Origin of the sequence: Frischella perrara, assembly GCF_000807275.1 — a bacterium.
GTDB lineage: Bacteria > Pseudomonadota > Gammaproteobacteria > Enterobacterales > Orbaceae > Frischella > Frischella perrara.
The window spans coordinates 692,058-1,153,430 of sequence record NZ_CP009056.1; the positions used below are offsets into that span (position 1 = coordinate 692,058).

Annotated in this window: 409 protein-coding genes, 4 tRNA genes, 2 other RNA genes, 7 pseudogenes and 1 riboswitch (2 of these 423 running past the window's edge); of the genes and pseudogenes, 267 read left to right on the forward strand and 155 right to left on the reverse strand. The window is 33.1% G+C overall.

Annotation, left to right across the window (positions count from 1 at the left end; all coding sequences use genetic code 11):
* The 8 genes from FPB0191_RS02980 to FPB0191_RS03015 all read right to left on the reverse strand — a co-directional run.
* Nucleotides 1-1,098, reverse strand: the 5' portion of a protein-coding gene (locus tag FPB0191_RS02980; protein ID WP_039103925.1) for an MFS transporter. Its footprint begins 108 nt before the window's first position; only the first 1,098 of its 1,206 coding nucleotides appear in the window; the start codon lies at nt 1,096-1,098; the stop codon falls past the left edge of the window.
* A gap of 15 nt (nt 1,099-1,113) precedes the next feature.
* Entirely contained in the window at nt 1,114-2,289 is a 1,176-nt protein-coding gene (locus FPB0191_RS02985; protein WP_039103927.1) for an acetyl-CoA C-acetyltransferase, read from the reverse strand.
* Between the two features lie 62 nt (nt 2,290-2,351).
* Nucleotides 2,352-3,029, reverse strand: a complete 678-nt coding sequence (locus FPB0191_RS02990) for an HAD family hydrolase (protein ID WP_039103928.1) — start codon at nt 3,027-3,029, stop codon at nt 2,352-2,354.
* Nucleotides 3,016-3,258: a tautomerase family protein gene (locus tag FPB0191_RS02995; RefSeq protein WP_039103929.1), complete on the reverse strand. Its 243-nt coding sequence runs from the start codon at nt 3,256-3,258 to the stop codon at nt 3,016-3,018. Before FPB0191_RS02995 ends, FPB0191_RS02990 begins: the two co-directional genes overlap by 14 nt.
* Nucleotides 3,259-4,089 (reverse strand): hypothetical protein, encoded by an 831-nt coding sequence (locus FPB0191_RS03000; RefSeq protein WP_039103930.1) that lies wholly within the window; start codon nt 4,087-4,089, stop codon nt 3,259-3,261. It abuts the gene before it with no gap.
* Between the two features lie 14 nt (nt 4,090-4,103).
* The gene (locus FPB0191_RS03005; RefSeq protein WP_052236718.1) at nt 4,104-4,853 is read right to left on the reverse strand and encodes an AfsA-related hotdog domain-containing protein; all 750 of its coding nucleotides are present in this window, start codon (nt 4,851-4,853) and stop codon (nt 4,104-4,106) included.
* A gap of 34 nt (nt 4,854-4,887) precedes the next feature.
* Nucleotides 4,888-5,508: a hypothetical protein gene (locus FPB0191_RS03010; protein ID WP_039103932.1), complete on the reverse strand. Its 621-nt coding sequence runs from the start codon at nt 5,506-5,508 to the stop codon at nt 4,888-4,890.
* Nucleotides 5,509-5,905: 397 nt separating this feature from the next.
* Nucleotides 5,906-6,811, reverse strand: coding sequence for a DMT family transporter (locus FPB0191_RS03015; RefSeq protein WP_039103933.1), 906 nt, complete (start codon nt 6,809-6,811; stop codon nt 5,906-5,908).
* 269 nt (nt 6,812-7,080) lie between these two features.
* Here FPB0191_RS03015 and FPB0191_RS03020 point away from each other — a divergent pair, with 269 nt between their 5' ends.
* On the forward strand, nt 7,081-7,971 hold the full coding sequence (locus FPB0191_RS03020; protein WP_039103935.1) for a LysR family transcriptional regulator: 891 nt from the start codon (nt 7,081-7,083) through the stop codon (nt 7,969-7,971).
* 14 nt (nt 7,972-7,985) lie between these two features.
* Complete coding sequence (locus tag FPB0191_RS03025; RefSeq protein WP_052236719.1) at nt 7,986-8,891, forward strand: LysR family transcriptional regulator; 906 nt, start codon at nt 7,986-7,988, stop codon at nt 8,889-8,891.
* Between the two features lie 421 nt (nt 8,892-9,312).
* Here FPB0191_RS03025 and greB read toward each other — a convergent pair whose 3' ends face one another.
* Nucleotides 9,313-9,789, reverse strand: coding sequence for a transcription elongation factor GreB (gene greB / locus FPB0191_RS03030; RefSeq protein WP_039103937.1), 477 nt, complete (start codon nt 9,787-9,789; stop codon nt 9,313-9,315).
* 54 nt (nt 9,790-9,843) lie between these two features.
* Here greB and FPB0191_RS03035 point away from each other — a divergent pair, with 54 nt between their 5' ends.
* The 6 genes from FPB0191_RS03035 (at nt 9,844) to uvrB (ending at nt 19,514) form a co-directional block, all read left to right on the forward strand.
* Nucleotides 9,844-12,141, forward strand: a complete 2,298-nt coding sequence (locus tag FPB0191_RS03035) for a Tex family protein (RefSeq protein WP_039103938.1) — start codon at nt 9,844-9,846, stop codon at nt 12,139-12,141.
* Between the two features lie 12 nt (nt 12,142-12,153).
* The gene (murB, locus tag FPB0191_RS03040) at nt 12,154-13,173 is read left to right on the forward strand and encodes a UDP-N-acetylmuramate dehydrogenase (protein ID WP_039103939.1); all 1,020 of its coding nucleotides are present in this window, start codon (nt 12,154-12,156) and stop codon (nt 13,171-13,173) included.
* 93 nt (nt 13,174-13,266) lie between these two features.
* Complete coding sequence (locus FPB0191_RS03045; RefSeq protein ID WP_039103941.1) at nt 13,267-14,418, forward strand: MFS transporter; 1,152 nt, start codon at nt 13,267-13,269, stop codon at nt 14,416-14,418.
* The gene (birA, locus tag FPB0191_RS03050) at nt 14,402-15,361 is read left to right on the forward strand and encodes a bifunctional biotin--[acetyl-CoA-carboxylase] ligase/biotin operon repressor BirA (protein WP_039103942.1); all 960 of its coding nucleotides are present in this window, start codon (nt 14,402-14,404) and stop codon (nt 15,359-15,361) included. The genes FPB0191_RS03045 and birA overlap by 17 nt, the downstream gene beginning before the upstream one ends.
* 276 nt (nt 15,362-15,637) lie before the next feature.
* Nucleotides 15,638-17,095 carry a molybdate ABC transporter ATP-binding protein ModF gene (gene modF, locus FPB0191_RS03055; RefSeq protein WP_039103944.1) on the forward strand — a complete coding sequence of 486 codons (1,458 nt, stop codon included), beginning with the start codon at nt 15,638-15,640 and terminating at the stop codon, nt 17,093-17,095.
* Nucleotides 17,096-17,510: 415 nt separating this feature from the next.
* Nucleotides 17,511-19,514 carry an excinuclease ABC subunit UvrB gene (uvrB, locus tag FPB0191_RS03060; RefSeq protein ID WP_039103946.1) on the forward strand — a complete coding sequence of 668 codons (2,004 nt, stop codon included), beginning with the start codon at nt 17,511-17,513 and terminating at the stop codon, nt 19,512-19,514.
* A gap of 76 nt (nt 19,515-19,590) precedes the next feature.
* Here uvrB and FPB0191_RS03065 read toward each other — a convergent pair whose 3' ends face one another.
* The 3 genes from FPB0191_RS03065 to dsbB form a co-directional block, all read right to left on the reverse strand.
* Nucleotides 19,591-20,193 carry an XTP/dITP diphosphatase gene (locus FPB0191_RS03065; protein WP_039103948.1) on the reverse strand — a complete coding sequence of 201 codons (603 nt, stop codon included), beginning with the start codon at nt 20,191-20,193 and terminating at the stop codon, nt 19,591-19,593.
* Between the two features lie 22 nt (nt 20,194-20,215).
* Complete coding sequence (gene rluA / locus FPB0191_RS03070) at nt 20,216-20,872, reverse strand: bifunctional tRNA pseudouridine(32) synthase/23S rRNA pseudouridine(746) synthase RluA (protein WP_039103949.1); 657 nt, start codon at nt 20,870-20,872, stop codon at nt 20,216-20,218.
* 61 nt (nt 20,873-20,933) lie between these two features.
* Complete coding sequence (gene dsbB, locus FPB0191_RS03075; protein WP_052236720.1) at nt 20,934-21,473, reverse strand: disulfide bond formation protein DsbB; 540 nt, start codon at nt 21,471-21,473, stop codon at nt 20,934-20,936.
* A gap of 124 nt (nt 21,474-21,597) precedes the next feature.
* Between dsbB and rluC the strand changes: the two genes are divergently transcribed.
* Both rluC and FPB0191_RS03085 read left to right on the forward strand, forming a co-directional pair.
* The gene (gene rluC / locus FPB0191_RS03080) at nt 21,598-22,569 is read left to right on the forward strand and encodes a 23S rRNA pseudouridine(955/2504/2580) synthase RluC (RefSeq protein WP_039103951.1); all 972 of its coding nucleotides are present in this window, start codon (nt 21,598-21,600) and stop codon (nt 22,567-22,569) included.
* Between the two features lie 66 nt (nt 22,570-22,635).
* Complete coding sequence (locus tag FPB0191_RS03085; protein ID WP_039103952.1) at nt 22,636-23,286, forward strand: histidine phosphatase family protein; 651 nt, start codon at nt 22,636-22,638, stop codon at nt 23,284-23,286.
* Nucleotides 23,287-23,373: 87 nt separating this feature from the next.
* On the opposite strand, the gene FPB0191_RS03090 is transcribed toward FPB0191_RS03085, so the two are convergent.
* Entirely contained in the window at nt 23,374-24,090 is a 717-nt protein-coding gene (locus FPB0191_RS03090) for a DUF554 domain-containing protein (protein ID WP_039103954.1), read from the reverse strand.
* A gap of 20 nt (nt 24,091-24,110) precedes the next feature.
* The gene (gene bepA / locus FPB0191_RS03095) at nt 24,111-25,562 is read right to left on the reverse strand and encodes a beta-barrel assembly-enhancing protease (RefSeq protein WP_039103956.1); all 1,452 of its coding nucleotides are present in this window, start codon (nt 25,560-25,562) and stop codon (nt 24,111-24,113) included.
* Nucleotides 25,563-25,751: 189 nt separating this feature from the next.
* Between bepA and folE the strand changes: the two genes are divergently transcribed.
* The 5 genes from folE to ispH all read left to right on the forward strand — a co-directional run bounded on the left by folE (nt 25,752) and on the right by ispH (nt 31,938).
* Nucleotides 25,752-26,411 (forward strand): GTP cyclohydrolase I FolE, encoded by a 660-nt coding sequence (gene folE, locus FPB0191_RS03100; RefSeq protein ID WP_039103958.1) that lies wholly within the window; start codon nt 25,752-25,754, stop codon nt 26,409-26,411.
* 92 nt (nt 26,412-26,503) lie between these two features.
* Nucleotides 26,504-27,442, forward strand: coding sequence for a bifunctional riboflavin kinase/FAD synthetase (gene ribF / locus FPB0191_RS03105; protein WP_039103960.1), 939 nt, complete (start codon nt 26,504-26,506; stop codon nt 27,440-27,442).
* A gap of 201 nt (nt 27,443-27,643) precedes the next feature.
* Nucleotides 27,644-30,448: an isoleucine--tRNA ligase gene (gene ileS, locus FPB0191_RS03110; protein WP_039103962.1), complete on the forward strand. Its 2,805-nt coding sequence runs from the start codon at nt 27,644-27,646 to the stop codon at nt 30,446-30,448.
* A gap of 66 nt (nt 30,449-30,514) precedes the next feature.
* The gene (lspA, locus tag FPB0191_RS03115; RefSeq protein ID WP_039103963.1) at nt 30,515-30,991 is read left to right on the forward strand and encodes a signal peptidase II; all 477 of its coding nucleotides are present in this window, start codon (nt 30,515-30,517) and stop codon (nt 30,989-30,991) included.
* Nucleotides 30,991-31,938, forward strand: a complete 948-nt coding sequence (ispH, locus tag FPB0191_RS03120; protein WP_039103965.1) for a 4-hydroxy-3-methylbut-2-enyl diphosphate reductase — start codon at nt 30,991-30,993, stop codon at nt 31,936-31,938. Before lspA ends, ispH begins: the two co-directional genes overlap by 1 nt.
* Here the strand turns inward: ispH and FPB0191_RS03125 are convergent.
* Nucleotides 31,935-32,189: a YfhL family 4Fe-4S dicluster ferredoxin gene (locus FPB0191_RS03125; RefSeq protein ID WP_039103967.1), complete on the reverse strand. Its 255-nt coding sequence runs from the start codon at nt 32,187-32,189 to the stop codon at nt 31,935-31,937. The genes ispH and FPB0191_RS03125 overlap by 4 nt on opposite strands.
* 1,219 nt (nt 32,190-33,408) lie before the next feature.
* Here FPB0191_RS03125 and FPB0191_RS12505 point away from each other — a divergent pair.
* The 6 genes and pseudogenes from FPB0191_RS12505 to FPB0191_RS03150 all read left to right on the forward strand — a co-directional run bounded on the left by FPB0191_RS12505 (nt 33,409) and on the right by FPB0191_RS03150 (nt 38,848).
* A complete protein-coding gene (locus tag FPB0191_RS12505; RefSeq protein ID WP_419185257.1) occupies nt 33,409-33,552 on the forward strand; it encodes a RusA family crossover junction endodeoxyribonuclease in 144 nt (47 codons plus the stop codon).
* Nucleotides 33,553-33,600: 48 nt separating this feature from the next.
* Nucleotides 33,601-34,041 carry a hypothetical protein gene (locus tag FPB0191_RS03130; protein ID WP_039103969.1) on the forward strand — a complete coding sequence of 147 codons (441 nt, stop codon included), beginning with the start codon at nt 33,601-33,603 and terminating at the stop codon, nt 34,039-34,041.
* 571 nt (nt 34,042-34,612) lie between these two features.
* Nucleotides 34,613-34,801, forward strand: a pseudogene (locus tag FPB0191_RS12510) (hypothetical protein); the annotation flags it as partial.
* Nucleotides 34,802-34,989: 188 nt separating this feature from the next.
* On the forward strand, nt 34,990-35,631 hold the full coding sequence (locus FPB0191_RS03140) for a hypothetical protein (protein ID WP_039103971.1): 642 nt from the start codon (nt 34,990-34,992) through the stop codon (nt 35,629-35,631).
* 10 nt (nt 35,632-35,641) lie between these two features.
* On the forward strand, nt 35,642-38,638 hold the full coding sequence (locus tag FPB0191_RS12255; protein ID WP_052236721.1) for a pyocin knob domain-containing protein: 2,997 nt from the start codon (nt 35,642-35,644) through the stop codon (nt 38,636-38,638).
* Between the two features lie 9 nt (nt 38,639-38,647).
* Nucleotides 38,648-38,848 carry a hypothetical protein gene (locus FPB0191_RS03150; protein WP_039103973.1) on the forward strand — a complete coding sequence of 67 codons (201 nt, stop codon included), beginning with the start codon at nt 38,648-38,650 and terminating at the stop codon, nt 38,846-38,848.
* A gap of 586 nt (nt 38,849-39,434) precedes the next feature.
* Here FPB0191_RS03150 and FPB0191_RS03155 read toward each other — a convergent pair.
* Genes FPB0191_RS03155 through FPB0191_RS03175 form a run of 5 tightly spaced genes read right to left on the reverse strand, consistent with a single transcriptional unit; the run spans nt 39,435 to nt 41,390 of the window.
* Entirely contained in the window at nt 39,435-39,836 is a 402-nt protein-coding gene (locus FPB0191_RS03155; RefSeq protein ID WP_039103975.1) for an EamA family transporter, read from the reverse strand.
* Nucleotides 39,836-40,192: an EamA family transporter gene (locus tag FPB0191_RS03160; RefSeq protein ID WP_039103976.1), complete on the reverse strand. Its 357-nt coding sequence runs from the start codon at nt 40,190-40,192 to the stop codon at nt 39,836-39,838. Before FPB0191_RS03160 ends, FPB0191_RS03155 begins: the two co-directional genes overlap by 1 nt.
* Nucleotides 40,193-40,203: 11 nt before the next feature.
* A complete protein-coding gene (gene zur / locus FPB0191_RS03165; protein WP_039103978.1) occupies nt 40,204-40,659 on the reverse strand; it encodes a zinc uptake transcriptional repressor Zur in 456 nt (151 codons plus the stop codon).
* 2 nt (nt 40,660-40,661) lie between these two features.
* A complete protein-coding gene (locus tag FPB0191_RS03170) occupies nt 40,662-40,949 on the reverse strand; it encodes an RnfH family protein (RefSeq protein WP_039103980.1) in 288 nt (95 codons plus the stop codon).
* Between the two features lie 6 nt (nt 40,950-40,955).
* Nucleotides 40,956-41,390: a type II toxin-antitoxin system RatA family toxin gene (locus FPB0191_RS03175; RefSeq protein WP_039103981.1), complete on the reverse strand. Its 435-nt coding sequence runs from the start codon at nt 41,388-41,390 to the stop codon at nt 40,956-40,958.
* A gap of 73 nt (nt 41,391-41,463) precedes the next feature.
* On the opposite strand from FPB0191_RS03175, the gene smpB reads away from it, so the two are divergent.
* From smpB to FPB0191_RS03245, 16 genes and pseudogenes are all read left to right on the forward strand, one after another.
* Nucleotides 41,464-41,946, forward strand: coding sequence for an SsrA-binding protein SmpB (smpB, locus tag FPB0191_RS03180; protein WP_039103983.1), 483 nt, complete (start codon nt 41,464-41,466; stop codon nt 41,944-41,946).
* A 309-nt stretch (nt 41,947-42,255) separates the two neighbouring features.
* Nucleotides 42,256-42,693 carry an META domain-containing protein gene (locus tag FPB0191_RS11615; protein WP_052236722.1) on the forward strand — a complete coding sequence of 146 codons (438 nt, stop codon included), beginning with the start codon at nt 42,256-42,258 and terminating at the stop codon, nt 42,691-42,693.
* Nucleotides 42,694-42,759: 66 nt separating this feature from the next.
* Nucleotides 42,760-43,128 (forward strand): DUF488 domain-containing protein, encoded by a 369-nt coding sequence (locus FPB0191_RS03190; protein WP_039103984.1) that lies wholly within the window; start codon nt 42,760-42,762, stop codon nt 43,126-43,128.
* Nucleotides 43,129-43,176: 48 nt separating this feature from the next.
* Nucleotides 43,177-43,540: a transfer-messenger RNA gene (gene ssrA, locus FPB0191_RS11875) on the forward strand.
* Between the two features lie 851 nt (nt 43,541-44,391).
* On the forward strand, nt 44,392-44,862 hold the full coding sequence (locus tag FPB0191_RS03195) for a pyridoxamine 5'-phosphate oxidase family protein (RefSeq protein WP_052236723.1): 471 nt from the start codon (nt 44,392-44,394) through the stop codon (nt 44,860-44,862).
* 357 nt (nt 44,863-45,219) lie between these two features.
* Nucleotides 45,220-45,426 (forward strand): integrase arm-type DNA-binding domain-containing protein, encoded by a 207-nt coding sequence (locus FPB0191_RS11620; RefSeq protein WP_052236724.1) that lies wholly within the window; start codon nt 45,220-45,222, stop codon nt 45,424-45,426.
* A 169-nt stretch (nt 45,427-45,595) separates the two neighbouring features.
* Nucleotides 45,596-45,781, forward strand: a complete 186-nt coding sequence (locus FPB0191_RS12515; protein ID WP_419185258.1) for a phage integrase central domain-containing protein — start codon at nt 45,596-45,598, stop codon at nt 45,779-45,781.
* A 462-nt stretch (nt 45,782-46,243) separates the two neighbouring features.
* Nucleotides 46,244-46,762, forward strand: a complete 519-nt coding sequence (locus tag FPB0191_RS03205) for a GNAT family N-acetyltransferase (RefSeq protein ID WP_202965371.1) — start codon at nt 46,244-46,246, stop codon at nt 46,760-46,762.
* 558 nt (nt 46,763-47,320) lie between these two features.
* Nucleotides 47,321-49,018 carry a DNA/RNA non-specific endonuclease gene (locus FPB0191_RS12105; RefSeq protein ID WP_202965372.1) on the forward strand — a complete coding sequence of 566 codons (1,698 nt, stop codon included), beginning with the start codon at nt 47,321-47,323 and terminating at the stop codon, nt 49,016-49,018.
* 2 nt (nt 49,019-49,020) lie between these two features.
* On the forward strand, nt 49,021-49,383 hold the full coding sequence (locus FPB0191_RS03215; protein ID WP_052236725.1) for an immunity protein YezG family protein: 363 nt from the start codon (nt 49,021-49,023) through the stop codon (nt 49,381-49,383).
* A gap of 236 nt (nt 49,384-49,619) precedes the next feature.
* A pseudogene (locus tag FPB0191_RS03220) lies at nt 49,620-49,847 on the forward strand (DNA/RNA non-specific endonuclease); the annotation flags it as partial.
* Between the two features lies 1 nt (nt 49,848).
* Nucleotides 49,849-50,229 (forward strand): hypothetical protein, encoded by a 381-nt coding sequence (locus tag FPB0191_RS03225; RefSeq protein WP_052236726.1) that lies wholly within the window; start codon nt 49,849-49,851, stop codon nt 50,227-50,229.
* 267 nt (nt 50,230-50,496) lie between these two features.
* Nucleotides 50,497-50,706: a DNA/RNA non-specific endonuclease gene (locus FPB0191_RS03230; protein ID WP_272866971.1), complete on the forward strand. Its 210-nt coding sequence runs from the start codon at nt 50,497-50,499 to the stop codon at nt 50,704-50,706.
* 2 nt (nt 50,707-50,708) lie between these two features.
* Nucleotides 50,709-51,059, forward strand: a complete 351-nt coding sequence (locus FPB0191_RS03235; protein ID WP_039103993.1) for an immunity protein YezG family protein — start codon at nt 50,709-50,711, stop codon at nt 51,057-51,059.
* A gap of 419 nt (nt 51,060-51,478) precedes the next feature.
* Nucleotides 51,479-51,616: a hypothetical protein gene (locus tag FPB0191_RS12110; RefSeq protein WP_162485150.1), complete on the forward strand. Its 138-nt coding sequence runs from the start codon at nt 51,479-51,481 to the stop codon at nt 51,614-51,616.
* Between the two features lie 179 nt (nt 51,617-51,795).
* Nucleotides 51,796-53,226, forward strand: coding sequence for a DNA primase family protein (locus FPB0191_RS03245; RefSeq protein WP_052236727.1), 1,431 nt, complete (start codon nt 51,796-51,798; stop codon nt 53,224-53,226).
* A 38-nt stretch (nt 53,227-53,264) separates the two neighbouring features.
* Here FPB0191_RS03245 and FPB0191_RS11625 read toward each other — a convergent pair whose 3' ends face one another.
* The 8 genes from FPB0191_RS11625 to FPB0191_RS03285 form a co-directional block, all read right to left on the reverse strand.
* Nucleotides 53,265-53,960: a DUF6710 family protein gene (locus FPB0191_RS11625; RefSeq protein WP_052236728.1), complete on the reverse strand. Its 696-nt coding sequence runs from the start codon at nt 53,958-53,960 to the stop codon at nt 53,265-53,267.
* A 599-nt stretch (nt 53,961-54,559) separates the two neighbouring features.
* Nucleotides 54,560-56,374: an ATP-binding protein gene (locus FPB0191_RS03255; protein ID WP_039103994.1), complete on the reverse strand. Its 1,815-nt coding sequence runs from the start codon at nt 56,372-56,374 to the stop codon at nt 54,560-54,562.
* Nucleotides 56,359-57,495, reverse strand: a complete 1,137-nt coding sequence (locus FPB0191_RS03260) for an SIR2 family protein (RefSeq protein WP_052236729.1) — start codon at nt 57,493-57,495, stop codon at nt 56,359-56,361. The genes FPB0191_RS03255 and FPB0191_RS03260 overlap by 16 nt, the downstream gene beginning before the upstream one ends.
* An 82-nt stretch (nt 57,496-57,577) precedes the next feature.
* Complete coding sequence (locus FPB0191_RS03265; RefSeq protein WP_039103996.1) at nt 57,578-59,392, reverse strand: P-loop NTPase fold protein; 1,815 nt, start codon at nt 59,390-59,392, stop codon at nt 57,578-57,580.
* 188 nt (nt 59,393-59,580) lie between these two features.
* Nucleotides 59,581-60,708, reverse strand: coding sequence for an AAA domain-containing protein (locus tag FPB0191_RS03270; RefSeq protein ID WP_052236730.1), 1,128 nt, complete (start codon nt 60,706-60,708; stop codon nt 59,581-59,583).
* Nucleotides 60,709-60,757: 49 nt separating this feature from the next.
* Nucleotides 60,758-61,582 (reverse strand): HAD family hydrolase, encoded by an 825-nt coding sequence (locus FPB0191_RS03275; RefSeq protein WP_039106550.1) that lies wholly within the window; start codon nt 61,580-61,582, stop codon nt 60,758-60,760.
* A gap of 268 nt (nt 61,583-61,850) precedes the next feature.
* Nucleotides 61,851-62,537 carry a phosphorothioated DNA-binding restriction endonuclease gene (locus FPB0191_RS03280; RefSeq protein ID WP_082018220.1) on the reverse strand — a complete coding sequence of 229 codons (687 nt, stop codon included), beginning with the start codon at nt 62,535-62,537 and terminating at the stop codon, nt 61,851-61,853.
* Between the two features lie 849 nt (nt 62,538-63,386).
* Nucleotides 63,387-63,752, reverse strand: coding sequence for a nuclear transport factor 2 family protein (locus FPB0191_RS03285; protein WP_039103999.1), 366 nt, complete (start codon nt 63,750-63,752; stop codon nt 63,387-63,389).
* A 275-nt stretch (nt 63,753-64,027) separates the two neighbouring features.
* Between FPB0191_RS03285 and FPB0191_RS03290 the strand changes: the two genes are divergently transcribed.
* On the forward strand, nt 64,028-64,972 hold the full coding sequence (locus tag FPB0191_RS03290) for a COG2958 family protein (protein ID WP_039104000.1): 945 nt from the start codon (nt 64,028-64,030) through the stop codon (nt 64,970-64,972).
* Nucleotides 64,973-65,285: 313 nt separating this feature from the next.
* On the forward strand, nt 65,286-65,567 hold the full coding sequence (locus FPB0191_RS03295; protein WP_039104001.1) for a PDDEXK family nuclease: 282 nt from the start codon (nt 65,286-65,288) through the stop codon (nt 65,565-65,567).
* 339 nt (nt 65,568-65,906) lie between these two features.
* On the opposite strand, the gene FPB0191_RS03300 is transcribed toward FPB0191_RS03295, so the two are convergent.
* Entirely contained in the window at nt 65,907-66,338 is a 432-nt protein-coding gene (locus tag FPB0191_RS03300) for a MerR family transcriptional regulator (RefSeq protein WP_052236731.1), read from the reverse strand.
* A 133-nt stretch (nt 66,339-66,471) separates the two neighbouring features.
* On the opposite strand from FPB0191_RS03300, the gene lepA reads away from it, so the two are divergent.
* Nucleotides 66,472-68,277 carry a translation elongation factor 4 gene (lepA, locus tag FPB0191_RS03305; RefSeq protein ID WP_039104002.1) on the forward strand — a complete coding sequence of 602 codons (1,806 nt, stop codon included), beginning with the start codon at nt 66,472-66,474 and terminating at the stop codon, nt 68,275-68,277.
* Nucleotides 68,278-68,585: 308 nt separating this feature from the next.
* On the opposite strand, the gene FPB0191_RS03310 is transcribed toward lepA, so the two are convergent.
* On the reverse strand, nt 68,586-69,479 hold the full coding sequence (locus FPB0191_RS03310) for a DMT family transporter (RefSeq protein ID WP_039104003.1): 894 nt from the start codon (nt 69,477-69,479) through the stop codon (nt 68,586-68,588).
* 514 nt (nt 69,480-69,993) lie between these two features.
* On the opposite strand from FPB0191_RS03310, the gene FPB0191_RS03315 reads away from it, so the two are divergent.
* The 8 genes from FPB0191_RS03315 to FPB0191_RS03350 all read left to right on the forward strand — a co-directional run bounded on the left by FPB0191_RS03315 (nt 69,994) and on the right by FPB0191_RS03350 (nt 76,488).
* Nucleotides 69,994-70,494 (forward strand): hypothetical protein, encoded by a 501-nt coding sequence (locus tag FPB0191_RS03315; protein WP_039104005.1) that lies wholly within the window; start codon nt 69,994-69,996, stop codon nt 70,492-70,494.
* 340 nt (nt 70,495-70,834) lie between these two features.
* A complete protein-coding gene (locus FPB0191_RS03320) occupies nt 70,835-71,335 on the forward strand; it encodes a hypothetical protein (RefSeq protein WP_039104007.1) in 501 nt (166 codons plus the stop codon).
* A gap of 839 nt (nt 71,336-72,174) precedes the next feature.
* Nucleotides 72,175-72,486, forward strand: coding sequence for a phage holin family protein (locus FPB0191_RS03330; protein WP_039104011.1), 312 nt, complete (start codon nt 72,175-72,177; stop codon nt 72,484-72,486).
* A 13-nt stretch (nt 72,487-72,499) separates the two neighbouring features.
* Nucleotides 72,500-72,925, forward strand: a complete 426-nt coding sequence (locus FPB0191_RS03335) for a lysozyme (protein WP_039104014.1) — start codon at nt 72,500-72,502, stop codon at nt 72,923-72,925.
* Entirely contained in the window at nt 72,918-73,265 is a 348-nt protein-coding gene (locus FPB0191_RS11630) for a DUF2570 domain-containing protein (RefSeq protein WP_052236732.1), read from the forward strand. Before FPB0191_RS03335 ends, FPB0191_RS11630 begins: the two co-directional genes overlap by 8 nt.
* Nucleotides 73,204-73,419, forward strand: coding sequence for an Rz1-like lysis system protein LysC (lysC, locus tag FPB0191_RS12520; protein ID WP_419185254.1), 216 nt, complete (start codon nt 73,204-73,206; stop codon nt 73,417-73,419). Before FPB0191_RS11630 ends, lysC begins: the two co-directional genes overlap by 62 nt.
* 682 nt (nt 73,420-74,101) lie before the next feature.
* Nucleotides 74,102-74,869: a hypothetical protein gene (locus FPB0191_RS03345; protein ID WP_039104016.1), complete on the forward strand. Its 768-nt coding sequence runs from the start codon at nt 74,102-74,104 to the stop codon at nt 74,867-74,869.
* A gap of 764 nt (nt 74,870-75,633) precedes the next feature.
* A complete protein-coding gene (locus FPB0191_RS03350; protein ID WP_039104019.1) occupies nt 75,634-76,488 on the forward strand; it encodes a DUF6387 family protein in 855 nt (284 codons plus the stop codon).
* A 41-nt stretch (nt 76,489-76,529) separates the two neighbouring features.
* On the opposite strand, the gene umuC is transcribed toward FPB0191_RS03350, so the two are convergent.
* Together umuC and umuD are read right to left on the reverse strand one after the other, a co-directional pair.
* Nucleotides 76,530-77,798: a translesion error-prone DNA polymerase V subunit UmuC gene (gene umuC / locus FPB0191_RS03355; protein WP_039104021.1), complete on the reverse strand. Its 1,269-nt coding sequence runs from the start codon at nt 77,796-77,798 to the stop codon at nt 76,530-76,532.
* Between the two features lies 1 nt (nt 77,799).
* Nucleotides 77,800-78,222, reverse strand: coding sequence for a translesion error-prone DNA polymerase V autoproteolytic subunit (gene umuD, locus FPB0191_RS03360; protein ID WP_110021798.1), 423 nt, complete (start codon nt 78,220-78,222; stop codon nt 77,800-77,802).
* A 542-nt stretch (nt 78,223-78,764) separates the two neighbouring features.
* On the opposite strand from umuD, the gene FPB0191_RS03365 reads away from it, so the two are divergent.
* The 9 genes from FPB0191_RS03365 to FPB0191_RS03405 all read left to right on the forward strand — a co-directional run bounded on the left by FPB0191_RS03365 (nt 78,765) and on the right by FPB0191_RS03405 (nt 87,211).
* Nucleotides 78,765-79,943, forward strand: coding sequence for a thiolase family protein (locus tag FPB0191_RS03365; protein ID WP_039104024.1), 1,179 nt, complete (start codon nt 78,765-78,767; stop codon nt 79,941-79,943).
* Nucleotides 79,944-79,975: 32 nt separating this feature from the next.
* Complete coding sequence (locus tag FPB0191_RS03370) at nt 79,976-80,881, forward strand: two-component system sensor histidine kinase NtrB (protein WP_052236733.1); 906 nt, start codon at nt 79,976-79,978, stop codon at nt 80,879-80,881.
* Between the two features lie 3 nt (nt 80,882-80,884).
* Nucleotides 80,885-82,258, forward strand: a complete 1,374-nt coding sequence (locus FPB0191_RS03375; protein ID WP_039104026.1) for a sigma-54-dependent transcriptional regulator — start codon at nt 80,885-80,887, stop codon at nt 82,256-82,258.
* Nucleotides 82,259-82,489: 231 nt separating this feature from the next.
* Nucleotides 82,490-83,326 carry a MurR/RpiR family transcriptional regulator gene (locus tag FPB0191_RS03380; protein WP_039104027.1) on the forward strand — a complete coding sequence of 279 codons (837 nt, stop codon included), beginning with the start codon at nt 82,490-82,492 and terminating at the stop codon, nt 83,324-83,326.
* A 245-nt stretch (nt 83,327-83,571) separates the two neighbouring features.
* Complete coding sequence (locus tag FPB0191_RS03385; protein WP_039104028.1) at nt 83,572-84,003, forward strand: PTS sugar transporter subunit IIA; 432 nt, start codon at nt 83,572-83,574, stop codon at nt 84,001-84,003.
* A 10-nt stretch (nt 84,004-84,013) separates the two neighbouring features.
* Nucleotides 84,014-84,487, forward strand: a complete 474-nt coding sequence (locus tag FPB0191_RS03390) for a PTS sugar transporter subunit IIB (RefSeq protein WP_039104030.1) — start codon at nt 84,014-84,016, stop codon at nt 84,485-84,487.
* Between the two features lie 40 nt (nt 84,488-84,527).
* Nucleotides 84,528-85,328 carry a PTS mannose/fructose/sorbose/N-acetylgalactosamine transporter subunit IIC gene (locus FPB0191_RS03395; protein ID WP_039104032.1) on the forward strand — a complete coding sequence of 267 codons (801 nt, stop codon included), beginning with the start codon at nt 84,528-84,530 and terminating at the stop codon, nt 85,326-85,328.
* Nucleotides 85,325-86,140, forward strand: a complete 816-nt coding sequence (locus FPB0191_RS03400; RefSeq protein ID WP_039104033.1) for a PTS system mannose/fructose/sorbose family transporter subunit IID — start codon at nt 85,325-85,327, stop codon at nt 86,138-86,140. The genes FPB0191_RS03395 and FPB0191_RS03400 overlap by 4 nt, the downstream gene beginning before the upstream one ends.
* A gap of 12 nt (nt 86,141-86,152) precedes the next feature.
* Nucleotides 86,153-87,211 (forward strand): tyrosine-protein phosphatase, encoded by a 1,059-nt coding sequence (locus tag FPB0191_RS03405; protein ID WP_039104035.1) that lies wholly within the window; start codon nt 86,153-86,155, stop codon nt 87,209-87,211.
* Nucleotides 87,212-87,309: 98 nt separating this feature from the next.
* On the opposite strand, the gene rplY is transcribed toward FPB0191_RS03405, so the two are convergent.
* The 7 genes from rplY to xseB form a co-directional block, all read right to left on the reverse strand.
* Nucleotides 87,310-87,594 (reverse strand): 50S ribosomal protein L25, encoded by a 285-nt coding sequence (gene rplY, locus FPB0191_RS03410; RefSeq protein ID WP_039106560.1) that lies wholly within the window; start codon nt 87,592-87,594, stop codon nt 87,310-87,312.
* Nucleotides 87,595-87,718: 124 nt separating this feature from the next.
* Nucleotides 87,719-88,294 carry a 5-formyltetrahydrofolate cyclo-ligase gene (locus FPB0191_RS03415; RefSeq protein WP_039104037.1) on the reverse strand — a complete coding sequence of 192 codons (576 nt, stop codon included), beginning with the start codon at nt 88,292-88,294 and terminating at the stop codon, nt 87,719-87,721.
* 17 nt (nt 88,295-88,311) lie between these two features.
* A non-coding RNA gene (gene ssrS / locus FPB0191_RS11880) (6S RNA) lies at nt 88,312-88,493 on the reverse strand.
* A gap of 58 nt (nt 88,494-88,551) precedes the next feature.
* Entirely contained in the window at nt 88,552-88,851 is a 300-nt protein-coding gene (gene zapA, locus FPB0191_RS03420) for a cell division protein ZapA (RefSeq protein WP_039104039.1), read from the reverse strand.
* A 7-nt stretch (nt 88,852-88,858) separates the two neighbouring features.
* On the reverse strand, nt 88,859-90,715 hold the full coding sequence (gene dxs / locus FPB0191_RS03425) for a 1-deoxy-D-xylulose-5-phosphate synthase (RefSeq protein ID WP_039104041.1): 1,857 nt from the start codon (nt 90,713-90,715) through the stop codon (nt 88,859-88,861).
* Nucleotides 90,716-90,749: 34 nt separating this feature from the next.
* Nucleotides 90,750-91,634 carry a (2E,6E)-farnesyl diphosphate synthase gene (gene ispA, locus FPB0191_RS03430; protein WP_039104043.1) on the reverse strand — a complete coding sequence of 295 codons (885 nt, stop codon included), beginning with the start codon at nt 91,632-91,634 and terminating at the stop codon, nt 90,750-90,752.
* Nucleotides 91,635-91,651: 17 nt separating this feature from the next.
* On the reverse strand, nt 91,652-91,894 hold the full coding sequence (xseB, locus tag FPB0191_RS03435; RefSeq protein ID WP_039104045.1) for an exodeoxyribonuclease VII small subunit: 243 nt from the start codon (nt 91,892-91,894) through the stop codon (nt 91,652-91,654).
* Between the two features lie 305 nt (nt 91,895-92,199).
* Here xseB and hpt point away from each other — a divergent pair, with 305 nt between their 5' ends.
* The 6 genes from hpt (at nt 92,200) to recB (ending at nt 103,115) form a co-directional block, all read left to right on the forward strand.
* Nucleotides 92,200-92,736: a hypoxanthine phosphoribosyltransferase gene (hpt, locus tag FPB0191_RS03440; protein WP_039104047.1), complete on the forward strand. Its 537-nt coding sequence runs from the start codon at nt 92,200-92,202 to the stop codon at nt 92,734-92,736.
* 130 nt (nt 92,737-92,866) lie between these two features.
* Complete coding sequence (gene tamA, locus FPB0191_RS03445; protein WP_039104048.1) at nt 92,867-94,588, forward strand: autotransporter assembly complex protein TamA; 1,722 nt, start codon at nt 92,867-92,869, stop codon at nt 94,586-94,588.
* Nucleotides 94,589-94,591: 3 nt separating this feature from the next.
* A complete protein-coding gene (gene tamB, locus FPB0191_RS03450; protein ID WP_039104050.1) occupies nt 94,592-98,419 on the forward strand; it encodes an autotransporter assembly complex protein TamB in 3,828 nt (1,275 codons plus the stop codon).
* 222 nt (nt 98,420-98,641) lie between these two features.
* Entirely contained in the window at nt 98,642-98,938 is a 297-nt protein-coding gene (locus tag FPB0191_RS03455; RefSeq protein WP_039104052.1) for a YfcZ/YiiS family protein, read from the forward strand.
* A gap of 152 nt (nt 98,939-99,090) precedes the next feature.
* A complete protein-coding gene (sixA, locus tag FPB0191_RS03460) occupies nt 99,091-99,552 on the forward strand; it encodes a phosphohistidine phosphatase SixA (protein ID WP_082018221.1) in 462 nt (153 codons plus the stop codon).
* On the forward strand, nt 99,531-103,115 hold the full coding sequence (recB, locus tag FPB0191_RS03465; protein WP_052236736.1) for an exodeoxyribonuclease V subunit beta: 3,585 nt from the start codon (nt 99,531-99,533) through the stop codon (nt 103,113-103,115). The genes sixA and recB overlap by 22 nt, the downstream gene beginning before the upstream one ends.
* Before the next feature lie 74 nt (nt 103,116-103,189).
* Here recB and FPB0191_RS03470 read toward each other — a convergent pair whose 3' ends face one another.
* Nucleotides 103,190-104,368, reverse strand: coding sequence for a 5-methyltetrahydropteroyltriglutamate--homocysteine S-methyltransferase (locus tag FPB0191_RS03470; protein ID WP_039104054.1), 1,179 nt, complete (start codon nt 104,366-104,368; stop codon nt 103,190-103,192).
* 304 nt (nt 104,369-104,672) lie between these two features.
* On the opposite strand from FPB0191_RS03470, the gene lexA reads away from it, so the two are divergent.
* The 4 genes from lexA (at nt 104,673) to FPB0191_RS03490 (ending at nt 107,070) form a co-directional block, all read left to right on the forward strand.
* Nucleotides 104,673-105,287: a transcriptional repressor LexA gene (lexA, locus tag FPB0191_RS03475; protein WP_039104056.1), complete on the forward strand. Its 615-nt coding sequence runs from the start codon at nt 104,673-104,675 to the stop codon at nt 105,285-105,287.
* 56 nt (nt 105,288-105,343) lie between these two features.
* Entirely contained in the window at nt 105,344-105,706 is a 363-nt protein-coding gene (locus FPB0191_RS03480) for a hypothetical protein (RefSeq protein WP_039104059.1), read from the forward strand.
* A gap of 340 nt (nt 105,707-106,046) precedes the next feature.
* On the forward strand, nt 106,047-106,682 hold the full coding sequence (locus FPB0191_RS03485; protein ID WP_039104061.1) for a glutathione S-transferase N-terminal domain-containing protein: 636 nt from the start codon (nt 106,047-106,049) through the stop codon (nt 106,680-106,682).
* Between the two features lies 1 nt (nt 106,683).
* Nucleotides 106,684-107,070, forward strand: a complete 387-nt coding sequence (locus FPB0191_RS03490) for a ClpXP protease specificity-enhancing factor (protein ID WP_052236737.1) — start codon at nt 106,684-106,686, stop codon at nt 107,068-107,070.
* A 128-nt stretch (nt 107,071-107,198) separates the two neighbouring features.
* On the opposite strand, the gene FPB0191_RS03495 is transcribed toward FPB0191_RS03490, so the two are convergent.
* Complete coding sequence (locus tag FPB0191_RS03495) at nt 107,199-109,142, reverse strand: exoribonuclease II (protein WP_039104062.1); 1,944 nt, start codon at nt 109,140-109,142, stop codon at nt 107,199-107,201.
* A gap of 196 nt (nt 109,143-109,338) precedes the next feature.
* Between FPB0191_RS03495 and FPB0191_RS03500 the strand changes: the two genes are divergently transcribed.
* From FPB0191_RS03500 to FPB0191_RS03515, 4 genes are all read left to right on the forward strand, one after another.
* Nucleotides 109,339-110,097, forward strand: a complete 759-nt coding sequence (locus FPB0191_RS03500; RefSeq protein ID WP_039104064.1) for an alpha/beta fold hydrolase — start codon at nt 109,339-109,341, stop codon at nt 110,095-110,097.
* A gap of 300 nt (nt 110,098-110,397) precedes the next feature.
* Entirely contained in the window at nt 110,398-112,503 is a 2,106-nt protein-coding gene (gene pnp / locus FPB0191_RS03505) for a polyribonucleotide nucleotidyltransferase (protein ID WP_039104066.1), read from the forward strand.
* 80 nt (nt 112,504-112,583) lie between these two features.
* On the forward strand, nt 112,584-113,462 hold the full coding sequence (gene nlpI / locus FPB0191_RS03510) for a lipoprotein NlpI (RefSeq protein WP_039104068.1): 879 nt from the start codon (nt 112,584-112,586) through the stop codon (nt 113,460-113,462).
* Nucleotides 113,463-113,790: 328 nt separating this feature from the next.
* Nucleotides 113,791-115,605 (forward strand): DEAD/DEAH family ATP-dependent RNA helicase, encoded by a 1,815-nt coding sequence (locus FPB0191_RS03515; protein WP_039104071.1) that lies wholly within the window; start codon nt 113,791-113,793, stop codon nt 115,603-115,605.
* An 83-nt stretch (nt 115,606-115,688) separates the two neighbouring features.
* Here the strand turns inward: FPB0191_RS03515 and pssA are convergent, their stop codons facing one another.
* The 8 genes from pssA to trxB all read right to left on the reverse strand — a co-directional run bounded on the left by pssA (nt 115,689) and on the right by trxB (nt 125,507).
* Nucleotides 115,689-117,044, reverse strand: a complete 1,356-nt coding sequence (gene pssA, locus FPB0191_RS03520) for a CDP-diacylglycerol--serine O-phosphatidyltransferase (protein WP_039104072.1) — start codon at nt 117,042-117,044, stop codon at nt 115,689-115,691.
* A gap of 154 nt (nt 117,045-117,198) precedes the next feature.
* A complete protein-coding gene (locus FPB0191_RS03525) occupies nt 117,199-117,879 on the reverse strand; it encodes a molybdenum ABC transporter ATP-binding protein (protein WP_039104074.1) in 681 nt (226 codons plus the stop codon).
* 2 nt (nt 117,880-117,881) lie between these two features.
* Entirely contained in the window at nt 117,882-118,571 is a 690-nt protein-coding gene (gene modB / locus FPB0191_RS03530) for a molybdate ABC transporter permease subunit (protein ID WP_110021796.1), read from the reverse strand.
* A complete protein-coding gene (modA, locus tag FPB0191_RS03535) occupies nt 118,568-119,320 on the reverse strand; it encodes a molybdate ABC transporter substrate-binding protein (RefSeq protein WP_039104076.1) in 753 nt (250 codons plus the stop codon). Before modA ends, modB begins: the two co-directional genes overlap by 4 nt.
* Before the next feature lie 184 nt (nt 119,321-119,504).
* A complete protein-coding gene (gene guaB / locus FPB0191_RS03540; protein ID WP_039104079.1) occupies nt 119,505-120,971 on the reverse strand; it encodes an IMP dehydrogenase in 1,467 nt (488 codons plus the stop codon).
* A gap of 173 nt (nt 120,972-121,144) precedes the next feature.
* The gene (gene cydC, locus FPB0191_RS03545; RefSeq protein ID WP_082018223.1) at nt 121,145-122,815 is read right to left on the reverse strand and encodes a heme ABC transporter ATP-binding protein/permease CydC; all 1,671 of its coding nucleotides are present in this window, start codon (nt 122,813-122,815) and stop codon (nt 121,145-121,147) included.
* An 11-nt stretch (nt 122,816-122,826) separates the two neighbouring features.
* On the reverse strand, nt 122,827-124,542 hold the full coding sequence (cydD, locus tag FPB0191_RS03550) for a heme ABC transporter permease/ATP-binding protein CydD (protein WP_052236739.1): 1,716 nt from the start codon (nt 124,540-124,542) through the stop codon (nt 122,827-122,829).
* A gap of 8 nt (nt 124,543-124,550) precedes the next feature.
* Nucleotides 124,551-125,507 (reverse strand): thioredoxin-disulfide reductase, encoded by a 957-nt coding sequence (trxB, locus tag FPB0191_RS03555; RefSeq protein ID WP_039104080.1) that lies wholly within the window; start codon nt 125,505-125,507, stop codon nt 124,551-124,553.
* A gap of 633 nt (nt 125,508-126,140) precedes the next feature.
* Here trxB and FPB0191_RS03560 point away from each other — a divergent pair.
* Nucleotides 126,141-126,329 carry a hypothetical protein gene (locus FPB0191_RS03560; protein ID WP_039104082.1) on the forward strand — a complete coding sequence of 63 codons (189 nt, stop codon included), beginning with the start codon at nt 126,141-126,143 and terminating at the stop codon, nt 126,327-126,329.
* A gap of 62 nt (nt 126,330-126,391) precedes the next feature.
* Here FPB0191_RS03560 and FPB0191_RS03565 read toward each other — a convergent pair whose 3' ends face one another.
* Together FPB0191_RS03565 and FPB0191_RS03570 are read right to left on the reverse strand one after the other, a co-directional pair.
* Nucleotides 126,392-127,030 (reverse strand): NAD(P)H-dependent oxidoreductase, encoded by a 639-nt coding sequence (locus FPB0191_RS03565; RefSeq protein WP_039104084.1) that lies wholly within the window; start codon nt 127,028-127,030, stop codon nt 126,392-126,394.
* A 14-nt stretch (nt 127,031-127,044) separates the two neighbouring features.
* The gene (locus FPB0191_RS03570; protein WP_039104086.1) at nt 127,045-128,292 is read right to left on the reverse strand and encodes an AmpG family muropeptide MFS transporter; all 1,248 of its coding nucleotides are present in this window, start codon (nt 128,290-128,292) and stop codon (nt 127,045-127,047) included.
* 323 nt (nt 128,293-128,615) lie between these two features.
* Here FPB0191_RS03570 and FPB0191_RS03575 point away from each other — a divergent pair, with 323 nt between their 5' ends.
* On the forward strand, nt 128,616-129,620 hold the full coding sequence (locus FPB0191_RS03575; RefSeq protein WP_039104088.1) for a 2-hydroxyacid dehydrogenase: 1,005 nt from the start codon (nt 128,616-128,618) through the stop codon (nt 129,618-129,620).
* 150 nt (nt 129,621-129,770) lie between these two features.
* Here the strand turns inward: FPB0191_RS03575 and FPB0191_RS03580 are convergent, their stop codons facing one another.
* The gene (locus tag FPB0191_RS03580) at nt 129,771-130,361 is read right to left on the reverse strand and encodes a Maf family protein (protein ID WP_039104090.1); all 591 of its coding nucleotides are present in this window, start codon (nt 130,359-130,361) and stop codon (nt 129,771-129,773) included.
* Between the two features lie 120 nt (nt 130,362-130,481).
* Nucleotides 130,482-131,498 carry a UDP-glucose 4-epimerase GalE gene (galE, locus tag FPB0191_RS03585; RefSeq protein ID WP_039104092.1) on the reverse strand — a complete coding sequence of 339 codons (1,017 nt, stop codon included), beginning with the start codon at nt 131,496-131,498 and terminating at the stop codon, nt 130,482-130,484.
* A gap of 783 nt (nt 131,499-132,281) precedes the next feature.
* Between galE and creC the strand changes: the two genes are divergently transcribed.
* The 6 genes from creC to FPB0191_RS03615 all read left to right on the forward strand — a co-directional run bounded on the left by creC (nt 132,282) and on the right by FPB0191_RS03615 (nt 137,314).
* Nucleotides 132,282-133,748 carry a two-component system sensor histidine kinase CreC gene (gene creC / locus FPB0191_RS03590; RefSeq protein WP_039104094.1) on the forward strand — a complete coding sequence of 489 codons (1,467 nt, stop codon included), beginning with the start codon at nt 132,282-132,284 and terminating at the stop codon, nt 133,746-133,748.
* A gap of 14 nt (nt 133,749-133,762) precedes the next feature.
* Nucleotides 133,763-134,461, forward strand: coding sequence for a YggN family protein (locus tag FPB0191_RS03595; RefSeq protein WP_039104095.1), 699 nt, complete (start codon nt 133,763-133,765; stop codon nt 134,459-134,461).
* A gap of 155 nt (nt 134,462-134,616) precedes the next feature.
* On the forward strand, nt 134,617-135,468 hold the full coding sequence (gene folD / locus FPB0191_RS03600; RefSeq protein ID WP_039104097.1) for a bifunctional methylenetetrahydrofolate dehydrogenase/methenyltetrahydrofolate cyclohydrolase FolD: 852 nt from the start codon (nt 134,617-134,619) through the stop codon (nt 135,466-135,468).
* Between the two features lie 75 nt (nt 135,469-135,543).
* A complete protein-coding gene (gene ppiB / locus FPB0191_RS03605) occupies nt 135,544-136,035 on the forward strand; it encodes a peptidylprolyl isomerase B (protein ID WP_039104098.1) in 492 nt (163 codons plus the stop codon).
* A gap of 17 nt (nt 136,036-136,052) precedes the next feature.
* A complete protein-coding gene (locus FPB0191_RS03610) occupies nt 136,053-136,826 on the forward strand; it encodes a UDP-2,3-diacylglucosamine diphosphatase (protein ID WP_082018225.1) in 774 nt (257 codons plus the stop codon).
* Between the two features lie 137 nt (nt 136,827-136,963).
* On the forward strand, nt 136,964-137,314 hold the full coding sequence (locus tag FPB0191_RS03615; protein ID WP_039104099.1) for a RidA family protein: 351 nt from the start codon (nt 136,964-136,966) through the stop codon (nt 137,312-137,314).
* Between the two features lie 94 nt (nt 137,315-137,408).
* On the opposite strand, the gene fabA is transcribed toward FPB0191_RS03615, so the two are convergent.
* Nucleotides 137,409-137,930, reverse strand: coding sequence for a bifunctional 3-hydroxydecanoyl-ACP dehydratase/trans-2-decenoyl-ACP isomerase (gene fabA / locus FPB0191_RS03620; RefSeq protein ID WP_039104101.1), 522 nt, complete (start codon nt 137,928-137,930; stop codon nt 137,409-137,411).
* A 72-nt stretch (nt 137,931-138,002) separates the two neighbouring features.
* Nucleotides 138,003-139,736, reverse strand: a complete 1,734-nt coding sequence (locus tag FPB0191_RS03625; RefSeq protein WP_039104103.1) for an AAA family ATPase — start codon at nt 139,734-139,736, stop codon at nt 138,003-138,005.
* Between the two features lie 255 nt (nt 139,737-139,991).
* Here FPB0191_RS03625 and FPB0191_RS03630 point away from each other — a divergent pair, with 255 nt between their 5' ends.
* From FPB0191_RS03630 to FPB0191_RS03650, 5 genes are all read left to right on the forward strand, one after another.
* On the forward strand, nt 139,992-141,731 hold the full coding sequence (locus FPB0191_RS03630; RefSeq protein ID WP_039104105.1) for a DUF3413 domain-containing protein: 1,740 nt from the start codon (nt 139,992-139,994) through the stop codon (nt 141,729-141,731).
* 144 nt (nt 141,732-141,875) lie between these two features.
* Nucleotides 141,876-142,343 carry a NanQ anomerase/TabA/YiaL family protein gene (locus FPB0191_RS03635; protein WP_039104107.1) on the forward strand — a complete coding sequence of 156 codons (468 nt, stop codon included), beginning with the start codon at nt 141,876-141,878 and terminating at the stop codon, nt 142,341-142,343.
* A 31-nt stretch (nt 142,344-142,374) separates the two neighbouring features.
* Nucleotides 142,375-142,623, forward strand: coding sequence for a YcgL domain-containing protein (locus FPB0191_RS03640; RefSeq protein WP_039104109.1), 249 nt, complete (start codon nt 142,375-142,377; stop codon nt 142,621-142,623).
* 33 nt (nt 142,624-142,656) lie between these two features.
* Nucleotides 142,657-143,709: a lytic murein transglycosylase gene (locus tag FPB0191_RS03645; protein ID WP_110021795.1), complete on the forward strand. Its 1,053-nt coding sequence runs from the start codon at nt 142,657-142,659 to the stop codon at nt 143,707-143,709.
* Between the two features lie 4 nt (nt 143,710-143,713).
* Nucleotides 143,714-144,142: a YcgN family cysteine cluster protein gene (locus tag FPB0191_RS03650; protein ID WP_039104110.1), complete on the forward strand. Its 429-nt coding sequence runs from the start codon at nt 143,714-143,716 to the stop codon at nt 144,140-144,142.
* 141 nt (nt 144,143-144,283) lie between these two features.
* Here the strand turns inward: FPB0191_RS03650 and FPB0191_RS03655 are convergent, their stop codons facing one another.
* From FPB0191_RS03655 to FPB0191_RS03690, 8 genes are all read right to left on the reverse strand, one after another.
* Nucleotides 144,284-145,123, reverse strand: coding sequence for a heme biosynthesis HemY N-terminal domain-containing protein (locus FPB0191_RS03655; protein WP_039104112.1), 840 nt, complete (start codon nt 145,121-145,123; stop codon nt 144,284-144,286).
* A gap of 9 nt (nt 145,124-145,132) precedes the next feature.
* A complete protein-coding gene (locus FPB0191_RS03660; protein WP_052236740.1) occupies nt 145,133-146,563 on the reverse strand; it encodes a uroporphyrinogen-III C-methyltransferase in 1,431 nt (476 codons plus the stop codon).
* Entirely contained in the window at nt 146,557-147,339 is a 783-nt protein-coding gene (locus FPB0191_RS03665; protein WP_039104115.1) for a uroporphyrinogen-III synthase, read from the reverse strand. Before FPB0191_RS03665 ends, FPB0191_RS03660 begins: the two co-directional genes overlap by 7 nt.
* A gap of 39 nt (nt 147,340-147,378) precedes the next feature.
* Complete coding sequence (gene hemC, locus FPB0191_RS03670) at nt 147,379-148,299, reverse strand: hydroxymethylbilane synthase (RefSeq protein WP_039104117.1); 921 nt, start codon at nt 148,297-148,299, stop codon at nt 147,379-147,381.
* Between the two features lie 121 nt (nt 148,300-148,420).
* The gene (gene purB, locus FPB0191_RS03675) at nt 148,421-149,788 is read right to left on the reverse strand and encodes an adenylosuccinate lyase (protein WP_039104118.1); all 1,368 of its coding nucleotides are present in this window, start codon (nt 149,786-149,788) and stop codon (nt 148,421-148,423) included.
* A gap of 60 nt (nt 149,789-149,848) precedes the next feature.
* A complete protein-coding gene (gene hflD, locus FPB0191_RS03680; RefSeq protein WP_039104119.1) occupies nt 149,849-150,481 on the reverse strand; it encodes a high frequency lysogenization protein HflD in 633 nt (210 codons plus the stop codon).
* A gap of 42 nt (nt 150,482-150,523) precedes the next feature.
* Complete coding sequence (gene mnmA / locus FPB0191_RS03685) at nt 150,524-151,654, reverse strand: tRNA 2-thiouridine(34) synthase MnmA (RefSeq protein ID WP_039104121.1); 1,131 nt, start codon at nt 151,652-151,654, stop codon at nt 150,524-150,526.
* A gap of 224 nt (nt 151,655-151,878) precedes the next feature.
* Entirely contained in the window at nt 151,879-152,601 is a 723-nt protein-coding gene (locus FPB0191_RS03690; RefSeq protein ID WP_039104122.1) for a LexA family transcriptional regulator, read from the reverse strand.
* A 176-nt stretch (nt 152,602-152,777) separates the two neighbouring features.
* Between FPB0191_RS03690 and FPB0191_RS03695 the strand changes: the two genes are divergently transcribed.
* Nucleotides 152,778-152,993: a helix-turn-helix domain-containing protein gene (locus FPB0191_RS03695; RefSeq protein WP_039104124.1), complete on the forward strand. Its 216-nt coding sequence runs from the start codon at nt 152,778-152,780 to the stop codon at nt 152,991-152,993.
* A gap of 179 nt (nt 152,994-153,172) precedes the next feature.
* Here FPB0191_RS03695 and tpiA read toward each other — a convergent pair whose 3' ends face one another.
* The gene (gene tpiA, locus FPB0191_RS03700; protein ID WP_039104125.1) at nt 153,173-153,940 is read right to left on the reverse strand and encodes a triose-phosphate isomerase; all 768 of its coding nucleotides are present in this window, start codon (nt 153,938-153,940) and stop codon (nt 153,173-153,175) included.
* Nucleotides 153,941-154,035: 95 nt separating this feature from the next.
* Between tpiA and zapB the strand changes: the two genes are divergently transcribed.
* Nucleotides 154,036-154,281, forward strand: coding sequence for a cell division protein ZapB (zapB, locus tag FPB0191_RS03705; RefSeq protein ID WP_039104126.1), 246 nt, complete (start codon nt 154,036-154,038; stop codon nt 154,279-154,281).
* A gap of 188 nt (nt 154,282-154,469) precedes the next feature.
* Here zapB and FPB0191_RS03710 read toward each other — a convergent pair whose 3' ends face one another.
* Genes FPB0191_RS03710 through FPB0191_RS03725 form a run of 4 tightly spaced genes read right to left on the reverse strand, consistent with a single transcriptional unit; the run spans nt 154,470 to nt 156,595 of the window.
* Nucleotides 154,470-154,649 carry a YpfN family protein gene (locus FPB0191_RS03710; RefSeq protein WP_039104128.1) on the reverse strand — a complete coding sequence of 60 codons (180 nt, stop codon included), beginning with the start codon at nt 154,647-154,649 and terminating at the stop codon, nt 154,470-154,472.
* Between the two features lies 1 nt (nt 154,650).
* Nucleotides 154,651-155,784, reverse strand: a complete 1,134-nt coding sequence (dapE, locus tag FPB0191_RS03715; protein WP_039104129.1) for a succinyl-diaminopimelate desuccinylase — start codon at nt 155,782-155,784, stop codon at nt 154,651-154,653.
* 3 nt (nt 155,785-155,787) lie between these two features.
* Nucleotides 155,788-156,138: an ArsC family reductase gene (locus tag FPB0191_RS03720; protein WP_039104130.1), complete on the reverse strand. Its 351-nt coding sequence runs from the start codon at nt 156,136-156,138 to the stop codon at nt 155,788-155,790.
* A gap of 4 nt (nt 156,139-156,142) precedes the next feature.
* The gene (locus tag FPB0191_RS03725) at nt 156,143-156,595 is read right to left on the reverse strand and encodes a YaiI/YqxD family protein (RefSeq protein ID WP_039104132.1); all 453 of its coding nucleotides are present in this window, start codon (nt 156,593-156,595) and stop codon (nt 156,143-156,145) included.
* Nucleotides 156,596-156,870: 275 nt separating this feature from the next.
* Between FPB0191_RS03725 and ilvI the strand changes: the two genes are divergently transcribed.
* Entirely contained in the window at nt 156,871-158,589 is a 1,719-nt protein-coding gene (gene ilvI, locus FPB0191_RS03730) for an acetolactate synthase 3 large subunit (RefSeq protein ID WP_039104135.1), read from the forward strand.
* Nucleotides 158,589-159,083 carry an acetolactate synthase small subunit gene (ilvN, locus tag FPB0191_RS03735; RefSeq protein ID WP_039104136.1) on the forward strand — a complete coding sequence of 165 codons (495 nt, stop codon included), beginning with the start codon at nt 158,589-158,591 and terminating at the stop codon, nt 159,081-159,083. The genes ilvI and ilvN overlap by 1 nt, the downstream gene beginning before the upstream one ends.
* Before the next feature lie 65 nt (nt 159,084-159,148).
* Here ilvN and cyaY read toward each other — a convergent pair whose 3' ends face one another.
* The 3 genes from cyaY to FPB0191_RS03750 form a co-directional block, all read right to left on the reverse strand.
* Nucleotides 159,149-159,460 carry an iron donor protein CyaY gene (cyaY, locus tag FPB0191_RS03740; protein WP_039104138.1) on the reverse strand — a complete coding sequence of 104 codons (312 nt, stop codon included), beginning with the start codon at nt 159,458-159,460 and terminating at the stop codon, nt 159,149-159,151.
* Between the two features lie 156 nt (nt 159,461-159,616).
* Entirely contained in the window at nt 159,617-160,126 is a 510-nt protein-coding gene (locus FPB0191_RS03745; protein ID WP_039104141.1) for a surface-adhesin E family protein, read from the reverse strand.
* A 1-nt stretch (nt 160,127) separates the two neighbouring features.
* On the reverse strand, nt 160,128-160,883 hold the full coding sequence (locus tag FPB0191_RS03750; protein WP_039104143.1) for a hypothetical protein: 756 nt from the start codon (nt 160,881-160,883) through the stop codon (nt 160,128-160,130).
* A 373-nt stretch (nt 160,884-161,256) separates the two neighbouring features.
* Between FPB0191_RS03750 and thrS the strand changes: the two genes are divergently transcribed.
* The 10 genes from thrS (at nt 161,257) to FPB0191_RS03800 (ending at nt 170,526) form a co-directional block, all read left to right on the forward strand.
* A complete protein-coding gene (gene thrS / locus FPB0191_RS03755) occupies nt 161,257-163,185 on the forward strand; it encodes a threonine--tRNA ligase (protein ID WP_039104144.1) in 1,929 nt (642 codons plus the stop codon).
* A 43-nt stretch (nt 163,186-163,228) separates the two neighbouring features.
* Entirely contained in the window at nt 163,229-163,768 is a 540-nt protein-coding gene (infC, locus tag FPB0191_RS03760; RefSeq protein ID WP_039106578.1) for a translation initiation factor IF-3, read from the forward strand.
* A gap of 88 nt (nt 163,769-163,856) precedes the next feature.
* Nucleotides 163,857-164,054, forward strand: coding sequence for a 50S ribosomal protein L35 (gene rpmI / locus FPB0191_RS03765; protein WP_039104146.1), 198 nt, complete (start codon nt 163,857-163,859; stop codon nt 164,052-164,054).
* 18 nt (nt 164,055-164,072) lie between these two features.
* A complete protein-coding gene (gene rplT / locus FPB0191_RS03770) occupies nt 164,073-164,426 on the forward strand; it encodes a 50S ribosomal protein L20 (protein WP_024496189.1) in 354 nt (117 codons plus the stop codon).
* A 280-nt stretch (nt 164,427-164,706) separates the two neighbouring features.
* Nucleotides 164,707-165,690, forward strand: a complete 984-nt coding sequence (gene pheS / locus FPB0191_RS03775; protein WP_039104150.1) for a phenylalanine--tRNA ligase subunit alpha — start codon at nt 164,707-164,709, stop codon at nt 165,688-165,690.
* A gap of 15 nt (nt 165,691-165,705) precedes the next feature.
* Nucleotides 165,706-168,093, forward strand: a complete 2,388-nt coding sequence (pheT, locus tag FPB0191_RS03780) for a phenylalanine--tRNA ligase subunit beta (RefSeq protein ID WP_039104152.1) — start codon at nt 165,706-165,708, stop codon at nt 168,091-168,093.
* 5 nt (nt 168,094-168,098) lie between these two features.
* Nucleotides 168,099-168,392, forward strand: a complete 294-nt coding sequence (locus FPB0191_RS03785) for an integration host factor subunit alpha (RefSeq protein ID WP_039104155.1) — start codon at nt 168,099-168,101, stop codon at nt 168,390-168,392.
* A gap of 57 nt (nt 168,393-168,449) precedes the next feature.
* A riboswitch (PreQ1 riboswitch) is annotated at nt 168,450-168,494 on the forward strand.
* Nucleotides 168,495-168,496: 2 nt separating this feature from the next.
* Complete coding sequence (queF, locus tag FPB0191_RS03790; RefSeq protein ID WP_039104156.1) at nt 168,497-168,976, forward strand: preQ(1) synthase; 480 nt, start codon at nt 168,497-168,499, stop codon at nt 168,974-168,976.
* 181 nt (nt 168,977-169,157) lie between these two features.
* The gene (queC, locus tag FPB0191_RS03795) at nt 169,158-169,823 is read left to right on the forward strand and encodes a 7-cyano-7-deazaguanine synthase QueC (RefSeq protein ID WP_039104158.1); all 666 of its coding nucleotides are present in this window, start codon (nt 169,158-169,160) and stop codon (nt 169,821-169,823) included.
* Between the two features lie 61 nt (nt 169,824-169,884).
* Complete coding sequence (locus FPB0191_RS03800; RefSeq protein ID WP_039104160.1) at nt 169,885-170,526, forward strand: 7-cyano-7-deazaguanine/7-aminomethyl-7-deazaguanine transporter; 642 nt, start codon at nt 169,885-169,887, stop codon at nt 170,524-170,526.
* A gap of 66 nt (nt 170,527-170,592) precedes the next feature.
* Here FPB0191_RS03800 and fis read toward each other — a convergent pair whose 3' ends face one another.
* Nucleotides 170,593-170,889: a DNA-binding transcriptional regulator Fis gene (fis, locus tag FPB0191_RS03805; protein ID WP_039104162.1), complete on the reverse strand. Its 297-nt coding sequence runs from the start codon at nt 170,887-170,889 to the stop codon at nt 170,593-170,595.
* Between the two features lie 19 nt (nt 170,890-170,908).
* Nucleotides 170,909-171,892: a tRNA dihydrouridine synthase DusB gene (gene dusB, locus FPB0191_RS03810; RefSeq protein WP_238574474.1), complete on the reverse strand. Its 984-nt coding sequence runs from the start codon at nt 171,890-171,892 to the stop codon at nt 170,909-170,911.
* A 340-nt stretch (nt 171,893-172,232) separates the two neighbouring features.
* Between dusB and cmk the strand changes: the two genes are divergently transcribed.
* From cmk to FPB0191_RS03855, 9 genes are all read left to right on the forward strand, one after another.
* Complete coding sequence (gene cmk, locus FPB0191_RS03815; RefSeq protein ID WP_039104163.1) at nt 172,233-172,928, forward strand: (d)CMP kinase; 696 nt, start codon at nt 172,233-172,235, stop codon at nt 172,926-172,928.
* Nucleotides 172,929-173,026: 98 nt separating this feature from the next.
* Nucleotides 173,027-174,709, forward strand: coding sequence for a 30S ribosomal protein S1 (rpsA, locus tag FPB0191_RS03820; RefSeq protein WP_039104165.1), 1,683 nt, complete (start codon nt 173,027-173,029; stop codon nt 174,707-174,709).
* A 139-nt stretch (nt 174,710-174,848) separates the two neighbouring features.
* Complete coding sequence (locus FPB0191_RS03825; protein ID WP_039104167.1) at nt 174,849-175,133, forward strand: integration host factor subunit beta; 285 nt, start codon at nt 174,849-174,851, stop codon at nt 175,131-175,133.
* Between the two features lie 337 nt (nt 175,134-175,470).
* Nucleotides 175,471-177,774 carry a DNA internalization-related competence protein ComEC/Rec2 gene (locus FPB0191_RS03830; protein WP_052236741.1) on the forward strand — a complete coding sequence of 768 codons (2,304 nt, stop codon included), beginning with the start codon at nt 175,471-175,473 and terminating at the stop codon, nt 177,772-177,774.
* A gap of 48 nt (nt 177,775-177,822) precedes the next feature.
* Nucleotides 177,823-179,568 (forward strand): lipid A ABC transporter ATP-binding protein/permease MsbA, encoded by a 1,746-nt coding sequence (gene msbA / locus FPB0191_RS03835; RefSeq protein ID WP_039106584.1) that lies wholly within the window; start codon nt 177,823-177,825, stop codon nt 179,566-179,568.
* A 33-nt stretch (nt 179,569-179,601) separates the two neighbouring features.
* The gene (gene lpxK, locus FPB0191_RS03840) at nt 179,602-180,603 is read left to right on the forward strand and encodes a tetraacyldisaccharide 4'-kinase (RefSeq protein ID WP_039104170.1); all 1,002 of its coding nucleotides are present in this window, start codon (nt 179,602-179,604) and stop codon (nt 180,601-180,603) included.
* 9 nt (nt 180,604-180,612) lie between these two features.
* Nucleotides 180,613-180,807 carry a Trm112 family protein gene (locus tag FPB0191_RS03845; protein ID WP_039104171.1) on the forward strand — a complete coding sequence of 65 codons (195 nt, stop codon included), beginning with the start codon at nt 180,613-180,615 and terminating at the stop codon, nt 180,805-180,807.
* Nucleotides 180,804-181,565: a 3-deoxy-manno-octulosonate cytidylyltransferase gene (gene kdsB / locus FPB0191_RS03850; protein WP_039104172.1), complete on the forward strand. Its 762-nt coding sequence runs from the start codon at nt 180,804-180,806 to the stop codon at nt 181,563-181,565. Before FPB0191_RS03845 ends, kdsB begins: the two co-directional genes overlap by 4 nt.
* 2 nt (nt 181,566-181,567) lie before the next feature.
* A complete protein-coding gene (locus FPB0191_RS03855) occupies nt 181,568-182,260 on the forward strand; it encodes a DUF2461 domain-containing protein (protein ID WP_039104173.1) in 693 nt (230 codons plus the stop codon).
* A 35-nt stretch (nt 182,261-182,295) separates the two neighbouring features.
* On the opposite strand, the gene FPB0191_RS03860 is transcribed toward FPB0191_RS03855, so the two are convergent.
* The 4 genes from FPB0191_RS03860 to FPB0191_RS03875 form a co-directional block, all read right to left on the reverse strand.
* The gene (locus tag FPB0191_RS03860; protein ID WP_039104175.1) at nt 182,296-182,958 is read right to left on the reverse strand and encodes a MarC family NAAT transporter; all 663 of its coding nucleotides are present in this window, start codon (nt 182,956-182,958) and stop codon (nt 182,296-182,298) included.
* Between the two features lie 130 nt (nt 182,959-183,088).
* Complete coding sequence (locus FPB0191_RS03865) at nt 183,089-183,703, reverse strand: thiamine diphosphokinase (protein WP_039104177.1); 615 nt, start codon at nt 183,701-183,703, stop codon at nt 183,089-183,091.
* Between the two features lie 36 nt (nt 183,704-183,739).
* Entirely contained in the window at nt 183,740-184,186 is a 447-nt protein-coding gene (gene rimI, locus FPB0191_RS03870) for a ribosomal protein S18-alanine N-acetyltransferase (protein WP_039104179.1), read from the reverse strand.
* Nucleotides 184,161-184,577, reverse strand: a complete 417-nt coding sequence (locus FPB0191_RS03875; protein WP_039104181.1) for a DNA polymerase III subunit psi — start codon at nt 184,575-184,577, stop codon at nt 184,161-184,163. Before FPB0191_RS03875 ends, rimI begins: the two co-directional genes overlap by 26 nt.
* Before the next feature lie 80 nt (nt 184,578-184,657).
* Here FPB0191_RS03875 and rsmC point away from each other — a divergent pair, with 80 nt between their 5' ends.
* Complete coding sequence (gene rsmC, locus FPB0191_RS03880; RefSeq protein WP_039104183.1) at nt 184,658-185,689, forward strand: 16S rRNA (guanine(1207)-N(2))-methyltransferase RsmC; 1,032 nt, start codon at nt 184,658-184,660, stop codon at nt 185,687-185,689.
* Nucleotides 185,690-186,679: 990 nt separating this feature from the next.
* Nucleotides 186,680-189,379 carry a magnesium-translocating P-type ATPase gene (gene mgtA / locus FPB0191_RS03885; protein ID WP_039104184.1) on the forward strand — a complete coding sequence of 900 codons (2,700 nt, stop codon included), beginning with the start codon at nt 186,680-186,682 and terminating at the stop codon, nt 189,377-189,379.
* A gap of 199 nt (nt 189,380-189,578) precedes the next feature.
* Here mgtA and FPB0191_RS03890 read toward each other — a convergent pair whose 3' ends face one another.
* Nucleotides 189,579-190,274 (reverse strand): helix-turn-helix domain-containing protein, encoded by a 696-nt coding sequence (locus FPB0191_RS03890; RefSeq protein WP_039104186.1) that lies wholly within the window; start codon nt 190,272-190,274, stop codon nt 189,579-189,581.
* Between the two features lie 412 nt (nt 190,275-190,686).
* Between FPB0191_RS03890 and FPB0191_RS03895 the strand changes: the two genes are divergently transcribed.
* The 7 genes from FPB0191_RS03895 to FPB0191_RS03925 all read left to right on the forward strand — a co-directional run bounded on the left by FPB0191_RS03895 (nt 190,687) and on the right by FPB0191_RS03925 (nt 199,279).
* Nucleotides 190,687-192,783, forward strand: coding sequence for a 3-hydroxybutyrate oligomer hydrolase family protein (locus FPB0191_RS03895; protein WP_039104188.1), 2,097 nt, complete (start codon nt 190,687-190,689; stop codon nt 192,781-192,783).
* 392 nt (nt 192,784-193,175) lie between these two features.
* Complete coding sequence (cspE, locus tag FPB0191_RS03900; RefSeq protein WP_039104189.1) at nt 193,176-193,385, forward strand: transcription antiterminator/RNA stability regulator CspE; 210 nt, start codon at nt 193,176-193,178, stop codon at nt 193,383-193,385.
* A 104-nt stretch (nt 193,386-193,489) separates the two neighbouring features.
* Nucleotides 193,490-194,344, forward strand: a complete 855-nt coding sequence (locus tag FPB0191_RS03905) for a carboxylate/amino acid/amine transporter (RefSeq protein ID WP_039104191.1) — start codon at nt 193,490-193,492, stop codon at nt 194,342-194,344.
* A gap of 505 nt (nt 194,345-194,849) precedes the next feature.
* Nucleotides 194,850-195,971 carry a 23S rRNA (uracil(747)-C(5))-methyltransferase RlmC gene (gene rlmC / locus FPB0191_RS03910; RefSeq protein ID WP_039104193.1) on the forward strand — a complete coding sequence of 374 codons (1,122 nt, stop codon included), beginning with the start codon at nt 194,850-194,852 and terminating at the stop codon, nt 195,969-195,971.
* Between the two features lie 12 nt (nt 195,972-195,983).
* On the forward strand, nt 195,984-196,673 hold the full coding sequence (locus FPB0191_RS03915; RefSeq protein WP_039104194.1) for an aspartate/glutamate racemase family protein: 690 nt from the start codon (nt 195,984-195,986) through the stop codon (nt 196,671-196,673).
* Nucleotides 196,674-196,903: 230 nt separating this feature from the next.
* Nucleotides 196,904-198,463, forward strand: a complete 1,560-nt coding sequence (gshA, locus tag FPB0191_RS03920) for a glutamate--cysteine ligase (protein WP_039104196.1) — start codon at nt 196,904-196,906, stop codon at nt 198,461-198,463.
* An 18-nt stretch (nt 198,464-198,481) separates the two neighbouring features.
* The gene (locus FPB0191_RS03925) at nt 198,482-199,279 is read left to right on the forward strand and encodes an endonuclease/exonuclease/phosphatase family protein (RefSeq protein WP_052236742.1); all 798 of its coding nucleotides are present in this window, start codon (nt 198,482-198,484) and stop codon (nt 199,277-199,279) included.
* A gap of 67 nt (nt 199,280-199,346) precedes the next feature.
* On the opposite strand, the gene FPB0191_RS03930 is transcribed toward FPB0191_RS03925, so the two are convergent.
* From FPB0191_RS03930 to rnhA, 3 genes are all read right to left on the reverse strand, one after another.
* A complete protein-coding gene (locus FPB0191_RS03930; RefSeq protein ID WP_052236743.1) occupies nt 199,347-200,597 on the reverse strand; it encodes a transglycosylase SLT domain-containing protein in 1,251 nt (416 codons plus the stop codon).
* Nucleotides 200,598-200,640: 43 nt separating this feature from the next.
* Nucleotides 200,641-201,366 carry a hydroxyacylglutathione hydrolase gene (gloB, locus tag FPB0191_RS03935; protein WP_039104198.1) on the reverse strand — a complete coding sequence of 242 codons (726 nt, stop codon included), beginning with the start codon at nt 201,364-201,366 and terminating at the stop codon, nt 200,641-200,643.
* 68 nt (nt 201,367-201,434) lie between these two features.
* On the reverse strand, nt 201,435-201,902 hold the full coding sequence (gene rnhA / locus FPB0191_RS03940) for a ribonuclease HI (protein WP_039104200.1): 468 nt from the start codon (nt 201,900-201,902) through the stop codon (nt 201,435-201,437).
* A gap of 87 nt (nt 201,903-201,989) precedes the next feature.
* Between rnhA and dnaQ the strand changes: the two genes are divergently transcribed.
* Nucleotides 201,990-202,757, forward strand: coding sequence for a DNA polymerase III subunit epsilon (gene dnaQ / locus FPB0191_RS03945; protein ID WP_039104202.1), 768 nt, complete (start codon nt 201,990-201,992; stop codon nt 202,755-202,757).
* A 139-nt stretch (nt 202,758-202,896) separates the two neighbouring features.
* A tRNA-Asp gene (locus FPB0191_RS03950) sits at nt 202,897-202,973 on the forward strand.
* 49 nt (nt 202,974-203,022) lie between these two features.
* Here FPB0191_RS03950 and FPB0191_RS03955 read toward each other — a convergent pair.
* Both FPB0191_RS03955 and FPB0191_RS11635 read right to left on the reverse strand, forming a co-directional pair.
* Entirely contained in the window at nt 203,023-203,460 is a 438-nt protein-coding gene (locus tag FPB0191_RS03955) for a tyrosine-type recombinase/integrase (RefSeq protein WP_052236744.1), read from the reverse strand.
* Nucleotides 203,448-203,633, reverse strand: a complete 186-nt coding sequence (locus tag FPB0191_RS11635; protein ID WP_052236745.1) for a site-specific integrase — start codon at nt 203,631-203,633, stop codon at nt 203,448-203,450. The genes FPB0191_RS03955 and FPB0191_RS11635 overlap by 13 nt, the downstream gene beginning before the upstream one ends.
* 242 nt (nt 203,634-203,875) lie before the next feature.
* Between FPB0191_RS11635 and FPB0191_RS03960 the strand changes: the two genes are divergently transcribed.
* Nucleotides 203,876-204,559, forward strand: a complete 684-nt coding sequence (locus tag FPB0191_RS03960) for a hypothetical protein (RefSeq protein WP_039104204.1) — start codon at nt 203,876-203,878, stop codon at nt 204,557-204,559.
* 1,073 nt (nt 204,560-205,632) lie between these two features.
* On the opposite strand, the gene FPB0191_RS03965 is transcribed toward FPB0191_RS03960, so the two are convergent.
* On the reverse strand, nt 205,633-206,277 hold the full coding sequence (locus FPB0191_RS03965; RefSeq protein WP_039104205.1) for a LexA family protein: 645 nt from the start codon (nt 206,275-206,277) through the stop codon (nt 205,633-205,635).
* A 528-nt stretch (nt 206,278-206,805) separates the two neighbouring features.
* On the opposite strand from FPB0191_RS03965, the gene FPB0191_RS03975 reads away from it, so the two are divergent.
* Complete coding sequence (locus tag FPB0191_RS03975; RefSeq protein WP_039104209.1) at nt 206,806-207,309, forward strand: hypothetical protein; 504 nt, start codon at nt 206,806-206,808, stop codon at nt 207,307-207,309.
* A gap of 144 nt (nt 207,310-207,453) precedes the next feature.
* Here the strand turns inward: FPB0191_RS03975 and FPB0191_RS03980 are convergent, their stop codons facing one another.
* On the reverse strand, nt 207,454-208,821 hold the full coding sequence (locus tag FPB0191_RS03980) for an L-cystine transporter (RefSeq protein ID WP_039104212.1): 1,368 nt from the start codon (nt 208,819-208,821) through the stop codon (nt 207,454-207,456).
* 294 nt (nt 208,822-209,115) lie between these two features.
* On the opposite strand from FPB0191_RS03980, the gene FPB0191_RS03985 reads away from it, so the two are divergent.
* The 3 genes from FPB0191_RS03985 to FPB0191_RS03995 all read left to right on the forward strand — a co-directional run bounded on the left by FPB0191_RS03985 (nt 209,116) and on the right by FPB0191_RS03995 (nt 211,443).
* Complete coding sequence (locus FPB0191_RS03985; protein WP_110021801.1) at nt 209,116-209,919, forward strand: ABC transporter substrate-binding protein; 804 nt, start codon at nt 209,116-209,118, stop codon at nt 209,917-209,919.
* A 76-nt stretch (nt 209,920-209,995) separates the two neighbouring features.
* Nucleotides 209,996-210,745: an amino acid ABC transporter permease gene (locus FPB0191_RS03990; RefSeq protein WP_039104215.1), complete on the forward strand. Its 750-nt coding sequence runs from the start codon at nt 209,996-209,998 to the stop codon at nt 210,743-210,745.
* Entirely contained in the window at nt 210,736-211,443 is a 708-nt protein-coding gene (locus FPB0191_RS03995; protein ID WP_052236746.1) for an amino acid ABC transporter permease, read from the forward strand. Before FPB0191_RS03990 ends, FPB0191_RS03995 begins: the two co-directional genes overlap by 10 nt.
* Before the next feature lie 108 nt (nt 211,444-211,551).
* On the opposite strand, the gene FPB0191_RS04000 is transcribed toward FPB0191_RS03995, so the two are convergent.
* The 4 genes from FPB0191_RS04000 to FPB0191_RS04015 form a co-directional block, all read right to left on the reverse strand.
* A complete protein-coding gene (locus FPB0191_RS04000; protein ID WP_039104217.1) occupies nt 211,552-211,983 on the reverse strand; it encodes a hypothetical protein in 432 nt (143 codons plus the stop codon).
* A gap of 220 nt (nt 211,984-212,203) precedes the next feature.
* Nucleotides 212,204-213,046: an aldo/keto reductase gene (locus FPB0191_RS04005; RefSeq protein WP_039104219.1), complete on the reverse strand. Its 843-nt coding sequence runs from the start codon at nt 213,044-213,046 to the stop codon at nt 212,204-212,206.
* Nucleotides 213,047-213,262: 216 nt separating this feature from the next.
* A complete protein-coding gene (locus FPB0191_RS04010) occupies nt 213,263-214,423 on the reverse strand; it encodes a murein transglycosylase domain-containing protein (RefSeq protein WP_039104221.1) in 1,161 nt (386 codons plus the stop codon).
* 319 nt (nt 214,424-214,742) lie between these two features.
* Nucleotides 214,743-215,984, reverse strand: a complete 1,242-nt coding sequence (locus FPB0191_RS04015) for an MFS transporter (protein WP_039104223.1) — start codon at nt 215,982-215,984, stop codon at nt 214,743-214,745.
* A gap of 241 nt (nt 215,985-216,225) precedes the next feature.
* Here FPB0191_RS04015 and FPB0191_RS04020 point away from each other — a divergent pair, with 241 nt between their 5' ends.
* The 16 genes from FPB0191_RS04020 to FPB0191_RS04095 all read left to right on the forward strand — a co-directional run bounded on the left by FPB0191_RS04020 (nt 216,226) and on the right by FPB0191_RS04095 (nt 236,627).
* On the forward strand, nt 216,226-217,419 hold the full coding sequence (locus FPB0191_RS04020) for a sugar transporter (RefSeq protein ID WP_039104225.1): 1,194 nt from the start codon (nt 216,226-216,228) through the stop codon (nt 217,417-217,419).
* 390 nt (nt 217,420-217,809) lie between these two features.
* Complete coding sequence (locus tag FPB0191_RS04025; RefSeq protein WP_039104227.1) at nt 217,810-218,868, forward strand: AbrB family transcriptional regulator; 1,059 nt, start codon at nt 217,810-217,812, stop codon at nt 218,866-218,868.
* Between the two features lie 228 nt (nt 218,869-219,096).
* Nucleotides 219,097-219,735 carry a nitroreductase family protein gene (locus FPB0191_RS04030; RefSeq protein ID WP_039104228.1) on the forward strand — a complete coding sequence of 213 codons (639 nt, stop codon included), beginning with the start codon at nt 219,097-219,099 and terminating at the stop codon, nt 219,733-219,735.
* Nucleotides 219,736-219,746: 11 nt separating this feature from the next.
* Nucleotides 219,747-220,934, forward strand: a complete 1,188-nt coding sequence (locus FPB0191_RS04035) for an FTR1 family iron permease (RefSeq protein WP_039104230.1) — start codon at nt 219,747-219,749, stop codon at nt 220,932-220,934.
* 64 nt (nt 220,935-220,998) lie between these two features.
* Nucleotides 220,999-221,562 carry an iron transporter gene (locus FPB0191_RS04040; RefSeq protein WP_039104232.1) on the forward strand — a complete coding sequence of 188 codons (564 nt, stop codon included), beginning with the start codon at nt 220,999-221,001 and terminating at the stop codon, nt 221,560-221,562.
* Between the two features lie 142 nt (nt 221,563-221,704).
* Entirely contained in the window at nt 221,705-222,967 is a 1,263-nt protein-coding gene (locus tag FPB0191_RS04045) for a DUF2318 domain-containing protein (RefSeq protein ID WP_052236748.1), read from the forward strand.
* Between the two features lie 11 nt (nt 222,968-222,978).
* Nucleotides 222,979-224,265: an ABC transporter permease gene (locus FPB0191_RS04050; protein WP_039104234.1), complete on the forward strand. Its 1,287-nt coding sequence runs from the start codon at nt 222,979-222,981 to the stop codon at nt 224,263-224,265.
* Nucleotides 224,266-224,276: 11 nt separating this feature from the next.
* The gene (locus FPB0191_RS04055; protein WP_039104235.1) at nt 224,277-225,419 is read left to right on the forward strand and encodes an ABC transporter permease; all 1,143 of its coding nucleotides are present in this window, start codon (nt 224,277-224,279) and stop codon (nt 225,417-225,419) included.
* 99 nt (nt 225,420-225,518) lie between these two features.
* The gene (locus FPB0191_RS04060; protein ID WP_039104237.1) at nt 225,519-226,184 is read left to right on the forward strand and encodes an ABC transporter ATP-binding protein; all 666 of its coding nucleotides are present in this window, start codon (nt 225,519-225,521) and stop codon (nt 226,182-226,184) included.
* A gap of 17 nt (nt 226,185-226,201) precedes the next feature.
* Complete coding sequence (locus tag FPB0191_RS04065; protein WP_052236749.1) at nt 226,202-226,627, forward strand: DUF4418 family protein; 426 nt, start codon at nt 226,202-226,204, stop codon at nt 226,625-226,627.
* Between the two features lie 79 nt (nt 226,628-226,706).
* Nucleotides 226,707-227,930, forward strand: coding sequence for an ABC transporter permease (locus tag FPB0191_RS04070; RefSeq protein WP_039104238.1), 1,224 nt, complete (start codon nt 226,707-226,709; stop codon nt 227,928-227,930).
* Nucleotides 227,930-228,616: an ABC transporter ATP-binding protein gene (locus FPB0191_RS04075; protein WP_039104240.1), complete on the forward strand. Its 687-nt coding sequence runs from the start codon at nt 227,930-227,932 to the stop codon at nt 228,614-228,616. Before FPB0191_RS04070 ends, FPB0191_RS04075 begins: the two co-directional genes overlap by 1 nt.
* A 447-nt stretch (nt 228,617-229,063) precedes the next feature.
* Nucleotides 229,064-230,326 carry a transcription termination factor Rho gene (gene rho / locus FPB0191_RS04080; RefSeq protein WP_039104242.1) on the forward strand — a complete coding sequence of 421 codons (1,263 nt, stop codon included), beginning with the start codon at nt 229,064-229,066 and terminating at the stop codon, nt 230,324-230,326.
* A gap of 164 nt (nt 230,327-230,490) precedes the next feature.
* Entirely contained in the window at nt 230,491-231,909 is a 1,419-nt protein-coding gene (gndA, locus tag FPB0191_RS04085) for an NADP-dependent phosphogluconate dehydrogenase (RefSeq protein ID WP_039104245.1), read from the forward strand.
* Between the two features lie 128 nt (nt 231,910-232,037).
* The gene (gene rlmKL / locus FPB0191_RS04090) at nt 232,038-234,143 is read left to right on the forward strand and encodes a bifunctional 23S rRNA (guanine(2069)-N(7))-methyltransferase RlmK/23S rRNA (guanine(2445)-N(2))-methyltransferase RlmL (protein WP_039104247.1); all 2,106 of its coding nucleotides are present in this window, start codon (nt 232,038-232,040) and stop codon (nt 234,141-234,143) included.
* Between the two features lie 552 nt (nt 234,144-234,695).
* Nucleotides 234,696-236,627 (forward strand): peptidase U32 family protein, encoded by a 1,932-nt coding sequence (locus tag FPB0191_RS04095; protein ID WP_052236980.1) that lies wholly within the window; start codon nt 234,696-234,698, stop codon nt 236,625-236,627.
* A 234-nt stretch (nt 236,628-236,861) separates the two neighbouring features.
* Here FPB0191_RS04095 and htpG read toward each other — a convergent pair whose 3' ends face one another.
* From htpG to gapA, 3 genes are all read right to left on the reverse strand, one after another.
* Nucleotides 236,862-238,736 (reverse strand): molecular chaperone HtpG, encoded by a 1,875-nt coding sequence (htpG, locus tag FPB0191_RS04100; protein WP_039104251.1) that lies wholly within the window; start codon nt 238,734-238,736, stop codon nt 236,862-236,864.
* A 274-nt stretch (nt 238,737-239,010) separates the two neighbouring features.
* Nucleotides 239,011-240,381, reverse strand: a complete 1,371-nt coding sequence (locus tag FPB0191_RS04105) for a hypothetical protein (protein ID WP_039104253.1) — start codon at nt 240,379-240,381, stop codon at nt 239,011-239,013.
* Between the two features lie 305 nt (nt 240,382-240,686).
* Nucleotides 240,687-241,685, reverse strand: a complete 999-nt coding sequence (gapA, locus tag FPB0191_RS04110; RefSeq protein WP_039104255.1) for a glyceraldehyde-3-phosphate dehydrogenase — start codon at nt 241,683-241,685, stop codon at nt 240,687-240,689.
* Nucleotides 241,686-242,060: 375 nt separating this feature from the next.
* Here gapA and rep point away from each other — a divergent pair, with 375 nt between their 5' ends.
* Nucleotides 242,061-244,085 carry a DNA helicase Rep gene (gene rep, locus FPB0191_RS04115; RefSeq protein WP_039104258.1) on the forward strand — a complete coding sequence of 675 codons (2,025 nt, stop codon included), beginning with the start codon at nt 242,061-242,063 and terminating at the stop codon, nt 244,083-244,085.
* A gap of 175 nt (nt 244,086-244,260) precedes the next feature.
* Here the strand turns inward: rep and FPB0191_RS04120 are convergent, their stop codons facing one another.
* Both FPB0191_RS04120 and FPB0191_RS04125 read right to left on the reverse strand, forming a co-directional pair.
* Nucleotides 244,261-247,461, reverse strand: coding sequence for an efflux RND transporter permease subunit (locus FPB0191_RS04120; RefSeq protein WP_039104259.1), 3,201 nt, complete (start codon nt 247,459-247,461; stop codon nt 244,261-244,263).
* Nucleotides 247,462-247,482: 21 nt separating this feature from the next.
* Entirely contained in the window at nt 247,483-248,733 is a 1,251-nt protein-coding gene (locus tag FPB0191_RS04125; RefSeq protein ID WP_052236750.1) for an efflux RND transporter periplasmic adaptor subunit, read from the reverse strand.
* A gap of 413 nt (nt 248,734-249,146) precedes the next feature.
* On the opposite strand from FPB0191_RS04125, the gene zipA reads away from it, so the two are divergent.
* The 4 genes from zipA to FPB0191_RS04145 all read left to right on the forward strand — a co-directional run bounded on the left by zipA (nt 249,147) and on the right by FPB0191_RS04145 (nt 252,948).
* Nucleotides 249,147-250,094, forward strand: coding sequence for a cell division protein ZipA (gene zipA / locus FPB0191_RS04130; RefSeq protein ID WP_202965375.1), 948 nt, complete (start codon nt 249,147-249,149; stop codon nt 250,092-250,094).
* Between the two features lie 77 nt (nt 250,095-250,171).
* Nucleotides 250,172-252,202, forward strand: a complete 2,031-nt coding sequence (gene ligA, locus FPB0191_RS04135; RefSeq protein WP_039104263.1) for an NAD-dependent DNA ligase LigA — start codon at nt 250,172-250,174, stop codon at nt 252,200-252,202.
* Between the two features lie 23 nt (nt 252,203-252,225).
* Nucleotides 252,226-252,756, forward strand: a complete 531-nt coding sequence (gene luxS / locus FPB0191_RS04140) for an S-ribosylhomocysteine lyase (protein WP_039104265.1) — start codon at nt 252,226-252,228, stop codon at nt 252,754-252,756.
* Between the two features lie 3 nt (nt 252,757-252,759).
* Nucleotides 252,760-252,948 carry a 2-hydroxymuconate tautomerase gene (locus tag FPB0191_RS04145; RefSeq protein WP_039104266.1) on the forward strand — a complete coding sequence of 63 codons (189 nt, stop codon included), beginning with the start codon at nt 252,760-252,762 and terminating at the stop codon, nt 252,946-252,948.
* A 96-nt stretch (nt 252,949-253,044) separates the two neighbouring features.
* On the opposite strand, the gene FPB0191_RS04150 is transcribed toward FPB0191_RS04145, so the two are convergent.
* The 5 genes and pseudogenes from FPB0191_RS04150 to pntA form a co-directional block, all read right to left on the reverse strand.
* Nucleotides 253,045-253,383, reverse strand: a complete 339-nt coding sequence (locus FPB0191_RS04150; RefSeq protein WP_110021794.1) for a YggL family protein — start codon at nt 253,381-253,383, stop codon at nt 253,045-253,047.
* 116 nt (nt 253,384-253,499) lie between these two features.
* A pseudogene (locus FPB0191_RS12525) lies at nt 253,500-254,704 on the reverse strand (DEAD/DEAH box helicase).
* 246 nt (nt 254,705-254,950) lie between these two features.
* A complete protein-coding gene (locus FPB0191_RS04160; RefSeq protein ID WP_039104271.1) occupies nt 254,951-255,874 on the reverse strand; it encodes an L-lactate dehydrogenase in 924 nt (307 codons plus the stop codon).
* Between the two features lie 205 nt (nt 255,875-256,079).
* Entirely contained in the window at nt 256,080-257,606 is a 1,527-nt protein-coding gene (locus tag FPB0191_RS04165) for an NAD(P)(+) transhydrogenase (Re/Si-specific) subunit beta (RefSeq protein ID WP_039104273.1), read from the reverse strand.
* A gap of 2 nt (nt 257,607-257,608) precedes the next feature.
* Nucleotides 257,609-259,162: a Re/Si-specific NAD(P)(+) transhydrogenase subunit alpha gene (pntA, locus tag FPB0191_RS04170; protein ID WP_039104275.1), complete on the reverse strand. Its 1,554-nt coding sequence runs from the start codon at nt 259,160-259,162 to the stop codon at nt 257,609-257,611.
* A gap of 426 nt (nt 259,163-259,588) precedes the next feature.
* Here pntA and FPB0191_RS04175 point away from each other — a divergent pair, with 426 nt between their 5' ends.
* From FPB0191_RS04175 to cysZ, 7 genes are all read left to right on the forward strand, one after another.
* Nucleotides 259,589-260,338, forward strand: coding sequence for a Nif3-like dinuclear metal center hexameric protein (locus FPB0191_RS04175; protein WP_039104278.1), 750 nt, complete (start codon nt 259,589-259,591; stop codon nt 260,336-260,338).
* A gap of 270 nt (nt 260,339-260,608) precedes the next feature.
* Nucleotides 260,609-261,487 (forward strand): 4-hydroxy-tetrahydrodipicolinate synthase, encoded by an 879-nt coding sequence (dapA, locus tag FPB0191_RS04180; RefSeq protein ID WP_039104280.1) that lies wholly within the window; start codon nt 260,609-260,611, stop codon nt 261,485-261,487.
* Nucleotides 261,488-261,514: 27 nt separating this feature from the next.
* Nucleotides 261,515-262,147: an outer membrane protein assembly factor BamC gene (bamC, locus tag FPB0191_RS04185; RefSeq protein WP_039104282.1), complete on the forward strand. Its 633-nt coding sequence runs from the start codon at nt 261,515-261,517 to the stop codon at nt 262,145-262,147.
* A 161-nt stretch (nt 262,148-262,308) separates the two neighbouring features.
* On the forward strand, nt 262,309-263,019 hold the full coding sequence (purC, locus tag FPB0191_RS04190; protein WP_039104284.1) for a phosphoribosylaminoimidazolesuccinocarboxamide synthase: 711 nt from the start codon (nt 262,309-262,311) through the stop codon (nt 263,017-263,019).
* Nucleotides 263,020-263,215: 196 nt separating this feature from the next.
* Nucleotides 263,216-263,668 carry a DUF441 domain-containing protein gene (locus FPB0191_RS04195; protein WP_039106599.1) on the forward strand — a complete coding sequence of 151 codons (453 nt, stop codon included), beginning with the start codon at nt 263,216-263,218 and terminating at the stop codon, nt 263,666-263,668.
* 8 nt (nt 263,669-263,676) lie between these two features.
* A complete protein-coding gene (locus FPB0191_RS04200) occupies nt 263,677-265,728 on the forward strand; it encodes a tRNA(Met) cytidine acetyltransferase TmcA (protein ID WP_052236751.1) in 2,052 nt (683 codons plus the stop codon).
* Nucleotides 265,718-266,449, forward strand: coding sequence for a sulfate transporter CysZ (gene cysZ, locus FPB0191_RS04205; protein WP_039104285.1), 732 nt, complete (start codon nt 265,718-265,720; stop codon nt 266,447-266,449). The genes FPB0191_RS04200 and cysZ overlap by 11 nt, the downstream gene beginning before the upstream one ends.
* 75 nt (nt 266,450-266,524) lie before the next feature.
* Here the strand turns inward: cysZ and mmuM are convergent, their stop codons facing one another.
* Both mmuM and mmuP read right to left on the reverse strand, forming a co-directional pair.
* Nucleotides 266,525-267,466, reverse strand: a complete 942-nt coding sequence (gene mmuM, locus FPB0191_RS04210; protein WP_039104287.1) for a homocysteine S-methyltransferase — start codon at nt 267,464-267,466, stop codon at nt 266,525-266,527.
* Nucleotides 267,453-268,883 (reverse strand): S-methylmethionine permease, encoded by a 1,431-nt coding sequence (gene mmuP / locus FPB0191_RS04215; RefSeq protein ID WP_039104289.1) that lies wholly within the window; start codon nt 268,881-268,883, stop codon nt 267,453-267,455. Before mmuP ends, mmuM begins: the two co-directional genes overlap by 14 nt.
* A gap of 221 nt (nt 268,884-269,104) precedes the next feature.
* Here mmuP and FPB0191_RS04220 point away from each other — a divergent pair, with 221 nt between their 5' ends.
* The 3 genes from FPB0191_RS04220 to FPB0191_RS04230 all read left to right on the forward strand — a co-directional run bounded on the left by FPB0191_RS04220 (nt 269,105) and on the right by FPB0191_RS04230 (nt 274,715).
* The gene (locus FPB0191_RS04220; RefSeq protein WP_039104291.1) at nt 269,105-270,016 is read left to right on the forward strand and encodes a metallophosphoesterase; all 912 of its coding nucleotides are present in this window, start codon (nt 269,105-269,107) and stop codon (nt 270,014-270,016) included.
* 210 nt (nt 270,017-270,226) lie between these two features.
* Nucleotides 270,227-273,679 (forward strand): pyruvate carboxylase, encoded by a 3,453-nt coding sequence (locus FPB0191_RS04225; RefSeq protein ID WP_039104293.1) that lies wholly within the window; start codon nt 270,227-270,229, stop codon nt 273,677-273,679.
* Between the two features lie 439 nt (nt 273,680-274,118).
* Nucleotides 274,119-274,715 (forward strand): cell division protein ZapC, encoded by a 597-nt coding sequence (locus FPB0191_RS04230; RefSeq protein ID WP_202965378.1) that lies wholly within the window; start codon nt 274,119-274,121, stop codon nt 274,713-274,715.
* Between the two features lie 86 nt (nt 274,716-274,801).
* Here FPB0191_RS04230 and FPB0191_RS04235 read toward each other — a convergent pair whose 3' ends face one another.
* A complete protein-coding gene (locus FPB0191_RS04235; RefSeq protein WP_039104295.1) occupies nt 274,802-275,959 on the reverse strand; it encodes an MOSC N-terminal beta barrel domain-containing protein in 1,158 nt (385 codons plus the stop codon).
* A gap of 283 nt (nt 275,960-276,242) precedes the next feature.
* On the opposite strand from FPB0191_RS04235, the gene FPB0191_RS04240 reads away from it, so the two are divergent.
* Complete coding sequence (locus FPB0191_RS04240; RefSeq protein WP_039104297.1) at nt 276,243-278,678, forward strand: autotransporter family protein; 2,436 nt, start codon at nt 276,243-276,245, stop codon at nt 278,676-278,678.
* A gap of 82 nt (nt 278,679-278,760) precedes the next feature.
* On the opposite strand, the gene ygfZ is transcribed toward FPB0191_RS04240, so the two are convergent.
* Complete coding sequence (gene ygfZ / locus FPB0191_RS04245) at nt 278,761-279,693, reverse strand: tRNA-modifying protein YgfZ (RefSeq protein ID WP_039104300.1); 933 nt, start codon at nt 279,691-279,693, stop codon at nt 278,761-278,763.
* A 282-nt stretch (nt 279,694-279,975) separates the two neighbouring features.
* Here ygfZ and FPB0191_RS04250 point away from each other — a divergent pair, with 282 nt between their 5' ends.
* Nucleotides 279,976-280,380, forward strand: a complete 405-nt coding sequence (locus FPB0191_RS04250; protein ID WP_039104302.1) for a protein YgfX — start codon at nt 279,976-279,978, stop codon at nt 280,378-280,380.
* An 89-nt stretch (nt 280,381-280,469) separates the two neighbouring features.
* Here FPB0191_RS04250 and rsmI read toward each other — a convergent pair whose 3' ends face one another.
* Nucleotides 280,470-281,330 carry a 16S rRNA (cytidine(1402)-2'-O)-methyltransferase gene (gene rsmI / locus FPB0191_RS04255; protein ID WP_039104304.1) on the reverse strand — a complete coding sequence of 287 codons (861 nt, stop codon included), beginning with the start codon at nt 281,328-281,330 and terminating at the stop codon, nt 280,470-280,472.
* A gap of 390 nt (nt 281,331-281,720) precedes the next feature.
* Here rsmI and FPB0191_RS04260 point away from each other — a divergent pair, with 390 nt between their 5' ends.
* The 3 genes from FPB0191_RS04260 (at nt 281,721) to rlmF (ending at nt 284,673) form a co-directional block, all read left to right on the forward strand.
* Nucleotides 281,721-282,734, forward strand: a complete 1,014-nt coding sequence (locus tag FPB0191_RS04260) for a peptidoglycan DD-metalloendopeptidase family protein (RefSeq protein WP_238574475.1) — start codon at nt 281,721-281,723, stop codon at nt 282,732-282,734.
* Nucleotides 282,735-282,812: 78 nt separating this feature from the next.
* Nucleotides 282,813-283,565, forward strand: a complete 753-nt coding sequence (gpmA, locus tag FPB0191_RS04265; RefSeq protein WP_039104308.1) for a 2,3-diphosphoglycerate-dependent phosphoglycerate mutase — start codon at nt 282,813-282,815, stop codon at nt 283,563-283,565.
* A 142-nt stretch (nt 283,566-283,707) separates the two neighbouring features.
* Nucleotides 283,708-284,673 carry a 23S rRNA (adenine(1618)-N(6))-methyltransferase RlmF gene (rlmF, locus tag FPB0191_RS04270; RefSeq protein ID WP_052236752.1) on the forward strand — a complete coding sequence of 322 codons (966 nt, stop codon included), beginning with the start codon at nt 283,708-283,710 and terminating at the stop codon, nt 284,671-284,673.
* Nucleotides 284,674-284,738: 65 nt separating this feature from the next.
* Here the strand turns inward: rlmF and mutS are convergent, their stop codons facing one another.
* Nucleotides 284,739-287,297, reverse strand: a complete 2,559-nt coding sequence (gene mutS / locus FPB0191_RS04275) for a DNA mismatch repair protein MutS (RefSeq protein ID WP_039106610.1) — start codon at nt 287,295-287,297, stop codon at nt 284,739-284,741.
* A 148-nt stretch (nt 287,298-287,445) separates the two neighbouring features.
* The gene (gene ribA / locus FPB0191_RS04280) at nt 287,446-288,060 is read right to left on the reverse strand and encodes a GTP cyclohydrolase II (RefSeq protein WP_039104309.1); all 615 of its coding nucleotides are present in this window, start codon (nt 288,058-288,060) and stop codon (nt 287,446-287,448) included.
* Nucleotides 288,061-288,291: 231 nt separating this feature from the next.
* On the opposite strand from ribA, the gene FPB0191_RS04285 reads away from it, so the two are divergent.
* From FPB0191_RS04285 to waaO, 16 genes are all read left to right on the forward strand, one after another.
* Nucleotides 288,292-289,011, forward strand: coding sequence for a phosphatase PAP2 family protein (locus FPB0191_RS04285; protein ID WP_052236753.1), 720 nt, complete (start codon nt 288,292-288,294; stop codon nt 289,009-289,011).
* A gap of 125 nt (nt 289,012-289,136) precedes the next feature.
* Nucleotides 289,137-289,418: a LapA family protein gene (locus FPB0191_RS04290; RefSeq protein WP_039104311.1), complete on the forward strand. Its 282-nt coding sequence runs from the start codon at nt 289,137-289,139 to the stop codon at nt 289,416-289,418.
* A 40-nt stretch (nt 289,419-289,458) separates the two neighbouring features.
* Nucleotides 289,459-290,634: a lipopolysaccharide assembly protein LapB gene (gene lapB, locus FPB0191_RS04295; protein WP_039104313.1), complete on the forward strand. Its 1,176-nt coding sequence runs from the start codon at nt 289,459-289,461 to the stop codon at nt 290,632-290,634.
* A 99-nt stretch (nt 290,635-290,733) separates the two neighbouring features.
* A complete protein-coding gene (locus tag FPB0191_RS04300) occupies nt 290,734-291,507 on the forward strand; it encodes a YchF/TatD family DNA exonuclease (protein ID WP_039104314.1) in 774 nt (257 codons plus the stop codon).
* Nucleotides 291,508-291,618: 111 nt separating this feature from the next.
* Nucleotides 291,619-291,966 (forward strand): HIT domain-containing protein, encoded by a 348-nt coding sequence (locus tag FPB0191_RS04305; RefSeq protein ID WP_039104316.1) that lies wholly within the window; start codon nt 291,619-291,621, stop codon nt 291,964-291,966.
* Between the two features lie 23 nt (nt 291,967-291,989).
* On the forward strand, nt 291,990-292,580 hold the full coding sequence (locus FPB0191_RS04310) for a hypothetical protein (RefSeq protein ID WP_039104318.1): 591 nt from the start codon (nt 291,990-291,992) through the stop codon (nt 292,578-292,580).
* Nucleotides 292,581-292,595: 15 nt separating this feature from the next.
* Complete coding sequence (nagZ, locus tag FPB0191_RS04315; protein ID WP_039104319.1) at nt 292,596-293,615, forward strand: beta-N-acetylhexosaminidase; 1,020 nt, start codon at nt 292,596-292,598, stop codon at nt 293,613-293,615.
* Between the two features lie 10 nt (nt 293,616-293,625).
* The gene (locus FPB0191_RS04320; RefSeq protein WP_052236754.1) at nt 293,626-294,906 is read left to right on the forward strand and encodes a sigma 54-interacting transcriptional regulator; all 1,281 of its coding nucleotides are present in this window, start codon (nt 293,626-293,628) and stop codon (nt 294,904-294,906) included.
* A 55-nt stretch (nt 294,907-294,961) separates the two neighbouring features.
* Nucleotides 294,962-295,936, forward strand: a complete 975-nt coding sequence (locus FPB0191_RS04325; RefSeq protein WP_039104321.1) for a hypothetical protein — start codon at nt 294,962-294,964, stop codon at nt 295,934-295,936.
* 39 nt (nt 295,937-295,975) lie between these two features.
* Complete coding sequence (pseB, locus tag FPB0191_RS04330) at nt 295,976-296,974, forward strand: UDP-N-acetylglucosamine 4,6-dehydratase (inverting) (RefSeq protein ID WP_039104322.1); 999 nt, start codon at nt 295,976-295,978, stop codon at nt 296,972-296,974.
* Nucleotides 296,975-298,129, forward strand: coding sequence for a UDP-4-amino-4,6-dideoxy-N-acetyl-beta-L-altrosamine transaminase (gene pseC, locus FPB0191_RS04335; RefSeq protein ID WP_039104324.1), 1,155 nt, complete (start codon nt 296,975-296,977; stop codon nt 298,127-298,129). It abuts the gene before it with no gap.
* Between the two features lies 1 nt (nt 298,130).
* On the forward strand, nt 298,131-298,838 hold the full coding sequence (gene pseF, locus FPB0191_RS04340; RefSeq protein ID WP_039104326.1) for a pseudaminic acid cytidylyltransferase: 708 nt from the start codon (nt 298,131-298,133) through the stop codon (nt 298,836-298,838).
* Nucleotides 298,835-300,385 (forward strand): UDP-2,4-diacetamido-2,4,6-trideoxy-beta-L-altropyranose hydrolase, encoded by a 1,551-nt coding sequence (gene pseG / locus FPB0191_RS04345; RefSeq protein ID WP_052236755.1) that lies wholly within the window; start codon nt 298,835-298,837, stop codon nt 300,383-300,385. Before pseF ends, pseG begins: the two co-directional genes overlap by 4 nt.
* A 9-nt stretch (nt 300,386-300,394) precedes the next feature.
* Nucleotides 300,395-301,444 carry a pseudaminic acid synthase gene (gene pseI, locus FPB0191_RS04350; RefSeq protein ID WP_039104328.1) on the forward strand — a complete coding sequence of 350 codons (1,050 nt, stop codon included), beginning with the start codon at nt 300,395-300,397 and terminating at the stop codon, nt 301,442-301,444.
* A gap of 241 nt (nt 301,445-301,685) precedes the next feature.
* Nucleotides 301,686-302,483, forward strand: a complete 798-nt coding sequence (locus FPB0191_RS04355) for a glycosyltransferase family 32 protein (protein ID WP_052236756.1) — start codon at nt 301,686-301,688, stop codon at nt 302,481-302,483.
* Between the two features lie 271 nt (nt 302,484-302,754).
* Nucleotides 302,755-303,771: a lipopolysaccharide 3-alpha-galactosyltransferase gene (gene waaO / locus FPB0191_RS04360; protein WP_039104329.1), complete on the forward strand. Its 1,017-nt coding sequence runs from the start codon at nt 302,755-302,757 to the stop codon at nt 303,769-303,771.
* A 118-nt stretch (nt 303,772-303,889) separates the two neighbouring features.
* Here the strand turns inward: waaO and rfaP are convergent, their stop codons facing one another.
* Both rfaP and FPB0191_RS04370 read right to left on the reverse strand, forming a co-directional pair.
* Nucleotides 303,890-304,687: a lipopolysaccharide core heptose(I) kinase RfaP gene (gene rfaP / locus FPB0191_RS04365; protein WP_039104331.1), complete on the reverse strand. Its 798-nt coding sequence runs from the start codon at nt 304,685-304,687 to the stop codon at nt 303,890-303,892.
* Nucleotides 304,680-305,801 carry a glycosyltransferase family 4 protein gene (locus FPB0191_RS04370; RefSeq protein WP_039104332.1) on the reverse strand — a complete coding sequence of 374 codons (1,122 nt, stop codon included), beginning with the start codon at nt 305,799-305,801 and terminating at the stop codon, nt 304,680-304,682. Before FPB0191_RS04370 ends, rfaP begins: the two co-directional genes overlap by 8 nt.
* A 368-nt stretch (nt 305,802-306,169) precedes the next feature.
* Here FPB0191_RS04370 and rfaY point away from each other — a divergent pair, with 368 nt between their 5' ends.
* Entirely contained in the window at nt 306,170-306,877 is a 708-nt protein-coding gene (gene rfaY, locus FPB0191_RS04375; protein ID WP_039104333.1) for a lipopolysaccharide core heptose(II) kinase RfaY, read from the forward strand.
* Nucleotides 306,878-306,945: 68 nt separating this feature from the next.
* On the opposite strand, the gene FPB0191_RS04380 is transcribed toward rfaY, so the two are convergent.
* From FPB0191_RS04380 to FPB0191_RS04390, 3 genes are all read right to left on the reverse strand, one after another.
* A complete protein-coding gene (locus tag FPB0191_RS04380) occupies nt 306,946-307,548 on the reverse strand; it encodes a YrbL family protein (RefSeq protein WP_039104334.1) in 603 nt (200 codons plus the stop codon).
* Nucleotides 307,549-307,584: 36 nt separating this feature from the next.
* Nucleotides 307,585-308,271, reverse strand: a complete 687-nt coding sequence (locus FPB0191_RS04385) for a lipopolysaccharide core heptose(II) kinase RfaY (protein ID WP_039104335.1) — start codon at nt 308,269-308,271, stop codon at nt 307,585-307,587.
* A 237-nt stretch (nt 308,272-308,508) separates the two neighbouring features.
* Entirely contained in the window at nt 308,509-310,344 is a 1,836-nt protein-coding gene (locus tag FPB0191_RS04390) for a sulfatase-like hydrolase/transferase (RefSeq protein WP_039104336.1), read from the reverse strand.
* A 413-nt stretch (nt 310,345-310,757) separates the two neighbouring features.
* On the opposite strand from FPB0191_RS04390, the gene FPB0191_RS04395 reads away from it, so the two are divergent.
* Nucleotides 310,758-312,677, forward strand: coding sequence for a DNA repair helicase YoaA (locus FPB0191_RS04395; RefSeq protein ID WP_039104337.1), 1,920 nt, complete (start codon nt 310,758-310,760; stop codon nt 312,675-312,677).
* Between the two features lie 25 nt (nt 312,678-312,702).
* Nucleotides 312,703-313,392, forward strand: a complete 690-nt coding sequence (gene tsaB / locus FPB0191_RS04400; RefSeq protein WP_039104338.1) for a tRNA (adenosine(37)-N6)-threonylcarbamoyltransferase complex dimerization subunit type 1 TsaB — start codon at nt 312,703-312,705, stop codon at nt 313,390-313,392.
* A gap of 49 nt (nt 313,393-313,441) precedes the next feature.
* Here the strand turns inward: tsaB and FPB0191_RS04405 are convergent, their stop codons facing one another.
* Complete coding sequence (locus FPB0191_RS04405) at nt 313,442-313,705, reverse strand: GrxA family glutaredoxin (protein WP_039104339.1); 264 nt, start codon at nt 313,703-313,705, stop codon at nt 313,442-313,444.
* 421 nt (nt 313,706-314,126) lie between these two features.
* Here FPB0191_RS04405 and FPB0191_RS04410 point away from each other — a divergent pair, with 421 nt between their 5' ends.
* From FPB0191_RS04410 to FPB0191_RS12530, 5 genes are all read left to right on the forward strand, one after another.
* Complete coding sequence (locus FPB0191_RS04410; RefSeq protein WP_039104340.1) at nt 314,127-314,600, forward strand: YbjN domain-containing protein; 474 nt, start codon at nt 314,127-314,129, stop codon at nt 314,598-314,600.
* 304 nt (nt 314,601-314,904) lie between these two features.
* Entirely contained in the window at nt 314,905-316,038 is a 1,134-nt protein-coding gene (locus tag FPB0191_RS04415) for an extracellular solute-binding protein (protein ID WP_039104341.1), read from the forward strand.
* An 89-nt stretch (nt 316,039-316,127) separates the two neighbouring features.
* Nucleotides 316,128-317,264, forward strand: a complete 1,137-nt coding sequence (gene potG, locus FPB0191_RS04420; protein ID WP_039104342.1) for a putrescine ABC transporter ATP-binding subunit PotG — start codon at nt 316,128-316,130, stop codon at nt 317,262-317,264.
* A gap of 322 nt (nt 317,265-317,586) precedes the next feature.
* Nucleotides 317,587-318,468, forward strand: coding sequence for a putrescine ABC transporter permease PotH (gene potH, locus FPB0191_RS04425; RefSeq protein ID WP_039106621.1), 882 nt, complete (start codon nt 317,587-317,589; stop codon nt 318,466-318,468).
* Between the two features lie 437 nt (nt 318,469-318,905).
* Nucleotides 318,906-319,673 carry an ABC transporter permease subunit gene (locus FPB0191_RS12530; protein WP_110021800.1) on the forward strand — a complete coding sequence of 256 codons (768 nt, stop codon included), beginning with the start codon at nt 318,906-318,908 and terminating at the stop codon, nt 319,671-319,673.
* A gap of 310 nt (nt 319,674-319,983) precedes the next feature.
* Here the strand turns inward: FPB0191_RS12530 and FPB0191_RS04435 are convergent, their stop codons facing one another.
* Both FPB0191_RS04435 and FPB0191_RS04440 read right to left on the reverse strand, forming a co-directional pair.
* Complete coding sequence (locus tag FPB0191_RS04435; protein WP_039104343.1) at nt 319,984-321,342, reverse strand: APC family permease; 1,359 nt, start codon at nt 321,340-321,342, stop codon at nt 319,984-319,986.
* 139 nt (nt 321,343-321,481) lie between these two features.
* A complete protein-coding gene (locus tag FPB0191_RS04440; protein ID WP_039104344.1) occupies nt 321,482-323,203 on the reverse strand; it encodes an amidohydrolase in 1,722 nt (573 codons plus the stop codon).
* 176 nt (nt 323,204-323,379) lie between these two features.
* On the opposite strand from FPB0191_RS04440, the gene matP reads away from it, so the two are divergent.
* The 6 genes from matP to FPB0191_RS04470 all read left to right on the forward strand — a co-directional run bounded on the left by matP (nt 323,380) and on the right by FPB0191_RS04470 (nt 331,641).
* Complete coding sequence (gene matP, locus FPB0191_RS04445) at nt 323,380-323,850, forward strand: macrodomain Ter protein MatP (RefSeq protein WP_039104345.1); 471 nt, start codon at nt 323,380-323,382, stop codon at nt 323,848-323,850.
* A 42-nt stretch (nt 323,851-323,892) separates the two neighbouring features.
* The gene (topA, locus tag FPB0191_RS04450) at nt 323,893-326,517 is read left to right on the forward strand and encodes a type I DNA topoisomerase (protein WP_039104346.1); all 2,625 of its coding nucleotides are present in this window, start codon (nt 323,893-323,895) and stop codon (nt 326,515-326,517) included.
* 240 nt (nt 326,518-326,757) lie between these two features.
* Nucleotides 326,758-327,729 (forward strand): LysR substrate-binding domain-containing protein, encoded by a 972-nt coding sequence (locus FPB0191_RS04455; protein WP_039104347.1) that lies wholly within the window; start codon nt 326,758-326,760, stop codon nt 327,727-327,729.
* Nucleotides 327,730-327,775: 46 nt separating this feature from the next.
* On the forward strand, nt 327,776-328,720 hold the full coding sequence (gene corA / locus FPB0191_RS04460) for a magnesium/cobalt transporter CorA (protein WP_039104348.1): 945 nt from the start codon (nt 327,776-327,778) through the stop codon (nt 328,718-328,720).
* 472 nt (nt 328,721-329,192) lie between these two features.
* Nucleotides 329,193-330,608 (forward strand): hypothetical protein, encoded by a 1,416-nt coding sequence (locus FPB0191_RS04465; protein ID WP_039104349.1) that lies wholly within the window; start codon nt 329,193-329,195, stop codon nt 330,606-330,608.
* Nucleotides 330,609-330,627: 19 nt separating this feature from the next.
* Nucleotides 330,628-331,641 carry an SPFH domain-containing protein gene (locus FPB0191_RS04470; RefSeq protein ID WP_039104350.1) on the forward strand — a complete coding sequence of 338 codons (1,014 nt, stop codon included), beginning with the start codon at nt 330,628-330,630 and terminating at the stop codon, nt 331,639-331,641.
* A 675-nt stretch (nt 331,642-332,316) separates the two neighbouring features.
* Here FPB0191_RS04470 and FPB0191_RS04475 read toward each other — a convergent pair.
* From FPB0191_RS04475 to FPB0191_RS04485, 3 genes are all read right to left on the reverse strand, one after another.
* Complete coding sequence (locus FPB0191_RS04475) at nt 332,317-334,449, reverse strand: TonB-dependent receptor plug domain-containing protein (protein ID WP_039104351.1); 2,133 nt, start codon at nt 334,447-334,449, stop codon at nt 332,317-332,319.
* Nucleotides 334,450-334,507: 58 nt separating this feature from the next.
* A complete protein-coding gene (locus FPB0191_RS04480; protein WP_052236758.1) occupies nt 334,508-336,811 on the reverse strand; it encodes a TonB-dependent receptor domain-containing protein in 2,304 nt (767 codons plus the stop codon).
* 169 nt (nt 336,812-336,980) lie between these two features.
* Nucleotides 336,981-337,832, reverse strand: coding sequence for a heme/hemin ABC transporter substrate-binding protein (locus FPB0191_RS04485; RefSeq protein ID WP_052236759.1), 852 nt, complete (start codon nt 337,830-337,832; stop codon nt 336,981-336,983).
* Between the two features lie 298 nt (nt 337,833-338,130).
* Here FPB0191_RS04485 and hutW point away from each other — a divergent pair.
* The 5 genes and pseudogenes from hutW to FPB0191_RS04510 all read left to right on the forward strand — a co-directional run.
* Nucleotides 338,131-339,435 (forward strand): annotated as a pseudogene (gene hutW, locus FPB0191_RS04490) (heme anaerobic degradation radical SAM methyltransferase ChuW/HutW); the annotation flags it as partial.
* A 131-nt stretch (nt 339,436-339,566) separates the two neighbouring features.
* Complete coding sequence (hutX, locus tag FPB0191_RS04495) at nt 339,567-340,076, forward strand: heme utilization cystosolic carrier protein HutX (RefSeq protein WP_039104352.1); 510 nt, start codon at nt 339,567-339,569, stop codon at nt 340,074-340,076.
* A gap of 20 nt (nt 340,077-340,096) precedes the next feature.
* Nucleotides 340,097-340,735 carry an NAD(P)H-binding protein gene (locus tag FPB0191_RS04500; RefSeq protein WP_039104353.1) on the forward strand — a complete coding sequence of 213 codons (639 nt, stop codon included), beginning with the start codon at nt 340,097-340,099 and terminating at the stop codon, nt 340,733-340,735.
* A 49-nt stretch (nt 340,736-340,784) separates the two neighbouring features.
* Nucleotides 340,785-341,771, forward strand: coding sequence for a FecCD family ABC transporter permease (locus FPB0191_RS04505; protein ID WP_039104354.1), 987 nt, complete (start codon nt 340,785-340,787; stop codon nt 341,769-341,771).
* 13 nt (nt 341,772-341,784) lie between these two features.
* Nucleotides 341,785-342,558, forward strand: coding sequence for a heme ABC transporter ATP-binding protein (locus FPB0191_RS04510; RefSeq protein ID WP_039104355.1), 774 nt, complete (start codon nt 341,785-341,787; stop codon nt 342,556-342,558).
* Between the two features lie 94 nt (nt 342,559-342,652).
* Here the strand turns inward: FPB0191_RS04510 and FPB0191_RS04515 are convergent, their stop codons facing one another.
* Entirely contained in the window at nt 342,653-343,192 is a 540-nt protein-coding gene (locus FPB0191_RS04515; RefSeq protein WP_039104356.1) for a methylated-DNA--[protein]-cysteine S-methyltransferase, read from the reverse strand.
* Nucleotides 343,193-343,564: 372 nt separating this feature from the next.
* On the opposite strand from FPB0191_RS04515, the gene mdcA reads away from it, so the two are divergent.
* The 13 genes from mdcA to FPB0191_RS04580 all read left to right on the forward strand — a co-directional run bounded on the left by mdcA (nt 343,565) and on the right by FPB0191_RS04580 (nt 365,843).
* Complete coding sequence (gene mdcA, locus FPB0191_RS04520) at nt 343,565-345,226, forward strand: malonate decarboxylase subunit alpha (protein ID WP_039104358.1); 1,662 nt, start codon at nt 343,565-343,567, stop codon at nt 345,224-345,226.
* A gap of 103 nt (nt 345,227-345,329) precedes the next feature.
* Nucleotides 345,330-345,635 carry a malonate decarboxylase acyl carrier protein gene (gene mdcC, locus FPB0191_RS04525; protein ID WP_039104359.1) on the forward strand — a complete coding sequence of 102 codons (306 nt, stop codon included), beginning with the start codon at nt 345,330-345,332 and terminating at the stop codon, nt 345,633-345,635.
* Nucleotides 345,622-346,461 carry a biotin-independent malonate decarboxylase subunit beta gene (locus FPB0191_RS04530; protein ID WP_039104360.1) on the forward strand — a complete coding sequence of 280 codons (840 nt, stop codon included), beginning with the start codon at nt 345,622-345,624 and terminating at the stop codon, nt 346,459-346,461. Before mdcC ends, FPB0191_RS04530 begins: the two co-directional genes overlap by 14 nt.
* Complete coding sequence (gene mdcE / locus FPB0191_RS04535; protein ID WP_039104361.1) at nt 346,458-347,264, forward strand: biotin-independent malonate decarboxylase subunit gamma; 807 nt, start codon at nt 346,458-346,460, stop codon at nt 347,262-347,264. The genes FPB0191_RS04530 and mdcE overlap by 4 nt, the downstream gene beginning before the upstream one ends.
* Before the next feature lie 91 nt (nt 347,265-347,355).
* Nucleotides 347,356-348,315 (forward strand): AEC family transporter, encoded by a 960-nt coding sequence (locus FPB0191_RS04540; protein WP_039104362.1) that lies wholly within the window; start codon nt 347,356-347,358, stop codon nt 348,313-348,315.
* Nucleotides 348,316-348,325: 10 nt separating this feature from the next.
* Nucleotides 348,326-348,955, forward strand: a complete 630-nt coding sequence (locus tag FPB0191_RS04545; protein WP_039104363.1) for a malonate decarboxylase holo-ACP synthase — start codon at nt 348,326-348,328, stop codon at nt 348,953-348,955.
* Complete coding sequence (mdcH, locus tag FPB0191_RS04550; RefSeq protein WP_039104364.1) at nt 348,939-349,862, forward strand: malonate decarboxylase subunit epsilon; 924 nt, start codon at nt 348,939-348,941, stop codon at nt 349,860-349,862. Before FPB0191_RS04545 ends, mdcH begins: the two co-directional genes overlap by 17 nt.
* A 390-nt stretch (nt 349,863-350,252) precedes the next feature.
* Nucleotides 350,253-352,697, forward strand: coding sequence for an Ig-like domain-containing protein (locus FPB0191_RS04555; RefSeq protein WP_052236760.1), 2,445 nt, complete (start codon nt 350,253-350,255; stop codon nt 352,695-352,697).
* Nucleotides 352,660-357,258: an Ig-like domain-containing protein gene (locus tag FPB0191_RS04560; RefSeq protein WP_039104365.1), complete on the forward strand. Its 4,599-nt coding sequence runs from the start codon at nt 352,660-352,662 to the stop codon at nt 357,256-357,258. The genes FPB0191_RS04555 and FPB0191_RS04560 overlap by 38 nt, the downstream gene beginning before the upstream one ends.
* Before the next feature lie 86 nt (nt 357,259-357,344).
* Nucleotides 357,345-358,733 carry a TolC family protein gene (locus FPB0191_RS04565; protein WP_039104366.1) on the forward strand — a complete coding sequence of 463 codons (1,389 nt, stop codon included), beginning with the start codon at nt 357,345-357,347 and terminating at the stop codon, nt 358,731-358,733.
* Nucleotides 358,723-360,867 (forward strand): type I secretion system permease/ATPase, encoded by a 2,145-nt coding sequence (locus FPB0191_RS04570; protein WP_039104367.1) that lies wholly within the window; start codon nt 358,723-358,725, stop codon nt 360,865-360,867. Before FPB0191_RS04565 ends, FPB0191_RS04570 begins: the two co-directional genes overlap by 11 nt.
* On the forward strand, nt 360,864-362,039 hold the full coding sequence (locus FPB0191_RS04575; protein ID WP_039104368.1) for a beta-barrel domain-containing protein: 1,176 nt from the start codon (nt 360,864-360,866) through the stop codon (nt 362,037-362,039). Before FPB0191_RS04570 ends, FPB0191_RS04575 begins: the two co-directional genes overlap by 4 nt.
* Nucleotides 362,040-362,351: 312 nt before the next feature.
* Complete coding sequence (locus FPB0191_RS04580) at nt 362,352-365,843, forward strand: AAA domain-containing protein (RefSeq protein ID WP_039104370.1); 3,492 nt, start codon at nt 362,352-362,354, stop codon at nt 365,841-365,843.
* 306 nt (nt 365,844-366,149) lie between these two features.
* On the opposite strand, the gene FPB0191_RS04585 is transcribed toward FPB0191_RS04580, so the two are convergent.
* From FPB0191_RS04585 to FPB0191_RS11890, 6 genes are all read right to left on the reverse strand, one after another.
* Entirely contained in the window at nt 366,150-366,500 is a 351-nt protein-coding gene (locus FPB0191_RS04585) for an immunity protein YezG family protein (protein ID WP_039104371.1), read from the reverse strand.
* A gap of 2 nt (nt 366,501-366,502) precedes the next feature.
* Nucleotides 366,503-366,679, reverse strand: a complete 177-nt coding sequence (locus FPB0191_RS12535; RefSeq protein WP_082018233.1) for a DNA/RNA non-specific endonuclease — start codon at nt 366,677-366,679, stop codon at nt 366,503-366,505.
* A 286-nt stretch (nt 366,680-366,965) separates the two neighbouring features.
* Nucleotides 366,966-367,322: a hypothetical protein gene (locus FPB0191_RS04595; protein WP_052236761.1), complete on the reverse strand. Its 357-nt coding sequence runs from the start codon at nt 367,320-367,322 to the stop codon at nt 366,966-366,968.
* Between the two features lie 13 nt (nt 367,323-367,335).
* Nucleotides 367,336-367,542, reverse strand: coding sequence for a DNA/RNA non-specific endonuclease (locus tag FPB0191_RS04600; protein WP_336433180.1), 207 nt, complete (start codon nt 367,540-367,542; stop codon nt 367,336-367,338).
* Nucleotides 367,543-367,800: 258 nt separating this feature from the next.
* The gene (locus tag FPB0191_RS04605; RefSeq protein WP_039104373.1) at nt 367,801-368,148 is read right to left on the reverse strand and encodes a hypothetical protein; all 348 of its coding nucleotides are present in this window, start codon (nt 368,146-368,148) and stop codon (nt 367,801-367,803) included.
* A complete protein-coding gene (locus tag FPB0191_RS11890; protein WP_202965380.1) occupies nt 368,148-369,830 on the reverse strand; it encodes a DNA/RNA non-specific endonuclease in 1,683 nt (560 codons plus the stop codon). Before FPB0191_RS11890 ends, FPB0191_RS04605 begins: the two co-directional genes overlap by 1 nt.
* A gap of 1,004 nt (nt 369,831-370,834) precedes the next feature.
* On the opposite strand from FPB0191_RS11890, the gene FPB0191_RS04615 reads away from it, so the two are divergent.
* Nucleotides 370,835-372,358 carry a tannase/feruloyl esterase family alpha/beta hydrolase gene (locus FPB0191_RS04615; protein ID WP_082018235.1) on the forward strand — a complete coding sequence of 508 codons (1,524 nt, stop codon included), beginning with the start codon at nt 370,835-370,837 and terminating at the stop codon, nt 372,356-372,358.
* A gap of 149 nt (nt 372,359-372,507) precedes the next feature.
* Here the strand turns inward: FPB0191_RS04615 and FPB0191_RS04620 are convergent, their stop codons facing one another.
* Both FPB0191_RS04620 and FPB0191_RS04625 read right to left on the reverse strand, forming a co-directional pair.
* The gene (locus FPB0191_RS04620) at nt 372,508-373,248 is read right to left on the reverse strand and encodes an SDR family NAD(P)-dependent oxidoreductase (protein ID WP_039104375.1); all 741 of its coding nucleotides are present in this window, start codon (nt 373,246-373,248) and stop codon (nt 372,508-372,510) included.
* Between the two features lie 381 nt (nt 373,249-373,629).
* The gene (locus FPB0191_RS04625; protein ID WP_039104376.1) at nt 373,630-374,508 is read right to left on the reverse strand and encodes a hypothetical protein; all 879 of its coding nucleotides are present in this window, start codon (nt 374,506-374,508) and stop codon (nt 373,630-373,632) included.
* Nucleotides 374,509-375,051: 543 nt separating this feature from the next.
* Between FPB0191_RS04625 and FPB0191_RS04630 the strand changes: the two genes are divergently transcribed.
* On the forward strand, nt 375,052-375,315 hold the full coding sequence (locus FPB0191_RS04630; RefSeq protein ID WP_039104377.1) for a SemiSWEET family transporter: 264 nt from the start codon (nt 375,052-375,054) through the stop codon (nt 375,313-375,315).
* A 70-nt stretch (nt 375,316-375,385) separates the two neighbouring features.
* Here the strand turns inward: FPB0191_RS04630 and ubiT are convergent, their stop codons facing one another.
* Both ubiT and FPB0191_RS04640 read right to left on the reverse strand, forming a co-directional pair.
* Complete coding sequence (ubiT, locus tag FPB0191_RS04635) at nt 375,386-375,877, reverse strand: ubiquinone anaerobic biosynthesis accessory factor UbiT (protein ID WP_039104378.1); 492 nt, start codon at nt 375,875-375,877, stop codon at nt 375,386-375,388.
* A 35-nt stretch (nt 375,878-375,912) separates the two neighbouring features.
* Nucleotides 375,913-377,550: a Na+/H+ antiporter gene (locus tag FPB0191_RS04640; RefSeq protein ID WP_039104379.1), complete on the reverse strand. Its 1,638-nt coding sequence runs from the start codon at nt 377,548-377,550 to the stop codon at nt 375,913-375,915.
* A gap of 318 nt (nt 377,551-377,868) precedes the next feature.
* On the opposite strand from FPB0191_RS04640, the gene recO reads away from it, so the two are divergent.
* Nucleotides 377,869-378,561 (forward strand): DNA repair protein RecO, encoded by a 693-nt coding sequence (gene recO, locus FPB0191_RS04645; RefSeq protein WP_039104380.1) that lies wholly within the window; start codon nt 377,869-377,871, stop codon nt 378,559-378,561.
* Between the two features lie 67 nt (nt 378,562-378,628).
* On the opposite strand, the gene FPB0191_RS04650 is transcribed toward recO, so the two are convergent.
* From FPB0191_RS04650 to FPB0191_RS04680, 9 genes and pseudogenes are all read right to left on the reverse strand, one after another.
* Complete coding sequence (locus tag FPB0191_RS04650; RefSeq protein WP_039106639.1) at nt 378,629-379,387, reverse strand: MlaA family lipoprotein; 759 nt, start codon at nt 379,385-379,387, stop codon at nt 378,629-378,631.
* A 305-nt stretch (nt 379,388-379,692) separates the two neighbouring features.
* Nucleotides 379,693-379,818, reverse strand: a pseudogene (locus FPB0191_RS12540) (prohibitin family protein); the annotation flags it as partial.
* Between the two features lie 271 nt (nt 379,819-380,089).
* A complete protein-coding gene (locus FPB0191_RS12115; RefSeq protein ID WP_162485151.1) occupies nt 380,090-380,230 on the reverse strand; it encodes a hypothetical protein in 141 nt (46 codons plus the stop codon).
* Nucleotides 380,231-380,371: 141 nt separating this feature from the next.
* On the reverse strand, nt 380,372-380,803 hold the full coding sequence (locus FPB0191_RS04660; RefSeq protein WP_039104382.1) for a hypothetical protein: 432 nt from the start codon (nt 380,801-380,803) through the stop codon (nt 380,372-380,374).
* The gene (locus FPB0191_RS04665) at nt 380,766-381,683 is read right to left on the reverse strand and encodes a DUF6731 family protein (protein WP_039104383.1); all 918 of its coding nucleotides are present in this window, start codon (nt 381,681-381,683) and stop codon (nt 380,766-380,768) included. The genes FPB0191_RS04660 and FPB0191_RS04665 overlap by 38 nt, the downstream gene beginning before the upstream one ends.
* Before the next feature lie 107 nt (nt 381,684-381,790).
* Nucleotides 381,791-381,931: a DUF7014 domain-containing protein gene (locus FPB0191_RS12545; RefSeq protein ID WP_419185259.1), complete on the reverse strand. Its 141-nt coding sequence runs from the start codon at nt 381,929-381,931 to the stop codon at nt 381,791-381,793.
* Nucleotides 381,932-382,245: 314 nt separating this feature from the next.
* Entirely contained in the window at nt 382,246-382,638 is a 393-nt protein-coding gene (locus FPB0191_RS04670) for a YchJ family protein (RefSeq protein ID WP_039104384.1), read from the reverse strand.
* 16 nt (nt 382,639-382,654) lie between these two features.
* Nucleotides 382,655-383,560, reverse strand: a complete 906-nt coding sequence (locus FPB0191_RS04675) for a LysO family transporter (RefSeq protein WP_039104385.1) — start codon at nt 383,558-383,560, stop codon at nt 382,655-382,657.
* An 85-nt stretch (nt 383,561-383,645) separates the two neighbouring features.
* A complete protein-coding gene (locus FPB0191_RS04680) occupies nt 383,646-384,587 on the reverse strand; it encodes a VirK/YbjX family protein (RefSeq protein ID WP_052236762.1) in 942 nt (313 codons plus the stop codon).
* 169 nt (nt 384,588-384,756) lie between these two features.
* On the opposite strand from FPB0191_RS04680, the gene clpS reads away from it, so the two are divergent.
* The 23 genes from clpS (at nt 384,757) to aroA (ending at nt 409,020) form a co-directional block, all read left to right on the forward strand.
* Nucleotides 384,757-385,065: an ATP-dependent Clp protease adapter ClpS gene (gene clpS / locus FPB0191_RS04685; RefSeq protein ID WP_039104386.1), complete on the forward strand. Its 309-nt coding sequence runs from the start codon at nt 384,757-384,759 to the stop codon at nt 385,063-385,065.
* Complete coding sequence (locus FPB0191_RS04690; protein ID WP_039104387.1) at nt 385,058-387,292, forward strand: AAA family ATPase; 2,235 nt, start codon at nt 385,058-385,060, stop codon at nt 387,290-387,292. The genes clpS and FPB0191_RS04690 overlap by 8 nt, the downstream gene beginning before the upstream one ends.
* Before the next feature lie 15 nt (nt 387,293-387,307).
* The gene (locus tag FPB0191_RS04695; RefSeq protein WP_039104388.1) at nt 387,308-388,414 is read left to right on the forward strand and encodes a cupin domain-containing protein; all 1,107 of its coding nucleotides are present in this window, start codon (nt 387,308-387,310) and stop codon (nt 388,412-388,414) included.
* 351 nt (nt 388,415-388,765) lie between these two features.
* Nucleotides 388,766-390,079 (forward strand): DUF2868 domain-containing protein, encoded by a 1,314-nt coding sequence (locus FPB0191_RS04700; protein WP_039104389.1) that lies wholly within the window; start codon nt 388,766-388,768, stop codon nt 390,077-390,079.
* Between the two features lie 9 nt (nt 390,080-390,088).
* Nucleotides 390,089-391,447 carry a GTPase/DUF3482 domain-containing protein gene (locus FPB0191_RS04705; protein WP_039104390.1) on the forward strand — a complete coding sequence of 453 codons (1,359 nt, stop codon included), beginning with the start codon at nt 390,089-390,091 and terminating at the stop codon, nt 391,445-391,447.
* Entirely contained in the window at nt 391,428-391,925 is a 498-nt protein-coding gene (locus tag FPB0191_RS04710; RefSeq protein ID WP_052236763.1) for a C40 family peptidase, read from the forward strand. The genes FPB0191_RS04705 and FPB0191_RS04710 overlap by 20 nt, the downstream gene beginning before the upstream one ends.
* 366 nt (nt 391,926-392,291) lie before the next feature.
* Complete coding sequence (dnaX, locus tag FPB0191_RS04715) at nt 392,292-394,340, forward strand: DNA polymerase III subunit gamma/tau (RefSeq protein ID WP_039104391.1); 2,049 nt, start codon at nt 392,292-392,294, stop codon at nt 394,338-394,340.
* Between the two features lie 46 nt (nt 394,341-394,386).
* Nucleotides 394,387-394,725, forward strand: a complete 339-nt coding sequence (locus tag FPB0191_RS04720; RefSeq protein WP_039104392.1) for a YbaB/EbfC family nucleoid-associated protein — start codon at nt 394,387-394,389, stop codon at nt 394,723-394,725.
* A 9-nt stretch (nt 394,726-394,734) separates the two neighbouring features.
* Nucleotides 394,735-395,697, forward strand: coding sequence for a hypothetical protein (locus FPB0191_RS04725; protein WP_039104393.1), 963 nt, complete (start codon nt 394,735-394,737; stop codon nt 395,695-395,697).
* Nucleotides 395,698-395,773: 76 nt separating this feature from the next.
* On the forward strand, nt 395,774-396,382 hold the full coding sequence (recR, locus tag FPB0191_RS04730; RefSeq protein ID WP_039104394.1) for a recombination mediator RecR: 609 nt from the start codon (nt 395,774-395,776) through the stop codon (nt 396,380-396,382).
* Nucleotides 396,383-396,589: 207 nt separating this feature from the next.
* On the forward strand, nt 396,590-397,411 hold the full coding sequence (locus FPB0191_RS04735) for a pyridoxal phosphatase (protein ID WP_039104395.1): 822 nt from the start codon (nt 396,590-396,592) through the stop codon (nt 397,409-397,411).
* A gap of 3 nt (nt 397,412-397,414) precedes the next feature.
* Entirely contained in the window at nt 397,415-398,131 is a 717-nt protein-coding gene (gene truC / locus FPB0191_RS04740) for a tRNA pseudouridine(65) synthase TruC (protein ID WP_039106645.1), read from the forward strand.
* 663 nt (nt 398,132-398,794) lie between these two features.
* Nucleotides 398,795-400,513 (forward strand): DNA/RNA non-specific endonuclease, encoded by a 1,719-nt coding sequence (locus FPB0191_RS11895; RefSeq protein WP_082018236.1) that lies wholly within the window; start codon nt 398,795-398,797, stop codon nt 400,511-400,513.
* Nucleotides 400,513-400,857: a hypothetical protein gene (locus FPB0191_RS04750; RefSeq protein ID WP_039104396.1), complete on the forward strand. Its 345-nt coding sequence runs from the start codon at nt 400,513-400,515 to the stop codon at nt 400,855-400,857. Before FPB0191_RS11895 ends, FPB0191_RS04750 begins: the two co-directional genes overlap by 1 nt.
* Nucleotides 400,858-400,889: 32 nt before the next feature.
* On the forward strand, nt 400,890-401,264 hold the full coding sequence (locus FPB0191_RS04755) for a hypothetical protein (RefSeq protein ID WP_052236764.1): 375 nt from the start codon (nt 400,890-400,892) through the stop codon (nt 401,262-401,264).
* Nucleotides 401,265-401,537: 273 nt separating this feature from the next.
* A complete protein-coding gene (locus FPB0191_RS12550) occupies nt 401,538-401,675 on the forward strand; it encodes a DNA/RNA non-specific endonuclease (RefSeq protein ID WP_202965382.1) in 138 nt (45 codons plus the stop codon).
* A 68-nt stretch (nt 401,676-401,743) separates the two neighbouring features.
* The gene (locus FPB0191_RS04760) at nt 401,744-402,100 is read left to right on the forward strand and encodes a hypothetical protein (RefSeq protein WP_052236765.1); all 357 of its coding nucleotides are present in this window, start codon (nt 401,744-401,746) and stop codon (nt 402,098-402,100) included.
* Between the two features lie 547 nt (nt 402,101-402,647).
* The gene (locus FPB0191_RS04765) at nt 402,648-403,499 is read left to right on the forward strand and encodes a DUF6387 family protein (RefSeq protein ID WP_039104397.1); all 852 of its coding nucleotides are present in this window, start codon (nt 402,648-402,650) and stop codon (nt 403,497-403,499) included.
* Between the two features lie 585 nt (nt 403,500-404,084).
* Nucleotides 404,085-404,738 (forward strand): antA/AntB antirepressor family protein, encoded by a 654-nt coding sequence (locus FPB0191_RS04775; protein WP_052236766.1) that lies wholly within the window; start codon nt 404,085-404,087, stop codon nt 404,736-404,738.
* Nucleotides 404,739-405,514: 776 nt separating this feature from the next.
* Nucleotides 405,515-406,390, forward strand: coding sequence for a helix-turn-helix domain-containing protein (locus FPB0191_RS04780; protein WP_039104399.1), 876 nt, complete (start codon nt 405,515-405,517; stop codon nt 406,388-406,390).
* A gap of 76 nt (nt 406,391-406,466) precedes the next feature.
* Nucleotides 406,467-406,898, forward strand: coding sequence for a PNPOx family protein (locus tag FPB0191_RS04785; RefSeq protein WP_039104400.1), 432 nt, complete (start codon nt 406,467-406,469; stop codon nt 406,896-406,898).
* A gap of 103 nt (nt 406,899-407,001) precedes the next feature.
* Nucleotides 407,002-407,577 carry a UbiX family flavin prenyltransferase gene (locus tag FPB0191_RS04790; protein WP_039106651.1) on the forward strand — a complete coding sequence of 192 codons (576 nt, stop codon included), beginning with the start codon at nt 407,002-407,004 and terminating at the stop codon, nt 407,575-407,577.
* Between the two features lie 147 nt (nt 407,578-407,724).
* Nucleotides 407,725-409,020 carry a 3-phosphoshikimate 1-carboxyvinyltransferase gene (gene aroA / locus FPB0191_RS04795; RefSeq protein ID WP_039104401.1) on the forward strand — a complete coding sequence of 432 codons (1,296 nt, stop codon included), beginning with the start codon at nt 407,725-407,727 and terminating at the stop codon, nt 409,018-409,020.
* Nucleotides 409,021-409,091: 71 nt separating this feature from the next.
* On the opposite strand, the gene argE is transcribed toward aroA, so the two are convergent.
* Nucleotides 409,092-410,249, reverse strand: coding sequence for an acetylornithine deacetylase (gene argE, locus FPB0191_RS04800; protein ID WP_039106652.1), 1,158 nt, complete (start codon nt 410,247-410,249; stop codon nt 409,092-409,094).
* A 413-nt stretch (nt 410,250-410,662) separates the two neighbouring features.
* Nucleotides 410,663-411,028 (reverse strand): DUF4156 domain-containing protein, encoded by a 366-nt coding sequence (locus FPB0191_RS04805; protein ID WP_052236767.1) that lies wholly within the window; start codon nt 411,026-411,028, stop codon nt 410,663-410,665.
* 229 nt (nt 411,029-411,257) lie between these two features.
* Here FPB0191_RS04805 and FPB0191_RS04810 point away from each other — a divergent pair.
* From FPB0191_RS04810 to FPB0191_RS11645, 7 genes and pseudogenes are all read left to right on the forward strand, one after another.
* Nucleotides 411,258-411,334 (forward strand) — tRNA-Ile (locus FPB0191_RS04810).
* 68 nt (nt 411,335-411,402) lie between these two features.
* Nucleotides 411,403-412,302, forward strand: a complete 900-nt coding sequence (locus FPB0191_RS04815) for a ParA family protein (protein ID WP_052236768.1) — start codon at nt 411,403-411,405, stop codon at nt 412,300-412,302.
* Nucleotides 412,303-412,339: 37 nt separating this feature from the next.
* Nucleotides 412,340-412,798, forward strand: coding sequence for a DnaB-like helicase N-terminal domain-containing protein (locus FPB0191_RS04820; protein WP_039104402.1), 459 nt, complete (start codon nt 412,340-412,342; stop codon nt 412,796-412,798).
* A 39-nt stretch (nt 412,799-412,837) separates the two neighbouring features.
* Nucleotides 412,838-413,620, forward strand: a pseudogene (locus tag FPB0191_RS12340) (DnaB-like helicase C-terminal domain-containing protein).
* A gap of 117 nt (nt 413,621-413,737) precedes the next feature.
* Nucleotides 413,738-414,058 carry a hypothetical protein gene (locus FPB0191_RS04835; protein ID WP_039104405.1) on the forward strand — a complete coding sequence of 107 codons (321 nt, stop codon included), beginning with the start codon at nt 413,738-413,740 and terminating at the stop codon, nt 414,056-414,058.
* Between the two features lie 518 nt (nt 414,059-414,576).
* Nucleotides 414,577-415,428: a hypothetical protein gene (locus FPB0191_RS11640; RefSeq protein ID WP_162485152.1), complete on the forward strand. Its 852-nt coding sequence runs from the start codon at nt 414,577-414,579 to the stop codon at nt 415,426-415,428.
* A gap of 27 nt (nt 415,429-415,455) precedes the next feature.
* A complete protein-coding gene (locus FPB0191_RS11645) occupies nt 415,456-416,415 on the forward strand; it encodes an LbetaH domain-containing protein (protein WP_052236770.1) in 960 nt (319 codons plus the stop codon).
* A 336-nt stretch (nt 416,416-416,751) separates the two neighbouring features.
* Here FPB0191_RS11645 and FPB0191_RS04850 read toward each other — a convergent pair whose 3' ends face one another.
* Both FPB0191_RS04850 and FPB0191_RS04855 read right to left on the reverse strand, forming a co-directional pair.
* On the reverse strand, nt 416,752-417,840 hold the full coding sequence (locus FPB0191_RS04850; protein ID WP_052236771.1) for an XRE family transcriptional regulator: 1,089 nt from the start codon (nt 417,838-417,840) through the stop codon (nt 416,752-416,754).
* On the reverse strand, nt 417,821-418,426 hold the full coding sequence (locus FPB0191_RS04855; protein WP_052236772.1) for a hypothetical protein: 606 nt from the start codon (nt 418,424-418,426) through the stop codon (nt 417,821-417,823). Before FPB0191_RS04855 ends, FPB0191_RS04850 begins: the two co-directional genes overlap by 20 nt.
* A gap of 916 nt (nt 418,427-419,342) precedes the next feature.
* Here FPB0191_RS04855 and FPB0191_RS04860 point away from each other — a divergent pair.
* The 5 genes from FPB0191_RS04860 (at nt 419,343) to FPB0191_RS04880 (ending at nt 424,347) form a co-directional block, all read left to right on the forward strand.
* Complete coding sequence (locus FPB0191_RS04860) at nt 419,343-419,819, forward strand: PTS sugar transporter subunit IIA (RefSeq protein WP_052236773.1); 477 nt, start codon at nt 419,343-419,345, stop codon at nt 419,817-419,819.
* A 9-nt stretch (nt 419,820-419,828) separates the two neighbouring features.
* Entirely contained in the window at nt 419,829-420,107 is a 279-nt protein-coding gene (locus FPB0191_RS04865) for a PTS sugar transporter subunit IIB (protein WP_039104407.1), read from the forward strand.
* A gap of 10 nt (nt 420,108-420,117) precedes the next feature.
* Nucleotides 420,118-421,500 (forward strand): PTS galactitol transporter subunit IIC, encoded by a 1,383-nt coding sequence (locus FPB0191_RS04870; protein ID WP_039104408.1) that lies wholly within the window; start codon nt 420,118-420,120, stop codon nt 421,498-421,500.
* A gap of 94 nt (nt 421,501-421,594) precedes the next feature.
* Nucleotides 421,595-423,658: a BglG family transcription antiterminator gene (locus FPB0191_RS04875; protein ID WP_039104409.1), complete on the forward strand. Its 2,064-nt coding sequence runs from the start codon at nt 421,595-421,597 to the stop codon at nt 423,656-423,658.
* A 26-nt stretch (nt 423,659-423,684) separates the two neighbouring features.
* Nucleotides 423,685-424,347, forward strand: coding sequence for a class II aldolase/adducin family protein (locus FPB0191_RS04880; protein WP_039104411.1), 663 nt, complete (start codon nt 423,685-423,687; stop codon nt 424,345-424,347).
* Nucleotides 424,348-424,521: 174 nt separating this feature from the next.
* Here the strand turns inward: FPB0191_RS04880 and dhaL are convergent, their stop codons facing one another.
* Together dhaL and FPB0191_RS04890 are read right to left on the reverse strand one after the other, a co-directional pair.
* Nucleotides 424,522-425,151, reverse strand: coding sequence for a dihydroxyacetone kinase subunit DhaL (gene dhaL, locus FPB0191_RS04885; RefSeq protein ID WP_039104412.1), 630 nt, complete (start codon nt 425,149-425,151; stop codon nt 424,522-424,524).
* Between the two features lies 1 nt (nt 425,152).
* Nucleotides 425,153-426,157, reverse strand: a complete 1,005-nt coding sequence (locus tag FPB0191_RS04890; RefSeq protein ID WP_039104413.1) for a dihydroxyacetone kinase subunit DhaK — start codon at nt 426,155-426,157, stop codon at nt 425,153-425,155.
* 255 nt (nt 426,158-426,412) lie between these two features.
* Here FPB0191_RS04890 and FPB0191_RS04895 point away from each other — a divergent pair, with 255 nt between their 5' ends.
* Nucleotides 426,413-427,459, forward strand: a complete 1,047-nt coding sequence (locus tag FPB0191_RS04895) for an NAD(P)-dependent alcohol dehydrogenase (RefSeq protein ID WP_039104414.1) — start codon at nt 426,413-426,415, stop codon at nt 427,457-427,459.
* A 393-nt stretch (nt 427,460-427,852) separates the two neighbouring features.
* On the opposite strand, the gene FPB0191_RS04900 is transcribed toward FPB0191_RS04895, so the two are convergent.
* The 3 genes from FPB0191_RS04900 to FPB0191_RS04910 are packed head-to-tail and all read right to left on the reverse strand — an operon-like array spanning nt 427,853 to nt 430,745.
* Nucleotides 427,853-428,749, reverse strand: a complete 897-nt coding sequence (locus tag FPB0191_RS04900) for a DMT family transporter (RefSeq protein WP_052236774.1) — start codon at nt 428,747-428,749, stop codon at nt 427,853-427,855.
* Nucleotides 428,750-429,898 carry a cysteine desulfurase family protein gene (locus tag FPB0191_RS04905; protein WP_039104415.1) on the reverse strand — a complete coding sequence of 383 codons (1,149 nt, stop codon included), beginning with the start codon at nt 429,896-429,898 and terminating at the stop codon, nt 428,750-428,752.
* A 52-nt stretch (nt 429,899-429,950) separates the two neighbouring features.
* Nucleotides 429,951-430,745, reverse strand: coding sequence for a hypothetical protein (locus tag FPB0191_RS04910; RefSeq protein ID WP_039104416.1), 795 nt, complete (start codon nt 430,743-430,745; stop codon nt 429,951-429,953).
* Nucleotides 430,746-431,103: 358 nt separating this feature from the next.
* Here FPB0191_RS04910 and FPB0191_RS12555 point away from each other — a divergent pair.
* The 6 genes and pseudogenes from FPB0191_RS12555 to FPB0191_RS04935 all read left to right on the forward strand — a co-directional run.
* A pseudogene (locus FPB0191_RS12555) lies at nt 431,104-431,241 on the forward strand (NAD(P)H-dependent oxidoreductase); the annotation flags it as partial.
* Nucleotides 431,242-431,258: 17 nt separating this feature from the next.
* Entirely contained in the window at nt 431,259-431,417 is a 159-nt protein-coding gene (locus FPB0191_RS12120) for an NADPH-dependent FMN reductase family protein (protein WP_162485153.1), read from the forward strand.
* Between the two features lie 330 nt (nt 431,418-431,747).
* Complete coding sequence (locus FPB0191_RS04920) at nt 431,748-432,206, forward strand: hypothetical protein (protein ID WP_039104417.1); 459 nt, start codon at nt 431,748-431,750, stop codon at nt 432,204-432,206.
* 268 nt (nt 432,207-432,474) lie between these two features.
* Nucleotides 432,475-432,933: a hypothetical protein gene (locus tag FPB0191_RS04925; protein ID WP_039104418.1), complete on the forward strand. Its 459-nt coding sequence runs from the start codon at nt 432,475-432,477 to the stop codon at nt 432,931-432,933.
* Nucleotides 432,934-433,211: 278 nt separating this feature from the next.
* A complete protein-coding gene (locus FPB0191_RS04930; protein ID WP_039104419.1) occupies nt 433,212-433,637 on the forward strand; it encodes a hypothetical protein in 426 nt (141 codons plus the stop codon).
* 509 nt (nt 433,638-434,146) lie between these two features.
* Nucleotides 434,147-435,475: a DUF4225 domain-containing protein gene (locus FPB0191_RS04935; RefSeq protein ID WP_052236775.1), complete on the forward strand. Its 1,329-nt coding sequence runs from the start codon at nt 434,147-434,149 to the stop codon at nt 435,473-435,475.
* 770 nt (nt 435,476-436,245) lie between these two features.
* Here the strand turns inward: FPB0191_RS04935 and FPB0191_RS04945 are convergent.
* The 6 genes from FPB0191_RS04945 to srmB form a co-directional block, all read right to left on the reverse strand.
* Nucleotides 436,246-436,494, reverse strand: coding sequence for a hypothetical protein (locus tag FPB0191_RS04945; RefSeq protein WP_039104421.1), 249 nt, complete (start codon nt 436,492-436,494; stop codon nt 436,246-436,248).
* 274 nt (nt 436,495-436,768) lie between these two features.
* Nucleotides 436,769-436,845 (reverse strand) — tRNA-Val (locus FPB0191_RS04950).
* A 146-nt stretch (nt 436,846-436,991) separates the two neighbouring features.
* Nucleotides 436,992-438,380 (reverse strand): MATE family efflux transporter, encoded by a 1,389-nt coding sequence (locus tag FPB0191_RS04955; protein ID WP_039104422.1) that lies wholly within the window; start codon nt 438,378-438,380, stop codon nt 436,992-436,994.
* A gap of 17 nt (nt 438,381-438,397) precedes the next feature.
* A complete protein-coding gene (rimO, locus tag FPB0191_RS04960; RefSeq protein ID WP_039104423.1) occupies nt 438,398-439,726 on the reverse strand; it encodes a 30S ribosomal protein S12 methylthiotransferase RimO in 1,329 nt (442 codons plus the stop codon).
* A 268-nt stretch (nt 439,727-439,994) separates the two neighbouring features.
* On the reverse strand, nt 439,995-440,597 hold the full coding sequence (locus FPB0191_RS04965) for a peroxiredoxin C (protein ID WP_039104424.1): 603 nt from the start codon (nt 440,595-440,597) through the stop codon (nt 439,995-439,997).
* A 136-nt stretch (nt 440,598-440,733) separates the two neighbouring features.
* On the reverse strand, nt 440,734-442,035 hold the full coding sequence (gene srmB / locus FPB0191_RS04970) for an ATP-dependent RNA helicase SrmB (protein ID WP_039104425.1): 1,302 nt from the start codon (nt 442,033-442,035) through the stop codon (nt 440,734-440,736).
* Nucleotides 442,036-442,356: 321 nt separating this feature from the next.
* On the opposite strand from srmB, the gene FPB0191_RS04975 reads away from it, so the two are divergent.
* The 5 genes from FPB0191_RS04975 (at nt 442,357) to FPB0191_RS04995 (ending at nt 444,764) form a co-directional block, all read left to right on the forward strand.
* A tRNA-Lys gene (locus tag FPB0191_RS04975) sits at nt 442,357-442,432 on the forward strand.
* 492 nt (nt 442,433-442,924) lie between these two features.
* On the forward strand, nt 442,925-443,650 hold the full coding sequence (locus tag FPB0191_RS04980; protein ID WP_039104426.1) for a hypothetical protein: 726 nt from the start codon (nt 442,925-442,927) through the stop codon (nt 443,648-443,650).
* 119 nt (nt 443,651-443,769) lie between these two features.
* Nucleotides 443,770-443,952, forward strand: coding sequence for a helix-turn-helix transcriptional regulator (locus FPB0191_RS04985; RefSeq protein WP_039104427.1), 183 nt, complete (start codon nt 443,770-443,772; stop codon nt 443,950-443,952).
* Between the two features lie 10 nt (nt 443,953-443,962).
* A complete protein-coding gene (locus tag FPB0191_RS04990; RefSeq protein ID WP_039104428.1) occupies nt 443,963-444,250 on the forward strand; it encodes a helix-turn-helix transcriptional regulator in 288 nt (95 codons plus the stop codon).
* Entirely contained in the window at nt 444,237-444,764 is a 528-nt protein-coding gene (locus FPB0191_RS04995; RefSeq protein WP_039104430.1) for a BRO-N domain-containing protein, read from the forward strand. Before FPB0191_RS04990 ends, FPB0191_RS04995 begins: the two co-directional genes overlap by 14 nt.
* A 426-nt stretch (nt 444,765-445,190) precedes the next feature.
* Here the strand turns inward: FPB0191_RS04995 and FPB0191_RS05000 are convergent, their stop codons facing one another.
* On the reverse strand, nt 445,191-446,123 hold the full coding sequence (locus FPB0191_RS05000) for a tetratricopeptide repeat protein (RefSeq protein WP_039104431.1): 933 nt from the start codon (nt 446,121-446,123) through the stop codon (nt 445,191-445,193).
* Nucleotides 446,124-446,864: 741 nt separating this feature from the next.
* A complete protein-coding gene (locus FPB0191_RS05005) occupies nt 446,865-447,713 on the reverse strand; it encodes an MBL fold metallo-hydrolase (RefSeq protein WP_052236776.1) in 849 nt (282 codons plus the stop codon).
* 135 nt (nt 447,714-447,848) lie between these two features.
* Here FPB0191_RS05005 and FPB0191_RS05010 point away from each other — a divergent pair, with 135 nt between their 5' ends.
* Nucleotides 447,849-448,793: a GlxA family transcriptional regulator gene (locus tag FPB0191_RS05010; protein WP_039104433.1), complete on the forward strand. Its 945-nt coding sequence runs from the start codon at nt 447,849-447,851 to the stop codon at nt 448,791-448,793.
* A gap of 330 nt (nt 448,794-449,123) precedes the next feature.
* On the opposite strand, the gene FPB0191_RS05015 is transcribed toward FPB0191_RS05010, so the two are convergent.
* Nucleotides 449,124-450,110, reverse strand: coding sequence for an alpha/beta hydrolase family protein (locus tag FPB0191_RS05015; RefSeq protein ID WP_039104434.1), 987 nt, complete (start codon nt 450,108-450,110; stop codon nt 449,124-449,126).
* A 788-nt stretch (nt 450,111-450,898) separates the two neighbouring features.
* On the opposite strand from FPB0191_RS05015, the gene FPB0191_RS05020 reads away from it, so the two are divergent.
* The 9 genes from FPB0191_RS05020 to FPB0191_RS05055 form a co-directional block, all read left to right on the forward strand.
* Entirely contained in the window at nt 450,899-451,495 is a 597-nt protein-coding gene (locus FPB0191_RS05020) for a DUF6708 domain-containing protein (protein WP_039104435.1), read from the forward strand.
* Nucleotides 451,496-451,767: 272 nt separating this feature from the next.
* Complete coding sequence (locus tag FPB0191_RS12560) at nt 451,768-451,929, forward strand: DUF2345 domain-containing protein (protein ID WP_419185260.1); 162 nt, start codon at nt 451,768-451,770, stop codon at nt 451,927-451,929.
* A gap of 305 nt (nt 451,930-452,234) precedes the next feature.
* Complete coding sequence (locus FPB0191_RS05025; protein ID WP_039104436.1) at nt 452,235-452,861, forward strand: hypothetical protein; 627 nt, start codon at nt 452,235-452,237, stop codon at nt 452,859-452,861.
* 690 nt (nt 452,862-453,551) lie between these two features.
* The gene (locus FPB0191_RS05030; protein WP_052236777.1) at nt 453,552-456,074 is read left to right on the forward strand and encodes a type VI secretion system Vgr family protein; all 2,523 of its coding nucleotides are present in this window, start codon (nt 453,552-453,554) and stop codon (nt 456,072-456,074) included.
* Between the two features lie 9 nt (nt 456,075-456,083).
* Nucleotides 456,084-457,694 (forward strand): T6SS phospholipase effector Tle1-like catalytic domain-containing protein, encoded by a 1,611-nt coding sequence (locus tag FPB0191_RS05035; RefSeq protein WP_039104438.1) that lies wholly within the window; start codon nt 456,084-456,086, stop codon nt 457,692-457,694.
* 16 nt (nt 457,695-457,710) lie between these two features.
* Nucleotides 457,711-458,445, forward strand: a complete 735-nt coding sequence (locus tag FPB0191_RS05040; protein WP_039104440.1) for a DUF2931 family protein — start codon at nt 457,711-457,713, stop codon at nt 458,443-458,445.
* Nucleotides 458,446-458,827: 382 nt separating this feature from the next.
* Complete coding sequence (locus tag FPB0191_RS05045; protein ID WP_039104442.1) at nt 458,828-459,562, forward strand: DUF2931 family protein; 735 nt, start codon at nt 458,828-458,830, stop codon at nt 459,560-459,562.
* Nucleotides 459,563-459,944: 382 nt separating this feature from the next.
* Entirely contained in the window at nt 459,945-460,679 is a 735-nt protein-coding gene (locus tag FPB0191_RS05050; protein ID WP_039104444.1) for a DUF2931 family protein, read from the forward strand.
* 591 nt (nt 460,680-461,270) lie between these two features.
* On the forward strand, nt 461,271-461,373 hold the start of the coding sequence (locus tag FPB0191_RS05055) for a type VI secretion system Vgr family protein (RefSeq protein ID WP_052236778.1). It continues 2,288 nt past the right edge of the window; only the first 103 of its 2,391 coding nucleotides appear in the window; it begins with the start codon at nt 461,271-461,273; its stop codon lies beyond the right edge, outside the window.

Genomic DNA, 461,373 nt, shown 5'->3' on the forward strand with positions numbered 1-461,373 from the left:
ATATAAAATGCCTAATAGGTATGTGCCAATACTGCCTCCTGCTAAGCAAGACAATAGGTATAAAGAAGATATGGCGCCTCGTGAATTAAAGGGTACAATCTGATTAAGCATTGAAATGACAATTGGTTGAATACCAAAAACGAAAAGAAATAGACAAAAAATACCCATTGCTATGAAGAATAAATTTAGACTGTATCCGATTGTGATAACGGCAATGCCTACGCAAATTAAATAAATGACTAATAGCCGATCTTTATTGATGAAATTTGATAGTTTACCCGTAATAATTGCGCCAATTACAGCGCTCAACCCGGCAACATTCAACCATCCTAAAACTGTTGAAGATAGGTTAAATAGTTCACCTTTTAAATAAAAGGTTAGAAATGAGGATAAGCCAAGATAAACAAAGAAAAGAAGAAAACCGACTAATAAATAAATAACGACTGTTATATTGAGTAGTAATTTAGTTGCTGAAATATAAGTATTAATAATACTTGTATTATTCGTATCTTTTTTTGTGCTTTTTATTCCAAGGGGGATGAAAAAGCAAATTAAGATAATTAAACATGCATAAATAGTAAAAGCGATTTGCCAAGACCAAAAATCTGTCAACATGGCAACTATACTTCGACTAAAAATAATTCCGACAATTGAGGCGGATATCATAACTCCCATTGCTTGAGGTAATTTTTCATTAGGCGTGTTTTTCGCTGTATAGGCAAATAATGCCGCCGGAACGGAGGCGGCAAAAAAACCTATCAATGACATTACCAATAAATAAAGATTAAATGAATGAACGGTCCCAGATATAAATAAGCAAAATATTGTTCCAATACTACCGAAAAGAACTAATGGTTTTGTCGAGACTTTATCTGATAATGGACCATAAATAAAAAAGGAGATAGCATAAAAAAAACACGATAAACTGAAAATATTTCTGGCATCAAGAATATCTATGTTGAAGCTTTTTGCAATTTCTTGAAATATTAATTGACTTATATAAACCGATCCCACTAAAAGAACGATTAATATGGCTGAAATGATAATACTTGTATTTGATTGCTTTGGCTTGATTTCTGATAGTACACTTGATCCCATAATCTTATTTCCTGTTTAATTGCGAATAATACTCATCGCTACGCCTTCGCCACCTCCAACGCATAGTGCAGCGATACCAGTACTGAGTTTTTTAGAGAATAATTGGTAGATAAGAGATACTAAAATACGGCAACCTGATGCACCGATTGGGTGACCTAAAGCGATGGCTCCTCCATTAACATTAAGTTTTTCATCCGGTAGGTTTAATGTTTTTTGTGTAGCAATAGCTTGTGATGCAAAGGCTTCATTACATTCAAAGAGATCAATATCATTGATAGACTGACCTGTTTTTTCTAAGCAGGCTTGAATTGCACTAATCGAACCTAATCCCATCATTGCAGGATTGATACCGGTATTGGCAAATGCTGTGATAGATACTAATGGCTTTAATCCTAAGGATATCGCCCTTGATTTACTGCATATAATCACAGCAGCAGCGCCATCGTTTATTGGAGAGGAGTTACCCGCAGTAACCACACCATCTTTCTTGAATACAGGTTGTAGCGTTGATAATTTATTAAATGAAGTTTCCCTAGGTGACTCGTCTTTATCAATCACGATTTCACCTTTTTTAGTTGTTAATTTAATAGGCATGATTTCGCTGGAAAAAGCGCTATTTTGGATCGCCTTAAGTGCTTTATTTTGTGAAGAAAGTGCAAAACTATCTTGTTCTTCACGAGAAATGTTAAATTCTTCCGCAATATTTTCGGCGGTAATTCCCATGTGGTATTGGTTAAAAGCATCTGTTAAGCCATCATATAATAGTGTATCGACTAACTCTAAATGACCTAAACGGTTACCTTTCCTCCCTTTTTTAAGTACATGTGCAGCAGTGGACATGCTTTCTTGTCCTCCTGCAATAATCATTTGCGCATCGCCATTTCTAATTGCCTGAACAGCTAAATTAATTGCTACCAAACCTGAACCACAAACTTTATTAACAGTTAATCCTGTTACTCTCTCTGGTAACCCAGCTTTTAATGCTGTTTGTCTAGCGGGATTCTGCCCACACCCTGCTGTTAGGACTTGCCCCATTATTACTTGGTCTATTTCATCAACGGGAATGTTAGATTCATCAAGCATATATTTAATTAGCATAGCTCCCAATTCGGTTGCAGATAATTCTGAAAAAGCTCCCAAAAATCCTCCAATAGCTGTTCTTTTAGCTGCTACGATGACTATCTCTTCCATATAGAACCCCCCCTATCCTTATGATATTTATAATTATTTTTCTTTTTTATTACTTTTTTACATCATAAAACTGACCAATTATGATATTTAGCATGATTTAACATCGTACTGTTATTGCCAACGTAAACAGGGTTACCGACACAAGAAAGCATATTTAGATCTGAAATATCATCGCCGTATCCATAACTCATGCTTAAATCTATTTTTTCTTTTAAAGCAAATTTCCTCATTGCTTTCGCTTTTCCTTCACCAATTGTTTGTATTCCTTTAATTTTACCGGTCAAGAAACCCTGTACATCAACGATTGGTTGAACACAAAGAATGCCATCAACCTGAAAATATCTCGCAATGGGGTTTAGAAGCGGTAACATAGAACCCGAAACAAAAATGATTTTTTCACCTCTACTTTGATGTTTACGTAAACATTTGATTGTTTTACTAATAAATTTTCCTTTTGTAAGAACATTATCATCAAACCAACATTCACCTAAAACAATGAGCTCCGACATTTTCATACCTGATAAAAATTGGTAATACAGTGAGTTTAGTGCTTCTCTAGGCCAATCATTAGCTCTTGCTTGCTTGAAAGTTTGTTCAAACTTAAATTTTAAAAGGGTCAATTGTTTTTTTTCTGATAGATATTCAAAAAAATCAAACATACTTTTAACCGTTATTAATGTGTCATCAACATCAAAAAAAGCGGCCGATAATTGTGATGAATTACTCTTAACTGGCTTCATGTTGGCTATCCCCAAAATCCATCCGTCTACTTTTGGTCTTAAAATCCGGATCGTTTCCGACTACACCCGCATCAGACCAACGTGAAGGTTGAATTTCTTGAATACTGATCGAAATTTTGTCGAGTGGACAGCCTAAGGTGTTATGCATAACACGGGTTATTTCTTCCAATAATTTTTTGGCTTTTTCATCACTATCTATTGGCCAAGTTGTAATATGAATATGTGGCATTTATCTTCCCTGATGTGGTTGTGTTAAAAACGAATCAAATAAATCAGTCTGTTTTAGTTTTAGATGGGCATGAACATCTCCGCCTAATCCGAAATATCCAATAGCTCCGCCATATGATTGTTGAGAACTCATAAATAAGACGATTACATTAATAATTCTATTGCTGGTTGGATTCTGTTTGGGAAAAGGGTTATCCAAAATAGCGTAGTAGCTAGCATTGCCATTTTGGTCGGTTATAAAAACATTGGGGATGCCCAACGGTCCTGGTCTTGTTGGCTGATTAGGATTAAGATCTTTTTCTCGCAAACTCATTACCGTGTAAAGACTATTTGGCACTAAATTTTTAAAAGTAAACTCGAATTTAGCTGAAAAACCATCCGTGCTTATTTCTACGATTCCTTCAGCTTTAAGCCAATCGCTTAATAGGATTTTCGGTAATTTTCTCCGTCCATCACTTTCCCGATAGTCATATATATATCCTTCATTTAATGGATAGCTTTGACGATGTATTTGCGCGGCGTTTGCGCATTGCTCAGGTGCAAATATCATTGGATAGTTATTTAATGGCAATGGTAAAGGTAATGTAAATAATTCTATTTCTGTCAGTCTATGTTCACTGGCATAATCTAATTCTTCTTGAATTAGATAAGGGGATATCTCTCCAAATCGTGATACAGTACTATTTTTTGAAACAATTGCCATTCCCCAAGAAATAGATTTATTCTCTCTAGCTAAGTTACCAACAACCACAAAGTCACCATTTTTATCTACAATTTCAGAGGGGGGATATAAAGGACCTTGTGTGGTTGGCGTTAATTGAAACTGAGTCATAAATATTCCCTTTTCTATGCAACTTTGATAAAACTATCTGTCAGATAAGAATTTAATACTTGGTTTGCTAATATTTTTTCTTTTTCTGAAATATTATTCATGGGATATACCGTAAAAGCACAATTCATAATTGCGCAAACTTTCTCCGCTTGTTTTATGCTTATTTTGGCTTGCATTTTGGTTCGATAACTATTTTTATTTATATCAATGGGCTCAAAATAAATTTGTGCCGGTAATGGAAATAAGAAATCTTCAAACTCAATATTCATGCTATTGATAATAAAATAGCTCTCTTGATCATTTTCAAAATCGAGATAAAACTCTTCTGTTATTGCAATAAAAGTCTGTCTAAACGCTTCTGTAATGATCATTCCTTGTACATGGCAACCTGTTTGGTGATCGCCCATAAACATATTTCTTTCATCAATAATGAAAGGTAATTCAAATAGACATTCATTTAATTTTTTTGCTTTCCCAATCAAAACATTATGAATATTTTTTTTGTGGGTATATTTATTGGGTACTATTTCTTGACTATAAAATGATACCAGTGAAGTCATATCCAAATGTTCTGAATTATCCATTCCTTCTACAAAACCAATGACCTCTTCGCTTTTACAGCCTAGACCGGGCATTAAATAGCTTTTCTTAGCAAAAGTTTTTGCGGGTAATTGAGTCATTATTGAAAGTTGGCTCTGAGTAATTGTTCCATTTAGTTTTGCAAACTCCTCAAATTTATCACCTACAACGACTAGTTTTTTCAAAATTTATCTCCTTATAATTTTGAATAGTGGAATATTACATCCCTAATTTTTTGTAGACTTTTGTATAGAGACCTTCATTACCGCCCGTGATGTAACTATCCCCAGCTTGAGTAATAATATTTTTGTAATGATCATTGGTGAATGGTTCCATGTATTCTTCAATTGAACCGTTAAAGCAAGAAATAAACATGACGCCAGGAACTTGGCTTATAAGAGAATGATAGGCATCAAAAGAGTCAATTGTGTTTGAGTTGTTGCGAACTACTTCAAAAATAGTTTCATTACGCCATTTTAAATATGCCTGATATGCGCTTGGTAATACTTCGACATGGCGAAGTTGAACATAATTAGTTTGTGGTATAGCCGTACGGGCTTTTATAGGACTTTCCACATACCTAAGCAGTTCTCGTTTAATATCACCACGTAGGTAACAAGCATAATCTGAGAAAGCTAAAGCAAAACGGTTTTCATAATCTGTGAGTTCATTTAGTGAATTTAAACTAATAAATTCAATTAATTCGTCTCCATCTAGAGAAGAATAGAAACTGTTTTTATTCAACGTGATCGTTGCGTTTTTAGTTACAAAGTCTTGAATATTCTGTTCTTGTCCTTTTAGAACTGAATTACAATTTATCAATAGATATTGTGATATCATAATATTCCTTATTATTTTGATAATTTTATATTTTTTATGAAAAAGAAGTTAAAAGGATAAACAAAAATACATCGTTGCTAAATTACTTATTTTGCGATATGAAATTCATATCAAGGCTTCAACGCTGTTTGATAAAGAGAAATAAACGAAATTATCTGTGATAAAATTATTGGTCATTAAGTTAGTTAACTTATTAATAAATAAGATTAATTTCTGTTGTTGAAAGGTGTTTGTTTATAATAAAATTTACGCATATACATAATTATTTTTGTAGGTTTTGTGAAAAAGAATTAAATATAGAAGATGAGATTTTAATGGATAAAAATGTAAGAAAATAACATGACTTGAGGTCTTGTCATTTTCTTACTAATAATATTAATGCATGCAATTTAATATATTAACTTTCTTTCACAACTATTCTGCTCGCTCTAGTAGCGTAAATCACACCACTAATCACTAAAATTGTTCCTACTAATTGTAAGATATTTGGGATTTGTCCTGTTACGGAGGAAATTAGCATTGCAAAGACGGGAACTAGGTTAAAAAATATTGACGTTTTAGCGGCACCGAGTCTCTTTATACCGATATTCCAGAATAAGTAAGCTATTACAGCACCAGCAATGGCTAAATAAATTAATAAGAGATGATTTGCTAAAGAAATATGCGTTAACTGTTTTATTAAATCAGCTTGAAAGACTGTAAGCAGTACTATTCCCAGTGTACCAAATAGCATGGTGAAGGTTGTTGTTTGTAGTGGTGTTGAATTAAATATAAATTTACGACATCCTACGGTATAAGTTGCCCACGCTAAATTACCTAACATGATAATTAAATCTCCTGAGCTAAATTCTAATTGCAGTAAATTAGCGACATTGCCATTACTGATAACCAAAGTTACTCCTAATAAACTGATAAACATTCCTATTCCCTGTGATTTTGTCATGTGATGTTTATCAATAATTGCAGCAATTAATGCGGTAGTTACGGGCGAAGTGGCCATAATGAGGGCACCATTTATGGGTGATGTCGTTTGTAATCCAATAAAAAAGGCTAAATTAAACCCAGTGATACCACATAATCCTAATAGCAAAAACGGTTTCCAGTTGAGTTTAAATGTGACAATATTATTTTTGTCTCTGATAAGCATGTAGATGAAAATAACTAATGTCGCAATAATAAAACGTTCAGATGCGGCACACAGAGGAGCTACTTGTTGAACAACGATTGCTCCCACATTAAAATTGGATCCCCAAAAAAATGTAGATAATATAACCAATATTATTGCGACATGATTATTTTTCATTTTAATTTCCTTTTCTCCCTTAAAGAATAAATAATTTTTTAAAATATAGATATTTCTTAATAAGTATCAGTACGTGTATATTGTTTCTTTCATGACAGTTATTTAGGCAATTTGTTTTTTAATACTTGCTTTAACACCAATAACAAAGATAATCATGAACACAATGATGTTTTAAAAAAATAAAAATATTGGTTAAATAAGTTACATTTAAGTTTATTTAGGAAGCATTTATAATACAATAACCAAAAAAACAATTTTAAATTGCATAAATGAAACAATCCCTAGATGATTTACTTATATTTATTAACGTTGTAAAAGAAGGTAGTATTGTTAAAGCGTCTAAGAAATTATCAATATCATCAGCTACTATAAGTAGACGTTTAACACAGTTAGAAGAAGCGATAGAGGGTCGTTTAATCCATAGAAGCAGTAGAAAGATTACGCTTACCACTTTAGGACGGATTTATAGTGATAAATTAACCCCTTTGCTTGAAGAGTTTGTTGAAGTAACAGAAAATTTAGATGAGTATCATCATAAATTATCGGGCACGATAAGGATAACTGCGCCGACAAGCCTAACTTATCAATGGCTTACTAAATGTATTTTTTCTTTTATGAAAGCTTATCCAAGCATTAAAATAGATTTATTAGCGACAAATCGGATTTTAGATTTAGATGATATGAATATTGATATCGCAATTCGGGTTGGAAATTTAACCGAGAATGATTGGATAGCTAAAAAATTACTAGTATCAAACAATATATTATGTGCATCAAAAGCTTATATAAGCCAAATAAATGGCTGTTTGAATCCTGTTGACTTGTTGAATAAGAATTTAATAAATTCAGCAGATACGGTAAGTTGGTTATTGACGAATATTAAAACTGAAGAATCTTATGAAGTTCACGCTAAACCTTATTTAATTATTGATGATACCAAGCTTATTATTGATGCAGCGAAGGAAGGTTTAGGCATTTGTTTTGTACCATCACAGTTTGTAACAGAAAGTATAGATAAAGATGAATTGGAAGTAGTTTTACCCGATTGGGGAGGTAATTCTAGACCGATATATTTACTATTTAAAGACAGAAATTATTTACCCAAGCGCGTAAGATTATTTAAGGAGTATATTGAGAATTATATTAGTTTAATTACATAGGAGTTCTAAAAATTATGGATATTTATAGCAAAAGGTTACCCACTGTAAAACAGTTACAGTATTTCATAGCAGTTTGTGAAGCGCGCAGTTTTAGAGGTGCAGCAGAAAAGCTAAATATAAGCCAACCTCCACTTTCAATTCAGATCAAAGATTTAGAAGAAAAACTAGAAGTGACATTATTTTTGAGAAACTCTCACAATGTTGTATTGACGAAGGAGGGGGAGGAACTCAAGTCAAGAGTAGCAAGCTTGTTGACGGATCTGTGTTCAATTACTAAAGCAATTAAATCTAATAATGTCGAAAAAGCGATAATCGGTACAACTAAAACACTTAGTTTTGATTTCATTCCTTATTTTAAATTGTTTTTTTCTGATTTTAGTGATGAAACTGAAATTTATAAACATAATTATACTTCAAAAGAGCTTTTAACAGAGTTGCAAAAGGAAAATATTGATTTTGCGTTAGTATCTGATTATCAAACAAGAGATGCAAACGAAAATTCGCTATTAATTTATCAAGAACCAATGATTTTAGTTTTACCTATTAGTCATCCATGTAGTCAACATGAAAGAGTCGATTTAAATGATGTGACTGATTTACCACTCTTTTGGTTTAAACAATACATGAATCCTGCCTTTTATGATCAATGTGAACGAGTATTTAAGACGTTAAATTACCCTATCATACGCCGTGCTGAACTAGCAGATAATCTGTCTATGTTACTTGAAGTCGCTTTAGGTAAAGGGATGATGCTTCTACCTCAATCAATGGCTCAAGCAAAAGTTGAAGGTGTGGTATATAAAAAATTAATTGAAAATCAATATACAAATTTGAGTGTTGATATATACCTTATCTGGCGTAAAAATTTGAAGATGCGTCCAATAAATGAAGCTATTATTCATTATTTTAAAAATGAATAACTAGCCAATCTTTTGAAAAATTCTGTCCGAAATCTATTAAGTTACCTTGTGTTAGAATCTTTTGTTATGTCTTATTTAAGATGATAGAACATAATGCTTAGATTTTATAAGTGGTAAAGGTAAATTTATATAACTTATCTTTTAAAGAAAAATAAAAACTATTTTTATGAAAATAGTTAGCTTTTGGATCGTCATCATTTCTTTAGCATTGAATATCGTTGCAATAAAAAAGATAAGTTGAGATCCAACATCAAGTTCTATCATTTGGTGAAGATCTTTTAAAGATAAGAATTAAATGCACAACAGAGGGCTAAGTATCGTTTTATTAAATATGGATAAACAAAAATTGATAACTAAATGTAGTTAGCTTTTAATTTATCCTTATTGCATAATGTTGTGCATCTACAGTGTATCAATAGTATTATTCACTATATCGTATCGCTATTACAGTATAGTAAACTCGACCATTTGGTGTCATAACAGCGATTTCATCATCTACTTTGTGCCCAATTAAACTGCGGGCTACAGGGCTATCAATTGATATCCAATTTTTTTTCGGATTGAATTCATCGGCACCAACAATGCGATAAACTTTTTCATTCCCATCTTCATCTTCTAAGGTTACCCATGCTCCAAAGAAGATTTTACCTTCTTGCATTGGGCTAGGATCGACAATAGTCAGTACATCTAAACGTTTAGATAAAAATCGTACTCGACGATCGATTTCTCTTAAGCGTTTTTTACCATATATATATTCTGCATTTTCACTACGATCGCCCATTGCTGCAGCTTCGGACACGGCTTGAGTAACTTTTGGACGTTCTTCCTTCCAAAGATATTTTAATTCACGATCGAGTGCCAAATAGCCCTCTCTTGTTATATAATGACTCCTAACCATAGCTAAATCACAACCTATTGATTTTATTTAATAAAAAATTAAGACTAGCATATTATGATAAATACGCAAATTAGCCATATTATAGCGGGTGAACTAACCGTAAAACCAGAACAAGTTTTATCAGCCATAACTTTATTAGATGAAGGGAGTACAGTTCCTTTTATTGCTCGTTACCGCAAAGAGGTGACAGGTGGGCTTGACGATACACAATTACGTACATTAGATAGTCGTTTAAGCTATTTACGCGAATTAAATGATCGTAAACAAACGATCTTAAAATCAATCGCTGAGCAAGGTAAATTAACACCAGAATTAGAACAATCTATTAGTAATACCTTAAATAAGACAGAGTTAGAGGATCTCTATTTACCTTATAAACCAAAACGACGTACGCGTGGACAAATCGCTATTGAAGCGGGTTTAGAGCCATTGGCAGATACATTATGGCAACAACCTAACGTAGATCCTGAAATAGAAGCTTCCCAATATATCAATCAAGATAAAAATGTACTAGATAGCAAATCAGCCTTAGATGGCGCGCGATATATTTTAATGGAACGGTTTGCCGAAGATGCCGCATTATTGGCGAAAATTCGCCATTATTTATGGCATAATGCCCATTTAGTTTCCCAAGTTAATGCAGGAAAAGAAGAGGAAGGGGCTAAATTTAGAGATTATTTTGATCATCATGAATTAATCTCAAAAGTACCTTCACATCGAGCATTAGCAATGTTCCGTGGTCGTAATGAAGGATTTTTACAACTGTCTTTAAATGCCGATCCGCTTTCCGAAGAACCGCCTAAAGAGAGTTATTGTGAACAGATTATCATTGAACATCTTAATATTCATTTCAATGATCAACCAGCAGATAAATGGCGCAAAGCTGTCATTAATTGGACATGGCGAATTAAGATTCTTATGCACATGGAAACGGATTTAATGACTACGTTAAGAGAACGTGCGGAAGAAGAAGCGATTAATGTGTTTGCTGCTAATTTGCATGATATGTTAATGGCAGCACCAGCAGGCATGAAAGTCACAATGGGCATGGATCCAGGTTTACGTACGGGAGTGAAAATTGCGGTGGTTGATGCAACAGGTAAACTTGTTGCGACTGAGACAATTTACCCACATACTGGGCAGGCAGACAAAGCTGCCATGATAGTTGCAGCGCTTTGCCTTAAATATCAAGTACAGTTAGTTGCAATTGGTAATGGAACTGCTTCACGTGAAACGGAGCGTTTTTATCTTGATATACAAAAACGCTACCCAGAAGTAAAAGCCCAGAAAGTAATTGTAAGTGAAGCAGGTGCCTCGGTATATTCAGCATCCGAACTTGCTGCGCAGGAATTTCCCGATTTGGATGTATCGTTGCGTGGGGCAGTTTCAATCGCACGCCGATTGCAAGATCCATTAGCCGAATTGGTTAAAATCGATCCTAAATCAATTGGTGTGGGTCAATATCAACATGATGTAAGTCAAACACAATTGGCAAAGAAACTCGATGCGGTTGTTGAAGATGGTGTTAATGCCGTAGGTGTTAATTTAAATACGGCCTCTGTGATGTTATTAGCACGTATTGCGGGATTAAATAAGGTGATTGCCCAAAATATTGTGGACTATCGTAATGACAATGGCCAATTTATTGATCGTAAACAGCTATTAAAAGTGTCACGTTTAGGACCGAAAGCGTTTGAACAATGTGCTGGATTTTTGCGTATTATGGATGGTAAGAATCCGCTTGATGCTTCGGCAGTGCATCCTGAAGCATATCCCGTTGTAGAAAAAATATTAACCGCAGTCAATAAGCCATTGAAAGATGTTATGGGCGATAGTGCTTTATTACGTTCTTTAAAGGTCAATGATTTTACTGATGAGCATTTCGGTGTGCCTACGGTGACCGATATCATTAAAGAATTGGACAAACCCGGACGTGATCCGCGACCTGAATTTAAAACTGCACAATTTACTGAAAATGTCGAAACCATGAATGATCTGAAAATTGGAATGATTATGGAAGGTGCGGTAACAAATGTAACGAATTTTGGTGCATTCGTTGATATTGGGGTACATCAAGATGGTTTAGTACATATTTCTGCTTTATCTGATCAATTCGTAGAAGACCCTCGCACTGTTGTGAAAACAGGTGATATTGTAAAAGTAAAAGTGATTGAGGTTGATATTGCACGTAAACGAATTGCATTATCTATGCGATTAAATGATCAGACTGGAAATGCCAATAAAGCGAGTGATCAGCCACGCAAAAAGTCGCAATCTAATCCAACGAAAGCATCACTCGTTACCAATAATGCTATGGGTAATGCGTTTGCGGCGGCGTTTAAGAAAAAATAATAAGGCTGGAATATGAACTATCCAATTCCCAATACATTTCGCTTACCTGTTTATGCTAAATCGGTGATTACAGTTGCTAGCATTGAACAATTATTAGCAAGTTATCATGAGGCGCAAGCGAAAGGATTACCCATACTGGTTTTAGGTCAAGGCAGTAATACGTTATTTACCGAAAACTTTGCCGGTATGGTGATTATTAATCGCATTACTGGCATAACTATTAATGAAATGCCTGATGCATGGTTTTTGAGCGTCGGTGCAGGTGAAATTTGGCATCAACTCGTTAAGTTAACGATTGAGCAGGGTATGCCAGGTTTAGAAAATCTGGCATTGATTCCGGGTTGTGTTGGTTCAGCAGCAATCCAAAATATTGGCGCTTATGGCGTTGAATTTAAGAATGTCGCTGATTACGTGGATTTGCTTGAACTTGATAGCGGTCATATCATTCGAGTAACCGATGGTGAATATGGCTATCGTGATAGTATCTTTAAATCACGCTATCTTAAGGGTTATGTGGTTGTAAAAGTGGGAATAAAGCTCGCTAAACAATGGCAACCGATTATTAATTATGGTGAACTTGCCCAATTTGATCCAAATGCCGTAAATGCTAAGTTGATTTTCGATAAAGTCTGTGCCATTCGTTTGGCTAAGCTACCTAATCCTGAAGTTTTAGGTAATGGTGGTAGCTTCTTTAAAAATCCTGTTGTATCACAATTACAGGCTGAGGTTCTTTTACAGCAGTATCCGAATATGCCTTGTTATCCGCAAAGTAATGGACAGGTAAAATTAGCAGCGGGTTGGTTGATTGATCAATGCGGTTTGAAAGGTTATCAATTAGGGGGGGCGGCGGTACATGATAAACAGGCGTTAGTCTTAGTAAATAAGCAGCATGCCACATCGCAAGATGTCATTAATTTAGCCCGTTTTATTAAACATGCCGTTCAACATAAATTTGACGTGATGTTATCACCAGAAATTCGTTTTATTGGTGCCACAGCAGAAATCAATGCTGATCAATCGTTGTCTCAATAACTAGAACGAACTTATGCCAATCAATGCTATGCGACATTTTCGCACTATGATTGGCATTAATAATTATGCATTTTTTATATTAGAGATATCTATATGGTTCATCGTTCTTACTCATTTCCAATATTGTTGGTTAGTTTATTATTTGTCACTATTTCTTTATCGACTCTAAATACTCAAGTTCCCCTTTGGTTGAAGCATAATGAGTTTTCTTTGTTTCAAATTGGTTTAGTTGGTTCGAGTTATTTTGTAGGAAATTTAGTCGGAACATTCATTGCTAATTGGCTTATCAGTAAATTTAATACTAGAAAAACATATAGTTATGTTTGTTTAATCTTTGCTTTAGCCACTTTAGGCTTAAGTTTATCAATGGACGCTTATAGTTGGTCATTTTGGCGATTCCTTATTGGTGTGGCATGTGCGGTGACTTGGGTAATTGTTGAAAGTTGTATTTTAGTCACAGGAAGCGCACATAATCGTGGTAAAATGTTAGCCATTTACATGACTACCTACTATTTAGGTACCGTTTTTGGTCAAGCATTATTACGTTATTTTCCTAAAGACGTGCTTTATTTTGGTTTAGTTATTGCCACCCTAATGGCGTTAGCTATTTTTTTCATTTTACTTACGCACTATAAATTACCGAAAAAGAAAAAGAGTAGTTTTAATTTGATGCCGATGTTGTTGTATAAACCTGCGCGGTTAGGATTAATGGGATGTGTGGTTGCCGGTATGATCATTGGTTCTATTTACTCACTTTTACCTGCTTACTATTCTTATTTAAATTATGATGATAGTGCGGTAGCAAACTGGATAATTTTATTGATTTTATCCGGTGTAGTTGCCCAAATTCCGATGGGGTGGTTTGCTGATAGATATGGTAAATTGCGATTGTTATTCGCTGAAATGATCATTGCCATTTTTGCTTGTCTATTATTGATTACTCATCAATTTACCATTTTTGCCACAATATTATTTGGAGCGACGATTTATACTGTATACCCAATCTCTATGGCTTGGGCGTGTCAGACAGTAAGAAAACAAGATATTGTTACAATGAATCAAACAATGTTATTAGTGAATACTATAGGTAGCTTAATAGCGCCAGCCATTATTGCTTTGGTAATGGATATCGGAGGAATTCACTACTTGTTTATTAGCTTTGTAGTGATTTCAATGTATTATGCCGCGTTGCTGGCAAAGGATTTATTCATAAATAAACGGAGTAAAGATGCGCGATCTATCTAATCCTCTTAAACTAATTGAGTTATTAGCTAATGGAGAGTTTCATTCAGGCGAAGCGTTAGCGAGTCAATTTGGTATGACTCGGGCAGGTATAAATAAATATATTAAGTTAATCAGACAATGGGGATTAGATATTATCTCTGTACAAGGGCGGGGTTATCAATTAGCGCAACCGCTTGATCTTCTGAATATCAGTAAAATTAAACAACATTATCCATCCATTGAACCGTTAGATTTAGAAGTATTACCCATTATTGATTCAACAAATCAATACTTATTAAGTAAATTAGACACATTGCCGTCGGGATATGCGTGTGTAGCAGAGTATCAGCAAGCAGGTCGAGGGCGTCGTGGGCGGCAATGGTTTTCTCCTTTTGGTAGCAATCTTTATTTTTCTCTTTACTGGCGTTTAGAACAAGGTCCTGCTGCTGCAATGGGATTAAGTCTTGCTGTTGGAATCGTCGTTGCAAAAGTACTTCGCCAATTATCCGGTCAACAGATAAAAGTAAAATGGCCAAATGATCTTTATTTGAACGATAAGAAATTAGCGGGAATATTAGTTGAAATTGCTGGTAAAACGGGCGATGTTGCCCATGTTGTGATTGGTATGGGAATTAATTTAGCCATGCATAATCCTGATCACCAGATTGTTAACCAAGCATGGGAAAATCTAGGTCATATAGATCGTAACCTATTAGTTGCCACATTATTGCAACAATTACGCGAAGCAATGATTTGTTTTGAACAACAGGGATTAAGCGCCTTTATTGAACAATGGCAGTCATTAGATAACTTTAATAACCGTGCGGTAAAATTATTGATTGGGGATAAGGTTATTCACGGCATAGCCAAAGGTATCAATCAACAAGGAGCTTTATTACTTGAACAAGATGGTCAAATTACACCTTATATTGGTGGCGAAATTTCTTTACGGGCGGATGATTAACGCATGTAAAACAAAGCCTTTGGATATTTATAATAAGTGTTTACCGCCTTTAAAATTTGAGTATTAATGTATGATAATGCCATTTGCTCTTTATCAGAGGATCAATGGCTTTTTAAGAGGTATTATTGGGATCAAATAAAATAACTATCTTAAAGCTGTTAATATTGTCAAATTCATTTCATTAATTAAATCATGGTGCTCTACACGATCTTTTCAGTAAGCAAATAATGAATTATTTTGGTAGCTTTTTAAGCTATTAAAGAGAGGAAATAAAAAATGCTAAACATTGATAATGCAACCTATAAAATAAGCGATTTCAAAACATTTTGTATCCCGCACTTAGTCATTAATCCTAATGAAAGCTGGGCTTTTGTAGGTAGTAATGGTAGTGGCAAATCAACGCTAGTCCGCGCGTTGGCTAATGAGCAACAAATATTAAAAGGTAGAGCAGATAATTTTTTTAACAAGATTGAACATATTTCATTTGAACAATTACAGAAAATTGTTGAACAAGAATGGAATCGAAACAATACCGATATGCTAAGTGAAGGGGAGGATGATACAGGTCTAACCGTCGAGCAAATGATCCAAGAAAAAGTCACGAATACAGCATTATGTTTAAAATTAGCCCAGCAATTTGGTATCGCGCATTTGTTAGAACAACGTTTTAAATACCTATCTACAGGTGAAACACGTAAAACCTTACTGTGCCGAATTTTAATGTCAGAACCCGATCTTTTGATTTTAGATGAACCGTTTGATGGATTGGATGTACAATCTCGGCATCAATTAGCCGAACTATTAGCATCCTTATCACAGCAGGGATTAACCTTGATTTTAGTGCTTAATCGAATTAATGATATCCCCAATTTTGTGGAAAAAGTTGGATTATTAGTAGAATGTCAATTAGTAAAAACTGGATCTCGAGAGGCAATTCTACATGATGAAGTGGTTAGTGCGTTATCAAATATTGAATCCTCATATGATGAACATTTACCTGAACCGGATGAATCCCCTACAGTACTAGCCGATGATTTACCGCGAGTGATTTTAAATAATTGTCATATTCAATATGGTGATCGTGTAATTATCGATGGATTAAGTTGGCAAGTGAATGCCGGTGAGCATTGGCAAATAGTTGGACCTAATGGGGCGGGTAAATCAACATTATTAAGTTTGATCACAGGTGATCATCCACAAGGTTACAGTAATGATCTTACCTTGTTTGGTTATCGGCGCGGCAGTGGTGAGACAATTTGGGATATTAAAAAGCATATTGGTTATGTTAGTAGTAGTTTACATATGGATTATCGGGTCAGTGCAAGTGTAAAAAATGTGTTACTTTCTGGCTATTTTGATTCAATTGGTGTATATAACGCAACCAGTGATAAACAACACAAGCTCGCTGACGAGTGGTTAAAGTTATTAAATCTGACCTCACATGCTAATCAACCGTTTCAAACCCTATCATGGGGACAACAACGATTAGTTTTGATTGCTCGTGCATTAGTTAAACATCCTACATTGTTGATCTTAGATGAGCCGTTGCAAGGGTTAGATCAATTAAATCGCGAATTAGTAAAACGATGGATTGACCTATTAATTCAATCCGGAAATAGTCAATTAATGTTCGTTTCACATCATGTTGAAGATGCACCAAATTGTATTACTAATCGCTTAACTTTCGAGCAAATGGATCAAAATCATTATCATTATCGATTTGATCAATTGTAGTACATTTGATCTATGCTATTGATCAGACAATTATAAATAGATAAAAAGATATAAAAATTAAATACTTACGAAAATATTTTTTTAATCATGAGGCTTGTGAGTCTTGAAAATACAGTGTTTGCCCTTATTTATAATTTTATCCCCTTAGTCTGTGGATAACTCTGTGAACAGATTATTGATAAGCACGCTAACCTATAGAAATTGTTAGCTTTGCGTTAGGTTGTTTAGAATCTAGGCACAAAATAAAAACTATAAATAAATCAAATAGTTATAATAAATCAAGAGGTGAGTTAACGGTTTATTTAACTTAATTTTTAAATTTTTCACACATATATAAGGAAATTAAAAAGGTCAAGTCCTTTTGGGGATAATTTTTATTAATAGGTTTTATTGATATTAAATTAAGGTAAACAATATGCGAGATTTTAAATTGTGTTCTGATTTTAAACCGGCAGGTGATCAACCAGAGGCAATTAAAAGGTTAAATCAAAATTTAGAGGATGGAATAGCTCATCAAACATTATTGGGAGTAACAGGATCCGGTAAAACGTTCACAATGGCAAACGTGATCGCAACTCATAATCGTCCAACCGTGATCCTTGCGCCAAATAAAACGCTTGCTGCTCAATTATATGGGGAGATGAAGGCTTTCTTTCCTGAAAATGCGGTTGAGTATTTCGTATCATATTATGATTATTATCAGCCAGAATCCTATGTTCCTAGCACGGATACCTTTATTGAGAAAGATTCATCAATTAATGAGCATATAGAGCAGATGAGATTATCGGCAACCCGATCATTATTGGAAAGACGCGATGTTGTGATCGTTGCCTCCGTGTCGGCAATCTATGGTTTAGGGGCACCAGAAACCTATATGGCGATGATCTTACATCTTTCTAAAGGAACGATTACCGATCAACGTGCGATTTTGAATCGTTTGGCTGATATGCAATATAAACGCAATGATATGGGATTTAGCCGGGGTACGTTTCGGGTTAGAGGCGATGTTATTGATATTTTTCCGGCTGATTCAGACACACTCGCGGTTCGAGTTGAATTATTTGATGATGAAGTGGAAAGAATCGCTTTATTTGATCCATTGACGGGAAGTATTGTGAGTGAGTTACCACGGATAACGGTGCATCCAAAAACTCATTATGCTACGCCAAGAAATATTTTAGATAATGCAGTTGCTGAAATTAAGCAAGAACTGCTCGAACGACAGAAGATCTTATTGTCTGAAAATCGTTTACTTGAAGAACAGCGTTTAACCCAACGTACCTTGTTTGATATTGAGATGATGACAGAACTAGGCTATTGTTCAGGTATTGAGAACTATTCTCGATATTTAGCACAGCGTAAAGCAGGGGAACCTCCGGCGACGTTATTTGATTATTTACCTGCCGATGGCTTGCTGTTTATTGATGAATCACATGTGGGTATTCCACAGTTAGGGGCGATGTATAACGGCGATCGTTCGCGTAAGCTTACATTAGTCGATTATGGGTTTCGTTTGCCATCGGCATTAGATAATCGACCATTGAAGTTTACCGAGTTTGAAAAAATTATGCCCCAAACTATTTATGTTTCGGCAACACCGGGTAAATATGAACTAGAAAAATCGGGTTCTGAAGTTATTGATCAGGTTGTTAGACCGACCGGTTTACTTGATCCGATTATTGAAGTGCGACCCGTCGCTACTCAGGTTGATGATCTGTTATCAGAAATTAAGCAACGAATTGCAAAACAAGAACGGGTATTAGTTACAACGTTGACAAAGAAAATGGCAGAAAACTTAACGGATTATTTATCTGAACATAATGTAAAGGTGAAATATTTGCATTCAGATATTAATACTGTTGAACGAATGGAAATTATTCGTGACTTAAGATTGGGGGAAGTTGATGTTTTAGTGGGTATCAACTTATTACGTGAAGGTTTGGATATCCCTGAAGTGTCTTTAGTTGCAATTTTAGATGCCGATAGAGAAGGTTTTTTACGTTCTACTAGCTCATTGATTCAAACAGTGGGAAGGGCTGCGCGTAATCAATATGGAAAAGCTATTTTATATGCTGATAAAATTACGCCTGCAATGCAAAAAACGATGGATGAAACCGCGCGACGTCGCAAAAAACAGGAAGATTTTAATACTGAACATGGTATAACACCGACTTCAGTCAAGAAAGATATATTTGATATATTAGAAGCAGGATTAAGTACTAAAAAGTCAACCAGTAAAATTAAAGAGTTTGAACCAGGCAAAAATTATGAGCATATGTCAGTTAAAGACGTTCAAGCTCGTATAAATGAACTTGAGGCTATGATGTACGAAGCTGCTAAGAATCTTGAATTTGAGCGTGCTGGTGTATTGAGGGATGAGATAAAGCAGTTAAGAAGTAGTTTTATAAGTTTGTCCTAAATCTTATAAAACGATTATTCATAGCGATGGATTGATTAACTGACGGCGAAATATTTCGCCGTCTTTTTTATTCAAATTAATCTATAGTTGTCATGTTTAATTGTTTTAATAGTTGTTTTAAAGCTTGTCCTCGATGTGAGATTTGGCTTTTTTGTTCATGACTGAGTTCAGCTGCTGAACAATCTAATTCGGGTATATAAAATATAGGATCATATCCAAAACCGCCTTCACCTCGTTGCCTATGTAGAATTTTACCATGCCATTTCCCTAAGCAGATTAATGGTGTCGGATCATCAGCATGACGCATAAAAACTAATGCACAATAGAAATAAGCATGACGTTTTTCATCTGGTACATTTTTTAATTCTGATAATAGTTTATCGATATTCTGTTGATCGTTACCATGCTCACCTGCATAGCGAGCAGAGTAGATCCCTGGTGCTCCTCCCAACACATCAACAGCTAGCCCAGAATCATCGGCAATTGCCGGCAATCCTGTTATTTTGGCAGTATGACGCGCCTTGAGGATGGCATTTTCTATAAATGTTAATCCCGTTTCGTCAGCATCGGGAACATTAAATTCACTTTGAGCAATTATTTTATATCCAGAACCGGTAAGTATCTCTTGTAACTCTCTGACTTTACCTTGATTGTTTGTCCCGAGAACAATTGTTTTCATTGAAAATTCCTATATTAATGGTTTAAAAATCCGGTTCACAAGTAAAAGTCATACTTTCACCTGTTTTAGGATGGTTAATAGTTAACATTTGTGCGTGAAGGAGTAATCGTTTAGCCATCGCAAAGGCTTCTGGATTTGCATAAAATTTGTCACCTAAAATAGGATGTCCAAGGGCTTGCATATGAACACGCAATTGATGTGAACGGCCAGTATAAGGAAGAAGTTCAACACGAGTCGTATTATCTTCATGACGACTGATAACATGATAATGGGTCAAGGCTGATTTTCCATTTATATAATCTACCATTTGTCGCGGACGATTGGGCCAGTCACAGATTAAGGGAATGTCAATTTCACCACTATCTTGTGCTAAATGTCCCCAAACTTTAGCAATATAACGTTTTTTGGGGATGCGTTCACGGAACTGTTTCTTTATTTCTCGATCGGCCAACTTAGACAAAGCAGCAACCATAATACCGCTAGTTGCCATATCTAAGCGATGTACCGATTCGACATAACTAAATTTTTGTTGTAAACGATAGATGATACTATCTTGAAATTGAGGCTTATTACCGGAAACCGATAAAATCCCCGATTGTTTATTTACAACAACAATATGATCATCTTGATATAAGATCGATAACCACGGTTCAGTAGGAGGGAAGTATTCCAACAACATTTTTATCACTTACTAACTAAAATTTGGCATATTTTAGCAAAATAATTGTGAAAAATCGCTTTTATTTCCGCCACGTTGTGTTGGGTGATGATTCATTAACAACTTGAGAAACCAACACTAATACTGCCATAATCAGATATGATCCAAAAATAATGATCATCCATTGAGATAAATCAATGGTTAAGAAAGTCCATGATCTTGAAGCACATGCAATATCTGCTGCTCCGAAAAAACTAGGAATCCACTCATCCAATGGTAAAAAACCAGGATAAGATACAGTGAAAGAGCAACGATCATTGATACTTGGTGCGAATTGTAAACGGGCTTGCAGATAGGCTACATCAAAACCTTTATAAGCACTTAATCCCCAAATAAAAATTGCAACATAACGAGATAAATTATGCCGACATCCAAAGAAGCCAATTATTGCAGCAAATAAAATACCAATTAAGGCGAGACGTTGATAAATGCATAGTGATGTTGGGGAATAATGTAGACGGTGTTGAACATATAAAGCACCCACTTCAAAAAAAATTACTGTTGAGATCAAAAGATACCAAGTAACTTTTCCTTTTGATAATTGGTTTAATAAATTGAACATACTATTTTATTTTCCCGTTATTCGTTATAATTATTAAGAAAACTATAATTCCAATTTTAAGAAACTAGTGTAATTATATTTTAAAACAAAGTAAATTAATTTTTTGTGGGATATACAGTTACTTATGAAATGTTCAGATTCAGATCTTCAGCCACAGGTTCAATTCGTTGCTATTACAAGAGAAAATGAAGGTCAGCGAATTGATAATTTTCTTGTCACATACTTAAAAGGTGTACCAAAAAGTATGATATACCGTATTTTACGTAAAGGTGAAGTACGCGTTAACAAGAAACGGATCAAACCAGAATACAAATTAAAAGCGCAGGATCAATTGAGAATTCCGCCAGTGCGCGTGAGTGAGAAAGCTGAAACGAATCTTTCCCCTAAATTACAAAAGGTCGCTAATTTAGAAAAAGCGATTATTTATGAAGATGATGAGTTACTGGTTATTAATAAACCCTCTGGCATAGCGGTACACGGTGGGAGTGGTTTAAGTTTTGGCGTTATTGAAGCTTTTCGTACGCTTAGACCTCAAGCAAAATTTTTAGAGTTAGTGCATCGAATTGACCGTGATACCTCAGGGATCTTAATCATCGCTAAAAAACGTTCAGCATTAAAATCGTTACATGAACAATTACGTTTAAAGCAGATGCAAAAAGATTATCTCGCGCTGACTAAAGGCGATTGGCCATCAAAGTGTAAAGTAGTGCAAGCGCCTTTATTCAAAAATCATTTAAAGAGTGGTGAACGTGTTGTAAAAGTGAGTCAAGAGGGTAAACCGTCAGAAACACGTTTTAAAGTTGAGGAGCGTTTTGGTTTTGCAACTTTAATCAAGGCTAGCCCCGTTACAGGAAGAACCCACCAAATTCGAGTTCATACTCAATACACTGATCATCCGATTGCGTTTGATGATCGATATGGTGATAAGGTTTTTGATGAGCAATTGTTGGATACGGGGTTAAATCGGTTATTTTTGCACGCAAGTCATGTGCAATTTGTCCATCCTAAGACATCACAAGTGATGCAATTGACGGCACCGTTAGATTCAACACTAGAACATTGCTTAGTCGTTTTAAGAGCAAATAAACTGAAGTAAAAATGTTTAGATAAGATTTAGCACGATCAATAATTGATGAATTTCAAGATATTAAAAGGATACAATATGAAAAACTTAAATTTATATCTAATTAGGCATGGACAAACAGAATGGAATATTGCCGATAGAATGCAAGGTATACAAAATTCACCGTTAACAGAAAAAGGGGTTTTAGGTGCTAAAATAACCGGTGAATATTTAAAAAATACCCCATTTATTCAAGCTTATTCTAGTCCTTTACCACGAGCAATGGATACGCGCGATTACATTTTAGCTGAAAATAATGTTTCTGCTCCAACTGCGACATTAGCCGGTTTAAGTGAAATGGATTTTGGTGCTTGGGAAGGTCAACATGTTCCTGAATTAGTCAAATTAGATGAATTTCAGCAATATCTTAAGGATCCTGAAAATTATCAAGGAAAAACTAATCAAGGAGAGAAATATCTTGATGTGTTGAATCGAATGCAACGCAGTTTAGATGAAATTGTTAAAAATGCACCGGCAGATAATGGAAATATCCTAATTGTTTCTCATGCAACGGCACTGCGTATTTTATTATGTGTATTAAATGGGGGAGACTGGCGTAAACATCGTGATGATAACTATTTCCCGCGTATTTTAAATACGAGTATTAGTTTAGTTAATTATCAAGGTAATGGTGATGAAGGGACTTATACCGTTAAATATTTCAATGATGTGAATCATATTCCCGATTAATTTTAGATATTTGTAAAATTAAAGATAAAAGGTGCCAAATGGCACCTTTCTGTTTTATAAGGAAATAAATTAATCATATTTATTCGATTAATTAAAATGTAACCACATGGTGGAAATTGGCATTACTAGAAAAAGAGAAACCAACATATTAGCAATTGGGAATGATTTAATATTACAGATCCTTAATCCTGTAGCTAACATTAGAATGCCACCACAAGCAGAGAAATCAGCAAACATAGTATTTGAAATAAGCGGTTGAATTATCGTAGCAAGATAAAAGAGGATTGCTTGAATCAATAACTGTGGAATAGCTATTAGTGAAACTGCATAACCTAAAGTTATGGCAAAGATGATTGCTGTAAATAAATCTAAAAGCGCTTTAGCAATTAACAAGGATGGATCACCAATAATTCCTTCGGTTAGCGCACCAAAAATTCCCATGCCACTCGCGCAAAATAATACGACTAATGCAACATATTTCTGAATAAAATCTTCATGCGAAGTAAGTAGCGGTTGTTTGGCATTTGGTTTGTCAAAAAAGTAACGTAATTTAGTAGAGAGCTTCTCAATACCGTGTTCAAGTTGTAATAATTCCCCAATCAAAGAACCGAGTAATAAAGCTAACACTACCGCAGGTATTGTCTGTAATTTAGTTATGAGAACTACACCAATCCCCATTGCGGCACAACCAAAAGTCATTGGCAGAGCTTGACGTACACGTGCAGGTAGATATTTACCTAATGAAGCACCGATAATGCCGCCGAAAATAATAGCAGCGCTGTTAATAACTGGACCTAACATCATTTTTATTTACTCTATCGATTTTAACGTTGATAAACGGCGTAGCGTTTTTGTAGTTGTTCTATTTCACTAATACGTGCATTTATTCGCGCACTATTCATTTTATTGTTTTGAGAAATGTTTTTCGCATTTTGTAATAGTCGTATAGCTTGATCAAATTGACCTTGTAAGGCGAGAATTTCAGCTCTGCTAGACATCTCTTGAGCACGCTGGCGTTGTCCTTTGTAAGCTAATTCGAGTAATTCCCAACCGACAATATCTTGACTGTTTTGTAATGTGTAGCGATGTAATAAGCTAATTGCCTTAACATTTTGCTTATCTTGAATATAACAATTTGCCAAGTTAATTTGTAATGAATGGCTTTGTGGATTGCTTTTTATGGCTTTTAAAATGCGATCAATTGCCACAGCATTATTGTTAGTGGCTAGATCAATATCAGTCATCAAATCAATAAACCATGTATTATTCGGATCACTATTTAGTAACGGTTGTAGTTTGTTACGTGCACTGGTTAGATTATCGTTTTTATAATTAATTAAAGCATCAGCGTAAATTGTTGCAATACGCGTTTGGGGGTTATTAATTTTACCATAGTCTTTTAATAATAATTGCGTTGCGTTTTTATTATGCCCTAGCATAATGACGAGACGAGCTTTAGCTAAATAATAGCTTAATGATGAATTAATGTTTTTAGGCGGAATTTGATTAGAACGATTACGCATATCTGCTAACCGGCTATCAGGTAATGGGTGAGTTAATAAAATCTCTGGCGCTTTAGACATAAAGCGTGTTTCATCAGATAACTTTTGTAAGAAATCGGCTGATGCATGCGGATCAAAACCGGCACGAGTCAGTGTTCGAATACCTACACGATCCGCTTCTTGTTCATTACTTTGAGTAAAACTAATTTGGCTTTGTGCGGAACCAGCCATGGTACCTGTTATGGCAGCTATACCTGCTTCAGGATTGGCTAATGCTAATAATATAGAGCCAAGCGTTGCTCCCCAAACATAGGGACTATTTTGGTTACGCGCTTCCATCGCTCTTGCTAAATGGCGTTGAGTTACGTGGCCAATTTCATGTGCAATAACGGAAGCTAATTCGCTTTCTGTATCGGTGTTGGCAATGAGCTTGGAGTGAATAACCACATTCCCCCCAAAATAAGCAAAGGCGTTAAGAACGTTGCTTCGCATAATGTAAAAGTGAAAAGGGGTTTGTACGGAATCCGCTTTAGCTACCAATCGATTTCCAAGTTGATTGATGTATTCATTTAACATGGGATCATCAATGATCGGTGCACTGCCTTGCAACATTCGAGTATAGTAATCACCCATTTCAATTTCTTGACCGATGCTTAAAGTGGCAACAGCCGCGGTACCAATATTAGGTAAATTGATATTGTCGGTAGCTGATACAGTTAATGATGATTGCAATGCCATTAGACTTGCCAAGATAAGGATACTAAATTTTTTCATGACGCTAATCTCTACATGATATTGGGTGTAATTTTATACTAAAAATCATCAAAATGCGATGAATGGCTTCTTATCAAATCTTCGTTAAGGCACATAGTAAAAAATCGTGAAAAGAGACCTTGAGTTTTTTGCAAGTTGTGAATGCATCAGTATATAATAGCTCAAATTTTAGTTATATTTGGTTGAATTATGAATGAATTGAGTGTTGAAGCACAAAAAGTTAAGGCTGCTCTAGAAGAACGGAATCTAGAAACACCAATGTGTAGTAACATGATGGATAATCATGAGCGTAAGGTTAAAATTGAAGCCCATTTTCGGGAAATTATGCAATTAATGGCTCTGGATTTGTCAGATGATAGTTTAATTGAAACACCGCGCCGGGTTGCAAAAATGTACGTTGATGAGATTTTTTCAGGGCTTGATTATCGCAATTTTCCTAAAATTACGTTGATTGAGAATAAGATGCAAGTCGATGAGATGATCACAGTACGAGATATTACATTGACAAGTGTTTGTGAACATCATTTTGTCACAATTGATGGTAAAGCTACCGTATCTTATATTCCTAAATCTTCGGTTATTGGATTATCGAAAATTAATCGAATTGTTCAATTCTTTTCACAACGACCACAGGTACAAGAACGTTTAACACAGCAAATCTTAGTTGCACTTCAAACCCTGCTTGGTACCGTAAATGTGGCCGTTTCTATTGATGCAACGCATTACTGTGTAAAAGCACGTGGTATCAAAGACGCTACTAGTACCACGACCACGACATCACTGGGTGGTGGTTTTAAAACGAATTCAAGCACTCGGCAGGAGTTTTTAAGAGCATTAAAACATGATTGATTTGCTATCACTTCATGAGGGTTCTTGATATAATCCTGCGTTCTTAAAATGATTGAAAATTTTAGTTAAAATTGGTGTAAAAGAGTAGATTAATGGAAATTATCCGGGGTTTTTGTAATTTATCGAAACATTTAAATCAATGTGTTGTGACATTGGGTAATTTTGATGGAATTCACTTAGGTCATCAGTCATTGATTTCCCGTTTAAAGCAAATTGGTAAAGAAATGAATTTACCTACTGTGGTCATGTTATTTGAACCACAGCCGTTAGAGTTTTTTAACTCTGATCGTGCACCATCACGCTTGACTTCATTTCGTGAAAAGTATCTTTTAATTGAATCATTGGGTATTGATTACTTAGCCGTAATATCATTTAATCGTTGTTTTGCTAGTATGAGTGCCGATCAATTTATTGAGCAAACTTTGATTAAGAATTTGCAAGCACAATATGTAATAGTTGGAGATGACTTTTGCTTTGGTCAAAATAGGCAAGGAAATACAACGCTATTGCAGCATTATGCGGATAAATTCTCTTTTCAATTAACATGCATGCCAACTTATGTGATTAATCATCAACGCGTCAGCAGCACAGCTGTACGTCAGGCTTTATCAAATAGTGATTTTAATTTAGCACAGTTATTACTAGGACGCCCGTATACTATAAAAGGGCGTGTTGTTCATGGTAATCAATTAGCTCGACAGTTAGGATTTCCAACGGCCAATATTCATCTTAACCGTAAAAAGCCGGCCTTACATGGTGTGTATCTTGTCAAAATAAAAGGTAACACCCTATCGCATGATTATTGGGGGATTGCTAACATCGGAATGCGACCAACCATAGCCGGTAATACAGCAATTTTAGAAGTAAATCTATTTGATTTTAATCAAGATATCTATGGTCATTGTTTGGAAATAGTATTTGTAAATAAAATACGCGATGAGATCAAATTTGACTCATTAAAGGCGTTACAAGCACAAATTGCACAAGATGTTTGCATAGCGAAAAAGATTCAGGCAAAATTTACACAGTAACTTGTTCTAAAGCTGTGAGCGTTGCTTATATTTAATGTTGTTGATAATAATTTTAATATTTAGATATGTCTTTGATTGTAATAAGTATATTCTAATCAAATTTTATATTGCCGTAACGGTGAGTAACATGCTAACTTTCAACAACCTTTTTAATCTAGTTTAATTTATTAACTAAGTCAGAATAATTTGGAATTAAATCACATGACAGACTATAAAAACACATTGAATTTGCCGGAAACGGGATTTCCTATGCGTGGCGATCTCGCTAAGCGTGAGCCCGCGATGTTGCAAAATTGGTATGATAAAGAACTTTATCGTCATATTCGGGAAGCTAAAAAGGGTAAGAAGAGTTTCATTTTGCATGATGGTCCTCCTTATGCAAACGGTAAACTTCATATTGGTCATGCGGTTAATAAAATTATTAAAGATATTATTATTAAGTCTAAAACACTAACAGGTTATGATTCTCCGTATATACCTGGTTGGGACTGCCATGGCTTACCAATCGAACAAAAAGTTGAAGAGCAAGTCGGGAAACCGGGTGAAAAGGTTACGCCAGCTGAATTTCGTCAAATTTGTCGTGACTATGCCGCTTCACAAGTCGCCATACAAAAAGCTGATTTTATTCGTATGGGGGTAATTGGTGAGTGGGATAAGCCTTATCTTACGATGAATTATGATACCGAAGCTAATATTATTCGTGCACTAGGTAAAGTGGTCGCAAATGGTCATATTATTAAAGGTGCCAAACCGGTCTATTGGTGTACGGAATGTATGTCTTCTTTGGCAGAAGCTGAAGTAGAATATTATGATAAATCTTCTCCAGCTATTGATGTTAAATTTAAAGCCGTAGATGCTTCAGCAGTAGCCGATAAATTTGGCATCAAAACTGACTTACCTATTTATGCCGTTATCTGGACTACTACACCATGGACATTGCCGGCTAGCCGAGGTATCGCGTTAAGTGCAGAAGTTGAATATCAATTGGTAGAAATTAATGCGCAAGCATGTTTAATTCTGGCTGCTGATTTAGTTTCATCTGTAATGGAACGTTCAGCAATTAGCGAATGGAAGGTTTTAGCAAGTTGTAAAGGTCGTGATTTAGAGTTACTGCGCTTTAAACACCCATTTTTTGATTTTGATGAACCTATTATTTTAGGTGATCATGTTACAGTTGATACGGGTACGGGTGCCGTACATACTGCGGGCGGTCATGGTGTAGAAGACTTTATTGTTAGTCAAAAATACGGTTTAGAGGTTGCTAATCCTGTTGGTGGAAATGGTTGTTATTTACCGGGAACAGGTGCTGGACTAGATGGTTTATTTGTTTTCAAAGCCAATAAGGTTATAGTTGACATACTTAAAAATCATGATGCATTGTTGCATTTCGAAAATATTGAACATAGCTATCCTTGCTGTTGGCGACATAAAACACCTGTTATTTTTCGTGCTACACCACAATGGTTTATTAGCATGGAAAAACAAGGTCTGCGTCAACAATCATTAGGTGAAATTAAGCAAGTTCGTTGGATTCCGGATTGGGGTCAAGCACGTATTGAATCAATGGTAGCGAATCGTCCAGATTGGTGTATTTCTCGCCAACGTACATGGGGCGTACCAATGACATTATTTGTCCATAAAGAGACAGATGAATTACACCCAAACACTTTAGAGTTAATTGAAAAAGTTGCGAAGTTAGTTGAGAAAAATGGTATTCAAGCTTGGTGGGATGCCGATATTAAAGATCTTTTAGGTCCCGATGCAGATGATTATCGTAAAATTCCAGATACTTTGGATGTATGGTTTGATTCTGGGTCAACATTCTATTCTGTCGTCAGTGTGCGTCCAGAATTTAATGGTCAATCGCCTGATATGTATTTAGAAGGTTCAGATCAACATCGTGGTTGGTTTATGTCATCGTTGATGTTATCAACAGCAATCGCTAATAAAGCACCTTATAAACAAGTACTAACACATGGCTTTGTTGTTGATGGTCAAGGGCGTAAAATGTCTAAGTCCTTAGGTAATATTGTGACACCACAAGAGGTAATGAATAAATTAGGTGCCGATATTTTACGCCTATGGATTGCATCTACCGATTACTCTGGTGAGATCGCTTATTCGGAAGAAATTATTAGACGTTCAGCAGACAGTTACCGTCGTATCCGTAATACTGCACGATTCTTACTGGCTAATTTAAATGGTTTTGATCCTAAAACTGATTTGGTGAAACCAGAAGATATGGTGGTATTGGATCGTTGGGCTGTAAGTGTCGCACAAGAAGCGCAAGCAGAGATTATTGAAGCATATGATAATTATGATTTTCATAAAGTTGTGCAACGTATCATGCAATTTTGTTCTATCGAAATGGGATCTTTCTATTTAGATATCATTAAAGATCGTCAATATACCGCTAAAAGTGATAGTGTTGCGCGCCATAGTTGTCAAACTGCGTTATATCATATAGCTCAAGCAATGGTACGTTGGATTGCGCCTGTATTATCATTTACTGCTGATGAAGTATGGCAATACTTACCGGGTGAAAAATCCAATGAGTTTGTGTTTGCTGATGAATGGTATCAAGGCTTATTCTCATTAGCAGAAAGCGAACAAATGAATAGCCAATACTGGAATCAGATTCTTCATATTCGTAGTGAAGTGAATAAAGTATTAGAACAAGGACGTAATGATAAAGTAATTGGTGGTTCATTAGAAGCGGCAGTTACCTTATATGCTGATGATCATCTATTTACTATGCTGCAATCTTTAAGTGATGAATTACGTTTTGTACTTTTAACTTCACAGGCTCATGTTAAACCTTTATCTGAGGCAACTAATAGCGTTGATACAGATATTAACGGTTTGAAGATTGCATTAACTAAGGCGGAAGGCGATAAATGCCCACGTTGTTGGCACTATACTGTTGATAATGATCCAACAACGCATTTATGTAAACGTTGTGATACTAATATTAACGGTATTGGTGAAATTCGTCGATTTGCATAATTAAACATTTTATATTTATTATAGAGGCAAGGCTGATCTTGCCTTTTTTATTGTGAGATAAATACTATGAATCAAAAAAAGGCATTGGGTTTAATATGGGTAATATTATCAGTAGCCATATTGGGGATAGATATTGCTAGTAAGTTAATGATTCATAATAATTTTCATCTTTATGAGTCGATTCGCTTATTACCTTTCTTTTCAATCACTTACGTTCATAATATTGGTGCTGCTTTTAGTATACTTGAGGGGCAACGGGGATTACTAATCGGCGTTGCAGGCATAATTAGTTTGTTTATTATCTATATGTTATACAAAAATGGTAATAGTAAAAAACTGGAAAATGCAGCATTAGCATTAATTTTAGGCGGAGCAATCGGTAATTTATTTGATCGTTTATACCATGGTTTTGTTATCGATTTTTTGGATGTGAATTTTGGCTCTTGGCATTATCCAACCTTTAATATTGCAGATTGTTCAATTTGTATTGGTATCGCAATTTATATATTTTGTAATTTTAGAACAAAAAATGGAAGTAAATGATGAAGCTCATTTTAGCTAACCCGCGAGGTTTTTGTGCGGGAGTACATAGGGCAATCAGTATTGTAGAACAGGCGATTCATTTACTTGGGGCACCAATTTATGTTAGACATGAAGTTGTCCATAATCGATACGTGGTGAATCGTCTTAAGGAAATGGGGGCAATCTTTATAGAAGAGCTTAAAGATGTGCCTGATAATGCTATTTTGATTTTTTCCGCCCATGGTGTTTCTAAAGCTATTCGTAACGAAGCTAAACAGCGGGGATTAAAGGTTTTTGATGCGACTTGTCCTTTAGTGACTAAAGTGCATATGGAAGTTGCTCGTGCAAGCAATCGAGGTGAAGAGGTAATTTTAATTGGTCATGCTGGCCATATTGAAGTCGAAGGCACAATGGGGCAGTATAGTAATGATCAAGGTGGGATTTATCTTATTGAATCAGCCGAAGATGTAAATACATTACAGGTTAAAAACGAGGATTTTCTTTGTTTTACTACCCAAACAACTTTATCAGTTGATGATACTGCTGAAATTATTGCTGCGCTAAAACATCGTTTTCCCAAAATTCGCGGACCACGTAAAAACGATATTTGTTATGCTACAACCAATCGACAAATGGTTGTACGTGATTTAGCACAACATAGCGATCTTGTTTTGGTCGTTGGTTCTAAAAATTCATCTAATTCAAATCGCCTTGCAGAATTAGCAAGGCGCGAAGGAAAGACTGCTTATCTGATTGATTTTAGTTCAGATATACAAGACGAATGGTTTAAGGATGTCAAAGCTGTCGGGGTGACAGCCGGTGCATCGGCTCCAGAAATTCTTGTTAGTGAAGTTATTCGCCATCTAAATCGGATGGGGTATAAGTCATTAGAGGAAATGAATGGCACAATTGAAGATGTCGTATTTGAAATTCCTAAAGAGTTACGCATTGAGGTTCGGGAGAGTTAATTTGATAACTTGAGTTGTTCGAATTTCTTGTGTAATTCTTCAGGTGTCTCTATATGTTGAGGATCGACAATAATTGCATTCGAAATCGGGCAAACTCTTTGACAAGTTGAATGAGGATAATATCCAACACATTCAGTACATTTATTTGGATCGATTTCATAAGTGTCATATCCCATTGAAATAGCATCATTAGGGCATTCGGGTTGACACATATCACAATTGATACATTTGGATGTTATTTTTAAAGCCATATCAATGGTTTATCCATTTTAAGAAGTAAAAACAAATATTTATAATCATTTTAAATTCCGCATAATTACAAACTTAATTTAGTAACACAAAACAGCAACGCACACCATTTTTTGCTGAGGTAAAAGCCTACATGTGTAACACAGCCCTGTATTGCTTTATAAATAAAGGAGTGGGTCAAGGTTAACACTTTAACGCAAAAGGCAATAAACATTAGCAACGATGAATATTTGACTGCTTTGGGTAAAATGGGAGTCATGTAAATTAGCTTATACTAGCGTACACATGAGAATCTGCGTTACTACCACAAAAACCTTACTATTATACATTAATAAATCACAGCACTCAAAATACGAAAAATAAAATTATTTATGCATTGAATTTAATTAGTCAGAGAAGATTACTTATTATGCCGAGTTTCCTAAATATAGGTCGCTTATAAGAATAAATTAGGTGAGTATTTAGCCATGCATCTGATTTAGCAAAAAATATTATTAATAGCTGAATGGGTATAAAGTCTGATCCAGTACATAATATTATAAAGGAATATGAAAACAGTTCGCGTAGAAAGCGGATAGAAAAAATTTAATGAGTACAGTTTCGTTACTTATTTGTGCAGAGTCAATAATGTGAAGTTGGTTTTATTGAAAGAAACGTTTTTGTGATATTACTCACAATCGACTTATTAAGATAATTGATGTATGGATTGCGACAAAATTAAATCACCTGTTCTTGGGTTATTCATAGCACGCCAGATATTTACCTAATATTACCGTGGAGTTAAATTTATTCTTGCTAGAACAGAGCATTATGTAACGCGTAATAATCAACTAATATCACCTGATTTCAATCGACCAAGAACCATAATTAGTAATATGAGATCACGCATTGAACCGTACACGCAAAATGAATTAAATTAAATTAAAACAAAGGGTTGACAACCTCGCCAACATTTAGTAAAAAATAGGTATAGTGCCATAGAAGTAATTATATAACCCTAGCTTAATCGGCTGGGGTTTTTTATTGTCTAAATATAATGCTATAGGTCGGCGAATCAGACTTTGACTCTAAAAGTTTGCGTTTGAGTCGCAATGTTCCCATTGATGATTTAGCTGAGAGTAATGCGTTCAAAAAAGTGAGTGGAGTTTTCTTTTTGTAAGTGGAAGAAGGTGTAACTGCGATAATTCAATAAGAATCTATTAAGGTCACTTAAGAATCAATATTAATACTGATAAGCCAGATAGACGTAAACGTGACTTAAATAATTTAAATAAAGCTATTTTTAAGGCGTTAGTTCACAGGGATGTATTGTTTGATGATGAGCAAATAATAGACATCATTCCGATGAACGCAAAGAAGTTATAAAGAATGGAAAAATAGAATTGGCTATTACAGAGTTAAAGGAGGAACCCAATGGTTAAGAAGCCATCAAGACGAGTAAACAGTTTTTTACTAAAAAAACGTGATGAAAAAATAGGTCCTTTCCTGAAAGAGCTGTTTTATTGCTGGGGCGTTGCAACTAGAGAGTGGACTAAATTGGGATATAACAGAAAAAATGTTATCTATAGGGCAATGGAAGAATATAAATTAGTTACCGTCAGATGCGTTTCATATGATGAATTAGAGCAAGATATTAACGCGATTAGTGAAGCTTTAAATGATTATAGTCCTGACTGTGTAGAACGTCAGATATTTACCCAATATTACCGTGGAGTTAAATTTATTCTTAATGGAACAGAGTACTATATAACTCGTAATGATGGGCAAATGTCACCTGATTTCAATCGACCAAGGAGAACAATTAGTGATATGAGATTGCGCGTTGAACTACACATACAAAATAAATTAAATTAAATTAAATTAAAACAAAGTATTGACAATCTTGCCAACATTTAGTACAAAATAGATATAGTGCCATGGGAGCCACTATATAACCCTAGCTTAATCGGCTAGGGTTTTTTATTATCGGAATATAGTGTAATAGGTCAGCACATCAGACTTTGACGCAAATAGTTTGCGTTCGAGTCACAATGTTCAAGCCATTTTTATAAGTATGAATTTAGTTTAATGGTAAGACAATGATCTCCAATACCACTATAGAGGTTTGATTGCTTTAGCGCATGTTAAAGTACATGGATAATCGATTAGGTCAGTGGAAGAAATGCGCTGATTAACCTAATTTGATAAGAATGGAGTAAGCGCGGACACAACACGTTAAACCGATACAGAAGTGCCACAAAATTCTATTCCTTAATATTTAACATGCGCCCACGATGTACAGCAACACACCGAAGGTAATCAATGCTCATGACGTGAATAACAAGCAAAGATCCTAACATATTACACGATACCGTTCATAATCATAAAGCGTCCGTCACTATCACGTCACTGTCGTATAGCTTGATAGTCTTCAAAAGAACGCTATGGATTTCCTAAGTATAAGAAATACAACGAAGGTGGCAATCGGGTAAGTAAAATAAAAAAGCAGTTTATATCCAAAATCAAGATTACAGCGACATTGCAAGAAGATTTCCGAAATCCTAATGCTTTGAGGTGTAAAGAGCTTGCGGAAGTAATGGCTGAAATAATTGAATCACAAGGGTTTCAGCAGTAATTAATGACCTATCAAGTAAATCTAGAAAGAATCACAGAAATTATTACCTTTCCAGTTCTGGGTGATAACGCAACGGTTAATTGTAATGACATGTTGATGTTTACATTCATCACGAAAACATCAAAACGCCTGTGATTTAGAAAATAACCAAATTTGAAACTAAAATAGAACGATTATAGGAGTTTAATGTGACTATCAGTATTAAACAATATAACGCAAATACATCAAGTTTAGGCGTCAGTAATAGCGTTCGCCAACATGATTTAATTTTGCGATTTTCTTCACCCAAGCCCGCTATCTCTCCAGAAGTAGTACTCAAATTTTCAATATCAAATAATGTAGGTGATTATTTGGAATTTGGTAGCGGGTATTGCGTATCTACATATAAACCATTTGGTTTTGGTGGATTTAACCAAAACTATAACCGTGCACCATTCTGGAATGGTGACAAAGCCGGCGATTATTACGGCTATATCACTTTTTATCATGATGAGATAACTAACATCACATATGGTGAGCTTTTCGTTAATGATAATGATATTTCAAGGGATAACATTAATGTGCTAGTGACTTATACGGACCGCAATAACAATACGATTAGCCGTTATTTTGTCACTGATAAAAATGGGAAATTTTCAGATGATCACAAATTAGAAGGTATTTATGCTGTTGTGGGCAAAGCACAGTTAATGACGCCAATTAGTAGCACGATCAATATTATTTCACGCCCCATTCCGCTACTCCTAAAGTTTGAAAATAAAAAAGCATTAATGACTGAAGATCATCAATTTGTTCTTATAACAGAAAATAATAATTATCTAACCAAATAGGATTAACCAAATGAAACAAAAATTTTATAAAACACCATTTGCGGAAAATGGTGATAAGGTAGAAATTGCCGAAAAAACCACAAGTGACGGAACCGTTAGTTACCAAGAGGGTTGGAGCGTTGACTATCAGCGAGACATGGAAATAGACAAAAATGCAAAAGCTGTTGAGCGTGATGTTATGAATGGAATATTAAATGATATTACCTCAAATATTAAACAATACCAGACCATGGCTTTTCCAGAATTCATTACATCAGAGGATAATGATGGAACGCCATTTTTGTATACAGCAGGAACGGTGGTTAGTTATCGGCAAAATGAGACAGAAGATTTTAAAAATTATGTTTCACTTGTGGATAACAATAATTCAACGCCGGGAGAGGATAGCGAAAAATGGCAAGAGTTTATATTTGCAGAGGCCACCTATAATGAAATAAAAAATGGGACAAGTAAAACTAAAATGATAACTCCACGCAGGCTAAAAAAAGCAACAGAAGAACTTGAAGAAAAAATCTCTGAAACACTAAAGATTGATAATAATTTATCTGATTTAAATGATGTTGAAACAGCAAGAAATAATTTAGGACTAGGTGATTTAGCTAAAAAAGACGCGCTTAATGCTGATGATGTGGGTGCCTTTGCTGTGACTAGTCATTTTCTCGATGACATTATCAATCTTGATGATGTCACAAGTAACGGAGTGCATAGTCAAAATGTAAGCAGTAACGCAACATTTGCTAACAACTACCCAATCGAGGAAGCAGGTTCATTGATTGTCATTAAAAATGGTGTTGATGCTACTAGTTGCCGCCAAATATATTTGCCGTACAACTCAACATCAGAATTCCGTCGATACGGATTGGGTAGTCCTATCGTGTGGTCGCTTTGGGAAGAAAAAAAAATAACGGGACCCAAAGTAGAATTAAAAAAGGTTTCAGATTTGCCTAATGCTGACGATATTAAACCAGATGATTTAGTGATGGTTGTGCAGGATAAAGATGGGGTATTAACCTCCTCAAAATCCACGACTGAAGCCATGAAGACTTTTTTTAATACGGGCGTAGTAAAATCAATCAATGGAGATATTCCTGACGAGCAAGGTAACATCAATGTGAAGACTGGAATTGATGAAGCACCTGATAATGGTTTTTCATATATTCGCAAAAAAAAGAAATGGGTAAGCACAAATGAAAACGTGATAGAAAGTGAGTATATTATTGATGCTAGGTATAGCGCTGATGATTGTAAAGACCTTATTCTTGATTTTCGGCTTAAGAATATTTTCAACCTTATTCCTTGGGAAAAGTGGGACAGTTATAATGAGTTTATATCTGATTATACTTCGGGTTATTTGTTTAGAGAGAATGTTGAAGTTAGACCTCCCAAAGAAGGGCGGGTTATTATTTTGTTTGATGATTTAGAAGGAGATTGGAATAATAAAACTTATAAAACGGTTGCTGTTTATTTCGGTGTCGGTGTGAAGGTTTTATTGAGAAGGTTATTGTTTGAGTATATTCAAGTCAAAGATGGTAATGGTAATATTGAGTATGAGGATTATTCGGCAGAAATTCGGGAGCCGCTAGTTGGTATAAATGATCTAAGTAAGACTCCTCCAGATATACAATGGCGTAATCCTAATATCAGCGGTATGGCCAGTGAATATTATTATTATGATGGTAAAGAATCCTATAATTTTTACTTTAGCATAGATGAAAAAATTACATCACAAGTTTATTCTTTCGTTGATTATAATTTTTCATTTTCAGATTACAACGATGATGATGATATGAGTATAAGCCTTTCTGCTAGGCTAAAAAAACTTATCGAAGAATTAAAAATAACACATGATATTAGTTCTGGTTTACGAATTGATTATTTGACACCAACCGATGGGGTTTATGTTAGCGTCTCTGATGAAACAGAGAATGGTGTAACCTCGCCAGTATTTTCTGATATATTGTATCCTAGTCGGACAACATACTCAGCACACTATAATTATAACACTTATCAGAATATTAAAGATTACGAAATTAAATTTAGCGATAACAAAGTATTAATTTTCCCAACAGATGTGGAAGACTATGCCTGGGCTTTAGTTTATCAGAAATCCTATCCTAATAGAGATAATAAAATGTTCCCGTATTCTCCTTCATTTACTTATGAAAATATAAAGTTTGCAGATCAAGATGATCCTATAAATGTCGGTTTTAACCTAGTTCTTATTAATAAGAATACGTTAAAGCCAGTAAAACTAGCTGAATTTAAACAATGGGTATTAGAAAAACGAGATGAGTATTTAGAGCAAGTTTCATCCTCATCGACAAACAAGTATTTTAAGTTAACTTTTCCAGTTCTTTATTACGGTGGTCAGTTTAGGTTCAAATATTACAATGCAGACAAAAGTGGGACTAAGTATTGCCGTAATGTTTATCTGGATATTCCAGATTCTGTAGATGCGTTTTCTTTAATGAGTAGTTGTGATAAGTTATCTTACGTTAATCCTCAAACAGTAGTACCAGAACTTACCTTTATATCGAAACGCACACGCCCAGACTATAATAATTTTTATTTTCGATATAACTTCACTGCACCAATCAATGATGATTATATTGGAGAAAGTGAATTAACAGGAACAAGAAATTATTATGTCAAAAGAGCAAGGACATTAGTAAGAGCTGAGATAGTCCAAAATGGAGAGTATTATTCTTTTGGGATGAGTTGGGTCAGTTATAAGATAGGGGTTGATGGGAGTGAAACTTCTAGGGAATGGCGAGGTTTTCGTGATGAAAATGGAGCGTATTTACTAACTCAATCAAATAGGTATTTAACAGCTGATTCCGATATAGATTTTAATCTTGGCGAGCGTAATGAGCTTACTTTTATTCTTTACGCCAAAGATTCAGCAATCAACCCTGACGGTTCATTCAAAAAAGTAGTGTTGAGACTAACATATAATGATGGTGTTAAAACCACAGTATTTGAAGAAGAATTACAACCAGAAAAATAGGAAGATATAATGTATAAAATAACAATTTTCAATAAGAATGGTAAAAGAAATATTGGCTTAGAGAATTTTTCGTTTTCATTAAATTCTGATACTGGGGATATAGAGCTATACTCCTTTGGCGTTTTGCAAGAGTCCTTTGGCAGAAATTCTGATATTCGAGTTGTAGATGAAAAAAACGGTAAAATTCTTTTGATACTGAAAGGTTTTTAATAAAATAAATTATTTGCATTGCTTATTTTATATACTCAATTGATCCTAGCAAATTTTTAAATCTAACTATTTCTATTCTGTATTTTTCACCGTTATAAAGAATCATGTTGTCATCCTAAACGGCAATCAATTATGTATACACCGTTTTTGATGACCGCATTTTTATCATGGTTGAAACGAATATAGATGGCTTTAATGTATTCAATAGTGATCATGTTAAGAGATTTAAATTAATTAATGCTTATTTAATGATATATTTTTTTAGAGTGAGTAAATCAAGTATTGATATAACTGCAATACAGCTCGCAAATAGATGATACATTCGCGTTACTAAATTTATTTATTGCACAGTAACGCGAATATTATTTATTACAATGCTATTAATGACGCTATATTGTGTTTATTGGTTTATTTATTTTTGTTTTGTCAGATGTATCACAATTGATACATTTGGATGTTATTTTTAATGCATAGTGAATTGGTTTTTAACCTAGAAATAAATAATGATTAGTTAAAAGATCGGTTGAATGGTACATTATTCCTGATATAAAAAGCGTAGTATGCAACACGAAGATTTGAATGTGATTTATTCAGTGTTACATTTTTGTTTTTCTTGAGCTAGTTTTTTTTCAGCTAATGCTAAAAAAATGATGCCTAATATAATAATAATAGCCCCTAAAATTCTATTGATTGTCAGTTCTTCATTAAAAACAAAGACAGATACCAGCATTACGGAAATTAATTGTAATCGTGATGCAGCGAAAGCAGGTCCAACGGGTACTTTTTTTAATAAAATCATCCAAGTTAAGAAAGCGCCTATATAACTTAAAGAAGTAATATAAATCCACTTGTTTGTTAATATACGGACTACCCATGTAATGTTATAATTAAGAGGCTGAGCATTAATTGCACTAAATTTAAAACCTGTTTGCCCTAAAGTATCAAAAAAGAGTAGGCAGATAAAACCAATAATATACAATTTCTTCATTAACCAATTCCTACCAGTACAACACCACATGTAATTAAACTGACACCAATCACACGATAGCTCGTTAGTTGCTCCTTAAATAAAATTCGACCACAAATCATAATGGTAATGATATTGGCTGAGGCTAGCAAAATAGCTTGTGATAAAGGCATATAACTAAGAAATGCAATCCAAAGTAAAAAACCAATACCGTAGGTTGCTATACCAATCCAAAGCCAATAATTAAAAAGTAAGTCAACCCAATAACTAAATCCCTTACGAGTTTTAGATGATATCGCAGCGTATTTAAATGCGATCTGTCCAACTGTATCGCAACATAAATTCCCCAACCATAATAAAATCATCAATAATGTCATAATCTTATCTACTAGTCTTCACAATGACATGATTGGCATAAACCATGAATTTCAATCACACTGTGCTTGGTTTGAAATTGATACTGTGATGCCAGAATTTTAAGCGAGTCTTCAATTTGAGTACTATTTGTTTCTAAAATTTGTTTGCAATTATCACAAATAAATAAAATAGAAACATGGTTAAGTTGCCCAAAGTGAGGACATATAATATAACTATTAGTTGATTCAACTTTATGAATAAAACCTTGTTGCAGTAGGAATTCTAACACCCGATAAATAGTAGGAGGTTTGGCTTGTGGTTCTTCAACTTTGAGTAAATCAAGTAAATCATAAGCACTCATTGCCTTTTGAGCATTTAACATAATCATTAGTACGGTTTTTCGCTGTTTAGTCAATTTAATATTCCGTTTTCTACAAACGTTTTCTATTCCACTAATGATGGTTAGGTTTTGTTGAGATAGTTGCATATTTAATTCATCGTATTTTTACTGGCATTAGCACGTCTACGCCTTATTTCTTTCGGATCATTGATGAGTGATCGATAAATTTCGATCCGATCTCCATCTTTTGGTAAATAATCTAAATTAACCAGATTGCCAAAAATACCAATTTTATGTTGATCTAAAACAAGATTGCATGTTGTAACAATATTAGATTTCTTAATTGCTTCTAATGCAGTTGAACCTTCGTTAATCTGTACATCAACGATAGTTGGGTTTTCTGGTAATGCATATACAATTTGAATATTAATCATCATAGCATATTATCTATCGTAAAGTTGTTTAGCTCGGTTAGAAAAAGCAATTACCATATTTTTCATAATGTCTTTAAAGATTGGTGTAAAAGTCATATCAAGTAATTTACTATTAAATTCAAAAGTTAGATCAAAGGTAATTTTTGATTGATTTTCTGAAATTGGTGTAAACGTCCAAGCACCAATTAACTTTTTGAAAGGTCCATCAATCAATGTTATTTCAATTTTAGAGGGTTCTTTGAGTCGATTAAGTGTTGTAAATCTTTTTTTAAATCCGAATTTTTCTACTTCAATATAAGCTAGAAGAAGATTATCATCACGTTGTAAAACACCAGTGTCAATGCAATCAGGCACAAATTGTGGATAAGCATTAATGTCATTGACTAAATCGAACATTTGTTGAGCTGAATATGGCTCCATTATTTCATGATAAATATGAGTCATAAAATTAAATCATTAAATAAGATGTAAAAAGTTGTAGCATATAGTAGCATGTAAACTTATAATATCTCACATTATGACAAAGAAAAAAATACATAAGCCTGGTTCGGCTACAATAGCATTAAATAAACGCGCACGCCATGAATACTTCATTGAAGAAGAAATCGAGGCAGGGTTATCCCTACAAGGTTGGGAAGTGAAGTCATTACGTGCCGGTAAAGCAAATATTAGTGATAGTTATGTGTTACTAAAAGGGGGGGAAGCATGGTTATTTGGTGCAACGATTACTCCTTTAAATGTCGCATCGAGTCATGTGGTTTGTGATCCAACACGTACACGTAAATTATTATTAACGCAGAAAGAATTAAGTTCTTTATTTGGTCAAATCAATAGAGAAGGTTACACGGTTGTAGCATTATCGCTTTATTGGAAAAATGCTTGGGCTAAAATTAAAATAGGCGTTGCCAAAGGTAAAAAACAATTCGATAAACGAGCTGATGCAAAAGATCGTGAATGGCAAGTTAATAAAGCACGTATCATGAAAAATGCTAATCGCTAAATTTAATAGTTAATTAACTATTAAAGTCAAAATAAATAAAGTCAAAATAAAAGTGAGTAGTTTGATAAGACTACTCACTTTTTTATTTCCATCCTTTAATTTCTTAACTAAAACTCCAAATTTACATTACTTATTATTCCCAAAAGCTTTAATATTTCTTAACTCATTGATAGTTAATAACATTATTACAAATAGATACAGAATATTTAATTTATGTTAATTTAGTATTATGGGTTTAACTATTTAATTAAACTCAATATTTTAATATTTTAAGTAAATTGAATGATAATGAATGATAAGGGGTTTTAAATGAAAAAGTTAGCGACAATTTGCGCAGTTCTAGGAACGGCAGCTTTATTATCAGCTTGTACAAGCAATAAAACATCAAATGATGATTTGGCGGGTCACCGTTATGTATTGTCCACAGCTAGTACAAATGTACTTACCGTCGCAGCTCCACCTGTTATTGAATTCTATCCTTTAGTGCAAAATGATAGACTAAAAGTCGTTGGTAAAATGTGTAATAATTTTAATGGTATTGCAACTTACCGTAATGGCATTTTGCATGCTGATAATTTAGTTATGACTCGAGCAATTTGTAGTGAAACCGTACTTAATATGTTAGATGTTGAAATTAGTAAAATGTTTATTCAAGGGATTAAAGTAGAAAAGAGAGGAGATCAATTAGTATTGAGATCAGGTCGAACTACTTTGATTTATAAGCAAGAAGATATTAAACGTTATTAATATGTCTACTACAAACCATATTTGATATTAATAAATATGGTTTGTTGACGATTTAAAGCTAATAAAGTGAATGTATTAATTAAGTTAGAATCTATTTATGAAGCGAAGCTATTACCTAATAACTCCTACTACTTAGTTGATCGTTTATGGCCAAGAGGAATAACGAAGCGACGTTTACAAGGTGTGATTTGGTTAAAAGAGATTGCGCCTAGCCATGTACTTCGTCGTTGGTATCATCAACATCTTGATAAGTGGTCTGAATTTTACAAATATTATTGGTTGGAATTAGATAGTAATCCGGCTGTATTTACATTATTTTTATTACTAAGACAGAAGAAAGTAATTACATTACTTTATAGTAGTAAAGATAAACAGCACAATCACGCAGTTGTGATTCGTGATTTTTTATTAAATAAATTAAATCCCCATCAATAAATACCTAGTTTAATGAACTAAAATAAAGTATAATGTGTCAACCATTTTGGGGCTGATTCTGGATTCGACGGGATTTGCGAAACCCAAGGTGCATGCCGAGGTGCGGTAGGCCTCGTTAACAAACCGCAAAATATAGTCGCAAACGACGAAAACTACGCACTAGCAGCTTAATAACCTGTATAGAGCCTTCTCTCCCTAGCCTCCGCTCGTAGGACGGGGATCAAGAGGAGTCAAACCCAAACGAGATCGTGTGGAAGCCTTGCTTGAGGCGGAAGCATTAAACTTAATCAAGCTAGTTTATCAGTGGCGTGTTTGTCCGCAGCGGGTAAGCGAAATTCAAAGACAAACTACGCATGTAGTACCAAGGATGTAGAAATTTCGGACGCGGGTTCAACTCCCGCCAGCTCCACCAATCCACTACTTAGTAATCTTATTTTTAATCGTCTAAAATATATCAAAACAACAAACACAAGGTTTAATGCCTATTTTTTTGTTCATTAAGTATAAGTAAGATGCATTTATAACAGTATTCTTTAGATATTCGAATGCAAAATACTAAATATCAAAAAATTGTATATCGTTAATTATTAGGGCAAGAAAAACTCTATTATTAAAAGATACATATAAAAGTTATGGAATCATTAGGAATAAATGGCAAGTTAGTAACGGTTAAAAGACTTTGTCAACAAATGAAATTTAGAAAGATTATTGATTAGCGTGCAACATTATTTCAATTAGCCTTTTAGCTGTAAAGTTGCAGGCACATGATTTATCATTTAGCAATATTAAAGACAGCATGTAATTTGGCATCAAACATCCGCAATATGTAACTTTTAACGCAACATAGCTATGCATCTTGATAATCAGATCATAATTCAAATTTCCGGATCTACATGGATACCATGTACAGAAGACATTGCAAGAACGGTTAAATCAGATTAAAAAGTTGCAATTGAACACCTTATTCTTAGACAAGCTAAATTAAGCCAAACGTTAAATTGCTCATATTCAACGCTAAAAAATTATTTTGATATATATATTTAAATGTCGAACTCGACAATAAGGCAATAAAACGTATTAATAATATTGAGAAAGAGGCATCATTCTAGATCTAATTAGTCACATTTTTTAAGACTGTATAAATTTCTGCGGAAGTTCCAATTTAGGTTTAATATGAACCGTCATATCATTGCTAGAAGCATATAAATGCATATGCTATATTATTACTAATATAAGTTATATTTAATATAAAAAAGGATATTTATGAGACGCAAAGATAAGGAAATAACTGATCTCAAAGAAGTGATCGATATTTTAGATCATAGTGATGTAATTAGATTAGCAATGAATAATGGCGATTTCCCATATATTGTTCCAGTCAATTTCTGTTATGAACTAACACCGAATAATCAGATTATTTTTTATATTCATGGCGCTAAAGCTGGTACTAAAGTTGAATTACTTCGACAAAATCCTTTACTCAGCTTTGAACTAGATACAGGGCATCAATTAATTACTAATGAAAAAGCCTGCAAATATTCCTTCGATTATGCCAGTATTATTGGCAACGGTTATGCGACATTTATTAAAGAACCAACCGCAAAAATAGCTGCATGTAAAATAATGATGAATAAATTTGCACCAAATAAAACTTTTACTTTTACAGAAGGTGATGTTAAACCTATTGTCGTCATTAAAATTGAAGTTCAAGCATATACAGCTAAAAAACATTGAATTATAAAAGCTATATCAATGCTGGTAAAAAACTCTAAAATAAGTGAGTTTTAAAAATACCCAATTTTAAGGGTCACTTTTCGTTTTAGGTATACGATTCAGTTTATTGAAATAAAAAACTCTTTATTGATAAGCATTTCCATGACTCGTTTAAGATTCCGCCAGCCACCTATTCAATAAACAGTAACATTCTTTTAAATCCTTTAAAAAACATAAAAATCAATAAATATAAGGATTAAAGCCTATTTTGTTATTCATTAAGCAACAGTAAGATACATTTACAACCAAAAAGAGAGGGGGGTATATTTTGGGGTAAGATAAATCTCCCTTTTGATTAGATACCACAAAAGGTGATAAATGGCTATCAAAACTACCCCTTTAACTGATACACAAATAAAATTATTAAAAGCGACAAACAAAGATAAAAAGTATTTTGATGGGGGTGGTCTTTTCTTGTTGGTTAAATCGACAGGAGTTAAGCTTTGGCGATTTAAATATAAAAAAACAATATCAAATAAAGAGACATTATTGTCTTTTGGTAAATTATCCAGAAATATCACTTAAACAAATAAGAACGCTAAGAGATGAAGCGTGAGAACTTATTAAACAAAGTATAGATCCTCAAGTACATAAAGCAGAACTCGAACAGCGCAAGCAAGACGAAATAACCAGCACATTTAAAAAAGCAGCTATTGACTGGTTTAAAGTTAAGAGCAGTAAAGGATTAAGTGAAATTACATTAAAAGGTATTTGGAACTCATTAGAGTTACATATTTTTCCTTACATAGGTAATAGTGCCATCTTCAAAATAAAGGCAAAGGACTTCACCAAAGTTATGGAGCCATTAAGAACAAACGGCAAATTAGAAACGATTAAAAGACTCTGCCAACGCATTAATGAAATTATGTTTATGCTGTGAATGTGGGCTTAATCAAGACTAACCCAGCGGTCAAGATTAAAGATGCATTCGAAAGCCCAACAAAATATACTTATTTTTTAAGTGTTCATAAGTATTCATTACTATACATACATCTATTCTTTTTAGATCACATATGTAACAATGTGATTTATATTAACATTATAGACAACCTCAATATTCAATTTTTTAATAATCAATATGTTATAATTTCTCTTGATCATAATAAAATATTTAATCTAACTATAATGATTTATACCATGTTTAAGGTTAATTGTTACGTAAAGGATAACACTAAAAAATCGGGTTAGCGCTGGAATGAATGGGTACGGGTGATTTTTGGGATGCTTCGTTATGAACTTTTGTTCCTCCCCCTCCTAGATATAAAGGTTTTCTTTGTAGTGGTTTAATAATTCCATACACCAAATAAGGTGGTAAAATAACATCATAAAAATGAGAAGAACCATGATAATGAACCGTCGAAGTTATACAACAGAATTTAAACGAGATGCTGCATCTAAAATCGAAGTAAAACCATACTCACCACTCTATGCCACTGAAATATGCGATTTGTTTCATTCGACTATTCATGCTATTGATACCGATATTTATAGCAAAGCAGAGCAAGAAGCATGGTGCCCAACACCACCAGATTATCAGATGTGGTTAAAACGTTTAGATAACACTCAGCCTTGGATGGCTATCTTTGGCTCACGCCTTGCGGGGTTTATTGAACTTAAAGATGACGGTTACATAGACTGTTTCTACGTGCATCCTGACTTTCAAAAGCGAGGCATAGCTAGAAAACTCTATGACCATGTGCTTGACTTGGCTCACCAGAAAAAGCTTTCACAATTAAGTGTAGATGCTTCAAAAGTAGCCATGCCAATTTTCAAAAAATGGGGTTTTAAAATAAAGCGAGCTAACAAAATATACAGAAAGAATCAGGTACTGATAAATTACCATATGTATAAACCACTTTGATTTTTATTAAGACCTTTGTACGGTAAAGTTTCATTCAAATTAAATTCCTATCACCTAAATACCCTTAGATAAGTGACTATTTATCGCTATTTCCCTGTTTTAGGGGCAACTTTTTTGCTGTACAAAAATACTTGACCACTATACTTAACATCACTATAGGCTCTAAAGCATTAAACCTATTCCATAAATTTTAAACATTCTTCTCTTGGCTAGGTTATAGTTTCTTGAGTCCATAAAAAGAGCTACTCAATTTTTAGATTTTTGATTTTATTGATAAAAAATCCATTTAAAGGGGATGGAAAAATAAAAAAATCGGGTTAGCGTTAAAATGAAAGGTAGTGGGTGGTTTACGCGTGTCTTATTACTCACTTTCTACTTCCCCCTCCATTGGAGGATTGAGGAAGAATCAATAAGTTAGGTAATCACTACAAAAATTTTATAGCTCCGTTATTTTAAAGACGACTAAAAGATAAACAATTTAATCATTGCTAATCCATGCTGTAAATAGTAAATTTAGATAACTGAAATAATATATAAAATATAAAAATTATAAATCTTATGAAGAATTATGTATTAATAACAGCAAAGCAGTGGCAAGAATACCAAAAACAGAAAGAAAATGACTCACCCTTTAGTTCTATCTCTTTAAGTTCTAACACTATTACCGAATTTAATGAACTCAGACCGGTTTATTATGATTATCGTAGTAAAATAGATGAAATTGTAGAATATTGCGTTAAACATCAAGATGAATGTAAAAACCTATATCCCACTCTCGAAGCGCTTGGTTTATATTATGGTCGCAATACCTATAATAAAGACGATAAAAAATTCTCTGCCGCACTAAAAGAAGCGATAGAATCACAGCGCGCAATTTTATTTGAGATGCCTACCGAATACCATTCTGGCTTATTGCAACCAGCAAATGATGTTATAAACTCAAAGAGTAATCGAACACCCCGCAAATTAACCCCTGACGAAGTAAAGGCTTATGAGCTGGAAATGCGTTACGGTAAGGCTCAAGACAACTACATAGAATTGACAGTTTATAATCTAGCTAATCAACCGTTTACTATCTTTGATAATGCCAGTCAAAAGATGCTTAAGCAAGGGACATTAGATAATAACGGTTACGCTTATGTTAGCTTACCCATAAATGCCAAATATGTTGATATAGTGTTCGATAAGCAGCAAGAGGATCGTCCTTGGTATTATGATATACCATTACAAATATTAGGGGGGATTCGTGATGCTGCGCAGTCAGTGTCCGATTTGTCATGGGATACCTCGCCAACAAACCTCATTATGGAGTATGGTTTTAACGTTGAAACACAAAACCCTATCCAATTGGGAGAAGTTCCAGAGCCGGAAACCATATCAGGTGCGCTTACTCGTGGTGTAAGCCAATTTCTAATTGGTTTTATTCCTGTATCTAGGACGCTAAAATTTATCAAACCCATATCGAAAATGGGTGAGCTAGGTAAAGGCGCGATAGCAGGCGGTATCACAGATTTTACAGTTTTTGCCCCTCACGAAGAACGCCTCTCTAATCTAGTCCAATCATTCAAAGAATTACAAAACCCAGTTACAGAGTATTTACAAGCCGATCCAGATGATAGCGCAGCGGAAGGACGTTTAAAAAATGTTTTAGAAGGGTTATTGATAGGCGGGCTTGCTGAACCCTTTGCCCATTCATTGCGAGCTTTAAAGTACTCAAGAATCAAATGGATGATATCGGACGTTAGAACGAGAGTTCACTATAAACTTAAAATTGTAACGATAGAAACCGAATCAGGCAGTAAAGGCAATTGGAATGAATTGCTTAATAATCCCGAACCTAACACAAGGTATATTGTAGACGGTAATAAGATATATGATACAGACCATTTAGGAAGAGTAGTAAGAGTTGAGGCGACGCTTAAACTTGATACACTAGACAGAAACACTTACCAACAATTGAAAGCAGGTAAACAAGGGATAGACGGTGACGAAGGCGGGCATTTAATCGCGTCAATGCTAAATGGCTCAGGCGAAAAAATTAACCTCCTGCCAATGAATTCAAATCTTAATCGTAGCTTATGGAAAAAGCTAGAAAATGGATGGTATAAATCATTACAAGAAGGTAAAACAGTTAAAGTTAAGATAGTACCTTTATATGAGGGTACAGATATAAGACCACATAAATTTGAAGTATCGTATTCTTTTGACAATAAAGGTAATTTTTATACAGAACTTTATAACAAAGCGAGTAAATAAATATGATAGATGATCTTTATAATAAAATAGGGCAAATATTAGTAGTGAGTTGTCCAGATGATGCGGTAAAAATAGTAACGGGTATTCAAATTGCAAAAGAGGATGATGCTGTTTCTTACTATTTTAATTATTTTGATAATAAAAACAATAAGAAGGAATTTAAACCAGTATCTAAAGCTAGGGATGATATATTTTACACCATGTTAGAACTTAAAAAGTATTTTATTGATAACAATCTTACTAATGGAAAACCGATCTGGGCAGGTTGTATCGTTGAGATAGATATTAAAAATTCAAAAATTAATTTTGAATTTAAGTATGAACGATTTATCCCTCTTTTTGAAGGTGACGATCTTAAAGATTAAATAGTTAGACTTAATTAGATAATAGCAAATCCAAACATAAGTACATTTTATGAATATAAATACAGTGCTATAAGCATTCTACTGTATGCCAAATTCTTATTATTTGCGTCTAGGCTGATAGCCGAACATTTGCGAACGTAGCGAACTGACGCAAATATTTATTATTGAACAAGTCGAAGGCTGAATGGCAAGTTTTACAAGAACTTGGCTTAATTGCATCTTAACTAAATGGATCATACGAAAAAATTAACTTCCTGCCAATGAATTCAAATCTTAATCGTGGCTTATGGAAAAAGCATGAAAGTAGATGGGCTAATGCCTTACGAGACGGTAAAACAGTTAAAGTTAAGATAGAGCCTGTATATCAGGGTACAGATATAAGACCAGAGAGTTTTGACGTATTATATTCTATTGATAATAGGCGTTGGGTAAAGACAGTATTATTAAACCAAGCAGGTGGATAAAATGACAAAAACAGACGATCAATTAAATAATGAAATTGGGCAATTACTTTTTAAATCATCACCTAATGGAGCAAAAAAAGTAATTGCTCAATTAGAATTTACCCCAGAGATGGATGCTTGTACCTGTATATTTGATTATTATAATCAAAATGATGAATTAAATTGGTATACATTGAATAGTGATATAACGAGTCCTTTAATCAAAGCGGTAAGAAAGCTTAGGCAATACTATATTGATAATAACTTAACTAATGGCTTACCTGCATGGATAGGTTGTATTATAACTGTTGATATTGAAAATGCTAAAATTGATTTTGAATTTAAGTATGAACCATTTATTGATGTTTATAGTGAGTATGACGGTGATGATGACGACGAGTAATCTAAATCATTAAATAGTTAGGCTTAATTAGATAATAGCAAATCCAAACATAAGCACATTTTATGTATATAAATACAGTGCTATAAGTATCTTACTGTTCGCTAAATTCTTATTATTTGCGTCTAGGCTGATAGCAGAACATTCACGATTGTAGTGAACTGGCGCAAATATTTATTATTGAACAAGTAGAAGGATGAATAGAAAGTTTTACGAGAATTTGGCTTAATTGCATTTTAGCTAAATTGATCATAGAAAAAAATTAATTTCCTGCCAATGAACTCAAATCTTAATCGTAGCTTATGGAAAAAGCTAGAAAATAGATGGGCTAAAGCCTTACGAAAAGGTAAAACAGTTAAAGTTAAGATAGAGCCGTTATATGAAGGTACAGATATAAGACCAAATAGGTTTAGAGTATCGTATTCTATTGATAATAAAGGATCTTCTCATTTAGAATTTTATAACAAAGCGAGTAAATAAATATGATAGATGATCTTTATAATAAAATCGGGCAAATTTTAGTTATAAGTTGTCCAGATGATGCGGTAAAAATAGTAACAGGTATAGAAATTGCAGAAGAAAATGATGCTGCAGGTTACTATTTTTATTATTTGGATAATAAAAACAATAAAAAAGAGTTTGTGGTAGATTCTAGAGCTACGGATGATATTTTTTACACCATGCTAGAACTTAAAAGGTATTTTCTTGATAACAATCTTACTAATGGGAAACCAATTTGGGCGGGTTGTATCGTTGAGATAGATATTAAAAATTCAAAAATTAATTTTGAATTTAAGTATGAACCATTTATTGATGAAGATGAAGAACGATAAGTATCTTAATCATTAGATAGTTGAGCTTAATTTGATAATAGCAAATCCAAACATAAGCATATTTTATGAATATAAATATAAATACAGTGCCATAAGTATCCAAGTGTGTGCTAAATTCTTATTATTTGCCTCTAGGCTGATAGGCTAACATTCGCGAACCAGAGCAAATAATTTTTATTAAGCAAGTAGGAAGTTGAATGGTAAGTTTTGCAAGAATGGGAATTTTTGAACAAGCTACAAAGTTACCAATGATTGATTCTAAGGAAATGTCTTAACTATTATGCGGTTTAGACCCTTATATAAAAATCAAAGAAATACCAGAAGATAAATTAGCTGATTTTCGTTCTTACCGAAACTTTATCAATCGTTGTCTAACTTCTTATAGTGGGTATCATTATGAGAAAGGGGCAGCAGATATTATGTTCACAATAGCCTATACTTTGATTGATAAAGAAGTTACTCCTGAACCAGTAAAAAAACGAGCCTTAAAAGCTGTTATAAATATAACAGGGACGCAAAAATGGAGAGAAACTCTATACAAGATTGGAGGTCAATAATTATTAGATATAGGCATTGAACTATCTAAAAGTAAAAGAGGACAATATAAGAAAAAGCTATAGAAGCAGCCAAGGCGATCAATGGTTATTGGCAACAGTTTGGACTTCAGAAAACTTCAGGTTTATTTGATAAAAACTTATCAAAAATTAACGTTCAAACCTTAACAAATACTAACAACTTGAAAAAACTTGAAGATCAAAACCCTATAAAAGCTGTTAATAAAAACCTGACAAATCCTAAAAAAGACTTATCAGTCATGAATTTATCACAAATGGCATCCAGTCAGCGCGCCGAGCTATTAAATGAGTATTATAACAATAACCTAGCTATTAATTTAACTACTAATGATATTTACTATTATCAAGCTAATACATGGCAACCAATTAGCGATAAAGTCTTAATGCGGACATTAGCCGAGTTATTTAGTAAAGCAGGTGAGCCATTTAACCCTATGCGCATAAGTTCGGCTGTAGAGTCTCTTAGATTGTCTTTGCCTGTTATGGGGAGTTCTCAGAAGGATTTAATTTGTTTTAAAAATGGTGTTTATGATCTTAAGACACAAACTTTTAGACCTCACAACAAACAAGATTGGTTATTAGTGAGTAATGATATTGATTATTACCCTGCCAAAGAAAGAGAATCTTTCGAAACTCACGCGCCGAACTTCGCTAAATGGTTAAATAAAGCATCAGATAATCAAGATAAGGCTAAAAACATACTAGCTGCGTTATATATGATATTAGCCAACCGTTACGATTGGCAATTATTTTTAGAGGTAACGGGCGCAGGTGGTAGCGGTAAAAGTGTTTTTGCTGAAATCGCAACTATGCTATCAGGCAAAAATAATACTGTTATAGGTACAATGGAATCACTGGAAAAGGCAAGGGATAGGGCTTTAGTAGTTGGTTACTCTCTTATTATTTTACCAGATCAACCACGATATATGGGGAGTGGTGCAGGGTTAAAAGCAATTACCGGCGGTGATGAAGTTGCAATCGATCCTAAACACAAGCAGCCTTATTCCTGTAAGATTCCGGCAGTAGTACTAGTAATTAACAACGAAGCCATGCGATTTAATGACCGCAACGGTGGCATATCAAGGCGAAGGGTAATATTTCACTTTAGCAAGGTTATACCTGAAAAAGAACGAGACTTACAATTGGTTAGCAAAATCAGGCAAGAACTCCCCTCAATTGTTAGATTGCTATTAAATGAATTCGCTAACCCTAATGACGCTAAAGAAAAATTACACAAACAGCAACAATCAGAAGAAGCTATGATAATTAAGCGAGAATCTGACCATTTAGTCGATTTCTGTAGTTATCTTAACGCGCTAGATAACCCTAACGGTATGTTAATAGGTAATCTAGGTATACATCCATTTAGTCCGAAGAAATATCTTTACCATGCTTATGTTGAATATATCCGTAATATAGGACTAAGTAACCACCTAACCCTTACCCAGTTCGGAAAATCTTTAAACTATGCAATGAACGAGAACGGCAAGCAATACATGAAAAAGCGCTTTTCTGTAGGGGTTAAAACTAATTTAGAACTTAATTTAAGTACGAGTGAAGACTGGCTACCCAAAGCAGAAAAGCCAAGTTAAATATCATGGTTTATTATAAATTTTACTTAATTTGTGGTTTACTCAATGTTATTTGTTAATAATTTTGATATTTCCCATACCCAACCAAATTCAGGATATCGAGGTTCTCCGATAACTTGCTCGGAAGTTGTGTGAATCCAATGTGTTCCATTGAAATAGACCTCATTTAATTTGTTTGAGAGATCTACTACTGTCTTTGGGTGTATTTCTCCATTACCAGAAAGTACTCCTTGAATAATAGAGTGGTTTCCTCCATTTACAAAACCAATTTTCATTGGCAAGACAAGCGTTACATCATGATTATAATCTTGTTTAAATTCTCCACATTTGCGATTTTTCTTTCCAATTGAACCAAGATTACAAACTAAGCTAGTAGGATGCCAACCAGTAGGTAAAATAATATCAGAAGCTAGTTTAAATGAGTGGTGACTTGCTGAATTCGAATATTGAGTAGAATTAGATAAGATTTCATATACTATTCTATGTGAACAAAGGAAATCCCGGTATAAATTAATCCCTTCTATTGCATGATGTTCATGCGTTAAATAAGCATTTCTAATGTGTTCTGCTTGAATTGGTTTCATTACTATTTTTATTAAATCATATAGGGCTTCATTCTTTGAAAAAGAACATGAATTTTGATTCACAAGCTTATTCGCCCACTTCATCAGATTAATAAATTGCTCTTTTTTTAAAGAAGAAATATTTTTTTTGTTAAAAAAATAGATACTCATGTTAACCTCATTTTCATTTATAAGGCATTTTATGATTGATATTGTTAATATGATTATATATGAAATTAGTGAACACCTAAAGTGTACACTGGTGAATAGTAAATAATTAAGTGTACACCGCCCAAACCATTTTAGAATAAGGCTTCAAGCAAGCAGTGAACACCATGAACACTTTTTTATAAAATTTTATTATAATGGGGGGGGGGTAATTTTTTTAACACTCAAATTTGGGTATCACCTTTTTGACCAGATTTTTACACCCGCGAAAATTAACTTTAACTCAAAAATAAGTGAGTACTAAAAATATCCAATTTTAGCGGTCACATTTCTTTTTAGGTATATGTTTAGGTATACGGTTTAGTTTGTTGAAATAAAATACCATATATTGACAAGTGTTTTCATAGTTCAGTTAAGATTCCGCCAGCCCAATTCACTACTTAGTATCCTTCTTTTAAATTTTTTAAAGCACACAAACATTCAATAAATTAAAGACATTAATAATCATTCATTATTCATATGGCTAATAAGGAATTAGTCAAAATTATAAAAGATGTTGTTTCAGAACATGTTAAGTGAATTATAAATCATGATAAAACTAATTAATTATCATTAATACCCCATAATTTTTCTAAGTTAATTGTTTCACTTTTAGGTGAATGCTCCTCTAATAACTTATCAACTTGAACAAGTATTGGAGTATGAAAGGCTGTTCCTGATAAAATACAAGCTCCTGCGGATAAAATAGGTATTTGGCTTCTTGATGCTGAATCTAATGTATTGATTGTGTTTTTCAATAAAAAAAGATCATTCTCATTTACTAATCTATGTAAAAAATAATTATGTAGTTGTGAAATTATTGTTGGTGAAATATCGGCAGGTCTTTGACTCGAGATAGTAATAAAAAAACCAAATTTTCGACCTTCTTTGATTATTTCTTCAAAAAGCTCTAAACGATAGTCTTTCCATGATTCAGCTTCACGCACAGACATTTCTGAGAGAATATTATGTGCTTCATCAATAATAAAATGAAAACTATTCGTTCCATCATATTTAGATTTGTGGCTCAAAAACATACATTTTGCTAATACCATTGGGATAGCTTTTTTAACATCTTGATTGCAATTTCGTAACGATATAATATTTATTGTTTTATGACTTGATTGTTTATATTCATCAACTATATTTATTACTTTTGATAATCCATTACTCATAGCACTAATTTTATTAATTAATGGATTTATATGATCATATTGGACATAATTTCTTGATACTGAATTTATCAATTGGAAAGTTGCCCTGATAATAACTTCATCAAAAACATCTATATTATTTAGATTTTTACGACATATTTCTACTAAGTTGTCTAATTTTTCTATTCCGTCTTCTGGAGTATTGACAAAATTTTTATTATCAAAATAATATTTATTGTTTTCATCTTTTGAAAACCAATGAAATCTGGCAAGTTCATCTTCTATCTTTTTTTGCTCATCTGGATCTTTAGTTATAATATGAACCATTGATTTTAATAAATTCACTGTTTCTTTATGTTGATTTGGACCAAACATGATATGTAATGTTCGCTCTAGATATTTAGAGAGGCTCTCGTCAAGTGTTTTTTTATTTTTAACAAGGTGTGCTAAAAATGGTTTTTGTGTTTTTTCTGTAGCAGAAAAAAGAACAGATAAAAACTCATCATCCCAAAATGAATGACTTAGTATCTCTAATTTATCTTCACCATTAGCTAATTGAGTATTAAGAACTAAATAAGAGCTATATTCTTGAAAATTATTAGCAATAGCTTGATATTCACCATTAAAATCAATAAAAAGAAATTCTGAAATTTTTCTAAAACTATCTTTTTTAATCATTTTTTCAAATAATGAAAAATATAGCTTAGCTAAAGTATTAGATTTACCACTTCCTGTATTACCAAATATACCAATATGTGAATTATACAGTCCATTAATTGGTAAATGTATAGGTAATTGTTCTAATAAGGAACTTCCTATTGCAATTGAAAAATTACTAGCACTAGGATTAAAAGTGTAGATTTGTGAAATTTGTTGATCTGTAATTAGATGTAAACTATCTTCTATCATAGGAAGATATTTTATTCCTGAATAAAATTTATTTGCCTGAAAGTAGCCAATAGTTTTGATATCAACAAATCTTTCAAATCTTTTTTGTGAAAGAGTATTAGGATCAAGACTTGAATTTTCTATTATTTCTTCCCCTTCAATTTTACCAATAATATCATGATATCCTTTTCTGATCATAACAAATTCATTGATCGCAATTCCTCTGTAAATTTCACCATTATAGAAATAAGTTGCTTGATGTAAGTTAGAGTTTATCTTAGCTCGAATGTTAATTCCTTTTACAGATGTTACTGATCCTACTATGAATTTGTACATACAATATCCTTTGACTCATACAATTGAAATATATAGTTATAAAATTCAGTAAAGTTTATTTTGAACTTCTGATTATTAGGACAAAAATAAGTGATCCTAGAATCATCAATTACGCTTTTAATTTCATCTTTAGTAGATTGTTTATAACAAAAAATGAATATTTTTAGTGTTGGATTAGTTAAAGAACGTTTAATGATTTCTGTAATATGTTCATCTTTGAAAGAAAAACCAAAACAAACAAGTACTGTTTGTGGTTTCTCTAATTCATAACTTAATAAACGTAGGGCTTGATAATAATGCTGTTGAAAAACTGTTTCTTCAAATTTTTTCTTTGTTGGATTAACCAAAGCTAATTTTTTATAACACTCAAAAAAATTAGATAAATCAGTTTTATCTTGCTTAGATAATCCTACAAATTCTGAAAGAGAATCTATTCCGTATGATTCATATGCATTTAATACATCTTTTAATGAAATATCGTTATCTATCTCTTTATTTAAATTATCAGGTAATATTGTTGGGTAGGTTATTTTTATTGTGTTATCATTTTCTTTTATCCAAGATACTGAACCATGCAATTTAATTAAATTTATTGTAGGAAGTTCATAACGATATTGATCGTGAGTACCTTGATGCCAACATGAAATGTGAAAATTACTGATATTTAAATATCGTTCAATCAAACCTAATGAACCATCATTCAAATTAAATTTATTTTTTTCTTGTAACTTGTCTGCAGCTTTTTCAAAAAATAAATCATAGTTAGTTGTGAATATGTTAGCTCTTTTAATCTGATTGGCACTTCTTCTATTCAAAAAATCAACAAGTTCTTGTATAAAATTACAATAACTTTCGAAAGTCTTATTATATTTTTCTTGCTCAAAATCTTCTTCTGGAAATGTACAAAAAGTTCTGCTAATGATTTGTTTGTAATAATGCCAATAAATAAAATTTTGAAAAGGCTCTAGTTTTTTATCTGTCAAAATTGTTTCATATGAATCATGCTCATTAATCCGGAGTGTAGGGATATATTCTGCTGACGCACCAGAACCAAATAAAAAATTTACGTTTTTATCAACTAAATACTCAATTTTATATAAAAATTCTTTATTATCACTCATATTGAAATTACCTTTATTTATTTCGAAAAATTATGTCATTAATCATAAATAGTTATTCAATTTATGCATAAATTTATGCACACTACTGATTGTTAAAATAACTCATATAGCATTTACCGAGTTTTAATCTGAATATTTTTACTTTATAATTTTTAATCATTTTTTCCACTTGTTGTTTAAATATATCAATCCAAACTTTTTCTGGCTCAAGAATTGAAGCGTATTGAGGATGATTATAAAGTTTTGTTCGTTCTGTTAAAGCTGAGAATAGAAGGTTTAATTTTTTTAAGTCAAGTTTAGGTAAGCAAGCGACTAGTTTTTTTGAGGCTATATAAGTCAGAATAGGGATATCATTAAAACGACTTTCTGATGTCTTTCCGGAAATATATACATAAAAACTTTCTATATCTTCTACAATTAATTGTAATAAATTATTGGCTTCTTCATGATAAAAAATATCTTTAGTGTTATCATGAGCTTTTTTCAAATATGAAATAAATTCTTTAAATTCATATATATCATAACCTTGATATGCTAAACCATGTGAATGACTTTCATCAAACCTACTTCTGTCATTAAATAAATGATCCTCAACTTTATATGTAAAAAATTTTCTTTTTATTAAAAAATCAACATAACTACAAAAATATTTATATAGCTGAACTGGAGATTGCCTAATTAAATTTACTTGCGAAAACTGCATAAACATTCCAGCTAAATGAATAATAATATAAATATCTTTATATTGTTTCGCATCTAATTTTAATTTTACTTTTTTATAGCAGTTATGAAATTCATGATCACTTTTAAATTCATTGTAGTGCCAAAGATTTTTCCATTCAGGACGTTTTTTAGAGTGAAAAAAATCACTATTTTTTATCATTCTAGAAATACTTTTCTCTTCTAACCATCCGTCAAAAATTATTCGATCCCACATATCATATTCTAAAATTAACTGATATCTATAAAAAGAAGGATATTTATATTCAAATAAATCAAAACCTTTTTTCTCTTTTTCTTCAAATGAAAAATCAGTGAATGCCATATCCCCTTTTTTTAGATTACCTGTATTCGATTCAATAGATAAAATAAGATAAATAACAAGTAAATAATTTATTGATTTTTCATCAAATAATTTCAATACTTTAATATCACAAAACCTTTCCAAATTTTTCAATATATGCTTAAGTATCCTTAAATTATGGCATTGTGACTGACTGAAAATAGTTTTAATAGTTTGCAGATGAGTTTCAATAAAAAGTTTTATTCTAGGTGATGAAGTTTCAATAACGGATAAAATGGTAGAATTAAGTTCTTCAAAGACAGTAAGTGTTTTACCGATAAGCTTTTCCTTAACAATATGATAATTTTCTTTATCTGGAATATCATCTTCATTAGCAATAATAATCACTTTGTTACCTTGGTGCTCTACAAAATAATTAATAAAGCCTAAAGTTTCACGAATATCCATTAAGCTCCTTTCTAAATCATCAAATATAATTAACTTATCTTTTGTGAAAGAACATAATGCTCGCAAATTTTTAGGGTTAATATCAATATTAAAAAAATGTAAAATTGATTGAACTAATGTAAGTATTTTTTTTGCAATTTTACTACCAGTCTCACCTGTTTTAGATTTTGCTATTTCTAGGAATGATTCTTTACATATTCTTGTATTAATTTCATCTATAGAAGAAATACCATACAAACTAATATAAATACAATTATCTATGTCTTTCAGAAACTTTTTTATAAAGAAAGTTTTTCCAGAACCCCAAGGTCCATTAATCAACACAGCATAGTCTGGAGATTCACTGAGTGAAAGATAATAATTAAGATTCTTGATAACTTCTTGATTCGATAACTTAATAGTGTCTGTATTATTTGTTTTTTTCATCACTTGCTTCCAATAAAAATTTACAATGTATGCTTTATCAAACTCATAACGTAATCTAAATTATTAGTATCAGATAAAATTTACTTATAATTATATGTAGCCTAATGACCAACATTTGAAATGTCTTTTTGTTAACTATATAAGATCATCTAGATTACCTTTTTAGCATTAAGGAAAAGTTTTGGTATCTATTTTATAAATGTATTGAAAAATATTATTTTTTCATTTTTTTTGAAAGCAATATATTGCTTTTTAGAAAAAATCTTGATATCGGAAGATAAAGCTAAATTAACATTTTTAAAACTACCATGAGGCTCTAATACTTGATTATTTTTATCTTTCAGATAAGCATCTTCATGCCACTTTTGAAAATAACTCTTTTCAATAGCCAATTCGTCAATTTGCGCTTGCAAGAAAGCAATTTGGTTCTGAGCTTGGAGATGTTCAATTAATGTATTCGTAAGATCGCTTATTCTTTGCAAGCTTATGGTATGTTCTTGTTTTTGAGCACTTACCTCCAGCTCATCTTCAAAAAAGTTTCTTCTTTTATCACTACTGCCTAATTTGGCAACCAGATAATCAAGTTGATATTTAGCCAATTTTTCATAAACATTTTCTACTGCAGAGTTGTTATTAGATAAAATAGCGACAGTGTGATTATTTACCAGAATATTAGCTACAATATTTAAGATAGTTTGGGTTTTACCCGTACCAGGAGGGCCTTCAATAATGCTGATTTGTGAAGCGAAAGCTTGTTTTACTGCGATTAACTGACTTTCATTAATACCAAAAGGATAAATAAAATGTTGAGGAGGCTGTCGTTTTTGGTTTGTTACACTACAATAAGCATGGAGAACAGTGTCAGAATGCGGTGTGATTTTATCAAGTTGCCGTAATACATTTTCGGCAATACCTTTGTTGCACTCATCAGCATGTTCAATACGAGCTTGAGCTACTTGGGTAAAATAGTCAAAAATCTTTTCATTTTTGAGATCAGTTTCAGATGCGATCTGAATATTATCACTAAGCATAACGTAGGGCTTGCTATTATTAGGATAATAGACGACAGTATATTTTCGTCCATATCTTTCGGCCTTTTCAATCAAAACTATTTTGGGTTTACTCTTAATAATGAGGAGATTTTCCTTTATTTGTTCAACTGGGGTCACTTTGCATTGTGATAGAGGTAGAGTATATTTTTTCCCAGAAGGAAAATGACAGGTTAGTTTCAGTTCTTGATCTTCATTATTGTAGTAAAGTGACCAATCGCTGATTTGCTTTGTTTTATTTTCACCATTCATGTAGATAGAAATCATTACTTGTAATCCTTTTTATAAAAATATATTCCATGAAGAAGAAAATCGTTTAACCTTTTTGCTTACGTTTAAACAATTGCAGTAAACCTCTTACTGTAACTTCTAGTTGGCTACCTTTCTGATAATTAGCAGGAACAACATAATTTGCTCGTTCTTCAGCTATGAGTTTTTCAACTTTTTTTTGTGTAGTTTGGTTATTCCATTTTTTCTCATCAAACACAGCTAAGGAAAATCCGCCTTGGTATCGAACCATTTTCATTGATGGAATATCAGTATCACCATCACCGAAATAGATCATTCTTTGAAAAGGAATATCTCGTTTTTCTGGTTCAATGAATTTATTAACAGCAGCGTTATTCCATGAGTTTTTAATTCCTTTGTTTATTCGGAATAAAAATTGTGTTTTGGTTGTGTAGTTTATAGCTTGGGCAGGCCAAATAGCTTGTTTCCCTTTCGGGCAGTAATGATATTTACAGGCATAAATTTGGCTAAATTGATTACCGATTGCTGTACCACGTATCATTGCATCTAAACCACTTGAAATAATGTAATGGTGCAGTTCTATCTCATTAGCCGCTGCATATTCATTAATACGCTCAAACCAAGTGTCAACACCGGGAAAGAGTGGTATAGATTTTCCATGTTTTTTCAAATTATCTTCACTTAATTCATCAGAACCAAGTTGGTTAGCTTTTTCAGCCAAAAGTCCTAAATAAGATAGTATTTCGTCACCATCATCTTGTGTGGCACGTTCTTTCACTTCACTCCAAAAACCATGTATGTCTGTAATACCTAACGCTGGCATAAGACCATGCTGGGCGCAATCACCCTCGGCTAGCGTTCCATCAAAATCATAAATTAATGCACACTTAATCAATTATTTATTCCTTTAAAATGCTTTAAATTCAATAAGAACTTTATATTGTTCTAACATGTGACTCTTTTTTATTATCGATCTTAAGCCCTAAGCCTTTTCTTAAAATGCTAGTCAACAAATATATTTTGCAAATAGCCTCTTTCATTTTATGTAAGATGATCAGTTTTCCTTAAAAATCCCATAAGAGTTTCTCAATAATCGCATTACCATTTACCCCTCCAGATACTAGCAATTTAAAGCAACTATCTAGCCCAATTCCACCCTATTAAATAAAGAAATGGTGAATAGAATAGTTCGCAAGGTCATTGTTAATAAAGCAAGGTTTACTCGATGTTTTCCATTTAACATAAGCAACTCCAAGTTCAGCCGATATGCAATTTTGCATAAGGTCGTAGCTATAAACTGCACATTGGCTGTTATAAGCGTACAAAATCATTTGGCAAAATTTAGGTTTAAGTTGTTCACTGACATCCGCCAGGGAGAAACTAAATCGGTTGATAATGCTGTTTTGCACACTTTCAAGAAAAAGCGGGCTAAAAATATGTTGGGCAAGCTTATCGATCTGTTTTGGCTTTTTGGCAATCATACTATAAGTAGATTCTTTCAAGCCGCCTTGTAAATGGTATTTTGTAAGCTGTTCACAGGTTGATCTTTGACTTTCTTTTTGAGGAATGGTACAAGGTTTGGCATTCTCTAATTGCCTAAATTCATTACCTTTAAGGCGCCAGAAAGGCATATTTGAATATTGTTTTTTACGTTGCGATCCAAAGCTGTTTAACAGTTTTAATAATAATTGTTTAATTTCTATTCCGTAATCAAACAGGCGTAGATAACCGTGTTTATAGAGAGTTAAAACATAAAAAACTAGAAGAAGCTTATATGGCTTGCATTGGTTATTTCTTTTACGGATGATGATAACTGTAATAATATTTTGTAATTGTTTTATGTTCATATTATTTACACATTTTCATGCTAAACAATGTAACTAATATACATCAATTTTTCGATACTGCTTATAAAAGTTCACCTGCTAATTAAAAAACTTGCAATATTCATTTATATCTGTGATCTGTATCGCAGATTAGGATATTCTGCCAATTTCGTTTAATGGAGAAAAATATAGAATTTGAGTTTTTAGTATATTTAAATAAACAATTCCGGTTATTTCCAAAAGTAAACTAAAAAACACTTTGTTTAAATCACATTTTATCAACTCTACAAAATACGTTCAGTTTCCTTATAAGCTATTAGTAGGAAAACGGAAAAATAAAATATTTTTTATTATAATTAATCAACTATAAAACAATTTAACTCTCATCATATTTATCAATTCATTGTTTAGTAATATCCTTTGCTGAACTCTTTGTTCATTCATTACGAGCATTAAAATACGCAAGAATCAAATGAATGGTATCAGACGTTAAAACTAAAGTTCATTACAAGTTTGAAATTGTAACGATATAAACCGAATCAGTAAGCAAAGGCAATTGTAATAAATACCTTAAGGTATTGGAGAAATCATTTAATTGCTTTAATACTAAATGTATCTGGCAGAAAAAATTAACATATTGCGAATGAATGTAAATCTTAATTGTGGGTTATGGATTAGATGGAAAATATATTAGCTAAATCCGTTTGGTAGTAAATAATAATCTATATGCTATCAGAATTCATGCCTTTCAATCTGATAAGCTATCTTTCACAAAGTTAATAATTGTGCGATAAATGAAAATCGCACAGTTTGCTCTAAATTCATTATATGATCTTATTAATATTTTTTAACTAATCTATAAATAAAATATTAAAATATTCCGTTATTATTGATAGATTTTACTTTTTCTACGTGTGACTCAATTACATCCCAATGTTCTACAATTTGATGGTTTTCAAGACGAAAAATATCACAGACTTTATTTACTGTACCATCGGCAAACGTACATTTATGAAATAAGAATACCATATTATCTTCACTACATATGTTTAGTAATTCGAATTTTGGTTTGAAATTTTGGAATTTTTTGAAAAAGTTAATAAATCCCTCATGACCTGTTTCAACACGAGGATTGTGTTGAATATAATCTTCTACTATATATTCAGGAATTTTTTCGATCTTTCCATTAACAAAAAACATCTTGATAAATTGTTGAACTAATTTTTTATTATTCATAAAAATGTACCTATTTGCTGATAAAAATCCCTATTTTGAGTAAAAAATATTTAAATATAAAGAGTATTGCCATTGAGATAAATAGCGATTTTGATCTTAAATGAAATAAACTATTTAACATATTTTTCTTAAATGCTAAATTTACTATTTAATAGATATGACTTTTAAGATTTGAAGCTAGAGTTTTAAAATAACATATTTCTGTTGGTTTAAAATAAACCGAATAATTGGCATCAACCAGTTTCTTATTTATGAATTAAAGGATTATCAGTTTTATGTCATTGAATCTTAGAAAGACGGTCTTTACCATACTAAAACAACATCCACAAAAACAATTTACAGCTAGAGAATTGGCAATTTTAGTTTTTAATAATAACAGAGAGGCATGCGAAAAGAAAAAATTAGCCAGCGTACGTTTAATGAATGATGATGATGTAATATCTCAAATCGCAGCAGAGATTGGTGCTACGCGACCAATAATGCAAAAAAAACATCCAGAAATTAAAACAACGGAAGGGCGCCCTAAAAAGTATTTCTTTTCGAAAAAATCTGATGAGGATGAAGTTGATGATGCTGAGCACCAAATTAAAGATAATAAATCTCTTAAACTAAAATCTGAAAAAATCCAATATAGTGAAAATGATCTCTATCCAATATTAAGTCAATATCTTCATGATGAACTTAATATTTATTCCAAACGAATTGATGAAAAAACATCTTCGAATAAATTAGGTAAGAATGGTAATAAATGGTTGCATCCAGATATTGTTGGATTAGAGGATTTAAGCTCTGACTGGAGTGATTTAGTAAAAGAGTGTGTAAAACTTTATGCTGATCAACGTAGTAAACTATGGTCATTTGAAGTCAAAATATTGCTTAATATGTCAAATGTTAGAGAATCTTTTTTCCAAGCTGTATCTAATTCTTCATGGGCAAATTTTGGTTATCTTGTTACTTCACAAATTACAGGTAGTGATACGTTAAAGGAGCTTCGAGTACTAAGTTCTGCTCATGGTATTGGCATAATAAAATTAGATTTAGATAATCCTTTTGAGAGCCAAATTCTTATCCCAGCTAAAGAAAGAAATATCATTGATTGGGATTCATGTAATCGACTTTCTCAAGAAAATAAGGATTTTAGTCAATATATAAAGCTAGTGAAACAATTTTATCAAACCGGCGAGATAAAAGTATTTGATTGGGATAGTAAGAATGGTTAATAATATTTATGGTTGAATATTGATTTAATAATGCTTAAAAATTTAGCATAAAATATCGAATGAAGCTATAACCTAATTTAACCGAGTAGTATTTGAAAAAATAAAGTATGCTTTTTTGATGTTCTAAAATCCAAACATTGCATGTTATAGAGTAATCTATATTGTTGTTAAATGATTTAAAATAAAAATACTACTGTAAAATAACTATTAAAATTTTGAAGTTTAATTGCAATTAAATGTAACTTGTCACATATAAAGTTATCCTTACTTTAAATATTCTTATAAATTATATTATGGATCTAAGGAGTACAAAATGGTTAGTAATTCAGATTTAATAAAAATCATAAAAGAGGTTGCATTAGAACAAACTTACCAAGTTGATGAGGGAAATAGTAAATTTATTTATCTTGCTAACTGGCACGGAGTAGCGTTTGAAATTAAAGAAAATAGTTCAGGATACTTGCAAGTTCATCAATGGGAAGAAAATGAAAGATATGGGCGAGCAGTCTATTCTTTACGCTCTATTAGCGACGTTATCCACTTTTGCTCAATTTTGATATCCAGTTCCAATATACGAGCAAAAAGGCAATCTTGATTTTTATTCAATAAAATGTGTTAAATGGCAAGCGTATTAATTTAATTTGTTCAAACATCAGCTTAAACTGGGGATTGTATTTGTTGTTGGATGCCTAATACAGCAATAAACATTACCCGCAAGCCCTGAAGTTTTCCAAAGTAAAAGCATACTAATACTGTAGTTTATAGTTGAAATTATTAATTAATGTATTGGTCATGCTTTTTATAAAATAGGGCGTAAGGTATAGACTAGTGACCCTATTAATTTCTCATTTAAATATAGTGAATTCATTACCTAGTCTAATTTATAGTTTTATCAATATTTTTTATAATCAATAACTTATAACTATGTAAAAATTTATTTATTTTGGTGTTTATGGGTGTTTTCATAATATTGTTTTTTAAATCTTAACAAAGCCAATTGATTATTTAATTGCGTTATGGAATCAATTAAAGTTTGTTCTTGCTGACTAATGATTTTTAAACGTTCATCTAAGGTATCATTGCCCTCTAAGCATAGTTTTACATAATGTTGTACATCTTTAATTGACATGTTTGCATTACGTAAACATTCAATTAATTTAGCCCATTGTAGATCAGCATCTGAAAAAAGACGTTTATCATTTTGATCGCGTTGTAAAAAAGGGAATAGATTGAGAGAATCATAATAACGTAAGGTATAGGCGGATAATCCTAATATTTTCGCTGCTTTAGTAACCGAGTATTTAGGTGTCTGACTTAATTCACCATTTTCAGCAATTGATAGAATACAATCGTTTAAATTTACCATATCTTCCCTATTTAAATTAATATTAATCAATAATATATATTATACCATTAATCAGTATATATACTTGACTTAGAGTAACTCTAACTATTATAGTTCAGTCCAATTATTTAAAATAGTATGTGAAAAAAGAAAAATGAACTCAAATAATATACGAAATTTTTGTATCATTGCTCATATAGATCATGGTAAATCCACACTAGCTGATAGATTAATTGAAACAACTAATACTGTTTCTGAACGCGAAATGAAAGAACAGTTATTAGATAATATGGATCTCGAAAGGGAACGTGGAATTACCATAAAATTGCAAACCGTACGGATGTATTATAAGGCATCAGATAATATTGAATATGAACTTAATCTCATTGATACACCAGGTCATACTGATTTTAATTATGAGGTTTCTCGTAGTTTAGCAGCTTGTGAAGGTGCATTGTTATTAGTCGATGCAACTCAAGGCGTTCAAGCACAAACAATTGCTAATTTAAAACTGGCATTAGAGCAGAATTTAACCATCATTCCCGTTATAAATAAGATAGATATGCCAAATGCGGATGCTGAAAGTGTAATTAAAGAATTGGAAGAGCTTGAAGAATTTGACGGTTTAGATCTTAGCAATGTCATTTTAGCATCTGCTAAGAATGGTATTGGCATTGATGACATTCTTGAATCTATTATTCAGCATGTTCCTGCCCCAAAAGGCAACAGTGAAAAACCACTGCAAGCATTGATTTTTGATTCCCATTATGATGTTTATCGCGGTGTTGTATTGCATATTCGTGTTTTTAATGGTTCGATTCGTGCAGGTATGAAAATCAAAATGCTAAAAAGTGACTTAGTTTTTGAAGCGTTGCAAGTGGGTGTATTTTTACCTGAAATGCAATCGGTCGAAGCTTTGGATGCTGGGGAAGTTGGTTTTATTTCAACTAACATTAAAGTCGTTTCAAATATTAAAGTTGGTGATACTATCATTAATCCTAATATCCCTGATACTGAAGCTGTACCCGGATATAAAGAAGTAAAACCGATGGTTTATGCCGGTTTATTTCCAATCAGAAATGAAGATCAGGATAAACTAAAAGATGCGGTCGAAAAACTTGCGCTTAATGATTCCGCGTTTATTTATAAACAGGAAAATTCAATGGCTTTAGGGGTAGGTTTTCGCTGTGGATTTTTAGGCATTCTGCACATGGAAATTATTCAGGAAAGATTGGAAAGGGAATATGGTATTGAGATTCTTTCTACTTTTCCGAGTGTTGAATATCGCGTAACTTTAAAAAATGGTGAAATAGCAACTATTAACAATCCTATGTTATTACCTAGTTTTGAAAAAATAGATTATATTGAAGAGCCATTTATTGATGCTGCAATTATTATTCCAATGGAGAATATTGGTGAAATTATGGAGCTCTGCCAAGAAAAACGAGGGTGTTATGTTGATATGGTTTATCTAAATAACAAAATGGCTGAGTTGATTTTTAAATTGCCAATATCAGAAATTGCCTACGACTTCTATGATTCGCTTAAATCGTTGACACATGGATATGCATCAATTGATTATCGAGATAGGAGTTATGTGGTATCTGATCTTGTCAAAATGGATATTTGGCTGAATGATGAAATGGTTGATGCATTTTCATTTATTTTACCCCGAGATAAGAGTTTTGAACGAGGTAAACAGATTGTACAAAAAATGAAACATGTGATCCCAAGAAAACTCTATCCAATGCCAGTACAATCGGTCGTGGAGAACAAAGTCATTGCTCGTGAAGATATTCCTCCCTTACGCAAAAGTGTAACAGGAAAAGGCTACTCCGGTTCTACGTCTAAGAAGAAAAAAATAGCTAAAAATATTAAGGATAATAAGGTAAGACAACGTAAATTTGGCGGTGTTGATATTCCACAAGAGGCATTTCATGCGGTATTGGATGTTCGTTAATTTTAGACATACCCTGATTAAGACTTGCTGCCATTGCTTAGGATTTTGGTGATCATTACTAACAATCAGTAAAGAATCATTTTTTTAATTTTAAACAAGTTAGCTATTTTATTTCTAGTTAATTAGAAAGTAATTATTTCTATAAAACTAATAAAGTTGAGATGTCTACTTTTTGACAATATATCTTACTTATTGTTTATTAAGGACATCTTAACTTTATCATTTTCCAATCACTCGCTATTACAATTAAACAAAGACTAATATACTGCTTTAATAGATTTAAATTGCTGTTATACGTTCCAAAACTATCATTTTATTAATTTAATCTTACCTTCAGATAATATTACTCCGCAGAGGGTCAATAAAGAACCTACAGCTGTAATCCAAGTAAATGGTTCATTTAAAATTAGAATTGCAGCAATAATCGTAAGAATTGGTATTAAATAAATATAAATACTAATTTTAACAGCACCAACTAATTTAACCGCATAGTTCCAAGAAACGAAACAAATAGCTGAAGCACCGACACCTAGAAATAGGATATTGAATAAATTGGCAGGATGCGTAAAGCGAGATAATTTCCATTCAAAATTAAATAAATAAAGTGCCGGCAACATTAGGATCAAACCATAAAAAAAGAATCGTCGAGTGAGTAGAATGATGTGATAACCATCATTGCTGCATTTTTTGGTTAAAATTGAGTAACACGCCCAAAATAAACAAGCAAATACCGCAAGCAGATCACCTAATGGGTTAATAGAAAGGACGAATTTGCCATTGAAACTAATTAATCCAACGCCAATAATAGCAATTAGACAACCAAGATAAAAATTACCTCCTGGTTTTTCACTCTTAATAAAAAAAATCGCCAATATTGCCGTAAATATCGGTACCAAATTGGTGATAATTCCCACATTTGAAGCAGTAGTATATGTAAGTGCTATATTCTCACATAAAAAATAACAGGTTACGCCACACAATCCAGCACATAAAAACATAAATTCATGTTTAAAGCCCTGCCAAGCAAAACAACGCGGGAATAAAATCCAAAGTGTAATATACCCGAGAGTAAATCGGAAAAATAAAATTTCGATTGGTTTGAATTCAAGTAGCAATATTTTGGTAGCAATGAATGTTGTTCCCCAGATCAATATAGTCATCAAGGCAGTTAAGTGTCCTTGCATTGTTTTTGATAGTAACATAAGTCCTCAATTACTTATAAGATTAGACTAAATAAAGCTCGCTTTATAACGTGATCTTTTGATAAAGACAAGGCTATTTGATTATTTAAAATATTTAATTGAGCAAAAATTGTCATTTAAATAAATAGGAATTTAGATAACCCAGATTTCTGTTATCTGTAAATGTGATGTGTAAAAAAATATCTTTTTATCTACTTGATATATTTGATTTTATTCTAAGTGTATTGAATTTACATTGTCTAATAAATTTAAAATAGGCTCGTTCAATTTAAATAGACATTCTAATATCAATGTAGATATATTAATTTATATTATCTATTAAATGTGAAACTAATCGTGAAATATTTTGTCATAAAATAACTGGCATATTAGATAGTAATCATCAGTTAATATCTGTGAATTAAATTTTAGAATCTGACTTTTATCTTCTTTATCTAATTACTATTCTATGTAACAATAACTGTATAAATATACAGTTAATTTGTACAGGATATCATGTTTAAGGAGATAAATAATGTCGTCGCTAACACAGACAGAATTTGAGAACATTACTCACACGTCCCTACTTAAATATTTACAACGTCAAGAGTTGTTATTGGAGAAATTCGAACAACAAAATCTACAAGATAAAGCTGTTAATATGTTAAAAACATGGGGTATTTGTAATGCCTATTCAAGCCGATGTGGTTTTAAAAATATAAGTTCAATGTTTAGTGATTTATATCCTAAAAAAACTTTTATTTATGTTGAAAATGAAATCAATTTTATTGATAAATGTATGCTTGAAGCTAAAAATTCGAATCAAAAAAGTTTAAGAGAGCAACAAAAAATAGCCGAATATTATTACAAAGGGATTGATATTGTTGTTGATGGCAAAGATTGGAGTCAGCGCTTAACACTATGTGAAATAGCGGAAGTTGTTGAACAATCGAAAAGCACTGTTCATAGGAAATTGCGTGCATTTGATAGTTATGTGGTTAGTCAACTATCTAATTTAGAAAATATTAACATTTAATTGTTCATTGACATGGGAAAGAAGTTTAGCTATTATTATTAGTATCAGGATTTGTAATTAAATTATCTTACTATTTTTCCTTAAACTTCTTCTGATCGTTATTTTCCCATTCAGAACAATATAATCTACTAATTTGCTTAGTATTAATTAGCTGCCTAATAATCATAATCTATCAACACTTATAATTCGGATTGTTTTAAAGCCGATTATCTAGTTTGAAAATAAGCCTGACTCATGGTCGGGTTTTTTATTTTAGCTAATCATGGAAATAACATGCCTATAATAATAAATATAAACTCAACATTAGCTTTTCCTAAAATAAAGATGAAGGAGATAAATAATGCCGTTAATAACGCAGATTGAATTTGAGCCCATTAATAATACAACTCTACTTAAATATCTTCAGCGTCAAGAATTATTATTAGAAAAGCTTGATAAAGAAAATCTACAAAATAAAGCTATTGAATTGTTGAAAACTTGGGGAATTTGTAATTCTTATTCTAGCCGCTGCGGTTTTAAAAATGTAAGTTTGATGTTTAATGAATTATATCCAAAAAAGAGCTTTACTTTTGTTGAAAATGAAATGAATTTTATTGATAAATGTATGCTTGAAGCTAAAAATTCGAATCAGAAAAGTTTAAGAGAACAACAAAAAATAGCCGAATATTATTACAAAGGGATTGATATTGTTGCTGATGGCAAGGATTGGAGTCAACGCTTAACACTATGTGAAATAGCGGAAGTTGTTAAGCAATCGAAAAGTACAATTCATAGGAAGTTGCATGCATTTAATAGTTATATTGTTAACCAACTATCCTATTTTGACAATCTAATCAATTAATGTGTTAAAACTTGACATGGGAAAATAATTTAAATAACATAATGAAAATAGATTACTTTTATCTATTCTAATTCACAAACCTTTTCTTATATCCCTAGTTTTTTATTTATTCCCTTTAGATAATAACAATCTTTATATAATTTCGATTAATACGAATCTTAATAATCAATCATTATATCTTAAATTATAATTATAACTGTTTTAAAAACAGAAAACTAAACTTGAAAATTGAAATATGACCTAGCTAATGTGTTAGGTCTTTTTTTTCCCTAAATTGGGAATATTAATTCAAGTGTATATCCCCCATAAGGAAATTAACATGGAAGCAACAACAAATATAACGAGGAAACAGCTCGTTGGAAAAATCGCATATAAAGGTTCTTGTTATAGTCTTAATAGTAGGAATTCTGTAAATAATGGCCATTTTACTAGAAAACAATTAGATAAATCATGCGATAGGAATGAACCTCTCTCACGTAATGTGAATGATTTATCTAATTTTCCATACTGCTGTAAAGTAAATATTGATAACGTCTTAGTTTATGTTAGTGAAAAAAGTGAAAAGTATAATCGGAATAAATTTATGACCAGTCTTTACTCACAAGTGAATATCCATCATTGAATATTAAACGAAGAAATTTAAAGTAAAACATATCAATTAAAACTAAATTTTTTCGTTATATCATTCATATGAGCATAGCTAAGTGATTAATTTTTCCGGTCAAAGTTATGATTATCTATCATTCGTAAATAAAGAAAATTATCAATTATTATCAAACTAGCGATTAGTAAAATCACATTTCTTTATTATTTTCAAACAAATTTATTTGGGTGAAATTATGCCTATTAAGGATCCCGACAACATCAATTGGACAGTTGTCGTCTATTTATTTTCTATTTCAATGCTAGGCTCGTTAGCCAGTTATTTTTACAACCTGCTGAAAGGTAGCAAATTCCAGCTATGGTCTTTAGCAGCACAAGTATTTATTTCTATCTTTTCTGGTGCATTAGTCATTTTTATTGCCAGTTATTTAAGTTGGGCATTTGAATTTGCTGGTGGTATAGCTGGATTAGCTGGATGGTCAGGAGCAACGTTTATTAAAGCATTAGAAGATCGTTTAATCAAAAAAATTCGCGATAAAAATGATTAAAAAGGTACTAACTATGAACATAAGTGAAAAAGGAAAGATTTTAATTAAATCTTTTGAGTCATTACAATTAAAGGCCTATAAGTGTTCAGCGAACGTTTGGACTATTGGCTATGGACATACTAATAATGTAAAGAGCAGCGACATCATTACTAAAAAGCAAGCAGATTGTTTTTTGATGCAAGATCTCTATGAAGTTGAGCGAACTATCAATCGGTTAGTGAAGGTAAAAATTAATCAAAACCAATTTGATGCTTTATGTTCATTAGTATTTAACATTGGTGTGCTTGCTTTTAATAAATCCACCTTGTTAGCTAAACTTAATACTGGCGATTATGTTGGGGCAGCAGAGCAGTTCCGGCGATGGAATAAAGTTAATAATGTTGTAATGGCCGGTTTGGTTCGACGCAGGCAAGCAGAAGAGGATTTATTCAATGCTTAACCTAAAAACATTGCATAAACTTTATCCTTTTATAGTGATTATTTTCTTTTCTACATATTTTATTTATCAATTATATCAATCAAATCAAGCGTATAAAAAAGAAAATGCTAAGCTTTTGAATGAAATTCACCAACTACAACAGAAAATAATTAATGATAATAAAATCATTGTACAAAATGAAGCAAAAAAACAAGAACTTGAAAACCAATCCTTAGAGCTACAGGAAAAACTAGATGAATTACTCAAAGATATTCCTTGTGCTAATCAATATGTTCCTAATGATATTGCTAACCGCCTGTACAGTAGAGCGAAAAGTATTCGTCAATCAACCGCTCCCTGAGAATTTATTGCTAGAATGTCTTCCGTCGATGCCCAAGAAATCAATGACATTTGGTGATAGTATTAAATATAATGAACATTTACTTAATGTTATCGAGAAATGTAATCAAGATAAAAGGGCTATTAAGGCATTAAATCATTTAAATGGCAATTAACTAGTTGTAATAATTTGTATGTAGATTGTTATTTAAAAAAATAAATTGCTTACATTTTAATGATTTCATTATTATTTAACGTATATTTAGATTGCACCACAATATTATTTATTAAGATCAAGAGTTTTAAATACAAAGAAGTACTGACACAATAAAAATGTTTGCTATATTTTCTAATAAATTTTCCGTTGAACAAGCATATGAAATTTAAAAAATATGAATCTCATTTTTGATTAAGTCAGATTAAACTTAAATAACAAAGCCCATAATAAAAATGGGCTTTTTTATTTTCTGAATTAAATGGTTATTTTACATATATTCAATCTTATTTATCTCTGTAAACAACGCAAGTCCATTTTTACATACAAACATAGTTACTCCTAGTAATGAAAAGGGTTAATTATTTGATAACTATGCGGTCATGTAACGAATCGAGAGTTGTTACCATTTATCCAAATGGTCAACCATTTTCGAGTATTAACTTAAGTAAAAAGGCATAAAAGTAAAAAGGCATAAAAGTGTTGCACTTTTAACCACTCATCACTTTTATTTAATTCAATTTTTAAACAACTATTAACGGAGATATTACATGACAGATAAACAACAAACATTAGTTTATGATAATTTAAAAAAATTAGATTTAAATACTATTATATCTTTCCTATCCATGAATCCTGAGTAAATGTTAGATGCATTAACAACTTTCGGTGTTCAAAAAAATACCTTACGTCATGTGTTAGCATATCGTGATAAATCAGAACGTTCATTTATTAACCCTTGGTTAGTCGTATTGGTTGATGAATTAGTTAGACTAGGATTAGATGAAAAATGTATAGGGTTATTTTATCTTGCATCGACACAGTATAATATAAAACATATTCAATATAGTGTGATCAGTTCTAATCAGTTAGATTGGTATACAAACTGGCCATCAATTAATAATGATGGTATTACACATGTAAATGGTTCCGAGCTATATGATCATTATCAATATGATTTACATGGAGAAGGTTTAACTTTAGCATTCTTAATGACTAAAGGGGCAACTTATGGCAATGAATGGGGTGGAGAAAGCGAACAAAATCACGCACATATTGTTTGTACTTCGGGTAATGCACCATTTTCCCAAAATGCTATATTCAGATGGAATTCAGGAAATGATTATCCTGCTGTACTAAAAGACGAAGATAAACAATCGACTACTGGCTCATATGTTATTAATATTAAAGGCTGTGATTTATATTATCGTCATGGTAATGTAACCCTTAACAAGAAGGATGTTATTGCTCGTTCATACGCAAAATTTAATCCTGCATTGATGACTTACCAAACCTTAAAAAACCCGAGTAATGGTACTATGAAATTTTATGCGACATTTGATGGCAGAGTAACTACACGGGAAGCTGATAAGATTCATGAGATCTTTGAACGATATAAAACCTTACTATAATTAATTTGAATTAGATTTCAACTTTACGTCCATGGGTAACTGTGGACTTTTTATTTTCCAATGTTATGACCATCTTTTATATAAAGTTTAAGATGTATAAAAATAGAGTAACCCATTTTGAGTTTAGTTACTTAAAAAGATAATCCATAAATTTAATTTTACTAATGTTTAGAAGGATTGCTCCGATTGTATATGATTAAATTTATGATTAATATCAAATAAATATATGTGAATTTGATAATGCTAATAAAAAATTATTAACCAAATAAAAACATAATAAGAATTAATTAATCATTTATACGGTTTTTATTTAACTTAGTTCTGATAATGTCTGAGTTTACATATCTTTATGTCTACGTTAACGATTACAACAATAATTATATTGTATTTAAATAATAATTTTTTACCCCACGACAAACCTTATTTTAAGTGAGTTTCCATACTTACTTTTCTCAATAATCTATTAGTTAATTGTAAATAAAAATCATATCTGAGCAGTTTCTATCTGCTCATTGAATTCTTTTCACTTATCCTACCGAAAAACAAAGGTGGTATCAGCTGCCTTTGCCCGCCTTATTTTCAATAATCAATCATTTTACTTTTATAGTTTAAATATAAAACTAAATTAATTCGTTAAAAAATCGATTATTATTTATTTCCACATCTTTTTGAATTATATTTAAGATATGATACTGTTTATAAGTTCAGTGTTATAAGAATTATGTAGAATTAAATTTTTCAAATAATCAAAATAAGCAATAATTATGGGTAAATACCAAGAATTAAATAAATGGTTTAATTTAGATAACTACAATAGTTTGTCTACATTCTCAATCGAAAGAATTAAAGATGAGTTATTTAATCGAATTGTTCTATTTCATGGTGTCTTAAATTTGAATAACTACTCATTAGTTAACGGTGAACACCATCAGTATTATGAAAAAATTTTTACAGGTAATCCATTCACTACCTTAACAGAAAATATTTCTAATTCAAAAATTAAACAAGATATTAATTTAACCAACGATATTATTGATATTAGCAGAAAAACAACTGAATTTTCTTCAAGTTGTACAAAAGCCTTATTTAAATCTGATTTGCAAATTTTATGTAACCAACAATTAGAAAGTAATAAATTTGTTTATGAACAGGGTCAGATAAGGATGCCAGAATCGGTACTTGATAGCTTATTTGTAACAAGAAAAAATTCCGAAATTGCGTCTTTGATAATGATCGATTTAAAGAATTATTCGGATGAAGAGATATTGCTTTCAATTAAAGAATTACTACCTAAAATTCGTAAAGAATTAAATATATATCCACCAAAAATTAAATCTGAACAGTTTAGCGATAAAATTATAAAGAAAATGATTGATTATAGAGTTTTACCTATTATTGATTTATGTGCTTGGGCTAAATTAAATGACTATTTTTTTTCTTATGAAGAGTTAGCTAAGATTATTTTCCCTATGGATCATGATGAAATTAAAAGGGGGAGGTATTTTCGTGAAACTATTTTACCTTTTAGCATGCAAACATTATCAAGTGAATTCATACGAGGATTTGAACTTTATATACACAAAATGGGCAATCATCAGAAGTATACACAGTTATATTGATTATTTAATAAAAATAACATGGTATTATTTTGTTATAGTTACTATGTTATTTTTACATTAGCAATATCTTTAATTTGAGTGGTGTAAGCCGGTGATAAAAATTGTTGTTTCATATGCCACTGACCTTTTACTCCTTGTGATGCAAAAAATAATTTGCAATTATGTGAATTATTAATTTTATCAATTGTTTTCATTAATTTTTCATTCTTTAATTGCATTGTATAATTGGAGAACATATCAAATTGTTTTGTTTTATTAGAGCAAAAGTTATTTAAAATAACGCCTGCTTTCTGATATTGTTCGCCTTCTAACCATATCTTACTTAATATTTTTTGAGCACTAGCTAGTAATTTACGTGTATCATTAGTCGGCATTAGAGCTTCCGAACCATAATTACTATAATAAGGTGTGACTTTATTAAAAGGACTTGTTTTAATGAATATAGTGATATGTTGGCAATAAAGTTGGTCAGATCTGAGTTTTTCCGCTGCTCGTGCTGTATAATTACATATGGCTTCCCGCATGATATTAAATTGTGTTACTTTCTCTCCGAATGAGCGTGAGCAAATAATTTGTTTCCGCGACTCTATCATTTCTTCTAAAGACAAACATGGTTCACCATTGAGTTCTCGTACTGTTCTTTCAACAATAATATTGAATTTTTTTCTAATTTGGTGAGGTGACAATCGAGCTAAATCCATTGCGGTATAGATATTCATTGCATTAAATTGTTTATGTAATTTTTTCCCAACTCCCCAAACTTCAGAAACGGGTGTGATTGTCATTAATTTATGTTGTCGTCTAATATCAGAAAGATCAACAACGCCATTCGTTTGCGGCCACTTTTTTGCTGCGTAGTTGGCTAGCTTAGCTAACGTTTTAGTTGGTGCGATACCCACTCCGACAGTTAAATGGGTATATTGTTTGATAGTATTGCGAATGATTTTTCCTTGTAATTCTAAAGGTAAATGATTCATTGAAGAAGGTAATTGACAAAATGCCTCATCAATACTGTAAACCTCAATACGAGGAGTTAACATTTCTAATGTTTCCATAACGCGATTAGACATATCGGCATATAAGGCATAGTTGCTACTAAAAACTTGAATATCATGTTGCTTAATGAAGTTCAATGGTATTTTAAAATATGGATGACCCATTTTGATACCCAATCGTTTAGCTTCATTATTACGTGCAATGACACACCCATCATTATTACTTAATACAATAATAGGTTTGCCATTAATATCAGGGCGAAAAACTTTCTCACAACTTGCGTAAAAGGAGTTAACGTCAACAAGTGCAAACATACTAAATTTGATAAATAATGTAAGTGACAACACCCAAAATATTTAACTCTTCAGGATTATCAACCATGATTGGATTAATATTTTGCTTTATTGGTTTTAGCATTAATGTTGGAGTTAAGCATAACTTTTTGATAATAAATTCTCCCTGGATATTGGCAATGACAATATCACCATGTTTTGGTTTCTGACTTGAATCAACAATAATTAAATCTCCTATTTGAAAAAATGTTTCATTCATTAAATCATTGGTTATTCGCAATACATAAGTTGCTGTAGGATGCTTTATCATAAGTTGATTGAAATCGATACGCTTTTCAATAAAATCCTGAGCTGGACTAGGAAATCCCGCTGCGATATGCGTCATAAAAAATGGAATTTCACATGTATTATGTTGATTTTCCTGTATAAATTGAATTATTTTCAAATTTTACAAACACCTTATAACTGTTTATATATACAGTATATTTATTTTGAAATGAAAATATATATCTAAACTATGTAATGCTAATAACTAAATTTTAACTTTTGATTTTCACTTATTCATGGCTAATTAATTTTATTCATCATAGTTAATCAATTTTCATAATAACTACATGCTATGGCTAATAATTGTTGAAATATATTTTGCACTTATGTGCAATGTGTTGCACTTCTTCTTTTATGCATATTCATTTCATTATAATTTTTATAAATTAAATCATTATATTAATTTTTTTTGGGTATTGGTTCCAAATTGGTATATGCATTGCAATAGTCTTTTTAATTACTGCTTTAATATAAAGAAAAATCGAAAAATAGTAAGGTACAACTTATGCAGCATAGATCCACCACAATTGACGAAGTTAACTATTATTATCAAGTCAATGAAATAGTTTCGACTAATAACATTATGGTGTTTTTCCCCATTAATAAATATGTGACTGCAATTTCAAAATTAATAACTCATTAATTTTGAGGGTGATTAAAATGAAAAAGGTAGTCATTGTTAGTGCAACAAGAACGGCAATCGGTCATTTTAATGGTTCTATAGCATCAATTGATGCTATAGAATTAGGAAAAATTGTGATTGAAGATGCGTTAAAAAGAATTGAATTAGATACTAGTTTTGTTGATGAAGTAATAATAGGGAATGTTATACAATCAGGTCTTGGGCAGAATCCTGCGCGCCAGTCTGCATTAAAGGCTAATTTATCCAATAATATTCCAGCATTCACAATCAATAAAGTTTGTGGAAGTGGACTTAAAGCAATTACCTTAGCCGCGCAAAGTATTTTGGCCGGTGATAACCATATTATGATAGCCGGTGGAATGGAAAATATGTCGCAGGCACCTTATTTAATCAATAATAAATGTCGCTGGAATCTAAATCAGGGTAAAAATCAGTTATATGATACATTAGTAAATGATGGTTTGTATTGTTCAATTAATCATTATCATATGGGAATGACCGCAGAAATTCTTGCCAAAATGTATGATATTAGTCGTTCTGATCAAGATCAATTTGCACTTCGTTCGCATCAATTAGCTCAAAAAGCAATAAGTAATGGTGAATTTATTGACGAAATAGTACCCATTACTGTCAAGACAGGTAAAGAAAAATATATTTTTCAACAAGATCAATTGCCCAAATTCAACCTCAGTTTAGATCATTTATCTGATCTAATTCCAATTTTTAAAAAAGGAACAGTTACAACCGGTAATATATCAAATCTTAGTGATGGTGCCGCAGCATTGATTATTATGTCAGAAAATAGGGCTAAGCAATTAGGTTTACGCCCTTTAGCATATATCCGTAGCTATGCATCTGGAGCAGTAAACCCTAATTTGATGGGATTAGGATCGGTATCAGCTACTAAACTTGCATTAAAAAAGGCTTCATTAAATCTGAGCGATATTGATTTGATTGAAGCAGGGGAAACATTTGCAGCACAGTTTTTAGCACTTTGTTATGAATTGGATTTTGATCTGAGTAAAACAAATATCCGTGGTGGGACAATTGCACTCGGACACCCTATTGGCAGTAGTGGTGCGCGTATTTTAGTGACACTTCTTTATACGATGATTCATCATGATAAACAATTTGGACTTGCAACATTAGGTATCGGTGGTGGGTTAGGTATTTCTATTATCCTTGAACGCTGTTAGTTGATAAATTCAGATATAGCTAGGTTAATAAAATGAATGAAGGGAATTATTTAGTAAATAGTTTAGTTACTTTTAATAAATCTATAAAAAATAAATTTCAATCAAATCAAGTTGAAAGCGATACTATAATAAATGATGTATATTCTAATATTATCTCTATTCGTTATCATCTTAAAGATCAGACTTCAAATATCATTGGTGTTTTGATCTTTTTTGAAGAAATCAATTACCCACAAGATAGGAAAAAGTTAGTATCTGAAATAGAGCTTCAGACCTCAATAGCAGAGATGGTGGCAGAAATGGCTCATCAAATTCGTAATCCACTTACTATATTGTATGGGTTTGTTCAATATTTAAAAAATGAATTATCACGAACTAAGCAATTTGAATACATCAATATTATTCTGGAAGAAATGAATTCTATCAACGCGTTAATTAAACAATGGACTGATTTTTCATTACCACTTAAACAATATAAGGTGCCAACGTATTTGAATCGGTTAATTGAACGTGCTTTATTATTAGTAAAGGTATTGTATCCCACTAAAAATCTTGATTTTACTTTATTACTCAACCAACAGCTATCAATGATTCGTTTAAATGATGAATTGATTAAACAAGTTCTAATTAATATCATCATTAATGCAGTTCAAGCCAGCAAAGAAAAAGGGGAAATTATAATATCAACACATATGTCAATTGATCAGAAATATCAAGTGATTCGAATTAAAGACCATGGTACTGCAATTAGAAGCGAAATTATGCAGAACATATTTATGCCTTTTTTTACTACTAAGCAAACTGGAACAGGGCTAGGATTGGCGATTGTGAAAAAAATTATTGCACTACATCAAGGTATAATTCTGATACAGAACAATGAAAATAATATTGGCGTGACAATTGAGATTGCATTGCCAAATAATAGAATTCAAAATTAAATTATGATTGAAAAGATTCTAATCGTTGAAGATCAATTGAATCTACGCAAGTTATTATTACTTTTGTTACAAAAGGATTATCAAGTAGTGGCAATTGATAATGCTGAAGAAGCTTTTGAACTTATTCAACAACAATCATTTGATTTAGTTTTATTAGATAATCGACTGCCTCAAATGACAGGACTAGATTTACTAAAAGCAATAAAACATAGTTACCCTGATATTTGTGTTATTTTGATGACGGCTTATGCCGATGTAGCTACAGCTGTTGAAGCATTGAAATTAGGCGTTTTTGATTACATTATCAAACCATTTGACCTTGATAAATTTAAGAAACTTATTAAACGAACATTAGAATTGAATAGATCGATACAACAAAGAACAGATCAAAGTCAACTAATAACACTCCCTAAATTTGATAAAGTTCAAGAAATTCTAACCAATAGCTCAAATATGATGGAATTGTGTCGTGATATTGCAAAAGTTTCTCAATCAAAGGCAACAATATTAATTACTGGTGAGAGTGGCACTGGCAAAGAATTAGTTGCTAAAACAATTCACTATTATAGTACGCGTTCAGACAAACCTTTTATTAAAATTAACTGTGGGGCATTAGCTGATACCTTATTAGAAAGTATATTATTTGGTCATGAAAAGGGTGCTTTTACGGGAGCTTATCAGCGTCAAATTGGTTTATTCGATCGAGCAAACCAAGGAACACTTTTTTTAGATGAAGTGTCTGAAATGTCAGAAAATTTGCAAGTAAAATTATTGCGTGTTATTCAAGAAAAGGAGTTTGAACCAATAGGTGGAAACCATCCTATTAAAACCGATTTTCGATTAATTACAGCAACTAACCGTAATTTACAAGATATGGTCATTGCAGGTAAATTTAGACAGGATCTATTTTATCGGTTAAATGTAATAGGTTTAAATTTACCACCACTGCGTGATAGGAAATCCGATATAATGATTTTAGCTCGATATTTTATGCAACAATTTTGTGTTGAAAATAATAAACATATATTGGATTTTTCTGAACAGTCGGTGGCGCTTCTTAATCATTATAATTGGCCTGGAAACGTGCGAGAACTTTCAAATGCAATTGAATATGCTGTGATAATGTCGTATGGATTATTTATTGAACCAGAAGATCTTCCAAAACATATTCATAACTTGCCAATAAAATCAAATCATATTGTTAGTGATCGCGGTTCTTCTGGTAATACACTAAAAGAAAGAATAAAAAATTATGAGAAGATATTGATTGCTGATGCACTTAGAAAAAATCAAGGTCATCGAGATAATACCGCCAAAGATCTAGGAGTAAGTCGACGAACATTATTATATAAACTACAAGAGTATGAAATAGGGTAAATCATTATTAAGTCATTGTTCTAATCTACTATATCTAATTGATTCTAGGTAAGAAATTGGCTTTGTAGTCGTTTTATTAATAAAAAAATTTTTACATTAAATTAATGTACTAAGACGATAGAATTTATTGATTGAAACGTTGCGCTTTTTAGACGATAAAAATAGTTTTTAACTTTATGTGTTAATTTAATATACTATTAACTAAATAAGTCGCGTTGAAATAGGTAAATTGTGATTGATTTAAAACTCAGAGAAGTAAAAGAGGATTTATCTGCTAAGGAGTTAGAAGTAGCCGAATATATCATTGCTAACTCGCAACAATTAAAAAATATTAGTATTCAAGCCCTAGCAAAACTCAATCAAGTTAGCACTAGTACAATCCTAAGGTTATGTAATAAATTGGGATACCGTAAGTTTAGTGATTTTAAAATTGATCTTATTTCTTCTATGCCAAAAAAAATTAGCAGTGAGGTACTGCAAGATGACATTCATTTGAACGATTGTTTACAAGTTGTAAATCAAAAAGTACAAATGGTTGAGAAGTCATCAATTGATGAAACGTATTCTATGCTTAATTCTGATGATTTAGATAAAGCTATTGATTTAATCATAAATGGTCATAAAATTGTCATTTATGGTGTGGGAAGTAGTGGTCTAGTAGGTAAGGAGCTTGAATATCAATTAATTAAAATAAAAAAAGATGTCAATTGCCATTTTGATGCACATATTAGCCGTAATATTGTTAGTTCTCTAAATCCTCATGATTTGGTAATTATCATTTCCCATTCAGGTGAAACCCCTGAATGTATAGAATTATTGAAATTAGCTAATAAACAAAATATACCCTCCATTGCTATTACTAAAATGGGACAGAGTCAGGTTTCCAATTTAGCAAATATTGTCTTACATACGATATCGACAGAACATGTATCGCGTGTCATTCCTATCCGTTCTAAAATCTCCCAAATTACCATCGTTAATATGTTAGTAACAAATCTATTTATTAAACAATACGATGAAAAACTCTTATCAAAAACAAAAAAACGTGAAGAATGTAAATATCCTTAAAATTAACCCTTTTAAAGTTTTATCCCTTCATGCTTAAGTTCACAAAATAGTGATGTATTTTACCTTTAGCCCGCTTAGTTAAGTTGTTATTTAAGAAATTTGATCTCGTTCACAAATTAAAAAAAATCCAAAAAAAGGTAATGACGAATAATTCATTAAGATGTAATTTTGTTACTAAATAAATTTATTATTTAGGTAATAAATTTACTTTAAAGATATCTTACTGAATTTAAGGGAAAATAATAATGTCAAAACAACTACCTATTATTTTAGCTAGTCATGGACCATTTGCTCAGGGTGCACTTGAATGTGCTCAAATGCTGATGGGTAAACAAGATAACATTGAGGTTATTTCCGTTTTAGTTGACAGCAATATTGACGTCTTACGCAGTCAAATGCAACAAAGTTATCATAAATTAAATGATGGTAATGGTGTGATTATTTTGGTCGATCTTATGGGGGGAACACCGTGTAATTTGGCCGGAGAATTAGTTATACAACATAGTGATGTATTACTATTTTGTGGTTTTAATATCCCAGTATTACTAGAGGTTTTAAATAATCGGGAAGGGAATCTCGCGGAAGTTAAAGAAGTTATTGAACAGTCATTTGCACCAAGTTGCTTTGATGTTAGCCAAATTTTAACAGCTCAATGCGAGCAAACTACAGAGTTATAAGGAGAATATTATGCCTATTAATGTTGCAAGAATAGATGATCGTCTTATTCATGGTCAAGTCATTACAACTTGGGTAAAAAATTATGATATTGAACAAGTACTAGTTATTAACGATAAAGTTGCTGCAGACAGTGTTCAACAATCAGTATTGACGATGTCAGCGCCCGCAGGGCTTAAAGTATTAGTATTTGGTATTAAACAATTTATTGAAATTCTTAAAAAGACTGAAATCAAGAAAAAAACCATGTTGTTATTCACCAATAGTATTGATGTTGATATGTTAGTAGACGGTGGACTCGTAATTGAACGGCTTAATGTTGGTGGAATGCGCATGCAAGAAGGACGTCGTTCTTTATCACGAGCAGTTTCTGTTACACCGGAAGAGGAGCAAGCATTTAAAAATCTTATCGCCAAAAATGTTACGGTTGAAGTACAAATGGTACCAAAAGATCCAATAGTTCTGCTAAATACACTACTCGACTAATCTAACGTTTATTTAAATCATTAATTTTGGAGGTTAACATATGTTAACACAGGCTATTCTTGTCGCCATTTGGGCGGGGATCTGCTCATTGGATGATGTCGGTCCACAGATGTTACGCAGACCATTATTAACAGGAACTGTAGCAGGTATCATTATGGGAGATATGGTACAAGGGCTTGCAATCAGTGCCACGTTAGAATTGATGTGGATGGGAATTGGTAATGTTGGTGCTTATTCCGCACCAGATATTGTCGCTGGTTCTATTATTGGTGTTTCCTTAGGAATATCAACTAATGGAGGAATTGCAACAGGGGTGGCGTTAGCTTTACCTGTATCCATTCTTTGTCAACAATTACTCATTCTTTGGCGATCATTTGCTTGTTTTCTAAACCCATGGGCAGAAAAGAGTATTCAGGATGGTAATTATAAAGGGTTAGTTAAAGTACATTATTTTTCTACTCCAGTTTGGTTCTTTATTCGTGCGTTACCATGTTTCCTTGCTATCTATTTCGGAAGTGATTTGATTGAAAAAATATTAGAAAGCATTCCGCAAAGTATTATCTCCGGTATGGGTGTTGCTTCAAAACTCATTCCAGCGGTTGGTATTTGTATTTTATTACTCATGTTGCTGAAAGGGCGAATGTGGTTCTTCTTTTTACTTGGCTTTATTTTAACGGCTTATCTGAAATTACCAATTATTCCGATTACCTTTATTGCACTTGCTTTTGCTGTTCTTTATGACATGGCATTTATGGCAGATAAAAACAATAGTAAACAATCAAATGCCCAAAGTAATACCCCGGTGAATAATACTCAAGTTGAAGAGGAATATGACCTATGAATAATGATAAAAAAATAACTAAACAAGATCTTAATAGTGTCTTTTGGCGAATACAAACTATTCCATTTTCTTATAATTATGAGAAATTACAAACCGTAGGGTTTGCTTATTCTATGATTCCAATTTTGGAGCGACTTTATAAAGATGCGGATAAGGAAACTCGTGTTCGTGCCATGAAACGTCATTTTGAATTTTTCAATACTCAAGTGAACGCTGGGGCACTTATTTTAGGGGTAACAGCAGCAGTTGAAGAAAAAACTAGCGAAGATGAAAAAGAAGCCGTTGTATCTTTAAAAGCTGGATTAATGGGGCCTTTTGCTGGGTTAGGGGATAGTCTGCTTAAATTTACCTGGATGCCAATTTGCGGCAGTATTGGTGCAGCATTCGCTTTACAGGGTAATATCATTGGACCAATATTGATGTTTATTATCTATAATTTAGTCAATATTTTCACAAAATATTTCTTTGTTCATTATGGTTATAACAAAGGGGTTGATATTATAGAGCAATCTAAAAACTCTAATATTATTCAAAGGATAAGTAATTTAGCCAATGTGGTTGGCGTTATGGTTCTTGGTTCTTTGATAGCATCCACCGTTAAAGTTTCTACACCCCTATTAATTGAGGTTGGCGAACAATCTATTAAAGTGCAAGAAATGTTTGATAAAGTAATGCCGAACTTCTTAACTTTATTGTTTGCATTAGGGGTATTTTTCATAGTCAGAAAATTTCAGGGTAAATATACAGTATCATTAATTATTGCAGTAATGATTATTGGTGTAATTCTTTCAACTCTGGGCGTATTACAATAATAGGAAAAAAAGATGACATATATTCAGACTGCAACCGTTGTACGAGAGACACAAAGTAAATTAGTAATAACATTTGAATCATTAACTAAGCAAGCCGTTGATCTATATTGGACAACAGAAGCTAATCCAAATACTAAAAATAAAACGCTTGTCGCCAATAACATACATAGCCCTATAACTATTGATGATCCATTACAGGCGAAAGAACGTATTTATCTTATTTTACAATCGGAAGGTCAACAACCATTTTTATTTGGTGAGCGAACACTACCTGTTACCGGGTTAAATAATTTCCGTGATTTTGGTGGTTATAAAGCAGCTAATGGACGACGAATAAAGTGGGGGATATTTTACCGTTCTAATCACTTAAATGGGCTTAAACCAGATGCTCAATCTTACATAGAATCACTTGGTGTAAAGACAATTATTGATTACCGTAGTGAGAATGAGATCCGATCTAATCCAAATTCTCATATCGGCGAAAAACAGACATATCACTTAGATGCTTCAGCTCAAACAGCGGAATTAGCAGCTCAATTTGCTGCTGAGCCAAGTAATGAAGATCACGCATTAATAGAATGTGTAATGCGTGATATTCCAAAAGAATTAGTTAATGGTAAAGGTGAACAAGTCCTTGAACAGTATCGTAATTTTGTGCTAAGTGATAAATCGAAGAACTCATTCAAACAAATGTTGAGAATTATGCTAGATAGTCATAATAATCCAAGTATTCAACATTGTCGTGGGGGAAAAGATCGCACAGGTTACGGCGTATTGTTGATTTTACTCATTTTAGGTGTGTCAGAAGCAGATATTATTGATGATTATATGTTAACGCATAAAAATCGTTTAGCTCGAAATGAGGTAAAAATGGCAGCTTATCGTCAAATTACTGATAACCAAGATGTATTAGATTATTTACTTTGCTTAATTGATACTCGAGAGAGCTTTATTCAAGAAATATTCAATACCATGAGAAAGGTAGCGGGTTCTCCTATTAATTATATTAAACAAGAACTAGGCTTTACTGATGAGGATATTAAAACAATGCAGGATAACTATTTACAATGATAATCTATTACTAAACTAGAATGATAGATTACCCCTAGTATAAAAAAATAAACCCCGAATTAATTCGGGGTTTATTATTTGGTATAAGTAATGTTAACTTATGCTCTAACAAAGTCCATGTGTAGTAATTTTGGTTTATACGCATGACGTTGAACAGCTTGGATTTTCACTTTTACGTCTTTACCAGCTACAGCAATGGTTAAAACTTCAGAATAAAATTCTGGTTTTTCTTGCATGTTAAATACTTGGTTATGATCAAGAGTTATCGCGATTGGCGCTTCAGATCCACCATAAATAATTGCTGGGAATTTACCAGCATGACGCAGGCGGCGGCTCGCACTCTTACCCTGTTCAGTTCTTGCTTCAGCTTGTAATGTAAACATAATTATTTCTCTTAAGTTAAATAAACCAATCACAGGCGACCCAGCAATTGGCAAAGGGTTAGTTGCTTTTTAAAAGCGTGTGAATTATAACGATTTATTACTTGTATCGCAACTTAAATATTGATTAACCTATAATTATTTCTGGTAATTGAATATCCCAACTTTGGTTAGCAACATATTTGATTTGTTGGCATTTAAATGCTAAACCAATAGGGTAAATATTATCATGTTGATAATTTTGTAATAATCTGTCATAGAATCCCCCCCCCATACCGATGCGATAATTACGATGATCAAAAGCGACTAATGGAGTAAAAACTATATCTAGTGATTGATAAGGTAGGATTTTATCTACATCATAAATAGGTTCAGCAATACCAAACTTATTGGTAGTAAGTTGAGAATGACGATGATAAGGAAGAAAAGCTAAGTGGTGAGGATTAGTTAAATCAATAATTGGTAAATAAACGGATTTATTTTGTTGCCACAAATATTCAATAATGGGTTGGGTATTGACTTCACCATCAAAAGATAAAAAGATAGCTATTTTTTTTGCCGATAACAATTTGGGATGTTGGTAAATTTGTCGATAAATCGATTGTTCTGCATGTAAACGTTCTGATATAACTAAGTCTCGTCGACGCTGTCTGACAATACGGCGAATCTCTTCTGTAGTTAAAGCAACCGATTTTAGATGCATAAATTTATGACTGTAATGAAAGCTCCAAGATGCCGTCACGGGATGTAACCCTTGAACCCGAAGTTCAAGGTGAGCACCATGTTTGATTATTAGGTTTCCTTAACAAGAAGGCATACACACAAATCAATAATCACAGTAGCTCTATCATAAAGATTATCGGCTCAGGGGACGAACCCATTAACGAACATCTCAGAGGTAATTATGATACAAAATTTAGTATAGTATACAATAAATTTAATAGTATTTTTACAAAATAATCATAAACTATTCGAATTTAGTACATTATCAAGCAAATTCTGTATTTTTTTTAAACGGTCATTAAACTGATTTTCAAGCTGCATATTTTTTTGTTTTTGCTTAGTAAGCTCGTAAGACATATTCAATGCGGCTGTGATGATTAACTGATCACTATTCATTAATTTAGTTTTATGACGTAATTCATTAAGTCTATTATCCAGATCTTTTGCTGCTAAATCAAGTGATTCAACTTCATTAACAGGACAAGTAAGTTTAAGTGTTCTGCCAAATACCTGAATATTAACAACTTGAGTATCCATATATAACCTATTGTTTAATAAAATTTTTAATCTTTCTGGTGATTTTATCAGCAGTTAAACCCATCTCATCGCGAATTTCAGTTTGGTTTCCTTGCTGAATAAAAACATCAGGTAATCCTATATTTAACATATCACATTTTAATTTTTTCGTCAGAATAAATTCATTCACAGCGCTGCCTGCACCACCCTGAATTGCATTTTCTTCTATGGTTACCAAGGTTTTGTGTGTTTTAGCAATATCGAGAATTGCTTCTTCATCCAAAGGTTTTACGAACCGCATATCAATTACGGTTGCATTAAGCTGTTTAGCAGATTGTAACACTTCGCTTAATAAACAACCAAAATTTAATATTGCAATAGTATTGCCATGGCAAATTAATTGACTTTTACCAATCGGTATAATTTGCATTGATTGTTGGAGTATACCATCAGCTTCACCGCGGGGATAGCGCACGACGGCAGGACCATTATGTAAATAACCAGTATAAAGCATATCGCGGCATTCATTTGCTGTACTTGGGGTCATAATTATTAAATTAGGAATACAGCGTAAGAAACTAATATCAAATGCACCTTGGTGTGTCGGACCATCAGCACCTACAATGCCAGCACGATCAATCGCAAATAGTACAGGCAAATTTTGTAAAGCAACATCATGTATAAGCTGATCATAACCACGTTGTAAGAAGGTAGAATAAATAGCAACTATCGGTTTTTTCCCTCTAATAGCTAGGCCTGCAGCAAAGGTTATTGCATGTTGCTCAGCAATTGCCACATCATAAAATTGGTCAGGATAATTTTCAGCAAATTTAACCATACCAGAGCCTTCACTCATTGCAGGAGTAATTGCAACTAACTTTTTATCATGTTGAGCCATGTCACAAAGCCAATCACCAAAAATTTGCGAAAAACTTTCAGTTTTAGATTTTGATGAGTTAATTATCCCTTCATTAGGGTTAAATTGAGGTACACCATGCCATAAAACGGGATTTTTTTCCGCCGGTGGATAGCCTTTACCTTTCTGGGTAACGACGTGTAATAATTGAGGTCCTTCAAGTTGACGGATTTGAGATAATGTGCTGACTAAACTATCAATATCATGCCCATCAATCGGTCCTGTATAATTAAAACCGAGTTGAGTAAATAGGTTTATTGGTGTAATTAAATTTTTAAGTTGTTCTTCAGTTTTCTTTAAGAACATTCTAACTGGTGGAATACCAGATAATACCTTTTTGCTACTGTTACGAAATGAAGCGTAAGTTCGACTTGTTAGAATATGTGTTAAATGTTGATTAAGTCCACCAATATTTTGTGAGATAGACATATCATTGTCGTTAAGAATAACTAACATATTTGGTTTTAAGTGACCAGCATGATTGAGCGCTTCAAATGCCATACCTGCTGTTAGAGCACCATCACCAATTACACAAACTATTTTTCTTCCCGATTGTTCAGTTTGTTCCGCAATGGCAATTCCTAATGCAGCACTAATTGAGGTAGAAGAATGACCTGTTGATAATACATCATATTCACTCTCGTCACGCCAAGGAAATGGATGAAGCCCGCCTTTTTTTCGGATGGTCAGCATTTGATCACGTCTTCCTGTTAATATCTTATGAGGATATGCTTGATGACCTACATCCCAGATAAGCTGATCAAATGGTGTATTATAAACATAATGTAATGCAACGGTTAACTCAACAACGCCTAGACCAGAAGCTAAATGCCCGCTCGTACGACTTACAGAATTTAATAGGAAATGGCGAAGTTCTTCACTAATCTCTGGTAATTGATTTAGCGAAAAATTTCTCAAATCGTTTGGTGAATTAATCTGTTCTAAAAACGGATAATGCTCAAGGTTCATTTAATTTGTGTAATTCTCTTAGATTATTTATCAATTAGCAGCGACGATTTATTATAAATTCGGCTAGTTGACGTAAAGGATCACTATTATAAGGTATTTTATTAAGTTCTTCGATAGCTTGCTGATAAAGTTGTTGGGTAATTTGTATAGATTTTTCTAATCCGAGTAAAGAAATATAAGTATTTTTTTCCAATTGTTTATCTGCACCTTGCTCTTTACCCATTGTTTTTACATCACCAATTTCATCTAATACATCGTCTTGTATTTGGAAGGCTAAACCAATGTGATTAGCAAAGCGACTTAACTGCTCTTGGTATTCAAGCGCTTTTTGACCAGCAACTAACATACCTAATCGAACAGCTGCTCTAATTAAAGCGCCTGTTTTATAGGAATGAATAGTTTTAAGCTCATCATACGATATAATACAATGTTCAGATTGCAAATCTAAAGACTGTCCAAGACACATACCATTACTGCCAGAGGCATGACTTAACTCATTAATCAAATCAATTTTACAATTGGCATCAAGATGAGAAGTCTGAGCAAGTAATGAAAAAGCAAAAGTTTGTAATGCATCCCCCGCAAGAATTGCTGTTGCTTCATCAAATTGGACATGGCAAGTCGGCATACCTCTTCTTAAATTATCATTATCCATTGCTGGTAAATCGTCATGTATAAGTGAATAGGTATGGATGACTTCAATTGCAGCAGCGGGTATATCAAGTTTATCAAGTTGGCAATCAAACATTTTCCCAGTGGCATAAACTAGAAAAGGTCGAATACGTTTACCACCAGCAAGTAAACTGTAGGACATTGCTGTTTTCAGTAATGAGGGCGTTATTGATTTAATAGACTCTTCAAGAACATTATTAACTCTATGAGTATAAAGCTCATGAAACGAATTGAAGGCATTTTTCATAATTGTTTAAATTAAATTTAATTTTCAATGGGTGAAAAATCAGTTAATGATGCATCGTCATTTTCAGTAAGTAGAATTTGGATTCGCTGTTCTGCTTGTTGCAATTGAACCTGACCTTGTTTTGCCAATTTAACACCTTTTTCAAATTCATTTAATGCTTCATCTAAAGGAAGATTACCCATTTCAAGTTTACTGACGATCATTTCAAGTTCTTTAAGCGTTTCTTCAAAGGTGAGGGAGTTATTTTGCTTTTTAGTCATATAAAACCTCGAATTTTAAGTATTGTATTTAGTATAAACATAATTATTTATAATTTACAATTTTAGATGATGTAGTTAATAACAAGAACTTTTATTTATAAAGATTATTAACTTCTAATTAAATTAAAAAATTTACACATTGTTCTTCTTTGCCATCTTGGACTAATTAATGGATGTATCAAAAAGGGTCTAACAAAATATGCTCACCCAAATATAATATAATTTGTTCTATTAAGTTATCATGGCTATGATTTAGTCATATTACTTGATAAAATTCTTTCGTTTTAAAACAAATTGGTCAAATAATGAAAAAGCATAATTTAGAACAAATGTTCTCAGAACAAGATATTCAAAATCGCGTTAAAGAATTAGGTACGCAAATTAGTGAAAATTACCAAAATAGTCATAACGAATTAGTGCTCGTGGGGTTATTACGTGGTTCTTTTATTTTTATGGCAGATCTTAGTCGAGCAATTACCGTAGGACATGAAGTCGATTTTATGACCGCGTCAAGTTATGGTAACGCCATGAACAGTAATCGTGATGTTAAAATTCTGAAAGATCTTGATGAAGATATTCGTGGAAAAGATGTATTAATCGTAGAAGATATCATTGATACAGGAAATACCTTAAGTAAAGTAAAAGAACTGCTTGAATTAAGAGCACCAAGAACAATAGAAATTTGTACTTTGCTTGATAAGCCTTCTCGTCGAGAGGTCAATGTACCTGTTAAATATATAGGATTCTCTATTCCAGACGAGTTTGTTGTGGGTTATGGTATTGATTATGCACAACATTATCGACATTTACCTTATATCGGTAAAGTTACTTTACTTGAATAATTAAAAAACTTTAAAAAACAAGAACTTTTCTTATAAACTATGGTCAATATATAATATTAGTTTATTTTTCTGTCCGTTGCTTAATTGTTATTTTAATAATTAAGCAACATTTCACGTGTTTGGAGTCAATGTGCAAAGGATTTTCTTTATCCTTTTTTTTCTGCTCATCGTTACAGTAAACTCATCGGTTTTAGCTAAAATGGGTTTAGTTGTAAAGGGATTACCTGATGCATTGCAAAACAATGTGGATGCGCGTTTATCCTTACTCGATCCAGATCAGATTGATGATACACCCTATTTCAAACAATCTTTGGAAGACGAAATAAAAAAAGCATTACGTGCGCTTGGTTATTATTCGCCGACTTTTGAATATCATATTTCGAGTAAGCCTGATAAACTTATTGTGGTTGTTCATAAAGGTCAACCGGTTTTAATTGAACAAACTAATGTGAATGTTCTAGGCGAAGGTTCTAAAGATCCTGATTATATTAATTTATTAAAGAGCGATTTGCCAAATAAAGGAACTATTTTAAATCATGGTGATTATGATAGTTTCAAGAAACAGCTACAACACATCGCGTTACGAAAAGGTTATTTTGATGCTGATTTGACTAAGCATCAATTAGCCGTGGCAGATAAAATACATCAAGCCTTTTGGAATATTGATTTTAATACTGGGCAACGCTACCATTTTGGTAATGTGACGTTTAATGAAAGTGTAATTCGTAAATCTTATTTAAGGAATATTATTCCTTTTGAACATGGTGAAAGTTATACTTCAGATCAATTATCCTTATTTAACCGTCGATTATCTTCAACTAATTGGTTTAGTTCTGTTACGGTCATACCATTAATTAATCAAGTGGATGAGAATAAAAATATACCAATTCAAGTTATTACAGTACCCCGTAGAAAAAATAGTGTTGACGTCGGGTTAGGTTATTCTAATGATAATGGAATTAGAAGCCGTTTGGGTTGGAATAAACCTTGGATAAATAATAGAGGGCATAGTTTCCGGAGTGATTTAGCTTTATCTTCGCCGGAACAATCAATTTCGGGTGTTTACAAAATTCCTTTATATCGATCGCCTTTGGAAGACTATTATACAATTCAAGGTGGATATAAGAAGATAAATAATAAAGATACTGATTCGCGATCTTATTCGATTGGCTTGATCCGTAACTGGGATATATTTCAAGGGTGGCAACGGGCGGCTGGTTTAAATGTGATGTACGATAACTTTAAGCAGGCCGATGATAGTTTTAGGACCTTTTTATTTTATCCTTCGCTTAGTCTATCAAGAGTGAGAAGCAATGATAATTTGTTTCCTTTATGGGCTGATTCACAACGTTATTCACTTGAGGCTGCCGCAGAAGATATTGCCTCGGATATCAATTTTATTCGCTTTCAAACACAGCAAGTTTGGATTCGTTCTCCTTTAGATGATCACCGTTTTATTGCGCGCGGTAATTTAGGTATTATTCAAGCCAGTAGCTTTGAACGTGTACCACCTTCGTTTCGTTTTTTTGCTGGAGGTGATAGAAGTATACGCGGTTATAGTTTTAATTCTATTTCACCAAAAGATAAAAAAGGTAAACTTAAAGGTGCAACAAAACTTGTTACAGGTTCTTTAGAGTATCAATATAATTTAACCGGTGCTTGGTGGGGGGCTGTATTTGTAGATACAGGTGAAGCAATAGATAAATTTGACGATACAGATTTTCATACGGGCACAGGAGTAGGTATAAGATGGGTTTCACCTATAGGTCCTATTAAATTAGATATTGCAACGCCTATGAACAGTTCAAAATCATCAGTTCATTTTTATATCGGCTTGGGAACTGAGTTATAAACGATGAAGAATCCGAAACGCATTAGTAAAATTAAAAAGATTAAACGTATTAGAAAATGGAAAATACGTAGCTTAGTTGTATTATGTACGATTATTTTTATAATTGTATTACTATTTACATTTATTTATACGAGTCTGGGAATTAAGGTCATTAGTCGTGTTCTTGAAAAAGTTGTTCCGGAAGTTCATATTGGTCATGTCACTGGCGCGCTAAATAATCTTGAAATAGATGATTTTTCATATACTATGAATGGCGTTGATGTCTCTGTTGGTAAATCTAAGTTATCTCTCTCAGGTTTATGTTTAATTGAAGGTAAAATATGTATTAAGAATTTTGAAGCACAAGATGTAAGTGTCAATATAAATACAGCTAATATTTCAAGTGGGGATGATGAGATTACCCATTCCGAACCTGAACTAAAATCCACAGAACGTTTTGTGTTAAAAACACCATTACCGATAGAGTTAAGATCTGCGATATTAAATAACGTCAACGTTAATGTAGACCAAATGCACTTTGGATTATCTACTTTTCAAGGTCGTGCAACATGGATTAATGAATTAATTTATGTTTCACCTACTACGGCAATGGATGTTAAGGCTATTTTTCCGGACACCATTGATGACCCCCATTTAGTTACAAAAGAAAAACAATCTCCTCAAGCAATTAATGAAATTATTGAGGATCTGTTCAATAAACCATTAATATCATCATTACCAACCGTAAATATTCCGTTAGATTTTCATGTTAGCCATTTAACAGGTACTGGTTGGCAGTTACATATGGGTGGAGAAGACTACTTTTTTAATGATGTTGTTATTGAAGCTAATACCAATAATAATCTTATTGAGGCAAGATTAGTTGAAACAGATGCCAAAAGCAATTATGGTAACGGTCATATTCAAGTTAAAGGTCATATAAAATTAGGAGAACAATGGCCAATTAATGCTACCATAAATGGTAAAACAGATGGCAAAAAATTTACAGAATTAAATAGTCAATTCGATGGTCAATTGCTTGGTGTATTATCAAATCAAACTAACATCAAGGGAAACAATCAAGCTAAAATCCGAGCGAAGATAAATTTTAGCGAAAAATATTTGCCTATAACTACCAAAATAAATGGTAAACATTTGCAATGGCCACTTGAAGGCAAAGCCGATTATCAATTGAATGATTTCAGCATTGATCTATCAGGATTAGTTAACCATTATAATTTTAATGCTGAAGGCAATTTGTTTAGTAAAGAACTATCTAAAGCTTATTTTAACGTTCAATCTGATGGTACTAATGAATATCTCAATATTAAAAATGCAAATGTTACTTTACCACAAGGTGGGTTTTCATTATTAGGTAAAATAAATTGGTTAAATAAGTTGCGTTGGGATTCAGAAATTAAGTTTAAACAATTGGATCTTACCCAATGGTTACCTATGTATCCAATTAAATTGGATGGTCAATTGGTGACGCATGGAATTTATGACGAGCGTTCTTGGGCAATCAATTTAAATAACGTAGACTTGACCGGTGATATTAATTATGCGCCATTACAAATGAATGGTGATGTAAGTGTTAACTCTAATCAATATGTTTCAGCCAATAATTTTAATGTTAATTGGGGGAATAATATTATCAAATTAAATGGGTCAACGAAGAAAGAAGATCTGGTTGCTGATATTAATTTCTCTAATTTAAACATATTTGATTCTAAAATGTCTGGTAATATCATTGGTCATTTTATTGCCAATGGCGCCTTGGAACATCCAACTGTTAACGCAGACATAAAGGTTAATAAATTATTATGGCAAGATATATCATTAGATCAAGCTACTTTGAATGGTAAAGTAAGCTATCATGATATTGTCAGTGGTGATATTACTCTTAAAGTAAAACGGATTGTGACAAATAGCCTGACTATAAATAATACCAATATTGAATTGTCAGGAAATGAACAAAAACATAATTTAACACTTAATATGGTGGGTAAACCTTTATCAAATCAGATGGTATTAGAAGGCTCATTGAATAAAAAACGTAGTGAATGGCAAGGAAGTATTCCACAAGCTATCGTTATGTTAGGTCACAAAAACGACTGGAAGATTAATAATCCTATCAAATTAAACTATAATATAACTCGTAATTTAGCTCAAATTTCGGCACATTGTTGGTTAAATAATAAATCACAGATTTGCTTAGATAATGATGTTATTTTTGCCAATAAAGGTAAGGCAACAGTTAGTTTAAATAATATTGATCTTAGTCTAGCAAACTCTCTTATTAACAATCAAACCAATATGGCTGGCTATATAGATGGTAAGATTAATATTAATTGGGATCCTAAGTTTAAAATTCCAGATATAATTGCTTATCTGGATGGTAAAAATGTGTATATTAAACAACAAATAGCATCGCAAACACTACCTATCCCGTTTGATTTATTCAAGATTAATGCCGATCTCAATGATAAGCAGGCAAATTTAAGTTGGAAATTTGGTTTTAGCAATCTAGGGAAGTTCAGTGGGAACCTTAGAATAAGTGATCCTGTTAAAGAGAAACGTTTAAGCGGTCAGGTTGATATAAATAATTTATCCTTAGCTATGATTAATCCGCTGCTTAATGATAATGAACATGCTAATGGTTTTATTAATAGTAACTTAAAATTCTCAGGAAGTTTACTTGATCCGTATATTACGGGGAATTTCGATTTAGAACATAGTGAGATCAAGGCTAATCAGCTACCTGTAGATATCCGTTCAATTATGCTTGACATTGATTTTCATGGTAAATCATCTGATTTAAAAGGAATCATGAAAACCAAAGCTGGTGAGATTAATATTAATGGTAAAGCGAATTGGCAAAATGTTGATAATTGGAATGCGAATGTATCTGTTAAAGGCCAAGCCATCTCACTAAATATGGCACCACTATTAACAATGCAGATAATTCCAGATATTCGTGTAACAGCTAACCAGCACCAGTTAGATTTAGATGGGCAAGTTACCATACCAAAAGCAAGTATTAAAATTGAATCTTTGCCACCGTCTACAATTGATGTGTCATCAGATGAAGTCATCCTTGATGATCATTTGCGAACTGTAAAATCGCAAAATTATGGTATGGCAATTAATAGTCATGTTTTAGTTTCATTGGGTGAAGATGTCACCATTGATGCTTATGGTTTAGCAGCTAATTTGCAAGGAAAATTATTTGTAACGCAGAGTGCAAAAGGTACAACTGTAAATGGCCAGATAAATATTCCAAAAGGTCGATTTCATGCTTATGGGCAAGATCTGATAGTACGTAAAGGTGAAATTATTTTTGCCGGTCCAGCAGATCAACCAAGATTGAATATTGAAGCAATACGTAATCAAGACTCTATTGATGACAATGTTACAGCTGGGATTAGGGTGACAGGGCTTGCAGATGAGCCAAAAGTTGAGATCTTTTCAAATCCAACCATGTCACAACAAGAAGCGCTCTCGTATCTTCTTCGAGGACAAGGTCTTAATAGTGATGAGCAAGGCGACAACGATATGTTTACAGCTTTACTTATTGGTTTGGGTACCGCTCAAACAAGCAATTTAGTCGGCGATATAGGTAATACGTTTGGTATAAAAAATCTATCGTTAGATACACAAGGAGTCGGGAATAACCAAAAAGTTGTGGTAAGTGGATATTTGTTACCAAATTTACAATTAAAATATGGTGTAGGTATATTTGATTCGTTAGCTGTATTTACTTTACGCTATCGTCTATTGCCTCGTTTATATTTAGATGTAGCTTCAGGACTTGATCAAACGGTCGATTTGATCTATCAATTTGAATTTTAGATCAAAAAAATGAGATTCAAGTAGAACATTATTTAATAATTATTAGTAATTGCCATTTTATGCCAAATTTTTAAATATATAATTAAATGTTATAGTAAATATTGAATGTGTTTTTATTAATTTAAAATTAAACTCTAACTATAAAATTAGCCAGATAACGTATATACTAAACATCGTTAAAATAGGTGATAAACCTAGAGTTAAATATAGCAGAGGTATGTAATGTCAGATTCTAAAAATAAATGTAAAGGTAATGAAACGTCAGCTTGTTGTTGTGTTGATGTAGGTACAATTATTGATAATGATGATTGTTCGACAGAATTTAAAGCTGTTTTTCCGTCTGAAGAGTTAGCTCAGGAAAAACTTGCGGTGCTTTCGCAAACTGCGCGTGAAGTTGAATCTGAACCTTGTCAAATTAAAAGTAAAATTGAGAAGGTAACCGATGGTTATGAATTAACAGCCAATTTCCATTTTAGCTGTGGTTCAGAATGTTTGATTTTTCAACTCAGATTACGCTAAATTACATAACATAATGTCTTAATTCAATAATAATAGTAGCTTTTGTTTTGTTTGCTCAAAACATCTAATGATGGTGATTTTTTATCACCAAGTTGATTAGCTTTCTTCAAAATTAAAAGTAAATCAAACTGTTTTATAGAGAAAATAGATAAATGATAAGAATTTATATAATGCGTCATGGTGAAGCTGGTTACTCAGCTTTATCTGATTTTAATAGATCTCTAACAGCAGTAGGACAACAGCAATGCCATTTAGTTGGACGTTGGTTTAAGCAACAAAATATTATGATTGATCTTGCATTAATCAGTCCCTATGTTCGTGCACAACAAACTTACGCCATTGTATCAGAATATATTCGGGTCAATAAAATGGAAAATTGTCCATTTTTAACCCCAGATTCTAGCGCGATTAATTTAGTTAACAATATAAATATGTTGCAATTACCTGATGATTCCAATATGTTTTTAGTTTCTCATTTGCCATTGGTTGGTTATTTAGTTAATGAGTTGTGTCCTCATATTACACCACCTATGTTTTCACCGGCAGATGTGGCTTGTATTTCACTATCATCTGATAGTCAGGGTCAATTGGAATGGTTTCATCGACCACTATAAATGAAACGACTGAACTTAATTTATTAACTTTACCATTAACAGGTCGCTCATTAATTGAAGCATCGGCTGGAACAGGTAAAACCTATTCGTTGGCCTTAATTTATTTACGTTTATTATTAGGGATTGGTGAAAATAGTTATCCCAAGGCTTTGTCTGTAGAAGAAATTCTCGTCGTAACTTTTACTAAAGCAGCTACGGAAGAATTACGATTCCGTATAAGTCAAAATATTCACCAATTGCGTAAAGCTTGTATACAGGGTTACCATGATGATCCGAATTATCAATCTTTACTGGATTTGATTAAAGATAAGTCGGCTGCAGCAAAACGTTTATATTATGCCGAACAAAATATGGACCAAGCTGCAATTTTTACAATTCATAGTTTTTGTCAACGTTTATTGACAACCTATGCTTTTGAGGCAGGGAGTTTATTCAATAAAACCCTTCTTAAAGATGAAAAACATCTTATTCTACAGCAAGTTCAAAATTTCTGGCGTGAATATTTTGTCCCATTATCAAAAGATTTAGCGCAAATAGTTTGGCAAAATTGGGCTGATCCGCAAGCATTATTGGATGATATTTACCCTTATTTGTATCGTGAATTACCAGAAAATGTTCATTTATCATCATTCCCTATGATTGACGTGATATCGCACTTTCATAGGGATAATATTGTACTTATTGAGTCACTTAAACAGCAGTGGTCTACTTATGTTAATGATATTCAATTGGTTATCAACCAATCAGGTGTAAATAAGCGTTCTTATTCAAAAAGTAATTTAAAGCGTTGGGTGGATAATATTAATCAATGGTCTCAAACTGAAACTATTGATTATTCATTGCCAATTAGTGACTTAAAAAAATTCAGTCAAACAGAACTGCTCCATAAAACTGACGATGGTAAGGAGCCGCCATTACATCCTTTTTTTGACCAAGTAGACCAAATTGTTGCACATTCGTTTAGTTTAAAAGAGGCGATTCTATTTGATGTCGTAAATATAATTAATCAATATACCCAACAAGAAAAAAACCGCTTGGCTCAAATGGGTTTTGATGATCTATTAAATGATTTGAAACAAGCGCTTTTTAGCAAAAATGGTGATTTTTTAGTTAAGCAAGTTATATCGCAGTTCCCTGTTGCTATGATTGATGAATTTCAGGATACGGATCCTATTCAATATAAAATTTTTGATCGTATTTATCATGATAGTAAAACCAGTTTATTGCTGTTTATTGGTGATCCTAAACAAGCAATCTATAGTTTTCGTGGGGCAGATATTTTTACTTATATTAAAGCTAAATTATCAGTTGATCATCGATTTACTATGACAACCAATTGGCGATCAATTCCTGAAATGGTAAAAGCAGTAAATGAAATATTTTCATTAAAAAAAAATCCATTTATCTTTGAACAAATTCCTTTTGTTACAATGAAAAGTGCTGAAGAAAATCAGAATAAAGGTTTTTATATTCATAATGAAAAAGTGGAAGCATTGCGATGTTATTTATTGCCCGAATCTGTGAGTTCAGCAAATGATTATCTAGAATTTGCAGCACAGACCTGCGCAGAGCAAATTGCTCAATGGTTAATAACTGAAAGCTATATTTATAACAAACAAGGTGAGTCGCATAATATTAGTTCGGCTGATATTGCTATTTTGGTTCGTACAGGAAGAGAAGCCGAAATAATGCGGCAGTCATTGACAAAACGAAATATTAAAAGTGTTTATGTATCAAATCATCGCAGTGTATTTGAATCAATAGAGGCAAAAGAAGTTTTACGTATATTACAAGCTGTGATAGTTCCTACAGATGAAATGGCATTACGCAGTGCATTAGCTACTCGTCTGATTGGGGCTACCATGGCAGAAATCGATCATCTATCTATTGATCAACAGGCATTAGAAAATCTTGTGGATGAATTTAATGAATATCAGGTAATTTGGTATCGTTATGGTGTCCTTGTAATGTTACGCCGTCTTATGAATCGGCGATCTTTAGCTGAAAATTGGTTAGCCATGGCAGAGGGTGAGCGCATCATAACAAATTTTATGCATTTAAGTGAGTTGTTGCAGGAGATCTCTCAGGAATTAGATACACCTCATGCATTAATAAGATGGCTAATTAAACAAATTAATGAACCAAATTCCAATGCCACAAACCATGAACAACGACTTGAGAGTGATAAAAATCTCATTAACATCATAACAATTCATAAATCCAAAGGTTTGGAATACCCAATTGTATTTTTGCCATTTATTGGTCATTATCGTGAATCGAATAGTTCCGTTTATCATGATGAAAAAACCTATAGTACCTATTATGCGCATGATAAAACATCAAGTATTAAAAAAATCATTGAACAAGAGCGTTTAGCTGAAGATTTACGCTTGCTCTATGTAGCATTAACGCGCTCAATTTATCATTGTAGTTTTGTGCTTGCTGGTTTGAAAAAGGGACGATCGAAAGATTTATCAATTAGTAAATCAGCTATAGGCCATTTATTATTGATGGAGACAGATAATGATTACGATTCATTTCAGCAACGTTTATTACAGCTTTCAACATTGCCAGTTGTTAATGTTGAATTACCAATTCCGATTACTTCTCTAAATATAGAAAATGAATTATTAGATACGTTAACGGCTAATATCTTTAAACGTAAACTAAATAGTACTTGGCGTGTTACTAGTTACTCTGGTTTACAACAACCAACGACTTCCCCTCAAAACCGTGTTAACGATTTTATTAACAATATAAACCCAGCATTTGATAGTGAAGTATTAAGTGAGAATGATATTTCTCTTAATAATAACTTAGATGACCAACAACCTGATCCAGTATCTTTATCATCTAGTCAATATGATATTCATCATTTTCCGAAAGGCGCAATTGTTGGAACGTTATTGCATGAATGTTTTGAAAATATTGATTTTATGCAACCCGATTTTTCAACAATTATTAGTCAATTAATTAATAAGTTAAATTTAACTTTAGATTGGCAACAATCTTTAGTCGAGTGGGTGACAGCAGTATGTTCAGCTCCTTTACAAAAAGGATTATCGTTATCGCAAATATCTATGCAACGCCGATTGAATGAACTTCAGTTTTTTCTACCGATACGTAATCTGATAACTGCAGAAAAGGTTGATAAAATATGTAAAAAGTTTGATGCCATATCACAACAATGCCCAACACTAGATTTTCAGACCGTACAAGGTATGTTAAAGGGCTATATTGATATGGTTTTTGAATGGAAGGGGAAATATTATATTGTTGACTATAAATCAAATTATCTCGGCGCTACTGCAAATGATTATACTCAAATGGCAATGAATCAAGCTATGTGCGAGCATCGTTATGATTTACAATATCAACTTTATACATTAGCTTTACATCGTTATTTGAAAACGCGTATCAGTGATTATCGATATGAAAAACACTTTGGTGGCGTATATTACTTGTTTATTCGAGGTATGTCGGATAATAATTCTCAAAATGGTATTTTCTATACCAAGCCATCTGTTGAATTGATAGAAAATTTAGATTTATTACTCGGTTAAGTCACACCATAATCTAACCATTTAAATAATAATTAAATTTAATAGCCGAAATAATTCGGCTAAATATTTTATTATTAATTGGTTCCCCAAACGATTTTGGCGATTTTATTAACTAATGCAATTTTTGCCCATTGCTGTTCTTCTGTAAGAGCATTACCTTCTTCGGTAGAAGCAAAACCGCATTGAGTACTTAGACAAAGTCGTTCTAATGGTAAAAATTGACTAGCTTCTTTGATTCGATTGATAACCGTTTGTTCATCTTCTAACTCACCAATTTTAGAGGAAATTAAACCTAATACAACTTGTTTATCGCCAGATACTTCCGTTAAAGGAGAAAAGTCGCCGGCGCGTTCGGTATCAAATTCTAAATAATATGCTCTTACATTCTCTCTACCAAATAAATATGAGGCAATAGGTTGATAACCACCACTAGCCGCCCAAGTTGAACGATAATTACCACGACATACGTGAGTAGTCAGAATTAGATCTTGTGGAGCTTTAGCTATTGCCGCATTATTTATTTCAACAAAAAGTTCGGCTAATTCATGTAACGATTTACTAATAACAGTCGTGTTTTCTGAACCATGGCAATTGCATTGATGAGTATGTTCTTGGTCTGAATGGGCTACTCCGGCATTATTATAGCGACTATCCACCATCATACCCCAAGTGCAATCATCAAGCTGAATATTCCGACAACCAATGGCATATATCTCATCAATGAAAGTCTGATAAGCCTTCGCAATATCGTTAACTAAATCTGATTGCAAGGGATATATTGCTTGGGTTGTAACTTTATTTTCTGGACGATAAAGCTCTTTAAGAAATTGAGCCGGAGCAGGGATAGTGATTCTAGCAACAATTCCATTTTCAATAAATTGTTGTAAAAAGCGATAATGTTCTATAAAAGGATGATTTTCACCACTAATTTTCCCAGTTAAACGAGCTGTTTCGGGACGTGACTCAACACCTTGAAATTTATATCCTTCTTTAAGATCTGCTTTTTCGACACCATTTAGACCCCACATAAAGTCAAGATGCCACCAGCTACGTCTAAATTCACCATCAGTTATGACATTTAGTCCAGCAGCCTTTTGCTTGGTGACTAATTCACTAATTGCTTTATTTTCAATTTCTTTGAGATCTTGTTCAGAAATTTCCTTTTTATTAAATTGTATGCGGGCTTGGATTAGGTAGTCAGGTCTTAAAAAACTGCCTACATGGTCAGCACGATAGATAGGGTTATTACTCATGATAAATTCCTAATATATTGTTATTAATATTATTAATGCTATAACTTTCAAGCTTAAATATAATTATAAAAGTTAACAATTATGATTAACAAATTGATAATGGTTATATTTAGTTATAGTTTTTTAATATAACTAAATATTGCAATATTTATTAAAATTATAAATGGGTATAGATTTTTAAATGGTTAGTTATTTAAATTGAATATAATCATAGAATTATTCATGTTTGTTATAATAAAACCATTGGCATTCTTATTTTAACTGTATATAATCACAGAATCTGTATATAAAAACAGGAAGAATTATGAAGCCACTTACTGCGCGTCAGCAGCAGATTTATGATTTAATTAAGGTTAATATCATTTCCACTGGTATGCCACCTACACGAGCCGAGATCGCCAATCAACTAGGATTTCGTTCTGCAAATGCCGCAGAAGAACATTTAAAAGCCTTAGCCAAGAAAGGTGCTATTGAAATTATCGCCGGATCTTCACGAGGTATTCGTTTGTTATTGGAAGAGAATGTACAAGAAGGCATACCGCTTATAGGTCATGTTGCAGCAGGATCGCCAATATTAGCTCAAGAACATATTGAAAGTTATTATCAAATCGATCCAGCTATGTTTAAACCTAATGCCGATTTCTTGTTGCGAGTCAATGGAATGTCAATGAAGGATATAGGTATTCTAGACGGGGATTTGCTTGCTGTTCATAAAACACAAAATGTTCATAATGGACAAGTTGTTGTTGCTAGAATTGGCGATGAAGTCACGGTTAAACGGTTAGAACGTCGTGGATCAAAAGTTCGCTTATTAGCAGAAAACCTAGATTTTACACCTATTGATGTAGATTTACTTAGTCAGGATTTTGAAATTGAAGGATTAGCTGTTGGTATTATTCGTAATGGTTCATGGATGTAAATTGAAAGAGTCATCTAATCTAAAATAAATATGTTTTATGAAAGGAAAAAAAGAATATGTGGTTATTTTGGCTATATGAGATATTAGGCTTAATTGGCGTAATTGTCGTTGTAATTCTCTTTTGCCGTTGGCGTAAAATTAGTTTATGGGCATTTATTAAACGTAATTACAAATGGATAGCATTAGCAATTGCATCAGTTTGGTTATTGATTGTGATATTGTGTTGGCATCATCTTTTTGACGCTACCTATTGTTATTTTAGAGGTAAAAGCATGAAAGCAAATACCAAATATTCTATCTTTTTGGGTGAATGCCAAATCGAAACACCTCGTGGTTCTTATGTTCCAATCGAAAAATCAAGAGCATTACCTAATGGTAACCATCATGATGATGATACTGATGATTACTTTGGTAATTGATACACTTTTAGTTTATTAATTTTACAAATGAGCGACTTTATAAAGTCGCTTGTTATTATCTTTTTTGTTATAACTCATTGACATATTTTATGTTAGCTATTTGATAGGATGAATCATTTTTATATTTATCTATTATTATTTTTTTATCTGAGTAAAATGAGAAAATTGTCATATTTAATGTGACATATAACTTAATGATTTATATTAATTTATATTGGCATGGTTCATTATTTTGATAAATAAATACTAAAGAAGTGTTAATTTTTTAACATTTTTATAGAGCAATTTGCTAAAATATATTCACTTACTTAAATTGTTTAATTTAAAAACTGGAGTTCTCATGGCAGTCGCTGTTAATAAACGTTCTGTAATGACTTTATTTTGTGATACTACTGACATTTATGGTCATCAGATTCGTTTGGTTTTAGCGGAAAAAGGCATAACGGCCGAAATTGAATTTGTCCAAGCAAACAACTTACCGCAAGAGTTATTAGATCTAAACCCTTATGGCACAATACCAACTTTAATAGATCGCGATTTAACCCTTTATGAACCTCATATTGCAATGGAATATCTTGATGAACGGTTCCCTCATCCACCTTTAATGCCGGTTTATCCTATTGTTCGTGCTAATGCACGTTTAGCCATGTATCGTATTCGTAAAGAATGGTATAGCGCTTATCATACAATAATGAATGATCCTAACTCGGCTAAAGCAAATGAAACTCGAAAATCACTTCAAGATGATCTGACGGCAGTCTCTGTTATGTTTAAAGAAACTCCTTATTTTATGAGTGAAGATTTTACTTTATGTGATTGCTATTTTGCTCCATTGCTGTGGCGTTTACCATTATTAGATATTACTTTACCAAAAGTAGCAGAAAAGCATTATCTAAATTATATGTCACGAGTATTTGAACGACCTGGGTTTATTGAATCGTTAACTGACGATGAAAAGAAAATTAGGGCCTTATAACATGGTGATAACTGAAATGACTCCTCGTCGCCCATATCTTTTTAGGGCTATGTACGACTGGATAGTTGATAATGAACGGACTCCTTATATCGTTGTAAATACTTCGATATACGGTGTTATTGTTCCAAATGAATATATTCAAAACAATCAAATTGTATTAAATATCGCGCCGCAATCTATTGGGCAATATATAGCGACTAATGAGAAAATTGAATTTAATGCTAGATTTGCCGGAAATCCATATCATATTGTTGTGCCTATGGCGGCCATTGAAGCCATTTATGCTAGAGAAAATAGTGTTGGATTAGGTTTCGATCCAGAGCCACAATATGAAAAACAGGAAGAAGAACCACAAAAAACGACTAATCCGTTCCGTGTGGTAAAATAGATCTTATCTGTTTGAGATCAATACTATCCTTTTATTAAATTAGCATCTTACAACTTAATATTTTTGTTGTAAGATACTAATAATTAATAACACTAATTTATTTCAAGTTTTAACTATCTAAAAAGTGGTTATGATTCATCAATTGACAGTATTTTAACAATAATACTAGAGTTGTTATCCTTTATTTCATTAATTGTTACCGTTAATACATCGAGTAACGTATAAGCTGTTTGTTGTTTTATGATAATCTCACCTGAATCAGGTTGCGCTATAATTTCATTTCGCACAGGATGAATTAAAGATAGAGGTAAAAAAGCAATGGCTCCAATTTCTAATAATTTTACTTTAGCACCACCACGATTAATATCAATTATTTCAGCAGTATAAGTTTGCCCAATTTTATTTGTTAGATATTGGCAATATAGCTTTTGATTAATATCACGTTCGGCCATCCGCTGTGCTCTACGTCGTTCATTCATATTCGTTAGAATGCTTAAATCTAGGGGATTAGCCGGTTGCTTAAGAATAAGCGATTTAAGTAAACGATGATTAACTAAATCACCATATTTTCTAATTGGTGAAGTCCACGTAGCATAAGCATTAAAACCCATTCCATAATGGGAATTAGGCTCTAAAGAAAAATCAGCCATGGAAAGATAACGTCTTAATCGATGTTCCAATAATGGGTTATTATCAATCAATTTACGTAGTGATTTGTAACCATCGAATGAAGATAATTGTTCTTTATTAAAACCATTAATTTTAAATTCATCTAATAATTTGACAACACAATCAAGATACTTGTTTTCAAAACCATTATGAGTGTTATAAATTGCAGTGCCGTATTGAGTACTGATTTTTTCTGTAAATGCTTGATTAGCAATCACCATAATTTCTTCGACAATCTTATGAGCAATACGTTTGCTTTTTTTGACAATGTTTATTAACTGATTTTCATTATTAAATATAAAATCATATTCATGATTTTCTTTAAACAATAGAGCATGCTCAGCTCGCCACTGTGTTCTAATCGTGGCTAATTGTTGGAAAAGAGTAAGTTGTTTATGAAGCGAAGGAAAATCGTTTGAAAAGGGGATATCTTTTTCAATAAAATCAGACACTTCATCATAACTTAATTTTGCTTTGGAGCGAATCCAAGCTAAACAGAACTCTGTCGCTGAATGGATAATTTCACCTTGAGGTGAAATAGTGATTTTTGCGACAACAGATGCTCTTTTTTCATTAGCTTTTAATGAACAGAGATCATTAGCTAATGCTTGTGGAAGCATAGACACAGTATAATTAGGTAAATAGGTAGTAAAACAACGTTGCATTGCTTGTTGATTTATTTCACTATCACTAGAAAAGTAGGTACTAGGGTCGGCAATAGCAACTGAAACACAAAATTGATTATTTTCATTAGTCGTAATCGTGATAGCATCATCCATATCTAACGTTTCTTTACTATCAATGGTAAAAAAATCAACTTCAGTTAAATCTTGTCTCAATAGTGATTCAGCTTCATTTAATGAAAATGCATCATCAATAGGTGCGCTAGCTTCTAGGTTATGACGCGCTAGAGTCTTTAACCAAAGTAGATTTGGTGATGATTCTTCAGCAATAAACTGTAAGGCTTCTGCAACAAATAAATGTTTATCGTTATCTAAAGCATGAGTAATTAATTTAGCTTTAACCCAGTCGCCTGCTTTGAGTTGTTGAGTAAACTCAGGGTTAAACTTACATTTGATAAAAATATTATCTACATTTTCAGGTATAATGACCATTGCTTTATTTTTAAAATCAATCTTACCTAAAAACTCAGATAATGAGGACTCAACAAGTGTTTCTGGTTCAAAAGATTCCTTTTCATTTTTAGTGATAATTTGACCTGATACCTTATCGCCATCAATGACGTTTTTCATTTGAGTCGCGGGAATAAAATAACTCTTCTTGTTTTCTGTTTCTAGAAAACCATAGCCCTTTGCATGAGCGCGAACAGTACCTTCTACTCTTGGAGTTTGTTGATGGAGTTGTTGTTTTAGTTGTGCCAATAGTGAATTATTCTGTAACATAATTTAAACAGTTATCATTGAAGTACAGAAATTTTATCATATCTTCATAAATATGTCTGAATTTGTCGACCTAGATTCCAATTACTGATTGTTTTATTCACTTATTTCATTTGTAAGTATATTAAAATACGAAAAAGCTAATTTCTTTTTAACGATATATAATGTAATCATCTCTTATTAAGGTATTTAATTTTTCATGAAACTAAATTATAAAATTCAAGGTAGTGGGCAGCCAGTTATTTTATTACATGGTTTATTTGGTAGTATGGATAATTTGGGCGTTATCGGTCGGGCGTTAATGGACGATTTTCAGGTTATCCAAGTTGATTTACGTAACCACGGGTTTTCACCTTGGTCGGATGATATGAATTACACTTTAATGGCGCAAGATATTCAATCGTTAATTACTTTATTATCACTGCAAAATGTCATTATTATTGGTCATTCAATGGGTGGAAAGGTTGCAATGCATTTAACAGAATTATTACCAGATAGGATAAAAGTACTGATTGTACTTGATATTGCTCCTGTAAGTTATACTTCTGATTCTCATCGCCAAGTTTTTCGAGCAATTAATGCTTGTACTAGCTATGTAGATGGTAATCAACAGCCGAATGATCGTAAAAGTGTTCAGGCAATAATGAGTCATTATTTAAATTTTTCAACAATTCAATTTTTATTAAAATCTTATAAATCAGAACATTGGTTATTTAATTTTCAAGCTATAGAACAACATTATGGCGACATTTGTAGTTGGCAACAGATAACACCTTACTACCATTCAACGCTATTTATCAGAGGCGGCAATTCGGATTATATTCAACCAGATTATTATACTGATATTCTTAACCAATTCCCTTATTCCGTTATCGAAACAATTGAAGGGGCGGGGCACAATGTTCATAATGAAAAACCTGAACAAGTCATAAGTCTGATTAAGCAATGGATCATGTAAAAATAAAGAAAAGTAGTGATCCATAATTAATCGAATAATCTGCTTTAATAATCCAATTTGACCAATCCGATTTTTAATTAATTTATTATGACAATAAGCTATTTTAATGTATAATTGTTGCGTTTTATTTGAAGATCATCATTTCATGTTTCGTACGGCTAATGAGAGCTTTATTTATGATTTCTTGTAATGCTATATCTCATCCTATTCATGTTTGCTGCCTCAGGATTTTTTTGATAGTGCTGTCATTAGTCGTAACAATGATGATCCTTATGTTTATTTATATGATGGAGAATTACATTGTTTAAACCAGTTAGTCAAAAATTCCAATATGGTCGTCATACAGTTACGTTAGAAACCGGTATTATGGCACGTCAGGCAACAGCAGCTGTTATGGTCAATATGGATGATACAGCAGTATTTGTAACAGTGGTTGCTGATAAAAAAGTTAAAGAAGGGCAAGACTTTTTTCCATTGACTGTCAACTATCAAGAGCGTACTTATGCTGCTGGTCGTATTCCTGGTGGCTTTTTTAAGCGTGAAGGACGTCCTAGCGAAGGTGAAACCTTAATTGCACGTTTGATCGATCGTCCATTACGTCCTTTATTCCCTGAAGGATTTGTGAATGAAATCCAAATTATAGCGACTGTTGTGTCAGTAAACCCACAAGTAAGCCCTGATTTAGTTGCTATGATCGGTGCATCAGCAGCATTATGCTTATCAGGTGTACCTTTTCATGGTCCAATTGGTGCAGCGAGAGTAGGTTTTATTGATGATGAATTTGTATTAAATCCGTTAGTTAATGAATTACCAAAAAGCCGTTTAGATTTAGTTGTAGCGGGTACAGATAGTGCAGTGTTAATGGTTGAATCTGAAGCTGATTTATTAACAGAAGAACAAATGCTTGCAGCAGTAGTATTTGGTCATGAACAACAACAAGTTGTTATAAATAATATTAATGAGTTTGTTGCAAAAGCAGATGTCGAAAAATGGGATTGGGTTGCACCAGCAAAAAATGAAGCCCTTTACAATGCAGTAGCTGAATTGGCTAAAGAGCGAATTGGTGAAGCTTATCGCATTACTCAAAAACAAGATCGTTATGCACAAATTGACCAAATTAAAGAAGATGTTCTAGCTGCATTAAAAGCTGAAAATGAAGAATTAAATGAAGTCGAAATATTAAATATAATTACAGATATTGAAAGTCAAACCGTACGTCAACGTGTATTAGCCGGTGAACTGCGTATTGATGGACGAGAAAAAGATATGATTCGAGCATTAGATGTTCGAACTAATGTATTACCAAGAACACATGGTAGTGCACTATTTACTCGTGGAGAAACTCAAGCATTAGTTACAGCCACTTTAGGTACTGAACGTGATGCACAAATTATAGATGAACTAACAGGTGAAGTGACTGATCGGTTCTTATTCCATTATAATTTCCCTCCTTATTCAGTAGGTGAAACGGGTATGGTAGGTTCGCCTAAACGCCGTGAAATCGGTCATGGTCGTTTAGCAAAACGTGGCGTAGCGGCTGTTATGCCTAAACCAAGTGAATTCCCTTATACTGTACGCGTGGTATCAGAAATCACTGAATCTAATGGTTCTTCTTCAATGGCTTCCGTATGTGGTGCCTCTCTAGCTTTAATGGATGCGGGTGTACCAATTAAAGCATCTGTTGCAGGTATTGCAATGGGGCTAGTAAAAGAAGGTGATAATTTTGTAGTATTATCTGATATTTTAGGCGATGAAGATCATTTAGGCGATATGGATTTTAAAGTTGCAGGTACGAGTGAAGGTGTAAGTGCATTGCAAATGGATATTAAAATCGAAGGTATTACTAAAGAAATCATGCAAATTGCCTTAAATCAGGCCAAAGGTGCACGTTTACACATTTTAAATGTGATGGAACAAGCAATAAATCGTCCTCGTGAGGAAATTTCAGAGTTTGCTCCACGCATTTATACCATGAAAATCAATCCAGAAAAAATACGTGATGTTATTGGTAAAGGCGGTGCAACAATTCGTGCGCTGACTGAAGAGACCGGAACCACGGTTGAAATTGATGATGATGGTACAGTTAAAATTGCTGCTTCAGATGGCAATAAAGCTAAGGCAGCAATGCAACGCATCAATGAATTAACTGCGGAAGTTGAAGTCGGACAAATTTATAATGGTAAAGTTGTTCGTATCGTAGACTTTGGTGCTTTTGTATCGATCATCGGTGGGAAAGAAGGCTTAGTTCATGTTTCACAAATTGCCGATCATCGCGTTGAAAAAGTAACTGATGTTCTATCTGTAGGGCAAGAAGTGCCAGTCAAAGTACTTGAAATTGATCGTCAAGGGCGTATACGTTTGAGTATTAAAGATGCTATCACTAATGATAGTGAGCAATCTGAGTAAAAACGCTAACTTTAAGCAGAAATATTAATACTGACCATCTTACGATGGTTGGTTTAATTAGAAATGGATACGGGTATTTTATGAATTTATATTACTGGAAATCATTTTGGTTTTTATTTTTTACCATTATTTTTTCTGGTGGTATAACCGGTTGCCAGATGTTTCAAAATGATTCAGAACCACTTTTGGCAATACCGAGGCAAGTCTCATATGACAATGAAGCAAAAATTGCAAAATTAAGTCAGCAGTTATATATTAAAGATCTTGATAATGAAACAAAAATACAGTTACTTTATCAACGAGCGATACTATATGATGCAATAGGTTTAAGAGCCTTTGCACTGAGTGATTTTACGCATATTCTGAATATTGATAGTACTATACCTGATATTTATAATTATCTTGGTATTTATTCCGCAACAAATGGTGATTACGATGCATCGTTTATGGCATTTAACACTGCGGAAGAAATTGATCCAGAATTTCAATATACTTATATCAATCGAGCGCTTGCTTTATACCAATATCAACGATATGAACCTGCGTTACATGATATATTAACCTTTTATAAATTTGATACAAATGATCCTATGAGGCTGTTATGGGTTTATCTTATAGCTGAAAAATTGGATCAAGATAAAGCAAAATCTCTATTAGTTGACGGTTATAATCGACTCACTGATAAAACTGTATGGGGAAGCGATATCGTAGCTTTCTATCTTGGAAAAATTAGTGAAAAACAATTAATGAGCAATTTACAACAAGGTGTTGAAACAAATTATGTTTTAGCTCAACGCCTATGTGAAACGTATTTTTACTTAGGGAAATATTTCCAAAGTAAAGGTAATAATAAACGTGCCGAAGTGATGTTTAAGTATGCATTAGCGAATAATGTCTATAATTATTTGGAACACAAACAGGCACTCTTTGAATTAACACAACTTACTGATAAAAAGTAAGTTGTATTAGGTCATGCCAGTAAAAATGTGAATATTAGTTATAGCAGCGTTCTTTATTTAACCATCTGATGGAATTAGTATAAATTGTATAATTAGTCTTTTAAAGGTTTAACAATATAGCTCAAGGCACATTGAGTGATTTATTGAGAATTAACTAAATTTAGATAATCCAATTTAGTAACTTTAAAATTGGTATTTTTATTCTAAGACAATTTATCAAAGATATCAGATGTTTTGTTATTTTTTGGGTGAGTTGTACTATTCATTACGTAAGCTGGCATTATTAGTAGTTAACAACTGTATTTATGCAGTTTAAAAGCGAGTTTACATGACAAAAGAAATTTCTTTTATTGACCTTGGTTTAACCGAGGAAATCCTAAACGCATTAAATGATCTTGGTTTTACAAAACCATCTCCAATTCAATCAGAATGTATCCCACTTTTATTAAGTGGTGAAGATGTGCTAGGTATGGCACAAACAGGTAGTGGCAAAACAGCCGCATTTTCTATCCCTTTTTTAATGAAGGTCGATCCCACGTTAAAAGCGCCGCAAGTATTGGTACTTGCTCCGACACGAGAATTAGCGATCCAAGTAGCCGAAGCATGTACGGATTATGCAAAATACATGAAAGGCGTTAAAGTAGTGGCGCTATATGGCGGGCAACGTTATGATGTACAACTTCGTGCATTAAAACAGGGTCCACAAATTGTAGTGGGAACACCAGGACGTTTACTTGATCACTTAAACAGAAAGACATTAGATCTCTCTAATTTACAAGGTTTAGTTTTAGATGAAGCTGACGAAATGTTGCGTATGGGCTTTATTGATGATGTTGAAAGTATAATGGCAGCGATCCCAGACGATCATCAAACCGCATTGTTTTCTGCAACTATGCCAGCGCCAATTCGTCGTATTACAAAACGATTTATGCACCACCCACAAGAAGTACAGATAAAATCGACTAACCAAACAGCACCAGATATTGATCAAAGCTATTGGCTTGTTAGAGGTGTTCGTAAAAATGAAGCATTAATTCGTTTTTTAGAAGCAGAAGATTTTGATGCAGCAATTATATTTGTACGTACTAAATCAGCTACTCTTGAAGTCGCCGATGTACTTGAACAACATGGCTATAATAGTGCTGCATTGAATGGAGATATGACCCAACAATTACGTGAACAGACATTAGATCGCTTACGCAACGGTCGATTAGATATTCTAATTGCCACAGATGTTGCTGCACGTGGTCTTGACGTTGAGCGAATTAGTCTAGTAATTAACTATGACATTACATTAGACTCTGAATCTTATGTACATCGTATTGGTCGTACCGGACGTGCGGGTCGTGCTGGTAGAGCAGTCTTATTTGTTGATAGTCGTGAACGTCGCTTATTACGTAATATTGAACAGACTATCAAGAAATCGATTCCGGAAGTTCAGTTACCGAATAAAGAACTTTTAGAACAACGTCGTCTTGCTAAATTCTCACAACGTGTGGCACAAGAAATTGAAGCAGCAGATTTAGATAATTACCGAGAAATATTGCCAAAACTATTGCAAAGTGATCAAACTGATATGGAAACTTTAGCTGCGGCATTATTAAAACTAGCTCAAGGAGAGCGTCCATTAATTTTACCACCGGATCCAGAATTTAAACCATCACGAACAGAACGAGATCGTTATGAACGTGGTGAGCGTCGATTAAAAGGTGATAAACGTGAAACACCTAAGCGTCGTGAACGCCGTGATGTTGGTGAGATGGATCTTTATCGTATTGAAGTAGGTAAAGAAAATGGCGTTGATGTTCGTAATATTGTTGGGGCAATAGCGAATGAAGGTAATATCAGCAGCCGTTATATTGGCAACATTAAACTTTATGAAAAATACTCAACGGTTGAATTGCCAAAAGATATGCCAAATGATTTACTACGCCATTTTGAAACGGTTCGTGTAATGAACATCCCAATGAATATGCGTTTAGTTGATAATTCAAGAGACAATAAAAAAGCTGGTCGTCGCTCAACAAGTCGTAAAGACGACAGTATGTTTGATGACATGCCTAAACGTCGCACTAAATCTAACGCTAAAAATAGCGAAAAAGATAATTTCTCTAGACGGAAATCATCACGTAAATCTTCTTAAGCACTGATTTAAAACAGATTAATAAAAAACCCGGATTAAGATCATTCGGGTTTTTTTATTCAAAATTATAAGTACTTATTGACTTAAAGTAAGCGTTTAATGAGTCGATCTACACGAATTCGGCTTAAACGATTAATTAATTTTTGTACTTGTTTTGGATAGAATTGACTAGCTTGAATTTGTTGGTAATGATTAATCAATAATGTTTTAACCCGAATCTCTTTTAGTTCTTGTTTGAATTTATTAGTTAATTGTTGTTTAGGATCATGTATCAATAATCCATTTTCTAAATCCAATCGCCAAGCTCTAGGATTAATATTATTACCAGTAATTAGTACCCATTCATTATCGACCCACACCCCTTTTAGATGATAGCTATTATCGTCATCTTTCCATAATCGAATAATTAATTGTTCTTTATCAACATAAGATTGTAAACGTTCAATAAACTTACGTAGATTAACCTCATATAAATAAGGTAGGCCGCCAATCATATTGAATTTCTGATCGGGTGGAATGTAAAAATCATTAGCGGTTTTATCACCGACAATGATTTCGACCTGTTTTCCTTTACGAAGTTGACGGATAATATCTTTAACAATAATTGGTGGTAGATTGAAATATGGCGTACAAAAAATAATCTTTTCTTTTGCACTACAAATCATATGATGAATGACTTGATTTAACTGATTTCCTTTACCTAGACCAGCAATGGGTGTAATACTAAGCGATTTGTTAGTGTCTTCACCTACAAATTGATAATTAGCATGTGTCAGATGATGACGTAATGATTTAATAGCAGACTTCAACTGCTTACGTGTTTTATGAGTATTAAGATCTAAACGTTGTACGGCATCAAAAGATAAGAAATTATGATTAATATAATCAATCATACTGTTTGCCAATACATGATTGTTTATTACATGGTAACGATCGTAACGGTATTTGTCGAGTTTGTGTAAATAAACATTATTAATACTTGCACCTGTATAAAAGACAGTCTCATCAATTATACTACCTTTCAAATGTAGCACGCCTAACATTTCTCGGCGATTAATCGGTACGCCATAAACTGCTATATCCACATTAGGATGTTGTTGTTTCATTTCATAATAATATTTGGCATTGGTATTAGTTTTAGGTTCTCCAATTCTACCGCGCTGTGCACGATGCCAATCAACAAAAATTTTAACATCTAAATGTGGATTCTTTTCTTTAGCAGCATAAATTGCCGCTAAAATTTCCTGACCGGCTTCATCTCGTTCTAAATACAGCGCAACAATATAGATGCGTGATTGAGCATTTGCAATGGCATCAAGTAAAGCTAATCGATATTCACTTGAAGAAAGCAATATTTGGTAATCTTCCGGTTGCTGTTTGATTTTATTCAATCGATTAAGATAATTACGATGATTATATTTTATAAATGGTATCTGCATAAAATTATTTATTATTTTTCGAAAATATTTTACATAGCATAGCATATTTTATTTAATTGGTATATTAAGGCTATTTATCTAACTTTTTTAAATTGAAGGCATTAAGATAAGGACTCATTAACAGATTGGTCTCAATTGATGATAAATAAAAATTTCATATCCATTCATTTAAATAATCACAATTTAATATCTCATTGGTCTCACCATAACGATATAATTGACCTGCATCTAAAATTGCGACGTGATTTGCTAACATCTTGACCTCATTAATATTATGAGTGACATAAAGAATAGGAATATTCAACTCAATAACTAAATCCTGAATATAATTAATCAACTCTTTTTTTCGTGGCATATCAAGGGCTGATAATGGTTCATCCATTAATAATAATCGTGGATTAGTTAATATTGCTCGTCCAATTGCAACGCGTTGCTTTTCACCACCTGATAACATTGCCGGATAACGATCCAACAAATCACTAATATTTAAGACGTGAATAATTTCTTCAAAGCGATTTTTCATTGATGAATGCATTGCAAATTTCAAATTTTTTAACACTTTGAAATGTGGGAAAAGTAATGCATCTTGAAATACAGTGGCTATTTTACGATGCTGAGCTTTAACAAATTGTTTTTTTCCAATATCAACTAATACGATATCATTAAGTATGATTGAACCGGTATCAGGTTTAACTAACCCATTAATTAGATTAAGTAAAGTTGATTTTCCTGAGCCAGACACGCCCAAAATTGCTGTAATTCCCTTGCAATCAATGGATTGGTTAAAAGATAATGTAAATCGAGATAACTTTTTCTCAATATTTATTTTTAGCATTATTATCCTACTAGTTTTCTTTTGTGCCAACGATTGAGCCATTCTGAAGAGAATAGGGCGATGAGTGCTAAAGAAATAGAAATAATACATAAACGCATAGCAGCTTGTTCACCGTTAGGTACTTGCAAAACGTTATACATTGCAAGTGGTATAGTTCGAGTTTCACCCGGTATGTTTGAAACAAATGTTATCGTTGCTCCGAATTCACCAAGACATCTTGCAAAACCAAGCATCATACCCATTAAAATTCCTGGTATCGCAAGTGGTAAAGTAATTGTAAAAAAAACGCGGATCTGATTAGTACCTAGTGTATAAGCAACATTTTCCAAACGTATATCAATAGATTCTATTGCTAATCGAATAGATCGTACAATTAAAGGAAAGGCCACAACAGCGGAAGCAAAAGCTGCACCTTTCCAATTGAAACTCATTGATATTTCTAAATTCTGATATAGCCATTTACCAATAAGACCTTGTTTACCCATTGTTATTAATAATAAATAACCAAGCGCTACTGGTGGTAATACTAAAGGTAAATGAATAATACTATCGAAAAGTGATTTTCCAACAAAATGACAACGTGCTAACACCCAAGCGACAAGGATAGCTAAAGGTAAGCTAAATATAATGGCAGCACTTGCTATTTTGAAACTTAATAACAACGTTTGCCATTCATAATCAGTTAAAATCATAAAGTCATGAAACCATATTTTTCAAATATTAGTTTAGCTTGTGACGTTTGTAAAAATTGAAAGAAGTCATTCGCTTCAGAATTTAATAAACTAATTGGATATTCAATAACCTTAAACGATTCAGGAGGGAATGTCCCAATAATTTGAACTTTTTGGCTAATTTTGGCGTCAGTACTATAAACAATACCCAATATAGCTTCCTGACGTTCAACTAACATTAGCGCATCACGTACATTACTGGCGCGTGCAAAATGTGGAGCAAGTTGTTCATAAACGCCTAAATTTGTTAATGATTCCTTTGCATATATTCCTGCTGGTACATGATCGGGATCACCGATTGCTATTTTATCATCTTTAGGTAGTAGGGTTGACCAATCGGTTTGTTGATTAATTATTACGTTTTTATTGTGTTGATTACTAGGCGCAATAAGAACTAATGAATTTTTCAATAACGTTTGTTTATTTTCAGTTATCTGATGATCTATTAGGTAATCCATCCATTTTTGATCAGCAGAAATAAAAATATCAGCGGGTGCGCCTTGCTCAATTTGACGTGCTAATACAGAGGAAGATGCAAAAGAAAATACTATTTCATGATCGGGATGCTGTGCTTGATAAGATTGCCCAATCTCTTGCATCGCATCAGTCAAAGATGCAGCAGCAAAGACTGTAAATTTTTGAGTGGCTAGGGTCGTCATACTTGTTAAAAGCACGGTAATAGCAAAAATAAAACTTATGATTTTTTTCATTTTATTTCCATTAGGTAATATTTTGAAATTTTAATAATTTATTTATATTCAAAAATTTCCTTGTATAAAATTATGTCAAATTTAACAGACTCTTTTATGTTTGGTTTAATGCAACATGTGATAAGTTAATTTCCTTATCATTTTAAGTAAAAAGACAGCGTATACGCTGTCTTTATATGGGGAACTATTGGCCTAAACGATAATTAGGTGGTTCTTTAGTAATTGAAACATCATGAACATGACTTTCTTTAATACCGGCACCTGTTATTCGAGTAAATTGGGATTTAGTACGTAATGCTTCAATGTCAGCACAGCCAGTTAACCCCATACAGGAACGAAGTCCGCCCATTTGTTGATGAATAATTTCTTTAAGCTGACCTTTATAAGCAATTCGTCCTTCAATTCCTTCGGGCACTAATTTATCTGCCGCATTATCACTTTGGAAGTAACGGTCGGATGAACCTTTAGCCATTGCACCTAATGAACCCATACCACGATAAGCTTTATAAGCGCGCCCTTGATACAATTCAATTTCACCGGGTGCCTCTTCTGTACCGGCAAACATAGAACCAACCATTACGCAGCTTGCACCAGCAGCAATGGCTTTTGCTATATCACCTGAGTAACGAATACCGCCATCTGCGATAACTGGAATATTATAAGGTTTAGCAGCTTCAACTGCGTCCATAATAGCCGTAATTTGTGGTACACCAACCCCTGTTACAATACGAGTAGTACAAATTGAGCCTGGTCCAATACCCACTTTAACCGCACTGACCCCTGCTTTAATCAAGGCTAAAGCACCTTCATAGGTTGCAATGTTACCGCCAATGATAGGTAAATCCGGATACGCTTCTCGAGCAGCTTTAATGCGTTGTAAAACGCCTTCAGAATGACCATGTGATGAATCAATAAGTAATACATCAACGCCAGCTTCAACGAGAGCTGCAATACGTTCTTCATTACCAGGTGCGGCACCTACCGCTGCGCCAACACGTAAGCGACCTTTTTCATCTTTACAAGCATTAGGCTTAGCTTCTGCTTTTTGGAAATCACGTACTGTAATCATACCTTTTAAATGAAATTCTTTATCAACGACTAGTGCCTTCTCAACTCGTCGTTCATGCATACGTTGTAAAACTAATTCACGAGGTTCATTTTCCATTACCGTAACAAGTCGTTCTTTAGGCGTCATGACAGCGGTAACAGGTTGCGTTAAATCGGTAGCGAAACGGACATCTCGGGCGGTGATGATCCCAACTAAATCATTATGTTGTGTTACCACAGGGAAACCAGCAAAACCATAGTCTTTCGCTAGTTTTATGACATCATTGATTGTGGCTGTAGGTAATACCGTGATAGGATCTTGCACAATACCACTTTCATGCTTTTTGACACGTTTTACATGTTCTACTTGTAATTCTATTGGCATGTTTTTATGAATAAAACCAATACCCCCTTCTTGTGCTAAAGCAATAGCTAATGAAGCTTCAGTAACAGTATCCATTGCTGCTGATATCATAGGTAGATTTAAACGAATAGTTGGCGTTAGTTGTGTACTGATATCAGCCGTATTAGGTAGAACAGTGGAATGGGCGGGAACTAATAGGACATCATCAAAGGTAAGGGACTCTTTTATTATGCGAGACATAGCAATATTCACCATAAGTAGAAAGTAATGTTTATAAATATTGCCTGAGAATTTTACATATTTTTTGGTGGGAAAGCTAGCGATTATTTGCAAATAAAATAATTCTTTGGAATTATGAGTAATATCAAATGATCTTAAGAATAGTAAAATAAATTAAGGCGTACTTAATCGCCTTAATTATTTATCTTTTTTATGGTGTTATTTTCTAATAAGTATGTACAATCAAATAATGCTTGATGAATTAAGCGATGGGTTATCATGATTAAAGTTTTATCTGCATAGTTCTCTTTAATTATTGATAAAATCTGCTGTTCGGTTTGGTTGTCTAAGCTTTCAGTCGGTTCATCTAGCAGAATTAAAGGCGCATTATGTAACAGTGCTCTGGCGATACCAATACGACGTCTTTCACCACCTGATAACGTTCGACCACTTTCACCTAACCATAAATTTAAACCCTGTTCGGTAGATAACAATTTATCTAACTCTACTTTTTTTAACACAGAAATCAATTGAGCATCATTCGCATATTGGTTACCAATTAATAGGTTATTACGTAAAGTATCATTAAATATATGAATAACTTGGGGTACAACTGACATCATGTTTCGTAAAGCGGGTTCACTAAATTGGCTAATATCAATCTGGTTAAGCATTATTGTACCATTGGTAGGTTGCCAAGTACGGGTGATCAAATTTAATAACGTTGATTTACCACATCCTGTTTGCCCAATTAAAGCTACATGTTCGCCATTTTTGATTTGAAAATTGATATCTTTAAGTATTATGAGTGGCTGATTTGGATAGCTGAAGTTAATACTTTTAAAGGTAATTTCACACTGTTGATCATTATCAGTATTGCTTAATTCTCCAAAATTAATAACTGGACTTAGGCTAAGTAAATTATTCATTCTCTTAGCTGAACTCAAAACCTGCCCTAAAAATAGGAACGCACTCGGTATAGGACTTAAAATCTCTGTTGATGATAAACCAATGAAAATCAAAAGTGCAATAATAGGTTGGTCGTAGTTACTAATACCATCAGCAACCAACCAAATAATGATTTGAGTCATTACACCAACAATCATCACAATGATTGCATTTGACAAACTTAATAATGTTGATTGTTTAGTTTGAAGCTTTAACCAATGTGATTCGATATCAGTTAATGATTGTCGGAATGAGTGTTTAGCATTGAAAAGCGTTAATTCAGCTTGCCCTTGCATATAACTAACTAACTTTTGACGATATAGGCTTTTTTGTTCAGCAATTTGCTCACCTAATGTTCTACCCGCATAATAGAAAATAATTGGCAGTGTTAGAATTGTTACCAATAGGAATAGGGTAATCACGAGAGCAATATTGTGATCAAAGTAACTAACGGCAAAATAGATAAAAAATGTAATACATAAACTGCCAATAATAGGGGCAAATAGGCGAAGATAGAGATGATCTAAATTATCGATGTCAGCTATAAAAGTATTAAGTAATTCTGCTTTTTCAAAGCGTTGAATTTGAACAGCATTTAAAGGCAATAAGTGTTTAAATGCCCTAGTTCTCAAAAATGCAAGTATTCTAAAAGTTGTATCGTGATTAACTAAACGATCGAAGTAACGAGCAACTGTTCTTAAAATAGCAGCTCCTCTGACACCGGCTGCCGGTAACATATAATTAAAGGTATATAACCCTGCAAAACCAACAAAAGCAGTCGCTGATAAGAACCATCCCGATAATGATAATAAAAAAATGCTCGCAGCCAAGGCAGTGATCACCATAAGCATGCCGAGCAGAATACGCAAAAAATAATACTGATAGAGTTTAATATAAGGAAAAAGAATCTTTAACATAGTTTGAAATCTTATTCAGTAATGTTATGTAATTGGTGATTATGCAAACGCCATTTCAAAGATAATTGCATCTGTTGATTGACATGATGTGTCACCATAATGATATTACTGTGTTGATAACTATTAGCTAATATAGTTTCAATATCTTGTGCTGTTTGATTATCAAGGCTAGCAGTCGGTTCATCTAATAACATTAATTGACAAGGTTTTAATAATGCTCTTGCAATAGCGATACGTTGAGCCTGACCAACAGATATCTTCACCGCATCTTCACCAATTTCAGTATCAAGTCCTTTAGGCAATTGTGCAATTAATTTACTAAGTTGTGCTTGCGCAACCACCTGTTCTATTTGTTGTGAACTTGCATGAGGATTGGCTAGTAAGATATTTTCTCGGATAGTGCTATTAATTAAATATGGGTTTTGCCCTAACCAACTTAATTGCTTGCGCCAAGAATCAATATTTATTTGTTTTAATTCAATATCATTGATGGTTAAGGAACCTTGATAGGATAAAAAACCAAGTAACACATTTAATAGTGAACTTTTACCCTCACCACTAACCCCAATTAAGGCTAAACGAAATGGCGCTTTTAAAGTGAAATTTAATGGCCCAACAATAGGTTGATTATCAGGTGATAGAATAATCAAGTCTTTACCAATAATGGATGTTATTGTTTGCTCAAAATTAATAAATTGATTTTCTTGATCATAAATTTCTGGTGATTGATCAGTTAAAAACTTTTGAATATTATCAGCCGCTGCAATGGCTTGCGCTTTAGCATGATAAAAGGTACCTAAGTCACGAAGGGGTTGAAAAAACTCCGGAGCTAAAATTAAGGCAAAAAAACCAGCAAATAGGGTAACAGTGCCATTATAAGAACCAAAATGAAATTCACCTAAATAAGAAAAGCCAAAATAAACGGCTACAATAGCAATTGAGATTGAGGCAAAAAATTCTAAAACAGCAGAAGATAAAAAGGCCATTTTAAGCACATTCATAGTTCTGATACGAAAATTTTCGGCAGCTTCACGAATTTGCTCACTTTGTTGCTTACCCTGATCAAAAACTCGAATTGTCATTAAACCTTTCAATCGGTCTAAAAAGTGTCCACTTAAATAAGATAATGCTTTGAAATTTTTTCGATTAACATCTGCTGCCCCCATACCAACTAGTATCATAAAGATTGGGATTAAGGGCGCGGTACCAAGCAGAATCAAAACAGCACTCCAGTTGAATGGTAAGATAACGAGTAGAATCATGATTGGAATAATCATTGCTAAACGCATTTGTGGTAAATATCGAGCATAGAAATCATGAAGATCTTCTATCTGCTCAATCATTAAGGTAGTTAACCCGCCGCTCGTATGCTGAGTAATTGCTGTTGGTCCATTTATTTCTATTTTATTTATTAACTGTTGCCGTACAGTTTGCCGTATTTTTAATCCTAGTGAGAAATTAATTTTTTCCCGAATAAAGGTTAGAAAACTACGTAAAATAAAAATAAGCAATAAAACGATAAAATAAGGCAATATAGTCGTGAATTTACCGCCTAATATTATTAACTCTTGTAAAATTAATGCCAATAAAGCAGCTTGAATAGCAATACAACCAGCCGAAATAAATCCTAGTAAAATAGAATAAAATAAAGGTTTTCTATGTTGTTTAGTTTGCTGTTTAAGCCACTTAAATAAATACTTTTGACGTGTTTTATCTAGTGCTGACATAAATCTAACTATTTTAAACTATCAAGATATTGTTCTGCATCTAACGCTGCCATACAACCGGTACCAGCGGAAGTGATAGCTTGACGATAATTATGATCCATGACATCGCCTGCAGCAAAAATTCCTTCAATGCTTGTTTGGGTTGCATTGCCTTTTAAACCAGATTTCACTTTAATATAACCATTATCTAATGCTAGTTGATCCCCAAAGATTGCTGTATTGGGTTTATGTCCGATAGCAATAAATATGCCTAAAACATTGAGTTGTTCTGTTATAGTTTGATCTAACGTGCTTCGAATACGGACACCGTTAACGCCCATCACATCACCAAGTATTTCGTCAACAACTTGATGAGTATGTAAAATAATCTTACCTTCAGCGACTTTTTCATTTAGACGATTAATCAGTATCTTTTCTGCTCGAAATTCATCACGGCGATGAATTAGATGAACTTCACTGGCAATATTGGCTAAATAAAGTGCTTCTTCCACTGCAGTATTTCCACCACCGACGACCGCTACAGCCTGATTACGATAAAAGAAACCATCGCAAGTTGCGCAAGCTGAGACCCCTTTACCTTTGAACATCTCTTCAGATGGTAAGCCTAAATATTGGGCACTAGCGCCTGTAGCAATAATTAAAGCATCACAACTATATTCTGTTTCATCACTATATAATTTAAAAGGACGCCCTGAAAAATCAACACGTTCAATTTGATCTAAAATAATTTCTGTATCGAAACGTTCGGCATGTTCACGCATCTGTAACATCAATTCTGGACCCGTTAAATTAATCGCTGCACTAGGCCAGTTTTCGATTTCGGTCGTGGTCGTTAATTGGCCACCTTCTTGAATCCCCGTAATTAAGACTGGCTTTAAATTAGCACGAGCAGCATAAATTGCGGCAGTATAACCCGCTGGACCAGAACCAAGGATGAGTAAACGACAATGTTTGGTGTTCATCATAGACTCCAAATTTATTATTTTAATAAAGAATTTAGCTGCTAAGTCTACCATTAACTATTAATTAAGGGTAAAAAATTTGAATGTATTTAAATCAAGTTTAATTATTGTTTTAATAGGCTTAGCTATAGTTTTATTTGAATGTCTTTATATCATGGCTAATTGGAAAGATAATATCCATTTAATCATGAAATTAGATATATAAATCCTTTGAAAGAATCAAACTTAGATTAATAGTGCGTTATATACATATAATGATAGTAAATTAAATTCGTTTATGTTCTTAAATCCTAAATAGACTTTTGGTCATAATCAATAATATTAAGTTAAAAATCATATATTTTTTTGATTTGTATTTCTAATAAGTAGTATTTGATTAAGTATTTAATTTTTAATTATTTTTTAAATAGAAAGTGAGTAAAGAAAACAGCTTAAATTCTGAAAAATTTTAGTGATATATGTTTATTTATTACTATAAATCAATTAATTTTATGTATATTTCGTCTTTATATTATGATTTTTTTGTAAAAAAAATGATAATCTCTTTTTTTATCTTGAAAAACGAATAATTAACCTCATAATAACCTCGAACCATTAATCGGTTTGTGTTTGTTTCTATCTAGGAGATTTAGACTTATGAAAGAAAATTTCACTAAGGAAAAACTCGAGTCTGTATTGCGCAAGATCAATTGGGCACAACAGATTTTAGATTCTGCACGTGATAGTTCAGATGATTTGCAAATGATTGATATTTTATCTGGAGTATCTTTTATCATGGATTCGGCATCTGATGATGCTGAAAACCTATATCGCTCATTGCGTTAATTTTGTGAACGATTTTTTCATTTATCCTTCATCCTTATTAGCCCGCTTTTTGCGGGCTTTTTTTATAGAAATGTGGCGATTTCGTCCAAAGACCAACGGATTTGTTCGGATTGTTGGTTTTTACGATATCCGAAAGCTAAGCACAGTGTTATTCCAAAATCGTTGCGATTAAATTGTGGTAAAACTTGTTCCAATATTTCGATCACTTTATCATGTTCAAAGCCACCTATCGCGCAAGAATCAATACCAAGATAAGCTGCAGCCGTGAGCATATTGGTACTGGCAATATAACCTTGAAGCTCCGACCAGTGATTTAAATCATGGCCATCGGTTAAACTTTGGCTGTAATTTATAAAATATTGGCAAGCTGAATCAATATCCGTATTATTTGGTAAATTTCTTGCGACTGTCTTTCTTAAGTAGTCACTTTGAAGAGTGAATTGCCCTGCTTTACGATAAAGAACGATAACCAGATGCGAGCAGGTAGTTATTTGTTTTTGTTCAAAACAAACAGGTTTGAGTGCTGCTTTGATTTTATCATCTGATACAACAATAAAATGCCATGGTTCAAGACCAAAGGAGGAGGGGGATTTTCTTCCAGCTTCAAGGATATAGTTTACTTCTTCTTGAGGGATTTTTTTATTTTCGTCAAATACTTTACAAGCATGGCGAAAGTTAAATGCTTGGGTTAATTTATCCATATCGTCTCCGTAAGTTATTCTTTTTCTGTCCATGGGGCTACTTTAAATAGCAACAACATACCTGGTATTGCTAGAAATATACATAACCAGAAGTAATTCGTCCATCCTAAACTTTCCGACAATACACCAGAAAATGAATTTAGTAAAGTTCTTGGAACTGCAGAAATACCTGTAAATAAAGCAAATTGGGTAGCAGTAAAAAGAGGATTAGTATTTTTAGCGATTAATGTAACTAATTGGGTAGCCCCCATGCCAACACCTAATGATTCAATACCGATCACAACTTTTAACATATTTAATTCATAACTACCAACGTGTTGAAAAGGACCTTCACTCGCTAACCACACGAATCCTAAAATAGAAAACATTTGGATAAATCCCGAGATCCATAACGCTCGATTAAGGCCACATTTAGTAAATAATATACCACCTAAGAATCCACCTAAAATACTTGGCCATAGCGCAGCATTTTTAGCTATACTGCCAATTTCAAGATTATTGTATTTCATATCAATATAAAAAGGTGTGGCTAAAGCTGTGGCTAAGCTATCTCCTAATTTATAAAGCGCTATAAAAGCGAGAATCGCTATTGCATTTGATAATGTTGAACGATTGAAAAATTCCTTAAGGGCTGGCAAAAATAAGGATTTTTTATCTTGAGTAAATTGATGATTTGGTTCTTTAAGGCATAAAGTCACTATAAGCATTGGAAACATAAAAGCTGTAGTAAAAAGATAGGTTTCAAGCCAAGTATTATAATGAGAGAAAATTAACGATAATCCTCCGGGTATAAGTGAAGAAATCCGATAAGCATTGATATGTATACTATTACCATTACCCAGTTGTTCATCTGCCAAAATTTCTCTACGGTATGCATCAATAGCAATATCTTGGGTTGCAGATAAAAAGGCGGTAAGCAAACTGAATAAAATAACTTCATCCATCATAGTATGTGGATTTAATAACCCAAAAATAGGTAACGTAACAATTAAACCTAATTGAGTAATAAGCAACCATCCTTTGCGATAACCAATTGAAAATGGTGAAATTTTATCTAACCAAGGTGCCCATAGGAATTTTAATAAATAAGGAAGTTGAACTAAAGTGAAAAATCCGATGGTTTTTAAATCAACATCATTGAGTCGTAACCAAGCTGGTAATAGCTGTAAAATAAAAAAAAGCGGTAAGCCTGAACTAAAACCAGTATAAATGCAGAGTAGCATTTTTCGATTAAAAAAAGATGAGATAGTTAAATCACGCATTAAACAAAATCGCTTATGATTTGAAGTTGTTGCAATTAATAGATTTTAATAATCATAACATATTATCTAGCTTTTCTAAAATCTCTACAATTAGGGTTAACGATAATATATTGGATATTTTGGGTTAAATATCTTGAGCATTCTAAAATTAACTTACAGTTTAATTGTCTATGATAGATTACGTTTTTATTAAGCCGAGATAAGATCGTTCGGTCATGATATTGTTGTAAATAACTATCTCTGCTATTGCTTTATCTTTTTATGAGAGTGTGCTAATAATTAAACTAAATAATTTAATTACCCCTCATAAGGAGTAAGGTTTTATGAAAGATAAAGTAAAAGTCGCGGTATTTAGTAGTAAGCATTATGATCGTGAACACTTGGATTTAGCCAATAAACATTTTGGTTTTGAAATTGAATATTATGAACATAAGTTTAGTTGTAAAACAGCCGTGACAGCAAAAGGATTTGATGCAGTTTGTGTATTTGTTAATGATCAGGTTGATAAAAAAGCACTACATGAATTAGCGGCTGTGGGGGTGAAAATTCTTGCATTACGTTGTGCAGGTTTTGATAATGTTGATTTAGAAGCGGCAGAAAAATTAGGAATTACGGTTGTGCGAGTACCCGCTTATTCTCCGGAAGCGGTTGCTGAACATGCTGTTGCGTTAATGATGACTTTAAACCGTCGCACTCATAAGGCTTATCAACGGACTCGAGATGCTAATTTTGCTTTAGATGGTTTAACTGGGTTTAATATGCATAACCGTACGGCTGGCGTAATTGGTACCGGGAAAATTGGATTAGCAATAATTAGAATCCTTAAAGGGTTCGGTATGAATATCCTTGCTTATGATCCTTATCCTAATGATACGGCAGTCGAATTAGGTGCTAGCTATGTTAATTTAGATGAGCTTTATGCTAAATCTGATGTAATTACATTACATTGCCCAATGTCGCCGGAAAATTACCATCTTCTAAATGCCGATGCCTTTAGCAAAATGAAACAGGGAGTCATGATTATTAATACTAGTCGTGGTGGTTTATTGGATGCAACAGCAGCAATTGATGCCTTAAAACAGACTAAAATAGGTGCGTTAGGTATGGACGTCTATGAAAATGAACGTGAGTTATTTTTTGAAGATAAATCTAACGATGTAATTTTAGATGATGTATTCCGTCGACTGTCTTCTTGTCATAATGTAATTTTTACTGGACACCAAGCATTTTTAACACAAGAAGCACTTCTTAATATTTCTGAAACCACTCTATCAAATATTCAGGCGGTATATGAAGGTGCTGCATGTAATAATATAGTGAAAAAATAATGACTTTTTAATTATTTGATTTGAAATTCTATCTTTGAACAATAAGAAACAGTTTGGACTGTTTCTTATTTAATTCAGTAGATAAATGACTCCAACATATCTAACTTTTTGGGCGTTATAGGAAATACCCACTACGTTGTAAATAAAAAATTAACACGACATTAATAATGGATTGAAGCCCATATCAATCATAATTTGATTCAATCTTATAAGCGGTAATCCAACCAAAGAATTGATATCTTTTCCCTCTAATTTAGAAAATAGAGTAATACCTAATTCGTCGCATTTAAAACTTCCAGCACATTGCAATGGCTGTTCTTTTTTTACATAAGCAGTAATTTCAGCTAATGTTAATGAACGAAAAGTGACATCAAATTGTTCATAGGTGGTAATATTTTGCTGAGTTCGACCATGAATTACGCTAAGCCCAGTGAAAAACTTAATAGTTTTACCGCTACTATCTAATAATTGATGGATTGCTTTTTCACGAGTATAGGGTTTACCAATAATTTTCCCTTCCATAACACCGACTTGATCTGATCCAATAACAATACTATTCGGATGGTCTTTCGCAACAGATTGCGCTTTGGTTTGAGATAATCGTAACACTAAATCAATCGCTTTTTCATGAGGTAACGGAGTCTCGTCGCAAGTTGGTGCAATACAGTCAAAGGGAAGAGCAAATTTTCTTAACACTTTTTTCCGTGATTCAGAAGTGGAAGCTAGAATAATATTTGTCATATCTGTTAATAAAGTTATGTTCAGCTATAGTTAACACTAATTGTTAGTGTTAACCGAAATGAGAATGAATAAATGAATGCCCATTCTCTCCTATAAATCTAATTAAAAAGTTATCTATAGTTATTCTTCTGGATAGCCATTGGGGTTTTTGGTTTGCCAATTCCAACTGTCTTTTGCCATATCATTAAGATTATATTTAGTCCGCCAATTTAATTCTTTTTCGGCTTTTGAAGCATCAGCCCAGAATGCAGCAATATCACCGGCTCGACGTCCAACAATTTGATAAGCCAGTTTTTTACCACAAGCATTTTCATAAGCCCCTAAAACATCAAACACACTGCTACCGATACCGGCACCAAGGTTATAAATATGTACGCCTGATTCATTCATTGTTTTTAATGCAGCGACATGACCAATAGCTAAATCTTCAACATGTATATAATCTCTAACGCCAGTACCATCTTTTGTAGGGTAATCATTGCCATAGATTGATAATTTTTCCCTTTTGCCAATCGCTACTTGTGCAATGTACGGCATTAAATTATTAGGAATCCCTTGTGGATCCTCACCAATTAATCCTGAAGCATGAGCACCTACCGGATTAAAATAACGTAATAATGAGATGCTCCATTTAGATGATGTTTTAGCAAGATCTTGGTAGATTCTTTCAACCATGTATTTGCTCCAGCCATACGGGTTGGTGATACTACCCGTTTCAAAAGATTCAACATAAGGAACCGGATTTTTATCGCCGTAAACTGTTGCTGAAGAACTAAAAATTAGATTATATACTTGATGTTCTTGCATAACTTGAGCTAATACAATTGAACCGTGAACATTATTTTCATAATAGGTTAAAGGTTTTGTGACAGATTCTCCCACAGCTTTAAGACCTGCAAAATGGATAACGCCAGCAATATTATTTTCTTCAAAGACAGTATTGAGAAATGTTCGATCACATACATCACCATAATAAAATAATGGCTTTTTCCCTGTGATTTGTTCAATACGATATAGAACACTCTTTTTACTATTGTATAAATTATCAACGATAATTGGTGTGTAACCAGACTCCAATAATTTCACGCAAGTATGGCTTCCAATGTAGCCTAAACCACCAGTAACTAGAATATTCATTTTTTTTCTCTCATATATTACTTTTGTTTAAAATCGGTATACCGTGATGTTATCTCAAAACATAAAATCAATAGCTTTAATTTTAGTTTTTAGAATCTTATTAATTTAAATTAATCAATGCTAAATAATTTTTGATAAGTATATGACTAAATGTGCCAATATGCCAAGTTTAATATATAATTTTGTTAAAATTTTGTTAAAATAAACAGTCATATAATAAAAATTTATCTAGATAGGTGAGTAGTTAATAACAACTGAATTGAAGATAATTTTTAGTATTAAGAATTTATCTATATTAGGATAAGGAGTTATTTAAGAACAGCAAAATCTTCAATGATTAAGTATTGGTTTTATTTTGTAGTATGAATCGAAAGAAAAGTTATTGAACTTAAGTGAGATAGGCATATGTATGAGTTTGTCAGATTATTTAACTTGACAAATCATCAACAAAAATGAAATTCGTACCACTGTAATTTAATTAATAATACTATCAGTAAGAAAATACTATTTAACGCTATATATGTTATATCGTAGAGATATTAATCATTATAATTCAAAATTATTTATGACTCATACGGTTATTATTGCTTTAATAACTGAAGTATCTAACTATTTTTTATAACATATGAATATTGTCGGGTAGGATAATTTGGAGATAATGGAAAAAAATCGATAATCTTTCATGATAATTATAATTAAATTTACACAAATTTATCCATTAACAAAAAACCTAGCCAAACTTTGGTTTGGGTTGTTCAATAAATATTAAGTAAGGTACGGTTCATGCGTATTGGTTTGCAAATGTTATTAGGCTACGTTTTAGTCGCTATTTTAGCCTGTTATTTAGTTTTAACTCTTTTTATCAAAGAAGTAAAACCAATGGTTATTAATGTGACAGAAACTATGCTTATTGACACCGCATCATTATTATCATCAATTGTTTCACAAGAATTAAATTCCCTAGATCAAATAAAAAAGAGCCACTTAGGTGCGGCCTTTGATCATATTAATGATTCACCATTTAATATTGAAGTAAATGGTGTAATTAAAAATAAAATGATTTATCGTGTTTATATAACTGATGCAAAAGGTATAGTGGTTTTCGATTCGGATAAACGTGATGAAGGCAAGGATTTTTCCCGTTGGAACGATGTGTATTTAACATTAAATGGAAAATATGGAGCGCGAATCTCTCGAGAAAATATTGCTGATCAAACCGAAACCGTAATGTACGTTGCAGCACCTATTAAAATCGATGATCAATTAGTTGGTGTTTTAACGGTTTCTAAGCCAACCCCAAATATGAGCAAAATTTTAAATAAAGGTGAGAAGCATATTTTAATTGGTGGTGGCGTATTAATTGCTGCTGCTCTATTAATTGGATTTTTTATCATTTGGTGGATTAATCGATCAATCAGAAAATTAGTTAATTATGCTCAACAAGTATCGAATCATGAAGAGGTTAATTTACCTAAACTATCTTCTCCCGAACTTCGATTAATGGGTCGCGCTTTAGAAAATATGCGCTTGAAACTTGATGGCAAAGACTATATTGAGAAATATGTCCATAATTTAGCTCATGAAATTAAAAGTCCATTATCATCCATACGTGCAGCAACTGAAATCTTACAAGATAATTTGGTTAAAAAATCAATTAATTCTGATAATTTAGATGAATTTAAGCAAACGCAACAACGTTTTTTAATCAATATTGAAAGACAAACCGAACGAATGACTCTATTAATTGAGAGAATGCTACAATTAGCACGATTAGAGAGTCGGGTAGGTGTAAACTTTCAGACCGTTAATATGCAGTCAATTATTCAGCAAGTTATTGAAAGTAAATTGGCAGATGCGCATCTGCTTGGTATTGAGTTAGTTGTTAAGCATAACGATTCGATCAAATTTAAAGCCGATAAGTTCTTACTTATCCAAGCTATTTCAAATCTATTGAGTAATGCATTAGATTTTACATCTAGTGGTGGTATGATTATTGTTGATACTGAAATTACGGGTAACTTTTATACACTACAAGTCATTGATACCGGTGCCGGTATTCCAGATTTTGCTTTGGATCATGTTTTTGAACGATTTTATTCACTTCCAAGACCTAATCGCGGTAAAAGTAGTGGATTAGGTTTAGCCTTTGTGAAAGAAGTAGCACATCTACATAATGGTAATATAATGATCAGTAATCGTAAAGATAATATAAAAGGTGTAGTTGCGACCTTAACTTTAAAAATACATTAGAATGGAGAATAATTATGCTTAAGATACGTTTATCTTTGAGCTTGCTAATAATAGTTCTGATATTACCTTTTCAGATTGCTTTAGCTAAAAATAACGAATGTGAACGAAAACCCACTTATGACATTATTGTTAAAGATGATTTAGCTCAATTTATTAATGATAACCATAATCTTAAAGTAACATCTTCTGGCTTAATTACTTTGGATGATGTTCCTATTCAAGCTACTTCAAAAGTTAAAAAACAAGCGCAAGTGTTACAGGCTTTTTTATATCAACAGTTACCTCGTTTTGAAAATCAATCGCATCAACGATTAAATGATACACGAACTGCATTTGAAATAGCGATTCGTGATAAATTGGGGAATAAAAGTGAATTATTAAAAAATTTAAATTCGCTAAATGATGAGCTAAACAAGCTATTAAAAAAAGCAATAAATACTCGTGAAGGAGTAACTTATTTTTATCATCAGCCATTTAATAATCTTAAACAAGATGGAGAAGCACGTGGTAAAAATATATTTTATAAAGTGATAGGTAACAGTATTCTTCATTTTGATGTATTCAAAAATTACTCAGCTATAAAAAAAATCGCCAAAAATGAGTGGAAAATACAAAAAGTTAAACTTAAAGAATTCGATCATCAGGTTTGTGAACTTATTACCCAAATAGATCAACAATATAATCAATTGATTTTAGAACTGAATGAACTTTAAGTAATTATCTAACAGGGTTAAATTTAGTTTAAAACACTGATAATGTTTTGGCATTATTTCATGTTATTATGTAGAAGATAATTCAAATACCATGTCCGGTGAATCTATTTTATTTGTTTTCACTGGTCAGAGAACTATTTTGGGAGTTTTAAAACATGAGTGCCAAAATCATAGATGGTAAATTACTTTCACAACAAATCAGATCAGACATTGCAAAAAAAGTTAGTAAACGTAAACAAGAAGGGCTTCGTGTACCAGGTTTAGCGGTTATCCAAGTAGGTAACAATCCTGCATCAAAAATTTATGTTCAAAATAAACAGAAAGCCTGTGATGAGGTGGGATTCCGTTCTTTTGCTTATGAGTTTGAACATTCCACTACTGAGGAATTACTGGCTCTTATTGATAAGTTAAATGTACAAGATGAAGTTGATGGGATATTAGTTCAATTGCCTTTGCCAGATAATATTGATAAAACACAGGTACTTGAGCGAATAAGTCCTAAAAAAGATGTAGATGGTTTTCACCCATTTAATATTGGTCGATTGTTACAACGTGAACCATTGTTAAGACCTTGTACACCTTATGGAATTGTAACCATGTTGCAATCAACAGGTGTTCAATTATCAGGTTTAAATGCCGTAGTTGTAGGTGCATCTAGTATTGTCGGAAGACCTATGGCATTAGAGCTTTTATTATTAGGGTGTACCACAACGATTACTCATAGTCGTACACAAGATTTAGCCGATCATGTACATAGAGCTGATATTGTAATTGCAGGTGTAGGTATTGCTAACTTCGTAAAAGGAGAATGGATCAAACCTGGTGCAATTGTGATTGATGTTGGTATAAACCGTCTAGAAAATGGTAAAATTGTTGGTGACGTTGAGTTTAGCGAAGCAGTTAAACGAGCAGGTTTTATTACCCCTGTACCGGGAGGTGTTGGTCCGATGACTGTTGCAACTTTACTGCAAAACACTTTACAAGCATGTGAAACATTTGGTCGTTAGCCTAAGATAACGAATTCAATTTTTATATTATATATATTGCATTAAGCATTTTAAAAGTAATTAAAGGAACGTGATATGATTATATTTCATACCAATAAAGGTGATATTAAAATAGAAACATTTGAAGATAAGGCGCCTGAAACGGTAAAAAATTTCGTTGAATATTGTAAGGAAGGGTTTTATAACAATACAATTTTTCATCGAGTCATTAATAATTTTATGATCCAAGGGGGTGGTTTTGAACCTGGTATGAAACAAAAGAAAACCAAAGCCCCAATCAAAAATGAAGCTAATAATGGTCTAGCTAATGAACGTGGAACTTTAGCCATGGCTCGTACTATGGATCCCCATTCAGCTACAGCACAATTTTTTATTAATGTTGTTGATAACGACTATTTAAATTTCCGTTCAGCCGATGCAAATGGTTATGGATATTGCGTATTTGCCAAAGTTGTTGATGGTATGGATGTTGTCGATCAAATCAAAGCCGTAAAAACGGGTCGAAGTGGGATGCATTCTGATGTTCCGGTAGAAGATGTTATCATCGAAAATGTTACTGTGGAATAATCGATCATATTTTTGTTATGCAACGATTTTTTATTGCTGATATTCATCTTAATGATAACGAGCCTGTAATAACAACAGGCTTTTTGGCTTTTATTGAGAAATTACCGGAATCTTGTGAACTTTATATTTTAGGTGATTTATTTGATTATTGGATTGGAGATGATGAATATTCCTCACTGCATCAAAAAATAGCTGGTGCTTTAAGTGATCTAAGCAGACGTGGAATTAACGTTTTTTTCATACATGGTAATCGTGATTTTCTTATAGGTCAGCATTTTGCAGAGCAATGTCAAATGCAGATACTTCCAGAATTGTCGTTAATTGATAAGAAATCATCTCCTTTATTAGTTTTGCATGGTGATTTACTATGTACTGATGATAAGTCTTATCAGAAATTTCGTCGGAAAATGCATAATCATTGGTTGCAAAGATTATTTTTAATGTTACCAATGATGATTCGTCGCAAAATTGCCAATAAATTAAGAGGCGAAAGTCAGCAGTATAATAGTCGTAAGTCTGAAAAGATAATGGACGTTAATCAACAAGCTGTATCAACAATGATGCAGCAATTTCAAGCTCATACAATGATTCATGGACATACACACAAACCGGCAATTCATAGTTTCAAAATCAATAATATAGAAGTAAAACGTATGGTCTTAGGTGCTTGGCATGATGGTATCAATTTCATTTTTCAAGACAGTCAAGGAAGATTTCAGTTATATCTATTATCATTGAATATTAATGAGCTTATCACTACTTTCGATCAATCCATCTTAAACAAAGCTTAAATTATTTATGTCATTGTTATTCAATATACTTTTGTAGTATTTAGAAAATGATATAGATATACATAGATAATAAATTAATATATAGCTGTTAAATATAATTAGAATGCTTAACTAACATTAACTTTTATGGGAAAAATATGACAATTCAATATATTGATCCACAAGAACGCTGGTCAGAGGCTATTGTTCATAATGGTGTGGTCTATTATACAAGTGTGCCTACAAATTTAATCGCTGATGCATATTTGCAAACTAAAAGTGCTTTGACAGAGATTGATAACATGCTTGCAAGAGTGAATAGTAATAAAAATCTTATTCTTGATGCTACTATTTTCATTAGTGATAAAACTGATTTGACCGGGATGAATAAAGCTTGGGATGAATGGGTAACTAAAGGTCGTGCACCTGTACGTTGTACGGTTCAAGCTGCGTTAATGAATGAAAACTATAAAGTAGAAATAAAAATAGTTGCAGCAATAAATTTATAACGTTGTGTGATTAGCATTTTATTTAATTAAATAATATGTTAATTGAATATAAGAAAAATGGGTCAAAAATGACCCAATTAACTTGAGAACAGCTTTAGAATGTGGATGGGTCTTGAAATAAGCCGACTTTTAAGTCTGTTGCGTTATAAATGACTTTGCCGTCAACAGATACTTCACCATCAGCAATCCCCATTACCAATTTACGATTGATAACGCGTTTAAAATGGATCTTATAAGTCACTTTTTTAGATGTAGGTAATATTTGTCCTGCAAATTTAACTTCACCTACGCCTAATGCGCGACCTTTTCCTTTACCACCTAACCAGCCAAGATAAAAACCGACCAGTTGCCACATCGCATCAAGACCTAAACATCCCGGCATAACGGGATCGTTTTTAAAATGACATTTAAAAAACCAGAGATCAGGATTAATATCTAATTCTGCTTCAATATAACCTTTATTATATTGACCACCGTTATCATTCATCTCAATTATACGATCTAGCATTAACATTGGATCGGCAGGAAGAGGTGGTCCATCATGACCGAATAGTTCATTATTACCGGATTTAATTAAATCTTCTTTGGTATAGGATGATTTTCTTTCAAAAGTCATAGAAACCCTTTTATTTGATATCATTTATTATTTAGCTTACAAGTGTACGCTTAATTAGTCGCTTTTGCAATGCTATTTGCGCCATTTATTGAACCAACGAGCTGATCGCTTATCACCATTAATTATTGCTTGGATTCGTGCTTTAATTATCTTATGTAGGCTGATAACACTATTATCATTATAAGGTATACCTGTTAATAATAATAAAGCGTCAGCAACATTTTCAACTGCCCAAATATGGAATTGATTGTTTTTAATTGCCATTACAACTTCATCATTTAAACATAAATGATTTTGATTACTAGCAGGTATTATCACACCTTGCTGACCGGTTAAACCTTGATGTTGACAGATTGCAAAGAATCCTTCTATTTTTTGATTTACACCACCAATTGCTTGAACATGACCAAATTGATCAACAGAACCTGTAACAGCAATTTGTTGATTAATTGGTTGACCGGATAGGGCACTAATAATTACGGATAACCCTGCCAATGAAGCACTATCACCATCCACTTCGTTATAAGACTGTTCAAATACCAGTGATGCAGAAAAAGGTAATGGATGACTTAAGGCAAATTCAGATGTAATAAATGATTGCATAATCATCATTCCCTTAGAATGGATATTTCCAGCTAGATCATTCTTACGCTCAATATCATTTATTTCGCCATCACCATTGTGAATAAGACAACTTAAACGAGTAGGTTCACCTATTGCCTTAGGATGACCTGGATATTCAATAACAGATAATCCATTAATTTGACCAATTATTTGATCATGAGTGTTAATTAAAATTTGTTTATTTAATATTGCTTCTCTTAATCGTACGATTAGAGAATCTTCTTGCCAATTCTTACGTTTAGTAGCGGTTTTTATCGTTTCACTATTAATTCTACGATTATCCACTTGCGCAGCATTAACTAGTTGCGTATTGATCCAGTCTGGGATAAGGGGTAAGTAGTGTTGATCTTCAGTATGTTTGATACCTATTTTCACTAATTCAGCATATGCTGAAGCATCAATCTCTGGCAATTTCTGGAATTGTGCAACGGATTTAACATATCCTGCCCATTTTATGAGATTATCATCAGCGTAGATATTCACATCATTCTCAAATTCAGTATATAAAGCTGAATCATAAAACTCTGGTTCAAGATCTTGCAATTCTGCCATACTTAGACGATCACCTACTAAAATAACACGTAAATCAAGTGGCATTGAAGGGATCATAAAAGGTAATGGATTAGTATCATCGGTAGATAACCATGTAAATTCCTGCCATATAACCATCTGTTTGAGTTTATGCCATAAATCTAGTTGTTCAAGCAAAGAACGCAAGCTCAGAATAAGCACACCGCCATTTACTTTATGTACGAGACCTGGTTGTAATTTTAATCGTTGACCTTCCGGTTGTCTAACACAACCAAATAAGGCCTCGCTATCAACATAGGTGGAAAAAAGACAGTTATCTGATGTGGCAAAGTTATCTTGCTGATTTTTAGCTGAAGTTAAACTAATTTGATTATCACTAATATAATAAGCGTAACCACCATAATTGGCGGGAATTTGTTTACGTATATTATGCTGTAAAAGACTATAAATTAGAGGACTATCCGGCGCTTTTAATAACATAAAACGAGGGTGATAAGATTGTCTAATTTCAGGGCACAATAGTGATAATGTAGATTTAAGTCGTGGTTGTAGCGTCAAGAAATCAGCTTCAAGATGGTGTTCTTGCAATATTTGAGTGATTTTTTCAACATCTGGCGTAACTGCTTGCCAAGGTAATGAGCTCGTAGTCAATTTTTATCATCTTAAAAAACAAATAATTTATACAATTATACCTTAATAGCTTGCGTTTGTAATAATTAACCTGATTATTTTATCAATATAGATTGTTATTATTACAAAATAAATTGAACTAAAATCGTAGCTTATCTTTAAGGTGTGAATCTCAACTAAATATCGTATTAATAACGAAAAATATACAGAAAGATTTTCTAAAATCAGTTAAAATAAGGCTAATTTATCATAAGTTAGTTAAATCTATCCTTTTGTATGGTCAAACTTGAAAATAATTCATTACATCACGATCGTCGTTCACAAATTATTAGTTGGGGACATTGGTTTACACTATTTAATATTTTCTGGGTAATTGGCTTCGGTAGTCGTTACCTTTTTATTGCTGATTGGCCACCCACTTTTTTGGGTCGGTTATACGCCATAATAAGTTGTATAGGCCACTTTAGTTTTTTAACCTTTTTAGTTTATTTGATATTGATATTTCCTCTGAGTTTTATCATTCATTCAATTAAGTGGAATCGTATATTAGCGGTGATCATAGCTACCGTTGCCATGACATTGTTATTAATAGATATTGAGGTCTTTTCTTACTTTAGAATGCATTTAAATTTTTCGATTTGGCAAGTGTTAACTTCGTCAGATGATAATATGTTAAATGCACAATGGCAAAAACTGTTTATTTTTGTGCCCTTTTTTTTGGTATTGGAAACTGTTTTTGCACTTTGGAGCTGGCGAAAATTACGTAGCCTCAATAAAAGACGTCGATATTTTCACCTCGTCATTAGTGTATTTATTTTAAGTTTTATTTCTTCTCACTTAATTCATATTTGGGCTGATGCTAATTTTTATCGCCCAATTACGATGCAACGATCGAGTTTACCGGTGTCTTATCCACTTACTGCTCGTCATTTCTTAGAAAAATATGGTTTTATTAAAGCTGGTAATTATGAAATGCGAATAGAGCAAGAAGGTAATCCATTTGCGATTGCTGTTGAATATCCCTTAGGAAAAATTAAATATCAAACAACTGATAATCGCTACAATTTGTTAATGATTGTGGTAGATGATTGGTATGGTCCTGAACAGCTTTCTAATATGCCAAAATTACAAGATTTTGCTAGTCAACATATTCAATTTACTCGACATTATAGTTCTAGTACGCAAAATTATTTAGGTGATTTTTCATTATTTTATGGTTTAGACGCCAATTATTACAATAGTATTCTTGCTAGTCATAAATCATCAGTTTTAATTGATACACTAACTAAACAGCACTATAATTTTGGCTTATTTTCATCTGAAGGATTTGCACATCCGTTGTTTCATTATGCTCTGTTATCTAATTTTTCTATGCCTGATACAACCAGACATACCAATACCGGTACCACACAATTATGGTCAAATTGGTATGCTGATCAGAAGCAAAAAAATAACCCTTCCGCGTGGTTCTCGTTTATTCAATATAAAATTAATGGTCGAGATAAAGTAAATCTCAACTCTCAAATGAAACAACTTGATGATGATATTGAAAATGTTATTGCCACTTTACAGAAGGATGACGCACTTTCCAATACTATAATTGTTATTACGGCAGCAAATAGGTTACAAAATCATGATCAACGTTTTCTTAAACAATCATTAAATGTGCCATTAATTATTGCTTGGCCAAATAAAAATAGTGAAGTGATTTCGAGACCGACTTCACATGTCGATATAATGCTCACTTTAATGCAAGATGCACTCAATGTAACAACGCCGTATAAGCAATACAGTCAAGGGGAAAACCTTTTTACATCAAACCAACGTCAATGGTTAATTGCCGGAAAAGAGAATGAAATTGCTGCACTATATCCAGAAAGAACCATAGTGATAAATGGCTCAGGTTATTATCAAATTTATGATACTAATGATAAGCAATTGCATCATCAAAAAATTGGATTATCGACTTTTTTGCAGTTAATTACTGAAAATAGACGATTTATGGTTACCAATTAAAATTTACATTTAGTAGTTAAGGAACTCACTAGTCAAATCGATTGTAATTATCGTATTTGTCTAAATAAAATTGTGTGTCGAAGTGATAGCCTATCAATACTAAATATAGCTATAAAAATATAGAAATTATGGAGATTACAACTAATGATTATTGGCAATATCGAACATCTAGATCGTATTCCTTATCTACCTCAAAAATTAAAAAATGCTATTGAGTATGTACGTGATAACGTTAATGCTAACACCCCATTAGGACGCTATGAGATCGACGAAAATATTTTCTTTATGGTCTCAGATAATTCTACGCGTCTTGCTACTGATGCAAATCCCGAATATCACCGTCGTTATATTGATATTCAAATTGTGTTAAATGGAGCGGAAGGTATGGCATTTTCGGCTTTACCAGCTCACACAGAAGTCATTGAAGATCGTCTTATTCAAGATGATATAGCTTTTGTTAAAACCCCTTCAGAAGAAACAATGTTTATCGCACACGCCAACGATTTTGTTATTTTCTATCCGGGTGAGTTACATAAACCTTTGTGTGCAATAAATCAGCAATTAGCAAAAATTCGTAAAGTTGTGGTTAAAGTTGATATTAATTGTTTATAATCAAACAAGTTATCAATGAGGAAGTTAGTTTATGAAATGGTGTTATATTTATCGAAGTACCAAAAAAGAAAATAGTTATTTGTATATCGATAAAGAAAATGATTTTTCAAGAGTACCTGAAGTCTTGATGAAAGCATTTGGGCAACCTATTTTTGCTATGAAGGTTTTATTAGATGGCAAACGTCAATTTGTGGCTGGCAACGCTAAAGAAATTGAACAAAAAATAACAGATGACGGTTTCTTTTTACAAATGTTGAAAGATGATGATTTTATTGTTTAATCACAATTATGACTAGAAATAAAAGGAGCATTAATGAAATTTGCTAAAATCTTTCTGTCCATGGTATTTGTGATTTTGGTCGCAGGATGTGAAAATAAATCAAAAACTATTGAACAAAGTGACTCAACTATTACTTTTGATAAACCAAGAGAAGAGCGCTATTTTGGTGATTATGTTGGTTTATTAAAAAATTATGCGAAATCTCAAGGTATCAATAGCCAAACAATTAATGTGGCTTTCGACAAAGTTTACTATATTGAGCATGTTGTAAATGCTGATAAAAATCAACCTGAAAAAAAATCATCGATTAATGATTATTTATCCCGAACTGTTTCTCAAGAGAGAATTAAATTAGCTAAACAGAAATTTATAAAATATCATTCGCAACTTAGTGAGGCAACCTTATTAACTCATGTCCCTCAAAACTATATATTGGCCTTATGGGGTGTGGAAAGTGGATATGGAAAATATCAAGGTAAAGAGGATATCATTTCTGCTTTATCAACTTTAGCCTTTGATGGTCGGCGTGAACAGTTTTTCTTAAAAGAGTTAATGGCAGCACTTAGAATTTTAGAAAATGGGCATATTAAGAAAACAGAATTTAAAGGCTCTTGGGCTGGTGCAATGGGGCAAAATCAATTTATGCCATCTTCATACCTTGCTTATGGGCTGGATGGTGATGGCGATGGTAAAGTAGATATTTGGACAAATATGTCAGATATTTTTGCATCGACAGGTAATTACTTAGCTACAATTGGCTGGAAAGAAAAAGAAAGTTGGGGTTTCAAAGTCAATCTACCTGAAAATTTAGATCTTAATCTAGTAGGTTTAGATAATGACAAGGTAAAACCAGTTGCAGATTGGTTAAAACTTGGTATCAAACAAAGCGATAATAAAATGATTATAAATACTCAGACCAAAGCTTGGCTGATCATTCCTGATGAAGGCAGTCGTGAAGGTTATTTAGTATTTAATAATTTTAAAACATTAATGCATTGGAATCGCTCATATCATTTTGCTATTAGTGTTGGAATGTTAGCGGATAGTCTAGTTGATAACACCATCAATATTCATGCAGGGAAATAATATAATGACAACTCCATTTTGGCATAATAAAACCTTATCGCAGATGAGCGATGAAGAATGGGAACAATTATGTGATGGTTGTGGACGTTGTTGCCTAAATAAATTGCTTGATGAAGATACTAACGAGATTCTCTATACCAATGTAGCTTGCAATCAACTAGATATCCGTACAGGGCAATGCCGTCATTATGTTGACCGATTCAAATATGAACCTGATTGTATCAAACTAACACGAGAAAATCTTTTAACCATTGAATGGTTACCTAAAACTTGTGCTTATCGTTATTTTGAGCAGCATAAAACCTTACCAGAATGGCATCCTTTAATCACAGGCGATAAAAAAATGATGCGTAAAAAAGGCGTTTTAATTAAAAATCGTATTGTATATGAGAAGGATGTTATTCACTGGGAAAATCATATTATTTCCGAATAAATCACTCAGGATCAATTATTTATAGTTAGCTCATGTTCTAAACAAGATATGAGCTAACTAAATGATTTTTTAGTAAATCTGACAATGAGTATATTTACTCACTTTTATAGTAACTTAATCAGGCGAATGTAATAATTAAATTTATTTAATCTGATGCCCTAAATAAACTTCAACTTGTCCTTTTAAATCATTATTTCGACGAATTGTTTTAGGTTGTTCATTCCACCAAGCAAGTAATTCACCCGGGGTAACACTTCCTGCCAATTGGTTAATCCTAGCAGCATAAACTTGGTGTTCGATTTGTGTTAATTGATCTGCTGGATAGATTTCTGTTTTAAACATGGCTGGTAATAACTCAATAATTTCCTGAAAATTTCGAGTTTCAGTAAAAAATTGGTAAGCTAGACGAAGAACCTCTGGATTTCTAGGTTGTTTGTCTAACAGTTTTTCGACATTTTCATAAGCTGATTCATACTGTTGTAATTTTAATTGCAATTTTAATTGTATTAGACTAAAAGCAAATTGATATTCACTAGGGCAAGGTTGGTTAATCTGTTGGATATGTGAACTGGCTTGTTCTAAATGATTATGATCGATTTCAATTTGAGCTGCCTGCAAATGAGATAAAGTTCGATTGTTTTTGAATCTTGCACTCTTATCTAATAATTTAATTGCCTTATTGGTATCACCTTCCAATAAAGATAGTTGTGCTGCTTCAAATCGTTTAGTCGCTTTTTTAGAGGAACCATAATCAAGCCATTCGCTTAATATTGAATGTGAATTGAAAATAGCCTTTAGTACAATATAAATAAAATAAACTATACTAAATAGTACGATTTCTACTATGACAAACGTGGTCACACTCATGGTTATCCGATAACCTTGCATTTGAATAAGTACCATACCTTGATGACCGGATAACATAGGACCAACAATGATACCTATCATAAGTACCATAATTATAATTAAAATACGTAGCATCGTTATCTCCTAATTATTCAACATAGCTCGGACACGAACTTGCATTAATTTATTTAATTCCTCGTAGCTAGCAAGTTGTTGCGGAACATTTTGATTATTAATTGTTTGATGTTGCAGCTTATTTAATTCACTTATAAACGCTTTTACTGATGCTGAATTATGATCAAAATAGGTATTAGATGCTGTTATTGCATCCTTGAGTGCTTGCTGATAAATGGTTTCTTGATGTCGTGGAACAGCTTGGGCTGCAATTAAGAGTTTTAATTTGATATTTTCCCTCAAATAAGGAGCGTGTTCAGGCATAATCATAGCATTATGTGTTTGACATTCATTAATTAACTCTTTGTTTTGTCCTGCTTTAGCTATACATTCATTAAAACTATCGTATTTCTCGACTTGAATAAATTGACTTAAGAATGATTTAGATGTTTTTACTAAATTTTGATACCAATTTGAAGAGGATGACTTTTGATCATCGACAGAAGGGTTATTTGAACTTAGCTGTTTATTATTAATTATTTTTCCTGTTAATTGATCAAGTAAGGGTAATTGACTAACTGTATCAGCTAAATTCATTAATTGAATCTCTATTCCATCGAAATCTGTGAAACTAATAGCTGATAGTGCTGCAATATCTTGATTAATAGCCTGTCGTGCAGGTAATAAGCTTGGATCATTTGCTTGTGCGAGGCTAGTATCAGCATTTTTCAATAATAATCTTGCAGTCGTATAATCTTGATCATTCCAAATTTTACGTCCAGCGAGATTGACTAAATAATTAGCCTGTGAAATTAACCATACATTATTATTAGTAGTAGATAGTGCGGCAATATGTTCATTGAGTTGAACAATATTATTTTCAGAAACTCTCAACGCGTCATTGGTTTTAGTGAAAAATTGTTGTTGAGATTGAGTTTGATCTGATAATTGTTGGTGGATTTTATTTGTTAGATCAGTTAATTGTTGCTTTTGATTGGTCAAAGCGTTATCCAATTTTGTCGATATTTCATCATTTACCGATTGCGTCACCGTTTGTTTAAGGTTTGTTAACTCAGATTGTAATTGATTAATAATTTGTTTTTGTCGCTCTGCCTGCAAATGTGCGTGATAATAGAGAAAGCCTCCTAAACATAAAGTCAATGCGATAGCGATAATAGATAATTTCGAAATGGGTACTTTAGTATTAGTTTTTTGATTTGGTGAAACGGATTGGTCTTGTGACAGATTAGAATTTTTACCATTTTTCTCTGGAGTTGATTCTTTGGTGGCTTTGTTTGCTGGCTTTTTCATATTTTGGTACTCAGAAGTTGATAGCGATGAGTCAATGAGCTTACTATCTTTATCATTTAATGAATAATTATTAACTGTGCTGATATTTGATAAAGTAGCATTCGCACTTATTAAATGTTGGTTAGCTAATAGGGTGTTGTTTTTTACCATGATAAATTTTCATCCAAGGTATTTACTATTGTTTCGTTACTACATAAGGTGGAAATGGTTCTAAATAGATTATAATTATTAGCGTTTATAGCCAAATAGACTCTTTTCCATCCTAATGTTTCTGCTAGTTGTTTTATTTGCTTTCTTGTTACAATCAATGTGAATTGAGATTTTTGTTTATTTTGGCAATAATGCTCTAATTCTAGTAAGTGTGCCTGACTAGTTATTGCTATTATATTTATATTAGACAATTTATCGGCATTATCGTCAAGTATTGTATTAGAATGAAGAATCCTATCTTTATGATATATATAAATATTTTCAACATTAGCACGTCGTGATAGTAAAACGTCTTTTAATAACGTTTTTCCATTTTTAGCGCATAAAATCAAAATATTACGATTAGTTACTGATATATTACGTTCTACTAGATAATTTAATAATCCTTCACTACTTTCGTTAAATGAAGGTGATATTACCTTCTTCTTCGTTAATTGACTGAATAATGTTGCTGTTTGCTGACCTACTGCAAAATATTGAATAGTTGTAGGGAATTGGATCAACATTGAATATTGATTTATTTGCTCAATTACCTGTGGAGATGTTGCAATAACGATGTCATTATCATTCAATGCATTGAGTTTATGTTGCAAGATTGGTAAATCCGGACCGGCACTAATCTTAAAAAATGGTAAATGCTTAGCAGCAAATCCTGCCGTCTGGCATATTTTAGTTAATGTCTCACCGTAGGGCGATGGTCGCGTAATAATAATCATAGTCGATCTAATTTATCAATCCAATAATAAACAATTACATCAAATCTGAGCCAAAATCTCGTCAGCGCCAAGCGCTAGTAATTGTTCAGCTAAACAAATTCCAATTTCTTGAGGGGAATGTTTATCACCACTAATTTGTTTACTAATCAAATACTTACCATTAGTACTCCCAACTAATCCACGAAGGGTAAGACGATTACCATTTAAAATTGAATAGGCAGCAATTGGAACTTGACAACTTCCATTTAAATGTTGGTTCATTGCTCTTTCTGCGATGATGCAACATCGAGTTTTTTCATCATCAAGAGGATTAAGTAAGTTGTTAATTCGGCTATCATTAACACGTGACTCTATCCCGATAGCACCTTGTCCTACTGCTGGTAACATTATTTCAATTGGGATAAATTGTTTTATACGTTCAATTAAATTAAGTCTTTTTAGTCCAACAGCAGCCAATATGATAGCATCATATTCATTTTTATCTAGTTTTGATAAGCGTGTACCTACATTACCACGTAGATCTTTTATGATTAGATGAGGATACCTTGCTTTAAGTTGGCATTGACGCCTTAAACTTGATGTTCCAACGATAGCCCCAGCTGGTAATGTATCTAAACTTTCATAATGGTTAGACACGAAAGCATCTCGGATTTCATCACGGGCACATATAGTTGTTAGGGTTAGTCCACTTGGAAAGTTAGTTGGAATATCTTTAATTGAATGGACTGCAATATCTGCTTCACCATTTAATAGTGCGACTTCAAGTTGTTTAACAAAGAGTCCTTTACCGCCAATTTTAGATAATGGACTATCAAGTAATATATCACCCTGCGTCACCATAGGTACTAATTCAACACATAAATCGGGATGAAAGTGCGTTAATTGTGTTTTTACATAATTTGCTTGCCATAATGCTAACGGACTTTTACGCGTTGCAATTTTAATAGTGTTATTGTGCACAATCTTTCCTTTTTCAATATCCTAAAGTGATGCTAAAACGATGATAATTAAATATTCTGTAAATTATTTTTTTTAAATCTTTGAGTATATCTGACCAGTATATGGTCAGATATAATTATGATTACAACTTATCGACTAATTCTACTGAGTAACCAATATAATTAGCAGGGGTAAGTTGTTTTAGGCGTTGTTTTTCGTGGTCAGGTAATGGTAATCCTTCAATAAATTGTTGCATACCTAAGGCATCGACACGTTTTCCACGTGTTAACTCTTTTAGTTTTTCATATGGTTTTTCAATACCATAACGACGCATTACCGTTTGAATTGGCTCTGCGAGCACTTCCCAGTTACGATCAAGTTCTGCTAATAAATTTGCTTGGTTTACTTCTAACTTATTCAATCCTTTTAGCGTAGATTGATATGCGATCAAGGCATAGCCTAAACCCACACCAAGGTTACGTAAAACCGTTGAATCGGTTAAATCTCGTTGCCAACGTGAAATCGGTAATTTGCTAGCGAGGTGTTGCATAATCGCGTTAGCAATTCCTAAATTACCTTCGGAATTTTCAAAATCAATTGGGTTAACCTTGTGTGGCATCGTTGAGGAACCTATTTCACCAGCAATTGTTTTTTGTTTAAAGTGGTTTAATGCAATGTATCCCCATATATCACGGTTAAGATCGATCATAATGGTATTAAAGCGAGCAATACAATCAAAAAATTCGGCAATAAAGTCATGAGGCTCAATTTGGGTGGTATAAGGATTCCAAGTTAATCCTAATGATTCGACAAATTGTTGACTAAATTGATGCCAATTAATCTCGGGATAGGCAACCATGTGTGCATTATAATTACCTGTTGCACCATTAATTTTCCCTAAAATCTCGACGGATTGAAGTTGTTTTAATTGACGTTGTAAACGGTAAACAACGTTAGCAAATTCTTTACCTATAGTTGAAGGTGTAGCCGGTTGACCGTGAGTTCGTGAGAGTAATGGAATATTTTGATATAAATGTGCTTTTTCTTTTAATATATCAATAATTCTAGTCCAATAAGGAATAATAACTTCATTTCTAGCTGTTTTTAGCATTAATGAATATGAAAGATTATTTATATCTTCAGAAGTACAAGCAAAATGGATAAATTCTGCAATGTTAGCTAAGGTAGTATTGTTAGCAGTTTTTTCTTTAAGGAAATACTCAACAGCTTTAACGTCATGGTTGGTCGTTTTTTCGATTTCCTTTATTTGCAAAGCATCACTTTCATTGAAGTTTGTAATAATGTCATTTAGTAATTGATTAGTTGTCTCATCGAAAGAAGGTACTTCAGTGATTGCTTCATGTGCAGATAATTGTTGTAACCATCTTATTTCGACTATTACACGATATTTTATTAACCCATATTCACTAAAAATAGGTCTGAGTTCTAGTGTTTTGTCACCATAACGACCGTCAATCGGGGAGAGGGCTGTTAGTGCAGATAATTCCATTGGTTTGCTCCATTTTTAGTCAAACTTATAGTGTTAATAGGATTGTTATGAATCATTAATTTACTTTAGTAAAATCTCATCGATTGCTTTTAAGATTTTCTTTCTAGCAAATAAAAAGTGCCAACGATTGCCACCAACTTGATACCACAATATGGCTGATCTAATGCAACCGAATAGCGCAGTCCGAACTTTAGCTTGTACTAATGAGTTTTGTAGATATTCTACTTTACCTCTAACTTGAATTTTTGAAGCTAACGGACTAATAATATCAGAATAAATACCAGCTAAAGAGTAGGAAATTTGGTCATGATGTTCATCAATTGCTTCATCAAAATGATTCGTATAAAGCGATTTTATATGTTCTAGCCGTTGTCCGATTTGTTCTAAGCCATCCGTTTTTTTTATTAATCTGGTTGCCAGTCCTATACTGCCAAATACATACCGCATTACTTCAACTTTACTTTGTTGATTATTAGAAAGTAATTGTTTTAAACATTGCAATCCAATTTGAACATTATTCAATCCGCCAAATACTGATTCAGTTGTACTTGGAGACGTATTAAAAATACTTATTAACGATATGTGATATAAACGTGAGTCAGCTTGACCACTATTAGCTAATTGAGGTATTAAAAGTGCACTTTGGCAAACGCCGGCCAATGCAATTGCAATATGATGATATTTATCATTCATGTTAATTTTCTCATGCTTTGTTTCAATTTATTATTGATTAATTTATCCTTGACGTAATATTCTTTCCTCAATAATACCACCACCTAAACATACTTCACCTAAATAAAAAACAGCAGATTGACCAGGTGTGACCGCGGCGATAGGTTGATCAAAAATGACCTCAATATGTTCGTCATCAATTGGATTTATTTGACATGGGATATCTTGTTGTCGATAACGTGTTTTCACAGTACAGTTAATTGTCTTTCTAATTGGTTGGCGATCGACCCAATGCAATTGCCCGGCAATTAATCCACCTGAATATAGGGTAGGATGATCATAGCCTTGTGCTACAATAAGTTCATTATGCTCAACATCTTTATCTACAACATACCAAGGCGTTTCTTCTGCATTTTTTAGCCCACCAATTCCTAAACCTTTACGTTGTCCTAAAGTATGATACATCAAACCTTGATGTTCTCCGATAACTTCACCGTCAACAGAACGAATTAGACCAGATTGAGCAGGTAGGTAGCGGGCAAGAAAATCACGGAATTTACGCTCACCAATAAAACAAATGCCTGTAGAGTCTTTTTTGGCAGCTGTAACTAATCCCAATTCCTCAGCGATTTTTCTAACTTGTGGTTTTTCAAGTTCACCGACCGGAAATAATGACTTACTAATTTGGGCTTCACTTAAAGTATATAAAAAATAACTTTGATCTTTGTTTTTGTCTAGCCCTCGGAGTAATTGAACTTTACCATTATATTCGCCTTTTCGGACATAGTGACCTGTTGCAATATAATCAGCACCTAAATCCTCTGCTGCATAGTCAAGAAATGCTTTGAATTTGATTTCTTTATTACATAATATATCAGGATTAGGTGTGCGACCCGCACGATATTCCGCTAAGAAATGTTCAAAAACATTATCCCAATATTCAGCCGCAAAGTTAATAGTTAGTAACTTAATTCCTAATTTATCGCAAACAGCTTGTGCATCTGCAAGATCAGTGGCAGCCGAACAATACTCTTCATTATCATCTTCTTCCCAGTTTTTCATAAAGAGCCCAACAACTTCATAACCTTGTTGTTGGAGTAAGTAAGCAGAAACAGACGAATCTACACCGCCCGACATACCAACGATAACTTTTGTGTTTGAATTGATAGCATTACGCGTAATATTTAGTGACATAACAAATTACTATAAGATATAAAAAGAAAAAAATTACTAACAATTCTAACATGAATGCTTTAAGAGCTGAATTTTTAGTTTTAAAAATATGAAATTATTCTTTAGGGCTATTTTGTTAGGAAATTACATAACTATTAGCGATTTTCTATTAGCTAATAGTTATGTAATTATTAAGTTTAATATAATTCCTTAAAATCTAACAAAACGATAAGAAATTTTGGTATTCAAGAAAGATCTTTTAAAATGGCAATGACTTTACCAATAATTTTAAGTTCTTGATTACAAAGTGCTTTGTCTATTTTAATTGATTGGTATTTATCGTTGTCAGGAATAAGCAAAAGATATTTTCCATGATTTTGTATCCTTTTTATGCTTAATGCATCGCCATACTCTACAATATACAAATAACCATCAAATAATTGTGTATGACCAGTATCTATGATTATCGTATCATTATTGGCAATAGTGGGGGCCATAGAGTCGCCTTTTGCCCAATAGACATAAAGATCATTTATATCAAAATCATGAGTCTTTATGCATCTTAAATCAAAAGATATTTTACTGATTGGATTCGATCTATTGTTTGTATTTGATGTTTCATCTTGCAAAAGTGATGATTTTGATTCTTGGTAAGCAGGAATATGGACTATTTGAGTCGTTAGAGTGTTAGATAATAAACGACATTCACCACGCCCGGTTGCCAACCATTCTATTGATATATCGCAACTTTTTGCTATTTGTGCTAAACGATTTAATGATGGATACGTTTTTCCAGAAAGGTAGTCCCGAATTACAGCTTCAGACATTCCCACTTTTTTAGCAAAAGCATTACCTGACATGCCTTCTTGTGCTAATGAAAGTCTATTCTTAAATTCAATAACACCCGATTCTTCTAAAATCTTTTGTTTTTCAAGATCAAATAATGTTATTTTTTTATTTTCATTCATTTTTCATCCAACTTACTTATGTTTATTTGTGCTTTTCTATGTAAAAAAGTGTATTTTTTTGTTTAAATTCGTCTTTTAGTGTGGTATTCTTTTTACTCAATTTATATTCACACGTAGTTAATATTTTACAACGATAATCATAACTATATCTATATACATAATAAGAGGATCTCACAATGGGAGTACAAGATCAAGATTGGTTACCTTCAAGAGTTGTTGGAGAAATCAAAATCAGAGGTGGAAGTTTGCGAGAATTGTCTCGTTCAAATGGTTTACAAGCTGATACACTGAGAAATGCATTATATCGTCATTGCCCAAAATATGAAAAAATTATTTCTGAATATTTAAATGTTCCTATAGAGGTTATCTGGCCAAGTCGATATAAAAAATAGTGTTCTTGATATTTCCGTTAACTCTTTAATTCTTTATCTATTTATTAAATAGATTTTTTTTAATTGTTTTATGTAATAATTTGTTATTAATCTATTTTATACCTTACTAAAGTATTGAAGAGTAAAAAAGGCAGTAAATATGAATTATTTACTGCCTTATTACAAAGGAAAGATATCAATTATTTACTTTTCGCTTTAGCTGCCGCTTTAACAATAACAGCAAAGGCATCCGCTTTTAATGATGCACCACCTACTAAAGCACCATCAATGTCAGGTTGAGTAAATAGCTCAGCTGCATTTTTATCATTAACAGAACCGCCATATTGAATAATAACTTGTTGAGCAACATTTGCATCTAACTTAGCAATATGATCACGAATAAATTTATGAACAGCTTGTGCTTGTGCAGGGGTTGCAGACTTGCCGGTACCAATAGCCCAAATAGGCTCATAAGCAATAACCGCATTATTAAATGCCTTAACGCCTAATAGATCGATAATTGCATCAATTTGTTTTGCACAAACAGCTTCAGTTTGACCTGCTTCATTTTCAGCTTCAGTTTCACCAATACATAATACAGGAACAAGGTTGTTTTCTTTTAAAATGCCAAATTTTTGTGCGATAAACTGATCTGACTCTTTGTGATATGTTCGACGTTCAGAGTGTCCAATAATAACATGAGTTACACCAGTTTCTTTAAGCATTGCAGCTGATATATCACCTGTATATGCACCTGATAGGTGGGTATCAACATTTTGCGCACCTAAAATGATTTTAGAATCACTCAATAATTTTTGCACATAATCTAAATAAACTACTGGAGGTGCAATAGCTATATCACAACCCTCAACTCCCGTAAGTTCTTTTTTTAGACCTGTAACAAGATCTAAAGCCATTTGTTTGCTACCATTGAGTTTCCAGTTACCCATAACGAGTGGTTTACGCATAAAATTCTCCATAAATGATTTTAATAAGTGTAGATTTAAAAGTAATTCGTTATAATAGCGCTATTATACACAAATAATCATTGTTGAGGATCACTATGTCTTTAGAAATACTTAATCAATTAGAAGCAAAAATTCAGCATGCAGTTGGTACTATCAAAACCTTACAAAATGAAATTAATACGCTTCAACAAAAAAATAATGATTTAGAACAGCTAATTAATGATGAAGCTGATACAGTCAAAAATTTACAGGCGGAAAATGAAAAGTTAAAACATGAGCAAAATATTTGGCAAGAGCGTATCACAACCTTATTGAATAAAATTGGGGAAATTTCTCAATAACGAAATCGTACAAAAGTACGAACGTTTTAATAGATAAGAATAGTGGACTGATTATATTATAGTTCTTGATTTGCTCTGTCTTATTTATACTATATTCAAAATAGAATCATTTAAATACAATTAGCGATATTATTTTATAATTACCTTTAATATTCGGTGAATTATAGAATAATATCGCTAATAGAATATTATGATTTATCGTCATTTTTATTAGGATTAGGTAAATCATTATTATTAATGGCTTTATGATCTTTCTTTTTTAAATACGCCTTAAATGAAGTTTTATTTAGGTCTTTTATTGCGCTAATAAATATACCCGCTAATAAAATTAAAATTATCCACCAATAATCTTTAAACCATTCCATCATCTTATTTACCTAACAATTGTACGAGTATCTCGTGATAAATCTTTTTTAAATTGATAATGTCATTACACGGTACATGTTCATTAACTTTATGAATCGTTCCATTTGTTACGCCTAATTCAATGACTTGACAGCCCATTTTAGCAATGAATCTGCCATCAGAAGTTCCACCACTTGTTGAAAGTTCACATTTAATATTCATCACCTGTTTAATAGCTTGGCAAGTTATATCGGTCAGTTTACCTTGAGGAGTTAGAAAAGGATGACCGGAAAGACGCCATTTTAGAGTATAATTAACTTGATGTTGATTAAGGATAGATTCAACTCGATGTTTGATTATTTCATCGGAAAGCTCACTACTAAAGCGAAAATTAAACTGTACTTTTAATTCTCCGGGAATAACATTCTCGGCGCCAGTTCCGCCATTGATATTGGCTATTTGCATTGAAGTGGGTGGAAAATAGCTATTACCATTATCCCAAGTTGTATTTACTAAATCAGATAGTACGGGTGCAAAGCGATGAACTGGATTATCAGCTAAATGAGGATAAGCAACATGACCTTGAATTCCATGAATGACTAAATTTGCGGTGATTGAACCACGGCGACCGTTCTTTATTTGATCTCCAACAATTTTATTACTTGATGGTTCGCCAACAATGCAATAATCAATACGTTCTTGACGTTGCATTAAAATATCGACTACTTTAGTCGTACCATCTGTAGCATCGGCTTCTTCATCTGATGTTAATAAAAATGCAATACGGCCTTTATGATTAGGATTGCATTTAATATATTCTTCAACAGAACAGATCATCGCTGCAACACCGCTTTTCATATCAGCCGCACCACGTCCGTATAAATTACCTTGTTCGTCGATGGTTGCTTGAAAAGGTGGAAATCGCCATTTAGTTTCATCACCAGCAGGGACAACATCCGTATGACCGGCAAATAAAATTGTTTCACCTTCTCCATGATAAGCCCATAAATTTTTAGTTTTATTGAAATTGAATTCTTCAATTGTAAAATTTAAAGCTTTAAGTCGCTCAATAATAATGGATTGACAAGCTTTATCATCAGGACTAATTGATTTTTGTTCTATTAATTTTTTCGTAAGTTCAATGACAGATTCAGACATGGATTAGTTCTCAAAAAAATGTTGATATAATTCAGAAGAAAAGCCAGCTAAGACTTTATTCCCTTTGGTGATAATGGGGCGTTTTATGATTGATAAATTTTGTTGGATTACGGCAATTGCAGTCTGTTCATCTATTACACTTTTACGTATGGCCTCGTCAAGTTTACGCCAAGTGGTTCCTCTTTGATTCAAAACATTTTTCCAACCTAACGAATGAAAGAAAATCTGTAATTGGTCATCAGTGATACCTTCAACTTTATAGTTATGAAAGTGGTAATCTATGTGATGTTCATCAAGCCATTTAAAAGCTTTTTTCATCGTATCACAATTTTTTATGCCATAGATAGTTATCAAATCATTACTCCTTATTGCGTTGAGAAATTAATTTATCTATTTGATTAACAAAGTTTTGTCGATCCTTGTTTGAAAAAGGGGATTGACCACCAGTTTGAAAACCACTAGCTCGCATGGTTTCCATAAAATCACGCATTATTAATGTTTCTTTGATTGTTTCAAGTGTATAGCGCTGTCCGCGAAAATTAATGACGTTAGCACCTTTATTTAATAATTCAGCCGCTAAAGGAATATCTGCTGTGATAACAAGGTCATTAGGTTGAACCTGATTGATAATTGCTAAATCAGCAATGTCATATCCTTTTGCAACTAGCTGCATTTTTATAAATGATGATTTTGGTAATTTAAGCCATTGGTTTGCAACAAAAATTGCATTGATTTGTTCTCGATTAGCAATGCGATAAATAATTTCTTTGATGGGATTTGGGCATGCATCGGCATCAATCCAGATCTGCATAATATTCCTTCAATTTTTCATAGTGCCTGTAATTATAACAGGTGTTAAGTAATATGTATTTTTAACTTCGATAGATAATCATTATCATGAGTCGACATTATGTTATTACAAATAGGGTTCCAAATTGATAAATTGTTTTTATCAAAAGTGATTTATAAAAAGCTTCTTTAATCCTAGCCAAACTCTGGGATATTTACTTAACAATTTTTGTTAAATCATATAATCTATGGGTAAAATAAAGATATTCTAATTTTAAAATAATATTGGAGGGTTGCATGGCAAAATTGTCAGGCGCAGAGATGGTAGTTCAGTCTTTGGTGGATCAAGGAGTAAAGCAAATTTTTGGTTATCCCGGGGGGAGTGTATTAGATATTTATGATGCTTTACATACTCTTGGTGGAATTGAGCATGTATTGGTAAGACATGAGCAAGCAGCCGTTCATATGGCCGATGGTTATGCTCGTGCAACAGGTAATGTTGGTGTTGTCCTTGTAACTTCAGGTCCTGGGGCGACAAATACAATAACAGGTATTGCTACTGCATATATGGATTCTGTACCCATGGTCGTTATTTCAGGGCAGGTTGCTAGTCATCTCATTGGTAATGATGCATTTCAGGAATGCGATATGATTGGAATATCTCGCCCTGTAGTCAAACATAGCTTTCTAATTAAACGTACCGAAGATATTCCTGAAACAATAAAAAAAGCATTTTATATTGCTTCTACTGGTCGCCCAGGGCCGGTTGTTATTGATTTACCGAAAGATGTAATGAATCCAGCAGTAAAATATACTTATAATTATCCAACATCTGTAAATATGCGTTCTTATAATCCTACCGTACAAGGACATAAAGGACAAATTAAAAAGGCATTGAAGGTTCTTTTATCAGCGAAAAAACCTGTTCTATATATTGGTGGAGGAATTATTTCAGCCAATGCTGAAAGTCAAGTGCGTGATCTTGCAGAAAAATTAAATTTACCGGTTACAACAACTTTAATGGGAATTAGTGCTTTTCCTGGTACCCATAAGCAAAATCTTGGTATGCTTGGTATGCATGGTGTATATGAAGCAAATATGGCTATGCATCATGCTGATGTGATTTTGGCAGTAGGTGTAAGGTTTGATGATCGAACCACAAATAATCTTGATAAATATTGTCCAGATGCCAAGGTCGTTCATGTTGATATTGATCCTACTTCAATTTCTAAAACCGTTGCTGCAACAGTACCTGTAGTTGGTGATGCTAAATTCGTAATTGAAAGTATGTTAGAACAGCTAGCTGAAGATAAGTCACATATTGACTTAGATGCTTTGATTAATTGGTGGAAACAAATTGAACATTGGCGCGCGAAGCACTGTTTGTCTTATAGTACAGAAGGTGAACTTATTAAGCCTCAGGAAGCATTAGAATTACTTTATAAACTGACAAAAGGTGATGCCTATGTTGCAACTGATGTAGGGCAACATCAAATGTTTACCGCACTTTATTACCCATTTGATAAACCTCGTCATTTTATTACTTCTGGTGGACTAGGAACGATGGGCTTTGGTTTTCCAGCTGCTTTAGGTGTTAAATTGGCTTTTCCTAAAGATCGAGTAGTTTGTGTGACCGGTGATGGAAGTATTCAAATGAATATTCAAGAATTATCGACAGCCTTGCAATACGATTTACCTATTTTAATTTTAAACTTAAATAATCGTTTCTTAGGTATGGTGAAGCAATGGCAAGATATGATTTATGCAGGTCGACACTCAAGCTCATATATGGAATCACTGCCGGATTTTGCCAAAATAGCCGAGGCGTATGGACACGTAGGTATTTCCATTAAAAAACGAAGTGATCTTGAGCCGTTAATGAAAAAAGCGCTTTCGATAACAGATAAATTAGTTTTTGTGGATGTAATGACTGATGCTACCGAACACGTTTATCCAATGCAGATTCGTGGTGGAGCTATGAATGAAATGTGGTTAAGCAAAACGGAGAGAACTTAATGCATTATATATTATCGATTTTAATTGAAAATGAACCTGGTGCGTTATCACGAGTGATAGGATTATTTTCTCAACGTGGTTTTAATATTGAAAGTGTAACGACAGCTCCAACAGAAGATCCTACAATGTCGCGAATGACAATTAAAACAACAGGTGATGCGCATGTATTAGAACAGATTCAAAAACAATTGCATAAATTAGTGGATGTTTATCGCGTTTATGATCTAACAGAAGGCCCCCATGTAGAACGGGAAATTATGCTAATCAAAATTGCAGCCAAAGGTTCACAAGCAAGGGAAGAAGTTAAACGTTGTGTTGATATTTTTCGTGGTTCTATTGTTGATGTGAAAGCAACGCAGTACATCGTTCAATTAGTGGGAACAAGTGAAAAATTAGCGTCATTTTTAGCAGCAATCCGTGAAACGTGCGAAGTCATTGAAATGGTACGTTCTGGTATTGTTGGGTTATCACGTAGTGATAAAAGTAGCAAATGAAATAAGTATATTATTCACTACTTATTTTATTTATTAAGGCGCAAATATTGCGCCTTTAATTTTAACTAATCTTTGATTTGATTGATAACAGATTGAGAAAATAGTTGCTTGAAGGGTATACCACTTCGATTACAGATCCAATTTCCTTCTTTATTTTCAAAATGATAGCCTTGTTGTGGTGTAGCCATCCAAATTTGTAATAAAGGTTCTTGCGTATTAATTATGATTTTATTGTTATTTTCAAAGGTGATTGTGATTACATTTCCATGACTTTCAAAATCAATATCGGTGTCAAATTGTTCAGCAAAAGTATCAATATCACGTTCAATTTCATCAAATAGTGTATCGGCTAATTGGTGAAATACTTTTATTTCCATAAATAAGTTATCCTATAGCTTAAAGACAAAATAAGTTTAACATTAATCTTATCACGAATAAAAAAGTATTAGTTTTTTATCAAATATAATTTAATGAACAAATTTATTGACTTATTTTAATAGCAAAGCGCAATATGCGCTTTGATAAAGATAGTTTTAATCATTAAGTGGTAATGCGCAAATAACTTGCAGATTACGTCGTTCTTTGGTGCCGGATTCGGTTGATATAAGTCGATTAATTTCATGAGTACTATTTTCTAATTGACCCTCACCAAAATTATTTTCATAAAATTGTGTTATCCCCTTAGCATATTCAAAATTATGGCAGTTAACATATTCTTGAACAACGATAGAATGATAAGAAAAACCTTCTTCACTCCCTTCTTTATCTTGCGATAATGCTGGAGAATAATTGGTAATACGTGAATAGGTTCTGATTAAAGGGTTATATGGGTGTAGTTTAACACTTTTTCGATCAACAAAACTAAAGCCAACAGAACCAGACTGATATAACTTTTCTATAGGAAGATAACGTGTAGGAACTCTCGGATCTTTTAGACTTGAATTTTGTTCGATTTGGTCGGTATTATTGGCAAAAGTGAAATGTGATGTACCAATAATTGAAAAAATCATAACTATTTGTAAAAGATAACTACTTTTTTTCATATTACATATCCTTATTCACTTTAGTCTCATCATTCATCATTTTTATGGGTGTCTGAATATCATCTTGAGAAGGCTCATCTTCTGAGATTTTATTTTTCGCTTTAATTTTATCGGCAAGTTCTTGAGCAATATATTGCATATCGGGATGAATCGAATATAGTATGTCTTTAGTTATATCGCCTTGTAATGAACATAATAAATACGTCTGATTATCATTGATTTTTTCTAAATAAATCATCTTTTCAGTCGTATTAGCACGCGGAGCTACACCATCGAAACTATAAGGGTAATTTTCCCATCCTTTATTTTGTTTTTGATTATCAAAACGTTGTGAATTCGTAATAAAGGTATTTTCACTAAAAGGTTGCCATGAAAATTGTTCGAATTTATTTTGTATATCACTGATTGAATTATTTACAATGAATCCCCAATAATAGTATTTGCCTAGATTATAGGTATTTATGTATTTATTTACGTAGCTCGTTAATACTAAACCTCTATAATTTATTGGTTGTCTAAACGTGTAAGTAAAATCATTGTCTGATGAGATATCATTTACTGGAATATAGGCAATTTCATCTTTAACATTAAGATCGCTATAAACAGAAAAATCTTCAACATTATCTTTTAATTGATGGAAAAAGCTATTATCACAATTAAAAAATGAATCGACAACACTTGTCACGTTATCATTTGCTAAGGCACTGTTGCAAATAAACAAAGAACTTAATATAAGAAGCGTCTTTCTATTAATCATATTCTATCCTTGAACTCATATAGTGTTCAAAATTATTTAATATTTTGATTTAATTATAAATCTTTACTTAAATTAATCTATAAAAATAAATAAAAAAATTGTTATTTAAATATTTCGAGATATTTTCATTGTTAATTCAAATAATGTAAAGTACATATTTTATATAAACTAATATTTGTTTTGAATTTTTTATAATGAAGTGTAATAAAAGTTGTAATTGAGGACTATTTCAAAGCTATTTAATAAATGATATAATTTGCGACCAAAAATTTGTATCTAACATTGATTAAGATTAATTCACAGACTTAGCTAATGCACGTGTACTGTCGTAGGGTACACCACTACATTAATAGGGGTTTTTTAAGGAATATTCATGCCAGTAATAACTCTTCCCGACGGAAGTCAACGTCAATTTGAAACAGCTGTAACCATATTAGAAGTCGCTCAAAGTATTGGTGCCGGTCTTGCTAAAGCCTGTATTGCAGGTAGAGTAAATGGTGAAAGAAAGGATGCTTGTGACTTAATTGAGCACGATGCAACTGTTGCTATTATTACAGCAAAAGATGAAGATGGATTAGAAATTATTCGTCATTCATGTGCTCATTTACTGGGTCATGCGATTAAACAACTTTGGCCAAATACTAAAATGGCTATAGGTCCTACTATTGATAACGGGTTTTACTATGATGTTGATTTGGATCATACTTTAACACAAGAAGATCTTGATGCACTCGAAAAACGTATGTTAGAGCTAGCTAAAAAGAACTATGCTGTAAAAAAAGAAGTGGTAACATGGCAGCAAGCGCGTGATGTTTTTTGGCAACGTCAAGAACCTTATAAAATAACGATATTAGATGAAAATATCCCTCAAGATGCTAAACCAGCACTGTATCATCATGAAGAATATATTGATATGTGCCGTGGTCCACATGTGCCAAATATGCGTTTTTGTCACCATTTTAAACTGCAAAAAATAGCAGGTGCTTATTGGCGTGGTGATAGTAAAAATAAGATGCTACAACGTATATATGGTACTGCTTGGGGCGATAAAAAACAGTTAGACGCTTATTTGCAGTTTTTAGAAGAAGCAGCCAAACGTGATCATCGTCGTATTGGTAAACAATTAGATTTATATCATATGCAAGAAGAAGCACCGGGTATGGTGTTTTGGCATAATGATGGTTGGACAATATTCCGCGAACTTGAAGTTTTTGTCCGTGTTAAGTTGAAAGAGTACCAATATCAAGAAGTAAAGGGTCCTTTTATGATGGACCGTGTGCTGTGGGAAAAAACAGGACATTGGGCAAACTACCAAGATTTGATGTTTACAACATCTTCTGAAAATCGTGAGTATTGTATTAAACCAATGAATTGCCCGGGGCATGTTCAAATATTTAATCAAGGATTAAAGTCCTATCGTGACTTACCATTAAGAATGGCAGAATTTGGTAGCTGTCATCGTAATGAACCTTCTGGATCATTGCATGGTCTAATGCGTGTACGAGGCTTTACTCAAGATGATGCACATATTTTCTGTACTGAAAAGCAAATACGAGGGGAAGTAAATAGCTGTATTAAAATGGTTTACGATATGTACAGCACATTTGGTTTTAAAGATATCACTGTCAAATTATCGACTCGTCCCGAAAAACGTATTGGACGTGAAGAAATTTGGGATATGGCTGAAAAAGATTTAGCTGAATGCTTAACCGAAAATGGGATTGAATTTGAATATTTACCTGGAGAAGGGGCATTTTACGGACCTAAAATTGAGTTTACTTTGCACGATTGTATCGGTCGAGCATGGCAATGTGGTACTGTCCAATTAGATTTTATGTTACCTGAACGTTTAGAAGCAAGCTATGTTGGTGAAGATAATGATCGCCATATTCCTGTTATGATTCATCGTGCTATTTTAGGATCTATGGAGCGGTTTATCGGTATTTTAACTGAAAATTGTGCAGGTTTTTTCCCTACTTGGCTATCGCCAACGCAAGTTGTTGTAATTAATATTACTGATAATCAAGCTGATTATGTTCAACAATTAACTAAAAAACTACAAGATGCAGGTATTCGGGCTAAAGCAGATTTGCGTAATGAAAAAATTGGTTTTAAAATACGTGAACATACTTTAAAACGTGTTCCATATATGTTCGTATGTGGCGATAAAGAGATTGAAGCCGGAAAAGTGTCAGTTCGTACACGTCAAGGTAAAGATCTTGGTAGCTTTGAAGTTGAACATGTTGTAGAATTACTGCTCAACGAAATTCGTACTCGTTCTTTGGACCCGATCAGCGAATAAAATGATCTGGTTTTGTTATTGTATTTGATTGGAGGATTTAGGTATTAAAGCTGGAAAACGTATTCAAACAACTCGTGCACATAAAATTAATGATGAAATTACTGCACAAGAAGTCCGATTAACTGGTGTTGATGGCGAACAAATCGGAATTGTTAGTTTAAATGAAGCGATTAAGCAGGCAGAAGAGGCATCTTTAGATCTTGTTGAAATTAGCCCGAACGCAGAACCGCCAGTTTGTCGTATTATGGACTACGGCAAATTCCTTTATGAGAAGAGCAAAGCAACAAAAGAACAGAAGAAAAAGCAAAAAGTTATTCAGGTTAAGGAAATTAAATTCCGACCTGGTACAGATGAGGGAGATTATCAGGTAAAACTCCGCAGCCTGATACGCTTCCTTGAAGATGGTGATAAAGCTAAAGTAACACTACGATTCCGCGGTCGTGAAATGGCTCACCAACAGTTAGGTACTGAAATGCTTGACCGCATTAAAGAAGACTTAGCTGATTTGGCAATCATTGAATCTTATCCATCTAAGATTGAAGGTCGTCAAATGATAATGGTCTTAGCGCCAAAGAAAAAATAGTAAGGTTTTGACAAGCGTATTTTTATGAAAATAAAAATATCACCTTCTATTTTATGTTATTAACAATGCGGATGTGGAAGTATTTAATATGCCAAAAATTAAAACTGTACGTGGAGCGGCAAAACGCTTCAAAAAAACAGCTTCAGGTGGATTTAAACACAAGCAAGCTAACAAAAGCCATATCTTAACTAAGAAATCGACAAAACGTAAACGTCATCTACGTGGTTTAACCATGGTATCAAAAGGTGATTTAGGTTTAGTCAAAGCGTGTATTCCACACGTTTAATTATTTAAGGAGAATATTATGGCTCGCGTTAAACGTGGTGTTATTGCTCGTGCTCGTCACAAGAAGATTTTAAAACAAGCTAAAGGTTATTATGGTGCGCGTTCTCGTGTATATCGTGTTGCATTCCAAGCTGTTATTAAAGCTGGTCAATACGCTTATCGTGACCGTCGTCAACGTAAACGTCAATTCCGTCAATTATGGATTGTCCGTATTAATGCAGCAGCGCGTCAATGTGGTTTATCTTACAGCCGTTTTATTAACGGTCTTAAGAAAGCTTCAATTGAAATCGATCGTAAGATCCTTGCTGATATTGCGGTATTTGATAAAAATGCCTTTGCCGCTTTAGTTGAAAAAGCAAAAGCAGCATTATAGTTTTTATGAGGTCGAATTAATTCGACCTCATTTTTATCTAACCTTATAAATGGAAATAAAATATTAATGATTAATGCAGTTTTTTTTCGTTTCTTTTTTGACTTTGTAAAGTGAATTCATTTTGAGGCAAAATGAAAACGAAAATAAATTGTAAATGGCCTCGTATAGAGGCCTTTTTTATTGCTACTTTTATGAAATGAAACGTAACAACATAAAAGTAAAATAGATCAAAATATTTGGTTGTGGGTAGGTTTTTAACAAATAAAATAAAGAGGATGCTATGTCTCAATTAATTGAATTGGTCGACAAAGCCAAGTCGGCAATTAACAATGCACAAGACATTAATGCAATTGAACAAATTAGAGTTGATTTTTTAGGTAAAAAAGGTCATTTTACCTTACAAATGGCTTCATTACGTGATGTACCAGCAGATCAACGTCCGATGGTTGGGCAAAAAATCAATGATGCTAAACAAGAAGTTGTATCTGCTTTAAATGAGAAAAGAGCTTTATTAGAACGAGCATTATTAGATGCAAAATTAGCAAATGAAACCATTGATGTGACATTGCCTGGCCGTAAAATGGAAATAGGTGGTTTACATCCTGTTACTCTTACTGTCAATCGATTGATTGATTTCTTTGGTAAGCTTGGTTTTGTTGTTGAAAATGGACCTGAAATTGAAGACGATTATCATAATTTTGATGCGTTAAATATTCCAGCCCATCATCCAGCAAGAGCAGATCATGATACATTTTGGTTTGACGCTAATCGCCTGTTACGCACTCAAACATCTACGGTACAAATCCGTACTATGGAAAAACAGAAACCACCAATTCGAATTATAGCTCCAGGTAGAACATATCGTAATGATTATGATCAAACTCATACCCCAATGTTCCATCAAATGGAAGGATTGTTGATTGATAAAAACATTAGTTTTACTCACTTAAAAGGTTTATTACATGATTTTCTACATTGTTTCTTTGAAGATGATATGGAAATTCGTTTTAGACCAGGTTACTTTCCTTTCACTGAACCTTCGGCTGAAGTAGATATTAAAGCAAAAAATGGTAAATGGCTTGAGGTATTAGGATGTGGAATGGTTCATCCGAACGTTTTACGTAATGTAGGTATTGATCCAGAAGTATATAGTGGTTTTGCATTTGGTATGGGAATTGAGCGATTAACAATGTTACGATATGGCGTAACTGATTTACGTTCTTTCTTTGAAAATGATCTACGTTTTTTAAAACAATTTAATTAGTCTGGAGGACCAAACATGAAATTTAGTGAAAGTTGGCTACGTGAATGGGTTAATCCAGCAATAAGTAGTGAACAATTATGCGATCAGCTTACCATGGCTGGTTTGGAAGTTGATGATATAGAAAATGTTGCTGGTGATTTTTCGGGAGTTGTAGTAGGTAGAGTTGTGGAGTGTCACCAACATCCAAATGCAGATAAATTACGTGTAACGAAAGTTGATATCGGTCAAGATCAGCTTCTAAATATTGTCTGCGGAGCTCCTAATTGTCGTGAAGGTTTAACTGTAGCATGTGCCACAGTTGGCGCTGTTTTACCCGGTGACTTTAAAATAAAAGCAGCCAAATTACGTGGTGAACCATCAGAGGGTATGTTATGTTCTTATTCTGAATTAGCTATTTCTGATGACCATAATGGTATTATTGAATTACCTGAAGATGCTCCTCTTGGTGAAGATATCAGAAATTATCTACAATTAAACGATAAGATGATTGAAATTAGTGTCACACCAAATCGTGCGGATTGTTTTGGTATTATGGGTATTGCTCGTGATATTTCCTCAATTAATAATATTAGTTTGACTGTACCACAATTTGAAACGCCTAAGGTCACCATTGAAGATAAAATATCTGTGTCTGTTTTAGAGCCTAAAGCTGCACCTCGTTATTTAGCACGTATAATTAAAGGGATTGATGTAACAACTCCAACACCATTATGGCTAAAAGAAAAATTACGCCGTAGTGGTATTCGTTCAATAGACATTGTTGTTGATATCACTAATTATGTTCTTATTGAATTAGGTCATCCTATGCATGCTTTCGATTTAGATAAAATTGAAGGCGCTATAACAGTACGCTATGGTCATCCGCATGAAAAACTCGTATTACTTGATGGCAATGAAATTGAAATTAAAGCCAATACACTGGTAATTGCAGATGATAAAAAGGCGTTGGCATTAGCAGGTATTTTTGGTGGTAAAGATTCAGGTATTTCAAATGAAAGTAAAAATATACTTTTAGAATCTGCTTTTTTCTCACCACTTGCTATTGCTGGTAAAGCAAGACAATATGGTTTACATACTGATGCATCACATCGTTATGAACGTGGTGTTGATCCATCTCTACAATATAAAGCAATGGAACGAGCAACTGAACTATTATTAGCTATTTGTGGTGGTTCAGCGGGTCCAATTATAGATGCTACGAATACGGATGAGTTACCGGAACCCGCAATAATCCATTTAAGTAGAGCCAAAATTGATAGATTAATCGGTTATCATATTGATGATCAACGTATTGTTGATATTCTTACTCGACTTGGCTGTGAAGTAATATCTAACGAAAATAGCTGGCAAATTAAGGCTCCGACTTGGCGGTTTGATATTCAAATCGAAGAAGATCTAGTCGAAGAAATCGCCCGAATTTATGGTTATAACAATATACCAAATGAACATTTGAATATTGAATTAGTAATGCAACATAACTCTGAAAAAAACGTTTCTGTAAATAAATTCAAAAATTTGTTAGTGAACCATGGTTATCAAGAAGCTGTCACGTATAGTTTTGTTGATCCTAAAATTCAGAGTCTATTACATCCAAATCAAGAAGCTATTGTTTTACCAAATCCGATTTCGAGTGAAATGTCGGTAATGCGTTTATCTCTTTGGTCGGGCTTATTGGGGGCTGTTGTATATAATCAAAATAGGCAACAACAGCGCATAAGATTGTTTGAAACAGGATTACGTTTTGTTCCAGACAATAATTCAGAATTTGGTGTTAATCAGCAAACATTGCTAGCAGGTGTTATAACGGGTAATCAATATGAAGACCACTGGGATATTAAGAAACGTGCTGTTGATTTCTTCGATTTAAAAGGGGATGTTGAATCACTCTTAGCAATTAGTGGATTAGCAGATCAGGTTCAATTTAAACCGTCACAACATCCGGCTTTGCATCCTGGTCAAAATGCCGCGATTTATATAAACAATGAAGAAGTCGGTTATTTAGGTGTCATTCACCCTGAAATAGAAAAGAAATTAGGATTAAACGGTAAAACACTTGTTTTTGAATTGATTTTAGATAAAATTAATCAAAAATCTGTACCCGTAGCACAGGATATATCTAAATATCCAGCTAATCGACGAGATATAGCGATCATCGTGGATAGTGATGTTTGTGCTGCTGATGTATTAAGTGTATGTAAAAGTATTGGTGGTGAACAGCTTATTGCTGTTAACTTATTTGATATGTATCAAGGTGAAAATATCAAAGCAGGTCAAAAAAGTTTGGCTATCAGTTTGATTTTGCAGGATAAAACACGTACACTTGAAGATGAGGATATAACTCACATTGTAAGCAATTGTATTATTGCATTACAAAATCGTTTCAAAGCATTATTAAGAGAATAATAATTATGACATTAACTAAAGCTGATATTGCAGAACGTCTAACAGACAAATTTAATATCGATCGTCAAGAGTCTAAAATTCTTGTGGAACTCTTTTTCGAAGAAATAAGAGTTGCCTTAGAAAAAGGAGAAACCGTGAAATTATCAGGTTTTGGTAATTTTGCGATTCGAGATAAGAAGTCTCGCCCAGGTCGTAATCCTAAAACAGGTGAAAATGTCGCAATTACCGCTCGTCGCGTTGTGACTTTCCGTCCAGGTATTAAATTCCGTGAACGCGTGGAAAAAAATCTTGAATCTTAATTAAATTTTAGGTTTATGTTTAGTTGAGTAGCACTAATAATTACTAGTGCTACTTTGTATTCTGTGGTTCGAAATCCTCCCACATAAAAAAACTAAGGAAGTTTATGACTAACTCAAATCTCACCTTATTAGGTGATCAATCTATTCGTTACCCGCAAGATTATGCGCCTGGAATTCTAGAAGTTTTCGACAATAAACATTTAGATAATGATTATTTTGTTAAATTTAACTGTCCTGAATTTACTAGTCTTTGTCCTATTACAGGTCAACCAGATTTTGCAACAATCTACATTTCTTATGTTCCTCATATAAAAATGGTGGAAAGTAAGTCTTTAAAGCTATATTTATTTAGTTTTCGTAATCGAGGTGATTTTCATGAAGATTGCATAAATATTATCATGAAAGATTTAATCAAATTAATGGATCCTAAATACATAGAAGTTTGGGGTAAATTTACACCACGAGGCGGAATATCAATCGATCCTTATGCAAATTATGGTAAGCCAAATACGAAATGGCAAGAAATTGCTTTTAATCGTTTAGCTAATCATGATCTATACCCAGAAAAAATTGATAACCGCTAGTAGCAGGTATTTTAAAAAATATTTCATTTCTTTCAATGACATTAGAGGGTTTCATTTATAAATGAAGCTCTAGTTTTGTTTTGTAGATTTTTAGGGTGATTTTTCAATCTTAAAAATGAAATATAAACATCAATTATTCGAATTTTATCTATAACCATTTTATCTTTTTAAAGGTAATTTCATGCAAAAAATTAATAAAGCACTCGTTATTTTTTCAGGAGGGCAGGATTCTACAACTTGTTTGATCCAAGCGATAAATCGTTATGGCGTTGAAAATGTGGAAACCATCAGTTTTAATTATGGGCAGCGACATGCTATCGAATTAGAAAAAGCTAAATTCATAGCAGAAGATTTAGGTGTTTTACATACAATTGTAGATACTTCTGTTATTAAACAAACAACACATAATGCATTAATTGATTCAACAATGGCTGTTGAATTTGCTAAGGATTCTCAATCCTATCCTAATACCTTTGTTGATGGGCGAAATGCACTGTTTCTTCTATTAGCTGGATGTTATGCCAAGAGTCGGGGAATAAAAGATATTATTACTGGTGTTTGTGAAACAGATTTTAGTGGTTATCCAGATTGCCGAGATGTCTTTATTAAGTCAATGAATGTTACCATGAATCTTGCGATGGATTACGCTTTTAATATTATTACTCCTTTGATGTATTTAACAAAAGCTGAAACATGGGCCTTAGCTGATGAGCTAGGATGTCTAGACTATATCAGACAATATACTCACACTTGTTATAATGGAGTAGAAAAAGGTTGTGGTGAATGTCCGAGTTGTGTTTTACGCGAAAAGGGGTTGAATGAGTATTTAACTAATAAGAAATGCTAATTAGTTTATTTAACCTTACTGGGTTCCCTAACCCCATATTATTTTTATAAAAAGGACATATATGTTTCCAAGTATCTTACAGAAAAACCACAATGTATTATTAAAATTAGCTTTTTTTCACATCTTGATTATAGCTTCTAGTAATTATTTAGTTAAAATTCCGTTTACTATTTTTGAATTTAATACAACATGGGGAGCATTCACGTTCCCATTTATTTTTTTATCGACTGATTTAACTATTCGGGTTTTTGGTGCTAATTTAGCTAGAAAAATAATATTAGTCGTTATGATACCGGCGTTGATTCTATCTTACGTTATTTCTGTATTGTTTTCAGATGGTGATTGGACGGGGCTATCTTCGTTATGCGATTTTAATATGTTTGTATTTAGGATTGCTTTAGCCAGTTTTGCTGCTTACCTAGTTGGTCAATTAATGGATATTACCATTTTCAATCATTTACGACAAAATTATCGTTGGTGGGTTGCTCCAACTGCATCAGCTATTGTAGGTAATGCCATTGATACGCTTCTGTTTTTTGCAATTGCATTTTATCATAGTGGTGATATTTATATGGCGACCCATTGGGTAGAAATAGCCATAATGGATTACGGATTTAAAATATTAATTTGTGGTGTGTTCTTTTTACCATTGTATAAAATTATATTAAATTACATTTTAAAAAAGTTAGTAAAAACAAAATAAATTGAAGCAAAATCTAAAAAGGCGCTGTTAAGCGCCTTCTTAGATTGGTAATGTGTTTAATAAGAATTAACTCATTCCATATTGTTTTAATTTTTTACGTAGAGTACCTCGGTTAATACCAAGCATATTTGCTGCACGAGTCTGGTTACCTCTTGTATACTGCATCACCATGTCAAGAAACGGTTGTTCTACTTCAGCCAAAACAAGATCATAAAGATCAGTAGGATCTTGACCATTTAATTGTGATAAATAGTTTCTTAATGCTTGTTTGACTGAATCTCGTAACGGTTTTTGAGTAATTTGCTCTTGAGAGTTAACAGTTGTGAATTTTAACGCTTCAGCTGTAACACGAATTTCTGACATAGTATTTTTAACTCTTTAATTAAAATTTAATTTCTTGAAAAAATGCTTCTAGTGCATCGAATTGCTGATTAGCATTATCAATGACACTAAATAAGCGCCTAAAATGATCGCTCCCAGCATAGTTTTGGGTATACCAAATTACATGCTTTCTTGCAATCTGCAATCCTTTCTTTTCACCATAATATTGATGTAGAGCTTTTAAGTGTAATAAAACAATAGTTTTTATTTCATCAATGCTCTTTTCTGATTTAAATTTTCCATATTGTAAATAGAACGCTATATCTTCAAAGATCCAAGGCCTACCTAATGCTCCTCTGCCGATCATTATAGCATCAGCTTTGGTATATTGGAAAACTTCTTCCGCCTTTTCAGGATCTATGATATCTCCATTAGCAATTACAGGAATGGAGATATATTGTTTAATTTGTCTAATCGAATCATATTCAGCAAAACCTTTAAATAAACACTCGCGAGTTCTGCCATGAATAGTAATCGCCTTTATACCACATTTTTGGGCAATTTGTGCGATTTCCAAACAATTTTTATTAGCTTTGTTCCAACCCGTACGAATTTTAAGAGTAACGGGTACATCAACAGCTTGTACCACACTCATTAGAATTCGCTCTACCAATTTAGGGTATTGCAAAAGCGCCGAACCAGCTAAGTTTTTATTAACTTTTTTAGCTGGGCATCCCATATTAATATCAATTAACTCTGCACCAGATTTCATGTTCAAAATAGCGGTTTTCGCCATTTCATCTGGATCAGAACCTATAATTTGTACTGCTTTGATGCCAAGCTCTTGCGAGTTAGCGAGCTTTTGTTTTGATTGTTCAGTATGCCAAATTTGCGAATTAGCTAAAAACATTTCTGAAAAAGCTAACCCTGCACCGTATTTATAACATAAAGAACGGAATGGCAAATCAGAAATACCCGCCATTGGAGCCGCAATAAGTCGATTCTTAATCGTTAGATTGCCAATAGTAAATAGTTCTGATAGCACAAATAAATTCCTCAACAAGGGCGCGTATATTAGCACTTTTTTTCGATGTGAAAAGAGGAAAATACTAAAATATTGCAATATTATTAAAATTTTTTTTTCTAACACGAATTTTAATCATTTTTTTTGTTAAATTATTAGAATAAAACTAGATAATTTAACATTAGTTGCTAAAACTATTAATAATTATCATTAACTTTAATACAACCAATCTAAATATTTTGGGATTGCTAAGCAGTGCGAACATGAATGACTTTGGGGATTTTTTGCTTATAATTAGTTATTGAGTCGCAAAAATTGATATGTGCTAAAATTACAAAATTAACTATAAAAGGTATTAATAATGGAAACGATTATAAACTCCACACATATTCCGGTTGTTACTGTCGATGGTCCAAGCGGAGTAGGTAAAGGAACATTATGTGTTTTATTAGCGAAACACTTTAAATGGAATTTACTTGATTCTGGTGCAATTTATCGTGTTTTAGCACTATCGATTTTAGATCACAATATTTCTCTAGATAGTGAAGATGTTTTAGAAACTCATGCTTTAAATCTACCACTTAAATTTGTAACAATGGAATCGGGTGTTCATGTTTTATTAAATGATATTGATGTTTCTGACAAGCTCCGCACACAAGAAATAGGTGAAATGGCTTCAAAAATTGCAGCGTTACCAAAAGTTCGAGAAGCATTATTACAACGGCAACGAGATTTTAGGAATAAACCAGGTCTAATTGCTGATGGAAGAGATATGGGAACAGTTGTATTTCCCGATGCTCCTGTCAAAATCTTTTTGGATGCTAGTCCAGAAGCAAGAGCAGAAAGAAGAATGAAACAGTTGCAAAAAAATAAGATTTGTGCTATATATGACGAGATTTTGCATGAAATTAAAGCCCGGGATGAGCGAGATCGTAATCGAACCATTGCGCCACTTAAATCTGCCTCAGATGCATTTTTGATAGATTCAACAGATTTGACAATCGATGAAGTGTTCCAACAGGCCTTAAAAATAATTAAAAGCAAAATTAATTTATGAATGTGACTTTATCAAAGGATGTGATGAAGTATTATTAACAACCCCCATTAAGCATGATGCTAGATGGACGTTATTTTAATTTTAAAAAGTAAATAAATATGACTGAATCTTTTGCTCAACTCTTTGAAGAGTCTTTAAATCAACTTGATACACGTTCTGGTAATATGATCCGCGGTATTGTCGTCGCTATCGATAAAGATGTAGTACTAGTTGATGCTGGTTTAAAATCTGAATCAGCAATTCCAGTAGAGCAGTTTAAAAATGCCCAAGGCGAATTAGAAGTTAAAGTTGGTGATGAAGTTGATGTTGTCCTTGATTCTATTGAAGATGGCTTTGGTGAAACAATTTTATCCCGTGAAAAAGCTAAACGTCACGAAGCATGGCTTACATTAGAAAAAGCTGTAGAAGATGCAGCGACAGTATTAGGTGTTATCAATGGTAAGGTTAAAGGCGGCTTTACAGTTGAGCTTAATGGAGTTCGAGCTTTCCTTCCTGGTTCATTAGTAGATGTTCGACCTCTACGTGATACCTCTCATATTGAAGGTAAAGAAATTGAACTTAAAGTTATTAAACTAGATCAAAAACGTAATAATGTTGTTGTATCTCGTCGTGCAGTAATCGAATCTGAAAATAGTGCAGAACGTGAACAACTTCTTGAAACATTACAAGAAGGTTCAGAAGTTAAAGGTGTTATCAAAAATCTTACTGATTATGGTGCCTTTGTTGATCTTGGTGGAGTTGATGGTTTACTTCATATTACTGATATGGCTTGGAAACGTGTTAAACATCCAAGTGAAGTGGTTGAAGTTGGTCAAGAAATTCTAGTTAAAGTATTGAAATTTGACCGTGACCGTTCGCGCGTTTCTCTTGGCTTAAAACAATTAGGCGAAGATCCATGGGTATCTATTGCTAAACGTTATCCAGAAGGCACTAAAGTAACAGGTAAAGTAACCAACCTAACTGATTATGGTTGCTTTGTTGAAATTGAAACAGGTGTTGAAGGTTTAGTTCACGTTTCAGAAATGGATTGGACTAATAAGAACATTCACCCATCTAAAGTTGTTAGCCTTGGTGATGTAGTTGAAGTTGTTGTTCTTGAAATTGATGAAGAACGTCGTCGTATTTCTTTAGGCTTAAAACAATGTAAACCAAATCCTTGGTTACAATTCGCTGAATCACATAACAAAGGTGATAAAGTGAGTGGTAAGATTAAATCAATCACTGATTTTGGTATCTTCATTGGTTTAGATGGTGGTATTGATGGTTTAGTTCATCTTTCTGATATTTCTTGGAATGTTCCAGGTGAAGAAGCTGTTAAAGCCTATAAAAAAGGTGATGATATCGAAGCCGTTGTTCTACAAGTTGATGCAGAACGTGAACGCATCTCTTTAGGTATTAAGCAACTAGAAGAAGATCCATTTAATAGTTTTGCTAGCAATTTCAAAAAAGGCATGATTGTTAAAGGTAAAGTAACTTCTGTTGATGCTAAAGGTGCAACTGTTGAAATTTCTGAAGGTGTTGATGGGTATCTTAAAGCACAAGATATTGCTCGTGAACGTATCGAAGATGCAACAACTGTATTGAAAGCAGGCGACGAAGTTGAAGCTAAAATCGTAAATCTAGATCGTAAAACTCGTGCGATTGCTTTATCTATTCGAGCTAAAGATGAAGCTGATGAAAAAGAAGCCCTAGCAGCTGTAAACAATGCACCGTCTCAAGATGATGCATCATTCACTAATGCGATGGCTGAAGCATTCAAAGCAGCATCAAAATCAGAATAATTCTTTAAAGTTATTCAAATATGTTTAAATTAAAAGAGGGCACGCCCTCTTTTAATTTTCATAAACTACATTATTAGAATTTTTATATAACAATAAAATAATTAGCTTAGCTACAACAAAAATAAAAAGGGTACTACTCATGAACAGATCAGATCTAACTGAAAAAATCGCCAATTGGCGAACGCATCTTCCGGTTCAATTAGTTGATGAAGCAATCCGAGATATTATTGAGCAGATCACTGCTGCTATGGAGTCTAACGATCGTGTTGAAATCCGTGGATTTGGTAGTTTTGCGTTAAATTATCGTGCACCAAGGAAAGCCAGAAATCCTAGAACTGGTGGTCAAGTAGAAGTTAGACAAAAATATATTCCACACTTCAAACCAGGTAAAGAATTAAGAGAAAGAGTTAATAATAGATCGTAAGGTATTTTAACTTGTTAATAAAATTCTATAAACCTGATTTTTAAAAGCGTTTGTTCTTTTAGGAATGGACGCTTTTGAATGTTTCTAAAATCATGATAACAATGTTATTTTCTAACTGAAAAGTATTGCAATCTTTTCTATATAGATAAAATTGTAATGACTTATATCATTTCACTCTTCTACATTTTATTTAGAATTAATAGATATCTATTCTGAAAGAATTATTGAATTACCGAAATAAATTGCGAACTATTTTCTACTTTTTTAATATCAAATTATTTTTAGTATTTCATCATGTATTCTGACCTATAAATAAATTGTTTATTAAAGGTATCATTTGCCTAACTCAATTTCTCATGATTTTATCTGTTTATTATTTACTTTAGGGTGTTTACCTTTACTGTTTTTATCAGCATTACCTTCTAATTTGATATGGTATTTGTGCCTGATTTTTTTGATATTAACCTATATATTTTTTTATCTTGTTAGAAGATTCAAATTTATTCCTTTAATCTTTATTGGAATAGGTTTTTTATGGTCAACTCATCATGCACAAGAATATTTGCAATTAGTAAGTCATTATATTGATAAAAATATAAATATTCGTGCCGAAGTTGTTAGTTTAAACTCTCAGAATAATTTTATTGAGGAATATTCTAAAAATGTAACTTTTAATATTACACATGTTAATCAAAAAGCAATTGATTACCCACTTCCAATAGTGCTGGTATGGAACAATAAAGAGTTACCATTTGCCGGACAAATATGGGATATGAGTGTAAAAACTAAGGTTGTGCATAGTTATCTCAATGAAGGTGGGTTTGATAGCCAACGTTTTGCAATAGCAAATAGAAAATTGCTAACAGGAAGTATAAAACAAGCTGAATTAGTTGAGAATACGATTAATTCACGGCAATTTATTGTTAATTTAATATTACCTTATATCAATCTTTTTGATTTTAGTGACATTTTTTTGGCGCTAGCATTTGGTGATCGTAGCCATTTAACGCAAGAACATAAAACAGTTATGTTTGAAACAGGGATAGCTCACTTAATGGCAATATCAGGTATGCATATTTTACTTGTAGCTTATATTGCTAACCGAGCTATGCGATTTTTACAAATTCTTCTACCTATTAATATTATAAGTCACTGGCAACCATTGATATTAGGTTGGTTTATTGCAGTGATTTATGCATGGTTAACTGGACTAAATCCTCCCGCATTACGTGCAATTTTAGCATTAACATTATGGTTATTTTTTCGCTATAAAAATTACCAAATCACATCTTGGCAAATGATTAATCGTATTATTGCTATATTGCTTATTATCGATCCATTTATGATTTTGTCAGAAAGTTTTTGGTTATCATGTTATGCCGTTGTTTGTTTAACTTTTATTGCTCATTGGTTTCCTATCAAGTATTTTCGACAGAAAAGATATTACTTATTGCAATTAGTACGATTACAGTTATTGTTAACACTCTTACTATTACCTATTCAATTGTTTATTTTTAACGGTATTAGTAGTGTAAGTATTGTTGCTAATTTAATTGCAATACCTATTATCTCCTTTATAACCTTTCCAGCTATTTTATTTATGATTATTTGTGATTTGCTTCATTGTCACTATTTAATTATTTGGTTTGGTTTCATTGCAGAACAATCTTTGTATTATTTATTTATCATATTGAAACAGATTAAATCTTATTGGATTACTTTTGAACAGTCCTATTATTTATTAAGCATTAGTGGTTGGTTAATTCTCATTATCTGGCGATTGAGCCTTTGGCGTTATTATTACATTACCATTTTGTTAATGTTACTAATACTCATTACTCCGATTTTGAAAAGAAATCAGCCTAATTGGCAGATAGATATGCTCGATGTTGGGCATGGTCTTGTAGTCGTTATTCGGCAAGGGAAAGCCGCAATCCTATATGATACTGGAGCAAAATGGCAAAATAGTTCAGCTGCTGAACGTATTGTTATTCCTTTTTTAAGGTGGCATGGTTTAAATGTTGAGGGGATTATTATCAGTCATGAACATAATGATCATATCGGTGGTTTATCTATCTTACAGCAATATTATCCTAATGCTTGGTTAATTAGTTCCACACAACGATTAAATAACGATTATTTATGCAAGGCTGGTGAAGAGTTAATATGGAATGATTTGAAATTATTATTTTTATGGCCAAATGATATAGATAATCAGGCATTTAATGCAGAGTCATGTGTAGTGAAAGTAAGTGATGATCAGTTTTCTTTATTATTAACCGGAGATTTAGAACGGCAACAGGAAGAGCAGCTCGTTTTAAAATATCGTAAATTATTATTTTCAACAATTTTACAAATACCTCATCATGGAAGTAATACATCTTCTTCGTATGCTTTTTTAAACTACGTTAAACCAACCGTTTCCCTTGGTTCTGTTTCACGTTATAATCCTTGGAAATTACCATCCAATAAGGTTTTACAACGTTATCAAACACTTAATTTAAATTACAAATTAACGAGCATTACAGGGCAAATTTCTATTCGATTTTATCAAAATGATTGGTTTATTACGGGTTTTCGTACTGAATTAAAGCCAAGATGGTATCATGATTGGTTTGGTTCTTTTACCAATAACAGGTAAAATAAGTAAATTTTTATAGTAATACGGATATAAATAGTGAATAAAAATATGATAGACAAAGATGTTTCTACTTGGAAGACATTTCGTCAGCTTTGGCCAAGAGTATCAAAATATTGGGGTTATTTGGTTGTTATTATTGTTGGACTAATTATTAATGGTTCATCAGATACTTATATCATATCTTTAATACAACCTTTGCTTGATAAAGGTTTTGTACAAAATGATCATGCTTTTTTATTTAATTTAGCATTTATTGTTGTAGGTTTATTTTTTATTAGGGGTGTGTCCAGTTATGTTTCTGGTTACGTTTTAGCATGGATTTCAGGCAAAATTGTGATGGAAATGCGACAAGAGCTTTTTGGTCATTTTGCCTATTCGCCCGTTAGTTTTTATGATCAGAATTCAACAGGTCGATTACTATCGCGTATACTTTATGACTCAGAACAAGTTGCATCCTCTTCTGCTGATTGTTTAATAAGTGTGGTGAGAGAATCGATTTATTTAATCGGTTTAGTTTCAATCATGTTTTATAATAGCTGGCAATTATCAATGATTTTATTAATTATTGGTCCGATTGTTGGCGTACTGATTGTTGTCATTTCTAAACGATTTAGAAAATTAAGTAAAGTTATTCAAAATAGTATGGGGGTAGTGACTTCGTCTGCCGAACAGATGTTAAAAGGTCACAAAGAAGTACTGATTTTTAATGCTCAAGAAACAGAGATTAATGAATTTAAAAAAGCGAGTAATAGAATTCGCCAATTAGGGATGAAAATGGTATCCATTTCGGAGTTATCTACACCCTTCATTCAAATTATTGCCTCTTTTGCTTTAGCATTTATTCTTATTTTAGCAAGTTATAAAGATGTTCTAGGATTGACTGCGGGTGAATTTACAGTAGTTTTCACTGCAATGATAGCATTAATGAAACCATTAAGAGAAATAACAAAAGTCAACTCTAAATTCCAACGAGGAATGGCAGCTTGTCAGACCATTTTTAATTTACTGTCATTACCTTTAGAAAAAGATGAGGGGCAAGTTGTTTTAGATAAAGCAAATGGTGAAATTGAATTCAGAAATGTAACATTCACTTATCCGACTCGAGATTTACCAGCGTTAAAAAATGTGAGTTTTAAAGTTCCAGCAGGTAAATCAGTTGCTTTAGTAGGACGTTCAGGATCGGGTAAAACGACAATTGCTAGCTTACTTACTCGTTTTTATGATATTGAAGAAGGTGAAATATTAATTGATGGTCGTAATATTAAAGAGTATACCTTAGCCTCATTAAGGGATCAGATTGGTTTGGTTTCACAAAACGTCCATCTTTTCCATGATACAGTGCGGAATAATATTACTTATGCTAGAAATAATCAGTATAGTGAAGAAGAGATCAATAATGCAGCTGAACATGCCTATGCTATAGATTTTATTAAAAATCTAGAACAAGGTATGGATACAATCATTGGTGAAAATGGTGTATTGTTATCTGGTGGACAACGTCAACGTGTGGCAATAGCAAGAGCATTATTACGTGATAATCCAATTCTAATTTTAGATGAAGCAACATCAGCATTAGATACTGAGTCTGAAAGAGCTATTCAGGCAGCATTAAATGAATTACAAATGAACCGTACATCATTAGTTATAGCGCATCGCCTGTCAACAATTGAGAATTCTGATGAAATTATTGTATTAAGTGATGGGGAGATTGTTGAACGTGGTAATCATAATGAATTGATTAATAAAAATGGCACTTATGCTCAATTACATCAAATTCAATTTCATGATCAATAATTTCAATGAAATTAGATAGGAAATGACAGCATAATGATTAATCGAATATGGTCAGGCAAAAATAAATTATATTGGTTGCTGACGCCTTTTTCGTTGTTATATGGTTTGATAGTATCAATTCGTAGAAACTGTTATCGGTTAGGATTATTCAAGTCTTGGAGAGCGCCTATACCGGTTATAGTTGTTGGTAATTTATCAGTAGGGGGAAATGGCAAAACACCATTAGTCATTTACCTCATTGAACAATTACGTCAGAAAGGATATAGAGTAGGGGTTGTTTCACGTGGATATGGTGGATCAAGTCGATATTATCCAGTGCAGGTTGATGACACTGCAACTGCTGCAGTAGTAGGTGATGAGCCATTTCTTATTTACCAAAGAACTAAAGCGCCTATTGCTGTATCACCAAAACGTAGTGAAGCAATAAAGTTACTTCTGGCAAACTATGACTTAGATTTAATCATAACCGATGATGGTTTACAACATTATGCTTTACAACGTGATATTGAGATTGTAGTCGTTGATGGTAAGAAAGGGTTTGGTAACGGATGGTATTTACCCGCCGGTCCATTACGTGAATTACCATCTCGTTTAAATAGCGTAGACTATCTAATCATCAACGGTCAAACGGAACAATCATATAAGCAATCTTATAGCATGATATTGATTCCACACAACGCTATCAATCTTAAAACAGGAGAGCAATTACCTGTTTCAAAATTACAGTCTGTTTGTGCTATAGCTGGAATTGGTGATCCAAACCGTTTTTTCACGATGTTAAAGACGCTTAATGTAGATATTATTCATACGGTTGCTTTTAATGATCACCAACCCTATACATTAATGCAATTATCAAGTTTAGTAAAATCAAAGGACATTTTACTAATGACCGAAAAAGATGCTGTTAAATGCTTAACATTCGCACAAAATAATTGGTGGTATTTACCAATTGATGCACAATTGCCCAAAGAATTTATTGATAATTTGTGTCAAAAAATTAAACAGTTAAACGATATTCAGTCTAAAAGAAATTAGGTATGGAATATGAAAGAAAATTTATTAAAACTCTTAGCTTGTCCAAAATGTCACTCTTTATTAGATTTTAATAAAAAAGAACAACAGCTTATTTGTCATCAAGATAATTTTATTTATTCTATTATTGACGGTATACCGGTTTTGCTGGAGGATAAGTCGATACCCATGTCACCAGTTCAGATGGATAAGGAATGTAATATATGAATTTTACGGTAGTTATTCCCGCCCGTTATGCCTCAACACGTTTGCCAGCTAAACCTTTAGCCGATATTGCTGGCAAGCCGATGATAATTCGTGTTATGGAACAAGCTAAAAAATCAGGCGCTAATCGAGTTATTGTTGCTACCGATAATCAAACAGTATTTGATGTTGTAAATTCGCACAATGGTGAAGTTATTTTAACGAGTGATCAACATAAATCAGGTACTGAAAGATTGGCTGAAGTTATCAATATTTGTCAATTTGCTGATGATGAAGTTATCGTTAATGTTCAAGGTGATGAACCATTGATTCCCCCCGTCATTATTGATCAAGTTGCTGAGAATCTCGTTAAATATAAAACAGGTATGGCAACATTAGCCGTTCCTATTACAACCGTTGAAGAGGCCTTTAATCAAGGTGCAGTAAAAGTGGTAACAGATAAAGATGGTTATGCACTTTATTTTTCAAGAGCAACAATACCTTGGGAAAGAGATAGATTTGCCCATTCAATATCGACAATCGGGGATTTTTATTTACGGCATATAGGTATCTATGCTTATCGAGCCAGTTTTATCCGCCAATATGTTACTTGGCAACCAACACAACTTGAACAAATTGAAATGCTAGAACAATTACGAGTACTTTGGTATGGTGAAAAGATCCATGTTGCAATTGCAAAGGAAATTCCTGCGATAGGAGTGGATACACAACAAGATTTAGAAGCGGTTAGAGCTATATTTTCAGAACGTGAAAAGGGGTAAAAATGAGTGAATTTACAGGCTTTACACAAACTGGGTTAGATTTCTTACAAAATGTTAAAATTCATAATAGCCGACAATGGTTTGCAGAAAATCGCACTATTTATGATAACCAATTAGTCAAACCGTTTCGGGCTCTTGTTGAAGAATTGACGCCAACAATGTTGCAAATTGATCAATGGTTTGAAACAAAACCTGCCATAGGGAAAACGTTATCTCGTATCAATCGGGATACACGTTTTTCTAAAGATAAATCTCTTTATCGTGATCGACTTTGGTTAACTTTCAAACGTCCAAGCAAAGATTGGAAAGAATCACCTTGTTATTTTTTTGAAATTGATCCCGAAGGTTATCGTTATGGATTAGGCTATTATCGTGTGCCTAAACAGACAATGGATATCTTTCGTGATGAAATTAATCAGGATCATAACAAATTTTTACAGGCAATTAACTGTGTGAAAAAACCGTTCGAATTATATGGCGAATCTTACAAACGCCCATTAGTTAAAGATTTACCGCCTAAAATTGCTAATTGGTATAATAGGAAAGACCTCGGTGTGATAGCCAGCAGTAATCAGATTGAGGATTTATTCAGTAAAAATCTTATACAAAAGCTTAGTAAAAGTTTTAAACAGTTAATTCCTTTATATGATTATTTATTAAAAGTGGAAATAATTAAGAATATACCAACGTTATAGTAATCAATCAGTCCGTGTTCCTGATTGATACTTTTTTAACTTTGTGTATAAGAATGAATGAGTTCTAAGATACCATTAATTACAAATTGAGTTCCCATACATACTAATAAAAATCCCATAATACGGGATGTAGCTTCAATGCCACTTTTTCCAATTAATCGCATGATGCTACCTGCACTTCGCATGCAGAACCAAAGAATGAGGCAAAGGATTAAAGGAACTAAAATTGATGCGGTATAAATTACCCATGTTGATACATCATAGCCATCATTTTGTACGGTAGATGCCATACTAATTATCATAGCTATCGTACCCGGACCGGCTGTGCTAGGCATAGCTAACGGTACAAATGCGATATTATTAGAAGGCTCTTTCTTTTTCGCATCTGCTTCAGGTGTCTTATGAACGGGTTGTTGCGGGAATAACATACGGAAACCAATGAAGGCAACAATTAATCCCCCTGCGATTCTTAAACCAGGAATTGAAATACCAAAGGTATTCATTACGATTTGTCCACAATAAAAGGACACAACCATAATGATAAAGACATAAATACAAGTTAATTTAGACTGATGATTACGTTCATCATTAGTCATATCACCTGATAAACCGAGTAAAAGTGCGACAGTTGTTAGGGGATTAGTTAACGGTATGAACATTAATAACCCAAATCCGACAACTTGTATTAATTCAAGCATAGACGGTTGTTCTCATTTTTATCATTACACATGAAAGAGTAACTCCTTAGATAAGGAGGCATAGTTTACCCTATATTATGATAGCTAAACAGTTTTTAATCACTTTATTTTTAAATTAAATGCAAATAACTTAAAGTGCAATGAAAACGACCAAATCACCATGTGAGAAATTAATCGTTATGAGATCTTGGTTTGCTTTATTTCGTAAACTAACAAGTCCATTTAAGGTAAGGTCTGCATTTATTAAAGGATATTCAACGCCAGTAACATTAATTTTATCAACACGTGTTAACGGAATAAAAGATATTATTTTATCTTTTACATTGTCTATCGTTAATGGAGGAATAACAAAAAAGAATCGACAATAATTATCATAAAATGTTAAATCTAGGTCCCGATAATAGCGTAGCGCAACTGATAAATTACCAAGAAAATGATCACTAGCACGCCCTGTCGCACCATAAATATCAAATTGTTTAATACCTAAATTAGCTAAATATATTAGCGCTTTTTCAAAATCAGTTCTGTTCTGATCAGGGGTATGAATAATCTGGATCTGAGGATTACTTTCTTGCTCGGATATGCTATCAAGATCGCCAATGATAAATTGAGGGATGATAGGTGTACGATTTAAATAATTGCTATATGCACCATCGGTACAGGCAATAACGTCATATTTATCTAACTGTTCAGGAAATTGCCTTGGTGGCTCTCCATTTACAAAGAGTAATGCTGATTTATACATTTATAAGTTGCCAATTTAACAAAGATGAATCGAATATTAAAATGCAATGGTGTAAGCCATAATTATGGCGTCTTCTTTACCATGTTTAGTCGGATAATAGTTTTTTCTAACGCTAATTTCATTAAACCCTAATTGTTGATAAAGCGCAATTGCTGCAGTGTTAGATTCTCTGACTTCTAACCATAACATTTTAACTTGTTTTGCATCAAGTTCAGTGATTAATTGTTTAAGTAATAATTTAGCTAAACCTTGTTTACGATAATCGGGATGAATAGCAATATTGAATAATGAAGCTTCATCGACCACAGTTTGGCATATAAGAAAACCAACTAACTGGTCATCAACGATTATTTTCTTATTTAAATAACGTTCTCCCTGATTTGAATAAAAGGTATTTTCACTCCAAGGAAATAAATGGCAGCATTTTTCAAGTTGAAATGCGATAGGTAAATCAGCATTAGTAAGATCTGAAATAGTTTTCATATTGACAAAGTGTTTGCCATAATTGGCGCTTTTGTTGAGGAGATGAGGCTAATTCTGCAAGGGAATTAGTCATTATAATCGGTTTACTACTAATATCTTGTTCAGACCAATTTTCTGGTATGGGCTGATCAAGAAACCAAATTACAGAATATATCTTATCAGCCGTTATTAATAATTGAGCAGGCTTCAATATGAGACAATCATCTAATGTCACATGAATAGCTTTCAAAATATCCTGAAATATTTTTTCTTTCGGATAATGCTCGCTAATAACAATGAGCTTAATATTATCGGTTATTTCAACTTTAGCTTCACCTTGAATTACATTCGGTTTTCGTAAAACATATTGAGAAATTCCAAGTTTATTTAAATACCAATCTTGTCTGTTCATAGGGTTTTATTAGTGATAAAGGAAAGATAATTGTATAATCTATCCAATGTTTTATAAAGTTATTTATCTGAGGTTTAATCATGTCGGCCTATATTCCCGCCAGTCAAGTTTTACAACGTCATGAATCGTTATTTACCGATAAGTCTATTCTAGTATCAGGTGATATCCATGATGATTATGCATTACAAATTAATTCTCGACATACAAATATACATTGTACGTTATATCATGTTTATTTGAAGCTTAGTGCGCGCAATCGTGATTGCCAAATTGAATTCGGTGTATTTCCATCTGATGCATGTTATGAGGATGTCGATACATTAATCTATTATTGGCCAAAAAATAAAACAGAAGCCCAATTTCAACTTTCTTTTCTTTTGAATCACTTACCTAAAAATGCTGATATATTTATTGTTGGTGAAAATCGTAGTGGCGTTAAAAGTGTTGAAACATTATTAAGTGATTTCGGTTCGATTCAAAAAATCGATAGTGCTAGACGTTGTGGGTTATATCATTATCAAGCAGAAAATCGTTTAGCATTCGATTTTTCTGAGTGGTGGTATCAATATCATTTACAATTGGACAATATTGATTTGACAATAAATAGTTTGCCTGGTGTGTTTAGTCAGAAAACGCTGGATATTGGCAGTGAATTATTAATCAATGCATTAGCAGAACATTCTGATATAGTAAAAGGAAGGGTATTAGATGTTGGCTGTGGATGCGGTGTATTATCTACTTTTGCTTATAAACTCAATTCGCATATTCAATTAGTATGCTCCGATGTTAATGCGATGGCATTATCTGCCACTAAACAGACTTTATCTGCAAATCAAATAAATGCTGATGTTGTTGCGAGTGATGTTTTTTCAAATTTAGAAGGTCGGTTTGATCTCATCATATCTAATCCACCATTTCATGATGGGAAAGAGACGGATTATAATGCCGTTGATGCTCTAATCCATCAGAGTAAACAATACCTTAGTCAAAATGGTAAACTTTGTTTAGTTGCTAATAGTTTTTTACCTTATCATCGGTTATTAGTAGAGAATTTTAAACAGGTATCCGTTATAGCTCAAACCAGTAGATTTAAAGTTTACTTAGTAGAATAGTCCCTAATATTGTTAATTACTGATTTAATGTGTATTAAATCAGTAATTACTCATATTCATTTTAATTCTCATTAATTTCAAGCAACGGTAAATATATATTACGAATAATGTTGTTAAATTTTAGTCAATTGTATCTTATAACCCTTTCTGATTCTTATTAGCAATAACTGAAAAATCATTTTAAATTAGTTATATACTTATTAAAAAACTAACATTTTTTATTTACTTTTTAAACGCTTATCTAAAAATTTAAGTATTTTCATTATTTTATATAAAAAAACATTGACAAGTAGGGTGGTCTAGGAGTATAAAATGCGCACCTTATGTAAGTTGTTGTTAACCATTTTTTAAAATAATCAATGAGTAACAGTTATATTTATTGATAAGGTATGTTGAGTTTAGTTTATAGGAGCTATATGGATACTCAATCGGGAGACCCCAAAATGTTGGGGGGTAGCAGTTTATACTATTCATTTTCGGTTTATTGACCTGTCTAAATAGATATTTTTTCAGTTCACAGCCGTAATGAATAAAATCGGTAAAGGTGAACGATATGCAAATTCGCATCAATCAACACTATCACACTTATTTTTGTCAAAGAAATGCTAAATGTTGTTTGGCATTAAATCCACTATCTTTTTCTGAAAGACTTTTAGAACCCCCAAGTTGTATCTAAATTCATATCAATTTATTAATTTTAATCTAATTAACAGCAATGGTCTGTTTTGGATAATAGATTAATACGATTAGTTATTATCATAAATTAAGCATAGCTGTCTCGATAACGAATTGAGTCTACGGATCGATTTTGGTTATTGATGGCTTAACTCGTTTTAATTAAATGCACATTGTGATTAATACTATCCTTCATAACGTTATTAATGATGAACATACTTTAATAATGTTAAGAGCGGATCGGTGTGTCATAACTTTAATCATGATGAGTAAAAATTTACTAAGAGTAAATTTGATTGTATTTAGGAATATGTTATGAAACAAACAACTAAAGAGAAAAAATTTAATACTCATATCAAGGCTGTAACTGAAGCTAAAAATTCTTTAGAAGAGACATTAGCCAATTATCAGGCTGATTTATCTGGATTGACAGAACATGAAGCCAAACAACGAATTGAGCAATATGGAAAGAATGAAGTTGCAAGAGAGCGTGTACCCTCTGCATTTATTCAATTATTATTAGCTTTTAATAATCCTTTTATTTTTGTGTTATTAGCACTCGCCGCAGTAAGCTTTGTCACTGATTATTGGTTGCCTTTACAAAATGGTGAGCCGACCGATATTACCGGTATTACTATTATAATTGTAATGGTTTCGCTAAGTGGTTTATTACGATTTTGGCAGGAATTCCGTTCTAATAAAGCAGCGGAAGCTCTAAAGTCAATGATAAAAACAACTGCTACAGTTTTACGTCGTCAAACTAAAACTGCTACAGCGCAGACAATTGAGGTACCGCTTGATCAACTTGTACCTGGCGACATTATTTATCTTTCCGCTGGAGATATGATGCCAGCTGATATTCGCCTAATTGAGTCACGAGATTTATTTGTTAGCCAAGCTGTTTTAACTGGTGAGTCTATTCCCATTGAAAAATATGATACATTGGGTTCGGTGTCACAAAAGGGTAGTGAAGAGACACCTGCTGAAATTAATGCCAGTAATATATTAGACATTAACCATATTGGATTTATGGGTACTAATATCATCAGTGGTACAGCAAAAGGGATAGTTATAGCAACAGGCGCTGATACCTATTTTGGGTCGTTAGCAAAATCAATAATAGGTACTCGTTCGCAAACAGCTTTCGACAAAGGAGTTAATAGTGTTAGCTGGTTATTGATTCGCTTTATGTTAGTCATGGTACCTATTGTATTATTAATTAATGGGTTAACAAAAGGTGATTGGCTTGATGCTGGCTTATTTGCCCTAGCAGTTGCTGTTGGGCTTACACCAGAAATGTTACCAATGATAGTGAGTGCAAATCTGGCTAAAGGCGCAGTTGGAATGGCAAAACGTAAAGTTGTTGTAAAACGTTTGAATGCGATTCAGAATTTTGGCGCAATGGATATCTTATGTACTGATAAAACGGGTACGTTAACGCAAGATCGAATCATTTTAGAGCAGCATTTAGATATTCATGGTCAACTTGATCCGGCAGTATTACAACTTGCATGGTTAAATAGCTATTACCAAAGTGGTATGAAAAACCTAATGGATAAAGCGATTATTCGATTTGCCGAAGAAAAAACTAAGCCTAAAAAATTAGGTGAGGGTAAATATACTAAAATCGATGAGTTACCTTTCGATTTTAGTCGACGTCGTTTATCTGTTGTAATGCAAAATGATGATAATCAACATATTATGATCTGTAAAGGTGCTGTTGAAGAGATGTTATCAATTGCAACGCATGTGTATGAACAAGGTGAAGAATTACCATTAACCGAAGAAAGAAAAGAAAAATTAATTAATCTTGCATATCAGTATAATCAAGATGGGTTTAGAGTCTTAGCGGTTGGATTTAAAATTATCGCGACTCAAGATACAAAAACACAATATAGTGTTGCCGATGAAAATGCGCTTGTTATTCGCGGTTTCCTCACATTTTTGGATCCTCCGAAAGATAGTGCAAGTGAGGCAATTAATGCTTTACGTGAACATGGCGTAGCTGTGAAGGTATTAACGGGTGATAATGATATCATAACCACTAAAATATGTCGTGAAGTAGGGATTGAAGCAGGTAAGCCTTTACTTGGGATTGAAATCGAGCAAATGAGTGACGATCAATTAAAACCATTAATTGAAGAGAGAACGATTTTTGCTAAATTAACACCACTCCAAAAATCAAGAATTATTCGATTATTACAAGATAATGGTCATACCGTAGGTTTCTTAGGCGATGGTATAAATGATGCACCAGCCTTACGTGATTCTGATGTGGGTATATCAGTCGATACTGCGACAGATATAGCTAAAGAGTCGGCAGATATTATTTTATTAGAAAAAAGTCTAATGGTATTAGAAGAAGGTGTGGTCAGAGGACGAGAAACCTTTGGTAATATCATGAAATATCTTAATATGACAGCAAGTTCTAATTTTGGTAATGTTTTCTCTGTATTAGTGGCAAGTGCATTTTTGCCATTCTTACCAATGTTAGCGATTCATTTGTTAATTCAAAATTTACTTTATGATATTTCTCAATTGTCTCTCCCATGGGATAAAATGGATGATGAGTTTCTACAAAAGCCAAGAAAATGGGATGCTTCGAACATTAGACGTTTCATGATTTGGATTGGTCCAACTTCATCCATTTTTGATATTACAACGTATGCAATAATGTGGTTTGTTTTTAGTGCGAATAATGTTGATATGCAATCATTATTTCACTCAGGATGGTTTATTGAAGGTTTATTATCACAGACATTAGTAGTGCATATGTTACGAACTCAGAAGATACCATTCATTCAAAGTACAGCTGCATTTCCTGTAATCGTTATGACTATATTAATTATGGTTGTGGGTATCTATATTCCATTTTCTCCATTTGGTAGTATGATTGGTCTAGAACCTTTACCTTGGTCATATTTCCCTTGGCTTGCTGGAATATTAATAAGCTATTGTATACTTACACAATTAGTTAAAACATTCTATATTAAACGATTTGGGCAATGGTTCTAAATAAACGTTATAAATAAACTCATTTAAACATAGTAAATTGATTCTGATAAATCAATTTACTATGTTTTTTAGTTTAACTTAATGATATTGATTTAGGGTAGAGATAAGCAATTTTGCATAATCTCTAATTTGTACTTTAAAATTGCTCTATTTCAAATAATGTATTTTACTGTTATGAAAATTTATACAAAATTTTAGCTTAAAATACATTCGTTAAAATATGTTCAACTTTTGCAATTACTTGAAATGGGGTAGTTAAACTGTCTTGTTTGATTAAATGATTCTTAAATGTTGTATTATCATTTATTAGATGATAGCCATCTTCAACAGGATCATATTGTATTCGTTTCAGTAATAATTTGTTGTTGAGTAATATAATATAAACACCAGCTAAAACGTATGTCATTTTGTCTATGTTTAACTTAATAATAGCAACATCGCCGTTTTTTATAGTCGGATCCATATTGTTATATGGAATTTGTACTATTGCTAAATTTTCTGCTGTTAGTCCACATCGAAATAACCAATCGCGGCTAAATGCCCATTCTGTAATAATTTGTTCTTTACTCAAGCGCTCTGTATTTTCGTGAAATTTTAAATTCAACAGTGTATTAAATTCAATTTCAGGAATCGCTTTAACGATATTCTTTGTGTCTATAGGTAAGGCTGTCAAATTAGATAAAAAGGGATCATTACCGGTAGCTAGCCAAGCAACGGATACATTTCCTATATCTGCAATAGTTAACAAATTTTGTAAGGTTGGCTCTGACTCTCCTCTAATGTATTTTCTAATTGCACTTTCTGAGAGTTGACATTTCTTAGAAAAGCTAAGTAACGAATCATTTCCAATAATATGTCTTAAACGCTGAGCAAACGTCGAATAATTTTGTTTCATATTAGTATTTTTAAAATTAATGAAAGCTTAAAAAGCAATTTATTATAATTAGCGGTAGAGATTATGCATATTTAAACCGATAACATTATATTGACTACAGAAAATAAATAAATCTAGCTAAATAGTAAAGGTTTTATTAATTTAATTTGTAAAGATGAAATATAAAAAACTCTATTTATGATGCTAGTTTTGTATTAGATAACCTTGCTAAAAGGTTAAATTATTTGAAATAAAATTATTTATTCAGATAGTTAATATACCTAATAATAGGGGTAACAAATTCTTCTAATTACATGACTGATATTTAATTACAAATCAAGTAAGAAAAGAAAATTAAAAAAAAATATAATTGGAAGTATAATAACCAGCCATAAACTAAGCAACTTATAAATAAATTGTAGAGTAACATTTTATGTTAAAACCAATTCTTTTCACCTGTATCAATGTATTGTTATTTTTAGCAATGAATAACCAAATTGTTTTTGCTAAATCATTATCATTTTTGAAAAGTAAAGAAGAAATTAACATTATTTCCAAACCGGCTTGGTTGGAGATAAAAAATGTTAATTTTTATGATGCGGAGAGTGATGATCTCATTACGGCAGGAAATGGTTTTACAAAATTATCTCATTCAAAAGAGATAAATAAATTCGTTAATGTACAACATCCTACAATTCTCGAACTTAGAAGGGCAAAATTCAATCGTTTTATTAATAAAAAAACGGGAGAAGGATCGTTGTTTGGTTTCAAAGAAGATCAACTGACCCCATTATTTGATGGAAAAATACCCGGAACTGAAGTACAAGCTTATTTGAATGATAATAGTATAAGAGTGGCGTTATTATTACAAGTTCCTTTAGATTTTGATCCAAATAAACCTTGTATTATTGCTATACCAACTATTGATTCGCAAGGCATCTATAATGCGACAGATATGCAAATTAGGGGGCTATGGGGGTTAAAACATAACTGTGCCGTCGTTTATAACGATAAAGGATTAGGTAACGCATTATATGATTTAAATAAACAACAGGGATATTTAATTGATGGCAGTGTTGCAAAACGAGCGATTCCGGAGAAACCATTAATTTTTTCAAATTCTGAAACATTACCACCTAATTTAGTAACAAATCGTTATGCTGTGAAACAATTACATTCTCAACAAAATCCTGAACAAAAATGGGGTCAATACGTTCTTAATTCTTTAGAGTTTGCTTTTTATTATCTCAATACGATGTATTCAAAAAATGATCAAGTCATTTTTGATAAAGAGAACACAATTGTTTTGGTTTACGGTGCGACAGATGGGGCAGGGGCAGCCTTAAAAGCAGGGGAAATTGATAATAATGGTATGATTGATGGCATTGTTGCAGTCAACCCACAAATTCAGATTACAAGCAATCAACAAATACCACTGTATATTCAACGTGGAGAATCACCTGAAGAGCCATTAAAAACAAAATTATTAATTGATTATACTAGTTATGGCGCGCTTTATATGCCCTGTGCAGTTTTAGCGATTAAAAATAGTGAATTAAAGCAATCAATACCTTATATTGATAGATATTTCTTTTCTCAGAATCGTTGTGAAGCGCTTAAAAATGCAAAATTGTTAGATTCAATAACTGTTGAAGAGCAAGCGAATGAAGCGCTTGAAAAATTGTATGCGTATGGTTGGTCACCACAAATGATTAACCAGTTACCTTTTTATTATTTTACCCAATCAATTAATTTGCCATACAAATATATTAGCCAATATGGACGCTATAATGTAAAAGAACATTTATGCCATTTATCTGTAGCGTCAATCAATCAAGAAATATTATATAATATGGGTAATGTTGCACCTTTAAGTAAAACTAATTTCGCGCTTTTATGGGCTGACAATACGGGTTCTTTACCGATAAGAACACAAGATAATATTATTGCTGTTGATTTGGTCAATGACGATGATCCAAAAGGTCCTCATCAAGAGTTTTATTCACGTTCTAAAAATAGCGCTAATATTGATTATAACCTAGCAGGTGCAATTTGTTTAAGAGAAAAAATAGTTGAAGATCGCGTATTAAATGGTCAGAAACAAGTATTCGCAACGGGTAATTTGCATAGTATTAAGACTATCATAGTACACGGTCAATTAAACATTAAACACTTACCTGATTACACATCTAGGAGTTATGCTGCACTAAATAGCTACGTTGAAGGACATTCCAGTAATTTACACTATATGGAAGTCGAAAATAGTAGTTATCTAGATAGTTTAGTGCCTTTTGATAATACGCTATTATCCATTAATTATTATGGTAATTCGGCTATGGATTGGTTATGGAGTAATATAACCAAACAAACCAGCCTACCCGATAGTCAAATTATCCGGACTTCTGTTCTTGGGCGCAGTAGTGAAAAAGACTCAAAAATGACAAAATTTATCTTAACACCAATAGCACAGTCCGCTAAACGTGAAAATCGAATTTATCTCCAAGATGGCGTAATTCGACTACCTAGATAAATCTAATTCATTAAAAACATCACATCAAGATAAGGATGTTTTTAATATTTTTTTAGCTCTGCTAAAAGGTTGTTAAAAACATCGTTAATGAGGTAATTCCTCCGTTTGTAATGACATAATTATATAATTTATTTTTGGATCTTTACAAAAAACTGTGATCAAACCCACTAAATTTATCATTATTAACTTGATTTCATCAAAAAGTTATGCGGTAATAGTCGCGGACATATAGCACAAAGTATTGACTTTGTCTGTAACATTGTTTAAAGAATGTGACTTTTAATTTGTAATTCATATTGTTTTATTCCTTTGCATTGTTTTTTGATTAAGTTTACTTTTGTTGTAGTCTAAAAAATATTTAAAAGACTGTAATCAATTTTAGGATATACGTAATGAGTAAGAAAACAGGGCAAGTAAAGTGGTTTAACGAAAGCAAAGGTTTCGGTTTCATCACTCCAGCCGATGGTAGTAAAGATGTATTCGTTCACTTTTCTTCTATTGCAGGTGAAGGATTTAAAACTTTAGCTGAAGGACAAAAAGTTGAATTCTCCATTCAGGATAGTCCGCGTGGACCAGCAGCAGCTGAAGTTGTTGTAATATAAGTAAAAATATTCATTAGCTCAAAATGAGTTAAATTTAAAACCTACTTTGAAAGTAGGTTTTTTTCGTTTCTAAATATAACTAAATTTTTAATTAACAAGTATATATGATATATCTATTTATTGTGACTGCAATTTGGTCATTTTCGTTCAGTTTGATTGGTGTTTATTTAAGTGGGCAAGTAGATAGTTGGTTTGCCGTTGTTAGCAGAATATGTTTAGCTTTACTTGTTTTTATCCCGTTTTTACGTTTTAGGTTTTTTACTCTTAAGCAAATTATATTATTGGCTGGTGTAGGGGCTTTTCAACTTGGAATTATGTATGTATTTTATTACAAAGCCTTTGCTTATTTAACCGTTCCAGAATTACTTTTGTTCACAATCTTTACCCCAATTTATGTCACATTAATCTATGATTTATTATGTAAAAATAAAATTAAAATCACTTACTTACTGACTACGCTATTAGCTGTTATTGGTGCAGCAATAATCCGTTACGATCAAATCACAGCTAACTTTATTATCGGCTTTTTAATGATTCAAGCCTCTAGCATTGTTTTTGCCATTGGGCAAGTCGGCTATAAAAGAATTATGGAACTCTATAATTTGCCACAACATTATTCATTTACATGGGTTTATGTAGGTGCAGCAATAATTTCAATTATTGGTTGGATAATATTTGGAGATAAAAGCCGTTTACCCACAACAGAAACACAATGGGCAATTATAATTTGGTTAGGAATCGTAGCTTCAGGACTGGGTTACTTTTTGTGGAATTATGGTGCAACAAAAGTTGATTCAGGTACATTAGCCATTATGAATAATGTGGTTATTCCTGTTGGGATTATTGTTAATGTAGTACTATGGGGACAACAAATTGATTGGGTTCGTTTTTTACTTGGGAGTGGAGTGATTATATTGTCTTTAGTCATTCATCAGAAATGGTGTGTAACAAAGAAATAATAAGGTTTTGGTTATTAATTTTGAAATCAAAATTAAAGTATGCAAGTTTTATTATTTCAATAAATTCATCATTATCTAATCAAATTGTAAAGCGATTACCAGTAATGAATAAATTATAAATTGCGATATTTAACCTAGAATCCTGTTAAAGTATATTTAATGATATACATATGCATCGTTTTAAATAATTATTATTAATTAAAGATAAGTTTCAAACTATATATTTCCTATAAACAAATGATCGCAATTATTGAAAAATTTTATTTTTTAATATTTTAATATATTTTCCTTATCAGATTGAAGATTAATAGAATTGGCTTTTAGCTGAATTATATGAAAAGAAAGAGATATATTTAGAGAAAAGCCACCTAAAAAAGTTAGGTGGCTAATGGGAAATAAAATGAAATATCTGCAGTGGCATATAGTAAGACCATGAAAGAAGTAATTAGTTCCTGAAAATTTCAAATTATTTTTTAATTGAGAAGATTTGTTGGTTATAAAAGAAATGAAGTGCCATTATTATGAACAAAATAAATGCTTATCTTGTCGCTGGATAGATAAATCCTATTCGTCTCAATTACACGATAAGCAACGATGTTTAAAAGAACATCTTAATTCCTTTTCTCCATTAACTATTTTTCCGCCTATCGCTAGCAGTGATTCAGCTTTTAGAAATAAAGCTAAAATGGCAGTGCTTGGAACCGTAGAAAAACCTATTCTTGGGATTATGACTAACAATGAAGCAATTGATTTATGTGATTGTCCATTGTATACCAATACAATGAAGTTAGTGCTGAGTAAAATAAAAAACTATATTAAACAGCTACAATTAGTTCCTTATAATATAAAAAAAATGAAAGGAGAATTGAAATTTATCATCTTAACTCAAGCCGAAGATCAATTTATGCTAAGGTTCGTCTTGCGTTCTGCTAAATATCAAACCAAAATAGCTTCTTCAATTGCATTTTTACAAAACTATATACCTAATTTAGCGGTAATTAGTATTAATATTCAACCGACTCATGCAGCAATCTTAGAGGGCAAAGAAGAGGTAATTTTAACTCGCCAAACCTATTTCCCAGTCAAACTAAATAATGTTCCATTATTTTTACATAAAGGGAGCTTTTTTCAGACAAATACGACGGTTGCTAGTCAGTTATACCTAACGGCTAGAGAATGGTTGGCAAATTTACCTATAAAATCAATATGGGATCTTTTTTGTGGAGTAGGAGGCTTCGGTTTACATTGTACAAATTCACAGAGATCATTGGTTGGTATTGAAATTAATCCTGAAGCTATTGATTGTGCGAAATTGTCCGCAAATCATTTAGGTTTTTCGGATGTACGTTTTCAATCACTGGATGCGAGCCAGTTTGCTGTGAATCAGAATAGTGATATCCCTGATTTAATTCTAGTTAATCCACCTCGTCGCGGAATTGGTAGTACATTGATTAATTTTTTACAAACTGTTTCACCAAGATATATACTTTATTCTAGTTGTAATTTGACTAGTTTAGTATCAGATTTAAAAAGTTTGATAGGCTATAGAATGTTGTCTGTACAGCTTTTTGATATGTTTCCTCATAGTGAGCATATGGAAATTTTAGTTTTAATGGAAAAAATATAAGGTCATAATAATATGAAAAAAATAGGCTTAATTGGTGGAATGAGTTGGGAAAGCTCGATTACTTACTATCAAATTATTAATCAAGTAGTCAAACAGCATTTAGGTGGTTTACATTCAGCCGAATGTATTTTATACAGTGTGAATTTTCAAGAAATTGAGCATTATCAATCTACTAATAATTGGCAAAAAAGTGCAGAAGTTCTAGCCGAAGCAGCTTTAAATTTGCAAAAAGCAGGTGCTGATTTTATTGTAATTTGTAGCAATACAATGCATAAAGTTGTGCCATATATTAATAGTCAGATTACTATACCTATTTTGCATATTGCTGAGATGACAGTTAGGGCGTTAAATAAATATAATATTAATAAAGTGGCGCTATTAGGAACAAAATACACGATGGAACAAGAGTTTTACAAAGATATTCTGATCCAAAATGGTTTTGATATCGTGATTCCTGAAGAGCAAGATCGCCAAGTAATTAATGATGTTATTTTTAACGAATTATGTTTAGGTAAAATCAATCCTAAGTCAAAAAATATCTATTTAGATATTATAAATAGAATGTGTCAATTAGGTATTCAAGGTGTCATTTTGGGATGTACTGAAATTGGTTTATTGATAAAACAAAGTGATATTTCCATACCTTTATTTGATACTAGCTTAATTCATGCTCAAGAAGCGGCTCTTTTAGCGCTAGAATAGCTTAAATTATTTTGATAATTACAGAGTTTCATTTATTTAAAATTTTTTAATAATAATATAATTAGTTAATTATGTTTAAAAGCGAAAATAATCTTTGAATTATATTAAGCCATTTCATTATTAAGTAATTTATTGTGATTAAATTATTAGTTAACCTGTTAGATTTACCAAAAGTGATAATTAAATTATGTTAATATTAGATAGCTTAATTTTAGGTAGGAAGAACAACTATGATCCCTGATGTATCAAATTCATTAACATGGCTTGAAAAGCATTATACAATTTTAGATGGAATTCAGCGCGGTGTAGAACGCGAAACATTAAGGATCTTACCTGATGGTAGTTTGTCATCTATGCCTTTTCCAGCAGAGATAGGTTCTGCTTTGACACATCCGTGGATAACCACCGATTTCGCTGAACCAATGTTAGAATTTATTACTCCTGTCAATACTAATATTGATTATACATTAACTTTTTTGCGGGATTTACATCGATATACTAATATTCAAATTCGAGATGAGTTAATGTGGCCATTAAGTATGCCTTGCTTTATTGGTAAAGAGGAGGATATTTTATTAGCTCAATATGGTAGTTCAAATGAGGGAAGGTTAAAAACACTTTATCGTGAAGGACTAAAAAACCGTTATGGTGCGATGATGCAAATCATTTCTGGTGTGCATTACAATTTTTCGTTACCACAGGCTTTTTGGCAAGCTAAAGAAGGTATAAAAAATACCGAGGAAGGACAGGATATTATTTCCGATGGTTATTTGAGCTTAATAAGAAATTATTATCGATTTGGATGGGTTATTCCATTTTTATTTGGTGCTTCACCTTCGATATGTCCGTCTTTTATCAAAGATCAGAAAAAACTAGCTGAATTTTCTCAACAAAATAATGGTAGTTATTTTTTACCATATGCTACATCATTACGATTAAGTGATATTGGTTATACCAATGATGCTCAAAAACAGTTAGGTATCACTTTTAATGATTTAGAAACCTATGTTCGTGGTATTCAAAAAGCAACACACACACGCTCAGAGAAATTTAGCCAAATGGGTGTAAAAGTAGATGGTGTATATAGGCAGATTAATGATAATATCTTGCAAATAGAAAACGAATTTTATGCCCCTATTAGACCAAAACGAGTACCTAGAAAAGATGAAACTCCATCAGAGGCATTATTACGAGGTGGTATTGAATATATTGAAGTTCGTTCTTTGGATATTAACCCGTTTTCTCCGATAGGTATTACAGAAGAACAAATTAGATTTGTTGACCTTTTCCTAATCTGGTGTGTATTAGCCCCAGCGCCTAAAATGTCAAGCGATGAATTACAATGTGCCAAAGTGAATTGGAATCGAGTCATATTGGAAGGTCGTAAACCAGGTCAAATCATTAGTATGGGATGTGGTGATCACCATGAACCATTGGCAAAAGTAGGACATAATCTTTTTAAAGATTTATTGCGAGTTGCAGATGTATTAGATCACAAAGATTCACAAAAACGTTATCGTCAAGTGTGTGAGCATTTAGATGTTATGTTTGACCATCCTGAATTAACGTTATCTGCGCGTACTTTACAAGCGATTAGTGATATGGGGACAGCCAAATTTGGTTTCGCATTAGCAAAACAATATAAACAACAACTTAATGCAGAACCGTTACAGATTTTGACTGAAAAGGATTTTATTTGCCAACGTAATCAATCCCTAGCGAAGCAAAAATGTAAAGAAGAACAACAACAATTATCATTTGACGAGTATATTAAGCAAATCAGTCAATAAACAACAGAGGTATATATTATGCCAATTATTAAGTCCAATAAATTGTTGTTTAACGCTGATTATGTTGTTCGTTATGAGGCGGGTTGTCAAGCAAGATTGATCGAACCCGATAATATGGTGTCATCTTCCATGCCGATTACTAAATCCGATAGAGTTAGTATTCTGGTATGGAATATCTTCAAACAGAAACGATTAGATTGTATGCGTTTGTTAGAGGAGTATGCTGATAATACAACATTACTCATCTTGCAAGAGGCACAAACTACACCACAATTACTTAATTTTATTCACAGCCATCATAAAATTGCAGATCAGGTTCCAGCTTACGCTTTTAAAGATGTTTATTCTGGTGTAATGACTATTGCAAATATAGCCCCAATCAAATCTATTGGATTTAAAGAGAAAGAACCTTTAATACGAATACCGAAATCGGCTTTAGTCACTCAATATCAAATATTGGATCATAAACGAACGCTATTAGTAGCTAATATTCATGCTGTTAATTTTAGTTTTGGACTTAAGATATATCGTCAACAAATCAGAATTTTATTAAATCAACTTGTAAGTCATGAAGGTCCTATCATTTTAGCGGGCGATTTTAATTCATGGAGTCGGCAGCGTTTACATTTACTTTATCGTTTAATCCGTAAGATAAACTTAAAAATGGTTAATTTTTCAAGCGATATTCGCAAGACCTTTATGGGACGTCCGCTTGACTTTGTATTTTATCGGGATTTGAAAATAGAACAGGCGAAAATCGTTCATACTAATGCTTCTGATCATAATCCTATATTAGTTGATTTTATAATTAGTTAAATGATTACAGTTATCTAAAAAGCCCAATTTTGACCAACATTATGTATACTGTAATCATTTAGCATTATCACAATTTGCTATTATCAATATTGATAGTTAATTTATCGCCTGGTTTAAGCTGGTTAATTTTAGTTATCTTATTCCATTTAATAAGTTCGCTTACTTTAACATTATAATTTTTAGCAATTTTATAAAGATTATCGCCACGTTTTACAAGATAAATAATTTGACTATATCGTTGATGTTCTTTTTCATAAAAATGAATATCTATGTCATTAATTTTAAAATATTTATTATTTGTAAATGCTGTTGCATCAAATGAGCTTGCAATAGGTCCGGTCTCTGTATTTAAATGCATTAAATCAGTTATTTTGGGTTGTATGGCATTTGATTTCTTTAATTCGATCATTAATGCATTCGCATAGACGGACGGTATAAATAAGTGATAGGAATTCCCTTTAATGACTTTTTTCAAATAAGCTGCATTATATTCTAATAATTCATCCATCGAAATTCCCGAATATTGAGCTATTTTTTCTAAACTTACTTGTTTGTTTAAATCAACTCTAACTAATGAGTTTTCATATTCACAAGTAGGTAGCGATAACTCATAGGTATCGCTATGCTTAATTATATCAATTAAGGCAATAAATTTAGGTACATATTGCATAGTTTGTTTAGATAAATTTAGTGCCCAGAAATTGGTTGGTAATCCTTTGCTTTGATTCCATTTAATAGCTTTTTTTACCCGATTTTCCCCTGCATTATAGGCAGCAAGGGTTAATAACCAATCGCCATCAAAGCGTTGGTTGAGATACTGCAATAAATTAATAGCAGTATCGGTTGACTGAATGAAATCGCGTCTTGGATCATAATAACTATTTTGTTCTAAACCATATTCTTTAGCTGTTATCGGAACTATTTGCCATAACCCCGCTGCTTTAGCATAGGATGTTGCTCGTTGATTATAAGAACTTTCAATAAGTGGTATTAGTGCCAACTCGACCGGCATATTACGCTCTTTGAGTTGTTTTACTATGTAATAAATGTAAGGTTCAGAACGAAGTAAATTACTTTCAAAAGATTTTCGATTTTTTAATATCTTTTGTTTTTCCTGTTGAATACGTTTATTCTCAGGAATATTAATATTCAATTGATTTTGTACATAGTACCAAGGATTTTGGATAATTAAAGAAGATGTTGTACTTAATTCAATTGTATCTTTTTTATGTGTTATAACTGGTTTTTGCTTTGTCTGTACTGATTGACAACCAACCAATGGCAATAGTAATAAAGCAGTCGCAACAATTTTTTTCATTAATTATTATCAAGTCTGAAAAGAAAAATGTTGCGTATTATAACTAAAAATTGTCTTTTTGTGTTCTGAAAAATTTAAAAAGATCTAATGCATTTTGCATATTAAATTGTTTTTGTAAAAAAGCTTCATCACAGCGTAAAAACAAATTTATTCGCTTTTCTTTTCCTATTGTTGAAGGAAGCGTAATTGTTTGATGTTTAATTTGCTGATAATACGCATTGATATCTTCATCATTTGGTAAAATATGTCGTGAAAATTCTAAATTGCTAAGTGTGTATTCATGTGCAGGGCAAACTATGGTGCTGTTCGGTAGTTGTTTAAGTTTATTTAATGAATTAAACATTTGTTGATAAGTTCCTTCAAAAATTCTACCACAACCAGCAGAAAATAAGGTATCACCACAAAAGAGATAAGGTTTACAATAATAGGCAAGGTGTCCAATCGTATGCCCAGGTACGGCAATAATCTTGATAATTTGGTTGTCTATCATGATTTCCGAATGGTCGGTTATATGATTAATAGGTAAATTGATTTCATTAGGTCCATATACTGGTAAATTGGGATAGTAATTTTTAAGTGCCATTACGCCATCAATATGATCCTGATGATGATGCGTTAATAGAATTGTAATAGGTATTAATTGCTTTTGGTTAAGGTAATCAATAACTGGCTGTGACTCACTAGGATCAACAATAATAACATGTTGGTTTGATGTCTCTAATAACCAAATGTAATTATCCTTTAAAGCTGGAATAATATGTAACATCATCTGTTTACCCATAAATTAATTATTTAGTCTTAAATGGCGTTATAAATGAAATATGAACGATTATAAAATCAGTTATTTTCTATAAATCCTTCATCTGTTTTCGAAGGAGAATTAGCTGCTTCTTTAGCAATAACGTCACAACGTTCATTCTCCTCATGGCCAGCATGTCCTTTAACCCAATGCCAGTCAATTTGATGGACAGTGGCAACATTATCTAATCGACGCCATAAATCTGCATTTTTAACTGTTTTTTTTTGAGATGTTTTCCAACCATTTTTTTTCCAGTTAAAAATCCAAGACATAATCCCATTTCTAAGATATTGGCTGTCCGAATAGAGTGTTATATAACATTTTTCTTTCACAGCTTCTAAAGCAACGATAGCAGCAAGTAACTCCATACGGTTATTTGTAGTTCTATAATACCCTTCAGATAATATCCGTTCGTTTTGTTTATATCTTAGAATTGCCGCATAACCACCAGGTCCAGGATTACCCAAACATGAACCATCAGTAAAAATTTCGATTTTTTTTAGCATAATTAAAAGGAGACTTTGAAATTTATAAATAAACTGTAAACTATATTACAGATTTAATTTTTAAAGAAAAGTAAATATCTTATCATTATGAATGCTAACAAAACTTTAGTTCCAAATCGACAGATTATACTGGATACCGAAACCACTGGTATGAATCAAAACGGTAAAAATCATTATGAAGGGCATCGAATAATTGAAATCGGCGCAGTTGAAGTAGTGAATAGACGGTTAACAGGTAACCATTTTCATGTTTATATAAATCCGGAAAGATTGGTTGATCCTGAAGCTTTTGCCGTGCATGGTATTAGTGATGATGATCTTCGCGATAAACCTCTATTTAAAGATATCGCTAATGACTTTATCAAATTTATTGATGGAGGGGAACTAATCATCCACAATGCACCGTTTGATGTGGGATTTATGGATTATGAATTCAGAATGGCAGGCATCAATTTTGTTACCGCTTCTCATTGTATAGTCACTGATACTTTAGCAATGGCTAGGCGACTTTTCCCGGGTAAGCGCAATAACTTAGATGTACTTTGTGAACGTTATCAAATTGATAATTCTCATCGAACATTACATGGAGCTTTGCTTGATGCGGAGATATTAGCAGAAGTTTATTTAGCCATGACGGGTGGACAGACGCTTTTATCTTTCAACCAAGAAGAAAATAGTTCAAACAATTCAATATCAGATAAAATTGCAATGGAAAAGATTAAGCGAGATAATTTTAACCTGAAAATTATCCGTGCAAATTCATCGGAACTTGCAGAGCATGGACGATCTTTAGATAAAATAGATAAAAAGAGCGGGGGATCTATTTGGCGAAAATTAGATGATTTATCATCATAATGCTGAATTAACACTCAATCAATCGTTGCGAGTTAAATTTCTATTGACGACCGACATGTAAATGATTAATATGCGCTTACTTTATCAAGCCGATTGCATAAAGTACATTTAGATAGTTTATATCGAATGTAATATAAGCGGAGCGGTAGTTCAGTTGGTTAGAATACCTGCCTGTCACGCAGGGGGTCGCGGGTTCGAGCCCCGTCCGTTCCGCCAAATCTTAAAGAATATCAATTAATTAAAGCACTCCACGAAAGTGCTTTTTTTATTGCAAAAATCTTTGTGTCAAATTTGTGACACTTTCTGATAATGCATTTTCTGACGCTACTAACAAATGCCGTGATGACAAATGCGCATAAGGTCTTACAGTATCCGCTTTGCTCCAAACTCCAAGATCTTGTAAATGTAAAGCGTGCGGGTGTGTGCCATTCATAGAATACCTACTAGCCCAAACGTGCCTCAAATCATGGAATCTTAAATCACTAAGTCCAGCACGTTTGCGTGCATTTCGCCATGCTTTGGAGTTTGCACGTTTTATCGGATTTCCTTTATAACTAAAAACATGAATGGGGTGCTTGCCTTTTAAATTTTCCAAAACATACAAAGCAACACTATTTAAAGGTATGCCGATCCCTTTTGTTTTTACTTTAGCGCTTCCGATATTAACCCAAGCGTGACGATTTTTTAAATCTACATTTCCCATAAAAAACCAGTTATATTACTCATTCGTAACCCTGTTGCTAATGCAAAAAGTACGATGGGTATCAAATGATCGGACAACGCATCAACAAGTCTTTTTTCTTGTGCGTGCAATAACATAACTTGTCTTGGTGGTGGTTCTGGTAACATTTTTATAGCAGGTACTTTATCAAGCATATCATGCTCATATGCATAAAGGCGTTTCTTAAAGAATTTAAATGGATTTGCGGTAAATGTTCTTGTTCGTGTTGGTAATAGTGGATTTACGAAAGAGGAGGCAAAGGAATTAGGTCATGTAATAAGGGAACCGTCTTATTCATAATAGATAATAACATGCGACAAACGGTAAACTAAATCGTCGTTGATTTAACCGCTAAAATTTCATACCATTACCAAAATTTAATTATTAAGGAAATAGTATGAAAAGAATAATCCTTTTAAGTTTATTTGGCTTGGTTTTATCTGCTTGTAACACTATGAAGTATAATTATGTAGCTGAAACAAAACAAATAAGTTATCCCGATTTGAATGTTGTTACAAAAACATTTATTGGCGATGATATGGTTAGACAGGGTACAGCTGCGTTAAAAGATGTTATTCATTTTCCTCAAACTACAGTTGTTAGCAGGGGGGTGGATTTTACTATTCCTGCTGGAGAATACTCAAAAGTAGGTGAAGATCAAAAGTATCTGTTTTTTGGTTTAAATGAGTTAAATTCTGGTCTAACAGTGAGAAAATCAACCTTTGCTGATATACCTGCTGGGATTAGAACTAATAAAAAAGATAATGAGTTATGTATTGTTACTATTAGTGGTGGTTCTTTATGTAATAGTGATGCTTCATTTTTTTACCAAAAGAAAAATGTAACTTATCAAAACTCGTTCCAGCAGATACTAATCTATAACGGTAAAGTAGGAAATAAGATTAACATCGGGTATAAAGAATTTAATAATGATTTTGTTCGCCCTGCATTTTCAAATAATGTCGAATATGACTTATCAGAATCAAAAACTATAAGATATAAAGGTGCAGAATTAGAAATAATAAAAGCAACTAATCAATTCATTGAATATAAAGTATATAGTAATTTCAATCTGAGATAAAAAAGCCCTTTGGGGCTTTTATTTTGTCTATGATTTATATAATGAATTTTTAGATGGATACTTATAAGAGAAGAACAATATACATTGTTTATATCTTATAACAGGTCACTATAGAGTAATTCTATAGAGCTACTGAAGACTAACTCGTTTTAGAACAATTCTAAATACATAAGTACCAGTGCTAATTATAAACATACTTTATGTTAAAACGTGAATTTGCTCCATATCTATAAATTTATATTATCTTGAAATATGCTAGGTAATTTAGATACAAAAACTAAAGTTTTGCTAATCTGAGCGTTGTAGGTAAAGATTTTCATAGTTTATACCTAAAGCATCATTAACTTTATTTAAATGATTCGTTGTCAGAATAGACTAAAATGGATGGATAGATTATAGAGTAATCATTAATATAATATTATAATAATCAATTAATTACATAACTTATTAACAGGTTTATTAAAAGCTTTTGGGGATTAAATAACGTATGAATTTAACCTTATTTAATAATAATCTCTTTTAAATTGATCCTATAATTTTAGATCGAAATAGTACTTTTTTCTTGATTATGTTTTATTAAAGCAAGATTGCTAAATTCACAATAGTTATACTACACAATAATATCTTTTTGTATTTCGCTTTAAATAGGTTTGTTTGATAGCTCATAACATCATTACCGGTTAATTTATAATTGTACATAATAATTTCCCTTTCAATAAATTTTAATTAGTACCACGACATTCACTTATTAAATGGTTTTTAAAATTGTTCAGTGAATTTATTTATGCTAATTAAAGTAAAATTTAAAATAACAGCAATTATTGATTAGTTTTTTTATGGTACAGTTTAAACTGTTTATTGTAAAGGGGGATAAGGTCGGGTTAACAGTTTTTATTTGTAAAATATTTAGAAATTTGAAATGCTAACTATTTAGATTAATCGGACTTTATCTATTAAATAAGGATTAAATTGTGTCAATTTTATGATAAAAATATCATTTAAAATGTTATATCAGAGACTTCCTTTAACTTAAAATAATTATAAAAAGATAAAATCATCGCTGGAGGACAATTTTATCTTTTACGGCGAAATATTCGATGTTCAACCATAGTACCGATAAGTTTGATATCCTGTTTTAGACTACTTAAAGTGGTATAATCAGGATTTAAGGGAACCAGTTCGAATTGCATTCTTTCAAAATTATCGTAACCTATTTCACGATATTTTTTGAATGTTGCTTCAGCATCGCCATTGATTGCCACCACAAACTCGCCAGGCATAGGTTTTACAATTGGATCTACGATAATTATATCCCCTTCTTTAAACTCAGGTTCCATTGAATCGCCCTTTATTTCTAACGCAAATGCTTTTTCTGAAAGTTCTAATGAAGTCATAACGTAATCAAATCCTGTTGAATCCTTTATTTCACAGATTTCTCTCCAGATACCTGCCTGAACGTAACTAATGAGTGGTACTTGATGTGAAATTATTTTGACCATTTCAACATTATTAATTTCTTTTTCTTTCCCACTTAATAGCCATGCCAAATCGCATTTTAAAGCAATAGATAATTCATATAAATTTCTGGGTTTTTTAGTCTCTCCTGATTCAATAGCTTGATATGACTGCTGTTTAATACCTACTTTTTCTGCAATCTCTTGTTGAGTTAATCCCAGCTCTTCTCTACGAGCTTTAATTCTTTTACCTAGATTATTCATGAATATAGCTTCTCCAATTGGTTGAATTAAATTTAATGGATAAATCTGTAATTGACAAACAGTATAAACTGTTTAATAATACAGGTAAAACTGTTTTTCAAAATAGTATTTAAAATTTAAATAATTAAAAATTTGAAAGGCAAAAAATAATTAAAATTATAAATAATATGAGAGGAAAAAATGTATAAGATTACAGCACAAGTAAAAAAAGGAATGCAATCATGGGGTACCGTAATATTATATCGTGATTTTGAAATGAACAAAAATGATTTAATTAAGTCATTTGAATCGTATGTTATAGATTTTGAAAGAGAAATAAAGGTTGATGTTGAAGTAAAAAATTTTCAGTGCATTAAGATCTGATTTTTATTGGTTATGACCTTAGTTTATAGGAAATAGTGAATGATAATCAAAATAAAATTCTGATGATATTTAGTATTAACAGCCATTTTGTTGGTTAGTTATATTGGTCAATTCGAAGTAGCCCATAAATATACATATTTACAGATAATAAGTAATGAGGTAAGAATGTTAGTTAATAAAAATATAAAAACTGCAGTTGAACTAAAACCTGACTCACCTAACAATGAAAATCTTGACAAGAAATTTAATATCACTGATATTTTAACCATTTGGGGAATATGGGCACGTCAACAGACATTAATGCATAATAAACCATATATTACAACTTTAGCATGCGATCATAAACCGGAATTAATACTTGATGATTTTGAAATTGTTTTGATCGATTCCTTAATTACAAAACTTGGTCGATTAAAATCAATAAAATCGCAAAATGAATATAAAGTCCTTAAATTATTTTATTTTGGTGAACTCATTACTATTCATGATCGATCTGTAATAGCTCTTCAAACAATCAGTAATATTGCTAATAAAATGCACTGTGATGAAACGAATATTAAAGAAATAAAAAGAAATGCAGAGAATTACGTTATTGGTCTATTGGCAATGCAAACAATGTTAACGGGTATTGAGTCAGATTTATTTAACCGAATTAACTTAAATAATTAAAGTAATATAACCAACATATGATTTAAAAACGACACAATTTCCATTTTGGTTATTATTGTTGAATAATTTAGAAGAATAATATTTATAAGCAATCAAATTGAAATTAAAAAAGCCAATATTATTTGAATATTGGCTTAAAAATGATTAATTTTGTTCAATTTGATTTTTATTTATTTGCTTGAGCAAGTGTGCTGTAACTATACCTGAAGTCATTGTGCCACTAACATTCAATGCTGTTCTCCCCATATCAATAATGGGTTCAATTGAAATTAAAAGGGCAACAAGTTCAATTGGAAGTCCCATTATAGGTAAAACAATTAAGGCTGCATACGTTGCGCCACCACCCACGCCAGCAACTCCAATTGAACTAATTGTGACCACAAACACTAATGTAACCAAGAATTGTAAATTTAAGTCAATGCCTATAGTCGGCGCTATCATCATCGCTAACATGGCTGGGTAAATTCCCGCACAACCATTCTGACCAATGATTGCCCCAAATGATGCTGAAAAACTGGCAATACTGTTTGGTACACCAAAGCGAGTTTCTTGTGTTTGTATATTTAATGGAATTGCTGCCGCACTTGAACGACTTGTAAAAGCAAAAGCCATGATCGTGGTAATTTTTTTGAAATAACCAATAAACGATTCACCCACTAGCATGACCAAAACACCATGGATAATAAACATGATTAAAATAGCAATATAGGAAGCAATAATAAACAAACCTAACGAAAGCATACTCTTGGCATCCGAAGTTGCTGACATTTTCACCATTAGAGCAAATACACCGTAAGGCGTTAATTGAATAACCATGCGAACTAATTTCATGATCCATTGTTGTAAAATAATAATACCAGACAAAAGAGTCGCACCTTGTTCTTGGTTATCTTTTAGTAGTTTTAAAGCTGCAATTCCCAAAAAAATTGCAAAAATAACTACCCCCATAATGGATGTTGATCTTAAACCGGCTAAATCTTGAAATGGATTACTTGGTAAAAATGAGAGCAGCATTGCTGGAACGCTAAGATTGTCTAAGGTATTACTCTTAATCTCTTGAAGTTTAATTGCTCTTGCCTGTTCTTGAATTCCAGATGTAAGTTCATTTGCGGATAAGTTAAATGATAAAGAAACGATAATGGCCACAATGGCTGCAATTAAAGTTGTTAATAATAACATTGAGATGACAAAGCTACTTATTTTACCTAATGAAGCAGCATCATGAAGTTTAGCTACCGCACTTAGAATTGATACAAAGATTAGAGGCATTACTATCATTTGGAGTAATTTTACATAACCATTGCCAACAATATTAAACCACTCGACCGATTGACTTATGATTGCAGGGTTATTGGCACTATAAATAATTTGCAAAATAATACCGAATAATAACCCGGCTACTAGTGCAATAAATACTTTCCGAGATAAAGTCCAAGTTTTGTAATGAAAATGAATATAAATTAATCCTAGTAATAGAATTGAAAAAATACTGACATTTAAAAAAAGTAACACGGAATATCCTTATTAATTGTTAATACCCATAAGTGTAACAAAAGTAATGATATTGATTTATGCTAAAAACGCATAACTTTATGAATAAACGGAATATGCCACTGACAATCATTGATTATTAAATATCACTAACTTAGTCAAATTTGTTAATTTAAAAGCGCGTTATAATTTTAAGTTATAAACATGTAATTTTATATTATTTAATATATAGTTAATCACTTGTTAAGCTGTTACCAACTAAATTAAGAGAATAGATATATGAAGCTATTATTCAAAAAGATAAAAACAGGATTAATGATATTAACTATTTCACTAGTTGCAAATCAGGCTTATGCCGATCGCTTGGATGATATTCAAACGCGTGGTGAAATTAAAATTGCTGTGTTTGATAGCAATCCTCCTTTTGGTTATGTAGATGGTAAGAGCAAAAAGATCGTTGGTCTTGATGCTGATTATGCAAAGGCTATTGCGGAAGCATTAAATGTTAAATTAAAACTTGTGCCAACTAATCCGGCAAATCGAATTCCCTTATTGACTGCGCAAAAAGCTGATTTGATTGTGGCCAATTTTACGGTAACGTCAGAACGAGCAAAAGCCGTTGATTTTAGTCTTCCTTACTTTGCTACAGGGCAAAAATTTGTTGCAAGAAAAGGCGTATTGAAAACACCTGATGATCTAAAAAAAATGAGGATTGGAGCTGATAAAGGTACTGTCATGGAAATAACCCTTCGTGAACAGTATCCGACAGCTAAAGTCATTTCTTATGATGATACTCCTTTTGCCTTTACGGCTTTAAAAAATGGTGTAGTCCAAGCAATTACGCAAGATGATGCTAAATTAATAGGTTTACTCGCCAATTTACCAACTAAACAGCGTGAAGAATTTGAAATTTCCCCATTTAGTATTACTAAAGAATATCAAGCAGTAGGTATACCAAAGGGCGAAAAGAGATTACTACAAGAGGTAAATAAAATGCTTCTAAGTCTAGAAGAGAAAGGTGAAGCAGTTAATATTTATAACCGATGGTTTGGTCCCGAAACTCCTACAGCTATGCCAAGAGGTGAGTTTAAAATTGGTGAAGTGGAATTTTCAAATTAGTAAAATTAATGATACTTCTAAAAATAGCATTTTAACGCCACCTAATGTGGCGATTTTTATTGGGACCATATAAATTATGATTTTTCCAGAAATTTCCGAATATCTCCTTGCTCCACAATATTTGATTTGGTTATGGGAGGGATTTGTTGTTACGTTATCGATTTCATTTTCTACCATTATTTTATCAACCTTGTTTGGTTTCCTGCTGGCTATACTATGTCAAAGTCAATTTGCTATAATTCGCCTTTCTATTCAGGGTTATATTAATCTTTTTCGTTATTCACCTTTATTACCACAATTATTTTTTTGGTATTTTGGTATTGGTAGTATATTATCATTGGATTTTAAACTTTGGATATATGACGAACCAGCAATAGATTTGGGGCTATTTACTATCAATATGCCCTCATTTGAATTTCTTATCGGACTCATTGCTTTAACCTGCTACTCATCGGCCTTTATCGCTGAAGAATTTAAAGCGGGTATCAATGGGGTGAGAGCAGGGCAGCTCAATGCTGCTTTTGCTTTAGGGTTGAATTATTGGCAGAGTTATCGATTTATTATTTTGCCACAAGCTTTTCAAATTGCATTTCCACCACTGATTGGCCAATATATGAATGTAATCAAAAACTCTTCGTTAACCATGGCGATAGGGGTATTAGAACTTTCATATATTTCACGTAAGGTAGAAACTGAAACATTAAAAACCTTTCAAGATTTTGCTATTGCTACTTTACTTTATATCATTGCTGTCGTCATTGTAGGAACATTAGGCAATATTTATCATCATCGATTATTAATAAAAGGAAATCATCAATGGCGATAGATGAACTTGCAGCAGGATTTGCTGTTATTGTAGATAACTTAGATTATTTATTATGGGGAAACTACCCAGATGAAGCATTAGGCGGAATTGCTTTAACATTATTAATGAGTTTGGCTGCAATTGTTGTATCAACAATAATAGGTATCATTACGGGTATAGGTTTGACAATTCTAACCGGGTGGAAACGTCATTTATTAGTAATAACCCTCGGTTTTTTGCGTGCCATTCCGATTCTAATGTTGATATTTTGGACTTATTTTTTATTACCAGTACTGTTTAAAGTTGATATCCCAGCGACCTTTACCGTTATTATGGCTTTAGCATTAGTTGGTGGCGCTTATATTGCCAATGCCGTTTATGCCGGCATGATCGCTATTTCACAAGAACAATGGCAAGCCGCTTATTCATTAGGTTTTAAACGTTCACAAATCATTGGTTATATCATTTTACCGCAAGCATTAAAAATGATGATGCCCTCAATCGTTAATCAATGGGTTTCCTTAATTAAAGATAGTTCATTAGCATATATAGTGAGCGTCGCAGAATTCACTTTTTTAGCCACTCAAATTAATAACAGTACCATGATATATCCAACAGAAATCTTCTTATTTGTATTGATGGTATACGTCATCATCTGTTGGTCATTAGACTTTATGGTAAACCGCTTAAATAAATCAAAAGCGATTAAAAGTAATTAGATAATGATTGATTAGAATCAGTTTTCCCTCATTTTGACAATTAATTGAAGAGACTAAAAATCTATTTATTAGTTCAAAATAGAGGGAACACTTTATTAATACAACTACTTAATATTTGTCATCACAATTTATTTTATGATCGCGATAAATTACAGTGTTATATCCTGCATCAAGATCGCGTTGCTCTATAATTTTACCGTCACGAATAAAGAACCAATATTTTTTAAATGGTTTATAATAACTTTCATTTTTTATGCCACCAATAATAGCGCAAACCGAATAACCATAGATAACATCTTTGTCGTCAGGATTTATAACAAGATATTCCTCACGAGGATTACTCATTGATAAATAACTGATCATATTGTGATTATCAAAGTTTTTCTCTCCCCATTTTTTAATAATTGCCGGATAGTTGGTCGGATATTTACCGAAATTCGCAGTAGTTAAGTCTGGGCGCCAATTAGGGTCGGTGGGCTTTTGCGAAGAACAAGCAACTAATAAAAAAGCAAAACTGATAATTAGGATAACTTTTTTCATTCTAGTAATTCCCTTCTTTTTATTAACAAGGACAATAATAATTTAGAATATTGTCCATAGAAATTTGTTATTTCAAAGTGGATTTCATTTTAGTTAATACTAACGCGGTAGTCTAGGAGTGTCTATTAAAATTGATCATTCATTGCTGTCCAAATAGATATTATTTAAAGTGCTTAAATAATATCTATTTGTCGATTTAAAATCATAACGAAATAGATTGCTAATGCATTTCTAAAGGGATCTTATGCTTAGGTTCTGGAAATGATTTATCTAATAGTGCTAAATCTTCACTTGTTAATTTTATATCTAAAGATTTTATATTATCAATTACATGTTCACTAGATGATGCTTTAGGTATTGCGATAATATCATCAGTTCTAAGTACCCATGCTAAAGCAATTTGTGCCGGTGTAGCATTATGCTTATGTGCTATATCAATTAATGATTGGTGAGAAAGAATGCTACCGCGTTCAATCGGTGAATAAGCCATGCAAGGCAATCCTTTTTGACGACACCAAGGTAATAAATCAAATTCAATACCTCGTCTACTTAGGTTGTATAAAATTTGATTGGTCATGATTTGATGATGATCAACATAAGATTCTACTTCATTTAAATCCTTGATATCAAAATTACTCACGCCCCAACGTTTAATTTTGCCTTGTTCAACTAGAGTCTGCATTGCATCAAACGTTTCAGTTAATGGCACAACACCGCGCCAATGCAACAAATACATATCAAGGCAATCAATTTGTAAACGCTTTAAACTATGATTACAGGCTAATATTGTTTTTTGGAATGAAGCATTAATTGGGAGGACTTTACTGACGATAAAAACCTTATCGCGAATTCCTTTAATAGCTTTACCAACGACAATTTCAGCTCCACCATTACCATACATTTCAGCAGTATCAATTAGAGTAAGACCATGTTCAATACCAAGTTTTAGTGCAGTGATTTCCTGTTGTTGTAAGGTTGAGTCTTCACCCATAACCCACGTGCCTTGACCTAAAGCAGGTATTCTAGTGCCATCCGGTAATGTTACACTTTTTTTTAAAACCATGGTTTCTCCTTAACTTCACCAAAAAAACAGCAAAGTATTTGATTTATTTAAGATTTTAGTTAAGTATACTTTAAAAATAACCGATGATAAATCTATTTTATAATAGAATAAAATCTATTAAGAATTTTATATACTTTTCAACTATAAGTTGAGTAAACTTAATCTCCATGATTTTATTTAGTACTAAAAATCAATCAATAAGTAATTTACATGGAGTTAAAATAATTTCTTATTATTTGTCACTTTCTTAAGATAATTCCGCGTTTCTTTCGAACTGACTTGAGTGGTCAAGGTATGGTAGATTTCACTCGAAGTCCTAGTATTAATTATGCTCATTGCTTTATTGCGATCTGTATGGAATGTGGATAATACCGTACCAGCACCACCATTGTAGGCGCTAATGACACAATACTCTTTGCTCATTTGATTCGTAATAGCTTTTAAATAACGGTTTTTAAGGATATCTATATAAACTGTACCCATCTGAATATTATTAGCCGGATCAAATAGATATTCACGACTCGGTTTGCCTTTTTTATTATAAATTGCAGCATAAGCATCTGTCCCCGCTGTATTTGGCATAATTTGCATTAAACCTATAGCACCACTTCTACTCACGGCATATTGGTTAAAATCACTTTCAGTTTTAATAATGGCATAGATAAGTTTGGCATCAATTTGGTACTGTTTAGCATATTTTGTTACTAATGCTTGATATTTATGAGCTCGAACATCTTCATGATGCTTAATTAATGGGATCTGTACATAATAAGCAACTTTGTTATTAGCTAATTGGTAAGTTTTAACCGAATTTTGCAACAAATAGTCGGCAAATTTATTTGCTCGCCATTCCCAACGAATAGGCTGACCTTCATTATCAACAACTTCGCCATATAAATAAGGTTCGCCTCCAAGCTTAATACTATTAGTATTAAAAAGATCGGCACTGCTTGGATCATTTGGCATTAACAAGGTCATTACGATCGCTTCTTTCAAGCTTTTATTTATATTTCTTGAATCAATTGTGCCAATGTTAATTAGACCTTTTTCATAATCTATAATGGCGCGACTTTGATAGTTATTCGTATATTTTACATATTCTTTTGCACTGGGTTCTTTAGCATCCCTTTCACCCCATTTTCTTATAACTGATTCTCTCAAATCAGCAAAGGCCTTAGTTATATTTTCGATCCGCTTTATATCGTTGACGAGTAAATTGGGATTTTCTGCATACTGTTGGCCTTTTTGTTTGGCTATGTTGCGTAGTACAGCTTTTGGATTATCTGAATTAACAGCTGTTATGATTTGTTGATATTCTTTAGAAGTACAACTTGCTATTATTAAACCTACAAATACTAATAGATATTTTTTTTTCATCTAATAATCCTTAACCGTTAAAAAAGTGCTTCTTGCAAAAGAAATGGCAATAAAATACTCGAAAAATTATAAAAAATAAAACTCAAGTTGGTTATAAAAGCATTTTTAGACTTTATTAAAATAATTTAAATAATAGATTTTAAATTAACTCGATGATTTATCAGGTTTAATAATCTGATAAAGATGTAATAGGAACGTTTAAAAATCATTTCGTTTTTAAAAGCATACTTATTAGGCGGGTAACTCATTCAAATTCATATTAGTTAGGTAACTATTATTTCTTATCAGATAGTTACCTAATTGTTTAACAGATTACTGGTTATTCTAAAGTCTTACCTTTGGATTCTGGAATAAGGAAGCAAAATGCAAATGCTGACAATAAATAAGCGACAGATAATAAAGCTAGCGCATAACTTATCGAATATTGTGTAGCTAAGAAACCAATGAGAATTTGTGCAACGCCTGCAATACCACGGCCAACATTAAAAATAATATTTTCTGCACTGGATCGAGCATCGGTTGGATAATGTTCAGCTAATAATGCACCGTACCCACCCATCATGCCATTAACAAAAAAACCGATGGCAGAACCAAATATGATAAGAATAGTCATATCAGTTTGATGAAAATAAAACCAAATAGAAATAGCAGAAACTAATAAAAAAATAATATACGAAGGACGGCGACCTAATTTATCACATAGCCAACCGAAAACAATAATTCCAAGTACCATACCGATAGTAGTCGAAATAGTCCAAAAAGTCGTTTTCGAAAAAGGAAGGTGTAATTCATTGGCAATCATTGTTGGCATCCATACCATTAAACCGTAAAAGCCAAAATTTTGTACTGCACAGGCAATCGTTAATCCGATAGTAGTAAGTGTAGTGCTAGAATTACGAAATAATTTATGAACGGCTATTTGATTATCATTATTATCTTTCAGATTCTGCCAAATTTCTGGTTCTTTTAAGCCCTTACGTGTCCAAGCAACAAATAAAGCAGGTAATACCCCCATGGCAAATGCCCAACGCCAACCAAAATTTGCTCCAATGTAAGTTACAGTTAAGGTTGCTAAAATTATACCTATCTGAAAACCTAAAGCGACAATTGATGTTGCTCGAGAACGTTTATGCTTAGGCCAGCTTTCTGAAACAAGCGTCATACCGATGCCAAATTCACCACCTAGACCCAATCCACTTAAAAAACGGAATATAGCAAAGGTTTCATAATTAGGTGAAATAGCACACAATCCAGTGAAAACGGAGAAGATTAAAATAGTCCAAGAAAAAACTTTAACTCGACCATATTTATCCGCCATGATCCCAAATATAATCCCACCGATTACTGCCCCTAATAATGTAATTGTATTTAAGGTCGCAGCTTGGGTATTGTCTAAATGAAAGAACGTCATTATCATTGGTAGACAAAAGCCCAATAACATAATATCCATGCCATCTAGCGCGTATCCAACTGTTGAAGCAAAAAGAGTTTTCTTTTGATAAGGAGTAGCACGATGTTTTTGGCTACCTGATGATGAGTAGATATCAGAATCTGTATTCATTATAACCTCAAGTATTAATATAACATGATTGATTCAAACTAGATGAAACAAAACACTTTAGTTTAGCATGTTAATGTACAAATAAAAATTTATCGCATGGTATTTAAAAAAGAGTAAATTAAAACCGTAGCTCAAATTATTAAGATAAGCATCTTGATTTTACTCATTAAATGAACTATTGGTTTTTAAATTCATTTTGATTATAATTGCGACACCAATCTGATATTTTGTAAGTCCTATCATGCATTTATACCCAATCATTCATCGATCTAAAGCGTGGTCAGCTATATTCTGTTTGGCATTAGCTGCATTTATTTTTAATACGACTGAATTCGTTCCTGTTGGCTTACTGTCAAATATTGCTGATAGTTTTAAAATGTCTGATGCCAATACAGGACTGTTAATTACAATATATGCATGGGCGGTTTCATTATTATCTTTGCCATTAGCTGTTCTAACCGCAAAATTTGAACGGCGAAAATTACTAATCTTTTTATTTATTTTATTTATAGCTAGCCATATTTTAGCAGGTATGGCTTGGGATTTTTATAGTTTGCTAGCTGGACGTATTGGTATTGCTTGTGCGCATGCCGTTTTTTGGGCAATTACGACACCATTAGCGGTTCGACTTGCTCCGAATGGTAAAAAAGCACAAGCTATGGGATTTATTGTTGCCGGCACTTCCATGGCAACGGTATTAGGGGTACCGCTAGGGACAATGATAGGACAAGTTCTTGGGTGGCGGTTAACTTTTTTATGTATTGCTGCTATAGCATTTTTCGTAATGTTTGGCTTGATGTATCTACTTCCTACACTGCCAAGTACTAATTCAAAATCATTGCGCTCTTTACCTTCTTTATTGAGAAGACCAGCATTAATTCATGTTTATATTCTCACTGCTATTGTTATAACCGGGCATTTCACTGTTTATACCTATATAACGCCTTTCATGCACAAAATAGGTGGTTTTAGTGAATCATTTGTAGTGTTTCTTCTTCTATGTATTGGTTTTTGCGGCATTATTGGAAGTATTATTTTTGCTAAATTTTCAGAAAAATACCCAGTGGCTATTTTTGTTTATACTTTACTATTAATGATTTTATGCTTAGGTTTTTTTTACATAGCGTCATTACACAGTCAAACTGCTATTATCGTTTGTTTGATATGGGGAATTGCTATAACTATATTTGGAATGCTGATGCAGAGTAAAGTTATTGAGGTTGCTCCCGATGCTACCGATATCGCGACGGCAATATATTCGGGTATTTATAATATTGGTATTGGTGGTGGCGCTTTAGTTGGTGGGCAGGTTATTCAGCATCTTAACATGCAAAAAATAGGTTATTTTGGTGCGGGATTTATTTTAGTAGCTTTAATATTGTTTGTGTGGATGTCAAGTAAGATATGGATTCAAGAACAAAAAAATGCCCAATAATGAAATTGGGCTAACATAAGGAATAGGAAAACAATGAAATTTTCATTGAGGCGCTATTATGCATTATTTTTATCTCTTTGTATGTAAGTTTAATGTAATGGTTTTATAAAATATTACAATTTTTCTATTAATTACAATTAACACTTATAACTAATGAATTGAAATTATTTGTTTTTTTTAAAGCTATTTAAGAACAAACAAATTAAGATAAATTTTTGTTATTTTTTCAATAGGTAATAATTTATTTTTTCAGTTTATTTTAAATTATTCATTTGTCACCATTTAGTCATGATATAGCGCATATATTATGTTAGCATGATATTTGATATCAAAATTATCTGGTTTAAACAGATAATTATAATATTAAATTGAATGGTTTAGACAACTGCAATGAATCAAAATTTTCGAACTTTATTATACTGGATTGGGGTATTAGTCCTTAGTGCTTTATTTATATCGGTATTATATTATAAGCAAATACCCGGCGCTTTCTTATTAGGCCCCATGTTAGCTGGTATTATTTTCGGACTCAATAATACTAATCTTTCGGTTGCAAAACCACTCTTTAATCTATCTCAAGGCATCTTAGGATGTTTAACTGCCGAGGCGATTACAGCCAATGTTATTTATAGTCTTATGTCATATTGGCAATTAGCTTTTATTATTACCGGTTCGACTATCATTATTAGTGCGTTATTAGGAAGTATTCTCTATCGGTTTTCATCTTTACCAGGTTCCACTGCAATTTGGGGAGTTATGCCTGGTGGGGCATCCGCTATGGTAGGCATTAGTGGAGACTATGGTGCTGATCCACGTTTAGTCGCATTGATTCAGTATTTACGAGTCATTTTTGTCGTCTTTATGCTAGCCTCATTTGCACATTTTTTTAGTGAACACCACGGCATACAATCTTCCACACAGTCATTGGAAATATTTCCTAAACCAAGTTTAAATCTGATTTATACCATACTTGTGGCCATTATTGGGGTTTATATCACCAAACTGATTAAATTCCCTTCAGGTCGTATATTATTGCCAATGGCAATAGGTGCAATTTTACAAATTAATGGTGTTTTAACATTAGAAACACCTCAATGGTTATTAATGATATGTTCTGGTTCAATTGGTTTATCTGTTGGACTACGATTTAATGTGGTATTAATTAAATTAGCTATTAAAACGTTGCCTATAATATTGATGACGATATTATTAATGTTAGTTTTTTGTTTAGTTCAAGCCATCGTAATGCATTTTTATTTAGGAGTAGATTATTTAACTTGTTTTTTAGCTACTAGTCCAGGGGGGTTAGATACCTCAGTTATTATTGCTTTAGATACCCATTCAAATTTAGAACTGATTTTACCTTTACAAATTCTACGTTTTTTTAGTGTGTTAGTTTTTGGTCCGATACTAGCACGTTATCTCTCAAAAAAATTAAATTTATCATAATAATCTTATTGAGATTATTTATAATTTATTATGAAAAAATAAAACGGCAATTCTATTTTAGATAGATTGTCGTTCTTACAATCTATTAGTAATTGGGTATCTAATTATTTTATTTTCCATAATATTTTATTATTAATTAAATGATAATAATTTTTATTTAGTATTGATAATTACGTCTAATCGCCATAATATAAGCGACAAATAATTAAAGTATATATCAGGTAACCCATGCTTAGGTTTTCCCAAAGGCTGTCCGTAATTCTTATCGTTTTTTTGACCTTTATTAATGCAGCTCATGCTGATATTCAACTACCCACTGCGCAAATGGAAAATGGAATAGGTCTTTTTGATGCTTTAAAAAAACGCTCATCTACTCCTGGTGGGGCTTTTGGCATAGGGAAAATAACAGATCAAGAACTTTCAACTATCTTATGGGCAGCAAGTGGTTTGAATCGTGGAGAAAAAGGGTGGACTATCCCCACAGCATCAGGTCAAGCTCCTTATGTTAAAATTTATGTAGCTGGTGAAAAGGGTGTTTATTTATACCAATGGCAAGGACACTATTTACAGCAATTAAGTGATGAAGATATTCGTGGTGATATTGCCTTCCAAAACTTTACTCGACGAGCAGCTTATCAACTTATTTTTGTAAGTGATAGTCAAGCCTTAAAAAATTTCAACGATGATGTAAAAGCAAATAATTTTAGTCAAATTGCAGTTGGTGCAATGAGTCAAAATATCTATTTAGCTGCTGCAGCATTAAAGTTAAATGTACGTTATATCCATTCTATAAAGCCCGAAATTATCGAAGAAGAACTTAAACTTGGTGATGATAAACCAATTGGCATGATGTTATTAAGTAAATAGAGGGTAAGTTAGTGAAACGGTTTTTAACTATTTTTGTATTACTATTATCAAGTATTTTTATTTTTCAGACCTCAGCAGAGGCTGCTAAAACGAAATATGAAAGTTGGAATGCACTGATCGATGAAATGGATATTATCCTAAATCAAGCCTACGATGCTTATTTTATTAAGGATGTTACAGGTGCTAAAGATTTGGTAAATAAAGCTTACTTTGGTTTTTATGAGAAGCATGGTATTGAACGCGCTGTTATGTCCTACATTTCAGGTCAACGAGGAACAGATACAGAGTATCAATTTGCTAAGATCAAACGGTTGATGACTGATAATGCACCGAATAAAGTTGTTCGCACTGAAATTGATACAATTCTCAAAATGCTCCATGAAGATGCCAATGAATTAGATGGCAAGCAAGATAGTGGTTGGGGTACATTCTTAGCTGCATTGATTATTATTTTACGTGAGGGAACAGAAGCCATTCTTGTCATTGCTGCAATTACTGCATATTTAGTTCGTTCTGGTAATAAATCATATGTCAAAATTGTTTATTGGAGTTCCTTTGCAGCAGTTATAGCCAGTATTTTGGCAGCCATAGCGATTCAGGTTGTATTTGACATTAGTGGTGCGAATCAGGAAATGATCGAAGGTGTCGCGATGTTATTAGCAACGATAGTATTATTCTTTGTTAGTAACTGGATGTTATCGAAATCTGAAGCACAAGCTTGGAAAAACTACGTAGAGGGTAAGGTTAAAATGGCCGTTGCCACTGGAAGTGGTGTTGCATTGGGTGGTGCAGCTTTTCTGTCAGTTTTTCGCGAAGGTGCGGAAACAATTTTATTTTATCAAGCAATGATTGCAGATGCTAAAGATCATATTAGCATGGTATTTTTAGGTTTAGGTGTTGGATGTTTGTTATTGGTTGCTATCTTTATGATCATTCGTTTTGGTAGTCTAAAGTTGCCATTAAAGGCATTTTTTATTGGTACCAGTATATTAATGTATCTACTTGCCGTTGTATTTGCCGGTGGTGGCATCAAAGAATTGCAGGAAGCGGATATTATTCCAGTAACACCAGTTAATTATATTCGTTCGATTGATTTATTGGGAATCTATCCAACGGTTGAAACATTAGTACCACAAGTCTTCATGTTGTTAGTTGTTGTTGTTTCGTTTATTTATTTAAAAAGTCGAAAAGTTAAATAACACGAAATATATAAAAAATGAATTTTTAGCAGACATTGCTTAAATTACTAAAGGAGTAAAATCAATGAAAAAGTTAGCTGTCGCTGTGGGTGTATCATCAATTTTAGCTTTATCCTCTTTTGCTTATGCCGCGGCACCAGCACCCGATGAAGTTGCTGGTTTCGAAGAGTTCCCAATTGGAGATGAAGTAACGGTTGGACCTCTACATATTTCTGGTGTTTATTTTCAACCAGTTGATATGGAACCTGCTGGAATGGGTGGTCTTCCTGCGTCAAAATCAGACATGCATTTAGAAGCTGATATTTCAGCAACAGAAGATAATAATTTAGGATATGGTGCAGGTGATTTTGTTCCTTACTTAACGGTTAAATATAAAATTCAAAAAGCAGGTAGCAATAAAGTAATTGAAGGTAATTTTATGCCGATGAATGCATCTGATGGTCCTCATTATGGTAATAATGTGAAATTAGATGGTGCAGGAAAATACAAAATCACCTTTATTATTGAAAACCCAGAAAAACAAGGTTACTTGTTACATGTTGATAAGGAAACAGGTGTTGATGGTCGATTCTGGAAAAAACCAATTGAAGTATCTTGGGATTTTGATTTTATTCCACGTGTTTGGTAATTCCTTTTAATAGTTTATAAATTAACTAACTAAATTAGAAAAGGTTAATAGTTATTGAACTATTAACCTAAATGATGTCAATAAAGTTAACGTCGTTTAAATGTTTAAAAAATGACAATGACTAAGTCTAATAGGCTTCGGTATGTTGCAATATCTGATTAAAGTTACTGATAATACTTTTATTCCAGCGGTTATAGCTGCATTCTTAATATCAGCATTGCGGATAATGGGAAGTCCAATAAGAAAAAAAGTTTGCTTAAGTTTTTTATTAGGATGTTCAATTGCGTTAGTCTACGCCATTTTAAAGCGTAATACAGGCATCGCTGTCCGAGAGTATTACGATTTATCGCTACTATGTTCATGGATGATAATAATAATACTAACCTTATTTTCTATTTGGATAGTTTATTTAAAACAAAAACAGCCAAAGGCTAAATCACTATGGCAATGTTTGGCAAATATTTGTTTGATCTTATTGCTATCAATAGATATTGCGTTAGTAATGCCTAACCTCTTCCTCTATCCATTTGAATTTGGGGTAGGGATGGAGTCTATCTTTAATTCCGATTATCTTTATAAATGGCTAAGTTTTACATTAACTATTTTATTGATGTTATTCATCACAATATTTATATATCGTATTGCCAAACAATTATCTAATTGTTTCGTGATGAGTTTTATTAGTATTGCTTTAGCTATTTTCACTACCCAGAATTTTATTACCATTGCACAAATCATGATTGTGCGACGTTTCATTTCATATCAACCATGGTTAATGGACTTAGTTATTTTTGTTTTAAGTCATGTTAACTTTTTTATCTGGGTATTTATTGTTTTAAATTTATTTTTAGCAATTTTCCTATATATAAAGGGTAAAACTACACCATTGGTAGGTCAAAATCCAGCACAAATCCGTCGTATTAAAGCTAATATTCGTCAAGATCGTCGTCGAGTATGTATGATTTTAGCGGCATCAGCGATTACAGCCTATACTATTACACGTCTTCGTTATATATACGATAAAGGAGTAGAAATATCGCCTGCTGAACCAATCTCATTAGATAATAATGGCTTAATTGTTATTCCATTAATCAAAGTTAATGATGGCAATTTACATCGGTTTGGTTATGAAACCCGCGATGGGACGATTGTGCGATTTATTATTATTAAAAAAAGTGAAAACGCTTACGGTGTGGGATTGGACGCGTGTGATATCTGTGGTGCGTCAGGCTATTATCAACGCGGTGATCAGGTTGTTTGCAGTTTATGTGATGTGGTAATGAATATTGCCACGATAGGTTTTCCGGGAGGTTGTAATCCAGTTCCATTAAAATTTAAAGTAATTGATGGCAACATTGTGATTAAACCTAACTATTTGGAAGCTGAAAAAAATCGGTTTAAATAGGTCAGGATACTATGTTTGGCAAAATGATATTTGGGGTAATAACCCGTCAAAAAAAGAAATTAATGTTGATTGCGCTTACTATTGCATTAGGAGTTTCATTAGCAACAGCAATGCTTAACGTGATGTTTGATGTAGGTGATAAAGTAAATCAAGAACTTAAAGCCTATGGTGCCAATTTGAATATCGTACCTAAAGGGGCGGCTTTTATAAATGATATGTATCAACTTGATGAAGATAATCAAAACGAAGCCTCACAATTTATTAATGAAGATCAGTTAGTAAAAATTAAGATGATATTTTGGGCTTATAATATTGTCGATTTTGCCCCTTATTTAAGTATTGCCGCTGAAGTCGATCATCATCCTGTAAAAGTAGTGGGGACTTGGTTTGATAAACATTTACAAATTCCAACGGGTGACGAAGTTAATACGGGAATGTTAGCCATGAAATCGTGGTGGCAGATTGAAGGTAACCCAATGACGGATGATAATTTACAATCCGCTATGATTGGGGAAAGTCTAGCTAAGCGGTTGAATTTAAAGATTGGAGATAAAATTACAATAGATTCTCCTAAAAACCATAATAGCATGGCGTTGACTATCCATAATATTTTTCATAGCGGAGGAATTGAGGATAATGAAATTTACGTTACATTATCCACTGCGCAAGAACTAGCAAATAAAAAAGGGTTAGTTGAACGGGTTGAAGTCAGTGCATTAACCACGCCTGAAAATGAGCTTGCACGACGCGCAGCGCAAGATCCTAATAGCTTATCAAGAAATGAATGGGATATTTGGTATTGTACTGCTTACATCAGTTCAATCGCCTATCAACTTGAAGAGGTCATGCCTGATGTTAGAGTTAAAGCTATCATGCAAGTAGCTGAATCTGAAGGGGCTATTTTACAAAAAACACAATTACTTATGATCTTATTGACCGTACTTTCTTTAATTTGTTCAGCACTCGCCATTTCCAATTTAGTTACCGCAAATGTAATTGAACGTAGTACAGAAATCGGCTTGTTGAAAGCGTTAGGCGCAAGCAATAGTGCCGTTGCGCTATTAATCATCATTGAAATGTTAATTATTGGTTTGATCGGTGGTGTGATTGGTTATTTTATGGGGCTTGGCTTTGCTCAAATTATAGGTCACACAGTATTTGGTTCGTCTGTTGAAATAAAAATGTTGATCATTCCGTTAGTAGGATTAATGGTACTTTTCATAACGTTAATTGGTAGCTTACCAGCGTTGAAAATGATGATGTTTTTAAAACCTATTGACGTTCTACATGGTCGATAAGGCGATAAATTATGATAAACAAGAATAAATTATTTCTAATCAAAGCATTAATCAGCTCTTTGGTTCGTCGGCGTTCGCGTATTTTAGTTGCCTTGCTGGCTACGGCAATTGGTGCCACAGTACTTTTAGGCATGATCACGCTATGTTTTGATATTCCACGTCAAATGGGAAAGGAATTTCGTTCATATGGTGCTAATCTTATTTTCACTCCAGCCGGCAACAATACAACGATTAATTTTGAACAGGTAAAACTAGCAATCCAGAATATTCCAAAGGAACAATTGATTGGTGTGACACCGTTTCGGTATTTAGCAATCCGCAGCAATGTCGTTCCCTACACTTTGGTCGGCACTGATTTTCAACAAATTGCTCATACGAGTCCCTTTTGGCAAATTGAGGGGCAGTTCCCGTCCAAAGACGATGAAATTATGATTGGTATTGATATAGCTAATTATGCACATTTATCTATTGGTGACACAATGCCAATAGCAGGCAAAACCAAACAAAATGATCATTTTGAGCAGAATTTCAAAATCAGCGGTATCGTTAAAACAGGTAAAACAGAAGATAATTTTATTTTTGTTAATCTAACTAAACTTGAAGAATTGCTTGAAGAACAAGATGAAGTTGAAGTCGTAGAACTTAGTATTAGTGCTCCAGAAGTTGAGTTGCAAAATTATATCACAATTATCAAACAAGATTTCCCTCTAATTGAACCGCATCTTATTAAATGGGTGACTCAATCAGAGACACAAGTATTAGGTAAATTAGCATCTTTACTATTTCTTGTGACTTCCGTCGTATTAATTTTGACGATGATATGTGTTGCAACCACTATGATGACAGTAGTTATTGAACGGCGTAAAGAGATCGGCCTAAAAAAAGCGTTAGGCGCAGAAAATAGCGATATAGCGCAAGAGTTTTTGGCTGAAAGTGTTATTTTAGGTTTTATTGGTGGATTAATAGGTTCTGTTTGTGGATTGTTATTTGCACAAATCATTAGTCGAGAAGTATTTGGGCGATCCATTGCGTGTGAATATTATTTAATTCCAGTTACGATAATTATCACTATTGTTGTTACAGTTGTTGCTTGTTTGATTCCTGTTAAGCGTGCAGTAAACGTTGAACCTGGATTAGTATTACGTGGCGAATAAAAACACAAAGTTAAACGAAAGAAAATTGGGAACTTTGTGAATACTGTTTAATTTTGATCGTTAAATATAAAAAAACGATAAATATATGAGTATAACAATATGAATATCCTTGAAGTAAATGATGTTTCTAAAAATTATGATTCTTTATATGCCCTTTCTAATATAAATATGTCAGTTGGCGAAGGAAAATGGTTATCAATAATGGGACCTTCGGGTAGTGGTAAGAGTACCTTAATGAATATCATTGGATGTATGGACAAACCTTCGAAGGGATCAGTTATTTTAGACGGACAAGATATCACTAAATTATCTTTAACCGAACTTACAGCTATTAGGCGTGATAAAATTGGTTTAATATTTCAACAATTCCATTTAGTTTCTTATCTTACCGCTTTAGAAAATGTTATGTTAGCGCAGTATTATCATAGTATGGTTGATGAAAGTGAGGCTCTTAATGCTTTAGAACGTGTAGGGTTAGCAGCAAGGGCGAAACATTTACCTAATCAGTTATCGGGTGGTGAACAGCAACGTGTGTGCATAGCTCGAGCATTGATTAATTACCCAAAATTAATTTTAGCAGATGAACCGACGGGAAATCTTGATGAAGCAAATGAATCTTTGGTATTAGATTTATTACATCAATTGCATGAAGAGGGTAGTTCAATTATAGTCGTTACCCATTCCCCTGAAGTTGCTAAGCATGCCGAAACGACAGTAGTTCTTGAACACGGTAAAGTCGCTAAAATTATAAATAATCGAATATAATCATAAGGAATTTTATAATGAGTAAATATATAGTTGCGATTCTGATAAGCTTAATTGGTTTACTAATTATTTTAGTGCCAACTTTTTTATTACCAGTTTGCTCACCTATTGAAGTGATAAATGGTGATATGCATAATCATACGAGTTATAAATTTATGAAATGTCACTGGACATCGCAAGCTGAAATCGGTATTGGGTCTGTTATTTTAGTAATAGGCATATTCATGTTATTAATGAAATCCCATCTTGTTCGGTTAGGGATGAGCTTATCCTTAATTGTTATTGCCTTACTCGTAGCAGCGATACCTACTGTATTAATTGGTGTTTGTCCCGGAGAGACCATGGCATGCCATATTGGTACTTTACCTGGGCTATTGCTTTTAAGTATGACACTTTTAATTATTTGTAGTATTAATGCTTTTTATCTCAAACGTCACAACTAATATGTTATCGTAATCAGCAATGATTTTATTGAAGAACGGTAAATTATGAACTTTACTGGATAAAATCGGATAGGAATTTATGCAAAGAATAAAGCAAATTAAATCGCTATCGATAAATAGCCTTGCATGGCGTAACTTAACTCAAAAACCATTTAGAACGGTTTGTTTGATTATCATAACATTGCTTTTTTCAGCGACATTATTTGGTGGTAGTATTTTAACCAAAAACTTGAGTGATGGTATCTCTGGAATGGCTAGTCGATTAGGGGCTGATATTCTTATTGTCCCTTATGGATATGAAAAACAGCTTGAAGTTGCTTTATTGCGTGGTGAGCCAAGTACCTTTTATTTAAAAGCAGATCTTGCAGATAAAATCAAAACTATTGAGGGTGTAACGGCTGTATCATCGCAAATGTTCATTGCATCCTTAAGTGCTGGATGCTGTAGTTCAAAAGTTCAGCTAATTGGATTCGATCAAGCAACTGACTTTGTAATTACACCTTGGATGCAGCAACACCTGACAAAAACTCTTCAAGCTAATGAAGTAGTGATAGGCTCAAAGATTCAGGCTGATATTGGTGATGAAATTATATTTTATAATCAGCCATTTCGTGTGGCAGCGAAAATGGATAGTACTGGAATGGGATTCGATACTTCAGTATTTATGTCGATGGATACTGCTTATAATTTAATGAAAAAAGCAAATTTACTCAGTGGTGATGTTGATCATATTAAAGATTATGTTTCCTCATTATTTATTCGAGTTAATCCTAACTATCAACCAAAAATGATCGTTAACCAAATTATGCAAAAATATGCTACTGAATATAATTTGGATTTTATTATAACTAAAGGAATGATCAGTAACATCTATAACTGGTTAACTACTTTTTCATTCATCATTTATGGATTAGCCATTATTTTCTGGATTTTAGCTATAGCTGTTATTTTTATTGTATATTCTTCAACAATTAATGAACGTAGGCGTGAAGTTGGTATATTACGTATATTAGGTGCTTCACGTCGTATGCTGGTGAAAATGTTATTCACTGAATCCATAATTATCAGTTTTATCGGTGGCATTATGGGGATTATGATATCGGCTATATTGCTCATAGCTTTTCGCATGTTAATTTGTCAGTCACTTGGTTTACCATGCGCAAATGTAACACTAAGTAGCGGTATAGAGTGTGCATTATGGGTATTTTTACTTACATTGATCATTGCTCCACTGGCTAGTGTTTACTCGATATTATCCATAACAAGAACAGATAGTTATCAAACATTTAGAGAGGGTGAATAATGTTGCTAAATGTTAAGAATGTTCGTAAACAGTATCAACGTGACAAAGTCTTTGTTGCTGTTGATAACGTTTCATTTTCCTTAGTACATCAAGACTTTGCTTGTATTATGGGTCGATCTGGCAGTGGTAAAACAACATTATTAAATATGATTGCCGGAATTATCACACCAACTCAAGGTAGAGTAATAATAGATAATACTGATATATCAGTGTTAGCGGATAAACAGGTATCACAATTTCGGAATCAAACTATTGGATATGTTCCTCAAGGTAATAGTTTATTAACAAGTTTGAATGCGATAGAAAATATCTGTTTACCTTATATTTTTTATGACAAAGGCAATCAAAACTTGACTGATAAGGAAAATCTTATGGAGCGTGCAGAGCAACTCATGCAGCAAGTCGGTATCAGTTATTTGAGCCAATTGTATCCTAAACAAATGTCTGGTGGAGAAATGCGTCGTGTTGCTATAGTTAGATCATTGATCTGTGCACCCAAACTGCTATTAGCCGACGAACCAACAAATGATCTAGATCAAGAAAGTGCAGAGCAAATTATGCAGCTTTTAGCTACGATTAATCTAGAAGGCACAGCTATTTTAATGGTGACTCATGATCTGGATGTCGCAAATTATGCAAAGCACCAGTATAAAATGGAGGCAGGAAAACTGCATTTACTAAGTTAAGCGTGTTAAGGGTATCAAGTTTTAATATTATCTTAGATATGAATATCCGCTTGAAAAAGGCTTACTAACTGTAAGGTTGATTATTTTTTATGCTTTTAAAAAATAATAATAGATATTAAATGTTTATTTTTTAATGATTCTTGTTGAAAATTGATGATTAATAATAGACATTTATAGTACTTTGGTATATATTTAATACCGTCTTTATCTAGACAGGTCTGCAATCCTTTCACTTATATCGGCTAATAATGACATTAGATTTCGTGGAAGTGTACAATAAATTTTTACTAAGAGATTAATAAAACGTGCACATTAATTTTATTAATTTAACCCTTTAAACTTTAGAAATAAATAACATGATTAACTTATTGACTGTTTGACTTGGTTAAACACAATATAATTAACGAAACGACATATCGAATTTATCCTCAATAATCTTAATAAATTATGAATCTAACTGAACTAAAAACTAAACCTGTATCCGAGCTTGTTACTCTCGGTGAAAAAACAATGGGGCTTGAAAATTTAGCCCGTTTACGTAAACAAGATATTATTTTTGCCATTTTAAAACAGCATGCTAAAAGTGGTGAAGATATTTTTGGTGATGGAGTAATCGAAATATTACAAGATGGTTTCGGTTTCTTACGTTCGGCCGACAGTTCCTATTTAGCCGGTCCCGACGACATTTATGTATCACCAAGTCAGATCCGGCGCTTCAATTTAAGAACGGGTGATACGATTTCTGGAAAGATTCGCCCACCGAAAGAAGGTGAACGATATTTTGCCCTCCTAAAAGTCAATGAAGTCAATCACGATAAACCAGAAGATGCCCGCAACAAGATCCTTTTCGAAAACCTTACTCCACTTCACGCAAACTCTCGTTTACGCATGGAACGAGGAAATGGATCAACTGAAGATATAACAGCGCGTGTATTAGATTTAGCAGCACCGATTGGTAAAGGTCAACGTGGATTAATTGTTGCACCACCAAAAGCTGGTAAAACAATGCTATTACAAAACATAGCGCAAAGCTTGGCTATGAATTATCCAGAATGTGAATTAATGGTTTTATTAATTGATGAACGTCCTGAAGAAGTAACGGAAATGCAACGTTTGGTTAAAGGTGAAGTGGTTGCATCAACCTTTGATGAACCTGCAGCGCGTCACGTACAAGTAGCGGAAATGGTGATTGAACGGGCTAAACGTCTCGTTGAACATAAAAAAGACGTTATTATTTTATTAGATTCTATTACGCGTTTAGCGCGAGCTTATAATACTGTAGTTCCATCTTCTGGTAAGGTATTAACCGGTGGTGTTGATGCAAATGCCTTACATCGTCCAAAACGTTTCTTTGGTGCAGCACGTAATGTTGAAGAAGGCGGTAGCCTTACCATTATAGCTACTGCTTTAGTTGATACTGGTTCCAAAATGGATGAAGTCATTTATGAAGAGTTCAAAGGTACTGGTAATATGGAACTTCATTTATCGCGTAAAATTGCTGAACGTCGTGTATTCCCAGCGATTGACTTTAATCGTTCCGGTACTCGTAAAGAGGAACTCATGACTTCACCAGATGAGTTACAAAAAATGTGGATTTTACGTAAAATCCTTAATCCAATGGGTGAAGTTGATGCAATGGAGTTCCTTATCGATAAATTATCAATGACTAAAACGAATGAAGACTTTTTTGATATGATGAAACGGTCATAAGAGTTAATTATTTATTCGTTATTATTTTATGATAATTTAAACTAATCTTTGAAGCCGTCGCTATGCTGACGGCTTTTTTAGTTTTAATATTTATGGTTTAATGTCTCAAGGAATTATTGCGCGCACAGCGAATAGTACAAAAATAGTACAAAAAGAGGTTTAAAATGTCGAAACAAGAAATCGGTGTTATTGGTATGGCCGTAATGGGTCGTAATTTAGCATTAAATATTGAAAGTCGTGGTTATTCAGTTTCAATTTATAATCGTTCAAGAGATAAAACAGAACAAGTTATAAGTGAAAACCCTAATAAAAAACTTGTACCATATTACACTTTACAAGAATTCGTCGATTCATTGGAAAAACCTCGTCGCATTATGATTATGGTTCAAGCAGGTAAAGGTACTGATGCAGTAATTGATGAACTAACACACCTTCTTGATAAAGGAGATATTATTATTGATGGTGGAAATGCTTATTTTGAAGATACCATCAGACGTAATAAAGATCTTTCAGAAGCTGGATTTAATTTTATTGGTACTGGTGTGTCGGGTGGTGAAGAAGGTGCATTGAAAGGACCATCAATTATGCCAGGTGGACAAAAAGAAGCGTATCAACTTGTTGCACCAATCTTAGAAAAAATAGCGGCAAAAGTTAATGGAGAACCTTGCGTTGCTTATATTGGTCCTAATGGTGCGGGTCATTATGTCAAAATGGCTCATAATGGTATTGAATACGGTGACATGCAATTAATCGCTGAAAGTTATGCCTTCTTAAAGCATATTGTTGGTTTAACTAATGATGAACTAGCGGAGGTTTTCACCGAATGGAATCAAGGTGAACTAAACAGTTATTTAATTGAAATTACTGCTGATATTTTTAAACACAAAGATTCATCTGGTAATTATCTTGTTGATGTAATTTTAGATGCAGCAGGTAACAAAGGTACGGGTAAATGGACAAGTCAAAGTGCGTTAGATCTTGGTGAACCATTGACCTTAATTACTGAATCAGTTTTTGCACGTTATATTTCGGCTTGTAAAGATCAACGTGTAGCTGCATCGAAAGTATTGCAAGGACCAAAAGCTGTCATACAATCTGATAAACAGGCACTTATTGAGAAAGTTCGTAAAGCATTATATATGGGGAAAATTGTCTCATATGCACAAGGCTTTGCTCAACTAAAAGCGGCATCCGATAAATATGATTGGGATCTGAATTATGGTGAGATCGCTAAAATCTTCCGTGCAGGCTGTATTATTCGTGCACAATTTTTACAAAAAATCACGGATGCTTATGCAGATAACCATGAAGTAGTGAATTTGTTATTAACCCCTTACTTCAAACAAACTGTTGAAGCATATCAACAATCATTACGTGATGTTGTGTCATTAGCGGTGCAAAATGGTATCCCTGTCCCAACATTATCAGCAGCTATTACTTATTATGATAGTTATCGTAGTGCAGTGTTACCCGCTAATTTAATTCAGGCGCAACGCGACTATTTTGGCGCCCATACTTACAAACGCACCGATAAAGAAGGTGTTTTCCATACTGATTGGATGGGAATTGAAGGTAAGCACTAATTTTATGTGAGTTTAATTAAAATAAATTATAAAGGAAGCAGATGCTTCCTTTTTTCTAGGCTTAACATTAGGTTAAATCAACAAATCTGTATATAATTAGCGACAATTTTATTAAATTGTGATATTGAATGAACGCATTATTTTCTAGCTGCCCACGTGGGCTTGAAGAACTACTTAAAAAAGAATTACAAGATATTGGCGCGACATCTTGCCAAATTGTGCAAGGAGGAGTCAGTTTCACTGCCGATGATAAAACACTATACCGTAGCTTATTATGGTCTCGATTAGCATCGCGCATATTATTACCCATTGCAGAATTCGACATTTATAGTGATCTCGATCTTTACAGTTGTACGCTAAACCTCAATTGGCCGACAATATTTAATGTTGATGCAACATTCATGGTCAATTTTGTCGGTACTAATGATTTTATTCGTAACAGTCAATATGGCGCTTTGAAAATTAAAGATGCCATTGTCGATTGTTTTAGCCGAAAAATGCAACAACGCCCTAATGTTGCCAAAGATAATCCCGATATACGAATTCACGCTTTTTTAATAAAAAATCGCATTACTTTATCATTGGATCTTACTGGGAGTAGTTTACACCAACGAGGTTATCGAGAAAAAACGGGAGCGGCTCCTTTGAAAGAGAATTTAGCAGCGGCAATCGTTATACGGTCTGGTTGGCAACCCGATCAAATACTACTTGACCCAATGTGTGGTTCTGGCACTTTGTTAATTGAAGCGGCGATGATGGCTGCGAATATTGCTCCGGGTCTGAAACGTAATAATTGGGGGTTTCTAGCGTGGCAAGATTTTAATGCAACTTTATGGAATGAAGTTATTTTTGAGGCTAGAGAAGCAATAAAGCCAATTACTATGCCAATTATCGGTTATGATAATGAATCAGATGTAATAAAAAAAGCTAAACAAAATGCTAATAAAGCGGGCGTTGGTGACTACATTGATTTTGCAGTGCAAGATGTAACACAACTCGTTAATCCATACCCAAACCAAAAGGGTACAATTATCAGTAATCCGCCATATGGAGAAAGATTAGAAAGTGAACCAGCATTAATTGCTCTGCACACTGCTCTAGGTCAACGTATTAAAATGGCTTTTGGTAATTGGAATTTATCTCTTTTTAGCGCTGCACCACAGCTTTTAGATTGTTTACAAATGCGTGCGGATCGCCAGTTCAAGGCAAAAAATGGTCCATTGGATTGTGTGCAAAAAAATTATCATATTAGTCAACGTGATAATTCTAATCATGTAGATACTCATCTTCCGGCAGATGATTTTGCTAACCGTTTGCGAAAAAATGTACAAAAGTTGACTAAATGGGCTAAACAAGAAGGGGTAGAATGTTATCGATTATATGATGCGGATCTCCCTGAATATAATGTAGCCATTGATCGTTATAAAGAGAAAGTTGTTGTACAAGAATATGCACCGCCAAAGACCATTGATAGCAACAAAGCGAAACAACGCTTATTTGATATAATAAATGCCACAATGTCAGTGTTAGGTTTAACCGCAAATCAGTTAATATTAAAAACGCGTGAACGACAAAAAGGTAAACAACAATACCAAACTTTGGCTCGTAAGCAGGATTTCTTTTTAGTTAGAGAATACAATGCCCATTTCTGGGTAAATTTGACGGACTATTTAGATACTGGTTTATTTCTAGATCATCGTATAGCCCGGCATAAACTAAGTAAAATGACAAATGGCAAAGATTTTTTAAATCTATTTGCTTATACCGGTAGTGCAACTGTTTATGCGGGATTAGGTGGCGCTAAAACAACGACCACAGTTGATATGTCGCGTACCTATCTTGAGTGGGCTGATCGAAATCTTAAACAAAATGGTTTAACTGGGAAGAAGCATCGGCTTATACAGGCAGATTGTTTATTTTATATGCGCGAATGTGATGAACAATTTGATGTGATATTTATCGATCCGCCTACATTTTCCAATTCTAAACGAATGAGTGAAACTTTTGATGTTCAGCGTGACCATTTAGAATTAATGAAATATCTTAAACGATTATTACGTCCTAATGGTATTATCATGTTTTCTAATAATAAACGTGGCTTTAAACTCGATTATACCGGGCTTGCGGAATTAGGTTTACGTGCAAAAGATATTAGTGAACAGACTATTTCTCTTGATTTTAAACGTAATAAACAAATTCATTGTTGTTTTTTAGTTCAGCATAGCGATCAATAGTAATAATTAAGCAGCAAATTAAGAAATTGGTTTTGAAGAATGAGTAACAATTTCTGTGCTTAATTGACAACCATAACTTTCGGTATTGAGAATATACGTGAAATGGTAGGCTTTAGGGCTGATCGCGTTGCGATATCAAATCAAATAACGGATACGTTACATAAAATTTGTACGTATCCGCCAATAAAGCAAATACCTCAAAATATTATTACGCCAAATATGACTTATATAGGGTATAGATAGTAATAAAAACTATCGTTTCTTATTATTCATATCCCGTTTAATAAAAAAATGCCAATAACATTTATCCGCATATGATAAAAAATTGATTTGGAAATATTTGAAACAGATTTCTTAAAATAGATGATGATTTTTATAGATTTGAATTTTCAAATCAGCCAGAAGTTATATTGACAATTATTATTTACTTTATCTATTTCTACAGCAAAACAGAAACATATTTAGAATTCAGAAGATTGAAAAGAAATTAAGAGCAATAAATGAAAAAAAAGGTATAATTCTGGCTTCGTTTTTTCCTGTGAATTTGTCATGATACAACAACCTAACAATCAAATTGAATTACTGAGTCCTGCTAAAAATATTGAAATTGCCAAACAGGCTATTTTACACGGTGCTGATGCGGTTTATATAGGTGGTCCACATTTTGGTGCTCGCCATAATGCGGGTAATTCAGTGAGCGATATAGCTAAATTAGTCGAATTTGCTCATCATTTTTATGCCAAAGTATTTGTGACATTAAATACCATTTTACATGATAATGAATTAGAACCGGCACGACTCTTAATTCATCAACTTTATGATGCGGGCATTGATGCACTAATTGTTCAAGATATGGGGATATTAAACTTGGATATTCCGCCATTGGATCTACATGCAAGTACACAAATGGATATTCGAACGCCAGAAAAAGCTAAATTCTTAGCGGATGTTGGTTTTTCACAAATTGTTTTAGCGCGTGAATTAGATCTTCAGGAAATCAAGGCTATCTATCAGCAAACTCAAGCCACAATAGAATATTTTGTTCATGGTGCACTGTGCGTGGCATTTTCTGGTCAGTGTTATATCTCACACGCTCATACCGGTCGTAGTGCTAACCGTGGAGATTGTTCGCAAGCATGCCGATTGCCATTCACCTTAAAAGACGAGCATAATCGTGTAGTTGCTTATGAAAAACATTTATTATCAATGAAAGATAATAATCAATCTAATAATTTAATGGCTTTGATTGATGCCGGAGTTCGGTCATTTAAAATTGAAGGGCGTTATAAAGATATAAGTTATGTAAAAAATATTACGGCCTTTTATCGAAAAAAATTAGATCAAATATTGGAACAACGCGATGATTTAAATTCAGCATCAAGCGGTAAAACAGAGCACTTCTTCACACCTGATCCCGAACGTACATTTCATCGCGGGAGTACTGATTATTTTGTTAATGGTCGAAAAGGGAATATCGGTGCATTTGATTCACCAAAGTTTGTAGGTTTGGAAATAGGGGAGTTAATTAAAGTATCCAACAATGCCTTAGATATTCGAAGCAAAACAGCTTTGGTTAATGGTGACGGGTTAAATGTTAGGGTAAAGCGTGAAGTGGTAGGCTTTAGGGCTGATCGCGTTGAAAAATTATCTGCTGATTGTTATCGAGTGTTCCCTAATGAACTTCCTAAATCATTAATGACTATTCGGTTACCATCTCCTATCAATCGAAACTTAGATCACGTATGGCAACAAAGTTTATTGAAAGAATCTTGTCAAAGAAGAATTGCTGTTTCGTTTATCCTTTCAAATTGTGAAGGAGGAGTAAGATTGACGGCTAAAAGCGAGGAAGGAATAGAAGTCAACCATAAGCTAATAACTAATTTTGAAATTGCGTTACGAGCTGATAAGGCTTTGCTGAACCTTGAAGAAAGTTTATCGAAATTAGGACAAACTAGTTATTATAGCTCTTCAATTACAATCGATTTATCACCAATCTATTTTATTCCAAGCAGTCAACTTAATCAGTTAAGAAGAGATGTTATAGAGTTGCTTTCACAAGCAAGAATTAATCAATATCAGCGTAAAAGTCGTAAAAGCGAAATAACACCAAGACCGTGTTATCCAGAAACCCATTTAACCTATTTAGCTAATGTTTACAATCATAAAGCACGGGAATTTTATCAGCAACATGGCGTTGAGTTAATAGAAAGTGCATACGAAGCGCATAAAGTGAAAGACGATGTGCCATTAATGATAACTAAACATTGTTTGCGTTTTGCTTTCAATTTATGTCCAAAACAAGCAAAGGGTATTCAAGGCGTAAAGAATAAAGTTACTCCTATGAAATTAGTGCATAATAATGAAGAGCTTATACTTAAATTTAATTGTAAAAATTGTGAAATGCAAGTATGGGGAAAAATTAAACCACACGTATTAAAGTTACCTTTATCAGGTAGTGAGCTAATTTTTTTAGATAAAAATTAACTAAAAATGATGCGCTGTACTATGTAGTAATTCAAAAAATTGGGTTAATTTTATCAAAATAAAAATAGTGATTATGCATTATTTAATTAATAAATAAGCCAGCAAGCATTAAATCTAAGATTCTAAAATAAATTGCTTAAATTTTAGTTCAATTATTGGGTAGATATAATAATTAAACAACCGATATAGTATTAGAACTATATCGGTTGTTGATTACTTATTGCTAACTGCTAGTTATTTAGTTAGTAACTTGTTTAAATTTTTGATGAAGTTACTTGGATCATTTAAAGAGCCTTTTTCTGCCAATAATGCTTGATCAAGCAACAATTCAACCCAATCTTTAAATTCAGAATCTTCTTGGGTATCAGCTGCTTTTTTCACTAATGCATGATCTGGATTTAATTCAAAGGTATATTTAATTTCAGGAATCTTTTGACCAGCAGAGGCAAATAATTTAGCCATTTGGGTCGTCATTTCATCATCTGCGGTCGTAACAATTGCAGGCGTGTCAGTTAAACGATGTGTTAATTTAACATCTTTAACTCTATCACCTAAAATACTTTTTACACGTTCTATAAACGGTTCGAGCTCTTTTTGTGCGTGCTTTTGTTCTTCACTTTCTTGATCAGCTAGTTTTTCGATTGATTCATCAGATTTACTAACAGATTGGAAGGTTTTACCTTCAAATTCTGTTAAATGGCTCATCATCCACTCATCAATACGATCTGACAGAAGTAAAACTTCAATACCTTTTTTATTAAATAATTCAAGATGAGCACTATTCTTCGCAGCTTGATAGCTATCAGCAGTAATATAGTATATCTTCTCTTGCCCTTCCTGCATGCGGCTAACATACTCTTCTAAAGAAACAGTTTGTGCGTCACTATCATTCTTCGTTGATGCAAATCTTAATAATTTAGCTATATTTTCACGGTTAGTGTAATCCTCACCGGTTCCTTCTTTGAGTAATTGACCAAATTCATTCCAAAATTGTTGATATTTTTCACTATCATCTTTAGCAAGTTTTTCTAACATTTGTAATACGCGTTTGGTACAAGCATTACGTAAATTTTGAGTTACTTTGCTATCTTGAAGAATTTCACGCGATACATTTAAAGGTAAATCGTTAGAATCAATCAAACCTTTGACAAAACGTAAGTAATTTGGCATGAATTGTTCAGCATCATCCATAATGAAAACGCGTTGAACATATAGTTTAAGACCATGTTTGTGATCACGATTCCACATATCCCATGGTGCTTTTGATGGTATATATAATAAGCTAGTATATTCTTGTTTGCCTTCGACACGATTATGACTCCAAATTAATGGTTCGGCATAGTCATGAGAAAGATGTTTATAGAACTCTTTATATTCGTCATCATTAATTTCACTTTTACTACGCGTCCAAAGTGCTTGAGCCTTATTAATTTTTTCCCATTTTACTTCACTGCTCTCATCATCTTTAGTTAGAATCTCAACCGGTAAAGCGATGTGATCTGAATATTTACTAATAATTGAACGTAAACGCCAATCTTCTAAAAATTCTTTTTCATCGTCTTTTAAATGTAGTGTGATTTCTGTTCCACGGGTATCCTTATTGGCATCAGAGAGTGTGTATTCACCTTCCCCAGTAGATTCCCACATTACCGCTTCATCAGATTTAGCTGTTGCAGCGCGTGTTGTAACCGTTACTTTATCTGCAACGATAAAAGCAGAATAAAAACCAACTCCAAATTGACCAATAAGCTGACTATCTTTTGCTTGATCACTACCAATTGATTCTAAAAAAGCTTTAGTGCCTGATTTAGCAATGGTTCCTAGATTTTCGATGACTTCATCACGAGTCATACCAATTCCATTGTCAGATATAGAAAGTGTTTGGGCATCTTTATTAACCCAAATTTTTACACCTAATTCACCATCACCCGCATAGAGATCCGGATTTTCTAATGCCTTAAAGCGTAACTTATCAGCAGCATCAGATGCATTGGAAATCAATTCTCTTAGAAAAATTTCTTTGTTTGAATAAAGTGAATGGATCATTAAATGTAGAAGCTGTTTTACTTCCGATTGAAATCCTCGAGTTTCTTTCCCTTGGTTACTCATAGATTAATTCCTCAAAATTTGTTTAAACTTTGCTTTTATATAAGTATTAAAAATAATTTTTCAAGTCCGTAAATTAAAGATTTAATAATTTAAAATTATTAAATCAGCTATCAATTTAGCAAAAGATAAAATAGGGGAGAGAGATGATTTGCTATAATTTAGGATTCTAAAAAGAGAGTAAATTGATAGATTAAAATATAAAAATTAAAGCGGTTGGTATTAGAAATACCAATGCCAAAACATAATATATTTAGCATTGGTTATGGATTAGATATTATTTATAAGAAACACAAACTCCATTTTTATTTTGCTTTTCATTCTTACAATGGAATGCCGCATCATAAAGATGTAAATCACAATAATCACCATCGTAAGTTAACCAAAGTCGTCTAGTCGTATTCGGTCCCGCTTTGCCAGCTGGTGCCCATGAATTAGGATATAGTTCTTGGCTGATTAATCCCCATTCAGACACTAAAGCACCTATTTTTCTATAGAAAACACTATCATTCTTCCCTTTAATCACAGCTGCGTTACCAACAAGATCTTCTAATGCAGTAATTTTATATTGATTTTTTCCTTTTGCTGCGCATGCGGTGTCTATGACTTTTGCATCAGCCACCTGTGAATACTTCTCACTCCATCCTGTGAACCATTTCTTTATTCTAAATGGATAATAGATCTTATTGCCGGAAGTTTTATGGGTACCTTCTATTATTACTTCATATCCTTGATCATTTGCTGTAACAAGCTTCCAAACTTCCAAATCATTTTTGGCTGTACTTGTATTGAAATTTATTGTAACAACATCGTTTGTCAGTTCAAAAGTAACTAATTGGCTTCCTTTTGCTATTCTCCAGTCATAATTGTGAACGAGTCCATTCGATGCTAGTAATAAATCAAATTTTGCACCATAAAAAGCAGTTTGTGGAAAGTTAAGCGAACTAGAACTACTTGATTGTACCAAGAAACCTTTTTTTGAATCCCATTCATGTTTTTTTGCATCTTTAGATGCTTGATCGGGTTTTAATGACGCTGGTCTTGCCCAACAGATACCTGAATCATTTAAAATTGTATAAGTTTTTTCAGGTATCTGAGTTACAGTTTCATTTGGGTAAGAATTACTGCGCGGAATGCCATATTTAGACGTCAATTTTAGCTTTGAGGTAATTCTGTATTTATAGGGTGCAGTATACTTTCCAGCTGCTGCTAAAGAGCAAAAGGTATCATTTTCTCCAGGTACAAATACGACTTCTTTACCTTTTTTGTCAGTATAAAGCCATTGAACCGTGGGGGTTGAATCCAGAGTTAGTTCTCCAAATTGATCTCCCTCACTATCAAAATATTCACTGACCGGTTGTTTTAATAATGTGGCAGGTTTAAATAGTTTTTTAAATGGATACGCAGGATTGATGGGTAAATTTCTTATATCTTTATCGCCATAATAATTTCCACTGTTATTATTATTATTAACATCGGTAAAATGAATACCAAATAAATCTAAATTGGTAATTTTATCTTCAATAGCGCTAGTCAAAGTTGGTTTTTCACCTACTATTTCATTTTTAGATGATATATTCAAACTGGCGACGCCGCTAGATAGGTGAAATATTAGTAAACATACTAATGACTTGATTCCCTTTTGCATAGTTCTCTTATTATTTATTAGAATAGTAATTATTAAATCAGTTTAGGTTTAGGTAACTAAGATTATATTAATTTTTTTATTATTATTTATAAAGTGCCTTGTCACCAAACTAATGACTTGATTCCCCTTAGCATAGTTTTCTTATTATTTATTAGAATAGTAATTATTAAAGCAGTTTAGATTTAGGTAACTAAGATTGTGTGATTTTTTTTATTATTATTTACGAAGCGTCTAGTTACAAAAATTAATTAAAAATATAGCTAAAACAAGATTGTTTTAGCTATATTTTGCATTATAAACTCAAATTATTTTTTAGAAACAACTGCAATTAAATCTAGAACTTTATTTGAGTAACCGACTTCGTTATCATACCATGCAACAAGTTTTACGAAAGTATCGCTGATTTGAATACCCGCTTTTGCATCAAATACTGAAGTGCAAACTTCGCCTAAGAAGTCAGTTGAAACAACATCATCTTCTGTATAACCAAGTACGCCTTTCATTGGACCTTCAGATGCAGCTTTAATAGCTTTACAGATATCTTCATATTTAGCTGGTTTAGCTAAACGAGCAGTTAGGTCAACAACAGAAACGTCAGGAGTTGGAACACGGAATGCCATACCTGTTAATTTGCCGTTTAATTCAGGAATAACTTTACCTACTGCTTTAGCTGCACCAGTAGAAGATGGAATGATGTTTTGAGCAGCACCACGACCACCACGCCAATCTTTGTGAGAAGGACCATCTACTGTTTTTTGAGTTGCAGTTGTAGCATGAACAGTTGTCATTAAACCTTCAACAATACCGAAGTTATCATTAATAACTTTGGCTAGAGGAGCTAAACAGTTAGTTGTACAAGAAGCGTTAGACACGATATCTTGACCAGCATAGTCTTTATCATTAACACCCATAACAAACATTGGTGTACTATCTTTAGAAGGACCAGTTAATACTACTTTTTTCGCACCAGCTTGAATGTGTTTACGTGCAGTAGCATCATCAAGGAATAAACCTGTTGCTTCAGCAACAACATCAACACCAACTTCATCCCATTTTAGGTTAGCAGGATCTTTTTCAGCAGTTACACGAATAGTTTTACCATTAACGATTAATTTACCATCTTTAACTTCAACAGTACCATCGAAACGGCCATGAGTTGAATCATATTTAAGCATGTAAGCCATATAGTTAACGTCTAATAAATCGTTAATTGCTACAATTTCAATGTCAGAACGTTTTTGTGCTGCACGGAAAACAATACGACCAATACGACCGAAACCATTAATACCTACTTTGATTGTCATAAGAATTACCTTCTTTTAGTTAAATGTAAATAAAAATATTTTGCCAATAAACTATCAAATTTGAAGTTGTTATTCAAGCTCAATATAAGAATAGAGCAGGAAATGTTACTCGTTAAATTTTACCAAAATTAAACACATTAACCGAATAAATGTTGCCTAAATATACTAAATTTTTAATGATATGATTTTAGTAATTGATTTTAATAATTATATTTTAGAGATAATTGTTATTAATAACCTTATTATTAGTAAGTTTATGCATTTTCTATAACTTTTTTGAATTTCGATATTAACTATATTAACATCGTCATTAATGTAGGTTTTTAATAAATAGTTAAGCTATAATACACTCATTTTTCATAAACGGTTAGAGTTGTGCGTTTAAATTCAAGTCAACAACAAGCAGTAGAATATGCTACAGGTCCTTGTCTTGTTTTAGCGGGAGCAGGTTCCGGTAAAACACGTGTCATAATTAATAAAATTGCTTATTTAATAAAAATAAAAGAGTATCAGCCTAAACATATTTATGCAGTGACTTTTACTAATAAAGCTGCACGAGAAATGAAAGAGCGGATAGCACATTCTCTTGGTAGGAAAGAAACAAGAGGGCTAAAGATTTCGACTTTTCATACACTAGGATTAGACATTATTCGTAAAGAATATAAGCATATTGGCATAAAAAGTAATTTTTCGTTGTTTGATGATCATGATCAGTTTGCATTAATTAAAGAATTAACAGAGCAATATCTTGACGGCGATAAAGATTTAATAAATCAATTACGTAGTTACATCTCGAATTGGAAAAATGATCTTATTGACGCAAGTTTAGCTATGGCTAACGCAAAAACAAAAAAAGAAAAACTATTTGCTCAATGTTACAAATTGTATGAAATACAACAAAAATCTTGTGGTATTTTGGATTTTGATGATTTAATTTTATTACCCACTTTATTGCTGAAAAATAATGAACAAATACGTGAAAAATGGCAAAATCGTGTGCGTTATTTATTGGTTGATGAATATCAAGATACTAATACTAGCCAATATGAATTAATTAAGTTGTTAGTAGGGACGCGCGCTAACTTTACGGTTGTGGGTGATGATGATCAGTCAATTTATTCTTGGCGTGGAGCTAGACCACAAAATTTAATTTTACTAAGTCAAGATTTTCCTAATCTCAATGTCATTAAACTTGAACAGAATTATCGATCCTCTGGGCGAATATTAAAAGCTGCAAATATTTTAATAGAGAATAATCCCCATTTGTTTGTAAAAACATTACATTCTGAATTGGGCTATGGAGACTTAATTAATGTTATATCAGCTAATAATGAAGAAGATGAGGCTGAAAAAATTGTAAATCACCTTATTGGACATCGTTTTACTACGGGGAGTCGTTATGGTGATTATGCAATTTTATACCGAGGTAATCATCAATCACGTTTAGTTGAAAAGGTGTTAATGCAAAGTCGAATTCCTTATCGAATTTCAGGTGGAATTTCTTTTTTCTCTCGTAGTGAAGTCAAAGATATAATGGCCTATTTACGATTGTTAGTTAATCTAGATGACGATAATGCTTTCATACGGATTATAAATACACCTCGTCGAGAAATTGGTCCTACAACATTACAGAAATTGGGTGAGCTTGCTGAAAAACGTTCGCAAAGTTTGTTTAAAACTGCTTTTGATCCAGAAATAACAGAAATATTATCACCTAAAAGTTTAAATACATTAGTTAGTTTTGTTGAATGGTTTAATCAGCTTTCTAAGCAAGCTCAATCTGAGCCCATGCCAGCCGTTTATGAATTATTGCACAATATTGATTATGAGAGCTGGTTATATGAAACATCACCTTCTCCAACAGCTGCTCAAATGCGCATGAAAAATATAAATCAACTAACCGATTGGTTAGACGAAATGCTAAAAGGCGACGAGATAGAGGAACCATATACTCTGGCTGATGCTGTCGCTCGATTTACTTTACGAGATATGTTAGAGCGAAATGAAAACGAAACTGAGCAGGATGAAGTGCAGCTTATGACGCTACATGCTTCTAAAGGTTTGGAGTTTCCTTACGTTTATTTAATTGGTATGGCTGAGGGGTTATTACCTCATCAAAATAGTATTGATGAGGATAATGTTGAAGAAGAGAGACGATTAGCTTATGTAGGTATAACGCGTGCACAACAACTGTTAACTTTTTCTTATAGTAGAGAGCGTAGGCAGTTTGGTGAAACGAGTTACTTAGAGCCAAGTCGATTTTTATATGAATTACCCCAAGATGATTTGAATTGGAGTCTAACTAAACCAAATACAACACCTGAACAGCGGTTACAGAAGAGTAAGAATCATCTTGCTAAGTTGAAAGCTCAAATTTTCAAAGCTAAAGATAATAGTTAAGCTTGAAGTTGTTATGTGATTTATCAAGTTTTTGTCGTAAAAATACCAGTTAACATCTAGTTTACTAGCTTTATTTCTCAATTATCTCATTAGATGAAGCATTTCGCCGATTTTGGAATAAAAAATTGATATAAAAAATGCGCCTATTGGCGCATTTTAAATTTAGTGGGAAATACTAACTTTCTAAAGTTGTCTTTTTCTCTTCTTTTTTACGATCAAACCTTTTTACAAAAGTAGTCAAATATAAGAAGAATAATGGAATATAGAATATTGCAATGAAAGTTGCAGTAACCATACCACCAATAACACCTGTACCAACAGAATTTTGACTTGCAGAGCCCGCTCCTGTATTAACCGCAAGTGGAAATACCCCAAGGATGAAAGCAAATGAAGTCATCAAGATTGGTCGTAAACGTAATCGACATGCTTCTAATGTTGCATCCATAATAGATTTGCCTTCTTTAAGAATCGCATCTTTAGCAAATTCTACTATTAATATTGCATTTTTAGCTGTTAATCCTAACGTTGTTAACAATCCTACGAAGAAATAAATATCGTTCTCTAAATTAAACATAGAGGTTGCAACTACGGTACCAAATATTCCGACTGGAATTGTTAATAGTACAGAAATTGGAATTGTCCAGCTTTCATAAAGAGCGGCTAGTGCTAGGAATACCACAATAAGGGATATAAACATCAACATTGCTTTTTGGGAACCGGTTTCACGTTCTTGATATGATAAACCTGTCCAATCGTAAGTAAATCCACGAGGCAATTGCTCAGAAATTTGCTCCATAATCGCCATTGCTGAACCCGAACTTTCTCCCGGAATTGCGCTACCACTAATTTCCATCGCGGAAACACCATTATATCGCACTAATGATGGTGAACCGAAGGTTTTTGTAGTTTTAGCAAAGGCATCATAAGGAACCATATCACCATTATCATTTTTAACATGCCAAATACTGAAATCATCCGGTAACATGCGATAATCTGCATCTGACTGTACATAGACTTTTTTCACTCGGTTGTTATAAACAAAGTCATCAATGTAAGCTGAACCTAGTGCTGTGGATAATACACTATTTACCGAACTGACTGAAACACCTAATGCTTGAGCTGTTTCAAAATCGACATCAATTTTGTATTGAGGGACATCAAGCATACCGCCAGGTCTAACTTGAGTTAGTTGAGGATTATGCATCGCTCTTATAAGGGTTTGATAAAATGCCCCAATTAGCGCATCATGTCCATTTCCAGCACTATCCATCAATACATATGAGAATCCATTAGCCATACCTAGCGACGGTACCGCTGGTACATTAACGGCAAAGCTACGCGCTTCAGTAATCGTTGCTAAGAAACCATTTGCTCGACCTAATATTGAGGCAATTTTTTGCTGCTTATTAGTTCTGAGTTCCCAATCTTTTAATTTGATAAAGCCCATACCTACATTTTGACCGCGTCCAGTCAAGCTAAATCCTGCAACAGTAAAGGTTTCTTTAACTGAATCAGCTTCTTGAGTTTTAAAATAATTAGTCGCTCTTGTTAAGACACTTTCAGTTTGATCCAGTGTCGAACCAGGAGGTAGTTCTACAATCATTATAACAACGCCCTGATCTTCATTAGGTAAGAAAGATGTTGGGAGTTTGTAATAACCTACAACGAAAATACCGACAATGACTAAATAACCAATCATGCTAATGAAAGGATGTTTTAATGTGCTTTTTACACCTTTTTCGTAAGCTTTTTGGCTAGCATTAAATACAGAATTGAAATAATAAAAAACCTTATTAATAAACCATGATATCCAACTAAACGGCGGATATTGGTATATTTTTTGAAAAATAGTTTTCTTTTCTAAACCATTTTTTGATGGTGCTTTTAAAATTTGTACACATAATGCAGGTGTTAAAATGATTGCCATTAACACCGATAAAACCATTGAAGTAACAATTGTAATTGAGAATTGGCGATATATCCCACCAGCTGCGCCACCGAAAAATGCCATTGGAATAAATACTGCAGATAGAACTACAGCAATCCCTATAAGAGCTGAAGAGATTTGCTCCATTGATTTAACAGTTGCATCATACGGAGACAAATGCTCTTCATGCATTATACGTTCAACGTTTTCGATAACAACGATTGCGTCATCCACTAACAACCCTATCGCTAAGATCATCGCGAACATGGATAACGTGTTAATAGTAAATCCAGTAATATATAAGACCGCAAATGTACCTAATAACACAACAGGCACAGTAATTGTAGGGATGATTGTGGAACGAAGGTTCTGTAAGAATAAGAACATAACGAACACAACCAAAACTATCGCATCTATTAACGTTTCAACAACATTGTCAATTGATAGTTTTACAAACGGCGTAGTGTCGTAAGGAAAATCGTATTTAATGTCGTCTGGGAAAATCTTTGCCAATTCTGCTAATTTAGCATCCACTGCATCAGATGTATCAAGTTGGTTGGCACCAGTAGCCAAATAAATAGCTAAACCGCTGGAAACTTGCCCATTATAACGCGATAAGAAGTTATAATCCGCAGCACCTAATTCGACTCTGGCAACATCTTTCAATAGTAAATTGGAACCATCTGTATTAACGCGTACCAAGATATTTTGGAACTGTTTCGGCGTTTTCAAGCGTGATTGTGCTGTAATCGTAGCATTTAACTCTTGTCCACCAGAAATAGGGTATGCACCTAATTGTCCCGCTGTAACTTGAGCATTTTGAGCCTGAATGGCAGCAATTATTTCTTGAGTAGATAGTTTAAAATAGTTCATTTTATTAGGATCAAGCCAAATGCGCATCGCATATTCTGAACCAAATAAAGTGGTATCACCAACACCTTGTACCCGACGAAGTGGGTCTTGAACAGTTGAATAGATAAAGTCGGCGATATCTGCTTGGGTTTTCTTAGGATTGGTAGAGTAAAAACCAATAACTTTTAAAAAGTTGGTGTTATTTTTCGCTACTGATACGCCATTTTTTTGCACGCTGTCAGGAAGACGAGATTTAACACTTTCAACCTTATTTAAAACTTGTACCTGAGCAAAATCGGGATCGGTACCTGGTGCAAAGGTAAGCGTAGTTTGTACAATACCTTGTGCACTACTGGTAGATTTCATATAAATTAAATTATCAATACCTGTAAGATTTTGTTCAATTAATTGCGTAACAGTGTTTTCAATTGTTTGCGCATCAGCACCAGGATAACTTGCTGTAACGGTTACTGCTGGTGGCGCAATATCGGGATACTGTTCTATTGCAAGTAATTTGATGCAAAGAGCGCCTCCTAACATCATCATAATTGCAATTACCCAAGCAAAAACTGGGCGGTCAATAAAAAACTTAGCCATTATTAGAAAACTCCGATTCTTTTACTTGAGATTACGTTCGATAATTGTATCTAATTCTTCTTGAGAGAGTGTCTCAGGTTTATTTATATTAATGATATTGGCCATAATTTTATTATTAGGGTCATTGAGGTTTTGTCCTGATAAATTTAATAATCCTGAAACAACAACTTGTTCACCTACATTTATCCCACTAGTAACAATCCAATATCCGGGAATACCTGAATATACTTTTACATCATTACGTTTTTCAAAGTAATATTGTTGCTCACCACCGTCAGTTCCCTCATTATTTAATGGTAACGCAACAATTGCGGTGTAATTACCAAGTTCATTACTGGTAATACCTTTTTGAGGAACAAGAACAGCATTTTCAATAACACCTAAAGTATAATGTGGTTTAACGAACATACCAGGGAGAATTTTAGAATCAGGATTAGCAAATTCTGCTCTTAATGTTACAGTTCCGGTTGTTTCATTAACTGTTTTATCTGAAAATTTAATTTTTCCAGTATATTCATATTTAGAACCATCATTAAAATATAATTCAACTTTTTGATCAGGTTTGTAAAGTGAACCGCGATCTTTTTCATTGCGTTCAAAAATCGTTGCAGCTTGTGTCATATCAATATAAATTGGATCAAGTTTCTGTACTAAAGCCATAGGCGTTTGTTGTCCAGCATTAACTAGCGCACCTTCTGTAACATTTGACTTACCAATATAACCCTCGATAGGGGAATAGACTTTAGTGTAATCAAGGTTTACTTTAGCTGTATTTAAATTAGCTTTGGCAACCAACACGGAGGCATCCGCTTGTTGTGAATCGGCTTTTGCTTTGTCATATTCTTGTTGGCTGATTGATTTGGTTTTTAATAGCCCTTCGTAACGAGTTAAAGTTAAATGAGCGATATTGGCATTGGCCTTAGCACTTTCAACACTTGCAATTGCACTATCATAAGTTGCTTGATAGATGGCTGGGTCGATCTGGTAAAGTGATTGACCTTCAGTAACATTACTACTTTCGTCAAACTCTCGCTTAAGAATAATACCACTTACTTGTGGTCTAATTTCGGCAATTTGTGAAGCGACAACACGGGCGGGCAATATGGTCTTAATTGTATAATTGAGTGGCTGTGTTTTAAATACATTAACAGGTACCGACGGCATTTCATTTTGATTAGCATTAGATTTATTTTCGTCACAACTCGCCAATAAAAAACTACTACCTATAATCAGAGCAAGGGTAGCCGGGTGTAATGCTTTTTTTAATTTCATATTAAAATAACCTCGGTAAAATTAAACTAATTCAGAATATTTTTTTGTTAAAAAATCGATTATAAATTGTAAAAGGAAGATGATTCTACCCAAATTCAAATATGAATGTAAGTAGTAACGTTAATGATAGCACAGAGTACTAAAAATTCACAGATTACGGAGATATAAGACTTTGGAGCACTTCGGTTAAATTCAATTTAGAATATTAACCAATTGTAATTAATGAAATAGGATTTAATTATCATATTTTAATAGTGAAAGAGTTTACTTTTTTAGTATGACAAAAATCATATCTCTTTGTAATCTAACACAATAAATAATAAAAATTAACATATTAAACTTTTAAGATGCTTGAGTATTACTAATTAAATGCAGTAATATAGCGATATTAAATAAATATAGAGACAGGTATAATGGATAATTTGCGTATTGTGTTAATTGTTATTGCCTCATTAGTAATCATTGCGTTACTGATTCATGGATTTTGGATTAATAAAAATGAACGTTCACAATTGTTTGAATCTAAAAGGCAATCAAATAGAAGTAAACCTGATTCAGCAAACCTATCTTGGCAAGAACCTTTTGATAATAATGAATTTCAAAATAATGAACTTTTGGATATTAATGATAAAGAGGAAGAAATTGTCACTCATCATGATAAGCCTTTACAAAGTAATTCATCGATAGTTTTTGAACCTTTAACTACGGAAATTTCGCCAGAACCTCATCGAACTATTCCCCCTATTCAACGAGATTTATTCAATGAAGAAGAACCAATAATATCCGTAGAACCTATTTATCCTGATACAGTTAAACCTGAAAAAAATAATCAAGCTGGGTCAGAAAAACTGCCCCAAACTGATTATCAAATATCGCCTGATGATCGAATTTTATATCAAGAAACCAAAACACAATCCAAAAAAGAAGAACCAGAAACAAATAAAAAAAGCGATCAAACTGATGTATTAGTACTACATATTATGGGATTAAATGGCGAACATATTCGTGGGGATTTGTTGCTAAGCAGTATAATTCAAGCCGGATTTAAATTTGGTGAAATGCAAATTTTTCACCGTCATTTAGACCCAGCAGGTAATGGACCGGTTTTATTTAGTTTAGCTAATATGGTGAAACCTGGAACGCTCGATCCAGAAACAATGCACGAATTTAATACACCCGGTGTTTCTATTTTTATGATGATTCCTTCTTATGGAAATACGCCTCAGAATTTTAAAATAATGCTACAGGCTGCTCAACGTATCGCTGATGATGTCAATGGTGTTGTACTTGATGATGAACGTCATATGCTAACACCGCAAAAGATAGATACTTATAAAAGTAGAATAAAAGCGGTGTGTTAGGATCAACAACAATAAACATAATTTATTTTTTAGTAATTACATCAATTATTGATGTGTTTTTATATGAGCAATAACCAATGAATATCGATAACCAGATCGAACAATTACGTAATATAATCCGTCAACATGAATATCAATATTATGTGTTGGATGATCCTAAAGTCCCAGATGCAGAATATGATAAATTAATGCAACAATTAAGGGATTTAGAACAACAAAATCCTGACTTAATTACACCTGAGTCACCCACCCAGCGAGTCGGAGGAGTAGCTTTAAGCCAATTTTCTACAGTTAGGCATGAAATGCCGATGTTATCATTGGATAATATTTTTGATGAGGATGGATTAATAGCCTTTGACAAGAGAATTCGTGAACGAATTACGGTACCATCCGTTAATTTAGAATATTGTTGTGAATTAAAATTGGATGGTCTAGCGGTAAGCATTTTGTATGAAAATGGTAATTTCGTTCGAGCGGCAACACGTGGTGATGGTAATGTGGGTGAGGATATCACTGAAAATGTTAAAACGATTAAATCAATACCCTTGAAATTAACAGGGGACGATATTCCGTCGAGACTTGAGGTGCGAGGTGAGGTATTTATGACGCACCAAGCTTTTGAGAAATTAAATCATGATGCAGAAAAAAATCATGAAAAAATCTTTGCTAATCCACGTAATGCGGCAGCAGGTTCTTTACGGCAATTAGATCCTAGGGTAACAGCAAAACGCTCACTTTCATTTTACTGTTATGGTGTCGGTATTTTTGAAGGTGCACCATTACCTAATACCCATTATGGCCGATTGATGCAATTTAAACACTGGGGTATTCCTGTCAGTGAACATGTTAAAATCGTAACTGGTGTAGATGCTGTTCTTGATTATTTCCATAATATTGAAAATCAGAGGATGTCACTCGGTTTTGATATTGATGGTGTCGTTATAAAAATAAATCAAATTGAGTTACAGCAACAACTTGGATTTGTTGCACGGGCACCTCGTTGGGCAATAGCATTTAAATTTCCTGCACAAGAACAAATCACTCAATTATTGAAAGTGGATTTCCAAGTTGGTCGTACGGGTGCGGTTACCCCTGTAGCGCGATTAGAGCCAGTTCAAGTCGCGGGTGTCATCGTTAGCAACGCTACATTACATAATAGTGATGAAATTGAAAGACTAGGTATTCGTGAAGGTGATTACGTTACAATTCGTCGTGCCGGTGATGTGATCCCTAAAGTCGTAGCAGTAATATTAGACAAGCGTCTCGAAAATACGACCGCCATTCAATTCCCAACAAATTGCCCAGTCTGTGGTTCACTTATTGTTCGAGATGAAGGTGAAGCGATTTCCCGTTGTTCAGGTGGGTTATTCTGTGCAGCACAACGCAAGGAATCGCTTAAACATTTTGTTTCTCGTCGTGCGCTTGATATTACAGGTTTTGGTGATCGTATTATTGAACAATTGGTTGATAAACAGTATATAAAAACACCGGTTGATCTCTATTATTTAACATTACCAAAGTTATGTTCACTGGATAAAGTAGGCGAAAAGTTGGCGACAAATCTACTTAATGCGCTTGAAAAATCTAAACAAACTACGCTAGGACGTTTTATCTTTGCTTTGGGTATTCCCCATGTCGGAGAAGTAACAGCTGAAAATTTAGCTAACGAATTGGGTTCTTTAGAAGCAATACGAAACGCAAGTGTTGAGGATTTACAAAAAGTAAGCGATATTGGTGAAGTTATTGCCAAGAGTATCGTTAATTTTCTAAATGAAGAGCATAATCGAAATATAATTGATGAATTAATTAGTGATAAAATTGCTATTCATTGGTCATCAATTGAGGTTGAGGCGCCGAAAGTTGAAAATAATATTTTTAATGATAAGGTGGTTGTGTTAACTGGTACATTATCATCAATGTCTCGCGATGAAGCAAAAGCCAAGCTTAAACAACTCGGTGCTAAAGTAACAGGCAGTGTATCAAAAAATACAGATATTGTTATTGCTGGCGATGCAGCAGGCTCTAAATTGACTAAAGCACAAGAACTTGCGATCCAAATTATGGATGAACAAACAATGTTGGATAATTTCCAACAATCTGGCATTTAGAGATAACTTAACAGGGAGAAATTATGCCATTACTTGACAGTTTTAAAGTTGATCATACTAAAATGCAAGCCCCATTCGTTCGCGTTGCTAAAATTATGCAAACGCCAAAAGGGGACACAATAACGGTTTTTGATTTGCGTTTCACAATACCAAATAAAGCTCAATTACCCGAAAAAGGCATACATACGCTTGAACATTTATTTGCTGGGTTTATGCGCGATCATTTAAATGGGGCTGATGTAGAAATAATTGATATTTCGCCAATGGGTTGTCGTACTGGGTTTTATATGAGTCTTATTGGGCAACCATCAGAATCAAAGGTTGCTGAAAGCTGGTTAGCTTCAATGAAAGATATTATCCAAGTGACTAAACAAGAGGATATTCCAGAGCTAAACAAATATCAATGTGGTTCATATAAAATGCATTCTTTAAGTGAGGCAAAAAGTATCGCAAGGGATATAATTCAATCAGGTATTTCAGTTTGTCATAATAATGATATTGCATTATCTGATGAACAAATTGCAAATATCAATTTAATTAACAGTAAGGAATAAAATATGCCAAATGTTACTATTGATTTTTTGGAAGGTAGAACAATTGAACAAAAACGCGAAATGGCTAAACGTGTTACCCAAGCGATTGTTGAAACTTTGAATTGTAAACCAGAAGCAGTACAAATCATAATGCACGAAATGGCGAAAGATCAACTTGCTAATGGCGGAGTTCTAAAGTGTGACAAAGATTAATGATTCTAGTCACTTATAATGTTTGATTATTTCAGAAAGCAAGGGTTTCTTTAGTAAACCCTTGTTGTTTATCTTTGCAATAACTTAATATCGGCGTTAAAAATCTAATTCATCCCACCAAATATCGATAAGTTGACCGATTTTTATATTATTTAACCCCTGATCTTTTAGCCAATCACCTATAATTGTACGGTGCTTTTCAGTACAATTACCTAATTTTTGGGTACAAATAATGCCCTGCCAATTTAGATAACCACTCCCTTCATATGCTAAACCATTAGGTTCAATAACTTCACGGATGAAATCGTCTACTTTTTTATCTAATTCAGTCGTATTCGTACCTTCTTGAAATGACCAACTGACTGTAAAACCTAATTCCTTAAATTCTTCAATATGAAGTTTTTTTCTTAAACGACGACTACGATTAGCCATAATATTATATCCTTGTTATTTTATTTGAATAAAAAGTAAAAAATTACTCCATATTAATAACTGAATTAATAACGACATGCAACACGTTTTAATATTCAATTGATTATAATAGATTGTAATTATCTTTGCTTTTGTCGTTTGTTCTTAGGGCTTGGTTTAATATCTGGGTTGATAGCAAAACCTTCAGTAAACATTTGTGGTATCTGAACTTTAATTAATTTTTCAATCGCCTTTAATTGCGGATGTTCATCAATGCAAACTAATGAAATAGCTTTACCTCTATTTTGCGCTCTTCCTGTGCGTCCGATTCTATGAACATAATCTTCTGCAACATGGGGTAGATCATAATTAACAACATAAGGTAGCTGTTCAATATCTAGCCCTCGTGCTGCAATATCAGTCGCAACTAAAGCAGTGATTTTCCCATCTTTAAAATCCGTTAATGCTTTGGTTCTTGCGCCTTGACTTTTATTGCCATGAATAGCAGCTGCCTTGATACCATCTTTGTTTAGTTGTTCAGCTAAATGATTGGCGCCATATTTTGTACGAGTAAAAATAAGCACTTGCGACCATCTTTGAGTGCCAATAAGATAGGATAATAATTCACGTTTACGTTTTTTATCAACATGATGAACATATTGTGTCACTTGTTCAGAAGTACTATTATTTGCTGCAACTGAAATAGTCTCTGGATTATTTAAAAGAGATTGTGCAAGTTGTTTGATCTCATTGGAAAAAGTTGCTGAGAATAATAAATTTTGGCGTTTTTTAGGTAATTTAGCAATGACGCGACGAATATCATGGATGAATCCCATATCTAGCATCCTATCCGCTTCATCAAGTACAAGTACTTTTACCGATTTTAGATCGACTGCATTTTTCTCGACTAAATCCAATAATCTACGGGGGTAGCAATCAGTATATCTACTCCTCCACGCAATTTCATCATTTGTGGATTAATACTGACTCCGCCAAATACAACTAAAGAACGAATTGGTAAATAACGACTATAATCACGAACATTTTCACCTATTTGGGCGGCAAGTTCTCGAGTGGGTGCTAAAATTAATCCATAAAGAGGTCGTTTGCCCTTTTTAGGTTCAGTATTAGGTTTAACAGCTGAACTCTTGGTAATGAGATTCTGAAGGATTGGTAGAACAAATCCTGCCGTTTTCCCCGTCCCAGTTTGTGCACTCGCTAAAATATCTTTGCCAGATATAATTGATGGGATAACTTTATTTTGAATTGCGGTGGGTTTAGTAAAATGCAGCTCATTAAGCGCTTGTAAAATCTTGGCGTCAAGACCAAGTGAATTAAATGACATGAAATATCCTTGAAAATGATTGCGACTGTAATCGGCAGTCATTATAGCTTATTTATTTTGTTTATTATATCTACCATGCTTTGGCTTATGTATTTACTCTGATGTTAACAAGAAATCAATGCGGTAAGAAGTCAATGTGATAATAACCCATACTTAATATATTTAAACATTAATTCATCGTGCGGTAATATACCGCACGCAAATGATAAAATGATGTGATAGGTGTTAAATACGACTTTTAGCTAGTTATTTGGGTAGTTGTTGAATATAACCTTTAATAACATTGATACTATTTTCAAAGCGTTGTTGTTCTTGTGTGTTAAAGTCAAGTTCAATGATTTTTTTTACACCGTGTTGATCTAAAATAGCGGGAACACCGATAGCAATTTCATTGTATCCATATTCGCCTTTTAAAACACAAGAAAGTGCTAATGCACGATGGCTATTGGTCATGATATGTTGACAAATTTCAGCAATTGTACTTCCAATACCATATTCAGTACAATGCTTTCGGTTGGCAATCTCAAATCCCATTTTACGTGCCTTATCGCCTAATTCATCAAAATTAAGATGCATTTTATCGAGCTGATTCAAATTAATTCCATAAATAGATGAGTGTGACCATACCGGAAATTGTGAATCACCATGTTCGCCAACAATAAATGCGTCAATGCTTTGAGGACCAATATCCATTTTTTCGCCTAATATTCGTCGTAAACGGACTGTATCAAGCCATACTCCTGTTCCCAAAACACGATGACGAGGCAACCCAGATAGCTTCCAAACGTAGTAAGTTATGGCATCACAAGGATTAGTCGCAATTAAAAAAATGCCCTTAAAGCCATTTTTCATCATGCCAGGTACAATATTTGCAACAATCTTAGAGGTACCGATAAGTTCTTCAGCACGACTTTTTTGGGCTAAACCAGAGGTAACACAAATTATAGCGATATCAATATCAGCACAATCATTGGCCTCACGTAGTGATATTTTAACCATATTCTGTCGATAGGCTGCTGCATCTAGTAAATCTTGCTGATGACCGTAAACTAACTCTTTATTGAGATCTACTAGAGCAATTTCTTCACAAAAACCGCGATTAACCAAGGTATATGCAGTTGTTGAACCTACATTACCTACGCCGATAATCATAATTTTACGTAATTTCATCCTCTTACTCCTTATTTAAAAAGTATTTGTATTTATCATAATTGCAAATTTATTATTAGGATATCTTAATTATAAACACATTATAAATCAATGAGATATGGATATAGGGTTTAATGGTGAGGTATATTTAAATTTGGTTGAATATCTATTGATAGAATAAAAAAACTCGCCGTTTGGCGAGTTTTAAGCTATAACGAAATTTTATTTAAATGTCTTGTAATACTTTTTCAACACTAGCTTTTGCATCACCAAATAGCATGTAACTATTTTCTTTGAAGAATAATGGATTTTGCACGCCAGCATAACCTGTATTCATAGAGCGCTTAGAAATAATGACTGTCTTAGCCTTCCAAACCTCCAATACAGGCATACCTGCAATTGGACTGCTAGGATCTTCAGAAGCGGCAGGATTAACCGTGTCATTAGCTCCAATTACCCATACTACATCAGTATTTGGGAAATCATCATTAATTTCGTCCATTTCTAATACGATATCATAAGGTACCTTTGCTTCAGCAAGTAACACATTCATATGACCAGGTAATCGACCAGCAACAGGGTGAATACCAAAACGGACTTCAATTCCCATACCGCGTAGCTTCTCAGTAATGCTACTCACGGCACTTTGTGCTTGAGCAACAGCCATACCATAACCTGGAACGATAATGACTGAACGAGCTTCTTTAAGAACTTGAGCTACTTCATTCGGTTGCATTTCACGATATTCACCCATTTCTTCATCGCTACTGGAGGATTTGCTATCTGTACCAAAGCCACCTGCAATTACACTGATAAATGAACGATTCATTGCTTTACACATGATATAAGAAAGAATCGCACCTGAAGACCCCACTAAAGCACCGGTTACGATTAACAAATCATTATTAAGCATAAAGCCTGCTGCTGCTGCTGCCCAGCCAGAATAAGAATTCAGCATAGAAATAACAACCGGCATATCTGCACCACCGATTGAGGCAACCAAATGAATACCAAAAGCAAGCGCAATCAATGTCATTAACACTAAGCATATTAATGCAGTCATATTAACACCAGGACCATTTTCCATTGTAGATTCAACACCAGTACCTTTGAATGCATTTCTAAGACTTTGCATAAATTCTAATATTGTATTTTTAATAAAATCAGCACTATCTAAGAAAATTATCATAAGAATGATACAAAACACAATTGCGCCTAAATTTAAATAATGCTTGAATGGTAAAGATAATGGTTTAGAACTAATACGACCGTTAAGTTTGCCAAATGCAACAATAGAACCAGAGAAGGTTACAGCACCGATAAATACCCCTACAAAAATTTCAATTAAATGAATAATAAGCTCATTATGTAATGCTGCAAATTCTACTAAGTTATTGACCTTAATATTAGTATGTTGAAAAAATTGTTGCGGATCTAAGAAACTATTAAATCCAACCAAGACTGCCGCCAAACCGACAAAGCTATGTAATAATGCCACAAGCTCAGGCATTTGGGTCATTTCAACTTTCTTAGCTAAGTAAATTCCTACGGCACCACCAATAATGATAGCGAGTATCACCCAGCCAATACCACTGGAAACAGCACACATTGTAGCGATCAGTGCAATGGTCATACCAATGATACCGTAGATATTGCCAGATTTTGCCGTTTCTTGTTTTGATAAACCACTTAAGCTAAAAATAAATAGCAATGCTGCAATAACATAAGCGGCTTGAATAATTCCTACATTCATGTTTATTCTCCTTTACCTTTATTATTTGCACCGCGTTGAAACATTTTTAGCATACGATAAGTGACAAAGAATCCACCAAAAATATTAATACTCGCAATTAAAATAGCAATTACAGAAATTGCCACGACCCAAAAACTATTTGAGGTGATTTGTAGGATTGCACCCACCATAATAATCCCGGAAATAGCATTAGTGACGGACATTAATGGTGTATGTAGTGAATGAGTAACATTCCAAACTACGTAATAACCTACAACACAGGATAAAGCAAAAACCGTAAAGTGTGACAAGAAGGTTACAGGTACCACAGAGGCTAACCAGAAGAATAATGCAACAGCAATGGCTAAAATACCATAACGCAGCATTGGTGATGCAGGTTTAGGTTCTGGCTTCGCTACAGGCTTAGTCTCTGGTTTAGGTTGTTGTGCCGATACTTGGATTGGCGGAGCAGGCCATGTGATCTCTTTGTCTTTTACAACAGTTACACCACGAATAACCACATCTTCAAAATTAATATCAATTTCGCCATTTTTTTCTTTAGCAAGCAATTTTAATAAATTAACAATGTTTGTTCCATATAATTGCGAAGCTTGGGCTGGCATACGGTTGGCTAAGTCGGTGTAACCAATAATTTTCACTTTATTATCGGTTTCGTAAACTTCACCAGGACGAGTTAATTCACAGTTTCCTCCGGTTAATGCCGCTAAATCAACAATAACACTTCCTGGTTTCATTGATTCAACCATCTCTTTAGAGATAAGTTTTGGAGCTGGTTTACCCGGTATAAGCGCTGTAGTGATAATAATATCAACATCTTTAGCTTGTGCTGCGAATAGTGCCATTTCAGCTTCAATAAATGCGGCGGACATTTGTTTTGCGTAACCATCACCACTGCCGGCTTCTTCTTTAAAATCTAGTTCTAAGAATTGAGCACCCATACTTTGGATCTGTTCTGCAACTTCTGGACGCGTATCAAATGCACGAACAATTGCACCTAAACTTACAGCAGCACCTATAGCTGCAAGACCTGCTACACCAGCACCAATTACTAGAATTTTAGCCGGTGGCACTTTCCCTGCAGCAGTCACTTGACCTGTAAAAAAACGACCAAATTGGTTAGCTGCTTCTATTACTGCACGATAGCCTGAAATATTTGACATAGAACTCAAAGCATCAAGCGATTGTGCTCGCGAAATTCGTGGTACACAATCCATCGCCATTACAGTGACATTTTTGGCTGCTAATTTTTCTAGAAGTTCTTTATGTTGTGCAGGATAAATATAGCTGATTAATGTGGCACCTTCTTTAATCAAATCTATTTCTTCATCAGTTGGCGCGTGTAATTTTAAAATCAAGTCATTTTGCCAAATATCATGTGTATTTTGTATTGATGCACCTGCATCAATAAAGGTTTGATCTGCAAAATTAGCGATTTGACCAGCACCTTGTTCAACCGAAACTGTAAAGCCAAGTTTTAGCAGTTGACCAATTGTTTGTGGTGTTGCTGCTAATCGACCTTCGTTCGGTAACCGCTCTTTTGGGATACCTATATGCATTGTATAGTCCTTATGTTTATGTGAGTTTAGCAATGTTTACAAGGAAGTTAAACATTGATACCTAGTAAAATTTTGCTGTTAAATTTAACACGTTAAACAATTAAAATCTATTTGCAGCCGAAGTAAAAATAAAAAATTGTATATAGTTTGATTAATTAACAAACATATATAAATAACAGTTATTTGGACTTAGGTAACATAATAATAATTTGTAAAAAATGAGATAATCTTTTGTTTTTATAGTCTTTTTTCTTAACTAAGATTGAATTATTAAACGACAACCAAGAAAAGAAAAAATAATTAATTAGATTCTATACGATTTATTCTATTGATCCTTCCTATTAATTATTGATGTGTTGGATATTAAAAATGTCTATAATTATTTTGTTTGTAATTTAATGCTTAACCAAACCACAGGAAAATTGCATGCATAATGACGATTTAGCACTCATACTTAACAATTTTTTACAAGTTTCACTTTTTAAAGATTACGCACCAAATGGTTTACAAGTTGAGGGTAAAAAACAAATTCATAGAATTGTGACTGGTGTGACGGCATGTCAACGACTTATTGATGCTGCCGTTGATCTTAATGCAGACGCAGTTTTAGTGCATCATGGATTTTTTTGGAAAAATGAACCACTTACCATTACCGGAATCAAATATAAAAGAATTAAGACCTTAATAAAACATGACATAAACTTATATGGTTATCATTTACCCTTAGATTGTCATCCTATTGTTGGTAATAATGTATTACTGGGTAAAATGTTTGGTGTGCAAATTGATGAGCGCACATCGCCTACAGATTTGTTATTTAAAGGTAACCTAACTAAATCTAAGACGGCTTTAGAACTAAAAAGTTTGATCGAGGAAAAATTACAACGTACAGTATTATTTTGTGGTGATGATGCACCTGAACAAATTAAACGAGTAGCATGGTGTAGTGGTGGAGGACAAGATTTCATTGAACAAGCTGCTTTAGCCGGTTGTGATGCGTTTATAACTGGAGAAGTTTCAGAAAGAACTACCCATTTAGCACGCGAATATGGCATTAACTTTTATGCAGCAGGACATCATGCTACAGAACGCTATGGCATTTGTGCTTTAGGTGAATGGTTGGCACAACAATATGATTTAGATGTAACATTTGTTGATATAGATAACCCAGCATAATAATTGCTCATCGACTAAAAGATGGCGATTTTTTGGCATATAAATAATTAATAAAGTATACACAACAATATGAATAAAAAAACAGCAATGAAATGCTTCGCTTGTATCTATAGAATAATAACTAAAAGTAATATTAATCTTGGCATTGTTATAAATAATTATTTGCCCTATAAAGGGTCATTGCTATTGTTGAATTTCGCAAGAAAATACCCCATACTGTGATAAAAACCAATTCTTAATATCAAACATAATTACGTTAGAGGTTATGTCATGTTTACAGGCAGTATTGTAGCGCTCGTTACACCAATGGATGTTAAAGGTAATGTAGACAAAGTGAGCCTAAATAAATTAGTCGAATATCATATTCAAAATGGTACTTCGGCGATAGTTTCAGTAGGTACTACAGGTGAATCGGCTACATTAGATCATCAAGAACATATTGATGTGATTAAACAAACTGTTGAAATTGCTAATGGACGTATTAACGTTATAGCTGGTACGGGTTCTAATGCCACAGCCGAAGCGATTTCCTTGACTAAACAAGTTGAAAAATTAGGTGTGGTAGGCTGTCTTAATGTCACACCTTATTACAATAAGCCAACGCAAGAAGGTCTGTATCAACATTTCAAGGCTATTGCCGAAAATAGTTCTCTACCTCAAATTCTCTATAATGTGCCAGGTAGAACCGGTTGTGATTTAAAACCTGAAACGGTGGCTAGATTAGCTGAAATAGATAATATAGTTGCCTTAAAAGATGCAACGGGTGATTTAAGTCGTGTTTATTATACACGTCAATTAGTTGGTAAAGAATTCAAATTACTAAGTGGCGATGATAATACTTTTATTGATTTTATGTTATTAGGTGGGGACGGTGTGATTTCTGTTAGTGCAAATATTGCCGCAAAAGAAATTGCAACGATATGCCAGCTTATTGCAGAAAACCGTGGCGAGGAAGCCAGAGCGGTTAATCATAATTTAGTTGCTTTACATTCTAATCTATTTATTGAATCAAATCCTATACCGGTCAAATGGGCGTGTGAAAGACTTGGGCTTATACAAAATGCCACAATGCGTTTGCCATTAACACCATTAAGTAATAATGCTATACCAGCGCTTGAAAAAGCGTTAAAATTAGCTAAATTAGTCTAAATTGATTCGGAATTAAAGTTGAGAAATATGTTTAAACAATCATTAGTGTTAACGGCAATTGTATCTCTACTGCTTGTTGGTTGTAGTTCAGATCAGCGATATAAACGCGAAGTTGATGGAAGTGAAGATTATCTTAATTCTCCAGAAATTAAGCCATTAATCGTCCCCAATGGAATGAGTATACCACCACAAACAAATGATTTTTATATTAATAGGGCTACGGGTGAAGGGATGGTTGGTCGAAATATTGATATTAGACCTCCATTATTACCGTTGGCATTAGTTGCTGATAGTTATGCTTCATATGAAGCAGGAGTTGTTTCTGTTGATCTACCAGAATATGCTAATTTTTGGGCACAAATTCCTTCCTTATTAGCTAAACATAATATTGCAGTGGCTGAAAATAATAATCAAACTATTAAAACTGGCACACGTTCCGTTGTACAAAATGATAGTGGAGAATCAATTGCAGCGACTTATTTATTACAACGCGAAGCAAGAAATGGTAGAGAATATATTAAGGTTGAACTAACATCATTGACTAATAATGGGCAAGACATTTCAGCAGATTCTATACAAAGTCAACGATATACTGTGGGCTTATATAATATGTTAATTAATGATTTACCATCTTCTGTAAATACAGAAATCGATGAATAAAATTAAGGAGCAGCAATGCTCCTTAATTGTTTTTAATATTTCTTAATTTTTATAGTATCACCAAGGGTAATTCAACTATTTATCCTAATTGTTCTACATAAAAGTAATAGTATTTAAATGATGACTTTATTCTTTTGTCGATTAATTAATTGGATGTAAACATGAAAAAAATAACCGAACTTTATCGTGGAAAGGCAAAAACCGTATTTAGTACTGAAAACCCTGATTACCTTATTCTAGAGTTTAGAAATGATACCTCTGCATTTGATGGACAAAGAATTGAGCAGCTAGATCGTAAAGGTAAAATAAATAATAAATTTAACTACTTTATAATGACTAAATTGGCACAAGCGGGTATTCCTACTCAAATTGAGGCTTTGCTTTCTGATAATGAAGTACTCGTTAAGAAACTAAAGATGATACCAGTTGAATGTGTCATTCGTAACCGCGCAGCGGGTTCGTTGGTTAAGCGTTTGGGGGGCGAAGAAGGGCTGGTTTTAAATCCACCAACGTTTGAATTATTTTTAAAAAATGACGCCTTACATGATCCGATGGTTAATGAATATCATTGTCAATCGTTTGGTTGGGCAACAGAACCGCAACTTAATCGTATGAAAGCGCTGAGTTTTGAAATTAATAAAATTTTAATAGAGCTGTTTGCTAAGGCTGGTTTAATTCTTGTTGATTTCAAATTAGAATTTGGTTTATTTAATGGTGATATCATTTTAGGTGATGAATTTTCGCCTGATGGTTGCAGACTTTGGGAACAAGATAGTTTGAAAAAAATGGATAAAGATCGTTTCCGTCAAGGTTTAGGTGGTGTCATAGAGGCTTATGAAGAGGTTGCTCAACGAATCGGTGTGCCTTTATAATATAAAAAATTATTAATTAATTAAAATTCCTTTCAATTTATGTGCAGTAAATGCTGCACTAAGTTAAAATAGCTCTGTTAAAGAACTTTGATATTGAGCGAACATCGCGCAACTAATTTATTACTCTTAGTTGTTTGATGTTCGCTCATTTGAGTTTATGTTATTCACTTCAATATGAGTTAATATCCTTATAATGATTGCACAGTTTGATATCACATTTTTTATTTTATTACTATTAGCTGGTTTATGTTATGTCACACATAATAATACAGTGACATTTGCAGTGTTATTGCTATTGCTATTTAAACTAACTCCACTTTCAGCATATTTCCCTTTTTTAAATCAATATGGTCTAACGATAGGAATTGTTTTATTAACGGCAGCGATGATGGTTCCTTTAGCTGATGGGTCGTTAGGAATTAAAGACATCTTTAAATCCTTTATGACATGGCAATCTTTATTAGCCATAGCGGTTGGTATTTTAGTTTCTTGGCTAGGCTCACGTGGAATTATGTTAATGAAGATTAATCCTACCATTGTAAATGGTCTAATTGTAGGAACATTAATTGGTGTCGCCTTTTTTAAAGGTGTACCGGTAGGACCATTAATCGCAGCAGGCGTTCTATCATTAATGTTAGGTAAAGGATAGCTTTCATTATGACTAGTCAATTTCGCCATTTAGTCATTTTTTATGGTGAAGAAAAGCTGTTAGCCTATACCATTGAGGATATCTACCGAACAATAGTTGGTGATTGGATTATTGTTACAGACGATCCTGATTATTTCTCGTTTTATAATGATGTCGTTTCGCCAATCCATGCTAAGCAATTATTAGGAAGAGAATTTAAACATGCTATCTTTGATGCCCGCCATGCTTTTAATTTAGATGCATTTGCTATTCTTAGTGGTACACTTGCTGCAAATAGCATGCTGATTTTATTATTACCCCCTAAACTTGAAGATTGGGTAGATCAAGATAGTTTACGCTGGAATGAGCAACCCACGGCAATAAAAGTCCCTCAGTTTGCCAATCATTTGATGAATAATATCAATAATCATCAGTGTAATTATCCTCATTTTTGCCAGTTAATTGATTTATCAAATCAGTATGATCGCAAACAATTAACACATTTTATACATCCTTATCAAGAACGCCGTGATCCTCAGCTTATATTGGATTGTAATGAACAGTTGTCACTGTTAAATCGGTTAAAGGTAAGTAAAAATGACATTGTTTTGTTAACCGCAAAACGAGGTAGAGGTAAATCCGCATTAGCTGGGATGTTAGCAAATCATTATCATTGTTGGATAACTGCACCGAATAGAAACGCTGTAGCAACACTAATGGCATTTGCTCCCAAACCAACTTCGTTTTATGCGCCTGATGAATTAATTGTAAAACTCAATAATTCAGCGTCATTACCAGATTGGTTAATCATCGATGAAGCAGCCATGATTCCATTACCTATGCTAACCAAACTGCTTAAATATCCTTGTCGCATTTTATTGACATCGACTGTTGAAGGTTATGAAGGTACGGGGCAGGGGTTGTTACTAAAATTATTTCAGCAAATTAGCGACAAAAGAGATATTGGTTATTACCAATTAAAGACACCAATAAGGTGGCAATGTAATGATCCACTTGAAATTTTTGTTGATCGGTTGACGCTTACTAATTGTAATAAACCAATTTTTAGCAAAGAAGTACACAAATACGAAGTGGATATAGATCAAGTCACTGTTAGTTCAGTGACTCAACATCAACTTACATCATCAGTAAAATTATTAGTTAATTTTTTTGGGCTGCTTAAAACCGCACACTATCAGACTACATTGATTGATTTACGCCGATTACTTGATGCGACAAATCTTAAATTATATAAAGCTGACTATCAACATCAGCTCATTGGTACTTTAGTACTTATTGAAGAAGGTGGGCTAGATTCTGACCTTGTTGAAGCTATTATAAAAGGTTATCGACGACCAAAGGGTAATTTAGTTGCACAATCTTTAGTGGCTCACGGTGGGGTACGGCAAGCAGCAATATTGAATTCTCTTCGTATCAATCGTATTGCTATTGACCAACACTTTCGACGGCAAGGTATTGCTAGCAAGATGATCAATCAACTTATACAAGATTCGCAATCGAAAAATTATGATTATTTATCAGTTAGTTTTGCCTATTCCAAAGAAATCCTTAACTTTTGGATTAAACGAGGTTTCAATATTGTCCACGTTGGAACACATAAAGATGCAAGTAGTGGTAGCTATGCTTTGATGGCTATTTATCCATTAAGTAAGGCGGGGAAAAGTTTATGTGATGGAATGACTCAACGACTAAGTCGTAATTGGTATTGGCTAAAAAATCGGCTCTCACTTTCTCTTCCTATTGAAGTAAATAATTCTCAACAGCTTGATGAAGGTGATAGACAAGAATTACAACTTTTTGCTACTACCTCCTATGCTTATTCAGCAAGCTTATCAGTTTTATATCGATTAGCGAATCAAATAAAGCAATTAAATAAACCAAATATAACTAGCATTGCATCTTTATTATTAGCTCAATTTGATCATGTTTTGGCTGATCATCCTATAGATAAGCATATAGTCAAAAACGATGATTTATTGGGGAAAAAAACATTAATTAAATTATTAAGGCAAGAAGTTGATCAATTGCTTAAGATTAAGGAACTATTTAATGAACAATAAAACCAGTTTTCATTATTTTTTACAGGGTTGTTCTCTAATACAATATTCGGGTATTAGACGCTATGTCCTTATGCCTATATTAGCCAATATAGTCATTATGTCATCGCTCTTTTATTGGTTTTTTATGAAGATTCAGGAATGGGTTGATTTTGGTTTAGATTTTTTACCCAATTGGATGCAGTGGTTGAGTTATTTTATCACCGCTCTTCTGATTATTTCTTTTACTATTTTGTTCTGTTACATTTTTAGTACTATCACAAACATTATCGCAGCGCCTTTTAATGGGCTCTTAGCAGAAAAAGTCGAAGCTATTTTAACAGGCCAACCGGTACCCGATACTCGTATTTGGGATTTAATCAAAGATATTCCGCGTATCTTAAAGCGAGAATTGCAAAAATTAATTTACTATATTCTATGGGCAATACCGCTATTATTAAGTTACCTGATCCCATTGTTTGGGCAATTTTTTACTCCCATAATATGGTTAATTTTTACAGCGTGGATGATTAATATCCAATATATGGATTACCCCTTTGATAATCATAAAGTTAGCTTTACAAGAATGAAGATGCTTTTAAGCAAAGACAGAGTTGATAATATTTTATTAGGTTTCATTATTAGCTTTTTTACAATGATTCCGTTACTTAATTTGATCATCATGCCAATTGCCGTATGTACTGCAACGGCAATGTGGGTTGATCGATATCGTCATCAAATTTAATTACCAGACTATTGATTGGGCAAATATTTCTGCCTTTAATCCTAACTATAGATAGGATTAAAGGCTTTATACACATTAGGGATGTTTTTTCTCATGTAATTGATTGACAAGCTGCTTGATATCGTCAGGGGTAGTTCGACAGCATCCGCCGATCAGTTGTGCGCCGTATTGTTGCCATTCATCTGCATATTCACACAGTGTTCGATGAGTGGCAATACACCAAGTTTTATTGTCAGGATCGTAATGTTCTCCTGAATTTGGATAAACAATGAAAGGTTTATTGGTATACTGACTAAGTGTTTTCAATGCTGCTGTTACACTATCTAGAGCAATACAATTGACACCTATCATCATTACGTGCTCAATACTATTTAGCCAATTTATTACTGTTGCAAGTGGTGTTCCATCACTAATATGATCGTGATCTTTTAATGTAAAGGTAAACCAACATGGTTTATTATATTGCTTAATTAAATTGGCTAGCACCTTGATTTCCGGAAATGATGGCATAGTTTCAAAAGCGATAATATCGATTCCAGCTTCAATCAGAGCCTGAATTCGATCATGATGAAATGTTGCTATTTCCTCATCACTCAGTGAATAATCACCGGTATATTCTGAGCCATCCGCTAAAAATGCGCCATAAGGTCCAACAGATCCAGCAATAACTAATTCTTTATTGCAGGGATTATTTAATAAATATCGTTCTTTTGCCTGTTGAGCGAGTTGTACGCTTTTTTTGATCAAATCTATCGATTCCGATAGTGTACAGCCTTTACTCGCTAGTCCTAGAGGTGTCGCTTGATAACTGGCAGTTATTGCACAATCCGCACCTGCCACAAAATAATCGTAATGAACATCTTCAATTAATTGTGGTTGTTCCATCAAAACTTTAGCAGACCAAAGTGGATCATTAAGATCGCAACCACGATTTTGCAATTCGGTGGCTAAAGCACCATCAATTATGGCATAACCATTTGTATCGAGATGCCATTGAAAAGGATTAGTGATGGTCATCTATCTCACCTCGTTTTGTTTTGTAATTATGGGTAATATGATAAGCAATAAAACAAAAAATAACAAAAGGCACACCACAATACAGTGCAATTCGTTGATTAGGATCAAAGGCTAGACCAATACATGCTATTAGGCACATTATAAAACCGATAATAGGAACATAAGGATAAAATGGCGCTTTATATTTTAACAACGTTATATCTTTACCAGAGCGCAGATACTCCCGCCGAAAAAAGTAATGTGAAGCACAAATACTTAACCAAACAGCGACAACGGCAAAACCAGAAATAGCGTTTAATGCCAAAAATACGGTATCTGGCGCTATCACACTGTTGCATAAAGCGAGTAACCCTCCTAACATACTTACGCTCAATGCAATAATCGGAACACCGCGTGGAGATAATTGCGCAAATTGTTTTGGTAAGGTTCCTTGATTGGAAAGCGACCATAGCATTCTTCCTGAAGCATAAAGCCCGGAGTTTGCTGCCGATAAGATAGCCGTTAAAATTACAAAATTAAAAATATCAGCAACATAGGGAATACCAATATTACTAAATACTTGTACAAATGGGCTTTGTACTACACCAGCTTGATCCATAGGTAATAAGGCTGATAATACCGCTATTGTACCTACAAAGAAGATAATTAACCGAATAATCGTTGTTTTAATTGCTAATGGGATCGTTTTTTCAGGATTAACGGTTTCGCCGGCAGCTATACCGATTAATTCAGTACCTGAAAAAGCGAAATTAACGGCTACCATTGTCATGATAATCGGCCAAATTCCATTTGGTAACCAACCTGAAGCCGTTAAATTGCTAAAGAAAGGTGCCGGTGTTCCATCTTTCATTGGGATAAAGCCAAAAATTGCTGCGGAACCGAGTATGATAAATACGATAATAGTTATGACTTTTATGAAAGAAAACCAAAATTCACTTTCTGCAAAGAAGCGTGTTGTTATCACGTTTAAAATGAAAATAATACAACAAAAAATTAAACACCAAATCCAGATATCAACATTTGGAAACCACTGTTTCATACAGGCTCCGGCTGCGGTTAAACTAGAACCTAACGCAACCGCCCAAGTTAGCCAATAAAGCCAAGCAACGGTATAACCGGTAGCGGGACTAATATAACGGGCAGCATAAGTATGAAATGCACCTGTCTCAGGCATTGAAACGGCTAATTCTCCTAAACATAACATGACTAAATACACCACCAAAGCCCCGATTAAATAGGCGATAATAGCGCCGGCCGGACCTGCAGTCGCAATGATATAACCGGAATTAAAAAATAGACCAGAGCCAATCACACCACCTAATGATAGCATAACTAAGTGACGTGTTTTCATTGATCGTTTGAAACGGTTTTGCGGTTTTTCGGAATCTGAAACTTTTGATTTTTGTAAATTGACCATTTAGACGTCCACACTGCTAAAAATGATTTATTTTAACAATATCCAATGATATTACAATTTAAATTTATTTTTATAACTAATAGATTAATGGAATAATATATTGAAAAGTTGAATTTTTCATAAAATAAAGCTACAGTCTTATAAAAGAGGTTTAACACAATAATCAATAACTAAAATGATTAATATATAGTGAGTTCATTTTGGTTATTTGGGTGAATATAATGTTTGATATAGTTGGCGATATCCACGGACAAGCGATAAAATTAAAGCAGTTACTTGCTAAATTAGGCTATCGACAGTCAGATCAAGGTTATTATCATCCCGAATATAAAATGATTTTTGTTGGCGATCTGATTGATCGTGGTAATTATCAAATAGAAACACTTCAATTAGTTAAGGACATGGTTGATAACCAGAATGGCTATGTTATTATGGGAAATCATGAATTTAATGCAATTGGTTGGATAACGCCCGATCCTAAACATCCTTCTCAATTTATGCGCAAACATAATACAGTCCACCATAAACAGCATCATATCTTTTTACAACAAATAGTAGAAAATAGTCAACAGCATGAATATTGGATTAACTGGTTCAAAACGTTACCTCTATTTTTAGAATTCGATCAGATTCGGGTTATTCATGCTTGTTGGGATAATAATATTATTCGAGCAATACAATCTTATTTAGATGATCAGCACCGTTTATTAACATCATCAATCATTGATGCATTTAATAAGCAAAATCCGTTATTTGATTATTGCGAAATCTTACTTAAAGGTAAAGAGATAACTCTGCCAGATAGTGTTTATTACTTTGATAAAGAAGGTACGAAAAGGCATAAATCAAGAATCAAATGGTGGTTGGAACAGGCAAATACGTTCAATGAGTTATGTTTAATTCCCGATGAGGAAAAGAATATAGCGCTTGAACATACCGTAGATGTTAAGTTCGATGAATATACTGATTCTAAACCAGTCTTTTTTGGCCATTATTGGCTAACGGGACTACCTGCAATCCAAACATCTAAGCTTGCTTGTGTTGATTATTCAGCCGCTTTACCACAAGGGAAATTAGTAGCCTATCGTTGGCAAGGAGAGTCATTACTGACTAATGCACATTTTATCTTTTAATTATAGTATTTCAATCTTGATAATTTTATTAAATGATAATTGTTTTTTATTTTATTAAGCCTCTTTATTACTTTGAGTAATAACCTTTTGAATTGATTGTTTAATAATTTTTCCTTTCGTATACTTTCTATTGCAATGTCTGTAATTCTCGCGAGTTATATATTTGTTAGCTTATTTTTAAACGTTTTAACAAGAACAACAGAGGGTCATATGAAAGAGATTCGCAGTATTTTGGTCGCTAACCGCAGTGAAATAGCCATTCGTATTTTTCGGGCTGCTTATGAATTAGGTATTCGCACGGTTGGTATTTTCTCATTTGAAGATCGTCTGGCATTACACCGTCTAAAAGCAGATGAATCCTATTTGGTCGGCAAAGGAAAAAAACCGATTGAAGCCTATTTAGACATTGAAGATATAATTCGTATCGCTAAAGAAGCTAATGTAGACGCGATCCATCCGGGGTATGGTTTTTTATCTGAGAATCCTGACTTCGCTGATGCTTGTGAAAAAGCAGGGATTGCGTTTATCGGTCCTAAAGGTAATGTGATGCGAAATCTTGGTAATAAGATTGCAGCGAGGCACATGGCTGAAATTGCTAACGTTCCAGTTGTACCTGCAACAGAAGCCTTACCAGATGATATTGAGCAAGTGAAAAAAATGGCCAATGCCATTGGTTATCCGTTTATGCTTAAAGCAAGTTGGGGCGGTGGTGGCCGAGGCATGCGAATTGTTGAAAATGAATCTGAACTTGAGCCTGCCATTAACGTTGCTAGACGCGAGGCAAAAGCAGCTTTTGGTAATGATGAGGTTTTTTTAGAGAAATTAGTACGTCGAGCACGGCATGTTGAAGTACAGATTCTAGCTGATAAACATGGCAATATTGTTCATTTGTTTGAACGTGATTGTACTGTTCAGCGACGAAATCAAAAAGTAGTTGAAAGAGCACCAGCCCCTTATTTCAATGATCAACAACGTGATGCATTATGTCAAGCTGCGCTAAGACTTGTTAAAGCTGCTAATTATACTCATGCTGGAACAGTCGAGTTTTTATATGATTGCGATACGGATGATTTCTATTTTATTGAAGTGAATCCACGCATTCAGGTTGAACATACGGTGACGGAAGAGGTAACAGGTATCGATATTGTAAAAGCTCAAATCCGTATCACTGAAGGTTATCAAATTGGTGATGAAAGAAGCTATGTGCCGCCACAAGAATCGATTAAATTACATGGCCATGCACTACAATGCCGTATTACCACTGAGAACCCAGAAAATCAATTTAACCCTGATTATGGTAGAATTTCGGTATACCGTAGTGCATCCGGCAATGGCGTTAGGCTAGATGCGGGTACTGCTTACACGGGAGCTGTGATATCACCTTACTATGATTCACTTTTAGTTAAAGTAACGGCAAAAGGTCGAACCGTTGAAGAAGCATCATCTACCATGTTACGAGCACTAAGAGAATTTAGAATCAGAGGAATTGCGAATAATTTATTATTTTTACAAAACGTTATTTTACATCCATCCTTTAATAAAGGAAATTATACCACTCGTTTTATTGACTCGACGCCTGAATTATTCAAATTTAATAAACCTCAAGATCGTGCTTCAAAATTATTGGCATTTTTTGGTGAAGTGGCGGTGAATGGTAATCCTGAAATGGCAGGTCGTGAAATACCTAAATTGCCTTTAAGTACACCTATTTTACCAGATATTAAATTACAAACTGAGATACCGCAAGGTTCACGTGATTTGCTACACCAACTTGGAACTGACGGTTTTATTGATTGGATTAAACAAAATCCAAGCACTTTAATTACTGATACTTCAATGCGCGATGCTCATCAATCGCTTTTTGCAACCCGCATGCGTAGTTACGATATGCTTGCCATTGCCCCGTATTATGCACGTATGTTGCCTGAACTATTTTCAATTGAGTGTTGGGGGGGCGCAACCTTTGATACAGCAATGCGATTTTTGAAAGAAGATCCTTGGGAACGTTTAATTCAACTACGTAAGGCAATACCAAATACCTTACTACAGATGTTATTACGCTCATCAAATGCTGTAGGTTACACCAATTATGCCGATAATGTTGTTCAATTTTTTGTTAAACAAGCGGCAGATAACGGTATTGACTTATTCCGAGTATTCGATTCGCTAAACTGGGTTGAAAATATGCGGGTAGCCATCGATGCCGTATTAGAATCTGGTAAACTTTGTGAAGGTACAATCTGTTATACAGGGGATATTTTTGATCCAAATCGTTCAAAATACAGCCTTAACTATTACGTCAAATTAGCAAAACAATTAGAGCAAGCTGGCGTACATATGTTAGGCATTAAGGATATGTCAGGAGTATGCCGACCAGAAGCGGCTAGAACATTAGTTAAGACTTTAAAAGAAGAAGTTGGAATGCCAATTCATTTCCATACCCATGACACAAGTGGGATTGCTGCTTCTTCTGTATTTTCGGCTTTAGATGCTGGATGTGATGTTGTTGATGCTGCCATGGATGCATTAAGTGGTATGACATCCCAACCTAATTTAGGTTCGATTGTTGCTGCACTTGAACATACACCGCGAGAAACGGGACTTAATAGAGAATCGTTGTTAGCAATTTCAAATTATTGGGAAGGTGTACGTACTTTATATAAACCGTTTGATGTAAATATTGCTGGAACGTCTGATGTTTATAATCATGAAATGCCAGGTGGACAATATACTAATCTTCGTGAACAAGCACGAGCAATGGGATTATCTGAACGTTGGCCGGAAGTCTCTAAGGCTTATCGTGATGTGAATACGTTATTTGGCGATATCGTTAAGGTAACTCCTACTTCGAAAGTGGTTGGCGATTTAGCCATTTATATGGTCGTAAATAACTTAACCATTGCTGAAGTATCAGATCCTGCCCATGAAATAGATTTTCCTGCTTCGGTTGTCTCTATGATGAAAGGAGAATTGGGATTCCCACCTGATGGTTTCCCTGTAGCCATTCAAAATCGGATACTCAAAGGGGAGACACCTATTAAGGGGCGTATAGGAGCATTACTGCCAGCCGTAGATTTAGAAAAAACGCGTCAAACACTAGCGGAGTCTTTAAATGTACCTGTCACCGAAATTGATGACAAACAATTAGCCGCTTATTTAATGTATCCTAAAGTTTACTTAGATTATTGTGCTTATCTAAATACTTATGGTGATGTTTCTAAGATACCTACAACTAATTTCTTCTATGGATTACAAAATCAAGAAGAAGTTGATATTGAGATTGAAAAAGGTAAAGTCATTGTAATTAGACGTACCGGTAAAGCTGAAAGTAATGATGGTGAAAAAGTTGAAGTGTTCTTTGAAATGAATGGTCAACCTCGTACTATTCCAGTGATACTGGCAGGTAAAAAACAACAATTAAGTAATAAGCTCAAAGCCGAAATAGGCAATATTCATCATGTGGCAGCACCTATGCCGGGAATGATTGCATTGTTAATGGTTAAGTCTGGGCAAAAAGTTGCGAAAGGGCAAGCGTTGTTGTCTATTGAAGCAATGAAAATGGAAACAACGATAACTGCAGAATGTGATGGTATTATTAAAAATGTATTTATTAAACCAGGAAGCGTTATTGAAACCAATGATCTATTAATTGAAATTTCATAACAAGTTTAATATGACCATAAAGCCGATCGGTGGGATCGGCTATGTTATTTTTGATACTTCTTCTTTTTTTTATTCTATCAACTTATGTTCTCTTTTCTCTATCTATTAAGTTAATTATTCCGATTACTTTTTTCATTAAGTAAAAATATTTATCTTTAATTATTCATAATGTTAATAGATTGGAAATCCAATTAGTTGCACATTTTTATAATGATTGAATGAGAATTTTTTTGTCTATTTTAAGAGGTTTATCACATATAATAATGAAATTGAACTAAACTTTAAATTTATTTATCTCAAGATTGATGATAAACTATTGTTATTAATAGAGTTTTATTAATGGGCTATTAATTTAAATAAGCGAATTATTTCTTTTCTTATTTATTTTTAAACTATTGTTTGTTATATTTTTGTTGGCAATTTAGATCATTGGAAGCACATGACAAATAAAATTATAATAAGACCCAGCGATAATTGGCGCTGGTATTTTGATGAAAAATATGACTGTTTAATGTTGGAAATATCAGATGATATGATCTTTCGTTCGCGTTTTTCATCTAAACACTTAGCTCCCGATGCTTTCGAAGCTTGTCGTTTTTCGGTAAACGATACAAGTGCTTATTATCATTTTTATGAAAGCTGTTCAAGTTTAAACTTATCCGAACCACAAAAAGTGGAATTAGTTTTAAATGCAATTGTTGCACGTAATTTTCTTCGTCCACAAATGCCAAAAAGTTGGTATTTTACACAACAACCGGTTCTATTTATGCCTCGTTTTGCTGAGCTAGTTGAGGCAGAAGTTCAAGATACTCGACAACGTATTAATCTTTTAGCGGTAGAAATCGGTGAATACGCTTCTTTGTGTTTAATTGCTGAACCAATAGTATATATGTCTGGTAAGCAATTTAATATATCAGATGTTGTTAAAGTAATGAATGATCGCTTAAGTAGCAAAAACACGATTATAGATAATCCTAAGAATCAAGAAGACGAAGATCAAACAATCCGTGAACTGCTTTATCAAATCTGCTCTTAGTGAGCGCATTTCTTATTAATATTAACAAATACCATCTGATTCATATTTATTAACGTTAAATTATCTACTAATTTGAAAATAAAAAATTATTCTTCTACATCATTAGAATAGGTTTTAATTTTTAAATGTTGACTTTTCGGAATACAACTGCAAGCTAAAATCTCCCCATTATTTTTAATAGCTGATGGCGTCAATGTTGTGACTTCACCTTCTTTGAGAAGAACACGGCATTTACCACATAGACCAACACGGCAAGAATAAGGAATGAATATATTATGTTGCTCTAGTTGTTCCAACAAGGGCAATTGACAATTGCCGATAATCATTTGGTTATTTATTGTAATTTGGCACGTTTGATTAACGTCATTGAGTTTCGGAGGATCTATTTTTATATATTTCTTAGCAGGTTGACGTGCTAGAATCTCAATATGATCGTTAATAGCAATATTGCCATTATTACGCGCAATCATCTGCATACCAAAATCAATCTCACCAATCTCATCTTGACGAAATGTCTTTAATGTCCTCAAAGGTTCACTGTTAGCTAACAATTTTAATGTTGATAAATTAATTTGAGTTACCATACAACGACGACAAGGTTTGACGATATCAAAAATAACATCACCTATTTTTATCGTTTTCCAATCGTCTTCTGCAAAAGGCAAACTGCCAGCGATAATAATATTACTTCGAAACTGTTCAAGTTTAAGTTTTTCCGGACATCGGCGTTGCAAAAAATCAAATGATGCTTGGTTTAATAAAGAATAAGGATAACCATCCGCAAATCCTAAGGGGGTTATAGGGTAACGTTTAACACGACGGTCAGAATGGTTGCCAATCCAACGTAGTTGTACATCAAATTGTAAAAATTCGCTCAAAAATTGATTTACAACGATAGGCGCTATATGAGCAGTAAAATGACTATTCCAAACCTGACTCGGTTCAACGGTTGAAGAAAATTCGCTAAATTTTGTATAAATATGGGTTGGTGTTGTAATATGATTTGATTGAGGTTGACGATTTAAGGATGTGGGAAGACGGATTTTGAGTCCATTTTCATCAATCTCGGTGATTAATTGTAATAATTGTGGAAATTCACGTGCAGTTATAAATCTACCATTAGGTTCACAAACCATAAAAACACGATCATATTTAAGACCTGATGCTAAAACTTGACTACTTTTTAGTGATATTCCCTGCATTGATTTTACAGGATAGATTGCGAGCTGTTTGACATGAATCATAGCATTTTTTAATTTTGAAAATAGATTCGTATTATATCGTTCAATATATTATAAAAATAGCGAAACATTATGACAGTCGTTAATATTAGAATGAATTTATTATGGTATCTATTTATTGAATAATAAAGGTTTAAAACTAATGTTAAGTTAATTTAATCATAATATTTAATAAAATTAACATTGGAAGTTGGATAAATTTTCCTTTATATTAAAGTTATTAATATTGATTATCATTATCAGTATTGTGTTTTTTGCCAGTCAAACTATAAAAGAAAGGAATAACATGAAAATCAAATCAATTGCGATGTTAGTCGTTAGTGCTTTAACGCTTGGTCATGCGCATGCTAAAAATTATGATCTTGCAACAGATAATTCGTTACCATTCAATCAAATTGATGAGCGTTATTTTGTAACTAACAGTAATTCTTCAACAGCAAATATCACCGTAAATAATGATTTTATTATAAATCATAATGGTTCCTTCCATCTCGGTTTTGCCGGAAAAACGGATAGTCTTCCCGGATCATTAGCTGCGGGCGCTATCAATATGACAATCAATGGCAACATGCGTGTATATAATGATACATGGATTGGCAAGTTTGATACTCAAAAATTTACTGAATTATTAGGATTGCATAAAGATTTTCCATTTTCTCCTACAGAGCAAGATATTGATGTACATGTTACCGGTGATATCAATGTTGCTTTAGGGGCGGATAAAAAACGTGGTGGATTGATGATTCTAGCCGGAAATGTAATGGGTGGAAATGCTGCTATTACCGGTAAAACAACGGTTAAAGTGGACGGCGATGTAAATATCCGTAGTGGTGATAATCATTTGGCTGGTACGTCTTCATCACCGGCAAAACTCATAACGAGAACGTTTAATTTGACGGGTGGGGATATAGAAATAATAGGTATGGGGACTGTTCTAAAAACGACTAACACTGATAATAATCGATCATCAGTTTTTATTGGAAATGACGGTAATATGATTATTATGCGTGGTGGTACGGTTGATGTGAGTAACGGCGGTAATTTAGATGTATCTGATGAGGGAGTATTAACCGCTAGTCGTGGAAATGGATTTGTTAAGTTAGCAACTGATGGGCAAGTCAATATTGGTTCAAATGCACGTATTGAGTCATCAAAAGGTTCTTTAACCATAAGTGATCAGTCATCACAATCATCAAAATTAAATGTTGCAGGAACGATTAATTTCGGAATAGATGATGCCGGAAGAATGAATAAAATCACTGGTGATAATGTGTCTGTTAAATCCTCAGCGCGTTTCCTTGTTTCAAATGATTTTATTAAAAAAGCATTGAGTATGAATACTGCTGACGCCAATGCTATCGTATTAGAAGGTAATCAATCACTAAATATTGATGGAATGACGGTAGGAGAGACACGTTCTCTTGTAAAAAATATCTATGGTGATTTCAATTTTAAATTATCTGGCAAAGAGCTAGCCTTCGTTAATGTAAGTAACGCAACTAATTTCAATGATGAGAATGAAGCTAAAGCTGCAGCTAACCGCCAGTTAAAGCACTATTACCAACAAGCTGGAATCAATTCACATAACATTGCAAAAGGTTTAGCCGGTAATTTAGTGAAGGTGGCAGATAGTGCATTGAATAATACTCGTACAGTTTCTTCTGATAAGTCGTTAGCCGGTAATATGAACTGGGATGTGTTAGATACAATTGCTAAAGGTGCTAAAAGTGGTAAATACCATGTTTATTTTAACCCAGCCGTTGCCGGACTCTATAATAATAACCGCGGTTTGCACATAACAGAGATTGCACTTAATTCGTTTAATCAAACCAAAGTAATTATTGATAATCGTCTAGATCAATTTTATCAAACATCTAATTCTGTGAATAACGGAAATAGTGTTTGGATAAATTTAACTCACCAATACGAAGATAACGACAGCAAGCGTGGAATAGCAGGGTATAAATATTCAGCGAATGGATTTTTATTAGGATATGATAAGTCTATACAAGATGATTGGTTAATTGGTGCCGCTTTCGGATATAGTGATGGTAACTATAAAGATAAGTCTGCTGTTTCAAATGACTCAAATATCAAGAATTATCAAGTTCAGTTATATAGTAGATATAAATTATCAAATGATATTTTTACTACAGCTTACTTTGGTTACACTTATGGTGATATTGAGTTGAAACAGCATGATGGTGCTTATTTAGCTAAAGAGGACTTTTTAAGCCATACTTGGAATGTAGGTGGGAATTTAGGTTATTCATGGCATGCGTTACCATCATTAACATTAACTCCATCTGTAGGTCTGACTTATGTTTATACCGAAAACAGTGCTCATAATGTTAAGTATAACCAAGCTAAACTCATTAAATACGGCACGGCATCCAATTCTGCTTTATTTATTCCTATGGATGTAACCGCAGATTATTCAGTGTTACAACATGCTGATATTGATTTATCGGTTAAAGCAAAAGTAGGTTATGCATTTAATTTAACAGATGATGAATTTGATAATGATATTACCATTAATGGCATTAATGGTTTAAACAAAATGTCTGCGCGGACTTCTGGACGTAGTAAAAATCAATTCAACATGGGAACAGGTATAGCATTAAAATTCAATCAGTTTGATTTCGATATTGACTATCACTATTTTGGTGAAAATAAACGAGATGCGCATTACCTATCAGCAATGGCAAAATATCAATTTTAGATTTTTTTGATATTTACATAATTGTCCCTTATTTAAAGAAGGGACAATTATTCACCTTGTTAGTAAATCAGGATCAACTTAATTAATTGTTAATTATCGTTAATATTTGATGATTATTTTTCAGTCTAAATGTTGCTTCATTCTCTGGAATTTCATTATTTAAAATAGCTTGAACCCATATTTGATTATTAACAACGAAAGATGCCAAAATACAACCCGTTTCACGCCAGCTATCACCCAGTTTTTGTTCCAAAGTATCTCCAATTTCAACAGAATCGGCGTGTTCTCCTATTAATAAATACAGACTACGCTTGTTAATACCTCGGTATTGTGCCCGGGCGACCATCTCTTGACCACAATAACATCCCTTGGTAAAACTAATGGCTGCAAATTGTTGCAGATTGAATGCTTGAGGTAGAAATTGATGACTCACAGGAGCATCAATAATAGGATAATTGGCTTGCATATCTAATAATGCCCATTGTGAAGCTGGCAATGTTGTAATGGATGAAAATGGAGCAATAAACTCAGCAATTTCCTCATCAGTACCAATAATAAGATAACGATCCGTTGGAAAATCAATTTTAATAAAGGTTAAATTATTGACTGTATGACAATTATTTTGACTGGTTAAAGTGGCTAGTGCCTCCAAGTTTTGCGAATTAATTTCAGTTCCAGCTAAACCAAGTACACTTAAAGAGGATTCAATGGTAATGCTTACCTTCGAAAAAATAGCATATTTCTTTAACTCTTTTAAATGAATATCAACGACACTTTTACGAACAAGATAATAAATATCTTCATGCCGTTTAAATATTAATAAATTTGCCAGCGTCTTACCTTTGGGATCACAATGTGCCGAAAATAACCAATGATTATCATTTAGTTCATTGATATCAGCAGTTAGTTGTCCTTGTAAGAATTTACTGTTATCAACACCTGATACTTTTATTAATTGCCAGTCATCAAGACTTATTTTGGATATAGGGGGTAAAGATTGTGCAGGATATAGCATAATTAAGCACCTAAAAACAAATTTTCCGTAATATAGCATATATGGCTATAGTAATTAAGTGACTAATCATATTCAAACTAAAACGTCGAGTGCTAGTTCATTAATACATGCTATCAATTAGAATAGGTATTAAACATGTGCGTTACAATAATAATGTGTAATACAATAAATAATTCTGCGATATTGATTATATTTTTAGTCATTTAAGTTAACTTCTAATCTTACTACATTATAGGCTTATCCCATCATAAAGAATAAAACGACAAGGAAAAGTAACTTGACATGTGGAATAGCCAATTAAAAGTAAGCCAAAACCATTTCATGGCGGTATCTTTGTTTTATGTAATCTTACTAATAACACTAATGATGACTTTTTATCAAACACAATTAGATACATTTACTATGTTAGCTGTACTGTTATTAGTTATCGAATGGTGGCGAGCTTTGCGCTACTTTATGATGATTAGAGGTGAATTGGCACTGTTTTATGATATCAAGCAGTTATATTGGTCTCGACAACGTTGGTATGTAGTTAAACCTCCCTTATATCTCTATTTTTTAGTCGTTATCAATCTTCAATCTATTCGTAATGGTAAACAACAACTTTTAATACTCATATTTAATAATTTGACGTATCAAGATTGGCGAAGTTTAAATTATTATCTTCGCCAATTCTATAGCCGTTAATTGCTTTAGCTTATAAGTTATGTATTAATTAATTTTATAAGCTAAACAATTATCAATAATGAAGGTTTTAATGTTAGAAAGGTAATGTATTAAGATGTTTTTTGCTCCAAACCTAATTGATAAAGTTGGTTCTTTTTTAGACCATATATTTCAGCCACAATACCTGCTGCTTTTTTTAGTGGTATCTCTTGTTGTAGGCGGTTAAGTAATTTTATCGCATCTGGATCAATTTCTTGTTCATTCACTTTGTCATAGCCTTCTACAATTAATACAAATTCGCCTTTTCTACGATTGTCATCAGCTTTTAACCATTCAATTAAATCCTTGAGGGGTGAATGAATAATAGTCTCCCAGGATTTTGTCAACTCTTTAGCGAGCACCACAATTTTTTCTGGACCATAAACATTAAGCATATCCTGCAAACTATCCAGAATGCGATGCGTTGATTCATAAAAGACCACCGTACGTGGTTCTTGTTTCAATTGAGTTAATAAATCAATTCTCGCTTTTGATTTTGCTGGTAAAAAACCTTCATAACAAAAACGATCAGTCGGTAATCCTGAAACCGATAATGCGGTAATGGCAGCACAAGCACCGGGGACAGGCACGACAGTAATTTGGTTTTGATAACATGCTTTGACAAGATGATAACCAGGATCATTAATTAATGGCGTACCAGCATCTGAAATCAGGGCAATGGAAAGACCTGACTTTAGTTTTTCTATGAGTGCTTCTGTTTTTTGCTGTTCATTATGGTCATGTAACGGATATAGACGACCCTCAATGGCAAAATGCTGAAGCAATAATCCACTATGACGGGTATCTTCTGCTGCAATTAAATCGACATTTTTTAGGGTTTCAATAGCTCTCAGAGTGATATCGCCCAAATTACCAATTGGTGTAGCAACAATATAGAGGGTTGAAGGTTTAATCGAAATCAAGGATGACATAATATTATTTACACAATTATTAAAAATTGAGAGTAAATTACCATAAATGAGCCTTGTAACGGAATAAATATTCTTTTACGTAATCTTTTTAATACAAATAAAAATTATTTCTATTTATGCTATTCGCATGTTTTTTTGTAGAACTTGTGTATAATAATGATATTTCATGTCAATTTTTATTTATTATCTATTCAGCGTATAAAACAAAATAACAATTAAATACAGTTGATTAAATTTATCGTAACTAAGATAATTAATCATGTTGTTGTTGACTGATTATTAATAATAAAAAATATAAAAGATAAAATAGTTTTGAATAAATTGATTTAAAAACCATTAAGGAGTATTGCCTTGATTACGTTAGCTAACTTTAGCATGAATAAAAGGTTAATGAAAACAACCTTCATTAGTTCATTTGTTCTATTCATAGCATCTTGTAGTCAAACTAATCCAGCTCAGATAAAAGATGTCTCAGACTCTCCAGAGCTAATTTCAAAAGCAAGTAGTGACACATTTAGTGAAGAGTCTACTGATTATACAGTTCCGCCTAAAAATATATCGTCATTAGATTCAACTGAAACATTTACTTCTTCGACTACCACAAGCAGTAATGGTGATATTGTTCAAACGTCTCAAGAACGTTTCTACTATCAACGTAATTATGATGATATTCCAAAAGGCGGTTATCAAGGTAATACTTATACTGTAAAACGTGGTGATACTTTATTTTACATTGCTTGGATTACTGGTAATGACTATCGTTCTTTAGCCGCTAAAAATCAGATTCCAGAGCCTTATGAATTAAAGGTTGGGCAAGTTTTAGATGTGAGTGGGAATGGAACAACAGTTGTAGTGACTCGTAGAACAGTAATTCAATCTAAACAAAATAACAATGGTAATGTCGCTCCAACAACTACGACAAAATCGACCCCAACAAATACAACGGCTACAATTAAAAATACTACGCAAGTTAAAACAAAAACAACTCAAACAAATAGCAGTAATCAAATTAATCAACCAATCTTTACTAACACATCTAAATCTATTGTTTGGCAATGGCCAGCTAAAGGTACGATTATTGAGCGATTCACTAATGCTTCTAAAGGGATTGATATTGCAGGTAAGATAGGTGACAAAGTTGTGGCTGCAGCAAATGGAAGAGTTGTTTATGCGGGCAATGCATTACCGGGTTATGGCAACTTAATTATAATTAAACATAATGATGATTATTTAACCGCATATGCTCACAATCAAACTTTCTTAGTTAAGGAACAGCAAGATGTTAAAGCAGGGCAACAGATAGCTACAATGGGAAGTACCGGTACTAGTTCGCCTCGTTTACATTTTGAAATTCGTTTTAAAGCTAAATCGGTTGATCCAATCCTTTATTTACCTAAACGATAAATATTTTAATATAAAGCTCAATATTTTGAGTTATAAAGAATTTTTAATTTAGAAATTTGAAAACGAAAGGAGTAATCCATGGCAGTAAAAAAATTAGTCTTAATTAGACATGGTGAAAGCGAATGGAATAAAGAAAATCGCTTTTGTGGTTGGACAGATGTCGATCTTTCTGAAAAAGGTCATCAAGAAGCAATTGAAGCGGGTAAATTATTAAAAGCGGAAGGCTTCAAATTTGATTACGCTTATACATCAGTATTAACCCGCGCAATCCACACTTTATGGCATGTATTAGATGGTGTTGAACAACCGTATATACCAGAAGAAAAAAGTTGGCGTTTAAATGAACGTCATTATGGGGCTTTACAAGGTCTTAATAAAGCAGAAACGGCGGCTAAGTATGGCGACGATCAAGTAAAATTATGGCGTCGTGGTTTTGCAATTACTCCTCCTGCATTAGAAAAATCAGATGATCGCTATCCTGGACATGATAGTCGATATCATAATTTAAGTGATAAAGAGCTACCATTAACTGAAAGCCTAGCATTAACGATTGAACGTGTTTTACCTTATTGGAAAGAAACAATTGCACCGCGCGTTGCAAGTGGTGAACGTGTGATTATTGCTGCACATGGTAATTCTTTACGTGCATTAGTTAAATATTTAGATAACATCAATGATGATGATATTATTGAACTCAATATCCCAACAGGTGTACCTCTTGTGTATGAGTTTAATGACAATATGAAAGTTATTAAACATTATTATTTAGGTGACGCTGATGCAATTGCAGCTAAAGCTGCAGCTGTTGCAAATCAAGGTAAAGCTAAGTAATTTTTTATAACTAAGTTTGAAAATCAGGGAAGCTTCGGCTTCCTTTTTTATTATTGTTATGTTTAATAGATAAAGTCTATATTTAGTTTTAATACAAAAAACCTTTATAATAGATAGAGTTTTTAGTGAATGATGAATATTTATGCCTAAAGGATCTTCTCAAATTATAAAGAAAAACCTACACCCCCGTAATCGGCATCGTACTGGTTATGATTTCCCAACGCTGGGGCAAATTTTACCAGAACTATCGGGTTATATTATACATAATCAATATGGAAAACTATCTATTGATTACGCCAATCCTAAAGCGGTTAAATTGTTGAATAAAGCATTATTATTACAATCTTATCGTATTAAATTTTGGGATATTCCTGATGATTACTTATGTCCACCGATTCCTGGTAGAGCTGATTATATCCATTATTTAGCCGACTTACTGGCAATGGATAATTACAATCGTATTCCTCAGGGTAAAGCAATTCGCCTACTTGATATTGGTGTCGGGGCTAATACAATTTATCCGATTATTGGTCATACTGAATATGGTTGGTCATTTGTAGGTAGTGACATTAGCGCAACAGCTATAAAGATGGCTAAACTGATTGCTAAGATGAATCCACCTCTAACATCATCCCTGACGTATCGTTGGCAAAAAAATAAGCGAAATATTTTTACAAATATTATTAAACCTAATGAACAATTTGCATTAACATTATGTAATCCACCTTTTCATGCATCTTTAGCTGAAGCACAAGCGGCTACAAATCGAAAATTGACTAACTTAGGTAAAACATTTTGTCATGTAAAACAACCTGTACATAATTTTGGCGGACAAAATAATGAGTTATGGTGTGATGGTGGAGAAGTTGCATTTATAAACACTATGATTGAAGAAAGTAAAAATTATAAAGATCAATGTTTATGGTTCACTTCGTTAATATCAAAAAAAGATACCTTATCAATCATTAAAAAGAAATTAGAAAAGATTAAGATTCAGGATCTACAAGTGGTTACAATGGCACAAGGGCAAAAAATTAGTCGTTTTATTGCATGGAGCTTTTTAAATTCACAACAGCGGCAACAGATTTTAGCTCGATGGCAACGTTAGCAATTGCTAATAAGGATGTCCCAAATTATGTGACATCCTTTTTTGTAGCAAGTAGTAAAAATAATCTAAAGTAATCGTTTTAATCGATATAAAACATCTAACGCTTCTCGGGGGGTTAGACTATCAGGATCGATTTGTTGTAATTCAAGTTCTACTTTTGATTCATCAGGCATTGAAATTAAAGAAAGCTGTGAGCTATCAACATGGTTAGTGGCGGATTGTTGGTAGTGTGATTCAAGTTCTTTTAACTTCTGTTTTGCTCGTTTTAAAATTATGTTAGGCACGCCAGCTAAGCCAGCCACGGCAATGCCATAACTTTTACTTGCAGCACCTTCTTGAACGGTATGACGAAAAGCAATCGTATTTTCATGTTCAATCGCATCAAAATGGACATTGTAAATACTATTAATTTGTTCGGGTAATTGTGTTAGTTCAAAATAATGAGTAGCAAATAAGGTCATCGCTTTAATTTGATTTACTAACATTTCAACACATGCCCATGCTAATGATAAACCATCATATGTAGAAGTACCGCGTCCAATTTCATCCATTAATATTAAACTATGTTCCGTCGCGTTATGCATAATATTGGCTGTTTCGGTCATTTCAACCATAAAAGTGGATCGTCCAGAAGCGAGATCATCTGAAGCGCCAATACGTGTAAAAATACGATCAATTGGTCCAATAATCGCGTTTGATGCAGGAACAAAGCTTCCCATATAGGCTAAAAGAGCAATCAATGCCGTTTGTCTCATATAAGTACTTTTGCCGCCCATATTAGGACCAGTAATAATTAACATCCGGCGTTGTTGCGATAAATTCAACGAGTTTGCAATAAACGGCTCTGAAAGAACTTGTTCAACAACTAAATGTCGACCATTTTGAATATTAATGCCTTTATCTATTGATAACTGAGGTTTGGTATAATTAAGGGTTTGAGCCCTTTCGGCTAAATTTGTCAATACATCAAGTTCTGCTAAAGCTTCGGCACTTTTTTGCATACTTTCTAATTGTGGTAATAAAATATCAAATAATTGATCATATAAGACTTTTTCTAGCGCTAATGCTTTACCTTTAGAAGTAAGAACTTTGTCTTCATATTCTTTAAGTTCAGGAATAATATATCTTTCGGCATTTTTTAACGTTTGACGACGCGTATAATGAACTGGAACTAGATGACTCTGGCCTCGGCTGACCTGAATATAATAGCCATGAACGGCATTAAAGCCGATTTTTAATGTATCTATACCTAATGTATCGCGTTCACGGACTTCAAGTTGTTCAAGATAATTAGTAGCACCGGCAGATAATAATCGAAGTTGATCCAGTTCTTCATGATAGCCTTCTGCAATCACACCACCATCACGGATTAAAACTGGTGGTGTTTCTATGATAGCGTTATTAAGTAAATTGGCTATTTCATCAAATGTCCCAATTGTATGGCAAAGCGCTTGCAAATAAGGATCATTGAGAGCATTGAGCTCAAATTGTAATTGAGGCAAATAATTATAAGAATCGCGTAATCGAGCAAAATCACGTGGTCTTGCTGAACGCAATGCTAATCTTGCTAATATGCGTTCAATATCGCCTATTTGTTTTAATAGTGGTTGAATAACAAGATAATGTTCTTGGAGTTCTTCAATACTATTTTGCCGTTGACTAAGTATGAGCCTATCACGAATAGGCGTATGTAGCCATCGTTTCAACATTCGGCTTCCCATAGCTGTCTGAGTCTTATCTAAAATTGCTGCTACGGTATTATCTGTGCCACCAGCAAGATTTTCTGTGATTTCTAGATTACGACGAGTGGCAGCATCTAGTATGACAAATTTATCTTGGCTTTGTTTAGTTATTGAACGTATATGAGGTAAAGATGTTTTTTGTGTATCTTTCACATATTGTAAAAGACAACCTGCTGCTCTAAGCGCTTTATCTGCTTTTTCTACTCCAAAACCAATCAAGTCTTTGGTGGCAAATTGCAAATTAAGTTGTTGCTTAGCCGTACTTAAATCAAAATCCCAAAGCGGACGACGGCGTAATCCTGAACGATTTTCAATCAGTGACATGGATTGAAAATCTTCTGGGTAAAGAATCTCTACCGGAGAAGTACGTTGTAATTCGGCTTGCATTGTATCAGCACTATCACATTCAAATACATTGAAGCGACCAGAGCTAATATCCAATGTAGCAAATCCATAGCCAGATTTTTCTTGCCATATGGCTGCTAGCAAATTATCTTTTCGATCTTCTAGCAATAATTCATCGCTAACAGTGCCCGGTGTTACAATTCTTACCACTTTACGTTCAACGGGACCTTTGCTCAAAGCAGGATCACCAATTTGTTCACAAATCGCTACAGATTCACCCATAGCGATAAGTTTTGCTAAATAACTTTCTACTGCATGATAGGGTACTCCCGCCATTGGGATGGGTTCACCGGCAGAGGCTCCGCGTTTAGTTAATGAAATATCCAAAAGTTGCGAAGCTTTTTTAGCATCATCATAAAATAACTCATAAAAATCCCCCATCCGATAAAATAATAAAATATCAGGGTTTTCAGCTTTTAGTTTTAAATACTGCTGCATCATTGGAGTATGAGTTGTAAGATCTTGTTGTAAATTCATCATAACTAAAATTATTGTTTAGGTTTGGCAATATTATACACAAACTCGTTAAAAAAAGGCCTTTTTGAAAAATAGAAAAGTCAATTATTGGATCAATTTCAACAAATTTTTGGCAAATTAATATAAACAATATTAAATATAGACAATATTATGATTTTTCGTCTTTGTTTAGTGGGTGAAGATGAAGTATATGTCCCATTTTCTGCGCTTTTGTTTCTAAATAATGTTCATTATTTGGGTTTTCGCCGACTTCTAATGGAATACGCTCAACAATTTTAATGCCTGCTTGTTCAAGGACACGAATTTTTTCTGGATTATTAGTAAGTAATTTAATTTGGTCAATGTTAAGCAGTTTCAACATATCTGCACAAATTGTAAAATCTCGTTCATCAGCAGCAAATCCCAATTGGTGATTGGCTTCAACCGTATCTAATCCTTCATCCTGTAATGCATAAGCTCTAATTTTATTAAGTAAACCAATATTACGACCTTCTTGACGATGATAGAGTAAAACTCCATTCCCCGTTTTAGCAATTTGTTGTAATGCCGCCTGTAATTGAAAACCACAATCACAACGTAAACTGAATAATGCATCACCTGTTAAACATTCTGAATGAATTCGAGTCAGAATTGGTTGCTGTGTTATGTCACCATAAACCATGGCTACATGATCTTTACTCGTCGCCAGTTCCTTGAAGCCTACAATTGTAAATGTTCCCCAAGGTGTAGGTAATTTTGCTTGTGCAATACGTTTTAATTGCATTGAAAACTCCATTTTTAACTAAATATTTTTTTCAAGTAAATTATATACTAAATCAGTTTTAATGTAGATATTCGCGATATTAACTTATTCAAGAATTATGATTGTGTGGAGATTATAAAATCTGCTTGTCATGATTAAATTTAGCTAAATTAAAGGTTTTGTTAAATAATAGTGTGTTAGATGTTATCTATGATATTATAGAATCATTTATTATTGTTACTAATATTAGTTATGTTTTCAATTCTGCAAAAAAGCCTCTTTGTTTTAGCGATTTTTCTCATTACGCCATTGGTGATTATAATTATTAACTGGCATTGGCAGCCTGAAGCATTGAATCATTTTTCAAAATATCTTTATTGGGTTACTGAAACGGCAGGTTCACCTTATTCTATTATTTCTTGTGGTATCTTTTCCATTGTGTTTGCCTTGTGTCTAAAAATCCATTCAAAATCATTATTTCTGAAATTAATAGTACTATTAGCGATAGCAATTATTTCAGGACAACTAATTAAAACAGTAATAAAGAATTGTACGACTGAAACAAGACCATTCGTTTCTTGGATGGAAAGTGAATATCAAATTAGTGATCAATATTTTTATTCACTTTCACGCCCTGAACGGCAAGGACTTATTGAAGATTACGCCCAGCAATCTTCACAAATACCTAATTGGCTTTATCATCATTGGGGTAAAGAAACAGGCTATAGTTTCCCATCAGGGCATACATTATTTGCAGTGACTTGGGCATTTATGGCATTATTTTTATTCAATTTCAAACGTCATTATCTCACTGTCAGTACAATCATTATTTGGGCTCTGACTGTACTTATTAGTCGTCTTATGTTGGGAATGCATCATCCTATTGATGTGATATGTAGTACAATAATTGGTTGGATTATCGCTTTATGTGTTTATCAGATAGCCATTAAGTGGCGCTTAATCGAGCGGTAAATGATGTTTTTTAGGTTGTTAATATATTGTTGCATTTAAACAATCTATAAAACAGCGCCAATTATGTATATAATTCCATTTTATTATACTTACTATATTTATATGAATATTTGAAGGAAAGCTCAATGAAATTTGTTTTTTTGTTTTTATTATTAATCGTTGTTTTCGTCATTTCAATAACTTTTGGCGCCAATAATGATCAACATATTGTTTTTAATTATCTCGTAGGTGAATCAGAATTTAGATTGTCTACTATATTAGCTTTGTTATTTGGATTAGGATTTTTGGTAGCATGGTTATTTGCCGGCTATTTTTATTTTATAGAAAAAATCAAATTATCATCAGCATTGCGTAAATTGAAGAAATTGCAAAGCAAATACTACGAAGAAATAAAAAATCGTCCTTAAGTTTAAATTTTAATTTTTAGTAGATAAAAAGAATATTATTATGTTTGAACTTTTGTTTTTGTTATTACCTATCGCTGCAGCCTATGGTTGGTACATGGGGGGGCGTAGTGCAAAACAAAAATATCAAAATGATTCTAATCGCTTATCACGAGAATATGTTGATGGGTTAAATTTCCTTTTATCCAATCAAAAAGATAAAGCTGTAGATCTGTTCCTTGATATGTTAAAAGAGGACTCGGGGACTTTAGAAGCGCATTTAACTCTAGGTAATTTGTTTCGTTCTAGAGGGGAAGTTGATCGCGCAATTCGTATTCATCAAAGCCTGATGGAAAGCGCCTCGTTAACTTTTGAGCAACGATTATTAGCCATGCAGCAACTAGGTCGTGATTATATGACGGCGGGTTTTTATGATCGCGCAGAGGATATGTTTACCCAATTAATTGATGAAGAAGATTTTCAGCAATATGCATTACAACAATTGATTATTATTTACCAATCAACCAGTGAATGGAACAAGGCTATCTCTGTGGCCTCAAGATTAGTTAAATTGGGTGATCGAAAATATAATAGTTATATTGCCCAATTTTACTGTGAAATGGCAGTTTTAACACTAGCTACTGAAGATATAAATAAGACATTATTCTATTTACAAAAATCTATTTCCGCCGATCCAAATTGTGCCAGAACATCTCTCCTTTTTGGAAGAGTTTATATGGATCAAAATAATTATACAAAAGCTATTCAATATTTCACTCAAATTCTAAATCAAGATAAAGCTTTTGTTAGTGAAGCACTCCCATTTTTAAAAATCTGTTATGAAAGATTGAATATCATTGATGATTTTAAACAATTTTTGAAGCGTTGTGTTGAACTAGACGCCGGGAGTATGGCTGAATTAATGTTGGCAGATCTCATTGAGGAACAATCTGGTCGTGAAGCAGCCCAGTATTATATTTATCGTGAATTGGTCAAACATCCAAATTTAAAAGGATTTTACCGCTTAATGGATTACCATTTAGCAGACGCAGAGCAAGGGCGCGCTAAAGATAGCTTATTATTATTGCGTAATATGGTTGGAGAACAGGTAAAGGCCATTCCTAATTATAGTTGCGAAAGATGTGGTTTTACTGTTAATTCAATCTATTGGCTATGCCCAGCCTGTCGTTCTTGGGCAACGATTAAACCAATTCGAGATTTTAAGCAGCATATCAATTAAATGTAAGGTATTTAAATCTACACTGAATCGCAAACTTCTTTATCTATGGTTATTACATTGATATTTATTTTATAAAGTGAAATTAAGGGATATTAAAATATGTATTTAGTCGATTCTCATTGCCACCTTGATTCCCTTGATTATCAGCAGAAATCATTGGAAGAGGTGTTAAATGAAGCACAAAAAAGGGATGTTAAGCATTGTTTAAGTGTTGCTACCACACTGTCTGGTTATCAATCTATGTACCAGACTTTAATGCCTTTTTTTGATCAGGTTTCATTATCTTGTGGTGTTCATCCACTCAATTTAAAGGATGAAATATTTGACACCGATTTATTTCGTCAATTGGCAAGTAATACTCATGTTGTTGCATTAGGCGAAACTGGTTTGGATTATTATTATGAACAAGATAATATTGAAGAACAGAAACATGCATTTGCACAGCATATACATTTAGGAAGAGAGTTAAAAAAACCGATTATTGTTCATACTCGACAAGCAAGACGAGATACGCTTGATATGCTAAAGTCAGAAAATGTCTATTCAGGTGTATTACATTGTTTTACTGAGGATCTCAGTACTGCACGACAATTACTCGATCTTGGTTTTTATATCTCTTTTTCTGGAATAATCACTTTCAAAAATGCTGAAGAATTACGTGAAGTAGCAAAATTCGTACCAATGGATCGCTTATTAATTGAAACTGATTCGCCATATTTGGCGCCAGTCCCATTTAGGGGTAAAGAAAATCAACCCGCAAACGTTAGGCAGATTGCTGAATATTTGTCTGTTTTAAAAGGCTATACTTTAGAAGATTTTGCTAAAATAACTACTGATAATTTTTGCCGTTTATTTGGTGTAACACTATGTTAATATAACCTTACTAATAATATGTGTAAATTAGTGAATTTTTATAAATCGCATTGAATCAAAAAGATAATAGTATGCTAATTTTTTAATATTTAAGAAAAAGAGATCAATATAATGGTTAAGGAAACAATTTTTAGTAAAATTATCCGCCGAGAAATTCCATCTGATATTATTTATCAAGATGATTCTGTCACTGCTTTTCGTGATATCTCACCACAGGCGCCAGTACATATTCTCATCATACCTAATAAAATTATACCTACAGTTAATGATATTGGTGAAGATGATGAAAAGGTTTTAGGACACTTATTTACCGTTGCAGCTAAACTTGCCAAGCAAGAGGGCATTGATGAATCTGGATATCGATTAATTATGAATTGTAACAAAGATGGTGGTCAAGAGGTTTATCATTTGCACATGCACTTATTGGGTGGAAAGCAACTTGGTAAACTTATAGGATAGAATAATAAACAGGATGTAAATTTATGTCATATTTTCGTAATGCACTATTTCTTATGGTTATGTTAGCGTTAGTGAGTTGCCAACATAGAGTAGTAGAGCAGCCGATATCACCCGTTACTGATTATATTGCTCAAAATGAAGAGCTCAAGATTGTGGAGCAACCACCTCAATTGACAACGACTAATTGGCAACCTATTATTAAACCATTGATAGATAAATTATTAAAAATTAAGGATATTCAAGATAATAATCTATTATTAATAAGTGATGTAAAAAATAACAGTAATCATTATGTTTCGACAACGGAAGTTAACAAATTAATTTTAAATTTATTATCTGAACAGAACATTTTTAATATTATTGATAAGGCAACAGTTAATCAGTCTAAGCTTATACTAGGTATACCATATGATGATGCATCAATTTCCCGTAATAAGATGATTGCGTTGGCTAATGATGTTAAAGCTAATTACATTTTGTTTACAAGCATTAACCAAGTCCCCGATTTGCAAAGTGAATCTGCTGACGTTAGATTAGAATTACTATCTGTTGAAAGTGGTAAAGTAATTAATCAGTTTACTACTGAACAACCTGAAAAAATCAATCAACCATAAAATAGTGAGAGAAACATGGGACCATTGATGATCGATATTCACGGCTTAGCGCTTTCTGAAGAAGACAAATGCTTACTTAAACATGAAAGTATAGCAGGTGTAATCCTTTTTAGTCGTAACTATGAAGATCCTAAGCAACTTAACCAGTTAATCAAGGAAATACGATCTTGTACTGGTGAGAGATTATTGATCTCAGTTGATCATGAAGGTGGAAGAGTACAGCGTTTTAAAGATGGTTTTACTATACTTCCACCAGCTCAAGCTTATGCGCAGTTTTGCGATATAAAAAAAGCACAACAATTAGCATTTGATGCTGGTTGGCTGATGGCAATGGAGTTAATGGCATTTGATATTGATTTAAGTTATGCACCCGTTCTTGATTTAGGACATGAATGCTTAGCAATTGGTACACGGTCATTCCATCAAGACATAGCGGTTGCAGAAAAGATTGCTTTAGCCATGATAGACGGCATGCATCATGCTGGTATGAAAACAACAGGAAAACATTTTCCCGGTCATGGCGCAGTCATTGCCGACTCACATAAAGAAACACCGATAGATAACCGATCGCAAAGCGATGTTATGCGTGATATGCAAATCTTCGTAGATCTCATCAAAGCAAATAAATTAGATGCGATAATGCCGGCACATGTTATTTATTCAGCTTTTGATGACAAGCCTGCAAGCGGCTCATTATATTGGTTAAAAGATATTCTAAGAGAAAAACTTCATTTCCAAGGAATAATCTTTTCTGATGATTTATCAATGGAAGGGGCAGCTTACTTAGGTAATTATGCACAAAGAGCTCAAGCCGCATTGAATGCTGGGTGTGATATTTTATTGGCTTGTAATAATCGAAATGGCACCTTATCGATTTTAGAAAGTTTAGGGCATGTATTAAGTGATAAACCTAAATCTTTATTAAGCAAAACAAGAGTTGATTATCAAACGTTACTTAAAAGCCATCAATGGAAAGAACGACATTATGCATTAAGAAAACTTAATCAACAATGGCAAGAATATATCAATAATTAGGCGTCAATTAATGAATACGAACTTTCATTCACCCATCGCTTTTATCGAAACAACAAAAACAGGTGTACTACTAAAAATTAATCAGGTTGCGATCAATCTTTTTGAGCTACCTGAAAAATTATTAAAAAATACAGCTGATTATCAATATCTAATTGATTATCAAAAAATTTTTAGGCTTGACACTAATTTATCACTTAAGGATTTAAACAATATTAAAATTGTTATTAATCAACAATATTATTTTCTACAACTTGTTGATAATGCGGAACGATTTTTATTTGTTATCCAACCTGTTAATTATCTTAAAAATAATCTAATTAGAAAGGATGTCGTTAATTCACAGTCGTTTGATATTTTTATTCAAAATAGCTTAGCTATGCAAAAATTAATCAAGCAAGCAAAGGCTTTTTCTCTTCAATCTGAACCTTTATTAATTTCAGGATCAACCGGTAGCGGTAAAGATCTACTTGCATTAGCATGCCATCAATATAGTCAACGCGGTGATCAGATTTTCTTAGGTTTAAATTGTGCTGCAATGCCGGATGAGGTTGTTGAAAGTGAGCTTTATGGTCATGCACCCGGCGCTTATCCTGGTGCGATAGACGGTAAAAAAGGGTTTTTCGAACAAGCTAATGGTGGCTCTGTTTTGTTAGATGGCATTGATGAAATGTCCTATCGAATGCAAACCAAACTTATTCGTTTTATAAACGATGGCTCTTTTCGACGAGTTGGTGATGATAACGAGGTTAGTGTAGATGTGAGAATCATTTGCGCCACTAAAGTTGATCTCCTTTCATTAGTAAAACAAGGAAAATTTAGAGAAGATCTCTATTATCGACTAAATGTTTTACCACTTTCTCTACCAAATTTAAAAGATCGTCGAGAAGATATCATTGAATTGGCCCTTTATTTTATAAATCAATTCGCCAATAAGCATGGTATACTTGCGCCGGATCTTACCGAAGAAGCTAAAGTAGTGCTGTTAAATTATAGTTGGCCAGGAAATGTCCGAGAACTGAAAAATATTCTTTACTCAGCTTTAGCACAGTTAAATGGTAAGCAAATAACCGAGAACGACCTTATTTTACCGAAAGCTGCTGATAACAATCTATACTTAGATAATGAGAATATTGAAGGTAAAACTCTAGATGAAATGACAAAACATTTTGAAAAACAAATACTTCAACAATTATATCAAACATATCCAAGTTCAAGAAAACTATCAAAACGTTTGGGTATATCCCACACTGCAGTTGCAAATAAATTGAGGGAGTATGGGATTAGAAAGTAACTAAACCATATTTGTTTAGATTAACTATATTTATAATTATAAATGAGCGTGATTTATGTTTGACTATAAAGGTTTTTCAGCACAAGAAGTTGAAGAATTATGTGCATCTAAATATATACAACGTTATTGTATAAGATCCATGTATAATCCAAGCGAAATTTACTCGCAAGGATATTATTTTAGACAATATGCTCAATTCCCCTATTTTCTTCCCTTAATGGTTTTTTCTGAACATGGTATTGAATTTGGTCATGTAGGACATAAAGAAATTGAAAATGATGCTTATGCAATGTTGGTTTTTTCGGATTATAAAAAAATAAATTATCAAAAAGCATCTAAAAAAATTTGTTATAAAGTTTTGCATCCATTAATTTGGTATAGAAGAAATAATATTGAGCAATCTCCTTTAGCTAAAGGTACTTTGGCATTTCCTTCTCATTCTACTTCAAAAAATGATTGCATTTTTGATATAGAAAAATATATTCAAGAATTGAAATCATTACCTCTTGATATGCAGCCTGTTTGCGTTAGTTTACATATTAGTGATATAAAAAAAGGACAGCATTTAGAATTTATAAAGCATGGTATTCCCGTTTACACGGCCGGTAATCCCGCAGATTATCGATATGGTGAAAGATTTTATAATATTCTAAAAAATTTTAAGTATGGTACTTCAAATTTGGTTGGTTCTTATGCTTATTTTTGTGTGGAAATGGGTATACCTTTTTCATTATTTGGTCAAGAAAGTAAATATATTAATACTTCCGGTGATAGAATATATGATGGTGATTATAAGGTAAGAGAAGGTTATCAGATTGCAGAGAATGTTTTTTCAGGAATTCATAAACATATAACCAATGAACAAAAAGAACATGTTGAAAAGAATATTGGAACTAATCCAGATTTATCAAGAAATGAAATGAAAACGCTTTTTTATAGGGCTTTTTTAAAGAAAGGATTAACACCTCGAGTGTTTTTTTATATTATAAAATATTTATTATTCAAATATATTTTTCGTTGTAAATTATAAATTTAAAATCGCTTTCATAATGAGGCATAAAGGGAAAAAATGTTTAAAGATAAAGTTATTTTAATAACAGGTGGAACGGGATCTTTTGGTCATAAATTTGTTGAAATGACATTAACAAAATATAATCCAAAAAAAATTATTATTTATTCACGTGATGAAATGAAACAGTGGGAAATGGCAAAATTATATGCTAATGATACTAGGATTCGTTTTTTTATTGGTGATGTCCGTGATCGTGACCGATTATACAGAGCACTAGATGGAGTTGATTATGTTGTTCATGCTGCAGCTACCAAAATAGTTCCAACAGCTGAATACAATCCATTTGAATGTATTAAAACAAATATAAATGGTGCAATGAATGTAATAGATGCTTGTATTGATAAAGGTGTTAAAAGAGCAGTTGCATTGTCGACGGATAAAGCAAGCAGTCCAGCTAATTTATATGGGGCAACAAAATTAGCTTCTGATAAAATGTTTGTTGCAGGTAATTCATATTCCGGAGCTGACAAAACAAAATTCTCAGTAGTTCGCTATGGAAACGTCATGGGGTCAAGAGGCTCTGTTATTCCATTCTTTTTATCAATAAAAAATAAGGGTGAATTACCTATAACTGATGCAAGAATGACTCGGTTTATGATTACTTTAGAACAAGGCGTTGAACTTGTATGGCACGCATTTGAAGATATGATTGGCGGAGAAATCTATGTAAAGAAAATTCCATCAATGAAGGTAACTGATGTGGCATTATCGATCTTGCCTGATGCTAAATTAAATATAGTCGGTATCCGTCCTGGTGAAAAGTTGCATGAACAAATGATTAGTGCTGAAGATTCTTATTATACCTATGAATATCCTGAGCATTATAAAATTTTACCAGCAATTAATGGATGGGAAAATTGTACAAAGCGTATAAAGAATGGTAAAAAAGTTCCTGAAGGATTTATATATTCGAGTGATAACAATACTGAATGGATGAGTATTGAAACCTTACAAAATTGGTTATCCAATAATAAATTAAAAATAGGTAATTTTTAAATGTCGAATTTTATTCCATATGGTTGTCAAGATATAACAGAAGAGGATATTCAGACTGTATCTGAAATTTTGAAATCTGATTTTTTAACGCAAGGTCCAATGGTTCCTTTGTTTGAAAAAGCCGTATCTGATTACGTAGGTATCAATTATGCATTTGCAATGAATAGTGCCACGTCTGCATTGCATGTTGCTTGCTTAGCTTTAGGTTTAAAAGAAGGAGATTGGCTTTGGACTTCACCTAATACATTTGTAGCCTCAGCTAATTGTGGACGTTATTGTGGTGCTCATGTAGATTTTGTAGATATTGATTCTAAAACTTATAACATGAGTGTTACCGCGCTTGAGGAAAAACTTAAACAAGCTAAATTAAATAATTGTTTACCGAAGATTGTTGTTCCTGTTCATTTTGCTGGTCAATCTTGTGATATGAAAAGTATAAAAGCACTCGCTGATGAATATAATTTTTTCATCATTGAAGATGCCTCCCATGCAATTGGTGGAACTTATTTAAATCAAAAAATTGGCAATTGTAGATTTTCAGACATCACTATTTTTAGTTTCCATCCTGTAAAAATTATAACAACTGCTGAAGGTGGGATGGCGCTAACCAGAGATGCAAAACTAGCAGATAAAATACAATTATTTAGAAGTCACGGTATTACCAGAGATGCCAATTTTATGACACATATTGCTGATGGTGATTGGTATTATCAGCAAATTGAACTTGGCTTAAACTATCGGATGACAGAACTGCAAGCCGGTTTAGGTATTAGTCAGCTAAAGCGTATAGATAAGTATGTTCAACGGCGGCATGAACTTGCCAATTATTATGACCAAATATTATCAGATTTACCATTAATATTGCCATATCAGCACCATGACAATTATAGTGCTTTACATCTATACCCTATAGTATTACAAGACGCTACAAAACGTAAAATTGTTTTTGATCACTTAAGAAAGAATAATATTGGTGTTAATGTACATTACATACCAGTTCATACTCAACCTTATTATCAGCAATTAGGGCACAAATATGGAGACTATCCTCAAGCTGAGGCATATTATAATGGAGCAATAAGTTTGCCTCTATTTGCAAAGCTCAGCCATCAACAACAAGATTTTATAGTTGATTGTATTAAAGCGAGTATCTGAAATGAATGTAGCCATTATACCAGCTCGAGGCGGTAGTAAACGTATACCAAAGAAAAATATTAAACAGTTTTGCGGCCAACCTATGATTGCTTATTCTATTCAAGCAGCAAAAGCAAGTGGTTGTTTTGAGCGTATTATTGTATCAACTGATGATCAAGCTATAGCTAGCGTTGCTATTGAATATGGTGCAGAAGTTCCTTTTTTTAGACCTAAAGAATTATCAGATGATTTTACAGGTACGATCCCTGTTATTCGGCACGCAATTGAAATGCTTGAGCAACAAAATGCTAAGCCTATATCAGCTGCATGTTGTATTTATGCTACAGCTCCATTTATTCAACCTTTAGATATTATTACGGGTCTAAAACAACTACAAAATAATGTAGATTGTTTATATTCATTCTCTGTTACTTCTTACCCTTATCCAATTCAACGAGCAATAAAAGTTACTCACGATAAACGTACTGAAATGTTTCAACCGGAGTTTTTTAATGTTCGTTCGCAAGATCTAGAAGATGCATATCATGATGCCGGTCAATTTTATTGGGGTAGAAAAGAAGCATGGCTGAATGAGAAAAACATATTTTCTTCTCATAGTATGCCCATAATTTTACCACGTTACCGAGTTCAAGATATTGATACTCAAGAAGATTGGTTAAGCGCCGAATTAATGTTTGAAATGATCATGAGAAAGCGGAAAACTCAATGAATATTGTATTTCGTGTTGATGCTGCTCAACATATTGGAAGTGGACACGTTATGCGTTGTTTAACTTTGGCAGATGAATTAAGTCAACATGGGGTTAATTGTATTTTTATATCTAGAGAATTTGAAGGTAATCTCTTTTCATTAATTAAAGAAAAAGGTTATTTGTTATATTCTTTATCATCCCCAATTACTTCTTTATATCAGAACCCTAATCAATTAGTACCTCATGAACATTGGCTTGGTGTAAATTATGAAGTAGATGCTAAACAAACGATTGACATTTTAAATATGATATCTATTAAGATTGATTGGTTAATTGTGGATCATTATGCTATTGATTCTCGTTGGGAAGAAATAGTAAAACCTTATGTTCAAAAAATTATGATAATTGATGATCTTGCGGACCGTCAGCATGATTGTGATCTATTATTAGACCAAACATACCAAAGAAATAAAACAGCATATGATAATAACAAAGTAAAATCGCAACACTATCTTCTTGGTTCAAAATATTGTTTATTAAGAAACGAATTTTTGGAAAATAGAAATAAAACTTTGCAATACTTTGATCACGAATATATTGATGATACATCTAAACGTATATTGATAAGTATGGGTGGCGTAGATAAAGATAATATAACAGGAAAAATATTAGATAGTTTAAGTGATATTAATTTATTGCCTGACGATGAATTGCATATCATTATGGGAAAAAATGCTAAATGGTTAACTAATATTAAAAACACTGTTATGAATTTTAAATGCAAGACTTATGTCTATCATGATATTAGGAATGTGGCTGAAATTATGTCTAGATGTAATCTAGCAATCGGAGCAGGAGGCACAACTACTTGGGAACGATGTAGTTTGGGCTTACCCTCAATTATAATTTCAATAGCAGAAAATCAAAATTTAATCATAGAAGAATTAGTTAAATGTGGTGCTAGTTGGTTTGCTGGTAGAGCAACGAGTTTGAATAAATCAACTCTTGAATCAATAATCAAGCACGCAATTTTCGATAAATTTTCTTTATATTCGTTAAGTAAAATTTGTCGAGATATTTGTGATGGTTATGGCACTAAAAGAGTGGTTAATATTATGCTATCAAATGAGTTTAATTTTGATTTTATAACTGAAGACGATATACCAATTCTTTATCAATGGCGTAATCACGAACATACACGAAAAATGTCATTTAATTCATCCCCTATAATTTATCAAGATCATGTTAACTGGATGAAAAATAAGCTAAAAGATGAAAGTTTTGTTTTTTTAAAGATAATAAATTTTCAACAAGAAACTATTGGTTGTATCCGTTTATTTTTAAATAATGATGAGTCAGAAATATCCATTTATTTAGATCCTGATAAGTTAGGAGAAGGATTAGGAAGTCGTATTTTATGTCAGTTTACTCCTTGGGTTAAAGAAAATTTGCCACAAATAAAATATATAAAAGCTAGAATAAAGAGTGAGAATAAGGCTTCAATAAAGGTTTTCGAGAGGTCTGGTTATAAAATGATTAGTTCAGATTATATCTTAAATTTATAGGATTATAAAATGAGAAATATAGAAATAAATAATAGAAAAATCGGAAGGAATTTTCCACCCTATATAATTGCGGAATTATCAGCTAACCATAATGGTGAAATCCAAAGAGCTTTTGAGATTATGTTGGCTGCAAAAAAAGCGGGCGCAGATGCAATTAAATTACAAACTTATACTGCCGATACAATAACTTTAGATTGTAATAGTGAAGAGTTTCAAATTCATGGGGGTTTGTGGGATGGCAAGAATTTGTATGAACTTTATAAATGGGCACAAATGCCATGGGAATGGCATAAACCTTTATTTGATAAAGCTAAAGAATTAGATATAACAATATTTAGCTCACCATTTGATTTTACAGCTGTTGATCTACTAGAAGATTTAAATGCCCCAGCCTATAAAATAGCATCTTTTGAATGCATTGATCTACCACTTATAAAATATGTTGCATCAACGGGTAAACCAATGATTATATCCACTGGTATGGCTAATGATCATGAGATTGAAGAAGCGATACAAACAGCAAAAGAGAACGGGTGTAGTCAATTAGCAGTATTACACTGCGTAAGTGGTTATCCCGCACCAGCAGAAGATTATAATTTATTAACTATACCAGATATGGCTAAACGATTTGATGTACTCACGGGCTTATCTGATCATACCATAGATAACACTACAGCAATTACATCAATAGCATTAGGTGCATGTATAATTGAAAAACATGTTACATTAGATCGCAAAGGTGGAGGACCTGATGATAGTTTTTCTCTTGAGCCAAGGGAACTTGAACAATTATGCAATGATAGCAAAATTGCTTGGCAAGCCTTAGGGGGCATCAACTATGAAAGAAAAGAGAGTGAAAAAAGTAATGTAAAATTTAGACGTTCTTTATACGTAGTTAAAGATATTAAGAAAGGTGAAAAGTTGACACCAGATAATATTAGAAGTATTCGACCGGGTTTTGGACTTGCACCAAAACACTATGAAAAAATACTAAATAAAATTGCAAAGCAAGATCTCTATAGGGGAACTGCACTGAGGCTAGAACACATTTTAGATTAATTTTATATGCACTCTAATTTTAAATATAATTATAAGATAAATTTTTTATCTTTTTATTGATGTCTTGTTTACTATTAAATATTGATGTTAACAAATTCTGAATAAAATCATTAATACAATAAAATAGAATATATTATCGGTTTTTAAAAACATTATTGATCAATTTGATCAGATAAATATCAAATTTTAAATAGTAAATGTATATAAATATACTAGAACCAGTTATTGAGGAAATTAATTTATGGGTAATATACCCAAAAAGATTCACTATGTTTGGATTGGAGAATCTCCAAAATCTGAATTTATTTTGAAATGTATTGAAAGTTGGAAGAAACATTTACCCGATTTTGAAATCAAGGAGTGGGGAAATGATAGTCTTTTGAAAATAGAAAACCGTTATGCTATAGAAGCATATAATAATAAAAAGTGGGCTTTTGTTTCCGATTATATTAGGTTATATGCTTTATTTCATGAAGGTGGTATATATTTAGATACGGATGTAGAAATAACTAATAAATTTGATGAATTTTTGAATTTAGATTTTTTCACGTGTAATGAAAAACATAATAATTCATGTTTACCAGTTACATCAGCTGTTATGGGAGCTAAAAAAGGAAATAGAATAATCAAGGATATATTAAATATATATGATGGCTTGGAATTTAAAATTAACGATAAATTTGATTTGACTCCTAATACAGTCAGAATTACAGAATACTTTAAAACAACTTTTAACATATTACCTCCCTATTTCCCTTCAACTCAAATTCAATTAGTGGAAAATTCTATTATTTTTCCATCATCTCATTTTTGCAATTCTGAAATAAATAAAAATAATTACGCTATACATCATTTCATGGGCTCATGGTTACCCGATTATGATAGAAGAGATAAGTTTTCAATTTTCAATAAATTTGTTCTTACAAGATTCAAGATTAGAAGAGATACTAAAAATTATGGTTTAAAAGAAAAAGAGAGAATTTTGTTAAAATTTAAAGTATCTTCAAAAAAGGTATTTGCTTTAATTTTAAGAAAGTAATAAGTAGTTAATGTTATGCAATTATTATCTGTTTTGACTATTTTCATATTTAATTAGAAATTAATAAATAATAATGTAATTTTGTATAATGTAGAATTTTTTAAAATTAAAAATCTGCTTTATTAATGAATATATATAGTACTTATAATATTAAATTGTGATAAGAAAATAACAGAAATCGTTTTTAATTAATAATGGTATGTTTTTAGTAACAATTTTTAAATATTATTGAAATCAGTTTATCAAGCAATATTAAATAATTAGGAAATTTATGTATTTTGACCAAAACCAAGTTATTTCAGAAGTATTTCATTTTGACCATAGCAATGAAAATAACGAGGTATTTCATATAGCCTATGGTGTTGATAAAAATTTTTTATTTGGATGTGTGACATCAATTACTTCTATATTGCTTAATAATACCAAACAAGAATTCCATTTCCATATTTTTAGTGATTATCTTGATGACGATTTCAAAAAAAGAATTGAGTTATTAGCTAAACAATATCGATCTAAAATTTCAGTTTATATTGTTAATTGCCAAGAATTAAAAAGATTACCATCAACTAAAAATTGGTCCTATGCCACTTATTTTCGTTTTATCATCGCTGATATTTTGTACCCTGCAATTGATAGATTGCTTTATATTGATGCAGATATTATTTGTAAAGGTTCACTTGGGGAACTTATAAAGTTAGATATTAATGAATTTCTCGTTGCAGCAGTCAAAGAAAAAGATATTTCATGGTGGCAAAAATGTGCCAAACGGCTAGAAATCGATAATTTGTCACAGGGTTATTTTAATGCTGGATTTTTGTATATTAATTTGGAGAATTGGCAAAAAGAAGGTGTCAGCAGTAAAGCGATGAAACTTCTAGAACAAGAGAGCGTAAAAAGTAAATTAGATTATCTTGATCAAGATTTACTTAATATGATTATGGTCAATAATGTCTTCTTTCTGGATAAACGATATAACTGTCAATACAGTATTAATTATGAATTAAAAGTTCCCAATGGCACTTACTACAAAAATCCAATTGAAGATTCAACAATATTTATTCATTATATTGGACCGACTAAACCATGGCACGAATGGGCAGGAAATTATCCTTGTTCAAAATATTTTATTGAGGCTAAAAATAATTCCCCTTGGAAAGACAGTACTTTATTAAGTGCTAAGAATGCTAATCAATGGCGATATTGCGCAAAACATAAATTCCATCAAGGCAAAAATGTTGCTGGTTTGATTGGTTATTTTAAATACTATTGGTTTAAAATCGTTCGCTAAAAACTATTTAGTCATTATTATTTCTAATTTTATTATCATCTAATTTTTAGATGTTTTGTATTAATTAACATATCTGATCATAAGGTAACTAGGCATCGGCTAGTTACCTTAAAAATAACTACAACCCTTTGCGTTCAGTACGAATTCTAATTTTTTCAGCTTTCATTTCTAAATTGCTGAGAAAAGCATGCTCTTCTTTAAAAATAGTTTTCAACGGTTTATTGAAATATATTTTCATGAATCTTAAATAATCTCTTGGTGTTAATCCAATATGCGTAGATGAAAAATAAAGTCCAATTAAGTCTTTATTTCGCCAGCGGATTGGTACATGTTTACGAATTTGAGCACGATGTAAATCGATGATTGAAAGTTTAATTTGATTAGTTTGTTTTAAAACATTTAAATCTAACAAAAAGTGACAAATATAATAATCACGATGATTAACACCTGCTTGATGCATTTTATGTGTCATTTTAGCAATTGTTGTTACTATTTGCTTTTTTTGATGATAAGAAGGGGGATTAGTTAACCAATTAGCACAGAAGTCTTCCAAACTAATTGCAGGATTAAGATCTTTAGTAATAATAAATGATGTTCTAGTTAAGGGATTTAACCCTTTACGTCCAAATGCGACGCCTGTCATGGTATTGACACCAACTTCTTTCAATTTATGTATAGCATCCCATTCTTGTTTAGCATCTAATACAGGTAATCTTAGTGAAATTAAATTTTTCAAGATTTCTTTAAGGGTTGTTCCATGATGAATTTTTATAAAATACGAACCATCAGCTATTTTAAAATTAAAACATTTGCGTTGTTCAACAGCTCGATATACGGTACCTGATAAATGATTAATTTCATTAAAAGGATCTTTATTTTGCCAAAGTTTTGAAAATGGAGGGCGTAATTCAATCATTTTTTGATTCCAATATAATGTCGGCTGCCTTTTCGGCTAGATGATATAGATCTTGGGTTTGACCATAATTGATTGCATTTTGATGCCATTGAAGTCGTTTTCTCTGATTAGCTAAGGCTTCTAAAAGCGCTAAATTTAATTCATTTTGTTCATATGGCGCTTTGATCAATTGACCGGCATTAGCTTGTTGCACATGAAATGCATAGCCACTGACGGAAGTGACGATTACCGGAACACCTGCTGCTAATGCTTCAATAAGCACAATTCCTGCTGCTTCTTGCCTAGCAGGATGGATTAATAAATCTGAAGAAAATAGAAAATCTGGAATATCATCCCGACCACTATAAAATCTTACTCTGTTCTCAATACCTAGTTTTTTAGCCAACTGTAAATATTTATTTGGATTATCTTGTCCTACGACTAAATAAAGTACTTTGTGTTTCAATGATTCCGGTAAATTGGCTATAGCTGTTAAGCTACGATCGACGCCTTTACGTTTGAAATCAGAGCCAATTTGAGTAATAACAAGGATGTGATCTTCAATACCATTTTTCTGCCTGAATTGCTGTCTTCTCAATAGTGAATTTTCATTATATTGGCGATTTTTAGCAATACCCGGTGGCAACATAAAAAATTGCTGCTTTGGTGTATGATAGTAATGTGTAAAGTCATCAATTTGCGTTTGAGTTAATACTAGAAACTTTGTATGCTGATTGGTAAATACACTTTTCTCAAAAGCTAAATAATGTCGACAGCGATTAGTTATACGATATAAATAAGATTTTTCCGTGAAGACTTTTTTAGCAAAACAAGTATCCGCGGCGTAATAGATATCCAGATTAGGCATCTTATTAAAACCAATAATACGATCAACTGGGTGATTAATTAAATGCTGTTGCATCCACTTAGAATAGTTGGTATTACGTCCATGATTGGTAAACCCTTTACGGGGAACTATGACTATTTTCATACCATCAGGTTTATCACCTTGCCATGTCATAGTATAAATGATGATTTCATGACCTCTTTTTTGGCACTCTTTCGCGATTTGAAGAAAATCACGTTGTAAACCACCATAAGGAAAATATTTATAGAGGCAAAATGCCAACTTCATGTTTATCCTCGATTGTATTTATCAAATAAAATTGTTGATTATTGGTTAATATGTAGATAATCGTTGTTATTTATAACAGTAAATAACAATGAATTTATTAATATTATCAATTATTATAGCTTAAAAATTTTTAACTGTAATCTATGCTCATAATCAATACTTTGATTAATATATTAAATTTTATAATCAATATTTAACGTGATCGATGATATATAATAAATAAACAAAAAGATGATGGTGGAATAGGTACAAAATGGCTTTTTATAAACAAAAAATAATTTTTTCATGGAAAATTAGTAAGTAATTCAGTAGTATTATAAACAATTTAATACTTTGAGTATTTCAAGATTTTTCAGGAATTTGATGATATGATTTTTAAAAAAAAGATAGGGGCGTTTACTGTTTTTGTAAAAGATAATAATAGTATTTATGAAAAGGCATTAAATGATTTCCTATCAGGGCGTATGAATATACTAAAATTACTTCGTAGCGAAGACGAAACTAAAGTTTGGTTAATTGATACGGAAAAAGGACCAATGGTATTAAAACTATTTGTACCTAAACATCAAAAATTTGAGCGTATTCTAAAATCTTTAATTAAAAAAGATTATTATCAAAGCTTAATTTATAAAACCGACAATGCTATTAGTCATGGTGCGACTATGATTAATGACATATATTTGTTAGCTCAGAGAAAAATCTGCAATTATGCATATGTACATATTATATTGATGGAATATATTGACGGTACGCAAATTATTAATTTAGAACCGATTTCTGACGAATTAAAATCTGAAATTAAAGTTGTTTTAGAACAATTGCATACTTATGATATGGTTAGTGGTGCGCCACACAAAGAAAATACCATGGTAACTAAAGATGGCGTCAAATTTATTGATTTGTCAGGAAAACGCTGTACTTGTGTTAGTCGGGCCAAAGATAGAATGGAATTAGAAAGATACCTTGGTATAAAAAACTTGAAAAAAGACTGGGGCTATTATGTCTATATTTCTATAAAAAATACCAGAAATTCAATAAGAAATATTAGAAAAAAACTAGGATTAAGAAGACGTTAATTATAACTGTATCATTTTTGAGTTTTGTAGATTAATTAAAATCTACATACTCGAATAACTATTATTTTCTATTTTTTTGCTAGATAGGCTGAGACTAATGCAAAATTCTCTCTTTCAATATCTTTTATAAATCGTTGCCATTTTCTGTTTATAGATTTTTTTGCTAAAAAATGGCAATAATTATCGATTTTTATTAGTTTTGAGTTACCAATATTATCAATGATTACAAGTCGGTTACCACAATTCCGTCTTTGATACAGAATATTTTTACTTTTAATAGTCATCGTGATGATACGATCGTTAACTAATGCTTTTTTTAAATTTATTAAGGCAGTTGTAAGTTCATTTAACTCATGTGCATTAAGTGATTGCTTAAGATAATTTTCCAAAGAAATCGATATTGAATTGTCATCATCACGAATTAAATCATAAACATGTCCAATGCCTAAATCTGTATCAACAGAACCATAGTACTTTGATAAACATTCCCAGCTAATTTGTCGTTTAAGGAGGTGTTTGTAATATTTAACTTCCCGATTGGTTTCAATATCAGCACCAATATTATAATTAATTTTGATGCATTTAAATGGATCTTCAGGATGAATATAACACTTACGGTGCAGACCTTTGCCGATATAGTTTTCAAGGGAAAAGTGAATAGTTTTTTTCATGATTTTAAACCAATATTAAAGCAATACACATGATGATTATTTTTTATTTCTTAATTTTCGGGATAGTTTTATCCATTTATCCCTTAATCCAACAAGATGATATAATATACCCGGTCTATTATTCAAATTAATATTATAAAAACGTTTTAGATGACGTGCATCTTTAGCTTTTGCAATACAAAACATACCATTATCTGATAAATCAATGATTTTAATTTCATTATTATCAGTCAACAATATATTAAATGGATTTAGATCGCATGATGCCAATCCAAACTGATGGAGCTGTTTTACCGCTTCTTTTATCTTAGTTTGATAGGGTGAATAATCCTCGCCAAAATTTTTAATAGGCACACCTTCTACATATTCACTCAAAAGATAAGTTTCTAGAATATTTCCTTTCTTTCTTTGTGCAACTACGTAGATACTACCAACGAGTTTACATCCCATTTGTTTTGCCTTTTCAATACGTTTCATCAAATTAGGATAAAATGTACCTTGAAATTTCAATTTAATTTTTTGATCTAAATGATTAATCTTTTCACAATCCCATTTAATGGTATATTTTTTATTTTCAATTTCTATTAGCCAAACTGCTCGTGTTTTTTTTTCTGTCAGTACTTGATAAGAAATCTGGTTATCGAAAAATTGACTTAAAATATTGACGTAATAGTTGTCAACACTTTGTACTGTAAAATCATTTAAGTTGATAGGTTTAATCATAAATCGTTGTTTATATAATACTCATTATTGTTAACTAGATTAATTTTAACATGTTTCATGATGAAATTGCTTTGTAAAATAAATCTTTTATTAATAAAGAGAATATTATTTTGTTGTAAATCATTTTAAAACTATTCATCTTAATACTTTTTAAAAGAAAAAAGGTATTATTCATGAATAAATAATACCTAGAAGATGTTTATTGTGGTTACAATGATTGAAAATAAGATCTAATTTTTAATGTTCATAAAAGTATTTCATATTGTTTAATGCTTGATGAATGTATTGATAATTAGGTGTTTCACTTACCAATTTGTTGTGTTCATCCATATATTGTCCCATGCCGATGCTATTAACCATATAGATATTGGTCGGTGTTTTAACTGCATAGGTGCTATAATTTGACATCAATAACCAATGGCGATCATTAATAGGCTGAATTAGATCGTATCCAGTAGAATAATCATGAGTATCATTTGAAACTGATAGATAATGTTTCATTAAAGTTGGTACAATATCTTCATGACTGGTTAATACATTCCTATTTGCATTGTCGGCTAATTGTTTTTCATTATCACCTTTAGCACCAACAAAAATGAAAGGTACTTTGGTTTGTGCATCAGTATAATTTCCATTATGCCCCCAAAAACCCATGCGGTTATCATTCATTTCTTGAGAATGATCACCTGTAATAATGATAAGCGTATTATTTAATGTTCCAGATTGCTCCAATTCAGCGTAGACCTGTTTTAATAAGTAATCAACTGAATAAACACTCATTTTATAACGATTAAAAATTGGCGTTGGATCAGTATTATTATTTAAACTTAAGTAGTTTATATCACTTACCGGTTGATATTTAAGTTCTAAATTATCTAAAAATTCATAAGCATGTGGTTGATCATAAAACAGAAATGAAAAAGTCGGGCGTGTAACATCCCGTTTTTTAAACCATTCTAACCAATCTTTTGTCAGATTCTTGTCTCTCTCAGCACTTGATTTGCCTTCACTGTTAATGCGTAAATTTTCAATGGTAACAAATGCCGTTCTATCAAATTCTGGTGCAGAGATTTTTGCTGATGAAAATATGCCAATATTATAATTTTCTTTCTGGAGTGTCGTGACAAATAGAGAAGGAATACTATTATTGAAAAAACTCTGCCAATAAGTACCAGGTATGCCATAAAATAGACCAAATATACCTGTCCGTGTAGCATTACCTGTAGAATAATGATTATCAAAAATGATTCCATTATGTTGTTTTACAAATTCATAAGTATTTGGAGTATTGTCTTCATTAAATGTGTCATAACGCCACGAATCTAATACAATAAAAATAATATTGGTAGGATTATCATTTTTCGAAATAGTTAAAGGTTGTTTTGGATATTTTACATTACTTTCAAAGTTAACTTTGGTACGAATATTTTTTTGTAATCCATCTTTATCAAAGATCCCCATAATTTTTTTAGATGTTAAGGGGTAATATTGTGGAATATATTCTCTAACGATTACAACAGGTGAATAAGCGTAATAAGCTGCAATCATATAACCAATATTACTGATTAATAAACTAAATGTAATGAAAATAAAAGGGTATTTTAGCCCCTTTATCTGGTTTTTTTTGATTTTTAAATATTTATCAATTAAGCAAAGTAAAATAAATTCAATTAAGAAAACCGAGAGCACTAAAACAATCATTAATAGATACGTTGCCATTGAAAAATCAACAACTTGACCAGATAGAACTAGAGATAGAACCGATTGATTTATGTGGAATCGATATTGTTCAAAAGTAACAGTATCAATATAGATCAAGATTAAAGAGCTACCAAATATTATAGCTAAGCCAATATTTTGTATAAAACGCGGAACCCATTTAATATTAATGAATAAAAGTGTACAGATGAAAGATAATACTAGATAAAAAATGAAAGCCTGACATGGAAGCGCTAAACAAATAAATATAATACTTATTAGATTGAAAGAAGCGCCGGGAACGAGAAAATATTTGATAGCTACTAACGATGCTAATAGCACATTTGTAAAAAGAAAAATAAAAATTTTTTTCATCAGACTCACTTAATTATTTTAAATATATTGATTTTTTTCTAAAAAAAGGAAGCCTCATTTTAGCTGAAATTCATTTAATAAACATTATCGATATAAGCTAATATTTAATAATGAATACGTTATTATAATTAATAAATACAAAGAAAAAAGCCCAATTAAAAAAGGTATTGGGCAGAAATGATGAAAAAAAGGAATAATCATATTCCAGATATTATTCTAATGAATTGATATTATTTAGATAATTGATTATTCATATCTTTGTGATAGGAGAATAATTGAACTAAAGATAATGAATATTTGATATTTAATAACATTTTTAAGAAAAATATGACTATTCCCAAATTATAGTTGTTTTCCATTTAGTCTATAATCATGCATAATAGTTATTAGGTTTTTATAAGGTTGATTTATTAGTGATCGATGATTTTGCTCCAGATGGGTTACTGGCTAAGACATTAAAAGATTTTGTTCCACGTGAACAACAACAAAAAATGGCGACAGAAATTCGTCAAGCTATTTTGGATGAGAAAAATTTAATTATAGAAGCGGGAACCGGAACCGGTAAAACATTTGCTTATTTGGTTCCTGCTTTTCGTAGTAATAAAAAAGTAATAATATCAACGGGATCTAAGAATCTACAAGATCAGCTTTACACAAAAGACATACCAATTATTAAAAAGGCACTCAATTTTACCGGAAAATTAGCTTTACTAAAAGGAAGAGCTAATTATCTATGTTTACAAAGATTAGAACATCATTTTGCAGCACCTGGAGAATTGACTAAATCACAGCAGGTGGATTTAGTTCGTGTAAAACAATGGTCTACGAAAACCAGTGATGGTGATACCAGTAAATGTACAACTGTAACTGAAAATAATCCTATTTGGTCAATTTTAACGAGTACAAATGATAGCTGTTTAGGTAGTGAATGTCCTAATTATGAAGATTGTTATGTGGTTAAGGCTAGACGGAAAGCACTTAATGCAGATATCGTAGTGGTAAATCATCATTTATTTTTGGCGGACATTATCGTAAAAAATACCGGATTTGGTGAATTGATACCGAAAGCTGATATTCTTATTTTTGATGAAGCACATCAGTTGCCCGATCTTGCTTGTCAATACTTTGGTCAGAATCTGACTAGTCGTAAATTACTCGATTTAGCAAAAGAAATAATGCTCTGTTATCGTACTGAGGTAAAAGATTTTGTTCAATTGCAAAAATGTGCAGATAAATTACAAAAATGTACGCAAGATTTAAGAATTGCTATTGGTAATATTAGCCAAAAAGGTAATTTACGTAATTTAATAAGTCACCAACAAATAAAGAAAGAAATTGAATACTTACAAGAATCTCTTAACTTTTGCTATGAAGTTATTGTATTAGCTATTGGACGTTCCTCAACATTAGATAATTGTTTTGATCGTGTTATTCAATATCAAGAATTGCTTGCTCGATTGCTCAATGTTACGGTGACAGGATTTAGTTACTCATATGAATGTATCGGTAATCATTTTATTTTAGCAATCACACCATTATCAATTGCCGATAAATTCAAAGATTTAATAAATGAACGTGGGGGCAGTTGGATTTTTACATCAGCAACTTTATCAGTTAACTCAAAACTGGATTATTTTAGTCAGCGGTTAGGTCTTGATGATGCCGCGTCCTTAATATTGGATAGCCCTTTTGATTATGTCAGTCAGACATTATTTTGTGTGCCACGTTATATTCCTTCACCAAATCAAAGAAATGTTGCTCAACAATTAGTTAGTATTCTTTTACCTACTATAGAAGCCAATCAAGGGCGTTGCTTTTTTTTATGTACATCTCATTCTATGATGAATGAATTAGCTAAATTATTTCGCGAAAATACGGCATTACCTATTTTAGTTCAAGGCGAAACAAGTAAAACTCAATTATTAGAACAGTTTGTTAATTATGGTAATGCATTATTAATTGCGACCGGTAGCTTTTGGGAAGGGGTAGATGTACGAGGAGATATTCTATCATGTGTTATTATTGATAAATTACCATTTACATCTCCGGATGATCCTTTTATGAAAGCTCGAATTGAAGATTGTGTTATGCGAGGGGGCGATCCCTTTAACGATATCCAAATACCTGAAGCTGTCATCACTTTAAAGCAAGGGGTAGGTCGATTAATTCGCCACCATCAAGATCATGGTGCAATTATTATTTGTGATAATCGTTTAGTTATGCGCCCTTATGGTGCTATATTTTTAAATAGTTTACCACCGTCACCTCGGACAAGAGATCTAAAAAAAGTCATCAACTTTTTAGAAACGTCCAAAAATAAATCTGTTTATTAATTTAACCTAGAATAAGAGATATGTAATGAGTCCTAATATTTTAGCCATTGATACATCAACCGAAGCTTGTTCAGTAGCTTTACAATTTAATAATCAAGTTAGCAGTGATTTTGTTATTTCAAACCGCGATCATACTAAACAAGTTTTACCAATGGTTGATACGTTATTGAAACGTTCTGAATGTAATCTAAGTCAAATAGATGCTATTGCTTTTGGTCAAGGTCCCGGCAGTTTTACTGGGGTAAGAATAGGTATTGGTGTGGCACAAGGTTTAGCATTTGGTATTGGCGTACCTATGATCGGAGTATCTAATTTAATGACTTTAGCTCAAGGTGCCTATCGTAAAACACACATAAAAACAGTTGTAGCTGCAATTGATGCAAGAATGTCAGAAATATATCTAGGTGTTTATCAATATAATAATGATGTTTGGCAAGCAATGATCAATGAGTGTGTAATAAAACCCGATCAAGTTAGTGAAAAATTAGCGCATTTATCTTTAACAGATTGTGTTTGCTCCGGTACTGGATGGCAGACATATCCAAATATGCTCAAAGGGATTATGCAAAGTGATCATCATTTACCAGAAGCTCAAGATATGTTGAAGATAGCTGAAAATTTATTTAATCATGGACAAACCATCAATCCAGAAGATGCTCAAGCTAGTTATTTACGAAATGAAGTGACATGGAAAAAATTACCGGGGCGAAATTAAAAAGGGACTAAACATCCCTTTTTGGATTAATTAAAATTATAATAATGAATTATTGAAATAATCCAAGGTGTTCTTTAGCATAAGCTTCAAAATCAGTACATCCACCAATAGGTTTTTCATCAATGAAAATTTGTGGTACTGTTTCAACAGGTTTACCAACACTTTTGGATAAATCTTCTTTAGTGATTCCTTCAGCTTGAATATCGACATAGCGATAGGAAAAGTCATCACGTTCTTGAGACAATTTTTCAGCTAATTCTTTAGCTCTTACACAATAAGGACAACCTGGTCGACCAAAAATAACTACGTACATTAAAAACCCCTTTATGTTATCAATATATTCTTACTATACTTATATTTTAAAAAAAGTGAAACAGTTAATAGTGGTTAAATAAATAGATATTAACGATTATTTAGTGATTGTGATAACACCAAAACATAATAACTAATCATTTTTATTCCTAATGATTTGAACTTCATAACTTAACATTAAATAAACCATGTGTTTAAAATAATTAGATTTTTTATTTCAATATATTATTGCGTTATCGGTCAGCTTTGATTAGTATAACGAGCAATTTTTATGTCTTGATTCACAGTATTCTAGCTACGATTAACATCAAAAGTTTACAAGTGTGCATCTTAATTTTAAAGATAATCGTTTTTAACGATTGCATTTTATACGGTCAGTTAAATACTGATCATTATCAGGCATTTTGAAAGTGATATAAATTATGTTAATTATTCCCGATATTACAATTATTTCAACATGGCTTAAAAATTTGAATGCTATTTTCCATCTTTCTACCGAAAGAAACACGATAGAGCTTATATATTTGCAAAAAGTAAATGGTATTTCTAATGCTGATATCAGACTAATTGATGATATTATGACCATATCCATTTATTCGCCTGTTAAACAAATTGCTTTACCTGCATTGTTTACTGAAATAAGTCAGATAAATAGTGCAACATTTTTAGCTAAGGTTTACCTTGAACTTAGAGATAATGAAAATGCGAGAATTGTATTTTCTTACTCAATTTCATTATCTGAAGGAATCACCTTCAATCAGTTTAGTTTATGCCTTTCTCGTTTTGAAGAGGAAGCGTTACAAGTTATTACTGAACTGGATAGTTGCGATTTATTGCTCAATTCTTTGGAAACATCAGCTCATTTGACCTTTAATAATCTCAATACCTATCATTAATATTTATATCAAATTGTTGTTAATTAATTGTAAATTATAACTTTAATTTCCTTTAAATGTATAAAAAGTCATCAATTGTATCATAAATTTCCCATATTCTAAATTAATGGATGAAGTTATAGTGAAATTAGGGTATTTTATGTTTCCGTAATGAAGGTTGTAAATCTATTGTAAATATTAACAAAATATTATGATGAACCTAACTTACTCAGTTTTAACCTATATATAGGTTAAATAAGGTGTTTTTTGATAATATCATTAAACATGGTGTTTAGCATGTTATTACCCGAAGGGAGTGGTGCGCATGTTTTCTCAACATAAAAAATCACATAGCAAATCTTTTGTTAAAGTTCTTACACTGATAGCGAGTATTTCCGCAGTTTTATCACCAAGTGCAATTGCCAGTGAGCGAGTTGTTAATATATACAATTGGGCAGGTCAAATTGGCTCTACCACTATTGGGGATTTCCAAAACGCTACACATATTAAAATTAATTATGATGTATTTGATTCTAATGAAGTATTAGAAGGCAAACTCATGGCAGGTCATTCTGGATTTGATGTTGTTTCACCTTCAGACAGTTTTTTAGCTAGACAAATTCAATCAGATATTTATCTCCCTTTAGATAAAAAGAAATTAACTAATTGGAATAATTTAGATCCCAATCTAATGAAATTAATGCAAACGCATGATCCTGATAATAAATATGCCATTCCCTATGTTTGGATGACTACGGGGATTGGATATAATATTGATATGGTCGAAGCTCGCCTAGGTGAAAATGCACCTGTTAATAGTTGGGATTTAGTCTTTAATCCAAAAAACATGGAAAAATTACAGGATTGTGGTGTGGCGTTCTTAGATGCACCAACTGAGATTTTTGCTAGTGCCCTCCAATATTTAGGTAAAGATCCTAATAGTACCAATGCTAAGGACTATACTGGAGAAGCTTATGAATTATTATCCAAGGTTAGACCATACATTCGTTATTTCCATTCTTCACAATATATCAATGATTTAGCTAATGGCGATATTTGTGTAATTTTAGGTTGGTCTGGTGATATTTTACAATCACGAGATCGTGCAAACGAAGCCGGTAATGGTGTAAAAATTGGTTATGAAATTCCAAAAGAGGGAGCTTTAGTATTTTTTGATACTTTTGCTATTCCTAAAGATGCTGAACATGTTGATGAAGCACATCAGTTTTTGAATTTTATTCTAAAACCAGAAGTAGCTGCTCAAGTTACTAATGACGTTAACTTTGCGAGCGCAAATGGGGTTGCGAATAACCAATTTGTAAAACCTGAAATTAGAAATGATCCAGCTGTTTATCCACCAGAAGAGGTAATGAGTAAATTATTCACTTTAAAAGTTCAAGAGCCAAAAATTGAACGTATAATTACTCGCACATGGACGAAGATTAAAACTGGCAAATGATAGCTCATTTGCTTTGCAAATAGGCGGTGGATTCTTGGAATCTTACCGTCTACTTTTTTTTGGGGCTTGTTGTTATGAGGAAGATGTAGATGAATAATGCAACAACAATTCAAGTTCAAATTAAAAAGAAATTGGTTACACCACTTTTAGAAATAAAGAATCTAACCAAGGTTTTTAATGATGACTATTATGCTGTAGATGATGTAAATCTTACGATTTATGAAGGTGAAATTTTTGCTTTATTAGGTGCTTCGGGAAGTGGTAAATCTACTTTACTTCGCATGTTAGCGGGGTTTGAACAGCCGACATCAGGGCAAATTATTTTAGATGGTAAAGATTTATCAACTGTCCCACCATATAATAGACCAATTAATATGATGTTCCAATCGTATGCACTGTTTCCTCATATGACGGTTGAACAGAATATAGCATTTGGATTAAAGCAAGATAAATTGGATGAAACAGAGATCCATCAACGCGTTAAAGAAATGCTGTCTTTAGTACATATGGAACAATTTGCTAAACGAAAACCACATCAACTATCAGGTGGGCAACGTCAACGTGTTGCTTTAGCACGAAGTTTAGCAAAAAGACCTAAGTTACTCCTACTTGATGAACCAATGGGAGCATTAGATAAACAACTTCGCGATCGAATGCAATTAGAAGTTGTATCTATTCTGGAACAAGTTGGCGCAACTTGTGTAATGGTAACGCATGATCAAGAAGAAGCGATGACTATGGCTGGTCGTATAGCGATTATGAACAAAGGTCAATTTGTTCAAATCGGCGAACCAGAAGAGCTTTATGAACATCCTAATAGTCGTTATAGTGCTGAATTCATCGGTTCTGTAAATATTTTTGAGGGTATGTTGCAAGAAACGTTAGAAGATGGATTACTGATCAACTGTCCGATGTTAAAGCACCCAATTAAAGTAGATTACGATTCACCTGCTGTTGAAGGTGTGCCTATTATGGTTGCACTAAGACCTGAAAAAATTCATTTATGTACCGAAATTCCTGAAGAACGCTACAATTTTGCAGTTGGAGAAGTTGTCGATATAGCTTATTTGGGTGATTTATCAATTTACCATGTTAAATTACATAGTGGACAAATTATAATTGCCCAATTACAAAACGAGCATCGTTATCGTAAAGGTATGCCTACTTGGGGTGATGATATGTACCTCAGTTGGGAAGTAGATAGTTGTGTCGTATTGACTGAATAATCATTTTTTCATCAGGAGATTTTCAATGCGTGCAATTGGAATTAGTTTTCTTCTTAACATATTTGCCATATTAGTATGTTTCGGCATTATGGGTAATATAGAGCATAGAACTTTATTTTTAAAGTTTTCAATGACTTTGTTACTCGTTGGTCTCATGGTATCTTCATTAGGTTTTATTTTACTAAGGTATAAACCGTCAAGACTTGCTTATAGACTAATGATTTTAGGGAGTGTGATTTCATTTCCAACATTACCTGTAGGCGGTGTTTTAATCTATTTTTGTCATAAAAAATCGATTAATTTACATGACGATTCCGATCTAATGACCGCTTATGGTCGGCTTTTAGTTACCTGTATTCCTTATTTGTGGATGCTTTTGTTATTTTTACTGCCATTTTTAATCGTATTTAAAATTAGTTTTGCAGATATGATAAGGGCAATACCACCTTATACTGATTTAATTACTTACGATGATGGAATACTAAATATTATTCTTAATTTTGGTAATTATTTTAATTTAGTTGATGATACTATTTATATTGATGCCTATTTACAATCCTTGAAAATTGCTTGTATTTCAACGTTTTTATGCATTTTAATAGGCTACCCATTGGCGTGGGCTATTAGTCAATGTAAACCATCAACACGTAATATATTATTATTGCTAGTTATTTTACCATCCTGGACATCATTTTTAATACGGGTCTATGCTTGGATGGGAATCTTAAAAAATAATGGTTTATTAAATAATTTTCTCATTTGGTTAGGTTTAATCGATCAACCATTAACGATACTTAATACTAATATTGCTGTGTATATCGGTATCGTTTATTCCTATTTACCTTTTGTCGTATTACCAATTTACACATCACTAAGTAAAGTGGATTCTACTTTGATAGAGGCTGCATTAGACTTAGGCTGTAAACCTTTAAAAACATTTTTTCAAATTATCGTGCCACTAACTAAAAGTGGGATAATAGCAGGTGGAATGTTGGTATTTATTCCAGCCGTAGGTGAATATGTGATTCCGGAATTATTAGGTGGATCAGATACATTAATGATCGGTAAACAGCTTTGGTTGGAATTCTTCAATAATCGCGATTGGCCAGCAGCTTCTGCCGTTGCCTCGGTAATGTTATTGATCTTAATTGTTCCTATTTTTTATTTCAATAAATTCCAAAATCGCCAAGCAGGAGGTAAATAAAGATGCAGAATTTACCTGTTCTAATGCGTTCAAGCTCAATTATTTTTATGAGCACACTGGTCTTTTCGTTAATCCTGACGATTTTATTTTCATCAATTGGCTTAGATGTTCTGTGTAGCCCAATTAAAAATATCAATTATTATCTAGGAATATTACTTTTCACTTGTATTATTACTAGTTTAATTACGGTTGTTATCTTATTTGATAGTATTACTTTGACTGTTTTTGTTGGCACCTTAATCGGTTCATTTGTACTGACAGTCTTAATATCATCAACTGGTTTTGATATTTTATTTAGCCCTATAGAGAACAGATATTTTTATCTCGGTATATTAATTTTTAGCTTAATTGTTACTGGTATAATTTCGTTATGTCTCTTATTAAAATGCATCAAATTATTTATATTATTCTTAGTTTTTGCATTTTTATATTTACCAATGTTAATGTTAGTTATCTATTCCTTTAATAGCTCTCGTTTAGTAACTGTATGGGCAGGTTTCTCAACACACTGGTATAGTGAGTTAGTCACTAATGTCGCATTACATGAAGCAGTAGGATTAAGTTTATTAATTGCGTTTGCTTCAGCAACGGTTGCTGTTATTTTAGGAACTTTAGCTTCATACACGATTGTGCGATTTGGTAAATTTAAAGGAGTAAATCTTTTTTCTTTCATGACTACTGCACCATTAGTTATGCCCGATGTGATAACAGGGTTAGCTCTATTACTACTCTTTGTTGCAATGGGACATTTTCTTGGTTGGCCACAAGATCGCGGTGCAATTACTATCTGGTTAGCGCATGTAACTTTCTGTACAGCTTATGTTACAGTGGTGGTAAGTGCCCGCTTGCGAGAATTAGATAAATCAATTGAAGAAGCAGCGATGGATTTAGGTGCTAATCCATTGAAGGTATTTTTTATTATAACTTTACCTATGATCGCTCCTGCGTTAGTATCTGGATGGTTGTTAGCGTTTACCTTATCTTTAGATGACTTGGTCATATCTAGTTTTGTCGCCGGACCAGGAGCAACAACATTACCAATGTTGATTTTCTCTAAAGTTAGGTTGGGTGTTAGTCCAGATATCAATGCTTTAGCTTCTATAATTATATTAATTGTTTCTGTGATTGGTTTTATTTCTTGGCTATTAATGCGAAGAGCCGAAAAACGTCGATTACAAGAAATGCGTAATATTAAATATTCGTGAAATACAAAATCAACATAAAAGGGACATCAGTCCCTTTTTTTTATTTATCTTCTAAATTGTTTAATTTAGTTCGACACTCAACAAATATAATCGACTTGTCAGATTAAATAACTGCTTATTAAAAATAAAAAGGAAATCTAGCATGGCTATGATGGCCATGAAGAATATTGTTACTAACAATATAATCCGATTATGTTGGTTAAAGGGGTATTTTTAAATTAATGATTAACAGGAGAGAGTCATATAATCTACAGAATGGCTAAATAGTCGTTCTGTAGATTATGGAAATGACTAAGGGTATCTTACACAATTATGTAATTAACGCCTTCACTTCGTCATCGCTTAAAGATGGAATTGGTTTAGTTAACATTCGTGTTAAAATTAACAAGTATATGATACCTACTCCAAACCAAATAAGACCAATGGTAATTGCCATATGATCAAGACTAGTCCATAACCATAAAGATAACAATACACCAATAGCTGGTAATATTCCAAATTTAAGAATGGTTATTGCAGTTAATGATTTACGTTTATAGAGGTAGCTTTTAATAACGCATAAATTAACAAAAGTAAATGACATTAAAGCCCCAAAACTTATCATTGATACGACTAAATCTAATGTAATAATTAATGAAAATAAAGAAAAAGTAGCCACAAATAAAATAGCTAAATGTGGTGTATGAAAGCGCTTATGTAAACGATAAAAAATCTTTTTCGGTAACACGCCTTCTCGTCCCATTGCAAAAAATATACGTGAGACGCTAGTTTGTGCTGTCATTGCAGAGGCAAGAACACCAGTTAAATAAGCCGCAAGGAAGAAGTTAACCATAAACGTTGAACCTATTTTACTGATTTCACCTACTTTCCCAATAACAACTAAACTGGCAGTGTCAGGTTCATTTGCAAAATTTTGCCATACTGGATAAGCTAAATGAGCAGCATAAGATATAACTAAAAAGATTCCACCAGCAATAATAACCGTCCATAAAATCGCTTTAGGAAGGCTATTTTTGGCATTGGTTGATTCTTCAGCTAAAGTAGCTATAGCATCAAATCCTAAAAATGCTAGGCATAGTACTGCCGCACCAGAAAATAATCCACTGATATCATTAGTAGTAAATACTAAAGGTCTTAATAATGCTTCAGTATTAAGATCAACATTAGTAAAAGCTAGAACAACAAATAGTGTGATAAAAATAAATTGCACAAAAATTAGTAAGAAATTAACTGAATTAATCAATTTAATTCCCAAATAATTTAGTGTACTGACAGTAACTAGGGATCCTAATACAAAAACATAAGCCGGTATTTCGGGAAAACGTTGATGTAAGTAAATACCTATTACTAAGTAATTTAAGATTGGTAAAAATAAATAATCTAAAATTTGCGTCCATCCAATTAAAAATCCGATCCTATTACCAAATGTATGTACTACATAAGAATAGGCCGAACCCGCAATAGGAAATTTATTCGCCATACGGCAATAACTTAATGCGGTAAATAAGATCATCGCGAGAGTAATAATATAGGCTATAGGTAAATGACCATCAGAGGTAATAGTCACTTGCCCGTAAGTGGTAAATATTCCTAATGGAACCATATAAGCTAAACCAAATGCAATTAATGCAGGTGTGGTTAAAACTCGTTTCATTTTTATTGCGGACATTCACGTTTGCTCCTGTGTCCAGATTAACAATAAAAAACTACTAATATAGTTTTATGCCTTCAAGTTCGATGTAATTAAAATTAATTACTTCAATAATAACCTTATATTGATAAAATCATCATGTTACAGGTCACACTTATTAAATTTGTTGATAAACTAGCTTTCCTCCTATTATTGTGTTAATTACTTTAACATTTTCAATATCTTCAGGTTCAATTTCGAATGGATTACGATCAATAATAATCAAATCCGCAAATTTACCTGGTTCAATTGAACCGATATTTTGTTCTTGTCCTAACATGTATGCTGCATCAATAGTTGCTGCACGTAATACTTCAGTAATCGTAAGATTACGATCTGTAGCTAAACGTTGAGCATTTTTACCCGCCCCTTTACGAGTAACAGCTACCTTAAAATCAAACCATTCATTTAATGGATCGATTGGCCAATCACTTCCAAATGCAATTTTAGCTCCGGCATCAATAAATTTAGCACTAGGTTCAAGTTCGTTGAAACGTTGTTCGCCTAGCATGTGATGAAATTGTTCTATCATTTCGTTAGTTGGGGCAGCCCATTGGAAAGATAATGTTGCAATTGCCTTCAATTGAGCAAAGAGGGCATAATGATGCGGTGCAGCGAGTTCATTATGTGCTAAACTTGGTCGAATATGATCTAATTCGGGATGTTGTGCTCTTAAAGTTGCAATATGCTTAAGAACCGTTTCGATAGCACCTTCACCAACAGTATGCATATGAGGATAAAAGCCAGCCTTACTAACTTCGATGATCAATTTCTCTAAAATGGCATTATCGTAATAAAGATCACCTAATCGATCACTCTCAACAAAATTAACATTATTGGCTGTTCCTTGGTTAATTCGATAAGGTTGTAGTAACGAAGCCGTCATAATTGGCGCTTGTAATACACCATCAATAAAAAATTTAACTAAAGAAATTTTAAGATCTGGTTTTGGTGACCAATTTTGTTGAGTATACAGTTGAGCAAAGTTCTTAGCTTGATCAATCGCTTTTGGTATATCATTTAAAGTGGGTGCATCATCAGGCGTAATTTCAATGGCACCTAATAGCCTAATGGTTAAATTATCCTCATTAGCTAAGGTTTTAAATGCTTTAAATTGTAAATGTGCAGAACGGGCATCCATGGCGGTTGTAACACCTTGTTGATTTAGTTCTCGTTGCACGCGTTTGGCTACTTCAATAGCTTGCATATCATTCAACGCAGGAATGCTATCAAACGCCCGCATTGCTGGTGCATCTTCTAAAATACCATTAAGTTCCCCATTAGCGAAACGTCCAATTTTACCGTCTTTTGGTTCAGGGGTATTGCTGTTTAAGCCGAATTTTTCTAGCGCACGGCTATTTGCTACCAAGGTATGGCAATCGTTAGAAAATAGAATAACGGGTCTAACAGTGTTAAGTTGATCTAAATCACTACGAGTTATATCTGTACCAAGTGGTAACACCTCTTGACGTAACCAGCCACGAACTTGTAGCCAATCATCATTTCCTTTATTGGGATCATTATCTAAATAGTGCTGAATTTTTTTGAGAGTTTGTTCAACGGTTAAGCTAGCATAATCAAGATGACATCCTGAGAGTTGTAAACCGCCCCAAAAAGGGTGTAAATGGGCATCAATGATACCGGGCAGCATCGTTTTGCCTTGCAGATCGATAACTTGCGTTTGTTCATTAATTAAGTTTTGAATTTGTGCGGTTGAGCCAATTGCTATAATATAGCCCTCAGTTATCGCTACTGCTTCACATACAGTATTACAATTATCTGCTGTATAAATGTAACCATTTACATAAGCAATTTCAGCATAAGAATGATTTTTTACCATTATAACGATGCCTTAACAATTTAGTGTATAAAAACGGACAAGGAAAGATAGCAGATTTAATGGCGGTGACAAGTAAAATTTCACTTTATTAACAATAATAATGATAAAAAAGTTGAGTTTACGATCAAACAATGTTAAATATATTTATTAAGTTACAGCGTCACTAAGAAAAACTTATGAAATATCAACAGCTCGAAAATTTAGAGTGTGGCTGGAAATGGAATTATTTAATAAAAAAATATCGTGAAGGCGAATCAATTACAAGGCATATAGAAAAGAGTGCGGAACAAGAAGCTATTCAAGAATTATTGAATTTAGAACATAATCCGACTAAAGTATTGGACTGGATTACCAATCATCTTAATCATGATTTGGATAATCGGATGAAGCAAACCATTAGGGCAAGAAGAAAACGCCATTTTAATTCGGAACATCAAAATACTCGTAAAAAATCTATTGATCTTGAATTTCTAGTGTGGCAACGGTTAGCCAATTTAGCTAAGCGTAGAGGTTTGACTTTGTCTGAAGTTATCATTCAGCTTATTGATGATGCTGAACAAAAAGATCAATATGTAAATAAAGTATCAACAATTAAAGATGACTTAATCTCTTTGCTGACTAATAATGACGACCAAAAGCAAAGTTAACGAATAACTGACTGACAAAATTTAAAACGTAGGTAATAAATTATGGGAAAATCCCTCGTTATTGTGGAATCACCAGCAAAAGCAAAAACAATTAATAAATATTTGGGTAAAGATTATATTGTTAAATCAAGTATAGGCCATATACGTGATTTACCCGTTAGTGGTAATAAGACCACCGAAACAAGCGATGAAAATAAGACAGAATTAAAAAAAGAAGGTAATAAAAAAGTAAAACGCTCATCTCAACAGATATTAGTCGATAGAATGGGCGTTGATCCGTACCATGATTGGAAAGCAAATTATCAGATTTTGCCGGGGAAAAGCAAAGTCGTTGCCGAATTAAAGAAGTTAGCAAAAGATGCCGATACAGTTTACCTTGCGACCGACTTGGATAGAGAAGGGGAAGCCATTGCTTGGCATTTAAAAGAAGTAATTGGTGGTGATGACGATAAATATCGACGAGTTGTATTTAATGAAATTACCAAAACAGCTATTCAAAATGCTTTTAAACAACCTGGATTTTTAGATATTAATCGAGTTAATGCTCAACAAGCTCGCCGTTTTATGGATCGGGTAGTTGGATTTATGCTATCGCCATTGTTATGGAAAAAAGTGGCACGTGGCTTATCAGCAGGACGAGTTCAGTCAGTTGCAGTCAGATTATTAGTAGAACGTGAACGTGAAATTCATGCTTTTATTCCACAAGAATATTGGGATCTTTTTGCTGATGTAAAAACTCAATCTAATCATACTCTCACTATGCAAGTAACTCATTTTGCTGGTGAAACATTTGAACCGAAAGATCGTATAGCAATTGATATGGCTTTAAAAGAGTTAAATGAAAGCCAATATCAAATACAAAATATTGAAGAAAAACCAACAAAAAGTAATCCGACTGCACCGTTTATTACTTCGACATTACAACAAGCTGCAAGCACCCGACTTGGATTTGGCGTTAAAAAGACCATGACATTAGCACAACGTCTTTATGAAGCAGGTTATATTACCTATATGCGTACTGACTCAACCAATTTAAGTCAAGACGCAATAAGTATGGTAAGAGGGTATATTGAGAAGGAATTTGGTGAAAAATATTTACCGACAAAAGCAAATATTTATACCAGCAAGCAAAACTCACAAGAAGCACATGAGGCAATTCGACCATCAGATGTCAAACTTATTGCTGAAAAGTTAAATGAAATAGAGTCAGATGCACGCAAATTATATCATCTCATTTGGTGCCAATTTGTTGCATGCCAAATGACGGCAGCAGAATACAATTTAACTACAATTACCGCCCAAGCGGGTAATTTCACATTAAAAGCAAAAGGTCGTGTTTTACGCTTTGATGGTTGGACGCGGGTTCAGCCACAATTGCTAAAAAATAATGATGATAAAATACTGCCAACAGTTAAAGAAAAAGAACTTCTTGATTTGTTGGCATTAAATCCAGTACAACATTTCACTAAACCACCGGCTCGTTACAATGAAGCCTCTTTGGTGCGTGAGCTAGAAAAACGAGGTATTGGTCGACCATCCACCTATGCAACAATTATTTCTACGATTCAAGATCGAGGTTATGTGCGTTTAGAAAATAGACGTTTCTATGCTGAAAAAATTGGTGAAATCGTCACGGATCGTTTAGGTGAGAATTTTAATGATCTTATGAGTTATGATTTTACGGCTCGTATGGAAGATACGCTTGATGATGTTGCACATAAAAAAATTGATTGGAAAAATGTTTTAGATTCATTTTTCTCTAATTTTTCTAAGCATCTGGAACAAGCGGAACAAGCGCCAGACAAGGGTGGCATGCAATTAAATCCTCTTGTTCCAACACCGGAAATTAAATGTCCAGCATGTGGAAGAGAAATGGGAATTAAAACAGCCAGTACTGGTGTCTTTTTAGCTTGTTCTGGTTACAGTTTGCCGCCTAAAGAGCGTTGTAAGCAAACCATTAATTTAATTCCTGAACATGAGATAATTAATCTGCTTGAAGATGGAAGCGATACTAGCAGTGCCGAAACCGATGCCTTAAGAGCACGTAAGCGTTGTCCTAAATGTCATACTGCAATGGATAGTTATATACTAGATGGTAATCATAAATTACATATTTGTGGTAATAACCCAATTTGCGATGGCTTTATCGTTGAAGAAGGTAATTTCAAAATTAAAACCTATGAAGGCCCGATCATTGAATGCGAAAAATGTGGAAGTGAGATGCATTTAAAAACAGGCCGATTTGGTATTTACATGGGTTGTACAAATCCAGAATGTAAAAATACCCGTAAAATTCTAAAAAATGGTGATGTAGCGCCGCCAAAAGAAGATCCTGTTGATTTACCAGAATTAAAATGTAGCAAATCAGATGCACATTTTGTATTACGTGATGGTGCATCAGGTATTTTCTTAGCAGCCCATAATTTTCCTAAATCTCGTGAAACACGAGCCCCATTAGTTGCCGAATTACAGCAATTCAAGGATCGTTTACCAGAAAAATTCTTGTATTTAACACAGGCACCAGCCATTGACCCCGATGGTAATAATGCGATTGTACGGTTTAGTAGAAAAAACAAACAGCAATATGTGACTTCGGAAGTTAATGGTAAATCAACGGGTTGGGTAATGAATTTCATTGATGGTAAATGGGTCAAAACCAGTAAATAAAGCAATTTATTGATAATTATAGTTGTTATAATCTGTAATAATGAAGGTATTAAATACCTCAACAAAAAATAAATGAAAGATGTTCTATATATTTTTGAAATTCATTATAGAATAGCAAACTAAAAGCCGGTGATAGCCGGCTTTAATGCCGGATGAATTGTTTAATAGTGAGATAAATACTAGCAACTCATTTACCCCTGAATATCATCCTAAAATAATCATAATAGAGGTGCAGTATTTATGAAGCTACAACAGCTCAGATATATTGTCGAAGTTGCCAATCATGAGCTTAATGTCTCATTAACGGCAGAAAAACTATACACTTCACAACCCGGAATTAGTAAACAAATTAAACAATTAGAAGATGAATTAGGCATTCAAATTTTCTATCGATCCGGCAAGCACCTTTCAGGTATAACGGAAATTGGTAAAACGATCATTGACACTTCACGTGAAATCCTTAACAAAGTTCAAGATATTAAAATGATCGTTCAAGAACATACTAAACCTAATTTAGGTATGCTCTCATTATCTACGACTTATACGCAAGCACGTTATGCTTTGCCCCTGAAAATCCAGAAATTCATGCAAAATTATCCTGATATTGCACTGAAAATGGAACAAGCAGAATCAAGCCAGTGTTTAAGTAATTTAAAAAATCGTGTTACTGATTTTGCTATTATTAGTGATATTACGGATTTAACAGAAGAACTCATTGCATTACCTTGCTATCATTGGAATCAATCTATTATAGTTCCTGCCCAGCATCCATTGACAAATAAAGCAATAATATCTATTGAGGATTTAGCTCATTATCCTTTAATTAGTTATGACTTATCTAAAGAAGGCTCTGATATATATCAGACTTTTCATAAAAATAATACAGTACCCAATATTGTATTTAATACCGCAGATGCTGATTTAATTAAAACCTATGTTAGGCTGGGAACAGGGGTTGGAATCATTGCTAAAATGGCAATGGATAATCATCAGGATCAAGATTTGGTTGTACTCAATGCAGGTCACATTTTCCCATATAGTACAACTTATATCGTGTTTTTACGCGCGCTCTATTTAAGAAGCTATATGTATGATTTTATTAGTGAATTTTCACCACATTTAAATCGTTCACTTATTCATCAAGCACTTTCTTACGAAAATAATCAACAAGTTTTAACTATGTTTAATGGAATGAAATTAAACATTAAGTAGGTTATAATATATAAGTTTGTAATATTCACTAGTTTAAGGGGCAATCATGCTTAATGCATACAAACTCAAAAATAAACATTTAGCCAAAATTCATAATGAATTGGATATAAAAGGCTCAGCTTGGGTTGATCTGATTGAACCAGAAGAAAGTGATCGAGAAATAGTATTATCGCAGTTAGGGCAAAATTTAGCCACAAGTATTGAATTAGATGATATCGAAGCATCTGCACGTTTCTTTGAAGACAAAGAAGGATTACATATTCACTCCTTCTTTTTTTATAATGATTCTGAGGATAGAGCAGGTAATGAAACCGTCGCTTTTACAATAAATAAAGGCCGTTTATTTACTTTACGTGAACGTGACTTGCCCGCATTTCGTTTATATCGTATGCGCTCACGTTATCAAGAAATGAATGATGGAAATGCTTATGAAATCTTGTTGGATTTATTTGAAGTTAAAGTCGAACAACTTGCCGATCAGATTGAAAATATTTACAGTCAACTTGAAGAATTAAGTCTAATTATTATGAATCGTAGTGCGCAAGAACATTATGATGAGGCCATCACGACTCTTGCAGAATTAGAAGATACAGCATGGAAAGTTCGTTTATGTCTTATGGATAGTCAGCGAGCATTAAATTACCTCGTACGAAGAGCGAAAATGGCTAATGATCAATTGGAACAGGCTCGAGAAGTAGTACGAGATATTGAATCATTAATTCCACATAATGAATCGTTATTTCAAAAAGTGAATTTCTTAATGCAGGCGGCAACCAGTTTCATTAATATTGAACAAAGTCGAATCATCAAAATCTTTTCAGTGGTATCGGTAGTGTTCTTGCCTCCTACAGTGGTAGCATCTGCTTATGGTATGAACTTTGATTTTATGCCAGAAACTCATTGGGAGTGGGGATATCCAATGGCTTTAATATTAATGTTAGTAGCCGGTATCGCACCATACGTTTACTTTAAATTAAAGAAATGGTTATAGAAACTGTATTTACATTCATTCAAAGACCGAATTAATTGATGATTCGGTCTTTTTTATGTTTATTTCTAATAGATTTCTATAGTGGCAGCAAACTAAATTAACCTAAATCAATAAGACATTTTGTTGATTTAATCGTAACTTAGGAAGTTTGTCATAATATTCTAGCGGACACTAACAAATTTTTAATACTTGAATGTCTAAACTAAGATGGTATAAATCAAAATAAATCACTTTGTCATTTTATAAAAAATAAAATAATAGCTTTTCTAAATGGAAAGTATAACCTAACGATTAAGTTCCCTTTTCTGATAATCATTTTAATAAATTTGTAAGCATAAAGATTAAATATATCTCCTATAATATTCTTAATTAAACGACATAGGGTAATAATGAAATAGAATAGGAGTGACAATTTATGACTTAATCGTTAAAATTGCAAATTGTATATTATAAAAATAATGAGTAAATAAGAATGGCTAAGCAGATCAAAGTAATAAGCTGTCCCAATTGTGGCAGTGTACAAAAAACGGAAATAAAACCAGAGCATTATCGATGTGACAACTGTAATACAGAATATTTTTTAGATAATGATGATATAAACGTTAATGTCAACTATGAAAGTAATTCAGGAGAATTTGCTAATTTCCTAAATGCAAATGGAAAATTAATTTTAATGATTGTAGGAGTGATAGCAGGGATTAGTCTAGTTGGTGTTATTACTTCAAATTTATTTAAATCTGACTCTAGAACAAAAAATTACTATAATAGTCAAACAACTTCCATTAGTACTCCAGTAAAATCAACCGTAACAGAGCCTAAAAAGAAAACATTTACGGTAAATTACCATTATCATTCATTAGTTTCTAAGGGAGATAAGGCATATATTATCAGTATAGTTCAACGTGATTATGATGATTATAAAGAGAAAAACAAATATTATTTTATTATTCATGATCTTCTAACTAATAAAATTATAAAAGAAGAAGAAATCAAAGAGCTAGAAGCTGATAAATATAAAGCAAAAAATGATTGGGATTTCCACGATTTTAGTCAAACCAAAACCTATCTTGTGGTTAATAAAAAATATGTCTTTTTAATAGACAAAAGTAATTTTAATTTAACTAATGTAACTTCATCATTATTGAATAGTTTTCCTCAATACAATACAGGTCTTGCATCAATAAAAATTGATGAAACGCAAGGATCAGGAGAAAAGGTTTTCCGCATATTAACCGATGATGGTCAAAAAATTTATTATTACCCAATTTATGATAAGGCACTTCCTGACAATAATGATTTTTATATGACTAAAAAAGACTTTATAAAACAAAATAAAGATACAAGTGAGCATATTGCTTTTGCATTTAGTAATGATCCTTATGGACAATACAATCCTAAGTTAATTAAATTTAAATTTACTAATAGTATGGGTAAAAATTATTATACCATTACCACATCTACAGTTGGCGAACATCCATTAGATGGTTCACCTGCTTTTACCGATGATGCCAATGCCTATTGGTTTGATACTCCTCGTAGGAATGAATCTAATGAAATTATTTCCCATCAAAATTTAACGCCAAATCGTTTATATTTTAATCCGGGAATTATTTATGCAGATGATCCTGTAATAAGTAAAGATCCTGCATTAATTATTAAAACTAAAAAAAGTGCAAGTCCAGATGCAAACTATAATTATCAGCGAATAGATATTAATTCGGGCAAGGTAATTTGGACAATATCTGAAGACAAATTCAAAATTAAAAATATTTATCGTTTTAATAATAATTTTATTTTTGAGCAATCTTCTGATAAATATGGAATCATTACTCCAGATGGAACAATTAAACAAGAAATAACATTAAGTAAAGAAAGTAAAGAAAAATAACGAATATAAGGAATATTATATGGTCTTCGGTAGCTTTTTTAAAAGACAGTTAAGAACAATTATTGAGTGGAAAAATCAAGATCCTGATATATTGTTTTATGAATTTCCTTCACCAACTGATGAGATTAAAAATGCGAGTAAATTAATTGTCAATCCAGGACAAGGGTGTATTTTGGTTTATAAAGGTGAAGTTATTGATGTCCTAACTAATTCGGGAACCTATGAACTTAACACTTCAAATCATCCATTTGTGACTAATTTTATTAAAATACTACAAAGTTTTGAAAGTGAACATAAAATGCATGTTTACTTTTTCCGTATGGCAAATTTAGTCAATCAAAAATGGGGAACATCAACACCAATTAAATATATTGATAGTGCGTATCAATTTCCAATCGAACTAGGTGCTTATGGGACATATGCTATCAAAATAGAAGATGCGAGATTCTTTTTTAAAGAGATTGTTGGATCTCGTTCAATGTATACGGCGAAAGATCTTTGTAATTTGATGATATCACGTGTAATTCCAGTCATTACGTCACAACTGGCAGGTGACGGCTATTCGTATAAAACTATCGATTCGCAATTAATTAATTTATCTCAACAAATTAAAAATACTCTTCAAGCAACATTTTCAAAATTAGGATTAGTCTTAGATGATTTCCAGATTGAAGCCACTTTATTTAGCCAAGACACATTAGAACGTATAAATAAAATAGCTGATTCACGTACTGATGCTATAGCAGCGCAGGAAGTAGGCTTAGATTATGTTCAACATGAAAAAATCAAAGCCTTACGTGATGCTGCTCAGAATGAGGGCGGGCTTGCAAGTGCTGGGCTACAATTAGGTGCAGGTTTTGAATTAGCTAAATCCTTTGATTTAAATCCGAAAAGTAATGAAAGTGAATCGGCTAAAACAAATAATAATGATGTTGTTAATCAACTCAAACAGTTGAAAGCTCTTTTAGATGATGGAATCTTAACGCAAGATGAATTCAATATGAAAAAGGCACAACTACTTGATAAATTGTAAATATAATTTCACTTATAAATTAATACTGTAATAAAATTAGCACTTGCATAAAAGTGCTAATTATTTTTGCTAACGTTACCGTTGAAGCTTTATTTATTTATTTCTTTATTGAATCAGACTGTCCTAATGCTATAAATTTTTTATAAATATCTTCAAAATTACTTAACTCTATAATTTTATATTTTCCTTCGTTATGTTTGTATAACAATGCCCACCAATGAAGATTAGAATTACTATTTTGTATTTTATAAAGAGATCAATTCTCTTGAAAATATTGATGACGTTAAAACACGATGAATCGAATTGATTTTAAACTTCGTGAAGCTGATTTATTACCGATAAAAAGTGAAATTTAAACCTAATTTCATATTTTATTTAGCCGAATTGGTATCATTTTTCATATCGGGAAATAATTAAACCAAAAGAAATCAATTCATTTTGTATTTTAAATATCATCTAAGTAAAAAAGTATTATTGAAGAAGTAAACAAAACTCACCAAAATTCTTTATGATTAATAATAGCTTTAACAGATAATATTGAAACTATACGTTTTTAACGTGGAGTAATTACTTCATTTAACTATTAAACACATTTTAAGTGCCATGAGTATTAAGCAACTAAGCTTGTCCATTATGCTATTATTTAAACCATAATGGAAAGCCTTGTTTTGTTTATTAGAACTTAATACTACCACTAACAACTGCATGAAATTTGGCTGCCGGAATACTTTCATGGGCTGTTTGATAATGCTTATTAAATATATTATTGAGGTCTACACCTAAGCTGTATTGCCGTTTATCACCAAATTCTGCAAATAAATTAAGATTAACTGCTGACCATCCATTGTATTCATAGCGAGTATTATCACTTCGTTTTTTGGATTTAGAAGCAAAGCGCATATATATATCACTACTTAAATCAAATGATGAAAAGAAATGAGTATTTCGTAAACCAACACGACCATTAATCATTGGAGTATTAGATGAATAGGTCTTATAGTTAGGTGTTTCAAGTTTGCGTCGCATAAAGTTAGTGTTAAGGTAGGGTATAACATCCCACTGATTATATTCTATGGTTATTTCTGAACCGTAGGTCTTGGCTTTATTAGCATTATTATAATAGACATTATACTTGCTACCACGGCTTCCATTACATACTGACTCTCCATTACATATCATCTCAGTAATGTAATTTCTGGCAGAAGAATAAAAAATAGCGGTATCAATTATCCAGTTGTCACTACTATGTCGAAGACCTATCTCAAAATTATTTGATTTTTCTGCTTTTAAATGAGGGTTACCATAAATAGTTTGAGACGCCGCAGATGTTACAGCATACAAATGTGTGAGAGTTGGATAAACATAACCTTGAGCAAAGGATGCACGAAAAATATTATTATCATCTACCTCATAAGTCATTCCACTGGAAATTACTAATGTATTATCATGTACTTGCTTTCTCTTATCCTTAGAATTGATTACAGAATTTGGTCTTTGTCCTGCTGGGTAAATTTGAGTAGTTTTAGAGGTACCAGAAAGGACTTTCGATTCTAGCCAATATTTACGTAATCCTAGGTTCCAAACTAATTTATCGTTAATTTTCCATTCATTTTGTCCAAATAATGAAATGCTAGATTGCTGCCATTGGTTACGTGAATTAACATCTTTTTGATAACTAGGTATAATTCTTGACGTAAAATCTACATGCTTATGCGAATTTTGTTTAACTTTGTCTTGTAAATATTGCGCTCCAGTTACCAATTTCACATGGTCATTAAACTGGAAATCAGTCTGTAAATTGATACCTTGCGAATGTTGTTGATCATTTGTATTGGTTTTTATATGGTTGTTTATTCTTGGATTAGGTTCAATAACTAAATCGTTACGAAATTGTCGAGCTATTTTTTGATTGTATACATCAAAATGAATATTCTTAATTATATGATTATCTGTTACATAATCATAAAATAAACCAATCTTTTGACGTTCAACACGGGGTAATTTAACCAAAAACGATTTTAATTCAGATGAACTATCATTATTATTATAAGTTTGTGTATGTAGTTTATAAGACTCTAATGCTAATCCAAAACTATGTTGATTAAAATGATAACCAAACCAACTACTTAAGCCTTTGTTGCCAAAATCAGTATTTTTCAAACGTCCTTCAGGTGTTCGTTTATCACCGTAATCACTGTAATTGCCACTTATACGATAACTAAAATTATCTAATGTTCCATAAGCAGCCCCCAATTGAGTAAAACCGCTTGAGGAACCATCATAAATAGATTTTAAATGACCTGAAAATGCTTGCTTATCTGAACTTCCTTTTTTAGTAATGAAGTTTATAACCCCACCTATTGCTTGCGAGCCATATAACACAGAGTGGGGACCTTTAATAACTTCAATACGTTCAATTGAATCAGGGTCAATAAGTAATCCTGCTCCGGAACCGTGCCCTGAACGCTGATAACTCACTTCTTGCCCGTCAACTAACATTAAAACATGAGAAGGGGATTCGCCTCTAATAATTATTTGTTTACGTCCCGCCGTTGCATTATCGTAGATTTCAATGCCCGGAATATCTCTTAATGCTTCACCTATTGAATCACTGTTATTTCGTTCTAGTGTTTCACGATCTAAAACATAGGCAGAAACTGAACTATCCCAAATTCTTTTCTCTGTTCGAGTTCCGGTTACAACTAAAGTATCTGTATTATTATCGGCTTGAGCATGATTAACTAAGGATAATAGTACACAAGAACCATATAAAATGGTGGTATTAATTTTTATTGCAATTTTCATCATTTTTATTAATTAAGATCAATTCTTGCACCATTAAATTGATCTTAATTATCCCAAATTTTTAGAAATCAATATCTAAACCTAATTGAAAGCTTCGGCCTGGTGCTGTAAATAAGTTAATATATTTACGATTTGAGTTTTCATACAATTTATTATTACTTAAATAGTCCCAATATTTATGATTGGTTAAATTATAAATTCCTCCACTTACTTTTATGTTTTTGGTGAAATTATAGTATCCAGTTAAATCAATAATGCCATAACCAGGAACTTTGAAATATTCTTCATTTGAATTGGTAATAGGTTGACCTTGGTTATTGTAATTTTCACGATTTGTTGATTTTGCTTTTTTAGATTTTTGTAGTGTTGAGGTTAATGAAAGCCCATAGATTCTATTAGGGTCATCCCAGCTTATACCTATTACACTTTTTAATGGTGCAATTGTATCGATATCAACATCCTTATCACCTAAATAGTTAGATTTTGATTTTCCTTGACTGTAACCAATCGCGAAATTTGCTGACAATCCATTTAATGAATCAAACCATGTGCCAAAGTTAAATTGGCTACTTAGTTCAGCACCATAAATATAGGCTTTATCACGATTTTCCGCTTCATAAATCAATCGATTTCCTGTCCCTGGAATATTTTTAGTGTAACGAGTATAGGCAATAAAATCTTTATACTTGTTATAAAATATAGATGAGGATAGTTGAATACCGTAAGTCGGTTGACCTTTTATACCCAGTTCAAAGTTATTGCTGGTTTCAGTATTAAGATTAGAATTACCCAATAATGCATAAAGATTACTATGTGCCATATAAGAACCATAAAGTTGGTTTTGATTAGGCATTTGTGCACCGCGTTTATATTGTAAATAGGCAGTAAAGTTTGGGTTGATATCATACATAAAAGCTAATGATGGTAAGAGTTGGAAATCGCTATTGCTTTTATATTGTCGACCTAATTGAGATGTATTTATACTAGATACTGCCATATTTTCTAAGTCCCGAGGTTTGGTATTTTGATAAATGGCTTTGATTCCAGGAACTAAATAGAATTTATTCTCACTTTGATAATTAAAGACTATACGATCTTCAAAAAATGCACTTAACTGATAACTACGACTATCTGCTTGAGGTTTACTATAATCACCATCAGGGAAGATGCCAGGATAAAGTGATTTTGCAGATGTATAGAAAGGTGATTCATCTTCACTCCATTTACCATTAACGCCCGCTGTGATTTTTTGATTTTGTACTTGTTTAAGTAATGTTGATGATAAACTATAGCTTTTAGTATTGTAGTGGGTTTGTATATTGAATTTACCATCGCGGATACTATTAAGATCAGTCTTGTCGTAGACTTTTGTTTGTTGATAGTTAAACTGTGTAATTACGCTATCAATCCAACTAATATATTCGGGCTGCCATTGATCTTTAATCATCATACTTAAGCGATTATTTTTATTCTTTTGATGATCATAGGAACTAATTTGCTGACCTTTTTTATCCCATGTATCATAGTGCGAGTGTTTTGTTTTATTATTATAATCGACATTTGCATGAATCAAATGTTCTTCTGTTGCCTGCCAACCAATACCCGCTAAAATGGAATTTGAGTGCCAATTTTCTGGATAAGCGCTAATGGAATCGCCATGATTACGAGTTTGCTGACCATCGCGTCGACTCAATACTAAAATACCATTTAATTGATCATCACCAACTGCCATAGTCAAACCTTGGTGAAAACTTCTGTCAGCATTATCATAGCCGTTTTGATAACCAAAATACTCAGTTTTACCCGGATAGAGATAGTAACTTGCAAATTTGGTTTTAAATGAGACTGATCCTCCCAAGGCATTGTTTGTATTGCCTACCGAAGTAGCACCAGATTCTATATCAATTTTGTTGTACATATAAGGATCGATATAATCACGTCCGATGGCGTAAGTACCGAAACCTGCTCGACCAACTGAATTAAATCGTCTCTGTGCAATAGGTAAAGACATGCCATCAATATCAATAGATACACGATTAGCATCTAATCCTCGAATGTTATACCCTGTAAATCCGCCACGATCCCAACTACTTTTACCGCTACCGGAACCAGAAATATTACCCGGTGCCGAAATTAATGGTTGATATCGCATAATATTGCCGAAATTCGTACCACCATTTTTCCGAATATCTTGTTCGGAAATTTCTTGTTTTGAACCCGGATTTTTATATGTTTCATATGATGTAACCGTTATGACATCTTCCACTTGTTGTTCTTGACTTTTTTCGGAAGACACAGCAGTGAGAGAAAATGTTAAACCGACAGCTAACGTTACAGATTTTTTGATATGGGTGATATTGAACATTGTTATCCTTTCTTAAAATAATAATTTGCTAAAATCATTAATATTGCTCAATAATTAGTTAATAAAATCCAGTGTATAACCATTTATTGAGCACATCTTTGGTTTGTACTTATTTTCAATTTTGGTTTATTAAGCTCAATAACTTCGATGAGTCATTTTTCAATGACATTTACTTTTCAGGGTAAAAACCAGAATAAAGAGTATCAACCGCTTGAGTTACTCTAGGACCTAACCCTAAAAGATAAGCTTGATCAATAGTAATAATTCGGCGATTTTTCCATGCTTGTGTTTGGGTTAATCCGGGAATGGAAGATAATTTATCTAATCCACCAAGATGTTCAACTGATTGACTTGTTAAAATAATTGCTTCAGGATTACTTGCAATGAGAGATTCAGCTGAATAACTTTTATAACTTGTATGAGTTGCGATGTTTTCTCCACCGGCAATTGTAATGATTGCATCGGCAACTGTATTTTTACCAGCAATTGTGTTACTTCCACCCATGCTCAATAAAAATAAAACTTTTATCTTTTGAGGTTGTTTAGCTATCTTTTGCTGAATTTCGGTTAAGTGATTTCGGATTTGATTAACCAGTTGTTTAGCGGCTAATTCTTTATTTAATTTAAATCCAATTTTTTCGATATTCTGATATAACAGTTCTGGAGTGGCAGGTACACGCTGTAAAGCGAGTACATCTACTTTAGCTTTACTGACTTGTTCTAAAATATCATTTGGTTCTGCATCAATCCACGTTATGAATAGACTAGGGGTAAGTGACAAAATTCCCTCTATATTAAGTAATTTCCAATAACCAATTTGAGGGAGTTTTTTTACCTCTGCAGGATAACTACTAGTCTGATCAACGCCAACAATTTGTTCGCCTGAGCCAAGTGAATAAATAATCTCTGTTAAAGATCCACCCGCAACGACAATTCTTTCATTTGCGAAACTGTAGTTAATAAAACTCAATATCAGGCTAATAGAGAACAGGTATTTCAATAAAATAGCTTTCATTTTCATTTCTATTCCAAGTGCTAAATAATTATAAAATACTAAAGCAATATAGTGAAAATGATAATTATTATCAATGGAAAACTAAAAAATTACCCTGATTATTTTATAACTCATTGATTTTATTGATATATTCTTATAATAATTTTTGAGCCAAGAAGAAGAGTATTCGTCCTAAGAATCAAAACGCTTATCTATAGCGAGTATTAATTTTAGTTATTAGCAAAAATAATATAAAATTTATTGCCAAATGATAATAATTATTATTTAATTTCGCGATAACTATAAAATACAAGATTTTTAGCTCATGAAAACATTGGATGTCTCTGCATATTTTGCAGCCAGTTCTGGATTACCTTTTAAAGATCGTTGGGCAGTGATGCCTCTACAAGCCAATTTGCCATTAGCTCCAGAAGAAATAGGGCAGCAATGGCAAAATCTTCAAAATAGCGCTTTGGTTGGTCGTAAGCGATTAATTTACATTCACATTCCTTTTTGTGATATTCATTGTCAATTTTGCGGTTTTTATCAAAATCCATTAAGAAAATTTGATACAAATACCTATGTAGATTATTTGATGCAAGAAATTGCTATGGAAATTAATAGCATTGCAATGCAGTCAGCGCCAATCCATGCTATTTATTTTGGCGGGGGAACACCAACAGCTTTAGCTGCCGGTCAATTAGCAAGAATTATCAGTTATCTAAAACAATTTGCGCCACTTGCTCCTGATTGTGAAATTACCGTGGAAGGGCGAATATCTGATTTTGATGATGAGCGAATCGATAGCTATATTGCGGCAGGTGCCAATCGTTTTTCAATTGGAATTCAGACCTTTAATAGCCAAATACGTCGTAGACTCGGTCGTGAAACAGATCAACAACAGATAATCCAAACTTTTGAAAATATTGCTCGACGCGACAGTGTTACGCTGGTATGCGATCTTATGTTTGGTTTACCTAATCAAACATTTGAAACATGGCAACAGGATCTTGAAATTGCTGAAAGTTTACCGTTAGATGGTGTGGATCTTTATTCTTTAAATCTTTTACCAACCACGCCGTTAGCTAAAGGTGTTGAAAATAAACGGATAGAATTACCAACTGTGGCGGATAAGTTCCACTTTTACCAACAAGGTGCAGAATTCCTAGCTAAAAAGGGCTGGATACATCTAACTAATGCGCACTGGGCTAAAACAACGCGTGAACGCAATCTCTATAATTTCCTCATTAAACAAGGTTCTCATTTTTTTGCATTTGGTTCTTGTGCAGGAGGAAAATTGGGTGGGCAATCTTTTATGGTTCATCGTAGTTTAGAGCAATATTATGCTTTACTAGATCAAGGTAAGAAACCGCTGATGATGTTAACGGGCAAAACGTTGTTAGGTGATTGGTTGCATCAGTTACAAGCAGGAATTGAAAAAGGGCGCATTGATTTAACACAATTAACAGAGCATATTCATTTATTCGATCCTTTGATTGAACAATGGCACAAAGTTGGCCTTTTACAAGATACGGATCATTGTATGCGTCTCACATTATCTGGGCGTTTTTGGTCAAGTAATATTTTACAAGCACTACAACAACTTTTATTAAAATTAAATAATCCAGAACATATTGAGCTACAAGAAAAAATGCAATTAGCAAGAAAGGCAATGCAAACGAAACATGGTCAAGGTATGCCACCAACTCATTTAAAAACACAAGCAATTAAAGTTAATTCTTCTCAATAAAGGAAAGAGCTATGACAGAACAATCAAATAACCAAATGAAACTAATCGATTTTATGCAAACTAATCCAGAAGGAACTTTAGAGAAAATAGCTCAAGATTACCAAGTTAGTTTGAGCGAGGTTATTCAAGCATTACCGAATGTTAAATTAGCTGATGGTAATCAGTTTGATACTATTTGGCAAGAAGTTGAAACATGGGGTGAAATTACATTTTTAATTCATACTAAAGATATTATAGCTGAATTTTCTGGTGAATTGCCTTCAGGTTCTCATCGTGCCGGTTATTTCAATCTTAAACATAAACAGGGTTTAAGTGGACATATAAAAGCTGAGCATTGCCAACAAATAGCCTTTATCGAACGCAACTTTATGAAAATGTCTACGGCATCCATTATTTTCCTCAATAAACATGGTGAAGCGATGTTTAAGATTTTTGTTGGTCGTGATTCTCATCATCAATTGAAAGCAGATCAGTTGGATAAATTTAAAGCCTTAGCGCAAAGATATAACAAAAAGATATAACAAATAGAACTGACAACATAATGAAAACATTACTAATTTTTGGTGTTAGCGCACAACACGGAACAGGTTATAACGTTTTACAAACCGTCTTAACTCACTATCCAGACTGGCGATGCTTGGTTTTAGTACGACATGCTGATTTGGCTTATCAACTTACGCAACAGGGAGTTCAATGTATCGTTGGTGATGCAACTGATTCTGAGGCAGTTGAACAGTTATGTAAAACGGCTGGTGAGCAGGCTATTATCGTCTCGACTCTTGGTGGTACAACCGGTAACTATACTGCGCAACGAGTAATTATTGATGCTGCTGAAAAAACCGGTATCCAACACATGTTGTTAGTCACATCTCTAGGGTGTGGTGAAACGTGGTCAACTTTATCATTACGTGCTAAACAAGCATTTGGTCAATCAGTACGCGAAAAGTCATTAGCAGAAGTTTGGTTGCAAACCAGCTCTCTTCAGTATTTGATTTTAAGACCCGGTGGTTTACTTGATGGCGATGCGACAGGTCAAGGTCAGTGCTATTATCAACAAGAAGTTCATGGCTTTATTCGACGCCGTGAACTAGCGGAATTGATTATAAGAAAAATTGAAAATCAAGAATGGGATAATCGAGCATATAGTGTAATTGATCCTAGTATAAACGTTGAACGCTAATATTGATCAAGAATAGTTTGAAAACGATTTTAATTAATGAGGTTGATTTATGAACATAACTAACCCACGAATTTGGCTGTGGAGGTTAGGGGTACTTTTATTTGTAGTTTTTGTATTTTCAACCAATGCTGGGGCATTACATTTTACTTTCTATCAGCTATTAACTATGTCATTTGATGACCCATTATGGAATATTTGGTTTAATATTCGTTTGCCTCGCATTCTATTGGCTATTGTGGTTGGTATGGCGTTAGCCTGTTCGGGGGCAGTCATGCAAGGTTTATTTAGAAATCCCTTAGCCGATTCAGGTCTTCTAGGCATTAGTAGTGGTGCAGCTTTGATGGTTACATTGACTATTTTGTTTCCGACTATTTTTCCTTCCATTATTATGCTTTATGGCAAGATGATCGCCGCTTTTATTGGTGGAACAGTTATTTGCTTAATTATATATATCTATAGTTTAAGCGAACAAGGCAACATGGCAAAATTAGTTTTATTAGGCGTTGCTATAAATGCGATTATTGTCGCTATCATGGGATGTTTGACTTATATAAGTGATGATCTACAACTTCGTCAAATTTCTTTATGGTCGATGGGGCATTTAGGTAAAGGTTCTTGGGAGCTTGTTTTAGTTGCAGTTTCTCTTATTTTCCCTTCAATTATTGGTATTCTTAAATTATCTCAGCAGCTTAATATTTTACAACTTGGTGATGAGGATGCGCATTATCTAGGGATTAATGTGCAAAGAGTTAAACGTTATTTACTATTATTAAGCGCATTATTAATAGGAACTGCCGTTGCGGTTAGTGGCATTATTGCTTTCATTGGTTTGGTCGTACCACATATGATACGATTGCTAATTGGTGCAGATCATCGAGGTTTAATTTTGGGGTCTGCTTTAGGTGGAGCATGTTTATTGTTATTTGCCGATACCCTCGCACGTACGGTGGTCGCTCCAACTGAAATTCCGGTAGGACTTTTCACTAGTCTTATTGGTGGACCTTATTTTCTATGGCTAATTTTGAAACATAAATAATAGGTAATTATACATGTTGATTGCAAATAATCTCGTCTTTCAGTGTGGTCAGCGCACTTTAATTAATGATGTTTGCTTAAATATTCATGCTGGTGAAATCGTTATAATAATTGGTCCTAATGGAGCAGGTAAATCTACATTATTACGTTTATTAACGGGATATCAAGCGCCTTCCAGTGGCGAATGTTTATTACTTAATCAACCTTTATTGCAATGGGAAAATCGTGATCTGGCTAAAATACGAACTGTAATGCGTCAGCATAGTCAATTATCTTTCCCATTTAAAGTAAAAGAAGTTGTTGCAATGGGACGGGCACCTTATGGCAAGGCGAATCTTAAGCAAGCAATCATGCAAGTAATGCAACAAACTGACTGTTTATCACTAGCAGAACGTGATTACCGTAGTCTTTCGGGGGGTGAACAACAACGCGTACAATTAGCTCGTGTGTTAGCACAATTATGGCAAGTAAACAAAACAGAAAAATTACTGTTCTTAGATGAACCGACGTCAGCCTTAGATTTATATCATCAGCAACATACTTTACGCTTATTAAAAAAACTAGCTGTTGAGCAGCGCTTGGCTGTATGTTGTGTACTGCATGATCTTAATTTAGCAGCGTTATATGCTGATCGCGTTTTATTACTTAGTGAGGGTAAAATTGTATTACAAGGAACCCCTGAGGAGGTTATTACTGCCGAGAACATTCATCATTGGTATGGTGTTGAATTAGGTGTTCATGCGCATCCCAATTACGCTGAGACACCACAAATTTACATGAATCGTTAGATAGTTTTTTTAACGAAAGGTACGTTTATTTATGTGTAAATGGGCAATTAGTTTACCAACCTATACCATGCAATATAGTAAAGTGGTATGAGGTTTACGAAGTTGTAGCAGTTTTGGGTATGGCTAACTCCGTTAGATTTATTCCTTCCAAGGTTAATAATTGAACTTTTTTATCAATACCACCCGCATAACCAGTTAAACTCCCATTGCTTCCTATTACTCTATGGCAAGGAATAATGATAGAAATGGGATTATGCCCAACAGCACCACCGATGGCTTGTGCAGACATATGCGGTTTGTTTAAAATTTGTGCCACTTGTTTGGCAATATCTTTATAGGTTGTTAACTGTCCATAAGGAATTTGGATTAGTATCTGCCAAACCATTTGCCGAAAACTACTTCCAATTGGTGCCAATTCTAGCTGTTTGATATTAGGATGATGGCCATCAAAATATTCATCTAGCCATTTCTTTGTTTGATTAAAAATAGGTAGATTTGCTTTTTCAATTAACTTATTTGATACAGTATCACCAAAATATTTTTGATTTTCGATCCATAAACCAACCAACTTCTCTCGATGAGAAGCTAAGGTAATTAATCCTACTGGTGATGGAAACTGCGTAGTATAAAACATATTTCAACCTTTCTTTTTTATAATCGTCTTTAAAGAGTGATTTTAATATTCAAAGCAAACATTAACATTAATATTAATAGTTGAATTTCATTAACAATATCATCAGTAACACAAGATAAAAATCATTACATTAAAAATGTAATTAATAGCTTTTATTAATTATTTCAATGAGTTAATATATTTACATTGTCTTTACAAAGTAAACATATATTAAATATATTGCATGGTTAAATCGAATTATTTTCAGCTGTTTATTTAAAATTAATATCCGTATGGCACGATTGCTTAAGTATACGATAAAGTTTTATTATTAGGCTATCTTAATTGATCTTGAATCAATTGCAATAGTTAACTTAGGGAGGCCTACTTGTTATGTTAGCAAATCAAAGATCCAATCGGTTATGGAATACTAGACTGATTGAGAAAAAAAGGCGCATTGATGCGATAAAAGGACTTGCTAATGGCAAAGTGCTAGCACAAGAGAATTTTATTCAGGCATTAGAGCAGCTAATAGTGTCCGGTGATAAAGTTGTTTTAGAAGGAAACAATCAAAAGCAAGCTGATTTTTTAGCTCGCATGCTGTGTCGAGTTGATCCGGATAAAGTTAATAATCTACATATGCTTATGCCTAGTATTGGTTTACCTGAACACTTAGATATCTTCGAAAAAGGGATTGCAAAAAAATTGGACTTTTCCTTTTCTGGTACGCAAAGTTTGCGAATATCTCAATTACTAAGTGATAATATTTTAGAGATTGGGGCGATTCATACCTATATTGAACTTTATGCCCGATTATTTGTTGATCTTATTCCTAACGTTGCCCTCGTCGCAGCTTATAAAGCTGATCGTAATGGTAATTTATATACCGGTCCAAGTACTGAAGATACTCCATCAATCGTTGAAGCCACAGCCTTTAAAAATGGTATAGTCATCGCTCAAGTTAATGAATTAGTCGATAATGACAGTGATTTACCACGGGTTGATATTCCAGCTTCATGGGTTGATTTTGTGGTTGTTGCTGATAAACCTTTCTTTATAGAACCTCTTTTTACCCGTGATCCACGATTAATTAAGCCAATACATGTTTTAATGGGAATGATGGCAATAAAAGGTATTTACGCCAAGCATCAAGTAAAATCGCTTAATCATGGTATTGGTTTTAATACTGCTGCTATTGAATTATTGTTACCAACCTATGGCGAACAATTAGGTTTAAAAGGGAAAATCTGCCAACATTGGGCATTAAATCCTCACCCTACATTAATTCCAGCCATTGAAAGTGGTTGGGTTGAAACAGTACATTGTTTTGGCGGTGAGTTAGGGATGGAAAGATATGTGGCAGCCCGTCCAGACGTCTTTTTCACAGGCCATGATGGCAGTATGCGTTCTAACCGAACTTTATGTCAACTAGCCGGTCAATATGGCGTAGATATGTTTGTTGGTTCTACTTTGCAAGTTGACGGTTTAGGTAATTCATCAACCGTCACTCGAGGCAGACTAGCCGGCTTTGGTGGTGCACCCAATATGGGACACGATCCACACGGGCGTCGCCACGCAACAAAAGCATGGCTTGATATGATGCAAACGCAAAATCCGGTTGATCATGGTCACAAATTAGTTGTTCAAATGGTCGAAACATTTCAATCTGGCGCTAAACCGACCTTTGTTGAACAATTAGATGCCGTTGAAGTGGGTAAACAATCTGGTATGCCGATCGCACCTGTAATGATTTATGGCGATGATATAACACATGTTTTGACCGAAGAAGGTATTGCTTATTTATATCAAGCCACTTCGTTGGAAGAACGTCGTGCTATGGTTGCGGCGGTTGCAGGAATAACAGATATCGGTTTAGGTGTGGATAGTGAGCGCGTAGCACAATTTCGTCGTGAAGGGAAAGTCGCATTTCCACAAGATCTCGGTATTCAACCCACTCAGGCTGAACGTTCTCTTTTAGCGGCAAAAAGCATTGCTGATTTAGTTGATTGGTCTGGTGGCTTATATGATCCTCCAGCAAAATTTAGAAGTTGGTAGGGTGATGCTTAAATGGTAAATATCACTATTAGATCAGAGATTATCATTTTAGTAATTAGTATCAATTAAGCATATATAATCATTATATAAGCAAGAGGATGTTATGGAAAAAATTGAACTCAGTTTTCCGGCAACGGAGAAATTCAGATTTAAAGCCTTGGCTGGTGTTGTAGGATCAGGTGATCTTGAAGCATTATTCATTCCGCATCAAGAAAATGTATTGAAAGTGACAATCAAAACATCAGTGGATGGCAGTAAATTACGTTGGCAAAATTTATTTAATCGATATGCTGCCCTTCATTTATTACCAATGGGAACTCTAGATATTAACGATTTTGCTGCTACTCCAGGCGTTGCGAAACTACGAATTGAACAAGTTTTTGAGGATGCTAAAGATGGCAAAAAATGATATGAGTTTTATTGAACTTGGTGCCCGTGAACGAGCTCGTCAGATATTAGATCAAGGTAGTTTTCGCGAATTGTTAGATCCTTTTGATAAAATTACTTCACCTTGGTTAGAGCCACAAGGCATTGTCCCAGAATTTGATGATGGAATGATCATTGCTAAAGGTATGATCAATGGTAAACCTACGGTTGTAATGGCGATTGAAGGCGTGTTTCAGGGTGGAAGTATGGGAGAAGTCTCTGGAGCTAAAATGGCATCAGCACTTGAATTAGCAGCAGAAGATAATCGTAAAGGTATTGCTACTCAGGCAATTATGTTATTTGAAACAGGTGGCGTCAGATTACAAGAGGCTAATTTGGGCTTAGCAGCAATTGCCGATATTCATTCGGCAATTGTAGATTTACGTCGTTATATACCTGTAATTGGCATTATTGCGGGAACAGTGGGTTGTTTTGGTGGAATGTCTATTGCTGCTGGATTATGCAGTTATTTAATTGTGACACGAGAAGCTAGATTAGGTCTTAATGGTCCACAAGTTATTGAGCAAGAAGCTGGAATTGATGAATACAACTCTCGTAATCGTCCCTTTATTTGGAGTATGACGGGTGGTGAAGTACGAAAGAAAAACGGTTTTGCTGACATCATTGTTAATGATTCAGTCATTGAAATAAAAAATGCAATTAAGCAATGTATAGATAAGGGACTTCCTAAGCGATTACGATCGGATAACTATGCTTATTATCTTGATAAACTAAACAAAGTTGATACTACTAAGCAAGCTGATGCTACTATGGTTGAAAGTCTATTCGGTGAAGGGGGAACAAAATGAGTGCGAATATATTAAGTCGGGGTGATTATTGGTTCTCCTTATTAACAAAAGATGCTCAAATAAAAGAGGGTCAATGTCATTCGGTTAAAGTTGCAGATGGTAATATTGAAGGAAAACGCTGCCGTTTTATTGCGGTAGTACCAGATGCTAATAATAAATATCCTCGTTCTCGGCATGGGGAAGTCGGATTATTAGAAGGGTGGACATTAGCACAGATCGTGCAGGAAGTAATTGATAAAGATCAATCACAATCTGAAAAAACAGCGATTATTGCTATCATTGATGTCCCAAGCCAAGCCTATGGGCGTAGGGAAGAAGCTTTCGGTATACACCAAGCATTGGCCGGTGCAGCTGGAGCATATGCCAAAGCGCGTCTTGCTGGTCACCCTATTATAGGATTAATTGTTGGTAAGGCTATGTCAGGTGCATTTCTAGCCCATGGCTATCAAGCTAATCGGCTAATTGCTTTTAATGATAAAGAAGTACTTATTCATGCGATGGGGAAAGAATCGGCAGCACGAATTACATTGCGCTCGGTTGCTGCTTTAGAACAACTAGCCGCAACCATTCCACCAATGGCATATGATATAGCCAATTACAACAAACTAGGGTTACTGTATAAATTGCTTGATATCAGCGATCCAGATCAAGCCACTGAAAGTGATTTAAAACTAGTTAACAATACACTATCTGACGCAATTAATAATACATTAGCAAGTGACGTAAGTTTAAACAGTCGATTAAATGGAAAAGATCGGCATGCATCAGTAATTGTCCGTGAAAAAATGCGCGCTCAATGGTAAATGAAGAGTCCAGTAAAAAGCAGTTTTTTCAAGTATTTAAAACGTGTAGCAACACTTATTTTCGTTGATTGTCCATCAATTAGGTAAAATTATGACATACATTATCATTAAGGCGTTATCACCTATCTTTATCATCATGCTGTTAGGTTTTTATGCAGGAAAGCGAAGTTTGGTTGATAACAAAAATGTTACATTATTAAATGTATTTGTGATGGATTTTGCATTACCGGCGGCACTATTTACTGCAACGGTACAAACAGCATGGCAGGGTATTATTCAACAATGGCATCTGGTACTTGTTATTGTGATTGCAATGTGGATTACTTTTTTTGTTTTTTATTATTTATCTACTAAAGTCTTCAAAAAAACCGCTCAAGATTCGGCAGTATTAACGCTTACCGTTGCTTTACCTAATTATGCGGCATTAGGTTTACCCATTTTGAGTAGTGTTGTCGGAGAAAATTCCGCGACATCATTGTCGGTAGCTATCTGTATTGCTTGTGGTTCGGTTTTCCTTACTCCATTATGCTTATTGATTTTAGAACGAGAAAAAGTACGAACAAACGGCGGTAAACATAATTCCACACTGCAAATGTTACCGATATTAGTTTGGCGTTCAGTAACAAAACCAATTGTTCTTTGTCCATTATTAGGTGTTGTTTTATCGGCTTTGAATATTAAAATGCCCGATATTGTTTTACTCTCAATTAAACCTTTAGGCTTAGCTGCGACGGCATCAGCTTTATTTTTAACAGGATTGATTCTTTCCGCTCGTAAATTAACATTAAACCGTACGGTAATTGTAGCTTGTATTACTAAATTATTCATACAACCTTTCATTGCTTGGGGAATCATACTGATATTAGGATTACATGGCACTATTGCAGTCACATCTATATTAGTGACCGCTTTTGCTGCTGGTTTCTTTGGTGTCGTGTTTGGCAACCGATTTGGGGTGCAATCTCCTGATGCAGAGGCATCATTATTATTGACGTCAGTCCTAAATATTATTTCTTTACCATTGTTTATTACATTAACGTCTCACCTTTAAGGAAAAGTAAATGGTTGTTTGTCCTCATGATCTAGTCTGGTTTGATGCCTTAACGGCAATAGAGATTGAGGATGAACTACCGGAATGGTTTTACCAATATTGGCAAATTGATTTACCCGTGGTGGTGCGACGTGATTATTGCCAAAAAGGTTTAATTCCAGTTGGTATTCGTGGACGATTACGTTCTCAACGTTTAGCGATCAAAATAAAATCGGCAAATATTATTAGAATTGTAACTCCGGAGAGTTTAGTGGCAAGTCAAGCCATTGAACAATTACCCAATCATTTTCAAAAAGCCATTATGATTTTGCAAGAAAATTCTTTACCTTGGCAATGGGGCATTGTGGGTAGTTGTGGTTATCAACTAGCTACGGGTAAGTCAGTATTAACGAAAAATAGTGATCTTGATTTAATCTTACGCTGTCCTAAGAAAGAAAATCATGAAAAATTTGTTGAATTGGCTCGTTTACTTGATCATTTACCATGTACGGTAGATGTTCAGGTACAAACAAATATAGGTGGTTTTGTATTTAAAGAATGGATGCGAGATCGTAGGGTTTTATTAAGAACAAACCAAGGCCCATTAATGACAGAAAACCCTTGGTTTATAGAGGAAAGCTGCTATGAAAATCTTATTTAGTTTTCCTGGGCAAGGTGCTCAGTATACTAATATGTTACATCAATTACCCAAAAGCGAAGTAACTCAACAAGTGTTAAATTTAGCTAGTGATGTATTACAGGAAGATATACTCAATTTAGATTCTGAAACAGCCTTAAAAAATACTCGATCCGTTCAATTGTGTATTTTAATCACAGGAGTAATTTACGCTAATTTACTACAGCAACAAGGCGTTGAAGCTGATTATGTCAGTGGCTTATCCATCGGTGCTTTTCCGGCAGCAGTATTTTCAGGTGCACTTGATTTATCTGATGCAATCAAAATTGTTTCATTACGTGGTGAATTGATGCAGCACGCTTATCCACAAGGGTATGGGCTGACTTCGATACAAGGTTTATTAGAACAACAAGTTTGTTTGATTGTTGAGCAAGTTAATAGTGATCAGTATCCGGTATATATTGCTAACTTTAATGATGAGCAACAATTTGTTATTGCCGGTAGCGATCAAGCTATGTTAAAAGTTGCACAGCTTGCTAAAAAAATGGGTGCAAGAAAAGTCGTCAAACTTGCCATTAGTGTTCCATCTCACTGTCCTTTATTGACTAAAACAGCTCATCAATTAGCTCAAGCAATGGATAATATATCTATCAAGATTCCCCGAATTAGCTATTTAAGTGCCAATAATGCACGTATTATCAACCAAGTAGAAAAACTACGTGATGATTTGGCTTATAACATGGCAAGAAGCGTTTACTGGCATGAAACTATGACTGCTGCCTATGAAAGAGGTGTTAGAATTGCTATTGAAATGCCACCTGGTGCGGTGTTAACTGGATTAACTAAAAAAGTTATGGATCAAGGTGAAGTTATTGCCTTGAATCAAGTTGGTATCATTCATGCAGTACAGTTAGTTAAAATATTAACATAAAGACTCTGCTTTTTATTGTTATTAGACAACCGTATAGCTTTGAAACTAATCCAAACATCAATTCTGTTCACAAATTATTATTTAGATAACATTTTACCAACTTTTATAAGTTGTATTTTCAAATATTAATATTTTTTCCCCCTATAAAATTTCGTTAGCAATATTAACTATTTTTAAAGTCAATAATTTATGGAAATTATTGGCTTTTAATTGCCTTTCACATTTTATTTTTTTTATACAATTTATGATTAATAATTGCTAAATATGTAAATGTTATTATAATCTGGGGAAATAATTATAAATAAAAGATAATAATTGAGTTATCAAAATAAAACACAATAAAAAGCTAAAAAATCAAACAATTATAATAAAAGAAAGGAATGAAAGGTAATGAAGAGTATTATTCTGGATAGAAAAACTGGTGTATCACAAGAAACATCAGCTAATAATTTTGACATTGGAAGTTCTAAAATTGTCATACTAAATATCACCAAAAATAATATCTTATCAATAACGCAAAATGATAATCAACTTGTTGTTCAGCTTAAATCCGGTAATCCTATAATTATCAATGATTTTTATAGTTCACAAGATGATAAAAATGAAAATAAATTAGTCATTGATGATCCCTCGGAGGAAGAATTAGGATACTGGTGGATTGAAGAGCCAAATAGCGGTTTAAATTGGGTACAACTTGATGATCTCAATCCATTAATGATTACAAATACATCTGATGGTATTTCTCCATGGGTTTATGCTGCGGGAGCGGGGATTTTAGCGGCAGGTGTGTTAGCTGGTGGTGGCGGAGGCGGTGGTGGTGGACATCACCATAAAGGACAGCAAATTGCTACCCCAGTTGTTTCTTCTAATAATGCCGAAGGTATAACAGGTACAGGGACGCCCGGTTGGGAAATTGTTTTAACTAAACCGGATAATACGACTGAAGTAACCACTGTTGATGAAAATGGTAAATGGTCTTTTAATCAAAATGGTAACCCATTAGCTCATGGCGAAACAGGGAAAATTATAGCCAGAGATCCACAAAATAATGATAAAGTCAGCAAAGAAGTAGAAACGGTTGCTGATTGTCAACCTCCAGAGCCCCCCGTTGTTGAAATGAATAATAGTAATGGAATCTCGGGGACGGCAGAGCCAAATTCTACCATTACTATAACAAACTCAGATGGCGAAGTGGTAGGCGAAGCAATAACAGATGCGAACGGTAATTGGCATATCGAACCTAATCCATTAGCCGATGGTGAAGAAGGTCATTTTACCGCGACTGATAAAGCCGGTAATATCAGTGACGTGACTGATGATATTGCGGATGTCTTGGCGCCTAACGCACCTGAAGTTAAGCAAAATAATGCACAAGGTATATCCGGTAAAGCGGAGGCCAACTCTCAAGTCATCGTTACTAACTCGAAGGGTGAAGTGGTTGGTGACGCTATGGCGGATGACCAAGGTAATTGGCATATTGATTATCCTAACCCATTAACCGATGGTGAAACCGGTCATTTTACTGCGACCGATGCGGCGGGTAATACCAGTAAGGTAACCGATAATATTGCTGATACCGTGGTACCTGAACCACCAATAGTTGAGCAAAATAATGCACAAGGTATATCCGGTAAAGCGGAGGCCAATTCTAAAGTCATCGTTACTAACTCGAAGGGTGAAGTAGTTGGTGAAGCTATAGCGGATGAGAATAATAATTGGCATATAGATTCTCCTAACCCGTTAGCTGATGGTGAAACCGGTCATTTTACTGCGACCGATGCGGCGGGTAATACCAGTAAGGTAACCGATAATATTGCTGATACCGTGGTACCTGAAGCACCAACAGTTGAGCAAAATAATGCACAAGGTATATCCGGTAAAGCGGAGGCCAATTCTAAAGTCATCGTTACTAACTCGAAGGGTGAAGTAGTTGGTGAAGCTATAGCGGATGAGAATAATAATTGGCATATAGATTATCCTAACCCGTTAGTTGATGGTGAAACCGGTCATTTTACTGCGACCGATGCGGCGGGTAATACCAGTAAGGTAACCGATAATATTGCTGATACCGTGGCACCTAAAGCACCAGAAGTTAAGCAAAATAATGCACAAGGTATATCCGGTAAAGCGGAGGCCAATTCTAAAGTCATCGTTACTAACTCGAAAGGTGAAGTGGTTGGCGAAGCTATAGCGGATGAGAATAATAATTGGCATATAGATTCTCCTAACCCGTTAGCTGATGGTGAAACCGGTCATTTTACTGCGACCGATGCGGCGGGTAATACCAGTAAGGTAACCGATAATATTGCTGATACCGTGGCACCTGAAGCACCAACAGTTGAGCAAAATAATGCACAAGGTATATCCGGTAAAGCGGAGGCCAATTCTAAAGTCATCGTTACTAACTCGAAAGGTGAAGTGGTTGGCGAAGCTATAGCGGATGAGAATAATAATTGGCATATAGATTCTCCTAACCCGTTAGCTGATGGAGAAACCGGTCATTTTACTGCGACCGATGCGGCGGGTAATACCAGTAAGGTAACCGATAATATTGCTGATACCGTGGCACCTGAAGCACCAACAGTTGAGCAAAATAATGCACAAGGTATATCCGGTAAAGCGGAGGCCAATTCTAAAGTCATCGTTACTAACTCGAAGGGTGAAGTAGTTGGTGAAGCTATAGCGGATGAGAATAATAATTGGCATATAGATTCTCCTAACCCGTTAGCTGATGGTGAAACCGGTCATTTTACTGCGACCGATGCGGCGGGTAATACCAGTAAGGTAACCGATAATATTGCTGATACCGTGGCACCTGAAGCACCAGACAGTTGAGCAAAATAATGCACAAGGTATATCCGGTAAAGCGGAGGCCAATTCTAAAGTCATCGTTACTAACTCGAAGGGTGAAGTAGTTGGTGAAGCTATAGCGGATGAGAATAATAATTGGCATATAGATTCTCCTAACCCGTTAGCTGATGGTGAAACCGGTCATTTTACTGCGACCGATGCGGCGGGTAATACCAGTAAGGTAACCGATAATATTGCTGATACCGTGGCACCTGAAGCACCAACAGTTAAGCAAAATAATGCACAAGGTATATCCGGTAAAGCGGAGGCCAATTCTAAAGTCATCGTTACTAACTCGAAGGGTGAAATAGTTGGTGAAGCTATAGCGGATGAGAATGAGAATTGGCATATTGATTCTCCTAACCCATTAGCCGATGGAGAAACAGGTCATTTTACTGCGACCGATGCGGCGGGTAATACCAGTGAGGTAACCGATAATATTGCCGATACCGTGGCACCTGAACCACCAGAAGTTAAGCAAAATAATGCACAAGGTATATCCGGTAAAGCGGAGGCCAATTCTAAAGTCATCGTTACTAACTCGAAGGGTGAAGTAGTTGGTGAAGCTATAGCGGATGAGAATGAGAATTGGCATATTGATTCTCCTAACCCATTAGCCGATGGAGAAACCGGTCATTTTACTGCGACCGATGTGGCAGGTAATACCAGTGAGGTAACCGATAATATTGCTGATACCGTGGCACCTGAAGCACCAACAGTTAAGCAAAATAATGCACAAGGTATATCTGGTAAAGCGGAGGCCAATTCTAAAGTCATCGTTACTAACTCGAAGGGTGAAGTAGTTGGTGAAGCTATAGCGGATGAGAATGAGAATTGGCATATTGATTCTCCTAACCCGTTAGCTGATGGTGAAACCGGTCATTTTACTGCGACCGATGTGGCAGGTAATACCAGTAAGGTAACCGATAATATTGCTGATACCGTGGCACCTGAACCACCAGAAGTTGAGCAAAATAATGCACAAGGTATATCCGGTAAAGCGGAGGCCAATTCTAAAGTTGTTGTTACTAACTCGAAAGGTGAAATAGTTGGTGAAGCTATAGCGGATGAGAATAATAATTGGCATATAGATTCTCCTAACCCGTTAGCTGATGGTGAAACCGGTCATTTTACTGCGACCGATGCGGCGGGTAATACCAGTAAGGTAACCGATAATATTGCTGATACCGTGGTACCTGAACCACCAACAGTTGAGCAAAATAATGCACAAGGTATATCCGGTAAAGCGGAGGCCAATTCTAAAGTCATCGTTACTAACTCGAAGGGTGAAGTAGTTGGTGAAGCTATAGCGGATGAGAATAATAATTGGCATATAGATTATCCTAACCCGTTAGCTGATGGTGAAACCGGTCATTTTACTGCGACCGATGCGGCGGGTAATACCAGTAAGGTAACCGATAATATTGCTGATACCGTGGTACCTGAAGCACCAACAGTTGAGCAAAATAATGCACAAGGTATATCCGGTAAAGCGGAGGCCAATTCTAAAGTCATCGTTACTAACTCGAAAGGTGAAGTGGTTGGCGAAGCTATAGCGGATGAGAATAATAATTGGCATATAGATTCTCCTAACCCGTTAGCTGATGGAGAAACCGGTCATTTTACCGCGACCGATGCGGCAGGTAATACCAGTAAGGTAACCGATAATATTGCTGATACCGTGGCACCTGAAGCACCAATAGTTGAGCAAAATAATGCACAAGGTATATCCGGTAAAGCGGAGGCCAATTCTAAAGTCATCGTTACTAACTCGAAAGGTGAAGTGGTTGGCGAAGCTATAGCGGATGAGAATAATAATTGGCATATAGATTCTCCTAACCCGTTAGCTGATGGTGAAACCGGTCATTTTACTGCGACCGATGCGGCGGGTAATACCAGTAAGGTAACCGATAATATTGCTGATACCGTGGCACCTGAAGCACCAACAGTTGAGCAAAATAATGCACAAGGTATATCCGGTAAAGCGGAGGCCAATTCTAAAGTCATCGTTACTAACTCGAAAGGTGAAGTGGTTGGCGAAGCTATAGCGGATGAGAATAATAATTGGCATATAGATTCTCCTAACCCGTTAGCTGATGGTGAAACCGGTCATTTTACTGCGACCGATGCGGCGGGTAATACCAGTAAGGTAACCGATAATATTGCTGATACCGTGGCACCTGAAGCACCAACAGTTGAGCAAAATAATGCACAAGGTATATCCGGTAAAGCGGAGGCCAATTCTAAAGTCATCGTTACTAACTCGAAGGGTGAAGTAGTTGGTGAAGCTATAGCGGATGAGAATAATAATTGGCATATAGATTATCCTAACCCGTTAGCTGATGGTGAAACCGGTCATTTTACTGCGACCGATGCGGTGGGTAATACCAGTAAGGTAACCGATAATATTGCTGATACCGTGGCACCTGAAGCACCAACAGTTGAGCAAAATAATGCACAAGGTATATCCGGTAAAGCGGAGGCCAATTCTAAAGTCATCGTTACTAACTCGAAGGGTGAAGTAGTTGGTGAAGCTATAGCGGATGAGAATAATAATTGGCATATAGATTATCCTAACCCGTTAGTTGATGGTGAAACCGGTCATTTTACTGCGACCGATGCGGCGGGTAATACCAGTAAGGTAACCGATAATATTGCTGATACCGTGGCACCTAAAGCACCAGAAGTTAAGCAAAATAATGCACAAGGTATATCCGGTAAAGCGGAGGCCAATTCTAAAGTCATTGTTACTAACTCGAAAGGTGAAGTGGTTGGCGAAGCTATAGCGGATGAGAATAATAATTGGCATATAGATTCTCCTAACCCGTTAGCTGATGGTGAAACCGGTCATTTTACTGCGACCGATGCGGCGGGTAATACCAGTAAGGTAACCGATAATATTGCTGATACCGTGGCACCTGAAGCACCAGAAGTTAAGCAAAATAATGCACAAGGTATATCCGGTAAAGCGGAGGCTAATTCTAAAGTTGTTGTTACTAACTCGAAAGGTGAAATAGTTGGTGAAGCTATAGCGGATGAGAATAATAATTGGCATATAGATTCTCCTAACCCGTTAGCTGATGGTGAAACCGGTCATTTTACTGCGACCGATGCGGCGGGTAATACCAGTAAGGTAACCGATAATATTGCTGATACCGTGGCACCTGAAGCACCAACAGTTAAGCAAAATAATGCACAAGGTATATCCGGTAAAGCGGAGGCCAATTCTAAAGTCATCGTTACTAACTCGAAGGGTGAAATAGTTGGTGAAGCTATAGCGGATGAGAATAATAATTGGCATATTGAACCTAACCCGTTAGCCGATGGAGAAACCGGTCATTTTATTGCGATTGATGTAGCCGGTAATGAAAGTTTACAAAGCACGAAAATAACCGATACTGTGGTCCCTGAAGCCCCTAAGATAATTCATAGTAATTCTAATGAAATATATGGTACTTCAGAACAAAATGCACTAATTACTATAAAAGACCGAAAAGGTAACGTAATCACGACTACCTTCGCTGATGAAAAAGGAAATTGGAAAATAAACCCAAATCCAATAACAACCCATAACACGATAATCAGAGTTACGGCTACTGATGAAGCAGGTAATGAAAGTATGCCAGGATCTGCCATGACAGATCTTGAACCACCAAGAAAACCGTTAATTGATGAATGTAATGCAGATGAATTATCCGGTGTTACAGAACCCGGTTCGTTAATTTATGTATATGACTCGGATGGCAAACCAATTATGGATGGTGACCAACCTAAATATGCGAAAGCTGATCCATCTGGTATTTGGGAATTTAAACCAAATCCTTTAGGCAATAATTCAGGGTATATCGTTGCAATGGATGACGCTCATAATGTTAGTGATCCAGTCGCTATTGAAGGAATGTCGCAATATCTAGAAGACAATTCATCATTATTGCGGAGTGATGCTGAAGTTGATGATATTAATAATCATGATGATCAGCAATCAATCAGCGATAAGGTTGATTCAGACAATACTGTAGAAAATGATAATGAACCTAAAGTTATCAATGTTGACAATCATTCATCATCAAATGAGTCAAGGGATCTTAATAGTAATGAATTAACATCAGATAATTCACAAGCTAACGATAATGTTGACATTAAGGATCAGTTTGATTTGCCAAATGAAAGTCAATATCTATCACTTGATAAATTGTTAAGCACTTTTAATAGCGATAATGGCAACAATCTAGACGCTATTGATAGTTTTACGGATCGTCACATCCTTCTTATTAATGAAGATGTTGATTTAACAAATCTAAACGATTTATTAGGTTCTTCTAAAGAAGCCGTTTCTTTTTATCCAGAAAATAATCAGTTACAGCCTGAAAGTGACTTAGTTGAAATACTGGACTATATTCAAGGAGAACAAATGAGTATGGTTTTAGAAACTAATTTTGATAATAATGAATTAAACGACAGTCAGGAACTAGAAACGGTGATGACCTTAAAAGATACCGATGACGATATTTTAACCCAATTAGCTAATCATCAAGCCGTTATTTAATTAGCTTAATTTATCAAATATAAACCTTCTTGCTCATAGTTAATGCAAGAAGGTTTTTAATTATAATAATAACAAAGGATTAAATTATGGTATCTATAAAAAAGCTCACTTTATTGATGTTATTTTTGTCGATTTCTCCTTGTATAGCTAAACATTCTAATCTCCCTTCTCTTCATAATGATAATCAAGAAGTTGCGACTAATGATTGTCAAGTGGATAGCTCAATGACGACAAAGGGACTGAGTTTAAATAATATTATTTGTATAGCTATTAAACGCTATCCTACCATTGCATCCGCAAGATCAGGCTATGAAGGATATATGGAGATGATCGAAGCTGCAAAAGCCGGTTACTATCCACAAATAAATTTTAATGTCCAAACTACAAAATCATCTGGAATCAGAGATGGTTATGCCAATACCCCAAGAGTCACGATGCAACAACGGATTTATGATTTTGGTAAAGTTAGTAGTTCAATTGAACAATCCAAAGCTGAGGCTGATCGTCAAAGGGGGAATGTATTACAACAAATTGATAATATTATTATTCAATCTGGTAATCTAGCATTGGAAATTCAACGTTTAGAGACATTAGAATTAAAAAGTAAAAATCTATTACAAGGAATTAACAAAGTTCTTGATATTGCTATCTCACGATCTAATTCCGGAGTGAGTACGCAATCGGATTATATCCAAGCTAAATCACGACAAGAAGCAGCAGAAGCAAACTTGTTCGATATACAAACTCAACTTAGTACTACAAGAAGAAAACTAACTACATATATAGGATCACAGTATACTAATGCTAAATTAGCAACTATTGGCGATAAGCTATTTAATAGGAACATCCTACAATATCCAATTAATGAGAAACAGATCCCAACTGTGATTATGAATCAAGCGTTTCGATCTATGGCTCAAGCTCAGGTTGATAGCGCCAAAGCTGCATTAATGCCAACCATATCACTGGTAGGATCTGTAGAAAAAACCATTCATGGATATAATCCTAATAATGGTAAATACAAAGGAAATTATAACTATTTAGGATTGTCAGTCGAACAAAGTGTATTTAGCGGTGGTGAAAATTTAGCAAAACTCAAATCTGCACAAAAACAGCTAAATTTAGCCGATTATGATATCAAAACAATACGATTAGAATTAAATGATCAAGTAGACTCAATAAAATTAAATATTAATGGGATTGAATCCCGCATAAAAGTTTTGGCATCACGGCTAAAAAGTATCAATGAAACGCGTATTTTATATCGAGAACAGTATACGCTAGGAAGTCGCCCCATATTAGACCTTCTTAATTCAGAAGAAGAGGTATTTCAAGCTGAAACAAATCTTATTAATGCTCATCACGATAGATGGTCATATTATCTTCAATATCTAGTCGTAACTGGCAATGCTAGACAGATTTTTAAGTTAGAACCGCTGGTAGATAAGTATTTAGGACAAAGTAATGGAAAATAAATCTTATAATCAATGGTTAGTTGCATTCTTAAAAGTTGCTAACATTTATGGATTGGATGTATCAGAAGAGAATGCGAAGACCTTTGTCAGTTGGGATCAATCCCCAAATAAAGAGCAATTATTAACACAATTAGCAAAACAATTGGGTTTATCTATTCGCTTTCAATCCGTTTCTAAGTCAATATTTGATCCTTGGCGACTACCTGTTGTTATTGAATTTGATGAAAATCAAATCGGAGTTATTTTAAAATCAGATAATAAAGAAAAAGCCACATTAATGATGTCAAACGATGATGGCTTATCTATAGATCTATCATTTGATGAAATCTATTCTCAAGCGAAAAAAATCATTATATTACGTCCTGAATCGTCAATACCTGATGCACGTGTGGATGACTATATACAACGCCCAAAGAAAAATTGGTTTTGGCAAGTCGTTCTAAAAGATTGGAAGAGTTATAGCCATATCATAATGGCTTCTTTATTTGTGAATTTATTGGCTTTGGCATCAGTTATTTTTTCAATGCAAGTATATGATCGCGTTATTCCAGCTCAGTCCCAATCGACATTGTGGGTACTTTTTTTGGGGGTAGTCATTGCTATCTGTTTTGAATTTTTGTTACGTTTTTCTAGAACACACATCTCAGATGCGATAGGCAAAAAGATTGACTTAAAAATTTCTGATAAAGTATTTGGTAGGGCTTTACGGCTACGAAATGATGTTCGTTCTAAATCTACCGGTTCTTTCGTATCTCAATTGCGTGAGTTAGATCAATTAAGGGAAGTGGTTGCTTCAACGACGATTAATGCCTTAGCGGATGTTCCTTTTGTTATAGTATTTATGAGTATTCTTTTTTTGATTGGTGGGCCTTTAACTATCGTCGCATTAATCATGATACCATTGCTAGTTATACCAAGCATTTTGGCACAAAAACCATTGGCTCGTTTGGCTAAAGAAGGTATGAGAGAGTCAGCCATTCGTAATGCCTTACTAATTGAATCAGTTGAAGCTATTGAAGATATTAAATTATTGCGCGCCGAATATCGCTATCAAAATCAATGGAATCATGTTAATACCGTTTCAGCGAGTGTTAGTTTGAAACAACGAAGGATTGTGAGTTTTCTTGTTTCTTGGTCACAGGAACTACAGTCCTTTACTTATGTTGCCGTATTGTTAATTGGTGCTTATATGGTTATCGACGGCAATATAACTACGGGTACATTAGTTGGAAGTTCAATCTTATCATCGCGCTTAATTGCGCCTTTAGCACAATGGACTGGGGTACTGTCACGATTACAAAGTGCGAAAGTAGCTTACCGTAGTATCAATGAATTGATGTCCAAAGCAGTCGATTACGCTGAGCATGACAAGATGTTACATAAACCGCATATAAAGGGTGATTACGAACTGAGTTCAGTTGAATTAACTTATGATCCTAAAGATAAATCACCTGCATTATCAATTGAATCCCTAAAAATAAAAGCAGGAGAAAGAGTCGCAATTTTAGGTAGGATGGGCGCGGGTAAGTCAACACTATTGAATCTGTTGTGTGGGATGAGTTTAGCTACCAAAGGGGCAGTTCAAGTTGATCATTGTGATATTCGTAGCATTGATCCATTAGATGTCCGTCGAGATATTGCCTTTCTAAGTCAAAACTCAAGATTATTATTCGGTTCAATCCGCGACAATTTATTAATGGGTAACCCTCAAGCAACCGATCAGGATCTGGTACAAGCTATTCAAATCTCAGGTGCATTTCCCATCATTCAGAAACAAGGTATTGATTATGTTATAAAAGAAGGTGGTAAGGGCTTATCCGAGGGGCAGAAACAGTCTCTTATTTTGGCAAGAACGTTATTAAAAAACCCTAATGTACTCTTGCTTGATGAACCAACGGCATCAATTGATGAGATGACCGAGAAACATATCATTAATCACTTAGAACAATGGCTAGTTAATCGAACATTGATATTATCAACTCATAAACCCGCGTTATTGAAATTAGTTAATCGTATTATTGTCATTGATCAAGGCAAAATTGTGATTGATGGTCCTAAAGAAGATGTTTTAGCACTTCTTTCAAAAGAAGGACAAAAAACAGCCGTTGATGCGGTTAAAGGAAATAACACATGAGCAAAAGATCTATAAATAATTGGGATATTGTTGAAGGAGGCACAAGTAAATCTCAGCTACTAATATGGTTTATTGTATTGGCAATAAGCTGTTTTTATGTTTGGGCATCCGTATTCAAATTAACAGAAGTTTCATCGGGTACTGGTAAAGTTATTGCATCTTCTAAAGAACAAGTCATTCAATCATTAGAAGGTGGTGTTTTGAAACAATTAAATGTAAAAGAAGGACAATTAGTTGAAGCCAATCAGGTTTTAGCTTTTATTGATCCAACTAGAATGCAGTCAAGTGTTGGGGAAGCGCAAGCAAAATTAAAAGCCGCTAAAGCCACGGTTGCTAGATTACGCGCTGAAGTGGATGAAACACCGTTAGTTTTTCCTGAAGAAGTACTTAATGATTCCAGTCTTGTAAAATATGAGAGTAATTTATTTGAGTCAAGACGTAAATCGCTAACTGAGTCTATAGAGGGAATCAAGCAAAGCCAACAACTAATATTGCAAGAATTAAAACTAACAGAACCACTAGTATTAAAAGGTGCAGCCAGTAATGTTGAAATTCTTAGATTAAAAAGGCAATTAAATGAACTTAAATCCAAAGAAATCGACATTAAAGGCCAATATATTGTTAAAGCTCGTGAAGAATTAGCTAAAGCCACAGCTGAAGTTGGCTCACAAATGGAAATACTTAGAGGACGACAAGATGCATTAATGAGAACAACGATTGAATCACCAGTTAGAGGTATTGTTAAAAATATTGCAATTTCTACCTTGGGTGGCGTGATTCCTCCTGGCGGAAGATTGATGGAAATAATTCCCGTTGATGAACGATTGCAAATTGAAGCGCGTATTTCCCCTCGCGATATAGCATATATTCGCGATGGTTTACCGGCTATTGTTAGAATTACAGCTTATGACTATTCAATATATGGTGCGTTAAACGGTGTTGTTGAGACCATCTCGCCAGACACAATTCAAGATGAGGTAAATCGTGACAATTATTATTATCGAGTCTATATCAAAACAGATAGTGATCAATTAATGGATAAAAATGGTGTTGCTCATATAATCAAGCCCGGTATGATAGCCACTGTTGATATTAGAACGGGTGAAAAAACCGTATTGGAATATCTCATTAAACCTTTTAATAAAATGCGTGAAGCAATGCGAGAACGCTAACCATCTTTATTTATTTGGCTTGATTAAAATCACTGCTGATTATGAAAAACGATATAACATAAAATTCTAGCTATATCGTTTTTTATTATTGATAATTTTTAAAATGCACCGAAAAATTATTGATTTTTAGCTTTAAAACGATTATTAATTTAGATAAATATTTGGGATTTATCGCAAATGAATAATGTAAAAATAACAGTAGCAAAATTTTTAAAATAATTATTATTCAATATATTACTACTAAAAAACACACGAAAATGGTAATATGGTATGGGAAATTCAAATATAATAAATTCGAGATAAGGAAATGAAATGGATAGAATGGCACAAGCTTTTGCAAGCTATTGGCGTAATTCTTTAGCTGATTCTAATTTCTCAATAGGAGGAATGAGCGAAAAAGATACTAAGGCTTTTACTATCTGTGGTGACCAGTTTATGCAATCTGGACATATCGATAAGACAAAGACCGATAAGCTATTTAAGGATGAACCGGTTGATTGTAATACAATAGAGATTATTATTAGACCAATTGTTTATCGAAAGCAAGTTAACCATACCATTTCCCATTCGCAAGATACTCCTGATTATGTTATTCCACTCGTAACAGATGCTTTACTTACTAGAAATGGAAGATGTTATCCAAAACAAAATGGGACACATATTTCACGCGATATACTTGAGCCCTTAGTTAAAGGTTCTTTTTCAATTGGTCTAGTTAATGAGCTAGATGACTATCTAACGATTAACACTTTATCAGGTATCAATTATACAAATAATAAAGAAGATAACGAATTAAGTGATAATGAGTATAACGATTATTGGTGTAAATATAGAGAAGATATTGAGTCACTTTTGAATCATGTTGCTAAAGAATGGCTGAAAGATACGCAATCATTCAAACGTATACATGATAGCTATATAATTAAAAAAAACGCGATCAAAGATATATTTAAAAACATATTACCTGTCTATGATAAATTACGGATCAGTTCTGAAAACATTCCCTTATTTGAAAATATTACTGCAAAATTACCAACGCCTAAAGAACCATGTTTATCTAGTAATAGTTTATTTTCAAAGCGACTTGCACATGCGAGTGAGCAATTTCCTTTAGCTACAGCACAGTGCGATGCATTAATCCATTTATTAAATGCAAAAAATGGTGAAACCCTTGCGGTTAATGGTCCTCCGGGAACTGGTAAAACAACGATGCTTCTGTCTGTCGTAGCATCTTTATGGGCAAAGCATGCACTTGAAAAAGATAATCCACCCGTCATTGTTGCTGCTTCTACTAATAATCAAGCGGTAACAAATATTTTAGATGCATTTGAGAAAGGATTTTCTAAAGGGGATGAACCTTTTGGTGGTAGATGGTTACCTAACGTAAAAAGTTTCGGAGCCTATTTTCCGTCTATAACTAAAGCTGAAAAAGCTGCAGAATCTTATCAAACTGAATCTTTTTATGAGACAGTTGAGAATCCTAAATATTTTAAAGAAGCTAAATCTTATTATATTAAAAAAGCCTCAGAAGCGTTTGAGGACATCGATATTGAATCAATCAAAGTTAGTGCTATTGTAGATAAGCTACATGATTCCATTAAAAATGAAGTTGAAAAATTAAATCAAATTGAAGAATCATGGAAAAGTTTGACTACTATCAAAGATAAAATTCAAAAACAATTTTGTGATGATCCCTATCAAGTGAGGAAAAATCAACAACAACAATTAGCACAACTCGAAGAGAATAAAAAAGAGTGGCAAAACCTTGAAAATAGCTGGCAACAATATCTTGTTGATGAAAGCCTATGGTATTCATTTTTTTCATTTCTCCCCTTTATTGCGCAAAAAAGATTATTAAAAGCAAATCTTTATCTTAAAAGTTTATGGCCGTTCGGCTCGCAACAACCTAAGTGGAAAATAATAGATGAAATCACCTTATTTATTAGTAACCAAATAAGTGCTATTGAGTCACTAATAAAAGAAAATCAAAGGGTGATCGAAAATTTAGAAAAATTAATCAATGAGTTAGAAAAATGTCAGGAAAATTGGTGTTTGGCTTTACAACATTTAGATATAAAAGAAAACACGAAAACAATTGATTTAGAACAAGCCGATAGTATAGCAGATACAAAAATCCGCTTTAAAATTTTTTTATTGACGACTCATTATTGGGAAGGACAATGGTTGTCAAAAATGGAAGAGTTATTACCAACTTTATTGCAATGGTTAAGGAAAACTGGAAAGTCAATTATCGAAGAACGTTGGTATCTAAGAATGATGTTAACACCCTGTGTAGTATCAACATTATATACATTGCCTAAGTATTTTAAATATGTAGGCGCAAATTATGTAAATGATTATTTATATAATTATGCAGATTTATTGATTGTTGATGAGGCAGGTCAAGTTTTACCTGAAGTGGCAGGGGCTTCATTTGCACTTAGCAAAAAAGCGCTCGTTATTGGCGATATCGCCCAAATTGAACCAATTTGGGCGATTCCGGCGAAAGTTGACATTGGTAATTTGCTGGAAGCTAAGGTTATTGACACTGATGACATTGAACAGGAATACAATAAATTGACTAATTTAGGGGTATCAGCTTCCTCTGGAAGTATTATGAAAATTGCACAGAATTCCTCTCGTTATCATTATGATCCTGATTTAGAGCCAGGAATGTACCTGTATGAACATCGCCGTTGTTACGATGAAATAATAACTTTCTGTAATGAATTAATTTATAAGGGTAAGCTTAAACCAAAACGAGGACGCAAATCTGAAGGCGGTTTATTCCCTGCTCTTGGTTATTTGCATATTGATGGTATTTGTCAGCAATCTGGTTCTTGCAGTCGTTTAAATGAATTAGAAGCAAAAGTTATTGCCAAATGGTTAGCTTCTTATAAATCTGAACTTGAAGAAAAATATAATAAACCATTACATGAGATTGTGGGTATCATTACGCCATTTAGTGGGCAAGCCAATGAAATAAAACAAGCAATACGTAAGCTAAAAGTGTGTAATGACCAAAAGTTAACGATTGGTACTGTTCATTCTCTACAAGGTGCAGAAAAAGAGTTAATAATTTTTTCCACAGTTTATTCTAAACATAATAATGGACATTTTATCGATAACCAGCCAAGTATTTTAAATGTGGCAGTATCTCGAGCAAAAGATAGCTTTTTAGTCTTTGGGGATATGGATATTTTAGATCCACACCTAAACACTCCAATGGGTACCTTGGCTAATTTTCTCATGGCATCGGAAACGAATAAACTTCATTTTAAATCAATAGAAAGGAAAGACTTAATTGAATCAAGCAGTACCAGTCTTCAAGTACTTCGCGATGCAAAAGAGCATGATGACTTTCTAATAGATACTATCAATACCGCTAAGAAAGAAATTATTATTGTTTCTCCATGGCTAACAGAGAATGCTATTGAAAGTAGCAAGATTTTACCACTTTTAGAAAGTGCGATTAAAAAAGGTATTACGGTAACTGTTTTCATAGATTCGGAGCTTAATGTCACCAATAGTGTGGACAATAAATTATTTGCATTAGAAGATTTGCTCAAAAATAAACAAATAGAAGTAAAATTTGTAAGAAAAATACATAGCAAATTAGTTATTAAAGATAATGATTTGTTATGTATTGGATCATTTAATTGGCTAAGTGCACAGCGAGAAGGTGAATTTGCTCGGCATGAAACTTCTCTAAGTTATCAAGGAGCAAGTAAAAAATTAAGTGACGAAATCGTTCTAATTAAAAACAGTCTACAAGAACGTTTGGAACATCAGGGTTTACATTAAGGTATAATGAGAGAACTTAAGTATAAATAGGTAAATTTCAAATTAGATTGAATTTAACGCTAAATCAGGAAAAAAATTAAGGTATTTGGAAAGTTCAAATCATTTCAGATTACTATAACTTAATCTTTTACTTTTTATTAACTATATGCCCTCAAATCTCTATAGATATTTGTTGCGCCAGCTCGCTCGTGCCACGAATGTTCAGTGATCAGCCTAGAGGCAAATAATAAGAATTTGGCATAAAATGGGATACTTATATTTGGATTTGCTATTATCTAATTAAGACTAACTGTTTAATGATTTAGTTTACTCATCATCATCAACATCAATAAATGGTTCATACTTAAATTCAAAATTGATTTTTGAATTTTTAATATCTATCTCAACGATACAACCCGTCCAGATTGGCTCGCCATTAGTAAGATTGTTATCAAGAAAATACTTTTTAAGTTCTAACATGGTGTAAAATATAACATCCGTAGCTCTGAGGTCAGGCTCAAATTCTTTTTTATTATTTTTATTATCAAAATAATTAAAAAAATAAGTGGCGACATCATTCTCTTCTACAATTTCTATACCCGTTACTATTTTTATTGCATCATCTGGACAACTCATAACTAATATTTGCCCGATTTTATTATAAAGATCATCTATCATATTTATTTACTCGCTTTGTTATAAAATTCTATATAAGAAAAGTCTTTATTATCAACATAATACGATACCCTAAACCTATTTGGTCTTAGATCTGTATCCTTATATATAGGCTCTATCTTAACTTCAACTGTTTTACCTTCTTTTAGGGATTTAACCCATCCATTTTCTAGCTTTTCCATAAGCTACGATTAAGATTTGAATTCATTGGCAGGAGGTTAATTTTTTCTTATGATCCATTTAGTTAAGATGCAATTAAGCCAAATTCTGATAAAACTTGCCATGCATTCTTCTACTTGTTCAATAATAAATATTTGCGCCAGTTCGCTATGGTCGCGAATGTTCGGCTATCAGCCTAGACGCAAATAATAAGAATTTGGCATACAGTAGGATGCTTATAGCACTTTATTTAAATTCATAAAATGTGCTTATATTTGGATTTGCTATTATTTAATGAAGCCTAACTGTTTAATCTTTAAGATCGTCATCATCAAAAAGAGGGATAAATCGTTCATACTTAAATTCAAAATCAATTTTAGTATTTTCAATATCAACAGTTATAATACAACCTCTCCACGCAGGTAAGCCATTATCAATATAATATTGTCTAAGCTCTCTTACCGTATCGATTAAAGGGCTTGTTATATCGGTATCCAATGTATACCAATTTAATTCATTATTTTGATTATAATAATCAAATATATAGATACAGTCCAACTCTGGGGTAAATTCTAATTGAGCAATTACTTTTTTTGCTCCATTAGGTGATGATTTAAAAAGTAATTGCCCTATTTCATTATTTAATTGATCGTCTGTTTTTGTCATTTTATCCACCTGCTTAGTTTAATATTTCTGTATGCCTAAATCGCCCATTATCAATAGAATATGATACATTAAACTTAGTTGGTCTTATATCTGTATCCTGATATACAGGCTTTATCTCAACTTTGACTGTTTTACCTTTTCGTAAGGCTTTAGCCCATTTATTTTCTAGCTTTTTCCATACCCCACGATTAAGATTTGAATTCATTGGCAGGAGGTTAATTTTTCCCTATGATCCATTTTGTTAAGATGCAATTAAGCCAAATTCTTGTAACACTTACTATTCATCCTTTGACTTGTTCAATAATAAATATTTGCGCCAGTTCACTATAATCGTGAATGTTCGGCTGTCAGCCTAGACGCAAATAATAAGAATTTGGCATACCGTAGAATCCTCATAGCACTTTATTTAAATTCATAAAATATGCTTATGTTTAGATTTGCTACTATCTAATTAAGCCTAACTATTTAATGATTAATATTACTCATCAAAAATAAATGGTTCATACTTAAATTCAATATTGATTTTACTTTTTTTAACATCCACCTCAACGATACAGCCAACCCAGATAGGTTCACCATTTGAAAGGTTGTTATCAAGATAATATTTCCTTAATTCAACTAATGTATCCAAAATATCAATTTCGGCAATGCCATCTGGATCATAGTCATGCTGTTCATTACGTTTATTTACATAATAAAATTTATATTTACATACATCTCCCTCTGCATTAGGTTCTGCATGCATTATAAGTTTTCTTGCTTTAGCAGGTGCAGAATTAATTAGGATACCTCCCAATTGATTCAAAATTTGATCTTCTTTAGTCATTAAATTCCTCCTGGAGAATTTTTAAAAGTAATTTTATTAAATTTGCCATTATCAAAAGAATACAGTACTCTAAAACCTCTAGGTCTAGTATCTGTTCCTCTATATAAAGGCTCAATTTTAACCTTAACAGTTTTTCCTTCTTGTAGTGCCTTAAACCAATTATTTTCCATTTGCTTCCATGCGCCACGATTAAGATTTGAATTCATTGGCAGGAGGTTAATTTTTTCGCCTGAGCCATTTAGTATTGAGGCGATTAAATGCCCGCCTTCGTCACCGTCTATCCCTTGTTTACCTGCTTTCAATTGTTGATAAGTGTTTCTGTCTAGTGTATCAAGTTTAAGCATCGCCTCAACTCTTACTACTCTTCCTAAATGGTCAGTATCATATATTTTATTACCGTCTACAATATACCTTGTGTTAGGTTCGGGATTATTAAGTAATTCATTCCAATTACCTTTGCTGCCTGATTCGGTTTCTATCGTTACAATTTTAAGTTTATAGTGAACTCTCGTCCTAACGTCCGATATCATCCATTTGATTCTTGAGTACTTTAAAGCTCGCAATGAATGGGCAAAGGGTTCAGCAAGCCCCCCTATCAATAACCCTTCTAAAACATTTTTTAATCGTCCTTCCGCTGCGCTATCATCTGGATCGGCTTGTAAATACTCTGTAACTGGGTTTTGTAATTCTTTGAATGATTGGACTAAATTAGAGAGTCGTTCCTCGTGAGGTGCAAAAACTGTAAAATCTGTGACTCCGCCGGCTATCGCGCCTTTACCTAGCTCACCCATTTTCGATATGGGTTTGATAAATTTTAACGTCCTAGATACAGGAATAAACCCAATTAGAAATTGGCTTACACCACGAGTAAGCGCGCCTGATATTGTTTCCGGCTCTGGAACTTCTCCCAATTGGATAGGATTTTGCGTTTCAATGTTAAAACCATACTCCATAATGAGGTTAGTTGGCAAGGTATCCCATGACAAATCAGACACTGACTGCGTAGCATCACGAATCCCCCCTAATATTTGTAATGGTATATCATAATACCAAGGGCGGTTCTCTTGCTGCTTATCGAACACTATATCCACATATTTGGCATTTATGGGTAAGCTAACATAAGCGTAACCGTTATTATCTAATGTCCCTTGCTTAAGCATCTTTTGACTGGCATTGTCAAAGATAGTAAACGGTTGATTAGCTAGATTATAAACTGTCAATTCTATGTAATTGTCTTGATCCTTACCGTAACGCATTTCCAGCTCATAAGCCTTTACTTCGTCAAGGGTTAATTTGCGGGGTGTTCGATTATTCTTTGAGTTTTTAACATCATTTGCTGGTTGCAACATGCCAGAATGGTATTCAATAGGCATCTCAAATAAAATTGCACGCTGTGATTCTATCGCTTCTTTTAGTCCGGCAGAGAATTTTTTATCATCTTTATTATAGGTATTACGACCATAATATAAACCAAGCGCTTCGAGAGTGGGATATAGGTTTTTACATTCATCTTGATGGTTAACGCAATATTCTACAATTTCATCCAATTTACTACTATAATTATAATAAACGGGTTTTAATTTACTGTATTCTATAATAGTGTTAGAACTTAAAGAGATAGAACTAAAGAGTGAGTCACTTTCTTTCTGTTTTTGATATTCTTGCCACTGCTTTGTAGTCATTAATAAATAATATTTCATTATATTTATAATTTTTATATTTTATATATTATTTCAATTATCTAAATTTACTATTTACAGTATGGATTAGCAATGATTAAATTGTTTATCTTTAAGTTCTTTTCAATAAAATAACTGACATTAAACTATTATAATCTGTTACCATTTATAGCCTTCTTTTTTCTTTGGAAGCCAAAACAAGTAATTCTGTTGCGCTATCCATTGCTTTTTTATCAATAAAAACAAAGGGCTCAAGATTGAGTAGAACTAAATAAACTATTACTTTGCCAAGTAAAAGTTATTTATCTGAGTATGTTTTTAAAAGTGAATCTCATGAAAACGGTTGTTAATACTTTTTTGTGCCTATATTGATCGTAGCGAAATCTTCATATCAGGGAAGAGGGACGTAAAAACTCGTGATAAAACACGCGAAATCCACCCATGCCTATGCTTACGCAAAAACGCAAATGAAATGTTTTTTGCTATCTTTCCAATAAAAATTATCTCCTACATAATAGATATTACTATTCAGATAGGTTTAATATCTCCTTATGATTAAAAAAATGATAACCAATTGATAATTAATAAATTGATTATTGGCATTGTTTATAATGTATAAATCATGTTATTTGCCAAAGCGTTTAGCTCATGTGCTACTAATTTACCTTCATCCTATGCGGTTTATTATTATGTTAGAAATCTGGGTAATCATGGGATACTATAAGATGCTCAAAGACGAGGAAAAGTGCTCCCTATGACCGCCGATAGGTTTCATGATTGATATATCGTAATTTATTGATATTAATTAAATTTGTTATTTTATATTAGGTCCTTTATTGATTTATTATTTTGATATAAGCCTTAATAAAATCAAATGTCACACATTTAAAACCGTTTGTGCTATGAAGTTATTTATTTTAATTACCTTGCCTTGTTTTCCTTCCTTATGGATACTAATATTAGCTATATATTTAAAATATAATCTCTATAAAAATTGAGGATAGGTAATGATGAAAAAAAATCTATTATTTTTAGCAATATTAAGTTGTATTTCAACGTCCGCTTGGGCTAATACAATAGATTCCGTTACGGAACGATGTTCTGATTTAAAAAAATTAAATTTCGAAAATGCCAAAGTCGTAAACAGTGAAGTTATTGCTGGTGATTTCACCCCGCCAACTAAATTAGCGGATACATTACGTGGCGCAAAATCTCAATTGATAACAAATCTTCCACAAATATGTCGAGTTGAATTAGCTATTGAACCTAAAATTAATGTTGAAATATGGTTACCTACAGATTGGAATCAACGTTTACAAGCCATTGGTGGTGGCGGGTTTGCGGGCTTTATACCTTTTGATAAATTGGCTGTTGCTGCAAAAAATGGTTATGTATCGGTAACAACTGATACTGGTCATCAAGGTAGCTTATTCAAGGGCGATTTTGCATTCAAAGATAATGAATTGCAAACAGACTTAATCACGGATTTTGCTTACCGTAGTGTTCATGAAATGACGGTTAAAACTAAACAAATAATCCAATCTTATTATGGTGAAGCAGCGAAATACTCTTATTGGAATGGTTGTTCAACGGGTGGACGACAAGGCCTCATGGAAGTACAAAGATTCCCAGCCGATTATGATGGCGTATATATTATTGCTCCAGCAATACAGTGGGATAAATTTGTTACATCATCATTATGGCCTCAAATTGTAATGCAGGAAGAGTTAGGAAAACCGATTGACACCGCAAAACTCAATCAAGTTCGTGAGGCGATTATTAAGTATGCCGATAAACAAGACGGTATAATTGATGGTGTTGTCAACGATCCAACGACTTTAAACATCAGTGATTCGTTTTTACAACAATTAGGGCTCAATGATGCCGAAATAATCTCTTTAAAGAAAATTTGGCAAGGTCCGACCAGTCAATCAGGACAGTTTTTGTGGTATAGCCTTGAACCTTCAGCAGATCTTACGCCAATAGCGGGTAAAGTACCTTTTACGGTACCTGAAGATTACTTAAGATACTGGATATATCAAAAACCAGATATGGATTGGAAGCAATTGGGTTATAAGGGATTCGATGACTTTTATAATGAATCCGTTGAGCTATATCGACCAATAATGGGAACAGATAATGCCGATTTAAGCCAGTTCAAAAAATTAGGTGGCAAGATGATTATTTGGCATGGTTGGGATGATCAATTAATTCCACCAAAAGGAACCATCCATTATTATAACAATGTACAAAAGATCATGGGCGGAAAAAGTCATACCGATGAATTCATGAAGCTATATATGGCACCAGGGGTTGGTCATTGTAATGGCGGTGATGGTGCAGATACAATTAATGGTTTTGAATCGCTTGTCAATTGGGTAGAGAAACAGCAGTCCCCAACAACGCTTACTGCACAAAAAATTCAAAACGGTAAAGTAACCATGAAACGCCCACTATGTCAGTATCCACTAAAAGCGGTTTATAAAGGCGAGGGTGATGTAAATAACCTTACTAATTTTGAATGTAAATAAATATCTAGCATCCTATAAAAGCCTGAATTTAGAGTACAATTCAGGCTTTTATATTAAAAATATAATTTGTTTATTTTTAAGTTGTCTGTTAAATAAAACTTCTATTTTTTATTGCTTCAATACTGCCAATGCCTTGAATGAGCAACAAATTACCATTTACCAGCAGTAGAACCACCATCAACAACCATGACCGTACCTGTAACAAATTGAGAGTCGGTTAAATACAATACAGCATCAACAATGTCTGTAACCTGACCAATATTATTAGAGGGACAAAGGCTCTTAAGCATAGATAGGCTCTGATGGTCTTGAGTATGCATTGGGGTTTGAATTATACCAGGAGCAATTCCATTAACTCTGATATTATCGTTTGCTAATTCTAAGGCTAATCCTTTAATCGCACTGTTGATAGCGCCTTTTGTCATAATAGGTAGCAACGCTGGAACGGCTAAATTGGGTTGTAATGCTATTGCAGCAGTGATATTAACTATGTGACCACCTTTATTTGGTTTCATATACTCCACAGCCAATTGGGTAGGATAGAAAAATCCTTTTAAATTAGTATTTATAATATTATCAAGATCTTCTGCAGTATATTGGCTAATTGGTTTAGAAATAAATATACCTGCATTATTGACCAATATATCAATTTTTCCAAAATGTTTTTGTGCTAAAGTAAAAAGTGACTTTGCTGTCTCTGGTAGAGATATATCACCCGCTACAAGCAAGAGATTAGTAGGTTGTCCTAACTGCTTAGCAGCTTCATCTAGTCGTCCTTTATCTCGCCCGTTTGCAACAACATTATAACCCTGATCAAGGTATGCTTTAGTGATAGCAAAACCGATGCCACTTGAAGCACCGGTTACGATTACGGTTTTTGTTTTGTCCATGATGACTCTTACTAATTATTTTTAATGAAATCCGTAGTCATAGTATAAAACATTTTAAATAATTTGAAATTAATCACAGTTATTGCAACTGATACCTTTGTTTAACAAAAAGTCAGGCAAATGACTGATAGGTTAGTTTTGGACTAGAAGTATCAAATAAAATGACTAAGTAAAAGTTTGTTCGTGTTTGGATAACACGATTGTTTAAGTTTACTTACTTCTTAAATAATATCTATCATTAAATATAAATATTTTTCAATTAATTAGAGAATATTAACTTATTTCAATATACTTATTCTCACTATATTGCGTTTTCGCATTATATATAAAACCATAAGTCGAAAACTTATGGTTTTATAAACAAACTAAATTAAACGAAAATTATTTATTTTCAGTCGATTTTAGTGTGTCGTAAGTTTGTTTCTTTTGACTAGGAGTTAATTCGTTAGCTTTTTCCTGATCAGAATAGTAGGATTTTTGAGCATTTTCTTTAATCGCATGACTAGGAGTTAATTCGTTAGCTTTTTCTTGATCAGAATAATAGGATTTTTGTGTATTTTCTTTAATCGCATCATTAGGAATGAATTGGTTAGTTTTTTCCTGGTCAGAATAGTAGGATTTTTGTGTATTTTCTTTAATCGCATCATTAGGCGTGAATTGATTAGCTTTTTCTTGAGCAGAATGGTAAGAATTTTGAGCTTTTTCTTTAATCGCATCATATTTTTCTCGTGCTTGCTCTTTTGCCTCGTTATAAGCTTGATTTAACTTATCTTTATAAACCTGATTAACATGTGAAGAAGCATCATTATTAATGGTTTTATTTGTTATGTTAGTCTCAACTTTTTTTACATCTTGAACGGGTTGTTGAACAGGCTGTTTAACTGGTGTTGGTTCAACAATTTTATTAGCATTATTTTGCTGTACTGCTGGTGTTTGGGGTTGGCTAGATGATGGTTGATTTAACGGTTGGATTAATGGTTGCTGTTGAGCCGGTTTATTAATATTGTTGTTAGTATCCGGTTTGATTGATTTATTAGCATCATTGTTATTCATTTTATCTTTGCTGGAATCGATCATTTGATTAATCTTATCTTTCGCCGCTTCGTATGTATCTGAACCTGCTTGTTTAACGTTATCGTAAGCTTGTTTAGTATTCTCTTTAGCTTTATCTATGGTTTGATCTATTTTGGATGACTTATCGTGGTTATCACAAGCAATGATCGCAAAAGCTGAAATAAGTAAAATAATAAATTTTTTCATGACGATATAACTCCAGTTTATTGTCTTAAAACTTAGGATCAATTTTTAAAATCGATCCAAATAGCCTAATAGCTATCTTAATGGTAACACTTTGTTTTTCCTAAAAAAAGTGTGAAATAGCAAACTAATTAATAATTTTACCTATTGTTTTAATTAGTTAACTGTAGGAAAAATAACAATTTTTTATTATTATCTATGTTAAAGTGATAAGACTACATATGGAAGCCTAATAATTTCTGTTTCTTATTATGGTTTTAATTTATTTACCATGGATTTACTTTATCTAATTTAAGGTTATGGTTATTTCAATTATGAGTTTTTAAGTTGAAAGTAATAAGATGGGTGAAAAAAGTATTTAGTTTTTATCTATTTATTATGATGTAGATTTAATAATTTATTGATTAATTAAATTATTATTTTATCAATTACTATTTTGTCGTTAATTTGTAAAAGATATTTATTTTATAACGCTATTAATCTTGTTAAATAATCATTTTAATCTTTAGCTAATTAAGGCTTTATCTTTAGTTTAAGGAGAATAACATGAAAATATCAAATCAATATTTTAAGTATTTAGGTTGGATCGCAACTGTCACGGCTTTTTTCATGTATGTTTCCTATATTCCACAAATTATAGATAATCTTCATGGTATAAAAACGAATCCAACACAGCCATTAGCTGCGGCAATTAACTGCTTTTTATGGGTTTGTTACGGTATGTTAAAAGAAAATAAGGACTGGCCAATTTCAATTGCAAATGCACCTGGTGTTATTTTTGGTTTTTTAGCTTTTATCACTGCGCTTTAGTTATCTATAAAAAAACTGAATTAATTATGAAATTAATTCAGTCTTAGTATTTGTTGTTTTTTAAGAAAATCTAAATTACATGGCTTTCACTTGATTCAATAAATTGTGCCAATTTTTCTAATCCAAGGCGTACTATTTTAGGCATAGAATCAAGATCAATTGAATCCATAAGGTTTTTAACGCATAGCCCTAATTCAGTATCTCCTTCAACTATCAATCTACGTTGAAAGAATAGCGTGTCTGGATCTTGTTTACGAGTTGCGATAAGAATTAAATCATTCATATTACCGCTAAAACTAACATCAGGGATTTCAGCACAACTTACAATTAATTTATTATTCACATTACTGATAAACCAAACTAATTGTAAATCCCTTACTTCAATTTTAAGCCAGCGATCTTCAAGGAAATCAAGATCGCCTTCTTCAAGTGATTGTTCAAATTGAGCTTGCAATAGCTGCTCGATTATTTTACGTTTAAATGAAAATGGCACCAATTGCAATGGTTTACTTATTAATATCGGTGCATTTTCAACAGCTAATGAATGTAATTTACTTAACATACCATCTCTTCAATTTAAATAATCTAAGATAAAATTTATTTATTTTCGCCTGTCAGCATGGCTTCATAAATATCCAAACCTGTACCTAATCGTTCGAATGTTTCTTCAGAAATTTCGTTACGAATCTTTAATTGATAAAGCGCAGCACGCTCACTACCAATTGCAACTAAACGCATACGTCGTTCAAGATTTTCTGCTTCAAGAGCTTTTTGTTCAAGGTCTTTAAGTCCAGTTCGTCTACGCAGAGATCCGATAACACGAGATCCCACTTCATGAACTATTTCACTATCAATACCATCGGTAACATCAGCTAAAATGCTATTTTGCATTTTTTCAAGACTACCAATTGCCTCTTCTGCCATAAAGCCTTTAGCATATAAGACCTCATTATCAACTTGGCTATTGTTCAATAGAACTTTTCCGCCTAGTAAAATTGGTAATACAAATACGGCAACAACCAATGATACTAAAATAACACCAGTTGCAATAAATATCAGTTCATATCGACCGGTAATTTCAACAGGAATGGATAGAACACCGGCTAAGGTAATAGCTCCTCGAACTCCAGCAAAAGTCGAGATCCATAAATCACGAATTGAATAATTCTTGAATTCAAGCGGTTTTTTGAGAATTACAGGGAGTACAGGTAATCTTTTCATTGCATATAGCCATAGGAAACGAGTCCCCATAAGCGCCATATAAACAAAAATTACAATAAAACATAACTGCCAAATTTCGATTGTTGAACCATCTAAATTAGTAACGGCATAAGTATCAGATATGATTTTTGGTAATTGGAGACCTAAAAGAATAAAAACAAAGCCATTGAATACAAATGTTAACATCGACCAAGTACTTTCTGATTGTAATCGAATGTTAAGAGGAGCATTACGCATTATGCCAGATTGTTTTACAGTCATACCGGCACTAACCGCTGCTAAGATACCAGAAAAACCGATATGTTCAGCAATCAAATATACAGCAAAAGGTAATAGGAATAAAAGTACTATTTGAATAGCTGGATCATTGTTAGTAAGTAAATTAACTTTACGTAACAATTTGGTATAAATCCAAGTTACTAAAACGCCGATAGCAAGACCGCCTATCGCGACGAAAAAAAAGGATGCCGAGATTTCAAATAGATTAAACTCCATTTGGCCTATAGCAATCAGGATGGCAAACTTTAAGCTTACCAGACCAGAAGCATCATTCATCAGTGCTTCCCCTTCAATTATTTCCATTTTGCTTTTTTCGATACGTCCTTGACCAACGATACCGCCTAATGCCACCGCATCAGTAGGTGATAAAACAGCAGCAAGCGCTAATGCTGCGGCTAAGGATAGACCAGGAACTGGTAAGATCCAATAGAGCAGATAACCTAACGCAATAACAGTAATCACAACTAAAACTAGAGCTAGTCCTACTATTTCTCTTACATTATGTATGAAATCTTTTAATACAGTTTTACGACCATCAGCAAAAAGAAGCGGTGGGATAAATAAAACTAAAAAGAGTTCGGGATCAAATTCGACATAAAAATGAAAGGCAGCAAGAATGCAACCTAAAGCAATTTGCATTAGAGGCAAAGGGATCTGAAATGGTAGAAGTTTAACAACAATTCCAGATAACGACACTAACAAAATAAGAATGAGAATAGTAGAAAATAGATCCATGATATCTTTATACATTATACGTTATTATTAAGGATGAGCTATTATATCGTAAAAGTTAATAAAATTCAGTGTATAAATTATAAAAAATTCATTTTTTCTTAATTTTATTTCAACTAAACTAATTTAGTTTGTTTTTATCTATAAAAAAGAGTCAATAAATAACCTATTTAATTATATTGTTAATTTTATTGAAGAAAAATATTCAATTAAAGGTTTCATGTTTAATAAGTTTGAGAATAATAGAGATAGAAGTTGTGATTTAGACTTAAAGTATTTTAATTATATAATAACGGATATTATTTAATTTGATTTAGTTATATGAAAGATTGGCATAAGGCTTTTATTTTACATTCTCGCTCCTATAGCGAAAGTAGTTTATTGGTAGATTTATTTGTTGAATCTATGGGGCGTGTGACCTGTGTATCAAAAGGTGCTCGTCGTAAACGTTCCGTTTTAAAAGGATATTTACAGCCATTTACGCCATTGATAGTTCAATTCACTGGGACCGGTAATGTAAAAACCCTTTCACGAAGTGAAGCTATTTCATTAGCATTGCCGTTATCTGGTTCTGCTTTATACAGTGCTTTTTATCTTAATGAACTCATTCATCGCGTAATTGTGTCAGAATCCGATACTTCACCATTATTTCAAGCTTATCTAGAGGCTTTACAACAATTGGCACAACTTATTGAACCCGAAAAAGTACTTAGACGATTCGAATTGAGCTTGTTGGAGTTTCTTGGGTATCATATTGATTTTGAACATTGCTGCGCGACAGGGGAGGAAATCGTTGAAACAATGAATTATCAATACTTGCCAGAAAATGGATTTATTGGCAGCCTAATGCAAAATAGTACTAGTTTTTCAGGTAAACATCTTAAAGCATTTGCATTACGTTCATTTGATAATGATGATACTTTAAAAGCGGCCAAACGATTCACGCGGATGGCTTTAAAACCGTATGTTGGTTCCAAGCCTTTTAAAAGTCGAGAGTTATTTTTAAAGTTATAAAAAAGTACACTTCTCTGATAAAGTGTACTTTCTCATTAATTAAAATTAGCAAATTTCAAGTAACAATTTATTCTCTATCAATGTCATCAAGAGAATCACCTAATAGCTGTTCCCGTTGTTGTTGTCTTTTCTCATCAATTTTACCACCAGACGATAAGAAATCATTACGTTGAAAATAAGCATTACGCATAAAATTATAAGGGTCGTTTGTATTATTTAAAAGATCTTCATATTGTATAGCTTGTGCGCGTGCTTCAATTCCATCTAAAATATAACGCGTCACCGACATTTCTAGAGTTAATGAACTCAATGGTGGATATAAATAATCAACCATATTACCTACATCTTGTCTTAATGTCGCTTGTCCATAAAAAGGTAATACAACATAAGGACCATAAGGTAAATCATAATGGCCGAGTACCGTGCCGAAAGATTGTTTATTACCTTTAGCTAATTGAGGATCTGCCATACTAGCAACGTCTAACAATCCACCAAATCCAAAAACAGTATTAAGCATAAAACGTGCCAAATGTTTACCTACTCCAGGAACATCTCCTTTTAATAAGCTATTTACTGATGAAGCAGGTTCGCTTAAATTGCTTGAAACACCACTTATACCACTTCTAATCGGAGAGGGCACATAGTCTTTCCAAGCTACGGCTACAGGTCGTAATAGGTAGGGGTCTAGAACATAATAATTGAAATCAAACATTGTGCTATTAAACCCCGACATGGGATCAGAATAGTCGTTGGTTTCTGCGTTATAGGTTGCACAGCCATTCATAACAAAAGCAACTAATATTAAACTTAATATCTTTTTTTTCATTTTATCCACTTATTTTCCTAAAAGCGTATAATAAATCAAATTATCAATAATATTTAATCTTGCATTTAAATATATTGATAAAATAATTCTAATTCAATTAATAATCAACAAATTAATAAAATCTAATTATTTTATTATATAAATTAGTTTTAACTATTTGATTTTTTTTAAAAGTAAATAATATATCAAACGCTCTTATAAGAACATGATGAGAATATAGCAACATAGATGATTTGTTTAAATAAGGTATTAAAAGAGCAATCATAAAGATATTATTGTTGAGCAAAACCGCCGAAGCGGTTTCTTTATTTTTTAGCATCAACAAAAGGTAAAGTTGAATTTGGTAACATTGTTTGAGGTAATCGACCATCCCATCTTTCAGCCTTAGTTAATTCAATTAATGCTGAATTTGCCTTTAAAGCTTCTGTTTTTGCAATAATAGTTTTAGTTTCATTTTTTTAAGTTAAGGACTAGTCTTTGCTTGAACCAGTAATGCAGATGCCTTATCGCCAACACCTTGCAAACTCTTCAATCATAACGCGAGATACGGTTTCGATTTCATCTAATGATTGTATCATATCTTTAAAGACATTGAAATAAGGATGCAAGCTAGAACGGCTTGGATTATCCGTACTTGGAAAATTATCTCATGAATTTGCAATCATTTTATCGAGCGTTAGGCGATCATCATGCAGTAATTTTTTATGTATAACTGCTTACATCTGGATCTAATTTGGTTATATAGGCGGTAAGTTCTTGTATTTTAAAGTCGGATTTATAAGGTGTATTATCGGCAAGTGTTTCAGGGTAAGCGCCTGAGATCCATCTAGCGGTAGTTGGCATAAACTGGACAAGATCTTTAATACCTGCTGATAACCACGTATCTGTTTGCTATTGCGATTCCTGCTAAATTTGCACTGCAAAAGTGGACAAAGGATGTTTTAATTCCCTAAATGACATAAGTCAATCGATTAGTTCCCAAATTTATAAAAGAGATATTATCGTAGCAAAACGACGACCAGCTTCAATCAAATATAAAAGACTCAAAGTAGAAAAGGATATAACTACTGTAAAAACACAACAGAATATAGAACCATATATAAATAAACTGACAATTGAAAATAAGACAACAGCTAAAAATAATATACAGGTTAAAAAGGTATCATCAATCAGTCTTTTAAAATGGCCTGTTTTTTTCATATTAGATACAATTTTTTTATCCATTACTGATGTTATAAGAGCTATAGATGTAATTAAAAAGCCCAACATCGACCCTGCAAGACTTATTAATATACTCGCAATATTTTTTAGCTCTTCAATGTTAATATTCCTACCTAACCACCAGAATAAAAACGCTATACCTATACTCAAGGCTACCCTAGGTAAGAGTATTTTCCAACGTACCAAAATAATCATCTAATTCCTTTTGTTTTTCCTGTTTAGCATCATCAATTAGTTTGAACATTGTAACACTTGGGGGAAATATTGCATTTGTTTCTATAGATTGAAATGATATTACCCGATCTGCAATTAAATCAATGGTATATTCAACTCCATCTTCAAATACAACTGCTTTAGATGTCGTTGCCCCTGCTCCAGCAAAATAAACTAAGCTAGTTTTAATACGACTTAATAAAGTACTAGCACTATCCTCCAATCTTGAGTTAATTCCTATTTCAAAATGAAGCGAGTCACCATTAATACCATTCATTAATGCTAATGCTTGTCGACTGAAATCATCATCAGGATAAAAATCTGCGGACTTAGGTCTTGCAATTGAAACAACAACCTTTTTCATGGTCAATTTATTTTTCATTAAGCGTTGAGCTGCATTAGCTTGAATGATCATAGATAAATAAACATTTACCTTTGATATTTTCTTTAAAATGTTGGCAAATTGTTTTGGTGAAGATGCATGAGGATTATTATGCCATGCAAGTAAATTATTTTTTGGATAATAAACAAAAAAGTTTTTTTCAACAATGCCTTCATCAGGCTCAAGAATTATCGGTTGAGAATCTCGACCTGCCGCACCTTTTTCAGGGATATCTCTATTTCTAAATTTACGGAAAACCCCTGTAAAAGAGCCTCTATATTTTCCAGTGGTTCTTTTTTTTAACTCCCAAATATCTCGGGTAAAGCTTCTTTCAATTTTAGTTGAATCAATTTTATTATCAATAATTGAATTAAAAATATCTGATATAGATGTAATTTCGTCTGTTGGACTGACAGTTAATTGAAAAAACTCAATTTTATATTCTTTTTGTTCTACTGCTTTTCCTCGTATCGACGACATACTTAATTCCTATTCACTCGGTTAATCTAATATAAAGGAAATTATACCCAAAACAACTTTTACACTAAACCATTTATTTTCATATATTGTAAATTTGTTACAAAATCTTAATCATGTAAATTTTTTTCATACTTAACTGAAAACAAAATATTTGAAGCGGTGAGGTGTAATATATAACTTGCCAAGCCTTTAGAAATGTTCATAATATCCGAACCTTGAACGTGGGTTGCATCTTTGTTCGTTAATATTGCTGTTGAGTCTAAAACTCACGTAATTCAGTAAAAAGATTTTGCATATAGAGAGGATGTAGACTTGGTAACAGCCGGTGTATATTGTTTATATCGATAAAATTCATGAACCTTTAAAAACACCTAATACACAGACTATTAGAGTATTGCTTGTTCCATAAAAAAACTAAAATCGGTTTTAATATTTTTTATGATTTATTGAATTTAAAACAAAAGTCAATTATTGACGTTATGATCAATGTTTGAGTTTAGATGCGAAGTTTTAAAATATCTAGCATTACATTTAAAGATAGGGCTAGTTAGCCCTTTACATTTTATTCAATTATGCCATCAACATAAAACCAGTGATCACCTTGTTTAATGAATCGGCTTATTTCATGCATTTTTTGTGCTTTACCGCTCGTATTTCGAAAACGTGCTGTAAATTCAACAAACGCTTCATTCTGTTCTTGGCTATCCCAACTTTTATGAATGGTTAGATCTATCCATTTAGCTTCACTAATCTCTTCTGCTAATTTTCGCGGTAATGTTTTAGGATGCCACGTTTTTATTAGATATTCTACGTTGCGTAATGCGTAAGCACTATAACGAGAGCGCATTAGTTTTTCAGCAGTGGGTGCATTTTTTTGCCATAAATGATAAGGCTGACAGCATTCTGTATATTTTTGTTGTGAACAACATGGGCACAAATCAATATTTTTTTTCATAACAGTTTAAAAAATCCTAGAAATAATAGTTAAGCATAGTCATTAGCACAGGCATAATCAGAGTAAATAAAAATCCTTGCACAATTGCAGGTGGTACCATCATAATTCCGCCACTTTTTTGCAGTATTGGTAAAGTAAAATCCATTGAAGTCGCGCCACAGACACCCAATGCTGTTAGTTTAAAGCGTTTAATTAGACTTGGGATTAATATAATGGCACATAATTCACGTAAAATATCATTCAAGAAGGTAATACTTCCAATTACAGCCCCCTTAGCATCGGTCATTAAGATACCCGATAAAGAATACCAACCAAACCCTGATGACATCGCTAATGCAGTGTTAGTAGGTAATTCCAAAATATAAGAAGCAAGCCATCCTCCGAGTAGCGTGGTTACTGTGACAATAATCGTAGTTGTTATTCCCACTTTATTGACAATAATTTGTTTAATACTAATATTATTACTTCGTAGTTGAATTCCTACTAACAATAATAATATGACTAAAATGATTTCACTGAAGAGTTGATTATATTGCCATATTGGTAATGATAATCGTCCGGCTATGAACCCTAAAATTAGTGCTAAAAACACCCTTAAAGATTCTAGAATCATTTTAAAGCGTGACGGTAGGGGCTCATTATTGGCTTGGTTGCGCCACGGAAAGAAATAGTCCAGAACCATAAGAAAAATAAGGTTAAACCCGAAGCTACAAGCAAATAAAATGCCAGTTGATAAAAATATATTTTGTAAATTGTTTATTAGGTCTTCTAATTGTGCTAGTTCGCTCCCCATTAGGAATAAAATCAGATATACCATAATGCTTAAACATTGATTAATTTTATTCATTAAACGTGTATTATTAACTTTTAATAAATAACCAATGAAAAGCGGAGTTATCCCAATTAAAATACCAAACCACATACTATAATCCTTCTATCAACCAAACTTTTTAGGTTTCTAAATATTTTATATATTTAGATTAACAATAATGCTACCAATCTATCACCTAATTCAAACAGGATAATTGCTTTAAAATAGATAGATTTAACTCATCAAGTAAACTATAGCGACTACGATACATGGAACGTTTTTTGCTCGCAACTTCTTCTATGTTTTTTCTAGATATTTTCGCAGGTAAAATAAATAATCCTTGCTGGTTTGGTTGTCCATCAATTGTCTGCCAAAATTCGTCGTAGTCAGCATGGACACGATTGAAACGTTTTTTATAACGCCAGTTATTGTAAACATGAGATTTTTTGCCAACAGCTAAAATTTGCTCAAGATTAAAAAATTCAGCAATTGATAAAGCTGCATCTATAATTAGTCGTTTAGGAAAAATTCCATAACAATTTTTAGTGGCTTGTTGGATTGCGATCTTGGCATCATCACGATCAGGACCTTGTAAACCAGAAATAAAAAGCGTTGACTTTTGTTCATATTGTATAATAGTGAATGTCAAAGTTGCTAAATCGACATTATTTTCATCAAAAATAAATATAGTAAGTTCACCTTCTCGAGCATATTTATTTTTGGCTTGGATCATAACTCGAATGTTATGTTCATTTTTTACGGTTAAATCAGCTAATAAGTAAGGTTTATTATTATAAAATGCTTGTGTAAAAGTATCTTTCAATGAAGAAAGAAAATCATAATGGTAAACTAATGCATGATAGCGTGAGACTTGATTCATACATGAAGTTAAATAAGGGCGAAGTAGCTTACAAGGTAAATTAGATTGCCGAAATAAAAAATAACCCATTAAGCGGTAATTTGCGAGATGTTTTAGCCAACGGAATGTGATTGGACTAGCAAACACGGCACGTAAGGCAAATTTGAGGCGAAATACCTTACTCTCCCAAAGTGAGTTTGGTTTAAGTTTACCTTCAAATAACCATTTAAATAATAGCATCGCATTTTTGGGGGCAATAATTTTACGTATATCGTTCATAGGCTCGTTTTAAAAAAATTTATGTTTGATTTAAGGTTTAATACCCTTAAAAGTTGGGAATTTGCGTGATTTAGTAAAGTGACAATAGCATTTTGACGTAATTTATATATTAATCAATATTAAAAATCAGTATTATACTTGATAAACTAGAATAAGTTGAGTGTTAAATATGAGTATACAACCAAGTATTCATGGTCTAAGCATAAAAAGTGTTGCGCCTCCTTATAAGTATTGCGTTATTTTGCATAATGATGACTATACAACAATGGATTTTGTCGTTGAGGTGTTAATGCGTTTCTTTAGTTTTGATTATGATGAAGCAAATCAAGTTATGCTTTCTATACATCAAAAGGGGAAGGCGATATGTGGGATTTATACCGCTGAAATAGCGGAAACAAAAGTATTTCAAGTTAGTCAATATGCACGCCAACATAAGTTTCCATTAAAATGTACTATGGAGCCAATACCACATGATTAATAAACGAGTACAATCGATAATTAATGATGCATTTAATGAGGCGCAATCTTTAGGCTATGAGTATCTTACTGTTGAACAATTACTACTTTCTTTAATCAAAGAAAAATCGATAATTAAAATTTTCAAAGATCTGAATATTGATCTTGCAGAATTAACAGATGAAATTGCTCATTATATTGAAGAGAATGCTACTTATTTAGCTGACAGTTATCAAGAACAACAAACTGAACCAACGTTAGCTTTTCATCGCGTTCTTGAGCGAGCTGTTGTTAATGTTAAGTCTTCGGGAAAAAATGAAGTAAATTGTAGCGATATTTTAGTATCGATCTTAGAAGAAGAGGATTCTCATATCGTATATTTACTTAGTTGTATGGGATTAGATTGGTTAACGTTGACGCAATATTTATCTGGTTCAGATCAAATGCCATCTGCTAATCAAGATCCAAGTCAGGATCCTCTTAATCTTTATACAACTAATCTCAATAACTTAGCTAAAACAAGTAAATTAGATCCGCTTATAGGTCGAGAAGATGATATTAAACGAATGATGCAAGTATTATGTCGTCGCCGGAAAAATAATCCTATTTTAGTGGGTGAAGCGGGCGTTGGTAAAACAGCGTTAGCTGAAGGTTTAGCTTGGTTAATTGAACAAAAGAAAGTACCTAAAGTCTTTGAAGATACCACAATTTACGCACTCGATATTTCGTCATTGATTGCCGGCGCCACATATCGAGGTGATTTTGAAAAACGTTTTAATCAATTGGTGCAAGCCTTAGAAATGCAATCGCATAGTATTTTATTTATCGATGAGATTCATATGATTATCGGTGCTGGCGCTACGGGTGAAAGTAAACTTGATACGGCTAATCTTTTTAAACCATTGCTTTCATCAGGTAAAATTCGCGTATTGGGATCAACAACCTATCAAGAATACAATCGAATTTTTGAAAAAGATCATGCTTTAGTCCGACGTTTTCAAAAGCTAGATATTTTAGAACCTTCTTTATCCGAAACGGTTAAAATTCTGACAGGTTTAAAATCTCATTACGAGCAATTTCACCAAGTTCAGTACACCGATAAGGCAATTACAAGTGCGGTGGAATTATCCGTAAAATATCTTCCGGAACGTTTTTTACCCGATAAGGCAATTGATTTGATCGACGAAGCTGGGGCACAAAATCGTTTACTTTCTGCTAAAAAACGTCAAAAAGTGATTGATGTTATAGATATTGAAAAAATAATCGCAAAAATCGCACGTGTGCCTGAAAAAACAGTATCAATATCTGATAAAACTAAATTACAAAATTTATGTAATGATTTGAAATTGCGTATATTTGGTCAGGATAATGCGATTGAAGTGTTATGTGATGCCATTTTACTTAATCGTGCTGGCTTAGGCATGGAAAATAAGCCCGTTGGTAGTTTTTTATTTGCAGGTCCTACAGGAGTCGGAAAAACCGAAGTAACAGTACAACTAGCAAAATTACTAGGTGTTGACTTATTGCGGTTTGATATGTCGGAATATCGCGAATCTCATACCATTAGTCGCCTTATTGGCTCACCGCCAGGTTATGTTGGATTCGAGCAGGGAGGGTTACTCATTGATCAAGTCCTTAAGCACCCATATGCAGTATTATTATTAGATGAGATTGAAAAAGCACATCAAGATATCTATAACTTGTTATTGCAAATAATGGATAATGGCACGTTGACCGATAGTAACGGACGTAAAGCTGATTTTCGTAATATCATAATTGTTATGACAACTAATGCAGGTGTTCGCGAATCAATTAAAACGCCAATAGGATTTTTGCAGCAAGATAATTGCTATAATGCTATGTCTGAAATTAATCGTGAATTTAGTCCGGAATTTCGTAACCGATTGGATAACATTATTTGGTTTAACTATTTAAGTAAGCCGATAATGTTGCAAATTGTTTCAAAATCAATTAGAGAATTGCAGCAGCAACTTAAAGGTCGTCAAATAACGCTAACTATCACCAAAGATGCTAGTGCCTATTTAGCACGGTGTGGCTACGATAAAGCTATGGGGGCGAGACCAATGGGGCGTGTTATACAAGAGAAAATTAAAAAACCAATTGCTCAACAATTACTTTTTGGTGAATTACAACAGGGCGGTAAAGTTAAAATTAGTCTTAAAGACGAACAATTAATCTTAACTTATCAAAGTAAAATCAATGATAACAAAAAAGAACAAATCTCATAATGTTAAGGATTTGCGATGAAAAATAAATTAATAATAGACTGGGATGATTTTTTAAAAAATTATTGGCAAAAAAAGCCTGTTGTTTTACGTAAGGCATTTGCTGATTTCCATGATCCAATTACCCCTAATGAATTAGCCGGATTAGCACTTGAATCAGAAATTGAGAGCCGAATTGTCACCAATAAGGATGGAAAGTGGGATGCTCAATATGGTCCCTTTGAAAGCTATGACCATTTAGGCGAAACGAATTGGAGTCTTTTGGTTCAGGCCGTTGACCATTGGCATGAATCTGCTGCAACCTTAATTGAACCTTTCAGAGTACTTCCACATTGGCAATTTGAGGATTTAATGATCTCTTATGCCACGCCTCAAGCAGGGGTTGGGCCACATATCGATAATTATGATGTATTTATTACTCAAGGTATGGGAAAAAGGCGTTGGTTAGTTGGTGATAGAAACCCTGAATATCGTCAATATAGTGCACACCCCGCATTGTTACATGTTGAAGAATATTCGCCGATAATTGATGTCGAACTTAATCCGGGTGATATTTTATATTTACCTATTGGTTATCCCCATAACGGTATTAGTCTAACTGAATCATTAAGTTATTCAATTGGTTTTAGAACACCAACTTCACAAGATATGTTAAGTCATTTTACTGATTATGTATTGGATAATGTTCCTAATGGGATCTTTTATCAAGATCCTAATTTACAATTATCAACGACGCCCTACCAAATACATGATAATGAAATAGAAAAGCTCAAAACACAACTATGTCAACTAATAACAGATCCTAATTTATTTAATGACTGGTTTGGAAAATATATAACTCAACCCATGCACGAACTAAATATCATACCACTTGACTCTCCTTATACATTACAAGAGCTACAGAAAGATATCGCTTGTGGAGTTCAATTGTATCGAGTGCCGAGTGTTCGCATATTTAAATTAGGGAAAAAAGGGTTTATACACGGGCGGGTTATTCCACTTGAAGAATCTTATATTGATTTATTATGTCAAAAAGAAGTGCTAACAACAGATGATCTTCAGGATATTAAATTATTAAGTGGGCTGCTTGATTTGGTTAATGAAGGTTTTTGGTATGTGGAATAGTTTTAGTAACAATTATCATTGTTCAGATTAATATCATAAATTATTGGCACTTATAGTTTTGGTTTTACTTGAACAATGTGCATAATTAATTAAATTAGCAATTTATTTTTACTTGATTTCGGGTATTATTCTTTATTATATATATCTTTAATAACAAGCAATAATGTAGCTAATTAATTGTTTATATGTATAAATTATTTCATTTAAAACCATAATTACTAGACTTATGGCTAACTGTTTGTTTTAATAAGATTAATCCTCTTATTGTCCAACAAAAACTGCCTAGGTAAATCGGTAATGTGTATAATAAAGTAAAACGTTTTTTAGATTAAAGTAATTAAATGCGCTGTCATGAATCAATATCTTAAATCCTTATGGTTAACAGAAACTGTTCGTTTAATTGAAAAGGATAATGGTCGTTTTCAAGATGATGAAGCCAATCGACAGGCTAGATCATATAGTGGATCTATCGCTGATCGTATCATTTTTCGTGCCAAAATTCTCAGTTCGCAGCATAGTTTAATTTCAGCTCAAACAGTTTTGCTCAAAGCTGCCAAATTTTCATTTATCTTTTTGATTCTAATAGCCATATTCAGCGGGGTAGGTATTGGATTAAGTGCTTTAGCACAAAATCCAATTAATTTATATTGGGCACTGATTTGTTTATTAGGTGTTCACTTTGTGATGTTATTGATTTGGCTATTATCAAGTATAGCCTTACCCAATGAGAGTGGTAGTTTTTTTATTTTTATTTGGTCTTGGTTAACGCAAACGATAGCAAATAAAAATACAGTTAGCCAATTATTACCTGCTCTCATCAGTTTATTTGGTGGGCAAATTCGATGGTTAATCGGAACCATAGTCAATTTTTTGTGGTTTATAATTTTGTTAATTGCCTTACTGGTATTAGTAGCACAATTATCCACACAACATTATAGTTTTGCTTGGCAAACGACCCTCCTAAGTAGTGATACCATTGTTGCTATTACCTGTTCGCTCGGTAAAATCCCAAGTTTATTAGGTTTTACAATACCAGATGTTGATATGATACGTTCAAGTGAACAAGCTATTTCCATTGATGAAGTTCGTTCATCATGGGCTGTTTGGTTATTGGGTGTTTTTATTGTTTATGGGGTATTGCTACGTTTTGGTTTATTTATTTTATGTTGGTTAAAATGGCATTTAGCTTGTCAACACATTGTACTTAATACGCATCACCCAGAATATCAAATATTAAAAGCCGAATTAGACGAAAAAGTAAGTAAAATAATTATTGATAAAGAAAACACTCATTTGCCTGTACATAATATCAATGTTAATCATGACAATACTAATGGAAAACAAAATTTTTTAGTTGCAATTGATGTCGATACGAACTGGTTAGTTCCAGCTGATGCCCATTTTTTAGGATTTATTAATAATAGTATGACTCAAAAGAAAATTTTAGAGTGGTTAACGCAAAATCCGGCAAATAAATTATTAATTGCAATTGATACAGATCGTTCTCCGGACCGAGGAATGATCAATTCAATACGTTTATTAGTTAATAAATCACAATTTACCGGTATCTGGTTTATTAATAATGGCCGTCAATTACATAATTGGATCGAAAAGATACAAGAATTGGCGCTTGATCAAACCAATTTAGCTTGGCTTAGTAATTAGGTAATAAATATGCTCAATGAACTTAATTTAGCTATCGTAGGCCATACTAATGTTGGTAAAACGTCATTGTTAAGAACTTTAATACAGGATAGTGATTTAGGGGTTGTTTCTGATAAACCGGGTACTACTCGGCATGTAGAAGCTATCAAATTTTCGTTAGAACGCGAAAAAAAGATCATTTTCTATGACACACCGGGTTTAGAAGATAGTATTGCATTATTTGATTATGTTCAACGATTAAACAGTGATTTTCCTAAACAAGATGGCATTGATAAACTACAACAATTCCTTACTAGTCCCGAAGCAAATTATCAGTTTGAACAAGAAGCAAAAGTCATTCGCCAAGTATTAAACAGTCATGCAGCTATTTATGTTATTGATATTAGAGAACCTGTATTAGAAAAATATCATGATGAATTAGCTTTATTAGCATACAGTGATAAACCGATTTTAGCTGTATTGAATTTTGTGGCTGAAGCCTCACCTTATGAATCGGCTTGGAAACAATTATTATCACGCGTTGGAATTCATATGCAAGTTCGATTTGATGCGGTGTTTCCATCCATTGAGGGAGAACAGCGATTATATCATAGCTTATCGTTATTGTTAGATTCTGCCAGTAGCATACTTAATATGTGGCAAGCACATTTAGAACAACAACGACAAACGCGTCAACAAACCGCTAAATTAATCATAGCCGAAGCATTAGTAGATGTTACTGCGTATGCGGAAAAAGCAAAGGAAAATATTGAATCAATTGCAAAGCAGATGCAAGAAAAAGTCCGTAAACGTGAACAACGGGCTATTGATGATTTATTAAATTTATATTGTTTTTCCGTTGGCTATGATAGTGAAGAAAATCTACCTTTAGTTAAAGGACGCTTTTCAAGCGATTTATTTAATTTTGAAGCGATTAAATTAGTAGGCATCAGTGTTAGTAAAGGAGTCATGTCGGGAGCAACAATAGGAGCAGGAATTGATTTAGCCTTAGGAGGCATTACGCTTGGGACTGCAACGATTATTGGTGCAACATTAGGTGGTTTGGCTCAAGTTGCTAAGCATTACAGCAAAAATATTAAGCATCGTTTATCCGGTTATACCAAAATGAGTATTGATGATACAGTCATTTGTTTTTTATCCCTTCGTTTAATACAGTTGATGGTTAGTTTAGCAAACAGAGCTCATGCTGATCGCCGTCCAATCATCCTAGCTAAATTGAAAGACTCTTCTTGGCAAAAAGGTAAATTACCTAAATCCTTACAAGTTAGCCGAATACATCAAGAGTGGTCTACATTAAATAAGTTTAATATTAGACGGTATAGTCAGCAGCGACAAGAGGTAATTAACAATGTGGCAGATGAATTATGATAGATTGGTTAAATTAAGAAATATATTACTGTTTTTGCTTCTTTTTTTCTCAGGTCTAACATCTTGTAGTACAGTGTCGGATTTATATGATGATAATAATTCAGATCCACATATTGTAAAAAACATTGAATCTTTCTACCATGATTGGGTAAAAACGCCTTATCGCTATGGTGGTAATAGCCCTAAAGGGACGGACTGTTCAGGTTTAACTAAAATATTTTATCAACAAAAAGTGGGAAAAACGTTACCGCGGATAACAACTAAACAAGCTAGAATTGGTAAAGAGGTCAATCAATTATCCGCAGGCGATTTGGTTTTTTTTAAGAGTGGTCGTGGCACTACAGGCTTACATGTCGGTATTTACTATAAAAATGGTTTATTTTTGCATGTATCTTCTAAAAAAGGCGTACAATATGCTAATTTGAAAGACGACTATTGGCGTAAAAAATATTGGAAAGCTCGTCGCATTATTGATTAAAGTGACTTTTTGATTATCCAAGGAAAGCCATTTTGCAATAGTTTCGCTATTAATGGTTGTAATTCTGCCTTGGATTAATCATTATCAAATTTCAATGGACTAATCTCATTGTTAGAGTGAAATAATCAATGAGAAAATATATCTTATTATGTCTAGTTTTTTACTATGAAGGGTCTGAATTAACATTGTTTATAGTAATGTCACTAACTTTTTATCAAAGTAAATTAAGTTTAAAATAAATTTGTTATCCCAAATCATCGGTAAAATTATGTTATGATATAACTTTATTTTACCGTATTGTCAGCATCCATTTAAATAACCATTTTTTAGATGATGGTTAAGCGTTATAGGATTATCTTATCTATTATGAGTTATCAAGTATTAGCCAGAAAATGGCGACCAAAATCGTTTAGTGAAGTTGTTGGACAGGAGAACGTATTAACAATTTTATCTAATGCCTTATCGCTAGGTCGTATTCATCATGCTTATCTTTTTTCTGGTACTCGTGGGGTAGGTAAGACGTCAATAGCGCGTTTACTGGCGAAAGGATTAAATTGTGAAGCAGGCATTACCGCCACACCGTGTGGCGTATGTGATAACTGTCAGGATATTGATCAAGGTCGATTTGTTGATTTACTTGAAATAGATGCGGCTTCTCGAACTAAAGTAGAAGATACACGTGAAATTCTTGATAACGTTCAGTATTTACCCACTAAAGGTCGTTTCAAAGTCTACTTAATTGATGAAGTGCATATGTTATCACGCAGTAGTTTTAATGCCCTTTTAAAAACGCTTGAAGAGCCACCAGAACATGTAAAATTTTTACTTGCGACTACTGATCCGCAAAAGCTGCCGGTTACGATTTTATCACGTTGTTTACATTTACATTTGAATGTACTGGATCTGCAAGTGATCGAAAATCAATTAGTTAAAATTCTACAAGTTGAACAAATCAAGCAGGAAGAAAAAGCTATTCATTTATTAGCAAAAGCCGCTAATGGAAGCATGAGAGATGCATTAAGCTTGACAGATCAGGCAATAGCTTTAGGTAATGGTGAAGTAACTTCATCAGCGGTTATTGCTATGCTTGGAACTTTGGATCAAACCATCCCATTTTCCTTAATTGAAGCGCTCTATCATGAAGACGGTAGTGCATTAATGCAACAATTAGAAATGGCCGCTAAACAAGGTGCCGACTGGGATACATTATTAGTAGATACGATTACGCTTTTACATCAAATTGCTTTTTTACAAATTGTTCCGACGGCATTAGGGGACTATATTGATGATCTAGAGCGTATCCGCTATTTAGCACAAGTAATATCACCAAACGATATTCAATTGTTTTATCAAATTCTATTAGATGGGCGGAAAGATCTGAGTTATGCTCCAGATAAAAAACTTGGCGTCGAAATGAGTTTTTTAAGAGCATTAGCCTTTATTCCCAAAAATAAAAATTCAGCATCTACGACGGAAACTGTGGTTAACACGAGTGTTTCTAATCAACAAACAAAACAAAACTCATCACAAGATACATCGAAGATGATATCGACAGTAATGCCACAAATTACCGATGATAAGAACACGTCGTTATCAACACAAGCTTCAGAGCAGTCAACGATAAAAAATGCCACAGCTACTGTAGTATCGGATGAAACACAATCCATTTTAGCAGCACGACAGCGATTAATTGATGGTGAGAAAAACCTAAAAAAGTCTAAACAGGTTGAATTTATTCAACCTGAAAAACAACCAGCTCAAGCAAAAGCTAACATTAAAACCAAACAAACTAAATCTCAATCAACTATTTTAACTGAAACAAATAGCGAACCAGTTGATAGTTTTACCAACAAAAAAGAGCTAAATGATGATGGTGTTGATAGTGAAGATACCGCAGAGACCTACCAATGGCAATTTAGTGATCACTTTACACCGGTAATAGATACGAATTTAGATGCTAAATCTGTAAGATCAACATTTGAAGAAGAAAAAACGCCAGAATTGATGGAAAAGTTAATTCAAGAAGCGGTCAAAATCGATCCGTGGAGTGCAGAGATTGAAACGTTGATGTTGCCACCATTAATAAAACAGATCGCTATCAATACTTTTTTACAACAGATCAGTGATCAACATTTAATATTGCATGTCAGATCTCGAGCAGCGCATTTAATTAAGCATCAAACAAATGTTAAACGTTTAAATGAAGCCTTGTCAAAATCTAGGCAGCAATCATTAAAAATAGAAATAGTCATTGATGATGATAAAACTCAAGCTACACCGGTTGAAGTTCGAGAAACGATATATCAGGAAAAACGACAGCAAGCGATATCAGCAATCAATAAAGATAGTAAAGTGGCAATGATATGTCAATTTTTTGAAGCAAAGATTGATGATAATAGTATTCATCCAGTATAATGCAGTGTTTTTTTATTAATTAATTTATTTATTATGAGGAATTAACATGTTTTCTGGTGGAAAAGGTGGTCTTGGCAATTTAATGAAACAAGCTCAGCAAATGCAAGCGCGAATGCAAAAAGTGCAAGAAGAGATCGCACAAATGGAAGTAACAGGAGAATCAGGAGCAGGTCTAGTAAAGGTGACTGTAAATGGTGCCCACAATTGTCGTCGTGTTACTATTGATCCTTCATTATTTGCTGATGATGATAAAGATATGTTAGAAGATTTAATTGCCGCAGCATTCAATGATGCAAGCCGACGATTAGAAGATGCGCAAAAAGAAAAAATGTCGCAAGTAACCGGTGGAATGCCTTTACCTCCTGGTTTTAAAATGCCATTTTAAGAGGATATTATGTATATTCGCTCACCGCTATTATTTTCAAGCATTTTTTTTATTGTAATATTACTTAGCAATATTGTTTATTTTGAATTGCCAAATAAGATGAATTTTATTGAAATTATTTATTTGCAATTTATGCCTAATCTAACATTTTTTTTCTTTACTTTATTGCTAACTAGTTTCTTTTTTAATAAAAATGGTTCACAAACCTTTATAAAAGGAAAGCGTAATAACATCATTATATTGGCGCTGCTTTATTCAGTAATTTTTTTTGTAGTCAATTTTTTAATAAAACAATTAATTATTAAATGGACTTCAGTTACTGTTATAAAAATGTATAAATTCAAGTCCTCAATGGGCACAAATGAAATTGAACAAATATTTAACATTATAGTGACATTAGTTTCATGTCCATGGACATTAATTATTAATGGAATTATCTTAATGTTATTAATACGTTACGCTAATAACTATTATCAGAAAATATCCGGAAATAAAATAGAAATAAATACCAATCTTAGAGAAGAAAATGAAATTGAATCTCGTAAGTTGTATGGTGTTATATACGGTTCTATATTTTGTATAGTGACATATGGCCTTATCATAAATATTTATTCGCCATTAATTTTAACAATTCTTAACGCAGATATTTATTATAAACAATATACTGATATGAGTATGATGTTAATAATGGTATCGAGTTTAGTAATAACAGCAATAAATTTTACAATATTATATTGTAACTGCCTGAAATACATCAAAAAAAGTTATCAATGGGTTCCTACAAGCAGTTTGTTACCATCTGCTGGTTTAACAACTTTTTTATTTGGTTTAGGTATAATCATAACAAGTTTGATAATGATACCTTTCATAGTGATATTTAAATCATATTTATTATTTATTTGTTGGGCTTGCTTCGGATTTGTTTTGCTTTATTTTATAAGCCGTTATTTTATTAAACGATATTTCGGATAATATTAAGATTATTAGCTAATCAATAATATATTTATGTTTGGTCTCTTTTTTAATTGCTTAATTCATTGGTCTTAAAATGCAAATTAGTTCTTTATTAGAATCTTTAATTGAAGGTCTACGCTGTTTACCTGGTGTGGGACCTAAATCTGCGCAGAGAATGGCTTATCATTTATTGCAACGCGATCGCAAAGGGGGAATGAATCTGGCAGAATTATTACAAAATGCCATGATTAATATTGGTCATTGTCAGGATTGTCGAACCTTTACCGAGCAAGAAAAGTGCCGCATTTGTGTCAGTTCTAAACGCCAGCAAAGTACACAATTATGCATTGTTGAAACACCATCAGATATATTGGCCATTGAACAAACCGGACAATACAGCGGACGTTACTTTGTATTACTTGGTCATTTATCACCAATAGATGGCATTGGTCCGAACGAAATAGGATTAGATAAGTTAAAGCAAAGGCTAGCTAATGAGACTATTAATGAAGTCATATTAGCAACAAATCCGACTATAGAAGGAGAGGCAACCGCAAATATCATTGCGCAAATGTGTGCTGAATTAGATATCATTGCGACACGTATTGCACATGGTGTGCCCGTTGGTGGCGATTTAGAAACCGTTGATGGAACAACACTATCACATTCATTTTTAGGCAGACAGAAAATTGATCTCAATTAGAAATACAGATTTCTTATCTTATTAATTTATTTTCTACGAAGAGTCATTTAAAAATGAATAGAAATTGTAATTTTAGTAACAGTTATGAATGGCTAATTTGTTAACTTATAGCTCATAATTACGTATTGTTTTTAATATTAATTTAAAAATTAACACATTTATAAAAATTGTAAAATATATAAGGGTTATGACAACTAGGAGCAGGATATGACTTATAAAGCTGTGGCATTTGATATGGATGGTACCCTTTTAAATAACCAAAGACTGATTTTACCTGAAACTGTTTCAGTATTAAATCAACTAAAACAAATGGGGATTAAGGTAATTTTAGTTACAGGTCGTCACCATTCTATGATTTATCCTTATTACCATCAATTACAATTAGCGACGCCTGCTATTTGCTGTAATGGATCTTATCTTTATGATTTTAATAAATGCATGGCTTTTGATGCTAACCCATTAACGAAAACACAAGCTAAAACATTACTCAATTTAGTTAATGAATATAATATTCATACATTAATCTATACTGATCAATATATCACCTATGAAGTGTTGGATGATCATCTAGAAGGTATATTTGAATGGATTGACACTTTACCAACACAATTAAAACCAGAATTTGTGAAAGTAAATAGTTTTCTAGATGTAATTAATGATGCTAAAAAGGTATTCAAATTCGCTACAAGTTCTCATGATATTCCTGCATTAAAAGCATTTTCTGCAGCAGTTGAAGCGCAAGGCGATTTTGAGTGTGAATGGTCTTGGGTAAATCGTGCTGATGTTGCCGCCAAAGGTAATAGTAAAGGCAAAGGATTGGCTAATTGGGCAAATTATGAAGGAATACCATTGGAACAAATCATTGCTTTTGGTGATAACTATAACGATCTTTCAATGCTAAAAATGGCCGGTTTGGGCATTGCAATGGGTAATGCTGATGAAGAAATAAAGCAACAAGTAGATCGTGTTATTGGTGATAATAATACACCAACTATTGCTGAAGAATTAACAAGACTGTTTTTAAAATAAATGATATTTGATATTCTTTACCAAGATCAAAACCTAATTGCCATTAATAAACCATCTGGTTGGTTAGTACATCGAAGCTGGCTTGATCGACATGAAAAAGTCGTCATCATGCAAACATTACGTGATCAAATTGGTCAACATGTCTATCCAATTCATCGATTAGATCGTCCAACTTCTGGCGTATTACTCTTTGCGCTATCAAGTGAAGTTGCGAATTTAATGGCAATGCAATTTGCCCATCATCAACCACAAAAAACCTATCATGCTATTGTTAGAGGTTTTATTCAACAAGCTGATACTATCGACTATCCTCTTGTTGAGGAATTGGATAAAATTGCGGATAAATTCGCCAATCAGAAAAAACCGGCTCAATCTGCAATTACCCATTATAAACCTTTAAGTAAGATCGAAATTCCGGTTGCTGTAGGTAAATTTGCTACAGCTCGTTATAGCTTAGTAGAATTAAAACCACTAACTGGACGTAAACACCAATTACGGCGACATATGAAGCATATTTTTCATCCCATAATTGGGGATAGTAAGCATGGTGATCTTCATCAAAATAGAGCATTTAACCGTTATTTTGATGTGAAACGACTAATGCTACACGCGAGTGAGCTGATTTTTAGCCATCCAATCAATCAAAAGTTATTATCAATTAAAGCCCCGTTTGATCAGCAATGGTTAACGATATTAGAACAATTTGATAATAAGGATTAATTCAACTCTCTCATTGACCATTAATTCACTATTCTTTGATATTTGTTAACATCCATTTAAATAGTCTAAACCTAATATAACTAAGGATTAAACGCTATTCTAAAGCCTCGCAAATATCAATAAGGTATATTTACAACCAAAATTCTTAGGCATACAAATACAATACACATATAAACTCTATACCTAAAATTATTATGGTAAGAGGAACTTTGCCCTTAACAGTTACACCGATAAAAACTGCCAAGCTAAAAGATAAAAACTATTCTTTATTTGACTGTGCGGAATGTATCTTTTTAATTAAAGCAAATAATTCTATGATTTGGCGATTTGAGTATTCGTGCCCGTATGCTAAGGAAGGGGTATGAATTAACTTTGGTAGTGTTCCTGAAGTCTCATTATAATAAACAAGAAAGCTAACAGATGAAGCACGCAAACAGAAAAAGCAAAGCACCAAAATTGCCCAATGTATGCAATTGCTTGCTTTGACTAGAATTGAATTACAAACGCACTACTTAATTGTGTCTGCAACTATTAATAATGCTCGAATAAATGAAAATACTAGGGCAAAAGACCGGAAATTAACTTAAATCATTGCTAATCCATGCTGTAAATAGTAAATTAGGTAATTGCAGTAATATATAAAATAAAAAAAATATAAATCTTATGAAGAATTATGTATTAATAACAGCAAAGCAGTGGCAAGAATATCAAAAACAGAAAGAAAATGACTCACCCTTCAGTTCTATCTCTTTAAGTTCTAACACTATTATAGAATACAGTAAACTAAAACCTGTTTATTATGATTATCGTAGTAAAATAGATGAAATTGTAGAATATTGTGTTAACCATCAAGATGAGTGTAAAAACCTATACCCCACACTCGAAGCGCTTGGTTTATATTATGGTCGCAATACCTATAATAAAGATGATAAAGGTTTATTTATCGGACTAAAAGAAGCGCTAGAATCACAACGCGCAATTTTATTTGAATTGCCTATTGTTTACAATTCTGGCTTATTGCAACCAGAAAATGATCTTATAAACTCAAATCATAATCGAAGTAATCAAAGTAATCGAACACCACGCAAATTAACCCCTGACGAAGTAAAGGCTTATGAGCTGGAAATGCGTTACGGTAAGGCTCAAGACAACTACATAGAATTGACAGTTTATAATCTAGCTAATCAACCGTTTACTATCTTTGATAATGCCAGTCAAAAGATGCTTAAGCAAGGGACATTAGATAATAACGGTTACGCTTATGTTAGCTTACCCATAAATGCCAAATATGTTGATATAGTGTTCGATAAGCAGCAAGAGGATCGCCCTTGGTATTATGATATACCATTACAAATATTAGGGGGGATCCGTGATGCTGCGCAGTCAGCATCTGATTTGTTATGGGATACCTCGCCAACTAACCTCATTATGGAGTATGGTTTTAACGTTGAAACACAAAACCCTATCCAATTGGGAGAAATTCCAGAGCCGGAAACCATATCCGGCGCGCTTACTCGTGGTGTAAGCCAATTTCTAATTGGGTTTATTCCTGTATCTAGGACGTTAAAATTTATCAAACCTATATCGAAAATGGGTGAGCTAGGTAAAGGCGCGATAGCCGGCGGTGTCACAGATTTTACAGTTTTTGCACCTCACGAGGAACGACTCTCTAATTTAGTCCAATCATTCAAAGAATTACAAAACCCAGTTACAGAGTATTTACAAGCCGATCCAGATGATAGCGCAGCGGAAGGACGTTTAAAAAATGTTTTAGAAGGGTTATTGATAGGCGGGCTTGCTGAACCCTTTGCCCATTCATTGCGAGCTTTAAAGTACTCAAGAATCAAATGGATGATATCGGACGTTAGAACGAGAGTTCACTATAAACTTAAAATTGTAACGATAGAAACCGAATCAGGCAGCAAAGGTAATTGGAATGAATTACTTAATAATCCCGAACCTAACACAAGGTATATTGTAGACGGTAATAAAATATATGATATAGACCATTTAGGAAGAGTAGTAAGAGTTGAGGCGGATCTTAAACTTGATACACTAGACAGAAACACTTACCAACAATTGAAAGCAGGTAAACAAGGGATAGACGGTGACGAAGGCGGGCATTTAATCGCCTCAATACTAAATGGCTCAGGCGAAAAAATTAACCTCCTGCCAATGAATTCAAATCTCAATCGTGGCGAGTGGAAAGCTCTAGAAAATAGATGGGCTAAAGCCTTGCAAGAAGGTAAAACAGTTAAGGTTAAGATAGAGCCTTTATATGAAGGAACGAGTTTAAGACCTGAAAGCTTTTATATAACCTCTTCAATTGATGGTGAGACTCTATTAGAACACACATTTAAAAATGCACCTGGAGGAAAATAATGTTAAAAAATAATAGTATTTATAATGAAATTGGCCAACTGTTATTCAATATAGCTCCTGATGGAGCAAAAACAGTCATAATGAAAGCAGAGCTGTCTCCTGAAGGAGATCATTGTAAGTGTCAATTTGATTATATAAATAAATCAAATGATATTAAACGATTTCTTGGAGGCTCTAGAGCTAATCGCGATATGTTAGATTATTTAGTGAAATTAAGACAATACAGTATTGATAATAATTTAACTAATGGATTACCAGCGTGGGTAGGCTGTATTGTTACTGTCGATATTGAAAATGCTAAAATTGATATTGAATTTAAATATGAGCCATTTATTGAAAGGTAGAAAGAATTTTTAAATATAATAGGTGGATGATAATGTCAAAAACTTATAATCAATTAAATAATGAAATTGGGCAATTACTTTTTAAATCATCACCTAATGGAGCAAAAAAAGTAATTGCTCAATTAGAATTTACCCCAGAAATGGATGTTTGTAGATATTTATTTGATTATTATAATCAAAATGATGAATTAAACTGGTATCTACTGGATGACGATATAACAGACCCTTTAATTGATACGGTAACAGAACTTAGACAATATTATATTGATAATAACTTAACTAATGGCTTACCTGCGTGGAGAGGTTGTATTATAACTGTTGATATTGAAAATGCTAAAATTGATTTTGAATTTAAGTACGAACCATTTATTGATCTTTATTCTGAATATGATGATCATGATGAATAATCTAAATCATTAAACTGTTAGGCTTAATTAGATAATAGCAAATCTAAATATAAGCACATTTTATGAATTTAAATACAGTGCTATAAGTATCCTACTATGTACTAAAGTCTTATTATTTGCGTCTAGGCTGATAGCCGAACATTCACGATTATAGCGAACTGGCGCAAATATTTATTATTGAACAAGTCGAAGGCTGAATGGCAAGTTTTACAAGAACTTGGCTTAATTGCATCTTAACTAAATGGATCATACGAAAAAATTAACTTCCTGCCAATGAATTCAAATCTTAATCGTGGCTTATGGAAAAAGCATGAAAGTAGATGGGCTAATGCCTTACGAGACGGTAAAACAGTTAAAGTTAAGATAAGAGCCTGTATATCAGGGTACAGATATAAGACCAGAGAGTTTTGACGTATTATATTCTATTGATAATAGGCGTTGGGTAAAGACAGTATTATTAAACCAAGCAGGTGGATAAAATGACAAAAACAGACGATCAATTAAATAATAAAATTGGGCAATTACTTTTTAAATCATCACCTAATGGAGCAAAAAAAGTAATTGCTCAATTAGAATTTACCCCAGAGTTGGACTGTATCTATATATTTGATTATTATAATCAAAATAATGAATTAAATTGGTATACATTGGATACCGATATAACAAGCCCTTTAATCGATACGGTAAGAGAACTTAGACAATATTATATTGATAATGGCTTACCTGCGTGGAGAGGTTGTATTATAACTGTTGATATTGAAAATGCTAAAATTGATTTTGAATTTAAGTATGAACGATTTATCCCTCTTTTTGAAGATGATGATCTTAAAGATTAAATAGTTAGGATTAATTAGATAATAGCAAATCCAAATATAAGCACATTTTATGAATTTAAATAAAGTGCTATAAGCATCCTACTGTATGCCAAATTCTTATTATTTGCGTCTAGGCTGATAGCCGAACATTCGCGACCATAGCGAACTGGCGCAAATATTTATTGTTGAACAAGTAGAAGGATGAATAGTAAGTTTTACAAGAGTTTGACTTAATTGCATCTTAACTAAATGGATCATACGAAAAAATTAACCTCCTGCCAATGAATTCAAATCTTAATCGTTGATATTGAAAATACTAAAATTGATTTTGAATTTAAGTATGAACGATTTATCCCTCTTTTTGATGATGACGATCTTAAAGATTAAACGGTTAGGCTTAATTAGATAATAGCAAATCCAAACATAAGTACATTTTATGTATATAAACACAGTGCTATAATGTATCTTACTGTATGTTAGATTCTTACTATTTGCGTCTAGGCTACTGTCCAAATATTCACTATCCTAGCAAACTGTCACAAATATTCATTGGGGTCATGAGGTGTGTATGATAAAAAAAATAAAAATTTGTCCTGATTGGTTTGATATTGATAATTATAATATTTGCACTTCATTTACAAGGTACTCTTGGGAGTACGCTCTTCTTTTCAGAAGGTTCACTATTCAATTTGTATCAAATAGAAATTCAAATCAGAATCAATGTGAAGTGGAATATTATAAAAAACAAATTAAACAATATGCTTCGAAGGAATTCTTATTAGAAGCTAGCTCTATGAAATGTGAAGACTTTTGTCATTCTTTTTTAGAAAAAGAAGAGTCAATTAGTAATATATCTTATTGTGATTTGTTAACGATGTATGAAAATTTGCAGTACCATGATAATAAGTCGATTCATTATATGAGTGAAATAATAAAAAACAGAGACAAATGTTATAAAATGTTCAAAAAGGAAGAAGAAAAATTAGGGATATTTGATGAACATCCTTTTTGGGGGGATTATTTATCTGAAGATATTCTTCCGGATAATTGGAGTGTTTTTGCAGAAATTCCTCTATATGAAGATAGTGAAGCCTTTGCTCGTGTTAATTTGAGAAATAATGATGAGGATATAATAAACTCATTTAAAGAGTGGTTGCAAAAAACTAGGGCTATTAGAGGTCAAAAGAAAACTAATAAAATGAGTGATAATGAACTAAATCGATTAGCACAGTTTAAGGTTTTACCTTATATAGATTTGTACTTATGGGCTGAACTGACAGGGGAAAAGTTGACACAGTATCAAATGGCCTCTTTACTATATCCAGATGAATATGAAATTGATATAAAAGAACGATTAAGATCATGTACCATTCCTAGGGCAAAGGCATTAATAAATTCTTTTATACGCGTTTTCAGGTAATAATTGGGGATAAAATAACACAATTTTTATCCCATGGTTAACAGGGTTTGATTACATCCCATGGGAATTTTTAGAAGTAATTAACTTGTGATAAATTTACATTAATTTCATCTATCGAACACTCTATTATTTAGTTATATCCTTTTACCTGTTTTTAAAAATAGGAGAATATAACTAATGACCAATCAATTTCTATCCAAAAAAGAAGTAAAATCCTTACTTCACTTTAAATCTGACACCAGCCTTTATACGTTAGAGCAGAAAGATGAAACCTTCCCACAAAAGATTAGAATCAGCTTACGCGAGTTAGTTATCGTGCGACGAGATATACTCTTGGCTGGAATCTCGCAGAGTAGAACGCCGTTAGGTAGCTTAATGATAATAAAGCTAAACCCCTTTATATCGCGAGCTAGCATTGGAATAATGACGCTTCCAAAGATAGCCATTCTCGCGATAAGTTTCTAGCCAAAAAATACTGAATTAACTAATTGATTTTAAAACAAAACGAAAAATTTCGTTAACGGTTACCCCTTGCCTAAATTTAGCTAAATGGGGGATTTTCTGATAAGTTAGGAGCAATGATACATGACAAATTTTAATAATTTATTACTGGTAAAAGAAACAAAAATCAAAGGTAAACTCCAGCAAACAGTTAGCGCCAAAGCATTACACTTTTATTTAAAAGTAGGTAATGATTTTTTCACCTGGATAAAGGCAAGAATAGAAGAATATGGACTAATTAAAGATAGTGATTTTTTTATTTTTGATTCACTAGAATGTGGGAATCAAAATAAAAATAATAAACCGTCAATTAAATGTATGGCTAACCAAGAAGTCGGCTCTAAGAGTATTGATTATATTCTCACAATCGGAACCGCTAAAGAATTAGCGATTATTGAAAACAACGAACACGCGCGGGCTATCAGAAATTACTTAATTAGTTGTGAACAAAAAAAAGAAGTAAAACGCTCAAAAGCACGTAATGAAGTCGCTAGCTACAGCCGTCCTATGTGTGATGCATTAACCGTACATAGGCTATCACTTGGCAAAGAGACAAAGCCTCATAACTATACCAATGAATTTAATATGATTAACAGTATCGTACTAGGTATGACAGCTAAAGCTTTTCGAAAAATTCATGATATAACGGGAGATATACGCAACCACCTCAATGAACAACAACTAAGCCACATTGCTTACCTTGAGCGCTCTAATATTACCTTACTTGAGTTGGGCTGACGCTACGAGCGAAGGAAAGCAGAGTTAAGCAAGCTATCAAAAAGTTACCTGACTAAATTAATGAGTAAAGAGGATGAATCGTGACTACAAGCTTATATAACATCCTAGCAATATAGCAGTAAACTCAATCTTTAAATAATTGCCCTATGAACCGTTATGGTGTAATTCTAAGGTACGTTAGGCAAGATTTTTTACTATCACTAAGCTCGCACGTATGTGTTGGAAAAATAATTTCATGGGGTTGAATTTTGGAAATAGGTTTTATATGCCATAAAAAGGAAACTAAATAATAAAAAATAACCGCTATTCATCATGTTATCGTTGATTCAATTATTGATGATAGTGAATTTGTTGTTAATATAACTGATTAACAAAGATGATAGCTAGGTATTTATTCATAAGGTATCAAGGTTGATTAAATAGAAATTTAATTGCACGAGGATTAAAAATCAACCTTAAGCAATGCTTGCTTGAAGATTTAGGCGAAAGTGAAGGGTTAAATCATATATATAAAATGTTAAAAAAAGGTATATAAAAAGTACAGATAAACGTATTTTATTAACTACGTACACACAAGAAGCGCTTTCAGCATTAATGATTAGTAATGAATAATGACATTGAGGATAGATAAAAAAATCTTAATTCAATCAATTAGGTAATTTTAGATTAATTTTTAATTTAACAACCCCACATGTATTCTTTAGCTAATTGACATAATTGGTTTACCAACTGTGATATGATAAAATTTAAGGTAAATAAATAGAATTGAGAGCGTTATGAATAATTCGATGATTGATTATGTCGCCATTGGTCAACGATTACGTGCTTATCGAATTGCAGCTTCCTTAAAAGCCGAAGATGTTGCCGAAAAGTTGAAAATTTCACGAGCAGCGGTTTACCGTTTAGAAAAAGGCGAACTAATAAAAGTTGAAATACTCGACCGTTTAGCCTCTCTTTTAGAAACATCATTAACCAGTTTGTTAGGTGTCGATACTGAATATTATTCAAGTGGTGAAGGCTTTTTTGAACGCATGCGACAATTAGAGCAACAAGCTAGCCACATATACTCCCACTTTGATCCATTCTCTTTTTTATTAACTTCTGATGACTACTTAGATCATTTAGCTAATATGTTAGCCGAAGCCAATTTACCTCAAGATAACAATAAAATTAGGGCAACTTTGGCAATTTTAAAAGAACGTAAACAAAATTATCTGCAATATTTTCCGGATGTTATAAATTTAATTGGTTTACAACATATTGAGCGTTTTCTTGATTTAGGTTTAGTCGGTAAATTGAACATTTCCACCGAACAAAGAAAACAACGGTGTAAATTAGCAAGACAAGAAATTAGTCACCTAATTAATCTATTTGAAGAACATGAAGAGCAATTACAAATTGGTGTGAGCCAAGCTAGTATTCCATCTTTAACTTTTCAGATTTTTTATCAAAAACAACAACCACTTGCTTTGGCAATGAGTCCATTTCGTCTAGGTGAATTGCCTAATGTTACTACAGGTATTGCCTCTATCACGGCATCAAAAGAAGCTATTAAGCGACATCAACATTTATTTGACCATTTATGGCAAAACAGTGCAAAAGGTAAGCAAGCCATCGATTTATTAAAGAAAACATTAATGCGATATCAATAAATCACTTTATTAATGCTTTAAAATAATAAATCGTTAAATTTAGAAAGAGAATTGTATTGTATAAGCCCCTCTAATTATGAAAGACAATTTAGTAAAAATAGCCAGATATCTAAAAAAGCAAACCACCTTAACATTAAGTTGCGTTAGTGATGATAAGCCTTGGTGTTGTAACTGTTTTTATATTTTTGATGTTAACCCTGTTTCATTCATTATTACTAGCCATAGTAATACTCGGCATGGGCAAATAATGCAAATTAATCCGGCTGTAGCGGGTACAATTACCGATCAACCAGCTTTTATTGGTAATATAAAAGGTGTTCAGTTCAGTGGTGTAATTTACTTGCTAACCGAAGAGGAAGAGAAGCGAGCTCGGCAGTTATTTTGCCAACGCTATCCTATTGCGCATGTTATGAAAGCACCAATGTGGCAGATTATGATTGATGAGCTTAAAATGACCAATAATCGATTAGGGTTTTCTCATAAAACGATTTGGTGCCGAACATCATAATTCAAAATACAAATTAAATTCTAAATAATAAAATCTAATTAATTGTTACGTTATACATAAAACTGTATAAATAAAATGACTCAATATAGTGAGGGATAATATGTTGCATATCATTGTAGCTATTACCGGTGCAACAGGTGCACCGTTGGCCGTTAAAGTAATACAACAATTAAAGGAACTGAATGTCAATGTTCATTTAGTTGTATCTAAATGGGGAAAGGTGACTATTAACCATGAATGTGATATCAGTTATCAGCAATTATGCGATATGGTTGATGTTGTCTATTCCAATCATGATCAAGGGGCAACTATTTCTAGTGGATCGTTTAAAACAGATGGTATGATTATTGTGCCATGTAGCATGAAAACATTAGCAGCAATACGTTGTGGGTTTGCCGATAATTTAATTAGTCGCGCAGCTGATGTGATTTTAAAAGAGCGTCGTAAATTGGTAATTGTTCCACGGGAAACACCATTAAGTACTATCCATCTTGACAATTTGCATTATTTATCACAATTAGGTGTTACGATCGTTCCACCCAATCCAGCATTTTATCATCAACCTAAAACCATTGATGATATATTAACTCATATTTCCGTACGAATTTTAGATCAATTTAATTTAACGCATCCCGCTGCTAAAATTTGGCAAGGATTAAATGCTACAGATAATAAATAATCATAATTAAAAATGATGATTATGAGTACATATGGCTATCAGTAAACCGTGATAAACCCACCAATCTAGCGGATGATGAATTTTATTGAGTTATCCGTGTATTCCTTCTACAATGCCAATTATATTTAATTAAATAAGAGAATATTGATGGCTGATTCTAATAATGCAATTACACTTCAACCGGTGAAAGTATTTTCCGGTACGATTAATCTACCGGGTTCCAAAAGCGTATCTAATCGGGCTTTATTACTCGCTGCCTTATCCGAAGGCGAAACTCGATTAACAAATTTATTAGACAGTGATGATGTGCGTTATATGCTTGATGCACTTACTGCTTTAGGCGTTCATTATCAATTGTCTGATGATAGAACGATTTGCGATATCACTGGTGTAGCCGGAGCTTTAAATGTAGATAAACCTTTAGAACTTTATCTGGGTAATGCAGGTACAGCAATGCGTCCACTGGCTGCTGCCTTATGTTTAGGTAATAATAATATTATTTTAACGGGCGAACCAAGAATGAAAGAACGCCCAATTAAGCATTTAGTTGATGCGTTACGTCAGGGTGGGGCAAAGATTGAGTATTTAGAAAATGAAGGTTATCCACCCTTACATCTTCATGGCGGATTTAGTGGTGGATCGATTCAAGTTGATGGTTCCGTATCAAGTCAGTTTTTAACAGCACTATTAATGGCTTCACCATTAGCACCAAAAGATACTGAAATCACCATTATTGGCGATTTAGTATCTAAACCTTATATAGATATTACGATTAACATGATGGCTACTTTTGGCGTTAAAGTTGACAATCTTAATTATCAAAAGTTTGTCATTAAAGGCGGTCAAAGTTACAAATCTCCAAAAAATTATCTTGTCGAGGGTGATGCCTCATCTGCCTCATATTTCTTAGCCGCTGCTGCTATAAAAGGCGGTACTGTTCGTGTAACTGGAATTGGCAAAAATAGTCTACAAGGTGATACACAATTTGCTCAAGTACTTGAAAAAATGGGTGCTACCATCACTATGGGAGATGATTACATTGAATGTAGTAAAGGTGAATTAAAAGGTATTGATATGGACATGAATCATATCCCTGATGCCGCGATGACCATAGCCACAACCGCATTATTTGCCAAAGGTTCGACATCTATTCGTAATATTTACAATTGGCGTGTTAAAGAGACCGACCGCTTAGTCGCAATGGCTACAGAATTACGGAAAGTAGGCGCAGAAGTGGAAGAAGGCTATGATTACATCACAATCACCCCGCCAGCGCAATTAAAACATGCTGAAATAGACACTTATAATGATCATCGTGTAGCAATGTGTTTTTCATTAGTCTCATTATCTGACACATCGGTGACGATATTAGATCCGAAATGCACCGCAAAAACCTTCCCAACCTATTTTGAGCAATTTGCTAGAATGAGTGAAATTAAATAATTATTCTAGGCTGACAAATACAACAACGCAGATTGGTAATGCAAACCTTTCTGCGTTTCATAGTGGTGCTCTTACTTACAAAACCGCGTAATAATCTTTTGTAATGTTTCTATGGTCGGTTTCAAAAATTCAGTAGAAACAAATTCATCGGGTTGATGAGCTTGTTCAATGGAACCAGGACCTAATACAATGGTTGGTGCAATTTGATTTAAAAAAGGTGCTTCGGTACTGTAATTGACGGTTTGTGCTTTCTGATTAACAAGTTTTTCCACTTCCATTAAAGCCGGATTGTCATGTTGGCATTCATAACCTGCTATGGGATCAACCTCATAATCAACTTTCAAACGACCCGGATAACGATCCATAATCGGTTTTAATGTTTGGCAGAGTAGATCATATAAAGACTGAATATCCATCTCTGGTAAGGCGCGAATATCCATAATTAATTCACAGCAACCACAAATACGATTAGCTGCATCACCACCTCTAATTATTCCTAAATTCATTGTTGGGTAAGGTACAGCAAAACTAGTATTATGGTATTCATCTTTTAACTTTTGTTTTAACTCCAATAATTTTCCAATAACTAAATGCATCACTTCAATGGCATTTATTCCTTTTTCTGGATCACTGGAATGACCTGATTTTCCTGTTATGCGGATAATGTTTGAAACAAAACCCTTATGAGCACGAATAGGAATTAAAGATGTAGGTTCACCAATTATCGTGCAATCGGGTTGCAATTGAGCGTGTTGGGCAAAGTAAGCTGCACCCGCCATCGTGATTTCTTCATCAGCTGTGGCTAAGATATGTAATGGTTTAGTCAATGATTTAAGATCAATACCACGTAAGGATTCCAAAATGAAGGCAAAAAAACCTTTCATATCTGCAGTTCCTAATCCATACCATTTGTTGTCTAATTCGGTTACTTTAAAAGGATCTTTCGTCCATAATCCCTCATCAAAAGGTACTGTATCAGTATGACCACTTAATAGTAATCCTCCTTGAGTAAGATTATCATTGTTACTATATGTAGCCAATAAGTTATATTTATCTCGCGTATTAGGAACTGAGGTAATTGTAGTTTTAAAACCTAAGTCATTAAACCAGTTAGCCAGTTTTTCAATTACCACTTTATTTGTACAATCTAATTTTCCATCAGTCACACTGCTAATGGTCGGGATAGTAATGAGCTCGTTATAAATTTGGATAAAAGAGGGTAGTTTCATAGTTGCATTTTTATTGTTAATCAATAGAGGGAATATCATACATTAAAAACATTTATCATTCATTAGATGATAATTATTTCCATTTCCCTAATATTGTTAGCAATAAATCAATATAATGATATTAATGAACAATTATCTTACCATTTTGATTATTATTCTTAATATAGACTTTATCTTAATAAAGCTTACAAAATCTCATTAATGCTATTCTGTTATTGAATTGAAATATTTGATGAAAAGACAGGTGATCAAAACCAATGTTATTAGGATTAAAATCATGGCAAGAGGTTTATTAATTAAAAATAAGTCATTTTGATCATTTTATTCTTGCATATTTTGATCAGAACAGAGGGATGTATAAAATTTGATTCCTAACAGCCTGAGATGTCAGGAATCTTTTATGTTATTGAAAATCATTTAGCAGGGCATTTATATACATCACCAGACATAACTGCATCTAATGGTGCAATTTCTGAGACATATTTCATACTGCTATCTTGAGCCTGATATATTGTATTACCACCTAAGGCTGCTGCTTTATTTAAAAGATCAGCAGCAGCATCTTTCATTAGTTCACTATGTGTTTTGTTGCCAGAGAAGAATGTATTCCGACGACCTTCTACACTTCCAAGAAATTGGCAATTATCAGCTGGTTTGGTATCAATGAAATGTACATTTTGTGCAGCAGGAGTCAATTGGTAATTTGAACTACAACCATCAAGTAATAATACAGCCCCTGAAGCGAAAGCGACAGCTAACAGCGTTTTTTTTAAAGACATATTGTTTTCCTTTTAAAGATCAGCAAAATTAACAGCATTTAGTAGATTATTGTATCAATTTAAATTATGAAAAAAAGATTAATTGCTCAACATTCAATTATAAAGTAAACAACTTTGTCAGTTTAGTAGAATAAATAATCAAACTATCACCTTTTTGTAAATAATGACTAGCAAAATAAATTTAACTCCATTATAATCGCAACCCATCAACAGAGATGTTCACACCTAAGGCCCCTTAGCTCAGTTGGTCAGAGCAGTCGACTCATAATCGATTGGTCACTGGTTCAAGTCCAGTAGGGGCCACCACTCATGTTTTATGATTTAACTCAAATAAAATTAATAAGTAATGTTTAATTTTACCGAGGGTTAATATCATGGAAAAACTAGCAGACATTATTACAATAGCAGATACCAAAGGTGGTACAACTAAATCTACTGTAGCGGTTCATATTGCAGCATTTTGTGCTCAATCAGGATTAAAAACACTATTAATTGATTTTGATTTAGAACAACCGACCTCTTGTTCTTATTTCCCGTTCGAAAATGAAGCACCTTGCGGTGTATATGAATTTATTGTTTTGCATGAGAGCAATCTTGATAAATTGATCTCAACAACAAAAATATCCAATCTATATGCTATGTCATCAAATAGTGTAAGACAAGAAATTATATCCAATTTAAAATCTTCGGCAGATAGCATTATACGTTTAAAATCATGTCTGAAATTAATACAATTTGAATATGATGTTATTATTATTGATACAGTCGGAACTATTGATCCAACTGTATCAATGGCTGTTTTAGCTGCTGATATAGTTCTTTCCCCACTTGATCCATCAATGCCAAGTGTAAAAGAATATTTGCGAGGTACTGTCAATAATTTATTCAAAAGTTTAATTCCTTTTAAAGATTACGGCTTAAGATTGCCCTCTATTTTTACTTTTTTCAATCGTGTTGAAGAGAGTAATGATTGCAAAAGGATTATGGAACTATTTAAACACAGTATTACTAAATTATCCGATGTTACTTCACTCTATAATCTTACAATTCTAAATAAACACATAAAAAAACAGAATAGTTATAGAGTTGCAGCATCACTTGGTATCCCTTCATTTCAAAGCTATTCTGAAAATGATAAAACAGCAGTACATCCATATAAGATAACTAAGCAACAAGCACAAGCTGTAATAGAAGATATCCATTACCTCTGTACTAATATTTTGCCTAGTTTTAAGGCTAATTTCGATGCATTTGTTTTAAGCAAAATAGCTTAATTATATTCTACTATTTTGTATCGTAAGGAGTGTATCGATGTCTAAATCTATTCACAGCACTGAAGTTGAACAAGCAATAATTGGGTCAATATTAATTAATAATGAACTCATTGATAATACAGTTGATTTAACTGATGATGATTTCTATTTGACGCAACATAAGATTATATTTAGTGCTATTTTAAACCTAGTTAACAATTCTAAAAATGCTGACATAATTACAGTATTAGAAGCATTAACAGATGCACAATTAAAGAGTTGCGGAGGAATAGCTTATATTGCTGAACTTACTAAAATACCAAGTACACTTAATTTTCAGCATTATTTTTCAATATTACGTAATTATACCAAAGCACGCAAAATCAACACGATTATTAACTATTCACTCAAAGAGCTATCAAATCTGGTTTTTATTGATGTGAATAGTAGTGATCAGCTAGACGCAAAAATAGAAACTGATTTATTAAACTTTATAACAAATTTCATGAAAAAATAGATTATCTATTCCTGAATTAATCGATAATTTTATTGTTTTTTGGAAGAAGAGAAATCACCATTCATATCTACAGGATTTATAGATTTAGATAATAAAATTGGAGGTTTAGAATCAGAAGGAATAACTGTAGTTGGTGCTTGTCCGGCAATGGGAAAAACTGCGTGGCTAATGTCACTTATAAGATATTACATTCAAGAAAAAACTAATCAACAAAATCAAAAAATTAAACCCATTTTTATTTTTAGCTTAGAAATGGATGCGCAGTCACTAATGATGCGCATTATATCCATTTTATTTGACGTCTCATTCATTGATATTAAGAACAAATACATTGATGAAAATGATTACAGTAAGATCACAAATGCAGTAAATTTATTAATAAGATTTAAATGTGCCAATAACCAAAACGCACTCATTATTGATGATGCTCATTTTACACCTGCAATATTGAGACGAAAACTACAACGTTAAATTCGTTTATACGGTTCACCTGAATTTGTTGCTATTGATTATATACAACTAATGACTTTAGGCACAAATCATTCTGAAAACAGGGCAGTTGAACTCAGCACAATAAGCAGAGAGCTCAAAATACAAGCTAAAGATTTTTCAATACCATTATTGCTACTGGCACAACTTAATCGCTCTCCTGATAACCGAACGGATAAACGTCCAATCATGTCAGATTTTAAAGAATCTGGTGCAATCGAACAAGATGCAACAAATGTGATTTTACTCTATCAAGAAGAAATTTGTAACGAGAACTCGGATTCGAAAGGGATAGGTGAATTTATAATTGCTAAAGCCGTAATGCATCTATAGGAAGTGTCAAAGTCCAATTTAATGGAGCATGTATGCATTATAGTAACTTAGTTAAAGGAAAAATACTAAATAATTGAAACAAAACAAAAAAACTCATATGATATTTTAACTGAAAGAATGAATTCCGGATTTCCTGATGGAGAGCAAGACACAAAGAGTATTGGAATTAATGAAATGCCACTAACGATTTCGATCGATGAATTGGATAAAAGTTTAGTATTGTCTCGTAAAAAACGTAACGCTCTCTATGATGATATTAAGGCATCAATTAGAGAAAAAGGTTTAGATCATGCTCCAGTTATAACAAAAATGCCTAGTCAAGATGCATATGTGATATTAGATGGAGGTAATACTAGATTACAAATCTTAAAAGAGCTGTATCAAGAAACTGGTGATAAAAAATTTTATTATATAAATTGTATTTTTAGTCCATGGTAAGGGGGAACTTAAATTCATCGTTGGGCATTTAATTGAAAACGGGCTACGAGATGATTACACATTATTGAAAAATCAATTGGTATTTTAAAAGCTAAAAAACGATATATCGTCTGCTGTTGATTTAAAATCCGATCCTGAAATTCAACGAGTAATACAAACTTACTGTGATAGGATTTGTATTATTAGCTATATTCAGAGCATTGATTCGGCTCGTAACAAGAGGACTGTTTTTATCTCGGAGTTGATTGATTTTAGTGGTATAGAAAAACTATTTATTTAAAAAAATAACAATAAATGGGTAAATTATTCTAAACAAAGAGGATATAAATATGCCTAATAAAAAATATGAATTAACTAATGATACCAAAGAATTCAATGGTATAACCTGCTATAGAATTATTGCGCTCAGAGATATAACAACCAAAAGGGGAATTGTAACAAAAGGGACTATAGGGGGATATGTCCAGAGTGAAAAAAATCTCTCCCAATCTGGAGAATCTTGGATAGCCGACAATGCTATGGTTATTGGTAATGCTACTGTATTGCGTTCGGCTCTTATCTATGATGATGCTTGTATTTCTGATTCGGCTTGTATAACAGGTTCAGCAATAGTCCGAGGTAATGCTTGCGTCAGTGGTGATGCTTATATCACTGATTCGGTTACAGTAAATGAATCAGCTCATATCACTGACTCGGCTCGTATCAAGGGGTCTGCTTTTATCAGGGATAGGGTTTATATTGGTGGTTCTGCTTACATTACTGATAGTGCTCAAATATTTCAAACGGCTCGTATTGAAGGTTCAGCTAGTATCCATGGCTCGGCAGTTATAATGGAGAATGCACTTATCGATGGCGAAGCTATTGTCGGTAGTTCTGCCTTTGTCAGTGGTAATGTTCATATCACTGATTCGGCTGATATATTTGGTTCTGCCAGTATCATTAATTCAGTTTGTATAGGTGGTTCAGTTAAAATTGGTGGGACAGCCATTGTTCGTGGTTTAGCTAACATTTCTGGTAAGGTATTTATTCGTGGTGACACGGTGATTGAAGATGATGCTGTTATAACTGAATCAAAAGACATTATCAATATTTCTCCCTTCATTTTGAAGCACGATAGTTTAACCGTATTTAGATGTAGATCCGATTCCATTAAGGTTTTGTTATGTAGACATGATAGTCACATGGAGAATGAATTTAGCGGAGCTTTAAACGATTTGAGCAAATATATCGAAAATATAAGGAAAGGGAATGTATTTAATGGAACTTTAGACGAATTTGAAAAGTATATCGAAGAATTGAATTACTCTCCCAATTATATTGAGAAGTATAGAGCTGCTATTAATTTCATAAAAATAACAATAGATGGGTAAATTATTCTAAACAAAGAGGATATAAATATGCCTAATAAAAAATATGAATTAACTAATGATACCAAAGAATTCAATGGTATAACCTGCTATAGAATTATTGCGCTCAGAGATATAACAACCATAAGAGGAATTGTAACAAAAGGGACTATAGGGGGATATGTCCAGAGTGAAAAAAATCTCTCCCAATCTGGAGAATCTTGGATAGCCGATAATGCTATGGTTGTCGGTAATGCTACTGTTTTGTGTTCGGCTTTTATCTATGGTAAAGCTTGTATTTCTGATTCGGCTTGTATAACAGGTTCAGCAATAATCCGAGATAATGCTTGCGTCAGTGGTGATGCTTATATCACTGATTCGGTTACTGTAAATGAATCAGCTCATATCACTGACTCGGCTCGTATCGAGGGTGCTGTTTATATCAAGCAGTATGCTCATGTAGGAGGTAATGCTTGCATAAGACATAACGCTCGTATCTTTAATTCGGCTCGTATCGAAGGTTCAGCTTGGGTCGAAGGCTCGGCAGTTATAAAGGGGAATGCACTTATTGATGGCAATGCTCGTGTATGTGATTCAACTATTATATCTTGCAATACTCATATCACTGATTCGGCTATTATAGCCGGTTCTGCCGGTATCATTAATTCAGCTTGTATTTGTGGTTCAGTTACTATTGGTGGAACAGCCATTATTAGTGGGACAGCCATTATTGGTGGTTCAGCTAATATTTCTGGTGAGGAAAGGATTCGTGGTGACATGAAGATTAAAGATAATACTGTTATAACTATTTCTCCCTTCATTTTTGACTACGATTATTTAACCGTATTTAGGGACAGCTCCGAATCAATTAAATTTTCGTTGATAACGGATCAATTTGAAGGGACTGTAGACGAATTTGAAAAGTATATCGAAGAATTGAATTACGCTCCCAATTATATTGAGCAGTATAGAGCTGCTATTAATTTCATAAAAATAACAATAGATGGGTAAATTATTCTAAACAAAGAGGATATAAATATGCCTAATAAAAAATATGAATTAACTAATGACAACAAAGAATTCAATGGTATAACCTGTTATAGAATTGTTCAATATCTATCATTTTAAGAATAATCGAAGTGATAATTAATGAGTCCTGCATTTAAATGAACATATTTATTCACTATATCTAACGTCATTACCAATTATTATTACATATTCCAATATAAAGCTAATACGTATACTATTTAATCAGTATAGTATAATTTAGTTAAATAAATTGTTAGTAGAGAAAACAGAGTGGTTTCAAAATTTTTGATATGATAAAACCGCCGAAGCGGTTTATGATTAGTTAACTATTCTAAATGTGGGCTTATTAGGCTTTAAGTTGTAAAGCTGTTCAATTTCTTTAGATGATAAAAATAATGTTTTAGCTATATCTTCCAAATCATAATCCAATTCATTTTTCATATAATTTAATATAGCAGTTATAAGAGTAGGCCTTTCTCCAAGTATTTCAATTGTAACTGGCTCATTTATCCTATAACCCCGTGCGGACATTTGTCTCCATAAATAATTATCTTGTCCCGCGTTTGTAGTTTTAAGAGTTTTAGCTCTATAAATTAGTGATCCCATAGAAGCCCGCCAGAAAGGTTTCAAATAAGCAGCCTTTTCTATAGTCATCTCTTTTAAGTCTGATTTTATATCCGATGCTGGCATTAAAAATTCTGCTGCAAATCGATCTGCTTCCTCTTCCATTGTTGGAGTTGGAATTCTATGCATGACTAAATGTCCCAGCTCGTGCGCTAGAGTAAATCTATATCTATCTTGAGATTGGTTTTTATTAATAAAAATTAAAGGGGGTAAACCAGATATATAATAACTCACTCCCGATAGTCCGGTACTTTCCATATCACAGTCCATTACTATACAACCGGCTCGTTCTAAAGCTGAAATGATATTTTTGATTGGACCAGACGGTAGATGCCATGCTTTTCTTACATTTTTAGCGATCTCTTCAACATTTCCGTCATAATCATCAAGATCATATTGTGGGAATATATATTCTGGCTCGAAATCAATAAATTCAAGTAGTTTACGCAAATGAATTATTCTAATATTGATCTCGGCTACCAATTTATCTAACACCTTTACGCTAATAGATGCTTTTTTCCTATACATAGGCGTCGCGCTTAAAGGACCACCATATAATCTTGATTTTTGGAAAAATAAAGATTTAGGGCACTCTAAAGCAGACGAAAATAAATTTATTTGTTCGTCAGTAATAGGCTTCAAACCTTGCTCTATTTTTGATAAAGTACCTTGAGTAATACTAACTCTTAAGGCTAATTCTTTTTGGCTTAGCCCTAGCATTTTTCTTCTTAGCTCAATCATTTCAGGGTGAATTAATTCACTCTCATTCATTAGCTTTGTCATTTACAACCTTATGTTTCTTAGCAATATCTGTTTTGGGTTTAATCACAGTATTAGATACATTATTATCAACGTAATGGTGTTCAGATTCAATATTTGAAGGCGTAATATTTGAGTTAGTTATATCAATTGCCCAAACAGTAGTCTTCCCCTTGCTTTGAGTTAAGAGAACTTTATTTATTCCAACACCATTATCATTTAATAAGTAGATTAATTCTAATCGCACAATACCTCCAAACATGTCAATTTCCGGATCATGGTAGTTTAGTGCTGATTGAGTCGGGTAGTTTGATGTTCTAAAACTTTTGTCTCCTTTTTTGAATCGAATAAAATATTTATCATTTACAAGTAAACCTTGAATATATGGAATTTTAGCATAACAAATATTAGGGTATTTATTACTATCTATCTCTTTCCTTATTGAATACAGAAAATCGTTCCAGAGTGAGCAAGCGCGATATCGCGAGTTCTGCATTCTGGGTGCACCACCTGTTAACCAATAATTCCAAGCTTCATGACATGACTTATTGAATAATTCGTAAAACGGTTCTAAATTTTTGTGTGCTTCTTCTTTTGTTATTAATGACATATAAAATTTCCTAAATTCCTTATAGTACTATATTATCACTAACAATTTTATTAACAACAAAATATTCTTAAAAATATTCCAAATTTTATTACATATTATAAATCAATACATTATTTTTTAAGGCTAGGTCACATATATAATTGCTTTGGTTGATAATTGTGCAATAAGTTATGCGAAAGGTTCGCAAAAATCTTTTGGATACTATCAATTCTTGGAATTAAGAATAGACTTTCCATTTTTGGTGAGTAAGGTATGTCACTCTGTCAAAAATGAATGGTAAATGATGGAAAGATCAGTATATTTTTTAATTTAATGGATGTCTTAATAATAATCGTAATGGAGAAGATATTATAATTAGTTAAAACTTTAGTGACATATTTGTTCATTGTTAGCATAACTAATAATATTTAATTATCTCACTCATCATACTTTATGTGATATTCAGAAAATGGTCTGAATATGCCACAAAAAATAAATAAAATTATAATTATTTACAACAAATTAAAGTAGACATAAGAATTAGCGATTTTCGAAATCTAACAACACTTCCGGTTTTTATCGCCCATAAACATTAAATCAAATACTATCCTAGTACAAAAAAAGAGAGGATAATTATTCATAGAAAGAATAAATATGAAAAAACTTGTATCAAAATCAAAAATTAAATTCAATCATTAATCAAATAAAATCCGCTTCGGCGGTTTTTTTATGTCTGAAATAATCACCTTTCTAATATTGAAAAATATTCTCCCTATCATGCGCAATAACATGGATATTATTTGGAATCAAATCCATTAGTCACTTTTATCTTAATTTCCTACAATTAATCCCATTAATTTAGAAAGATTTAATTCTGTTAAAGGCAAATAAGCAACGCTTTAATCTATTTGCTAATTACCTAATGATGGAGGATGAAATGAGGAATGAATCTAATAACAGAATATTTCATGAAGATTTGATTCTTTTAGATCAAGATTTTCAGAACACCGACCAATTTTTTGAAACTACATTTTCCATTTTACGCGTTGGTGGTTATGTGAATGACTCTTTTTTGAATGCAATAAAAAAAAGAGAAGCTTCTTTTCCAACAGCTTTACCAACCGCTCCCTATGTTATAGCAATGCCCCATACCGACGTTGAACATATTATTAAACCATTCATTTTTTTTACGCGAGCTAAAAACACCATTCCATGGTGTGAAATGGCAAACAATGACCATATTTTACAGGCAAATTTTGTTTTTTTACTGGGATTTAATGAAAAAGATGGACACATTGATTTATTGCAGAAACTGATGTCTTGTTTCGTTAATACGTGTCTTTTGGATGCACTTTATCACACAAAATCAAAAAATGAGACCTTAACCTTACTGACATCAAATATAAATTTATAAGGAGAGATTATGAAAAAAGTTATTGTTGCATGCGGAAGTGGTGTTGCTACATCACAAACTGTTGCCAGTAAAGTCACTCGTTTATTAAAAGAGCGTCACCTTGATAATATCAAGGTAGAAGTTGTCGATCTTAAATCGGTCGATACCCATATAAAAACTAGTGCCGCTTATATCGCGATTACAAAAGTTGAAAAAGCATATCCTATACCAGTAATTAATGGAATTGCATTTTTAACAGGAATGAATATGGACGCAGAGCTACAAAAAATCATTGATGCCTGTAAATAGGAGTACGATTATGGACTTTCTTGGAACAATTATAAATTATATTTTGAATTTAGGCGCGCCAGTTTTTGTGCCTTTTATTATGCTAATTGCTGGTTTAATTGTCCGTATGAGATTTAGGGATGGCGCCTCAGCCGCTATCACTTTGGGTGTTGCCTTTGTAGGTATGAGCATGTTGATTGGTTTTATGGTCGGCGCTATTGGTTCGGCGGCACAAACGATGATGGAACGAACAGGAATAGAATTAAGTATTGTCGATGGTGGCTGGACTACTATGGCAAATGTATCTTGGGCTTGGCCTTATGCTTTCTTGATGTTTCCTTTACAGGTAGGTATTAATATCATAATGCTTGTATTGAAAAAAACAGATACCTTTAATGCTGACTTGTGGAATGTGTGGGGTAAAATATTCACCGCATTTATTGTCGTAGCCGTCGCTACACCTATATTAGGATCGATTACTTCTCTTATTCTTGCATTCGCTGTTGCAACACTACAAATTATTTTAGAACTCAATTCGGGTGATATTAGTCAAAATCGAATCGAAAAATTAACGGGCATTCCTGGTGTAACTTGTACACATAGAATGTTATTTTTTAGTGCTGTTTTCTATCCTTTCGATCTGCTACTTCGTAAAATTCCTGTGTTAAATAAACCGATGGATGCAGCAACATTGCGTTCTAGAATAGGTATCTTTGCAGAAAATCATGTTATTGGATTTTTATTGGGTGTAACGTTTGGAGTCATCGCTGGTTATGATGTTGCTACTATTTTAATGCTTGGGGTACAGGCAGCAACAGCACTGATGCTTTTCCCAATGATTTCAAAATTATTTATGCAAGCATTATCGCCCATTTCCGAAGCCATTAGTGATTACATGAATAAACGTTTTGCTGGACGTAAATTGTTTGTTGGTTTGGATTGGCCGTTTATGGGCGGTTCAAGTGAAATCTGGTTTACCGTTATTGTTGCTATTCCATTTACCCTAATTTGGGCAGTGATCTTACCGGGTAATAAAATCTTACCTTTCGCCGGTATCATTAATGTTGCATTAGTTGTACCCGCCTATATTCTGACAAAAGGTAATACTTTAAGAATGGTAATTTTGTCTATTATTGGCGTGCCATTCTTTTTATTCGTGGGAACACAATTTGCACCCATCATTACTGATCTAGGATTAGCGACAAAGGCTATTGATATTCCCGCTAATCAATTAATTTCCAATAGTTCCATTGATGCACCAATATTCACTTATGCAAGTTCATTTATCTGGCAATCAATACAAGGTTATTTTGTTCCTCTATTATTCGCCTTGTATTGGTGTGTTGGTTATTTCTTTTATGCTAGGGAACTGCGCATGGAAACAAAGCATGATGCCCAAAATGAAAATAAATAAGCATTTGAAAATGTTAGTGTAAATACATTCTATCTAATAATTCTGATGATAATGTTAATTATCATCAGATAACGAACAAAGGATTGATGATTGTATGGTTATAGATAAAAGAATTCATGTGGTTTTAAATGCATTGGTTCAAAATCCGAATATAACAGGCGTGGAGCTTCAACATGAATTTGGATTAACACGTAAACAACTTAGTTATACTCTCAAAAAAATCAACGATTTCCTTGAATCATCTAATCTTGAATTAATTAAACGATTTAAAACGGGTAAATTCAGCATTCCCAAACATGTAATAGAAACCTTTCGAGATAAGCCCGTTGCTAATGCAATTGGGCGCTATATATACTCCGAAGATGAACGTGTTCATTTGCTTCTATTTTTTCTCTTAATTAGAACGGAACGATTATCCTTAATTCATCTCTATTCAGCTTTAACCGTAAGCCAAAATACAGTCATCAATGATATTAAGAAAGTACAAATAATGATCGTCCAATATCATTTACAGATCAATTATGATCGTGAACATGGTTATCGAATTATTGGTAATGAAATCGACAAGCGGTATTTGTTACTTAAACTCATTCGCCGAATTATTACTATGCCAATAGCGGATAGAATTTTTAGAGAAAGTGAAATTATTACGCAAGGTCGGTTAGAGCGAGTAGGGCAGGTATTTAGCGAAATAGAAAAAAAGCTAAAACTCATTTTTACCGATGAACAATTACAAGAGCTCATCTACTTTATTTGTTTTATGTTACAACGCATAGAAACCGGAAAGAAGATTGAATTTTTACCGGAAAATTATACTGAAGTTGCTAATAGCCGTGATTTTCAGTTAATGAAAAAGCTGATTGAAAAATTTGGTATAACAGAATTCAATGAGCAGGTTTTCCTAACCATACTGGTGCAAAGTTCTAATATTCAGACTTTATCTGATAAATATTTTCATTTAGACGCGGTATTGCTAGAAAGTGCTGTTGAAGTCATTAATAATTTTGAACAAATCAGTTGTATTACCTTCCAAGATAAATATGAACTTATTGAACGTATCTATCAACACTGGAAACCGGCTTATTATCGTATTCGATATCATATTACCAACATTAACAGTGTATATGACATAGTATTACAAGAATTCGGTCATCTGCATGAAATGGTTAGAAAAGCAATTGCACCGTTTGAGAAAATCTTGCATTGCAAAATGCCGGATGAAGAAGTTGCTTTTATTACGGTATTATTCGGCGGTTGGTTGACTCGAGAGGGTTTGATTAATCAAATTAAATCTAAAAAAATTGCCATTGTTGTTTGTGAAAATAGTGCGACAGTGTCGACTTATCTCTATCTAACTTTGCAGGTATTGCTGCCAGAATTACATTTTTCAGATGCGATGTCTAAACGTGAATTTGAAAAATACCACCATTATTATGATATTGTTTTTTCTACATCTCATCTCTCTACTGACAAGATATTGTTCATCGTAAACCCATCCCTAAATAATTTTCATAAAAATGCTTTTCGTCATCAAGTAATAGGAACATTACAAGGAATTGATCCCGGCATCATTCAGGTGGAAGAGCTTATGTTAATTATTGAAAAATATAGCAATATAAAGGAGAGAAAAACATTACAAAAGGAACTAACAGCTTATCTTTATAACGATGAAATAAATGACAATCCATTTCGTATATCGCAGCCTGAAATTCCATCTCTTGCTGACTTAATGCTAGAAGATCATATCCATATCGCATCTTCAACAGATATGTCTTGGCAACATGCGTTAGGTTTGGCTTCACAACCGTTATTAAACAATTTGTCCATTGAATACACCTACCTTGAAAAAATGGTTAATAAAATTCAATTTGAACAACCTTATATTATGTTAGTTGACGGTCTTATTATCGCTCACGCTGGGATTGAGGATGGTGTAAATAAAGTTGCCATGTCTTTACTTAGGTTGCCTGAAAAAATAGATATTTGTGGTTATATGCAAGCCGATTTGATTGTCGTTTTAGCAACTAATAATCCACAAAAACATCTGAAAGCGTTAGCTCAATTAAATGAGCTATTGGAACAACATAATGGTGCAACACAAATAAGAAATGCAAAAAATAACCATGAAATTTGGGAATTATTTGCACGTTATCAATGAATATTTGCCAAAATAGGAGCTATAAAATGTTAGAGATACAAAAACAATACGTTGTTGATATGGCTAAAAAATCCAGTGAGTGGGGACTTTGTAAACATAAGGCTGGCAATTCAAGTGTACGTGATAAAGAGACAGGTTACGTTCTTGTTACACCCACTACGATTGATAAAAAATTATTAACTATTCGTGATATAGTGGTTATGGATCTTGATGCGAATGTGATTGAAGCCGAATCAGGATTGAGACCAACGAGTGAATGTTTAATGCATTTGGAAATTTATAAAGCACGTCCTGATGTCTTTGCCATTTCTCATACTCATTCTATCTTCGCCACTTCTTTTGCTGTATTAGCTAAACCGATTCCAGCCGTTGTGTATGAATGTGCAATCTTGAATTTAAAAGATGGTATCATTCCTGTTGCACCTTATGGTCGTCCAGGTACATCGGATCTTTCAAATAGTGTTATTGAACCGATTAAACGCGCCGATGCTATTTTAATGGAAAAACATGGTGCTATCGCGGTAGATAAAGATCCGTATGAAGCGGTACTAAAAGCAGCTTATATCGAAGAAATGGCCGAGATTTATTATCACGCTTTACTTATTAATGGTGGCAAAGATCCTGGCGGTTTCCCAGCAGAAGAGTTACAAAGTTGGGCATATCCATCACAGATTAAATTTAAAAAATAGTTTTTAAGATGATATTTTTGATGATTGAATAGCTTAGTTCTACTAAAACATTTCACATTACTTTATTGAACTGTTTTAAATAAAAAGGATTAAGCTATTTTTTTATGCCATTTTAATCAATTAAATCGAAATAGATAAAGAAATATCCGCTGATTATGTCAGCGGATCTTGTGGTTATTGCATTTGAATATATTGATTCATATATTTTAAAATATATGCCATTGAAACCGAGCCGGGATCCATATGTCCAATTGTCCGTTCACCTAAATTCTTGGCTCGTCCGAATACTGCCACCATTTGCTTTGTTTTTTCTGCACCTTGCATAGCTGATTGGGCAATTTGAGGTAATGCAGATTTCAATGTTGAAGTGGTTAATTCGCTTGCGGTGATCGCTGCTGCAGCTAATGCATCGACCATCGTTTTATCACCCGGTTTTGCCTTACCGCGTTGATAAACTGCTTGCCAACCTTCATTAAGTAAGGTGGATAAAATTGCAGTATTTAATTCTGTTTCACCTGCAACGCTTTTTCCACCCGCTCGAAATAACGTGCCAAAAATCGCGCCAGAAGCGCCTCCCATGCTAGTCATTAATTTCGTACCAATTTGGCTAAACAAATCGCCAATATCTGTCGGTTGAAATTTTGGATCTTGTAATAAAGTTATAATGGCTGCAAAACCACGTTTCATACCAATTCCATGATCACCATCACCAACAATTTGATCTAAGGCAGTTAAGGTGGGTTCACTCTCAACCATTTGTTCCGCTGTAAATAACATCATGCCACGTACTTGTGATAAATTCATTTTATTTTCTCCATCCAAATGTTTGACAAGGTAAATCATAAAGGTGTTTAAGTTCATCATCTAACTTCATTAAGCTAATTGAAAAACCTGACATTTCTAATGATGTGCAATAATGACCTACGACGATATCGTGGCTAATTATGCCTCGCGCATTGAGTTCAATGCCAACTTTGCGAGTGGCAACAAGTAATTCGGTATTACTAAGTGAACCCAAATTGTTAATTAGAACACATACTTGGTCTCCTTTTACATATGGCAGATCATCACATAAATGATCGATCATCTCTTTAACTACCTCATCTGATGATGCCATTTTTTGACGCCGCAGGCCGGCTTCCCCATGTATGCCAATTCCGATTTCGATTTCATTTTCATCTAATTCAAAATTAAAATTATTCGATTGAGGTAATGCACAACCATCTAGCGCTACCCCAATAGTGCGGACATTGGCATTTGCTTTAGATACAACTTGATAAAGTTTTTCAAGATCATATTTCTCGAATTGAGCAGCTGCACCCGCAATTTTATATAGAAACATAATCCCTGCCACACCACGACGATCTGAAATTCGAGATAACGGTGCAGAAGCGATATCATCGGTACCTTTAATTGTTTTCGTTACGATATTTTCTTCAGCTAAAATTTCAGCTGAAATATCGAAATTCATTCCATCGCCCGAATAATTACCATAAAGGAATAACACACCTTTTCCTTTTTCAATGGACTTAGTGAGTTCAATAATTTGATCGGGTGATGGGGAGGTGAAAACTTCGCCTAAAGCACAGCCATCGATCCCCCCTTTGCCGATAAATCCTGCAAAAGTAGGTTCATGACCGCTACCACCTCCCGAAACAACCACTACTTGATCAGATGAAATATGGTTTCCATAAACAGCACAATATTCATCTATTGTCGTTAGTTTCCCGTTATAGGCATAAAACAATCCTTGCATAACTTCTTGCCTAACATTATTAGGATCGTTAAGTAATTTTTTGGGTTTGCGCATTCGTTTTTCCTCTTATTTATCTTTATTAACTACATTATTTATTGTAAAAAAAACTAATAAGCCAAACGAATACATTTAATGACAAATAATCGCCAACTCAATGCTCATCATAGGAAGGTAGATTGTCGCCAATCATTAGTTGTAATTAAATTAATTTTGTGAAAACATGAGTAATATGTCTATTTAACATATAAGGCAATCAGTCCTAAGTATTAGGATAGTTTTATCTTTATTTCTTTTGGTAAAGGAGAATTTATGGAAACCATAGGTTATGCAGCATTTTCAGCTAGTTCAGATCTCAAACCTTATCATTTTAAGCGTAGAGTTTTACGAGATAATGATGTCGCAATTGAAATTCTTTACAGTGGTATTTGCCATTCAGATTTACACACGGTAAAAGGTGACTGGGGGCAACAACCTTATCCTTTAGTGCCAGGACATGAAATTATAGGACAAGTTATTTCTGTTGGAAAAAATGTACAGAAATACAAAGTAGGGGACAAAGTTGCCGTTGGTTGTATGGTGGATAGTTGCCAGTGTTGCGATCAATGTAAACAGGGTGAGGAACAATATTGTCGAAATGGTCTGACTCTTACATATGGTGCCCCTGATAGGATAACAGGAGAAATTACCCAAGGAGGTTATGCAAAACATATTGTTGTTCGAGAGGAATTTGTTTTAAAAGTTCCTAGTCAATTAGACCTTTCAAGGGCTGCTCCTATTTTATGTGCCGGTATCACTACATTTTCACCTTTGAAAAAATGGAATGTAAAAAAAGGGACTAAAGTTGGTGTGATTGGTTTTGGTGGTTTAGGGCATATGGCGGTTAAATTAGCGGTTGCTATGGAGGCAGAAGTCACGGTAATTACTCGTTCCAATTCTAAACAAGATGTAGCAAAAAAATTAGGTGCTAAAGATGTCTTGGTTACTGCTGATATGGATGCGATGGAAAAATCAGTAGCAAAGTTTGATTTGATAATCGATACGATACCTGTTAAGCATGATTTAAATGTTTATTTACCGCTTTTAGATATTGATGGCACTTTAGTGATTGTTGGGCAACTTGGGGCTATGGATGAACTTAATACGAGTCCTTTAATAATGGGGCGTCGCAGAATTGCTGGTTCTTTAATCGGTGGCATAAAAGAGACACAAGAAGTTTTAGATTTTTGTGCTAAGCATAATATTTACCCAGAATGTAAATTAATTACACCGCAGGAGATCAACGATTCTTATCACCATTTGGAAAAAGGTGATGTGGCATATCGTTTTGTTATTGATATGTCAAAAATGTCAATTTAGTATTCAGAAGTAATAGCTATCACTAAAGGAAAAAGTATAGCCCTATCAAATTATAAAAGATGAAAAGGGCTTGCTCAAAAAGTAAAAAATTCACTACAGGTAAGATTTTAAAGATATCATATTCACAAACAGAATAGGTACACGCTTTAACTTTTAAAAGATGCTTTACTTGCTTAGGTTAGAATTGATTGCTGTTATCGCATTTCTGTTAAAAGCTAAAACAGCACTCAAAACAGTTATGGCAGATCTTCGCAAAAGGGAAAGTGTTTTTACCTATTTGAGTTTAAATTATATCTGACAGTTACTTACTAAAAGTGTCTGTCAGATATTAGGTTTGGTAAATATAGTAATTTTTTGTTTTGAAATTGTTACATTTACATACATTTACATATATTAATGGGATAAATCAGATACCATTTTTCTCTTTTTAAATAAAGTAAACAAACTCGGGAAACACATACCTATTAAGATTAATCCTCCCCCCACAAATACATCACTTGAAAGTGTTTCATTTAGTAACCAAACCGCAAATAAAGCAGAAAAGACAGGTTCTAAATTATAAATTAATACTGCGCGTGTTGGTGTTGTATAACGTTGATAAGCGGTTTGAATCCAAAAGGCAAGTACAGTTGAAAATACCGAGGTAATGATTAAAGCTGTAATAAGAGAATTACTCCAATTGTTAGGTAGTAGATTATTTGGAGTGTTTATCGCTTGAATAATAAATATCAATATGGCTATTGTCGCGATTTCTATGAATGTTAAAACCGAATTGTTATGTTGATTCGTAACTTTATCTAATACAACAATATGTAAAGCACTAAAAAGTGAACCTATAACTACCAATATCTCTCCCCATTGTATTTGGGTTGAACTAAAGTCGGACATTACGATTAATCCCATCAAACCAAATACTGTTGCTAGAACCGCTTCAATACTGGGCAATTTCCCCGATAAAGGTGCAGATAAAAGTAAAACCCAAATCACAGCCAAACCGGCTAAAAAACCAGTATTTGAAGCCGTTGTCATCTGTAATCCCGTTATCAAAAAAATAAAAGAAGTTCCTAGTAGGATGCCTAAAAGACAGCCGGTAAAAAACGTCTTAGATGAAATTTTTTTTAACGAACCAAAACAAAAGGGTAATAGTAATAATGCTGATAACATAAATCTTAACCAGAGAACAGTTAAAACGGGTGTTTCATCAACCGCTATCTTCATGACAGGAAAACCTAACCCCCAACCGGCGGCAACACCAACTAATAATATTTCAGCAATCCACGCTTTTTTCATTTATCCTCTCAATCGTTCCGCAGTGTTAAGCAACAATTTTCCGGCTTGTTCAAGTTCTTCAGGTGATGTATTTTGACCAAAACTCAAACGAATTGCACCCTGAATTATATCATCATTAAGCCCCATAGCAGTTAAAACATGACTTGGTTTTTGTTCGTGAGATGAACAAGCTGAAGCGCTACTTAAGGCTAATTTCATTTTTAATTTCTTTTGTATTGTACTATTTTTAACACCTAAGAAAGATAGGTTAATAGTATTTGGTAAACTATTATAACGATCACCGTTGATGGTTACGTATTTTGTCGCAGATAAAAGATTGTCGATAAAATTTTGTTTCATTTGTTCCATTTGGTTTATACTTTTTTCAATATATCCAGCTGAACAAAGCTCAGCGGCTTTTGCCATTCCAGATATTCCTGCTACGTTAACGGTTCCACTTCTTACTCCGTATTCTTGTCCTCCGCCAAAAATGAGGGGGTAAGCTGATAAAATTTCAGGATGTTTACAATAAATGGCTCCAACACCGTTTGGTCCATAAAATTTATGTGCAGAGATACTAACAAAGTCAGCATCAATACTAGCAATACTAAAAGGAATTTTGCCTATTATTTGAGCTGCGTCGGTATGAAATAAAATATTATGTTCATGTGCAATTTTACTTACCTCTTTCAACGGCTGTAATACACCCGTTTCATTATTGGCTGCCATAATACTAATGAGTTTTGTATGTGGTTTTATTTCATTTTTAAGTGCATTTAGGCATATTACACCGGATGAATCAACTGGAATATAGGAGATCTCAACGTTATCAAACCTTTCTAGATAAGAACAAACACTTAGTATACATTTATGTTCAATTTGGCTAGTAATTATGTGAATTTTATCTAGCTTTGAATAATAATCCGCAATCGATTTAAACACTGTATTATTAGCTTCTGAGGCACCTGAATTAAAATATAGATATTCTTTTTCTCCCCCTATAAACTGAGCCACAATCTCTCTGCATTCGTTCAATTTATTATATGCTTTTATACCTTCAAAATGACTAATAGAAGCTGGATTGGCATAAAATTCTTTCATACAGTTAGAGACATCATCAATTACTTCTAAAGCAGTAGGGGTTGTTGAATTATAATCAAGGTATATCACTTGAATACTCCTAAATTTAATTTATTTTGGGGATTTGAAATTTAATTAGTAATTAGCTGAAATTGATTTCAAAAATTTCACCTTTGTCATCACAGAAGAAAATATTGATAATATCAATAACGGGATAAGGTGAATTTTTAAAGATTGTTGATGCTTGTTTCCCTTGTACTACTTTATTTTTATCATCTAACTCAGACCAGTCAATAATTATACAATGTTCAGTTTTAGGAAAACGCTTCTTCACAATTGTCTCTATGTCTTTATAATGTTGGGCAATTAGTGCTGGACACTTAGCCACATATTGATCTGCCTTTCGTCTGGCAAGTAAAAAACTTTTTTTGAAAATAATATCGTTATATGGTTCATTTGGCACTTCGCTCAATTCACTTACGTTATTCTTTAAAAGCATTTTAAGGGATTTAATTGCTCTATTTTTGGTTGCTCTTTCAAAAGAAAGAACTAATTTATCTCTTTTTATAAATGTATTTTCCGTGATAATACTTTCTAGTTCATCAGGTAAATGTTCCTTTTCTTGTATATTTTGATTAGGAATTAAAGAGCAAGTCTCTTCAGAACAACTCATACCTAAATTATCAACAAGTACACCATACATAAGCCTAATTTTTCTTTGGTATTTTTTTATGAGTAATCTACCTAGAAAACAGGCATCATTTAAAGAGTTTATTGAAAAATCATCTGCACCATATGAGCTATTGAAATGTCCCCCTTCAAGATAAATAACGATTTGACTATCCTGATTTTTTGAATTCTCAATAAGCGAATCAAGTTTATCTAAAATGGAAGGAAAATAAGAAGTCATTTTTTTTTGTTCGCTGTATATATTCATAAATAACCTTAAATATGTTTTATAAGATGTTCGATAATCTGTATTAATTACTTTTGTTAAACGTACCTAATAAATTATATTTAAGCTACAAAAATCATAGATTATAAATAATTTTATTCGTCATTTTTTTTCTATAAAATTATTTTATCTTTCGTATGGATAGATTTAATTCTCAATTTTTCAGCATAATAAAATTATTGACTTTCTTTACAGAGGCTTAGTGCTCTAATTCTAAATCGATGAACCAGATTGATATGATCCCCAAAAAAATACTCATCAGAAGTTCATCATCTATTCGCTGAACTTGATGACAAAGGTACGGCTGTAATCGTCTTACAGTTGGTGATATAGTTTTCATGCAATATTAAAAGGTTATTTTGAACGCGTCTGGAATTATGGTTTAGCCTATGGTCAGGGAAGTAGGCTAAAAGAGAAAAGAATTAGATTTTTTGCACTAATAGGTGGTACTGAATCTGATTTTGTAGAGCATAGCTAGGAACAACATTTAATTACGTGAAAGGCCTAAGTTATACGGGTATAGATGACGTAAAAATTAGTTTTCTTTATAGCACACTTGGGATTGAAGAGAGCTTATATGAGGCGCATCATCAAGGTCTATTTACTAAAGCACGTAATGAGATAAGTGCTTTTAACGCAATAATTATTTTATAGTATTTTGGGCATAGAATATTTATAGATAAGTACAAAAAAATAAAATCATTTCTTGAAATCTGTTTAAACAAAATAGCGATTGATAACGTAACTGTTATTCAATGGATATCGATTGTTGGAATCTACGCTAGTAACAAGTGAGTCAACTATTGATTATTTCACAAAGCAAGATAATCTAAATGCAAGCTAAACAGGAAATAGCGAGCTAAATAAGCAGACATTCGGGTAGTATTTGTCAAAATATCTCCAGAACCATCAATATTCAGTCAAAATTATAATTGATGCCGTTAACTATTTTTCATACTATGAGCCTAAAATAAGGAGAATGGTATGAAAAAGATATTTTTGGTTGGGTTAATTAGTTTATTTTTGTCTGGGTGTAATAAGACTGTATCAGATGAGGTTGTTTCAGATAAAATGTTTATAGGTGATTGGAAATGTAACTATATTGACTACAAATCTATTTGGGATGGAAATAATTTTGGTGAATATAAAATTGATGAAAAATTTGAGGTATTAGTAACGTTTAAATATGAAAATAACTCTTTATATTCAAAGATTACAAACAAAGACGAATGGACAAAAAGAAGTCTTGTTGAGGAATATAATAATAAAACAATCCAAGACGAAGATGGCTTTTTAAAAATGAAAGTAACTAAATCACTTAAAAAAGTATCCGATGATAAATTTATTACAACTGATGAATGTGAATTCATTAGTAAAGATGAAGAATATGATTCGTTTAATAGAAAATTTAAAAATGAAATAACTTGCACCCGAATAAGATAATTATCCGTTGAACAACTCAATTTTAATAATCCCTACTTGTGAAGTTTATTATTGTTTGTAGATATCATAAACAATTATTTAATACCTCAAAGCACTGTGAAAATAATTTCTTATTCACGCTGCAAATTGCATTGTTTATGATCGTAAATAACGCTAGTGATTCAGGGTAAGTATTTAATTCTATGATCATATCTCCTTTATTCAGTCTAAATTATGATTGATATCGTTAATTATTTTTCATACTATAAACTCCAAAAAAGGAGATGGTATGAAAAAGGTTGCGTTGTTAAGTTTGGTTTCTTTCGTTTTGGTTGGATGGAGTGATGATAATGGCGGTAAGGTTACTAATGAGTTTTTGGTCGGTAAGTGGGGCTGCTTTAATAAAGAATATGAAAGTAGCTATGATTCTAAATTAGAAGAATACAGTGATTACTCTGAATTAAGTAGCACACAAGTGATCCGCTCTTATAAAGTTGTTAATGGGGTTTTATTAATGAAAAGTACAGATCAGGAAGAAGCAGAAGTTGATTTGGATAAAATTTATAATAATTTAAAAACAGAAAATAAAGCTAACGATTGTGAGTATGTTCTTAATAGAAATTTATTTAAAAATTCAAGTAATAAGCATACTTTTGAAATGGAGATGTTTATCAATTGTTCGGATGATAATGAAGGGATAACCAAATCTAAATATAAAATTGTACAAGTTTGTACTAGAATAAAATAATTATCTGTTAACCAATTTAATTTCTATAAGCCCTCCTTGTGAGGGTTTTTTATTGCTAGAAGATATTATGATCGATTACCCCTAACAGAATAGCACTGTGCAATTAAGTGTTTATTCACAGCGAAAATTACATCGTTTAAGATCGTAACTAACGGTAGTCATTCGGGAGTAAATGTGGAAATGCTATGTCCAGCTCTAGGTAAACTTCTACCTTTTAGCCTTTTAATTGCCTAAATCTTCATAAAAAATATTCTTATTAAGAAAATGAGAGGAATGGTATGAAAAATGTTTTGTTAATTAGTTTAGCTTGTTTTACTTTGTTTGGTTGTAATAATGATAAAGTTACGAATGCGTATCTTGTTGGTAAATGGGAGTGTGAACGTGATTATTATTTAAGGGTTACAGATACTGATTATGTTAGTTTGAATCAAAAATATAATTCAAACCTTGAATTTACGATTGAAAAAGATAAGTTGTATTTGAAAAAAAATAACTCATTATTATGGCAAGAATTTAATCTATCTAGTCTTAGTAGAAGGGAAACAAAAAAAATAGACGATAACCAAATAGAAGTAAAAACTAACTCCATTTCAAAAAAATCACAAGATACTTTTGTAATGGTTGAAAATCAATATATTTATTTGGATAATTATGATTCGAATGAACATTTAAAATATGAAACCATATGCACTAGAATCAAATAATTAACTATTGAATGCAGAAGCAATTTGATTTCTAAATTCATAGGAGAGTTTATTCAATGTTAATAGTTTTTGCTGAAAATATTACAATTATTATATGATAAAGCTAGTCTTCTATTCATTAAATACTAATCTAATTTAATAAATTTAAACTATTAGAACAAAGTATGAATTTTTGATTAAAAAGTTATTTATTAAACCTAAAAAAATGCTTAGCTAATTTTCTATTAATTCAATAAATTTCTTTTAACACTTGTCATTTAATTTAGTATCAACACAATTAATTATCTTTTTTGTCCTTTCAAAAATCTAATTTTTATAAACAATCCTAATGTTGTCTTCCTGTCTAAGCCAATGACGCTTAACGATTATAATCAATGATCCACCTTATAAACAATCCAAAGAGCAATATAGATTATTCAAACAATATAAATGATAGATCTTTTATTATAAATATATAAACTATATACCCATTCCTAACGCATATAATAACGATAAAGTGGAGTTCTGGAATGGGTAAACTTGTCGCAGTGGTAGGCGATCGAACTACGAAAGGCGGATATATTATTACTGGAGCAGGTGATGCTAGTTGTGGCGGTAGAAATATTGCTTTAGTAGGTGATTTGGTAAGCTGTCCAAAATGTGGAACTACGGGGAAAATTATCGAGGGAGCGCCTAATCTTACATATAATGGCGTACCGGCTGCTTATGATGGTTGCCATGTAATTTGTGGATGTAAGGGAGGAACTCAAATTATTGCGGGTTTAAGTTCGTTCTTTGTTGATGTAAAAACTGTATCGACAAAACCGCAAGAATCAATAGAGACACAAACAAGAATAGGTGTCAAAAATGCGGGTTTAAGCTCTTTGTTTGTTAATGATAAAACAGAATCAGCAAAATCGACCGAATCAATAGAATCACAAGTAAGATTAGCTGTCCAAGAGCTGCTAGAAATAGCTAAAGAAGTTTGCGAAAAGCACTTATACTATATGGTGATTCAACAGGAATTTATGAGGGCTATAGAAACCTTTGCAAATAGTATAGTTTCACAGGTAGATAATGGCTCAATAAGTTATGCGGAAGGCTCGGAAGAGATCCAAAAAGAGAAAAAAAGCCTTTGGGTGCAATCTATTCTATGGATCAAGAATGGGCTTTCCGTTTTAGGCGGTATGGGTCAGACTATGGCGGGGTTTGCTCTGTGTGACAAGGGTATAGGATGTATGCTGGGTGCGCCATTAGTGGCTCACGGAGTTAATGGCACATATGAAGGTGGTGCAGGTCTTTATAATGGTGTCATGAATCAAATTGATGGTGGTAATAGGAGTTTGGAAGTTGAGGGACCACTAAGAAAGGTATATCAATCAGCCTTTAAGTCACTTGGTTTTGATGCTTCAGTTGGGAGTATTGCTTATGATGCGTTTGATTTTGGCGTTTCATTTTATGGAAAAGTAAAACTTATACCTAAATTAAATGAGTTTGGTAATCCAATATTTAAGCTGTTTCGTTATGGTAATAAGGACTTAGAAATGGCTTATAAGCAAATGAGTAAACGCTTATTAGGTTTAGAAATTTTGGGAGATGCTTTTGCTTCTGGTAATTTATTAAAAGAAATAAGAAACGCTTTTATCCTTAACAAAGATACAGAACAGATTATTATGACTGTTAGAGAGCCAGAAAAAATAACTAATGTAAAGCAGATTGTGGATGATTGTCATTTGGTGATAACTATAACGGGCGATGATGAAGATGTACCGGGTTATTATGTATGTAAAAGAAATGACAACACGGAATATAGAAAAGATTTTGAGGGAAACATAATAGAAGGTGGTATAGGGCAATGATACTATTAATCTGTGTTTGCTATTATTGTTTAGCAATAATAGGGTGTTTTTTTCGATATTATTTTAAAAAATTTAGTGAATCTGATTATAAATATAATAAATCGCTAAACTGTAAACGAATATGTTATGTTATCTATTGTTATTTTATAATGGCTTACTCTGTATTCTTACATGAACTTGTAAGAAATGAGGTCATATTAAATCTACCTTTTTTAATATCAGTAATATTAATAGCTGTTGTATACGTGTTTTTTTCTAGTTCATTAGAATTTGCAGTCAATAGCAATAGAAAAAAAAAGAGAAAATGGAAATAAACCCAATAAAAATATTGTATTGTTAGAAATAGGAGATATATAACAATGATTATTCAATGGATATTATTTATTTGTTTATGGTTATTGGGTATTTATTTTAGGCTTTATTTTTTGTTTCGTGCATCAAATTATTACAATGATAAATCTTTAAATATAAAGCGAATATGTGCAATTTTTTATTATATTTTTGTGCTTGGTTATGGTGTTTATATGATTCCAGTACTCGGAAATAATTACGACCCACGTCAAGGTAAATTGTTGCTGGTATTTCTTGAATGTTTAATAATTTTTTATTTGTTTGCAAATTTGTTCTGTCTCATTAGCCTAATAGAACAGCGCTAAAAATAATTGAAGGTAATTGGTAGATACTGGTGGGTGTTTTATTAAAAATTATTTATCTTTTCTTTTATTTTATTATTCCACTTGCCACTACAATCATGATTCACACAATATTGGTTATTGAACTATTCTAAATGTGGGAATAGTAGGCTTTAAGTTGTAAAGTTGTTCAACTTCTTTTGAAGACAGAAAAAATATTTTGGCTATATCGTCCAAATCATAATCCAATTCATTTCTCATATAATTTAATATAGCAGTTATAAGAGTTGGTTTTTCGCCAAGTATTTCAATTTCAACAGGCTCATTTATCCTATAACCTAGTGAAGACATTCGTCTACTTAGATAATCTTCTTGTCCTGCTGTCATAATCTTAAGAGTCTTCGCTCTATAAATTAGTGACCTCATTAGTCACAAATTTATAACTGAACAATTTATTTTTGGTGATTAAATCAGAGTGTACAAATGTACGAATTATGCTCATTTGAAATTTTTAAAATATAAATCTTAGCTAAAAATTTCTGGTAATCTTCTATCTCAATTTTACAGAAAAAGTAATAAAAAACGATGGGGGTTTTACCCCAAGTAAATTTTATATCTTAACCACAATCACTGGAAAGGCTTATCAGATAAGGCTTTGGGATGGTACGCCCGGGTGGACTCGAACCACTGACCCCCACCATGTCAAGGTGATGCTCTAACCAACTGAGCTACGGGCGTATACAATTTGTTGAATCAATTTCTATAGGCGCAAATGATAGCGGTTAAATGGCTAAGAGGCAAGTAAAAAAAAGTGGAAATTGATGTATTTATAATCGTAAAAGCTTGTTTGCTTACAAAACAAACAAGCTTAATCATTAGCTGGCTCATAAATTAGACTGTTTTAGGATTTCATCGACAGGTCGTCTTTGAATCCAAATCATACGAGCAATCAATAATAATGAGGCAAATAATAAACCAAGAATAATGCCGATCCAGAAACCAGCAGCTCCTATAGGTTGACCAAGTAAGTCTGTTAATCCCAGAATATAGCCCAATGGTAAACCAATAACCCAATAAGAAACTAATGTAATATAAAATATACTCTTAGTATCTTTATAGCCACGCAAAACATTACTAGCAGTAACTTGCAGATAATCAAATACCTGATAAATAGCTAATAGGATAATTAATTGTAAACTGAGTTCAATGATATCTGTTTTATCAGTAAATAACAAAACAAGCGAGTGTTTGAATATGATTAACAGAATAGCCACAATCAATGACAGAAAAAATGCCATAGCTAAACTAATGTAGGAAGTTCGTTTCGCAAGCAATGGTTGTTGCTTACCTAACAGATAACCTACGCGTATACTCGTTGCTACCCCTAACGATATCGCTAATGTAAACGTCATACTACTTAGTTCAAAAACGATTTGATGAGCAGCTACAGCAACTTTCCCTAAAGGTGCAATCATAAGCGCAATTATTGCGAATAGACTGACTTCGAAGAAGTAGGCTAGGGCAAGCGGAATTCCTAATATGACTATCCGTTTTAAAACATCGAAATCAAAAACTTTTTTGATTGGTGTATTCAGAATATCTTTTTGGCTTTTAGTTATAACAGTATAACCTTTTATAAGAAAGAACATTAACCAAAATATAATTGCACCGGTTATACCACAGCCAATACCACCAAATTCAGGAAAACCTAATTTACCATTAATTAATACATAATTAATAGGAATATTAGCTAGTAAAGCAATAAACATTACATACATTGTTGGTTTAGTATTGGATAATCCCTCACATTGGAAACGATAGATTAAAAAATATAAAAAACCCGGAACTCCCCACATAATTGAGCGTAGGAAATATACTGCAATATGAACCATTTCAGGATCAATTGGATTGTCATCACTATCTCGTAAAGCAATCAATTTATCAGAATTATATAAGATCACCATGAGTATAATCGACAAAAATGTGGCAATAATTAAACCTTGTCTAGTTTGATTAGCAATTTGATCACGCCGCCCCATGCCATTTAAATTGGCAATGATAGGCGTTAGTACTGATAAAAGTCCTTGACCAAATAAAATTGTTGGTAACCAAATTGATACTCCTATAGCTACACCTGACAATGCAGCATCGCTATAATCTCCGGCCAAAATAGCATCGACAAAAGTAATACCAGTTTGAGCTAACTGCGTTAAGATTACAGGTATAGATAATTTGATTAATATCGAACTTTCTTTTTTTATTGTATTTTGCATATATAGAGCATCAATCTTTAGTTATTTTTAATAACACTACCCCATAGGTCATATTCGTCAGAATGTTCAATTTCAACATTAACGATATCGCCTACTTTAACGTTGTGTTCTTCATTTAGGTAAACCGCACCATCAATTTCAGGCGCATCAGCCATGGTTCGACCAATGGCACCTTCTTCATCTATTTCATCAATAATAACTGGTAAAGTTTGACCTATTTTTTCAGCTAATTTTTGTGTTGAAATTGTCTGCTGTAATTGCATAAATTGATGATAGCGTTCTTGCTTGATTTCTTCAGGGATTTGATCAGGTAGTTCATTTGCGATCGCACCATCAACTGGGCTATAAGTAAAACAACCCACACGATCTAATTTAGCTTCTGATAAAAAGTCTAATAATAAATTAAAATCATGATCTGTTTCACCCGGATAACCAACAATAAATGTTGAGCGCAAAGTAATCTCTGAACAAATATCTCGCCATCTTTGAATTCGTTCAAGTGTTTTCTCAATTGTTCCAGGACGTTTCATTGATTTTAATATTGAAGGACTAGCATGTTGTAATGGAACATCTAGATAAGGCAAAATTTTGCCTTCAGCCATTAATGGAATCAAGTTATCAACGCTTGGATAAGGATAAACATAATGTAGTCTCACCCATATGCCAAGTTGAGATAATTGTTCGCATAGATTTTGGATATCTGTTTTAATTGGCATACCGTTCCAAAAACCCATGCGATTTTTGGTATCAACACCATAAGCTGATGTATCTTGAGCAATAATCAATAGTTCTTTGACACCACTATCAACAAGTCGTTTTGCTTCATCAAGAACATTACCAATTGATCGACTAACCATATCACCACGTAGCGATGGAATAATACAAAATGAACAACGATGGTTACAACCTTCAGAAATTTTCAAATAGGCATAATGTTTCGGTGTAAGTTTGACACCTTGTTGTGGTACTAAACTGGTAAAAGGATCAAATTTCGGTTTAGGTACGTATTTATTTACATGCGTCAATACGGATTCATAACTATGCGGTCCCGAAATTTCTAAAACTTTTGGATGTACTGTCCTGATTTGGTCTTCTTTAGCACCAAGGCAACCAGTTACAATGACTTTACCATTTTCATTTAATGCTTCACCGATCGCCTCTAATGATTCTTGTACAGCGCTATCTATGAAACCGCATGTATTTACAATCACGAGATCAGCATTGTCGTAAGAAGGAACGACTTGATATCCTTGTGTTCTTAATTCAGTTAATATTCGTTCAGAATCAACAAGATTTTTAGGGCAGCCAAGACTAACAAACCCAATGGTAGGGGATAAATTGTTCATAAGTTCAGTAAAATATTATTATAAAATAGTCAAAAATCAATAGGATATAATTGATGGAAATGTCGCTATTTTAACATAAAAAAAATAGCTTAACTATTTCAAATCTTCTTTAATTTATAGGAATATAAGATAAAATTACTAGGATTTTTGTTTTGATAATTATAAATTTTAACAATGTTAATAGCTAATATTGGTATTAAAATTCAAAAAAACCGGAATATTAATTCCGGTTTAGTAAATAAAAACAGGCTGAACAAAAATTATAAAATTAAAGTTCATTAGCATGTTGTTTTAAGTAGCTAGCCACACCATCTGGGCTACCTTTCATACCTTGTTTACCTTTAGACCATTGAGCTGGACATACTTCACCATGTTCTTCATGGAACTGAAAGGCATCAACAATACGCAACATTTCATCGATGTTACGACCAATTGGTAAATCATTTACTGTTTCATGACGTACAATACCTGATTTATCAATAAAGTAAGATGCACGTAATGCAACACCAGCTTCAGGATGTTCAATGCCATAAGCTTGCATAATTGCGTGTTTTATATCGGCAACGATAGGAAATTTAACTTCACCAATTCCGCCTTGATCTTGTGGTGTTTTACGCCATGCGTTATGAACAAATTCAGAGTCCATAGAAATACCGATCACTTCTACACCTCGTTTTTTGAATTCTTCAAAACGGTGATCAAAAGCGATAATTTCAGAAGGACAAACAAAAGTAAAATCCATTGGCCAGAAAAAAACTACAGCATATTTACCTTTAGTAAAAGAAGAAAAATTGAAATTGTTAACAATTTCTCCACTACCTAGAACTGCAGAAGAAGTAAAATCGGGTGCTTTACGGGTAACGAGTGTCATAAAATAGCTCCTTGGTTATTATTATACATCGGGACAAAAAAATAATTTATTAATGAAAGTAGTGACATTATATCGTTCAATTCGATATAGAAAACTTGATTAAAACAATTAATTTCATAAGTAAAGGCTATTAATTTTAATTAATTGATAATTTTTTCTTTGGTTTTCCAATATTTTTAGTATCCCGATGTCGAAGTTTCTTCTTTTTCGACTCTTTTAATTTTGTCTCTTTTTTAGCTTTGGCCTTATCAGATAGTTTTTTCTTTTTAGTAATTTTAGGTGCTTTAGTTTTTGGTCTTAGTTCGTCAATAACTCTTAAATTCAACGGTTCGTTAATATAGCGTTCTATTTTCTTTAATAATTCATAGTCATGAGCTTCTACTAAAGATATCGCAGTTCCTTTTTTACCGGCTCGGGCGGTACGACCAATGCGATGTAAATATACATCGGCTGTTTTAGGCATATCATAGTTAAATACATGACTTATATCATCAATATCCAAACCACGAGAAGCAACATCAGTGGCAATTAAAACATTAACGGTGTTATTCACCATGCGTTTAATGGCTTCATTGCGCTTAGCTTGTACCATTTCCCCTTCTAGATAGCAACTGCGTATATTCGCTTCATTGAGCCAGTTCACCAATTCATGAACGCGTTCACGTTTACGTACAAATATAATGCTTTTTGTAACACTGGATTGATTCAGTAAATGAATTAACAAAGCTGTTTTATGTTTAATATCATCAGCACGATAATAGAGTTGAACAATTTTTTTGCGTTCTTTACGAGAAGGTTCAGCATTAATTTCCACTGGGTCATTAAGGATACGTTTAGCGAAATCGTACAAACCTTGTCCTTCAAGTGTTGCAGAAAAGAGAAACGTTTGCTTGCGCCAGCGAGTTTCTGCTGCGATTGTTTCCACATCATGAGCAAATCCCATATCCAACATACGATCAGCTTCGTCCAAAATCAGTATTTCAATAGCTCGGCAATCAAAATTCTCTTCTTTAATGTATTGAAGGAGTCTGCCGGTAGTGGCGATGACAATATCCTGATTCTTACTAAAAATTTCAGCATGATTCATATAGGCAACACCACCAGTAATGGTCGCGATACTTAATGTGGTAAATTGCGTTAATAATTTAGCTTGTTCTGCTACTTGCATTGCAAGTTCTCGCGTTGGAGTGAGAATTAAAACTCTTGGAGGACCAGGTTTTCGTCTAGGAAAATCCAGAAGATGTTGAACAGCAGGTATCAAATAAGCCAAAGTCTTACCGGTTCCTGTTGGCGCTGAACCCAGAATATCTCGGTTATCGAGAGCATGAGGAATAGTTTCAAGTTGTATAGTCGTAGGTGTAGTAAGATTTTGTTGACTCAAGCTCTTAAGTAATGCTTCATCAAGCTCAAGTTTAGAGAAATCGTTATTAGTCGTCATGTTTATGTTACATTTTATAAAATATGCATTATATCATATTGATAATGATGTTTAGCTATATTTATTCCAGATTATTGTTTTCAAAAATTAAACATCCATAAAGGCAAATTGATTTTAATTTCTGATGCAATACTTAAAATCATAAATCGATTATATTATTAATAAATGACCAATGTTGTCTCAGAATAGATAATTTAACTTTATTAAATAAACTGTTAATAAGGAATTTTTGTTTTTATTCACTAATTTTTAGTGATTTGTTATTAATATTATTTGCATTCATCGCTTAGTTTAGGTAAAATTCTGCCATTCCAACTTAGTGGGTTGTTAGCTCAGTCGGTAGAGCAGTTGACTCTTAATCAATTGGTCGCGGGTTCGATCCCCTCACAACCCACCATTCCTCAATTCATCAAAATTCAATAATGTTCAAAAAATCTTTATCTAACAAGCTTTTTAGCTAATTTACTGTTTAACTAAGTTCAAGAAGATTTAGCGAAAATCAAACTCTTATGTTATATATTATGTTATACGCTCAACTATAACTTAAATTCGTATAATATGGTCAAGATTATAAAACCTCTAAATGATACTCAAATCAAGTCAGCCAAGCCAAAGAAAGTAATAACATATATAACATAGAATCATGTTAGTAGATCAGACTTCAAATTCGACTTGTAGTCGCAATTAAATAAAATGATATAGTTATAATCATTTCAAAAGCAACTCTTTCCTTTGGCTAGCTAAATCCCACAAAAATGTGGTATTCAAATAAGTGTTTTTTTATACAGTAATGGTATAATTTAAAAATTACGCCTAGGCTGATCCCCGAATATCCGTAACCCTAACGGACTGGCGTAATCATTTCATAGGGGATTGTTTAGGGGAAACAATGGATAATTTATTTGATCTTCGTGATAAGCTAACATTTGATGAATCATTAAGATATCTCAGTGATGCTGGGTTTACTCTTAATGCTCAAGAACTTTTTCATTTTGTTTTAGAGAAAAAAATACAATTAAATATATTTTCCTATACTAGAGATACTCAATTTACTATTAGTTCCATTAATCTCGTTATAAGAAAACAACCGTACTGGTGTTTTCCAGAGGATGGGGCTTTGGGGTTTATTATTTATGTAGATACTGAGGGTTTAAGGCTAACTAAGTATATAGTAAATAGGGATGAATATAGAGATCGACCCATATCACAGTGTATGTGGGATGCAACAGATTATTATGCTGGTTTTTTAACTGAAGATATTAGAAGTCTTTTAGAACAAGCTCTAAAAATTAGTGAAAAGCCACAATCAATAACAAATAAACCTAAATTAAATAAAATTAGAGATAAAGCGGAGTGGTGTGAAATTGCTTATTTTACACAGAATAAATACTACTCTGAAGGTAAAATTATATCTAAAGGTGATCTTGCAAAAAAAATAGGTGTATTTGCTAATAGGCACCATACTACAATAAATGGTTGGTTTAATGCTTTTTCTAAAGAAGGAAGAGAAAATATAAAATCAATACCAGCCCTAACTAGTTCTATAAAAAATAATCATAATGGTATTAAAATTTTTGATCTATTCGACCCTAAAACTGGTAAAAAAATAGATTGAATGAAAATTCCTACCATTTCATACCATTTCATACCCCTCCATACCATTTTACTTCATACCATTTCATGCCCAACAATCCTCAATGCATTCAACATTATTAATTCAGTGAGGAAGAACAAATGCAATTAAATACAATCCAAAAATATTACTCTCTTGATGAATTAGCGTTAATGTTAGGCTGTTCTAAAAATACATTACGCTACAATCCTAAATTCCCTAAAGGCATTCAATTATCAAAACGTCGAACGGTTTATGATATCACCGAAGTAAAATCCTACTTAGAAAGCAACCGAGTACAGTAGGAGGCCTTCAATGTCATATTCAATCACTCCAGAACAACACAAAGCCATTAGGGATAAATATGGTATCCAATATGATCGCCTTGTTTGTGAAAATAAGAGATACAAAATTACTAGTATTGCCCGTTCTACTGCTTGGCAACTTGGGAAAGAGGGTAAATATCCATTAAGAAAATCTTTAGGTGCTAACTCATGTGGTTGGTCATTAGTGGAATTACTTCACTGGATCGACAATCCGCCAGTAGTTCAAAAAATTAATCAACCTACTAAACGCCGAGGATTTGCCAATGGAAGCTACTAAGATAATAGTTAAACAAGATGAATTAAGCATCATAAAATTTGAGGGTATCAAAGTACGAATTATTACTTATTTGGGTGAACCCTGGTTTATAGCTATTGATATTGCAAAAGCCTTGGAAATTACAAACTCAAGAAAAGCATTAATGTCATTAAATGAGCATGAACGGAATACTGTAACTTTAAGTTACGAAAATAGCGGTAATCCAAATTATGCCATAGTTTCAGAATCAGGATTTTATAAACTCATTTCACGAAGTAGAAAGGCGACTCTACAAGGAACATTTGCCTATAGATTTAGTAACTGGGTATTTGGTGAAGTTATTCCAACAATTCGTAAAACGGGTGCTTATGGTGTGCCTTGGTCTTTCTTAAATGATTATGCTAAACGTGAAAAAGAATATCTTATTGAATCAAGCAGAAGAGGACGTAATTTAGAAGCTTGTAAAAAATGGAAAGCTAATTTGATAGCAGAAAAGCAAGCATTATGGAAAAAATATCAACCTGAATTGATTTAATAAAAAAGGCAACTTGTCACAGTTGCCTATATTCAATCACTAAAATCAATTATCTAAGGTAATATCCATATCGATAGAAATAATATAAAACATTGAACTTAGGCTAAAACATATCGCGTTTAAAGCACATCCTTATAATAACGGAAGCTTAAAAATTGGATAGTTTATTATATCCTTTGGCTTCAAAGGCTGTAACCATGAGAGAACGAATCCGAGTTTATCAATTGTTGATGAACACCAACTGTACCCTGATAATGATCTATTTAGACCTTGAACTTGATATAGGTATAAGCTAAGAGGCATATATTGCCGCCTTGCCACTAATAAGCAATTGAAAAATTCTGATTAATTAAAAATGACTATTTAACTTATTCTGTTTTTAACATACTATTAAAATTAAGAGGGGTAACCCTTTTTTAATTCTTTTTATATATGAAAGTTACACCGAACGATCATGATGATAATTATGAAAAAAGCTATAGTTTTTAATATCTTGGAGAAAATTCCATATGTTTTTTTTATTCGCTGGTTAGGTAGTGAAAAAGAAGAATATCTAGGATTGTCTTTTTGATAAATTGTATAGTTTACTTGAATGCATCCTGAACTCGCATTATGAGTAATACCATAGATTGTTTTTTTTTGTTTAGGATTAATGATTCCAAGCTCATTTAAACACCAATATTCTATTGGTTTATTTGTAGGATTATACAATTTTACTTTACATTTATCATAGCAGTCATAATTATAAGTATGGGATGAACCGCCATCACTATGATAAATGATATCTTTTATACTTTGTTTCATTACTGTTTGATAATAAATTTTAGCTTTAAGTTGGATGCCATATTCTATCTCTTCAAACCAATCACCTACACCTTCTTGTTTTGCTTTAGCTATTACATTTTTAATTTTTTGAATATTATTTTTGCTAATACTTTCTTGAATAGCAGTGTAATATTTATTATAAATTTTCCATTTTTCGTGATATTGGTAAGTAGAACGAGCATTTTCAATAGATTGCTTAGATAAAAGTGAACCATTAATAACACCTTTTTCTAAACATTCTAACGCTGTTTTTTCATCAATATTTTTTAACTTATTATAGATATGATAATAAGCATCTGGAAAACCATTTTGGGCTGATTTTTCATAATATTCAATTGCTTTATTGATATCTTTGCTAGTTCCCTCTCCAGTGAAATAACAATAAGCTATATTAAATAACGCTTTGGGATCGCCTGTTTGGGCTATTTTTTCCCATAATATAAAACCTTCATACCAATCAGATGGTAGTTTTTCACCAATAAAGAAAATTTCTTTTTCCTTAATAGCGGAATCAATACATTGTTGAAATGACATTTTTTATCTCATCAAACTCAATGGTAATAATTACCAGTTAAATAACATACAATAGATGGTGAATAAATTATAAAGAAAATTATAAAGATAATTACAAGTTGTATAATGGACGAATAAATACCTATCTGAGCAAATATTAAACCTCTTTTCAGTTTAAGGTATCGAATATCATTTTTAGCTTTAGAGCCTAGAAATATGGCTAAAAATAAAAGCATGCAGTTGATAAAGATGTTATTCAAATTAAAAAATGCGACAATACTACAAACCACTGATACTATCGCCATCAGGCTTATTGGTTTTCTCTCTAATTGTTTAGTTTCCATTCTTATCCCGTAATTTTTTAAAAATATCAAATTAAACAAAGATATAGAATTATAATGAGGTCGATTTTACAAATCAACAAATTATATTATGATAGTTTTGTGCTATAGAAAGATGGATAACCTATTGCTCATAATTGTCAAATGCGATTGAAAGAAGAAAAACTTGAAAATACATAGCGTTTTTTGTCATTGTTTTTCCTAAAATTTTATTGAATATATTTAAGGGAGCGGATATAGATCTTTCATTATAATAGTGACTAAGGCAAATAAAGTTAAATAGACTTTTCACATAAACTTGATTTAGATACTTTGTATTAAGCAAATTTATCTCGCTACCAAAGTATCCTGTTAATTAGCAAAAAAATCTCAGTTGAAATTATGAAATATAGTGAAAGAGGATCACAAATAATAATTTAATTTACAGTTTGATCGTTTCACCATCATTAGGTACAAGCACTCTATCATTAATCCCTTCTTTAGTTATATATTCACGAAGTTTTTTACGTGTCAACATTGCATGATTAACTGCATCCATATGGGTTGCAATGATTATTGCATTAGACGCTGTTTGATAGGCATGTTTGACATCATCTTTACCCATGATAATCGAACCATCAAAGTTTTTGAGTCGGGCATATCCTGTATTTAGAACAATTATTTCTGGCTTATAATTACTAATCACTCTAGTCGTCTCATCACACCAAACAGTATCACCTGCAATGTAAAGCGTTTTAAAACCTTTTGCATGAAAAACAACACCCATAGTATCGCCTAACCGATTTGCTAGATCAGGTACTGCATACATACTATCTGTACCATGCTGACCTCCTACTTTAGTTAAATGGATATCGTTAAACAGAATATTGTTATCTAATATTCTTATATTAGTAAAGCCTTGCGATTGAATTAACTTAGCATCTTGCTCATTTTGAACAAATAAAGGAAAATGTTTGGGAATAAATTCTTGTGCAGCATCATCCCAATGATCGAGATGTGTATGTGTAACAATAATTGCGTCTACTCCTTTGATTATCTCTGATATGCTAGCTGGTAGGTCAATGAGAGGATTACGTAACTCACTACGATAAGTTTCTTCAAAACCAGGATAAGCCCCCTTTGGTGCTAACATAGGATCAATTAAAAAAATAGTCCCCGCATAACTAATCTTCAATGTTGCATTTCTGATTTGCTGAATTAAAACTTGGTTAGTATTGTTTTTAAAATTCAGATTAGATGTTTTATCAGCCAGACTGAAATTAGTTTTCATATAAATATGACCTCTCAATAATTATTTAGTGTGCTTATTATTGAATTAGTTTGAATAACTAACCATTGACATTTTTATCAATCATCGAAATAATCGGGTCAAATTATATGTTCTAACTTTTTAAGCTTAAATGTTATGAATTTACCCTGCATCGCATTAGTTCTTTATCCAAACATTAGTCCATTTCACTTTTCAATTCCTTATATGATATTTAATCTTGAGGTTGAAGAACGTAAATTATTTGATCTAAAAATCGTCTCTATAGAAAATAAGAAACATGAAACTCAAAATGTGATGACAATAAAATCTGATGGCGGGCTAGAAGTACTCGAAAAAGCAGACATCATAATGATTCCCGGATGGCATGATCTCACTAAACCACCGAAACCTTGTTTAGCTAATGCTATTTATCAAGCGTACACACGTGGTGCTCAAATAGTTGGGCTATGTTATGGAACTTACGCACTGGCATATACAGGAATACTTGATGGTAAGAAAGCATCAACACATTGGATGGCTGAGATAGATTTTAAAAAACGCTTTCCTAAAATAACATTAGATAATAATGCCCTCTATGTAGAAGATCATCATGTTATAACATCTGCTGGAACCGCTGCTAGTTTGGATTGTTGCTTATACATAGTTCGCAAAATCTACGGTGGTAAAATAGCAAATAAAATAGCTCGTGTAATGGTTGCACCTCCTCATCGTGAAGGAGGACAAGCTCAATATATTGAGCATCCAATCGTAATGGCTGTCCATAACAAACAAATAAATGCGCTTTTGGATAATTTACGAAAGAACTTAACCAAGTCCTATACTATAGATGAACTTGCCAAAAAAGCCTCTATGAGTAGAAGCACTTTCACACGTCACTTTAAGAAAGAGACAGGTATGACGTTAGTGGGCTGGTTAACTAATGAAAGGTTGTTACGTAGTAAGGAATTGTTAGAAACATCCTCTTTATCAATAGAAAAAATTGCAGAACTATCTGGATTTCAGAATACCACATCTTTCAGACAATACTTTAAAAACAGATATCAAGTTAGTCCAAACGTATGGCGTAGAACTTTTTCTTAATTATGGTATATGTTCAGATCAGATAAATCGGAATACAGTTATAATATTTCTTTATTCTTTATGCTAATCAACCAATCTGAAAACAGTTGATTTATATTGTTTATTTAGAATGAACAAAAAGCTTCTCGATTTTAAAATGAATAAAGGCTAAATATAAACAACGCGCTGGCTTAATATATCCTCCTTATACATCGTCTTGCCTTAGATGTATCAACACATCTTGAAGCCTAAGTCGTACACCCAAGTAGCATAGTTTCCTATACTACTTTTAGATATATCCATTTCTAAGATAATTATAAAATAATTAATTTAATCAACGCTAAGTGTTCATTAATAAAGAGACTGTTCTATCTTAAGAATATCCTCTTGGGTGAACGTGATATTCGTATTCTCACCTGTATCATTTATTATTTTTTGACTGATTAATTCAGTAATAGGGTAGATAATATTAAAATGATTTCCTCCTTTTATCATGTTTGAGTAAAGAGGAATATTTTTATTTTTCGCTATAGTAGCAAGAGTATCAAAGTTCTTATTGTAATATTCTTCACCTTCAAAATAGAATGTTGGCGTTTTAATTGATTCAATAAAATAACCTGGTGATCTAAGTTTAAACTCTTGTGGATCGGATGTATCAAAAGGCAAAAAATCTACATTATCTCCTACCCAAGCTTTTATATCGCTGACTCCCCCTAAAGAAAAAATGGCACGAAAACCTGTTGTAAGCTCACTGGCTAATAATACACGAGTTCCCCCAGTACTATGTCCGGCCAAATAAATTCTATTAGGATCAACATATGATTGAGACGCTAAGAATTGGCGAGCTTTTTCAAGATCATCTATTTCTCCATAAAACAGTTCATCTATCCCTGGATTGCCATTTTCTCCTCTAAAGTTGGGTAACATAAGAATTAAGCCAGCCTTACGAAAAGCACTACCTGTTTGATCATTATATTTCGGAGCGGGTGACCAAAAATCGTCCCCCTGACCACCAAAACCACCACTAATCCAGATAACAGCAGGATGCTTTTTTCCATCCTTTGGATCAGGAGTTAAATAAGTTGACATTTCACCATCTTTGGCAGGGTAATAAACCAATGAAAAAATATCTTCAGGTGGAGTAAGTGGAGCTTGATCATAAATCTCCGGGTTAACTAACTTTGTTGTAAAACCGGCTCTAGCTTCTCGTAGGCTAATACTACTCAGATTAGTAAGGTTTGGCTCTTCGTGAGAATTATTGGCTAACGCCTGTAATGATAATGAAGCTAACAAAACAATAGAAATTTGTCTCAGAATGTAAATATGTTTTTTTATCATATAGTTTTTTCATCCATTAGTAATTGATTATAGTAAATTTATTAATAATTATAACGATTATATATTCAGAAAAGAAGATGAAAACTAGAAGAATAAAATCAATAAAATAGAGAGATTGGGCAAAGGAAATGGTTTAATTGATTTTCTGCCAAAAAATTTTAACATCAACTCAATCAAGATAAATAAACGATCTATACCGAATGATAATATCCTAATTGACAAAGATGAAGATAAAGAAACTTTAAAAATTAGAGACGATGTTACCACACCAAAAAAGTTATTTTGACAAGCATTATAATAATCGAAGATCAAGAAAAAATTAATGTACAATAAAACGACAATACAAATTAATTTTAACGATACTGAAAAAAGTCGAACTAAAAAGCCCTGTTCCTAATTAGCCAGAGAGCGGCTTAACATTAATAACATGGATAGCGGGTATCTCTGCTAATGATCTGTTAAAAAGTTATCAAATTAATATTTAAATTGAAACGAAAGTTTGTGATGAAATCCCATTGATAATTAAGCAAGATAGTAATAAATTTCATGAGAGTAAATAAAAAGGAGAATAATCATGCCATCAAAATATCGCCCTCAGATCTTTGGCTGGTTAAACGATCTAGATAAAAAACTATGATGTTCCACGGTATGTTCGTCAATTAATTTTTGCCAATGATAACTATTGTGCCTTTATTCGTCTGGAGCATGATGACCAATTCTCAGGTAAGTTTGACTATATTCCTTTAACTATTGTATTAAGTATTATATTTGTTGGTATGGTTATTTTTATGTTTCTTTATGGATTAAATAAAGAAACAATAGTTTCTTTAGTTGTTTTTATTATTGATTGTGCTGCTTTATATTTAGTGATTCCTGGATTTTACAAAAATGTATTTTCACGCATGGGTAACCCCATAATATTTAATCGTAAGACGAGTAAAGTGTACGTTAATGAAAGTTACTTTTTTAACTTCAAAGTATTACACCACCCTAAAGTATTTTTACAACCCAAAAAACGCCGTATACAAGAGTATGATTGGAATGATTTGCATGGAGTAATTATCCACAATTTATTACGTGATTTTGCACCTGTAACGTTATTAATGGTATGTCAATCAGGTACAAATAAGGTCATTGATCATGTTATGTTAGAACCCAAGGGCGCTGCTTCAGGGAGAATACTTATCTGGAATTGGATCAATAATTTTATGATGTTTTATAAATCAGTAAATATAGATGGTGGTAAATACAAAACAGATGAAGAAGCTAAATTCAAAACAGATATGATAGAGGGTGAAGGCTGGCCAGAATGGATGGTAGAAGCCTTTAATGCTACATCACTTGAAGAGTTAGCTGCAATTAAACAAAAATATAATATTAAATAATAAAAAAACTTAAATTGATAGCAAAGGGATAAAGTAAGAAATAAAACAACAATGCCACCACAATATCGCCCCAAATCTTAGGTTAGTTTGGCAACTTAGATAAAGGAACCAATATAGCCCAACTGGAAAATGCGTTATCGATAGCCAAAGCGCTACAAAATGCGGCAATTGCTTCTGATTCCCATGATGCGGATACCGGCAGTCAGGCGCAACTTAAAGCGACATTAACCCAGTTATCCCAAAGTGGCATTATTGCATATGCACAAGAAGGTATCGCTTTAACCAGTCCGGAAAACATCCAACTATCAACTTCAAACAATGTATCGGTGACCAGTGAAAACCAGACGGACATCAATGCCTTAAAAAACATCACGGTTTCATCAGGGGAATCAATTAGTTTATTTGCCCATAATCAGGACAAAAGGAAGAATTGATGGAGGAATTCTTAGGAGTGACAACATATATGATAAGGCAGTAGAATATTGTGAAATAAAATAAAAGAAAATGATGATCCTAATAGAAAGCCTTATTCAATTTATAGTAACAGCTGTGTAACATTTGTACAATAATTGACTATATATTTAGGTTTTTACGCTCCAACAATAGTCTCACATACTTCACTAGCAGGATATTTTTGGAGCAGAGTTCCAACTCTATATATGCATCAATTTCAATTAATTATTACAGTAAGAGATTTATTTTATAACTACAAAACAAATGAATTAGAGGTTAATTTCTAATGATAAAGATAATCAATTATACGTTTTTACTTTTATTTTTTTATACTATTGATATTTTTGCTTCCAATAAAGTTGTATTAGCTGTAAATAATAGTTCTATTTCTTATTATAACGGAAAGGATATTGAGACTTTAACAATTACTTCAACAAAACAACCCGACTATTGTATTTTGATTTCATCAAGTCAGGGGATTCCTTTCACAAAAGGTAAAATATATTTCAATGAACCTATAGAATTATTAAAAAAAGCACTAAATAATGCTTATTTGAATCCAGCTTCAAAATGGTGGTCAATTGAACTATATCATGATAATGATTTTAATCACCCTTATGCAATTTTACCTATTACTCCGAATAAAGAATGCGATAATGGCGGATTAAACTTCGAAATTATTGAACACCACCCACCTTATTACTTTGTTTCAATAAAACTTAATGATAAAACTAATTATAGATTTGGCTTTATTAAATCAGAAATTGAATTAAATGAAAAAGATTTTGATTTTACTTTACTTGGTGAAGTTTATATGAAAAACAATAATAAATACACTTTATTATCATGTGATGAAACAAATTTTGACTGTAGTATTGCCAAATATGCATATCCTTACCAATTTTTTAAATAAAAAAACAATATGTATAATTATTTCAAAAAAATCGTTAATTATTCAATTGTAATAATGATAATTGTTTATAAATTTAACTGTAAGTGACCCTATAAATATGTTATAAGATGTGGATTTATAATCAAAATAGGTCATTTTACGAAATGGTATGCTGTAACTAAATCTGAATTGGAAAGATTGATGTTCCTAGTAAGGATCATTTATAAAAGTTTTAACTGGTTATATATAATGGTCTGATTGAAATAATTTACTTTTTTTCTAAAGTCATCTTATCAAATAAAGTTGTCATGACGATCCCCCTCCAAAATATGACAACTTAAATTTTTTATAAACCTACCGACACTTAAAACTAAATACAGATATTAATATAAAACGGTATACACCTCTGAATATTTTTTACAGCGTAATTTATAATTTACTGTAATTTTTTAAATTAATGATATGAGTAAGTTATCTATCTGATTGGATTAAATAATTTTCAAAAAGGTTACAAAACACGCGAAACAGTTGTTTTATATAGTAATCCTTATCTAAAAATTACCGACAATATAAACCATACGCGATTCTAATAATCCAATTATAAAAGGTATTGATCTAACCTAAAAGATCAACTATTTTATAATAACAAAATTGCTTATCGTTATTCATTCATAAAACCACTCAAGAATTAAACAATAATAAAGGATCTCTATGGTTACGATAGAAAAAGTAGCAGGGACGCTAATCTCTGATGTGAATGGCAATACCAAAAATCAATATACATTAATAATTGATGGAATTGATGCTAGCGCTGGATTATCCGTATTATCAATTGAAGGACAAGCGTCATTAAATCAGCCTTGGCGTTACGATATTACCTTTACAACATCTGATAAACAGATGGCTATTGATGCCGTACTGAGTCAAGCCGCATCACTCACCTTTGAAACATCGAGTCTTATTTCACAAGTGGCTCAAATCAGCTCCCTTGAAAAACCAACCCTACCACACACATTATATGGCGTTATTACTGAGTTTAGTTTGATATCTATCAGTAAAGATGAAGCCCGTTATCGGGTTACCTTACAACCACGTTTGGCTTTATTTGCAAATGACCATTTTAGTGCAATTTACCAAAACCAAAGTGTAGTAAGCGTGGTTGAAGAGGTGCTCAGGCGACATGGTTTTACGGGGATTGATTATCGGCTTGAACTAAAAGATAGCTACCCAGCACGTGAGTTTATTACGCAATGGCAAGAGAGTGACTTAGCATTTATTCAGCGTTTGCTGGCAGATGTTGGTATTTGGTTTCGCTTTGAAAGCCACAGTGACCACCACTGTGATGTTTTAGTCCTTAGTGATTATGAAGCAGGCTATGAGAATGCGGGACATATTACTTTGAAAGCGCCAAGTGGTATGGTTGATGGCAGAAAAAACAGTGTATGGGACTTACAGTTTAGTAGCTATACCAAGGCAAAAGAAATTATCACACAGGATTACAACTACCGCACCGCAGATAGTAATCAAAATTCCCTTGTTAATGCCGATACCAAAGATAGCACCACTCAAGGCACAGAATACCGCTACGGCGAACACTACAAAAGCAAAGGCGATAATAGCCAAATTGAAAGCGGGCAGTGGTATGCTAACATACGTCATGAAGCACATCTCAGTCAAAAGATGATTATTCAGGGAGAATGTAATGACTACCACTTACTGCCGGGTCAACGGATTATTATTGATAATAGTGGAATAGAAGGTATTAATGAAGGGGTTATCATTCTCTCGACGCAGAGTTACGCAGACCGCAGTGATGCTTACCAATGTCACTTTACCGCTATCCCGTACGATGTGCTAAAGCCATATCGACCAATGCCATTACCATGGCCACAAGTTGCAGGGACCTTACCGGCGCGAGTCACCAGTCCAGACAATGATACCTATGGGTATATTGACACAATGGGTCGTTACCGAGTTAAGTTTGATTTTGACCTAAAGACATGGAAAAACGGCGAAGAGAGCTTATGGGTAAGGTTGGCTAAACCGTATGCGGGCAGTACTTATGGTTTTCATTTTCCGTTAATTGATGGCACAGGCGTTGCTATCGCTTTTAGCGAAGGTAATCCGGATAGACCGTACATAGCACACGCACTACATGACAGCACTCACCCTGACCATGTGACCACCATCAATAAACATCGTAATGTCATTCGTACACCAGCTAACAACAAACTGCGGATGGATGATAAACGCGGGCAAGAGCATATCAAATTAGCCACCGAATACGGTAAAACCCAGCTTAACATCGGGCATTTAGTTGACCAAAACAAAGAGCAGCGCGGTGAAGGATTTGAATTGCGCACTGATGAGTGGGGAGCGATTGCTGCTAATAAAGGCTTATATCTAACCAGTCAGACCGAGCCTAAGGCAGAGGGCAAACAACTGGATATGCAAGGTGCCATTGCTCAACTGGAAAATGCGTTATCGATAGCTAAAGCGCTACAAAATGCAGCAATTGCCTCTGATGCCCATGATGCGGATACCGACAGTCAGGCGCAACTTAAAGCGACATTAACCCAATTAGCCCAAAGTGGCATTATTGCTTATGCACAAGAAGGTATCGCTTTAACCAGTCCGGAAAACATCCAACTGTCAACGTCAAACAGTGTATCGGTGACCAGTGAAAACCAGACAGACATCAATGCCTTAAAAAACATCACGGTTTCATCAGGGGAATCAATTAGTTTATTTGCCCATAAATCAGGCATGAAAGTCTTTGCCAATCAGGGAGATGTTGAAGTACAAGCGCAAAATGCCAACCTAAATATGGCCGCCAAACAAGATATTAAAATAGACAGTGTCGATGGAAAGCTGACGGTCACCGCAAGTCAAGAGCTGACGTTAATGTGTGGCGGTTCATACATCAAACTCAGCGGTGAAGGAATTGAACTGGGTACGGCTGATAATGTTTATATAAAAAGTAGTGCATTGCAAAAAATGGGGCCTAAGAAGATTGAATGTCCAGATATCGAACTACCACAAAAGATTACCGAAAGTGGTATTAGATTTCATTTTGTTGATGAGCAAGGTATGGTATATGCTAATGAACCTTATATTGCAGAGCTACCTGATGGTAGAAAAATACATGGTTTAACCGATGAAGATGGAAGAACTAAAGCATTTTATACTGACTCCCTTGAATCAGTTAATATACAATTAGTCCGATTAATATAAGGGATCACGATGAATAACAAGACGCAAAAAACATTTACTACGGCTACAACAAAAAATGTTTCACCGAATGGTGAAGTTGCAGTACATCAGCAAGTGATTAAACGCCCACAGGAAGTTATATTAACTATAGGGGTATTTTTTGACGGTACCGCCAATAACTCGATCAATATAGCTATGCGAGAGGAATATCAGCAAGCGCTTGCACGTGGTGAAACACCAGAAATCAACTTTCCAGTATTCAATACCAGTTATACTAATGAACATTCAAATGTTCACAAACTATATCTAATGTATGTCAGCGATGAAAAAAAAGAGTTCTCATCACTTCCAAAAGATAAAAATGGAATCGTTCATTGTCAATTAAAAGTCTATATTGAGGGGGTTGGGAGCCGAATAGGTGAAACAGATAGTAATATTGGCTTTGCCACTGGACTAGGTTCAACTGGAATTAAAGGCAAAATTAATCGAGCGATTGTTGAGATAGATAAACAATTAAAGATATTTTTGGAGAAAACCCCTAAATTACGCATCCAACAGATTAAATATAATGTATTTGGTTTTAGTCGAGGCGCAGCAACGGCTCGCTACTTTACTAATTTTGTTGCCGATAAATTGAAATACGATGATAAACGAGGAAATAATAACCCGCTAACCAAAATGTTAAACCAGACCTTAGATGGCAAAATTAGCGATCACTGGCAGGGACATGTAAATGGTCGCGTATCCTTTTTGGGAATCTTTGATACCGTTGCGGGGATTGGTCGACCTGAGAATTTATTTGATGCTGGTGATGCCAACACCTTTGATATTGATATCCATATTCATCCTGACTCAACGGATGCGGGTTTACATATTGAGGCAGCGCATGAATACCGGCACAATTTTTCACTTAATACGGTACCAAGCTATTTTAAAAAAGTAATTGTACCTGGTTCTCATTCAGATATAGGTGGTGGATATCCAAATAATGATATAGAAGAGAATCTCTATATTACCGATGTTTATCAGCAAACTGATCTCTATTTAAATCAATCATCAAATATTCGCGAAAAATTACAAAATGCACTTATCAAGATCCAACAGCATCCAGATTTATATTATATTTTTTATGGATTAAGTGAAGAAAACTTCTATCAGTGGACAACGCCGGTCAAATACGATAATCAATCTTATACAAATGCTTATGGTGTGATTCGTATCAAGAGAATCATCAAATTTGGTCTTGATCGCATCGCTTTAAAAATAATGTATAATGAAGCTGTTAGACAGAAATGTAATTTTTCATCTTTTTGGATAGATTATGCGATTCCTAATGAATTACAAAGTGTTACAACTAAAATAATTAAAGCTGCCGACAATTATCAAAATTATCAGTTAACAGATGCTGAAAAACGCTTAATTTTAAATAATTATGTCCACTCATCCACGGAGTACGAACGTTATTTTTATACCAAACCAGCAGAAAAAGAATTGATAGATAAGAACACCGGTCAAATCGTCAAAATTAGCTGGCCGGCAAAAAATGCCAAAGAACAGGCGAGAACTGGTTTATTGCAAGTTCACCAGCCCCATCTTAATGACCAAGGTAGCTGGCAACGACTGGTTCATCCAGATCAATAAACAATAAGGAAAACCTATGTTAAAATTACTCATTTCCACCCTTTGTTTGACGTTACTAATCAGTGGTTGCCAATCGCCGATTAAATCTAAACCAATCGATCCCAATTTACCCAAAAAGCCTTACAGCGAATGGTATATTAGTGGTCGTTATCCACATCTGTTTGAAACTCGAGTTTACGATGTTATGATAAGAACCCAATCAAATAAATACAAAATTATTGTTATTGACAATATCGATAATCAAAATTATGAGACACCAGGTCAATGGCAAACAGGATTTGGATTTAGCCATCTGCCAGTCTATTCTGATTTACCCGAGGAATTTTTTATTTGTTGGGTATCTTTTGCTGACCAAACTTTTTATCGTACGAAATTAGTGATGCCATTGTGGGCGCGTCAAGAAATGGTAAAAGCACATCATTATTATTCTGAAGCCTTTAATAAAAATAAAATTGGTTATAATGATACTATTATTATTGGTTTTGCCCCAGGAGGCAGTGTTACTGGATGGGTTACAGGTAATCCTCAAAAAGATTCAGAAGCTATAGAGTTTGGAAAAGGAGTAACGGAACGGATACCGCAAGGTTCAGATGTATGTCCAAATCCTTATATCGATGGGAAAATACCAGAAATTACAGATGAGGCTAAGGCATGGTTAAAGAAACATGGTATGCCGAAAGAGTGGCAAGAAAAAAACAATAACGTCACTATGGGGCAGTATCTTAAACTTAAAAACCCAGCCAGATTTTAATATTATAATGCAGGTTACTAGCAAAAATGATGCAAAGTTAGTAACCTATTTGTTTATTCTCACTTACCAAAAAAATTCCTGATTTATTAATTATTTATAGTTGATAATACACTTTTAAATCAAATTAGCTATACCGTTACTGAAACGTTATTTTAGCTAATATTAAAAATACAAATAAAATATAAATTACTTGATAAGTTATAAGAAAATATTAAATATTACCTAAAGCCGGCAATAAAAATAAAATGAATAACGATTATTTACAGATTGGATATTATGATATGAAAAAAGTTAAGGGTATCAAAAAATGAAACGCTTAGTAATGACCAAGGTAGCTGGCAACGACTGGTTCATCCAGATCAATAAACAATAAGGAAAATCCATGTTAAAATTACTCATTTCCACCCTTTGTTTGATGTTACTAATCAGTGGTTGCCAATCGCCGATTAAATCTAAACCAATCGATCCCAATTTACCCAAAATGCCTTATAGCAAATGGTATATTAGTGGTCGTCATCCACATTATTTTCCAGCAACGGTGACTTCTACTATGATAAGAACCCAATCAAATAAATACAAAATTATTGATATTGTCGCTAGGGATAATCAAAATTATAAGACACCAGGTCAATGGCAAACAGGATTTGGATTTAGCCATCTGCCAGTCTATTCTGATTTACCCGAGGAATTCTTTATTTGTTGGTCATCTTTTGCCGACCAAACTTTTTATCGTACTAAATTAGTGATGCCATTGTGGGCGCGTCAAGAAATGGTAAAAGCACATCATTATTATTCTGAAGCCTTTAATAAAAATAAAATTGGTTATAATGATACTATCATTATTGGTTTTGCCCCAGGAGGCAGTGTTACTGGATGGGTTACAGGTAATCCTCAAAAAGATTCAGAAGCTATAGAGTTTGGAAAAGGAGTAACGGAACGGATACCGCAAGGTTCAGATGTATGTCCAAATCCTTATCCCGATGGAAAAATACCAGAAATCACAGATGAGGCTAAGGCATGGTTAAAGAAACATGGTATGCCGAAAGAGTGGCAAGAAAAGTACAATAACGTCACAATGGGGCAATATCTTAAACTTAAAAACCCAGCCAGATTTTAATATTATAATGCAGGTTACTAGCAAAAATAATGCAGAGTTAGTAACCTATTTGTTTATTCTCACTTAGCAAAAAAATTCCTGATTTATTAATTATTTATAGTTGATAATACACTTTTAAATCAAATTAGCTATACCGTTACTGAAACGGTATTTTAATTAATATTAAAAATATAAATAAAATACGAATTACTTGATAAGTTATAAGAAAATATTAAATATTACCTAAAGCCTGCAATAAAAATGAAATGAATAACGATTATTTACAGATTGGATATTATGATATGAAAAAAGTTAAGGGTATCAAAAAATGAAACGCTTAGTAATGACCAAGGTAGTTGGCAACGACTGGTTCATCCAGATCAATAAACAATAAGGAAAACCTATGTTAAAATTACTCATTTCCACCCTTTGTTTGACGTTACTAATCAGTGGTTGCCAATCACCAATTAAATCTAAACCAATCGATCCCAATTTACCCAAAATGCCTTATAGCAAATGGTATATTAGTGGTCGTCATCCACATTATTTTCCAGCAACGGTGACTTCTACTATGATAAGAACCCAATCAAATAAATACAAAATTATTGATATTGTCGCTAGGGATAATCAAAATTATAAGACACCAGGTCAATGGCAAACAGGATTTGGATTTAGCCATCTGCCAGTCTATTCTGATTTACCCGAGGAATTCTTTATTTGTTGGTCATCTTTTGCCGACCAAACTTTTTATCGTACTAAATTAGTGATGCCATTGTGGGCACGCCAAGAAATGGTAAAAGCACATCATTATTATTCTGAAGCCTTTAATAAAAATAAAATTGGTTATAATGATACTATTATTATTGGTTTTGCCCCAGGAGGTAGTGTTACTGGATGGGTTACAGGTAATCCTCAAAAAGATTCAGAAGCCATAGAGTTTGGAAAAGGAGTAACGGAACGGATACCACAAGGTTCAGATGTATGTCTAAACGAATATCCTAATGGAAAAATAACTGAAATTACAGATGAAGCTAAAGCATGGTTAAAGAAACACGGTATGCCGAAAGAGTGGCAAGAAAAGTACAATAACGTCACAATGGGGCAATATCTTAAACTTAAAAGCCCAGCCAGATTTTAATATTATAATGCAGGTTACTAGCAAAAATAATGCAGAGTTAGTAACCTATTTGTTTATTCTGACTTACCAAAAAAATTCCTGATTTATTAATTATCTATAGTTGATAATACACTTTTAAATCAAATTAGGTATACCGTTACTGAAACGTTATTTTAATTAATATTAAAAATATAAATAAAATATGAATCTCACAAGTCTCTTATAAACCTACCGATACTTAAAACTAAATACAGATATTAATATAAAATCAAACGGCATACACTCCTAAATATTTTTTACAGCGTAATTTATAACTTACTATAATTATTTTAAATCAATGATATGAGATAAGTTATCTGTCTAATTAGATCCCAATCATTTTTAAAAAGGTTACAAAACACGCGAAACAGGTGTTTTATATAGTAATCCTTATCTAAAAATTACCGACAATATAAACCATACACGATCCTAATAACCCAAATGTAAAGAATATTGATCTGACCTAAAAGATCAACTATTTTATAATAACGAAACTGCTTATCGTTATTGTTTTATAAAGTTACTTAAGAATTAAATAATTATAAATTTGAGTGCAAATAATAAGGAATCAACATGGTCACGATAGAAAAAGTGACAGATACGCTAACCTCTGTTGCGAGTGGCAGTCCCAAAAATCAATATACATTAATAATTGATGGAATTGATGCTAGCGCTG

Bases quoted from the DNA above. Each gene is read 5' to 3' on its own strand.
- FPB0191_RS02985 (WP_039103927.1), bottom strand. From the start codon at position 2,289: ATGGAAGAGATAGTCATCGTAGCAGCTAAAAGAACAGCTATTGGAGGA.
- FPB0191_RS02990 (WP_039103928.1), bottom strand. From the start codon at position 3,029: ATGAAGCCAGTTAAGAGTAATTCATCACAATTATCGGCCGCTTTTTTT.
- FPB0191_RS02995 (WP_039103929.1), bottom strand. From the start codon at position 3,258: ATGCCACATATTCATATTACAACTTGGCCAATAGATAGTGATGAAAAA.
- FPB0191_RS03000 (WP_039103930.1), bottom strand. From the start codon at position 4,089: ATGACTCAGTTTCAATTAACGCCAACCACACAAGGTCCTTTATATCCC.
- FPB0191_RS03010 (WP_039103932.1), bottom strand. From the start codon at position 5,508: ATGATATCACAATATCTATTGATAAATTGTAATTCAGTTCTAAAAGGA.
- FPB0191_RS03015 (WP_039103933.1), bottom strand. From the start codon at position 6,811: ATGAAAAATAATCATGTCGCAATAATATTGGTTATATTATCTACATTT.
- FPB0191_RS03020 (WP_039103935.1), top strand. From the start codon at position 7,081: ATGAAACAATCCCTAGATGATTTACTTATATTTATTAACGTTGTAAAA.
- FPB0191_RS03025 (WP_052236719.1), top strand. From the start codon at position 7,986: ATGGATATTTATAGCAAAAGGTTACCCACTGTAAAACAGTTACAGTAT.
- greB (WP_039103937.1), bottom strand. From the start codon at position 9,789: ATGGTTAGGAGTCATTATATAACAAGAGAGGGCTATTTGGCACTCGAT.
- FPB0191_RS03035 (WP_039103938.1), top strand. From the start codon at position 9,844: ATGATAAATACGCAAATTAGCCATATTATAGCGGGTGAACTAACCGTA.
- murB (WP_039103939.1), top strand. From the start codon at position 12,154: ATGAACTATCCAATTCCCAATACATTTCGCTTACCTGTTTATGCTAAA.
- FPB0191_RS03045 (WP_039103941.1), top strand. From the start codon at position 13,267: ATGGTTCATCGTTCTTACTCATTTCCAATATTGTTGGTTAGTTTATTA.
- birA (WP_039103942.1), top strand. From the start codon at position 14,402: ATGCGCGATCTATCTAATCCTCTTAAACTAATTGAGTTATTAGCTAAT.
- modF (WP_039103944.1), top strand. From the start codon at position 15,638: ATGCTAAACATTGATAATGCAACCTATAAAATAAGCGATTTCAAAACA.
- uvrB (WP_039103946.1), top strand. From the start codon at position 17,511: ATGCGAGATTTTAAATTGTGTTCTGATTTTAAACCGGCAGGTGATCAA.
- FPB0191_RS03065 (WP_039103948.1), bottom strand. From the start codon at position 20,193: ATGAAAACAATTGTTCTCGGGACAAACAATCAAGGTAAAGTCAGAGAG.
- rluA (WP_039103949.1), bottom strand. From the start codon at position 20,872: ATGTTGTTGGAATACTTCCCTCCTACTGAACCGTGGTTATCGATCTTA.
- dsbB (WP_052236720.1), bottom strand. From the start codon at position 21,473: ATGTTCAATTTATTAAACCAATTATCAAAAGGAAAAGTTACTTGGTAT.
- rluC (WP_039103951.1), top strand. From the start codon at position 21,598: ATGAAATGTTCAGATTCAGATCTTCAGCCACAGGTTCAATTCGTTGCT.
- FPB0191_RS03085 (WP_039103952.1), top strand. From the start codon at position 22,636: ATGAAAAACTTAAATTTATATCTAATTAGGCATGGACAAACAGAATGG.
- FPB0191_RS03090 (WP_039103954.1), bottom strand. From the start codon at position 24,090: ATGATGTTAGGTCCAGTTATTAACAGCGCTGCTATTATTTTCGGCGGC.
- bepA (WP_039103956.1), bottom strand. From the start codon at position 25,562: ATGAAAAAATTTAGTATCCTTATCTTGGCAAGTCTAATGGCATTGCAA.
- folE (WP_039103958.1), top strand. From the start codon at position 25,752: ATGAATGAATTGAGTGTTGAAGCACAAAAAGTTAAGGCTGCTCTAGAA.
- ribF (WP_039103960.1), top strand. From the start codon at position 26,504: ATGGAAATTATCCGGGGTTTTTGTAATTTATCGAAACATTTAAATCAA.
- ileS (WP_039103962.1), top strand. From the start codon at position 27,644: ATGACAGACTATAAAAACACATTGAATTTGCCGGAAACGGGATTTCCT.
- lspA (WP_039103963.1), top strand. From the start codon at position 30,515: ATGAATCAAAAAAAGGCATTGGGTTTAATATGGGTAATATTATCAGTA.
- ispH (WP_039103965.1), top strand. From the start codon at position 30,991: ATGAAGCTCATTTTAGCTAACCCGCGAGGTTTTTGTGCGGGAGTACAT.
- FPB0191_RS03125 (WP_039103967.1), bottom strand. From the start codon at position 32,189: ATGGCTTTAAAAATAACATCCAAATGTATCAATTGTGATATGTGTCAA.
- FPB0191_RS03130 (WP_039103969.1), top strand. From the start codon at position 33,601: ATGGTTAAGAAGCCATCAAGACGAGTAAACAGTTTTTTACTAAAAAAA.
- FPB0191_RS12255 (WP_052236721.1), top strand. From the start codon at position 35,642: ATGAAACAAAAATTTTATAAAACACCATTTGCGGAAAATGGTGATAAG.
- FPB0191_RS03150 (WP_039103973.1), top strand. From the start codon at position 38,648: ATGTATAAAATAACAATTTTCAATAAGAATGGTAAAAGAAATATTGGC.
- FPB0191_RS03155 (WP_039103975.1), bottom strand. From the start codon at position 39,836: ATGAAGAAATTGTATATTATTGGTTTTATCTGCCTACTCTTTTTTGAT.
- FPB0191_RS03160 (WP_039103976.1), bottom strand. From the start codon at position 40,192: ATGACATTATTGATGATTTTATTATGGTTGGGGAATTTATGTTGCGAT.
- zur (WP_039103978.1), bottom strand. From the start codon at position 40,659: ATGCAACTATCTCAACAAAACCTAACCATCATTAGTGGAATAGAAAAC.
- FPB0191_RS03170 (WP_039103980.1), bottom strand. From the start codon at position 40,949: ATGATGATTAATATTCAAATTGTATATGCATTACCAGAAAACCCAACT.
- FPB0191_RS03175 (WP_039103981.1), bottom strand. From the start codon at position 41,390: ATGACTCATATTTATCATGAAATAATGGAGCCATATTCAGCTCAACAA.
- smpB (WP_039103983.1), top strand. From the start codon at position 41,464: ATGACAAAGAAAAAAATACATAAGCCTGGTTCGGCTACAATAGCATTA.
- FPB0191_RS11615 (WP_052236722.1), top strand. From the start codon at position 42,256: ATGAAAAAGTTAGCGACAATTTGCGCAGTTCTAGGAACGGCAGCTTTA.
- FPB0191_RS03195 (WP_052236723.1), top strand. From the start codon at position 44,392: ATGAGACGCAAAGATAAGGAAATAACTGATCTCAAAGAAGTGATCGAT.
- FPB0191_RS11620 (WP_052236724.1), top strand. From the start codon at position 45,220: ATGGCTATCAAAACTACCCCTTTAACTGATACACAAATAAAATTATTA.
- FPB0191_RS03205 (WP_202965371.1), top strand. From the start codon at position 46,244: ATGATAATGAACCGTCGAAGTTATACAACAGAATTTAAACGAGATGCT.
- FPB0191_RS12105 (WP_202965372.1), top strand. From the start codon at position 47,321: ATGAAGAATTATGTATTAATAACAGCAAAGCAGTGGCAAGAATACCAA.
- FPB0191_RS03215 (WP_052236725.1), top strand. From the start codon at position 49,021: ATGATAGATGATCTTTATAATAAAATAGGGCAAATATTAGTAGTGAGT.
- FPB0191_RS03225 (WP_052236726.1), top strand. From the start codon at position 49,849: ATGACAAAAACAGACGATCAATTAAATAATGAAATTGGGCAATTACTT.
- FPB0191_RS03235 (WP_039103993.1), top strand. From the start codon at position 50,709: ATGATAGATGATCTTTATAATAAAATCGGGCAAATTTTAGTTATAAGT.
- FPB0191_RS12110 (WP_162485150.1), top strand. From the start codon at position 51,479: ATGTTCACAATAGCCTATACTTTGATTGATAAAGAAGTTACTCCTGAA.
- FPB0191_RS11625 (WP_052236728.1), bottom strand. From the start codon at position 53,960: ATGAGTATCTATTTTTTTAACAAAAAAAATATTTCTTCTTTAAAAAAA.
- FPB0191_RS03255 (WP_039103994.1), bottom strand. From the start codon at position 56,374: ATGTACAAATTCATAGTAGGATCAGTAACATCTGTAAAAGGAATTAAC.
- FPB0191_RS03260 (WP_052236729.1), bottom strand. From the start codon at position 57,495: ATGAGTGATAATAAAGAATTTTTATATAAAATTGAGTATTTAGTTGAT.
- FPB0191_RS03265 (WP_039103996.1), bottom strand. From the start codon at position 59,392: ATGAAAAAAACAAATAATACAGACACTATTAAGTTATCGAATCAAGAA.
- FPB0191_RS03270 (WP_052236730.1), bottom strand. From the start codon at position 60,708: ATGATTTCTATCTACATGAATGGTGAAAATAAAACAAAGCAAATCAGC.
- FPB0191_RS03280 (WP_082018220.1), bottom strand. From the start codon at position 62,537: ATGAACATAAAACAATTACAAAATATTATTACAGTTATCATCATCCGT.
- FPB0191_RS03285 (WP_039103999.1), bottom strand. From the start codon at position 63,752: ATGAATAATAAAAAATTAGTTCAACAATTTATCAAGATGTTTTTTGTT.
- FPB0191_RS03290 (WP_039104000.1), top strand. From the start codon at position 64,028: ATGTCATTGAATCTTAGAAAGACGGTCTTTACCATACTAAAACAACAT.
- FPB0191_RS03295 (WP_039104001.1), top strand. From the start codon at position 65,286: ATGGTTAGTAATTCAGATTTAATAAAAATCATAAAAGAGGTTGCATTA.
- FPB0191_RS03300 (WP_052236731.1), bottom strand. From the start codon at position 66,338: ATGGTAAATTTAAACGATTGTATTCTATCAATTGCTGAAAATGGTGAA.
- lepA (WP_039104002.1), top strand. From the start codon at position 66,472: ATGAACTCAAATAATATACGAAATTTTTGTATCATTGCTCATATAGAT.
- FPB0191_RS03310 (WP_039104003.1), bottom strand. From the start codon at position 69,479: ATGTTACTATCAAAAACAATGCAAGGACACTTAACTGCCTTGATGACT.
- FPB0191_RS03315 (WP_039104005.1), top strand. From the start codon at position 69,994: ATGTCGTCGCTAACACAGACAGAATTTGAGAACATTACTCACACGTCC.
- FPB0191_RS03320 (WP_039104007.1), top strand. From the start codon at position 70,835: ATGCCGTTAATAACGCAGATTGAATTTGAGCCCATTAATAATACAACT.
- FPB0191_RS03330 (WP_039104011.1), top strand. From the start codon at position 72,175: ATGCCTATTAAGGATCCCGACAACATCAATTGGACAGTTGTCGTCTAT.
- FPB0191_RS03335 (WP_039104014.1), top strand. From the start codon at position 72,500: ATGAACATAAGTGAAAAAGGAAAGATTTTAATTAAATCTTTTGAGTCA.
- FPB0191_RS11630 (WP_052236732.1), top strand. From the start codon at position 72,918: ATGCTTAACCTAAAAACATTGCATAAACTTTATCCTTTTATAGTGATT.
- lysC (WP_419185254.1), top strand. From the start codon at position 73,204: ATGATATTGCTAACCGCCTGTACAGTAGAGCGAAAAGTATTCGTCAAT.
- FPB0191_RS03345 (WP_039104016.1), top strand. From the start codon at position 74,102: ATGTTAGATGCATTAACAACTTTCGGTGTTCAAAAAAATACCTTACGT.
- FPB0191_RS03350 (WP_039104019.1), top strand. From the start codon at position 75,634: ATGGGTAAATACCAAGAATTAAATAAATGGTTTAATTTAGATAACTAC.
- umuC (WP_039104021.1), bottom strand. From the start codon at position 77,798: ATGTTTGCACTTGTTGACGTTAACTCCTTTTACGCAAGTTGTGAGAAA.
- FPB0191_RS03365 (WP_039104024.1), top strand. From the start codon at position 78,765: ATGAAAAAGGTAGTCATTGTTAGTGCAACAAGAACGGCAATCGGTCAT.
- FPB0191_RS03370 (WP_052236733.1), top strand. From the start codon at position 79,976: ATGAATGAAGGGAATTATTTAGTAAATAGTTTAGTTACTTTTAATAAA.
- FPB0191_RS03375 (WP_039104026.1), top strand. From the start codon at position 80,885: ATGATTGAAAAGATTCTAATCGTTGAAGATCAATTGAATCTACGCAAG.
- FPB0191_RS03385 (WP_039104028.1), top strand. From the start codon at position 83,572: ATGTCAAAACAACTACCTATTATTTTAGCTAGTCATGGACCATTTGCT.
- FPB0191_RS03390 (WP_039104030.1), top strand. From the start codon at position 84,014: ATGCCTATTAATGTTGCAAGAATAGATGATCGTCTTATTCATGGTCAA.
- FPB0191_RS03395 (WP_039104032.1), top strand. From the start codon at position 84,528: ATGTTAACACAGGCTATTCTTGTCGCCATTTGGGCGGGGATCTGCTCA.
- FPB0191_RS03400 (WP_039104033.1), top strand. From the start codon at position 85,325: ATGAATAATGATAAAAAAATAACTAAACAAGATCTTAATAGTGTCTTT.
- FPB0191_RS03405 (WP_039104035.1), top strand. From the start codon at position 86,153: ATGACATATATTCAGACTGCAACCGTTGTACGAGAGACACAAAGTAAA.
- rplY (WP_039106560.1), bottom strand. From the start codon at position 87,594: ATGTTTACATTACAAGCTGAAGCAAGAACTGAACAGGGTAAGAGTGCG.
- FPB0191_RS03415 (WP_039104037.1), bottom strand. From the start codon at position 88,294: ATGCATCTAAAATCGGTTGCTTTAACTACAGAAGAGATTCGCCGTATT.
- zapA (WP_039104039.1), bottom strand. From the start codon at position 88,851: ATGGATACTCAAGTTGTTAATATTCAGGTATTTGGCAGAACACTTAAA.
- dxs (WP_039104041.1), bottom strand. From the start codon at position 90,715: ATGAACCTTGAGCATTATCCGTTTTTAGAACAGATTAATTCACCAAAC.
- ispA (WP_039104043.1), bottom strand. From the start codon at position 91,634: ATGAAAAATGCCTTCAATTCGTTTCATGAGCTTTATACTCATAGAGTT.
- xseB (WP_039104045.1), bottom strand. From the start codon at position 91,894: ATGACTAAAAAGCAAAATAACTCCCTCACCTTTGAAGAAACGCTTAAA.
- hpt (WP_039104047.1), top strand. From the start codon at position 92,200: ATGAAAAAGCATAATTTAGAACAAATGTTCTCAGAACAAGATATTCAA.
- tamB (WP_039104050.1), top strand. From the start codon at position 94,592: ATGAAGAATCCGAAACGCATTAGTAAAATTAAAAAGATTAAACGTATT.
- FPB0191_RS03455 (WP_039104052.1), top strand. From the start codon at position 98,642: ATGTCAGATTCTAAAAATAAATGTAAAGGTAATGAAACGTCAGCTTGT.
- sixA (WP_082018221.1), top strand. From the start codon at position 99,091: ATGATAAGAATTTATATAATGCGTCATGGTGAAGCTGGTTACTCAGCT.
- recB (WP_052236736.1), top strand. From the start codon at position 99,531: ATGGTTTCATCGACCACTATAAATGAAACGACTGAACTTAATTTATTA.
- FPB0191_RS03470 (WP_039104054.1), bottom strand. From the start codon at position 104,368: ATGAGTAATAACCCTATCTATCGTGCTGACCATGTAGGCAGTTTTTTA.
- lexA (WP_039104056.1), top strand. From the start codon at position 104,673: ATGAAGCCACTTACTGCGCGTCAGCAGCAGATTTATGATTTAATTAAG.
- FPB0191_RS03480 (WP_039104059.1), top strand. From the start codon at position 105,344: ATGTGGTTATTTTGGCTATATGAGATATTAGGCTTAATTGGCGTAATT.
- FPB0191_RS03485 (WP_039104061.1), top strand. From the start codon at position 106,047: ATGGCAGTCGCTGTTAATAAACGTTCTGTAATGACTTTATTTTGTGAT.
- FPB0191_RS03490 (WP_052236737.1), top strand. From the start codon at position 106,684: ATGGTGATAACTGAAATGACTCCTCGTCGCCCATATCTTTTTAGGGCT.
- FPB0191_RS03495 (WP_039104062.1), bottom strand. From the start codon at position 109,142: ATGTTACAGAATAATTCACTATTGGCACAACTAAAACAACAACTCCAT.
- FPB0191_RS03500 (WP_039104064.1), top strand. From the start codon at position 109,339: ATGAAACTAAATTATAAAATTCAAGGTAGTGGGCAGCCAGTTATTTTA.
- nlpI (WP_039104068.1), top strand. From the start codon at position 112,584: ATGAATTTATATTACTGGAAATCATTTTGGTTTTTATTTTTTACCATT.
- FPB0191_RS03515 (WP_039104071.1), top strand. From the start codon at position 113,791: ATGACAAAAGAAATTTCTTTTATTGACCTTGGTTTAACCGAGGAAATC.
- pssA (WP_039104072.1), bottom strand. From the start codon at position 117,044: ATGCAGATACCATTTATAAAATATAATCATCGTAATTATCTTAATCGA.
- FPB0191_RS03525 (WP_039104074.1), bottom strand. From the start codon at position 117,879: ATGCTAAAAATAAATATTGAGAAAAAGTTATCTCGATTTACATTATCT.
- modB (WP_110021796.1), bottom strand. From the start codon at position 118,571: ATGATTTTAACTGATTATGAATGGCAAACGTTGTTATTAAGTTTCAAA.
- modA (WP_039104076.1), bottom strand. From the start codon at position 119,320: ATGAAAAAAATCATAAGTTTTATTTTTGCTATTACCGTGCTTTTAACA.
- guaB (WP_039104079.1), bottom strand. From the start codon at position 120,971: ATGTCTCGCATAATAAAAGAGTCCCTTACCTTTGATGATGTCCTATTA.
- cydC (WP_082018223.1), bottom strand. From the start codon at position 122,815: ATGTTAAAGATTCTTTTTCCTTATATTAAACTCTATCAGTATTATTTT.
- cydD (WP_052236739.1), bottom strand. From the start codon at position 124,542: ATGTCAGCACTAGATAAAACACGTCAAAAGTATTTATTTAAGTGGCTT.
- trxB (WP_039104080.1), bottom strand. From the start codon at position 125,507: ATGATGAACACCAAACATTGTCGTTTACTCATCCTTGGTTCTGGTCCA.
- FPB0191_RS03560 (WP_039104082.1), top strand. From the start codon at position 126,141: ATGAAAGAAAATTTCACTAAGGAAAAACTCGAGTCTGTATTGCGCAAG.
- FPB0191_RS03565 (WP_039104084.1), bottom strand. From the start codon at position 127,030: ATGGATAAATTAACCCAAGCATTTAACTTTCGCCATGCTTGTAAAGTA.
- FPB0191_RS03570 (WP_039104086.1), bottom strand. From the start codon at position 128,292: ATGCGTGATTTAACTATCTCATCTTTTTTTAATCGAAAAATGCTACTC.
- FPB0191_RS03575 (WP_039104088.1), top strand. From the start codon at position 128,616: ATGAAAGATAAAGTAAAAGTCGCGGTATTTAGTAGTAAGCATTATGAT.
- FPB0191_RS03580 (WP_039104090.1), bottom strand. From the start codon at position 130,361: ATGACAAATATTATTCTAGCTTCCACTTCTGAATCACGGAAAAAAGTG.
- galE (WP_039104092.1), bottom strand. From the start codon at position 131,498: ATGAATATTCTAGTTACTGGTGGTTTAGGCTACATTGGAAGCCATACT.
- creC (WP_039104094.1), top strand. From the start codon at position 132,282: ATGCGTATTGGTTTGCAAATGTTATTAGGCTACGTTTTAGTCGCTATT.
- FPB0191_RS03595 (WP_039104095.1), top strand. From the start codon at position 133,763: ATGCTTAAGATACGTTTATCTTTGAGCTTGCTAATAATAGTTCTGATA.
- folD (WP_039104097.1), top strand. From the start codon at position 134,617: ATGAGTGCCAAAATCATAGATGGTAAATTACTTTCACAACAAATCAGA.
- ppiB (WP_039104098.1), top strand. From the start codon at position 135,544: ATGATTATATTTCATACCAATAAAGGTGATATTAAAATAGAAACATTT.
- FPB0191_RS03610 (WP_082018225.1), top strand. From the start codon at position 136,053: ATGCAACGATTTTTTATTGCTGATATTCATCTTAATGATAACGAGCCT.
- FPB0191_RS03615 (WP_039104099.1), top strand. From the start codon at position 136,964: ATGACAATTCAATATATTGATCCACAAGAACGCTGGTCAGAGGCTATT.
- fabA (WP_039104101.1), bottom strand. From the start codon at position 137,930: ATGACTTTTGAAAGAAAATCATCCTATACCAAAGAAGATTTAATTAAA.
- FPB0191_RS03630 (WP_039104105.1), top strand. From the start codon at position 139,992: ATGGTCAAACTTGAAAATAATTCATTACATCACGATCGTCGTTCACAA.
- FPB0191_RS03635 (WP_039104107.1), top strand. From the start codon at position 141,876: ATGATTATTGGCAATATCGAACATCTAGATCGTATTCCTTATCTACCT.
- FPB0191_RS03640 (WP_039104109.1), top strand. From the start codon at position 142,375: ATGAAATGGTGTTATATTTATCGAAGTACCAAAAAAGAAAATAGTTAT.
- FPB0191_RS03645 (WP_110021795.1), top strand. From the start codon at position 142,657: ATGAAATTTGCTAAAATCTTTCTGTCCATGGTATTTGTGATTTTGGTC.
- FPB0191_RS03650 (WP_039104110.1), top strand. From the start codon at position 143,714: ATGACAACTCCATTTTGGCATAATAAAACCTTATCGCAGATGAGCGAT.
- FPB0191_RS03655 (WP_039104112.1), bottom strand. From the start codon at position 145,123: ATGCTACGTATTTTAATTATAATTATGGTACTTATGATAGGTATCATT.
- FPB0191_RS03660 (WP_052236740.1), bottom strand. From the start codon at position 146,563: ATGGTAAAAAACAACACCCTATTAGCTAACCAACATTTAATAAGTGCG.
- FPB0191_RS03665 (WP_039104115.1), bottom strand. From the start codon at position 147,339: ATGATTATTATTACGCGACCATCGCCCTACGGTGAGACATTAACTAAA.
- purB (WP_039104118.1), bottom strand. From the start codon at position 149,788: ATGGAATTATCTGCACTAACAGCCCTCTCCCCGATTGACGGTCGTTAT.
- hflD (WP_039104119.1), bottom strand. From the start codon at position 150,481: ATGAATGATAAATATCATCATATTGCAATTGCATTGGCCGGCGTTTGC.
- mnmA (WP_039104121.1), bottom strand. From the start codon at position 151,654: ATGTCACTAAATATTACGCGTAATGCTATCAATTCAAACACAAAAGTT.
- FPB0191_RS03690 (WP_039104122.1), bottom strand. From the start codon at position 152,601: ATGAATGAAAATAAAAAAATAACATTATTTGATCTTGAAAAACAAAAG.
- FPB0191_RS03695 (WP_039104124.1), top strand. From the start codon at position 152,778: ATGGGAGTACAAGATCAAGATTGGTTACCTTCAAGAGTTGTTGGAGAA.
- tpiA (WP_039104125.1), bottom strand. From the start codon at position 153,940: ATGCGTAAACCACTCGTTATGGGTAACTGGAAACTCAATGGTAGCAAA.
- zapB (WP_039104126.1), top strand. From the start codon at position 154,036: ATGTCTTTAGAAATACTTAATCAATTAGAAGCAAAAATTCAGCATGCA.
- FPB0191_RS03710 (WP_039104128.1), bottom strand. From the start codon at position 154,649: ATGATGGAATGGTTTAAAGATTATTGGTGGATAATTTTAATTTTATTA.
- dapE (WP_039104129.1), bottom strand. From the start codon at position 155,784: ATGTCTGAATCTGTCATTGAACTTACGAAAAAATTAATAGAACAAAAA.
- FPB0191_RS03725 (WP_039104132.1), bottom strand. From the start codon at position 156,595: ATGCAGATCTGGATTGATGCCGATGCATGCCCAAATCCCATCAAAGAA.
- ilvI (WP_039104135.1), top strand. From the start codon at position 156,871: ATGGCAAAATTGTCAGGCGCAGAGATGGTAGTTCAGTCTTTGGTGGAT.
- ilvN (WP_039104136.1), top strand. From the start codon at position 158,589: ATGCATTATATATTATCGATTTTAATTGAAAATGAACCTGGTGCGTTA.
- cyaY (WP_039104138.1), bottom strand. From the start codon at position 159,460: ATGGAAATAAAAGTATTTCACCAATTAGCCGATACACTATTTGATGAA.
- FPB0191_RS03745 (WP_039104141.1), bottom strand. From the start codon at position 160,126: ATGAAAAAAAGTAGTTATCTTTTACAAATAGTTATGATTTTTTCAATT.
- FPB0191_RS03750 (WP_039104143.1), bottom strand. From the start codon at position 160,883: ATGATTAATAGAAAGACGCTTCTTATATTAAGTTCTTTGTTTATTTGC.
- thrS (WP_039104144.1), top strand. From the start codon at position 161,257: ATGCCAGTAATAACTCTTCCCGACGGAAGTCAACGTCAATTTGAAACA.
- rpmI (WP_039104146.1), top strand. From the start codon at position 163,857: ATGCCAAAAATTAAAACTGTACGTGGAGCGGCAAAACGCTTCAAAAAA.
- rplT (WP_024496189.1), top strand. From the start codon at position 164,073: ATGGCTCGCGTTAAACGTGGTGTTATTGCTCGTGCTCGTCACAAGAAG.
- pheS (WP_039104150.1), top strand. From the start codon at position 164,707: ATGTCTCAATTAATTGAATTGGTCGACAAAGCCAAGTCGGCAATTAAC.
- pheT (WP_039104152.1), top strand. From the start codon at position 165,706: ATGAAATTTAGTGAAAGTTGGCTACGTGAATGGGTTAATCCAGCAATA.
- FPB0191_RS03785 (WP_039104155.1), top strand. From the start codon at position 168,099: ATGACATTAACTAAAGCTGATATTGCAGAACGTCTAACAGACAAATTT.
- queF (WP_039104156.1), top strand. From the start codon at position 168,497: ATGACTAACTCAAATCTCACCTTATTAGGTGATCAATCTATTCGTTAC.
- queC (WP_039104158.1), top strand. From the start codon at position 169,158: ATGCAAAAAATTAATAAAGCACTCGTTATTTTTTCAGGAGGGCAGGAT.
- FPB0191_RS03800 (WP_039104160.1), top strand. From the start codon at position 169,885: ATGTTTCCAAGTATCTTACAGAAAAACCACAATGTATTATTAAAATTA.
- fis (WP_039104162.1), bottom strand. From the start codon at position 170,889: ATGTCAGAAATTCGTGTTACAGCTGAAGCGTTAAAATTCACAACTGTT.
- cmk (WP_039104163.1), top strand. From the start codon at position 172,233: ATGGAAACGATTATAAACTCCACACATATTCCGGTTGTTACTGTCGAT.
- rpsA (WP_039104165.1), top strand. From the start codon at position 173,027: ATGACTGAATCTTTTGCTCAACTCTTTGAAGAGTCTTTAAATCAACTT.
- FPB0191_RS03825 (WP_039104167.1), top strand. From the start codon at position 174,849: ATGAACAGATCAGATCTAACTGAAAAAATCGCCAATTGGCGAACGCAT.
- msbA (WP_039106584.1), top strand. From the start codon at position 177,823: ATGATAGACAAAGATGTTTCTACTTGGAAGACATTTCGTCAGCTTTGG.
- lpxK (WP_039104170.1), top strand. From the start codon at position 179,602: ATGATTAATCGAATATGGTCAGGCAAAAATAAATTATATTGGTTGCTG.
- FPB0191_RS03845 (WP_039104171.1), top strand. From the start codon at position 180,613: ATGAAAGAAAATTTATTAAAACTCTTAGCTTGTCCAAAATGTCACTCT.
- kdsB (WP_039104172.1), top strand. From the start codon at position 180,804: ATGAATTTTACGGTAGTTATTCCCGCCCGTTATGCCTCAACACGTTTG.
- FPB0191_RS03855 (WP_039104173.1), top strand. From the start codon at position 181,568: ATGAGTGAATTTACAGGCTTTACACAAACTGGGTTAGATTTCTTACAA.
- FPB0191_RS03860 (WP_039104175.1), bottom strand. From the start codon at position 182,958: ATGCTTGAATTAATACAAGTTGTCGGATTTGGGTTATTAATGTTCATA.
- FPB0191_RS03865 (WP_039104177.1), bottom strand. From the start codon at position 183,703: ATGTATAAATCAGCATTACTCTTTGTAAATGGAGAGCCACCAAGGCAA.
- rimI (WP_039104179.1), bottom strand. From the start codon at position 184,186: ATGAAAACTATTTCAGATCTTACTAATGCTGATTTACCTATCGCATTT.
- FPB0191_RS03875 (WP_039104181.1), bottom strand. From the start codon at position 184,577: ATGAACAGACAAGATTGGTATTTAAATAAACTTGGAATTTCTCAATAT.
- rsmC (WP_039104183.1), top strand. From the start codon at position 184,658: ATGTCGGCCTATATTCCCGCCAGTCAAGTTTTACAACGTCATGAATCG.
- mgtA (WP_039104184.1), top strand. From the start codon at position 186,680: ATGAAACAAACAACTAAAGAGAAAAAATTTAATACTCATATCAAGGCT.
- FPB0191_RS03890 (WP_039104186.1), bottom strand. From the start codon at position 190,274: ATGAAACAAAATTATTCGACGTTTGCTCAGCGTTTAAGACATATTATT.
- FPB0191_RS03895 (WP_039104188.1), top strand. From the start codon at position 190,687: ATGTTAAAACCAATTCTTTTCACCTGTATCAATGTATTGTTATTTTTA.
- cspE (WP_039104189.1), top strand. From the start codon at position 193,176: ATGAGTAAGAAAACAGGGCAAGTAAAGTGGTTTAACGAAAGCAAAGGT.
- FPB0191_RS03905 (WP_039104191.1), top strand. From the start codon at position 193,490: ATGATATATCTATTTATTGTGACTGCAATTTGGTCATTTTCGTTCAGT.
- rlmC (WP_039104193.1), top strand. From the start codon at position 194,850: ATGAAGTGCCATTATTATGAACAAAATAAATGCTTATCTTGTCGCTGG.
- FPB0191_RS03915 (WP_039104194.1), top strand. From the start codon at position 195,984: ATGAAAAAAATAGGCTTAATTGGTGGAATGAGTTGGGAAAGCTCGATT.
- gshA (WP_039104196.1), top strand. From the start codon at position 196,904: ATGATCCCTGATGTATCAAATTCATTAACATGGCTTGAAAAGCATTAT.
- FPB0191_RS03925 (WP_052236742.1), top strand. From the start codon at position 198,482: ATGCCAATTATTAAGTCCAATAAATTGTTGTTTAACGCTGATTATGTT.
- FPB0191_RS03930 (WP_052236743.1), bottom strand. From the start codon at position 200,597: ATGAAAAAAATTGTTGCGACTGCTTTATTACTATTGCCATTGGTTGGT.
- gloB (WP_039104198.1), bottom strand. From the start codon at position 201,366: ATGATGTTACATATTATTCCAGCTTTAAAGGATAATTACATTTGGTTA.
- rnhA (WP_039104200.1), bottom strand. From the start codon at position 201,902: ATGCTAAAAAAAATCGAAATTTTTACTGATGGTTCATGTTTGGGTAAT.
- dnaQ (WP_039104202.1), top strand. From the start codon at position 201,990: ATGAATGCTAACAAAACTTTAGTTCCAAATCGACAGATTATACTGGAT.
- FPB0191_RS03955 (WP_052236744.1), bottom strand. From the start codon at position 203,460: ATGGGAAATGTAGATTTAAAAAATCGTCACGCTTGGGTTAATATCGGA.
- FPB0191_RS11635 (WP_052236745.1), bottom strand. From the start codon at position 203,633: ATGCTTGATAAAGTACCTGCTATAAAAATGTTACCAGAACCACCACCA.
- FPB0191_RS03960 (WP_039104204.1), top strand. From the start codon at position 203,876: ATGAAAAGAATAATCCTTTTAAGTTTATTTGGCTTGGTTTTATCTGCT.
- FPB0191_RS03965 (WP_039104205.1), bottom strand. From the start codon at position 206,277: ATGAATAATCTAGGTAAAAGAATTAAAGCTCGTAGAGAAGAGCTGGGA.
- FPB0191_RS03975 (WP_039104209.1), top strand. From the start codon at position 206,806: ATGTTAGTTAATAAAAATATAAAAACTGCAGTTGAACTAAAACCTGAC.
- FPB0191_RS03985 (WP_110021801.1), top strand. From the start codon at position 209,116: ATGATATTAACTATTTCACTAGTTGCAAATCAGGCTTATGCCGATCGC.
- FPB0191_RS03990 (WP_039104215.1), top strand. From the start codon at position 209,996: ATGATTTTTCCAGAAATTTCCGAATATCTCCTTGCTCCACAATATTTG.
- FPB0191_RS03995 (WP_052236746.1), top strand. From the start codon at position 210,736: ATGGCGATAGATGAACTTGCAGCAGGATTTGCTGTTATTGTAGATAAC.
- FPB0191_RS04000 (WP_039104217.1), bottom strand. From the start codon at position 211,983: ATGAAAAAAGTTATCCTAATTATCAGTTTTGCTTTTTTATTAGTTGCT.
- FPB0191_RS04005 (WP_039104219.1), bottom strand. From the start codon at position 213,046: ATGGTTTTAAAAAAAAGTGTAACATTACCGGATGGCACTAGAATACCT.
- FPB0191_RS04010 (WP_039104221.1), bottom strand. From the start codon at position 214,423: ATGAAAAAAAAATATCTATTAGTATTTGTAGGTTTAATAATAGCAAGT.
- FPB0191_RS04015 (WP_039104223.1), bottom strand. From the start codon at position 215,984: ATGAATACAGATTCTGATATCTACTCATCATCAGGTAGCCAAAAACAT.
- FPB0191_RS04020 (WP_039104225.1), top strand. From the start codon at position 216,226: ATGCATTTATACCCAATCATTCATCGATCTAAAGCGTGGTCAGCTATA.
- FPB0191_RS04025 (WP_039104227.1), top strand. From the start codon at position 217,810: ATGAATCAAAATTTTCGAACTTTATTATACTGGATTGGGGTATTAGTC.
- FPB0191_RS04030 (WP_039104228.1), top strand. From the start codon at position 219,097: ATGCTTAGGTTTTCCCAAAGGCTGTCCGTAATTCTTATCGTTTTTTTG.
- FPB0191_RS04040 (WP_039104232.1), top strand. From the start codon at position 220,999: ATGAAAAAGTTAGCTGTCGCTGTGGGTGTATCATCAATTTTAGCTTTA.
- FPB0191_RS04045 (WP_052236748.1), top strand. From the start codon at position 221,705: ATGTTGCAATATCTGATTAAAGTTACTGATAATACTTTTATTCCAGCG.
- FPB0191_RS04050 (WP_039104234.1), top strand. From the start codon at position 222,979: ATGTTTGGCAAAATGATATTTGGGGTAATAACCCGTCAAAAAAAGAAA.
- FPB0191_RS04055 (WP_039104235.1), top strand. From the start codon at position 224,277: ATGATAAACAAGAATAAATTATTTCTAATCAAAGCATTAATCAGCTCT.
- FPB0191_RS04060 (WP_039104237.1), top strand. From the start codon at position 225,519: ATGAATATCCTTGAAGTAAATGATGTTTCTAAAAATTATGATTCTTTA.
- FPB0191_RS04065 (WP_052236749.1), top strand. From the start codon at position 226,202: ATGAGTAAATATATAGTTGCGATTCTGATAAGCTTAATTGGTTTACTA.
- FPB0191_RS04070 (WP_039104238.1), top strand. From the start codon at position 226,707: ATGCAAAGAATAAAGCAAATTAAATCGCTATCGATAAATAGCCTTGCA.
- FPB0191_RS04075 (WP_039104240.1), top strand. From the start codon at position 227,930: ATGTTGCTAAATGTTAAGAATGTTCGTAAACAGTATCAACGTGACAAA.
- rho (WP_039104242.1), top strand. From the start codon at position 229,064: ATGAATCTAACTGAACTAAAAACTAAACCTGTATCCGAGCTTGTTACT.
- gndA (WP_039104245.1), top strand. From the start codon at position 230,491: ATGTCGAAACAAGAAATCGGTGTTATTGGTATGGCCGTAATGGGTCGT.
- rlmKL (WP_039104247.1), top strand. From the start codon at position 232,038: ATGAACGCATTATTTTCTAGCTGCCCACGTGGGCTTGAAGAACTACTT.
- htpG (WP_039104251.1), bottom strand. From the start codon at position 238,736: ATGAGTAACCAAGGGAAAGAAACTCGAGGATTTCAATCGGAAGTAAAA.
- FPB0191_RS04105 (WP_039104253.1), bottom strand. From the start codon at position 240,381: ATGCAAAAGGGAATCAAGTCATTAGTATGTTTACTAATATTTCACCTA.
- gapA (WP_039104255.1), bottom strand. From the start codon at position 241,685: ATGACAATCAAAGTAGGTATTAATGGTTTCGGTCGTATTGGTCGTATT.
- FPB0191_RS04120 (WP_039104259.1), bottom strand. From the start codon at position 247,461: ATGGCTAAGTTTTTTATTGACCGCCCAGTTTTTGCTTGGGTAATTGCA.
- FPB0191_RS04125 (WP_052236750.1), bottom strand. From the start codon at position 248,733: ATGAAATTAAAAAAAGCATTACACCCGGCTACCCTTGCTCTGATTATA.
- zipA (WP_202965375.1), top strand. From the start codon at position 249,147: ATGGATAATTTGCGTATTGTGTTAATTGTTATTGCCTCATTAGTAATC.
- ligA (WP_039104263.1), top strand. From the start codon at position 250,172: ATGAATATCGATAACCAGATCGAACAATTACGTAATATAATCCGTCAA.
- luxS (WP_039104265.1), top strand. From the start codon at position 252,226: ATGCCATTACTTGACAGTTTTAAAGTTGATCATACTAAAATGCAAGCC.
- FPB0191_RS04145 (WP_039104266.1), top strand. From the start codon at position 252,760: ATGCCAAATGTTACTATTGATTTTTTGGAAGGTAGAACAATTGAACAA.
- FPB0191_RS04160 (WP_039104271.1), bottom strand. From the start codon at position 255,874: ATGAAATTACGTAAAATTATGATTATCGGCGTAGGTAATGTAGGTTCA.
- FPB0191_RS04165 (WP_039104273.1), bottom strand. From the start codon at position 257,606: ATGAATGTAGGAATTATTCAAGCCGCTTATGTTATTGCAGCATTGCTA.
- pntA (WP_039104275.1), bottom strand. From the start codon at position 259,162: ATGCATATAGGTATCCCAAAAGAGCGGTTACCGAACGAAGGTCGATTA.
- FPB0191_RS04175 (WP_039104278.1), top strand. From the start codon at position 259,589: ATGCATAATGACGATTTAGCACTCATACTTAACAATTTTTTACAAGTT.
- dapA (WP_039104280.1), top strand. From the start codon at position 260,609: ATGTTTACAGGCAGTATTGTAGCGCTCGTTACACCAATGGATGTTAAA.
- bamC (WP_039104282.1), top strand. From the start codon at position 261,515: ATGTTTAAACAATCATTAGTGTTAACGGCAATTGTATCTCTACTGCTT.
- purC (WP_039104284.1), top strand. From the start codon at position 262,309: ATGAAAAAAATAACCGAACTTTATCGTGGAAAGGCAAAAACCGTATTT.
- FPB0191_RS04200 (WP_052236751.1), top strand. From the start codon at position 263,677: ATGACTAGTCAATTTCGCCATTTAGTCATTTTTTATGGTGAAGAAAAG.
- cysZ (WP_039104285.1), top strand. From the start codon at position 265,718: ATGAACAATAAAACCAGTTTTCATTATTTTTTACAGGGTTGTTCTCTA.
- mmuM (WP_039104287.1), bottom strand. From the start codon at position 267,466: ATGACCATCACTAATCCTTTTCAATGGCATCTCGATACAAATGGTTAT.
- mmuP (WP_039104289.1), bottom strand. From the start codon at position 268,883: ATGGTCAATTTACAAAAATCAAAAGTTTCAGATTCCGAAAAACCGCAA.
- FPB0191_RS04220 (WP_039104291.1), top strand. From the start codon at position 269,105: ATGTTTGATATAGTTGGCGATATCCACGGACAAGCGATAAAATTAAAG.
- FPB0191_RS04225 (WP_039104293.1), top strand. From the start codon at position 270,227: ATGAAAGAGATTCGCAGTATTTTGGTCGCTAACCGCAGTGAAATAGCC.
- FPB0191_RS04230 (WP_202965378.1), top strand. From the start codon at position 274,119: ATGACAAATAAAATTATAATAAGACCCAGCGATAATTGGCGCTGGTAT.
- FPB0191_RS04235 (WP_039104295.1), bottom strand. From the start codon at position 275,959: ATGATTCATGTCAAACAGCTCGCAATCTATCCTGTAAAATCAATGCAG.
- FPB0191_RS04240 (WP_039104297.1), top strand. From the start codon at position 276,243: ATGAAAATCAAATCAATTGCGATGTTAGTCGTTAGTGCTTTAACGCTT.
- ygfZ (WP_039104300.1), bottom strand. From the start codon at position 279,693: ATGCTATATCCTGCACAATCTTTACCCCCTATATCCAAAATAAGTCTT.
- FPB0191_RS04250 (WP_039104302.1), top strand. From the start codon at position 279,976: ATGTGGAATAGCCAATTAAAAGTAAGCCAAAACCATTTCATGGCGGTA.
- rsmI (WP_039104304.1), bottom strand. From the start codon at position 281,330: ATGTCATCCTTGATTTCGATTAAACCTTCAACCCTCTATATTGTTGCT.
- FPB0191_RS04260 (WP_238574475.1), top strand. From the start codon at position 281,721: ATGAAAACAACCTTCATTAGTTCATTTGTTCTATTCATAGCATCTTGT.
- gpmA (WP_039104308.1), top strand. From the start codon at position 282,813: ATGGCAGTAAAAAAATTAGTCTTAATTAGACATGGTGAAAGCGAATGG.
- rlmF (WP_052236752.1), top strand. From the start codon at position 283,708: ATGCCTAAAGGATCTTCTCAAATTATAAAGAAAAACCTACACCCCCGT.
- mutS (WP_039106610.1), bottom strand. From the start codon at position 287,297: ATGAATTTACAACAAGATCTTACAACTCATACTCCAATGATGCAGCAG.
- ribA (WP_039104309.1), bottom strand. From the start codon at position 288,060: ATGCAATTAAAACGTATTGCACAAGCAAAATTACCTACACCTTGGGGA.
- FPB0191_RS04285 (WP_052236753.1), top strand. From the start codon at position 288,292: ATGTTTTCAATTCTGCAAAAAAGCCTCTTTGTTTTAGCGATTTTTCTC.
- FPB0191_RS04290 (WP_039104311.1), top strand. From the start codon at position 289,137: ATGAAATTTGTTTTTTTGTTTTTATTATTAATCGTTGTTTTCGTCATT.
- lapB (WP_039104313.1), top strand. From the start codon at position 289,459: ATGTTTGAACTTTTGTTTTTGTTATTACCTATCGCTGCAGCCTATGGT.
- FPB0191_RS04300 (WP_039104314.1), top strand. From the start codon at position 290,734: ATGTATTTAGTCGATTCTCATTGCCACCTTGATTCCCTTGATTATCAG.
- FPB0191_RS04305 (WP_039104316.1), top strand. From the start codon at position 291,619: ATGGTTAAGGAAACAATTTTTAGTAAAATTATCCGCCGAGAAATTCCA.
- FPB0191_RS04310 (WP_039104318.1), top strand. From the start codon at position 291,990: ATGTCATATTTTCGTAATGCACTATTTCTTATGGTTATGTTAGCGTTA.
- nagZ (WP_039104319.1), top strand. From the start codon at position 292,596: ATGGGACCATTGATGATCGATATTCACGGCTTAGCGCTTTCTGAAGAA.
- FPB0191_RS04320 (WP_052236754.1), top strand. From the start codon at position 293,626: ATGAATACGAACTTTCATTCACCCATCGCTTTTATCGAAACAACAAAA.
- FPB0191_RS04325 (WP_039104321.1), top strand. From the start codon at position 294,962: ATGTTTGACTATAAAGGTTTTTCAGCACAAGAAGTTGAAGAATTATGT.
- pseB (WP_039104322.1), top strand. From the start codon at position 295,976: ATGTTTAAAGATAAAGTTATTTTAATAACAGGTGGAACGGGATCTTTT.
- pseC (WP_039104324.1), top strand. From the start codon at position 296,975: ATGTCGAATTTTATTCCATATGGTTGTCAAGATATAACAGAAGAGGAT.
- pseF (WP_039104326.1), top strand. From the start codon at position 298,131: ATGAATGTAGCCATTATACCAGCTCGAGGCGGTAGTAAACGTATACCA.
- pseG (WP_052236755.1), top strand. From the start codon at position 298,835: ATGAATATTGTATTTCGTGTTGATGCTGCTCAACATATTGGAAGTGGA.
- pseI (WP_039104328.1), top strand. From the start codon at position 300,395: ATGAGAAATATAGAAATAAATAATAGAAAAATCGGAAGGAATTTTCCA.
- FPB0191_RS04355 (WP_052236756.1), top strand. From the start codon at position 301,686: ATGGGTAATATACCCAAAAAGATTCACTATGTTTGGATTGGAGAATCT.
- waaO (WP_039104329.1), top strand. From the start codon at position 302,755: ATGTATTTTGACCAAAACCAAGTTATTTCAGAAGTATTTCATTTTGAC.
- rfaP (WP_039104331.1), bottom strand. From the start codon at position 304,687: ATGATTGAATTACGCCCTCCATTTTCAAAACTTTGGCAAAATAAAGAT.
- FPB0191_RS04370 (WP_039104332.1), bottom strand. From the start codon at position 305,801: ATGAAGTTGGCATTTTGCCTCTATAAATATTTTCCTTATGGTGGTTTA.
- rfaY (WP_039104333.1), top strand. From the start codon at position 306,170: ATGATTTTTAAAAAAAAGATAGGGGCGTTTACTGTTTTTGTAAAAGAT.
- FPB0191_RS04380 (WP_039104334.1), bottom strand. From the start codon at position 307,548: ATGAAAAAAACTATTCACTTTTCCCTTGAAAACTATATCGGCAAAGGT.
- FPB0191_RS04385 (WP_039104335.1), bottom strand. From the start codon at position 308,271: ATGATTAAACCTATCAACTTAAATGATTTTACAGTACAAAGTGTTGAC.
- FPB0191_RS04390 (WP_039104336.1), bottom strand. From the start codon at position 310,344: ATGAAAAAAATTTTTATTTTTCTTTTTACAAATGTGCTATTAGCATCG.
- tsaB (WP_039104338.1), top strand. From the start codon at position 312,703: ATGAGTCCTAATATTTTAGCCATTGATACATCAACCGAAGCTTGTTCA.
- FPB0191_RS04405 (WP_039104339.1), bottom strand. From the start codon at position 313,705: ATGTACGTAGTTATTTTTGGTCGACCAGGTTGTCCTTATTGTGTAAGA.
- FPB0191_RS04410 (WP_039104340.1), top strand. From the start codon at position 314,127: ATGTTAATTATTCCCGATATTACAATTATTTCAACATGGCTTAAAAAT.
- FPB0191_RS04415 (WP_039104341.1), top strand. From the start codon at position 314,905: ATGTTTTCTCAACATAAAAAATCACATAGCAAATCTTTTGTTAAAGTT.
- potG (WP_039104342.1), top strand. From the start codon at position 316,128: ATGAATAATGCAACAACAATTCAAGTTCAAATTAAAAAGAAATTGGTT.
- potH (WP_039106621.1), top strand. From the start codon at position 317,587: ATGACCGCTTATGGTCGGCTTTTAGTTACCTGTATTCCTTATTTGTGG.
- FPB0191_RS12530 (WP_110021800.1), top strand. From the start codon at position 318,906: ATGTTAATGTTAGTTATCTATTCCTTTAATAGCTCTCGTTTAGTAACT.
- FPB0191_RS04435 (WP_039104343.1), bottom strand. From the start codon at position 321,342: ATGTCCGCAATAAAAATGAAACGAGTTTTAACCACACCTGCATTAATT.
- FPB0191_RS04440 (WP_039104344.1), bottom strand. From the start codon at position 323,203: ATGGTAAAAAATCATTCTTATGCTGAAATTGCTTATGTAAATGGTTAC.
- matP (WP_039104345.1), top strand. From the start codon at position 323,380: ATGAAATATCAACAGCTCGAAAATTTAGAGTGTGGCTGGAAATGGAAT.
- topA (WP_039104346.1), top strand. From the start codon at position 323,893: ATGGGAAAATCCCTCGTTATTGTGGAATCACCAGCAAAAGCAAAAACA.
- FPB0191_RS04455 (WP_039104347.1), top strand. From the start codon at position 326,758: ATGAAGCTACAACAGCTCAGATATATTGTCGAAGTTGCCAATCATGAG.
- corA (WP_039104348.1), top strand. From the start codon at position 327,776: ATGCTTAATGCATACAAACTCAAAAATAAACATTTAGCCAAAATTCAT.
- FPB0191_RS04465 (WP_039104349.1), top strand. From the start codon at position 329,193: ATGGCTAAGCAGATCAAAGTAATAAGCTGTCCCAATTGTGGCAGTGTA.
- FPB0191_RS04470 (WP_039104350.1), top strand. From the start codon at position 330,628: ATGGTCTTCGGTAGCTTTTTTAAAAGACAGTTAAGAACAATTATTGAG.
- FPB0191_RS04475 (WP_039104351.1), bottom strand. From the start codon at position 334,449: ATGATGAAAATTGCAATAAAAATTAATACCACCATTTTATATGGTTCT.
- FPB0191_RS04480 (WP_052236758.1), bottom strand. From the start codon at position 336,811: ATGTTCAATATCACCCATATCAAAAAATCTGTAACGTTAGCTGTCGGT.
- FPB0191_RS04485 (WP_052236759.1), bottom strand. From the start codon at position 337,832: ATGAAAATGAAAGCTATTTTATTGAAATACCTGTTCTCTATTAGCCTG.
- hutX (WP_039104352.1), top strand. From the start codon at position 339,567: ATGACAGAACAATCAAATAACCAAATGAAACTAATCGATTTTATGCAA.
- FPB0191_RS04500 (WP_039104353.1), top strand. From the start codon at position 340,097: ATGAAAACATTACTAATTTTTGGTGTTAGCGCACAACACGGAACAGGT.
- FPB0191_RS04505 (WP_039104354.1), top strand. From the start codon at position 340,785: ATGAACATAACTAACCCACGAATTTGGCTGTGGAGGTTAGGGGTACTT.
- FPB0191_RS04510 (WP_039104355.1), top strand. From the start codon at position 341,785: ATGTTGATTGCAAATAATCTCGTCTTTCAGTGTGGTCAGCGCACTTTA.
- FPB0191_RS04515 (WP_039104356.1), bottom strand. From the start codon at position 343,192: ATGTTTTATACTACGCAGTTTCCATCACCAGTAGGATTAATTACCTTA.
- mdcA (WP_039104358.1), top strand. From the start codon at position 343,565: ATGTTAGCAAATCAAAGATCCAATCGGTTATGGAATACTAGACTGATT.
- mdcC (WP_039104359.1), top strand. From the start codon at position 345,330: ATGGAAAAAATTGAACTCAGTTTTCCGGCAACGGAGAAATTCAGATTT.
- FPB0191_RS04530 (WP_039104360.1), top strand. From the start codon at position 345,622: ATGGCAAAAAATGATATGAGTTTTATTGAACTTGGTGCCCGTGAACGA.
- mdcE (WP_039104361.1), top strand. From the start codon at position 346,458: ATGAGTGCGAATATATTAAGTCGGGGTGATTATTGGTTCTCCTTATTA.
- FPB0191_RS04540 (WP_039104362.1), top strand. From the start codon at position 347,356: ATGACATACATTATCATTAAGGCGTTATCACCTATCTTTATCATCATG.
- FPB0191_RS04545 (WP_039104363.1), top strand. From the start codon at position 348,326: ATGGTTGTTTGTCCTCATGATCTAGTCTGGTTTGATGCCTTAACGGCA.
- mdcH (WP_039104364.1), top strand. From the start codon at position 348,939: ATGAAAATCTTATTTAGTTTTCCTGGGCAAGGTGCTCAGTATACTAAT.
- FPB0191_RS04555 (WP_052236760.1), top strand. From the start codon at position 350,253: ATGAAGAGTATTATTCTGGATAGAAAAACTGGTGTATCACAAGAAACA.
- FPB0191_RS04565 (WP_039104366.1), top strand. From the start codon at position 357,345: ATGGTATCTATAAAAAAGCTCACTTTATTGATGTTATTTTTGTCGATT.
- FPB0191_RS04570 (WP_039104367.1), top strand. From the start codon at position 358,723: ATGGAAAATAAATCTTATAATCAATGGTTAGTTGCATTCTTAAAAGTT.
- FPB0191_RS04575 (WP_039104368.1), top strand. From the start codon at position 360,864: ATGAGCAAAAGATCTATAAATAATTGGGATATTGTTGAAGGAGGCACA.
- FPB0191_RS04580 (WP_039104370.1), top strand. From the start codon at position 362,352: ATGGATAGAATGGCACAAGCTTTTGCAAGCTATTGGCGTAATTCTTTA.
- FPB0191_RS04585 (WP_039104371.1), bottom strand. From the start codon at position 366,500: ATGATAGATGATCTTTATAATAAAATCGGGCAAATATTAGTTATGAGT.
- FPB0191_RS12535 (WP_082018233.1), bottom strand. From the start codon at position 366,679: ATGGAAAAGCTAGAAAATGGATGGGTTAAATCCCTAAAAGAAGGTAAA.
- FPB0191_RS04595 (WP_052236761.1), bottom strand. From the start codon at position 367,322: ATGACAAAAACAGACGATCAATTAAATAATGAAATAGGGCAATTACTT.
- FPB0191_RS04605 (WP_039104373.1), bottom strand. From the start codon at position 368,148: ATGACTAAAGAAGATCAAATTTTGAATCAATTGGGAGGTATCCTAATT.
- FPB0191_RS11890 (WP_202965380.1), bottom strand. From the start codon at position 369,830: ATGACTACAAAGCAGTGGCAAGAATATCAAAAACAGAAAGAAAGTGAC.
- FPB0191_RS04615 (WP_082018235.1), top strand. From the start codon at position 370,835: ATGATGAAAAAAAATCTATTATTTTTAGCAATATTAAGTTGTATTTCA.
- FPB0191_RS04620 (WP_039104375.1), bottom strand. From the start codon at position 373,248: ATGGACAAAACAAAAACCGTAATCGTAACCGGTGCTTCAAGTGGCATC.
- FPB0191_RS04625 (WP_039104376.1), bottom strand. From the start codon at position 374,508: ATGAAAAAATTTATTATTTTACTTATTTCAGCTTTTGCGATCATTGCT.
- FPB0191_RS04630 (WP_039104377.1), top strand. From the start codon at position 375,052: ATGAAAATATCAAATCAATATTTTAAGTATTTAGGTTGGATCGCAACT.
- ubiT (WP_039104378.1), bottom strand. From the start codon at position 375,877: ATGTTAAGTAAATTACATTCATTAGCTGTTGAAAATGCACCGATATTA.
- FPB0191_RS04640 (WP_039104379.1), bottom strand. From the start codon at position 377,550: ATGGATCTATTTTCTACTATTCTCATTCTTATTTTGTTAGTGTCGTTA.
- recO (WP_039104380.1), top strand. From the start codon at position 377,869: ATGAAAGATTGGCATAAGGCTTTTATTTTACATTCTCGCTCCTATAGC.
- FPB0191_RS04650 (WP_039106639.1), bottom strand. From the start codon at position 379,387: ATGAAAAAAAAGATATTAAGTTTAATATTAGTTGCTTTTGTTATGAAT.
- FPB0191_RS12115 (WP_162485151.1), bottom strand. From the start codon at position 380,230: ATGCCAACTACCGCTAGATGGATCTCAGGCGCTTACCCTGAAACACTT.
- FPB0191_RS04660 (WP_039104382.1), bottom strand. From the start codon at position 380,803: ATGATTATTTTGGTACGTTGGAAAATACTCTTACCTAGGGTAGCCTTG.
- FPB0191_RS04665 (WP_039104383.1), bottom strand. From the start codon at position 381,683: ATGTCGTCGATACGAGGAAAAGCAGTAGAACAAAAAGAATATAAAATT.
- FPB0191_RS04670 (WP_039104384.1), bottom strand. From the start codon at position 382,638: ATGAAAAAAAATATTGATTTGTGCCCATGTTGTTCACAACAAAAATAT.
- FPB0191_RS04675 (WP_039104385.1), bottom strand. From the start codon at position 383,560: ATGTGGTTTGGTATTTTAATTGGGATAACTCCGCTTTTCATTGGTTAT.
- FPB0191_RS04680 (WP_052236762.1), bottom strand. From the start codon at position 384,587: ATGAACGATATACGTAAAATTATTGCCCCCAAAAATGCGATGCTATTA.
- clpS (WP_039104386.1), top strand. From the start codon at position 384,757: ATGAGTATACAACCAAGTATTCATGGTCTAAGCATAAAAAGTGTTGCG.
- FPB0191_RS04690 (WP_039104387.1), top strand. From the start codon at position 385,058: ATGATTAATAAACGAGTACAATCGATAATTAATGATGCATTTAATGAG.
- FPB0191_RS04695 (WP_039104388.1), top strand. From the start codon at position 387,308: ATGAAAAATAAATTAATAATAGACTGGGATGATTTTTTAAAAAATTAT.
- FPB0191_RS04700 (WP_039104389.1), top strand. From the start codon at position 388,766: ATGAATCAATATCTTAAATCCTTATGGTTAACAGAAACTGTTCGTTTA.
- FPB0191_RS04705 (WP_039104390.1), top strand. From the start codon at position 390,089: ATGCTCAATGAACTTAATTTAGCTATCGTAGGCCATACTAATGTTGGT.
- FPB0191_RS04710 (WP_052236763.1), top strand. From the start codon at position 391,428: ATGTGGCAGATGAATTATGATAGATTGGTTAAATTAAGAAATATATTA.
- dnaX (WP_039104391.1), top strand. From the start codon at position 392,292: ATGAGTTATCAAGTATTAGCCAGAAAATGGCGACCAAAATCGTTTAGT.
- FPB0191_RS04720 (WP_039104392.1), top strand. From the start codon at position 394,387: ATGTTTTCTGGTGGAAAAGGTGGTCTTGGCAATTTAATGAAACAAGCT.
- FPB0191_RS04725 (WP_039104393.1), top strand. From the start codon at position 394,735: ATGTATATTCGCTCACCGCTATTATTTTCAAGCATTTTTTTTATTGTA.
- recR (WP_039104394.1), top strand. From the start codon at position 395,774: ATGCAAATTAGTTCTTTATTAGAATCTTTAATTGAAGGTCTACGCTGT.
- FPB0191_RS04735 (WP_039104395.1), top strand. From the start codon at position 396,590: ATGACTTATAAAGCTGTGGCATTTGATATGGATGGTACCCTTTTAAAT.
- FPB0191_RS11895 (WP_082018236.1), top strand. From the start codon at position 398,795: ATGAAGAATTATGTATTAATAACAGCAAAGCAGTGGCAAGAATATCAA.
- FPB0191_RS04750 (WP_039104396.1), top strand. From the start codon at position 400,513: ATGTTAAAAAATAATAGTATTTATAATGAAATTGGCCAACTGTTATTC.
- FPB0191_RS04755 (WP_052236764.1), top strand. From the start codon at position 400,890: ATGTCAAAAACTTATAATCAATTAAATAATGAAATTGGGCAATTACTT.
- FPB0191_RS12550 (WP_202965382.1), top strand. From the start codon at position 401,538: ATGAATTCAAATCTTAATCGTGGCTTATGGAAAAAGCATGAAAGTAGA.
- FPB0191_RS04760 (WP_052236765.1), top strand. From the start codon at position 401,744: ATGACAAAAACAGACGATCAATTAAATAATAAAATTGGGCAATTACTT.
- FPB0191_RS04765 (WP_039104397.1), top strand. From the start codon at position 402,648: ATGATAAAAAAAATAAAAATTTGTCCTGATTGGTTTGATATTGATAAT.
- FPB0191_RS04775 (WP_052236766.1), top strand. From the start codon at position 404,085: ATGACAAATTTTAATAATTTATTACTGGTAAAAGAAACAAAAATCAAA.
- FPB0191_RS04780 (WP_039104399.1), top strand. From the start codon at position 405,515: ATGAATAATTCGATGATTGATTATGTCGCCATTGGTCAACGATTACGT.
- FPB0191_RS04785 (WP_039104400.1), top strand. From the start codon at position 406,467: ATGAAAGACAATTTAGTAAAAATAGCCAGATATCTAAAAAAGCAAACC.
- aroA (WP_039104401.1), top strand. From the start codon at position 407,725: ATGGCTGATTCTAATAATGCAATTACACTTCAACCGGTGAAAGTATTT.
- argE (WP_039106652.1), bottom strand. From the start codon at position 410,249: ATGAAACTACCCTCTTTTATCCAAATTTATAACGAGCTCATTACTATC.
- FPB0191_RS04805 (WP_052236767.1), bottom strand. From the start codon at position 411,028: ATGTCTTTAAAAAAAACGCTGTTAGCTGTCGCTTTCGCTTCAGGGGCT.
- FPB0191_RS04815 (WP_052236768.1), top strand. From the start codon at position 411,403: ATGGAAAAACTAGCAGACATTATTACAATAGCAGATACCAAAGGTGGT.
- FPB0191_RS04820 (WP_039104402.1), top strand. From the start codon at position 412,340: ATGTCTAAATCTATTCACAGCACTGAAGTTGAACAAGCAATAATTGGG.
- FPB0191_RS04835 (WP_039104405.1), top strand. From the start codon at position 413,738: ATGAATTCCGGATTTCCTGATGGAGAGCAAGACACAAAGAGTATTGGA.
- FPB0191_RS11640 (WP_162485152.1), top strand. From the start codon at position 414,577: ATGGTTATTGGTAATGCTACTGTATTGCGTTCGGCTCTTATCTATGAT.
- FPB0191_RS11645 (WP_052236770.1), top strand. From the start codon at position 415,456: ATGCCTAATAAAAAATATGAATTAACTAATGATACCAAAGAATTCAAT.
- FPB0191_RS04850 (WP_052236771.1), bottom strand. From the start codon at position 417,840: ATGACAAAGCTAATGAATGAGAGTGAATTAATTCACCCTGAAATGATT.
- FPB0191_RS04855 (WP_052236772.1), bottom strand. From the start codon at position 418,426: ATGTCATTAATAACAAAAGAAGAAGCACACAAAAATTTAGAACCGTTT.
- FPB0191_RS04860 (WP_052236773.1), top strand. From the start codon at position 419,343: ATGAGGAATGAATCTAATAACAGAATATTTCATGAAGATTTGATTCTT.
- FPB0191_RS04865 (WP_039104407.1), top strand. From the start codon at position 419,829: ATGAAAAAAGTTATTGTTGCATGCGGAAGTGGTGTTGCTACATCACAA.
- FPB0191_RS04870 (WP_039104408.1), top strand. From the start codon at position 420,118: ATGGACTTTCTTGGAACAATTATAAATTATATTTTGAATTTAGGCGCG.
- FPB0191_RS04875 (WP_039104409.1), top strand. From the start codon at position 421,595: ATGGTTATAGATAAAAGAATTCATGTGGTTTTAAATGCATTGGTTCAA.
- FPB0191_RS04880 (WP_039104411.1), top strand. From the start codon at position 423,685: ATGTTAGAGATACAAAAACAATACGTTGTTGATATGGCTAAAAAATCC.
- dhaL (WP_039104412.1), bottom strand. From the start codon at position 425,151: ATGAATTTATCACAAGTACGTGGCATGATGTTATTTACAGCGGAACAA.
- FPB0191_RS04890 (WP_039104413.1), bottom strand. From the start codon at position 426,157: ATGCGCAAACCCAAAAAATTACTTAACGATCCTAATAATGTTAGGCAA.
- FPB0191_RS04895 (WP_039104414.1), top strand. From the start codon at position 426,413: ATGGAAACCATAGGTTATGCAGCATTTTCAGCTAGTTCAGATCTCAAA.
- FPB0191_RS04900 (WP_052236774.1), bottom strand. From the start codon at position 428,749: ATGAAAAAAGCGTGGATTGCTGAAATATTATTAGTTGGTGTTGCCGCC.
- FPB0191_RS04910 (WP_039104416.1), bottom strand. From the start codon at position 430,745: ATGAATATATACAGCGAACAAAAAAAAATGACTTCTTATTTTCCTTCC.
- FPB0191_RS04920 (WP_039104417.1), top strand. From the start codon at position 431,748: ATGAAAAAGATATTTTTGGTTGGGTTAATTAGTTTATTTTTGTCTGGG.
- FPB0191_RS04925 (WP_039104418.1), top strand. From the start codon at position 432,475: ATGAAAAAGGTTGCGTTGTTAAGTTTGGTTTCTTTCGTTTTGGTTGGA.
- FPB0191_RS04930 (WP_039104419.1), top strand. From the start codon at position 433,212: ATGAAAAATGTTTTGTTAATTAGTTTAGCTTGTTTTACTTTGTTTGGT.
- FPB0191_RS04935 (WP_052236775.1), top strand. From the start codon at position 434,147: ATGGGTAAACTTGTCGCAGTGGTAGGCGATCGAACTACGAAAGGCGGA.
- FPB0191_RS04945 (WP_039104421.1), bottom strand. From the start codon at position 436,494: ATGACAGCAGGACAAGAAGATTATCTAAGTAGACGAATGTCTTCACTA.
- FPB0191_RS04955 (WP_039104422.1), bottom strand. From the start codon at position 438,380: ATGCAAAATACAATAAAAAAAGAAAGTTCGATATTAATCAAATTATCT.
- rimO (WP_039104423.1), bottom strand. From the start codon at position 439,726: ATGAACAATTTATCCCCTACCATTGGGTTTGTTAGTCTTGGCTGCCCT.
- FPB0191_RS04965 (WP_039104424.1), bottom strand. From the start codon at position 440,597: ATGACACTCGTTACCCGTAAAGCACCCGATTTTACTTCTTCTGCAGTT.
- srmB (WP_039104425.1), bottom strand. From the start codon at position 442,035: ATGACGACTAATAACGATTTCTCTAAACTTGAGCTTGATGAAGCATTA.
- FPB0191_RS04980 (WP_039104426.1), top strand. From the start codon at position 442,925: ATGGATAATTTATTTGATCTTCGTGATAAGCTAACATTTGATGAATCA.
- FPB0191_RS04985 (WP_039104427.1), top strand. From the start codon at position 443,770: ATGCAATTAAATACAATCCAAAAATATTACTCTCTTGATGAATTAGCG.
- FPB0191_RS04990 (WP_039104428.1), top strand. From the start codon at position 443,963: ATGTCATATTCAATCACTCCAGAACAACACAAAGCCATTAGGGATAAA.
- FPB0191_RS04995 (WP_039104430.1), top strand. From the start codon at position 444,237: ATGGAAGCTACTAAGATAATAGTTAAACAAGATGAATTAAGCATCATA.
- FPB0191_RS05000 (WP_039104431.1), bottom strand. From the start codon at position 446,123: ATGTCATTTCAACAATGTATTGATTCCGCTATTAAGGAAAAAGAAATT.
- FPB0191_RS05005 (WP_052236776.1), bottom strand. From the start codon at position 447,713: ATGAAAACTAATTTCAGTCTGGCTGATAAAACATCTAATCTGAATTTT.
- FPB0191_RS05010 (WP_039104433.1), top strand. From the start codon at position 447,849: ATGAATTTACCCTGCATCGCATTAGTTCTTTATCCAAACATTAGTCCA.
- FPB0191_RS05015 (WP_039104434.1), bottom strand. From the start codon at position 450,110: ATGATAAAAAAACATATTTACATTCTGAGACAAATTTCTATTGTTTTG.
- FPB0191_RS05020 (WP_039104435.1), top strand. From the start codon at position 450,899: ATGTTTCTTTATGGATTAAATAAAGAAACAATAGTTTCTTTAGTTGTT.
- FPB0191_RS05025 (WP_039104436.1), top strand. From the start codon at position 452,235: ATGATAAAGATAATCAATTATACGTTTTTACTTTTATTTTTTTATACT.
- FPB0191_RS05030 (WP_052236777.1), top strand. From the start codon at position 453,552: ATGGTTACGATAGAAAAAGTAGCAGGGACGCTAATCTCTGATGTGAAT.
- FPB0191_RS05035 (WP_039104438.1), top strand. From the start codon at position 456,084: ATGAATAACAAGACGCAAAAAACATTTACTACGGCTACAACAAAAAAT.
- FPB0191_RS05040 (WP_039104440.1), top strand. From the start codon at position 457,711: ATGTTAAAATTACTCATTTCCACCCTTTGTTTGACGTTACTAATCAGT.
- FPB0191_RS05045 (WP_039104442.1), top strand. From the start codon at position 458,828: ATGTTAAAATTACTCATTTCCACCCTTTGTTTGATGTTACTAATCAGT.
- FPB0191_RS05050 (WP_039104444.1), top strand. From the start codon at position 459,945: ATGTTAAAATTACTCATTTCCACCCTTTGTTTGACGTTACTAATCAGT.